Source organism: Streptomyces sp. NPDC050287, from assembly GCF_044459385.1.
Classification (GTDB): Bacteria; Actinomycetota; Actinomycetes; order Streptomycetales; family Streptomycetaceae; genus Streptomyces.
On the sequence record NZ_JBITIY010000002.1, the window covers coordinates 1 to 453,598 of the forward strand.

402 protein-coding genes, 4 tRNA genes, 1 rRNA gene, 7 pseudogenes and 3 riboswitches (1 of these 417 cut by a window edge) are annotated in these 453,598 nt (G+C 70.2%); of the genes and pseudogenes, 278 read left to right on the forward strand and 136 right to left on the reverse strand.

Annotation, left to right across the window (positions count from 1 at the left end; genetic code table 11):
* From rrf to ACIBK3_RS05345, 10 genes are all read left to right on the forward strand, one after another.
* Positions 1–95: ribosomal RNA gene (gene rrf / locus ACIBK3_RS05300) — 5S ribosomal RNA — on the forward strand; the annotation flags it as partial.
* A 72-nt stretch (positions 96–167) separates the two neighbouring features.
* On the forward strand, positions 168–812 hold the full coding sequence (locus tag ACIBK3_RS05305; protein ID WP_399362135.1) for an HAD family hydrolase: 645 nt from the start codon (positions 168–170) through the stop codon (positions 810–812).
* Positions 813–881: 69 nt separating this feature from the next.
* Positions 882–1,601, forward strand: a complete 720-nt coding sequence (locus tag ACIBK3_RS05310; protein ID WP_399362137.1) for a VC0807 family protein — start codon at positions 882–884, stop codon at positions 1,599–1,601.
* A gap of 74 nt (positions 1,602–1,675) precedes the next feature.
* A complete protein-coding gene (locus ACIBK3_RS05315) occupies positions 1,676–2,947 on the forward strand; it encodes an MFS transporter (RefSeq protein WP_399362140.1) in 1,272 nt (423 codons plus the stop codon).
* Positions 2,898–4,070, forward strand: a complete 1,173-nt coding sequence (locus ACIBK3_RS05320; RefSeq protein WP_399362142.1) for an acetoin utilization protein AcuC — start codon at positions 2,898–2,900, stop codon at positions 4,068–4,070. The genes ACIBK3_RS05315 and ACIBK3_RS05320 overlap by 50 nt, the downstream gene beginning before the upstream one ends.
* A gap of 289 nt (positions 4,071–4,359) precedes the next feature.
* On the forward strand, positions 4,360–5,175 hold the full coding sequence (locus ACIBK3_RS05325; protein WP_399363908.1) for a phosphatase: 816 nt from the start codon (positions 4,360–4,362) through the stop codon (positions 5,173–5,175).
* A gap of 129 nt (positions 5,176–5,304) precedes the next feature.
* Positions 5,305–5,514 carry a helix-turn-helix domain-containing protein gene (locus ACIBK3_RS05330; protein WP_016437488.1) on the forward strand — a complete coding sequence of 70 codons (210 nt, stop codon included), beginning with the start codon at positions 5,305–5,307 and terminating at the stop codon, positions 5,512–5,514.
* A 155-nt stretch (positions 5,515–5,669) separates the two neighbouring features.
* On the forward strand, positions 5,670–5,768 hold the full coding sequence (locus tag ACIBK3_RS05335) for a 30S ribosomal protein bS22 (protein WP_003948845.1): 99 nt from the start codon (positions 5,670–5,672) through the stop codon (positions 5,766–5,768).
* A 273-nt stretch (positions 5,769–6,041) separates the two neighbouring features.
* Complete coding sequence (locus tag ACIBK3_RS05340) at positions 6,042–7,103, forward strand: NAD-dependent epimerase/dehydratase family protein (RefSeq protein ID WP_399362144.1); 1,062 nt, start codon at positions 6,042–6,044, stop codon at positions 7,101–7,103.
* A gap of 14 nt (positions 7,104–7,117) precedes the next feature.
* The gene (locus ACIBK3_RS05345; protein ID WP_399362145.1) at positions 7,118–8,179 is read left to right on the forward strand and encodes a lysophospholipid acyltransferase family protein; all 1,062 of its coding nucleotides are present in this window, start codon (positions 7,118–7,120) and stop codon (positions 8,177–8,179) included.
* Positions 8,180–8,263: 84 nt separating this feature from the next.
* On the opposite strand, the gene ACIBK3_RS05350 is transcribed toward ACIBK3_RS05345, so the two are convergent.
* The 3 genes from ACIBK3_RS05350 to ACIBK3_RS05360 form a co-directional block, all read right to left on the reverse strand.
* Positions 8,264–9,514 (reverse strand): DUF5667 domain-containing protein, encoded by a 1,251-nt coding sequence (locus tag ACIBK3_RS05350; protein ID WP_399362147.1) that lies wholly within the window; start codon positions 9,512–9,514, stop codon positions 8,264–8,266.
* 234 nt (positions 9,515–9,748) lie between these two features.
* Positions 9,749–10,522 (reverse strand): ECF subfamily RNA polymerase sigma factor, BldN family, encoded by a 774-nt coding sequence (locus tag ACIBK3_RS05355; protein WP_399362149.1) that lies wholly within the window; start codon positions 10,520–10,522, stop codon positions 9,749–9,751.
* A gap of 399 nt (positions 10,523–10,921) precedes the next feature.
* Positions 10,922–11,833, reverse strand: coding sequence for an HAD family hydrolase (locus ACIBK3_RS05360; protein WP_399362151.1), 912 nt, complete (start codon positions 11,831–11,833; stop codon positions 10,922–10,924).
* Between the two features lie 258 nt (positions 11,834–12,091).
* On the opposite strand from ACIBK3_RS05360, the gene ACIBK3_RS05365 reads away from it, so the two are divergent.
* From ACIBK3_RS05365 to hemB, 6 genes are all read left to right on the forward strand, one after another.
* Entirely contained in the window at positions 12,092–12,373 is a 282-nt protein-coding gene (locus ACIBK3_RS05365) for a glutaredoxin family protein (RefSeq protein WP_399363910.1), read from the forward strand.
* A gap of 254 nt (positions 12,374–12,627) precedes the next feature.
* Positions 12,628–13,407: a redox-sensing transcriptional repressor Rex gene (locus ACIBK3_RS05370; protein WP_399362153.1), complete on the forward strand. Its 780-nt coding sequence runs from the start codon at positions 12,628–12,630 to the stop codon at positions 13,405–13,407.
* A complete protein-coding gene (locus ACIBK3_RS05375) occupies positions 13,404–15,272 on the forward strand; it encodes a glutamyl-tRNA reductase (RefSeq protein WP_399362155.1) in 1,869 nt (622 codons plus the stop codon). The genes ACIBK3_RS05370 and ACIBK3_RS05375 overlap by 4 nt, the downstream gene beginning before the upstream one ends.
* Complete coding sequence (gene hemC, locus ACIBK3_RS05380) at positions 15,269–16,264, forward strand: hydroxymethylbilane synthase (RefSeq protein WP_399362157.1); 996 nt, start codon at positions 15,269–15,271, stop codon at positions 16,262–16,264. Before ACIBK3_RS05375 ends, hemC begins: the two co-directional genes overlap by 4 nt.
* Positions 16,261–17,979: a uroporphyrinogen-III synthase gene (locus ACIBK3_RS05385; protein ID WP_399362159.1), complete on the forward strand. Its 1,719-nt coding sequence runs from the start codon at positions 16,261–16,263 to the stop codon at positions 17,977–17,979. The genes hemC and ACIBK3_RS05385 overlap by 4 nt, the downstream gene beginning before the upstream one ends.
* 309 nt (positions 17,980–18,288) lie before the next feature.
* Positions 18,289–19,287 (forward strand): porphobilinogen synthase, encoded by a 999-nt coding sequence (gene hemB / locus ACIBK3_RS05390; protein ID WP_399362161.1) that lies wholly within the window; start codon positions 18,289–18,291, stop codon positions 19,285–19,287.
* On the opposite strand, the gene ACIBK3_RS05395 is transcribed toward hemB, so the two are convergent.
* Entirely contained in the window at positions 19,281–20,015 is a 735-nt protein-coding gene (locus ACIBK3_RS05395) for a DUF4232 domain-containing protein (protein ID WP_399362162.1), read from the reverse strand. The genes hemB and ACIBK3_RS05395 overlap by 7 nt on opposite strands.
* Before the next feature lie 243 nt (positions 20,016–20,258).
* Between ACIBK3_RS05395 and ACIBK3_RS05400 the strand changes: the two genes are divergently transcribed.
* The gene (locus ACIBK3_RS05400) at positions 20,259–21,644 is read left to right on the forward strand and encodes a helix-turn-helix domain-containing protein (protein ID WP_399362164.1); all 1,386 of its coding nucleotides are present in this window, start codon (positions 20,259–20,261) and stop codon (positions 21,642–21,644) included.
* Positions 21,645–22,072: 428 nt separating this feature from the next.
* Positions 22,073–22,975 carry an SAM-dependent methyltransferase gene (locus tag ACIBK3_RS05405; protein WP_399362166.1) on the forward strand — a complete coding sequence of 301 codons (903 nt, stop codon included), beginning with the start codon at positions 22,073–22,075 and terminating at the stop codon, positions 22,973–22,975.
* 19 nt (positions 22,976–22,994) lie between these two features.
* Here ACIBK3_RS05405 and ACIBK3_RS05410 read toward each other — a convergent pair whose 3' ends face one another.
* Together ACIBK3_RS05410 and argS are read right to left on the reverse strand one after the other, a co-directional pair.
* Positions 22,995–23,798 carry a DUF4253 domain-containing protein gene (locus tag ACIBK3_RS05410; RefSeq protein ID WP_399362168.1) on the reverse strand — a complete coding sequence of 268 codons (804 nt, stop codon included), beginning with the start codon at positions 23,796–23,798 and terminating at the stop codon, positions 22,995–22,997.
* Between the two features lie 348 nt (positions 23,799–24,146).
* Positions 24,147–25,925, reverse strand: a complete 1,779-nt coding sequence (gene argS / locus ACIBK3_RS05415; protein WP_399363912.1) for an arginine--tRNA ligase — start codon at positions 25,923–25,925, stop codon at positions 24,147–24,149.
* 165 nt (positions 25,926–26,090) lie between these two features.
* Here argS and lysS point away from each other — a divergent pair, with 165 nt between their 5' ends.
* Positions 26,091–27,860, forward strand: a complete 1,770-nt coding sequence (lysS, locus tag ACIBK3_RS05420) for a lysine--tRNA ligase (protein WP_399362170.1) — start codon at positions 26,091–26,093, stop codon at positions 27,858–27,860.
* A gap of 102 nt (positions 27,861–27,962) precedes the next feature.
* On the opposite strand, the gene ACIBK3_RS05425 is transcribed toward lysS, so the two are convergent.
* From ACIBK3_RS05425 to ACIBK3_RS05435, 3 genes are all read right to left on the reverse strand, one after another.
* A complete protein-coding gene (locus ACIBK3_RS05425; RefSeq protein WP_399362172.1) occupies positions 27,963–29,261 on the reverse strand; it encodes a DUF2637 domain-containing protein in 1,299 nt (432 codons plus the stop codon).
* A 182-nt stretch (positions 29,262–29,443) separates the two neighbouring features.
* The gene (locus ACIBK3_RS05430; RefSeq protein ID WP_399362174.1) at positions 29,444–30,364 is read right to left on the reverse strand and encodes a DUF3558 family protein; all 921 of its coding nucleotides are present in this window, start codon (positions 30,362–30,364) and stop codon (positions 29,444–29,446) included.
* A gap of 118 nt (positions 30,365–30,482) precedes the next feature.
* Positions 30,483–31,394: a DUF3558 domain-containing protein gene (locus ACIBK3_RS05435; protein WP_399362176.1), complete on the reverse strand. Its 912-nt coding sequence runs from the start codon at positions 31,392–31,394 to the stop codon at positions 30,483–30,485.
* Positions 31,395–31,610: 216 nt separating this feature from the next.
* On the opposite strand from ACIBK3_RS05435, the gene ACIBK3_RS05440 reads away from it, so the two are divergent.
* Positions 31,611–32,804 carry an RtcB family protein gene (locus ACIBK3_RS05440; RefSeq protein WP_399362178.1) on the forward strand — a complete coding sequence of 398 codons (1,194 nt, stop codon included), beginning with the start codon at positions 31,611–31,613 and terminating at the stop codon, positions 32,802–32,804.
* 32 nt (positions 32,805–32,836) lie between these two features.
* On the opposite strand, the gene ACIBK3_RS05445 is transcribed toward ACIBK3_RS05440, so the two are convergent.
* The 3 genes from ACIBK3_RS05445 to ACIBK3_RS05455 form a co-directional block, all read right to left on the reverse strand.
* The gene (locus ACIBK3_RS05445; RefSeq protein WP_199812067.1) at positions 32,837–32,983 is read right to left on the reverse strand and encodes a hypothetical protein; all 147 of its coding nucleotides are present in this window, start codon (positions 32,981–32,983) and stop codon (positions 32,837–32,839) included.
* A complete protein-coding gene (locus ACIBK3_RS05450; protein WP_399362181.1) occupies positions 32,983–33,759 on the reverse strand; it encodes an SDR family NAD(P)-dependent oxidoreductase in 777 nt (258 codons plus the stop codon). The genes ACIBK3_RS05445 and ACIBK3_RS05450 overlap by 1 nt, the downstream gene beginning before the upstream one ends.
* Before the next feature lie 191 nt (positions 33,760–33,950).
* A complete protein-coding gene (locus ACIBK3_RS05455) occupies positions 33,951–34,286 on the reverse strand; it encodes a YnfA family protein (RefSeq protein WP_399362183.1) in 336 nt (111 codons plus the stop codon).
* 259 nt (positions 34,287–34,545) lie between these two features.
* On the opposite strand from ACIBK3_RS05455, the gene ACIBK3_RS05460 reads away from it, so the two are divergent.
* From ACIBK3_RS05460 to ACIBK3_RS05490, 7 genes are all read left to right on the forward strand, one after another.
* A complete protein-coding gene (locus ACIBK3_RS05460; protein ID WP_399362185.1) occupies positions 34,546–35,682 on the forward strand; it encodes an LLM class flavin-dependent oxidoreductase in 1,137 nt (378 codons plus the stop codon).
* On the forward strand, positions 35,679–36,284 hold the full coding sequence (locus tag ACIBK3_RS05465) for an FMN reductase (RefSeq protein WP_399362187.1): 606 nt from the start codon (positions 35,679–35,681) through the stop codon (positions 36,282–36,284). Before ACIBK3_RS05460 ends, ACIBK3_RS05465 begins: the two co-directional genes overlap by 4 nt.
* Positions 36,285–36,419: 135 nt before the next feature.
* Positions 36,420–37,124, forward strand: a complete 705-nt coding sequence (locus tag ACIBK3_RS05470; protein ID WP_399363916.1) for a response regulator transcription factor — start codon at positions 36,420–36,422, stop codon at positions 37,122–37,124.
* Complete coding sequence (locus tag ACIBK3_RS05475; RefSeq protein WP_399362189.1) at positions 37,125–38,537, forward strand: ATP-binding protein; 1,413 nt, start codon at positions 37,125–37,127, stop codon at positions 38,535–38,537.
* A gap of 134 nt (positions 38,538–38,671) precedes the next feature.
* Positions 38,672–40,045 carry an MFS transporter gene (locus tag ACIBK3_RS05480; RefSeq protein ID WP_399362192.1) on the forward strand — a complete coding sequence of 458 codons (1,374 nt, stop codon included), beginning with the start codon at positions 38,672–38,674 and terminating at the stop codon, positions 40,043–40,045.
* Positions 40,042–41,454, forward strand: coding sequence for an alpha/beta hydrolase family protein (locus ACIBK3_RS05485; protein WP_399362194.1), 1,413 nt, complete (start codon positions 40,042–40,044; stop codon positions 41,452–41,454). The genes ACIBK3_RS05480 and ACIBK3_RS05485 overlap by 4 nt, the downstream gene beginning before the upstream one ends.
* Before the next feature lie 163 nt (positions 41,455–41,617).
* Positions 41,618–42,466: a PaaX family transcriptional regulator C-terminal domain-containing protein gene (locus tag ACIBK3_RS05490; protein WP_399363918.1), complete on the forward strand. Its 849-nt coding sequence runs from the start codon at positions 41,618–41,620 to the stop codon at positions 42,464–42,466.
* Here the strand turns inward: ACIBK3_RS05490 and ACIBK3_RS05495 are convergent.
* Positions 42,463–42,870: an arsenate reductase ArsC gene (locus ACIBK3_RS05495; RefSeq protein ID WP_399362196.1), complete on the reverse strand. Its 408-nt coding sequence runs from the start codon at positions 42,868–42,870 to the stop codon at positions 42,463–42,465. The genes ACIBK3_RS05490 and ACIBK3_RS05495 overlap by 4 nt on opposite strands.
* A 96-nt stretch (positions 42,871–42,966) precedes the next feature.
* On the opposite strand from ACIBK3_RS05495, the gene ACIBK3_RS05500 reads away from it, so the two are divergent.
* Both ACIBK3_RS05500 and ACIBK3_RS05505 read left to right on the forward strand, forming a co-directional pair.
* On the forward strand, positions 42,967–43,281 hold the full coding sequence (locus ACIBK3_RS05500) for an ArsR/SmtB family transcription factor (RefSeq protein ID WP_399362198.1): 315 nt from the start codon (positions 42,967–42,969) through the stop codon (positions 43,279–43,281).
* A 76-nt stretch (positions 43,282–43,357) separates the two neighbouring features.
* Complete coding sequence (locus ACIBK3_RS05505) at positions 43,358–44,167, forward strand: aquaporin (RefSeq protein ID WP_399362200.1); 810 nt, start codon at positions 43,358–43,360, stop codon at positions 44,165–44,167.
* Here ACIBK3_RS05505 and ACIBK3_RS05510 read toward each other — a convergent pair.
* A complete protein-coding gene (locus ACIBK3_RS05510; RefSeq protein ID WP_399362202.1) occupies positions 44,136–44,483 on the reverse strand; it encodes an ArsR/SmtB family transcription factor in 348 nt (115 codons plus the stop codon). The genes ACIBK3_RS05505 and ACIBK3_RS05510 overlap by 32 nt on opposite strands.
* A gap of 156 nt (positions 44,484–44,639) precedes the next feature.
* Between ACIBK3_RS05510 and ACIBK3_RS05515 the strand changes: the two genes are divergently transcribed.
* Positions 44,640–46,019 (forward strand): NAD(P)-binding domain-containing protein, encoded by a 1,380-nt coding sequence (locus ACIBK3_RS05515; protein WP_399362204.1) that lies wholly within the window; start codon positions 44,640–44,642, stop codon positions 46,017–46,019.
* A gap of 147 nt (positions 46,020–46,166) precedes the next feature.
* Positions 46,167–46,781 carry a hypothetical protein gene (locus tag ACIBK3_RS05520; RefSeq protein WP_399362206.1) on the forward strand — a complete coding sequence of 205 codons (615 nt, stop codon included), beginning with the start codon at positions 46,167–46,169 and terminating at the stop codon, positions 46,779–46,781.
* A gap of 42 nt (positions 46,782–46,823) precedes the next feature.
* On the opposite strand, the gene ACIBK3_RS05525 is transcribed toward ACIBK3_RS05520, so the two are convergent.
* Together ACIBK3_RS05525 and ACIBK3_RS05530 are read right to left on the reverse strand one after the other, a co-directional pair.
* The gene (locus ACIBK3_RS05525) at positions 46,824–49,475 is read right to left on the reverse strand and encodes a glycosyl hydrolase (RefSeq protein WP_399362208.1); all 2,652 of its coding nucleotides are present in this window, start codon (positions 49,473–49,475) and stop codon (positions 46,824–46,826) included.
* Between the two features lie 402 nt (positions 49,476–49,877).
* Positions 49,878–50,360 (reverse strand): enoyl-CoA hydratase/isomerase family protein, encoded by a 483-nt coding sequence (locus ACIBK3_RS05530; protein WP_399362210.1) that lies wholly within the window; start codon positions 50,358–50,360, stop codon positions 49,878–49,880.
* Between the two features lie 295 nt (positions 50,361–50,655).
* On the opposite strand from ACIBK3_RS05530, the gene ACIBK3_RS05535 reads away from it, so the two are divergent.
* Both ACIBK3_RS05535 and ACIBK3_RS05540 read left to right on the forward strand, forming a co-directional pair.
* On the forward strand, positions 50,656–51,417 hold the full coding sequence (locus ACIBK3_RS05535) for a hypothetical protein (protein WP_399362212.1): 762 nt from the start codon (positions 50,656–50,658) through the stop codon (positions 51,415–51,417).
* A 161-nt stretch (positions 51,418–51,578) separates the two neighbouring features.
* The gene (locus tag ACIBK3_RS05540; RefSeq protein WP_399362213.1) at positions 51,579–54,503 is read left to right on the forward strand and encodes a phosphotransferase; all 2,925 of its coding nucleotides are present in this window, start codon (positions 51,579–51,581) and stop codon (positions 54,501–54,503) included.
* Between the two features lie 163 nt (positions 54,504–54,666).
* Here ACIBK3_RS05540 and ACIBK3_RS05545 read toward each other — a convergent pair whose 3' ends face one another.
* Entirely contained in the window at positions 54,667–55,242 is a 576-nt protein-coding gene (locus ACIBK3_RS05545) for a TetR/AcrR family transcriptional regulator (protein WP_399362215.1), read from the reverse strand.
* 101 nt (positions 55,243–55,343) lie between these two features.
* Here ACIBK3_RS05545 and ACIBK3_RS05550 point away from each other — a divergent pair, with 101 nt between their 5' ends.
* Positions 55,344–56,195: an SDR family oxidoreductase gene (locus tag ACIBK3_RS05550; protein WP_399362217.1), complete on the forward strand. Its 852-nt coding sequence runs from the start codon at positions 55,344–55,346 to the stop codon at positions 56,193–56,195.
* 129 nt (positions 56,196–56,324) lie between these two features.
* Here the strand turns inward: ACIBK3_RS05550 and ACIBK3_RS05555 are convergent, their stop codons facing one another.
* On the reverse strand, positions 56,325–56,990 hold the full coding sequence (locus tag ACIBK3_RS05555) for a hypothetical protein (RefSeq protein ID WP_399362219.1): 666 nt from the start codon (positions 56,988–56,990) through the stop codon (positions 56,325–56,327).
* 383 nt (positions 56,991–57,373) lie between these two features.
* On the opposite strand from ACIBK3_RS05555, the gene hemL reads away from it, so the two are divergent.
* The 7 genes from hemL (at position 57,374) to ccsB (ending at position 65,231) form a co-directional block, all read left to right on the forward strand.
* Positions 57,374–58,693 (forward strand): glutamate-1-semialdehyde 2,1-aminomutase, encoded by a 1,320-nt coding sequence (gene hemL, locus ACIBK3_RS05560; protein ID WP_399362221.1) that lies wholly within the window; start codon positions 57,374–57,376, stop codon positions 58,691–58,693.
* On the forward strand, positions 58,690–59,385 hold the full coding sequence (locus ACIBK3_RS05565; RefSeq protein ID WP_399362223.1) for a histidine phosphatase family protein: 696 nt from the start codon (positions 58,690–58,692) through the stop codon (positions 59,383–59,385). The genes hemL and ACIBK3_RS05565 overlap by 4 nt, the downstream gene beginning before the upstream one ends.
* A 168-nt stretch (positions 59,386–59,553) precedes the next feature.
* On the forward strand, positions 59,554–60,858 hold the full coding sequence (locus ACIBK3_RS05570; RefSeq protein ID WP_399362225.1) for a hypothetical protein: 1,305 nt from the start codon (positions 59,554–59,556) through the stop codon (positions 60,856–60,858).
* A 167-nt stretch (positions 60,859–61,025) separates the two neighbouring features.
* Entirely contained in the window at positions 61,026–61,637 is a 612-nt protein-coding gene (locus ACIBK3_RS05575) for a TlpA family protein disulfide reductase (RefSeq protein WP_399362227.1), read from the forward strand.
* Position 61,638: 1 nt separating this feature from the next.
* On the forward strand, positions 61,639–62,409 hold the full coding sequence (locus tag ACIBK3_RS05580; protein WP_399362228.1) for a cytochrome c biogenesis CcdA family protein: 771 nt from the start codon (positions 61,639–61,641) through the stop codon (positions 62,407–62,409).
* Positions 62,410–62,412: 3 nt separating this feature from the next.
* Positions 62,413–64,152 carry a cytochrome c biogenesis protein ResB gene (locus ACIBK3_RS05585; protein ID WP_399362230.1) on the forward strand — a complete coding sequence of 580 codons (1,740 nt, stop codon included), beginning with the start codon at positions 62,413–62,415 and terminating at the stop codon, positions 64,150–64,152.
* Positions 64,149–65,231: a c-type cytochrome biogenesis protein CcsB gene (gene ccsB / locus ACIBK3_RS05590; protein ID WP_399362232.1), complete on the forward strand. Its 1,083-nt coding sequence runs from the start codon at positions 64,149–64,151 to the stop codon at positions 65,229–65,231. The genes ACIBK3_RS05585 and ccsB overlap by 4 nt, the downstream gene beginning before the upstream one ends.
* An 86-nt stretch (positions 65,232–65,317) precedes the next feature.
* Here the strand turns inward: ccsB and ACIBK3_RS05595 are convergent, their stop codons facing one another.
* Together ACIBK3_RS05595 and ACIBK3_RS05600 are read right to left on the reverse strand one after the other, a co-directional pair.
* On the reverse strand, positions 65,318–66,283 hold the full coding sequence (locus ACIBK3_RS05595; RefSeq protein WP_399362234.1) for an isopenicillin N synthase family dioxygenase: 966 nt from the start codon (positions 66,281–66,283) through the stop codon (positions 65,318–65,320).
* Positions 66,276–66,734 carry a nucleoside deaminase gene (locus ACIBK3_RS05600; protein ID WP_399362237.1) on the reverse strand — a complete coding sequence of 153 codons (459 nt, stop codon included), beginning with the start codon at positions 66,732–66,734 and terminating at the stop codon, positions 66,276–66,278. The genes ACIBK3_RS05595 and ACIBK3_RS05600 overlap by 8 nt, the downstream gene beginning before the upstream one ends.
* A 100-nt stretch (positions 66,735–66,834) precedes the next feature.
* Between ACIBK3_RS05600 and ACIBK3_RS05605 the strand changes: the two genes are divergently transcribed.
* Entirely contained in the window at positions 66,835–68,097 is a 1,263-nt protein-coding gene (locus tag ACIBK3_RS05605) for a PucR family transcriptional regulator (protein ID WP_399362238.1), read from the forward strand.
* A 24-nt stretch (positions 68,098–68,121) separates the two neighbouring features.
* Here the strand turns inward: ACIBK3_RS05605 and ACIBK3_RS05610 are convergent, their stop codons facing one another.
* The 5 genes from ACIBK3_RS05610 to ACIBK3_RS05630 form a co-directional block, all read right to left on the reverse strand.
* Positions 68,122–69,018, reverse strand: coding sequence for a transglutaminase domain-containing protein (locus ACIBK3_RS05610; RefSeq protein WP_399362240.1), 897 nt, complete (start codon positions 69,016–69,018; stop codon positions 68,122–68,124).
* 54 nt (positions 69,019–69,072) lie between these two features.
* Positions 69,073–70,536, reverse strand: a complete 1,464-nt coding sequence (locus tag ACIBK3_RS05615; RefSeq protein WP_399362242.1) for a sensor histidine kinase — start codon at positions 70,534–70,536, stop codon at positions 69,073–69,075.
* On the reverse strand, positions 70,533–71,258 hold the full coding sequence (locus ACIBK3_RS05620) for a response regulator transcription factor (protein ID WP_399362244.1): 726 nt from the start codon (positions 71,256–71,258) through the stop codon (positions 70,533–70,535). Before ACIBK3_RS05620 ends, ACIBK3_RS05615 begins: the two co-directional genes overlap by 4 nt.
* 71 nt (positions 71,259–71,329) lie before the next feature.
* Positions 71,330–71,749 (reverse strand): PepSY domain-containing protein, encoded by a 420-nt coding sequence (locus tag ACIBK3_RS05625; protein WP_399362246.1) that lies wholly within the window; start codon positions 71,747–71,749, stop codon positions 71,330–71,332.
* Positions 71,750–71,936: 187 nt separating this feature from the next.
* On the reverse strand, positions 71,937–72,404 hold the full coding sequence (locus ACIBK3_RS05630) for a MerR family transcriptional regulator (RefSeq protein WP_399362248.1): 468 nt from the start codon (positions 72,402–72,404) through the stop codon (positions 71,937–71,939).
* Positions 72,405–72,527: 123 nt separating this feature from the next.
* On the opposite strand from ACIBK3_RS05630, the gene ACIBK3_RS05635 reads away from it, so the two are divergent.
* Positions 72,528–73,244 (forward strand): SDR family oxidoreductase, encoded by a 717-nt coding sequence (locus ACIBK3_RS05635; protein WP_399362250.1) that lies wholly within the window; start codon positions 72,528–72,530, stop codon positions 73,242–73,244.
* A 122-nt stretch (positions 73,245–73,366) separates the two neighbouring features.
* Here ACIBK3_RS05635 and ACIBK3_RS05640 read toward each other — a convergent pair whose 3' ends face one another.
* A complete protein-coding gene (locus ACIBK3_RS05640; RefSeq protein ID WP_399362252.1) occupies positions 73,367–74,596 on the reverse strand; it encodes a helix-turn-helix domain-containing protein in 1,230 nt (409 codons plus the stop codon).
* Positions 74,597–75,059: 463 nt separating this feature from the next.
* Between ACIBK3_RS05640 and ACIBK3_RS05645 the strand changes: the two genes are divergently transcribed.
* The 7 genes from ACIBK3_RS05645 to ACIBK3_RS05675 all read left to right on the forward strand — a co-directional run bounded on the left by ACIBK3_RS05645 (position 75,060) and on the right by ACIBK3_RS05675 (position 82,724).
* Positions 75,060–76,481 (forward strand): aspartate aminotransferase family protein, encoded by a 1,422-nt coding sequence (locus ACIBK3_RS05645; RefSeq protein WP_399362254.1) that lies wholly within the window; start codon positions 75,060–75,062, stop codon positions 76,479–76,481.
* Positions 76,475–77,512 (forward strand): NAD-dependent epimerase/dehydratase family protein, encoded by a 1,038-nt coding sequence (locus tag ACIBK3_RS05650; protein ID WP_399362256.1) that lies wholly within the window; start codon positions 76,475–76,477, stop codon positions 77,510–77,512. The genes ACIBK3_RS05645 and ACIBK3_RS05650 overlap by 7 nt, the downstream gene beginning before the upstream one ends.
* 62 nt (positions 77,513–77,574) lie before the next feature.
* On the forward strand, positions 77,575–78,528 hold the full coding sequence (locus ACIBK3_RS05655; protein WP_399362258.1) for a UbiA prenyltransferase family protein: 954 nt from the start codon (positions 77,575–77,577) through the stop codon (positions 78,526–78,528).
* A gap of 38 nt (positions 78,529–78,566) precedes the next feature.
* Positions 78,567–79,607, forward strand: a complete 1,041-nt coding sequence (locus ACIBK3_RS05660; RefSeq protein WP_399362260.1) for a glycosyltransferase family 2 protein — start codon at positions 78,567–78,569, stop codon at positions 79,605–79,607.
* Positions 79,608–79,622: 15 nt separating this feature from the next.
* On the forward strand, positions 79,623–80,789 hold the full coding sequence (locus ACIBK3_RS05665; RefSeq protein ID WP_399362261.1) for an endonuclease/exonuclease/phosphatase family protein: 1,167 nt from the start codon (positions 79,623–79,625) through the stop codon (positions 80,787–80,789).
* Entirely contained in the window at positions 80,786–81,715 is a 930-nt protein-coding gene (locus ACIBK3_RS05670) for a hypothetical protein (RefSeq protein WP_399362264.1), read from the forward strand. Before ACIBK3_RS05665 ends, ACIBK3_RS05670 begins: the two co-directional genes overlap by 4 nt.
* Positions 81,716–81,731: 16 nt before the next feature.
* Positions 81,732–82,724 (forward strand): aldo/keto reductase, encoded by a 993-nt coding sequence (locus ACIBK3_RS05675; protein ID WP_399362266.1) that lies wholly within the window; start codon positions 81,732–81,734, stop codon positions 82,722–82,724.
* 363 nt (positions 82,725–83,087) lie between these two features.
* On the opposite strand, the gene ACIBK3_RS05680 is transcribed toward ACIBK3_RS05675, so the two are convergent.
* Positions 83,088–83,282: a hypothetical protein gene (locus ACIBK3_RS05680; protein WP_399362268.1), complete on the reverse strand. Its 195-nt coding sequence runs from the start codon at positions 83,280–83,282 to the stop codon at positions 83,088–83,090.
* A gap of 99 nt (positions 83,283–83,381) precedes the next feature.
* On the opposite strand from ACIBK3_RS05680, the gene ACIBK3_RS05685 reads away from it, so the two are divergent.
* Positions 83,382–84,791 carry a PLP-dependent aminotransferase family protein gene (locus ACIBK3_RS05685; RefSeq protein WP_399362269.1) on the forward strand — a complete coding sequence of 470 codons (1,410 nt, stop codon included), beginning with the start codon at positions 83,382–83,384 and terminating at the stop codon, positions 84,789–84,791.
* A gap of 12 nt (positions 84,792–84,803) precedes the next feature.
* On the opposite strand, the gene ACIBK3_RS05690 is transcribed toward ACIBK3_RS05685, so the two are convergent.
* Positions 84,804–86,201 (reverse strand): purine-cytosine permease family protein, encoded by a 1,398-nt coding sequence (locus ACIBK3_RS05690; RefSeq protein WP_399362271.1) that lies wholly within the window; start codon positions 86,199–86,201, stop codon positions 84,804–84,806.
* 116 nt (positions 86,202–86,317) lie between these two features.
* A complete protein-coding gene (locus ACIBK3_RS05695; RefSeq protein ID WP_399362273.1) occupies positions 86,318–86,692 on the reverse strand; it encodes a PLD nuclease N-terminal domain-containing protein in 375 nt (124 codons plus the stop codon).
* Between the two features lie 87 nt (positions 86,693–86,779).
* Between ACIBK3_RS05695 and ACIBK3_RS05700 the strand changes: the two genes are divergently transcribed.
* From ACIBK3_RS05700 to ACIBK3_RS05740, 9 genes are all read left to right on the forward strand, one after another.
* The gene (locus ACIBK3_RS05700; protein WP_399362275.1) at positions 86,780–88,237 is read left to right on the forward strand and encodes a menaquinone biosynthesis decarboxylase; all 1,458 of its coding nucleotides are present in this window, start codon (positions 86,780–86,782) and stop codon (positions 88,235–88,237) included.
* A complete protein-coding gene (gene mqnP / locus ACIBK3_RS05705; protein ID WP_399362277.1) occupies positions 88,234–89,136 on the forward strand; it encodes a menaquinone biosynthesis prenyltransferase MqnP in 903 nt (300 codons plus the stop codon). Before ACIBK3_RS05700 ends, mqnP begins: the two co-directional genes overlap by 4 nt.
* Before the next feature lie 66 nt (positions 89,137–89,202).
* Positions 89,203–89,853, forward strand: coding sequence for a UbiX family flavin prenyltransferase (locus tag ACIBK3_RS05710; protein WP_399362279.1), 651 nt, complete (start codon positions 89,203–89,205; stop codon positions 89,851–89,853).
* Between the two features lie 98 nt (positions 89,854–89,951).
* Positions 89,952–90,407, forward strand: coding sequence for an Lrp/AsnC family transcriptional regulator (locus ACIBK3_RS05715; RefSeq protein WP_399362281.1), 456 nt, complete (start codon positions 89,952–89,954; stop codon positions 90,405–90,407).
* 85 nt (positions 90,408–90,492) lie between these two features.
* A complete protein-coding gene (mqnE, locus tag ACIBK3_RS05720) occupies positions 90,493–91,656 on the forward strand; it encodes an aminofutalosine synthase MqnE (protein WP_399363920.1) in 1,164 nt (387 codons plus the stop codon).
* Between the two features lie 110 nt (positions 91,657–91,766).
* On the forward strand, positions 91,767–92,417 hold the full coding sequence (locus ACIBK3_RS05725; protein WP_399362283.1) for a UdgX family uracil-DNA binding protein: 651 nt from the start codon (positions 91,767–91,769) through the stop codon (positions 92,415–92,417).
* Between the two features lie 79 nt (positions 92,418–92,496).
* The gene (locus ACIBK3_RS05730) at positions 92,497–93,021 is read left to right on the forward strand and encodes a GNAT family N-acetyltransferase (protein WP_399362285.1); all 525 of its coding nucleotides are present in this window, start codon (positions 92,497–92,499) and stop codon (positions 93,019–93,021) included.
* A 126-nt stretch (positions 93,022–93,147) separates the two neighbouring features.
* Positions 93,148–93,465 (forward strand): DUF4229 domain-containing protein, encoded by a 318-nt coding sequence (locus ACIBK3_RS05735; RefSeq protein ID WP_399362287.1) that lies wholly within the window; start codon positions 93,148–93,150, stop codon positions 93,463–93,465.
* Positions 93,466–93,557: 92 nt separating this feature from the next.
* A complete protein-coding gene (locus ACIBK3_RS05740) occupies positions 93,558–94,277 on the forward strand; it encodes a TetR/AcrR family transcriptional regulator (protein WP_399362289.1) in 720 nt (239 codons plus the stop codon).
* On the opposite strand, the gene ACIBK3_RS05745 is transcribed toward ACIBK3_RS05740, so the two are convergent.
* Complete coding sequence (locus tag ACIBK3_RS05745) at positions 94,259–95,182, reverse strand: MaoC family dehydratase (RefSeq protein ID WP_399362291.1); 924 nt, start codon at positions 95,180–95,182, stop codon at positions 94,259–94,261. The genes ACIBK3_RS05740 and ACIBK3_RS05745 overlap by 19 nt on opposite strands.
* A complete protein-coding gene (locus ACIBK3_RS05750) occupies positions 95,182–96,477 on the reverse strand; it encodes a 3-oxoacyl-ACP reductase (protein WP_399362293.1) in 1,296 nt (431 codons plus the stop codon). The genes ACIBK3_RS05745 and ACIBK3_RS05750 overlap by 1 nt, the downstream gene beginning before the upstream one ends.
* Before the next feature lie 110 nt (positions 96,478–96,587).
* Here ACIBK3_RS05750 and ACIBK3_RS05755 point away from each other — a divergent pair, with 110 nt between their 5' ends.
* The 3 genes from ACIBK3_RS05755 to kstD all read left to right on the forward strand — a co-directional run bounded on the left by ACIBK3_RS05755 (position 96,588) and on the right by kstD (position 100,938).
* A complete protein-coding gene (locus ACIBK3_RS05755) occupies positions 96,588–96,710 on the forward strand; it encodes a hypothetical protein (protein WP_399362295.1) in 123 nt (40 codons plus the stop codon).
* 300 nt (positions 96,711–97,010) lie between these two features.
* A complete protein-coding gene (locus ACIBK3_RS05760) occupies positions 97,011–98,921 on the forward strand; it encodes an AMP-dependent synthetase/ligase (protein ID WP_399362297.1) in 1,911 nt (636 codons plus the stop codon).
* A gap of 295 nt (positions 98,922–99,216) precedes the next feature.
* Positions 99,217–100,938, forward strand: a complete 1,722-nt coding sequence (kstD, locus tag ACIBK3_RS05765; protein WP_399363922.1) for a 3-oxosteroid 1-dehydrogenase — start codon at positions 99,217–99,219, stop codon at positions 100,936–100,938.
* A gap of 5 nt (positions 100,939–100,943) precedes the next feature.
* On the opposite strand, the gene ACIBK3_RS05770 is transcribed toward kstD, so the two are convergent.
* Both ACIBK3_RS05770 and ACIBK3_RS05775 read right to left on the reverse strand, forming a co-directional pair.
* Entirely contained in the window at positions 100,944–101,660 is a 717-nt protein-coding gene (locus tag ACIBK3_RS05770) for a methyltransferase domain-containing protein (RefSeq protein WP_399362299.1), read from the reverse strand.
* A gap of 218 nt (positions 101,661–101,878) precedes the next feature.
* The gene (locus tag ACIBK3_RS05775; RefSeq protein WP_003992177.1) at positions 101,879–102,082 is read right to left on the reverse strand and encodes a cold-shock protein; all 204 of its coding nucleotides are present in this window, start codon (positions 102,080–102,082) and stop codon (positions 101,879–101,881) included.
* Between the two features lie 288 nt (positions 102,083–102,370).
* Here ACIBK3_RS05775 and ACIBK3_RS05780 point away from each other — a divergent pair, with 288 nt between their 5' ends.
* From ACIBK3_RS05780 to ACIBK3_RS05810, 7 genes are all read left to right on the forward strand, one after another.
* Positions 102,371–103,219: a menaquinone biosynthetic enzyme MqnA/MqnD family protein gene (locus ACIBK3_RS05780; protein ID WP_399362301.1), complete on the forward strand. Its 849-nt coding sequence runs from the start codon at positions 102,371–102,373 to the stop codon at positions 103,217–103,219.
* Between the two features lie 112 nt (positions 103,220–103,331).
* The gene (locus tag ACIBK3_RS05785; RefSeq protein ID WP_399362303.1) at positions 103,332–105,164 is read left to right on the forward strand and encodes a serine/threonine-protein kinase; all 1,833 of its coding nucleotides are present in this window, start codon (positions 103,332–103,334) and stop codon (positions 105,162–105,164) included.
* A 7-nt stretch (positions 105,165–105,171) separates the two neighbouring features.
* The gene (locus tag ACIBK3_RS05790; protein ID WP_399362306.1) at positions 105,172–105,312 is read left to right on the forward strand and encodes a hypothetical protein; all 141 of its coding nucleotides are present in this window, start codon (positions 105,172–105,174) and stop codon (positions 105,310–105,312) included.
* Positions 105,312–106,244 carry a prepilin peptidase gene (locus ACIBK3_RS05795; RefSeq protein ID WP_399362308.1) on the forward strand — a complete coding sequence of 311 codons (933 nt, stop codon included), beginning with the start codon at positions 105,312–105,314 and terminating at the stop codon, positions 106,242–106,244. Before ACIBK3_RS05790 ends, ACIBK3_RS05795 begins: the two co-directional genes overlap by 1 nt.
* A 73-nt stretch (positions 106,245–106,317) precedes the next feature.
* Positions 106,318–107,517 (forward strand): cyclic dehypoxanthinyl futalosine synthase, encoded by a 1,200-nt coding sequence (gene mqnC, locus ACIBK3_RS05800; protein WP_399362310.1) that lies wholly within the window; start codon positions 106,318–106,320, stop codon positions 107,515–107,517.
* A 16-nt stretch (positions 107,518–107,533) separates the two neighbouring features.
* On the forward strand, positions 107,534–108,049 hold the full coding sequence (locus ACIBK3_RS05805; protein ID WP_399362312.1) for a hypothetical protein: 516 nt from the start codon (positions 107,534–107,536) through the stop codon (positions 108,047–108,049).
* Positions 108,050–108,112: 63 nt separating this feature from the next.
* Positions 108,113–108,814, forward strand: a complete 702-nt coding sequence (locus ACIBK3_RS05810; RefSeq protein ID WP_399362314.1) for a demethylmenaquinone methyltransferase — start codon at positions 108,113–108,115, stop codon at positions 108,812–108,814.
* A 90-nt stretch (positions 108,815–108,904) separates the two neighbouring features.
* On the opposite strand, the gene ACIBK3_RS05815 is transcribed toward ACIBK3_RS05810, so the two are convergent.
* Together ACIBK3_RS05815 and ACIBK3_RS05820 are read right to left on the reverse strand one after the other, a co-directional pair.
* Positions 108,905–109,231: a PASTA domain-containing protein gene (locus ACIBK3_RS05815; protein ID WP_399363924.1), complete on the reverse strand. Its 327-nt coding sequence runs from the start codon at positions 109,229–109,231 to the stop codon at positions 108,905–108,907.
* A gap of 110 nt (positions 109,232–109,341) precedes the next feature.
* Positions 109,342–109,890 carry a GNAT family N-acetyltransferase gene (locus ACIBK3_RS05820; protein WP_399362317.1) on the reverse strand — a complete coding sequence of 183 codons (549 nt, stop codon included), beginning with the start codon at positions 109,888–109,890 and terminating at the stop codon, positions 109,342–109,344.
* 97 nt (positions 109,891–109,987) lie between these two features.
* Here ACIBK3_RS05820 and ACIBK3_RS05825 point away from each other — a divergent pair, with 97 nt between their 5' ends.
* Positions 109,988–111,277 (forward strand): geranylgeranyl reductase family protein, encoded by a 1,290-nt coding sequence (locus ACIBK3_RS05825; protein ID WP_399362319.1) that lies wholly within the window; start codon positions 109,988–109,990, stop codon positions 111,275–111,277.
* Between the two features lie 39 nt (positions 111,278–111,316).
* Here ACIBK3_RS05825 and ACIBK3_RS05830 read toward each other — a convergent pair.
* Together ACIBK3_RS05830 and ACIBK3_RS05835 are read right to left on the reverse strand one after the other, a co-directional pair.
* A pseudogene (locus tag ACIBK3_RS05830) lies at positions 111,317–111,475 on the reverse strand (peptide deformylase); the annotation flags it as partial.
* Between the two features lie 175 nt (positions 111,476–111,650).
* A complete protein-coding gene (locus ACIBK3_RS05835) occupies positions 111,651–112,487 on the reverse strand; it encodes a C40 family peptidase (protein WP_399362321.1) in 837 nt (278 codons plus the stop codon).
* Between the two features lie 736 nt (positions 112,488–113,223).
* Between ACIBK3_RS05835 and ACIBK3_RS05840 the strand changes: the two genes are divergently transcribed.
* The 15 genes from ACIBK3_RS05840 to recQ all read left to right on the forward strand — a co-directional run bounded on the left by ACIBK3_RS05840 (position 113,224) and on the right by recQ (position 131,550).
* On the forward strand, positions 113,224–113,583 hold the full coding sequence (locus ACIBK3_RS05840; RefSeq protein WP_007383963.1) for an NADH-quinone oxidoreductase subunit A: 360 nt from the start codon (positions 113,224–113,226) through the stop codon (positions 113,581–113,583).
* Positions 113,584–113,596: 13 nt separating this feature from the next.
* On the forward strand, positions 113,597–114,151 hold the full coding sequence (locus tag ACIBK3_RS05845; RefSeq protein WP_010041554.1) for an NADH-quinone oxidoreductase subunit B family protein: 555 nt from the start codon (positions 113,597–113,599) through the stop codon (positions 114,149–114,151).
* A complete protein-coding gene (locus tag ACIBK3_RS05850) occupies positions 114,148–114,903 on the forward strand; it encodes an NADH-quinone oxidoreductase subunit C (protein WP_399362323.1) in 756 nt (251 codons plus the stop codon). The genes ACIBK3_RS05845 and ACIBK3_RS05850 overlap by 4 nt, the downstream gene beginning before the upstream one ends.
* Complete coding sequence (locus ACIBK3_RS05855; RefSeq protein WP_399362325.1) at positions 114,900–116,222, forward strand: NADH-quinone oxidoreductase subunit D; 1,323 nt, start codon at positions 114,900–114,902, stop codon at positions 116,220–116,222. Before ACIBK3_RS05850 ends, ACIBK3_RS05855 begins: the two co-directional genes overlap by 4 nt.
* Positions 116,219–117,091 carry an NADH-quinone oxidoreductase subunit NuoE gene (gene nuoE, locus ACIBK3_RS05860; protein WP_399362326.1) on the forward strand — a complete coding sequence of 291 codons (873 nt, stop codon included), beginning with the start codon at positions 116,219–116,221 and terminating at the stop codon, positions 117,089–117,091. Before ACIBK3_RS05855 ends, nuoE begins: the two co-directional genes overlap by 4 nt.
* Positions 117,091–118,437 carry an NADH-quinone oxidoreductase subunit NuoF gene (nuoF, locus tag ACIBK3_RS05865; protein ID WP_399362328.1) on the forward strand — a complete coding sequence of 449 codons (1,347 nt, stop codon included), beginning with the start codon at positions 117,091–117,093 and terminating at the stop codon, positions 118,435–118,437. Before nuoE ends, nuoF begins: the two co-directional genes overlap by 1 nt.
* The gene (locus ACIBK3_RS05870) at positions 118,434–120,938 is read left to right on the forward strand and encodes an NADH-quinone oxidoreductase subunit G (RefSeq protein WP_399362330.1); all 2,505 of its coding nucleotides are present in this window, start codon (positions 118,434–118,436) and stop codon (positions 120,936–120,938) included. Before nuoF ends, ACIBK3_RS05870 begins: the two co-directional genes overlap by 4 nt.
* Entirely contained in the window at positions 120,935–122,299 is a 1,365-nt protein-coding gene (nuoH, locus tag ACIBK3_RS05875) for an NADH-quinone oxidoreductase subunit NuoH (RefSeq protein WP_399362331.1), read from the forward strand. The genes ACIBK3_RS05870 and nuoH overlap by 4 nt, the downstream gene beginning before the upstream one ends.
* Positions 122,292–122,942, forward strand: coding sequence for an NADH-quinone oxidoreductase subunit NuoI (gene nuoI, locus ACIBK3_RS05880; RefSeq protein ID WP_399362333.1), 651 nt, complete (start codon positions 122,292–122,294; stop codon positions 122,940–122,942). Before nuoH ends, nuoI begins: the two co-directional genes overlap by 8 nt.
* A complete protein-coding gene (locus tag ACIBK3_RS05885) occupies positions 122,939–123,796 on the forward strand; it encodes an NADH-quinone oxidoreductase subunit J (protein ID WP_399362335.1) in 858 nt (285 codons plus the stop codon). The genes nuoI and ACIBK3_RS05885 overlap by 4 nt, the downstream gene beginning before the upstream one ends.
* On the forward strand, positions 123,793–124,092 hold the full coding sequence (gene nuoK, locus ACIBK3_RS05890) for an NADH-quinone oxidoreductase subunit NuoK (protein ID WP_004927567.1): 300 nt from the start codon (positions 123,793–123,795) through the stop codon (positions 124,090–124,092). The genes ACIBK3_RS05885 and nuoK (ACIBK3_RS05890) overlap by 4 nt, the downstream gene beginning before the upstream one ends.
* Positions 124,093–124,106: 14 nt before the next feature.
* Positions 124,107–126,080 carry an NADH-quinone oxidoreductase subunit L gene (gene nuoL, locus ACIBK3_RS05895; protein ID WP_399362337.1) on the forward strand — a complete coding sequence of 658 codons (1,974 nt, stop codon included), beginning with the start codon at positions 124,107–124,109 and terminating at the stop codon, positions 126,078–126,080.
* Positions 126,081–126,085: 5 nt separating this feature from the next.
* Positions 126,086–127,657, forward strand: coding sequence for an NADH-quinone oxidoreductase subunit M (locus tag ACIBK3_RS05900; protein ID WP_399362338.1), 1,572 nt, complete (start codon positions 126,086–126,088; stop codon positions 127,655–127,657).
* Complete coding sequence (gene nuoN / locus ACIBK3_RS05905) at positions 127,654–129,303, forward strand: NADH-quinone oxidoreductase subunit NuoN (RefSeq protein ID WP_399362340.1); 1,650 nt, start codon at positions 127,654–127,656, stop codon at positions 129,301–129,303. Before ACIBK3_RS05900 ends, nuoN begins: the two co-directional genes overlap by 4 nt.
* Before the next feature lie 174 nt (positions 129,304–129,477).
* Complete coding sequence (gene recQ / locus ACIBK3_RS05910; RefSeq protein ID WP_399362343.1) at positions 129,478–131,550, forward strand: DNA helicase RecQ; 2,073 nt, start codon at positions 129,478–129,480, stop codon at positions 131,548–131,550.
* 76 nt (positions 131,551–131,626) lie between these two features.
* On the opposite strand, the gene ACIBK3_RS05915 is transcribed toward recQ, so the two are convergent.
* The 8 genes from ACIBK3_RS05915 to fahA all read right to left on the reverse strand — a co-directional run bounded on the left by ACIBK3_RS05915 (position 131,627) and on the right by fahA (position 141,645).
* A complete protein-coding gene (locus tag ACIBK3_RS05915) occupies positions 131,627–134,566 on the reverse strand; it encodes a fumarate reductase/succinate dehydrogenase flavoprotein subunit (protein ID WP_399362345.1) in 2,940 nt (979 codons plus the stop codon).
* Positions 134,567–134,577: 11 nt separating this feature from the next.
* Positions 134,578–135,357, reverse strand: a complete 780-nt coding sequence (locus ACIBK3_RS05920) for an ABC transporter ATP-binding protein (protein ID WP_399362346.1) — start codon at positions 135,355–135,357, stop codon at positions 134,578–134,580.
* Positions 135,341–136,258, reverse strand: coding sequence for an ABC transporter permease (locus ACIBK3_RS05925; RefSeq protein ID WP_399362348.1), 918 nt, complete (start codon positions 136,256–136,258; stop codon positions 135,341–135,343). The genes ACIBK3_RS05920 and ACIBK3_RS05925 overlap by 17 nt, the downstream gene beginning before the upstream one ends.
* Positions 136,255–137,598, reverse strand: coding sequence for an ABC transporter substrate-binding protein (locus tag ACIBK3_RS05930; protein WP_399362350.1), 1,344 nt, complete (start codon positions 137,596–137,598; stop codon positions 136,255–136,257). The genes ACIBK3_RS05925 and ACIBK3_RS05930 overlap by 4 nt, the downstream gene beginning before the upstream one ends.
* A gap of 16 nt (positions 137,599–137,614) precedes the next feature.
* The gene (locus tag ACIBK3_RS05935; RefSeq protein WP_010986276.1) at positions 137,615–137,842 is read right to left on the reverse strand and encodes a ferredoxin family protein; all 228 of its coding nucleotides are present in this window, start codon (positions 137,840–137,842) and stop codon (positions 137,615–137,617) included.
* 66 nt (positions 137,843–137,908) lie between these two features.
* Positions 137,909–138,697, reverse strand: coding sequence for a GntR family transcriptional regulator (locus ACIBK3_RS05940; protein ID WP_399362352.1), 789 nt, complete (start codon positions 138,695–138,697; stop codon positions 137,909–137,911).
* A 437-nt stretch (positions 138,698–139,134) separates the two neighbouring features.
* Positions 139,135–140,073, reverse strand: a complete 939-nt coding sequence (locus ACIBK3_RS05945) for a M56 family metallopeptidase (protein ID WP_399362354.1) — start codon at positions 140,071–140,073, stop codon at positions 139,135–139,137.
* 348 nt (positions 140,074–140,421) lie between these two features.
* A complete protein-coding gene (gene fahA, locus ACIBK3_RS05950; protein ID WP_399362356.1) occupies positions 140,422–141,645 on the reverse strand; it encodes a fumarylacetoacetase in 1,224 nt (407 codons plus the stop codon).
* 234 nt (positions 141,646–141,879) lie between these two features.
* On the opposite strand from fahA, the gene ACIBK3_RS05955 reads away from it, so the two are divergent.
* The 3 genes from ACIBK3_RS05955 (at position 141,880) to ACIBK3_RS05965 (ending at position 145,256) form a co-directional block, all read left to right on the forward strand.
* Positions 141,880–143,166, forward strand: a complete 1,287-nt coding sequence (locus tag ACIBK3_RS05955; RefSeq protein WP_399362358.1) for an ATP-grasp domain-containing protein — start codon at positions 141,880–141,882, stop codon at positions 143,164–143,166.
* 128 nt (positions 143,167–143,294) lie between these two features.
* Complete coding sequence (locus ACIBK3_RS05960; RefSeq protein ID WP_399362360.1) at positions 143,295–144,497, forward strand: NAD(P)-binding domain-containing protein; 1,203 nt, start codon at positions 143,295–143,297, stop codon at positions 144,495–144,497.
* Between the two features lie 297 nt (positions 144,498–144,794).
* Positions 144,795–145,256, forward strand: a complete 462-nt coding sequence (locus ACIBK3_RS05965) for a carboxymuconolactone decarboxylase family protein (protein WP_399362362.1) — start codon at positions 144,795–144,797, stop codon at positions 145,254–145,256.
* 3 nt (positions 145,257–145,259) lie between these two features.
* On the opposite strand, the gene ACIBK3_RS05970 is transcribed toward ACIBK3_RS05965, so the two are convergent.
* Together ACIBK3_RS05970 and ACIBK3_RS05975 are read right to left on the reverse strand one after the other, a co-directional pair.
* A complete protein-coding gene (locus ACIBK3_RS05970; RefSeq protein WP_399362364.1) occupies positions 145,260–145,700 on the reverse strand; it encodes a hypothetical protein in 441 nt (146 codons plus the stop codon).
* A 206-nt stretch (positions 145,701–145,906) separates the two neighbouring features.
* Complete coding sequence (locus tag ACIBK3_RS05975) at positions 145,907–147,115, reverse strand: arabinogalactan endo-beta-1,4-galactanase (RefSeq protein ID WP_399362365.1); 1,209 nt, start codon at positions 147,113–147,115, stop codon at positions 145,907–145,909.
* Between the two features lie 377 nt (positions 147,116–147,492).
* Here ACIBK3_RS05975 and ACIBK3_RS05980 point away from each other — a divergent pair, with 377 nt between their 5' ends.
* From ACIBK3_RS05980 to ACIBK3_RS06000, 5 genes are all read left to right on the forward strand, one after another.
* Positions 147,493–148,827 carry an ABC transporter substrate-binding protein gene (locus ACIBK3_RS05980; RefSeq protein ID WP_399362367.1) on the forward strand — a complete coding sequence of 445 codons (1,335 nt, stop codon included), beginning with the start codon at positions 147,493–147,495 and terminating at the stop codon, positions 148,825–148,827.
* On the forward strand, positions 148,824–149,819 hold the full coding sequence (locus tag ACIBK3_RS05985; RefSeq protein ID WP_399362369.1) for a carbohydrate ABC transporter permease: 996 nt from the start codon (positions 148,824–148,826) through the stop codon (positions 149,817–149,819). The genes ACIBK3_RS05980 and ACIBK3_RS05985 overlap by 4 nt, the downstream gene beginning before the upstream one ends.
* Positions 149,816–150,694 (forward strand): carbohydrate ABC transporter permease, encoded by an 879-nt coding sequence (locus tag ACIBK3_RS05990; protein WP_399362371.1) that lies wholly within the window; start codon positions 149,816–149,818, stop codon positions 150,692–150,694. Before ACIBK3_RS05985 ends, ACIBK3_RS05990 begins: the two co-directional genes overlap by 4 nt.
* Before the next feature lie 24 nt (positions 150,695–150,718).
* Complete coding sequence (locus ACIBK3_RS05995; RefSeq protein WP_399362373.1) at positions 150,719–151,747, forward strand: LacI family DNA-binding transcriptional regulator; 1,029 nt, start codon at positions 150,719–150,721, stop codon at positions 151,745–151,747.
* 104 nt (positions 151,748–151,851) lie between these two features.
* Positions 151,852–152,664: an HAD family hydrolase gene (locus ACIBK3_RS06000; RefSeq protein ID WP_399362375.1), complete on the forward strand. Its 813-nt coding sequence runs from the start codon at positions 151,852–151,854 to the stop codon at positions 152,662–152,664.
* A 39-nt stretch (positions 152,665–152,703) separates the two neighbouring features.
* Here the strand turns inward: ACIBK3_RS06000 and ACIBK3_RS06005 are convergent, their stop codons facing one another.
* From ACIBK3_RS06005 to ACIBK3_RS06015, 3 genes are all read right to left on the reverse strand, one after another.
* On the reverse strand, positions 152,704–153,468 hold the full coding sequence (locus ACIBK3_RS06005) for a transglycosylase SLT domain-containing protein (protein WP_399362377.1): 765 nt from the start codon (positions 153,466–153,468) through the stop codon (positions 152,704–152,706).
* 4 nt (positions 153,469–153,472) lie between these two features.
* A riboswitch (cyclic di-AMP (ydaO/yuaA leader) is annotated at positions 153,473–153,653 on the reverse strand.
* 275 nt (positions 153,654–153,928) lie between these two features.
* Entirely contained in the window at positions 153,929–155,923 is a 1,995-nt protein-coding gene (locus ACIBK3_RS06010) for a CocE/NonD family hydrolase (RefSeq protein WP_399362379.1), read from the reverse strand.
* 18 nt (positions 155,924–155,941) lie between these two features.
* The gene (locus ACIBK3_RS06015; protein ID WP_399362381.1) at positions 155,942–157,444 is read right to left on the reverse strand and encodes a peptide MFS transporter; all 1,503 of its coding nucleotides are present in this window, start codon (positions 157,442–157,444) and stop codon (positions 155,942–155,944) included.
* A 208-nt stretch (positions 157,445–157,652) separates the two neighbouring features.
* Between ACIBK3_RS06015 and ACIBK3_RS06020 the strand changes: the two genes are divergently transcribed.
* From ACIBK3_RS06020 to ACIBK3_RS06035, 4 genes are all read left to right on the forward strand, one after another.
* The gene (locus ACIBK3_RS06020) at positions 157,653–158,663 is read left to right on the forward strand and encodes a polyprenyl synthetase family protein (RefSeq protein ID WP_399362383.1); all 1,011 of its coding nucleotides are present in this window, start codon (positions 157,653–157,655) and stop codon (positions 158,661–158,663) included.
* 416 nt (positions 158,664–159,079) lie between these two features.
* Positions 159,080–160,318: an outer membrane lipoprotein carrier protein LolA gene (locus ACIBK3_RS06025; RefSeq protein WP_399362385.1), complete on the forward strand. Its 1,239-nt coding sequence runs from the start codon at positions 159,080–159,082 to the stop codon at positions 160,316–160,318.
* Positions 160,319–160,392: 74 nt separating this feature from the next.
* Positions 160,393–161,406 carry an ABC transporter ATP-binding protein gene (locus ACIBK3_RS06030; protein WP_399362387.1) on the forward strand — a complete coding sequence of 338 codons (1,014 nt, stop codon included), beginning with the start codon at positions 160,393–160,395 and terminating at the stop codon, positions 161,404–161,406.
* Positions 161,393–162,280, forward strand: coding sequence for an ABC transporter permease (locus tag ACIBK3_RS06035; protein ID WP_399362389.1), 888 nt, complete (start codon positions 161,393–161,395; stop codon positions 162,278–162,280). The genes ACIBK3_RS06030 and ACIBK3_RS06035 overlap by 14 nt, the downstream gene beginning before the upstream one ends.
* Positions 162,281–162,313: 33 nt before the next feature.
* Here the strand turns inward: ACIBK3_RS06035 and ACIBK3_RS06040 are convergent, their stop codons facing one another.
* Positions 162,314–162,898, reverse strand: coding sequence for a flavodoxin family protein (locus ACIBK3_RS06040; protein WP_399362391.1), 585 nt, complete (start codon positions 162,896–162,898; stop codon positions 162,314–162,316).
* 165 nt (positions 162,899–163,063) lie between these two features.
* Complete coding sequence (locus ACIBK3_RS06045; protein ID WP_399363926.1) at positions 163,064–163,627, reverse strand: DUF6668 family protein; 564 nt, start codon at positions 163,625–163,627, stop codon at positions 163,064–163,066.
* A 315-nt stretch (positions 163,628–163,942) separates the two neighbouring features.
* On the opposite strand from ACIBK3_RS06045, the gene ACIBK3_RS06050 reads away from it, so the two are divergent.
* The gene (locus ACIBK3_RS06050; RefSeq protein WP_399362393.1) at positions 163,943–165,631 is read left to right on the forward strand and encodes a tetratricopeptide repeat protein; all 1,689 of its coding nucleotides are present in this window, start codon (positions 163,943–163,945) and stop codon (positions 165,629–165,631) included.
* Between the two features lie 18 nt (positions 165,632–165,649).
* Here ACIBK3_RS06050 and ACIBK3_RS06055 read toward each other — a convergent pair whose 3' ends face one another.
* Positions 165,650–166,600, reverse strand: coding sequence for a M28 family metallopeptidase (locus ACIBK3_RS06055; RefSeq protein ID WP_399362395.1), 951 nt, complete (start codon positions 166,598–166,600; stop codon positions 165,650–165,652).
* Between the two features lie 249 nt (positions 166,601–166,849).
* Positions 166,850–167,332 carry a winged helix-turn-helix transcriptional regulator gene (locus ACIBK3_RS06060; protein ID WP_399362397.1) on the reverse strand — a complete coding sequence of 161 codons (483 nt, stop codon included), beginning with the start codon at positions 167,330–167,332 and terminating at the stop codon, positions 166,850–166,852.
* 168 nt (positions 167,333–167,500) lie between these two features.
* Here ACIBK3_RS06060 and ACIBK3_RS06065 point away from each other — a divergent pair.
* Positions 167,501–168,580, forward strand: a pseudogene (locus ACIBK3_RS06065) (MFS transporter); the annotation flags it as partial.
* Positions 168,581–168,660: 80 nt separating this feature from the next.
* On the opposite strand, the gene rarD reads toward ACIBK3_RS06065, so the two are convergent.
* Entirely contained in the window at positions 168,661–169,713 is a 1,053-nt protein-coding gene (gene rarD / locus ACIBK3_RS06070; protein ID WP_399362399.1) for an EamA family transporter RarD, read from the reverse strand.
* A 155-nt stretch (positions 169,714–169,868) separates the two neighbouring features.
* Entirely contained in the window at positions 169,869–170,723 is an 855-nt protein-coding gene (locus ACIBK3_RS06075) for an SDR family oxidoreductase (RefSeq protein ID WP_399362401.1), read from the reverse strand.
* 565 nt (positions 170,724–171,288) lie between these two features.
* Here ACIBK3_RS06075 and ACIBK3_RS06080 point away from each other — a divergent pair.
* Together ACIBK3_RS06080 and ACIBK3_RS06085 are read left to right on the forward strand one after the other, a co-directional pair.
* Positions 171,289–171,858, forward strand: a complete 570-nt coding sequence (locus ACIBK3_RS06080) for a DUF6082 family protein (RefSeq protein WP_399362403.1) — start codon at positions 171,289–171,291, stop codon at positions 171,856–171,858.
* A 249-nt stretch (positions 171,859–172,107) separates the two neighbouring features.
* Complete coding sequence (locus ACIBK3_RS06085) at positions 172,108–172,296, forward strand: hypothetical protein (RefSeq protein ID WP_399362405.1); 189 nt, start codon at positions 172,108–172,110, stop codon at positions 172,294–172,296.
* Between the two features lie 144 nt (positions 172,297–172,440).
* On the opposite strand, the gene ACIBK3_RS06090 is transcribed toward ACIBK3_RS06085, so the two are convergent.
* The 5 genes from ACIBK3_RS06090 to ACIBK3_RS06110 all read right to left on the reverse strand — a co-directional run bounded on the left by ACIBK3_RS06090 (position 172,441) and on the right by ACIBK3_RS06110 (position 179,723).
* On the reverse strand, positions 172,441–173,520 hold the full coding sequence (locus ACIBK3_RS06090) for a 2-oxoacid:ferredoxin oxidoreductase subunit beta (RefSeq protein ID WP_399362407.1): 1,080 nt from the start codon (positions 173,518–173,520) through the stop codon (positions 172,441–172,443).
* Positions 173,513–175,441, reverse strand: coding sequence for a 2-oxoacid:acceptor oxidoreductase subunit alpha (locus ACIBK3_RS06095; protein ID WP_399362409.1), 1,929 nt, complete (start codon positions 175,439–175,441; stop codon positions 173,513–173,515). Before ACIBK3_RS06095 ends, ACIBK3_RS06090 begins: the two co-directional genes overlap by 8 nt.
* Before the next feature lie 226 nt (positions 175,442–175,667).
* On the reverse strand, positions 175,668–176,327 hold the full coding sequence (locus ACIBK3_RS06100) for a LuxR C-terminal-related transcriptional regulator (RefSeq protein WP_399363928.1): 660 nt from the start codon (positions 176,325–176,327) through the stop codon (positions 175,668–175,670).
* A gap of 502 nt (positions 176,328–176,829) precedes the next feature.
* Entirely contained in the window at positions 176,830–178,203 is a 1,374-nt protein-coding gene (locus ACIBK3_RS06105) for a sensor histidine kinase (protein ID WP_399362410.1), read from the reverse strand.
* 296 nt (positions 178,204–178,499) lie between these two features.
* Positions 178,500–179,723, reverse strand: a complete 1,224-nt coding sequence (locus ACIBK3_RS06110; RefSeq protein WP_399362412.1) for a sensor histidine kinase — start codon at positions 179,721–179,723, stop codon at positions 178,500–178,502.
* 209 nt (positions 179,724–179,932) lie between these two features.
* Between ACIBK3_RS06110 and ACIBK3_RS06115 the strand changes: the two genes are divergently transcribed.
* The 14 genes from ACIBK3_RS06115 to ACIBK3_RS06180 all read left to right on the forward strand — a co-directional run bounded on the left by ACIBK3_RS06115 (position 179,933) and on the right by ACIBK3_RS06180 (position 193,588).
* On the forward strand, positions 179,933–180,355 hold the full coding sequence (locus tag ACIBK3_RS06115) for an NADH-quinone oxidoreductase subunit A (RefSeq protein ID WP_399362414.1): 423 nt from the start codon (positions 179,933–179,935) through the stop codon (positions 180,353–180,355).
* Positions 180,346–181,050: an NADH-quinone oxidoreductase subunit B gene (locus tag ACIBK3_RS06120; protein ID WP_399362416.1), complete on the forward strand. Its 705-nt coding sequence runs from the start codon at positions 180,346–180,348 to the stop codon at positions 181,048–181,050. The genes ACIBK3_RS06115 and ACIBK3_RS06120 overlap by 10 nt, the downstream gene beginning before the upstream one ends.
* Entirely contained in the window at positions 181,047–182,645 is a 1,599-nt protein-coding gene (locus tag ACIBK3_RS06125) for an NADH-quinone oxidoreductase subunit C (RefSeq protein WP_399362418.1), read from the forward strand. The genes ACIBK3_RS06120 and ACIBK3_RS06125 overlap by 4 nt, the downstream gene beginning before the upstream one ends.
* A complete protein-coding gene (locus ACIBK3_RS06130) occupies positions 182,642–183,610 on the forward strand; it encodes an NADH-quinone oxidoreductase subunit H (protein WP_399362420.1) in 969 nt (322 codons plus the stop codon). The genes ACIBK3_RS06125 and ACIBK3_RS06130 overlap by 4 nt, the downstream gene beginning before the upstream one ends.
* Positions 183,611–183,723: 113 nt before the next feature.
* On the forward strand, positions 183,724–184,218 hold the full coding sequence (locus ACIBK3_RS06135) for a 4Fe-4S binding protein (protein WP_399363930.1): 495 nt from the start codon (positions 183,724–183,726) through the stop codon (positions 184,216–184,218).
* Positions 184,215–184,832, forward strand: coding sequence for an NADH-quinone oxidoreductase subunit J (locus tag ACIBK3_RS06140; RefSeq protein WP_399362422.1), 618 nt, complete (start codon positions 184,215–184,217; stop codon positions 184,830–184,832). The genes ACIBK3_RS06135 and ACIBK3_RS06140 overlap by 4 nt, the downstream gene beginning before the upstream one ends.
* Entirely contained in the window at positions 184,832–185,239 is a 408-nt protein-coding gene (gene nuoK, locus ACIBK3_RS06145; protein ID WP_399362424.1) for an NADH-quinone oxidoreductase subunit NuoK, read from the forward strand. Before ACIBK3_RS06140 ends, nuoK (ACIBK3_RS06145) begins: the two co-directional genes overlap by 1 nt.
* Positions 185,236–187,230 (forward strand): NADH-quinone oxidoreductase subunit L, encoded by a 1,995-nt coding sequence (locus tag ACIBK3_RS06150; protein WP_399362426.1) that lies wholly within the window; start codon positions 185,236–185,238, stop codon positions 187,228–187,230. The genes nuoK (ACIBK3_RS06145) and ACIBK3_RS06150 overlap by 4 nt, the downstream gene beginning before the upstream one ends.
* A gap of 6 nt (positions 187,231–187,236) precedes the next feature.
* Entirely contained in the window at positions 187,237–188,811 is a 1,575-nt protein-coding gene (locus ACIBK3_RS06155) for a NuoM family protein (protein ID WP_399362428.1), read from the forward strand.
* Positions 188,808–190,331: an NADH-quinone oxidoreductase subunit N gene (locus tag ACIBK3_RS06160; protein ID WP_399362430.1), complete on the forward strand. Its 1,524-nt coding sequence runs from the start codon at positions 188,808–188,810 to the stop codon at positions 190,329–190,331. The genes ACIBK3_RS06155 and ACIBK3_RS06160 overlap by 4 nt, the downstream gene beginning before the upstream one ends.
* Positions 190,332–190,515: 184 nt before the next feature.
* Positions 190,516–191,379, forward strand: a complete 864-nt coding sequence (gene htpX, locus ACIBK3_RS06165; RefSeq protein ID WP_399362432.1) for a zinc metalloprotease HtpX — start codon at positions 190,516–190,518, stop codon at positions 191,377–191,379.
* Complete coding sequence (locus ACIBK3_RS06170) at positions 191,376–191,768, forward strand: YccF domain-containing protein (protein ID WP_399362434.1); 393 nt, start codon at positions 191,376–191,378, stop codon at positions 191,766–191,768. The genes htpX and ACIBK3_RS06170 overlap by 4 nt, the downstream gene beginning before the upstream one ends.
* Before the next feature lie 15 nt (positions 191,769–191,783).
* The gene (locus ACIBK3_RS06175; protein WP_399362436.1) at positions 191,784–192,947 is read left to right on the forward strand and encodes a barstar family protein; all 1,164 of its coding nucleotides are present in this window, start codon (positions 191,784–191,786) and stop codon (positions 192,945–192,947) included.
* 74 nt (positions 192,948–193,021) lie between these two features.
* A complete protein-coding gene (locus ACIBK3_RS06180; protein ID WP_399362438.1) occupies positions 193,022–193,588 on the forward strand; it encodes an SMI1/KNR4 family protein in 567 nt (188 codons plus the stop codon).
* Positions 193,589–193,794: 206 nt separating this feature from the next.
* Here ACIBK3_RS06180 and ACIBK3_RS06185 read toward each other — a convergent pair whose 3' ends face one another.
* Complete coding sequence (locus ACIBK3_RS06185; RefSeq protein ID WP_399362440.1) at positions 193,795–195,039, reverse strand: APC family permease; 1,245 nt, start codon at positions 195,037–195,039, stop codon at positions 193,795–193,797.
* Positions 195,040–195,239: 200 nt separating this feature from the next.
* Here ACIBK3_RS06185 and ACIBK3_RS06190 point away from each other — a divergent pair, with 200 nt between their 5' ends.
* Positions 195,240–195,506 carry a GlsB/YeaQ/YmgE family stress response membrane protein gene (locus ACIBK3_RS06190; RefSeq protein WP_399362442.1) on the forward strand — a complete coding sequence of 89 codons (267 nt, stop codon included), beginning with the start codon at positions 195,240–195,242 and terminating at the stop codon, positions 195,504–195,506.
* 130 nt (positions 195,507–195,636) lie between these two features.
* Here ACIBK3_RS06190 and ACIBK3_RS06195 read toward each other — a convergent pair whose 3' ends face one another.
* Positions 195,637–196,125, reverse strand: coding sequence for a YajQ family cyclic di-GMP-binding protein (locus ACIBK3_RS06195; protein ID WP_399362444.1), 489 nt, complete (start codon positions 196,123–196,125; stop codon positions 195,637–195,639).
* Positions 196,126–196,356: 231 nt separating this feature from the next.
* Here ACIBK3_RS06195 and ACIBK3_RS06200 point away from each other — a divergent pair.
* A tRNA-Tyr gene (locus ACIBK3_RS06200) sits at positions 196,357–196,438 on the forward strand.
* A gap of 107 nt (positions 196,439–196,545) precedes the next feature.
* Here the strand turns inward: ACIBK3_RS06200 and ACIBK3_RS06205 are convergent.
* Positions 196,546–199,029 carry an MFS transporter gene (locus tag ACIBK3_RS06205; protein WP_399362446.1) on the reverse strand — a complete coding sequence of 828 codons (2,484 nt, stop codon included), beginning with the start codon at positions 199,027–199,029 and terminating at the stop codon, positions 196,546–196,548.
* A gap of 222 nt (positions 199,030–199,251) precedes the next feature.
* On the opposite strand from ACIBK3_RS06205, the gene ACIBK3_RS06210 reads away from it, so the two are divergent.
* Complete coding sequence (locus ACIBK3_RS06210) at positions 199,252–199,464, forward strand: hypothetical protein (RefSeq protein ID WP_399362448.1); 213 nt, start codon at positions 199,252–199,254, stop codon at positions 199,462–199,464.
* A 15-nt stretch (positions 199,465–199,479) separates the two neighbouring features.
* On the opposite strand, the gene ACIBK3_RS06215 is transcribed toward ACIBK3_RS06210, so the two are convergent.
* The 3 genes from ACIBK3_RS06215 to ACIBK3_RS06225 all read right to left on the reverse strand — a co-directional run bounded on the left by ACIBK3_RS06215 (position 199,480) and on the right by ACIBK3_RS06225 (position 202,351).
* Positions 199,480–199,899, reverse strand: a complete 420-nt coding sequence (locus ACIBK3_RS06215) for a nuclear transport factor 2 family protein (RefSeq protein WP_399362450.1) — start codon at positions 199,897–199,899, stop codon at positions 199,480–199,482.
* 28 nt (positions 199,900–199,927) lie between these two features.
* Positions 199,928–200,584 carry an SDR family oxidoreductase gene (locus ACIBK3_RS06220; protein WP_399362452.1) on the reverse strand — a complete coding sequence of 219 codons (657 nt, stop codon included), beginning with the start codon at positions 200,582–200,584 and terminating at the stop codon, positions 199,928–199,930.
* 309 nt (positions 200,585–200,893) lie between these two features.
* A complete protein-coding gene (locus ACIBK3_RS06225; protein WP_399362454.1) occupies positions 200,894–202,351 on the reverse strand; it encodes an amidohydrolase family protein in 1,458 nt (485 codons plus the stop codon).
* A 256-nt stretch (positions 202,352–202,607) separates the two neighbouring features.
* On the opposite strand from ACIBK3_RS06225, the gene ACIBK3_RS06230 reads away from it, so the two are divergent.
* The 6 genes from ACIBK3_RS06230 (at position 202,608) to ACIBK3_RS06255 (ending at position 205,370) form a co-directional block, all read left to right on the forward strand.
* A tRNA-Thr gene (locus tag ACIBK3_RS06230) sits at positions 202,608–202,680 on the forward strand.
* 45 nt (positions 202,681–202,725) lie between these two features.
* A tRNA-Met gene (locus ACIBK3_RS06235) sits at positions 202,726–202,798 on the forward strand.
* A gap of 88 nt (positions 202,799–202,886) precedes the next feature.
* Positions 202,887–203,051, forward strand: a complete 165-nt coding sequence (gene rpmG, locus ACIBK3_RS06240; protein WP_003948671.1) for a 50S ribosomal protein L33 — start codon at positions 202,887–202,889, stop codon at positions 203,049–203,051.
* 138 nt (positions 203,052–203,189) lie between these two features.
* Positions 203,190–203,642: a MaoC family dehydratase N-terminal domain-containing protein gene (locus ACIBK3_RS06245; protein WP_399362456.1), complete on the forward strand. Its 453-nt coding sequence runs from the start codon at positions 203,190–203,192 to the stop codon at positions 203,640–203,642.
* Positions 203,643–203,649: 7 nt separating this feature from the next.
* Positions 203,650–204,078, forward strand: a complete 429-nt coding sequence (locus ACIBK3_RS06250; RefSeq protein ID WP_399362458.1) for a MaoC family dehydratase — start codon at positions 203,650–203,652, stop codon at positions 204,076–204,078.
* Between the two features lie 236 nt (positions 204,079–204,314).
* Positions 204,315–205,370, forward strand: a complete 1,056-nt coding sequence (locus ACIBK3_RS06255; RefSeq protein WP_399362460.1) for a UDP-N-acetylmuramate dehydrogenase — start codon at positions 204,315–204,317, stop codon at positions 205,368–205,370.
* Between the two features lie 83 nt (positions 205,371–205,453).
* Here ACIBK3_RS06255 and ACIBK3_RS06260 read toward each other — a convergent pair whose 3' ends face one another.
* Positions 205,454–206,104 (reverse strand): NAD(P)-dependent oxidoreductase, encoded by a 651-nt coding sequence (locus ACIBK3_RS06260; protein ID WP_399362462.1) that lies wholly within the window; start codon positions 206,102–206,104, stop codon positions 205,454–205,456.
* A 131-nt stretch (positions 206,105–206,235) separates the two neighbouring features.
* Here ACIBK3_RS06260 and ACIBK3_RS06265 point away from each other — a divergent pair, with 131 nt between their 5' ends.
* Positions 206,236–206,907 carry a TetR/AcrR family transcriptional regulator gene (locus ACIBK3_RS06265; RefSeq protein WP_399362464.1) on the forward strand — a complete coding sequence of 224 codons (672 nt, stop codon included), beginning with the start codon at positions 206,236–206,238 and terminating at the stop codon, positions 206,905–206,907.
* Positions 206,908–206,940: 33 nt separating this feature from the next.
* On the opposite strand, the gene ACIBK3_RS06270 is transcribed toward ACIBK3_RS06265, so the two are convergent.
* Positions 206,941–207,981, reverse strand: coding sequence for an adenosine deaminase (locus tag ACIBK3_RS06270; protein WP_399362466.1), 1,041 nt, complete (start codon positions 207,979–207,981; stop codon positions 206,941–206,943).
* Between the two features lie 134 nt (positions 207,982–208,115).
* On the reverse strand, positions 208,116–209,342 hold the full coding sequence (locus tag ACIBK3_RS06275) for a pyridoxal phosphate-dependent aminotransferase (RefSeq protein WP_399362468.1): 1,227 nt from the start codon (positions 209,340–209,342) through the stop codon (positions 208,116–208,118).
* Between the two features lie 249 nt (positions 209,343–209,591).
* On the opposite strand from ACIBK3_RS06275, the gene ACIBK3_RS06280 reads away from it, so the two are divergent.
* From ACIBK3_RS06280 to ACIBK3_RS06325, 10 genes are all read left to right on the forward strand, one after another.
* Positions 209,592–209,664, forward strand: a tRNA-Trp gene (locus ACIBK3_RS06280).
* A gap of 110 nt (positions 209,665–209,774) precedes the next feature.
* Positions 209,775–210,062 carry a preprotein translocase subunit SecE gene (secE, locus tag ACIBK3_RS06285; protein WP_399362470.1) on the forward strand — a complete coding sequence of 96 codons (288 nt, stop codon included), beginning with the start codon at positions 209,775–209,777 and terminating at the stop codon, positions 210,060–210,062.
* Positions 210,063–210,143: 81 nt separating this feature from the next.
* Complete coding sequence (gene nusG, locus ACIBK3_RS06290) at positions 210,144–211,052, forward strand: transcription termination/antitermination protein NusG (RefSeq protein WP_399362472.1); 909 nt, start codon at positions 210,144–210,146, stop codon at positions 211,050–211,052.
* Between the two features lie 151 nt (positions 211,053–211,203).
* Positions 211,204–211,638, forward strand: coding sequence for a 50S ribosomal protein L11 (rplK, locus tag ACIBK3_RS06295; protein WP_020135826.1), 435 nt, complete (start codon positions 211,204–211,206; stop codon positions 211,636–211,638).
* Between the two features lie 97 nt (positions 211,639–211,735).
* Entirely contained in the window at positions 211,736–212,461 is a 726-nt protein-coding gene (gene rplA / locus ACIBK3_RS06300) for a 50S ribosomal protein L1 (RefSeq protein WP_030671913.1), read from the forward strand.
* 134 nt (positions 212,462–212,595) lie between these two features.
* Positions 212,596–213,453 carry a hypothetical protein gene (locus tag ACIBK3_RS06305; protein ID WP_399362474.1) on the forward strand — a complete coding sequence of 286 codons (858 nt, stop codon included), beginning with the start codon at positions 212,596–212,598 and terminating at the stop codon, positions 213,451–213,453.
* 301 nt (positions 213,454–213,754) lie between these two features.
* Positions 213,755–214,285: a 50S ribosomal protein L10 gene (rplJ, locus tag ACIBK3_RS06310; RefSeq protein ID WP_399362476.1), complete on the forward strand. Its 531-nt coding sequence runs from the start codon at positions 213,755–213,757 to the stop codon at positions 214,283–214,285.
* Positions 214,286–214,419: 134 nt separating this feature from the next.
* Positions 214,420–214,803 carry a 50S ribosomal protein L7/L12 gene (gene rplL / locus ACIBK3_RS06315; protein WP_399362478.1) on the forward strand — a complete coding sequence of 128 codons (384 nt, stop codon included), beginning with the start codon at positions 214,420–214,422 and terminating at the stop codon, positions 214,801–214,803.
* A gap of 580 nt (positions 214,804–215,383) precedes the next feature.
* Positions 215,384–218,869, forward strand: a complete 3,486-nt coding sequence (rpoB, locus tag ACIBK3_RS06320) for a DNA-directed RNA polymerase subunit beta (RefSeq protein ID WP_399362480.1) — start codon at positions 215,384–215,386, stop codon at positions 218,867–218,869.
* Positions 218,870–218,963: 94 nt separating this feature from the next.
* The gene (locus ACIBK3_RS06325; protein ID WP_398658379.1) at positions 218,964–222,863 is read left to right on the forward strand and encodes a DNA-directed RNA polymerase subunit beta'; all 3,900 of its coding nucleotides are present in this window, start codon (positions 218,964–218,966) and stop codon (positions 222,861–222,863) included.
* A 429-nt stretch (positions 222,864–223,292) separates the two neighbouring features.
* Here ACIBK3_RS06325 and ACIBK3_RS06330 read toward each other — a convergent pair whose 3' ends face one another.
* Positions 223,293–223,436 (reverse strand): hypothetical protein, encoded by a 144-nt coding sequence (locus tag ACIBK3_RS06330; RefSeq protein WP_399362482.1) that lies wholly within the window; start codon positions 223,434–223,436, stop codon positions 223,293–223,295.
* Between ACIBK3_RS06330 and ACIBK3_RS06335 the strand changes: the two genes are divergently transcribed.
* The 12 genes from ACIBK3_RS06335 (at position 223,435) to ACIBK3_RS06390 (ending at position 237,748) form a co-directional block, all read left to right on the forward strand.
* Positions 223,435–223,896 (forward strand): DUF1707 and DUF4190 domain-containing protein, encoded by a 462-nt coding sequence (locus ACIBK3_RS06335; RefSeq protein ID WP_399362484.1) that lies wholly within the window; start codon positions 223,435–223,437, stop codon positions 223,894–223,896. The two genes, ACIBK3_RS06330 and ACIBK3_RS06335, sit on opposite strands and share 2 nt — an antisense overlap.
* 434 nt (positions 223,897–224,330) lie before the next feature.
* A complete protein-coding gene (gene rpsL / locus ACIBK3_RS06340; protein ID WP_003948652.1) occupies positions 224,331–224,702 on the forward strand; it encodes a 30S ribosomal protein S12 in 372 nt (123 codons plus the stop codon).
* 2 nt (positions 224,703–224,704) lie between these two features.
* Positions 224,705–225,175: a 30S ribosomal protein S7 gene (gene rpsG, locus ACIBK3_RS06345; RefSeq protein ID WP_003998848.1), complete on the forward strand. Its 471-nt coding sequence runs from the start codon at positions 224,705–224,707 to the stop codon at positions 225,173–225,175.
* A gap of 39 nt (positions 225,176–225,214) precedes the next feature.
* Complete coding sequence (fusA, locus tag ACIBK3_RS06350; RefSeq protein ID WP_399362486.1) at positions 225,215–227,344, forward strand: elongation factor G; 2,130 nt, start codon at positions 225,215–225,217, stop codon at positions 227,342–227,344.
* A 157-nt stretch (positions 227,345–227,501) separates the two neighbouring features.
* Entirely contained in the window at positions 227,502–228,695 is a 1,194-nt protein-coding gene (gene tuf / locus ACIBK3_RS06355; RefSeq protein ID WP_030671874.1) for an elongation factor Tu, read from the forward strand.
* 355 nt (positions 228,696–229,050) lie between these two features.
* Entirely contained in the window at positions 229,051–230,271 is a 1,221-nt protein-coding gene (locus ACIBK3_RS06360) for an acyltransferase family protein (protein ID WP_399362489.1), read from the forward strand.
* Positions 230,272–230,641: 370 nt separating this feature from the next.
* Positions 230,642–231,178, forward strand: a complete 537-nt coding sequence (locus ACIBK3_RS06365) for a hypothetical protein (protein ID WP_399362491.1) — start codon at positions 230,642–230,644, stop codon at positions 231,176–231,178.
* A gap of 28 nt (positions 231,179–231,206) precedes the next feature.
* Positions 231,207–232,760 carry a translation initiation factor IF-2 gene (locus tag ACIBK3_RS06370; RefSeq protein ID WP_399362492.1) on the forward strand — a complete coding sequence of 518 codons (1,554 nt, stop codon included), beginning with the start codon at positions 231,207–231,209 and terminating at the stop codon, positions 232,758–232,760.
* Between the two features lie 25 nt (positions 232,761–232,785).
* Positions 232,786–234,129: a type VII secretion-associated serine protease mycosin gene (gene mycP, locus ACIBK3_RS06375; RefSeq protein ID WP_399362494.1), complete on the forward strand. Its 1,344-nt coding sequence runs from the start codon at positions 232,786–232,788 to the stop codon at positions 234,127–234,129.
* Positions 234,130–234,339: 210 nt separating this feature from the next.
* Positions 234,340–234,795, forward strand: coding sequence for a hypothetical protein (locus ACIBK3_RS06380; protein WP_399362496.1), 456 nt, complete (start codon positions 234,340–234,342; stop codon positions 234,793–234,795).
* 20 nt (positions 234,796–234,815) lie between these two features.
* Entirely contained in the window at positions 234,816–237,089 is a 2,274-nt protein-coding gene (locus ACIBK3_RS06385) for a DUF6571 family protein (protein ID WP_399362498.1), read from the forward strand.
* Positions 237,089–237,748 (forward strand): hypothetical protein, encoded by a 660-nt coding sequence (locus ACIBK3_RS06390; protein ID WP_399362500.1) that lies wholly within the window; start codon positions 237,089–237,091, stop codon positions 237,746–237,748. The genes ACIBK3_RS06385 and ACIBK3_RS06390 overlap by 1 nt, the downstream gene beginning before the upstream one ends.
* 258 nt (positions 237,749–238,006) lie before the next feature.
* Here the strand turns inward: ACIBK3_RS06390 and ACIBK3_RS06395 are convergent, their stop codons facing one another.
* A complete protein-coding gene (locus tag ACIBK3_RS06395; protein ID WP_399362502.1) occupies positions 238,007–239,179 on the reverse strand; it encodes a right-handed parallel beta-helix repeat-containing protein in 1,173 nt (390 codons plus the stop codon).
* A gap of 431 nt (positions 239,180–239,610) precedes the next feature.
* On the opposite strand from ACIBK3_RS06395, the gene ACIBK3_RS06400 reads away from it, so the two are divergent.
* Genes ACIBK3_RS06400 through ACIBK3_RS06415 form a run of 4 tightly spaced genes read left to right on the forward strand, consistent with a single transcriptional unit; the run spans position 239,611 to position 243,529 of the window.
* Complete coding sequence (locus ACIBK3_RS06400; RefSeq protein ID WP_399362504.1) at positions 239,611–240,081, forward strand: hypothetical protein; 471 nt, start codon at positions 239,611–239,613, stop codon at positions 240,079–240,081.
* An 11-nt stretch (positions 240,082–240,092) separates the two neighbouring features.
* Positions 240,093–242,351 carry a hypothetical protein gene (locus ACIBK3_RS06405; RefSeq protein ID WP_399362506.1) on the forward strand — a complete coding sequence of 753 codons (2,259 nt, stop codon included), beginning with the start codon at positions 240,093–240,095 and terminating at the stop codon, positions 242,349–242,351.
* Between the two features lie 6 nt (positions 242,352–242,357).
* Entirely contained in the window at positions 242,358–242,987 is a 630-nt protein-coding gene (locus ACIBK3_RS06410) for a hypothetical protein (RefSeq protein ID WP_399362508.1), read from the forward strand.
* 29 nt (positions 242,988–243,016) lie between these two features.
* Positions 243,017–243,529, forward strand: coding sequence for a hypothetical protein (locus ACIBK3_RS06415; RefSeq protein ID WP_399362510.1), 513 nt, complete (start codon positions 243,017–243,019; stop codon positions 243,527–243,529).
* 441 nt (positions 243,530–243,970) lie between these two features.
* Here the strand turns inward: ACIBK3_RS06415 and ACIBK3_RS06420 are convergent, their stop codons facing one another.
* The gene (locus ACIBK3_RS06420) at positions 243,971–244,240 is read right to left on the reverse strand and encodes an ATP-binding protein (RefSeq protein WP_399362512.1); all 270 of its coding nucleotides are present in this window, start codon (positions 244,238–244,240) and stop codon (positions 243,971–243,973) included.
* 634 nt (positions 244,241–244,874) lie between these two features.
* Between ACIBK3_RS06420 and rpsJ the strand changes: the two genes are divergently transcribed.
* The 37 genes from rpsJ to ACIBK3_RS06605 all read left to right on the forward strand — a co-directional run bounded on the left by rpsJ (position 244,875) and on the right by ACIBK3_RS06605 (position 269,869).
* Positions 244,875–245,183 (forward strand): 30S ribosomal protein S10, encoded by a 309-nt coding sequence (rpsJ, locus tag ACIBK3_RS06425; RefSeq protein ID WP_003948644.1) that lies wholly within the window; start codon positions 244,875–244,877, stop codon positions 245,181–245,183.
* A gap of 17 nt (positions 245,184–245,200) precedes the next feature.
* Positions 245,201–245,845, forward strand: coding sequence for a 50S ribosomal protein L3 (gene rplC / locus ACIBK3_RS06430; protein ID WP_007384065.1), 645 nt, complete (start codon positions 245,201–245,203; stop codon positions 245,843–245,845).
* Positions 245,846–245,853: 8 nt separating this feature from the next.
* Positions 245,854–246,510 carry a 50S ribosomal protein L4 gene (gene rplD / locus ACIBK3_RS06435; RefSeq protein WP_399362514.1) on the forward strand — a complete coding sequence of 219 codons (657 nt, stop codon included), beginning with the start codon at positions 245,854–245,856 and terminating at the stop codon, positions 246,508–246,510.
* Entirely contained in the window at positions 246,510–246,929 is a 420-nt protein-coding gene (rplW, locus tag ACIBK3_RS06440) for a 50S ribosomal protein L23 (protein WP_399362516.1), read from the forward strand. Before rplD ends, rplW begins: the two co-directional genes overlap by 1 nt.
* 49 nt (positions 246,930–246,978) lie before the next feature.
* On the forward strand, positions 246,979–247,815 hold the full coding sequence (rplB, locus tag ACIBK3_RS06445) for a 50S ribosomal protein L2 (RefSeq protein ID WP_030039757.1): 837 nt from the start codon (positions 246,979–246,981) through the stop codon (positions 247,813–247,815).
* 12 nt (positions 247,816–247,827) lie between these two features.
* Positions 247,828–248,109, forward strand: a complete 282-nt coding sequence (gene rpsS, locus ACIBK3_RS06450) for a 30S ribosomal protein S19 (protein WP_007384069.1) — start codon at positions 247,828–247,830, stop codon at positions 248,107–248,109.
* A gap of 42 nt (positions 248,110–248,151) precedes the next feature.
* Complete coding sequence (gene rplV / locus ACIBK3_RS06455; protein WP_026252021.1) at positions 248,152–248,499, forward strand: 50S ribosomal protein L22; 348 nt, start codon at positions 248,152–248,154, stop codon at positions 248,497–248,499.
* A complete protein-coding gene (gene rpsC, locus ACIBK3_RS06460; RefSeq protein WP_362451346.1) occupies positions 248,499–249,332 on the forward strand; it encodes a 30S ribosomal protein S3 in 834 nt (277 codons plus the stop codon). Before rplV ends, rpsC begins: the two co-directional genes overlap by 1 nt.
* 5 nt (positions 249,333–249,337) lie before the next feature.
* Positions 249,338–249,757, forward strand: coding sequence for a 50S ribosomal protein L16 (gene rplP / locus ACIBK3_RS06465; RefSeq protein WP_004927269.1), 420 nt, complete (start codon positions 249,338–249,340; stop codon positions 249,755–249,757).
* Positions 249,757–249,981 carry a 50S ribosomal protein L29 gene (rpmC, locus tag ACIBK3_RS06470; protein ID WP_003998824.1) on the forward strand — a complete coding sequence of 75 codons (225 nt, stop codon included), beginning with the start codon at positions 249,757–249,759 and terminating at the stop codon, positions 249,979–249,981. The genes rplP and rpmC overlap by 1 nt, the downstream gene beginning before the upstream one ends.
* On the forward strand, positions 249,981–250,268 hold the full coding sequence (rpsQ, locus tag ACIBK3_RS06475; protein WP_010036717.1) for a 30S ribosomal protein S17: 288 nt from the start codon (positions 249,981–249,983) through the stop codon (positions 250,266–250,268). The genes rpmC and rpsQ overlap by 1 nt, the downstream gene beginning before the upstream one ends.
* Before the next feature lie 127 nt (positions 250,269–250,395).
* Positions 250,396–250,764, forward strand: coding sequence for a 50S ribosomal protein L14 (gene rplN / locus ACIBK3_RS06480; protein WP_003998823.1), 369 nt, complete (start codon positions 250,396–250,398; stop codon positions 250,762–250,764).
* A 2-nt stretch (positions 250,765–250,766) separates the two neighbouring features.
* A complete protein-coding gene (gene rplX, locus ACIBK3_RS06485; RefSeq protein ID WP_003992365.1) occupies positions 250,767–251,090 on the forward strand; it encodes a 50S ribosomal protein L24 in 324 nt (107 codons plus the stop codon).
* Positions 251,090–251,647, forward strand: coding sequence for a 50S ribosomal protein L5 (rplE, locus tag ACIBK3_RS06490; RefSeq protein ID WP_020135807.1), 558 nt, complete (start codon positions 251,090–251,092; stop codon positions 251,645–251,647). Before rplX ends, rplE begins: the two co-directional genes overlap by 1 nt.
* A gap of 5 nt (positions 251,648–251,652) precedes the next feature.
* Entirely contained in the window at positions 251,653–251,838 is a 186-nt protein-coding gene (locus ACIBK3_RS06495; protein ID WP_003948630.1) for a type Z 30S ribosomal protein S14, read from the forward strand.
* 265 nt (positions 251,839–252,103) lie between these two features.
* Positions 252,104–252,502: a 30S ribosomal protein S8 gene (gene rpsH / locus ACIBK3_RS06500; protein ID WP_007384075.1), complete on the forward strand. Its 399-nt coding sequence runs from the start codon at positions 252,104–252,106 to the stop codon at positions 252,500–252,502.
* A 24-nt stretch (positions 252,503–252,526) separates the two neighbouring features.
* Positions 252,527–253,066 carry a 50S ribosomal protein L6 gene (gene rplF / locus ACIBK3_RS06505; RefSeq protein ID WP_030936406.1) on the forward strand — a complete coding sequence of 180 codons (540 nt, stop codon included), beginning with the start codon at positions 252,527–252,529 and terminating at the stop codon, positions 253,064–253,066.
* 3 nt (positions 253,067–253,069) lie between these two features.
* On the forward strand, positions 253,070–253,453 hold the full coding sequence (gene rplR / locus ACIBK3_RS06510; RefSeq protein ID WP_399362519.1) for a 50S ribosomal protein L18: 384 nt from the start codon (positions 253,070–253,072) through the stop codon (positions 253,451–253,453).
* Between the two features lie 64 nt (positions 253,454–253,517).
* Positions 253,518–254,126: a 30S ribosomal protein S5 gene (gene rpsE, locus ACIBK3_RS06515; RefSeq protein ID WP_010354225.1), complete on the forward strand. Its 609-nt coding sequence runs from the start codon at positions 253,518–253,520 to the stop codon at positions 254,124–254,126.
* Positions 254,126–254,308, forward strand: coding sequence for a 50S ribosomal protein L30 (rpmD, locus tag ACIBK3_RS06520; protein WP_005481207.1), 183 nt, complete (start codon positions 254,126–254,128; stop codon positions 254,306–254,308). Before rpsE ends, rpmD begins: the two co-directional genes overlap by 1 nt.
* A gap of 2 nt (positions 254,309–254,310) precedes the next feature.
* Positions 254,311–254,766 carry a 50S ribosomal protein L15 gene (rplO, locus tag ACIBK3_RS06525; protein ID WP_399362521.1) on the forward strand — a complete coding sequence of 152 codons (456 nt, stop codon included), beginning with the start codon at positions 254,311–254,313 and terminating at the stop codon, positions 254,764–254,766.
* A 244-nt stretch (positions 254,767–255,010) separates the two neighbouring features.
* Positions 255,011–256,324, forward strand: a complete 1,314-nt coding sequence (secY, locus tag ACIBK3_RS06530) for a preprotein translocase subunit SecY (RefSeq protein ID WP_399362523.1) — start codon at positions 255,011–255,013, stop codon at positions 256,322–256,324.
* Positions 256,324–256,986, forward strand: a complete 663-nt coding sequence (locus ACIBK3_RS06535) for an adenylate kinase (RefSeq protein ID WP_399362525.1) — start codon at positions 256,324–256,326, stop codon at positions 256,984–256,986. Before secY ends, ACIBK3_RS06535 begins: the two co-directional genes overlap by 1 nt.
* Positions 256,987–257,132: 146 nt before the next feature.
* Positions 257,133–257,969 carry a type I methionyl aminopeptidase gene (map, locus tag ACIBK3_RS06540; protein WP_399362527.1) on the forward strand — a complete coding sequence of 279 codons (837 nt, stop codon included), beginning with the start codon at positions 257,133–257,135 and terminating at the stop codon, positions 257,967–257,969.
* A 386-nt stretch (positions 257,970–258,355) separates the two neighbouring features.
* Positions 258,356–258,577, forward strand: coding sequence for a translation initiation factor IF-1 (gene infA, locus ACIBK3_RS06545; RefSeq protein WP_003948620.1), 222 nt, complete (start codon positions 258,356–258,358; stop codon positions 258,575–258,577).
* Between the two features lie 64 nt (positions 258,578–258,641).
* Positions 258,642–258,755: a 50S ribosomal protein L36 gene (gene rpmJ / locus ACIBK3_RS06550; RefSeq protein WP_003974245.1), complete on the forward strand. Its 114-nt coding sequence runs from the start codon at positions 258,642–258,644 to the stop codon at positions 258,753–258,755.
* 190 nt (positions 258,756–258,945) lie between these two features.
* Entirely contained in the window at positions 258,946–259,326 is a 381-nt protein-coding gene (rpsM, locus tag ACIBK3_RS06555) for a 30S ribosomal protein S13 (RefSeq protein ID WP_399362529.1), read from the forward strand.
* Positions 259,327–259,390: 64 nt separating this feature from the next.
* Positions 259,391–259,795, forward strand: coding sequence for a 30S ribosomal protein S11 (gene rpsK, locus ACIBK3_RS06560; RefSeq protein ID WP_003956432.1), 405 nt, complete (start codon positions 259,391–259,393; stop codon positions 259,793–259,795).
* A gap of 154 nt (positions 259,796–259,949) precedes the next feature.
* Positions 259,950–260,972, forward strand: a complete 1,023-nt coding sequence (locus ACIBK3_RS06565; RefSeq protein WP_003966937.1) for a DNA-directed RNA polymerase subunit alpha — start codon at positions 259,950–259,952, stop codon at positions 260,970–260,972.
* Positions 260,973–261,087: 115 nt separating this feature from the next.
* Positions 261,088–261,594, forward strand: coding sequence for a 50S ribosomal protein L17 (gene rplQ, locus ACIBK3_RS06570; protein WP_030936419.1), 507 nt, complete (start codon positions 261,088–261,090; stop codon positions 261,592–261,594).
* 91 nt (positions 261,595–261,685) lie between these two features.
* Positions 261,686–262,552: a tRNA pseudouridine(38-40) synthase TruA gene (gene truA, locus ACIBK3_RS06575; protein ID WP_399362531.1), complete on the forward strand. Its 867-nt coding sequence runs from the start codon at positions 261,686–261,688 to the stop codon at positions 262,550–262,552.
* 374 nt (positions 262,553–262,926) lie between these two features.
* A complete protein-coding gene (locus ACIBK3_RS06580) occupies positions 262,927–264,342 on the forward strand; it encodes a glycosyltransferase family 2 protein (protein ID WP_399363932.1) in 1,416 nt (471 codons plus the stop codon).
* Positions 264,342–265,358, forward strand: a complete 1,017-nt coding sequence (locus tag ACIBK3_RS06585; RefSeq protein WP_399362533.1) for a glycoside hydrolase family 26 protein — start codon at positions 264,342–264,344, stop codon at positions 265,356–265,358. The genes ACIBK3_RS06580 and ACIBK3_RS06585 overlap by 1 nt, the downstream gene beginning before the upstream one ends.
* Complete coding sequence (locus ACIBK3_RS06590) at positions 265,358–267,154, forward strand: ArnT family glycosyltransferase (RefSeq protein ID WP_399362535.1); 1,797 nt, start codon at positions 265,358–265,360, stop codon at positions 267,152–267,154. The genes ACIBK3_RS06585 and ACIBK3_RS06590 overlap by 1 nt, the downstream gene beginning before the upstream one ends.
* 55 nt (positions 267,155–267,209) lie before the next feature.
* Complete coding sequence (locus tag ACIBK3_RS06595; protein ID WP_399362537.1) at positions 267,210–268,547, forward strand: UDP-glucose dehydrogenase family protein; 1,338 nt, start codon at positions 267,210–267,212, stop codon at positions 268,545–268,547.
* Complete coding sequence (locus tag ACIBK3_RS06600) at positions 268,544–269,314, forward strand: polyprenol monophosphomannose synthase (RefSeq protein WP_399362539.1); 771 nt, start codon at positions 268,544–268,546, stop codon at positions 269,312–269,314. The genes ACIBK3_RS06595 and ACIBK3_RS06600 overlap by 4 nt, the downstream gene beginning before the upstream one ends.
* A gap of 3 nt (positions 269,315–269,317) precedes the next feature.
* On the forward strand, positions 269,318–269,869 hold the full coding sequence (locus ACIBK3_RS06605) for a GtrA family protein (protein ID WP_399362541.1): 552 nt from the start codon (positions 269,318–269,320) through the stop codon (positions 269,867–269,869).
* 32 nt (positions 269,870–269,901) lie between these two features.
* Here the strand turns inward: ACIBK3_RS06605 and ACIBK3_RS06610 are convergent, their stop codons facing one another.
* The gene (locus ACIBK3_RS06610; RefSeq protein WP_399362543.1) at positions 269,902–270,786 is read right to left on the reverse strand and encodes a hypothetical protein; all 885 of its coding nucleotides are present in this window, start codon (positions 270,784–270,786) and stop codon (positions 269,902–269,904) included.
* An 867-nt stretch (positions 270,787–271,653) separates the two neighbouring features.
* Here ACIBK3_RS06610 and rplM point away from each other — a divergent pair.
* From rplM to glmM, 3 genes are all read left to right on the forward strand, one after another.
* Entirely contained in the window at positions 271,654–272,097 is a 444-nt protein-coding gene (rplM, locus tag ACIBK3_RS06615) for a 50S ribosomal protein L13 (protein ID WP_398658410.1), read from the forward strand.
* Between the two features lie 42 nt (positions 272,098–272,139).
* Complete coding sequence (rpsI, locus tag ACIBK3_RS06620; RefSeq protein WP_030671748.1) at positions 272,140–272,652, forward strand: 30S ribosomal protein S9; 513 nt, start codon at positions 272,140–272,142, stop codon at positions 272,650–272,652.
* A gap of 175 nt (positions 272,653–272,827) precedes the next feature.
* Positions 272,828–274,186, forward strand: a complete 1,359-nt coding sequence (gene glmM, locus ACIBK3_RS06625; RefSeq protein ID WP_399362546.1) for a phosphoglucosamine mutase — start codon at positions 272,828–272,830, stop codon at positions 274,184–274,186.
* Positions 274,187–274,381: 195 nt separating this feature from the next.
* Here glmM and ACIBK3_RS06630 read toward each other — a convergent pair whose 3' ends face one another.
* The gene (locus tag ACIBK3_RS06630; protein ID WP_399362548.1) at positions 274,382–275,317 is read right to left on the reverse strand and encodes a DUF389 domain-containing protein; all 936 of its coding nucleotides are present in this window, start codon (positions 275,315–275,317) and stop codon (positions 274,382–274,384) included.
* 49 nt (positions 275,318–275,366) lie between these two features.
* Positions 275,367–276,335, reverse strand: coding sequence for a type I pantothenate kinase (gene coaA, locus ACIBK3_RS06635; protein WP_399362550.1), 969 nt, complete (start codon positions 276,333–276,335; stop codon positions 275,367–275,369).
* A 177-nt stretch (positions 276,336–276,512) separates the two neighbouring features.
* Here coaA and glmS point away from each other — a divergent pair, with 177 nt between their 5' ends.
* Positions 276,513–278,360 carry a glutamine--fructose-6-phosphate transaminase (isomerizing) gene (gene glmS / locus ACIBK3_RS06640; RefSeq protein WP_399362552.1) on the forward strand — a complete coding sequence of 616 codons (1,848 nt, stop codon included), beginning with the start codon at positions 276,513–276,515 and terminating at the stop codon, positions 278,358–278,360.
* Here glmS and ACIBK3_RS06645 read toward each other — a convergent pair.
* The 3 genes and pseudogenes from ACIBK3_RS06645 to ACIBK3_RS06655 form a co-directional block, all read right to left on the reverse strand.
* Positions 278,321–278,536, reverse strand: a pseudogene (locus ACIBK3_RS06645) (DUF397 domain-containing protein); the annotation flags it as partial. The gene glmS and the pseudogene ACIBK3_RS06645 overlap by 40 nt on opposite strands.
* Positions 278,537–278,716 (reverse strand): annotated as a pseudogene (locus ACIBK3_RS06650) (DUF397 domain-containing protein); the annotation flags it as partial.
* Between the two features lie 8 nt (positions 278,717–278,724).
* The gene (locus ACIBK3_RS06655) at positions 278,725–279,567 is read right to left on the reverse strand and encodes a helix-turn-helix domain-containing protein (RefSeq protein WP_399362554.1); all 843 of its coding nucleotides are present in this window, start codon (positions 279,565–279,567) and stop codon (positions 278,725–278,727) included.
* Between the two features lie 223 nt (positions 279,568–279,790).
* Here ACIBK3_RS06655 and ACIBK3_RS06660 point away from each other — a divergent pair.
* From ACIBK3_RS06660 to ACIBK3_RS06690, 7 genes and pseudogenes are all read left to right on the forward strand, one after another.
* Positions 279,791–280,072 (forward strand): annotated as a pseudogene (locus ACIBK3_RS06660) (ATP-binding protein); the annotation flags it as partial.
* Between the two features lie 767 nt (positions 280,073–280,839).
* Positions 280,840–281,211 (forward strand): holo-ACP synthase, encoded by a 372-nt coding sequence (locus ACIBK3_RS06665; protein ID WP_030671714.1) that lies wholly within the window; start codon positions 280,840–280,842, stop codon positions 281,209–281,211.
* A 199-nt stretch (positions 281,212–281,410) separates the two neighbouring features.
* The gene (locus ACIBK3_RS06670; protein ID WP_399362556.1) at positions 281,411–282,841 is read left to right on the forward strand and encodes an NAD(P)H-hydrate dehydratase; all 1,431 of its coding nucleotides are present in this window, start codon (positions 281,411–281,413) and stop codon (positions 282,839–282,841) included.
* A gap of 135 nt (positions 282,842–282,976) precedes the next feature.
* Positions 282,977–284,146: an alanine racemase gene (alr, locus tag ACIBK3_RS06675; protein ID WP_399362558.1), complete on the forward strand. Its 1,170-nt coding sequence runs from the start codon at positions 282,977–282,979 to the stop codon at positions 284,144–284,146.
* Positions 284,147–284,317: 171 nt separating this feature from the next.
* The gene (locus ACIBK3_RS06680) at positions 284,318–285,550 is read left to right on the forward strand and encodes an alpha/beta fold hydrolase (protein WP_399362560.1); all 1,233 of its coding nucleotides are present in this window, start codon (positions 284,318–284,320) and stop codon (positions 285,548–285,550) included.
* An 87-nt stretch (positions 285,551–285,637) separates the two neighbouring features.
* Entirely contained in the window at positions 285,638–286,183 is a 546-nt protein-coding gene (tsaE, locus tag ACIBK3_RS06685) for a tRNA (adenosine(37)-N6)-threonylcarbamoyltransferase complex ATPase subunit type 1 TsaE (protein WP_399363934.1), read from the forward strand.
* A 227-nt stretch (positions 286,184–286,410) separates the two neighbouring features.
* A complete protein-coding gene (locus ACIBK3_RS06690; protein ID WP_399362562.1) occupies positions 286,411–286,593 on the forward strand; it encodes a hypothetical protein in 183 nt (60 codons plus the stop codon).
* Between the two features lie 50 nt (positions 286,594–286,643).
* Here the strand turns inward: ACIBK3_RS06690 and ACIBK3_RS06695 are convergent, their stop codons facing one another.
* Positions 286,644–287,198 (reverse strand): hypothetical protein, encoded by a 555-nt coding sequence (locus ACIBK3_RS06695; protein WP_399362564.1) that lies wholly within the window; start codon positions 287,196–287,198, stop codon positions 286,644–286,646.
* A 109-nt stretch (positions 287,199–287,307) separates the two neighbouring features.
* Between ACIBK3_RS06695 and tsaB the strand changes: the two genes are divergently transcribed.
* The 4 genes from tsaB to ACIBK3_RS06715 are packed head-to-tail and all read left to right on the forward strand — an operon-like array spanning position 287,308 to position 289,826.
* Positions 287,308–287,964, forward strand: a complete 657-nt coding sequence (gene tsaB / locus ACIBK3_RS06700; RefSeq protein WP_399362566.1) for a tRNA (adenosine(37)-N6)-threonylcarbamoyltransferase complex dimerization subunit type 1 TsaB — start codon at positions 287,308–287,310, stop codon at positions 287,962–287,964.
* 44 nt (positions 287,965–288,008) lie between these two features.
* On the forward strand, positions 288,009–288,494 hold the full coding sequence (rimI, locus tag ACIBK3_RS06705; RefSeq protein WP_399363936.1) for a ribosomal protein S18-alanine N-acetyltransferase: 486 nt from the start codon (positions 288,009–288,011) through the stop codon (positions 288,492–288,494).
* Positions 288,487–289,572, forward strand: coding sequence for a tRNA (adenosine(37)-N6)-threonylcarbamoyltransferase complex transferase subunit TsaD (tsaD, locus tag ACIBK3_RS06710; RefSeq protein WP_399362568.1), 1,086 nt, complete (start codon positions 288,487–288,489; stop codon positions 289,570–289,572). Before rimI ends, tsaD begins: the two co-directional genes overlap by 8 nt.
* Positions 289,569–289,826 (forward strand): hypothetical protein, encoded by a 258-nt coding sequence (locus ACIBK3_RS06715; protein ID WP_399362570.1) that lies wholly within the window; start codon positions 289,569–289,571, stop codon positions 289,824–289,826. The genes tsaD and ACIBK3_RS06715 overlap by 4 nt, the downstream gene beginning before the upstream one ends.
* Here ACIBK3_RS06715 and ACIBK3_RS06720 read toward each other — a convergent pair.
* On the reverse strand, positions 289,777–290,316 hold the full coding sequence (locus ACIBK3_RS06720; protein ID WP_399362572.1) for a hypothetical protein: 540 nt from the start codon (positions 290,314–290,316) through the stop codon (positions 289,777–289,779). The genes ACIBK3_RS06715 and ACIBK3_RS06720 overlap by 50 nt on opposite strands.
* Before the next feature lie 27 nt (positions 290,317–290,343).
* Positions 290,344–292,650: a glycoside hydrolase family 3 N-terminal domain-containing protein gene (locus ACIBK3_RS06725; protein ID WP_399362574.1), complete on the reverse strand. Its 2,307-nt coding sequence runs from the start codon at positions 292,648–292,650 to the stop codon at positions 290,344–290,346.
* Between the two features lie 122 nt (positions 292,651–292,772).
* On the opposite strand from ACIBK3_RS06725, the gene ACIBK3_RS06730 reads away from it, so the two are divergent.
* The 4 genes from ACIBK3_RS06730 to ACIBK3_RS06745 all read left to right on the forward strand — a co-directional run bounded on the left by ACIBK3_RS06730 (position 292,773) and on the right by ACIBK3_RS06745 (position 297,279).
* A complete protein-coding gene (locus ACIBK3_RS06730; RefSeq protein ID WP_399362575.1) occupies positions 292,773–293,837 on the forward strand; it encodes a LacI family DNA-binding transcriptional regulator in 1,065 nt (354 codons plus the stop codon).
* A 213-nt stretch (positions 293,838–294,050) separates the two neighbouring features.
* Positions 294,051–295,106, forward strand: a complete 1,056-nt coding sequence (locus tag ACIBK3_RS06735; RefSeq protein WP_399362577.1) for an LCP family protein — start codon at positions 294,051–294,053, stop codon at positions 295,104–295,106.
* A gap of 428 nt (positions 295,107–295,534) precedes the next feature.
* Positions 295,535–295,891 carry a YciI family protein gene (locus ACIBK3_RS06740; protein ID WP_399362579.1) on the forward strand — a complete coding sequence of 119 codons (357 nt, stop codon included), beginning with the start codon at positions 295,535–295,537 and terminating at the stop codon, positions 295,889–295,891.
* A 164-nt stretch (positions 295,892–296,055) separates the two neighbouring features.
* Complete coding sequence (locus ACIBK3_RS06745; protein ID WP_399363938.1) at positions 296,056–297,279, forward strand: RNA polymerase sigma factor; 1,224 nt, start codon at positions 296,056–296,058, stop codon at positions 297,277–297,279.
* Positions 297,280–297,302: 23 nt separating this feature from the next.
* Here the strand turns inward: ACIBK3_RS06745 and ACIBK3_RS06750 are convergent, their stop codons facing one another.
* On the reverse strand, positions 297,303–298,472 hold the full coding sequence (locus ACIBK3_RS06750; RefSeq protein ID WP_399362581.1) for a methyltransferase domain-containing protein: 1,170 nt from the start codon (positions 298,470–298,472) through the stop codon (positions 297,303–297,305).
* Between the two features lie 91 nt (positions 298,473–298,563).
* On the opposite strand from ACIBK3_RS06750, the gene ACIBK3_RS06755 reads away from it, so the two are divergent.
* The 3 genes from ACIBK3_RS06755 (at position 298,564) to groL (ending at position 302,063) form a co-directional block, all read left to right on the forward strand.
* A complete protein-coding gene (locus ACIBK3_RS06755; RefSeq protein ID WP_399362583.1) occupies positions 298,564–299,466 on the forward strand; it encodes a polysaccharide deacetylase family protein in 903 nt (300 codons plus the stop codon).
* 541 nt (positions 299,467–300,007) lie between these two features.
* Positions 300,008–300,316: a co-chaperone GroES gene (groES, locus tag ACIBK3_RS06760; RefSeq protein ID WP_003998759.1), complete on the forward strand. Its 309-nt coding sequence runs from the start codon at positions 300,008–300,010 to the stop codon at positions 300,314–300,316.
* Between the two features lie 121 nt (positions 300,317–300,437).
* Entirely contained in the window at positions 300,438–302,063 is a 1,626-nt protein-coding gene (gene groL, locus ACIBK3_RS06765; RefSeq protein ID WP_399362585.1) for a chaperonin GroEL, read from the forward strand.
* A 143-nt stretch (positions 302,064–302,206) separates the two neighbouring features.
* On the opposite strand, the gene ACIBK3_RS06770 is transcribed toward groL, so the two are convergent.
* The 3 genes from ACIBK3_RS06770 to ACIBK3_RS06780 form a co-directional block, all read right to left on the reverse strand.
* Positions 302,207–302,896, reverse strand: coding sequence for an ester cyclase (locus tag ACIBK3_RS06770; RefSeq protein WP_399362587.1), 690 nt, complete (start codon positions 302,894–302,896; stop codon positions 302,207–302,209).
* Positions 302,897–302,972: 76 nt separating this feature from the next.
* Positions 302,973–303,746, reverse strand: a complete 774-nt coding sequence (locus ACIBK3_RS06775) for an SDR family NAD(P)-dependent oxidoreductase (protein ID WP_399362589.1) — start codon at positions 303,744–303,746, stop codon at positions 302,973–302,975.
* 134 nt (positions 303,747–303,880) lie between these two features.
* Positions 303,881–304,549, reverse strand: a complete 669-nt coding sequence (locus ACIBK3_RS06780; protein WP_399362591.1) for an MOSC domain-containing protein — start codon at positions 304,547–304,549, stop codon at positions 303,881–303,883.
* An 81-nt stretch (positions 304,550–304,630) separates the two neighbouring features.
* Here ACIBK3_RS06780 and ACIBK3_RS06785 point away from each other — a divergent pair, with 81 nt between their 5' ends.
* Positions 304,631–305,545, forward strand: coding sequence for a LysR family transcriptional regulator (locus ACIBK3_RS06785; protein WP_399362593.1), 915 nt, complete (start codon positions 304,631–304,633; stop codon positions 305,543–305,545).
* 248 nt (positions 305,546–305,793) lie between these two features.
* Here ACIBK3_RS06785 and ACIBK3_RS06790 read toward each other — a convergent pair whose 3' ends face one another.
* Positions 305,794–306,123, reverse strand: coding sequence for a WhiB family transcriptional regulator (locus ACIBK3_RS06790; RefSeq protein WP_399362595.1), 330 nt, complete (start codon positions 306,121–306,123; stop codon positions 305,794–305,796).
* Between the two features lie 391 nt (positions 306,124–306,514).
* Here ACIBK3_RS06790 and ACIBK3_RS06795 point away from each other — a divergent pair, with 391 nt between their 5' ends.
* The 4 genes from ACIBK3_RS06795 (at position 306,515) to ACIBK3_RS06810 (ending at position 310,892) form a co-directional block, all read left to right on the forward strand.
* A complete protein-coding gene (locus ACIBK3_RS06795; RefSeq protein ID WP_003948568.1) occupies positions 306,515–307,126 on the forward strand; it encodes a response regulator transcription factor in 612 nt (203 codons plus the stop codon).
* Positions 307,127–307,420: 294 nt separating this feature from the next.
* The gene (locus ACIBK3_RS06800; protein WP_286064117.1) at positions 307,421–308,008 is read left to right on the forward strand and encodes a sigma-70 family RNA polymerase sigma factor; all 588 of its coding nucleotides are present in this window, start codon (positions 307,421–307,423) and stop codon (positions 308,006–308,008) included.
* Between the two features lie 139 nt (positions 308,009–308,147).
* Entirely contained in the window at positions 308,148–309,653 is a 1,506-nt protein-coding gene (guaB, locus tag ACIBK3_RS06805) for an IMP dehydrogenase (RefSeq protein ID WP_399362597.1), read from the forward strand.
* Between the two features lie 114 nt (positions 309,654–309,767).
* Positions 309,768–310,892, forward strand: coding sequence for a GuaB3 family IMP dehydrogenase-related protein (locus ACIBK3_RS06810; protein ID WP_399362599.1), 1,125 nt, complete (start codon positions 309,768–309,770; stop codon positions 310,890–310,892).
* Between the two features lie 674 nt (positions 310,893–311,566).
* On the opposite strand, the gene ACIBK3_RS06815 is transcribed toward ACIBK3_RS06810, so the two are convergent.
* Complete coding sequence (locus tag ACIBK3_RS06815; protein ID WP_399362601.1) at positions 311,567–312,775, reverse strand: nucleotide sugar dehydrogenase; 1,209 nt, start codon at positions 312,773–312,775, stop codon at positions 311,567–311,569.
* Between the two features lie 307 nt (positions 312,776–313,082).
* On the opposite strand from ACIBK3_RS06815, the gene ACIBK3_RS06820 reads away from it, so the two are divergent.
* The 9 genes from ACIBK3_RS06820 (at position 313,083) to ACIBK3_RS06860 (ending at position 331,998) form a co-directional block, all read left to right on the forward strand.
* Complete coding sequence (locus ACIBK3_RS06820; RefSeq protein ID WP_399362603.1) at positions 313,083–314,789, forward strand: glycerol-3-phosphate dehydrogenase/oxidase; 1,707 nt, start codon at positions 313,083–313,085, stop codon at positions 314,787–314,789.
* A 494-nt stretch (positions 314,790–315,283) separates the two neighbouring features.
* On the forward strand, positions 315,284–317,572 hold the full coding sequence (locus ACIBK3_RS06825) for a serine/threonine-protein kinase (protein WP_399363940.1): 2,289 nt from the start codon (positions 315,284–315,286) through the stop codon (positions 317,570–317,572).
* Between the two features lie 186 nt (positions 317,573–317,758).
* On the forward strand, positions 317,759–320,860 hold the full coding sequence (locus tag ACIBK3_RS06830; RefSeq protein WP_399362605.1) for a protein kinase: 3,102 nt from the start codon (positions 317,759–317,761) through the stop codon (positions 320,858–320,860).
* A 268-nt stretch (positions 320,861–321,128) separates the two neighbouring features.
* Entirely contained in the window at positions 321,129–323,033 is a 1,905-nt protein-coding gene (locus tag ACIBK3_RS06835) for a protein kinase (protein ID WP_399362607.1), read from the forward strand.
* Between the two features lie 62 nt (positions 323,034–323,095).
* The gene (locus tag ACIBK3_RS06840; protein ID WP_399362609.1) at positions 323,096–324,859 is read left to right on the forward strand and encodes a serine/threonine-protein kinase; all 1,764 of its coding nucleotides are present in this window, start codon (positions 323,096–323,098) and stop codon (positions 324,857–324,859) included.
* A gap of 54 nt (positions 324,860–324,913) precedes the next feature.
* A complete protein-coding gene (locus ACIBK3_RS06845; RefSeq protein ID WP_399362611.1) occupies positions 324,914–326,710 on the forward strand; it encodes a serine/threonine-protein kinase in 1,797 nt (598 codons plus the stop codon).
* A gap of 99 nt (positions 326,711–326,809) precedes the next feature.
* On the forward strand, positions 326,810–328,465 hold the full coding sequence (locus tag ACIBK3_RS06850) for a protein kinase (RefSeq protein WP_399362613.1): 1,656 nt from the start codon (positions 326,810–326,812) through the stop codon (positions 328,463–328,465).
* A 66-nt stretch (positions 328,466–328,531) separates the two neighbouring features.
* Positions 328,532–330,151: a succinic semialdehyde dehydrogenase gene (locus ACIBK3_RS06855; RefSeq protein WP_399362615.1), complete on the forward strand. Its 1,620-nt coding sequence runs from the start codon at positions 328,532–328,534 to the stop codon at positions 330,149–330,151.
* A gap of 68 nt (positions 330,152–330,219) precedes the next feature.
* Positions 330,220–331,998: a GMC family oxidoreductase N-terminal domain-containing protein gene (locus tag ACIBK3_RS06860; protein WP_399362618.1), complete on the forward strand. Its 1,779-nt coding sequence runs from the start codon at positions 330,220–330,222 to the stop codon at positions 331,996–331,998.
* A 198-nt stretch (positions 331,999–332,196) separates the two neighbouring features.
* Here the strand turns inward: ACIBK3_RS06860 and ACIBK3_RS06865 are convergent, their stop codons facing one another.
* Complete coding sequence (locus ACIBK3_RS06865) at positions 332,197–333,264, reverse strand: LAETG motif-containing sortase-dependent surface protein (RefSeq protein ID WP_399362620.1); 1,068 nt, start codon at positions 333,262–333,264, stop codon at positions 332,197–332,199.
* Between the two features lie 241 nt (positions 333,265–333,505).
* Between ACIBK3_RS06865 and ACIBK3_RS06870 the strand changes: the two genes are divergently transcribed.
* Positions 333,506–334,642: a hypothetical protein gene (locus ACIBK3_RS06870; RefSeq protein WP_399362622.1), complete on the forward strand. Its 1,137-nt coding sequence runs from the start codon at positions 333,506–333,508 to the stop codon at positions 334,640–334,642.
* A gap of 579 nt (positions 334,643–335,221) precedes the next feature.
* Here ACIBK3_RS06870 and ACIBK3_RS06875 read toward each other — a convergent pair.
* A complete protein-coding gene (locus ACIBK3_RS06875) occupies positions 335,222–335,548 on the reverse strand; it encodes a chorismate mutase (protein ID WP_399362623.1) in 327 nt (108 codons plus the stop codon).
* Between the two features lie 331 nt (positions 335,549–335,879).
* Here ACIBK3_RS06875 and guaA point away from each other — a divergent pair, with 331 nt between their 5' ends.
* Positions 335,880–337,460: a glutamine-hydrolyzing GMP synthase gene (gene guaA, locus ACIBK3_RS06880; protein WP_399362624.1), complete on the forward strand. Its 1,581-nt coding sequence runs from the start codon at positions 335,880–335,882 to the stop codon at positions 337,458–337,460.
* Between the two features lie 18 nt (positions 337,461–337,478).
* Here guaA and ACIBK3_RS06885 read toward each other — a convergent pair whose 3' ends face one another.
* Complete coding sequence (locus tag ACIBK3_RS06885) at positions 337,479–337,958, reverse strand: pyridoxamine 5'-phosphate oxidase family protein (protein WP_399362626.1); 480 nt, start codon at positions 337,956–337,958, stop codon at positions 337,479–337,481.
* Between the two features lie 143 nt (positions 337,959–338,101).
* Here ACIBK3_RS06885 and ACIBK3_RS06890 point away from each other — a divergent pair, with 143 nt between their 5' ends.
* Entirely contained in the window at positions 338,102–338,911 is an 810-nt protein-coding gene (locus tag ACIBK3_RS06890; RefSeq protein ID WP_399362628.1) for a class II aldolase/adducin family protein, read from the forward strand.
* Positions 338,912–338,915: 4 nt separating this feature from the next.
* On the opposite strand, the gene ACIBK3_RS06895 is transcribed toward ACIBK3_RS06890, so the two are convergent.
* Positions 338,916–339,812, reverse strand: coding sequence for a DUF4429 domain-containing protein (locus ACIBK3_RS06895; protein ID WP_399362630.1), 897 nt, complete (start codon positions 339,810–339,812; stop codon positions 338,916–338,918).
* Between the two features lie 145 nt (positions 339,813–339,957).
* On the opposite strand from ACIBK3_RS06895, the gene ACIBK3_RS06900 reads away from it, so the two are divergent.
* Both ACIBK3_RS06900 and ACIBK3_RS06905 read left to right on the forward strand, forming a co-directional pair.
* The gene (locus tag ACIBK3_RS06900) at positions 339,958–341,277 is read left to right on the forward strand and encodes a hypothetical protein (RefSeq protein WP_399362632.1); all 1,320 of its coding nucleotides are present in this window, start codon (positions 339,958–339,960) and stop codon (positions 341,275–341,277) included.
* A 172-nt stretch (positions 341,278–341,449) separates the two neighbouring features.
* A complete protein-coding gene (locus tag ACIBK3_RS06905) occupies positions 341,450–341,980 on the forward strand; it encodes a DoxX family protein (RefSeq protein ID WP_399362634.1) in 531 nt (176 codons plus the stop codon).
* Between the two features lie 59 nt (positions 341,981–342,039).
* Here ACIBK3_RS06905 and ACIBK3_RS06910 read toward each other — a convergent pair whose 3' ends face one another.
* Positions 342,040–342,294: a hypothetical protein gene (locus ACIBK3_RS06910; RefSeq protein ID WP_399362636.1), complete on the reverse strand. Its 255-nt coding sequence runs from the start codon at positions 342,292–342,294 to the stop codon at positions 342,040–342,042.
* Complete coding sequence (locus tag ACIBK3_RS06915; protein ID WP_399362638.1) at positions 342,281–343,774, reverse strand: PspC domain-containing protein; 1,494 nt, start codon at positions 343,772–343,774, stop codon at positions 342,281–342,283. Before ACIBK3_RS06915 ends, ACIBK3_RS06910 begins: the two co-directional genes overlap by 14 nt.
* 179 nt (positions 343,775–343,953) lie before the next feature.
* On the opposite strand from ACIBK3_RS06915, the gene ACIBK3_RS06920 reads away from it, so the two are divergent.
* The 5 genes from ACIBK3_RS06920 (at position 343,954) to ACIBK3_RS06940 (ending at position 351,369) form a co-directional block, all read left to right on the forward strand.
* Entirely contained in the window at positions 343,954–345,246 is a 1,293-nt protein-coding gene (locus ACIBK3_RS06920; RefSeq protein WP_399362640.1) for a PspC domain-containing protein, read from the forward strand.
* Complete coding sequence (locus ACIBK3_RS06925; protein WP_399362642.1) at positions 345,243–345,968, forward strand: LuxR C-terminal-related transcriptional regulator; 726 nt, start codon at positions 345,243–345,245, stop codon at positions 345,966–345,968. The genes ACIBK3_RS06920 and ACIBK3_RS06925 overlap by 4 nt, the downstream gene beginning before the upstream one ends.
* Positions 345,969–346,030: 62 nt before the next feature.
* Positions 346,031–347,290 (forward strand): ATP/GTP-binding protein, encoded by a 1,260-nt coding sequence (locus tag ACIBK3_RS06930; protein WP_399362644.1) that lies wholly within the window; start codon positions 346,031–346,033, stop codon positions 347,288–347,290.
* Complete coding sequence (locus ACIBK3_RS06935; protein WP_399362646.1) at positions 347,290–348,003, forward strand: RloB family protein; 714 nt, start codon at positions 347,290–347,292, stop codon at positions 348,001–348,003. Before ACIBK3_RS06930 ends, ACIBK3_RS06935 begins: the two co-directional genes overlap by 1 nt.
* Before the next feature lie 78 nt (positions 348,004–348,081).
* Positions 348,082–351,369, forward strand: coding sequence for an N-6 DNA methylase (locus ACIBK3_RS06940; protein WP_399362648.1), 3,288 nt, complete (start codon positions 348,082–348,084; stop codon positions 351,367–351,369).
* Here the strand turns inward: ACIBK3_RS06940 and ACIBK3_RS06945 are convergent.
* On the reverse strand, positions 351,325–351,759 hold the full coding sequence (locus tag ACIBK3_RS06945) for an ATP-binding protein (protein ID WP_399362650.1): 435 nt from the start codon (positions 351,757–351,759) through the stop codon (positions 351,325–351,327). The genes ACIBK3_RS06940 and ACIBK3_RS06945 overlap by 45 nt on opposite strands.
* A 149-nt stretch (positions 351,760–351,908) precedes the next feature.
* On the opposite strand from ACIBK3_RS06945, the gene ACIBK3_RS06950 reads away from it, so the two are divergent.
* The 3 genes from ACIBK3_RS06950 to ACIBK3_RS06960 all read left to right on the forward strand — a co-directional run bounded on the left by ACIBK3_RS06950 (position 351,909) and on the right by ACIBK3_RS06960 (position 353,568).
* Complete coding sequence (locus tag ACIBK3_RS06950) at positions 351,909–352,715, forward strand: helix-turn-helix domain-containing protein (RefSeq protein WP_399362652.1); 807 nt, start codon at positions 351,909–351,911, stop codon at positions 352,713–352,715.
* Complete coding sequence (locus ACIBK3_RS06955) at positions 352,712–352,900, forward strand: DUF397 domain-containing protein (RefSeq protein WP_399362654.1); 189 nt, start codon at positions 352,712–352,714, stop codon at positions 352,898–352,900. The genes ACIBK3_RS06950 and ACIBK3_RS06955 overlap by 4 nt, the downstream gene beginning before the upstream one ends.
* Before the next feature lie 290 nt (positions 352,901–353,190).
* Positions 353,191–353,568 (forward strand): hypothetical protein, encoded by a 378-nt coding sequence (locus tag ACIBK3_RS06960; protein WP_399362656.1) that lies wholly within the window; start codon positions 353,191–353,193, stop codon positions 353,566–353,568.
* Positions 353,569–353,729: 161 nt separating this feature from the next.
* On the opposite strand, the gene ACIBK3_RS06965 is transcribed toward ACIBK3_RS06960, so the two are convergent.
* Both ACIBK3_RS06965 and ACIBK3_RS06970 read right to left on the reverse strand, forming a co-directional pair.
* A complete protein-coding gene (locus ACIBK3_RS06965; protein ID WP_399362658.1) occupies positions 353,730–354,116 on the reverse strand; it encodes a VOC family protein in 387 nt (128 codons plus the stop codon).
* 544 nt (positions 354,117–354,660) lie between these two features.
* On the reverse strand, positions 354,661–355,734 hold the full coding sequence (locus ACIBK3_RS06970; RefSeq protein WP_399362660.1) for an NlpC/P60 family protein: 1,074 nt from the start codon (positions 355,732–355,734) through the stop codon (positions 354,661–354,663).
* Between the two features lie 472 nt (positions 355,735–356,206).
* Between ACIBK3_RS06970 and ACIBK3_RS06975 the strand changes: the two genes are divergently transcribed.
* The gene (locus ACIBK3_RS06975; RefSeq protein ID WP_399362661.1) at positions 356,207–356,560 is read left to right on the forward strand and encodes a hypothetical protein; all 354 of its coding nucleotides are present in this window, start codon (positions 356,207–356,209) and stop codon (positions 356,558–356,560) included.
* A 68-nt stretch (positions 356,561–356,628) separates the two neighbouring features.
* On the opposite strand, the gene ACIBK3_RS06980 is transcribed toward ACIBK3_RS06975, so the two are convergent.
* The 3 genes from ACIBK3_RS06980 to ACIBK3_RS06990 all read right to left on the reverse strand — a co-directional run bounded on the left by ACIBK3_RS06980 (position 356,629) and on the right by ACIBK3_RS06990 (position 360,186).
* On the reverse strand, positions 356,629–357,480 hold the full coding sequence (locus tag ACIBK3_RS06980) for a class I SAM-dependent methyltransferase (protein ID WP_399362663.1): 852 nt from the start codon (positions 357,478–357,480) through the stop codon (positions 356,629–356,631).
* Between the two features lie 261 nt (positions 357,481–357,741).
* Complete coding sequence (locus ACIBK3_RS06985; protein WP_399362665.1) at positions 357,742–358,743, reverse strand: FAD-dependent monooxygenase; 1,002 nt, start codon at positions 358,741–358,743, stop codon at positions 357,742–357,744.
* Positions 358,744–359,016: 273 nt separating this feature from the next.
* Complete coding sequence (locus ACIBK3_RS06990) at positions 359,017–360,186, reverse strand: NlpC/P60 family protein (RefSeq protein ID WP_399362667.1); 1,170 nt, start codon at positions 360,184–360,186, stop codon at positions 359,017–359,019.
* 7 nt (positions 360,187–360,193) lie between these two features.
* Positions 360,194–360,363: riboswitch (cyclic di-AMP (ydaO/yuaA leader) on the reverse strand.
* 504 nt (positions 360,364–360,867) lie between these two features.
* Here ACIBK3_RS06990 and pcrA point away from each other — a divergent pair.
* Entirely contained in the window at positions 360,868–363,354 is a 2,487-nt protein-coding gene (gene pcrA, locus ACIBK3_RS06995) for a DNA helicase PcrA (protein ID WP_399362669.1), read from the forward strand.
* A 39-nt stretch (positions 363,355–363,393) separates the two neighbouring features.
* On the opposite strand, the gene ACIBK3_RS07000 is transcribed toward pcrA, so the two are convergent.
* Together ACIBK3_RS07000 and ACIBK3_RS07005 are read right to left on the reverse strand one after the other, a co-directional pair.
* Positions 363,394–364,977 (reverse strand): M23 family metallopeptidase, encoded by a 1,584-nt coding sequence (locus tag ACIBK3_RS07000; RefSeq protein WP_399362671.1) that lies wholly within the window; start codon positions 364,975–364,977, stop codon positions 363,394–363,396.
* Between the two features lie 372 nt (positions 364,978–365,349).
* On the reverse strand, positions 365,350–366,219 hold the full coding sequence (locus ACIBK3_RS07005; RefSeq protein WP_399362673.1) for an esterase/lipase family protein: 870 nt from the start codon (positions 366,217–366,219) through the stop codon (positions 365,350–365,352).
* A gap of 494 nt (positions 366,220–366,713) precedes the next feature.
* Here ACIBK3_RS07005 and ACIBK3_RS07010 point away from each other — a divergent pair, with 494 nt between their 5' ends.
* A complete protein-coding gene (locus ACIBK3_RS07010; protein ID WP_399362675.1) occupies positions 366,714–367,130 on the forward strand; it encodes a cobalamin B12-binding domain-containing protein in 417 nt (138 codons plus the stop codon).
* Positions 367,131–367,546: 416 nt separating this feature from the next.
* Here the strand turns inward: ACIBK3_RS07010 and ACIBK3_RS07015 are convergent, their stop codons facing one another.
* Together ACIBK3_RS07015 and ACIBK3_RS07020 are read right to left on the reverse strand one after the other, a co-directional pair.
* Positions 367,547–369,211 (reverse strand): DUF5691 domain-containing protein, encoded by a 1,665-nt coding sequence (locus ACIBK3_RS07015; RefSeq protein WP_399362676.1) that lies wholly within the window; start codon positions 369,209–369,211, stop codon positions 367,547–367,549.
* A 169-nt stretch (positions 369,212–369,380) separates the two neighbouring features.
* The gene (locus tag ACIBK3_RS07020) at positions 369,381–370,736 is read right to left on the reverse strand and encodes an SWIM zinc finger family protein (protein ID WP_399362678.1); all 1,356 of its coding nucleotides are present in this window, start codon (positions 370,734–370,736) and stop codon (positions 369,381–369,383) included.
* Between the two features lie 133 nt (positions 370,737–370,869).
* Here ACIBK3_RS07020 and ACIBK3_RS07025 point away from each other — a divergent pair, with 133 nt between their 5' ends.
* From ACIBK3_RS07025 to sucD, 7 genes are all read left to right on the forward strand, one after another.
* Positions 370,870–372,000, forward strand: a complete 1,131-nt coding sequence (locus tag ACIBK3_RS07025) for an AAA family ATPase (protein ID WP_399362680.1) — start codon at positions 370,870–370,872, stop codon at positions 371,998–372,000.
* 269 nt (positions 372,001–372,269) lie between these two features.
* Positions 372,270–374,666, forward strand: coding sequence for a DUF5682 family protein (locus ACIBK3_RS07030; protein ID WP_399362682.1), 2,397 nt, complete (start codon positions 372,270–372,272; stop codon positions 374,664–374,666).
* A 448-nt stretch (positions 374,667–375,114) separates the two neighbouring features.
* Complete coding sequence (locus ACIBK3_RS07035; RefSeq protein ID WP_399363942.1) at positions 375,115–376,302, forward strand: vWA domain-containing protein; 1,188 nt, start codon at positions 375,115–375,117, stop codon at positions 376,300–376,302.
* Positions 376,303–376,987: 685 nt separating this feature from the next.
* Complete coding sequence (locus tag ACIBK3_RS07040; protein WP_399362684.1) at positions 376,988–377,602, forward strand: hypothetical protein; 615 nt, start codon at positions 376,988–376,990, stop codon at positions 377,600–377,602.
* Between the two features lie 221 nt (positions 377,603–377,823).
* Positions 377,824–379,896, forward strand: a complete 2,073-nt coding sequence (locus ACIBK3_RS07045; protein ID WP_399362686.1) for a hypothetical protein — start codon at positions 377,824–377,826, stop codon at positions 379,894–379,896.
* 445 nt (positions 379,897–380,341) lie between these two features.
* Positions 380,342–381,520: an ADP-forming succinate--CoA ligase subunit beta gene (gene sucC / locus ACIBK3_RS07050; RefSeq protein WP_399362687.1), complete on the forward strand. Its 1,179-nt coding sequence runs from the start codon at positions 380,342–380,344 to the stop codon at positions 381,518–381,520.
* Positions 381,521–381,541: 21 nt separating this feature from the next.
* Positions 381,542–382,426 (forward strand): succinate--CoA ligase subunit alpha, encoded by an 885-nt coding sequence (gene sucD, locus ACIBK3_RS07055; RefSeq protein WP_399362689.1) that lies wholly within the window; start codon positions 381,542–381,544, stop codon positions 382,424–382,426.
* Between the two features lie 231 nt (positions 382,427–382,657).
* Here sucD and ACIBK3_RS07060 read toward each other — a convergent pair whose 3' ends face one another.
* The gene (locus ACIBK3_RS07060) at positions 382,658–383,692 is read right to left on the reverse strand and encodes a helix-turn-helix domain-containing protein (protein WP_399362691.1); all 1,035 of its coding nucleotides are present in this window, start codon (positions 383,690–383,692) and stop codon (positions 382,658–382,660) included.
* 96 nt (positions 383,693–383,788) lie between these two features.
* Here ACIBK3_RS07060 and ACIBK3_RS07065 point away from each other — a divergent pair, with 96 nt between their 5' ends.
* A complete protein-coding gene (locus tag ACIBK3_RS07065; protein WP_399362693.1) occupies positions 383,789–385,318 on the forward strand; it encodes a DUF6350 family protein in 1,530 nt (509 codons plus the stop codon).
* A 115-nt stretch (positions 385,319–385,433) separates the two neighbouring features.
* Here the strand turns inward: ACIBK3_RS07065 and ACIBK3_RS07070 are convergent, their stop codons facing one another.
* A complete protein-coding gene (locus tag ACIBK3_RS07070; protein WP_399362695.1) occupies positions 385,434–386,348 on the reverse strand; it encodes a hypothetical protein in 915 nt (304 codons plus the stop codon).
* A gap of 268 nt (positions 386,349–386,616) precedes the next feature.
* Here ACIBK3_RS07070 and purN point away from each other — a divergent pair, with 268 nt between their 5' ends.
* From purN to ACIBK3_RS07085, 3 genes are read left to right on the forward strand one after another with little or no spacing between them, the layout of a single operon-like run.
* Positions 386,617–387,246, forward strand: a complete 630-nt coding sequence (gene purN / locus ACIBK3_RS07075; RefSeq protein ID WP_399362696.1) for a phosphoribosylglycinamide formyltransferase — start codon at positions 386,617–386,619, stop codon at positions 387,244–387,246.
* Positions 387,243–388,811 carry a bifunctional phosphoribosylaminoimidazolecarboxamide formyltransferase/IMP cyclohydrolase gene (purH, locus tag ACIBK3_RS07080; protein WP_399362698.1) on the forward strand — a complete coding sequence of 523 codons (1,569 nt, stop codon included), beginning with the start codon at positions 387,243–387,245 and terminating at the stop codon, positions 388,809–388,811. Before purN ends, purH begins: the two co-directional genes overlap by 4 nt.
* A gap of 48 nt (positions 388,812–388,859) precedes the next feature.
* Positions 388,860–389,594 (forward strand): AAA family ATPase, encoded by a 735-nt coding sequence (locus tag ACIBK3_RS07085; protein WP_399362700.1) that lies wholly within the window; start codon positions 388,860–388,862, stop codon positions 389,592–389,594.
* A gap of 168 nt (positions 389,595–389,762) precedes the next feature.
* On the opposite strand, the gene ACIBK3_RS07090 is transcribed toward ACIBK3_RS07085, so the two are convergent.
* Together ACIBK3_RS07090 and ACIBK3_RS07095 are read right to left on the reverse strand one after the other, a co-directional pair.
* Entirely contained in the window at positions 389,763–391,424 is a 1,662-nt protein-coding gene (locus ACIBK3_RS07090; RefSeq protein WP_399362702.1) for a protein kinase, read from the reverse strand.
* Positions 391,421–392,167: an FHA domain-containing protein gene (locus ACIBK3_RS07095; RefSeq protein WP_399362704.1), complete on the reverse strand. Its 747-nt coding sequence runs from the start codon at positions 392,165–392,167 to the stop codon at positions 391,421–391,423. Before ACIBK3_RS07095 ends, ACIBK3_RS07090 begins: the two co-directional genes overlap by 4 nt.
* A gap of 354 nt (positions 392,168–392,521) precedes the next feature.
* On the opposite strand from ACIBK3_RS07095, the gene ACIBK3_RS07100 reads away from it, so the two are divergent.
* Positions 392,522–393,760 carry an RNA-guided endonuclease InsQ/TnpB family protein gene (locus ACIBK3_RS07100; RefSeq protein ID WP_399362706.1) on the forward strand — a complete coding sequence of 413 codons (1,239 nt, stop codon included), beginning with the start codon at positions 392,522–392,524 and terminating at the stop codon, positions 393,758–393,760.
* Between the two features lie 14 nt (positions 393,761–393,774).
* Here ACIBK3_RS07100 and ACIBK3_RS07105 read toward each other — a convergent pair whose 3' ends face one another.
* Positions 393,775–394,338, reverse strand: a complete 564-nt coding sequence (locus ACIBK3_RS07105) for a hypothetical protein (protein ID WP_399362708.1) — start codon at positions 394,336–394,338, stop codon at positions 393,775–393,777.
* Between the two features lie 286 nt (positions 394,339–394,624).
* Here ACIBK3_RS07105 and ACIBK3_RS07110 point away from each other — a divergent pair, with 286 nt between their 5' ends.
* From ACIBK3_RS07110 to ACIBK3_RS07130, 5 genes are all read left to right on the forward strand, one after another.
* The gene (locus ACIBK3_RS07110) at positions 394,625–395,479 is read left to right on the forward strand and encodes a bifunctional methylenetetrahydrofolate dehydrogenase/methenyltetrahydrofolate cyclohydrolase (protein WP_030671505.1); all 855 of its coding nucleotides are present in this window, start codon (positions 394,625–394,627) and stop codon (positions 395,477–395,479) included.
* A 313-nt stretch (positions 395,480–395,792) separates the two neighbouring features.
* Positions 395,793–396,263, forward strand: a complete 471-nt coding sequence (locus tag ACIBK3_RS07115; protein ID WP_399363945.1) for a DUF3017 domain-containing protein — start codon at positions 395,793–395,795, stop codon at positions 396,261–396,263.
* 243 nt (positions 396,264–396,506) lie between these two features.
* Entirely contained in the window at positions 396,507–397,061 is a 555-nt protein-coding gene (locus ACIBK3_RS07120; protein ID WP_399363947.1) for a helix-turn-helix domain-containing protein, read from the forward strand.
* 323 nt (positions 397,062–397,384) lie between these two features.
* Complete coding sequence (locus tag ACIBK3_RS07125; RefSeq protein ID WP_399362710.1) at positions 397,385–398,761, forward strand: DUF2690 domain-containing protein; 1,377 nt, start codon at positions 397,385–397,387, stop codon at positions 398,759–398,761.
* Between the two features lie 398 nt (positions 398,762–399,159).
* Positions 399,160–400,149, forward strand: a complete 990-nt coding sequence (locus ACIBK3_RS07130; protein WP_399362712.1) for a malate dehydrogenase — start codon at positions 399,160–399,162, stop codon at positions 400,147–400,149.
* A 160-nt stretch (positions 400,150–400,309) separates the two neighbouring features.
* Here ACIBK3_RS07130 and ACIBK3_RS07135 read toward each other — a convergent pair whose 3' ends face one another.
* Positions 400,310–401,530, reverse strand: coding sequence for an RNA-guided endonuclease InsQ/TnpB family protein (locus tag ACIBK3_RS07135; protein WP_399362714.1), 1,221 nt, complete (start codon positions 401,528–401,530; stop codon positions 400,310–400,312).
* 526 nt (positions 401,531–402,056) lie between these two features.
* Here ACIBK3_RS07135 and ACIBK3_RS07140 point away from each other — a divergent pair.
* The 5 genes from ACIBK3_RS07140 to ACIBK3_RS07160 all read left to right on the forward strand — a co-directional run bounded on the left by ACIBK3_RS07140 (position 402,057) and on the right by ACIBK3_RS07160 (position 409,286).
* Positions 402,057–403,577, forward strand: coding sequence for an aldehyde dehydrogenase family protein (locus ACIBK3_RS07140; RefSeq protein ID WP_399362716.1), 1,521 nt, complete (start codon positions 402,057–402,059; stop codon positions 403,575–403,577).
* Between the two features lie 196 nt (positions 403,578–403,773).
* Positions 403,774–405,303, forward strand: coding sequence for a GMC family oxidoreductase (locus ACIBK3_RS07145; protein ID WP_399362718.1), 1,530 nt, complete (start codon positions 403,774–403,776; stop codon positions 405,301–405,303).
* Positions 405,303–406,391, forward strand: coding sequence for a glycine betaine/L-proline ABC transporter ATP-binding protein (locus ACIBK3_RS07150; protein ID WP_399362719.1), 1,089 nt, complete (start codon positions 405,303–405,305; stop codon positions 406,389–406,391). Before ACIBK3_RS07145 ends, ACIBK3_RS07150 begins: the two co-directional genes overlap by 1 nt.
* Positions 406,391–408,337, forward strand: a complete 1,947-nt coding sequence (locus ACIBK3_RS07155) for an ABC transporter permease (RefSeq protein WP_399362721.1) — start codon at positions 406,391–406,393, stop codon at positions 408,335–408,337. The genes ACIBK3_RS07150 and ACIBK3_RS07155 overlap by 1 nt, the downstream gene beginning before the upstream one ends.
* Position 408,338: 1 nt before the next feature.
* Positions 408,339–409,286 carry an ABC transporter substrate-binding protein gene (locus ACIBK3_RS07160; protein ID WP_399362723.1) on the forward strand — a complete coding sequence of 316 codons (948 nt, stop codon included), beginning with the start codon at positions 408,339–408,341 and terminating at the stop codon, positions 409,284–409,286.
* A 3-nt stretch (positions 409,287–409,289) separates the two neighbouring features.
* On the opposite strand, the gene ACIBK3_RS07165 is transcribed toward ACIBK3_RS07160, so the two are convergent.
* Positions 409,290–410,021: an isocitrate lyase/phosphoenolpyruvate mutase family protein gene (locus ACIBK3_RS07165; protein WP_399362725.1), complete on the reverse strand. Its 732-nt coding sequence runs from the start codon at positions 410,019–410,021 to the stop codon at positions 409,290–409,292.
* Positions 410,022–410,032: 11 nt separating this feature from the next.
* Positions 410,033–410,554: a carboxymuconolactone decarboxylase family protein gene (locus ACIBK3_RS07170; RefSeq protein ID WP_399362727.1), complete on the reverse strand. Its 522-nt coding sequence runs from the start codon at positions 410,552–410,554 to the stop codon at positions 410,033–410,035.
* A 47-nt stretch (positions 410,555–410,601) separates the two neighbouring features.
* Between ACIBK3_RS07170 and ACIBK3_RS07175 the strand changes: the two genes are divergently transcribed.
* Both ACIBK3_RS07175 and ACIBK3_RS07180 read left to right on the forward strand, forming a co-directional pair.
* The gene (locus ACIBK3_RS07175; RefSeq protein WP_399362729.1) at positions 410,602–412,017 is read left to right on the forward strand and encodes a PLP-dependent aminotransferase family protein; all 1,416 of its coding nucleotides are present in this window, start codon (positions 410,602–410,604) and stop codon (positions 412,015–412,017) included.
* Positions 412,018–412,066: 49 nt separating this feature from the next.
* Entirely contained in the window at positions 412,067–412,558 is a 492-nt protein-coding gene (locus ACIBK3_RS07180; RefSeq protein ID WP_399362731.1) for a carboxymuconolactone decarboxylase family protein, read from the forward strand.
* A 172-nt stretch (positions 412,559–412,730) separates the two neighbouring features.
* Here the strand turns inward: ACIBK3_RS07180 and ACIBK3_RS07185 are convergent, their stop codons facing one another.
* Genes ACIBK3_RS07185 through ACIBK3_RS07210 form a run of 6 tightly spaced genes read right to left on the reverse strand, consistent with a single transcriptional unit; the run spans position 412,731 to position 421,086 of the window.
* Positions 412,731–413,576, reverse strand: a complete 846-nt coding sequence (locus ACIBK3_RS07185) for an aminotransferase class IV (RefSeq protein ID WP_399362733.1) — start codon at positions 413,574–413,576, stop codon at positions 412,731–412,733.
* Between the two features lie 13 nt (positions 413,577–413,589).
* Positions 413,590–414,804, reverse strand: a complete 1,215-nt coding sequence (locus ACIBK3_RS07190; protein ID WP_399362735.1) for an FAD-dependent monooxygenase — start codon at positions 414,802–414,804, stop codon at positions 413,590–413,592.
* Entirely contained in the window at positions 414,801–416,420 is a 1,620-nt protein-coding gene (locus ACIBK3_RS07195) for a class I adenylate-forming enzyme family protein (protein ID WP_399362737.1), read from the reverse strand. The genes ACIBK3_RS07190 and ACIBK3_RS07195 overlap by 4 nt, the downstream gene beginning before the upstream one ends.
* Before the next feature lie 23 nt (positions 416,421–416,443).
* On the reverse strand, positions 416,444–418,051 hold the full coding sequence (locus ACIBK3_RS07200; protein ID WP_399362739.1) for an AMP-binding protein: 1,608 nt from the start codon (positions 418,049–418,051) through the stop codon (positions 416,444–416,446).
* Positions 418,048–420,477, reverse strand: a complete 2,430-nt coding sequence (gene pabB, locus ACIBK3_RS07205; RefSeq protein ID WP_399362741.1) for an aminodeoxychorismate synthase component I — start codon at positions 420,475–420,477, stop codon at positions 418,048–418,050. Before pabB ends, ACIBK3_RS07200 begins: the two co-directional genes overlap by 4 nt.
* A 30-nt stretch (positions 420,478–420,507) precedes the next feature.
* On the reverse strand, positions 420,508–421,086 hold the full coding sequence (locus ACIBK3_RS07210) for an antibiotic biosynthesis monooxygenase (RefSeq protein WP_399362743.1): 579 nt from the start codon (positions 421,084–421,086) through the stop codon (positions 420,508–420,510).
* A 206-nt stretch (positions 421,087–421,292) separates the two neighbouring features.
* On the opposite strand from ACIBK3_RS07210, the gene ACIBK3_RS07215 reads away from it, so the two are divergent.
* Entirely contained in the window at positions 421,293–422,075 is a 783-nt protein-coding gene (locus ACIBK3_RS07215) for a DUF3050 domain-containing protein (RefSeq protein WP_399362745.1), read from the forward strand.
* Positions 422,076–422,105: 30 nt separating this feature from the next.
* Here ACIBK3_RS07215 and ACIBK3_RS07220 read toward each other — a convergent pair whose 3' ends face one another.
* Positions 422,106–422,945: a hypothetical protein gene (locus ACIBK3_RS07220; protein WP_399363949.1), complete on the reverse strand. Its 840-nt coding sequence runs from the start codon at positions 422,943–422,945 to the stop codon at positions 422,106–422,108.
* A gap of 145 nt (positions 422,946–423,090) precedes the next feature.
* On the opposite strand from ACIBK3_RS07220, the pseudogene ACIBK3_RS07225 reads away from it, so the two are divergent.
* Positions 423,091–423,275, forward strand: a pseudogene (locus ACIBK3_RS07225) (glutathionylspermidine synthase family protein); the annotation flags it as partial.
* Between the two features lie 12 nt (positions 423,276–423,287).
* Here the strand turns inward: ACIBK3_RS07225 and rocD are convergent.
* The gene (gene rocD / locus ACIBK3_RS07230; protein WP_399362747.1) at positions 423,288–424,496 is read right to left on the reverse strand and encodes an ornithine--oxo-acid transaminase; all 1,209 of its coding nucleotides are present in this window, start codon (positions 424,494–424,496) and stop codon (positions 423,288–423,290) included.
* A gap of 94 nt (positions 424,497–424,590) precedes the next feature.
* Positions 424,591–424,680, forward strand: a riboswitch (ZMP/ZTP riboswitch).
* Between the two features lie 41 nt (positions 424,681–424,721).
* Between rocD and ACIBK3_RS07235 the strand changes: the two genes are divergently transcribed.
* Positions 424,722–426,173: a glycine hydroxymethyltransferase gene (locus tag ACIBK3_RS07235; RefSeq protein ID WP_030682581.1), complete on the forward strand. Its 1,452-nt coding sequence runs from the start codon at positions 424,722–424,724 to the stop codon at positions 426,171–426,173.
* A gap of 37 nt (positions 426,174–426,210) precedes the next feature.
* On the opposite strand, the gene ACIBK3_RS07240 is transcribed toward ACIBK3_RS07235, so the two are convergent.
* The 4 genes from ACIBK3_RS07240 to ACIBK3_RS07255 form a co-directional block, all read right to left on the reverse strand.
* Positions 426,211–426,873, reverse strand: a complete 663-nt coding sequence (locus ACIBK3_RS07240; RefSeq protein WP_399363951.1) for a hypothetical protein — start codon at positions 426,871–426,873, stop codon at positions 426,211–426,213.
* Between the two features lie 129 nt (positions 426,874–427,002).
* Positions 427,003–427,791: a hypothetical protein gene (locus ACIBK3_RS07245; RefSeq protein WP_399362749.1), complete on the reverse strand. Its 789-nt coding sequence runs from the start codon at positions 427,789–427,791 to the stop codon at positions 427,003–427,005.
* Positions 427,792–427,922: 131 nt separating this feature from the next.
* Positions 427,923–428,834, reverse strand: a complete 912-nt coding sequence (locus ACIBK3_RS07250; RefSeq protein ID WP_399362751.1) for a hypothetical protein — start codon at positions 428,832–428,834, stop codon at positions 427,923–427,925.
* Entirely contained in the window at positions 428,821–429,381 is a 561-nt protein-coding gene (locus ACIBK3_RS07255; protein ID WP_399362753.1) for an RNA polymerase sigma factor, read from the reverse strand. The genes ACIBK3_RS07250 and ACIBK3_RS07255 overlap by 14 nt, the downstream gene beginning before the upstream one ends.
* A 199-nt stretch (positions 429,382–429,580) precedes the next feature.
* Between ACIBK3_RS07255 and trpS the strand changes: the two genes are divergently transcribed.
* Together trpS and ACIBK3_RS07265 are read left to right on the forward strand one after the other, a co-directional pair.
* Complete coding sequence (trpS, locus tag ACIBK3_RS07260; RefSeq protein ID WP_399362755.1) at positions 429,581–430,591, forward strand: tryptophan--tRNA ligase; 1,011 nt, start codon at positions 429,581–429,583, stop codon at positions 430,589–430,591.
* Between the two features lie 152 nt (positions 430,592–430,743).
* Positions 430,744–431,322 carry a 2'-5' RNA ligase family protein gene (locus ACIBK3_RS07265; RefSeq protein ID WP_399362757.1) on the forward strand — a complete coding sequence of 193 codons (579 nt, stop codon included), beginning with the start codon at positions 430,744–430,746 and terminating at the stop codon, positions 431,320–431,322.
* 287 nt (positions 431,323–431,609) lie between these two features.
* Here the strand turns inward: ACIBK3_RS07265 and ACIBK3_RS07270 are convergent, their stop codons facing one another.
* A complete protein-coding gene (locus tag ACIBK3_RS07270) occupies positions 431,610–432,284 on the reverse strand; it encodes a TetR/AcrR family transcriptional regulator (protein WP_399362759.1) in 675 nt (224 codons plus the stop codon).
* Between the two features lie 147 nt (positions 432,285–432,431).
* Between ACIBK3_RS07270 and ACIBK3_RS07275 the strand changes: the two genes are divergently transcribed.
* Together ACIBK3_RS07275 and ACIBK3_RS07280 are read left to right on the forward strand one after the other, a co-directional pair.
* Positions 432,432–433,556: an FAD-dependent oxidoreductase gene (locus tag ACIBK3_RS07275; protein WP_399362760.1), complete on the forward strand. Its 1,125-nt coding sequence runs from the start codon at positions 432,432–432,434 to the stop codon at positions 433,554–433,556.
* Positions 433,557–433,735: 179 nt separating this feature from the next.
* A pseudogene (locus ACIBK3_RS07280) lies at positions 433,736–434,582 on the forward strand (YihY/virulence factor BrkB family protein); the annotation flags it as partial.
* 231 nt (positions 434,583–434,813) lie between these two features.
* On the opposite strand, the gene ACIBK3_RS07285 reads toward ACIBK3_RS07280, so the two are convergent.
* Positions 434,814–436,184: a D-alanyl-D-alanine carboxypeptidase gene (locus ACIBK3_RS07285; protein WP_399362762.1), complete on the reverse strand. Its 1,371-nt coding sequence runs from the start codon at positions 436,182–436,184 to the stop codon at positions 434,814–434,816.
* A 91-nt stretch (positions 436,185–436,275) separates the two neighbouring features.
* On the opposite strand from ACIBK3_RS07285, the gene ACIBK3_RS07290 reads away from it, so the two are divergent.
* The 3 genes from ACIBK3_RS07290 to ACIBK3_RS07300 all read left to right on the forward strand — a co-directional run bounded on the left by ACIBK3_RS07290 (position 436,276) and on the right by ACIBK3_RS07300 (position 439,877).
* Entirely contained in the window at positions 436,276–436,515 is a 240-nt protein-coding gene (locus tag ACIBK3_RS07290; RefSeq protein WP_030682606.1) for an SCO4848 family membrane protein, read from the forward strand.
* 173 nt (positions 436,516–436,688) lie between these two features.
* Complete coding sequence (locus ACIBK3_RS07295) at positions 436,689–438,086, forward strand: metallophosphoesterase (RefSeq protein ID WP_399362764.1); 1,398 nt, start codon at positions 436,689–436,691, stop codon at positions 438,084–438,086.
* A gap of 234 nt (positions 438,087–438,320) precedes the next feature.
* Complete coding sequence (locus ACIBK3_RS07300; RefSeq protein WP_399362766.1) at positions 438,321–439,877, forward strand: ABC transporter substrate-binding protein; 1,557 nt, start codon at positions 438,321–438,323, stop codon at positions 439,875–439,877.
* A gap of 127 nt (positions 439,878–440,004) precedes the next feature.
* Here the strand turns inward: ACIBK3_RS07300 and ACIBK3_RS07305 are convergent, their stop codons facing one another.
* Together ACIBK3_RS07305 and ACIBK3_RS07310 are read right to left on the reverse strand one after the other, a co-directional pair.
* Positions 440,005–441,531 (reverse strand): sensor histidine kinase, encoded by a 1,527-nt coding sequence (locus ACIBK3_RS07305; RefSeq protein ID WP_399362768.1) that lies wholly within the window; start codon positions 441,529–441,531, stop codon positions 440,005–440,007.
* Positions 441,528–442,256 (reverse strand): response regulator transcription factor, encoded by a 729-nt coding sequence (locus tag ACIBK3_RS07310; RefSeq protein ID WP_399362770.1) that lies wholly within the window; start codon positions 442,254–442,256, stop codon positions 441,528–441,530. The genes ACIBK3_RS07305 and ACIBK3_RS07310 overlap by 4 nt, the downstream gene beginning before the upstream one ends.
* A 165-nt stretch (positions 442,257–442,421) precedes the next feature.
* On the opposite strand from ACIBK3_RS07310, the gene ACIBK3_RS07315 reads away from it, so the two are divergent.
* Positions 442,422–444,821 carry an MMPL family transporter gene (locus ACIBK3_RS07315; RefSeq protein ID WP_399363953.1) on the forward strand — a complete coding sequence of 800 codons (2,400 nt, stop codon included), beginning with the start codon at positions 442,422–442,424 and terminating at the stop codon, positions 444,819–444,821.
* Here ACIBK3_RS07315 and ACIBK3_RS07320 read toward each other — a convergent pair.
* From ACIBK3_RS07320 to ACIBK3_RS07340, 5 genes are all read right to left on the reverse strand, one after another.
* Positions 444,814–445,428, reverse strand: a complete 615-nt coding sequence (locus tag ACIBK3_RS07320) for a Uma2 family endonuclease (protein ID WP_399362772.1) — start codon at positions 445,426–445,428, stop codon at positions 444,814–444,816. The two genes, ACIBK3_RS07315 and ACIBK3_RS07320, sit on opposite strands and share 8 nt — an antisense overlap.
* A 90-nt stretch (positions 445,429–445,518) precedes the next feature.
* Positions 445,519–446,262, reverse strand: coding sequence for a TetR/AcrR family transcriptional regulator (locus ACIBK3_RS07325; protein WP_399362774.1), 744 nt, complete (start codon positions 446,260–446,262; stop codon positions 445,519–445,521).
* Between the two features lie 11 nt (positions 446,263–446,273).
* Positions 446,274–446,816, reverse strand: coding sequence for a thiol-disulfide oxidoreductase DCC family protein (locus tag ACIBK3_RS07330; RefSeq protein ID WP_399362776.1), 543 nt, complete (start codon positions 446,814–446,816; stop codon positions 446,274–446,276).
* The gene (locus tag ACIBK3_RS07335) at positions 446,813–447,217 is read right to left on the reverse strand and encodes a hypothetical protein (RefSeq protein WP_399362778.1); all 405 of its coding nucleotides are present in this window, start codon (positions 447,215–447,217) and stop codon (positions 446,813–446,815) included. The genes ACIBK3_RS07330 and ACIBK3_RS07335 overlap by 4 nt, the downstream gene beginning before the upstream one ends.
* 137 nt (positions 447,218–447,354) lie before the next feature.
* On the reverse strand, positions 447,355–447,786 hold the full coding sequence (locus ACIBK3_RS07340) for a VOC family protein (protein ID WP_399362780.1): 432 nt from the start codon (positions 447,784–447,786) through the stop codon (positions 447,355–447,357).
* 162 nt (positions 447,787–447,948) lie between these two features.
* Here ACIBK3_RS07340 and ACIBK3_RS07345 point away from each other — a divergent pair, with 162 nt between their 5' ends.
* Positions 447,949–448,341 (forward strand): hypothetical protein, encoded by a 393-nt coding sequence (locus ACIBK3_RS07345; protein ID WP_399362782.1) that lies wholly within the window; start codon positions 447,949–447,951, stop codon positions 448,339–448,341.
* The gene (locus ACIBK3_RS07350; RefSeq protein ID WP_399362784.1) at positions 448,338–450,806 is read left to right on the forward strand and encodes a DUF4132 domain-containing protein; all 2,469 of its coding nucleotides are present in this window, start codon (positions 448,338–448,340) and stop codon (positions 450,804–450,806) included. The genes ACIBK3_RS07345 and ACIBK3_RS07350 overlap by 4 nt, the downstream gene beginning before the upstream one ends.
* Before the next feature lie 153 nt (positions 450,807–450,959).
* Here the strand turns inward: ACIBK3_RS07350 and ACIBK3_RS07355 are convergent, their stop codons facing one another.
* The 3 genes from ACIBK3_RS07355 to sdhA all read right to left on the reverse strand — a co-directional run.
* Positions 450,960–451,781: an MHYT domain-containing protein gene (locus ACIBK3_RS07355; RefSeq protein WP_399362786.1), complete on the reverse strand. Its 822-nt coding sequence runs from the start codon at positions 451,779–451,781 to the stop codon at positions 450,960–450,962.
* Between the two features lie 507 nt (positions 451,782–452,288).
* Positions 452,289–453,068, reverse strand: a complete 780-nt coding sequence (locus ACIBK3_RS07360; RefSeq protein ID WP_030940095.1) for a succinate dehydrogenase iron-sulfur subunit — start codon at positions 453,066–453,068, stop codon at positions 452,289–452,291.
* A protein-coding gene (gene sdhA, locus ACIBK3_RS07365; RefSeq protein ID WP_399362788.1) for a succinate dehydrogenase flavoprotein subunit crosses the window boundary here: on the reverse strand, positions 453,068–453,598 show its 3' portion. The gene runs 1,224 nt beyond the window's last position; 531 of the gene's 1,755 nt are visible here — the last part of the coding sequence; its start codon lies beyond the right edge, outside the window; its stop codon occupies positions 453,068–453,070. Before sdhA ends, ACIBK3_RS07360 begins: the two co-directional genes overlap by 1 nt.

A 453,598-nucleotide genomic window follows, 5' to 3' on the forward strand; every position in this document is an offset into this window, starting at 1 on the left:
AAACGCCCGGTCACATTTCGAACCCGGAAGCTAAGCCTTACAGCGCCGATGGTACTGCAGGGGGGACCCTGTGGGAGAGTAGGACGCCGCCGAACAATCATTCAAGGAAACCCCGCACCGGTTGGTGCGGGGTTTTCTGCGTTTACTCGTCGTCTTAAGGTCTGTGCATGCGCTATGACCTCGTCATCTTCGACAACGACGGCGTCCTCGTCGACAGTGAGCCCATCTCCAACAGGCTCCTGGCCGGCTATCTGACCGAGCTCGGGCATCCGACCTCGTACGAGGACTCCCTGCACGACTACATGGGGGCCGCCATGCACCGCGTACACGATCTGGTGGAGGAGCGGACCGGGCGGCGGTTGCCGGAGGACTTCGACGATGTCTTCCATCGGCGGGTTTTCGCGGCTTTCGAAAGGGAGTTGGAGCCGGTGTCGGGAGCCGTGGGGGTGCTGGAGAAGCTGGCGGCGGACGGGGTGCCGTACTGTGTGGCGTCCTCCGGAAGTCATGAGCGGATCCGGGTGGGGCATCGGAAGACCGGGCTGGACCGCTGGTTCGACGACGAGCGGATCTTCAGTTCGCAGGACGTGGGGCGGGGGAAGCCGGCGCCGGATCTGTTCCTTTATGCCGCCGAGCGGATGGGGGTCGAGCCCGCGCGGTGTGTGGTGGTCGAGGACAGTCCCCTGGGGGTACGGGCGGCTGTGGCGGCCGGGATGGACGTGTACGGGTTCACTGCCATGACACCTGGCGACAGGCTTTCGGGTGCCACTCAACTCTTCTCGGACATGGGAGAGTTGGTCGACCTGCTGGTCTGACATTTGTCATGCCGAGGTCCGGACGATCGTTTCTACCGGCCTACTGGGGCTGCCCGCGAAGCTGAGGGCATGACGAAGACGAAGAAGGACGCCCTGGTTCCGCTGATCATGGACGTGGCCGTGCCGGTCGGGTCGTACTACCTGTTCCGGGACGGATTCGGGATGAGTACCGTGGCCGCGCTCGGGTGGAGCAGTGTGCTGCCGGCCGTGCGGACCGGGTGGAGCGTGGTGAAGGACCGGACGGTCAACGGGCTTGCGGCGCTCATCGTGTTCGTGAACGTGACGGGGGTACTGCTCGGGTTCGTCGCCGGTGATCCGCGGCTGATGCTCGCCAAGGACAGCGGGGTCAGCAGTGTGGTGGGAATCGGGATCCTGGTGTCCGTGGCGATGGGCAGGCCGGTGATGACCGCCGGTATGAAGCCGTGGCTGGTGAAGGGTGACGAACGGCGGGAGGCCGCGTGGGCGCGGCTGCTGGACGGGTCCGCTGCCTTTCGGCGGTTCGAGCGGGTCTTCTCCGTCGTGTGGGGCGTGGTGCTGCTCGGTGAGTGTGCGGTGCGGGTTGTGGGGGCGTACACGCTGCCGGTGGACACGATGGTCTGGCTCGGGACCGTCATCATGGTCGTCGCCATGGCTCTGGGATTCCTCGTCAGCGGGGCGCTTGGGGCCGGGCCGATGGCGGCCATGCTGGAGGCCGAGTTGAAGTGCGGCGACCAGGAGCGGGAGCGGGGGCAGGTGCACGGGCGTTGGGGTGCCGGTTCGGTGGCTGTCGGAGTCGCCGGCGCCGAGTGACGAGGTAAAGCTGAGAGAAACTCATCTTTGGCTGGATCTACCCACGAGTACGCCGGGGCCCTACGCTCGCCGCCATGACTGATGTGCTGCGGCGCGGCAGGGCCTCGCTGGCGTTCAGCTTCTTCGCCCAGGGTGTCGCCTTCGCTTTGCTGGTGACGCGGATCCCGGCCATCCAGGACCGGTACGGCGTCTCCGACGCGCTGTTGCCCGCGTTTCTCGCGGCCGTGCCGATCCTTGCCGGGGTCGGGAGCGTGAGCACCGAGCAGTTGGTGAAGCGGATACCGCCAAGCCGGGTGCTGCGGTGGTCCCAGCCCGTGGTGCTCCTGGCGCTGCTCGGGGTGGGGGCGGGGGAGTCCATGGTCGAGCTGGGCGTCTCGCTCGCCGCTTTCGGGCTGGCCGTGGGGGCGCTGGACGCCTCGATGAACATGCTCGGGGTGAGTCTGCAGCGGTCGTACGGGCGCAGCATCATGTTGAGTTTCCATGCCGTTTACAGCCTGGGCGGGATTCTGGGGGCCTCGCTCGCATGGGCGGGGGCGCACTGGCATCTGGCGCTGTGGGCGTCGTATTTGCCGGTGGTGGTCGTGCTGTTGCCGGTGGCGCTGGTGGGGAGCCGGTGGTACGTCGACGGGACGGCCGGAGAGGCCGGCGCGATCGGTTCGGGCGGCGTGGTGGGCCAGGCGGCGGCGGGGGACCCCGCCCGAGCCGCGGGCGGTCGTGGGGAAGGCACGGGCGTTGTCTTCAAGCTGTTGCTGCCGCTGTGTCTGGTGATGTCCTTCGCGTACATCGGGGACTCGACCGTCTCCAACTGGAGCGCGAAGTATCTGCAGGACGTGCTGGGGAGCTCGGAGCAGCTGGCGACCGTGCCGTACAACGTGTACATGGTGACCACGCTGCTGGGGCGGGCCATCGGGGACTTCGGGGTGCGGCGGTTCGGGGCCGTGGTGGTGGTGCGGGGTGGGGCGGTGCTGGCTGCCCTGGGGTTCGCGGTGGTGGCCTCGGCGCCGGGGCCGTGGGTGGGGATGCTCGGGTTCACCTTGTTGGGGCTTGGGTTGTGTGTGCTGGTGCCGCAGACCTTCGCGGCGGCTGGGCGGCTGTTTCCCGGGGCGTCGGATGCTGCGGTCGCGCGGCTCAATGTTTTCAACTATGTGGGCTTTTTGATCGGTTCGCCGTTGGTGGGGGCGTTGGGGGATGCCTGGACCTATCGGGGGGCGATGCTTGTGCCGATGGTGTTGGTGCTGGTGACGCTCGTGTACGCCCGGTCGTTCGCCACTCAACCGGACCGATACGGTGGCGGGCATGAGCGGCCGCACACAGCTGATGTGGGACGAGGCAGTAACGGGCTATGACTTCGGTCCGGACCATCCGATGGATCCGGTCCGGCTTGCCCTGACCTGGAGGCTGGTTCAGGCCTTCGGGCTTGATCGGGAGGTCGAGGTCGTCGCGGCCAAGTCGGCGGGGGAGTCGACGCTGCGGCTGGTTCACCGGGAGGACTACGTCGAGGCCGTGAAGGCGGCTTCCGTGGATCCCCGGGCCGCGGACTCGTCGTACGGGCTGGGGACTCTCGACGATCCGGCGTTTGCCGGGATGCATGAGGTGTCCGCGTTGATCGCGGGGCAGTCGGTGGGGGCGGCGGAGGCCGTGTGGCGGGGGGACGCGCTGCACGCGGTGAACTTCTCGGGCGGGTTGCACCATGCGATGCCCGGCGGTGCGTCGGGGTTCTGTATCTACAACGACGCTTCGTTGGCCATCGCCCGGTTGCTGGAGCTGGGGGCCACACGGGTCGCCTACGTGGACGTCGACGTCCATCACGGGGACGGGGTACAGGCGGCGTTCTGGGAGGATCCGAGGGTTCTGACGATCTCGCTGCACGAGCATCCTCGTACGTTGTTTCCGCAGACCGGGTGGCCGGAGGAGACCGGGGCGGAGTCTGCGGAGGGGTCCGCCGTGAACGTCGCGTTGCCGGCGGGGACGGGGGACGCGGGGTGGCTGCGGGCGTTCCACGCCGTGGTGCCCGAGGTGATCGCGGACTTTCGGCCTCAGGTGTTGGTGACTCAGCACGGGGCCGACACGCACTTCGAGGACCCGCTCGCGCATCTGGCGGTGTCGCTGGATGCGCAGCGGGCTGTGCAGGTCGCCTGTCACGACCTCGCGCATGAGTACGCCGAGGGGCGGTGGGTGGCGCTGGGCGGGGGTGGATACGCGGTGGTGGACGTGGTGCCGCGGTCCTGGACGCATCTGGTCGCGATCGCGGCGGGGCGGCCGGTGGAGCCGGAGGCGATGATTCCCGAGGGGTGGCGGCAGGAGGTTTTCGCCCGGACCCGGCAGCTTGGGCCGGCGCGGATGACTGATGGGCGGTGGCCGGTGTCCTGGGCGGGGTGGGAGACGGGGTACGACCCTGCGGACCGGTTGGATCAGGCGGTGCTGGCGGCTCGGCGGGCCGTGTTTCCGTTGCGGGGGCTTCTGGCTTAGGGGCGGGAGTGGTGGCGGGGCGGGTGGCTGAAGGGTTCGGGGGATTGAGCGCCCTTCGGGGGCTGAGGTGTTCCTCGGGTTGAGGTACGGAGTTTCTCGCCCCCGCCGCCCCTACCCGTCCCATCCCAGGGGCTGCGCCTCTCGGACCCATCCCAGGGGCTGCGCCCCTCTGACTCCGCCCAGGCCGCGCCCTCCCGGCCCTGGCCCCGCGTTACGCCAATTACGCCGACTGTGCGGTGTTTCGCTGTTCGGAGGGTGGGAGTGGGAGGTGTGCGGCAGCATCGCAAAGGTGTGGGGTGCTGGGGCGTTGCGGGCGCATCTTCTTGCGGCTCGGTTGGCGGGGGTGGTGGCTACCTCTCGGGAGGAGAGTCTTCGGAGTTATCGGCTGTTCGCCGCTCGTGATCCTCGGGTGCTGCTCGGGATCGATCCTGAACGGGCCTGGGGAGTGCGGGAATTGATCGGGCTGATGGCGGCAAGGTGTGGGGTTTCGGCTGATCCAGGGCATGTATCTGGTCACGATGTGATTGATCCGGGGCTGACTCTGGCCGCCCTTGACGCCTTCGCGGAGCGGCTCGCCGATGTGGCCGGACGTCGGGCACCCGTGCTGCTCGGTACCGGACACCCGCATCGGCTGCTGGGGTTCTACGCCGAGCTGGCAGACGCGTTGTCGGCGGCGGGATGTGCTGTTCTCACCCCGGCGCAGGGTCTCTGTGTCGACATAACGACCCGGTTCGGTCTACGCACGTACAACCTTGACTACGTACGAGGAGTCGCGCTGGTGCGGGAACACGGCCCTGTGAGCTCCGGTCGTGCGACCGGCGCGCACACGCACTCACCGCTCCCGGTTCGGGTCGCGCTGGCCGCTGCCGCGGAGGCGGGCGGGCCTGTGCCCGAACTCGTCATCGGGGATCACGGGTGGGTCTGCGGAGCAGGTCAGCTGGGGTTTGAGGCCATTGGGTTGGCCGACACGGATGACCCCGCGTTGTTCGTGGGGGAGGCGGAAGGGGTCGTGTCCGTCGTCGTTCCACTTGATGACGCCGTGCGGTCTGATTACTACCGGCCGCTTACCCGCTACGTACTCAATCGAGCGTGTCTGTCACAGTAGGCCGCCGATGGGTGCACCTCTTCCCCACTTGCATCACCCGCCCCTACATTGGGGAGTGAGCACGCAACGACGAAGAGTCACCGGAAGGGGAAGCCGGTGGCCGTCGAGTGCGGAAGGTTCAGGTGTGTCATGGCTGCTGAGCAGAGGCCTCTGAGCGAGGTTCAGTTCCTTACCGTGGCGGAAGTCGCCTCGGTGATGCGAGTGTCGAAGATGACCGTGTACCGCTTGGTGCACAGCGGTCATCTGCCCGCGATCCGGGTGGGACGGTCCTTCCGTGTCCCGGAGAATGCGGTTCACGAGTACCTCCGCGAGAGCTATGTGGGGGTGGAAACCGCCTGACGACGACGGTCCGGGGGGATCCTCAGGGCTAGGCAAAGGATCACCCCGGTCCCTCGATTACGACCTCAGCGCTCGGGCGGGTAGGCTAGCCCCTCGTAGGTCGTATGGGCCCATGGCGCCCAGCACCGAGTGATGAGAAGTGAGCGAGGGTAGTCGTGGGCTCTGTTATCAAGAAGCGGCGCAAGCGGATGGCCAAGAAGAAGCACCGCAAGCTGCTCAAGCGCACGCGCGTTCAGCGTCGCAACAAGAAGTAGCCGCAACAAGAAGTACGCGGCGCCGCGCGCCTGGCGTGCCTGTGGCCCCCCATCACTCCGGTGGGGGGCCACTTGCGTGTCCGGACACACGAGCGGGCGTTGTGCGTATGCATGTCGTCCACATGGCTTGGTCCGTTCGTACGCCTGTGGATGCCGTCACTTCGTGCAGTGGGCGGTCATCACAGCGCAACACCGACCCGCTAGGTTGGCCGTACACGGGGAACGCGGCACGGTGGTGCGGGGCGTACGAGGGCTGGAAGGAAGGCGCTGATCTTGGGCAAGGTCGTGCTCGTGACCGGAGTGGCCCGTCAACTGGGGGGCCGGTTCGTACGACGGATCCAGCGTGACCCGCAGGTGGAGCGGGTCATCGCCGTGGACGCGGTGCCGCCCGAACACCATCTGGGCGGTGCCGACTTCATCCAGGCCGATCTGCGGCAGCCCACCATCGCGCGGGTGCTCGCGGAGACGGCCGCCGACACGGTCGTCCACCTGGACGTGACCGCGACCGCGCTCGGCAGCGGCAGCCGGACCTCGGTCAAGGAGACCAACGTCATCGGCACCATGCAGCTGCTCGGCGCCTGTCAGAAGTCGCCGAACGTCAAACGGCTCGTGGTGAAGTCCAGTACGAACGTCTACGGTTCCGCACCCCGGGATCCCGCCGTGTTCACCGAGACCACGCCGCCCAAGTCGCTGCCCAGCGGCGGCTTCGCCAAGGACACCGTCGAGGTCGAGGGGTACGTGCGCGGGTTCGCCCGGCGGCGCCCCGATGTCGCCGTGTGTGTGCTGCGGTTCGCCAACATCCTCGGTCCGACCGCGGACACCCCGCTCGCCTCGTACTTCTCGCTGCCGGTGCTGCCGACCGTGTTCGGTTACGACCCGCGGCTGCAGTTCGTGCACGAGGACGACGTGATCGAGGTGCTGCGGATCGCCTCCCACGAACCGGAGCGGGGCACGCTCAACAGCGGCACCTTCAACATCGCGGGCGACGGCGTACTCCTGCTGTCCCAGTGTTCGCGGCGGCTCGGCCGGCCCACCGTGCCCCTGCTGCTGCCTGCCGTCACCTGGGCGGGCTCCCTGGTGCGTACGCTGGGCATGACGGACTTCTCGCCCGAGCAGATCCGGCTGCTCACCCACGGCCGGGTCGTGTCCACGACGCAGATGCGGGAGACGCTGGGCTTCCGGCCGAAGTACACGACGGCGGAGACCTTCGCGGACTTCGCGCGCAGCCGCGGACCCGGGCTCCTGCCGCCCGAGGCCGTGACCGGGGCCGTCGACCGGATCGCCGCGCTGCCCTTGGCGGGCGGCGGCCACCCCCCGACGCAGAGCGCCAACTGAGGAGCGCATCAACGATGGCGGACGCCAAGGTCATTCCGTTCGACGACGACCGGTCCCGCGGGAGCGCCGCGCAGCGGCCGCCGCGACGCCGGAGCGCGGGGAGCCGGCGCAAGGGCACGGAATCTCCGCTGGTCCGTGAGGTCCAGCCGCTGCCCGGCAGGCCGCCGGCGCAGGATGATGTTCTTGTGACGCATGAGGAAGAGCCGCCGGAGCAGCCGCGGGACGAGAGCGACCACGGCGGGCTGGAGCGGCGTATCGCGGGCGGTCTCGCCTTTCTGCGCCGCCGCCTCACCGGGGACTACGAGATCGACGACTTCGGCTACGACGAGGAGCTGACCGACCAGGTACTGATGTCGCTGCTGCGGCCGGTGTACGAGAAGTACTTCCGGGTCGAGGTGAAGGGCATCGAGAACATCCCGTCCGACGGCGGGGCGCTGATCGTCGCCAACCACTCGGGGACGCTTCCGATGGACGGCCTGATGATGCAGGTCGCCGTCCACGACCAGCACCCCGACGACCGCCATCTGCGCCTGCTGGCGGCGGACCTGGTCTTCATGCTGCCGGTGGTCAACGAACTGGCCCGCAAGCTCGGGCACACCCTGGCCTGTGCCGAGGACGCCGAACGGCTGCTGGCACAGGGCGAGCTGGTCGGCGTGATGCCGGAGGGTTTCAAGGGCATCGGCAAGCCCTTCAGCGAGCGCTACAAACTCCAGCGCTTCGGCCGGGGCGGCTTCGTCTCCACGGCGCTGCGGCAGGGCGCGCCGATCATCCCCTGCTCGATCGTCGGGGCCGAGGAGATCTACCCGATGATCGGCAACGCCAAGACCCTGGCCCGGGTCCTGGGTTTCCCGTACTTCCCGCTGACGCCTACGTTTCCGTGGCTGGGTCCGCTGGGGGCGATTCCGTTGCCGACGAAGTGGACGATCCAGTTCGGTGAGCCGATCCCGACGGACGGGTTCCCGCCGGAGGCTGCCGAGGATCCGATGCTCATGTTCAACCTGACGGACCAGGTCAGGGAGCAGATCCAGCACACGCTGTACAAGCTGCTGGTGCAGCGGCGGTCGGTGTTCTTCTAGCGGCGGCACGGCGATACGGCGGTACGACGACGGGGGCGCCCCTCCTGAGAGAGGGCGCCCCCGTCGTCGTACTACCGCGTGGGGCTAGTTCGTCTTCTCGTCGTCGATGCCCAGGCCGGGCAGGAGGCCCGGGAGCAGGGGTGGGAGGGTGACGTCCGGCTCGGTGGCGGGTGGGGTGCTGGTGGACGAGGGCGTGGTGCCGGTGTCCTTCGGCGGGTCGAGCAGGTCGCCGGTGCTGCCGCCGAGCAGGCCGTCGTCCGTGCTGCCGGATCCGGCGGACCTGCTGGGGCTGTGGCTGCCGGTGCCGGCGCTGTCGGAGGACTTGCCGCTGCCGGCGCTGGGCGTCGACGAGCGCCTGGAGCCGGAGGTGCTGTCGGAGGACGCGGGGCCGGAGCCCTGTCGGCGGTTCTCGCCGCCGCTGCCCCGGGCCGGGGGCTCCGGGAGGAGGGACTGCAGCGGGGCGACTTCTTCGTCTATGGCGTCGAAGACCGAGGTGACCTGCTGACTGACGTCGCCGAGCTGCACCGGCAGCTTGTCGCGCAGGCTGCCCCAGGCGTCGCGGTGCGAGCGCGAGAAGGCATCGAGGGCCTGGATGGGTCCCAGGGAGTCCGGGTCGCGCTCGTAGGCTGCGGTGAGCAGGCGGTGACCCTCGAAGGCGTCGTGCTGCATGCCGGCCAGGGTGCGGCGGATCTCACCGAGGGACTCGTGGTCGAGGTCGCCGTCGCGGCCGCGCTCCATGAGGCGGCGGGCCTCGCTCAGGCGGGTTGAGGCCTGGTCGAGGTAGGCGACACCGCGCTCGTCGTCGCCCTCGGACAGGTAGGTGAGCTTGAAGTCCTCGATGCCTCGCTTGAGGCCGTAGAGCGAGTCACCGGGCAGGGCGTCCGAGCTGGCGGCGGCGACTCCGCCGAAAGCTCCCGCGGCCACACCGACGCTCAGCCCGCCTGCGGCAAGGCACTTGGTCAGGCGGGATCGCGGTCGGAGCTTGCCCAAGGGGCTCGCCCGGTGAGCGCCCCGCGCCCGGGTGGAGCGCTGCTCGGGCACCGAGGGGTCCCTCGCCGCGCCTGACGGTGCGGTGCCCTCCAGCAGCATGGCCTCCATCGCGGCCACCAGCTGGGCCCGTTGGACGACCTTGACCTCGGGGTCCAGCTGTGGCTTGGGCAGCTCGCCGAGACCTGCCGCGAGGGCCGTCAGGCGGCCCTGTTCGGTCTGTTCCGCAGCAGCCGGGGACGGCGGGGGCCCTTCGGACTGCTCGGCCGCCGTGCCCTGGTCGGACTGCTCCTCCAGGGCCTGGGCGAAGGCGTTCGCCCGCCGGTGCGCCGAAACGTTCGCGATCACTGGCGGCACCTCCTCTCGTCAAGACGGTCGGCTCCCCAGGGGGTCCTGAGGGTCGCACGCCCTGACCACAAGCACTCGATCGGGTGATCGAAGTCGGCCAGGGGGGTGACCACAGGGAGCCTGCATCCCGCACAACGAGTGGCGCAGCACTTGGGTTACGGATGGCGGATGGCCCGATCGCGAAGTCAACCTACTTTCACCGACTGCGAGTTGGGAGTCACCGAACGTGTCCGGTCAGCGGGCGTCATCCGGGAGGAGCCGGGCGAGGGTGCGGACGGCCCGGTACTGGAGGGTCTTGATGGCGCCCTCGTTCTTGCCCATCACCCGGGCGGTCTCGGCGACGGACAGACCCTGGAGGAAACGGAGGGTCACGCACTCCTGCTGCTGGGGATTGAGCCGTCGTACGGCGTCCAGGAGCGCGGCGTTGGAGAGGGACTCCAGGACCGAGTCCTCGGGGGAGCGCTCGACCTCGTTGGCGTCGAGCATCTCGCCGGTGGTCACTTCGAGCCGGAAGCGGCTCGACTTGAAGTGGTCGGCGACCAGATTGCGGGCGATCGTCACCAGCCAGGCGCCGAAGTCGCGGCCCTGCCAGGTGAAGGTGCTGATGCGGCGCAAGGCGCGCAGGAAGGTCTCGCTGGTCAGGTCCTCGGCGGTGGCCTTGCCTCCCACTCGGTAGTAGATGTACCGGTACACGGTGTCGCTGTACTGGTCGTAGAGACGGCCGAAAGCGTCGGCCTCGCCGGCCTGGGCGCGTTCCACCAGGTCCATCATGCGGGCGCTGTCGCTGTCCGCGGCGGGACGGCGGGCGGGGGCGGCACCGGTGGAACGCCCTCGTCTGCCGACGGCGGCGCTGCCCTCGGCGAGCGCGTAGCAGGGGCCGACGGGGGCGGTGGCAACGGCGAGGGCAGGGACGGCGTACGCGGTAGGGACGAGGCCGCGCAGTAGGTCTTGGACCGTCGCGCGCAGCGTAGCCAGGCCCGAGGCGTCAACCCCGACGTGTGGGTACACGGGACTCCCAGAGGCAGAGCTTCCATCACGTGCAGTGCGGAACCGTTCACCCGTCGTAGCGACGGAAGGGGATCCGGATTGCGTCTGAGGAGAATAACGCTTAGTACAGGCGCTGCTACACGCAGTTGCTCAAATCATCGATTACGTCGCTTCTGTAACCGATTGATGGTCAATCAGGCACCGGACGGTGATCGATTGTTGATCGAAACAGTTCGCGTTTCGTCCCGGTCCGGGGCGTGTTGTGGCCGTGTGCAGCCAACGTGACTGGACAGGGCGATATGCGGGACCGGGCCGTGGATTGGCAGGGATGCGGCGGCCGTGACCTGTTCTGATGCCGGTTGTTCCGCGATGCCCTTTGTTCCGCCGGTCAACGGTGGCGTTGTTCGGCGGCGACGCCGGTCAGCGGCGACGTTTGTGCAGGGCGATCGCCGCCGCCGTGCCGCCCGCCACCGCGCCGACGCCGGCCGCCGCCGGGATGCCGACCTTCGCCGCCTTGCGGCCCGTGCGGTAGTCCCGCAGGCGCCATTCCAGTTGGCGGGCGTGCTTGCGCAGCTTGGAATCGGGGTTGATGGCGTAGGGGTGGCCGACCAGCGAGAGCATCGGGATGTCGTTGTGCGAGTCGCTGTAGGCCGCGCAGCGGGTCAGGTCCAGTCCCTCCGCCGCCGCCAGGGCGCGCACCGCCTCCGCCTTGGCCGGGCCGTGCAGCGGCTCGCCGACCAGCTTGCCGGTGTAGACGCCGTCGATCGACTCGGCGACCGTGCCCAGGGCGCCCGTCAGGCCGAGGCGGCGCGCGATCACCTGGGCGATCTCGACCGGGGCCGCCGTGACCAGCCAGACCTTCTGACCGGCGTCCAGATGGGCCTGGGCCAGGGCCCGGGTGCCCGGCCAGATGCGCTCGGCCATGTACTCGTCGTAGATCTCCTCGCCGATCGACTGCAGCTCGGCGACGCGGTGGCCCTTGACGATCGACAGCGCGGAGTCCCGGGCCTCCTGCATGTGCTCCGGGTCCTCGACGCCGGCCAGCCGGAACCACGCCTGCTGCCAGGCGAACTTCGCGAGGTCGCGGGTCTCGAAGAACTTCCGCTTGTACAGGCCTCGCCCGAAGTGGAACAGGGCGGCGCCCTGCATCACGGTGTTGTCGAGGTCGAAGAAGGCGGCGGCGTGCGCGTCGCCGTGCACCGGGAACTCCGGCTCGTCGCCGGTGACGTCCTGCGTGGACTTGCGTGCTGCCTCCGCCGAGGCCTCGCCGGCGAGCACGCTGCGCGCCGTGGCGGAGCGCCTACGGGGGGTGAGCCATCCGAGAGCGGCCATGGCGTGAGCATAGCCAGTCTGTCCGCCTGTTCCGGAGTGGAGAGGTTTGGAGGCTGTGAACTCTCCGCGACCCTGCCGTTAAACAAGCGGAGAAACGCGCCACCGAACGAGGGGTGGAACGCGCCACCGAACGAGCGGAAGGACGCCCCTCCGAACGAGCAGAAGGACCCCTCCGAACGAGCGGAAGGACGGCCGCCGAACAAGCGGAAGGACGGCGACCGAACAGGTGTGGGGACGGCGGGCGGGACAAGCGGGAGAATGGCCGGCATGACTCCCCTCTTCGGCCGGAAGGGCCCCGCCCCGCAGGACCGGCTCGTGACGCTTATCCGGAAGCCCGGCTGCCATTTGTGTGACGACGCACAGGTGATCGTGGAGAAGGTGTGCGCCGAACTCGGCGTTCCCTGGGAACAGAAGGACATCACGCGGGATCCGCAGCTCCATGACCAGTACTGGGAGCAGATCCCGGTCGTCCTCCTCGACGGCGAGCAGCACACCTTCTGGCGTGTGAACGAGGATCGCCTCCGCAAAGCCTTGGCTTAGGATCGACGACGAACTGGTCTCGGGGGCGCGATCGTAGAGGAGGGTGTGCGGTTTTGCCCCCAGGAGAGAAGGAACGGTGGCGCCTGCGCGCCGGTTCCACACCAGTGCGCCGGGGGCGCGTGACCCCGGTCACGTTCGCCGGGCAAATCGGACACCATCTTTGTGCACGCGTTCACAAAGACATAGCCTGCTGTCGACGGGGCGGTCCGGGGACGTGTGACCGCCTGCAGCCCCGCTCTACCCGCAGGAGCACCGTGGCAACTGGCCGAACTCACCGACCGGCGACCCGTAGCCGAGGGATTCCCGAGGCCACCGTCGCCCGGCTTCCGCTGTACCTCCGCGCGCTGACCGCACTGTCGGAGCGCTCGGTGCCCACGGTCTCCTCCGAGGAGCTCGCGGCCGCCGCGGGGGTCAACTCCGCGAAGCTGCGCAAGGACTTCTCGTACCTGGGCTCCTACGGCACCCGCGGTGTGGGCTACGACGTCGAGTATCTCGTCTACCAGATCTCCCGTGAACTGGGGCTCACCCAGGACTGGCCGGTAGTGATCGTCGGTATCGGCAACCTCGGCGCCGCCCTGGCCAACTACGGCGGGTTCGCCTCCCGCGGCTTCCGGGTCGCCGCGCTCATCGACGCCGATCCCGCGATGGCCGGAAAGCCCGTCGCCGGGATCCCCGTCCAGCACTCGGACGAGCTCGAGAAAATCATCGAGGACAACGGCGTGTCGATCGGTGTCATCGCCACCCCCGCCGGTGCCGCCCAGCCGGTCTGTGACCGGCTCGTGGCCGCCGGGGTCACCTCCATCCTGAACTTCGCGCCGACCGTGCTGTCCGTGCCGGACGGCGTCGACGTGCGCAAGGTCGACCTCTCCATCGAGCTGCAGATCCTCGCCTTCCACGAGCAGCGCAAGGCCGGCGAGGAGGCTGCCGCCGTCGCCGCCGGCGGCGACGTCGACGGGGTGCCGGCCTCCGCCGCCCGCAAGCAGTCCGCCGACCAGGGGCCCGACGGGGACGTCCCCGCCGTGATGCCGGCATGAGTCTCCTCGTCGTCGGGCTGAGCCACCGCAGCGCCCCGGTCAGCGTGCTGGAGCGGGCCACGCTGTCCGCGGACGCCCAGATCAAGCTGCTGCAGGACACGGTCGCCGCCGAACCGGCCGCCGAGGCCGCCGTCCTCGCCACCTGCAACCGCGTCGAGCTGTACGCCGACGTGGACAAGTTCCACGCCGGTGTCGCCGAACTGTCCACGCTGCTCGCCCAGCACAGCGGGGTCGGGCTCGACGAGCTCACTCCCTATCTCTACGTGCACTACGAGGACCGGGCCGTCCACCACCTCTTCTCGGTGGCCTGCGGGCTGGACTCCATGGTCGTCGGCGAGGGGCAGATCCTCGGCCAGATAAAGGACTCCCTCGCCAAGGCGCAGGAACTGCACACCGCCGGGCGGCTGCTCAACGACCTGTTCCAGCAGGCCCTGCGGGTCGGCAAGCGCGCCCACTCCGAGACCGGCATCGACCGCGCCGGACAGTCCCTGGTCACCTTCGGCCTGGAGCAGTTGTCCTCCGGTACGCCGGTCGAGGCCTGGGCCCGCGGCAAGAAGGCGCTGGTCATCGGCGCCGGCTCGATGTCCTCGCTGGCCGCGGCCACGCTCGCGCGGGCCGGTGTCGCCGAGATCGTCGTCGCCAACCGCACTCCCGACCGCGCCGAGCGCCTCGCCCAGATACTCAGCGAGGGCGACGACACGCACGTGCTGGCCCGCGCGGTCCCGATGGAATCGGTGCCGGTCGAGCTGACACGTGCCGATGTCGCCGTCTCCTGTACGGGGGCCACGGGGCTGGTGCTGACGGCCGAGGCGGTCGCCGCCGCTGTGGCGGTTCCGGCGGGACGCGGCTCCGGTGCTGACGGAATCGGTGGTCACGCGTCGGGCGGGGACGCCCCGGGCGGTCACGGTGCCGAGAGCGACGGTTTCGGCGGGGCGGGGGAGTCGGCCGGTGGATCCGGTCGTACGACTGCCTCGGCGGCGTCGGCCGGGGTACCGCCCGTCGGCCTCGGTACCGAGGAGGGCTGTCCGCTGGAGCCGTCGGCCGTGCAGGCGACCGCCGGGTTCTCCGTGCTCGGTGAGGCGGCCGTGGCCGGGATGGCCGCCGCCGACCTCGAACAGCACGCCGCCTGGGTGGACAACGGCACTCCGCGTCAGCAGGGCTCCGCCCCCGCCGGCCTCGTCACCACGCTCGACCCCGCCGAGGAGGCGGACACCATCGCGGCGCTCGCCGCCGCCGCGGCCGCCGTCGGCCGGGTGCCCGAGCGGCGCAGGCCCGAGCCGGTCGCCGAGATCCCGCGTCCCGAGCCGGCGCTCTTCCTGCTCGACCTCGCCATGCCGCGCGACATCGACGCGGCCGTGCACCGGCTCACCGGTGTACGGCTGGTCGACATCGAGTCGCTGGCGGAAGCGTCCGCCGACGCGCCGATGGCCGCCGACGTCGACCAGGTCCGCCGCATCGTCGCAGACGAGGTCGCGGCGTTCGGGGCGGCGCAGCGTGCCGCGCACATCACTCCCACCGTGGTCGCCCTGCGCACCATGGCCGCCGATGTCGTCGCCGGTGAGATCGCCCGGCTCGACGGGCGGCTGCCCGGGCTGGACGACAAGCAGCGCGGCGAGATCACGCAGACCGTGAAGCGCGTGGTCGACAAGCTGCTGCACGCGCCGACCGTACGGGTCAAGGAACTCGCGGCCGAGCCCGGCGGCACCGGGTACGCGGACGCGCTGCGCACCCTGTTCGACCTCGACCCCGAGACGGTGGCCTCCGTCTCCCGCGCCGACGACGGAGCCGAGGACCGGACCACGGAAAGCGCCGACAGCGCCGACGACAGCACTGAGAACAACCGCAAGAACCGAGGGCCGGCATGAGTAGCAAGGCATTGAGGCTCGGGACCAGGCGGAGCAAGCTCGCCATGGCCCAGTCGCGGCAGGTGGCGGACGCCGTGAGCCAGGTGACCGGCCGGTCCGTCGAGCTGGTCGAGATCACCACCTACGGTGACACCTCCCGCGAGCAGCTCGCACAGATCGGCGGCACCGGGGTCTTCGTGACCGCGCTGCGCGAGGCGCTGCTCAAGGGCGAGATCGACTTCGCGGTTCATTCGCTGAAGGACCTCCCGACCGGGCAGCCCGACGAGCTGGCGCTGGTCGCCGTCCCCGAGCGCGAGGACCCGAGGGACGTCATCGTCGCCCGGGACGCGCTGAAGTTCACCGACCTGCCGCGCGGCGCGCGCGTCGGTACGGGGGCGCCGCGGCGGATGGCCCAGCTCAACGCGTACGCACGCGGCCACGGGCTGGACATCGAGACGGTGCCGATCCGCGGGAACGTCGACACGCGCATCGGGTACGTCCGGGACGGTGAGCTGGACGCCGTCGTCCTGGCCGCCGCCGGGCTGACCCGGATCGGCCGGATCGACGAGGTGACCGACTTCCTGTCGGTCGACACGGTTCTGCCCGCTCCCGGCCAGGGAGCACTCGCGATCGAGTGTGCCGCGGACAACGCGGACCTGATCGCCGCGCTCGGTGAACTCGACGACCCGTTCACGCGGGTCGCCGTGACCGCCGAACGGTCACTGCTCGCCGCCCTGGAGGCCGGTTGCAGCGCACCTGTGGGCGCGCTGGCCGACCTTCCCCCACTCTCGGCTCCGCTCGAGCGTGGGGACCCCCAGGCCGACAGGCAGATTGTCAAGGAAATGCGCCTGCGCGGCGTCGTCGGCACGACCGACGGCACGCGGATGGTGCAGCTGTCCACCACCGGTCCCGTGCCCGAGACGTACGACCAGGCAATGGCGCTCGGTCGCGAACTCGCTGCCGAGATGCTTGCCCAGGGCGCGGCCGGTCTGATGGGGGAGCGAGCACAGTGAGCCCCACCACTCTTCCCGCCGGTCCTGAACACGGGCACGTCACCTTCCTGGGTGCCGGACCCGGAGATCCGGGACTACTGACTCTGCGCGCCGTCGAGGCCCTGGCAAACGCGGACGTTCTCGTCGCCGAGCACGAGGTGCTCGACGTCGTACGTACGCATGCCAGGTCCGGTGTCGCCGTCGTGAACACGGACGCGGATCCCTCTGCGGATCTCGCTTCCGGTCCGGCGCCGGCCACAGGCGTGCCCCAACTGACGGTTGTTGACGGCGTGTCAACGACCGCTGGCGTCCCCGCCGTGCGGGATGCGGCACATCTTGTCATGGAGGCCGCGCGGGGCGGCAGGCGGGTCGTGCGTGCGGTGTCCGGGGACCCCGGGCTCGACGCGTACGCCGCCGAGGAGATGCTGGCGTGTGCCGCCGCGGGGGTGCCTTTCGAGGTCGTTCCCGGGATCGCGGCCGCGGTCGGCGTGCCCGCGTACGCCGGTGTTCCGCTGCGCGACGCCGAGGGCGCGGACGTGCGGTTCGTGGACGCGCGGACCGCTTCCGACCGGTGCTGGACGGAGGTGGGGGCCTCTGACGGGACGGTTGTCGTGTCGACGACCCTGGATTCCGTCGGTGCCGCCGCCGGTGAGCTGGTGTCCGCCGGGCGCAAGCCCGACACACCGCTGACGGTGACGGTCGCGGGTACGACCACGCGGCAGCGGACCTGGACCGCGACGTTGGGCACCATCGCCCAGACGCTGAAGCAGGCCAAGGTGCTGCCCTCGCCGGAGGGCGGGCGGCCGGTGATAGCCGTGGTCGGTGAGCGGTCCGCCACGGCTCAGCGTGAGCAGCTCTCGTGGTTCGAGTCCAAGCCGCTGTTCGGGTGGCGGGTGCTCGTACCGCGTACGAAGGAGCAGGCGGCCTCGCTCTCCGACCAGTTGCGGTCCTACGGGGCGGTGCCGCACGAGGTGCCGACGATCGCCGTCGAGCCGCCGCGGACGCCGCAGCAGATGGAGCGGGCGGTCAAGGGGCTGGTGACGGGGCGTTACGAGTGGATCGCGTTCACCTCGGTCAACGCCGTCAAGGCCGTGCGGGAGAAGTTCGAGGAGTACGGGCTCGACGCGCGGGCCTTCGCCGGGATCAAGGTGGCCGCGGTGGGGGAGCAGACCGCCAAGGCGCTGGTCGCGTTCGGTGTGAAGCCGGATCTGGTGCCCAGCGGGGAGCAGTCCGCCGCTGGATTGCTGGAGGACTGGCCTCCGTACGACCCGGTGTTCGATCCGATCGACCGGGTGTTCCTGCCGCGTGCCGACATCGCCACCGAGACATTGGTCGCGGGGCTGATCGAACTCGGGTGGGAGGTCGACGACGTCACCGCCTATCGGACCGTACGGGCCTCGCCGCCGCCGGCCGAGACCCGGGAGGCGATCAAGGGCGGTGGGTTCGACGCCGTGCTGTTCACGTCGTCCTCGACCGTGCGGAACCTGGTGGGTATCGCCGGGAAGCCGCACAACGTGACCGTGATCGCGTGTATCGGGCCCGCCACGGCGAAGACCGCGGAAGAGCATGGACTTCGGGTGGACGTGATGGCTCCCGAGCCGTCCGTGCACAAGCTGGCCGAGGCTCTCGCCGACTTCGGACTGCGGCGGCGGGCCGCGGCGCTGGAGGCCGGGGATCCGGTGACCCGGCCCAGCGAGCGGCGGCCGGGGGCTCGGCGGAGGCGTACGACCACCTGAGCCCGTGGGTCGGGGCCGGGGCGGGGTGCCGGTCCCTCGGAACGTCGTGGAATCGGTCGCTCACCAGTGGCTGGTGCCGACGCGGCGATCGCGGCGGGCGGACAACCCCGCCCGGCGCGGCAACCGCTGCGTGCGGACGCCCCCGCCCCGACCCCTTCCTGTTCCCGCCGTACGCGGTCGGCGGGCGGCCCCCGCCCGTGGTCGCCTGCGCGCCGCGGGCGGAGAACCCCGCCCTGCTGCCATCGGGGTGCCGGGGCGCCGACGGGGCGTCGGCAAAGGGCGGGTTGGGGCGGGCGTAGCGTAGGTGGTATGTCGAAGTACGGATCTTTTCCCGGTGCGCGGCCGCGGCGACTGCGGACCACTCCTGTGATGCGGCGCATGGTCGCCGAGACCCGGCTGCATCCCGCTGACTTCATCCTCCCCGCGTTCGTGCGCGAGGGTGCCGCCGAGCCGGTGCCGATCGCGGCCATGCCCGGCGTGGTGCAGCACACCCGGGACAGTCTGAAGAAGGCCGCCGCCGAAGCGGTGGCCGCGGGGATCTCCGGGATCATGCTGTTCGGGGTGCCGGAGGAGTCCAAGAAGGACGCCGTGGGGACACCGGGAACCGATCCGGACGGGATTCTGCAGGTGGCCCTTCGCGATGTGCGGGCCGAGGTCGGGGACGACCTGTTGGTGATGTCCGATCTGTGTCTCGACGAGACGGTCGACCACGGGCATTGCGGGGTGCTGGACGCTCAGGGGCGTGTCGACAACGACGCGACTCTGGAGCGGTACGCCGAGATGGCCCGGGTGCAGGCCGACGCCGGTGCCCATGTGGTCGGGCCGAGCGGGATGATGGACGGCCAGATCGGGGTCATCCGCGACGCCCTCGACCAGATCGGGCGCCAGGACGTCGCGATCCTCGCCTACACCGCGAAGTACGCGTCCGCCTTCTACGGGCCGTTCCGGGAGGCCGTCGGCTCGTCCCTGAAGGGTGACCGCAAGACGTACCAGCAGGATCCGGCGAACGCGCGGGAATCCCTGCGGGAGCTGGCCCTGGATCTGGAGGAGGGGGCCGACATGGTGATGGTGAAGCCGGCCGGGCCCTATTTGGACATTCTCGCGCGCGTCGCCGACGCCGTGGACGTGCCGGTCGCCGCCTACCAGATCTCCGGCGAGTACTCGATGATCGAGGCCGCCGCCGAGAAGGGCTGGATCGACCGGGACCGGGCCATCCTGGAGACGCTGACCGGCATCAAGCGGGCCGGCGCGCAGAACATCCTCACCTACTGGGCCACCGAGGTGGCCCAGCAGTTGAGCGGTCAGTAGGCGAGCGCGTCGTCCATCTCGCGCTGCCAGTACGTCACCCGCAGCGAGCTGTCGTAGTACACGCCCTTGGCCGGCAGCGACGGAATCGCGGAGGCGCCGCCGCTGCTGTTCGGGGTCACGCCCTGGAAGGCGACCGTCAGCCGGCGGCCGGTGGTGCCGCCGTCGCCGCTGCCGTCGGCCGACGCCAGCAGGACGCCCGCGTAGCCCGACTCGCCGGGGGCGAGGGTCGTCACCGCCTGCGGCTTGGAGCCCTCGAAGGGCTGCGGCGCCCACTGCATCTCGTCGAAGCGGAGCACCGGGTAGTACGTGAGGTCGCAGACCTTCGAGCCGGTGTTCTTCACGGTGATCAGCATGTGGTTGAGGGGCCGGGAGACCGGCTGGGCGGTGACGGCGGTGTTCGAGCCGTTGCAGAGGACGCGGTTCTCGGGGGCGTTCGGGTCCGGGTTCGAGGTCTTTCGCGAGCCCGCGTCCGGGTTCGGCTTCCTGTCGGAGGCGGGGACCTTGCCGTTCGGCGTGGCCGGCTTGCCCGGTGTGGTGGTGGCCGGGGCGGTGCCGGGGGTGCCCGTGGTGGAGGTGGGCGTCGCCGTCGGCCGGCCCGTGGTGGTGGACGCCGTCGGCCGGGAGGCGCCCTCGTCCTTCGTTCCCGTCCCGTCCTGGCACGCCGTGAGGGCGAGGGCGGCGAGGGTGGCGCCGGTGGCGGCGATCAGGCGGATACGTCGTGCACGCATGACAGGTCCTCTTCCGAAAACAGTGGGTTGAAGCAGGCCGCTCGACCGGTCGTCGGGAGCGGCGTGCTTGGATGACCAGAGCTTGTGCGGTGATCCGTCCCGGCCGCCACCACCGGCGGGGGATCGGGGATGCTGGAACGCCGAAACGGCTGTGACCTGGGGGAACGATTCACCCCTGGAACGCGTGGATGGGACAGGAGGCGCGTTCACGGGACGCGTACGGGGATACGGGGAGGAAGAACGTTGTCCGACGATGCCGCCGCCGATGAGTTCGCCGCGCTGCTGCGCGAGCTCAAGGACCGCTCCGGGCTGAGCTACGGGCTGCTCGCCAAGCGGTTGCACATGAGTACGTCCACCCTGCACCGGTACTGCAACGGGGACGCCGTCCCCACCGACTACGCGCCCGTCGAGCGCCTGGCCCGCCTCTGCAAGGCGGCTCCCGAGGAACTCGTCGAGCTGCACCGGCGGTGGGTGCGGGCGGATGCGTTGCGGGGGCGCAAGGGGGGTGCTTCCGGTTCTTCCGGGTTTTCGGGAACTTCCGTTGTTTCCGGTTCTTCCGGGGTTTCCGGTGGGGAGGCGCCTGCCGAGGGGGGTGCTGAGGAGGGGGTCGCCGCGGCGGGGGAGGCCTTGGAGGGCCTGACTGTCGATGAGCCGTCGGGCGGGGGCCGTCGTCGTACGCGGGTCGCTGTCGTGGCCGGGGTCTCCCTCGCGGCCGTGCTCGGGGCCGTGACGCTGGCCATGAGTCTGCCCTTCGGCGGGGCGGGCGGGGACGATGGCGGGCGGTCGGCGGGGGCCGTGTCCGTCGACAGCGGGCGTACGGACAGCCCACGCGTCTCCGCTTCGCCGTCGCATGCCTCGCCGTCCTCGACGACCGGCAAGGGCAAGGAGACCGGCAAGGGCGCGGGCCAGGGCAAGGGCGGTGGCGGGCAGGCCGAGGTCTCCCGTTCCGCCTCCGCCGCACCGAGCCGTGGCGGGGATGCCGCCGCCGGCCTCGCCGCTCCGCTGGACGTCACCGTGGCGCCGTACACATGGGAGAGTCCCTGTTCGCAGCGGTATCTGATCGACCGGGAGCCGGGCGAGGTGCCTCCGCCGCCGCTGGAGCAGGACGCGGCGGCCTGGGTGGCGAGCACTGGGGCCGTGTCCTCGGGGGAGCAGTACCTGACGCTGACCGTGCAGGGGACCGGTGCGGAGACCGTGGTCGTGGACAGTCTGACGGTGCGGACGGTCGACCGGGGGGTGCCGCTCGCCCGGAACGACTACGCCATGGGCTATCCCGGAGTCGGCTGCGGCGGGAATGTGCCGACCCGTTCGTTCACCGTGGCCCTCGACGCCCAGCGGCCGGCGGTGGTGCCGGAAGCAGGGAGCCGGGACTTCCCGTACAAGGTGAGCGAGGCGGATCCGGAGGTCTACTACATCCGGGCCGACGCCTCCGCCTACGACGTGAGCTGGGTCCTGGAGGTGAGCTGGTCCAGCGGCTCGCGGCACGGCACGCTGCAGATCGACGACCGGGGCCGGCCGTTCCGTACGAGCGGCAACAACGGGCGTCCGGCCTACGAGTTCCCGCTCGGCGGCGAGGCGTGGGTCAAGGCCGGGACGACGGAGAAGTCGCAGGGCTCGCAGGGCTCGTAGGGGTCCTGGCGGGCTGGGTCGGGGTCAGGGTCGTGGATGAGGGACCCTCGTCGCGCAGGCCCTCTCCGTCCTCGCACGCGCTGAGCGTGAGCGCCGCGAGGGCCACCGTGGTGGCGGTGAGCAGCCGGAGACGGGTGAGGTGGGCGGGCATGGGCTCTCTCCGAGGGGAGGGACGGGCACGGGCTTCGGGAAAGTCATCGATGGTCCACAGCCTGTGGGTGAGGTGTCCCCGATGCCAGCGTCGGCGGGGGATTCGGGACATCGGGTTGGTGGGACGGGCGGTGACCTGCGGGGATGTCGTGTCCCGGCGGGGCGGCGCGGGACGCGGGACAGGGGTGTGCGGGCTCCGGGCACCATCAAGTGGCGCTGAGAGTTAGGTTGTTGGCACTGCTTGTCCTTGCTTGTCCTGTGAATGACTGGAGACGCCGATGTCCGGTGACGCCCTCAGCCAAGACCCCGCCGAGCTGAGAAGGAGGATCGACACCACCAAGGCGCACCCGGCCCGCGTCTACGACGTCTTCCTCGGCGGCAAGGACAACTACCCCGTCGACCGGGACGCGGCCGCCGCCGCGCTCGCCGCCAATCCGCGCGGCTATCTCGACGTACGCCACAACCGCGACTTCCTGCGCCGGGCCGTGACCCGGCTGACCCAGGACGACGGGATCCGGCAGTTCCTTGACATCGGCACCGGGCTGCCCACCGCGGACAACGTCCACCAGATCGCCCAGCGCATCGCCCCGGACGCGCGCGTGGTCTACGTCGACAACGATCCCGTCGTGCTCGCGCACGCGCGTGCCCTGCTCACCAGCGGCCCCGAGGGGCGTACGGACTACATCGACGCCGACTTCAAGGACCCGGCGCAGATCCTCGAACAGGCCGCGAAGACGCTGGACTTCGACCAGCCCGTGGCGCTGTGCCTGGTCGCGCTCCTGCACTTCGTCGAGGACCAGGAGGCGTACCCGATCGTGCGCGAACTCCTCGACGCGCTGCCCTCCGGCAGCCGGCTCGTGCTCAGCCATCTGACGGAGGACCTCAACCCGGAGAACATCCGCGCGGTCCAGCGGACGTACACCGAGCGGGGGTTCACCTTCGTGCTGCGGTCCCGGGCCGAGGTCGAGCGGTTCTTCACCGAGAACTCCCTGGAACTCGCCGAGCCGGGTGTCGTCCCCGCCCACCACTGGCGGGCGGACAACGCGGCTCCCGTGCCCGAGCAGCCGGAAGCCTCCTACCTGGCCACCCTCGACGCCATCGAGAAGGTCCGGTACGCCGACATCAACGACGTCACGGACGCCGACATCAACGTGTACGGGGCGGTGGGGAAGAAGGGCTGAGCGGGGCGGGTGTGTCCGGTCAGTCCCACCAGAAGTGCCACGTGGGCTGGTCGAGGAGCCGGCGCTCGGCGTAGGCGCGCAGCGTGCTGTCGCCGTCCTGCCACAGGTTGTCCGGGCAGAACGCGAAGTGCTCGGCGGCGACGGCCTCCGCCTCGGCGAGGGTCGTGGGCGGGGACGCGACGGACAGCAGCAGGTGGTCGAAGCCCAGCGCCACGACCCGTATGCCGAAACGGTCCTCCCAGGAGCGCAGCACCGCGCACAGGCGGGCCACGTCGGTCTCCTGGTCGGCCGGGCCCGTCCAGCCGATCGCGGCGGGGATGTCGGCGCTGCGGCGCGCGAAGACGAGGGCGGGGCGGGGGTCCTTGAGCGGGCCTTCGCCCGCGAGGACGGAGCTCGCGACGCCGGATGCCACGGAGTCCGGATCGGGGGCGGCACCGGAGGCGCGGGTTGCCTGGTCGGCCAGGCCGGGCCAGGGCTCCGCGTCCGCCGTCGCGTATGCGGTCCAGTAGTCGGCCAGCACCTCATCGGGATCGTGATCACCGGGGTACGAGGTCTCCGCCGGCGCCAACTGCCAGTCCCGCGGGCCGCCGTGGCCGCCGCCGACGTCGACGACGAGGGGGAGCAGGCCCGCCGTCCGCCGGGCCGGCTCCAGCGCGGCCCAGCCGCCGGGGACCCCCCGCTCGTCCGCGCACCACAGCAGCGGCTCGTGCCATGGTCCCTCGTCGGTCGCGTCGATCAGTGTGCCGGGCGGGAGTTCGAGCCCGAGGCAGCGGCCGCTCGGGTCGGCCGCCAGTTTCGGCAGCGGGTTCGGAAGTGTCGCCATGCCGGTGACTTTAGGGGCTCGCACTGACAACGGCGCCGGCCCGCCCCTCGCGGAAGCGGCCCTCGACGCACTCCGGCCCGCCCCCCGCGGAACCAGCCCCCGCAGCACTCCTGCCCGCCGCCCCTCACCGGGTGGAAGCAGGCCCGTGCGAGCGTGCCGGGCGGGCGGCGGTCCTCGGCATGCAGACGGACGCCGCCGCGGCCACGGCGTCGGCGGCCTCGGCGGAACGCGGACGGTCGCCCGCCGAAGTCACCGCGAAAAGCCGCAGGCCGACCGCACGACCGCGCCGCGGCCCGTTCTCCCTTCGGGGGAGGACGGGCCGCGCACGTGCCTCTGCTTCCGTGCGGCTCAGAGCCGTTCCGGCGTCCGGATCCCCAGCAGGCCCATGCCCCGGTGCAGGGTGCGGGCCGTGAGGTCGACCAGGAACAGACGGTTCTCGACGACCTCGGGCGGGTTGTCGGCGGACAGCACCTGGCACTGGTCGTAGAACGTCGTCAGCAGCGAGGCCAGCTGGTAGAGGTACGACGCCAGCTTGTGCGGCTCGTAGGCCGCCGCGACCTCCAGGACCGTCTCGCCGAACTGGTCCAGGTGCAGGCCCAACGCCCGCTCGGCGGGCGCCAGTTCCAGCTCCGGGTGGGCGGCCGGGCGGGACTCGCCGGCCTTGCGGAGGATCGACTGGATACGGGCGTACGCGTACTGGAGGTACACGGACGTGTCGCCGTTCAGCGAGACCATCTGGTCCAGGTCGAACTTGTAGTCCCGCACGGCGGACGTGGACAGGTCGGCGTACTTCACCGCGCCCACGCCGACGTACCGGCCGTTCTCCTCGATCTCCTGCTCCGTCAGGCCCACCTTCCCGGCCTTCTCCCGGACCACGGCCGTGGCCCGCTGGACGGCTTCGTCGAGGAGGTCCTCCAGCTTGACCGTCGCGCCCTCACGGGTCTTGAACGGCTTGCCGTCCTTGCCGAGCACGGTGCCGAAGGCCAGCTGGTGCGCCGTGACGTCGTCGCCCAGCCAGCCGGCCCGGCGCGCGGTCTCGAACACCATCCGGAAGTGCAGGGCCTGCCGGGCGTCGACCACGTACACCAGCGTGTTCGCCTTGAGGTTGAACACGCGGTCGCGGATCGCGGACAGGTCGGTGGCCGCGTAGCCGTAGCCGCCGTCGGACTTCTGGACGATCAGCGGGGTCGGGTTGCCGTCCGGGCCCTTCACGTCGTCGAAGAACACGCACAGGGCGCCCTCGGAGCGGACCGCCACGCCCGACTCCTCCAGGAGGCGGCAGGTCTCCGCGAGCATGTCGTTGTAGCCGGACTCGCCGACGATGTCCGGGTCCCGGACCTCCATGTCCAGCTTCTCGAAGACGGAGAAGAAGTAGATCTTCGACTCGTCGACGAACTTCTGCCAGGTGGCCAGCGTGTGCGGCTCACCCGCCTGGAGGTCCACCACCCGGCGCCGGGCCCGCGTCTTGAACTCCTCGTCGGAGTCGAAGAGCCTGCGCGCGGTCTTGTAGAGGCGGTCGAGGTTCGACATCGCCTCCTCGCCGGACACCGTGCCGCCCTCGGCGGACTTGTGGTCCAGCTCGTGCGGATGCTCGTCCAGGTACTGGATGAGCATGCCGAACTGGGTGCCCCAGTCGCCGATGTGGTGACGCCGTACGACGCTCTCGCCGGTGAACTCCAGCAGCTGGACCACCGCGTCGCCGATCACCGCGGACCGCAGATGGCCGACGTGCATCTCCTTCGCCACGTTCGGCTGGGCGTAGTCGACGACCGTCGTGCCCGGGTTCTCGGCGAAGGGCACGCCGAGGCGGTCGGCGTCCGCGTACCGCGCGGCGAGGTTCTCGACGATCGCCTTGTCGGTGAGCGTGATGTTCAGGAAGCCCGGCCCGGAGACCTCGATGTCCTTGATCACCTCGCCGGTGACGACCTGGGAGACGACCTGCGTCGCCAGCTCCCGCGGGTTCGCCTTGGCCTTCTTGGCCAGCGCCAGGATGCCGTTGGCCTGGTAGTCGGCCCGGTCGCTTCGGCGCAGCAGCGGGTCGGCGGAACCGGCCTCCGGCAGGGCAGCCGAGAGAGCCGTCGCGAGGTGCTGCTGGACGGAAGCGCTGAGGGACGTGACCGAGGCCATGGGGTGGGAGCCGTTCTCCTCGAGGGGATGGATGGGCACGGCCAGTATCCCACGGTGCGTAAAGCGGTTTTCCTGGGCGCTAGGTGGTCTGGGAGAATGGGGGAACACCAGCAAGCCTTCAGCAGCCTTGAGCCTTCAGCAAAAGGCCTTCAGCAAAAAGAGGACGTGCCGATCGTGGCTCAGAGCACCGAGACCACCGACTGGGTCTCCCGTTTCGCGGATGAGGTCATCGAGGAGTCGGAGCGTCGGGCCCCGGGCAAAGCGACATCACCCGCTGCCGCTCCGGTGGTCGTCGTCGCGTCCGGGCTGTCTCCGTCCGGGCCCATCCACCTGGGGAACCTGCGTGAGGTCATGACCCCGCATCTCGTCGCCGACGAGATCCGCCGGCGGGGCTACCGGGTGCGCCACCTGATCTCCTGGGACGACTACGACCGCTACCGCAAGGTGCCCAAGGGCATCGCCGGTGTCGACGAGGAGTCCTACCAGCAGCACATCGGCAAGCCGCTGACCTCCGTCCCCGCCCCCGCGGGCTCGCCCCACCCCAACTGGGCCGAGCACTTCAAGGCCGCGATGATCGAGTCGCTGGCCGAGCTGGGCGTGGAGTTCGACGGGATCAGCCAGACCGCGCAGTACACCTCCGGGGTCTACCGCGAGCAGATCCTGCACGCCATGAGGCACCGCGGCGAGATCGACGCGATCCTCGACCAGTACCGCACCAAGAAGGCCCCGGCCAAGAAGCAGCAGCAGAAGCCGCTCGACGAGGCCGAGCTGGAGGCCGCCGAGGGCTCCGGCGCGGCCGCCGAGGACGACGGCAGCTCCGGCGCGGCCGGGTACTTCCCGTACAAGCCGTACTGCGGCAACTGCGAGAAGGACCTGACGACGGTCACCGCGTACGACGACGACACCACCGAGCTGACGTACACCTGCACGGCCTGCGGCTTCGCCGAGACCGTCCGGCTGAACGAGTTCAACCGCGGCAAGCTGGTCTGGAAGGTCGACTGGCCGATGCGGTGGGCGTACGAGGGCGTCGTCTTCGAGCCGTCCGGGGTCGACCACTCCTCCCCGGGGTCCTCGTTCCAGGTCGGCGGACAGATCGTCGGGATCTTCGGCGGGAAGCAGCCGATCGGCCCGATGTACGCCTTCGTGGGCATCAGCGGCATGGCGAAGATGTCCTCGTCACGGGGCGGTGTGCCGACCCCGGCCGACGCGCTGAAGATCATGGAACCGCAGATCCTGCGCTGGCTGTACGCCCGCCGCCGCCCCAACCAGTCCTTCAAGATCGCCTTCGACCAGGAGATCCAGCGCCTCTACGACGAGTGGGACAAGCTCGACGCCAAGGTCGCCGACGGCTCGGCCCTCCCGGGGGACGTCGCCGCCCACGCGCGTGCCGTCGGAACCGCCGACGGTGAGCTGCCGCGCACCCCCCGCCCGATGCCGTACCGGACCCTCGCGTCCGTCGCCGACATCACCGCCGGTCACGAGGACCAGGCGCTGCGCATCCTCAGCGAGCTCGACCCGGCCCGCCCGCTCGCCTCCCTCGACGAGGTGCGGCCGCGCCTCGACAAGGCCGAGACGTGGATCAACACGCAGGTGCCCGCCGACCAGCGGACCATCGTGCGCGAGGAGCCCGACCACGACCTGCTGAAGTCCCTCGACGAGCCGTCCCAGCAGTCCCTGCGGCTGCTGCTCGACGGACTCGCCGAGAACTGGTCGCTCGACGGGCTGACCCACCTGGTCTACGGCGTGCCCAAGGTGCAGGCCGGCTTCCCGGCCGACGCCACGCCCAAGGAACTGCCGCCCGAGATCAAGACCGCCCAGCGGTCGTTCTTCGCCCTGCTGTACCACCTGCTGGTCGGCCGGGACACCGGACCGCGGCTGCCCACGCTGCTGCTGGCCGTGGGGCAGGAGCGGGTGCGGGCCCTGCTCGGCGAGTAAGGCCGGGTTTCACGCCGGTTGTACGCCGGTTTTCCACGAGGAGGGGGCGCCCGGTGCCAGCACCGGGCGCCCCCTCCTCGTACCGGAAACGGCCGACGGCCGCTAAGCGATGTGGTCCTCTTCCAGTTCCGCGTTGAAGCGGTTGGTGAAGCGGGTGACCAGGCGCTTGGCCTCCTGCTCGGGGATGTTGACGCCGAACTCGGCCTCCGCGTTGTAGCCGAACTCGCGGGCCGTGGGAAGGCTGCCGTTGATCGACTGGCGGAAGACCTGGTAGTAGTCCTCCTCGGTCGGCTCGACGAGCGGGGTGCCGCCGCCCTCGCCGAGCTCCCGGGTACGGCCCGGGCCCGCCGGGATCGGGAAGCTGCCGGTCTCCTCGCCGGAGGGCTCGGCGGCCGGGGACTCATCGGCGTACTGCTCTTGCCCGCCCCGGTACGGCTGTCGCTGCTCCGGAAAGGGCAGTCGCTGCTCCTGGTACTGCTCGGCCTGGAGCTGTTGCGCGTACCACTGCTCGTCCTGTTCCGGCGGCTCGTACGTGGGGTCGTAGCCGCCGTGGTACTCGACCTGCTGCGGATCCCGTGCGTGCAGCCACGGGTTCACTTCCGGCTCGGGTTCCGGCTCGGGGTACTGGTGCCGCGGGGCGGGAGCCGTCACGGCGGCACGACTGCCCGCGGCCACCGCCGGAATCTCGTGTTGCTGTTGCTGCTGCTGTTGCGGCGGTGCCGGGGGCAGCAGCGCCGGCTCTATGCCCGCCGCCGCCAGGCCCGACGGGGCCGTTTCCGCGAGCGGTACCCCGTACCGCGCCAGGCGAAGCGGCATCAGGCTCTCCACCGGCGCCTTCCTCCGCCAGGCCCGGCCGAAGCGGGAACGGAGGCGGGCCTGGTAGACGAGACGCTCCTGCTCCAGCTTGATGACCTGCTCGTAGGAGCGCAGCTCCCACAGCTTCATGCGGCGCCACAGCAGGAACGTGGGCAGCGGGGAGAGCAGCCAGCGGGTGAGGCGGACGCCCTCCATGTGCTTGTCGGCCGTGATGTCGGCGATCCGGCCGATCGCGTGCCGGGCCGCCTCGACGGAGACCACGAACAGCACCGGGATCACCGCGTGCATGCCCACGCCCAGCGGATCCGGCCAGGCCGCCGCGCCGTTGAAGGCGATCGTGGCCGCCGTCAGCAGCCAGGCCGTCTGGCGCAGCAGCGGGAAGGGGATGCGGATCCAGGTCAGCAGCAGATCCAGGGCCAGCAGGACACAGATGCCCGCGTCGATGCCGATCGGGAAGACGTAGGAGAAGTTCCCGAAGCCCTTCTGGAGCGCCAGTCTGCGGACGGCGGCGTACGAACCGGCGAAGCCGATGCCGGCGATGACCACGGCACCGGCCACGACCACGCCGATGAGAATCCGGTGCATCCGAGTCAGCTTCAGTGGCGCGGCCACCCGTACTCCCCTCCCCTTGCGTGTTGTTGCGCGCAACAGAGTGGCACATGTGTGCGTCGGACGCGTTGCCGGTCCGTCAGGAGCCCGGCCCCCGCGGGGTACCGGGCTCCCTCAAAAGGCCCTGCTGAGCTGCACATTGGCGCCAGGTGTGACAGTCAGCTCTTCTTGGCCGCTGAGGAGGACGGGGAGGCGCTCTTCGACGCCGACGCCGACGGCGAGCTGCTCGCCGTCCCCCCGCCCTTCGCCGTGCCCCCACTGTTCCCCGTGCCCTCACCGTTCGCCGCCGACACCGCGGCCACCGACTCCTTGGCGGCCTTCTCGGCGAGCTTCTTCAGGCTCTCCACGCTCGGAGTCTTCTCACCGGCGAGGCCGGCGCCGTTGTAGTCGACGGTCACGACGACGTTCTCGACCCGCGCGACGACCGTCTGCTGCTTGAAGGCGCCTTCCTTCTTCTTCAGGTCGTACGACACCGTCGTCGCCTCGTCACCCGCCCCGGCGAGCGGCGACGACTTGGCGTTCCTCGCGCCCTCCGCCGACTGGGCGTCCTGGATCTGCTTCGCGTAGTACGCCTGCGCCTGCTTGTCGCCCGAGCCACGCGAGGTGTCCGACTCGAAGCGCAGCAACGACACGTTCAGCCAGCGGAACTGGGAGCCCTTGACGCCGTTGTTGTCGAGGCTGCTCCAGGAGCAGCTGGCCCGCGCCGCCGTGTCGTCGGTCGTGCCCTCCTTGCCGGACTTCGTCCCTTCCGGCACGAGTTCGCCCAGGGACTTCTTCGACAGCACCGCACACGGCTGAGGGAGCGACTTGTACGCCGCCGCCTGCACCGTCGGCGACGGGCTCGCCGACGCCGACGCCGACGCGTCCGCACCGCCCGAACTGCTGCTGCTGCCACTGTTGCTGCCGCTGCCGGCGTCGTCGGAGCCGGAGTCCGAGGAGCAGCCGGCGACGATCAGCATCACGGGGACCGCTGCCGCGCAGACAAGGACGCGACTGAGGCTCTTCGCCCGCCGATCACGTCGCTCTCGCTCGTCCCGCCGGTCTCGCTGTGCTGGTCGCTGCATGGTTCCTTCACTCATGACGCTTGTGGTTCCTGCCGTCGGATCGGGTCCGAGGGGCCACGGTACGCGGTGAGGAAGCGGTGCGGCTTTGCTTCGGCTGCTTTGTGTGGAGGGGTGAGAGGTCTGTGAAGGGGCCCTAGCCGGCCAGGACATCGGCCAGTCGTGCGGCCAGTTTCCGGGCCTTGTCCTGCATTTCCTCGCTGTCCGGAACCACTCCGAGGGCGGCCGGCTGCTCCGCGTACTCGATCGTCACGATCACGTTCGACGTGCGGAACGCCACAGTCACCGTGCGCTGCTGGACCGTTGAACCCGAGTTGTTCGACGCGTCGTCCAGGAATGCCGCGTCACCGAGACCGTCGAGGAGCCGGGGCTGGATGTCGGTGGGTGACGACGAGGGCGAGGAGGACGCGGATGCGGACGTGGAAGAGGACGAGGCCGTGGACGAAGACGAAGACGAGGACGAAGACGAGGACGAGGCGGAGTCGCTGAAGGTGGGGGTGGGGGTGGCTGTGGGACTGTCACCGCTTCCGGCGCTGCCGGTGCTCTCGTCGCCGGTGCCGACGTCCGACGTGGCGCTGGCGCTCGCCGCCTCGGGGAGGTCGGCCGCCTCCTCCATCTTCGCGAACAGCTGCTGTGCCTGGCTGTCGTCGCTCACGGAGCTGTCGTACGACACCACCCGCTCGAAGTCGACGAGCAGATGGTCGGTGGCGTCCGTGGACTCCACCTTCCATCGGCAGCCGACCTTGCGGTCCGTGTCGTAGGTGAGGGTCGCCTCGCCCGCGTACGCCTTCTCCCGCTGGTCCTCGTCGGTGATCTGCCGGATGCCGGGCAGCAGCGAGTCGAGGGTGCTCTGGCCGACCGCGCCGCAGGGTTCGGGAAGGGTGCGGTACCGGCCGGGCTGGGCGGCCGCGGAGGCGGTGCCGGCGTTGCCGGGGTTGGCGCTGTCCGTCGTGCCGCTGTCGCCGGAACCGCCGGTGCAACCGGTGAGCGTGGCGAGCAGTGCCGCGAGGAGCGCGGCGACGCCGGGTACGTACGCCTTCCGCTGCACGGTCAGGCTCCTCTCGACGGTGTGGCTTCCCGGATTTCCTGGGGTGGGTGTCCCAGTGTCCCCGCTGGTTATTCGCTTGCCGCACAGGGGCGCACCCTGGAGACAATGTGTATCGCACGCATGGCCGTGGACGCCGGTCCGTTGTCCCTTTCGTCGACCTTGGCGCCGGTTTTGCGATTCAGGACTTCTGTTGGTCACCGGGGGAATGAGGACGATATGTCGTACGTGGAAATGCCGGGCGCGAAGGTCCCGATCCGCATGTGGACCGACCCGGCGACGGTCGAGGAGGGAGCCCTCCAGCAACTGCGCAACGTGGCGACCCTGCCGTGGATCAAGGGCCTGGCGGTCATGCCGGACGTCCACTACGGGAAGGGCGCCACGGTCGGGTCCGTCATCGCGATGCGCGGGGCGGTGTGTCCGGCGGCGGTGGGGGTGGACATCGGGTGCGGGATGTCGGCGGTGAAGACGTCGCTGACGGCCAACGACCTCCCCGGGGATCTGTCGCGGCTGCGGTCGAAGGTGGAGCAGGCGATTCCGGTGGGGCGGGGGATGCATGACGATCCCGTCGATCCGGGGCGGATGCACGGTTTCGCGACCGCGGGGTGGGACGACTTCTGGGGGCGGTTCGACGGTATTGCCGATGCCGTCAAATTCCGTCAGGAACGTGCTGGAAAGCAGATGGGAACGCTCGGATCCGGGAATCACTTCGTCGAAATTTGCACGGATACCGCAGATTCTGTCTGGCTGATGCTCCACTCCGGCTCCCGGAACATCGGCAAGGAACTGGCCGAGTTCCACATCGGCGTGGCCCGGGAGCTCCCGCACAACCAGGGTCTCGTCGACCGCGACCTCGCCGTCTTCATCGCGGACACCCCGCAGATGGCGGCGTACCGCAACGACCTGTTCTGGGCGCAGGAGTACGCGAAGTACAACCGCACGATCATGATGGCGCTCCTCAAGGACGTGATCCGCAAGGAGTTCAAGAAGGCCAAGCCGACCTTCGAGCCGGAGATCAGCGCGCACCACAACTACGTGGCCGAGGAGCGCTACGACGGCATGGACCTGCTCGTGACCCGCAAGGGCGCCATCCGGGCCGGCTCCGGCGAGTACGGGATCATCCCCGGCTCCATGGGCACGGGCTCGTACATCGTGAAGGGCCTCGGCAACGCGAAGTCCTTCAACTCGGCCTCGCACGGCGCGGGTCGGCGGATGAGCCGCACCGCGGCGAAGCGCCGGTTCTCGACCAAGGACCTGGAGGACCAGACGCGGGGTGTGGAGTGCCGTAAGGACTCCGGTGTCGTGGACGAGATTCCCGGCGCCTACAAGCCGATCGAGCAGGTCATCGACCAGCAGCGGGACCTGGTGGAGGTCGTGGCGAAGCTGAAGCAGGTGGTGTGCGTGAAGGGGTGACGGCCCGTTCCGCCAAGGGCTGACGTCGCGTTCTACTTCGGGGCGTGGGTCACCGCGTAGATCATCACGAACGCCACGATGTGGATGCCGAAGAGGAAGTAGCCCAGCCACCACCACATCTTGCGTTCGTTCCGCGTCTCCTCCTTGAGGCGCTGCTGCTCCCGCTCGGCGTCGGCCATCACAACTCCCGGTGGACCTTCGTGTTGGAGGCCTGGGCGCGGGGGCGGAGGACGAGGAGGTCGACGTTGACGTGGCTGGGGCGGGTGACCGCCCAGGTGATCGTGTCCGCAACGTCGTCCGCTGTGAGGGGCTCGGCGACGCCCTCGTAGACCTTCTCGGCCTTCTCCTGGTCGCCGCCGAAGCGGGTGAGGGCGAACTCGTCCGTCCTGACCATGCCCGGGGCGATCTCGATGACCCGGACCGGGCGGCCGACGATCTCCAGGCGCAGGGTCTCCGCCAGGACGTGGGCGCCGTGCTTGGCGGCGACATAGCCCGCGCCGCCCTCATAGGTGCCATGGCCGGCCGTCGAGGAGACGACCACGACCGTGCCGTCGCCGCTCGCGTCCAGCTTGGGCAGCAGGGCCTGGGTGAGGTTGAGGGTGCCGATGACGTTCGTCTCGTACATCGAGCGCCAGTCGGCCGGGTCGCCGGTGGCCACCGGGTCGGCGCCGAGGGCTCCGCCGGCGTTGTTGACCAGCACGCCGACCGTCTTGAAGGCGGAGGCGAACTCGTCGACCGCCGCCCGGTCGGTGACGTCCAGCTGGTAGGCCGTCGCCTGATGGCCCGCCGCGGTGATCTCCTCGGCCAGGGCCTCGATGCGGTCCTTGCGGCGCGCGGTGAGGACGACGCGGTAGCCGGCCGCGGCCAGCTGTCGGGCCGTGGCGGCGCCGATTCCGCTGCTCGCACCCGTGACGACGGCGATGCGGGAGGCGGCGGACGGGGCGGCGGTGGCCATGGGCTGCTCCTTGGCTGAGCGGACGGGCGGACAGGCGGGCCGACGGACGGGCGGAAGCGTGTTCGGCCAGGATAGGCGGGTGGGGGACGGGGGCGGCGGGCGGTTGGGGGAGGAGGAGGGGGCTGGGGTGCTTTTCGGTGAACCACGTGGCTCGTACGTCCGTCCCGGCCGCCGTGCCCGGTGACGTCCGCTCAGTCGCCCCGCGGCGCGTACATGATCACCGCCATGCCCGCGAGGCAGATCAGCGCGCCCGTGATGTCCCAGCGGTCGGGGCGGTAGCCGTCCGCGGCCATCCCCCACAGCAGTGAACCGGCGACAAAGACACCGCCGTACGCGGCGAGGATGCGGCCGAAGGCGGCGTCCGGCTGGAGTGTGGCGACGAAGCCGTACGCGCCGAGGGCGAGCACGCCCGCGCCGATCCAGATCCAGCCGCGGTGTTCGCGTACGCCCTGCCAGACCAGCCAGGCGCCGCCGATCTCGAAGAGGGCGGCGACGACGAACAGGACGGCGGAGCGCGGTACGAGCATGGGGTCAGGTTCGCATGCCGCTTCTGATCAGTTTCCGGTGCGCCCCCGCGGTCTCCCATCGCGGCAAGCTGGTCGCCCGCCCGCCCGCCCGCCCGCCCGCCCGCCCGCCCGAGCGGGCGAGGTGCAGTCCCCGGCGGGCCGGCCAAGGGGCACGTCGTGGTCCGGAGCGGAGTGAGGGCGGGGTCAACCGGAATAAGGGGACGGGGTCGGCCGTTCATCGGTATAGTTGAACAGTCAACAACATGGAGGTTGAGCGACCATGCAGTTCGGGATCTTCAGCGTCGGCGATGTCACGCCGGACCCGACCACGGGCCGTACGCCGACCGAGCGCGAGCGCATCAAGGCCATGGTCGCCATCGCGCTGAAGGCCGAGGAGGTCGGGCTCGACGTCTTCGCGACCGGCGAGCACCACAACCCGCCGTTCGTGCCGTCGTCCCCGACGACCATGCTCGGATACGTGGCCGCGAAGACGGAGAAGCTGATCCTCTCCACCTCCACCACGCTCATCACCACGAACGACCCGGTGAAGATCGCCGAGGACTTCGCGATGCTGCAGCACCTGGCCGACGGGCGCGTGGACCTCATGATGGGCCGCGGCAACACCGGGCCGGTCTACCCCTGGTTCGGCAAGGACATCCGCGAGGGCATCAACCTCGCCATCGAGAACTACGCCCTGCTGCGCCGGCTGTGGCGCGAGGACGTCGTGAACTGGGAAGGGAAGTTCCGCACACCGCTGCAGGGCTTCACCTCCACGCCCCGGCCGCTGGACGGCGTCGCGCCGTTCGTCTGGCACGGGTCCATCCGGTCCCCGGAGATCGCCGAGCAGGCCGCGTTCTACGGCGACGGCTTCTTCCACAACAACATCTTCTGGCCGGCCGACCACACCAAGCGGATGGTCGAGCTGTACCGGGCCCGGTACGCCCACTACGGGCACGGCACGCCCGAGCAGGCGATCGTCGGGCTCGGCGGGCAGGTGTTCATGCGGAAGAACTCGCAGGACGCGGTGCGCGAGTTCCGGCCCTACTTCGACAACGCGCCGGTCTACGGGCACGGGCCCTCGCTGGAGGACTTCACCGACCAGACCCCGCTGACCGTGGGCTCCCCGCAGGAGGTCATCGAGAAGACCCTGGCCTTCCGCGAGTACGCCGGCGACTACCAGCGCCAACTGTTCCTGGTCGACCACGCGGGGCTGCCGCTGAAGACCGTGCTGGAGCAGCTCGACATGCTCGGTGAGGAGGTCGTACCGGTGCTGCGCAAGGAGTTCGCCGTCGGTCGCCCGGCCGATGTGCCGGAGGCCCCCACCCACCAGTCCCTGCTCGCGGACGCCGCGAAGGGCTCGAACCCGGTGAAGGACTCGCAGGACTCGAACGACTCGAAGGGAGTGAGCGTCGCATGAAGCTCGTCGTCGTCTCGGCGGGGCTGAGCGTCCCGTCGTCCACCCGGCTGCTGGCCGACCGGCTGGCCGCCGCCGTGGGCCGGCAGACCCCGGTCGACGTGCAGGTCGTCGAGTTGCGCGACCTCGCCGTGGAGATCGCGCACAACTTCACCAACGGGTTCCCGGGGAAGAAGCTGTCCGCCGCGATCGACGCGGTGACCGGGGCGGACGGGCTGATCGCGGTCACGCCGGTGTTCTCGGCCTCGTACAGCGGACTGTTCAAGTCGTTCTTCGACGTGCTCAGCGTGAGCGACAAGGAAGCGCTGGCGGGGACGCCGGTGCTGATCGCGGCGACCGGTGGGACGGCCCGGCACTCGCTGGTGCTGGAGCACGCCCTGCGTCCGCTCTTCGCCTACCTGCGGGCAGTCGTCGTCCCGACCGGGGTGTACGCGGCCTCCGAGGACTGGGGTGCGGAGGGTCTGGACGGGCGGATCGAGCGGGCGGCGGGGGAGCTGGCGGGGCTGATGAACGGTCTGTCGGCGGCCAAGCCCGTCAGGAACGATCTGGAGGTCGTACCGTTCGCCCAGCAGCTCGCCGCGCTGTCCGGGGCGTCCGGCGTCTGAGGATGAAGCGGGCTGTCGGGGAACCCGCAGGAGAGGCCGTGTGACGGTGAGATCCCAGTAAGAAGGGGGACTGCTCGACCGCTCACACGGCCACACCGCCGCAGGCCGGGGCACACTGAAGGCGTGTCCCCAACTGTGCTGCTCGCCGAAGACGACCGCGCCATCCGTCATGCCCTGGAGCGGGCCCTGACGCTGGAGGGCTATCGGGTCACCGCGGTCGCCGACGGTGTCGAGGCGCTGGCGCAGGCCCACCGGACGCCGCCCGACGTGCTCGTCCTGGACGTGATGATGCCCGGGATCGACGGACTCCAGGTCTGCCGGGTGCTGCGCGCCGAGGGCGACCGGACGCCCATCCTGATGCTGACGGCGCTCGTGGAGACCCAGGACCGGATCGCCGGCCTGGACGCGGGCGCCGACGACTACGTGGTCAAGCCCTTCGACGTCGAGGAGGTCTTCGCCCGGCTGCGTGCCCTGCTGCGCCGCACCAGCCCGGTCGGCGCCCTGACCGGCGTACCGAAGCCGTCGCCGCCCGCCCCCGAGGGGCAGATCGACGCGGCCGGGCTGCGCATGGACGTACAGGCCCGCCGCGCCTGGCGCGGTACCCGCGAGCTGGAGCTGACCCGCACCGAGTTCGAACTCCTCGAGCTGCTGGTCCGCAACGCGGGGATCGTCCTCGACCACTCCACGATCTACGACCGCATCTGGGGCTACGACTTCGGCCCCGGCTCCAAGAACCTCGCCGTCTACGTCGGCTACCTGCGCCGCAAACTCGACGAGCCGGGCGCCCCCGCGCTGATCCACACGGTCCGCGGCGTGGGTTACGTGCTGCGGGAGGACTGAGTGGGCCGCCTCGGGCGGCTGCTGTCCTCCCGGCGGCCCAAGCTGCTGTCGCTCAGGACCACCTTCGCGGTGTCCTTCGCGACCGTCACCGCCGCCGTCACCGTGCTGGTCGGTGTGCTGTCGTACAGTGCGGCCGCGCGGCTGGTGCGGGTGGACCAGGAGTCCGTGTTCGACCAGGTCGTGCAGGATCTGCGGGACGAGGTGCGGCAGCACGAGATGACGCCGCAGGACTTCTCGTCCTCGGCGCCCGGGCACGATCTCGTACGGCCGGCCCGTACCGACGTCCAGGTGCTGGCGTGGGACGGGGCGGTCGTCGACCCCGGCCGGCCGGGACTGCCGGTGAGCGTCGCCGACCGCGAGGTCGCGGCCGTCGACGTGGCCGGGCGGATGATCGTGCACAAGGACGTCGGTGTCGGCAGCGACGTCTATCGCATCGCCACCGTCTCGCTCGGCGGCGGCCGGGGCGCGGTGCAGGTGGCGCAGGAGTTCAGCGACACCGAGGACCTGCTGCGCGCGCTCCAGCAGCGGACGCTGATCCTGATGGCCGCCGTCGTGGTCGCGGCCGGCCTGTTCGGCTGGTGGCTGGCCCGGCGCATCACCCGCCGCCTGGTGATCCTCACCTCGGCCGCCGAGGATGTCGCCCGCACCCGCCGTCTCGGTATCCAGGTGCCCGTCACCGGCTACGACGAGGTCGGCCGCCTCGGCCGCGCCTTCGACCGCATGCTCGGCCGCCTCGCCCAGTCCGAGGAGGACCAGCGGCGGCTGGTCCAGGACGCAGGGCATGAGCTGCGCACCCCGCTGACCTCCCTGCGCACGAACATCTCGCTGCTCCGCCGGATCGACGAACTGCCCCCCGGCACCCGGGAGGAACTGGTGGCGGACCTCGGCCAGGAGGCGCGCGAACTCACCGACCTGGTCAACGAGTTGGTCGATCTCGCGGCCGGACAGTCGGACAGCGAGCCGGCCCAGCGCGTCGACCTCGCCGACTTGGCCGAGGAGGTCGCCGGGCTCGCCCGCCGCCGTTCCGGACGGGAGATCGTGGTCCGCGCGAGCGGCGACACGACGACCGACGGCCGCCCCGGCATGCTGACCCGCGCCATCTCCAACCTCGTCGAGAACGCGGCCAAGTTCGACCGCGACGGCACCGCGCCCATCGAGATCGACATCGCCGGTCCCGCCCGGCCGGGCGCGGTCCGCGTCGAGGTCCTGGACCGCGGCCCGGGCGTGGCCGACGCCGACCTGATCCGCGTCTTCGACCGCTTCTACCGCGCCGCCGACGCCCGCTCCCTGCCCGGCTCCGGCCTCGGCCTGTCCATCGTGCGGGAGGTGGCCCTCGCCCACGGGGGAGCGCCGTTCGCGATCCGGCGGGAGGGGGGCGGGTCGGTGATCGGGTTCACGGTGGGGGGGATCTGAGGGCGGGGGTGCTCTCCGGGAGGTATCTGCCGTCATCTGCCGTATCCGTCGAGCTAATGTTGTGCACTTTCTTGACGGAGGTAACTTGAGAGCCTAACTTCACGGTGTCCTTCCCCCGGTCAAGGGAGACCGCGATGCCCCCGTCCCCCACCCCTTCCTTCAACCCGGAAAGCACCCCTGAGCGCACCCCCGAACGCACCCGCCAACTGCGCCGGGTCGCCCTGTCCGGGCTGCTCGGGACCGCCGTGGAGTTCTACGACTTCCTCGTCTACGGAACGGTCGCCGCGCTCGTCTTCGGCGAACTGTTCTTCCCCGGGGCCGATCCCGCCGTCGGCACGATCGCCGCGTTCGGGACCTTCGCCGCCGGTTACGTCGCCCGGCCGCTCGGCGGCATCCTCTTCGGGCACTTCGGCGACCGGCTCGGCCGCAAGTCGATGCTGCTGCTCACCATGGGCCTGATGGGCGGCGCCAGTTTCCTCGTCGGGCTGCTGCCGACGTACGACACCATCGGGGTCTGGGCGCCGGTCCTGCTGATCACCCTGCGCGTGGTGCAGGGCGTCGCCATCGGCGGTGAGTGGGGCGGCGCCACCCTGATGGTCGTCGAGCACGCGGGAGGGCGGCGGCGCGGACTGTGGTCCAGCGCCACACAGATGGGAGCCCCGCTCGGCTCCCTGCTGTCCACCGCCGTCGTCGCGCTCGTCGTCGCCCTCCCCAGGGACGAGTTCGCGGCCTGGGGCTGGCGCGTGCCGTTCCTGCTGAGCGTGGTGCTGCTCGGCGTCGGGCTCTTCGTCCGCCTCAAGGTCGTCGAGAGTCCGCTGTTCGCCGAGGTGAAGAAGGACCGCGTCGAGTCGAGGCTGCCGATCCTCGACGTGCTGCGCCGCCCGCGCCCCCTGGTGCTGGCCTGCTGTGTCGGCATCGGCGCCTTCACCGCCCAGTCCCTGCTGACCAGTTACCTGATCGCGTACGCCACCGGCATCGGATACGCCCGCCCGCAGGTGCTCACCGCGCTCACGGTGTCCGCCTCGGTCGCCCTCGTCGTCCTGCCCTGCGCCTCCGCGCTCTCCGACCGGATCGGCCGCCGCCCGGTCGTCCTCGCCGGAGCCCTCGCCTCGGCCGCGCTCGCCTTCCCCGTCATGGCGCTGGTCGACTCGAAGTCGCCGGGACTGCTGATCCTCGCCGTCGTCCTCGGCCACGGCATCGCCCAGTCCGCGATGTACGGCCCGCTGGGCGCCCTGCTCACCGAGATGTTCGGCACCCGGGTCCGCTACACCGGCGCCTCCCTCGGCTACCAGGGCGCCACTCTCATCGGCGCCGGCTTCTCCCCGATGATCGCCGGCAGCCTGGTGGCCGGGAACGGCGGCAGCGGTACGCCCGTCGCGCTGCTGCTGTGCGGCGGCGCCCTCGTCACCGCGCTGACCGTCACCTTCCTGCGCGAGACCAGCCGGACCTCCCTCACCGGGGCCGCCGAAAGCCCCGCCACCCCCCACACCCAGGAGATCTCTGCATGAGCATGGCGACCCGCAACCCCACTGCTCGCCGTACCGCTCGCCGTACCGCCTGCGCGGCGGCCCTCCTGCTCGCCGTCACCGCCCTGCCCACCACGGCGGCGGCGGCCCCCGCCGCCACGAGCCACATCGAGGGTCAACTCCCGTCGGGTGCGACGTACATGATGGACGTCCCCACCGGCTGGAACGGCACCGTCCTGCTCTTCAGCCACGGGTACACCGAGGCCGGCCGCCCCAACCCCGCGCAGGACGCCCCCGACGACGCCACGAAGGCCCTGCTGCTCAAGGAGGGCTACGCACTCGCCGGCTCGTCGTACGCCTCCACGGGCTGGGCGGTGACCGACGCGGTCCCCGACCAGCTCGCCACCCTCTCCGCCTTCACCTACCGCTTCGGCACCGCCCGCCGCACCCTCGCCTGGGGCAGGTCGTACGGCGGCCTCGTCACCACCGCGCTCGCCGAGCGTCACCCCGACCGGATCGACGGCTCCCTCTCCCTGTGCGGACTGGTTCAGGGCGGGGTGGCCAACTGGAACAACACCCTCGACCCCGCCTTCGCCCTCAAGACGCTCCTCGCGCCGGACTCCGGCGTCCGTCTGGCCGGCCTGCCCGACCAGACAGCCGCCACCGACGCGGCGAACTCCCTCACCAGCGCCGTCGACTCGGCACAGTCGACAGCCGCCGGACGGGCCCGCATCGCCCTGGCCGCCGCCCTGCACAACATCCCGGTCTGGAACCAGCCGACGCAGACCCGCCCCGCCCCGACCGACTGGGACGGACAGCAGGCCAACCAGTACCAGGCCGTCAAGGGCCTGCTGCAGATCGCCGCCTTCAACCGGCGGCAGGAGGCCGAGGTGCGCGCCGGCGGCAACATGTCCTGGAACACCGGCGTCGACTACGCCAGGCTGCTCGGCCGGTCCTCCGTCCGCAAGGAGGTCACCGAGCTGTACAAGAAGGCCGGACTGTCCCTGCGCGCCGACCTCGCCACCCTCGACCGCGCCCCGCGCGTCAGCGCCGACCCGTCCGCCGTCGCGTGGATGAGCCGCACCAGCTCCTTCACCGGCAGGCTGACCAAGCCGCAGCTCTCCGTCCACACCACCGGCGACGCCCTCGTCCCCGTCCAGACCGAGAGCGCCCTGCGCCGCGCCGTCACCGCCGCCGGGGCGGCCCCTCTCCTGCGGCAGGCGTATGTCGACAACGCCGGCCACTGCACCTTCAGCCCTGCCGAGCAGCTCGCCGCCCTGCACACCCTGGGGGACCGCGTCACGACCGGCACCTGGCACGCCACCGACCCGAAGTCCCTCAACACCAAGGCCGCCGCGGCCGATCCCACGACCCCCGCTCGTTACATCGCCTACCGTCCGACGCCGTACCTGCGGCCGTACGACCTTGCGCACCCCGCCGACCGGCGGTGATTCCGTACGACCGCCCGCCGAGCCGTCGGTGGGCGGTCGTACGCTTGCCACCGTGGCGGACGACGACATCCTGGACACCTCGGACAGCGGCAGCTCGCACAGTGACACCGGCGGCGCACCGGACAGCGGCGAGGCGGGCAGCGACCCTTCGGACGGCCCGCCGCTGCGCCCCCAGTCCCTGATGCTCGCCTTCTTCGGCAACCACGTCCTGGACGAGGGCGACCTGTGTGTCTACTCCGGCAGCATCATCGACGTACTCGGCCGCGTCGGCGTCGGCGAGCAGGCCGTACGCTCCACGCTCACCCGCATGGTCAACCGGGGCCTGCTGCGGCGGCAGCGGGAGGGCCGCCGGATGTACTTCGGGCTCACCCCGCAGGCGACCCGTGTCCTGGAGGACGGCCGGATCCGGATCTGGCGGAAGGGCGCCGTCAACGACGACTGGGACGGCGCCTGGACCCTGCTCGGCTTCTCGCTCCCCGAGTCCTGGCAGCGCCAGCGCCACGACCTGCGTTCCCGGCTCACCTGGTCCGGGTTCGGCGCGCTGTACAGCGGGCTGTGGGTCGCCCCGGGGAAGGTCGACGTCGCGGGCCTGGTCGCCGAGCTCGGCCTCGCCGACCACGTCAAGATCTTCCACGCCCGGGCCGACGAGGCCACCGACATCGGGCTCATGATCCGCGACACCTGGGACCTGGAGAGCGTCGCCGCCCGGTACGTCTCCTTCGACAAGCGCTGGACAGCCCACCTGAACGCCGGTTCCGGGGACGACCCGATCGGCACCCGGCTGCGGCTGGTCAGCGAGTGGCTCTGGACCATCCGAACGGACCCCAGACTCCCCGCCCGTCACCTGCCCCCGGAGTGGCCGGCCCGCCCCGCGCAGGAAACCTTCCGCCGCGTCGCCGCACAGACCGAGCGACCCGCGGACCGAATGGCCCACCGCCTCCTGGAGACGACTCCGCCGCGCCAGGAAACGGGAGCGGGGCCGGGACCGGGGCCGGGACCCGGGCTGTCCTAACCGTCGATCTCTGCGATCAGTGCCTCGACGCGGGTCCTGATCTCGTCCCGGATGGGCCGGACTGCCTCGACGCCCTTGCCGGCCGGGTCGTCCAGGGCCCAGTCGAGGTACTTCTTGCCGGGGAAGACGGGGCAGGCGTCGCCGCAGCCCATGGTGATGACGTAGTCCGACGCCTGGACGGCCTCCGTGGTGAGGACCTTCGGCTGGGCGCCGGCGATGTCGACGCCGGCCTCCCGCATCGCCTCGACCGCGGCCGGGTTGACCTGCTCTCCCGGCAGCGAACCGGCGGACCGGACCTCGACCCGGTCGCCCGCGAGGTGCCGCAGGAATCCGGCGGCCATCTGCGAACGCCCGGCGTTGTGGACACACACGAACAGCACGGAGGCGAGCGGGGTGGAGGGCATCGGCTCTTCCTTGGCGCGGGGTGGGTGCGGATCCCGTAGCAGCCAGGGATCAGGCTGAGCTGGTATCAGCTCAAGCTGATGTGACAGTATCAGTCCATGCTGACGTCAGTCGACACTGATCTGTTGCGGGTTCTGGCCGACCCGCTGCGCCTGCGGATCGTCACCCTGCTGGCCCGGGAGACGCTCTGCACCACTCACCTGATCGAGGAGACGGGGGCCAGACAGACCAACCTCTCCAACCATCTGAAGGTGCTGCGGGAGGCCGGGGTCGTGGAGACCGAACCATGCGGCCGGTTCACCTACTACCGGCTCAAGCCCGATGCCATCGCCACCCTCGCCGGTCAGTTCGCCGACCTCGCGGAGACCGCGCGCGACACCGCCGAGAACAACGTCAAGCGGTCCTGTCCCTGATCTCCGGTGTCCTCGCCGCCCCCTACCCCCGCCACCCCCGTGTCCCGCCGCCACGGCGGCTGCCCAAGGAGTCCTGTTGACCGCCACCGAGGCCACCGAGCATGACCCACCCGGGGAGTCCGCCACGCCCGGGGAGCCCACCGAGGTCGTCGCGCCCCGCATCGAGCCGCGGCCCGCTCCGGGCGCCACCCCGCCGCAAACCCCTCCGCTGATCGCCAGGGCTGCGGCCGAGTTGGTCGGCACGGCGGGCCTGGTCGCGGTCGTCGTCGGGTCCGGGATCCAGGCCACCGAGCTGACCCGGGACGTCGGACTGCAACTGCTGGCCAACTCCCTTGCCACCGTCTTCGGTCTCGGCGTCCTGATCACCTTGCTCGGACCGGTCTCCGGAGCCCACTTCAACCCGGTCGTCACCCTGGCCGAGTGGTGGACCGCCCGCCGCGGCGGCCCCGGTGTCACGCTCCGCGAGACGGCCGCCTACGTCCCCGCCCAGGTCGTGGGCGCGATCGCCGGCGCGATCCTGGCGGACGCGATGTTCGGCGAGCCGCTGGTGAAGTGGTCGACGCACGACCGTTCCGCCGGGCACCTGCTCCTCGGGGAGGTCGTCGCGACGGCCGGGCTGATCCTGCTGATCTTCGGCCTGGCCCGTACGGACCGGCTGCGGTTCGCGCCGGTGGCGGTGGCCTCGTACATCGGCGCGGCCTACTGGTTCACCTCGTCCACGTCCTTCGCCAACCCCGCCGTGACCGTCGGCCGCGCCTTCAGCGACACCTTCGCGGGCATCGCGCCCGGCTCGGTCGCGGGGTTCGTCGGCATGCAACTCGTGGGCGCGGTGGTCGGGCTGGCGCTGGTGGCGGTCATCTTCCGAGCATCTGCCCCATCGCGGTGACCACGGACGGTTCCACCCGGTAGTACACCCAGGTCCCGCGCCGCTCGGAGGTGAGCAGCCCGGCCTCCCTGAGCTTCTTCAAGTGGTGGGAGACGGTCGGCTGGGAGACGCCGACGTCGGAGATGTCGCACACGCACGCCTCGCCGCCCTCGTGCGAGGCGACCAGTGAGAACAGCCGTAGCCGCACCGGGTCGCCGAGCGCCTTGAACATCCGGGCCGTCCGCTCCGCCTCGGCGGCGGTCAGCGGGCGCTCGGTCAGCGGCGGGCAGCAGGGCGCCACGACGGCCGGCTCGGGGGCCTCGACAGCATTCGGCATACGTCTATGTTGACACACGTCGAATCAAAGGCTCCGACTTCCATCGGCTTCCGCCGCTCGGCTGATTAGACACCTATCTATGTTGACGCTCGTCGAATCAAGTGCGACCCTGGCCCCGTAAGAGATCGACGCATGTCGAAACAAAGGGGAGCCGCCGTGAGCGTGTCCACCACCGACCACGTGCCCGTCGTGGTCGTCGGAGCCGGCCCGATCGGGCTGGCCGCAGCCGCCCACCTCGTCGACCGGGGCCTGGAACCGCTGGTCCTGGAGGCCGGCCCGGTCGCGGGCAGTGCCGTGCGGGAGTGGTCCCATGTGCGGCTGTTCTCGACGTGGGACGAGCTCGTCGACCCGGCCGCCGAGAAGCTCCTGGCGCCGGCCGGCTGGAGCCGCCCCGACGGCACGACGTACCCGACCGGCGGCGACTGGGCCGAGCGCTACCTCCAGCCGCTCGCCGACGCCCTCGGCCACAGGGTCCGCTACGGCGCCCGGGTGACCGGCGTCGCCCGCGCCGGCCGCGACCGTGTCGTCGACTCCGGCCGCGAGGAGCAGCCCTTCACGGTGCATCTGCGTACCGCGGACGGCCGTGAGGAGCGCATCGCCGCCCGCGCGGTCGTAGACGCCTCCGGTACCTGGTCGAGCCCCGGTCCGCTGGGCGCCGACGGCCTGCCCGCGCTGGGGGAGGCGGCGGCCGACCGTATCTCCTACCGCGTCCCGGACCTGACGGACCCGGCCGTCCGCGCCCGTCACGCGGGCCGGCGCACCGCGGTCGTCGGCTCCGGCGCCTCCGCGTTCACCGCCCTCGCGTACCTCGCCGACCTGGCCGAGCAGGCGGACGGCACCCACGCGGTGTGGATCCTGCGCCGCGGGATCGGCACCGGCACCTACGGCGGCGGCGAGGCCGACCAGCTCCCCGCCCGGGGCGCTCTCGGCCTGCGCGCCAGGTCGGCCGTGGAGAGCGGACGCGCCTCTGCTGTCACCGGCTTCCGTACGGAGGCCGTCGAGCGGGACGGCGACCGGCTCGTCCTGGTCGCGCGGGACGGCCGCCGCCTCGACCCGGTGGACGAGGTGATCGTCCTCACCGGCTTCCGCCCCGACGTGTCCTTCGTCTCCGAGGTCCGCCTGCGCCTCGACGAGCGCCTCCAGGCCCCGACGGCACTCGCTCCGCTCATCGATCCCAACGTCCACTCCTGCGGCACGGTGTATCCGCACGGCGTGAACGAGCTCTCGCACCCGGAGCAGGACTTCTACCTGGTCGGCATGAAGTCCTACGGCCGCGCGCCCACCTTCCTCGCGATGACCGGCTACGAGCAGGTCCGCTCCGTCGCCGCCGCCCTCGCCGGAGACCGGGAAGCGGCCGAACACGTCGAACTCAACCTCCCGGAGACCGGGGTGTGCGGCGGAGCCGGTCTCCTCGACGAGCCCGACGAGCCCGACGAGCCGGGGAACACCGAACAGTCCGGAGGCGGCTGCTGCGCGGCGCCGACGACCACGACCCTGCGGATCGGCCTCGGGACTCCGGCATCCTCCGGCTGCTGAGGCGGTTGCCGGCTCCTCGCCGCTGACTTCTCACCCGGTCCTTTCCGGCATACGGGTCCCGTCGCCGTCCGCGCGGGGGGAGCATGCTGGTAGGCGATACGCGCGCGGGCCGGGAGGTGCGGGATGCGACGGTGGCCCGGAGGCGGGATGGCGAGAATCGTGGGAATCGGGGGACTGGTGACCGGGATGGCCGTCCTGGCGGCCTGCGGCGGGTCGTCGGACGGCGGATCGGCGGGAGCGACGTCCGGCAGCCCGAGCCCGAGCACGAGCCCGAGTACGAGCGCCGGCACCGGCACCGGGCCGACCGCCGTGCCGACGCACACCTCGGCGCCCCCGTCCGCGAGCGAGCCCGCGTCTCCGTTCCCGTCCCCGAGCGGCCCGGCCACGTCGGCCACGGTGCCGCCCTCCGCCCCCGCGCCAGGCCGCTGCGCCGCCGGCCGCACCAAGGTCACCGTCGCCCCGGGTGACGCACCCCGCCAGCGGCTGTGCGTACGGCCCGGAACGGTGGTGGAGCTGGTCCTGCGGCCACGCCTGGACGACAAGCGGTGGACGGCCGTACGCAGTTCCGCCCCGGTGTTCGTCCTGGTGTCCGGATGGCAGGTGGGCGCGGACGGTACGGCCCGCGCCTCGTTGCGGTGCGCGGGCACGCGGGCGGGCACCGCCGGGATCACCGCGCTCGCGAAGGCACCGGACGTGGCGGGTGCGGCCCGCGTCGCCTTCACGCTGGACGTGAGCGTGGTGCCGTACCGGAAGGAGGGGTGACCCCGGAACCGGGGCACCCCTCCATGCTTCTCCCTGTTTCGGTCAGCCGCAGTCCCGCACCTTGATGCTGTAGATGCCGCGGCCGTGGGTGGCCGCGTACAGCGTGCGACCGTCAGGGCTCAGCTTCAGCTGGAGCACGGCGACGGCCGGGAGGTCGCCGACGCGCTGCCAGGTCGTACGGCCCGGGGCCCGGTAGACGACACCCAGGTCGGTGCCGACGGCGAGGCCGCCGTCCGGTGTGACGACCGCGGAGTCGGCCGGCACGTCGGGGAGGTTCTTCGAGATGTCCTTCCAGGTGGTGCCGCCGTCCTTGGACTCGAAGACGTGGCCGACACCGGCACCCGGGCCCTCGGTCCACTGCCGCGAGAAGCCGTTGACGGTGAGGTAGACGTGGTCGGCGTTCTTCGGGTCGACGGCGAAGCCGCTGAGGTACCGGTTGGGTACGGTCCCGTCCACGGGCAGGGCGATGTCGTGCCAGCCGGTGCCGTCCATGTTCCCGACGGAGATCCCGCGGGTGAAGCCCTGGTTGTTGCAGGGCCCGCACCAGGCCGCGTACACCTTGCCGCCGGAGGTGGCGACGGCGGTCGCGGTGTGGCCTGCGCCGAGGTCGTACAGGCTGGTCCACTCGCTGCCGCTGCGGATGGCGTAGCCGTGGGTCTGCACCCAGACATGACGGCCGCCGGCGATCCAGGTCGAGGGGTTCTTGGCGTCGGCCGCGAGCGGGGCGATGAAGCGGGCCTCGCCGGTGGCGTTGTCGGCGGGGGCGACGTTGTACGACGTGGCCTTGCTCGGGTCGGTCATCCAACTGCCGTCGTTCACCGCGCAGTTCTGCGTCACCTGGATGGAGAGGTAGACGTACTCCTCCGCGATGTCGCACCCGTTGGCCGGGTTGGTGAGGGTGTCGCCGCCGTCGCCGCCGAAGTTGGAGCCCATCACCCGGTCGTTGCTCCGCAGCACGGACTGGCCGTTGTCCTGCAGGCCGCCGGTCACCAAGACCCCGCCGTACGTCAGGTCCTTGCCGATGCCCACCGAGTAGTACTGGAGGGTGTCGATGGTGCCGTCGTTGAGGGAGGTCCAGTCGGTGGCGTGGCCGGAGGTGTCCTGGGAGCCGTGGAGGGGGCGCTTGTAGACACCGCCGTCGTTGCCGACGTACACGAAGCTCTTGCCGTGGTAGCGGCCGATGGCGACGCCGTGCTGGTCGGAGTGGGTGGTCGCGTTGCAGTCGCCGGTCTGCTTGGCGGGGTCGATGCTCCAGCAGGGGAAGTTGAAGTTCCAGTACGGGCCGACGGTCGACCAGGTGCCGCCGCCGTCCTTGGTCTCGTAGACCTCCTCCAGCCCGGCGTAGACGTGCTCGGGGTCGGCGGGGTCGACGGTGAGGAACTGGTTGTACCAGGCCTGGACGCCGGGCATGTAGCCGCTGGAGGTCAGCGCGGAGCCGGACGCGGCCAGCCCCTGGTAGTCGGCGATCTTCGTCCACGGCCCGGTCGGCGAACCGGACTTGGAGACGTAGAAGCCCTCCAGGCCGCTGTCCGGGTTGGTGTTCAGCTGTTCCGGGGACTGGTCGATGGCGTAGTAGCGCGAGCCGTCGGCGGAGCGGGCGAAGGTGACGTTGCCGATGCCGTCCGGGTCGGCGGGCAGATCGCCCAGGCCGCTGGTGATCCGGGTCCAGGCCCCGCCCGCGCCCTTGGTGTAGAAGCCGTTGTAGTCGTCACCGCTGCGCCAGCCGACCGCGAGGACGACCTTGCTCGGGTCCTTGGGATCGATGGCGATGTCGTTCGCGATGTTCTTGTACGGCGCGCTCGGGTCCTTCGCCTGCGAACCGCCCGGCAGATAGTCCGGGTTGGGCGCGAACTCCAGCTTCCAGGCGCCCTTCAGCGTCTTCGTGGAGTGGCTCCACACACCCCTGCCGGTCGCCGCCCACACCTTGCCGCCGCCGAAGCGCAGCTGGTGGACGGTGGTGCTCTCCAGCTCGTCGCCGCCGACGCGGCTGCGGGAGGAGAACGTACCGTGGTGCGGATCGGTCAGGACGTAGACACCGCTGCCGAGGTAGGCGTCCGCGTTGGTCGTCGCCTCACCGGTGCCCAGCCACAGCCGCCCGCCCCCGTCGAGAGCGAGCGCGCCCGTGGACTGCGAGGACAGCCCGTCACTGATGGCCTGCCAGTGCCCCCCGCCGGTCCGCGACCGCCACACGCCGCCACCCGCGCTGCCGGCGTACACGTACCCGTCGTCGTCGGCGGCCACCGCCGCCATACGGCCCGTCACATTGCCCGAGCCGCCACTGGAGTTGGAGTCGATGTCCCGGTAGCGCGAATCGTCCGAGTCGTACGGCAGGTCGGTGACGTTCCGCCACCTCCCGCCGGTGCCCGGCAACTTGGTCAGACTGCTCCAGGCGGCCCCGTACGCTCCCGGCGCGACGATCCCGGGCGAGGTGCGGGCCTCGGCGTACTGGTCCGCCCCTTCGGCGATCTCGTCCGCCTCGTTGCCGTCGTCGCCGTCCTCGCCCTTCAGCTTGGGCGTGAACGCGCCCACCGAGTCCGCGCGCCCGGCGGCGAGTTGAGCGAGCGTACGGGCGCCGAACGGACTCCCGCCCCCGCCGGACGCGCCGCTCGCGGGCACCGCCACGAGGGCGGCGGAAGCGGTCAGGGTGCAGATCGTGAGCCATCGTCTTCTACGGGTACGGGGGGGTGCTGACATCGGGTCCTCCGAAAGGGCGTTGATTCAGCCGTCGCAGGGACCCGACCACGAGCGGGAGGCGGACTGTCCGGCGCTTGTACAGTCTTTGACCAGAACATGCCGCATTGTGGACGGGGCGTCGACGGAACCGACTTCCGGGGCTCGACGCCGAGTACGGCCCGGCGGACGCCTTCGGAGCGTGGCCTTCCGGCAATGGGCCGTGGTGGAGACCCTCCGCCCGGCCGGGCTGCGTGGTCGCCCGGCTGTCAGCGCGCGACGCCGCGCATCAGTCCCTAGAGGTCGCGTTCGCCGGCCGGTGTCTGTGCCCCGTCCCGCAGGCCCCCGCTGATCAGCCGTTGGGCGGCCGGCAGGCCGAACGCAGCAGCCCAGGCGCCGTTCTCCCGCAGGAGTCCTTCCTTGATGTCATCGGCGGGCAGCGAGCGCTTGGCTGCTTCGATGACGCCGTCGGGCAGCGCGGCGATATTGCGAGCGACACGGTCGACGTACTCGTCGAGCTCGTCGAGAGGCAGGGCCCGGTTGATCCAGCCGTAGGACGCCGCGGGCCTTCCCGGCCAGCTTGACGATGGTCACCTGGGGCTGGTGGCGGATGAGCTCGCCGAGTGACTGGAACACGTTGACGTCCGCCGGCGCCGACGCGGCGAGTTCCTCAAGGGCGTCCATCTTCTCCCCGATCCGCATGTCCACGTGAGCGAGGAAGAATTCCGGGTCGGCGCTCGAGAAGACGATCACCCGGACCGATGAATCGTCCGCGAGCGTGGTCAGCACGGTGCGCAGCTCGCCCATCATCGTCGCGCCGAGCACGTTCACCGGGGGATTGTCGAGGACGATCCGTGCGACGCCGTGTTCGCTGCTCACCCGCAGGGTGGAGTGGGCATCGTTCGTCATGAAGGGCTCCGTAGGTTGAGCACAGCAAAGAGATCCAGAACTGCCAGCGGGCGTACGACGGCAGGGCTGACGCCTGACCGCGGTGGGCCGGCTACTCCGAACCCACCCACCGACCCCACACTCCGCGTCACGCCGCCCTTGCGGCTGGCGAATTGCCCAGGTCGCACCGATCAACTTCCAAGGGCTCATCGGAAGAGTCGCTCGGCAGTGTGATGGGCAAGCCAAGTTGCATGCGGCGCAGGTAGATTGAAGGAGCCGGGGCGAAGGTTGTCGTGAGCGACAGGGGGGCGGCCCAGTGGTCGAGAAGATCGTCGGCGGTATCGCGGTGGCGCTGCTCACGGCCATCGGGCGGATGCTGTGGCAGAACAGACGGCATCTGACGCTGCTGCGGGTGCTGCTCATGCCGCGCACCCGGGTGAGGGTCTCTGTCGCCGTCCTGCTTCGCCTGCACGAGGAGGACCACTACGTCCTGTTCGGCTCCGTCACCCGGCCCGGGGCGTTCGGGCCGCCCGGCGGCGTGGTGAAGTACCAGGACTCCGCGAAGCCGCTGCTGGAACGGCTTGACTTCGCCCCCGAGAGCCGCGCCCGCGACGTGATGCGGCACGACCTGCGCGGTTTCCTGCCCGCCTACCATGCCCTCGGCTTCGCCCGCTGGCTCCAGCGCGGCACCGACCGGGAACCGGCGACCGAGTGCCTGCGCCGCGAACTGGTGGAGGAGCTTGGTGAGATCGGCCACGAGGCACTCGGGCCGGAGGCCCGGGAGGTCGGCTTCCACTTCGTGCGCCGGGTCATCGACGGCCCGCTGAAGGTGCCGGGCGAGAGCTACCGGCAGATCCGCTTCTTCGAGGTGTACGACCTCGTCCTCGACAGGCCGTACGCTGCCAAGCTGCGTACGGCCCTGCTCGGGCTGGCCGCCGATCCGGCCGAGGGGCTGGTCATCGGCGCGAGCCGGCGGGAGATCGTCCGAGGCCGGGCGGAGACATGTGTCGTACTGCCGCAGTCCGCCTTCCTGATCGGCGACCGGCGTCGGCGCGAGGACATCGAACCCGTGTCCTGAACTCGGCCAGTCACGCGAACTTCCCGCATCTGCCGGGCAGTTGGTGCAGGAGTGCTGGTGCCGACCGCCTCCGCTCTGCTGGAATGGCGCCTTGCAATATGAACGAAGCGCCGCAAGGCGCCCAAAAGGCATGCCTGCCCGACGGGCGAAGGGAACAGCCGATGACTGCCGCGATCACTCCCGACGGATTCCAGCGGGCGCTGGCCATTACGAGAGCCGCGTACCAGGACGTCGTCCGGGCCGACCCCGGTTTCGACAAACGGTTTCCCAAAGCCGGTTCCGGCCTGGACCGCGCCCAGGAGGAGCTCGCAGCCAACAAGCTCGGCGGACCCGCGTACATGATCGCCAACGCGGCGAAGGACATCGCCGGCGACTTCTACCTGCGAGAGGACCCCGACCGGGCGCGCGAGCTGCTCGAACTGGCCGTGCGCTTATACGAGTTCCGCAACGACGACGGACGCTACACCCAGTCGATCGACCGCTGCCGGGAGAACCTCTTGGCGCTCGGCTCCGTCTCCGTCCAGCCCGCCGTCACCCCGGACGCGGCGGCCGAGGCGCGGGCCCAGCCGGCGCCGCGGTCCCCGTCTGTGCCGCAGTCCCAGGTGCCGCAGCAGGCGGCTGTCGCGACCGCTCACGCGCCGACGCTTCCCGCCATTCCGTCGCCTGCCGCTCCGCCTCCGTCCACGCCGTCCACCCGGCGCCACTCCGGTGACGCCGACGGCGCCGACGTACGGGAGCCGAATGCGGACGCCCCGCCCAACTGGGAGCAACTGCTCAGGGACTGGCGGTCCGGCCTGGACGGCGAGACACTCGTGGAGCACCTGTTCGATGGCCTCGGTGAGCTGATCTCCGACCTGGTCACCCGCAATGCGCCCGCCTCCGCCGACCGTCTCGCCGCCGTCATCGCCGACGACCTGCGGGTGCTTGCCGAGGAACTGGCCGGCGTCACCGTCGACGTCGAGGGTCACCTGGCCCTGCACCAGCGGGCGATCATCGCCCGCTCGGTCTCCCAGATGGCCTCGTCCAAGCACTCCAGGGGCGGAACCCCCGCCGAACTCCGGCAGGTGCGCGCCCAGTGGCTGACGTCCGCCCTGTGGAATCACGCCCTGTGCCGCCACTGGCCCTCCAACGGCTACCAGACCGTCGCCGACATCCTCGGCTACCTCCAGATGATCCAGATCGAGAACCGATACCGCCCCGACCAGCGGGAACTGCTGCTTGCTGTCAGTGAGTCGGCGGCGCAGATCGCCATCGGCGAGCTGAAGGACAGCAGGCGGGAAAAGGTGCGGCACGTGTTCACCTGGCTACGGCACGCCGTCGGTGTCCAGCTGCACGTGGGCGGACCGGATCCGGTGGCGCCGGAGGACAGCACCTCCCATGCGCGCGTGCAGAACCCCAACGAGCCCGGCCGCCACCTCCATCCCGAGACGTGGGCGGTGCACCTGCTCAGCCAGTGGGTCCATGAGGAGGAGCACTGGTACAGCGTCGCCTTCATCCTGCTCAATCTCGCAGGCTGGAAGGCCGACCGGCTGGAGGGCCTGCTCGACGGGCTGTACCGCACCCCGCCGGGCGTGCCCGTGAGCGACGAGGCGCGGCGGGTCCGCGACTTCTGGCACGAGCTGGCGATGAAGGCGCTGGCCACCACGCGTACCGTGCGCGTGGTCAAGAACGCCTGGGAGCCCGGCGTTGTGGGCGCCTCCAGTTCGCTGTCGACGCGTGACCAGGACGACTTCGTGCAGCTGTCCAATCGTCTGCTCCAGGGCATGGCTGCGGAGCTGGCACCCCGCGCGCACGGCACCATGGTGCAGGGCGCCCTCTTCTCCGGGCGGCCGGTACCGACGTATCTGACCTTCAACAACTTCGGGCCCGTCGGTGTGCTGAAGATCGACGAAGCGGCCAAGGTGCAGCGAGAGAAGGAGAACTTCGACGAGTTCGGTGAACTCCTGCACCCCTTCTACCGCTCCAGCAAGTGTGTGGTCGGCAGCACGACCATCGCCAACAGCACCAACGGCCGTCGCTACCAGGCGATTCTGACTTCGTACGTCTTCCGCGACCGCGATGAGCCGACGACGCTGCGCGACTGGCTGCGCACGGCCGGCGCGAAGCGGGACGACACGGGGAACAAGGTGCTGGACGAGCAGGGCCGGGAGGTGGTGGATCCGAACGTGCTGCGGGACGTCGTCGAGGAGCTGTTCCTCGACGCCCTCGGGCCCTGGCTGAGCAACGCCAGCCGCAGCATGGGCGACCTGCGCGGTGAGTACCCGGCGCTGCGCCCGGCCACCTTCGAGCGGACCAGCTACGCCCCTGGCAAGGACGCCGAGTCCGAGCTGGCCCACTTCACCAGTGACGAGGTCGCCCGGACCTTCGGCAGCGACGGCGGCCTGTCCTGGCGGTCCCCCACCCTTGAGCCGCTGCTCCACGGCAGCGCGCTCGGCCGCAGCCCGCTGGTCGACGACGCCGCGGTGACCAACCCGCTGTGGCTGGTGGCGCACATCGCGGACGTCGCCAAGCCGGGCGGCAGCGAGGAGGCGGCACTCTTCGACTGGCTGCTCTACGACCGGCAGTACGGCCTGACCACGCGCTCCTACCTCACCTGCGTATCCCACGGCGACCTGCATGGCGAGAACGTCCTGGTCAGCGGCCCCGACGGACGGCCGCCCGCCCTTTACATCATCGACTTCGAGACGACGCACCGCGGCCACATCTGCAAGGACTTCGCCCGCCTCGAATCCGCCTTGTGGTCACGGACGTTCGTCTGGAAGCCCGATCAACTCAGCCAGATCCGCGCCTGGTTCAGCAATGCCCTGAATGGTGAGGCACTGTGGACAGCGCAAATTCCGGGTGACGTCGATCCGGAGGTCCAGCGAGTGCTTAACTGCGTCACGAAGCTACGTACCATCCTCAAGGGCTGCGAACAAAGGAACTGGCCCATTAACGATCTGGAATACCAGTGGGCCTTGCTTGCATCCCTGCTTCCCTTCGCCCGCTATCGCGACCATGAGGACCCAGTCAATCGCCACCTCCCCTTCCTCCTGGCCGCTGACGTTGCTGACTCTCTCGTCACCAGGGCGAGGACGGCGATGTGAGCAGTGGGCTCCGCCCGTCCGGCTTACGGACGGGCGGAGCCCGCAAGTGCAACGCGCAGTTCCACGAGGACACGTCGTCCGGAAACGCCGGCGGATGAGTCACAACCCGCGCCCCTGCTCGGCTGTGATTGGCCGGCCTGCGCAGCCACGATCTCGCTCGGGTTCAGCTCGCGGTCGAGTCCTTGGTCAGCGCGTCCATGAAGAGGTCGACGAGCGGACGGGCTTGCTCCTTGGTGCCGTGCTGCACGGAATAGGCGATGCCACCCATGAGGAGCAGGACATTGTCCGGGGCGACGTCCGTTCGCAGGCTTCCGTCTCGGGCGCCGGCCGTGAGGAGGGCGGCGACGGCGTCGGTAAGGAGTGCGCGGCTGTCGGAGTATGGATCGATGCCGGAGGCGATGACCGCGTTGAGGGCTTCGGACATTCCGCTCTTTGCCGTGGCGTAGTGGATGAAGTGTTCCATCCACATCCGGGTGGCCTCGGCGGCCGGGTGCTGGGTGAGAAGGTCGTTCACCTTCTCGCACACCTGGGTGAGTTGGCGCCGGTAGGCGGCGTCGATGAGGACTTCCCGAGTCGGGAAGTGCCGGTAGAGCGTGCCGACACCGACGCCCGCCTGCTTGGCGATGGCGGCAGGCGCGGTGTCCAGCCCCTGCTCGGCGAAGGCCTGCGCGGCGACCTCCAGCAGGCGCTCGCGGTTCTGCAGCGCGTCACTCCTGGTGCGGCGGGGCGTGGCGGGCATGCGGGTTCCTTCGGTGTCGGTCTCCAGTTGCTTTCCGGAATCTGTTCCGCTTAACTCTAAACGGAACATGTTCCGGTATCACTCTACTTCAGGAGACCCCCATGCCCGCTCCCTCCGGCAAGGCCTCACGTCACTGGTTCGTCACCGGAGCCTCTGGTGGGCTGGGCCGCCATCTCACCGAGCACGCCCTCCGGAACGGCGACCGCGTTACGGCGACGGCCCGCCGCCAGGCAGCTCTGGAAGACCTGCGCGAGACGTACGGCGACCGGCTGACTGTCGAGATCCTCGACCTCACGCGGCCCGCCGATGTGGACAAGGTGGTCGGCAGGACTCTCCGGTCCGGGCCGGTGGACATCGTGGTCAACAATGCCGGATACGCGGTTGTGGGCGCCGCCGAGGAAATGACCGTCGAGCAGATTCGTGACCAGATCGAGGTCCTCCTGCTCGCGCCGATGGTGATCACCCGCGCCTTCCTGCAGCCGATGCGTGAGCAGGGCGGTGGCCGGATCATCCAGATCTCCAGCGTGGGCGGCCAGGTCGGTATCCCCACGCACAGCTCCTATCACGCGGGCAAATGGGGGCTGGAGGGCTTCACCGAGAGCGTCAGCCGCGAGGTCTGCGACTTCAACATTCACCTCACTCTGGTCGAGCCCGGCGCCACCCGCACAGGCTTCGCTTCGGCCCTGCAATACACCACCGAAACGACCGTCTACCGCGACAATGCCGTCGGCCAGACCCGGCACTACCTGGAAACAGCAGACGAGAGCGTCTTCACCGGCGACCCGGCCAAGCTCGCCGCCGCCATTTACGACACCACCCGCCACCCGAGCCCGCCACTGCGCCTGACTCTCGGCTCCGACACCTACAGCGCGATCCACGCGGCACTCACCGAACGTCTCACCGCGCTCGAGACTCAGAAGGATCTCGCTGAATCTGTCGCCTTCACCCACTGACCCGCCCAACGGCACGACCCGTCAGGAAATCTCGCCGCCATTACGGCCCCCGGCCGCCATTACGGCCTTTCTCCGCCACTGAAAAGGGCGAGGCCCGAAGACCCCGCCCGCTACCAGCGAAGCCCCAGCTCAGGGCCAGACAAGGCAATAGGGCTGATGCCCCGCCTCGTGCAGCCGGTGGCTGAAGTCCTGCCACTCGTGCAGCAGTTGGTACACGTTGAACGCGTCCCGGGGGCCGCCCCGGTCCGGGACCGTCGACCAGATGAAGGCCGCGGCGCCGACCGCTTCCTCGCCGATACCGCGGAGGGGGTCGACGACCGTCATGGGGAGCTTGACGACCGCGTAGTCGGGGTGCAGGACCACCAGTTCCAGGGGCGGGACCTTGTGCAGGGGGACGCCCTCGATGCCGGTGAGGACCATCGCCGCCATCGTCTCCGGCTTGATCTTGGTGAACATGCCGTTCATCCCGAGCTCGTCGCCGCCGAGTTCCTCGGGGCGCATCGAGATCGGGACGCGGGCCGCGGTCGCGCCGTCCGGCGCGCCGAAGTACTTGTACGTCACCCCCACCCGACCACCATTCCTGCTCCCCGCCCTCAGCCGGTCGACCCGTCGATCGGCCCGCTCCTGCTGCTCACTCGATCCAACCGGCCCGCCCGGTCCACCCAGGCCACCCGGTACGACGCGTCCCTGACGTGGTTCGTTCGATTCCTCCGCCTCGCGTCGGTGCCTTCCCCGCCGGGCACGTCGAGGACCCAGGTCGTCAGTCCCCTCGCCCAGTCCGCCACCGCGATGCATATCTCCACCCGACTGCTTTTCTAGGACGCGTGGCCCCCGCCGCGCAACCCGATCATCGTGTCAGTGACCTCCCCCACGGCCGCTCGCCGAAACGTGCGTTGAAACACCTGTCCGCAGGATCTTCGCAGCCCCTGGACAAGCCTCCGTAGACCTGTCCGTACACGTATCCGTCACGTATCCGTACACCTATACGTACGCCAGGGGCCTATGAGCTGTGTGTACCAGGGGACAGTTTCGCAGATCACATCGGGGCCGGGGGTGATCGAGGCTGTCCGCGGCTCCGGCAGCGGCCTCGGTGTCGTCGTCGGCCACTGGCCTACCCTGAGGTAGTCACAGACAACCGGAGTCCGAGAAGTCGGGGAAGGTCGGAGAAGCCGCAGGTCATGAGCGAATATCCCTATGCATACGATGCGCCGGTCTCGCAGGCGCTGTTCGACCGTGCGGCCGCCGTCACGCCGGGCGGTGTGAACTCCCCGGTGCGTGCCTTCCGCGCGGTGGGCGGAACACCCCGTTTCATGGTGTCCGGCACCGGTCCGTACCTGACGGACGCGGACGGGCGGGAGTACGTCGACCTGGTCTGCTCCTGGGGACCGATGATCCTCGGGCACGCGCACCCGGACGTGATCGCCGCCGTGCAGGACGCCGTCGTGCGCGGCACCTCCTTCGGTACGCCCGGTGAGGGCGAGGTCGCGCTCGCCGAGGAGATGGTCGCCCGGATCGGGCCCCTGGAGCAGGTGCGGCTGGTGTCCAGCGGCACCGAGGCCACCATGTCGGCCATCCGGCTCGCCCGCGGGTTCACCCGGCGCAGCAAGGTGATCAAGTTCGCCGGGTGTTATCACGGTCACGTCGACTCGCTGCTCGCGGCGGCGGGGAGCGGTGTGGCGACGTTCGCGCTGCCGGACACCCCCGGCGTCACCGGTGCCCAGGCCGGCGACACGATCGTCCTGCCGTACAACGACCTCGACGCCGTGCACGCCGCCTTCCGGGCCCACCCCGGTGAGATCGCCTGCGTGATCACCGAGGCCTCCCCGGGCAACATGGGCGTCGTACCGCCGCTGCCCGGCTTCAACCAGGGGCTGAAGGACGTCTGCGCCGAGAACGGCGCCCTGTACATCTCCGACGAGGTCATGACCGGCTTCCGTACCAGCCGCGCCGGCTGGTACGGCATCGACGGGGTCGAACCCGACCTGATGACCTTCGGCAAGGTCATGGGCGGTGGCTTCCCCGCCGCCGCCTTCGGTGGACGTGCCGACGTGATGGAGCACCTCGCTCCCGCCGGGCCCGTCTACCAGGCCGGCACCCTCTCCGGGAACCCGGTCGCCACCGCCGCCGGTCTCGCCCAGCTGCGGCTCCTCGACGACGCGGCGTACGACACGGTCGACACCGTGTCCGCGCGGATCCAGGCGCTGGTCTCGGACGCGCTCGCCAAGGAGGGGGTCGCGCACACCGTGCAGAACGCCTCCAACATGTTCAGCGTCTTCTTCACGGACCGGCCGGTGCGCGACTACGAGGACGCCAAGGCGCAGGAGTCGTACCGCTTCACCGCCTTCTTCCACTCGATGCTGGCGAACGGCGTCTATCTGCCGCCCTCGTCCTTCGAGTCCTGGTTCGTGTCCACGGCCCACGACGAGCGGGCCATCCAGCGGATCGCCGACGCCCTTCCGGCGGCGGCCCGAGCGGCAGCGGAGGCCACCGCAGCATGAGCGACAGCAGCAGCGGCACCAGCGACATCACCGTCGTCCACGTCATGCGGCACGGCGAGGTCGCCAATCCGGACGGCGTGCTCTACGGCCGTCTGGCGGGCTACCACCTCTCCGAGCTGGGCCGGCAGATGGCCGACCGGGTCGCCGAGCATCTCGCCCCCCGCGACATCACCTACGTCTGCGCCTCCCCGCTGGAGCGGGCGCAGGAGACGGCCACTCCGATCGCCAAGGCGCACGGGCTGGACGTCGCCACCGACGAGCGGCTCATCGAGGCCGAGAACGTCTTCCAGGGCAAGGCCTTCGGCGTCGGCGACGGGGCACTGCGGCGGCCGGAGAACTGGAAGCACCTGGTCAACCCGTTCAAGCCGTCCTGGGGCGAGCCGTACGTCGACCAGGTGGTGCGGATGATGGGCGCGCTGAACGCGGCGAAGGACCAGGCGCGCGGGCACGAGGCCGTACTGGTCAGTCACCAGCTGCCGATCTGGATCGTGCGGTCCTACGTCGAGAAGCGGCGGCTGTGGCACGACCCGCGCAAGCGGCAGTGCACCCTCGCCTCCCTCACCAGCTTCACGTACCAGGGGGACAAGATCGTCTCCGTCGGCTACAGCGAGCCGGCCCGGGATCTCGTCCCCGCACATCTCCTCGCCGGAGCCAGGCCGGCGAAGGGGCAGGACAAGGCTTTCGGAGCGTAACGTCAGGGGGTAAGTTCCGGAGCCTAGGAGGACCTCCTCCTAGGGGCGGGCGCAAGCCCTTTCTGGATGCCTCTGTTACGAGATCCGTAAGAATCACAGGAACCTCCCCGTTCGTCACCTCCTCTCACTGGGTGACCACCACCGGAGAACATGACGAACGGGGATGCCATGCGCACTCTCTCCCGCAGGGGAATGCTCGGCCTCGGCGCGGGCGCCGCGGCCGCCGTAGGAGTGGGCGGTTGCGGGAGCCTCACATCCTCCGGCGGAACGAGCCATGACGGAGGTTCCGGTTCCGGTAAGGGGAGCGACCGTCCCAGTGGCAAGCCCAAGCCCACCGCCCGCCCCATAGGTGACGGCTCCACCTCCCTCACCGGCAAGCAGCCCCGGCAGCCGGGAAAGCCCGAGCCGTTGGAGCCGGGGCAGACCCCGCCGCAGTTCGTGATCTTCTCCTGGGACGGGGCCGGCGAGGTCGGCAACGGTCTCTTCCCGCGCTTCCTGGACCTCGCCAAGGAGCACGAGGCGGGCATGACCTTCTTCCTGTCCGGGCTGTATCTGTTGCCCGAGTCGAAGAAGCGGCTCTACAACCCGCCGAACAACCCGCGCGGCGCATCCGACATCGGCTACCTCACCGACGAGCACGTCAAGGCGACCCTGACCAACATCCGGCGCGCCTGGCTCGAAGGGCACGAGATAGGCACCCACTTCAACGGGCACTTCTGTTCCGGCCACGGCACGGTCGGCAACTGGACGCCCCAGCAGTGGCGCAGCGAGATAGACCAGGCGAAGTCCTTCGTGAAGGAGTGGCGGACCAACACCGGCTGGACCGACCTGCCGTCGTTGCCCTTCGACTACGACAAGGAACTCGTCGGCGCCCGTACGCCCTGTCTGCTCGGCCAGGACAACCTGCTGCCCATGGCCCGCGCGCTCGGCTGGCGCTACGACGCCTCCTCGCCGGGCGGCCGTCAGGTATGGCCGGACAAGAAGCAGGGGATCTGGGATCTGCCCCTGCAGCAGATACCTTTCCCCGGCCGCAGCTTCGAGGTTCTCTCGATGGACTACAACATGCTCGCCAACCAGTCGGTCAACTCCACCCAGGCGCCCGCCTACAACTACCCGGCCTGGCGGCAGCAGTCCTCGCAGGCGTACATACAGGGATTCAAGCGGGCATACGAGACAAACCGCGCACCCTTCTTCGTCGGCAACCACTTCGAGCACTGGAACGGCGGCATATACATGGACGCCGTCGAGGAGGCCTTCAAGTACATCGCGCGGGAGAAGGAGAAGGGCCAGGACGTACGCCTGGTCTCCTTCCGGCAGTTCGTGGACTGGATGGACGTACAGAAGCCCGAGGTGCTCGCCAAGCTCCGTACGCTCGACGTGGGCCAGCAGCCCGCCGGGGGCTGGAAGGAGTTCCTGAGGGCCACGCCGCCGAGCGGCTCGACGGCTTCCGGGAAGGCCGACGGAAAGGCCTGACCAGAAGGCCTGACGGGAGTGCCGCCGGAGCGACCGCTGGACAGACCGCTGGAGCGACCGCTGGACAGACCGTCGGAGATACCGCCGCAAACGCCGCCTGAAATGCGGGTTTCCGTCCGTGAGGGGGGTGCGCAAGATCCCCGGAACGGACATGCGAAACTTTTCACATGAGTGCCGCCAGCCCTAGTCGCACCCGTGTCCGCGCCACCCTGCTCACCGCCGGTGCCGTGGCCGCCGCCGCGCTGACCCTGTCCTCCTGCAGCTCGGGCGGCACCTCGGGCGGGGGCGGCAACACCAACTTCGTCACCGGTACCGACGGCGTCGCGACCGTGGCGAAGGGCGAGCGGGCAGACGTTCCCGAGCTGTCCGGCACGACCGTCGACGGCGGTCAGGTGAACGTCGCCGACTACAAGGGCAAGGTCGTCGTCCTCAACGTGTGGGGCTCCTGGTGTCCGCCCTGCCGTGCCGAGGCGAAGAACCTGGAGACGGTCTACCGGGACGTCAAGGACCAGGGCGTCGAGTTCGTCGGCATCAACACCCGCGATCCCAAGCCCAGTCTGGCCAAGGCCTTCGAGAAGGAGTTCGGCGTCAGCTACCCGAGCCTGTACGACCCGACGGGCAAGCTGATGCTCCGCTTCAAGAAGGGCACGCTCAATCCGCAGGCCATCCCGTCGACGCTGATCATCGACCGGGAAGGCAAGATCGCCGCGCGCACCCTGCAGGCACTCAGCGAGGAGAAGCTGCGGGCCATGCTCAAGCCGGTCCTCGCGGAGAAGTGACGTGACCACGGCGTCCACGCTCGCCGCCACGGGCTACAACGGCACGGTCCTCAACGGAGCCCTGCTGGTGGCTCTGCCGATCGCGCTGCTCGGCGGTCTCGTGTCCTTCTTCTCCCCGTGCGTCCTGCCGCTCGTCCCAGGCTATCTGTCGTACGTCACCGGTGTCGCCGGCACCGACCTGGCCGAGGCCCGGCGCGGGCGGATGGTCGCGGGCGCCTCGCTCTTCGTGCTCGGGTTCACCGCCGTCTTCGTCTCCAGCGGGGCCCTGTTCGGGTACTTCGGCGACACGCTCCAGGGCCAGAAGGACGTCATGTCCAAGGTGCTGGGCGTGCTCATGATCCTCATGGGTGTCTTCTTCATGGGGCTGATGCCCTGGATGAGCCAGCGGGAGTTCCGTCTCCACAAGCGGCCCACGACCGGACTGGTCGGCGCCCCGTTCCTCGGCGCGATGTTCGGCATCGGCTGGACGCCGTGCATCGGTCCGACCCTGTCCTCCGTGCTGATCCTGTCCCAGGATCAGGGGAGCGCGGGCCGGGGGGCCATACTGACCGTCGCGTACTGCCTCGGTCTGGGCATACCGTTCGTGCTGGCCGCGGTCGCCTTCCGCAGGGCCCTCGGAGCCTTCGGCTGGGTCAAGCGCCACTACGTCTGGGTCATGCGGATCGGCGGCGGCATGATGATCGCGACCGGCCTGCTGCTGCTGACCGGGGCGTGGGACAGCATGGTGCAGGAGATGCAGACCTGGTCCAACGGCTTCACTGTGGGGATCTGATCGATGAGCAAGACCACACCGCCCGACACCGCCTCCCAGCGGGCCGAGGACAAGGACCTCGGCGCGGCCGGCTCCCAGCTCTCCACCGCCCCCCAGGAGGACGCTCCCAACCTGCCGGCCCTCGGCGTCATCGGCTGGTTCCGCTGGTTCTGGCGTCAGCTCACCTCGATGCGGGTCGCGCTGCTGCTGCTTCTGCTGCTGTCGCTCGGCGCCATCCCCGGCTCGCTGATCCCGCAGTCCGGGACCGACGCGACGAAGGTCGCCGACTTCCAGAAGAACCACAGCGTCCTCGGGCCGGTCTACGACAAGCTCGGGCTCTTCCACGTCTACAGCTCGGTGTGGTTCTCGGCCATCTACATCCTGCTGTTCGTCTCCCTCATCGGCTGCATCGTGCCCCGCAGCTGGCAGTTCGTGGGTCAGCTGCGCGGCCGCCCGCCGGGTGCGCCCCGGCGCCTGACCCGGCTGCCCGCCTACACCACCTGGCGCACGGAGGCAGAGCCGGAGCAGGTCCGTGAGGCCGCGCTGGCCCTGCTGAAGAAGCGCCGCTTCCGGGCCCATGTCGCCCAGGACGCCGTCGCCGCCGAGAAGGGCTACCTCCGGGAGTTCGGCAACCTCGCCTTCCACATCGCACTGGTCGTGATGCTGGTCGCCTTCGCCTGGGGCCAGTTGTTCAGGTCCGAGGGCAACAAGCTGATCGTCGAGGGCGACGGGTTCTCCAACACCCTCACGCAGTACGACGACTTCAAGTCCGGCAACCTCTTCACGCAGGACGACCTGGACCCGTTCAGCTTCACCCTGAACAAGTTCACGGGCACCTACGAGACGTCCGGCCCGAACCGGGGCACCCCGCGCACCTACCAGGCGGCCGTCGACTACAGCGTCGGCGCCTACGGCAAGGACAAGAAGACCACCATCAAGGTCAACGAGCCGCTCGTGATCGGCGACTCGAAGGTCTACCTCACCGCCCATGGCTACGCCCCCGTCATCACCGTCCGCGACGGCAAGGGCAACGTCGTCTTCAGTGACGCCGTGCCGCTGCTGCCGCTCGACTCCAATGTCACCTCCACCGGTGCGATCAAGGTCATGGACGGCTACCGCGACGCCAAGGGACAGAAGGAACAGCTCGGCTTCCAGGCCGCGTTCCTGCCGACCTACGGCGGCGGCACCTCGGTGGTCTCGCAGTTCCCCGCGCTGACAAATCCGGTGCTCAACCTGGAGGCCTACCACGGAGACCTCGGGGTCGACGCGGGCATCCCGCAGAGTGTGTACCAGCTGGACAAGACCAACCTGAAGGGGTTCAAGGACTCCAAGGGCCGGCAGTTGCGGAAGAACCTGCGGCCCGGGCAGACCATGCAGCTCCCGAACGGCGCCGGCTCGGTCACCTTCGAGAAGGGGATCAAGGAGTGGGCGAACTTCCAGGTCACCCGCCAGCCCGGCGCAGGCTGGGCCCTCGGCGGTTCCCTTGTCGCCATCTTCGGCCTCGCCGGCTCCCTGTTCATCCAGCGCCGCCGCGTGTGGGTGCGGGCGGCGAAGGGCGCCGACGGCGTCACCGTCGTCGAGATGGCGGGCCTCGGCCGCAGCGAGTCCGCCAAGGTGCCCGAGGAACTCGGCACCCTCGCCGGGATCCTGTACGACCAGGCACCGGGCGCCCCCGACGCGGAAGACACCTCCGCCGACACCTCCCACGACACCTCCACCCCCGACTCCGACGCCGTACCTGCTGAAGGGGCTGAGACGAAATGACTCTCGCCGCCGCAACCAACGAAAACCTCGCGCACCTCAGCAACACGCTGATCTACTCCGCGATGGCCGTCTACACGCTCGCCTTCTTCGCCTACATCGCCGAATGGATCTTCGGCAGCCGCAGCAAGATCGGCCGCACCGCGGCGGCGCTCACCGGCGACGCGGCCTCGAAGGGGCAGGCGCCGGCCGTGACGGTGAAGAAGGCCGGCGGCACCGCAGTACTGGAACGTCCCAAGGTCGTCGTACGGGCCGCGGCGGGTGCGCGGGACGTGCCCGACGGGCCCGGGGCGCACGGCGGGGACGAGCAGGGCGACCTCTACGGGCGTATCGCCATCTCGCTCACCGTGCTCGCGTTCCTCGTCCAGGTCGGCGGGGTGCTCGCGCGGGCTCTGTCGGTGCAGCGGGCGCCGTGGGGCAACATGTACGAGTTCAACATCACCTTCTCCACCGTGGCCGTCGGGGTGTACCTGACGCTGCTCGCGCTGCGGAAGAACGTGCGCTGGCTCGGGCTGTTCCTGATCACGACGGTCCTCCTCGATCTCGGCATCGCCGTCACTGTCCTGTACACCGCCAGCGACCAGTTGGTTCCCGCCCTTCACTCGTACTGGCTGTACATCCACGTCTCGACCGCGATCCTGTGCGGCGCGGTCTTCTATGTGGGCGCGGTCGCAACGATCCTCTACCTGTTCAAGGACTCGTACGAGAACAAGCTCGCGAACGGCGGCATCCCAGGCAGCTTCGCCACGTCGTTCCTGGAGCGGCTGCCGTCCTCGGCGTCCCTGGACAAGTTCTCCTACCGCGTCAACGCGGCCGTCTTCCCGCTGTGGACGTTCACGATCATCGCGGGCGCGATCTGGGCGGGCGACGCCTGGGGCCGCTACTGGGGCTGGGACCCCAAGGAGACCTGGGCGTTCATCACCTGGGTCGCCTACGCCTGCTACCTGCACGCCCGCGCCACGGCCGGCTGGAAGGGCCGCAAGGCCGCCTACCTGGCCCTGACCGCGTTCGCCTGCTGGCTGTTCAACTACTACGGCGTCAACATCTTCGTCGGCGGCATGCACTCGTACGCCGGAGTCTGAGTTCCCGCCCGCGCGGCGAAGGCCGGTTCCCGTGACCCACCCGGGTCACGGGAACCGGCCTTCGCCGTGTGAGCCCTTACGGCCCGTCAGCCCACCGTGATGGAGTCCAGCTTCGCCCGCAGATAGGTGTGCGAGTCGACGGGTTCGTACGCCACCCGTCCCACCGGCGCCGGGATGGACTCCACGCGGGTTCCCGGGGTGCACTCGCCGAAGTAGACGAGGGACATCAGCTCCTCGGCGGGCGCGTCGGCCGGCGGCGGCAGCACCCGGTGCCGTCCCGACCGCCACCGGTCGCCGGTCCAGCGGGCCAACAGGTCACCGACGTTGATCGTGAAGGCGTCCGGGTCGTGGGGGGCGTCCTCCCAGCCGCCCTCGTCCGTGTACACCTGCAGGCCCCCCTTGCCGGCCTGCCGGTCGAGGATCGTCACCGTGCCGAAGTCGGTGTGCGGGCCGATGCGGAACTGGCCGGGCTCCGGCTCCCCGACGACCTCCGTCCCCGGATACCAGTTGATGTTGAAGCCGTACGTCGGATGGTCCATGTGCCGGGCGAAGAAGTCGGCTCCGAGCCCGAGGGCCTCGCCGAGCAGGGACAGCAGTTCCTTCTCCAGGTCCGCCATCCGTGCCAGGTACTCCTCGCACAGCACCCGCAGCTCAGGCACCTGGGCGGGCCACACGTTCGGCGCGTACCACTCGGCGTTCACCTCCGGATCGTCGAACGGCTCGTGCGTCGCGAAGGTCAGCGACTCCTTCATGTCGGGCGGTGTCCGCGTGCCCTCCGAGTAGCCGTTCGCCTCCGCCCCCGGCCCGAGCCAGCCGCGCCCGCCGACCTTCGCCGTGTACGGCTGTTTCGCCTCGACGGGCAGCCGGAAGAACGTCCGCGCGGCCTCCCGGATCCCGGAGCGCAGAGCCGGGTCCACCCCGTGCCCGGTGACCAGCAGGAACCCGGCCGTCTGGAGGGCTTCGTCGACGGTCCGGGCGATGTCGGCGCGGACGCCGGGGTCGCCACTGAGCCACGGCTTCAGATCGATGGTGGGAATGCGGGGATTACTCACCGATGTCCTCGTTCCACAGTGCCGGATGGTTCTTGATGAAGTCGCGCATCATCGCGACGCACTCGGGATCGTCGAGCAGGACGATCTCCACGCCCGCCTCCGCCAGCCAGTCGTGCCCGCCGTGAAAGGTGGCCGCCTCGCCGACCACCACCCGCGAGATCCCGAACTGCCGGACCAGACCGGAGCAGTACCAGCACGGCGAGAGGGTCGTGACCATCGTCGTACCGCGATACGACGTCTGCCGTCCCGCCGCCCGGAAGGCGGCCGTCTCCGCGTGCATGGACGGGTCGTCGTCCTGGACGCGCCGGTTGTGGCCGCGGCCGAGGAGCGAGCCGTCGGGGGAGTAGAGGGCGGCGCCGATCGGGATGCCGCCCTCGGCGAGACCGGCGCGGGCCTCCGCTACGGCGGTGGCGAGCCAGATGCGTGCCGTCGCCTGATCCATGGGGTCCATACGTTCACTCTCCTGTGGCCGAAACACGAGGGCAACGTGCGGAAAGTACTCTCCCGGCATCCCGCAGCCGGACGAACTGTCAGCGCCCCTGGAGGTGCCCGTGCCCGCACTCACCCTCCGTGAAGTCCTGGCCCTCGACCCGGTACGGGCCGCCGAGCCCGAACTCCTCGCCGGAGAGGGCGCCCTGGACCGCCCCGTGCGCTGGGTCCACTCCAGCGAGGTGTACGAGGGCGCCAACTTCCTCGACGGCGGCGAACTGCTCCTCACCAACGGCTTCGGCCTGACCGACGCCGACGAGGAGGTCCGCCGCCGCTATGTCCGCGAGCTGGCGGCCCGGGGCGCGGCCGGGCTCGCGGTGGAGGTGGGCCGTGCCCTGCCGAGCATGCCGGCCGAGGTGACCGACGAGGCCCGCCGGCTCGGCCTGCCGCTGCTCGCCCTGCTCCGGGTCGTGCCCTTCGTACGCATCACCGAGGCCGCGAACCGGGCGATCGTGGCCCGGGGCCTGTCGGGCCGCTCCGTGGTCCGCCCCTGGGGCGACGACCATACGGCCGCCCTGCTGGCGGACCTGGCGGACCGGGCCGCGCTCAACCAGCCGGAGGTGGAGGCGAGGTCGGCGCTGGCCGGGTTCCACCCCGGCCCCGGCGCCCGCCTGGTCGGGGTGTCCCTGCACGGCACCCGGGACGTGAGCACGGTCGACCGGGCGGTACGGCTGCTCGGCGGGGCGGGCGTCCTCCGTGCGGCCTTCCCAGGCGACGTCCTGGCCTTGCTCGCGCTCAACGGCAGCCACCGTCCCGGCGACCCCATCCGCACCGTCCAGGAGGCATTCCGCACCGCCGCCGACCCCGGACTCACCGTCGCCGTCGGCCACGCCGTCACCGCCGACGGCGGCTGGCTGCGCTGGAGCGACACGCTGCGGGCGGCCCGTACGACGCTGGAGTTGGCCCTGACCGTCCCCGCCGCCGAACCGGGCATTCCGGACGGCCCCTTGGTGACCTCGTCCCGAGCCCTCGCCCTGGAGCGGGAGCTGACCCGGGGCGGGGTGGACGCCAACCGGGAGCGCCTGGCGGGGCTGGTCCAGCACGCCCTGGGCCCGCTGCTGGCCTGGGAGGCGGCCCACCCCAGCGACCTTGTCCGCACCCTGGAGGTCCACCTCCGCAACGGCTGCTCTCCCACCCGCACGGCCGCCCTCCTCCACATCGGCCGCCAGTCCCTCTACCAGCGCCTGGAACGCATCGAGTCCCTCCTCGGCCTGGAGATCGACGACCCCGACCTGCTGGGGGAGCTGCTGGCGGCGGCGTGTGCGCATCGGGTGGTGCGGGGGACGGGCGCGACGGTCCGGGGCGGACTGCGGACCGTCGCCTGACTGGCTCGGCGCGGGGTTGCGGGCTCAGCGCAGGGTGACGCGGCTCGTCCCGTTGTACGGCGCCATGCACAGCACCGTCTTCGGGGTGCGCAGGGCATCCTCCTCGGCGAACAGCGTGCGCGCCGCGTCGAAGGGCACGTCGTCGGCCACGGTCAGGGAGACGCGGTCGTAGAGCTCGCGGGACGCCTCGGACAGGGGCTCGCCGAACTCGCCGTCCTCTCCCCACACGTCCCACAGCAGCGTCTCCACCTTGTTCAGGGCGGCGAGGTCGAGCCGGATGTTGCCCGCGACGAACCGCTCCCCCCACAGCGGCCCCTCCTGCGGCGGATGGAGGCCGAAGGTCCTCGGGTCGGCCCCGCCCTCGCGGATGGCCCGCCAGGCGCTGCCCGCGACGAGGAAGCGGTCGCGGGGTACGTCCATGGGGTCGAAGTCGGCGTTCCAGTGCCGGGTGACGTCCGGGTCGGCGAGCTGGGCGTCGGCGAGCAGCCAGCCGCGTTCCGCGTCCCAGTACTCGGTGACCACGTGATCGCCGTGGAAGCCGTCCGTACCGAAGTAGTCCGCGAAGCCGGACCGCAACCGGGCCGGGACGCCCGCATGGCGCAGGAACGAACAGTGCAGCAACGTGAAGTCCCGGCACACCCCGACGAACCGGTCGCCCACCTCGCGCCGCCGGGTCAGCGGGGCGTCGTCGCGGGCGACGATGATCCTGAGGATGTCGTCGGTGTAGCGGGTCTCGGCGTCGTTGTGGAGCCGGTCGGCGGGGATGGCGTATCCGAAGAGCTCGCCCTCCAGGCGGTGGATGAGCAGATCGCGGACCAGGCGGGCCAGGTGGGCGGGGTCGCCGGGCAGGTCGCGGTAGCGGTGGGCGAGATCACCCGGGTCGGAGAAGGGGCTCTGGGTGGCGTAGAAGTCGAGGGGCACGGTCGGCCTCCGAAGGTGTCATCGACCACATGTTCGAATATGGGCCGGTGCGCCTCACCGTGCCAAAATCTCCCCGGAAATGTCCAGAAGCTTTGACGAGCCGCTCGCCGCACGCCTCCTCCCGCCTCCGCCCCCGCCCCCGAGGAACCCGGCGTCCGGCGGCGCGGGCCGGAGGCGTACGCAGGCGTCGAGGCCGCCGCCCGGAGCGGAGTGCAGGGTGATCTCGCCGCCGGAGGCGCGGACCAGGTGGCGCACGATGGGCAGGCCGAGGCCGGTGCCGTCGTGGTGGGAGTCGGAGGCCCGCCAGAACCGGTCGAAGGCCCGTTCCCGGTCGGCCGGCGGCAGGCCCGGGCCCTGGTCGACGACGTGCAGCTCGGCGCCGGGAGCGCGGGTGAGGGTGAGGGTCGTGCCAGGCGGGGAGACCCGCAGCGCGTTGGCGACCAGGTTGTCCACCACCTGCTCCAACGCCCCTGGAATGGCCCAGACCCGGCCCGCCCTCGTCCCGGTGACGGTGAGTCTGACGTGCTGTTCCGCGGCGAGCGGCTCCCACATCGCCGCGCGGTCGGCGAGTACGGCGTCCAGGTCGGTGGGCTCCGCGGTGGTGGCCGTGTTCTCCAGGCGGGCCAGGGCGAGCAGTCCGTGCACCATACGGCCCAGCCGCTCGACCTCGCCGACGGCCTCGTCCAGGCTGTCCAGGGCGCGCGGGTCGAGATAGGGCTCGAAGTTCTCCAGCCGCAGCCGCAGCGCGGTCAGCGGGGTCTTGAGCTGGTGGGAGGCCTCTCCTGCGAACGCCTGCTGGGCGTCGAGCAGGTGCCGCAGCCGGGTGGCCGTGTGGGTGAACGACGCGGCCAGCTCGCGCAGTTCGGGCGGGCCGCGGGTGGCGTCGGGCGGGTTGGTCAGGCGGCCGTCGGCCAGTTGGGCGGTGGCGCGGTGCAGGGTGCGCAGCGGGCGCGTGATCCAACGGGCCAGCGTGAAGGCGACCAGCGCGACCGCCGCCAGGATGCACGCCCCGACCAGGGCGAGGGCGAGCCAGATCCGGTGTACCCGCCCGGTGACCGTCGTCATCGGGTACGTCAGCCGCAGCGCCCCGCGGATCGTGGTGCCGGAGGCGCCGGGCTGGGTGGAGTACAGGACATCGCCGCCGCCGTCCCTGTCGGCCCCGGTGCCGGTGGTGGGCCGGTTGTCCAGCGCGGCGGCGATGTCCGGCTCGGCGGACAGGTTCGTACCGGTGCGGACAGCGGAGCCGGAGGCGGCCAGCACCACGCCCGTCCGGTCGACCACGACGACCCGGCCGCCGGTACGGGCGGTGTAGTCGCCGATCGCGTCGGGCAGTTCACCGGTGTTTCCCTCCTCTATGTTCTCCTCGGTGACCTCGGCGAGCATCGTGGCGTCCCGCTCGACGGTCTGGGCGAAGCGGGACGTCTCGCCGCGGGCGTAGAGGTAGCCGAGCGGGATCTCCAGCCCGGCCAGTACGAGCAGGGCCAGGCCGAGATAGCTGTACAGCAGGCGCCGGGTCATCGGACAGCCTCCGCCGATGGCTCCCCGGGCACGGTCAGCCGGAAGCCGACGCCGCGCGCGGTCGTGATCCAGCCCGGCTCGCCCAGCTTGCGGCGCAGGGCGGCGACATGGGCGTCGAGGGTCTTGGTGGGACCGAAGAAGTGCGGGTCCCACACCGCGTCCATGATCTGCTGCCGGGAGTGCACGGCTCCTGGGTCCTGGGCGAGGAAGGCGAGCAGATCGAACTCCCTCGGAGAAAGGGCGACTTCGAGGCCGACGACATGGACCTGCCGGGTACGCCGGTCGATCCGCAGCGGCCCGAGCTGCTGCGGGGCGGGAGCCGAAGGAACCATGGCGGGCGCGTCCGGCCCCTGCGGCCCGGCCGGGAGGGCGCCGGTGCGGCGCGTGACCGCGCGGATACGGGCTACCAACTCCCGTACGCCGAAGGGCTTGGCCATGTAGTCGTCCGCGCCGAGCTCCAGGCCCGCCACCCGGTCGGCCTCCTCGCCCCGGGCGGTGATCATGATGATCGGGATCGGCGAGCGGGCCCGCAGACTGCGGCACACGTCCAGGCCGTCCATGTCCGGCAGGCCGAGGTCGAGCAGCACCAGGTCGGGCGAGCTGTCGGCCGTGAGCCCGGCGGCACCGGTGCGGACCCGGTCCACGGTGAACCCGTACCGGCCCAGCCCCTCGGCGAGCGGTTGGGCGATCCGGTCGTCGTCTTCGATCAACAGCAGCCGCATGGCGACAGGCTCGCACAGCGGTGTCACGGCAGTCGGGGTGTTCACCAGAAGCCGCCCGGTCCGACCAGGTATCAGCTGCCGGCCTCTGCGGCCTCTCCCGCTTCCTCCGTCCCCTCCTCCTTGGTCTTGACGACCTTGAAGGTCGCGGGGTCGAGATAGACCTCAACCTCGCTGCCGTCCGCCTTCTTGACCTCGACCGCGTACATCCCGGGATTCTCCGCGTCCTCCTCGGACTTGATCACCGTTCCGGGATGGGCCGCCAGCGCAGCCGCCTCGGCCTTCTGCTTGGCCTCGCCGGTGAGCGGCTTCTCCACGGCGTCCCCGCCCTCCGCCGCCTCGTTCGCGGCGCCGCCCTCGGCGGGAGCGGCCGCCTGAGTGTCGCTCGCGGCGGAGTCACCGGAGTCGGATCCGCCGCCGCAGGCGGTCAGGGCGAACAGCAGCACGGCGGCGGGAACGGCGGCGGTCAGGGCACGACGGGGCATTGCACGCATGAGGCTTCTCCAGGGAGGTCGGGCAGAACGGACCCGGAGCCCGGGGGCCGGACTTCCGGAGGAACGTCAACGACCCTAGAAACCCGTCGTCGAGAGCAAGCCCAGAGAACGGACAGCGGCAGACCAGCAAACGGCCAATCTTTGGCGGCGGTCAGGTGACCGACTCTCGTCAGCCCTTTCGTGGCGGTCACGGTCCACTCGGTCCACTCCCAGGACGCACACGGCTCGAGTGGTTGCAGGCACCTCCCACAGGTGTCCTGTCCCGCCGCGCGCCGTTCGGCTCGGGGTCGAGTGAGGCCCGGCATGATCCGGTGTCAGGATGCGTGGCGAGTTCGATCAGAACGTCGAGCCTTCGGCCCGCGGCCTGGAGCTCGGCGGTCCTCGCTTCGATGCGGGCGCGCTCGTGGTGCAAGCGGTCCAGTAGCTCGGGGTCCATCGAACGGCGGTCGATGGCGGGCAGGAGTGCGGCTATCAACGGGCTGCCGAGACCGGCGGAATAGAGCTCCTGGATGAGCTTCACCCGGTCGACGGCCGCCTCGGGGTAGCAGCGCTGGCCGCCGGAGGTGCGCTGGGGGCTGAGCAGGAGTTGCTCCTCGTAGTAGCGCAGGGCCCGCGTGCTGACTCCAGCCCGATCGGCCAGTTCGCCGATACGCATCGCGACTCCTTCTGCTCGTCCTGTCGCCGCCCGTCGACTTGCACTTCACGCCGACGTCAAGTTTTAGCGTAGGCAACCCGGAGCGGGACCGCACCGTCCGCCCGCCCGAGAAAGGGAACGACCATGGACATCGCCGGTTCCACCGCACTCGTGACCGGAGCCAACCGAGGGATCGGTCGGCGCTTCGTCGAGCAGTTGCTGGAGCGCGGAGCCGAGAGGGTCTACGCGACCGCTCGCCGACCGGAGTCCATCGGCATTCCGGACCCACGGATCACGCCGCTGCACCTGGACCTGCTGGACGAGGAGTCGATCGCCGCGGCGGCCGTAGCGGCGAAGGACGTCACGCTGCTGGTCAACAACGCCGGTATCAGCACCGGCGCGCACCTCCTGACCGACGACCTGGACATGGTCCGGCAGGACCTGGAGACACACCTTTTCGGCACCCTGAGGGTCATCCGCGCCTTCGCCCCGGCCCTGGCGTCCAACGGCGGGGGCGCGATCGTCAACATCCTCTCCGTGCTGTCATGGGTGGCCACCGCTGAAGGGTCCGGGTCGTACTCGGTGGCCAAGGCCGCGGAGTGGAACATGACCAACGGCGTACGCGTCGAACTCGCCGGCCAGAAGACCCTCGTCCAGGGCGTACACCTGGGGGCTGCGGACACCGACATGATGGCCGGCCGCGACGCACCGAAGATCGACCCGGTGGAGGTCGCACGCGCCGCGCTCGACGGCGTACAGGCAGGTGCCATGGAGGTGCTGGTCGACGGCCCCAGCCGCTTCGTGAAGTCCGCCCTCGCCGGCGACCCGGCGCAGCTCTACGGCCGGCCGTCCGGCAACTGACCGCGCTCCGCGGGCTGTCGGCCCAGGGTCGTTCGCCGGCAGGCGCCGCGCGCATCCGACGGGGCCGTCCTGCTGGTCTCCCGTTCCGCCTGGGCCGCCTTCGCCTCAGCTCTGCGCTGAGGTCAGGACTCGTCGGAACGGGCGGGCACCGCTGCCGGGTGCGTTTCCGCGAGTGCTCGCCAGATGTCGGCGGCCAGGTCGATGTTCGACGTCTGCTGTGCCCGTTCAGCCAGCTCCCGCAGTTGCTGGATGCCCTGTTGCGCGTGGCCCTCGTGGATCAGCAGCCGGTTGTGGAGCATGTCGAGCCTGATGCGGTCGCGGTAGGTGAGCCGCAGCTCGTCGAGCACGAGTTCGTCGTGGGCGGCTCGCGCGTCTTCGTACCTGCCCTCCTCGAAGGCGAGATGCACCCGCAGGGTCAGCATCTCCTGACGCAGCACCGGGGTGCCGACGAGGTCGAGGGCGGGCTCGGCCTCGTCCAGGCGGCGGCGGCATTCGCCGAGCTGCCGGGGCGAGATCTGGAGGTACAGCGAGGCCGCGGCCAGGCGCAGTCTCATCCACAGCACCAGGTCGAGGCGGCTGTCGAACTCCGTTATGGCCTGCTCCAGCAGTTGCCGGGCGGCGGCCGGATCGCCCTGGCGGAAGCTCACCGTGGCGGCGGCCCACAGGGCTTCGGTCCGAAGCGTGTCGGTACGCTCCGCCACCAGAGCCAGGAGGTCGTCGGCGTGGGCCTTGGCGTCGAAGAGCCGGCCGGCCTCCGCCTCCACCGAGACCAGCGTCAGCAGGGCGGCGCCCGTGTCCTGGACGGACAGCTTGTGGTCGTAGGCCAGTCGACACGCCTCCTGCGCGGCCGTGAGCGCACGGGGGATCTCACCGAGCGAACGCAGACATCGAGCGAGTTGGGAACGTGCCCGGCATTTCAGCTCGGGAAGCATCAGCTCCTCCGAGGTCCGCACCAGCTCCTCGCGCAGTGCGGCCTCCTCCGAGCGGGCGCCGCGTCCGGCCGCCGCACCGGCGAGCAGCCACAGTGCCTGCCAGCGGAGCGTCGCGTCGGCCCCGGGGGCCTGCCTCAGGGCTGCGGCCAGCTTCTGCAGTGCCTCGTCGTCCTGGGCCGAGGTGGCCAGCGCCAGGGCCTCGGCGACCGAGCCGACGCTCGGTTCGTCGAACTCGGAGGGGTCCACCTGGAGCCGCTCGGCCAGGTAGGCGACGGCTCGCGCCGTCGGCTGCCGTGCTCCCGATTCCAGCCGTGACAGGTAGCCGGTCGACATGTTGCCACCGACGACGTCGGCCTGTGACAGCCCTCTTTCCTTGCGCAGTTCCCTGAGGCGTCGTCCGAAGGCAGGCTGCTCCAGCATGTGCGTCCACCAGTTGATTCTGAGGGTGGCCGCATCCGACAGGACATACGCCACCTCGCTCGGATGGGCAGTGTGACCCCCGAACCCGTCCCTACGCTAGTTGTTTGCACAAGATTTGGCAAGTGATTGCCAAGGGTCGCGGGCCCCGCTCGGGTGTCACTTCTTGGAAGCATATGCCAGGAGCTGTGGGACGGTCCGCCCGGGGCGGGTGATCGCTGTCTGTCGGTGCGGTCTGTGGCGCGCCGTTTCCGTGCAAGCCAGGCCAGGTCAAAGGGCTCAGGCTGGATACAGCGAGGTACGGCGGAGTTACCGGCAGCTTTGGCAAGTCCTTGCCAACGTCTGGCAAGCACTGTTACGTTCGTTTGGCAACGGCGAACGCATGCCCCTCCCGGCACACCCAGCACACCCACCGGGACCGGCTCCTGCCCCGAAACCACTCAGCAGTGAGAAAGGGAAGCAACTCATGCCCGAGCTCATCGGAATCGAGCAGTGCGAACAGCTCAGTGCCAAGCAGGTACAAGCCCTCTACCGGGACTACGTGAGCCGCAGCCACGTCTCCCTCACCACCACGTTCGGCTTCGGCAAGCAGACGATCGAGAAGGCCGAGGGGGTCTGGCTGCACACCCGGGACGGCCAGAAGATCCTCGACTTCACCGGAGCCGTCGGCGTCCTGAACCACGGGCACAACCACCCGCGCATCCTCGAGGCCCGCAAGCGCTTCGCCGAACGCCACCGGATGGAAGTCCACAAGGCGTTCCTCTCGCCCTACGTCGCCGCACTCAGCCACAACGTCGGCCGGCTACTGCCCGGAGACCTCAGCATCTCGTACTTCCCCAACTCGGGCGCCGAGGCGAACGAGGGCGCCATCAAGCTGGCGTACAAGTACCACGAGGGCAAGCGGCAGACGATCCTGCGCTCCGACATCAGCTTCCACGGAAAGCTTCTGGCCACGGGCAGCCTCACCGGCTCCCTGGAGAACAGTTTCCGCTTCCCCGGCATCCCCAACGTCACCCATCCGTACGGCGACGTGGCCGCCGTCCGCGACCTGGTGGCCAAGCACCGCACCGCCGACGGCTCCTGCGACGTCTACGCCATCCTGGTGGAGCCGTTCAGCGCGTCCACGATGAACAGCTGGAGCGAGGCCGCACTGCGGGAGCTGCGGGAGCTGTGCACCCAGGAGGACATCGTCCTGATCTTCGACGAGATCTACACCGGGTGGGGGAAGTCGGGCAGCCTGTTCTACTTCATGCGCTACGACGGCCTGATACCGGACATCGTCACGTACTCCAAGTCGTTCGGCGGCGGCAAGGCGTCCATCTCCGGCTACACCACCCGCGAGCCGGTCTTCCGCAAGGCGTACGACCGGCTCAGCGAGGTGATCCTGCACTCCACCACGTACTACGGCTTCGGGGAGGAGACCGCCACCGCGATCGAGGCCGTCAACATCATCGTGGAGGAGGACTACCCGGCCCGGGCCCGCAAGATCGAGGAGATGCTCGGTCACGGGCTGCGGGAGATCCAGCGCAAGCATCCCGACACCGTGCGGGCCACCGCCGGTGTCGGCGCCATCCACGGTGTCTTCCTCGGGGGCGGTGCCAAACTGCTCGACCTGGCAGGCAAGCTGGCCCCCTCCGGCCTGGCGTCCGATCCGAAGTTCCGCACCAAACTCATCACCAGCGCGGTGATCGCCGAGCTCTACCGGGAGCACGGCATTCTCACCTACCTCAGCCCCAACGGGGACAACCCGCTGGTGGTGGCGCCCTCCCTGGTCATGGAACCGGGCGAGGTGGACTACTTCCTGCAGAGTCTGGAAGCGACCCTCTCCAAGGGGCTGCCGGGCCTGCTCACCAAGTTCGTCCGTGACCGGATGCTGGCCCGATGGTGAGCCGCGTGGTGATCACGGGCAGCAGCGGCATGCTGGGCCGTAACCTCGTCGCGCGCTTCGCCGCCGACGGCTGGTCCGTGACCGGACTCGACATCGCGCCCGGCCCGCAGCCTGCCGGCGTACGGGAGATCACCGCCGACATCCGCGACGCGGAGGCGGTGGGCCGCGCGATCCAGGGCGCCGATCTGGTGGTGCACTGCGCGGCGGCCCTGCCCAGCTACCCGGCCGAGGAGATCCGGTCCATCGTCGTCGGGGGGACCCGCACCCTGCTCTCCGCGGCCCGCCGGCTTCAGGTGCCCCGCACCGTCTACATCTCCTCCACCGCCGTCTACGGCCTCCCGGACATCGTCCCCACCCCCGAATCCCACCCGTACGCCCCCGTGGACGCCTACAGCGGCGCCAAGGCCGAGGCCGAGGCCCTCGCGCTGCGCTTCCGCCAGGAGGGCATGGTGCTGCCGGTGCTGCGGCCCAAGACCTTCGTGGGGCCGGGCCGCATGGGACTGTTCTCGATGCTGTTCGAATGGGCCGAGGAAGGACGCAACTTCCCCGTGCTCGGTCGCGGTGACGTACGCATCCAGATGCTCGCCATCGACGACCTGGTCGACGCCGTCGTGCTGGCCGCCACCGGGCCCGCCGCGGTGGCGAACGACACGTTCAACGTCGCCGCCGCCGAATTCGGCACCCTCCGCCAGGACTTCCAGGCCGTCCTGGACGAGGCCGGACACGGCAAGCGCATCGTCTCCGTCCCGGCCGGCCCCGCGCTCGCCGCCCTGAAGCTCCTGGAGCGGGCCAAACTGTCCCCGGTCTACGGCCGGTTGCTGCACAAGCTGCGCGCGGACTCGTACGTCAGCACCGACCACATCCGCGAGACGCTGGGCTTCGTCCCCCGCAGCTCCAACCGGGACGCCATCCTCGCCACGTACCGCTGGTGGCGCGAACAGCCCCGCGGGAACAAGGCCGCCCGGGCCGGCCGTACCAGCCGGGATCCGTGGCGCCAGGGCGCCCTCGGTCTGGCCAAGGTCCTCTTCTGATCCGCACCCCCCACGCACTCCCTTCCCGTTCTCCCTCGACTTCTGGCACGAGGAGACCCACCATGGCCGCCGTCGAAACCCCCACCGCGCACCTGCCCCGCAGCGTGCCCGAAACCGCTGCCACCGCGCACTCCACTGCCCGCCGCAATCCCCTGCCCGACCTGCTGGCCCTCTCCCGCCCCTACCAATGGCTCAAGAACCCCGTGGCCGTGGCACTCGCCCTGCTCACGATGCCGGTCTGGGACCTCGCCACCCTGTCGGGCATCGCCTGGTCCACCGGGTTGTTCGTCCTCGCCTCCGTGGCCGTCTACGTCCTCAACGACGTCCTCGACCGGCACCGCGACGGCCTGCATCCCGTCAAACGCAGGCGCCCGCTGGCCTCCGGCCGGTTGCGGGTCGGTACAGCCCTGGTCTTCCTGGCGGCCGTCTGCGCGCTCTTCGCCGCCGGCGTCGTACTCGCTTCCCCGGCCCGCTGCTGGCCCGTGCTCGTCTATCTCGGACTGAACCTCGCCTACAGCCTGCGGCTCAAGCACATCCCGCTCGTCGACGCCTTCTGCGTGGCCCTCGGTTTCGTCCTGCGCACCCTCCAGGGCTACACCGCCACCGGCCAACCCGCGTCCGGCTGGCTGCTGTTGAGCGTCTTCGCGGTCTGCCTGCTCCTCGTCTTCGGCAAGCGGCGGCACGAACTGGCCCGCGGGAGTTCCGCCCACCGGCCCGCGCTGCGCGGCTACACCATCCCCTACCTGGACCATCTGACCGTGATCAGCGCCACCCTGGCCACCGTCGGCTATCTGCTCTGCATCCGCAGCGACGTGACCCTCCGGCACGGCACCGCGACGCTGGTCCTGCTCACCGCTCCCTGCGCGTTCTTCGCCGTCTTCCGCTACCTGCAACTGCTGGTCGTCGGACACGGCGGGGCCGACCCGGTCCGCACCCTCTCCGGTGACCGCCTGCTCCTCGGCAGCGGTGTGCTGTGGGGCGCCCTGACCGCCGTGTGCCTCGCGGCCCTGCACTGAACCGCCGCCCCCCACTCCGCCTGAAGGAACGTCACACCATGTATGAACACGACGAATTCCCCCTCGTCTCGGTCATCATCCCCAACTACAACTACGCCCGCACGATCGGCATGTGCCTGGACTCGGTGAGCCGGCAGACGTATCCGCGCGTCGAGGTCATCGTCGTGGACGACTGCAGCACCGACGACTCCGCGCGCATCGCCCGCGAGGCCGGTGTCACCGTGCTCAGCACCGGCACCAACAGCGGTGTCGCGGCCACCCGCAACGTCGGCGTCCGCCACTCCCGCGGCGAGGTGCTGCTCTTCCTCGACTCCGACGTGGCACTCGCCCCGGACGCCGTGCACAAGGCCGTCAACCGACTGCTCGCCGAGCCGAAAGCCGGTGCGGTGTGCGGTATCTACGAACCCGTGCCGCTGATCAGGGACAGCCTGGTCGAGGAGTGCCGCTCGCTGCAGGCCTACTACTGGCGGCAGACGGCGGAGGGCACCGTCACCTTCCTGTTTCCCTCCATCTGCGCCATGTGGCGGCGCGTCTACGACGACGTCGGACCGTTCGACGCCCGCCTGCGGCAGACGGAGGAGGTGGACTACGGTCTGCGGCTCTCGCAGCGCTACGACCTCATCCTCACCTCCACCGTCCGCGGCACGCACGACGACGACCACGAACTGTGGCCCCTGGCCCGCAAGATCTTCACGCGGGGCCGGCTGCGCGTGCCGCTGTACGCCCGCCGGCGCAGGTTCGCCAAGGGGTTCGAGACCGCCTCCCGGGCCTGGGGAAGCCTCGCCGCGCTGCTCGCCGTACCGGCGCTGCTGTTGCCCCTGTTCCTGGGACCGGCCGGCTGGCTGGTGCCCGCGGCGCTGCTGGCCCTCTCCCTCGGCTGCGACCTCGGCATGTACGGCTATGTGCGCAGGACCCGCGGCTTCGGCTTCCTGCTGGTCTTCGCCGCCGTCCAGTTCGTCTTCAACCTGGCGGTCGCCTCCGGGGTGGTGACGGGGGCTCTGCACTGGCTCCTGTCCGGCAGGTTCAGGACCCTCTACGACCGCGACGCCGCGCCCGCAGCCGTGCTGCCCGCCCGCTGAGGAACGGTGACCTCCATGGAAACGACCCGGCAGGCGGCCGTGCCGCCCACGCCCGTAGGCGTGCCCGAGGAACCCGCGCTCGCCAGGCCCCGCTGGTGCCTCTACACCCGCCTGCTGCTGGCGGCCGGCACCGGATGGCTGGTCCTGGTCCTCCTGCAGTACCTGCTCAGCGGCCGCTGGTGGGCCATGATGGTGCTCAACCTGGAACCGCCGGTGACCTTCGTCGCCGTGCCCCTGCTGCTCCTGGCCGGCATCCCCGCCGCACGGCTCGCCCGCCGCCGGGTGCCCCGCAAGCCCGCCCTGGCCGCCGGCATCCTCGCCCTGACCGGACTGCTGCTGGGCTACCCGTGGTCCGGGCTGAACCCCGCGGCCCTGTGGGAGGGCGGCGGCACGGCACCGCCCGGCGCGCTGAAGGTGGTCTCCTTCAACACCCTCGCCTGGGGCAAGAGCACCACCCCGGACCGCTTCTACCAGGCACTGAAGAAGCGGAACGCCGATGTCTATCTGCTGCAGGAGTACGTCTGGAGCGACCAGGACGACGCCAACGAGCGGCAGATCGACGACATGGCCCGGATACGCAAGGAGTTCCCCGGCTACCACGTGGCCGTCCAGGGCGAACTCGTCACCCTCTCGCGGTACCCGATCGTCTCCCGCCCCGCGATAGGACCGTACCGGGCCACCGCCCGTGAGGCCTCACCCGACTGGTACCAGGTCTACCGCACGGGCAAGGTGCTGCGGAGCGACATCCGCGTCCGCGGGCACCTGGTCTCGCTGTACAACGTGCACATCCCGGTCCAGGTGGACATGCGCGAGAGCCTGCTGTCCCCGGCCTTCTACCGGACGATCCACGACCGTGAGGCGGCCCGCCGCGCGCAGTACCGGGGACTGCTCGACGACGTCCGCGCCAACCGCAACCCACTGCTGGTCGCCGGCGACTTCAACACGACCGCCGCGATGGGCGATCTGCGGCCGCTGCGCTCGAAGCTCGACGACGCGGCCGACCACGGTGGCTCACTGTGGCCCCTGTCCTGGAACGAGCAGGGACGGCTGAAGCTGTGGCGGCTGGACTGGACGTTCACCTCGGCGGGCCTGGACGTGCGCAGGTACGCGCTCACCGCGCTGCCGGAGGTCTCCGACCACCGCCTCCAGGAGAGCGTCGTCTCCGTACGGGCGCCCCGGTGACCGGGCGCTTCGTCCGGGCAGCCGCGGCGGCGGTGTTCCTCGCCGCCGCGGCGGCCGGCATGGGCGGTGTGCTGTGGGGTCACGGCGACGACCTCCTGGCGATGTTCTCGGGGCCCCGGGCCACGGCGCTGCTCGTCGGAGCGCTGCTGGTGAAGACGGCCGGCCAACTGGCGGGCTGGGCCTCCTGGAGGGCCGGGCTGACAGGGCTCGGCTCGCCGCTGCCCGCCCGGCCGAGCGCCCGCATCTACTTCCTGGCGCTGCTCGGCAAGTACATCCCGGGCCCGGTCTGGGGGGTGCTGGCGTACGTACGCCTCGGCGGCGCGGTGGGCATCGCGGCCGGACGGATGGTGACGGCCTATCTGCTCAACACGGTCGTGGTGCTGCTCACCGCCGCCGTCGTGGGTCTGCTGTGCGTCCAAGGACTGGGCGCCGGGGGCCTGTGGCTGCTGGCTGCGACGCCGCTCGCCCTCGCCCTGCTGTGGCGGCCGCGGCTGCTCCTGCACCTGGTGGCGGGAGCGGCCCGGCTGCTGAGGCGCGAGCCGCCCGGGGGGGAGTTCACCGACCGCGGCGTGCGCGGCGCGCTCGGCCTGGAGACGCTGTGCTGGGCGGTCTCGGGACTGCACCTGTGGCTCATCGCCGTCCTGCTCGGCGCGCCCGCCGGCCGCGCACTGCCGATCTGTGTGGGGGCCTTTGCCCTGGCCACCGTCGCCGGGGCGCTGACCCTCGTGGTGCCCGACGGCGCCGGCACCCGCGAACTGGTGCTGCTGGGCGCGCTGTCCGCCGTACTGCCGTGGGCCCAGGCGGGAGCGGCCGCGCTGGCCAGCCGGGTGTGCTGCACCCTCGCCGAACTCCTCGGCGCGGGCGGGGTGTTGCTGCTGACCGGTGATCAGAAAACCCATCGGACGCTGTTGAAAGCGGCGCCGTGAGCACGAAGGAGCGGACATGACCAACCAGCAACGGACCCTTGTCGCGGGCGGACCGGAGGTATCGGCTCTCGGGCTCGGCACCTGGGCGCTCGGCGGGCCCTCGGCCGCCGGAGCGCAGCCCCTCGGCTGGGGCGCCCGGTTCGACCGGGCCGAAGCCGCGGACGTGTTCCGGGCCGCGTTCGACAGCGGCATCACGCTCTACGACACGGCCGACGCCTACGGCACGGGCACCGCCGAGCGACTGATCGGCGAGACCCTCTCGGGCAAGCGCGACCAGATCACGCTCGTCTCCAAGTGGGGCAACACCATCGACGAGGACTCCCGCGAGCTCACCGGCCAGAACGCCACCCCCGGGTACATCCGGCAGGCGTTGGAGGCCTCGCTGCGCAGGCTGCGCACCGACCACCTCGATCTGTACCTGCTCCATCTGTCCGGGCTGCCCGCGGCCGAGGCCGATCAGTTGCTGGGTACCCTCCAGGACCTCGTGGCGGAAGGCGGCATCCGCGCGTACGGCTGGTCCACGGACGACCCGGAACTCGCCGCGGCCTGGCTGGGCCAGCCGGGTTTCGCGGGCCTGGAGTTCGAGATCAACGTGGTTCACGACGCGCCCTTGCTCGTCGAGCTCTGCGAGACGCACCACCTCCCAGGCCTCGCCCGGGGCCCGCTGGGTACCGGCCTGTTGACCGGCGCTCATCCGCTGGGCTCCCGTATCACGGACGAGCAGGACTTCCGCCGCCGTTCCCCGGACTGGCTCAACTACTTCCAGGACGGCAGTCCCGTGAAGGAACTCGCCGAGGCGCTGGAGTCCGTCCGGCACATCCTGACCTCCGAGGGCCGCACCCTCGCCCAGGGCGCACTCGCCTGGTTGTGGGCGCGGTCGCCCTCTCTGATCCCCATCCCGGGTGCCCGGACGGTCGCTCAGGTACGGGAGAACGCCGCCGCCATGGAACACGGGCCGCTCACAGCGGGCCAGATGCGTGAGATCGATGCGCTGCTCGGGGCCGGCTGACAGCCTGGGTGCCTTCGGGGGCGGTCCCACCACATGGCCGCGTTGACCAGGCCGCATGGTCGCATCGGCAAGGCCGCACGGTCGCGTTGACCAGGCCGCGACCGGATCGCGCGGAACGCTCGGCTGAAGACCTTCAGCCGAGCGTTCCGCGCTGGGCGCCCGTTGAGGTCCCTTGCCCCCGACACCGGTCCGCTGGTCCGCTGGTCCGTAAAAGAGGCCGCCTCCCGCGCGACCGTGCGGCGACCGGACAGAGAAACCCGCCCCAGGAAGAACTGGGGCGGGTTCGGGGAGGCCATGCCCGACGGCAGTTGTCTTCGCTCTTCCGAAGAGCGGACGGCGACCGCGGGCGTCAAAGTGTGGTGGCTACGGCCAGTCGATGCACCGGCCGAGGCGGGACTGCAGCCAGCGCCACGCGGGCCCGGGCTGACGGGCATCGTCCAGCACCACTGGAGCGTCCGGCAGCGCCGACAGGGCGCCGGCCTCGGTCTGCCAGTGGGCGAACACGCCCTGAAACAGCTGGTGGGGCCGGGCAGGCAGCGAGTTCCGTACGAGAACCACGACATCCTCCTCCATGCGTTCGGCGGGGCCGGCCAGCGGTCCGCTGTGCCGGCAGATTCGAAGCTACCGAGAAATGGCTCGCTGCTACTGTCCAATGGCATGCGGGTATCACAGACCAATCTGGCAGGGGATCTCCTGCTCCATCTGGGACAGCCCAGCGACGGACCGCTGCACGAGCGCGTCAAGCGAGCGCTGCGCACGGCGATCAGAAACGGGCGTATCGAGGTCGGCACCGCCCTGCCGCCCAGCCGGCAGCTCGCCGCCGACCTCAGCTGCTCCCGCTGGGCGGTGACCGAGGCCTACAGCCAGCTCATCGCCGAGGGATACCTGGAGGCCCAGACCGGCTCCGCGACCCGGGTGCGCTGGTCGGACAACCCCGACGCCGACTCCCTGCGCCCCGCCGCACGCCACACTCCTGCGGCCCTCTTCGACCTCGCACCGGGTCTGCCGGACCTGCGGGCGTTTCCGCGCCGCCGGTGGGCCGAGGCCGTCCGCACGCAGGTGACCACCGCGGCGTTCACGGAGTTCGGCTACCCGCCGCCCGGCGGCCACATCCGGCTCAGACAACTGCTCGCCGACTATCTGGGCCGTTCCCGCGGCGTCGCGGCAACGCCCCAGGACGTGACGGTGTGCACCAGCGTGACCGACGGCGTACGGCGGGTCTGCCACGCCCTGCGCGCCGACGGCATCACCGCGGTCGGCTGTGAGGAGCCGGGCTGGACACGGCTGCGCGAGGTGGTCCGCGCCGCGGGCCTGGACCCGGTCCCCATCCGCACCGACAGCGGCGGCCTGCGCACCGACGACCTCGCCGGGCACACCGGCCTTCGGGCCGTACTGACCGCCCCGGCACACCAGTTCCCCCTGGGCACCGTGCTCGTCCCCGAGCGACGCGCGGCCCTGCTGCGCTGGGCTCGCCGGGTGGACGGAGTCGTACTCGAGGACGACTACGACGCGGAGTTCCGCTACGACCGTCGCCCGGTCGCGGCCATCCAGGGCATGGACCCCACCCGCGTCATCCTGTTCAAGTCACTCAGCAAGATCCTCTCCCCCGCGCTCGGTATCGGGTGGATCGTGGCACCACCACGCTGGACCCATCACCTGCACCAGACCGACCAAGTGGCGACCCAGCCCTCGACTCTCGACCAACTGGCCTTTGCCACGCTGCTGGAATCGGGGGCCTACGACCGTCATCTCCGGGCCTCCCGCAAGCGATACCGCAACCGTCGCGACACACTCGTCCAGGCCCTCGCCCAGCAGCTCCCCGGCGCCCCGGTCTCCGGCATCGCAGCCGGTCTCCATCTCATCCTCCGCCTGCCCGCCACCGTGGACACCCAGGCCGTGATCACGGCGGCAGCCACCCGGTCGCTGCGCGTCGCCGGCCTCGCCGCCTATCACGCCACCGACGACCACAACGATCACGGCCTGGTCCTGGGGTACGGCAACCTCGCGGACAACGCGGTGAGCGAAGCCGTCCGCCACCTCCGGGAGGCGATCGAGGAGAGCCGGTGACACCAGGGTCGTTCAGGTCCTGGAACCGAGCCGCCCCCGCAGTGCCGCGTACAACCCCGCGCTCACCGCGAACCCGACCAGCGGGGTGCTGTCCCCGAAGGACGGCCAGTGCTCGGGTACCCAGCCGACGTACTTCTCCTGGTTGGAGAAGAGCGGGACGGACACCGCCACGCCGATCAACAGGGCAGCGAGACCAGGCCAGTTGGTGAAGGTGCGGTCGCCGAGTCGGGCCGCCAGCATCTCGTCCGTGGTCGTACGGCCCTGGAGCCACCGCTCGACCAGGACGACCCCGAGCCACGGCCCCACCCAGTACGCGATGACGAGCAGGAACGCCTCGTACGCCGACCCCGCGTCCGACAGGGACGCCCACGCGGCCGCCGTACCGACGACGCCGGACAGCACGACCAGCGTGCCGCGGCCCAGCCAGGACGGGAGCTTCAGGCCGAGGGACGTGATCGAGATGGCGGAGGAGTACACGTTCAGAGCGTTCGCGGAGACCGCGCCGAGAATGATGGCGAGCAGCACCAGGTCGCCCAGCCAGCCGGGGAGATGACCGGTGAAGGCGGCGGTCGGGGTGGCGTTCTTCGGGGCCACGATCGTCGCGGAGGCCGCGCCGATGACGGCCACCACGGCGACCGACACGAAAAGGCCGACCGCCGGGTACAGGACCGTCTTGAACTTGCTCGCCGTACGCGGCAGATAGCGCGAGTAGTCCGTGGCGTACGGGTTCCAGCCGGCCGCGTACCCCCAGGCCGCGCTGAACGCCAGCAGGAAGCCGCCGATGCCGCCGCCCGCGCCGCCCCCGCCCAGATGGGCGTCCTTGAAGGTCCACACCCCGGCCGTCAGGAAGATCACCGCGAGTGCCGGGAACGCGTACTTCTCGAAGACGTGCACGAAATTGTGGCCGATGAAGCCGATCAGGATCTCCGCCGCCACCACGAGCAGCAGCGAGGGCAGCGGACGCAGTCCCGTCAGTGTGTTCAGCGCGAAGGCCGCGCTGACGCTGTTGACCGCGAACCAGCCCACGCCCGCGACCACCGCGTTGACGCCGGACGGCAGCACGTTGCCCTTGTGGCCGAAGGAGAAACGGCCGATCACCATCTGCGGTACCCCGAACCGGGGCCCGTCCAGGGACAGCACGCCCTGGGCGATCGCCCCGACCGCGGTGCCGAGGAGAATGGCGGCCGTCGCCTGCCAGAAGCTCAGACCGAAGAAGAGGACCGAGATCACGCCGATGTAGACGGTCGCGAACTCGATGTTGGGAGACGCCCAGGTCCACAGGAGCTGGAGCGGGGAGCCGTGGCGTTCGGCGTCGGGGATCGGGTCCGAGCCCGCCGTCTCGACGGCGATGACCTTGTCACCGTATGCGGGAGCGAGGGTGCCGGAGGAGTCGGCGGGAGCAGTCGTCATGCGAGGTAAGTGTCCGGTCCGGACGGGTTGTGGCCCAGGGGCGCATTGTCCGCTTCGGCGGGCTCGTCGGCGTACAACCTGTAGGTACGGGACCGTAGGGAACGAACCCGGGGACCTCAGTCGCCCCGGGGGTCGTCGCCCGGTCGTTTCCTGTCCCCGTCGCCGTTGTCGCCGATGTCGCCGTTCTCGTCCTCCAAGGACTTGAGGAACTCGGGGTTGTCGTCGGGCGCCACCCACCGCTGTCCGCCGCCGCGGCTCCAGGGTGAACCGGCGGAACCATCGATGCCTGTGCGGCCGCCCGCGCCGGCCGGTTGCCGCCTCTTGCCCGCGATGAACCAGGAGATGGAGCCGGCGAGCGGGAACACCAGGACGACGATGGCCCACAGCGGCTTGGGCATGTGACGGACGTCGTCGTCCTTCGTGCTGATGCAGTCGATGAACGCGTACACGCTCAACGCCAGTGGCACGAGGAACATCAGTACCCGGAGCATGGGGCCTCTCAGTGGAAGGGTCGTCGGGGCCACGAGCGCGGACCCCAGGTACCGGGCCAGAGTAGCGGCTCGGGGATACTTGGCCGCATGGCTTACGACGATCTTCGTTCCCTGCTCCGGGCACTGGAGCGCGAGGGCGACCTCAAGCGGATCAAGGCCGAGGTCGACCCGTATCTGGAGGTCGGGGAGATCGTCGACCGGGTGCAGAAGTCCGGCGGCCCCGCGCTGCTCTTCGAGAACGTGAAGGGCTCCGACATGCCCCTCGCGATGAACGTCTTCGGGACCGACCGGCGCCTGCTGAAGGCGCTGGGCCTGAAGTCGTACGGCGAGATCTCGGAGAAGATCGGCGGCCTGCTGCGGCCCGAACTGCCGCAGGGGTTCGTCGGCGTGCGCGAGGCCTTCGGCAAGCTCGGCGCGATGACGCACGTACCGCCGAAGAAGGTGAAGCCCGGGGACGCACCCGTGCAGGAGGTCGTCCTGCGCGGCGACGACGTCGACCTCGACCGGCTCCCCGCCCTCTTCACCTGGCCCAAGGACGGCGGCTCCTTCTTCAACCTGGGGCTCACCCACACCAAGGACCCGGAGAGCGGGATCCGCAACCTCGGGCTCTACCGCCTCCAGCGGCACGACAAGCGCACGATCGGCATGCACTGGCAGATCCACAAGGACAGCCGCAACCACTACCAGGTGGCGGCACGCCGGGGTGAGCGCCTCCCGGTCGCCATCGCCTTCGGCTGTCCCCCCGCCGTCACCTACGCCTCCACCGCCCCGCTCCCCGGCGACATCGACGAGTACCTCTTCGCCGGGTTCATCGCCGGCAAGCGGATCGAGATGGTCGACTGCAAGACCGTTCCGCTGCAGGTCCCGGCGCAGGCGGAAGTCGTGATCGAGGGCTGGCTGGAGCCCGGCGAGATGCTGCCGGAGGGTCCCTTCGGCGACCACACCGGGTTCTACACCCCGCAGGAGCCCTTCCCGGCGCTGACGATCGACTGCGTGACGATGCGCAGGCGGCCGCTGCTCCAGTCGATCGTCGTAGGACGCCCCCCGACGGAGGACGGACCGCTGGGCCGTGCGACGGAGCGGTTCTTCCTCCCGCTCCTCAAGATCATCATCCCGGACATCGTGGACTACCACCTGCCCGAGGCCGGGGGCTTCCACAACTGTGCGATCGTCTCGATCGACAAGAAGTACCCCAAGCACGCGCAGAAGGTGATGCACGCGGTCTGGGGGGCCCACATGATGTCCCTCACCAAGCTGATCGTGGTCGTCGACGCGGACTGCGACGTCCACGACCTGCACGAGGTCGCGTGGCGGGCCCTCGGCAACACCGACTACGCCCGTGACCTCTCCCTCGTCGAGGGCCCCGTCGACCACCTCGACCACGCCTCCTACCAGCAGTTCTGGGGCGGCAAGGCCGGCATCGACGCGACGAGGAAGTGGCCCGAGGAGGGCTACACCCGTGACGGCGGCTGGCCGGACATGGTGGAGTCGGACCCGGATACGGCGGCGAAGGTCGACCGCCGCTGGAAGGAGTACGGACTGTGAGCAGCGCGTCAGCCGCTCTCCCGCAACCGGGACGCACCAAGGCCTTCCTGCGCCTGGTGATGATCGAGCACTCCGTCTTCGCCCTGCCCTTCGCCTACATCGCGGCACTGACGGCGATGTTCGAGTGGGACAGGAACATCCACTGGGGCCGGCTGCTGCTGGTCACCATCTGCATGGTGGGCCTGCGGACCTTCGCGATGGCGGTCAACCGGATCATCGACCGCGAGATCGACGCCCGTAACCCGCGCACCGCGCACCGGGAACTGGTCACCGGCGCGATGTCGGTGAAGCACGCCTGGACGGGCGCGCTGATCGCCGTGGTGATCTTCCTCGGCGCGGCGGCCCTCCTGAACCCCCTCTGCCTGGCGTTGGCTCCCATAGCCGTGATCCCGATGGTGGTCTACCCGTACGGCAAGCGGTTCACGAACTTCCCGCAGGTCATCCTCGGTCTCGCCCAGGCCATGGGCCCGATCGGCGGCTGGCTCGCGATCTCCGGCGAGTGGTCCTGGGACGCGGTGATCCTGGGTCTCGCCGTCGGCGTCTGGATCGGCGGCTTCGACCTGATCTACGCCTGCCAGGACGTCGAGACCGATCGCGAGACAGGGGTCCTGTCCGTCCCGGCCCGCTTCGGGATCCCGGCGGCGATCTGGGGCGCGCGGGTGTGCCACGCCCTGACCACCGGGCTGTTCGTCTGGTACGCGGCGGTGACGGGGGCGGGCGCGTTCTTCTGGCTGGGCCTGCTGATCGTCGCGGCCGCCTTCGTCTACGAGCACTCGATCGTCCGCCCCCACGACCTGTCCCGTCTGAACAGGGCGTTCTTCAGTGTCAACGGGTTCATCGGGATTGCCCTGTTCGTGTGCGCGCTGCTCGATCTCCTGGTCCGGGGTCTGACGGTGTAGTCCGGTCCTGAGCACCTCGTCGTTCGCCGGTACGCTCAAGATGTGAACGCAGGAGAAACGCAGCGCGTGCCTTGGATCGTGGGGGTGTCCGGGGCGTCCGGTACGCCGTATGCCGCCGCGGTGCTGCGGGCGCTGCTGGACGCGGGGGAGACGGTCGATCTCGTCGTGTCCCGGGCCTCGCGGCTCACCCTGCTCGACGAGGCCCAGATCGCGTTCCGGGACGCCCACTGGCAGGACGACCTGCGGGAATGGCTGGCCAGGGGGGCCGACGGCAAGCCGGGGACCTTCCAGGCCGACATCTCGGGCGTACGGCACTGGAGCGCGGGGGACCTCGCGGCCGGGCCGTCCTCCGGGTCGTACCGGACCAAGGGGATGCTGATCGTCCCCGCCTCGACCGCCTGCGTCGCCGGGGTCGCGCTGGGGCTGTCGAAGGACCTGCTGCAACGGGCCGCGAGTGTCACGCTCAAGGAACGCCGTCCGCTGGTCGTGGCCGTACGCGAGGCCCCGCTGAACGGGCAGACGCTGCGGCACCTGGTCGCCCTGGACGACGCGGGCGCGAGCGTCGTACCCGCCTCGCCCGGCTTCTACGCGGGGGCCACGCACATCCAGGACCTGGTGGACTTCGTCGCCGGACGGGTCCTCGACGCGGCGGGCGTCGAGCACGGCCTGTACCGGCGGTGGAAGGGCGAACTGGGCGGCGGCACACCGGGCGCCTAGAGCAGGACGGGTCGCCCGGAGCAAGAGCGGCAGTACGTGGCAGTACCCGCAGTACCTCTCATCACTTCTGGAACTCTTCATCGGAAGGCTTCGATCGCATGGACGCGGTGGACAGGCAGCTCATCCAGGCCCTGAGGGAGAACGGCCGGGCCTCCTACGCGGAGCTGGGACGCCTCGTCGGTCTGTCGGGACCCAGCGTCACCGACCGCATCAACCGGCTGGAGGCGGCCGGTGTCATCACCGGTTACCGCGCCACCGTCGACGCGGCCTCGCTCGGCCTCGGCGTGATCGCGCTGATCGGCATCTCGCTCTCCGACGCGGCCGACCACGAGGACGTGGCCCGCCGGCTGAAGGACCTCACCGAGATCGAGGACTGCTGGTTCATCGCGGGCGACGACTCGTTCATGCTCAAGGTGCGGGCGACGAACGTGGACGGCCTGGAGAAGATCATCCGGCGGCTCAGCGGGACCAAGGGCGTGTCCCGGACCCGTACCACCATCGTGCTCTCCACGAAGTGGGAGAACCGGGTCGGGGAGCTGCCCGAGGAGGCGTAGGCGCTTTTCAGCGCGGTATGGGGGCACCTCCCGCCCGAAGGGTGGGGCGTACGGTTGTCGGAGTCTGTCTAGGAGAGGGATGAGCATGGACGTCGGGCTCAAGCGCGAGCTGGAGGAGAAGGTGCGGGCGGGCGTCCGCCTGACCCGCGAGGACGGCATCGCGCTGTACGAGTCGGACGACCTGGCCTGGCTGGGCGGACTCGCGCACGAGGTGCGGACCCGGAAGAACGGTGACGTCGTCCACTTCAACGTCAACCGGCACCTCAACATGACCAACGTGTGCACGGCCTCCTGCGCCTACTGCTCCTTCCAGCGCAAGCCGGGGGAGAAGGACGCGTACACGATGCGCATCGAGGAGGCCGTGAAGCTCGCCAAGGCGATGGAGGGCGACAACCTCACCGAGCTGCACATCGTCAACGGGCTGCACCCGAACCTGCCGTGGCGCTACTACCCGCGCTCGCTGCGGGAGTTGAAGGCCGCGCTGCCGAACGTGTCCCTGAAGGCGTTCACGGCGACGGAGATCCACCACTTCGAGACGATCAGCGGTCTGTCCGCCTCCGAGATCCTCGACGAGCTGATCGACGCCGGCCTGGAGTCCCTCACCGGCGGCGGCGCGGAGATCTTCGACTGGGAGGTCCGCCAGCACATCGTGGACCACCGCACCCACTGGGAGGACTGGTCGCGGATCCACCGGCTGGCGCACGAGAAGGGTCTGAAGACCCCGGCCACCATGCTCTACGGCCACATCGAGGAGCCCCGGCACCGCGTGGACCACGTGCTGCGGCTGCGTGAGCTCCAGGACGAGACCGGCGGCTTCCAGGTCTTCATCCCGCTGCGCTACCAGCACGACTTCGTGGACATGAAGGACGGCAAGGTGCGCAACCGCCTTCAGGCGCGTACGCAGATGGCGACCGGCGCCGAGGCCCTGAAGACCTTCGCGGTCTCCCGGCTGCTCTTCGACAACGTCCCGCACGTCAAGGTCTTCTGGGTCATGCACGGCGTCCAGACGGCCCAGCTGGCCCTCCAGCACGGCGCCGACGACATGGACGGCTCGGTCGTCGAGTACAAGATCACGCACGACGCCGACAACTACGGCACCCCGAACAAGCTCACCCGCGAGGACCTCCTCGACCTCATCCGCGACGCCGGCTTCCGCCCGGTCGAGCGGAACACGCGGTACGAGATCATCCGCGAGTACGACGGCCCGGACCCGGCGCGCCGGGAGACCCCGCAGCCGATGCGCGTGTGACTTGCGGCATGGGGCATGAGACACGGGACCTGAGGCACGGACCTGAGGCAGGTGAAGTGCGACGTCCGCGTGTGACGTGAGGCCGAGCGCCGGGCGGGTACCCGTCCGGCATGGCCGTCACCAAGGCGCCCGAGGACGCCTACACCGCGCAGCCCTTCGTCCCGGACCGCGGTGGCCTGACCGCCCTGCGGAAGGCCGCCGCCGACTGCCGGGGCTGCCCCCTGCACCGGGACGCCACCCAGACCGTGTTCGGGGCGGGAGCGGCGGACGCCCGGGTGATGCTCGTCGGGGAGCAGCCCGGTGACCAGGAGGACCGGCAGGGCAAGCCGTTCGTCGGCCCGGCCGGCAAGCTCCTGGACCGAGCCCTGGAGGAGGCCGGCCTCGACCCGGCGGACGCGTACGTCACCAACGCGGTCAAGCACTTCAAGTTCACCCAGGCCGAGCCCCGCAAGCGCCGGATCCACAAGGCGCCGAGCCTGCGCGAGATGACCGCGTGCGGGCCGTGGCTCGCCGCCGAGCTGGCCGCCGTCGAACCCGAGCTGATCGTGGTGCTGGGCGCCACCGCCGGGAAGGCGCTCCTCGGATCGTCGTTCCGGGTCAGCCAGGTACGCGGGACGGTGCTGGAGGAGGAGATCCACGGGCGCCCGGAACGGCTGGTGCCGACCGTGCATCCGTCGGCCGTCCTGCGCGCCGACGACCGTGAGGGCGCCTATCAGGGCCTGGTCGCCGACCTGAAGGTGGCGGCACGGGCACTGGGGTGACGGGCACAGGCGCTGGGGTGACGTACATGACGCCGATTCCCACTTGAGGGGAAAACGACGTAATAACTACTCTCCCCTCATGCCCCTTACCTTCAGTCTCGACCCGGCCGTGACCCCCGAACTGCGTGACGGTCTCCTCGACCTGTGGACCGACGTCACCAACGCGGGCGGCGCGGTCGGTTTCGTGGCGCCGGTGACGCGGGACGCGATCCGGCCGGAACTGGTGAAACACTTCGCGGCGATGAGCGAGGGACGAGCCCGGCTCCTCGTCGGTTTCGACGAGGAGGGGCGGGTGGCCGCGACCGCCTTCCTCACCTTCAACACACACCGGCTGATGACCCACTGGCTGTGGCTCTACACGGTGATGGTGCACCCGCGCCACCAGGGCAAGGGGTACGGCCGCGACCTGCTGGCCGCCGCCGCGGACGCGGCCCGCACCCTCGACGGCATCGAGGCGATCCGGCTCACCTGCCGCGGGGGCCTGGGCCTGGAGCACTTCTACGGCTCCTGCGGCTACAAGGAGGTCGGCCGGATACCGGGCGCCATACGTGTCGCCGAGGGCGACGACCGTGACGACATCGTCATGCTGCTGCCCCTGACCTGAGCCGGGGCGCGCAACCTCCCCAGCACGGCGGCACACCCCCGTGCAAGATCGACTGTCCGGCGTGCTTCACTGGACGGTGCCCCTTTGGGGATGTTAGGACCGTTCCAACCGGAAGAGTGGATTGAGATGCTCCGCTACACGCTGATGCGCCTCGGAGTCTTCGCGGCTTGTCTCTTGGTCGTCTGGGGCCTCGTCTACTCCGGTCTCGTCCCGCGCGGCCTCGGCGACTCCAACGGCATGTGGGTCGTCCTGCTGGCCATGGTGATCTCCGCCCCGATCAGCTTCGTCGTCCTGCGCAAGGAGCGCGACCGCGCCTCCGTGAAGGTCGTGCAGAGGGTCGACCGGATGAAGGCCAACCTGGAGGAGAACCGCAGCCAGGAGGACGTCGCCGACGACACGGCCCGCGCCCAGGGCGCCCAGGGCCAGGCCCCGCAGACCTCGTAGGCACAGCCCTCGTAGGCACAGCCTTCGAAGGCACAGACCTCGTGGGCGGCGCACCGGCGCGCTCCGGCACCCTCCCCAACTAGGCTTCGGGCATGGGTGCCGTGAAGAGCAAGCGGATGCCGCGGGCGGTCCGGGAACAGCAGATGATGGACGCTGCCGTACGGACCTTCGGACAGCGCGGGTACATGGCCGCGTCGATGGACGAGATCGCCGAACTGGCGGGCGTGTCCAAACCGTTGGTCTACCTGTACCTGAACTCCAAGGAAGACCTCTTCACCGCCTGCATCCGCCGCGAGGCGCGGGCGCTCACCGACGCGATCCGGGCCGGGGTGGTCACCGACGTGCCGGCCGACCGTCAACTCTGGGACGGCCTGCGGGCCTTCTTCGAGCACACCGCGGACCACCCGGACGCCTGGTCGGTCCTGCACCTCCAGGCTCGCACCCACGGCGAGCCGTTCGCCGCCGAGGTCACCGGGATGCGCGAGGAGATCGTCACGTTCGTGACCGAGCTGATCGTCGTCGCCGCCCGGGAGGCGCACCGGGACCCCGACCTGCCCGAACGTGAGGTCGCCGGCCTCGCCGAAGCCCTGGTCGGCGCCGCCGAGTCGCTGGCCGCCTGGGCCAACGCGACACCCGGCATCACCGCGAGACAGGCGGCGGCGACCCTGATGAACTTCGCCTGGGCGGGCCTGGGCAACCTGATGGCGGGCACCCCCTGGTCACCGCCCGAGCCCGCGGCTCACGGATCGGCGCCCGACGCCGCGACTCAAGGATCTCCGTCCGACTCCGCGGTTCAGGAGACAAGCGGGTAGACGCCCCCGGTCAGATGCGTACGGCCGTCTGCGCCGCGCAGTTCGAACAGCCCGTCCCGTGCCGCGTACGTCACCGCCCCCGGCAGCAGCACCGGCGCCCGGAAGTCGGCTCGTACCAGGACGGCCGCCGGGGTGCCGTGCGCGGCCAGGCAGCGGGCCACCGTCCACATGCCGTGTGCGATGGCCCGGCGGAAGCCGAACAGGCGGGCGGTGAGCGGGGACAGGTGGATCGGGTTGCGGTCACCGGAGGCCGCGCCGTACCGCCGCCCCACGTCCCCGGCCAGCCGCCACTCGGCGACGGCGGGCAACGGCTCGCGCTCCGGCACGGGTGCCGCGGTCGAGCGGCCCGCGGCCGTACTGCCCGCAGTCGTGCTGTCCGCGGCCGTGCTGGCCGTACCGCCTTTGGCTGTACGGCCGTCCGTGCGGTGCCGGGCCAGATACGTGCTCCTCGACTCCCACACCACCTCGTCCCCGGACCGCAACTCGGTCACCACCGCGGCCTCGGTGCCCTTCCGATGCGGCGCCAACTCATCGACGTAGACCACGAGTTCGTACTCCCCGGTCGCGGTCAGCGCCCGCCGCCGGGTGATCTCGACCGACGTGTGCACCAGTCCGAGCAGCGGCAGCGGGAAGTCCCGTCCGCTCATCAGCCGCATGGCCAGGGGGAAGCCGAGGACGTGCGGATAGGTCGGCGGCAGCGCGTCGTCACCGGTCGCGAACCCGCACACCCGCTCGTACGCGGCCAGTCGGGCCAGGTCGACACGCAGGCCGGGCAGTACGAGCCGGGTGCGTGGGAAGCCGGCGTCCGGGCGGGGCCGTTTGAAGGGGGAGAGCAGGGCGCCCCGGGCGAGCAGGGGCGCGAGTGCGGGTGAGGCGGTCAGGGTGGTGGTCGGCGTGGTCGTCACTACGCCCCCAGCAGGCTCTGGCCGCACACCCGCACGACCTGCCCGTTGACCGCGCCGGAGGCCGGGTGGGCGAGCCAGGCGATGGTCTCGGCGACGTCGACGGGCAGGCCGCCCTGGGCGAGGGAGTTCATCCGGCGGCCCGCCTCCCGGATGAAAAAGGGGACGGCGGCCGTCATCTTCGTCTCGATGAAGCCGGGCGCGACCGCGTTCACCGTCACCTCGTGCTCGGCGAGGGCACGCGGTGCGAGGGAGCGGACCAGGCCGGCCACGCCCGCCTTGCTCGCCCCGTAGTTCGTCTGACCCGCGTTGCCCGCGAGTCCGGCGATGGAGGCGGTGGCCACGATCCGTCCGCCGGTCCTGATCGTCCCGCTCGCCAGCAGCGCGTCCGTCGTCCGCAGCACGCTCGCCAGGTTCACCTCCAGCACGGAACTCCAGCGCTCGGCGGGCATGTTGACCAGCCGGCGGTCGCCTGTGATGCCCGCGTTGTGGACCAGCACGTCCAGGCCGTCGGGGAGGGCCGCGGCGATCCGTCCGCCGGCGTCCGGCGTCGTGATGTCGAGGGCGAGCGCGGTCCCGTCGAGCCGCTCGGCGACCTGCCGGGCCTGCTCCTCTGCCTGTGGTACGTCCAGTACGACGACCCGCGCCCCGTCCCTCGCCAGCGTCTCGGCGACCGCCTCGCCGATCCCGCGCGCGGCCCCGGTGACCAGCGCGGTACGCCCGGCCAGGGGGCGGTCCCAGTCGTCCGGCGCGGTGACCTGCCGGGCGCCCACCTCGATCACCTGGCCGCTGACGTACGCCGACTTGGGGGAGAGCAGGAAGCGCAGGGTCGACTCGGCGGAGAGCGCGTCGGCCGGCCTGACGAGGTTCACGGTCCTGCCCCGGCCGATCTCCTTGCCCAGCGAGCGGGTGAAGCCCTCCAGTGCCTGCTGGGCGGCGGACTGGTGATGGTCGGCGGGATCCAGCGGGGCGCCCAGTACGACCACCCGGCCGCCCGCGGCGACCGACCGTACGACGGGGTGCAGGGCCGCGTGCACGTCGGCGAGGCCCTCGACGTCCCGGACGCCGGTGGCGTCGAGGAGCACGGCGGCGGGGCGCTCGGCGGAACGGGTCAGCGCGAGGCCGGTGGCGGCCAGGTCCAGGTCGGACTTGCCCGCGGTGAGGTGCAGCAGGTCCCCGCCGAGGGTGGGATGCCCGGGCGACCAACGGCGCAGGGGAGCGGGTTGCGGCAGCCCGAGACGCCGGGCGAGGAAACGGCCGGGCGCGGTGCCGGTGAAGCTCAGACAGCGGTCGGCCATGTCATCTCCCAGCCCGGTGAGTCGTCCTTACCCCGGCCCTTACTCACGAGTAAGGTTACCGTAGGTAATGCTACGTCAGAGGTTACGTCAGAGGTGAGGAGCAGGTCGAGATGAGCCCCCTGAAGCCGCCGGTGGCCCGGCGCGTGGCGATCGTCGCCGGCGCCCGCGTCCCAGACGCGCCGCTGGGCGTCAACGACGACTTGCGCGTCACGGCGATCCTGGAACGGGACTGAGCCGATGCGGACGCGCTTCCGACGCGCTTGCGATGCGATGCCCATGCGCTTGTGAGTCGCTCCGGATCCGCCCCTGACCAGGGCCGACGTGAGCATCCCTCACGTAACCCCCGAGGTTGCACACGCCTGACTCCGTACCACCCCCGAACCCGCACGAACCTTCCACGAGGGCCCCGTACGATCACCGTCCTAACCCCCGGTAACCCGGTAAGTCGCGACCGCCGGTGAACGTCCCGGTACGTACCGCACGTACCACTTGCAGCAGAGCGGAACCGAGCTGCACGCCTCAGGAGCTGCCCCATGTCCCTCTCCTATCCGTCCGGCCACGACTACGACGGCGCGCCCGTGTTGGTGGAACCGGAGATTCGGCGGCTGGACGGAGAGGTCCGGGAGGTGTCCGTGCCTCCGTTCGCCCCGCCGGCGACTCACGGCTCGCTGGCCGACCTGCCCTTCGACAACGCGGACGCGGCCCCCGAGGACCGGGTGCTCAGCCGCCGCAGGGACGACGGCACGTGGGAGCACGTGACGGCGGCCCAGTTCGCCGCGCAGGTACTGGCGTTGGCGAAAGGCATGATCGCGGAGGGCCTCGTGCCCGGCGACCGTATCGCCGTCATGGCCCGGACGATCTACGAGTGGACCCTCCTCGACTTCGCCGCGTGGGCCGCCGGCCTGGTCACCGTGCCGATCTACCCGACCTCCTCCGTCTTCCAGACCCGCTGGATCCTCCAGGACTCCGGCGCGGTGGCCCTGGTGACGGAGCACGTCGGCCAGGCGTCGGCGCTGGGCCCGGAACTCAGCCGGATGCCCGACCTCCGCCACATGTGGATCATCGAGAAGGACCACCTGGACCGTCTGGCGGAACTCGGTGACCAGGTGCCCGACCAGGAGGTCGCCGTACGGCGCGGGATGCTGGTCCCGGACACCCTCGCCACCGTCGTCTACACCTCCGGCACCACCGGCCGCCCCAAGGGCTGCGTGCTCACCCACGGCAACTTCCTCGCCGAGGTGGACAACGCGATCGAGCTCCTTCACCCCGTCTTCAAGTCGAAGTCGTCGGAGGAACTCGCCACCCTGCTCTTCCTCCCCATGTCCCACGTCTTCGGCCGCATGGTGGCGGTCGCCTGCGTCCGCGCCCGCGTCCGGCTGGGCCATGCGCCCAGCCTCAAGGCAGAAGACCTGGTGTCCGAACTCAGCACCTTCCGCCCGACCTTCCTCCTCTGCATCCCCTACATGCTGGAGAAGGTCTTCAACAGCGCGCGCGCCAAGGCGGAGAGCGGCGGCCGGGCGACCGCCTTCGACCGCGCGACGAACGTCGCCGTCCGCTACGGCGAGGCGCTGGAGGCCCGCAAGGCCGGCACCGGCCCCGGCCCCAGCACCGCCCTCAAGACGTCCCGTGCCTTCTACGACTCCCTCGTCTACCGCCGCATCCGCAACGCCATGGGCGGCAGAGTCCGCCACATCATCTGCGGCGGCTCACCCCTCGGCAGCCGCCTCGCCGCGTTCTACGCCGGCGCGGGCATGGAGATCTACGAGGGCTACGGCCTCACCGAGTCGACCGGCGCGGCCACGGTCACACCACCGCTCAAGCCCCGCCTGGGCACGGTCGGCTGGCCCCTGCCCGGCACCAAGGTCCGCATCGCGGCGGACGGCGAGATCCTGCTCATGGGGGACCAGGTGTTCCGCGGCTACTGGGACCCGTACGGCGGCGGAGTGATCCCCGCCTCCCCCGACGGCTGGTTCCCCACCGGCGACATCGGCCACCTCGACAACGAGGGCTACCTCACGATCACCGGCCGCAAGAAGGAAATCCTCATCACGGCGGGCGGCAAGAACGTGGCCCCGGCACCGCTGGAGAACTACCTCCGCTCCCACCCACTGATCTCCCAGTGCCTCGTCCTGGGCGACCGCCGCCCCTACATCTCCGCCCTGATCACCCTTGACATGGCGGGCGTCTCCCACTGGCGCCGCATGAACGGCAAACACCCGGTCCCGGCGGAACTCCTGGTCGACGACGAGGAGCTGAGGGCCGTGCTCCAGCGGGCGGTCGACGAGGCGAACAAACTCGTCTCCCGCCCGGAGTCCATCCGCCGCTTCACGATCCTCCCGGTCGACTTCACAGAAGAAGCGGGCCACCTGACCCCGTCGATGAAGCTGCGCCGCGACATCGTCATGCGGGACTTCAGCGAGGAGGTGGAAGGGCTGTACTCGTAGGGAAGCTTCAACTCCCCTTGTTTCCAAGCCTGTTGTGCCCAGAGCACGCCTCTTGACTTCCCAAGACCCTCGCGCGACATTCCCGTCCCTCACCTGTTTCATTCGTTCCCGGCGGGCTGGAGTGGCCATGACCACGAGCGCGAACCCTGCGAGACGCACCGGAGGCACCGGAGGCACCGGAGGCACCGGAGGAACGCGAGTTACGGGAGGCGCGGGGAGCACTCGGTCCACCGCAGGCACCGACAGACAAGCAGAAGACCCTCAAAGACGTGCCGGAGGCCCTTCCCGAAGGCACCTGCTCGCCGGTGCCGCCGGGGCCGGGCTCGCCGTCACGGCCGGGGTCCAGCAGAGGGCCCGGGCCGCCGACCTGCCCCTTCTCGGCACGTACGACGTCGTGGTCATCGGGTCCGGCGCGGCCGGGATGACCGCCGCGCTCACGGCTGCCAGACGGGGGCTGAGCTGTGTGGTGGTCGAGAAGGCGGCCACCTTCGGGGGGTCGGCCGCCCGCTCCGGTGCCGGGATCTGGATCCCGAACAATCCGGTGATCCTGGCGGCCGGCGTCCCGGACACGCCCGCCAAGGCCGCCGCCTACCTCGCCGCCGTCGTCGGCCCGGACGTCCCCGTCGACCGCCAGCGCGCCTTCCTCGCCCACGGGCCCGCCATGATCTCCTTCGTCATGGCCAACAGCCCGCTGCGTTTCCGCTGGATGGAGGGATACAGCGACTACTACCCGGAGTTTCCCGGCGGTCTCCCGAACGGCCGCTCCATCGAGCCCGACCAACTCGACGGCAACCTCCTCGGCGCCGACCTCGCCCACCTCAACCCGTCGTACCTCGAAGTCCCCGCCGGAATGGTCGTCTTCAGCGCCGACTACAAGTGGCTGGCGCTGACCGCCGTGAGCGCGCGGGGCGCCGCCGTGGCCGCCGAGTGTCTGGCCCGGGGCACCAAGGCCGCCGTGCTGGGACAGCGGCCGCTCACCATGGGGCAGTCGCTGGCGGCGGGACTGCGCCTGGGGCTGCGGGCGGCCGGGGTGCCGGTGTGGCTCGGGACACCGTTGACCGAGCTGTACGTCGAGGGCGGGGTGACGGCCGGTGCGGTGGTCACCCGGGGCGGCGCTCCAGGACTCGTCCGCGCCCGCCGCGGAGTCGTCGTCGGCTCCGGCGGCTTCGAGCACAACGCGGCGATGCGTGCGCAGTACCAGCGGCAGCCCATCGGTACCGACTGGACCGTCGGCGCCAAGGAGAACACCGGCGACGGCATCCGTGCGGGGCAGCGGCTCGGCGCCGATCTCGCCCTCATGGACGACGCCTGGTGGGGGCCGGCCATCCCGCTCCCCGGCCAGCCGTACTTCTGCCTCGCCGAACGCACCCTCCCCGGCGGCCTCCTGGTCAACGCCGCCGGCCGCAGGTTCGTCAACGAGGCCGGGCCCTACAGCGACGTCGTCCACACCATGTACGAGCGGCACCCGACCGACCCCGACATCCCGGCCTGGCTGATCACCGACCAGAACTACCGCAACCGGTACCTCTTCCGGGACGTGGCGCCGACCTTCCCGTTCCCGGACGACTGGTACACCTCCGGCGCCGCCCACAAGGCCTGGACCCTGGACGCCCTGGCCGCCGCCATCGGCGTCCCCGGGCCCGCCCTGCGGGCCACCGTCGGCCGCTTCAACACTCTCGCGGCGAACGGTGACGACACCGACTTCGGCCGCGGCGACAGCGCGTACGACCACTACTACACGGACCCCGCCGTTCTCCCGAACTCCTGCCTCGCACCGCTGTGGCTGCCCCCGTATCACGCCTTCCGCATCGTCCCCGGAGACCTCGGCACCAAGGGTGGCCTGCGCACCGACGCCCGGGCCCGCGTCCTGCGCCCCGACGGCTCGGTCATTCCCGGCCTGTACGCGGCCGGGAACGCCAGCGCCGCCGTGATGGGCCACAGCTACGCGGGCGCGGGCTCGACGATCGGCCCGGCGATGACCTTCGGGTACATCGCGGCGCTGGACCTCGCCGGGTAAGCGGTCTAGACGGGTTCTGGTCGGTTCCGGTGGATCTGGGTGGGCTTCTTCGCGATCAGGAACGCCTGCGGGGCCGTCTCCCCCAGGTCGGCCTCCGCCTCGCGCACCGTCCGTGAGACGAGGGCGAAGCCGGCCGCCGACAGCAGGTCCGCCATGGCCTCCGGCCGCCTGCGCCGGAAGTCGAGCGACACAGGGTGGCCGTAGGGGCGGTCCAGGTGCCGGGGCCGGTCGCCGACCTGGAAGGCGAGGAGGAGATGGCCGCCGGGGGCGAGGACGCGGAGGAACTCGGCGAAGAGGCCGGGCAGCCGGTCCGTCGGGGTGTGGATGGACGAGTAGAAGGAGACGACGCCCGAGAGCACCCCGTCGGGAAGATCCAGCTCCAGCATGGAACCCTGCTCGAAGCGTAATTCCGGGTACTCACGGCGGGCGATCGCCACCATCGACTCCGACAGGTCGAGGCCGAACACGGGCAGGCCCAGGGCGGCGAAGTGCGCGGTCGTCCAGCCCGGCCCGCAGCCCAGGTCCGCCACCTCGCCGTCGGCCCCGTTCGCCGCCACGAGTCCGGCGAACCCGGTGAGCACGGCCAGGTCCAGCGGCCTGTCGGCGAGCCCGTCCCGGAACTGGGCGGCGTAGTCCTCGGCCACGGTGTCGTAGAAGGTGCGGGTGGCGGTCAGGAAGTCGGTGTCGGTGTCGGTGTTTGTGCCGGTGTCCGTGTCGGTCATGGGCGGGGAGCCTAGTGGCCGCCACTGACACCGAGCCGTCCCGCCGGGGCGAGGGCCGGGGCGGGCGCGCGGGGGCAGGCGCGGGCACCTTCCCGGGCCCGAGCTCGGGCCCGGGAAGGTGCCCGGGAAAGGCAGGAGCCCCGTTGCCTTGCGGCACGGGGCTCCTTGGGTACTGCTATCGGTTCCGGATCAGAGCTTTGGGCTCGTGAACTCTGAACTCAGACAGGGGTGACATTCTCCGCCTGCGGACCCTTCGGGCCCTGCGTGACGTCGAAGGAAACCTGCTGGTTCTCCTCCAGCGAGCGGAAGCCGCTCGCGTTGATCGCGGAGTAGTGGACGAAGACGTCGGGGCCGCCGCCTTCCTGGGCGATGAATCCAAAGCCCTTTTCGGCGTTGAACCACTTCACGGTTCCGGTAGCCATAAGCCCTCCTTGGGCCCAAAGGGTTGCCCTGCTCCAGAACCCTGCAAAGTGTGAAAGCAAAATGCCGCACAACTGCATACGTCTGAAAACGACGAGAGCCCGCGGTCACATGCTCCGCAGGCTCTGTACTGCAAGGGAAACCAAACTGCAACTTGCGGCGAGCCTAGCACGCGGGCAGCCGAAAGCAATAGAGGCCAAGATCACGTCACCCGGATGTTTGAAGATCGCTCGGTGGTTGACCTCGGGGGTGAAGGGGGAAGCCTACCGCAGGGGGGCTAGTCTCGCGATGTGGACATTTCTCGCACCCGGCCGCGCGTCGGCCACATCCAGTTCCTGAACTGCCTGCCCCTGTACTGGGGGCTCGCGAGAACCGGCACCCTCCTCGACTTCGAGCTCACCAAGGACACCCCGGAGAAGCTCAGCGAGCAGCTGGTGCGGGGGGACCTCGACATCGGGCCCATCACCCTCGTCGAGTTCCTCAAGAACGCGGACGACCTGGTCGCCTTCCCGGACATCGCCGTGGGATGCGACGGCCCGGTGATGTCCTGCGTGATCGTCTCGCAGGTCCCGCTGGAGCAACTCGACGGCGCCCGGGTCGCCCTCGGCTCCACCTCGCGCACGTCCGTACGCCTGGCCCAGCTGCTCCTGTCCGACCGCTACGGCGTCCGGCCCGACTACTACACCTGCCCGCCCGACCTGAGCCTGATGATGCAGGAGGCCGAGGCCGCCGTACTCATCGGCGACGCGGCGCTGCGGGCCAACCTGCTGGACGGACCCCGGTTCGGCCTGGAGGTCCACGACCTCGGCTCGCTCTGGAAGGAGTGGACCGGCCTGCCGTTCGTCTTCGCGGTCTGGGCCGCCCGCCGCGACTACCTGGAGCGCGAGCCCTTCATCACCCGCAAGGTCCACGAGGCCTTCCTCGCCTCCCGCAACCTCTCCCTCGACGAGGTCGGCAAGGTCGCCGAGCAGGCGGCCCGCTGGGAGGCCTTCGACCAGGAGGTCCTGGAGCGGTACTTCACCACCCTCGACTTCCGCTTCGGCGGGCCCCAGCTGGAGGCAGTCACGGAGTTCGCCCGCCGCGTCGGCCCCACCACCGGCTTCCCGGCCGACGTGAAGGTCGATCTGCTGGAGCCGTGATCCGGGGCACGATCGCGCACTACGCTGCCGGACAGGCAGTGGAGCAGGTGGAGCAGGTGGACAGTCCCCGTCATGGGGCTGGTCATACGGGGGAGTGCGGGGGAGGGACGCCATGCAGCCGCTCGGGGTCGACGAACCGACCGCCGTGGGGCCCTACCGGCTGCTCGGCCGGCTGGGCTCCGGCGCTATGGGCAGGGTCTACCTCGGCCGCAGCGCCGGCGGCCGCACCGTCGCCGTCAAGATCGTGCACCCGCACTTCGCGCTGGACGAGGAGTTCCGCGCCCGCTTCCGCCGCGAGGTCGCAGCCGCCCGCCGGGTCGGCGGTGCCTGGACCGCCCCCGTCCTGGACGCGGACCCGGAGGCGGCGGTGCCGTGGGTGGCCACGGCGTACGCGGCCGGACCGTCCCTGTCGGCCGCCGTCACGGACGGCGGCCCGCTGCCGACCCCTACCGTACGAGCGCTGGGCGCGGGTCTCGCGGAGGCGCTGGCGGCGGTGCACGAACTGGCTCTGGTGCACCGGGACGTGAAGCCCTCGAACATCCTCCTGACCCTCGACGGCCCCCTGCTCATCGACTTCGGCATCGCCCGCGCCACGGACGGCACCGCCTCCCTCACCTCCACGGGCGTCTCCATCGGCTCACCCGGCTACATGGCCCCCGAGCAGATACTGGGCAAGGGCGCGACGGGGGCGGCGGACGTCTTCTCCTTCGGCGCGGTGCTCGCGTACGCCGCGACCGGCGCCTCCCCCTTCCCCGGCGACTCCTCCGCCGCCCTCCTCTACAAGGTCGTCCACGAGGAACCCGAACTCGGCCCGCTCTCCGGGGACCTGCGCGAGCTGGTCGAGGCATGCCTGGCCAAGGACCCGGCCGCGCGGCCCACCCCAGGGGAGGTGGCCCGGCGACTGGCTCCCGAGGGCGCGGCCCGGCTGGTGGCGGGCGGCTGGCTGCCGGGGACGCTGGTGGCGCAGGTGAGCCGGAGTGCCGTATCGCTGCTGAACCTGGAGGCCGGGGAGGGGGAAGCGTCTTCGGGACCGGCGGGCTTCAGCAGTCCGGCGGTGCGGGACGCAGGGGCTGTCGCGGGGGCTGGAGCGGCTTCCGAAGCGGGGGTGTTTCCCGGAGCGGGGGTGTTCGGGCCGCCGCCGGCGATGGGGGCGCCGGGTTCGCCGACTCCGGAGGGACTTTCGGACGCCGCCGTCCCTGGGCCACGCGAGCCGCAGCCGCAATCGCAGCCGCAGCCGCAGCCGCAGCCGTCGCCTCCGCACGACACGGCACCCTCCTCCGATCCCTCCTCTGCCTCCGTCTCCTCCGGTGCCTCGGACTCCTCCGCTTCCTCCGACCGGCGCGGAAGCAGGCTCTCCGTCTCCGTCTCGACGGCCTCGGAGGGCCGGCCCGGTGCGCGGGGGCGCCGACTGAGCTGCACGGTCGCGCTGGCGATCGCGGGGGCGATGGCCGCGGTGCTGCTCGGGTCGGCGTTCCTGTTCGACCTGCTGCCGGGCAACGGCCAGGACGACTCGGGCGGTTCCGGCTCCGCGTACTCGCCGGCGCCGAGCGCGTCGACGAGTACGGGCGGCGACTCGGACACCGGTGCCCCGACCGCCGTCCCCACCGCCTACCTCGGCACCTGGGAGGGCCAGGCCGTCGCCCTCGACGGCACGCTTCCGATGGGCACCTTCCGGCTGACCGTCCACCGCGCCGGCGTGGGCGAGGAGTTGGGCACCCTCAGGCACACGGATGTGCTCGGCGGTGTCTGCGACGACGTGCTGACCGTGAAGAAGGTGACGGGGAAACAGGTCGTCGCGTCCGCCGTCGGAGCCGAAGGGAACCGAGGCGTGTGCAACCAGGAGGCGCACACGGTCCGGATCACGCCGGTCGGCGACGACCTCGAGTACCAGTCCGACAGCGAGGGGTCGGGACGGCCCGAGGCGCGGCTGTCCAAGGTCGGCTGAGGACGCTGTGCACGCCAAGGGCGCCAAGGGCGCCAAGGGCGCCAAGGGCGCCAAGGGCGCCAAGGGCGCCAAGGGCGCCAAGGGCGCCAAGGGCGCCAAGGGCGCTGAGCACGTCAAGGACGCTGAGGACGCTGAAGGATCCATGTGATGATGACCGGCTTGCTGATCGCCGTCGCCGCGCTGTGGGGTGCCGCCACGGGCATGCTGGTGCCGCGCGCCGCCTACCGCTTCTCCGTCCCGGAGGAGGAGAACTGGCGGGAGCGGTGCCCGGTCGGGCATCCCCTCCGGGGGCCGGCTCGCGGGTGGATCGGGCGGGCGCGGTGCGGACAGTGCCGGACGGGGGACGCGTATGGTCCCGGCACGCCGAACGGCGGTTCCGGTCCCCGCCGGTCGAAAGGAAGCTCCGGTCCCCGCACGCCGAACGGCGGTTCCGGTCCCCGCCGGTCGAAAGGAAGCTCCGGTCCCCGCACGTCGAACGGCAGTTTCGTTCGCCGCCCGGCGGTTGGCAGTTCCGGTTCCGGCACGCCGACGGGTACGTACGGTCCCAGCACCCCCCTCCTCTCCCTCGTCACCGCCCTCCTGTGTGCCGGCCTCGCCGCCGCCTCCGGTACCCGGCCCGAGGTCGCCGTCTGGCTGCTGCTCGCGCCCGTCGGGGTGTTGCTGGCCGTTGTCGACTTCCGGGTGCGGCGGCTGCCCGACGTGCTGACGCTGCCGCTCGCCACCGCGGCGCTCCTGCTGCTCGGGCTGGTGACGCTCGTACCCGAGCACACCGGCCACTGGCCGTCCGCCGCGCTGGGCGCCCTCGCACTCGGCGCCGGCTACTACGTGCTGTGGTTCGTCAACCCCGGTGGCATGGGCTTCGGCGATGTGAAGCTGGCGCTCGGGACCGGCGCCGTCCTGGGCTGGTACGGCTGGGGGACCGTGCTCCTCGGCACCTTCGCCGGGTTCCTGTTCGGCGCGTTGTACGGCGGTGCCCTGGTCGTCGCGGGTCGCGCGGGGCGCAAGACGGCCGTACCGTTCGGGCCGTTCCTGATCGCGGGGGCGTATCTCGGGCTGCTGATCGGGGCGTACACGGCCTGACGTCGGTGTGGACGAGACGCTGGCGTAGGCTGGTTCGGTCCGTCCACAACCCTTGACGAAAGGGACGCCCCCGGTGACCGAGAAGGCCGACCTCCAGTCTGTGCTCGACCGCGCCGCGGCAGGCGGACGCATCACCCCTGAGGAGGCGCTCGACCTCTACCGCGACGCCCCGCTGCACGCGCTCGGCGCCGCCGCCGACGCCGTACGCCGCCGTCGGTACGCGGGCACGGAGCACATCGCCACGTACATCATCGAGCGCAACATCAACTACACGAACGTGTGCGTCACGGCGTGCAAGTTCTGCGCCTTCTACGCGGCCCCCAAGGACACCGCCAAGGGCTGGACGCGGGATCTCGACGACATCCTGCGGCGGTGCGCCGAGACCGTCGAGCTCGGCGGGACGCAGATCATGTTCCAGGGCGGCCACCACCCGGACTACGGCGTCGAGTACTACGAGCAGCACTTCTCCGCCATCAAGAAGGCCTTCCCGCAGCTGGTCATCCACAGCCTGGGGGCGAGCGAGGTCGAGCACATGGCCCGGATCTCCGGCGTGACGGTGGAAGAGGCCATCTCGCGCATCCACACCGCGGGCCTCGACTCCTTCGCCGGCGCCGGCGCCGAGCTGCTGCCCGAGCGGCCCCGCAAGGCCATCGCCCCGCTGAAGGAGTCCGGCGAGCGCTGGCTGGAGATCATGGAGACCGCACACGGGCTGGGTGTGGAGTCGACGTCCACCATGCTGATGGGGACCGGCGAGACCAACGCCGAGCGCATCGAGCACCTGCGGATGATCCGGGACGTACAGGACCGCACGGGTGGCTTCCGCGCCTTCATCCCGTACACCTACCAGCCCGAGAACAACCACCTGAAGGGCCGCACCCAGGCGACGCTCTTCGAGTACCTGCGGATGATCGCCATCGCGCGGCTGTTCATGGACAACATCGCCCACATCCAGGGCTCGTGGCTGACCACCGGCAAGGAGGTCGGCCAGCTCTCGCTGCACTACGGCGCGGACGACCTCGGCTCGATCATGCTGGAGGAGAACGTGGTCTCCTCCGCCGGCGCCAAGCACCGTTCCAACCGGATGGAGATCATCGACCTCATCCGCAAGGCGGGCCGGGTCCCGGCCCAGCGGACCACGACGTACGAGCACATCGTCGTCCACGACGACCCGGCGGACGACCCCGTCGACGAGCGCGTGATGTCCCACATCTCGTCCACGGCGATCGAGGGCGGCACGGCTCACCCGGAGCTGAAGCTGCTCGCCTCCAACTGACGTATCCGACGTATCCGTGCGGACGATTCACGCCGCCGACCAGCTGCGGTACGGCTGGGACGACGACTCGGAGCCGGTGCGGGACGGCGCCGTCGCCGTGGAGGCCGACCGGGTCGTGGGGACCGGGACGCTGGCCGAGGTCCAGGGGCTCTTCCCGGACGCCCGGGTGCGGCGCTGGCCTGGCGTCCTCGGTCCCGCCCTCCTCCACCAGGGACCGCTCCCGGACGCGCCGACCGCACGCGAGCGCATCCACGCGGTGCTGAAACTCGGCGCGACGGCGGTGCTGGAGGTGCACGCCGACACCCCCGAACTCCGGTCCGCGGCCGCACGGAACGACGTCATCGTCGTGCCCCGCGGCGCGCCGGACCATCGATGGCCGGACATCACCGGCACCGGCGGCGGAGGCGGCGTCGGTGGGAGCAGCGGAGGCGGCGTCGGCGGCACCGGCCGTGCGGACCTCGCCGTCTTCGACGTGACCGGCGCCTGTATCGCGACCGTGTGCGCGGGGCGTCTCGTGCACAGGCGCCGCTAGCCGCCCGGCCGCGAAGCAGAAGCCGCGGCTCCAGCCGTGCGCCCGGACTGTAAGAATGGGCCCGTGACCCGCGCCTCCCTGAACAAGCAGCCGCACGAAGTCGCCTCGATGTTCGACGACGTGGCGGAACGGTACGACCTGACGAACGACGTGCTCTCGCTCGGCCAGGACCGGGTGTGGCGCAGGGAGGTCGCCAAGGCCGTCGACGCCCGCCCCGCACAGAAGGTCCTGGACCTGGCCGCCGGTACGGCCACGTCCTCGCTGCCCTTCGCCCGCACCGGCGCGTACGTCGTCCCCTGCGACTTCTCGCTGGGCATGCTCCAGGTCGGCAAGCGCAAGCACACCTGGCTGCCGTTCACCGCGGGCGACGCGACGAGGCTGCCGTTCAGGGACGACACCTTCGACGCCGTCACCATCTCCTTCGGCCTGCGCAATGTGCAGGACACCGACGCCGCCCTGCGGGAGATGTACCGGGTGACCAAGCCCGGCGGCCGGGTCGTGATCTGCGAGTTCTCGCACCCGACCTGGGCGCCCTTCCGGACCGTCTACACCGAGTACCTGATGCGGGCCCTGCCGCCGGTCGCGCGCACGGTGTCCTCCAACCCCGACGCGTACGTCTACCTCGCCGAGTCCATCCGCGCCTGGCCCGACCAGAGCGCACTCGCCCAGCGACTGCAGAAGGCCGGCTGGTCGAAGGTGGCCTGGCGCAACCTGACCGGCGGCATCGTGGCACTGCACCGGGGCTTCAAGGCCGACGGCCGGTAACCGACGGTGGGATCCGCTGAGTGGCAGCCACTGAGTGGTAGCCACTGAGTTGTTGCCACCGGGTGGCTGCCACCGGCCAGTGGCCAGCAGTCAGTACAGCGAGCCGAACGCGGCCACGGCGTAGGGATCTCCCGGCTCGTCGAGCTCGCGCTGCATGCCGCCTCCGCCCGGACGCGGCAGCCGCGGCTCGTGCACGCCCGCGCCTCCGCCGCCCTCCCCCTCGCCGAAGTCGAACCACACGGTGACCACAGCGCCGCGCGGCACCTCGGCTCCGGGGGGCGGGTACTGCCGTACGACGTAGTCGACGATGGTGCGAGGGAAATCGGGGCGGTCGGGCGCGGCGAGGAGAACGCCGCCCGACGTGGCTGCCTCACGGGCGTCCATGGCCATCAGTCCGACGAGCTTCGGCACTCGCACCTCGGGCGATTTGGGTGTTATATGCACAGATGTCACCCCCAGCGGTACTGGCAGGGTAACCCCGCCCCGGTGCCGCCCGGAAGCGTCGAGTGTCTTTCTGTGACAGTCGATTACTTAAAGTGACCGTCTGTTCCGGCGGCCGCCGACTGCTTCAGGTCGAGCCGGTAGCAGTGCCCCTCCCGCTGGGGCGCCGCCGAAGTCCGGAACACCTCGGCCAGGCGCATGCCCAGCCGCTTGGTCACCGCGACGGACCGGGTGTTGCGCGCGTCGACCATGGCGACCACGCTCGGTACGCCCGCCGCCGTGACCCGTTCCAGCGTGGTCTGCGCCGCAGCGGTCGCGTACCCCCGGCCCCAGTACTCCCGCCCGAGCCGCCAGCCGATCTCGATCTCGCCCTTGGGACCCCAGGTCCGCTCCCACGGCTGGGCCCCGGTGAAGCCGATGACCTGCCCGGATTCGTCGAGCATGGTCCACAGGCAGAAGCCCCGCTCGGCGTCGTGCCGGCGCTGGCGGGCGGTGAGTTCCTCGTAGACCGAGAGTTCCGCGATCCTGCCGCCGTGGAACTCCATGACATCAGGGTGGGCGAAGGCCCGGTGCCAGGCCACGGCGTCCTCGTCGGTCGGGACGCGCAACCGTACTACGGGGAGAGCTCGGTTCACTGGGCAGCCCTTCAGCCGGGTGATCGATTCTGCTGAATAGACTGCCCATGTCCAGTGCCGGTCGGCACGCAGATTCCGAACTTGGGGAGATCCCGCCGTGACCGAGCCCCTCTCCGAAAACACCGCCGATGTGATCGTCGTCGGCGCCGGGCCAGCCGGCTCCACCACCGCGTACCACCTCGCCAAGGCCGGACTCGACGTCCTCCTGCTGGAGAAGACCGAGTTCCCGCGCGAGAAGGTGTGCGGCGACGGCCTCACCCCGCGCGCGGTCAAGCAACTGGTGGCGATGGGCATCGACATCTCCGAGGAGGCCGGCTGGCTGCGCAACAAGGGCCTGAGGATCATCGGCGGAGGTGTGCGGCTGCAGCTGGACTGGCCGGATCTCGCCTCCTTCCCGGACTACGGCCTCGTCCGCAAGCGCGACGACTTCGACGAGCAACTCGCCCGCCAGGCGCAGAAGGCGGGCGCCCGGCTGTACGAGCGCTGCAACGTCGGCGCCCCGATCGTCGACGACCGCACGGGCCGGATCACCGGCGTCAACGCCAAGCTCGGCGACGTGGGTGAGAAGCGCGAGGTCACCTTCCACGCACCCCTGGTCGTGGCCGCCGACGGCAACTCCACCCGCCTGTCCCTGGCGATGGGCCTGCACCGCCGCGAGGACCGCCCGATGGGCGTCGCGGTCCGTACGTACTTCACCTCCCCGCGCCACGAGGACGACTACCTGGAGTCCTGGCTGGAACTCTGGGACCGCCGCGGGGCCGAGGACCGCCTCCTCCCCGGCTACGGCTGGATCTTCGGCATGGGCGACGGCACGTCGAACGTCGGCCTGGGTGTCCTGAACACCTCCGACTCCTTCAAGGAGCTGGACTGGCGCGAGGTGTTGAAGGCCTGGTGCGCGTCGATGCCCGAGGACTGGGGCTACACCCCGGACAACATGACGGGTCCGATCCGCGGCGCGGCCCTCCCGATGGCCTTCAACCGCCAACCGCACTACACCCGCGGTCTGCTGCTGGTCGGTGACGCCGGCGGCCTGGTGAACCCCTTCAACGGCGAGGGCATCGCCTACGCCATGGAGTCCGGCCAGATCGCCGCCGACGTCATCGTCCAGGCGCACGCCCGCTCCACACCCGCGGGGCGCGAGCTGGCCCTCCAGCGCTACCCGCGCGTGCTCAAGGACACCTATGGCGGCTACTACACGCTGGGCCGCGCCTTCGTGAAGCTCATCGGCAACCCGAAGGTCATGAAGATCGCGGCCCAGCGCGGCCTGACCCACCCCGTCCTGATGAAGTTCACCCTGAAAATGCTCGCCAACCTGACCGACCCGACGGGCGGCGACGCGATGGACCGCATCATCAACGGGCTCAGCAAGGTGGCACCGAAGGCCTGACCGGCGTGACTGGTGCCTGCCGCGGCACCGGGTGGTGAGCGCCGCCGCGTCGGCGGCCCGGCGGGTGAGCGCGTCCTCCCGCCGGTCCGCCACCTGCCGCAGCGCTTGTTTCCGCTCCCGCTTCGACAGCCGGTCCAGGCGCAGGTGACCGTCGGTGTGGTCCGTCTCATGGGCGAGGCAGCGCGCGAAGTAACCCGTGCTGGCGGTGGCGCGGGTGCGCCGAGGGAGACCGAGAGCGGACAGAAGGCGTGTAGAGGTGCCGGGGCACCCCGAGGGACCCGGAGTGCGCCGAGAGGGCGTTGAGGTGTGCTGAAGGGCCGCTGCCTTCGCGGCTGCGGCCCCTCGGTGCGGAGTCTTCCGGTGGTGCCTGGTGTCAGAGCACCCGCACCGCGCCCGACGCCGGGTAGCCGGACAGATCCTGGATGACGACACCCTTGGACGGGTTGGCCGCGTCCAGGTACTGCCCGTCGCCGATGTAGACGCCCACATGATACGCGGACCCCTTGCCACCCCAGTACAGGATGTCGCCCACCTGGAGGTTGGACAGCGAGACGTCGGTGCCGGCCATCGACTGGTCCTGCGAGACGCGCGGCAGGTCCACACCCACCTGCTTGAACGCGGCCTGGACGAGGCCGGAGCAGTCCCACGCGTTGGGGCCGGTGCCGCCCATCACGTAGGCGTCACCCACCTGTGCCTTGAGGAAGGCGACGACCGTCGCGACGCTGCCACTGGCGGGAGCGGAGGTCGACGTGGACGTGGACGCCGAGGCGGACAGCGTGGTCCGCTCGCTGCTGCGGTTCGCGCGCTCGGCAGCCTCCTGCCGAGCGGCCTCCTGGGCGGCCTTCTTCTTGGCCTCGGCCTTCTGCTTCGCCTCCGCGAGGTCCGCCTTGGCCTGCTTCGCGGCCTTTGCGGCGGCCGCGTCGCGCTCGGCCTGCAGCTGGTAGTTCGCCGCCGCCTGCTGGGTGGCGTCTGCGGACTCGGCGATCTGGGTACCCAGGTCGGCCGTCAGGGTGGGCAGTTCAAGGGTCTGCGTCACCGGCTCGGCGGCGTTCGCCGCGCCGGACGCCCCGGCAACGGCCAGGGTGCCGAGGACGCCACCGGCAACTCCGGCCCGCATCGCGATTTTCGACGCGCTGCGGCGGGGTTTCCGGTGGCTGCGTATGTGAGCGGTGTGGGACATGAGAACAACCGGTATCAGGGACTCCTCCATACCTTCAAGAAACGTGTGCTGCGCCACAGTTGTTCAATCGAGCCCCTGAAAGCCGTGCCTGCCGCCCTTTATTGACGCCGTAACGGACATTGCGGACGCAGGTGATCAAGCCTGTGATCATGGCCTTTCGCTGTTACGCCCGAATTGCCCTGCGCGTACCACCTGTTGCGGTCGATGGCCAAGCCTCCCTCTCGGGCGCCTCCCGTGGATGTGGCGGAGGTCACGCAACGGTCACAAGGGCGGCCGCGTCTCGCGCGTGGGTCACGGACCGGTTGCGGGCGGGTCACGACCCGGGAGCCGCTCGTGAACGCGTGCACACATCCACACCCCCGCAACCCCTCGCTCTGAGGTGTGAACGGAGCCCCTATCAACCGCTCCCGTCCAGCGCCAATTTGCATGCAAGGGAAGCCTCTTGATATGGAGAGGCCCCTCTCGAACTGCACCGACGAGCGGAAATGTCACCTCTTGTGATCACTCGGATGCATCTCGTGTGAAGATCACCGCCCATCCGCGCTCATGATCCTTCGCCGGGTGGTGGAGATCACAAAGCTTGGGTAATACCCCGTGTCGCAGATCACAGACCGGCGGGCATAAGATGCGCATCAGTTGGGCTTGTGACCTGCTTCACATGTTCTCGATCTTCGCCAGGACAGGCGGGGTTCGTGGGGCCTGTGAGGTGGATGTGAGTCCGACGCCATCGCCAGCAGTCAGTGCCGACTGAGAGGAGCGAGGAGCGGTGAACGCGTATGCGCCCATCCTCGTACTGGGAGCCCTCGGGGCAGGCTTTGCGATCTTCTCCGTGGTCATGGCCACGCTGATCGGTCCGAAGCGATACAACCGCGCCAAGCTCGAGGCCTACGAGTGCGGTATCGAGCCGACCCCCACGCCGGCCGGCGGCGGGCGCTTCCCCATCAAGTACTACCTGACGGCGATGCTCTTCATCGTCTTCGACATCGAGATCGTCTTCCTCTACCCCTGGGCCGTCACCTTCGACGCCCTGGGTGTCTTCGGGCTCGTGGAGATGCTGCTCTTCGTGCTCACCGTCTTCGTCGCGTACGCGTACGTATGGCGGCGCGGCGGCCTGGAATGGGACTGAGGGGCCTTTAACCATGGGACTCGAAGAAAAGCTGCCGAGCGGCTTCCTGCTGACCACCGTCGAGCAGGCCGCTGGCTGGGTGCGCAAGTCGTCCGTCTTCCCGGCCACCTTCGGCCTCGCCTGTTGTGCCATCGAGATGATGACCACCGGCGCCGGCCGATACGACCTGGCGCGCTTCGGCATGGAGGTCTTCCGCGGTTCACCCCGCCAGGCGGACCTCATGATCGTCGCGGGCCGGGTCAGCCAGAAGATGGCGCCGGTGCTGCGGCAGGTCTACGACCAGATGCCGAACCCCAAGTGGGTGATCTCCATGGGGGTCTGCGCCTCCTCGGGCGGCATGTTCAACAACTACGCCATCGTCCAGGGCGTCGACCACATCGTCCCGGTCGACATCTATCTCCCCGGCTGCCCGCCACGGCCGGAGATGCTGATGGACGCCATCCTCAAACTCCACCAGAAGATCCAGACCTCCAAGCTCGGCGTGAACGCCGAGGAAGCGGCCCGCGAGGCCGAGGAGGCGGCGCTCAAGGCCCTGCCGACGATCGAGATGAAGGGGCTGCTGCGGTGAGTGACGCGAAAGGCACCAACGGAGCGTCGAACGGGGTGAACCCCGAAAAGGACCTCGGCGCCTCCAACCTCCCCGGCCAGCGCGGTGAGGGAGGTGAGGAGATCCGCGTCCAGCGCGGCATGTTCGGCGCCAACAACGGCGGCGACACCTCCGGCTACGGCGGCCTGGTCCGCTCGGTCCGCCTCCCGGGACCGGCGAGCCGTCCCTACGGCGGCTGGTTCGACGAGGTCGCCGACGAACTGGAAGGCGCGCTGGAAGAGCAGGGTCTGCTGCCCGAGAACGCGATCGAGAAGACGGTCGTCGACCGCGACGAGATCACCTTCCACATCGAACGCGAGCACCTGCTGCGGGTAGCCCGCACCCTGCGCGACGACCCCGCCCTGCGTTTCGAGCTGTGCACGGGCGTCAGCGGTGTCCACTACCCGCACGACAAGGGCCGCGAGCTGCACGCCGTGTACCACTTGCGCTCGATCACCCACAACCGGCTGATCCGCCTCGAAGTCAGCGCCCCGGACACCGACCGGCACATCCCGTCCCTGGTCTCCGTCTATCCGACCAACGACTGGCACGAGCGCGAGACCTACGACTTCTTCGGGATCGTCTTCGACGGCCACCCGGCCCTGACGCGGATCATGATGCCGGACGACTGGCAGGGCCACCCGCAGCGCAAGGACTACCCCCTCGGCGGCATCCCCGTCGAGTACAAGGGCGCCCAGATCCCGGCTCCGGACCAGCGGAGGTCGTACTCATGAGCACTTCGCACGCCTCCCCTCGGGAGACCACCGAGGGCACCGTCTACACGGTCACCGGTGGCGACTGGGACGAGGTCGTCCAGTCCGCGGCCCGTGCCGACGACGAACGCATCGTCGTCAACATGGGCCCCCAGCACCCCTCCACCCACGGCGTGCTCCGCCTGATCCTGGAGATCGACGGCGAGACGGTCACCGAGGCCCGCTGCGGCATCGGCTACCTGCACACCGGCATCGAGAAGAACACCGAGTTCCGCACGTGGACGCAGGGCACCACGTTCGTGACGCGCATGGACTACCTGACGTCCTTCTTCAACGAGACCGCCTACTGCCTCGCCGTCGAGAAACTCCTCGGCATCGAGGAACAGATCACCGACCGGGCCACGATCATCCGGGTGCTCCTCATGGAGCTGAACCGGCTGTCCTCGCACCTGGTGTGCATCGCCACCGGCGGCATGGAACTCGGCGCCACCACGATCATGATCTACGGATTCCGTGATCGTGAAATGATTCTCGACATCTACGAGCTCATCACGGGCCTGAGGATGAACCACGCGTACATCCGCCCCGGCGGACTCGCGCAGGACCTGCCGCCCGGCGCGGTGGACCACATCCGCGAGTTCGTGAAGAAGATGAAGAAGAACCTCCCGGAGTACGACAAGCTCGCCACCGGGAACCCCATCTTCAAGGCCCGCATGCAGGACATCGGCTACCTCGACCTGGCCGGCTGCATGGCCCTCGGCGCCACCGGCCCGATCCTGCGCTCCACCGGTCTGCCGCACGACCTGCGCAAGACCCAGCCGTACTGCGGCTACGAGACCTACGACTTCGAGATCCCGACCGCCGACACCTGCGACGCCTACGGCCGCTTCCTGATCCGCCTGGACGAGATGCGGCAGTCCCTGCGGATCGTCGAGCAGTGCCTGGACCGGCTGCAGCCCGGCCCGGTCATGGTCGAGGACAAGAAGATCGCCTGGCCCGCCCAGCTCGCCCTGGGCCCGGACGGCCTCGGCAACTCGCTCGACCACATCAAGAAGATCATGGGCACCTCCATGGAGGCCCTGATCCACCACTTCAAGCTGGTCACGGAGGGCTTCCGCGTGCCGCCGGGACAGGTGTACGCGGCGGTCGAGTCGCCCAAGGGCGAGCTCGGGGTGCACGCCGTCTCCGACGGAGGCACCCGCCCCTACCGGGTCCACTTCCGCGACCCGTCCTTCACCAACCTGCAGGCCATGGCGGCGATGTGCGAGGGCGGCCAGGTCGCCGACGTCATCGTCGCCGTCGCGTCCATCGACCCCGTGATGGGAGGCGTCGACCGGTGACCACTTCTTCTTCGGAGCGGGGCGTCAGCCTGGGCATGCCCGAGCTGCCCGCGCCCGCCTACCCGGACGACGTCCGAGCCCGGCTGGAGACGGACGCGCGCGAGATCATCGCCCGCTACCCCGACTCCCGCTCGGCCCTGCTGCCGTTGCTGCATCTCGTGCAGTCGGAGGAGGGCCATGTCACGCGCACCGGGATGCAGTTCTGCGCGGACATGCTGAACCTGACCACGGCCGAGGTCACCGCGGTCGCCACCTTCTACACCATGTACCGGCGCAAGCCCTCGGGTGACTACCAGGTGGGCGTGTGCACCAACACCCTCTGCGCGGTGATGGGCGGTGACGCGATCTTCGAGGAGCTCCAGGAGCACCTGGGCGTCGGCAACGGCGAGACCACCGACGACGGAAAGGTCACCCTGGAGCACATCGAGTGCAACGCGGCCTGCGACTTCGCGCCGGTGGTGATGGTCAACTGGGAGTTCTTCGACAACCAGACCCCGGCCACCGTCAAGCGCCTCGTCGACGACCTGCGTGCGGGCCGGCCGGTAGAGCCCACGCGCGGGGCGCCGCTGTGCACCTTCAAGGAGACGGCGCGGATGCTGGCAGGCTTCCCCGACGAGCGGCCCGGGGCCGTCGAGGCAAGCGGCAGCGCGGGACCCGCTTCGCTGGTGGGCCTTCGCCTGGCAAGGGGAGAGGCCGCACCCGCGCGCGTGGTCCATCCGCGCGACGGCGGTCCGCACGACGAGCGGCAGGACAGGCCCGTCCACCGACCGTCACCGAGCGAGCACCTGAGCTCACACGATGCGCCACAGGACACATCGGCCTCCGACCCAGCCCACCCGGCAGGGCCAACCGCCGAGGAGGGGGAGTGATGACCTTGGCACCCGAACTCAAAGACACCAGCCCCGAGAAGCTGCTCGCACCCGTGCTGTCGGCCTTCTGGGACGAGGACAAGTCCTGGTCGCTGGACGTCTACCGAAGGCACGAGGGATACGAGGGCCTGCGCAAGGCGCTGGCCATGTCGCCGGACGACCTGATCGCGTACGTCAAGGACTCCGGTCTGCGCGGCCGTGGCGGCGCGGGATTCCCCACGGGAATGAAATGGCAGTTCATTCCCCAGGGGGATGGAAAACCGCACTATCTAGTTGTCAACGCCGACGAGTCGGAGCCCGGAACCTGTAAGGACATCCCGCTCCTCTTCGCGAACCCGCACAGCCTCATCGAGGGCATTGTCATCGCGTGTTATGCCATCAGGTCGTCTCATGCCTTCATCTATCTGCGTGGTGAAGTCGTCCCTGTGCTGCGGCGGTTGCACTCAGCCGTCGCTGAGGCCTACGCGGCGGGCTACCTCGGCGAGAACATCCTGGGCAGCGGGCTCAACCTTGAACTCACCGTGCACGCGGGCGCGGGCGCGTACATCTGCGGTGAGGAGACCGCGCTCCTGGACTCGCTCGAAGGCCGCCGGGGTCAACCGCGGCTCCGTCCCCCCTTTCCTGCCGTCGCGGGCCTCTATGCGTGCCCGACTGTGGTGAATAACGTCGAGTCGATCGCGTCGGTTCCCGCGATCCTGCAAAAAGGAAAAGAGTGGTTCAGGTCGATGGGCAGCGAGAAGTCTCCCGGCTTCACGCTCTACTCGCTCAGCGGCCATGTCGCCAGCCCCGGCCAGTACGAGGCCCCGCTCGGCATCACGCTCCGCCAGCTCCTGGAGATGAGCGGCGGAATGAGGCCCGGGCACCGGCTGAAGTTCTGGACACCCGGCGGCTCCTCGACGCCGATGTTCACCGACGAGCACCTCGACGTCCCTCTTGATTACGAAGGAGTGGGCGCCGCGGGTTCCATGCTGGGCACGAAAGCTCTCCAGTGCTTCGACGAGACGACCTGCGTGGTGCGTGCCGTCACCCGCTGGACCGAGTTCTACGCCCACGAGTCCTGCGGCAAGTGCACGCCCTGCCGCGAAGGGACCTACTGGCTGGTGCAGTTGCTCCGCGACATCGAGGACGGCAAGGGCGCCATGTCCGACCTCGACAAGCTGGGCGACATCGCCGACAACATCAACGGCAAGTCCTTCTGCGCCCTCGGCGACGGTGCCGCCTCGCCGATCTTCTCCTCGCTCAAGTACTTCCGCGAGGAGTACGAGCAGCACATCACGGGCCGCGGCTGCCCCCTCGACCCGGCCAAGTCGACGGCCTGGGCCGACCGCACGGAGGTGAACGCATGACCGTGACCACCAACGCTCCCGCCGGTGGGGGAGAGGCGGCGGTCCCGCCGGAAGATCTCGTGACCCTGACGATCGACGGCGTGGAGATCAGCGTGCCCAAGGGCACCCTGGTCATCCGGGCCGCCGAGCAACTCGGCATCGAGATCCCCCGGTTCTGCGACCACCCCCTCCTCGACCCGGCCGGCGCCTGCCGCCAGTGCATCGTCGAGGTCGAGGGCCAGCGCAAGCCGATGGCCTCCTGCACCATCACCTGCACCGACGGGATGGTGGTGAAGACCCACCTCACCTCGCCGGTCGCCGAGAAGGCCCAGCACGGTGTGATGGAGCTGCTCCTCATCAACCACCCGCTGGACTGCCCGGTCTGCGACAAAGGTGGCGAGTGCCCGCTGCAGAACCAGGCGATGTCGCACGGCAACGCCGAGTCCCGCTTCGAGGGCAAGAAGCGGACGTACGAGAAGCCCGTCCCGATCTCCACGCAGGTGCTGCTCGACCGTGAGCGGTGCGTGCTGTGCGCCCGCTGCACCCGCTTCTCCAACCAGATCGCGGGCGACCCGATGATCGAGCTGATCGAGCGGGGCGCGCTCCAGCAGGTCGGCACCGGTGAGGGCGACCCCTTCGAGTCGTACTTCTCCGGCAACACCATCCAGATCTGCCCGGTCGGCGCGCTGACCTCGGCTGCGTACCGATTCCGCTCCCGCCCCTTCGACCTGATCTCCTCGCCCTCGGTGTGCGAGCACTGCTCCGGCGGCTGCGCCACGCGCACCGACCACCGGCGCGGCAAGGTCATGCGGCGGCTCGCGGCCAACGACCCCGAGGTCAACGAGGAGTGGATCTGCGACAAGGGCCGCTTCGCGTTCCGGTACGCGCAACAGCGGGACCGGCTCGAGACGCCCCTGGTGCGCAATCCCGAGGGTGAGCTCGTCCCGGCGTCCTGGCCCGAGGCGCTGCAGATCGCGGCTCAGGGACTGCTCGCCTCGCGGGGCCGCACCGGAGTCCTGACCGGTGGCCGGCTCACCATTGAGGACGCCTACGCGTACAGCAAGTTCGCGCGCGTGGCGCTCGACACCAACGACATCGACTTCCGCGCGCGGGTGCACAGCTCAGAGGAGGCCGACTTCCTCGCCGCCCGGGTCGCCGGACGGGGCCGTGACCTCGACGGTACGGGTGTCACGTACACCGCTCTGGAGAAGGCGCCCGCCGTCCTGCTGGTCGGGTTCGAGTCCGAGGAGGAGGCGCCCGGCGTCTTCCTCCGGTTGCGCAAGGCCTGGCGGGGCCACGGGCAGAAGGTGTTCTCCCTGGCCACGCACGCCACGCGTGGTCTGGACAAGGCGGGCGGCACGCTGCTGCCTGCCGCCCCCGGCACCGAGACCGAGTGGCTGGACGCCCTCGCCAGCGGGGTCGGTCTGGAGGATGACGGGGCGAGGGCCTCGGAGGCCCTGCGCACCGAGGGCGCGGTGATCGTCGTAGGTGAGCGACTGGCCGCCGTGGCGGGTGGACTGACCGCCGCCGTACGGGCAGCGACCGCGACCGGCGCGCAGTTGGTGTGGATCCCGCGCCGGGCCGGGGAGCGCGGTGCCGTGGAGGCGGGCGCGCTGCCCACGCTGCTGCCGGGCGGACGCCCGGCGACCGACCCGCGCGCGCGGGACGAGGTCGCCGCCGTCTGGGGCCTGGCCGGACTCCCGCACCGCTACGGGCGCGACACCGGGCAGATCGTGGAGGCCGCCGCCGGCGGCGAACTCCAGGCACTGGTGGTCGCGGGCGTCGAGGTCGACGACCTGCCGGACCCGGCACGCGCGCGTGAAGCCCTCCACGAGGTCGGCTTCCTGGTGTCGCTGGAGCTGCGGCCCAGCGAGGTCGCCGCTCTCGCGGATGTCGTCCTGCCGGTGGCCGCGGTCGCCGAGAAGGCGGGCACGTTCCTCAACTGGGAAGGCCGGGTGCGCTTCTTCGAGGCCGCTCTCAAGCCCGACCAGATGACCCGCCGCCTCGCACCCACCGACGCGCGCGTGCTGCAGATGCTGGCCGACGCCATGGACGTACACCTGGGTCTGCCGGATCTGCGCACCACGCGCGCGGAGCTGGACCGGCTGGGGGCCTGGGACGGGCCGCGGGCTACGGAACCGCTGGAGACGGCCGCCGCGTTGCCGCGGCCGGCCGCCGGAGAGGCTGTCCTGGCCGGGCACCGGCTGCTGCTGGACCAGGGCGTCCTCCAGCAGGGGGACGAGGCGCTCGCCGGGACGCGGCACGCGGCCCACGCGCGCGTGTCGCCCGCCACCGCCGCCGAAGCCGGTGTGAAGGACGGCGACCTGCTCGCCGTCACCGGCCCCGCCGGAGACTGCGCGTTCCCGCTGCGCATCACCGAGATGCCGGACCGGGTGGTCTGGCTCCCGCTGAACTCCGCGGGCGGGGGTGTCGCCTCCGACACCGGGGCGCGGCCCGGCTCCCTCGTCCGCATCGGACCGGCGACGCTCGCCGCCGAAGCACCCAAGGAGGTGGAGGCATGAGCCCGTACCTCGCCGCGGAAGACCTCTCGATGTTCGGCCGTGACCCCTGGTGGCTGGTCGTCATCAAGGCCGTCTTCTGCTTCGCCTTCCTGATGGTGACCGTGCTGTTCTCCATCGTGTGGGAGCGCAAGGTCGTCGCGTGGATGCAGCTGCGCATCGGCCCCAACCGGCACGGCCCCTGGGGCATGCTCCAGTCGCTCGCCGACGGCATCAAGCTGATGCTCAAGGAAGACGTCATCGTCAAACGCGCGGACAAGGTGGTCTACGTCCTCGCACCGATCGTGGCGGCCATCCCGGCCTTCATGGCCATCGCGGTGATCCCCTTCGGCCCGGCCGGCAACGAGATCTCGATCTTCGGCCACCGCACCACGATGCAGCTCACCGACCTGCCGATCGCCATGCTCTACGTCCTCGCGGTCGCCTCGGTCGGCATCTACGGCATCGTGCTGGCGGGCTGGAGCTCCGGATCCACCTATCCGCTGCTCGGCGGTCTGCGCTCCTGCGCGCAGATGATCTCGTACGAGATCGCCATGGGCGCCGCGTTCGCCTCGGTGTTCCTCTACTCGGGGTCCATGTCGACCTCGACGATCGTCGAACAGCAGCACGACCGCTGGTACATCGTCCTGCTACCGGTCTCCTTCCTCATCTACATCGTGACGATGGTCGGCGAGACCAACCGCGCTCCCTTCGACATGCCGGAGTCCGAGGGCGACCTCGTCGGCGGCTTCAACACCGAGTACTCGTCGATCAAGTTCGCGATGTTCATGCTCGCCGAGTACGTGAACATGGTGACGGTCTCGGCCGTGTCGACCACGCTCTTCCTGGGCGGCTGGCGGGCTCCCTGGCCGGTCAGCACCTTCTGGGAGGGCGCGAACCACGGCTGGTGGCCGATGCTCTGGTTCGTGATCAAGGTGCAGCTGCTGCTGTTCTTCTTCATCTGGCTGCGCGGAACCCTCCCGCGCGTCCGCTACGACCAGTTGATGAAGCTCGGCTGGAAGGTCCTCATCCCGATCTCCCTCGTCTGGCTGATGCTCGTGGCCACCGTGCGGACCCTCAAGAACGAGAACTACGACTTCGCCGACATCGCCCTCTACATCGCCGGCGGCGTCCTCGTCCTGCTGCTGCTCTCCTTCGTCGCCGACATGCTCCGCGACAAAGCGAAGGCGGCCGAGCAGCCCGCCGAGGAACCGGCCGGGTTCGACCCGATGGCGGGCGGCTTCCCCGTACCGCCGCTGCCGGGACAGGAGCTTCCACCGGTGCCCCGGCGCCGCTCGCGCCAGGAGCGGGAGCTGATTGTCAGTGGTGGGCCCGATACTCACAGTGACGGAACTCTGGATGGAAAGGAGGCGTCCGATGGCTGAGGAGCCCAAGGAGGCCGGGCAGGCGAAGCCTGGCTTCCAGAACCCGGTAGCCGGCTTCGGCGTGACCTTCAAGGCCATGTTCAAGAAGCGGCTGACCGAGCAGTACCCGGAGCAGCAGAAGACCACCGCTCCCCGTTTCCACGGGCGGCACCAGCTCAACCGCCATCCGGACGGCCTGGAGAAGTGCGTCGGCTGCGAACTGTGCGCCTGGGCCTGCCCCGCCGACGCCATCTATGTGGAGGGCGCCGACAACACCGACGAGGAGCGCTACTCGCCGGGCGAGCGGTACGGCCGCGTCTACCAGATCAACTACGCCCGCTGCATCCTGTGCGGCCTGTGCATCGAGGCGTGCCCCACACGCGCGCTCACGATGACCAACGAGTTCGAACTCGCCGACAGCAGCCGCGCCAACCTCATCTACACCAAGGAACAACTGCTCGCCGGCCTCGAAGAGGACATGGTCGACACGCCCCACGCGATCTACCCGGGGATGGACGAGCAGGACTACTACCGGGGCCTGGTGACGGAGGCCGCGCCCGGCACCGAGCGCCAAGTGGCCCACTCCAAGGGCGAATCGGTCCAGGAGGCCGCGTCGACCTTCGGCGAGGACGAACCGGCGTCGGAGAAGGTGATCGGGCGATGACCGCGCACCTCGCCGCCACCTCCCTGGCGGCCTACTCGACCTCCACAGGTGAGGCCTTCCAGTTCTGGGTCCTCGGCACCGTCGCCGTGATCGGCGCCCTGTGCACCGTCTTCATGAAGAGGGCCGTGCACAGTGCCCTCTGTCTCGCCGGCACCATGATCATTCTGGCGGTCTTCTACCTCGCCAACGGCGCCTACTTCCTGGGCGTCGTCCAGATCGTCGTCTACACCGGCGCGATCATGATGCTGTTCCTGTTCGTGGTGATGCTCGTCGGCGTCACCGCGGCGGACTCCCTGAAGGAGACCATCAAGGGCCAGCGCTGGCTGGCCCTGGTGTGCGGGCTCGGCTTCGGCATCCTGCTGTTCGCGGGCATCGGCAACGCCTCCCTCAAGGAGTTCAACGGCCTCACCCGGGCCAACGCGAACGGCAACGTCGAGGGCATCGCCGCCCTCCTGTTCACCAAGTACGTCTTCGCCTTCGAAATCACCGGCGCCCTGCTCATCACCGCCGCCGTGGGCGCCATGGTGCTCACCCACCGCGAGCGCACCGAGCGTCCCAAGACGCAGCGCGAGATGGCCGAGGAGCGGGTGCGCGAGGGCAAGAACCTGCCGCCGCTGCCGGCACCCGGTGTGTACGCCCGGCACAACGCCGTGGACATCGCCGGCCTGCTGCCCGACGGCACGCCGTCCGACCTCACCGTCAGCAAGACGCTGCGGGAGCGCGGCCAGATCCGTGACGTGTCGCAGGAAGCGATCAACGACCTGCGGGCGCTGGAGCAGCGAGCCGAGGACCGCCTGGAGCGGACCGAGATCGAGCCGTCGGCCTTCAAGCGGACGGAGGAGGCGTCGAAGTGAACCCCGTCAACTACCTCTACCTGGCCGCCCTGTTGTTCACGATCGGCGCGACCGGTGTGCTGATCAGGCGCAACGCGATCGTCGTGTTCATGTGCGTCGAGCTCATGCTCAACGCCTGCAACCTCGCGTTCGTCGCCTTCTCCCGGATGCACGGCAACCTCGACGGCCAGATCATCGCCTTCTTCACGATGGTCGTCGCCGCCGCGGAGGTCGTGGTCGGGCTCGCGATCATCGTGTCGCTGTTCCGTTCCCGCCACTCGGCCTCGGTCGACGACGCCAGCCTGATGAAGCTGTAAGGGGTCGCTGAACCGTGACTAACGCAGATAACCTGATCGCGCTGCTCATCGCGGCGCCATTGCTCGGAGCGGCGGTCCTGCTGTGCGGCGGCCGGCGACTGGACGCCGTCGGCCACTGGATCGGCACGGCCCTGGCCGCCGCGTCCTTCGTCTTCGGCGTGATCCTCTTCGCCGACCTGCTCGGCAAGAACGCCGAACACCGCACGCTCACCCAGCACCTGTTCAGCTGGGTGCCGGTCGAGGGCTTCCAGGCGGACGTCGCCTTCCGCCTGGACCAGCTGTCGATGACGTTCGTGCTGCTGATCACCGGCGTCGGCTCGCTGATCCACCTGTACTCGGTCGGGTACATGGAGCACGACGAGCGGCGCCGCCGCTTCTTCGGCTATCTCAACCTGTTCCTCGCGGCGATGCTGCTGCTCGTCCTCGCCGACAACTACCTGCTGCTGTACGTCGGCTGGGAGGGCGTCGGTCTCGCCTCCTACCTGCTGATCGGCTTCTGGCAGCACAAGCCCAGCGCGGCCACGGCGGCGAAGAAGGCCTTCCTGGTCAACCGCGTCGGCGACATGGGCCTGTCGATCGCGATCATGCTGATGTTCACGACCTTCGGCACCTTCGCCTTCGGTCCGGTGCTCGGCACCCATGAGGAGCCCGGGCTCGTCGGCGGCGCCTCCGGGGCGACACTCACCGGTATCGCGCTGATGCTGCTGCTCGCCGCCTGCGGCAAGTCCGCCCAAGTGCCGCTGCAGTCCTGGCTCGGCGACGCGATGGAGGGCCCGACGCCGGTCTCGGCCCTGATCCACGCCGCCACGATGGTGACCGCGGGCGTCTACCTCATCGTCCGCTCCGGCGCCATCTTCAACGCGGCGCCCGACGCGCAACTCGTGGTCACGATCGTCGGTGCCGTCACGCTCCTGTTCGGTGCGATCGTCGGTTGCGCGAAGGACGACATCAAGAAGGCGCTGGCCGGCTCCACCATGTCGCAGATCGGCTACATGGTCCTCGCCGCGGGCCTCGGCCCCATCGGCTACGTCTTCGCGATCATGCACCTGGTGACGCACGGCTTCTTCAAGGCCGGGCTGTTCCTCGGCGCCGGTTCGGTCATGCACGGCATGAACGACGAGGTCGACATGCGCAAGTACGGCGGCCTCAGGAAGTACATGCCGATCACCTTCATCACGTTCGGCCTCGGCTACCTGGCCATCATCGGCTTCCCGGGCCTGTCCGGCTTCTTCTCCAAGGACAAGATCATCGAGGCGGCGTTCGCCAAGGGCGGCACCGAGGGCTGGATCCTCGGCGGCGCGGCGCTGCTGGGCGCGGCCATCACGGCGTACTACATGACGCGTGTGATGCTGATGACCTTCTTCGGAGAAGAGCGCTGGCGCAATCAGCCGACCCGGTCCCCTGAGGCGCCGAGCGCGGAGCCCGCCGCCGAGCACCAGGGCGAGCACGCCGAGCCGCACCCGCACGAGTCGCCCAAGTCCATGACGGTCCCGATGATCGTGCTGGCCTTCGGGTCGGTGTTCGCGGGCGGGTTCTTCAGCATCGGTGACCGTTTCCTGCACTGGCTGGAACCCGTCACCGGGCATTCGGAGGGCAACTCGCCGGTCAGTGCCCTCACGGTCACCCTGGCCACCATGGCCGTCCTGGTCGTCGGCGTCGCCATCGCCTGGGCCCAGTACGGCCGCAGTCCGGTCCCGGTCGTCGCCCCGCGCGGGTCGCTGCTCACCCGGGCCGCCCGGCGCGACCTGCTCCAGGACGACTTCAACCACGTCGTCCTGGTCCGCGGCGGAGAGCACCTCACCCGCTCCCTGGTGTACGCCGACCACACCCTGGTCGACGGTGTCGTCAACGGCACGGCTGCCTCGATGGGCGGCCTCTCCGGGCGGATGCGCAGGCTGCAGAACGGCTTCGCGCGGTCGTACGCGGTCTCGATGTTCGGCGGTGCGGCGGTCCTCGTCGCCGCGACCCTGCTGATGAGGGCGGTCTGATACCGATGTCCTTTCCCCTGCTGACAGCGACGGCGGCGCTCCCGGCCCTCGGGGCGGTCGCCACGGCAGCCGTACCGGCCGCCCGGCGCACCGCCGCCAAATGGCTGGCGCTGCTCGTCTCGCTCGCCACCCTGGTGCTCGCCGCCATCGTCGTGGTGCGCTTCGACCCGGACGGCGACCGCTACCAGCTCACCGAATCCCACGCCTGGATCAAGGACTTCGGCGTCCGCTACGAACTGGGTGTGGACGGCATCGCGGTCGCGCTTCTCGCGTTGACGGCGCTGCTGATCCCGTTCATCATCCTCGCGGGCTGGCACGACGCCGACCCGCTGGAGACCGGGAACAAGCGCTGGCGGCCGACGCAGGGCTTCTTCGCCCTGATCCTGGCCGTCGAGGCGATGGTGATCATCTCCTTCGAGGCCACCGACGTCTTCGTCTTCTACATCTTCTTCGAAGCCATGCTGATCCCGATGTACTTCCTCATCGGCGGCTTCGGGGACCGGGCCCACGCGCACGGCGAGGAGACGGCGTCCACACAACGGTCGTACGCGGCGGTGAAGTTCCTCCTCTACAACCTCGTCGGCGGTCTGATCATGCTGGCCGCGGTGATCGGCCTCTACGTGGTCGCCGGGAGCTTCAGCCTCCAGGACATCGCCGAGGCACGGGCCAACGGCTCGCTCGACATGGCGACCAACACCGAACGCTGGCTGTTCCTCGGCTTCTTCTTCGCCTTCGCGGTGAAGGCGCCGCTGTGGCCGCTGCACACCTGGCTGCCCAACGCCATGCAGGAGGCCACCGCCCCGGTCGCCGTGCTCATCACGGCGGTCGTCGACAAGGTGGGCACGTTCGCGATGCTCCGCTTCTGCCTCCAGCTGTTCCCGGAGGCGAGCAAGTGGGCGACGCCCGTCATCCTCGTCCTGGCACTGATCAGCATCATCTACGGGGCGCTGCTCGCCGTCGGCCAGCGGGACATCAAGCGCCTGGTGGCGTACGCGTCTATCTCGCACTTCGGGTTCATCATCCTGGGCATCTTCGCGATGACCAGCCAGGGCCAGTCCGGGGCGACGCTCTACATGGTCAACCACGGGATCTCGACGGCGGCCCTGATGCTGGTGGCCGGCTTCCTGATCTCCCGGCGCGGCTCGCGGCTCATCGCCGACTACGGCGGGGTGCAGAAGGTCGCCCCGGTGCTCGCCGGCACTTTCCTGATCGGCGGCCTGGCGACCCTCTCGCTTCCCGGGCTCGCGCCCTTCGTGAGTGAGTTCCTCGTGCTCGTCGGCACGTTCGCGCGCTACCCGGTGGTCGGGATCATCGCGACCTTCGGCATCGTTCTCGCCGCGCTCTACACCCTGGTCCTCTATCAGAGGACGATGACCGGGCCGGTGAAACCGGAGGTCTCCGCGATGCCGGACCTGCGGGTGCGCGAGCTGGTGGTCGTGGCTCCGCTGATCGTGCTGTTGATCTTCCTGGGCGTCTATCCGAAGCCCGTCACGGACATCGTGAACCCGGCGGTCAAACAGACCATGTCCGACGTGCACAAGAAGGACCCCCAGCCCAAGGTGGAGGCGGCAAAGTGAGCGCAACAGCCGTCCACAGCCTGTGGACAACCGCGGCCGATCCGATCTCGAAGATCGACGCGCCGAAGTTCGAGTACGGACAACTGTCCCCCATCCTGATCATCGCCGGCGCGGCGATCCTCGGGGTGCTGGTCGAGGCGTTCGTCCCGCGCAAGTCCCGTTACTACGCTCAGCTGTTCGTGTCCGTGGTCGCGCTGGCCGCCGCGTTCGCCGCGGTCGTCGCACTCGCCGCGGACGGATACGCCACGACCAAGGCCGGCATCGCCGCCATGGGGGCGATCGCCGTCGACGGACCGGCCCTCTTCCTGCAGGGAACGATCCTGCTGGCGGCCGTGCTAGGCCTGTTCACCTTCGCCGAACGCCGGCTCGATCCGGAGGCGCACGGCAACCGTGTCGACTCCTTCGCCGCACAGGCCGCCTCCGTGCCGGGCAGCGAGAGCGAGAAAGCCGCGGTGAAGGCCGGGTTCACCACCACCGAAGTGTTCCCGCTGCTGCTGTTCGCCGTCGCGGGCATGCTGATCTTCCCGGCGGCCAACGACCTGCTGACGCTCTTCGTGGCGCTGGAGGTCCTCTCGCTCCCGCTGTACCTGCTGTGCGCGCTGGCCCGCCGCAAGCGGCTGATGTCGCAGGAAGCCGCGGTCAAGTACTTCCTGCTCGGAGCGTTCGCCTCCGCGTTCACCCTGTTCGGCATCGCCCTGCTGTACGGCTACGCGGGCTCGATGTCGTACGCCACGATCGCGCAGGTCGTCGACGGCACGGTCACCACCGTCGACCCGGCGCTCGCGGACACCATGGGTAACGACGTCCTGCTGCTCATCGGCGCCGCGATGCTGGTGATGGGCCTGCTGTTCAAGGTCGGCGCGGTGCCGTTCCACATGTGGACGCCCGACGTCTACCAGGGCGCGCCGACGCCGGTGACCGGTTTCATGGCTGCGGCCACCAAGGTGGCGGCCTTCGGCGCGCTGCTGAGGGTCCTGTACGTCATCCTGCCCGGGCTGCGCTGGGACTGGCGGCCGGTCATGTGGGGCGTCGCGATCGTCACCATGCTCGGCGGTGCGATCGTCGCGATCACCCAGACCGACATCAAGCGGCTGCTGGCGTACTCGTCGATCGCGCACGCGGGCTTCATCCTCGCGGGTGTCATCGCGACCACGCCCGACGGTGTGTCCTCGGTTCTCTTCTACCTGGCCGCGTACTCGTTCGTGACGATCGGCGCGTTCGCGGTGGTCACGCTGGTCCGCGACGCGGGCGGCGAGGCGACCCACCTGTCCAAGTGGGCCGGTCTTGGCCGCCGTTCACCGCTGGTGGCGGCGGTGTTCGCGGTGTTCCTGCTCGCCTTCGCCGGCATCCCGCTGACCTCCGGCTTCGCCGGGAAGTTCGCCGTGTTCAAGGCGGCGGCGGAGGGCGGCGCGGCTCCGTTGGTCGTGGTCGGTGTGATCTCGTCCGCGATCGCGGCGTTCTTCTACATCCGCGTCATCGTGCTGATGTTCTTCAGCGAGCCGAAGCCCGAGGGCCCGACGGTGGCCGTGGCCTCGCCTCTGACGACCACGGTGATCGGAGTGGGCGTCGTGATGACGCTGGTGCTCGGTGTGGCGCCGCAGTACTTCCTGGACCTGGCGAACCAGGCGGGAGTGTTCGTGCGCTGACCCTGCGGTGCAGGTGAGGAGGGCCTCGGCTCCCGTTGCGGGAGGCGGGGCCCTTCGCGTGCAGGCAGGGGGGAGCGGTGGTATGTCATCAGCCTGTGGATAACTCCGGCGCTGTCAGTTCCTGCCCCTATCGTGGAGGCAGTGGTCGAGGGACGACATACGGGGGACACGGCTATGGGCGGGACGGGCGGGATCATCGAGATGCCAGGGATCACCGAGACGCCGGCGACGGACAGCGAGGCGCTGGCCACGCTGCACCGGGTCTTCGGGTACGAGACCTTCCGTGGTGAGCAGGAAGAGGTCATCGAGCATGTGGTGGCCGGCGGGGACGCCGTCGTCCTCATGCCGACCGGTGGCGGCAAGTCGCTGTGCTACCAGATTCCGTCCCTCGTCAGACCCGGTACGGGCATTGTGGTCTCGCCGCTCATCGCCCTGATGCAGGACCAGGTGGACGCGCTGCGGGCGCTCGGGGTGCGTGCGGGGTTCATGAACTCCACGCAGGACTTCGACGAGCGGCGGGTGGTGGAGGCCGAGTACCTGGCCGGCGAGCTGGACCTGCTCTACCTCGCGCCGGAGCGGCTGCGGCTGGAGTCCACGCTGGACCTGCTGTCGCGCGGCAAGATCGCCGTCTTCGCGATCGACGAGGCACACTGCGTGTCCCAGTGGGGCCACGACTTCCGTCCCGACTACCTCTCCCTGTCGCTGCTGGGGCAGCGCTGGCCGGACGTGCCGCGGATCGCGCTGACGGCGACGGCCACGCACGCGACGCACCAGGAGATCACCCAGCGGCTGGGGATGCCGACGGCCCGCCACTTCGTGGCGAGCTTCGACCGGCCCAACATCCAGTACCGGATCGTGCCGAAGGCCGACCCCAAGAAGCAGTTGCTGGGTTTCCTGCTCGAGGAGCACCCCGGCGACGCGGGCATCGTGTACTGCCTCTCACGCAAGTCCGTCGAGGCGACCGCCGAGTTCCTTTCCCGCAACGGCATCGAGGCGGTGCCCTACCACGCGGGCCTGGACGCGGGCACCCGCGCGGCCCACCAGTCCCGCTTCCTGCGGGAGGACGGCCTGATCGTGGTCGCGACCATCGCGTTCGGCATGGGCATCGACAAGCCGGACGTCCGCTTCGTCGCCCATCTCGATCTGCCCAAGTCGGTCGAGGGCTACTACCAGGAGACGGGGCGGGCGGGCCGCGACGGGCTGCCGTCCACGGCCTGGATGGCCTACGGCCTCAACGACGTCATACAGCAGCGCAAGATGATCCAGTCGAGTGAGGGCGACGAGGCGTTCCGGCGCCGCGCCGCGGCCCACCTCGACTCGATGCTGGCGCTGTGCGAGACGGCCCAGTGCCGGCGCGGCCAGCTCCTCGCCTACTTCGGCCAGGACCCGGACCCCACGGGCTGCGGCAACTGCGACACCTGCCTCGTCCCGCCGGAGACGTGGGACGGTACGGTCGCGGCCCAGAAGGTGCTGTCGACGGTGGTGCGGCTGCAGCGGGAGCGGGGGCAGAAGTTCGGCGCGGTGCAGATCGTCGACATCCTGCTGGGCAAGCGCACCGCGAAGGTCATCCAGTTCGACCACGACCAGCTGTCCGTGTTCGGCATCGGCGAAGAGCACTCCGAGGGCGAATGGCGAAGCGTCGTACGGCAGTTGCTGGCCCAGGGGCTGCTCGCGGTCGAGGGGGACTACGGCACGCTGGTGCTGACCGAGGCCAGCGGGTCGGTGCTCCGGCAGGAGCGGGAGGTGCCGCTGCGCAAGGAGCCGAAGAAGGCGGTGACCTCGCGGTCGGCGTCCGGGTCGTCGGGTTCGGGCTCCGGGCGGGGCGACCGCAAGGCCAAGGCGGCGGCGGCCGAGCTGCCGGAGGAACTGCTGCCCGCCTTCGAGGCACTGCGGGCGTGGAGGGCCGAACAAGCGCGGGATCAGGGCGTTCCGGCGTACGTCATCTTCCACGACGCGACCCTGCGAGAGATCGCGACGGTGTGGCCCTCCTCCGTGGAGCAGCTCGGCGGGATCAGCGGGGTCGGCGAGAAGAAGCTGGTGACGTACGGGGAGGGCGTGGTCGGGGTGTTGGCCGAGCTGGGCGGCCCTCCCGGAGCGGGAGCCACTACGGGTGCGGCGGGTGACCCCGGCGCCGGGGCGGAGGGGCCCGCTGGTGGTGCCGCGCCGGGCTCGGGTTCGGGCGCGGGACCGGGCTCGCAGTTCGACGACTGGCCGGAGGCGGAGCCCGAGCCGGAGGACTGGATATAGGGGCTCGGAGGACTGGACGGGCAGGTGGGGTGCGGCATCGGCACCGGCTTCTGCTTCTGCTTCTGCTTCGGCGGTCTCAGAGAGACCGGGTCGCGTACGCCCTGACGTCCGCGTCGGAATCGGTGGTGGCCGTGGCAAGGGCCGCGAGGGCGTCCTCGGTGCCCGTGTGCCGGGTCAGGGCCAGGACGGCGGCCTTGCGGACATCGGCGTTCGGGTCGGCCAGGGCCTTGGCCAGGGCGGGGACGGCCGCTTCGGGGTTCGCCGCGGCCAGGGCGGTGGCGGCGCCGGCCCGAACCTGCCAGGCGGGGTCGGACAGGGCGGACGTGGCGCGGGCGGCCAGCGGTGGTGGGCAGCCGGTGGTGCCCAGCGCACTGTAGGCGGCGGCGCGCACCAGGGCGTCGGGGTCACTCGTCAGCTCCGTGAGGGCCACCTGGACGGCCGGGACGACCTCGGCTGCGTCCAGGACTGCGGCTCCGGGAGCGGAATCGGGGACGGTCGGGGTGCCGGCCGAGGTGTCCGGGCGGTCGGTGGCCGGGGTGTCGGTTGGGTGTCCCGTGGTCACCGTGGCCAGGGCCTTGGCGATCTGGACGCGGACCTCGCGGGACGGGTCGGTGGTGGCCGCGTGGGCCAACGGGGCCACGGCGTCCACGGACACGAGGGCGCGTACGGCCTCGATGCGGACGGAGATGTCGGAGTCCGACAGGGAGCCCGCGAACAGGTCGGCGTGGCCCAGGCGCAGCGCCCGCAGCACGTCCAGGGCGGTCGCCCGGACGACGGCGTCGGCGCCGGACACCGCGGTGGCGAGGCGGTCGCGGAGGGCCGGCTCGGGCGGCAAAGTCTCGACGAGTTCGCGCAGTGAGGCGGCCGCGGCGGAGCGGACGCCGGGGTGAGCGTCGGACAGGAGCGCGGCGAGGGCCGGTCCGGTTCCGGGCGGGGCGGTCTCCGTGAGGACGGTGACGGCGGTCCGGCGGACGGTCGGATCCGGGTCGGTCAAGTAGGGCTGGAGGGAGGCGAGTTCGGGCTCCTCCTCGGCAAGGGCGAGGAGGGTGAGCAGGCGGGGCGAGGTCGGGGCGTCGGCCTCGGTGACAGCGATGGTCCCGGCGTGGACGTCGGCTCCGGGCTGAGCGGCCGCATCGGTCCCGACGGCGAGTCCGCCGGTCTCCGGAACGGTGACAGCGTGGTCGGTCCCGGTGTCCGCGGTGGGCGTCCGTTCCCGGGCCACCGGTGCCACCTCCCGGGCCCCCGCCGTCGCCACCTGCTCGGCGTGCACCTCGCCGAGGTGCCGGGAAGGACCACCGGCCGGGGTGAACTCCTCGACCGGGACGAGATAGGGAGCCACGGGACGGGCCGTGAACTCCATCGCACCAGAGGGGGACTTGTGCAGATCGAGGTGGTGGAACCAGGACGCGTCGTCGCGATGAGGGTGGTCGAGGCGGTCGTGGTAGAGGCCCCAGCGGGACTCCGTGCGGGCCAGGGAGGCGCGGGCCGCCATCTCCGCGCAGTCGCGGATGAAGGTGACCTCCGCGCAGCGCATCAGCTCGTGCGGGGTGCGGGCACCCATCGCGGCGATGTCGGCGCGCATCCGCTCGAACGCCTCCAGCGCCAGGGAGAGCCGGGCGCCCGACTTCGGCGGGGCCACGTAGTCGTTCACGAAGCGGCGCAGCTTGTACTCGACCTGGGGCTGCGGCGGGCCGTCCGGGTGGTGCAGCGGACGGTAGATCAGCTCGTGCGCCTCCCGGAGCTGGTCAGAAGGAAGCTCGCCCTCGTAGGGCGCGTACTGGGAGGCGTCCGCGCCCGCCAGGTCGCCGAAGACGAACGCGCCGATCATGTAGTTGTGCGGGACGCACGCCAGGTCGCCGGCGGCGTACAGGCGGGGGACGGTCGTGCGGGCGTGGTCGTCGACGCGGACTCCCGAGGCCGAGTGGCCGCCGCACAGGCCGATCTCGGAGATGTGCATCTCGACGTCGTGGGTGCGGTAGTCGTGCCCGCGGCCGGAGTGGAAGGTGCCGCGGGTGGGGCGCTCGGTGGAGTGCAGGATCGACTCCAGCGCCGAGACCGACTCCTCCGGGAGGTGGCTCAGCTTCAGGTAGACCGGGCCCCGGTCGGAGGCCACCTCCGCGGCGAACTCGGCCATCATCTGGCCGGACCAGTAGTCGGAGTCGACGAAGCGTTCGCCGTGCCGGTTGACCTGGTAGCCGCCGAAGGGGTTCGCGACGTAGGCGCAGGCCGGGCCGTTGTAGTCCTTGATCAGCGGGTTGATCTGGAAGCACTCGATGCCGGTGAGCTCGGCGCCCGCGTGGTAGGCCATGGCGTAGCCGTCGCCCGCGTTGGTCGGGTTCTCGTACGTGCCGTACAGGTAGCCGGAGGCGGGCAGGCCGAGGCGTCCGCAGGCACCGGTGGCGAGGACGACCGCGCCGGCGCGGACGGTGACGAACCGTCCCGTACGGGTGTTGAAGCCCGCCGCACCCACGGCGCGCCCGTCCTTGGGAGACGTCAGCACGCGCACCGGCATCACCCGGTTCTCGATCCGGATCCGCTCCCGCATCTCGCGCCGCCGCAACTGCCGGTACAGGACCTTCTTGACGTCCTTGCCCTCCGGCATCGGCAGCACGTAGGAGCCGGAGCGGTGGACCTGGCGGACCGCGTAGTCGCCGTGCTCGTCCTTCTCGAACTTCACGCCGTACGACTCCAGGCGCTGCACCATGGCGAAGCCGCGGGTGGCGGTCTGCCGGACGGTGGACTGGTCGACGATGCCGTCGTTGGCGCGGGTTATCTCGGCGACGTAGTCGTCGGGCTCGGCACGGCCCGGGATCACCGCGTTGTTGACGCCGTCCATGCCCATGGCGAGGGCGCCGGAGTGGCGGACGTGCGCCTTCTCCAGGAGGAGCACGTCGGCGCCGTGCTCGGCGGCGGTCAGGGCGGCCATGGTGCCTGCGGTGCCGCCGCCGATGACGAGGACGTCGCAGGTCAGCTCCTCGGCGTCGGTGAGGGCCGGAATCTCCGTGAGGGTGTCCACCGGGGTGCCTTTCAGATGCTCAGGGAGGTCAGGACATCGCGCCGCAGCGCCACGCGTGCCGGGTCGTCGTGCGCCGTACGGTCGCGCGGGCGCGGGATGTCGCGTACGGCGGTGAGCCGGCCGGAGCCGAGCAGGGCCACGCGGTCGCCCAGGAAGAGGGCCTCGTCCACGTCGTGGGTGACGAAGACGACGGTCGCGCCGGTGCCCCGCAGCACCTCCACCAGCAGGTCCTGCATGCCGGCGCGGGTCTGGGCGTCGAGGGCGCCGAACGGTTCGTCCATCAGGACGGCGCGCGGGTGGGCGGCGAGGGCGCGGGCCAGTTGCGCGCGCTGGCGCTGGCCGCCGGAGACGCGGTGCGGCAACTGCCGGGCGAGGTCGGTGAGTCCGACCCGGTCGAGCCAGGACTCGGCCTGGGCGCGGCGTTCGTCGCGTGGCACTCCGTTGACGGCGAGCGGGAGTTCGACGTTGGCGCGCAGGGTGCGCCAGGGCAGGAGGGCGTCCTCCTGGAAGACCAGCGCGCGGTCGGTGGCAGGGCCCGTCAGCGGACGGCCGTCCTGGGTGGCCGCGCCGGCGAGTGGAGGCAGCAGCCCCGCCAGGGTGCGCAGCAGCGTCGACTTCCCGCAACCCGAGGGGCCGACGACGGAGAGGATCTCGCCGGACACCACTTCGAGGTCCACCCCCTCCAGCACGGGCGCGTCCGGGCGGCCGAGCGTGGCCCCACGCAGGGCGAGCCCGGTACCGGACCGCTCCCGCCCTCGCTGCGCCGGGCGGACCTCAGACGAGCTGGTCATGGGCCACCTCCTGGTTGGCCTTGGGGCGCGCGGTCGCGGAGGCGGGGCCGGCGCCACGGGTCCGGGGAGCGCGCACCCCGGGGACGTACGACGTGCGGGGCAGCCAGCGGGTCAGGCGGCGGCCCAGCAGCTCCACGGCGGTGGAGGTGAGCCAGCCGAGGACTCCGATGGTGACCATGCCGACGAACACGCCGGGGTAGTCGACGACCGTGTAGTCCTGCCAGGTGCGGTAGCCGACGCCGTACTGGCCGGAGATCATCTCGGCGGAGATCACACAGATCCACGAGACGCCGATACCGACCGACAGACCGCCGAAGATGCCGGGCAGCGCGCCCGGCAGGACGACCGAGCCGAGGATCCGCCACCGGCCGCCGCCCATGGTGAGCACCGCCTCCTCCCACACGGGGGTCAGCGCGCGGACCGCGTGCCGGGTGGAGACCAGGACCGGGAAGAAGGCGGCGGTGCAGGTGATGAAGACGATGCCCTGTTCGTTGGAGGGGAAGAGGAGGATCGCGACGGGGACCAGGGCGATCGCCGGGATCGGACGGACCACTTCCAGCAGCGGGCCGAGCAGGTCCTCGGCGAGGCGGGAGCGGGCGACGAGCACGCCGGTCGCCACGCCCAGGACGGCGGCGAGGAGGAAGCCGGTGAGGATGCGGGTGAGGCTGTCGGTGAGGTCCGTCCAGTAGTCGGGGCCGGAGAGCCGGTCGGCGAAGGCGCGGGCCACGTCGGCGACGGTGGGGAACTGCGAGAAGCGCAGCCACAGGTCGACATTCAGGCTGGTCAGCAGCTGCCAGAGGCCGAGGGTGGCGGTGACGGAAGCGAGTCGCAGGGCGTATCGGCCGGTCCGGCGCGGATATCGGGGCGCGTTTCGGGCCGTCTGCCGCGCGGTTCCGGTCATGATGCCCGCTCCAGTGCGTCGGCGTACGTGATGACGCGGGCGCCGCCGTGCTCGGCGACGTATGCCTGGGCGGTGGACGGGGCGACGAAGGGCAGGAGTTGGTCGCCGTCGGTCACCCAGATCGCCTGGTCGGCGAACCAGAGGGTGCCCGTGGTGGCGTCGGGGACGTAGGCGGCGCGGATGCCGGACCGGTGCTTGCCGACGTAACTCAGCAGTTCGGCGGGGGACTTGAAGGTGCGGGTCGTGGTCGCGCCCTTGGGCCAGATTTCGCTCGCGGCGGGTGCGGGTGTCGCGGCCAGGCGTTTGGCGTAGGTCGGGCCGAGGGCCTTCTTGACGTACTGGTCGTCGACGAAGGCGTCCACGTCCACGTCGCCGGTGAGCTTGGCCGACTTCAGGACCGACACGTCCTCCTTCAGGGCGGAGACGAGTGGGGGCTTGATCGCCGGGTCGAAGGTGGCGATGCCGTGGGCGCCGTTGTAGAGGTAGACGACCTCGGCGGGCAGGCTGGTGGCCCGGGCGACCTTCTCGGCGGCGGCCACCGGGTGTTCGGCGAGGTAGTCGGTGGCCTCCGCCTGGGCCTTGAGGAACGCCTCCAGGACGGCGGGACGCTTCTGCGCGAAGTCCTCGCGGGCGGTGACGCCGTGGAACGTGGGGAGGTTCAGCTGGGCGCCGTCGTACAGGACCTTCGCCTTGCCCTGGAAGGCGAGCAGGCCGGGCCAGGCGACGAACTGCGAAAGCGCGTCCGCGCTGCCGGCGGCCAGGGCCGAAGCGCCCACGGCCGGCTGCTGGTTGAGTTTCTCGATGTCCTGGTCGGGGTCGAGGCCGGCGCGTTGCAGGGCGCGGACGAGGGTGCCGTCGGCGGCCGAACCGACGCTCGTCGACACCTTCTTGCCGCGCAGGTCATCCAGCGAGCCGAGCTTGGAGCCGGGGGAGGTGACGATCGTGTTGAGGCCGCCGCGCAGGTTGTAGCCGGTGACCGAGACCAGACGGGTGGGCTTGCCGAGCTGCTTGCCGCGGGCCGCGTTGATGAGGAGCGGGAAGTCGCCCATCGAGCCGATGTCGATCTTCCCGGCGGTCATCTGGGCTGTGATGGGGGCGCCGGTGGCGTAGTCCTGCCAGTCGACCTTGTAGGTGTGGCCGTCGTGGAGGGCGTTGAGCTGCTTCTCGAAGTAGCCGAGGGAGCGGAGGAGGGTTCCCGCGGTGACCGTGTTGATCGTCTTGGACTGGTAGCCGACGGTGACGGTGATCGTGGAGCCGTCGCCGGCCTCGGCGGTGCCGCCGCAGGCCGTGAGCGGGAGGAGGAGAAGGGCGGCGGACGTGGCAACAGCTTTGTGTTTCATGGGAGTGGGAGGCCTCTCACCGGAGGAGGTAGGGCATGTTGACCGTGACGGCTCCGGTGGGACAGCGGGCCGCGCACGGGCCGCAGTACCAGCATTCGTCGACGTGCATGTAGGCCTTGCCGTTGCTCTCGTCGATGGCGAGGGAGTCCAGCGGGCACATGTCCACGCAGAGCGTGCAGCCGTCGATGCACTTCGACTCGTCGATGGTCACGGGCACGTCGGCCCGCTGGGGCGCCAAGGGCATGGCTGTCTCCAGGAAGGTGCGCGGGAAGGTGCGCGAGCAGGGGTGTTCAGCGGGGAGGGTGGTGTTCTACAGGGACCGGTGCAGCAGGCCGCTCATCGTGATGCGGTCGCCGCGGAAGCGGATGAACTCCAGGTCGACGGGGCGGCCGTCGGCGAGGTGCGTGAGGCGTTCCAGCATGAGGACGGCCGCGCCGCGCGGGGCTTCGAGCACGGCGGCGGAGTGAGTGTCCGCGTTCACCGCCTCCAGAGTGATCTCGGCGTGCCCGAGACGCTGCCCGGTGATGGCTTCCAGGAGGCGGAAGACGTCGGTGTTCTCCAGGTCGGCGGCGAGCAGGGCGGTGCCGAGGTCGAGGGGGATGTAGGTGAGGTCGAGGGAGAGGGGAAGACCGTTCAGGCGGCGCAGGCGTTCGATGTAGAGGACGTCGGTGCCGGGAGGGATGGCGAGGCGTTCGGCGACGGGGGTGGGGGCCGGGGCCGGGCCCATCGTGCGGACCTCGTTGGTGACGCGGCCGTGTTCGCGGAGGGTTTCCGCGAGGCCCATCAGGCAGTCGAGGCCATGCGGGTACTTCTGGGCGACGACCACGGTGCCGACGCCGGGGAGGCGTTCGACCAGGCCTTCCGCGCGGAGCAGGTCCAGGGCTTGGCGGACTGTGTTGCGGGAGGCGCGGTAGTCGGTGGCGAGGGTGGACTCGTGGGGGAGGGTGCCGTCCGGGAAGCCGACCGTGAGGAGCTGGTGGCGGAGGAGGTCGGCGAGTTGCCGGGCCTGGTCCGCGCGCAGCCGACGCCGGGTGCGGTGGGCGGCGACGGTGGTCGCGCCCTGGCCGGCGTGGTCTCGGATGCGGTCGGTGGGCGGCATGGATCGAACCATAGCGAGGTGGTAGGGAAAGCTGTGTTGCGGGAGTGTTGCGCCACCGGGTGCTCCGCCGGTTCAGCGGTTGACCTGGGTTTTCTTTGGGGGTGGGGGGAGATGTGCCACCCGGGGTCTTTGGCTTGGGCGGTGTTGCGCTTGCTGGGGGCGGGTGGCGCGGCCCGGCGCCGGCGGGGGGCGGCCTGCGTCCACCCTGGAGCATGGGCGTTCCAGGACGCCTGGTGGGTGGGGGCTGCGCTTGTTCGGCGGCTGCGGGTTGTCCGTGGTCGCTCGCGCAGTTCCCCGCGCCCCTGAGGTCGGTCAGCTCGCGCCAGGAGAGAAGTCGGCCGCTGCCGAGTCGGCCGGGCCCGGGTGGGGTGACAGCCCGGACTTGACGGGGTGGCTGCCTGGAGCTGGGTGGATCAGGTGGTCGTCGGAGGCTGGGGTCAGGTCAGGGCTGTCAGGCCGGGGGCGAAGGCGATGAGCAGGGGGAGGAGGGGGACCAGGGCTGCCGCAGTGGTGGTGAGGAGGCGGTGTCGGGGGCCCAGGCGGGGCTGGGGTTCCAGGAGGCGGTCCACGCGTTCGCCGAGGAGGCGGTGGGTGGAGGCGCAGGAGAGGACGCCCCGGTGCTGGTTGAGTTCGATCAGGGCCAGGGCCGTTGTCAGGTGGCCGCAGCGGCGGGAGGCTGTGTCGTCGGCGGCGAGTTCGACCAGGCGATGGGTCTCGTCGCAGAAGTGGGAGAAGAGCGGGACCTGCGGGAAGCCGGTGGCCAGCGCGGTGGAGAGGTGCAACAGCCAGTCGTGGCGGGCCCGGGCGTGACCGCGTTCGTGGGTGAGGACGGCGTCGAGCTGGTGGTCGGTCAGCCGGTGCAGCGCCCCGGTCGTGACGATCAGCTGGGGCGGGTTGCCCGGCAACCACCAGGCGTCCGGGTACTCGTCCTCCAGCACCAGCAGCGGGCCCCGCGCCGCGGGCAGCCCCGCCGGCAGGTCGGGGGCGCGTTCACGCAGGTGCGCACGGGCCTGGCCGCGGCGGCGACGGGCCTCGACGAGTTCCCGGGCCAGCATCGCGGTCGTCCACGCGGCCCCGCAGGCCAGCAGCAGCGTCAGGGCGACCGCCCAGGCCGGTGCCGCCGAGAGGTCGTAGGCCGCGGTCACGGCCGGCGGTGCCGGGGCGAAGACGTGGTCGCGGACGGTGTGGAAGACGGCCGCGGCGCCCAGTACCAACGCGGTCAGACAGCACAGCAGGACCGTGGCGACCAGGCACTGCCACACCCACAGTGCGACTACCGGGTCCCGTTCGGGCCACTCGGCCCGGGTCAGTGCGCGCGGGACCGGCACGGCGGCCGTCAGGGCGACGGCACTCAGCAGGAGCAGGCTGAAAATCATGCCACGGGCTCCGGATCCTGGTCTGAAAAGGGGCGGCTGCAAGTGCGGCTACGGGTCGGGCTGTGGGGCTGTGTGCGGCTGGGTGGGCGGCGCTTGCGGGTGCGCTTGCGGTGCGCGCTCGCGGCGTCTCGTGCATGTATCCGCCCAACGCCAGTATGACGGGGTGGGGCAGCGGAGTCAGGGGGTAACGAGCAAGCAAAACCTCCCTGGCACGGACCAGGCACCCGGTCACCCGGCCTAACCGAGAGGCACCCGGTCAGGCGCCCGGTCGAACCGTCAGGCACGAGACCAGGCACCCGGCCCGACCTGCCAGGCCCCCCAAACCCGCCGTCAGCCATCCCCGAACCGTCAGGCGCCCCGTCCGACCACCCGCCCCACCACTTCCCCCAGCCCCACCCGCACCCCATGCGGCCCGGGCGCCCAGGCCGACAGTGTCACCACGTCGCCGTCCTCCAGGAACGTCCGTTTGCCGTCGGGGAGTTCGAGGGGCTGGGTGCCGTTCCAGGTCAGTTCCAGCAGGGAGCCCCGTTCGTGCTCGGAGGGCCCGCTCACCGTTCCGGAGCCGTACAGGTCCCCGGTCCTGAGGGAGGCGCCGTTGACCGTCAGGTGGGCGAGCTGCTGCGCGGCCGTCCAGTACATGGTGGAGAACGGCGGCTCGGACACCACATGGCCGTTGACCGCGACCGAGATGCGCAGGTCGTAACCGCCGGGCTCGTCTGCGAAGAGCGAGTCGTCCAGGTACTCCAGCAGCGCGTGCGTGCGCCGGGGCGGGGTCACCCGGGCGGCTTCCAGGGCGTCCAGCGGGGTGATCCACGCCGACACCGAGGTGGCGAAGGACTTGCCGAGGAACGGGCCGAGAGGGACGTACTCCCAGGCCTGGATGTCGCGCGCCGACCAGTCGTTGAGCAGGCAGAGCCCGAAGACGTGCTCACGGAAGTCGGCGAGGCCCACCGGCCGTCCCATCGGCGTCGGCACGCCGACCACGAAACCGACCTCCGCCTCGATGTCCAGGCGGACCGAGGGGCCGAAGACGGGCACCGGGTCGGCCGGGGCCTTGCGCTGCCCGGACGGCCGTACGACGTCCGTGCCCGAGACCACCACCGTGCCGGAGCGCCCGTGGTAACCGATGGGCAGATGCTTCCAGTTGGGGGTCAGGGAGTCGGCGGCGTCCGGGCGGAAGATGCGGCCGACGTTCCGGGCGTGGTGCTCGGAGGCGTAGAAGTCGACGTAGTCCGCGACCTCGAAGGGGAGGTGCAGGGTGACGTCGGACAAGGGGTGGACGAATCCGGCGATCGTTTCCTGGTGGGACGGGACCGTCACCCACGCCGTCAGCGCGCGCCGTACGTCCGACCACGCGGTGCGGCCCGCGGCGAGGAGCGGGTTCAGGGACGGCCGGGCGAGGAGGGAGACGTACGGGGAGCCCAGGGCCGCGGCCGCGGCACCCGCGTCGAGCACGTGGTCGCCCAACCGGACGCCTACAGTCCGGTCCGTCGAGCCGGGGAGCGAGAAGACGCCGTACGGAAGATTGTGCGGGCCGAAGGGGTCGCCCTCGGGGACATCGAAGGGGGGCATGGGGGGCTGCCTCGCTTTCGTGCGAACCGTGCGGTCGATGAGGGGGCGCTGTGTGTCGATCTGGTCCGTGTGGTCGAGCCACACGTTACGGCTGAGTTGCCCACTGCGGGCAGTGCCTAAAGAGTTTGCAATGTCCGAATTTTCCTTGTCGGAGGTGGCAATTCCGGCTTAGCGTCCTTTGGGGGACACGGACGGGGTGGATCCGGTCCGTAGGGGGGACACGTGGGGGGACCCGTGGCCAGGAGTGCCGGCAGTGCGCCGTTTTCAGCCGCCCGGGAAGTGCCCGGTCTGATCGTGAAGTTCGGCGACTACCCGCTGCACCACGGCGGCGTCGGCGCCATCCGCAGTCTGGGCCGCCTCGGCGTCCCGATGTACGCGATCACGGAGGACCGCTACACACCCGCGGCCGCATCCCGCTACCTGGAACGCGCGTTCGTGTGGCCGACGACGGGGACGGAGGAACCGGAGCGGCTGGTGGAGGGCCTGTTACGGGTGGGGCGGCGGATCGGCCGGCCCGCCGTGCTGATCCCCACCGACGAGGAGGCCGCAGTCCTGATCGCCGAACACCAGGGCGAACTCGCGGGCCGTTTCCTCTTCCCGCCCGTCGACCCCGGCCTGCCGCGTCGCCTCGCCAGCAAGCAGGGGCTGCACGAACTGTGCGTGGAGCACGGGATACCGAGCCCGTCCGCGGCCTTCCCGCAGTCGTACGACGATGTCGTCGGCTTCGCCGAGAAGGCCCGTTTCCCCGTGGTGGCCAAGAACCGCGAGGCGTTCGAGCGGCGCAAGCAGCCGGCCGTGAACGGTACCACCCGCATCATCAGCCGCGAGGGCTTGCTGACCCTGGCCCGCGACTGGGGCGAGCATCCCGGAGTGATCCTCCAGGAGTACCTGCCCAGGGAACAGGCGGAGGACTGGATCGTGCACGCGTACTTCGACCGGAACTCGACCCCGCTGGCCCTGTTCACGGGGGTAAAGGTCCGCTCCTGGCCGCCGCACGCGGGCATGACGGCGAATGCGTACGTCGTCGACAATCCGGAACTCTCGGACCTCGCCGCGCGTTTCATCAAACAGATCGGCTTCACCGGAATCATCGACCTCGACCTGCGCTTCGACCGGCGCGACGGACAGTACAAACTCCTCGACTTCAACCCGCGCATGGGCGCCCAGTTCCGGCTCTTCGAGAGCGAGTCGGGGGTGGACGTGGTGCGTGCCATGCATCTGGATCTGACCGGGCGCACCGTTCCGGAGGGGGAACAGCGGGCCGGCCACCGGTACATCGTGGAGAACATCGACCTGCCCGCCCTGCTCGCCTACCGCCGCAGCGGCTATACGACGCCGCACGCACCGGCACGGGCGAGCGGGACGGAGCTGGCCTGGCTCGCGGGTGACGATCCGCTGCCGTTTCTCACGATGCTCGCGCGCTTCGTGCGGCCCGGCGCGAAGCACCTTTACCAGCTGTGGCGCACCAACCGCCGCGGCGGCAGTACCGGTTCGGGCAGCCGTCCGAGAGCCGGCCGATAGCCGGCAGAGAGCCGGCCGACGTCCGCCTGCCAGCCAGCCGGCAGCAGGAACAGTTGCCCGGACGGGCCATGAAGTGACGAAGTGACGAAGTGGCGTAGTGAAGCAGTGACGTCCTGGGGAGGGACTTCGTGATCCAACCCGTAGCAGTCATCGGTGCCGGACCGTTCGGCCTGTCGACCGCCGCGCATCTGCGGGCACGTGGCATACCCGTGCGCGTCTTCGGCGAGCCCATGGTCAGCTGGCGTGACCACATGCCCGCGGGCATGCTTCTCAAATCGACCCCGGCGGCATCGAGCATCGACGCCCCGCAGCGCGGCCACACCCTTGCCGACTACTGCGAGGCGGCGGGCATACCGCGGCTCGTGGCGGACGAGGACATCATTCCCGTCGAGACCTTCATCGCGTACGGCGAGTGGTTCCAGCAGAAGCTGGTGCCCGAGCTGGAGCGGGTGCGGGTGGTGTCCGTGGACCGTAGTCCGTCAGGGGGCTTCGAACTGAAGCTGGACTCGGGCGAGTTGTTCGCCGCGCGGGCGGTCGTCGTCGCGACCGGGTTGTCCGGCCTCGCCCATCTGCCCCCGGAGCTGGCCGCTGCGGCGGCGGACGGCCCCACCCCCACGGGCCCGGTCTCCCACAGCTCCCAGCACCACGACCTCACGCGTTACGCCGGCAAGGAGCTGATCGTCGTCGGCGCGGGACAGTCCGCGCTGGAGACGGCGGTGCTGGCGGCGGAGGCAGGCGCCCAGGTGCGGGTGGTGGCGCGCGGGCGCGGCAGTGTCGCGTTCGGCGCGCCGCCGTGGCGCCAGCCGAAGCTGCGCCCGGAGTCGCCGTTCGGCCGCGCCTGGTCGCTGTGGGCGTTCAGCTACTACCCCCACCCCTACCGCTACCTCCCGGCCCAGGCCCGCCACTACCTGGTCCGCCGGGTCCTCGGCCCGCTCGGCGCGTGGTGGCTGCGCGAGCGCTTCGAGGGCACGGTGCGGGTCAGCGAGGTCGAGCGCGTGCTGCGCGCGGACACGGCCGACGGCCACCCGGCGCTCACGGTCCTCAGCCACACCGGCCGTACGGAACAGCTGTCGGCGGACCATGTCATCGCGGCCACCGGTTACCGCGTCGACCTCGCCGCCATGGACTTCCTCGGCCCCGAACTGCGCACCCGGCTCGCGGTGAGCCGGGGCACGCCGAAGCTGGGCGCGGGATACGTGTCGTCCGTGCCCGGCCTGTACTTCACGGGCCTGCCGTCGGCGGCGTCGTACGGGCCGGTGATGCGGTTCGTGTGCGGGACGGAGTTCGCGTCACCGAGGCTCGCTGGGCACCTGGCGAGGGCGCACGGCTGACGGCCGGCCGGGGAGTTTCCACGCGGGAGCCGACCGGCCGCGGCAGCGCGTGTGCCGGTGGTGCACGTGCGCGTCCCTGATCGCCACCGGCTTCTGTTCGAGGTGCTGACGCAGCTGGTCGAGCGCGATCTCCTACGACCGCGTTCGGACGGCCGCCGGCCCAGCGCGTACAGCACGCGAAACTTTTCCGGCAGGGCTGTCACAACACCTGCCTCCGCTCCGTCAGTGAAGTGAAAGCGAGACCAGAACGGCCGGAACGGCCAGGTCGACCTGGACACTGACACAGGAGGCATCACCATGCAGGCTCGGATGACCAACCCGGCATACGTCCTTCCCGGTGCGATGAAGGGCATCGGCGCCCTCGGTCAGGCGATCGGTGAGGGCGGGCTGTCCCAGGAGGTCGCGGAGATCGTGGGGCTGCGCGCCAGCCAGATCAACGGGTGCAGCGCGTGCGTGCACGGGCATGTGCACAACCTGCGCAAGGCGGGCGTGAGTGAGGAGCGCATCGCGTCCGTCGCCGCCTGGCGCGAAGCCCCCTACTTCTCCGACGCCGAGCGGGCCGCGCTGCAGCTGACCGAGTCGGTCACGCGCCTCGCGGACCGTTCCCACGAGTCCGTACCGGACGCACTGTGGGACGAGGTCGCCGACCACTTCGACGAGAAGCAGTTGTCGGCGCTCATCCTCACCATCGCCCTGACCAACATGTTCAACCGCATCAACACGACCATCCACGAGCCCGCGGGCACGACCTGGGGATGAGACTCACGACGTACAGAGATCGGTCAGTCTCTCGGCGGCGGCATCGATCCGGCTGGAGTCCGGGTGGGTGTCGCCGTTCAGGACGGCCTTGTCGTAGTCCTTGATCGCCTGGTTGAGGTCGTCGACCGCCTTGTCGACCTTGCTGTCGTTCGCGTCCTTGCTGTCGTCCGTGTCCTTGTTGATCGCGTCGAGGTTCTTCTCGATCGTGTCGATCGACTCATCGGTCCGCGTCGGATCCTTCACCGCGTCCCAGCCCGCCTCGTGGACGGCCTTCAGGCTGTCGGCGATCGTGCCGGCGTTGGAGACGCAGCCCAATGAGGTGCCGACGGAGTCGGCAGAGTCGATGTCGTCGGGGTCGCAGGCGGTGGCGAGGGCGGCGGTGAGGGTGACGGCGGCCACGGCGGTGGTGATCGTGGTGATACGGCGTCGGCGGTTCCTGGGCACGGAGTGGTCCCTTCGGCGAGGTCGGTTGGCTCAGTGGGGTCGGTGGCTCTCTGTGACCTCCACGATCCCGGCTCCCGCCCGGTACCACGAGGGAGCCGACTGCCGTATCCGCGGTGTAGCCCACTACACCGCGGGGCACCGGCTCCCACCCGTGCGACCAGCCCGTGCGACCAGCCCCTACGACCTACCCGCTGGGCCGGTACCCACTACCCCCGGTACCGGCCCAGCGTCCGCAGCCCCGGCAGTGCCCTGTCCTCGAAGTCGAAGAGAGCCAGGTTCTCCCAGGCGTTGCCCGACGTCGGGTCCGCGGGGTCCCAGCCGTTGCCGGTGCGGTAGGTCCAGGTGCCTTCCCAGTAGCAGTAGCCGAGGCCCTGGCCGTTCGGGACGCCGGCGGCGAGGTCGGCCGCCGCGCGCAGCCAGGCCGCCTGGCCCTCGGGAGTGGCGGGGAAGCCGTCGGTCAGCTGTGACGGGCTGTTCATGATGTCGTTGGTGGCGTCCTCGCTGTTCAGCGTGAACGGATACGCCGTCTCCGCGATCACGCACGGCTTGCCGTAACGGGCCGTGACGTCGGCCATGTTGGCGGCGGCCTGCTCCAACGGCCCGTGCCAGAACGGGTAGTACGAGAGCCCGATGATGTCGAAGTCGACGCCGTGGGAGACCGCGTTGTCGAACCACCAGCGGTACAGCCCGTTGTCGCCGCCGTTGGCCAGGTGCAGGATCGTCCGGACGTGCGGCGTGGTGTCCCGGGCGGCGCTGAGGCCGGCCTTGAGGAACGCGGCGAGGTTGTCCCAGTGCTCCCAGTCGCCCTCGGGCCAGAGCATGCCGCCGTTGAGTTCGTTGCCGATCTGCACCAGGCCGGCCGGGGTGCCCTGCCGCCGCAGCGCGCCGAGGACGTCGGCGGTGTGGTCGTACACCGCCCTGGTCAGGCCCGGGACGTCCAGGTCGGCCCAGGCGGCGGGCTTGGTCTGGTGGGCCGGGTCGGCCCAGGTGTCGGAGTAGTGGAAGTCGACCCAGATGCCGATGCCGGCCCGCTTCAGGCGCCGGGCCAGCGGCAGGACGCGCGCCTTGGTGTTGTAGCCGTCGGCCGGGTCGACCCACACCTTCAGGCGGGCGTGGGTGACGCCGGAGGCGGCGAGGATGCGGACCGGGTCGTCGCGGTGGCCGTCGGTACGCCGGTAGACCGCGCCCTTGACCTCGTTCTTCGGCAGCGAGGAGATGTCGACGCCCCGGATCTCAAGACAAGCGCGCCGCTGGCCGGCCCTTCCCGAAGCGCTCCCCGCCACGGCACTCCCCGCCGTGCCCGCCACCGCGCTCCCCCCGGTGCTCGCCACGGCGGGCGCCGCGCCCAGCACGGGAACGGTGAGCGCGGCGACTCCGGCCGCTCCGGCGGCGCTCAGAACACTGCGTCTGCGCATATCAGGGTCCCTTCACAGTGACGGTCAGGCTGGAATCGGCTCCCGGACGACACCGGACATGCCGGCCGATCCGGCTGCTTCGGCTACGACGGCCGGCACCGGGAGGAGAGGACACCGCAGCCCATCAACCCGCCGACAAGAGCCGGGTTTCTGTGATCGTGCACAGTACCGCCGCTCCCCGACATCCGCGAGCAACAAGTAGGTAACCCCAGACCCCCGCCATTGACAAGGTGCCGAAACAATTCTCTACTGTGCACGATCACAGAGCCGCGCGGCCCTCGCGCACAGCCTTTCGGTCACGTCCGCAGAACCTCCCCCCACGGCGGTTTGCCGCGTACGCGGGACGTCCCGAGCCCGGCTGGTTCAAGTCAGGGGAGATGAAGATGTCGATCCACCGCCACCAGATCAGCAGGCGCAGCATCCTCGCCGGGGCCGCAGCCCTCGGCCTCACCAGCACCCTCGCCGCCTGCGGCGGTTCCGACGACGACTCCGGCGAGAGCAGCGGGCCGGTCAAGCTGACCTACTGGTCGTGGGCGCCGAACATGGAAAAGGTCGCCGCGATCTGGAACAAGAAGAACCCGGACATCACGGTCACCGTGTCGAAGCAGGCCAGCGGCGGTGAGATCGTCTCCAAGCTGATCACCGCGAAGAAGGCGGGCAACGCCCCGGACCTGATCCAGGTCGAGTACCAGTCCCTGCCGACGCTGGTCTCCAACGACGTGCTCGCCGACATCTCGAAGTACGTCGGGGACGTCAAGTCGGAGTTCTCCGAGGGCCTGTGGCACATGGTCACACTCGGCACCGACGCCGTCTACAGCGTGCCGCAGGACTCCGCGCCGCTGATGTTCTTCTACCGCGAGGACCTGTTCAAGCAGCACGGACTCAGCGTCCCCAAGACGTGGACGGAGTTCGCCGAGGTCGCCCGCGCCGCCAGGAAGGCCGTGCCGGACGCCTACCTCACCACCTTCTCCTCCAACGACCCGGGCCTGTTCGCGGGCCTCGCGCAGCAGGCCGGCGGCAAGTGGTGGACCGTCGACAGCGGGGGCAAGTGGTCCGTCGGCATCGACGACGCCGGCACCAAGAAGGCCGCCGAGTTCTGGGGCGGCCTGGTGCAGGAGGGCGTCATCGACAACCAGCCGATGTACACCCCGGCCTGGAACCAAGCCTTGAACAAGGGCACCCACCTGGCCTGGGTCTCCGCCGTCTGGGCGCCGGGCGTGCTGATCTCCTCCGCGCCCGACACCAAGGGCAAGTGGCGCATGGCCCCGCTGCCGCAGTGGAAGGCGGGCGACAACGTCACCGGCAGCTGGGGCGGTTCCTCCACCGGTGTCTCCAGCGACTCCAAGCACGCCGAGGCCGCCGCCAAGTTCGCCCGCTGGATCAACACCGACCCGGAGGCGCTGGCCGCCCTGGTGAAGTACCCGGCCGTCTACCCGGCCGCCACGAAGGGCCAGTCCGGCGACATCCTGACGACGCCCGAGTTCTTCTCGAACCAGAAGGACTTCTACACCACGGCCGCCACGATCGCCGCGACCACGGCGCCCTCCGCCTGGGGCCCGAACGTCCAGACCGCCTACACCGCCTTCCAGGACGGCTTCGGCGGCGCCACCAAGGCGAAGAAGGAGGCCCAGTTCCTCTCCGCCCTCGCCACCATGCAGTCGAAGACCTTCGACGACATGAAGAAGCAGGGCTTCGAGGTGACCGAGGCATGACCAGCGCTCCGCTCAAGGGCTCCTACCGCGTCGAGGTCGGGCCCTTGGCGGACGGCACCGGCACCGCCCCGTCCGTCCGCCCCAGCCGACCCCGCCGCCGTGGCCGCAGCGCACCGTACTGGTTCCTGGTGCCCACGCTGGTGCTCTTCGCCGCCTTCACCCTGGTGCCCATCGGGTACGCGATCTGGCTCAGCCTGCACAAGGTCAAGGTCAAGGGGATCGGCCTCGGCAAGGGGGCCCGCTCGGAGGTCTGGAACGGCCTCGGCAACTACGCCGACGTGCTCCACAACTCCGAGTTCGGCCACAGCGTGCTGCGCGCCTTCGGCTACGGCCTGATCGTCATCCCGACCATGCTGGGCCTCGCGCTGGTCTTCGCGCTGATGCTGGACACTCCCAAGGCACGCAGCGCGCCCTTCGCCCGGCTGATGATCTTCCTGCCGTACGCCGTGCCCGGCATCATCGCCGCCCTCATGTGGGGCTTCCTCTACCTGCCGACGGTCAGCCCGTTCTACTACCTGCTGGACAAGTTCGGCCTCCCGCAGCCGGACCTGTTCAACGGCGGCAACCTCTACCTCTCCTTCGCGAACATCGCGGTCTGGGGCGGCACCGGCTTCAACATGATCGTCATCTACACCGCGCTCAGGGCGATCCCGCCGGACATCTACGAGGCGGCCCGGATCGACGGGGCGTCCAACCTCAAGATCGCCCTCCGGATCAAGATCCCGATCGTCCTGCCCTCGCTGGTGCTCACCTTCTTCTTCTCGGTGATCGCCACCCTGCAGGTCTTCACCGAGCCGATGGCCCTGAAGCCGCTCACGAACAACCTGCAGAGCACGTGGAGCCCGCTGATGGCCATCTACGACAGCGCCTTCCTGAAGTCCGACGTCTACGGCGCCTCCGCCACCGCGGTCGTCCTGGCCCTGGCCACGTTCGTCCTCTCCTTCACCCTGCTGCGCATCTCCGACCGCTACACCCGGGAGGACCGGGCATGACCCCCCTCACCCTCACCGCCGACGCCACCGGCAGGCCCGCCCGAGCGCGGCGCACGGCCTGGGTCCCCACCCTCGTGCTGCTCCTCGGCACGCTGTACTGCCTGATCCCCATCGCCTGGGTGGTCATCGCGGCGACCAAGGACCGGTCGGAGCTCTTCTCCACCTTCAGCTTCGCCCCCGGCACCGGCTTCCTCGACAACCTCGGCGACCTGACCGACTACCGCGACGGCATCTACTGGCAGTGGATGGCCAACTCCGTCTTCTACGCGGGTGTCGGCGCCCTGCTGTCGGCCGCGGTCTCCGCCGCCGGCGGCTACGCGCTCGGCCGGTACGCCTTCCGTGGGCGGGAGTTCATCTTCAAGGTGATCCTGGCCGGCGTCCTGGTGCCGAGCATCGTGCTGGCCGTCCCGCAGTACCTGCTGCTGTCGAAGACGGGCATGGCCGACTCGTACTGGTCGATGCTGCTGCCGTCGATCCTCTCCCCGTACGGCGTCTACCTGGTCCGCATCTACGCGGCCGCCTCCGTGCCCGCCGAACTCATGGAGGCCGCCCGCATGGACGGCGCGAGCGAGTGGCGGATCTTCGCGCGGATCGCCGTACCGATGATGATGCCCGGCCTGATCACGGTGTTCCTCTTCCAGTTCGTCGCCATCTGGAACAACTTCCTGCTGCCGTACGTGATGCTGGCCGACGACACCAAGTTCCCGATCACCCTCGGGCTCTACACGCTGCTCGCCCAGGGCGCCTCGCAGCCCGCCCTGTACACCCTGGTCATCACCGGATGCCTGCTCGCGATCGTCCCGCTGATCGCGCTGTTCCTGGTGATCCAGCGGTTCTGGTCCCTCGACCTGCTGAGCGGCTCGATCAAGTCCTGAACACCCCTTTCCTGAACGAGGAACATGACCACCAGCGCGAACGGACGCCGCAGGCCGCCCACCATTCACGACGTGGCGCGGGAGGCGGGCGTGTCGCGGGGCACCGTCTCCCGCTTCCTGAACGGCGGCCACTACGTCTCGCCGGCCGCCCGGCGGTCGGTGGAGGCCGCCATCAGGAAGACGGGGTACGTGGTCAACCGGCATGCCCGCAGCCTGAGTACGGGACGGTCGGACTCGGTGGCCTTCCTGCTCACGGAGCCGCAGGAGAAGTTCTTCGAGGACCCCAACTTCAACGTGCTGCTGCGCGGCTGCACCGAGCATCTCGCCCGCCACGACATCCCATTGCTGCTGATGCTCGCCGCGACCGACGACGACCGGCGCCGGCTGACCCGCTACATCACCTCGGGCCACGTCGACGGCGTGCTGCTGGTCTCCAGCCACAGCGGGGACCCGGTCGCCGCCGAACTCCGGGCCGCCGGGATGCCGTTGGTGGCCTGCGGCAAGCCGATGGGACTCGGTTCCAGGGTGAGCTACGTGGCGGCCGACGACCGTGACGGTGCCCAGGGGATGGTCCGCCATCTCCTCGCGGGCGGCCGCCGCCGCATCGGCATGATCACCGGGCCGCTCGACACTCCGGGCGGCACCGAACGCCTGGCCGGCTACCGCGATGTACTCGCCGAGGCCGGCCTGCCCTACGACCCGGCGCTGGTGGCGGAGGGCGACTACCGCCGTACCGGTGGCGAGGAGGCGGCCCGCCGGCTCCTGTCCCAGGCGCCCGACCTGGACGCGGTGTTCGTCGCCTCCGACCTCATGGCCCAGGGAGTCGTCAACGCCCTGCACCAGTTGGGACGTTCGGTCCCCGATGACATCGCTGTCGGAGGCTTCGACGACTCGGCCGCGGCCACCGCCGTCACCCCGGCGCTCACCACCATGCGCCAGCCCTACGACCGCATCAGCGCCGAGATGGTCCGCATGCTGCTCGCCCAGATCGCCGGGGAGGACACGGCGGGAGTGATCCTGCCGACGGAACTGGTCGTACGGGACTCCGCTTGAACCCCGACGAATGTCGCAAGCGGAGCACGCGTCAACGCATGTGAAGGCTGCAGCCGTCCGGTTCACGTCGAGTCGCTGGGTCGTTCCATCCGTATTCTCTGATCATGGCCGCACCCACCGCATATTCACTCATCGCCACCGACCTGGACGGAACGCTGCTGCGAGGCGACGACACGTTCTCGGACCGGTCACTCACCGCGCTCGCGCGGGTGGCGGCGGCCGGTGCCCGGCACCTCGTCGTCACCGGCCGGCCGGCGCCCAGAGTGCGGCCCCTCCTCGACGACCTGGGCAGCGAGGGGCTCGCGGTGTGCGGGCAGGGCGCGCAGGTGTACGACGCCGGCGCGGACCGGCTGCTCTGGTCGGTCACCCTGGACCGGGAGTTGGCGGAGACCGCGCTCGGCAAGATCGAGGCCGAGGCGGGCCAGGTGTACGCCGCCGTCGACCAGGACGGCGTCGACGGCCTCACCCTCATCGAACCGGGCTACCTCATGCCCCACCCGACGCTGCCCGCCGTCCGCGTGAGCCGGCGCGACGACCTGTGGAGCGCGCCGATCAGCAAGGTGCTGCTGCGCCATCCCTACCTGTCCGACGACGAGTTGGCGTCCACGGCGCGTTCCGTGGTGGGTTCCCTCGCCACGGTCACCATGTCGGGCCCCGGGACCGTCGAACTCCAGCCATGCGGCATCACCAAGGCGACCGGCCTCGCGCTCGCCGCCGACCACCTGGGCCTCGGCCCGGACCGGACCATCGCCTTCGGTGACATGCCCAACGACATCCCCATGTTCGACTGGGCCGCCCACGGCGTCGCGATGGCCAACGCCCACCCCGAACTCAAGTCCGTGGCGGACGAGGTGACACTGTCGAACGAGGACGACGGCATCGCCGTCGTCCTCGAAAGACTGTTTCCGCGGCGCTGAGACCCAGGTACGTGCTGAGACCCAGGTACGTGCCGAGGCTCAGTACGGGCCGTTCACGTTGTCGATCGAGCCGTACCGCGCGGCCGCGTAGTTGCAGGCGGCGGTGATGTTCGCGACCGGGTCGTACGGGTCCCACGACGTGCCGGCGACGTGGTACGCCTGGAAGGTCGGGTCGATGGTCTGGAGCAGGCCCTTGGACGGGGTGCCCGCCGCGGCGTTGGAATCCCAGTTGTTGATCGCCAGCGGGTTGCCGGACGACTCGCGCATGACGTTGCGGTAGATGCCGTCGTACGAGCCGGGAATGCCGTGCTGCGCCATGATGTCGAGCGACTCGCGGATCCAGCCGTCGAGGTTGTTCGCGTACGTCTTGAGGGCGGCCGGGACGGCCTTGGCGACGGCCGGGGCGGCCTTCGTGGCGGCCTTCTTGGCCGGCGCGCTCGCCTTCTTCGTCGCCTTGACGGTCAGCTTGAGACCCGCGTGGATCAGCCCGGGGTTGCCGCCGACGGCCTTGCGGTTGTCCTTGTAGAGCCGGTGCCAGCCGCCGGGGGTGCCGTACTTGTTCGCGATGTCATAGAGCGTGTCGCCATGGGCCGTGGTGTACGTGACGGACCTGACCCGCGCCACGGTCAGCGCGGCGGGAACCTGGGCCGGCTGTGCGGCCGGAGCCTGCGCCGGCTGTGCGGCGCTCGCTGTGGTCGCGCCCAGCAGCGGGATGGCGAGAGCGACGACGCCCGTTGCGGCTGCGACGGCGCCTCGGGTGAACGGGCTGGTTCTGGGACGGTTGTGCTTACCTCGTGCGGCCATGGCCTTGCTTCCTCTCCGGCGCCTGCGAGGTGAGCTGTCGGGTGCGGGCTGGGAGGTGCCCGGTCACGCCGCCGTGAGGCGACGCGACTCAACCCCAAGCCGTTCCGGAATGTCCTGAGATATCCGGACCGGCGACTTACCTGGGTCCCCCGCTCCTGCCGTGCGGTGTTCGTCGATGGGTGTCTCCATGGGCGGCGGCAGGATTCGGCGTCCGCCCGACAGGCCGGGAACGTATGCGAGAGCACATGTCCGAAACAAGGGCCGGATTCACCCATCACACCTTTTGACCTTGGGATGGGGCGTATGGGGTGCTTGATCCTTTGCTGTTGCCAAGACTCAACTGACGCAAAGGGGAAGGGGAAACGTGAGCGCCCGGGAGTGCGGTCGCGAGCGGACGTACGTGACCCAACTCACGGTCGATCACAAGCAAGGCAAATCGGGCAATGAGCCCAACTCATAGTCAACCGGCGGTCCGTGGGATCCGCTTCTCCCAGCTGCGGTGGAAGACCACCTCGCCGCCCTCCGTGCAGACCACCTCGTTGGAGGCGAGGAAGTCCGTTCCGTCACAGGAGAGCTCCGAGCGGGTACGGACCGTGGCCTCCCAGCCGGGCTCCGGCCGGTGCAGCCGGACCGACCAGTCCGAGCGGGCCCGCGCCGACAGGGGGTCCGTCTCGGTGATCGTGTACGTCTCCAGCGCGTCCTCGGAGAACTCCAGCCCGTCGGGATACACGCGGGTGCCGCCGTAGCGCGGATCGACCTCCAGCCGCCATTCGCCCTTGGCCACATCACGTACGACCAGCCGTTCCGGGCGCGGCTCGTCCAGCGTCGCCGGGAAGCTCACTCCCAGCGGCTGCGACTGCTCGGGCTCCTCGAACGAGATGCGGGACTCCGACTCCCTTGCTCGTACCGGGAGTTCCAGCACACTGCCCGCCGGGTCCAGCGTGAAGCCCGCCGCCGACTCGGGCCGCGGCCAGATCCACGGCCAGTACGCGGAGGACACCGCGAGCCGGATGCGGTGCCCGGCCGGGAAGGCGTGACCGATGCCGTTCAGCTCGAACTCGACGTCCTCGGTGGCCCCCGGCTCCCACGGCACGACCTTGTCCCGCCCCTGCCGCGCCGACAGGTTCAGCACGCCCCGGGTGACCAGGGTGGAGGAGCCGTCCGGGGCGACATCGCAGACCCGTGCGATCACCTGGCCGCGCGGCAGCTCGGAGGTCAGCCTCAGGCGTACCCGCGGCCGCCCCAGCACCCAGGTCTCCTCGCCCGCTTCGAACTCGAAGCACACCGACCGCGCGTCCTCCTCCCGCTGGTCCGGCGGCAGGTCGGCGTCGTTCCCGAACGGGAAGAAACGGCCGGCGTCCACGCCCGTGTGCTGCGGGGAGCGGACCAGAAGAGGGGCGCCCTGAAGGCCGTACGAGAGGGTCGAGACGTGGGGGGAGGGCCAGGACGGCTCGCCGACCCAGCGGCCGGGGAGGGTGTCGTGGACCGTGGCCGGGGGGTGGGAGTCGCTGACGTAGGCACGGAGCAGCGGCTCACGCATCGCGCCGGAGTCGGCCCCCTTCAGCCAGTGGTCCCACCAGCGCAGGGTCTCCTGGAGGAAGCCGATCGCCGGACCGGGCGGCAGGCCGCGGTCGGGGTACTGGTGGGACCAGGGGCCGATCAGTCCGCGGACCCGGTCGGCCGGGAGGTGCTCGACCAGGCGCAGGACCGTGTCGCGGTACGGGTCGTGCCAGCCGCCTACCGCGAGGACGGCGGCGTCGATCGCGCCGTAGTCCTCGCAGACGCTGCCGTGCCGCCAGTAGCGATCGCGAATCTGGTGGTCGAGCCAGGTGTGGAGGAAGGGCTCGACCTCTTCGAGCCGCGTGAGCCACATGTCCCGCCAGCCCTCGCCGACGTACCGCGGGTCCGGCGGGCGCGAGACGAAGGCGAGCATGGTGGCCGCCCAGGCGTGCATGTCCACCGCGAGGACGGAACCTCCCATGTAGTGCACGTCGTTGTCATAGCGGTCGTCGGTGGAGCAGACCGTGACGACCGCCTTGAGCGGCTCGGGGGCGAGGGCCGCGATCTGGAGGGAGTTGAAGCCGCCCCAGGAGATGCCGAACATGCCGACCTTGCCGTCGCACCAGGGCTGCGCCGCGAGCCACTCGACCACCTCGACCCCGTCGGCCAGCTCGGTCGCCGAGTACTCGTCGCCCGGCAGGCCCTCGCTGTTGCCGTGTCCGCGCACGTCCACTCGTACGGAGGCGTAACCGTGGCCCGCGTACCAGGGATGGCGTTGCCAGTCGCGGGGCGCGGTCCAGTCGGTGAGTCGGTACGGCAGGTATTCGAGGAGAGCGGGTACCGGTTCCTGCGTGAGGGGCCGCCATACGCGCGCGTAGAGGAGGGTTCCGTCCGACAGCGGGATGCGGAGGTCCTCGTGGGTCGTCTCATAGGGGAAGGACGTACGGATGTGCATGAGCGTGATCCCGTGAGTTCAGTGGACCGGGTGCATGGTGCGCCGCAGCCAGGGCGCGACCGCGATCACGGCCAGTCCCGCGACCACCGCGATCGCGCCGTTGACGCCGAAGTAGGCCGGCTGGGAAACGTCGTCGTAGAGCTTCACCGTCTGGGCCTGGATGCCGTTCGCCAGGGCGAGGGACAGGAACCAGAGGGACATGGTCTGGCTGGAGAAGGCGGCCGGGGCGAGCTTGGTGGTGGCCGACATGCCGGAGGTCTCCAGCAGGATGTCGCCGAGGCCGAGCAGCAGGTAGGAGCCGACGATCCACCAGGCGGACATCAGGTAGTCGCCGCCGCCGTGCCCGCTGGTCGGCAGGGCCATCAGCAGGAACGACAGACCGCCGAGGACGACCCCGATCGCGATCTTGTTGGAGGCGTGCGGCTGGCGGCGGCCCATCCGCACCCACAACGCGGCGACCACGGGCGCGAGAGCGACCTCGAAGGCGCCCAGCGCGGAGGCGTACCAACTGGCCGGGAAGTCGAAGCCGAGGATCGTCGTCCGGGCGTTCGACGCGGCCAGCAGCATCATCGTCGAGTACGCCTGGAAGAGGATGAAGTTGAAGACCGTGGAGGCGAGGAAGAGGACGACGTACGGGCGCAGCCTGCCGCGTTCCTCGGCACTCACCCGGCCACTGGCGAACATCACCGCGAAGTAGACGGCCGGGGCGATCACCGAGACCAGGGTGAGCAGGTCCACGAAGCGGCCCATGGTGAGCCATCCGGCCGTGGCGAGGGCGGTCGCGACGGCGGCCGTGCCGAGGATCCCGGCGACGATCAGGCGGATCGCGCGGCGCGTCGCCTCCGGGGCGAGGGCGGACTCGGCCGCGTGTTCGCGTCCGGCCAGCCGGCGGCGGCCGGCCACGTACTGGACGAGGCCGAAGGTCATGCCGATCGCCGCCGCGGAGAAGCCCCAGTGCCAGCCCTGGTGGTCGCCGAGCCAGCCGGTGACCAGGGGGCCCGCGAAGGCGCCGATGTTGATCGCCATGTAGTAGAGCGCGAAACCGGCGTCCCGGCGGTCGTCGTCGGTGGCGTACAGCTTGCCGACCATGGTGGCCACGTTGGGCTTGAGCAGCCCGGTGCCGGCGCTGATGAGCCCCAGCCCCACCCAGGTCATGGCGGCGGTGGGCACCGCCATGGAGTAGTGGCCGCAGGCGATCAGGACGCCGCCCCACAGCACCGCGCGGTACGAGCCGAGGATGCGGTCGGCGAGCCAGCCGCCGCCGACGGACACGAGGTAGACGAGCGTGCCGTAGGCCGCGGAGACGGAGGCGGCGGTTCCGGCCGACATGCCCAAGCCGCCGTGGGCCAGCGTGTCGGCGAAGTACAGGACGAGGATGGCCTGCATGCCGAGGAACGAGAAGCGTTCCCAGACCTCGAGACCGGAGAGGGTGAGCAGGCCCCCGGGCTGGCCGAGGAAGGTGTGATCGTCCTCGGGCGGCGGGGGACTGCCGGGCGTGACGTCGAGGGCGGTTCGGGACACGCTCAACTTCTTCCGTGCAAGTCGGTGGATATCAGGTGATATCAAGTGATCAAAAACATACCGGGAGTGATCCTGATACCGCCCGGGCTGGACGGGCAGGCGCTATCGGGGATCGAAACGTGACCGGATACGCTGACTTGAGTGATGGCAGCGACCTATCGACAAACCGTGTAATCGCCAGAAGACACCAGCAGACAGGAGATCCCTCGTGACCGTCGTCGGGCCGTTCGGGCTGAGCGTGCGGGACCAGGCTCTGGAAGCCGATGTCCAGGCCGGATTGGCGGCTGTCGAGGAGGGACTGCTCGAAGCCACCAAGAGTGAGGTTCCCTTCATCACGGAGGCCGCCCAGCATCTGGTGCGGGCGGGGGGGAAGCGTTTTCGGCCACTGCTCGTGATGCTTGCTGCCCAGTTCGGGGATCCCTATGCACCCGGAATCGTGCCCTCGGCGGTGGTCGTCGAGCTGACCCACCTGGCGACGCTGTACCACGACGACGTCATGGACGAGGCCGAGGTGCGGCGCGGCGTGGACAGCGCCAACGCCCGCTGGGGCAACTCGGTCGCCGTCCTCACGGGTGACTTCCTCTTCGCCCGCGCCTCGCACATCCTGGCCGACCTCGGGCCCGAGGCGGTCCGGGTCCAGGCGGAGGCGTTCGAACGGCTGGTCACCGGCCAGATCCTGGAGACGGCGGGACCGCAGGACGGACGCGACCCGGTCGAGCACTACCTCGACGTCCTCGGCGGCAAGACGGGCTCGCTGGTGGCGGTGTCGTGCCGCTTCGGCGCGATGATGTCGGGCGCCGACGAGACGGTGGTCGACGTGCTGACGCAGTACGGCGAGCGGCTGGGCGTCGCCTTCCAGCTCGCGGACGACGTCCTGGACATCGCGTCCGACTCCCGCGAGTCCGGCAAGACCCCGGGCACCGACCTGCGCGAGGGCATCCCGACCCTGCCGGTGCTGCGGCTGCGCGAGCGGGCGGCCCGGCTGGGCCTGGCCGAGGACATCGCGCTGTGCGAGCTCCTCGACTCCGACCTCACCGACGACACCCGGCACGCCGAGGCCCTGGCGGGCCTGCGGGCCCACCCGGCGCTGGAGCACGCCCGCCGCGACACGGTCCGCTACGCCGAGGACGCCCGCTCCGCGCTGGCCCCCCTGCGGGAGTGCGACGCGAAGGTGGCCCTCATGGAGATGTGCGACGCGGTGGTCCACCGGGCGGGCTGACCTGCCGGATGTGCGGGGTGACCCACGTCACGCATGGCCTGCTCGCCGGCATCGCGGTGAGATCCGCCGGCTGAACAGCGTCGGCGGCGTGCCGTACGACCGGACCACGTGTTCCCGCGGGGCTGATCCAGCCGCACGCAACGCCATGTCTCCACCCGCACGCAACGCCATGTCTCCACCCGTACATGAGGCGGCGTCTCCACCGAACCCCTACGGGTCGGGGCAGGCGCCGCCTCCGTGTGTCATACCGCAGGTGTACACGGAGTTGAGTCCGAGGGCTGACGAATCATCCCGGTGAATTTGGTCAGATAGTCACCACGGAAACACCACTCCTCACCGATTCGGGTGAGAATGGCGGCTACGGGTGGACGTACGAGAGTGGGACAGCCGCCGCCGACGACGGAGGTAAGGCACACATGGCACCGTTCGCATCAGACGACAGCACGACCGTCACCGAGGCCGACGACCTGCGCGCGGCCCGCCGGCGCAAGGCCGCGCGGTACGTCGTGCCGGTCGCGGTGGTGGGGGTGGCGGCGGCGACCATCGGGCTCGTCCCCGCGCTCGCCGACTCCGGTGACCCCGATCTGCCCAAGATCAGCGCACAGGAACTCATCGAGAAGATCGCCGCGTCGGACGTACAGCAGCTGTCCGGAACGGTGAAGATCAGCACGGACCTCGGACTGCCCGATCTGGGCGGTCTGGAGAACAGCCTCGCCTCGGGCATGGAGTCGGGCGACGGGGGTTCCTCCGCGGACCCCTCGTCCAAGCTCACCGAACTCGTCACCGGCACCCACACCCTGCGCGTCGCGGCCGACGGCCCCGACAAGCAGAAACTGTCGCTGCTGGAGAACGCCGCCGAATACAGCGTCATCCACAACGGCAAGGACGTCTGGGGCTACGACAGCAAGTCGAACGAGGTCTTCCACTCGACCGCTTCCGACAGTGCGGCGGCCGGCAAGGAGCAGGACGTCCCGGCCACGCCCAAGGACCTCGCCGAACAGGCCCTGAAGTCGGTCGACGACACCACCTCCGTGACGGTCGACGGCACCGCGCAGGTCGCGGGCCGCGACGCCTACCGCCTCGTCGTCAAGCCCAAGGACTCCGGCTCCACCGTCGGCCGGATCACCGTGGCCGTGGACTCGAAGACCGGGCTGCCGCTGAAGTTCACGCTGACCCCGGCGAGCGGCGGCGCCGCCGTCGTGGACGCCGGCTTCACCCAGGTCGCCTTCGGCAAGCCGGCCGCCTCCACCTTCGACTTCACCCCGCCCAAGGGTGCGAAGGTCACCGAGGGCAAGCCTGATGAGGGCGCGGGCGCGGGCGCGGGCATCCGGAAGGGCCCGCAGCACGACCCGGCGCGCGCCAAGCCCGAGGAGGACTTCGGCAAGGGGCTCGACGGTCTCAAGATCATCGGCAAGGGCTGGAACTCCATCGCCACCTTCGACACCGGCGGCCAGGGCATGCCCTCCGGCTCCCAGGCCGGCGGTGACCTCGGCGGCTTCCTCGGCTCGCTCGGCGACAAGGTCAAGGGCGACTTCGGTTCGGGCACGGTGTTCTCGACCCGCCTGGTCAACGCCCTGATGACGGACGACGGCAAGGTCTACGTCGGCGCGGTCACCAAGGACGCCCTGGTGAAGGCGGCCGACGCGGGGAAGTAAGCAGCCACCGGGATGCGACGGACGGGTGCGACGGGTGTGACCGGGATGACGGGTACGACGAATTGAGGGAGCCGATGGGCGAACCGTCCGCCACGGAACCGGAGTCCGAACCGTATCCGCAGGGCGCGGGCGACGTGGCGGGCGCGGAGGACGCGGAGGGCAGTGTCATCCACACCCGCGCGCTCACCAAGCGCTACCGCGGCGGACAACTCGCCGTCGACGGTCTCGACCTGACCGTCCCGGCGGGCAGCGTCTTCGGCTTCCTCGGTCCTAACGGCTCCGGCAAGACCACCACCATCCGCATGCTGATGGGTCTCATCGAGCCCACCTCGGGGGCGGCCCGGGTCCTGGGCCGCCCCATGCCGCGCTCCTCGCGAGCCGTCCTCCCGCAGGTGGGCGCGCTCATCGAGGGCCCGGCCCTCTACGGCTTCCTCTCCGGCCGCCAGAACCTCATGCGGTACGACGCCGCCGATCCGACCGCCGACCCCCGCACCCGGAGCACCCGCGTCGCGGCCGCGCTGGACCGGGTGGGCCTCGCGGCCGCCGCGGGCAAGAAGGCGAAGGCGTACTCGCTGGGCATGAAACAGCGCCTGGGCCTCGCGTCGGCGCTGCTCCAGCCGCGCAAGCTGCTGGTCCTCGACGAGCCGACCAACGGCCTCGACCCGCAGGGCATGCGCGAGATCCGCTCCCTCATCCGGGAGCTGGCCTCCGACGGCACGACCGTCTTCCTCTCCTCCCACCTCCTCGACGAGATCGAGCAGGTCTGCACGCACGCGGCCGTCATGGCCCAGGGCCGCCTGATCACGCAGGGCCCGGTGGCCGACCTCGCGGCGGGCACCCGCGGACGGCTGGTCGTGACGACGCCGGACGCGGCGGAGGCGGCCCGGGTGCTGAAGGAACAGGGAGCCTCGGACGTGGTCATCGCGGACGACCGGGTGAGTGCCGAACCGCCCGAGCGTGACCTGGCCGACCTGAACGCGGCGCTGGTGACGGCGGGCGTCCGCGTCCGCGGCTTCGGCGTCGAACGGGCCTCGCTGGAGGACGCGTTCGTGGCACTGACCGGGGAGGGCTTCGATGTCGCAGGCTGAGGCGGTACGGCAGACACCGGCCGCCCGCACCCCGAGCCTGATGTGGACCTTCGGCCTGTTCCGCAACGAACTCCTGACCACCTTCCGGCGCTGGCGCACGCTCGCCCTGCTGGGTGTGCTGGCGGCCGTACCGATCCTGGTCGGGATCGCCGTGAAGATAGAGACCGGTGACGGCTCGTCGGCCGGTCCCGGCGGCGGAGGCGGCCCGGCGTTCATCTCGCAGATCACCAACAACGGCCTGTTCCTGGTCTTCACCGCGCTCGCCGCGACGCTCCCGTTCTTCCTGCCGATGGCGATCGGCGTCATCGCGGGCGACGCCATCGCCGGCGAGGCCGGTGCGGGCACCCTGCGCTACCTCCTGGTCGCCCCCGCCGGCCGCAGCCGCCTGCTGCTCACCAAGTACGCGACGGTGATGACGTTCTGCCTGGTGGCCACGCTCGTCGTCGCGGTCTCCGCCCTCACCGTCGGCGCGCTGCTCTTCCCGCTCGGCGACCTGACCACGATCTCCGGCACCCGTATCAGCTTCGCCGACGGCCTCGGCCGGGCCCTGCTGATCGCCCTGGCCGTCGCCGCGTCACTGATCGGCGTGGCGGCCCTCGGCCTGTTCATCTCCACCCTGACCAACAGCGGCATCGCGGCGATGGCGACCACCGTGGGTCTGCTGATCACCGTCCAGATTCTCGACCAGATCCCCCAACTTCACGCCCTCCAGCCGTACTTCTTCTCCCACTACTGGCTGTCCTTCGCCGACCTCATGCGCGACCCGGTGTACTGGGACGAACTGATGAAGAACCTCGGCCTCCAAGCCCTGTACGCGGCGGTCTTCGGCGCGGCGGCCTGGGCTCGGTTCACGACGAAGGACATCACGACCTAGCTCTGCCTGCCCCGGGTTTCCCCGACCGGAGGCTCACTCGGTCTCGTACGGGAAGCGTGCGAGGGGTGCCTCGGTCGCGAAGAACGTCTTCGCGCGGGTGAGGGCCTCGGTGTCCTTCAGTACGTCCCCGGGCTTGCTGCCGTTGCCGAGCAGCACTCCGCCGAACCTCATCCCCATGTACGCGGCCGAGTTGCTGAGCGTGCCGACCAGCGGGTCGGCGACCTCGCCCTCCCGGTGCGCGAGCGCGGTGACGCCCCAGAGGGTGCGTCCGGCCAGGGTGTCCTTGAAGTCGAGGCCGGGGGTGCGCAGCCAGCCCGACCAGTGGTCCAGGTAGCGCTTGACGGGGGCGGAGACCGCGTACCAGTACAGCGGGGACGCGATCACGATGTCCGTCGCCGCGAGCGTGGCGTCGAGCAGCAGCGCCAGGTTGCCCTCGGTGGGGCGGCTGTGGTCGCTGTCGTGCCGAAGGTCCACGAAGTCGGGGACGGGGTGCTCGGCGAGGCTGATCCACTGCTGTTCGACGTCCGCCGGAAGCTGCTCGGCGGCCCGGCGGGCCAGCATCTCGGTGTTGCTCTCACTGCGGCTGCTGCCCAGGACGAACAGGAAGCGGCGGGCCATGACTCCTCCAGATCATCAGCGGCGTACGCCTATAGAGCGCGCATGCAGCATATGCATACGCATTCAATGGACGCAATCAACCGTCGTGTCGTCGAGCGTCCGCGGCAACAACTCCTCCCGGCGATGGGTCGTGGAGCGGGGTGCCGGTCGGTCATGGGTGGGGGGTCATGGCGTGGTGGCGGTCAGACGGGCCAGGGCCTCGGCTTCACGGGGCCGGGACCCGCCCAGGTCGCCCAGGCGCCAGGCGTTGACCCAGGGCACGCGGTACACGTCGATCGCCGACTCGATCATCTTGATCCGCTGGGCGAGCGGGCGGGGCAGCCGACCGGGCGCGTCGGCGACCAGGGCGACCCCGTCGAGGTCGAGTCCGGGCGGGGCGCCGCCGTGCCGGAAGAGGTCCAGGGCGTGCAGGACGGCGTCCAGTCCGGACGCGTGTGTACGGGCGACGAGCAGGATCGACCTCGGCTCGGCGGGGCCGGGCCAACTGCGTCCGCAGTCATGGCCGCCGTAGACGGTGGCGAGGGTGGTGGTGCCGGCGCCGCCGTGGACACCGACGAAGGAGTGGCGCCGGGGGGTCGCGGACAGTGCGGAGGGCGCGGAGGGTACGGAGGGCTGGGCGAGTTCCGGCGGCACAGGTCCCGGTCCCTGTCCCGGTACTGGCACTGGTGGGGGCGTCGGCACCGGGCCGCGGAGCCAGATCTCCGGTCCGAGCGGTCCGTCCGTCCGCATCCCCGTCCCCGTGCGCGTGCCCGTCGCCATGCCCGTCCCCATCCGCGCGTTCCTCCTTGGTCGACCGCCTTCTACCCGCCGAAGGTCACGGCATCCGGGACACTCTCCTGAACAGGCGTGAGTTCCTGGAACGGGCCTGTGACGTCCTGGTGACGTGAGAACCGCGGGCGAGCGGAGAGACTCGACAGTACGTGTACGACGGATCTTGTACGACCGGATCCTGACGCAGACGACGAAGCCCGACGGCGGGAAGGGGCACCATGGGACCCGCACGCCTCGTCCGGCGACGCTCCGACGCATCCGAGTGAGGGAACGATGTCTCGACTCAGCCGTGACAAGAAGCGTGACCACCGACGCGCCGAGCGCCCGGCCGAGCCCGCCGCGCCGATCGAGGTCCACATCCCCGGCGACGGCGGCCCGGGCAGTGCCTTCGTCGACGGTGGCCGGGTCGTGGCGGCTCCCGGCGAGGAGATCCAGCAGACCGTCCTGAACCACCTCCACCGCATCGCCCTCACCACCGCCCAGGAAGTCCACGCCACCATCCACGACACCCGCATCGGCTACGTCGTCCCTCTCCGCGTCACCCCGAACGGCTCCAGCGCCTTCAGGGGTGAGCCGGTACGGATGGCTCCGCCGGGGGAGACGGGCGAGAAGGGACAGACGGGGGGCACGGGAGACACAGGGGACACGGGGTCGTCAGCGGGGAGGGCCGTGCGGGCGGACCAGGGGCCGTCGGCACCGGCCTCGCCCTCGGGGCAGCCGCCCGCCTGGCCCGCGCCGCCCACGGCCGTGCCGTCCACACCGGGGCAGCCCGACTGGCCGGCGCCGACGCCCAGCGAGCCCGGCCCGCACGAAGCGCCCGCGCCGGCCGGCATGTCCGGGGGCGTCGCGTGGCCCGCGCCGGCCGAGGAGCAGTTGCCGTCGGAGGGTTCCGTACCGGCCGACGGCCCCCAGACATCCGTACCGGCCGAGGGCCGCGAGACATCCGTACGATCCGTCGCACCCGAGCAGCCCGGAACTCCCGCCGTCTCCGATGCCGTACGGCCTCGGTGGGCGCAGATGGAGGAGTCGACGCATCTGCTGCGGGCGGTGGCGGAGCCGGTGCGGGACGCGGTGCCCACGTTTCCGACGCGGGCCGTGCCCGGGGACGGGGAGTCGGCCGGTGAGGAGGCCGTGCCGACGTTCACGCTGCGGACGCTGTCGGAGCCGTCCCGGACCTCAGCCCCATCTCCGGCCCCGGCCCCGGCCCCGGCTCCCGGTACGGTCGCCGCCCCCACCGGAGTGTTCGGTCCGCCCCCGGTGATGGACACACACCCCGCGCCCGCACCCACCCAGGAGCCCGGGCCGATGGCCACACCCCCACCGCCCCCCGCTCCGCTGCCCCGGCCGACAACGCCACCCCCCACACCCACACCCAAGCCCGCCCCCCTCCCCGCCCTCGACGACCTCGACCCCGCCCCCAAACCCACCCCGCCCCGGGGCTTCGACGCCGTGGCCGAAGCCGTGCTCGGGGACGAGGCGCTCACCGCCCCCGGTGACGCCACCGCGCCGGCGGTGCTCGCCGAGCCGATGGGGCGGATCAACGAGGCCGTGAAGGCGGGGCGGACGGACGACGCCGCTCAGTTGGCGGAGCAGACGCTGGCGCAGGCGTCGAGCGCGTTGGGCCCGGAGCACCTCGAAGTGCTGCGGCTGCGGGAACTGACCGCGTACATCGCCTACTTGGCCGGCGACCCGGTCCGCGCCCTCCACCTCTCCCTCGACCTGGCCCGCGTCCACCACGACGGCCGCGACGCGGAGGCCGCGTACGGCAACGTCCAGAGCGCGTTCACCGCCTGGCGTGCCGTACGCGATCCGCAGCTCGGTCTGGACCTGGGCCACGGCCTGATCGCCCTGTGGACCGAGCTCACCGCCGAGGAGGGGCCGGCCGCCGACGACATCGAGCAGTTGGAGAAGGCCCGCGCCCGAATGGACCGCCTCACCGAACGCGCCCGCGACAACGGCTGACGCCCGCCGGCGCGGCTGCTACGCCGACAGCTCCCACACCGCGTACGCGATCGCGTCGCTGTTCCGGTCCAGCGCCGTGTCGTTGATGTTGGCCGTCGTGTCGCACGACGAGTGGTAGCAGCGGTCGAAGGCCAGCCCCGAGGTCCCGCCCCACTTGGCCGCCTGCGCCGCCGTCTTGACGTAGTCGGCGCCGCTGAACAGCCCGCCCACCGGCACACCCGCGTTCTTGAAGGGCGCGTGGTCGGAGCGGCCGTCGCCCTCGGTCTCGATCTCGGTCGGCACGCCGAGCCCGGTGAAGTACTCCTTGAACGTCTTCTCGATGGCCGGGTCGTCGTCGTAGACGAAATACCCGGGGTTCGGCGAGCCGATCATGTCGAAGTTCAGGTATCCGCTGATCCGCGAACGGTCCCCGGTGGAGAGGCTGTTGACGTAGTACCGCGAGCCGACCAGCCCCAGCTCCTCCGCGCCCCACCAGGCGAACCGCAGATGCCTGGCAGGCCGGAAGTCCGCTCTCGACACAGCCAGCGCGGTCTCCAGAACCGCCGCAGACCCGGACCCGTTGTCGTTGATGCCCGCCCCGGAGGTCACGCTGTCGAGGTGCGAGCCCGCCATCACCACCTGGCCCGTGTCCCCGCCGGGCCAGTCGGCGATCAGGTTGTAGCCGACCCGGCCGGACGAGGTGAACTGCTGGACCGTCGTGGTGAATCCGGCGGCGTCCAGCTTGGCCTTCACATAGTCGAGCGACGCCTTGTAACCGGCGCGCCCGTGCGCACGGTTGCCGCCGTTGGCGGTGGCGATGGACTGCAACTGCGTGAGGTGCGCCTTGACGTTGGCCACGGATATGTCGGGCGCGGCGGCCGGCGTGGGTCCGACCGCGGGGGCCGCGCCGGCTATGGATCCACCGGCGAGGAGCGAGACGGCGGCGACAACGGCGACGGCCGCGGTACGCCCGGGAACCGAGAGCTTCATGTGGGGGGCTCCGAATTCCGTGGGAATCCCTGAATCCACAGGGATTCCACAGTGAATGGGGTGCCTGGATGGTGAAGCTGGGGTTGACGCTCCGTCAAGGGCGCAATCCGGTCAGCGGTGTTCGTATACCGGATCGGTGGCTACGGTCATGGATCGGCTGCTGGTGCGCGTTCCCGGTCGGCTACGCGTTCCCGGTCGGCTACGCGTTCCCGGTCACCTGCGCGTCCCCGGTCACCTATGCGTCCCCGGTCACCCGCGCGTCCCCGGCGGCCCGAGCCCCCCTAGGTCCCGCGCCTCCCGTACGTCCCCCGCCTCCCGCGAGTCGTACGCCGACCGTGCCGCCGCGATCTCCTCCTGGTGCGCCTCCGTCCACGTCACCAGCGAGCGGATGGTGGCATGCAAGGTCCCGCCCAGCGGAGTGAGTTCGTACTCCACCCGCGGCGGCACCACCGGGTGCACCGTCCGCTTCACCAGCCCGTCCCGCTCCAGCGAGCGCAGGGTCACGGTCAGCATCCGCTGGCTGATCCCGTCGATCTCGCGGCGCAACTCGGTGAACCTCAGTCGCCGGTTCTCCAGCAGCGCGATGACGAGCAGCGACCACTTGTCGGCCACCCGGTCGAGGATCTGCCGTACCTGGCAGTCCTCCCGGGTGTCCCACTGGAAGGGGTCGGCGTCACCGTAGTCCACGGTGCTCGCGCAGTAACTCGGTTGTTTTGAAGTGCCTTCTTCCATAGCGTCCAACGCTGCCGCAGGCTGAAGGCGGTTACAAGAGGGAACCGACCCTCATCCCCGTAACCGACCCCGACCTCACTACGGAGCACTGCCATGGGCAAGCGCGCATGGGCGCTGTTACTCGTCCTCTGCGGAACGATCTTCCTGGAGGGCATCGACGTCGCGATGATGGCGGTCGCGATCCCGTCGATCAGGGCCGATCTCGGGCTGGCCACGGACACCGCGGCCTGGGTGGTGAGCGGCTACGTCCTCGGATACGCCGGTTTCACCCTGCTCGGCGGCCGGGCCGCGGACCTGCTCGGCCGCCGCCGGATGTTCCTTCTGTGGCTGACCGTCTTCCTCGCATTCTCCGGGCTCGGCGGCTTCGCGACCGACGGCTGGATGCTGGTCGTCGCCCGTTTCGTCACCGGTGTGTCCGCCGCGTTCATGACCCCGGCCGCGCTGTCCCTGATCACCACGTCCTATCCGGAGGGCCCGCAACGCGACAAGGCCCTGCTGGTGTTCGCCGGTACGGGCGCCGGCGGCTTCTCGCTCGGCCTCGTCGTCGGCGGCCTGCTCACCGAACTGGGCTGGCGCTGGGTCTTCTTCGCACCGGTGCTGCTGTCGGCCGCGCTGCTCGTGGCCGCCGTACGGCTGATCCCGGGGCAGGAGGCCCCGTCCGCCGCCCGCCGGGGCTTCGACCTGCCCGGCGCGCTGACCGCAGCCGGCGCCATGCTGCTGGCCGCCTACGCCGTCGTACGCCTCGAACACGGTCTGGACGGCTGGCAGTTGACGACGGCCGCGGCGCTCGCGGCGGCGCTGCTGGCCGTGGTCTTCGTCGCCGTCGAGAGGCGGTCCGCCGCCCCGTTGGTCCGCCTGGGCATCCTGCGCACGGGGTCGGTCGTCCGCGCCGACCTGGGCGCGCTGCTGTTCGTCGGCGCCTTCTTCGGCTTCCAGTTCGTCGTCACCCTGTATCTGCAGGAACTGCGTGGCTGGTCCTCGCTCCAGACCGCGATCGCCCTGGTGATCATGGGCTGTGACGCGGTGCTGGCCCCGACGCTCACGCCGAAGCTGGTCGCCCGGTTCGGCAACACCCGGGTGATCGTCGGCGGGTTCGCGCTGGCGGTCGTCGCGTACGGCATGTTCCTGCGAGTGGGCCTGGACTGGCCGTATCCGGCGATGCTGCCGACGCTCTTCCTCGCGGGCACCGCCTTCGCACTGGCGTACGGGCCGCTCACGATCGCGGCGACCGACGGGGTCGCCGACGCCGAACAGGGCCTGGCGGGCGGTCTGCTGCACACCGCCACACAGTTCGGCTCGGCGATCGGGATCGCGGCGGTGACCGCGGTCTACGGCTTGGCGGCCGACGAGTCCAGCGGCTCCGCCGCCGACGGGGCGGGCTTGAGCGGCTCCGCACCGGAGGAGACCCTGTCAGCCTTCCGTACGGCGCTCACGGTGCCCGTCGGCATGGTCGTGCTGGGACTCGTCCTCTCGGTCCTGAGCGTGCGCGCGGCGCGGCGGGCGGTGCGCAGGGCGTCCCAGGTCAGCAGCGTCAGCGCCAGCCAGACCAGCGCGAATCCGGCCCAGCGCTCGGGCGGCATGGCCTCGTCGAAGTAGAGGACGCCGAGCAGGAACTGGAAGACCGGCGCCAGGTACTGCAGCAGTCCCAGCGTGGACAGGGGCACGCGGATCGCGGCGGCGCCGAAGCAGACGAGCGGAAGCGCGGTGACCACGCCGGTCGCCGCGAGCAGGGACGCGTGCCCCACGCCCTCGGAGCCGAAGGTGGCCTCGCCCCGCCCGCCGAGCCACAGCAGATAAGCGAGGGCCGGCAGGAACTGGATCGCTGTCTCGGCGGCCAGCGACTCGATGCCACCGAGGTTGACCTTCTTCTTGACCAGGCCGTACGTGGCGAAGGAGAAGGCGAGGGTCAGCGAGATCCACGGCGGCTGCCCGTACCCGATGGTCAGCACGAGGACGGCGGCGAAACCGATCCCCACCGCCGCCCACTGCACGGGCCGCAGGCGTTCCTTCAGGAGCAGCACGCCCATCGCGATGGTGACGAGGGGGTTGATGAAGTACCCGAGCGAGGCCTCGACCACGTGACCCGAGTTCACCGCCCAGATGTACACGCCCCAGTTCACGGTGATGAAAGCCGCGGCCACGGCGATCAGCGCCAGCCTGCGCGGCTGCCGCAGCAGTTCACCGGCCCACGCCCAGCGCCGTACGGCGATCAGCGCGACACCGACGAACGCCAGCGACCACACCATCCGGTGGGCGAGGATCTCCGCCGCCCCGGCGGGCTTCAGCAGGGGCCAGAACAGGGGTACGAGTCCCCACATCCCGTACGCCGCGAAGCCGTTCAGCAGACCTGTCCGGCTCTCACTCCTCGACGTCCCGGCCACGGGCCCTCCCTCTCATGCTCTGCTCGCCTGCACGAAAGTAACGCCGAGAACCCCCGCCTGTCATGCTCGTATCGCAATACGGTCATGACAGGCGGGGGTGGGGGCGCCCAGGGTCCGACGGGGGAGTGCGACCCCGGGGCGCTGGTCCGCTCGGGTCAGCCCTTGAGCGCGACCGCGATGGCCTCGGACAGCGGTGTGGTGGGACGGCCGGTCAGGCGGGACAGGTCACCGCTGCTGACGACCAGCTCCCCCTTCTCGATGGAGGTGTCCACGCCGGCGATGTTCGCGGCGACCGGCTCGGGCAGCCCGGCGCCGACCAGGATTCCGGTGAGCGCCTCGACGGAGACGGGGCTGTAACCGATCTCCTTGCCGGTCTGCCGGCTCAGCTCGGCCGCGTACTCCGCGAAGCTCCACGCCACGTCACCGCCCAGCTCGTACGTCTGGTTCTCGTGCCCCTCGCCGGTCAGTACGGCGACCGCGGCGGCCGCGTAGTCGGCGCGCGCGGCGGAGGAGACCCGGCCCTCCCCGGCGGCGGCGAGGACCGCGTTGTGCTCCAGCACCGGGGCGAGGTTCTCGGTGTAGTTCTCGTGGTACCAGCCGTTGCGCAGCAGCGCGTAGGGCACGCCGGAGGCGAGGAGCGCCTCCTCGGTACCCCGGTGGTCGTCGGCGAGGGCCGCGGTCAGGCCGCCCGGGGCGCTGGTGTACGCGAGCAGCGCCACACCGGCCGCCTTGGCGGCGTCGATGACGATCTTGTGCTGCTGGACCCGGCCCTTGTCGAACTCGTTGCCGGAGATGAGCAGCACCTTGTCGCCGGCGGCGAACAGGCCGTCGAAGGAGGCGGGAGCGTTGTAGTCGGCGAGCGCGATCTTCACGCCGCGGGCGGCGAGGTCGGCGGCCTTCTCCGCGTTGCGGACGACCGCGGTGATCTGCTCGGCCGGAACCTTCTCCAGCAACTGCTCCACAACGTGGCGGCCCAGGTGGCCGGTGGCTCCGGTGACGACGATGCTCATGATCAGAACTCCTTGTGGGGTGCGTTGTCACTAACCCTAAGGGATGCGCTAACTCTGCGAAAGTACCCACTTTGAAGTAAGGTACTTACGGATCAGTAAGCGCGGTGACGTGCGGCGACGTGCGGTGGGACGCGAGGAGACGCGACGGGATGCGGTGAGGTGCCGCGACGGACGTGGGCGTGGAGGGTTCTCGTCGGGGTGCGTGGGGGGAGCTTGCGCGGAGGCCGGGAGCCGGTGGGAGGTGCAGAAGTGCGCCGGAGGGGTGCGACGCGCGGGAGCACACTTCCGAGCTGGGATGACGTGAGCAGGAGGACGTTGCCCGACGCTGCCCGCCACGCGCGCTCCGGTGGCGCCGAACGAATGCGGACGGCGCTCGCTGGGCACACACAAGTCAGGGCGTTGGTTGACATGAGCGGTTCGTCCATCCATGCGCCCCCTCTCCGCCTCCCGCGCCGCCTTGATCAGCCCGGCATGCTGAAGGCGGGGCGCTGTGCCCACCCGCGCGCCGGTCCTCGTGCCGCCCACGAGACCACCGACCGGCAGCCGGACGCCATTGGGGGTCGCATTGGCCACACAGAATCCGGGTGCGCGAAGGATCGGTTCTGCAGCACGGGCAAGGGTCGGCAAGGTCCGCACTCCTTTCCCGCGTTCCGCCCGGCGTCAGCGCCAGGAGGAACTGCTTCTGGACGTCCTGCGCCAACTCACGTTCCTCACCGAGGAGATCCGCAACGCCAACCTGATCCAGTTGCACCGCATCACGGCGGAGCAGGTGGACCGGGCGATGTCGGATCCCGCGCTCACGGAGGCCATGAGCACCCTGCAGGAACTCTCGGACCGCAAGCGCCGGCAGGCGCTGTTCGTCAACCGGGAGTACAGCGCGATCCTGCTGGGGCACCGCATCGGCGCCTACGGCTGGGGTGAACTCATCGGCCACCTCCGGGTGCTGGCACGCAACCCGGTGTTCGCCGAGTACTGGGCGACGACCCGCGAGCACCGGCGCTCCCTGCCGCGCAACTCGTTGGAATCGCGCGTGGGCGAGGCCGTCGACATGATCATCGATGAGCTGGCGGACGATCCGGACGAATGGTGGGTCGTCGGGCCCGGCGGGCCCCCCTCCGAGGGATCGTCCGCCTGAGGCGTCAAGGAAAGGACCCGAACTTCCCCAAAATGCTGAATCACATCGCTCCGGAAGGTTTAATCTGAGGCCTTTCCGGGAGTTGCGTTGCGAGAGGCATCTCATGGGGTGTGAGAAGCTCCGGGCGTCGTCAGTGACCGGATCTTCTGGTATCCGGCCGTATGAAGAGAGCTCTCACGCGTGCACAGCGAACTTTCTGCCCTCAGCATCGTCCGACGTATCGGCGACTCGCCCCGGCAACGAGGATCAATGACCGGCGAGACGTGTCCTGACGTCTTCGAACTGAGTGACGGAAGTTTCGCGGTCATCGGAACCGACCGGACCGAGGACCTGGACGCCCTGCTCCCGGCGGACGCCGCTCGCGCCGACTACGAGCGCATCGTCGTGATCACCCGCGACACCCTCCTGCGCGCCAAGCGGGACATCCCCGACGCCTGACCCCCCGTACCACCGAGGGCCTGGGTGCCGTACGACACCCAGGCCCTCGTGCGTAGGAAACCGGCCGGTGAGCCCGCCACCGTGCGGCGGCCTGCCGGCCGGCCATCGTGCAGCCCGTATCGTGCTGCCGGCTGCCGGCTGCCGTCAGCCGACCACCGTCCAGGTGTCCCCGCCCGCCAGCAGCGCGGCCAGATCCCCCTTGCCTTTCTGTTCGATCGCCGTGTCCAGCTGGTCGGCCATCTGCGTGTCGTACACCGGGCGCTCCACGGACCGCAGCACACCGATCGGGGTGTGGTGCAGGGTGTCCGGGTCCGCCAGGCGGGAGAGGGCGAAGGCGGTGGTGGGGGAGGCGGCATGGGCGTCGTGGACGAGGACGTCCGCCTCGTTGTCCGCGCTCACCGTGACCACCTTGAGGTCGCCGGTCGCCCGGTCCCGTACGACGCCCCGCGAGTTGTCCGCGCCGAAGCGGATCGGCCGGCCGTGCTCCAGCCGGATCACCGCCTCCGGTGCCGACTGCTTGTCCTTGAGCGCCTCGAAGGCGCCGTCGTTGAAGATGTTGCAGTTCTGGTAGATCTCGATCAGCGCGGTGCCGGGGTGGGCGGCCGCCTGCCGCAGCACCTCGGTCAGGTGCTTGCGGTCCGAGTCGATGGTCCGCGCGACGAACGACGCCTCCGCGCCGAGGGCGAGGGACACCGGGTTGAAGGGCGCGTCCAGCGAACCCATCGGCGTCGACTTGGTGATCTTGCCGACTTCGGAGGTGGGGCTGTACTGGCCCTTGGTCAGCCCGTAGATCCGGTTGTTGAACAGCAGGATCTTGAGGTTGACGTTGCGGCGCAGGGCATGGATCAGGTGGTTGCCGCCGATGGACAGCGCGTCGCCGTCACCGGTCACCACCCACACCGACAGGTCGCGCCTGCTGGCCGCCAGGCCGGTCGCGATCGCGGGCGCGCGACCGTGGATGGAGTGCATGCCGTACGTGTTCATGTAGTACGGGAAGCGCGACGAGCAGCCGATGCCCGAGACGAAGACGATGTTCTCCTTGGCCAGTCCCAGCTCCGGCATGAAGCCCTGGACGGCCGCCAGGATCGCGTAGTCACCGCAGCCGGGGCACCAGCGCACTTCCTGATCGGACTTGAAGTCCTTCATGGACTGGCGGGCCTCGGCCTTGGGGACGAGCGAGAGCGTCTCGATCGTGCCCGTGCCTTCCGTGGTGGTCTCAGCCATCGATGGCCTCCTTGAGTGCCGTGGCGAGCTGCTCCGCCTTGAACGGCATACCGTTGACCTGGTTGTACGAGTGGGCGTCGACCAGGTACTTCGCCCGCACCAGCGTGGCGAGCTGCCCGAGGTTCATCTCGGGGATCACCACCTTGTCGTACGCCTTCAGCACCGCGCCCAGGTTCTTCGGGAACGGGTTGAGGTGGCGCAGATGCGCCTGCGCGATGGACTCGCCGGCCGTGCGCAGCCGCCGTACCGCCGCCGTGATCGGCCCGTAGGTGGAGCCCCAGCCCAGCACCAGGGTCCGCGCGCCGTGCGGATCGTCGACCTCGATGTCCGGTACGTCGATGCCGTCGATCTTGGCCTGCCGGATGCGGACCATGAAGTCGTGGTTGGCGGGGTCGTAGGAGATGTTGCCCGTGCCGTCCTGCTTCTCGATGCCGCCGATGCGGTGTTCCAGGCCCGGCGTTCCGGGGATCGCCCACGGGCGGGCGAGGGTCTGCGGGTCACGCGTGTACGGCCAGAAGACCTCGCTGCCGTCGGCCAGGGTGTGGTTCGGCCCCTGCGCGAACTGCACCCGCAGATCCGGCAGTTCGTCCACCTCCGGGATGCGCCAGGGTTCGGAGCCGTTGGCCAGGTAGCCGTCGGACAGCAGCATCACGGGGGTGCGGTAGGTCAGCGCGATGCGGGCCGCCTCCAGGGCCGCCTCGAAGCAGTCCGCCGGGGTCTTCGGGGCGATCACCGGGACCGGGGCCTCACCGTTGCGGCCGTACATCGCCTGCAGCAGGTCCGCCTGCTCGGTCTTGGTCGGCAGACCCGTCGACGGGCCGCCACGCTGGATGTCGATCACCAGCAGGGGCAGCTCCAGCGACACGGCGAGGCCGATGGTCTCGCTCTTGAGCGCCACGCCCGGGCCGGAGGTGGTGGTGACGGCGAGCGAGCCGCCGAAGGCCGCGCCCAGGGCGGCGCCGATGCCGGCGATCTCGTCCTCGGCCTGGAAGGTCCGCACACCGAAGTTCTTGTGCTTGCTGAGCTCGTGCAGGATGTCCGAGGCCGGAGTGATCGGGTACGAGCCCAGGAACAGCGGCAGATCCGACTGCCGGGACGCGGCGACCAGCCCGTACGCCAGGGCCAGATTCCCGGAGATGTTCCGGTAGGTGCCGACCGGGAACGCCTTCGTCGCCGGCGCGATCTCGTAGGAGACCGCGAAGTCCTCCGTCGTCTCGCCGAAGTTCCAGCCCGCGCGGAAGGCGGCGATGTTCGCGGCGGCGATGTCCGGCTTCTTGGCGAACTTCGAGGTCAGGAACCTCTCCGTGCCCTCGGTGGGCCGGTGGTACATCCACGACAGCAGACCCAGCGCGAACATGTTCTTGCTGCGCTCGGCCTCCTTGCGGGTGAGGTCGAATTCCTTAAGTGCCTCGACGGTCAGGGTGGTCAGGGGGACCGGGTGGAGGTGGTACCCGTCGAGGGAGCCGTCCTCCAGCGGGGAGCTGGCGTACCCGACCTTCTGCATCGCGCGCTTGGTGAACTCGTCCGTGTTGACAATGATCTCCGCGCCCCGCGGCAGATCGCCGACGTTGGCCTTGAGGGCGGCCGGGTTCATCGCCACCAGCACGTTGGGCGCGTCGCCCGGTGTGAGGATGTCGTGATCGGCGAAGTGCAGCTGGAAGGACGAGACACCGGGCAGCGTGCCGGCGGGCGCACGGATCTCGGCGGGGAAGTTCGGCAGCGTCGACAGATCGTTGCCGAAGGAGGCCGTCTCCGAGGTGAAGCGGTCACCGGTGAGCTGCATCCCGTCACCAGAGTCGCCCGCGAAACGAATGATCACCCGGTCCAGACGGCGGACGTCCTTCGCCCCTGCCGCTTTGCGCTGCTCTCCTGCGACGGTTCCGTCGGCCTGTTCCGCTGGGCTACTGACCTGGCTGGTCACTGAACTGGACCTCCCTAGAGGCGGCTGTCTGGGAGCGACCGTCCCGCAGGCCCTCCCAGGATCAACCCTACGACGGTAAGGGTCGCCTTCCCTGGGTCATTCGCATGACGGACACGCTTTTGAGACGGTTCGACACCTGTTCGACGCCTGATTTGTCGCGTTGCCCCGTCCCCCGGCGCTTCCCTGAGGACGCTCGCTGTCGCGCGTGGGTTTTCCCTCGGTCTGCTCACGAGTTCAGGTAGGTGAGGACCGCCAGAACGCGTCGGTGGTCCCCGTCGCTCTGGGACAGTCCGAGCTTCAGGAAGATGTTGCTGACGTGCTTCTCCACGGCTCCGTCGCTCACCACCAGCTGCCGCGCGATCGCCGAGTTCGTCCGGCCCTCGGCCATCAGGCCCAGGACCTCACGCTCTCTCGGGGTGAGTCCCGCGAGCACGTCCTGCTTGCGGGAACGGCCCAGCAGCTGCGCGACGACCTCCGGGTCGAGGGCCGTGCCGCCCTCGGCCACCCGCACCACCGCGTCCACGAACTCACGCACCTCGGCTACCCGGTCCTTCAGCAGATAGCCGACGCCACGACTGGAACCGGCCAGCAGTTCGGTTGCGTAGCGCTCCTCCACGTACTGCGACAGCACGAGCACCCCGAGTCCCGGATGCGCCTTGCGCAGCTGGACCGCCGCCCGGACCCCTTCGTCGGTGTGCGTCGGCGGCATCCGTACGTCGGCGACGACGACATCCGGCAGTTCGCCCTGCGCTTCCAGCTCGGTGATGGTCTTGATCAACGCCTCACCGTCACCCACCCCCGCCACGACATCGTGCCCCCGGTCGGTCAGCAACCGGGTCAGGCCCTCCCTGAGCAGCACTGAATCCTCGGCGATGACCACCTGCACCCTGTCCTCCACGATTCTTGGCCCCCGTGCCCCTGTAACGGACCGATCCCCGCCCCGGCCCCGTCCCCATCCGTTGGCCCTCAGTATCCCGCGATCGGCCGCATCGCACCGGGCCTGTGGACAACTGCCTGACGTGCGGGCGGATTTGCGGCGGGTTCTTGGCGGGTTCGCGGCGGGTTCGCGGCGGGTTCGCGGCGGAGGGTGCTCGGTCGGGCGGGGGTGGGGGAGGGTGCTCGGTCGGGTGGGGGCGGGGGTGCCGGTGGAGGTAGGGGTGCCGGTGTGAGTGGGGGTGGCGGTAGCGGTGGCGGTTGGGGGTGCGCCTGCGGCATTGCGGTGCGCCTGCGGCCTGCAGCGTGCGGCAGCGCGCTCTCTTCGGGGGCTCGGATGTCCCCTTCGGGCCCCTAGCGTGGCCTCGGGGTTTGACTCCCCGGCCCGGCGTCGGTCCCTGATCCGCGGCAAACCGCGGATCAGGGACCGACGCCGCCATTGCCGGCAGCCGGACCTACACCGCCCGCCAAGGAAGTTCCGCGGTGATCCGCGTCGGACCCCCGGGAGGGGAGTCGACCACCAGGATTCCGTCCACCGCGTCCAGCCGGTCGGCCAGGCCGCCCAGGCCTGAGCCGGATGAGGGGTCCGCGCCACCGACGCCGTCGTCGACGACCTGCAGCATCAGGCGGTTCTCCACTCGCCAGACGTCGACCGAGGCCCAGGTGGCCTGCGCGTGCTTGCTGATGTTCTGCAGCAGCTCCGACACCGTGAAGTACGCGATGCCCTCGATCGCCGGCGCCGGTCGCGACGGCAGATCCACCTCCACCTGCACGGGAACCGTGCACCGCGACGCGACCGCGGACAGGGCGGCATCCAGACCGCGGTCCGTCAGCACGGCCGGATGGATGCCCCGCGCCAGATCCCGCAACTCCTGCAGCGCCGTCTTCACCTCGCCGTGGGCGTCGTCCACCATCCGCGCCGCCGCCTGCCTGTCCTCCGCCAGCTTCTCCTTCGCCAGCCCCAGATCCATCGCCAGCGCCACCAGCCGCGCCTGCGCCCCGTCGTGCAGATCCCGCTCGATGCGCCGCAGGTCCGCCGCCGCCGTATCGACCACGATCCCCCGGTCCGACTCCAGCTCCACCACGCGCGCCGACAGCCGTGTCGGCCCGAGCAGCCCGTGCACGAGCAGCCGGTCCACCATCGTCAACGCTCGCACGACCCACGGCGTGGCCAGTGTGAACAACACCCCCACCAGCGCGGTCACGGTGATCTCGAACGGATTGTCGAGGTAGATGCGGTGCGTCTCGTCACCGTACAACTGGATCCCGTCCTGACCGGCGAAGAGTGGGAAGACCCAGAACCACAGCGGGTACGTCATCAGCGTCCAGCCGAGCGCGAAGAAGTTCACGACGACCGCGAAGGAGAACACCGACCACGGCAGAGAGAACAGCGAGTACAGCGCGCTCCGCCATGAGGTGCCGCTCTTCAGGACCGCCCCCATCCAGGCCAGCGCGCCCTGCTTCTTCATCCGCAGCGGCTCGGGTTCGCCCACATCGAGGCCCAGCAGCCCCCGCGCGCGGGCCCGCTCCAGCGATCCGAGGCCCCGGCAGCCGGCCAGCCCTGCCGCCAGCACGGGTATCCCGAGGAATGTCACGAGCAGGCCCACGCCGAGCGTGACCATCGTGATGGTGTACACGAAGAGCAGGATGCTGATCGGCAGGCTCAGCAGCACATACGTCAGCTCGCGCCAGCTGCGTGCCTCGAACGGTGTCCGCAGCCCGGTCGGCAGGCGGTGTCGCCGTACCTCCTCGGAGAACGCGAGCCCGTTGTCGTGCCCATGGCCGTGCCCGTAGTCCTGCCCGTAGCCCTGCCCATAGTCCGTGGCCATCGGCGTTGTCCTTCTCCCTTGTCCCTGCGGTTGTGTCGTCGTACCTCCACCCTGCTCGGCCCGGAGCCCGTGGACCATGGAGTCCGTCGGCGTCTCGGGAGGGGGGTTTTCCCTACCTCTTCTCCTCTGCAGAGCCGGCCGATTCTTCTCTGCAAAGCAGGCCGAACGGTCCCGCTTGTCCTCAGCCCCACCGATCGGGCCCGCTTCTCGTCAGAGCACGTCGAGCGATCAGGCCCACTTCTCCGCCGGCCCCGCCGAGCGATCAGGCCCGCTTCCCCTCAGGCCCCGCCGAGCGATCAGGCCCGCTTCCCCTCAGGCCCCGCCGAGCGGTCCCGCCACGGCAGTTCCGCCGTGACGACCGTGGGGCCGCCCGGGGGCGAGTCGATGACGAACAGGCCGTCCACGGCGTCCAGGCGGTCGGCGAGGCCGCGCATGCCCGTACCGCCGTCGAGGCGGGCGCCCCCGCGGCCGTCGTCCCAGACCTGGATCAGCAGTCGGTCGTCCGACCGCCACACCTCCACCGACGCCGACTTCGCGCCGCTGTGCTTGCTGACGTTCTGCAGCAGTTCCGAGACGGTGAAGTAGGCGATGCCCTCGATGGCCGCGACCGGTCTGGAATCCAGGTCCGCCGTCACCTTCACCGGCACGGTGCAGCGGGAGGCGACCGACGACAGGGCGGCATCCAGACCCCGGTCCGTGAGGACGGCCGGATGAATGCCCCGGGCGAGGTCCCGCAGCTCCTGCAGCGCGAGTTTCACCTCGCCGTGCGCCTCCTCGACCATCGCCGCCACGAGCTTGTCGTCCGTGTGGCCGTCCAGCAGCTTCTCCTTGGCCATGCCCAGCCCCATCGCCAGATTGACCAGCCGGGCCTGCGCTCCGTCGTGCAGGTCGCGCTCGATGCGCCGCAGGTCGGCGGCGGCCGTGTCCACCACGACCCCCCGGTCGGACTCCAGCTCGGCAATCCGCCGCTCCAGTTCGTCAGAGGGCGACAACAGCCCGCGCACCATCGCCCGGTCCACGTTGGTCAGCCCCCGCGCTATGAACGGCAGCACCGGCCACAGCACGAACAGCGAGGTCAGCGTGAAAGCGAAGGTGAAGATGCCCCAGGGCAGCCGGACCAGGTCGTACAGCATCGTCCGCCAGCCGACCGGGTCCTTCAGCCTCATCCACAGCCGCTGGAGGAACCCGAAGCCCTTTCTGCCGCCCAGCCGCAGCGGGCTCGGCTCGTCCACCCGGACCCCGAGCAGCGCCCTGGCCCGTGCCCGCTCCAGCCGGCCCAGCCACCGGGCGCCCATCAGCCCGGCCGCGAGCAGCGGGAACCCGATCACCGTGACGGTGAGCCCGGCTCCGACGGACAGCACCGTCACGACGTAGACGAAGCCGATCAGTGCCATCGGAAGGTTCGCCAGCAGGTGCGCGATCTCCTTCCAGGTGTGCCGTGGGAAGGCGAAACGGGCCGGTGGCAGGCGGTCGCTGTCCGCTTCCACGGAGGGGCTCGAGGCCGGGAGTCGTTCGGTCATACGGGTCAGCGTGCCGCGCCGCGGCCCGCCGCGCCATGAGGTGGACCGCCACGATCCACTGGGGAAAACCCCACCCCCACCACCTGCCTCTTCCCTCAGGCAGTGACGGGCTGCTTACGCTTTCTTTAGCAGGGCCTAGACTCCCGTGCGTACAGATCGTCGAACAGAGTCCAGGTCACAGAGTCCAGGTCAGGGAGCGAGGGACGGGCGTGCCGGAACCGACCGTTGTCGAGTCGACCGCTGTCAACGCGACCGTCGTCGCGGCTGACTACTTCCAGTCGTACTCGGTCGTCGGACTGCTCGCCGTGGTCGGCGTGCTGTTCGTCGCTGTCGCCTTCGGTGCCGGACGCCTGCTGCGACCCGTGGTCCCCACGCCCGAGAAGCTGCTGACGTACGAGTGCGGGGTCGACCCCGTCGGCGAGGGCTGGGCGCACACCCAGGTCCGCTACTACGTCTACGCGTTCCTGTACGTCATCTTCGCCGTCGACTCGATCTTCCTGTTCCCCTGGGCCACGGTCTTCGCCGCCCCCGGCTACGGCGCGACGACCCTCGTGGAAATGTTCATCTTCCTCGGCTTCCTGGCCGCGGGCCTGCTGTACGCATACAAGAAGGGCGTCCTGACATGGACGTGACCCCCACTCCTTCCGAGCCTGTTCTGCTTCCGGAGCCGAAGCGGCTGGGCGCCCTCGCGCGCCTGGCCCCCGAGCCGATGAAGGTGGTCCTGAACTGGGGCCGCCGCTACTCCCTCTGGGTCTTCAACTTCGGCCTCGCCTGCTGCGCGATCGAGTTCATCGCCGCGTCCATGGCCCGCCACGACTTCATCCGCCTCGGCGTGATCCCCTTCGCGCCCGGCCCGCGCCAGGCCGACCTGATGGTCGTCTCCGGAACGGTCACGGACAAGATGGCGCCGGCCGTGAAGCGCCTCTACGAACAGATGCCCGAGCCGAAGTATGTGATCTCCTTCGGCGCGTGCTCCAACTGCGGCGGCCCGTACTGGGACTCGTACTCCGTAACCAAGGGCGTCGACCAGATCATCCCGGTGGACGTGTACGTCCCCGGCTGCCCGCCCCGCCCCGAGGCGCTGCTCCAGGGGATCCTCAAGCTCCAGGAGAAGATCGCGCGGGAGTCGCTGGGGGAGCGGTACGGGTACGGCTCCGGTGCGGTACCCGACGCGGGGCGCCCGTCGGCGGCTGCGCTGGAGAGCGGGCTGGTGCGGGGGCCGGGCACGGACTCCGGGGCGGGTGCGGCCTCGGATGCGGCTCCGGGGCCGCGTGCGGCTGAGGGACCGGGCTCAGGTTCGGCTTCGGGGCCGGGGGAGGGCCGATGACCGTGGTCGGCTGGCTGCCCGCTCCCGTCGAGGACCTGTTCGGTACGGAGGCCACAGCCGAGGAATCGTACGAGGTCCTGACGGTCGACGTACCGCCCGTGTCCTGGCTCCCGGCGCTGGAGACGGCCCGCGACCGACTGGCCTGCACCTACTTCGACTGGCTGAGCGCGGTCGACGAACCCGGCGTGGGCTTCCGCGTCGCGGCGCACGTCGTGGCGCTGTCGCCCGTACGACGGCTTCTGCTCCGTACGACAGTCCCGCACGCGGCCCCCGTTCTGCCCAGTGCTGTGAACGTGTTCGCGGGCGCGGCCTGGCACGAACGCGAGACGCACGAGATGTTCGGCGTCGACTTCGAGGGCCACCCCGCCCTGGACCACCTCCTGCTCCCAGAGGGCTTCGAGGGCCACCCCCTTCGCAAGGACTTCGTCCTCGCCGCCCGCGTGGCCAAGGCCTGGCCCGGCGCGAAGGAACCGGGCGAGTCCGAACACGGCGGTCCCAAGCGTCGCCAGATGCTTCCCCCGGGTGTCCCCGACCCGAACGAATGGGGCCCACTGAAAGGCCAGCTCCCGCCCGCTCCGGCCCGCCCGGCACGGGGAGCGGGACGCGCGGCGGGCGAGCGTCCGTCCCGTACGGCCGGTGACCGACCCGCACGTGCGGCAGGGGAACGTCCGACTGCTGGGACCGGGGAGCGCCCGGTACGTCGGGCGCGGTCGGCGTCGGAGGGATCGACGAGCCAGGTGACAGCGGCGGGAGACCAGGGCGCCCAGGGATTCCAGGGACCGGAGGGGGAGACGGAGGCGGCTCCGGCCACGCCGACGGCCCCTGCTCCGGAGTCTGCGGCTGCTCCAGGTTCTCCGGCCGGTGCGCCGCGTCGTACACGGTCGGCGTCGGAAGGATCGGCGAGCCAAGCTGCCCAGACAAAGGAGTCGAGGGAGTCCGGGGCAGGAAGCCAGGGCGAGGAAGGGGCAGCGCCGGCCGCGGACGCTCCGCATGTACCGGGGACCCCGGCCGGCCCGCGCCGCGCACGCTCGGTAGCAGGGGGCTCGGCGTCGCAGCGCGCGCAGACTCCGTCGACCGAGGCCACGCCCAGCCGCCCCACCACCGCACCCCGCAGCTCGGACGCCCCCTGGCATCAAGCCCGCCCAGCTTTCGAGAAGCCGGCCCCGACCCCGTCGGAGGACCGGCCGACCACGGAACGACAGCCCGCGGCGGAGCCGATCCGCCCGGCCACAGAGCCGGGCCCGGCGGTGAAGGACTCGGCCGTCGAAGCGGCTCTTGCCGAGGAGCCCGAGCCTGCCGACACAGCCGCCACACCTGAGCCGGCCAACACAGCCAACACAGCCCAGCCCGCCGACGCCCCCTCGAACGAAGCCGGTCCGCAACCGTCAGCCGAAGCCGAAGCCGAAGCCGAAGCCGAAGCCGAAGCCGAAGCCGAAGCCGAAGCCGAAGCCGAAGCCAGCACTGGCACAGGCATCGGCACCGGCGCCGACGAACCCCCCAACCCCACGCCTGGACCTACCGCCTCCGAAGACCCCACCCCCGCCCCTCCGACCAAGACCCCCGAAGACCCGGACACCCAAGGAGGCCCGCAGTGAACGACGCTCTCGACGTCGCCCTGCGACTCCTGATCGTCTTCGTCGTCTTCCTGACCTTCCCGCTGATCGTCGGTCAGACGGAGCACAAGGTCATGGCCCACATGCAGGGCCGCCTCGGCCCCATGTACGCCGGCGGCTTCCACGGCTGGGCCCAACTCGTCGCCGACGGCGTGAAGTTCGCACAGAAGGAAGATGTCGTCCCGGCGGGTGCGGACCGCCGTATCTTCCAACTCGCCCCCGCCGTCGCCCTCCTCCCGTATCTACTGGTCCTCCTCGCCATCCCCATCGGCCCGAGCGAGGGCGCCGTAGGGGAAGTCATCGACGCGGGCGTCTTCTTCGTCCTCGCGGTGATGGGGGTGGGCGTCCTCGGCTCGCTCATGGCCGGCTGGGCCTCCGCCAACAAGTTCTCCCTCCTCGGCGGCCTGCGCACCGCCGCCCAGCTCCTCGCCTACGAACTCCCGATGCTGCTCACCGCCGCCTCGGTGGCGATGGCAGCCGGGACCGTGTCGATCCCTGGCATCCTCGACGCCTTCAGGTGGTGGTGGCTGCCCTGGCAGATCGTCGGCGCGATCGTCTTCTTCGTGGCCGGGCTGGCCGAACTACAACGGCCCCCGTTCGACATGCCCGTCGCCGACTCGGAGATCATCTTCGGCGCGTACACCGAGTACACCGGCCTCCGCTTCGCCCTGTTCCTCCTCGCCGAGTACGCCGGAATCGTCGTCCTGTGCGGCCTGACCACCGTCCTTTTCCTGGGCGGCTGGCACGGCCCCTGGGGTGCCGACGGCCTCGGCTGGGTCTGGACCCTCCTGAAGACAGCCGTGCTCGCCTTCGTCGTCATCTGGCTGCGCGTCACCTACCCCCGCCTCCGCGAGGACCAGCTCCAGAAGCTCTCCTGGACCCTCCTCGTCCCCCTCTCCCTCGCCCAGATCGCCCTCACCGGCATCGTCAAGGTGGTGATCCAGTAGCCATGTCCCGCCCGTCACCCGGCCACCACCCCTCAACGACGCCCTCCGGGCGGCCCCGCCTGTCGATCCCCGGCAGCGGGCTCGCCAAGGGCCTTGCCGTCACCCTCCGCACGATGACGAAGAAGACCGTCACCGAGCAGTACCCGGACGCCCAGCCCGACCTCCCGCCCCGCACCCGGGGCGTCATCGGGCTGTTCGAGGAGAACTGCACGGTCTGCATGCTGTGCGCCCGAGAGTGCCCGGACTGGTGTATCTACATCGACTCCCACAAGGAGACGGTCCCGGCCGCCGCCCCCGGCGGCCGCGAGCGCAGCCGCAATGTCCTCGACCGCTTCGCCATCGACTTCTCCCTGTGCATGTACTGCGGTATCTGCATCGAGGTCTGTCCTTTCGACGCCCTGTTCTGGTCCCCGGAGTTCGAGTACGCCGAGACCGACATCCGCGACCTCACCCACGAGCGCGACAAGCTCCGCGAATGGATGTGGACCGTCCCGGCCCCGCCCGCCCTCGACCCCGGCGCGGAGGAACCGAAGGAGATCGCCGCCGCCCGTAAGACCGCGGAGAAGCTGGCGGCCGCGCAGCCCGAGCCGCAGGAGGGGGAATCGTGAGCCTTGCCGCCGAGACCCACGGCTTCCTCTCCCCGACCGGCGTCGAGATCGCCTTCCTCCTCGTCGGCCTGGTCACCTTCGGCGCCGCGCTGGTCACCGTCACCACCAAGCAGCTGGTGCACGCCGCCCTGTGGCTGGTGGTCGCTCTCGGTGGCCTCGCCGTGGAGTACCTCCTGCTCACCGCCGAGTTCATCGCCTGGGTGCAGGTCCTGATCTATGTCGGTTCCGTGGTCGTCCTCCTTCTGTTCGGTCTGATGCTCACCAAAGCGCCCATCGGCCACTCCCCGGACGCCGACTCCGGCAACCGCTGGGCCGCCCTCACCGTCGCCGTCGCCGCCGCGGCCGCCCTGATCTGGGTCGTCGTCGACGCCTTCCGCACAACCTGGATCGACCTTGACGGCCCCGCCGCCGGCTCCACCGGCGCCACCGGCGCCAGCCTCTTCCAGAACTGGGTCCTCCCCTTCGAGGCCCTCTCCGTCCTCCTCCTCGCCGCCCTCGTCGGCGCGATCGTCCTCTCCCGTAAATCGAAGGCCGAAGCGGGCCGAGCCACCGCGGGCAGGGCAGACACGGGCCAAGCCACCGCGGGCAAGGCCGACCGGGAAGGAACGCCCTGATGCATCTCGCGTATCCCGCGGTCCTCTCCGCCCTCCTCTTCTGCACCGGCCTGTACGGCGTCCTCGCCCGCCGCAACGCGATCCTGGTCCTGATGTCCGTCGAGCTGATGCTCAACGCCGTCAACCTCAACCTCGTCGCCTTCGACGTCTGGCTCAGCAAGGCCGCCGAGGAGACCCTGCACTCCGGCCAGGCCCTGACCCTCTTCACCATCGCCATCGCCGCCGCTGAGATCGGCATCGGCCTGGCGATCGTCCTCGCCGTCCACCGCAACCGCGGCACCGCCGACATCGACAAGCTCCGCGACACCGCCGAGGGCCACGGGAGTCACCCGGCCGACGGCTCCGGCAGCGACGCCGCCACGGCCGAGCAGGCCGACCGGACCGGGAAGGCTGAGGCCACCGCGTGACCACGACCACCCTCGCCGTCCTCGTCCCCCTCCTTCCGTTCCTGGGCGCCGCCGCCGGTCTGCTCCTGGGCCGCACGGCCCCCGGCTTCGTACGCCCGCTGGCCCTCCTGCCCGTACTCGCCTCCTTCGCCCTCGCCGTGGTGGTCGCTGTTCGCCAGGGCGGCGACCAGGCCGTCGACGCCGCCACCGAGCTCACGCCCACCGGCTCGGTCCCCATCGAACTCGCCCTGCACATCGACGGCTTCGCCGCCCTTGTCGCCGTCCTGGTCGGCTTCGTCGCCACCTGCGTGCAGGTCTACTCGACGGGCTATCTGCGCGACGACCCGCGCTACCCCTCGTACGCCGCCCTCGTCTCCCTCTTCACCTCCGCGATGCTGCTCGTCGTCTACTCCGGCGACCTGATCGTGCTGCTGGTCGGCTGGGAGGTCATGGGCATCTGCTCCTACTTCCTGGTCGGCCACTACTGGGAGACCCCGGAGGCCCGCGCCGCCTCCCTCAAGGCCTTCCTGGTGACCAAGCTCGGCGACGTCCCCTTCCTCATCGGTCTGTTCGCCCTGGCCACCGACGCAGGGTCCTTCCGGATCACGAGGGTCCTCGGCGCCGTCGCGCACGGCGGACTCGACCACCCGACGCTCATCGCCCTGCTGCTCCTGGCCGGTGTGGCGGGCAAGTCGGCGCAGTTCCCGCTGCACACCTGGCTCCCCGACGCGATGGCGGGCCCGACGCCCGTATCCGCGCTGATCCACGCCGCGACGATGGTCGCCGCCGGTGTCTACTTCATCGCCAGGCTCCTTCCCGTCTTCGAGGCCTCCCGGGCCGCGATGCTCGTCCTCGCCGTCATGGCCGCCGTCACGATGACCGGCTCGGCGCTCGCCGCGCTGGCCCAGGACGACATCAAGCGCGTCCTCGCCTACTCGACCATCGGCCAGCTCGGCTACATGACCGGCGCCCTCGCCGTCGGCGACCGCGGAGCCGCCGTCTTCCACCTCCTCTCACACGGCGCCTTCAAGGCGCTGCTGTTCCTCGCGGCCGGCGTGATCATCCACTCCGCCGGCACCAACTCACTGGCCGCCATGTCCCGCATGAGCCATCTGCGCGACCGCGTCCCCGACGCCTTCTGGACGATGACCGTGGCGCTCCTCGCGCTCGCCGCCATCCCGCCCTTCAGCGGCTTCTTCTCCAAGGAGTCCGTCCTCGGCGCCGCAGAGCACGTCGCCACCGGCCACACCGAGCACGCTCCCGGCGCCGCCGGCTGGACCGTCCTCCTCTCCGGACTCCTCACGGCCCTGCTCACCGCCGCGTACGCGACCCGGCTGTGGCTGCTGGCCTTCCGCGGCCGGGGCGCCGACGCTCCCGACCACGGAAGGCAGCCCCTCCCCATGACTGTGGTGCTGTGGGTCCTGGCCGTTCCGTCTCTCGCCCTCGGCGCGTTCGCCTACCGCACACTGCCCGACTGGTTCGACGGCCGAGACCTGACCCCGACCCTCACCACTTCCGTCCTCGGCACGGGTGTGGCCCTGGTCGGCGGGCTCGTCACCTACGCGGCCTGGCGGCACACCACCGCTCTCGCGCTCCGCGTCCCACTGGGCGCGGTCGCGGCCCACCCCGAGGGCGACGCCGGGCAGGTGGAGGCCGAGGCCATCGCCAGCCACACGCCCGCGTACGGTGACGTGGCCTACGCGCCCGACCCGGCGGACCCGGGCCGTCTCCTGCTCGGCCCGCTGCACCGCCACGCGGCCGTCGGCTTCCACCTCGACGCGGTGTACACGGCCCTCTTCGTCCGCCCGGTTCAGGCCGGCGCCACCCTCGTCCGGTTCCTCGACCGCGAGGTCGTCGAGACATACGTACGCGGCGCGGGTGCCCTGCCCCGACTGCTCGGGGCCGCCGTACGACGTGCCCAGACCGGCAATCTGCAGACCTATGTGAGCGCGCTGCTCGCCGGCACCGTTGTCCTGGTGGTCGCCGCCGTCCTCGTCGCCACGGGAGCGTGAGCAGGCGTGATCGATATCAGCGAGTCCGTGATGCAGTTCCTTCTGGCATTGATCGTCGTCGGCCCGCTCCTCGGGGCCGCCGCCGCTCTCCTGCCCGCCCCGCCGGGACTGAAGGGGAGGTCACCCGAGCAGGCCGTACTGCGGCACGGCGTGACGGTCACCGGTGTGATTCTCGTCGCCGCGATCGTCCTCGCGCTCGGGTTCGACCACGACCATCCGTCGAAGATGCAGGCCAGCACGGACATCAGCTGGATTCCCGCACTCGACGTGCGCATCCACCTCGGCATCGACGGCATCTCCCTCCCCCTTCTGGTCCTGACCGCGCTGCTGACTTTCCTCTGTGCGCTGTACTCCTACTTCAAGATGCCTGCGGGCCCGTCCCCGAAGGCCTTCGTCGCCCTGCTGCTCGTCCTCGAGTCCGGCACCCTCGCGACCTTCGCCGTCCTCGACCTGATTCTGTTCTTCCTCGCCTTCGAGATGGTTCTCATCCCGATGTACTTCCTCATCGCCCGCTGGGGCGGTGAGCAACGGACCCAGGCGGCTTGGAGGTTCATCCTCTACACACTGCTCGGCTCCGTCGTCATGCTGCTCGGCCTGCTTCTGATCGGAATCAGGGCGGGCACATTCGACATGGTGGCACTCGCCACTGACAACGGCCGGTCGCTGACCGCATCCGTGCAGGTCATCGCGGTTTTGGCGATCGGGATCGGGCTTGCGGTCAAGACGCCGATGTGGCCGCTGCACAGTTGGCTGCCCGACGCCCATACCGCCGCCCCGACCGTCGGCTCGGTCCTGCTGGCCGGCGTCCTGCTGAAGATGGGTACGTACGGGTTCGTCCGGATTCTGCTGCCCATCGCACCGGACGGTTTCCGTACCTTCGCGCCCTACCTCGCCGCCTTCGCCGTCGTCGGCATCATCTACGGATCCCTGGCCTGCCTCGCGCTCGCCAAGCGGGGCGCGAAGGGCGATCTCAAACGCCTCATCGCCTACTCCTCCGTCGGCCACATGGGCTTCGTGCTGCTCGGTATCTCGACCATGACCCCGACCGGCGTGAACGGCGCCCTGTTCGCCAACATCGCCCACGGCCTCATCACCGGCCTGCTCTTCTTCCTGGTCGGCGCGCTGAAGGACCGCACCGGCACCACCGACCTCGACACCCTCGCAGAGGAGACCGGCGCCGCGCTCTACGGCAAGGCCCCACGTCTCGGCGGTCTGCTCGCCTTCGGTGCGGTCGCCTCGCTCGGCCTGCCCGGCCTCGCCGGATTCTGGGGTGAGATGCTGGCGCTGTTCGGCGCTTTCAACCCCGCCGACGACCTCAGCCGCCCGGCCTTCCTCACCTTCATGGCGATCGGCGCGTTCGGCACGCTGCTGACGGCCGCGTACATGCTCATCGTGGTGCGCCGGGTCTGCATGGGCGCGGTACCGCAGGAAGGGCCGGCACTCGCCGATGTCCGCACGTACGAATTCGCGGCCTGGACTCCGCTCGTCGCCCTCACCGTCGTCGCCGGTCTCTGGCCGAAGGCCCTCCTCGGCCTCACCGACCCGGCCGTGCAGCAGCTCCTCGCAGGAGGCACCCGATGAGCTCTATGGCCCAGCCGCTGGCCGCGAGCCTCGTCCAGTCCGTCGACTGGCTCGCCATCGCGCCGCCCACCATCACGGCGGTCGTCGGACTCGTCGTCCTGGTGGCCGACCTTTTCGTCGGCGCGCACAAGAAGGTGCTCCTCGGCTGGCTGTCGGTCGCGGGCCTCGCCGCCTCGGCCCTCATGCTGCTGCCCCTCCTGGACGGCGACCGCTCCGCCTTCTGCCTGACCGGCGCCCCGGACATCTGTAGCTACACCGCCGACCGCTTCACCCTTGTCCTCCAGCTCCTGGTCTTCGGCGGCGCCCTCCTCACCGCCCTGCTGTCGGTCACCGCCCTCAAGGACGCCGACAAGGGACTCCCCGAAGGGGAGTACTGGTTCCTGCTGCTGTCCTCCGCCGCCGGAGCCGCCCTCCTGCCCGCCTCCCGCGACTTCGCCACCCTGATCGTCGCCCTGGAGGTCGCCTCCCTCCCCGCCTTCGCCCTCGTCGGCCTCAGGCACGGCGACAGGAAATCCTCCGAAGCGGCCCTGAAGTTCTTCCTGTCCTCGGTCACCGCGACCGCGGTCAGCCTCATGGGCATCAGCTTCGTGTACGCCTCCACCGGCACCCTCTACCTCACCCAGGTCGCCGACCGCATCCAGAACGTCGACGGGCAGCTGCACACCCTCGCCCAGACCGGCGTCGTCCTCACCCTCGTCGGCTTCGCCTTCAAGACGGCCGCCGTGCCCTTCCACTTCTGGGTGCCCGACACCTACGTGGGGGCACCTCTCCCGATCGCCGCCTACCTGTCGGTCGTCGGCAAGGCGGTCGGCTTCTCCGGCCTCATCCTCATCACCGTCGTAGCCCTCCCGTCGTACGCCGACGTCTGGGGCCCCGCCCTCGCTGCACTGGCCGCCCTCACCATGACCGTCGGCAACGTCGCCGCCCTGCGCCAGCAGGGCACGCGCGCGTACAGCGCGGTACGACTGCTCGCCTGGTCCTCCGTCGGCCAGGCCGGCTACCTCCTCGTACCGATCGCGGCCGCCGCGTACTCCGACGACGCCGAGCACTCGATCGGCTCCACGGTCGCGTACGCCCTCATGTACGCCGCCGTGAACCTGGGCGCCTTCGCGGTGGCCGCGCTGGTCGGGCGTACGAAGCCCCTCAACCGGGTCTCCGACTACCGTGGCCTGTACGCGGCGAACCCGCTCGCCGCGCTCCTCCTGGCGTTCTTCCTGCTCTGCCTGGCCGGACTGCCGCCAGGCATCATCGGCCTCTTCGCGAAGGTCACCGTCTTCTCCGCGGCCGTCGACGCGGGCCTCGGCTGGCTCGCCGTGGTCATGGCCGTCAATGTCGTGATCGCGCTGTTCTACTACCTCCAGTGGACGACCCTGCTGTTCCGCGCCCCAGAGGGCGAACTCGTACGGCACCACGTCCCCGCTCCGCTCACCGCCGCGCTCGCCCTGACCGGCGCCGCCGGCATCGCCCTCTCCGGGGCGCCTGAACTGGTCCTGCGCTTCGCCGGCACCGGCCTCTTCTGAGCCGTCATCCGAACGGCCGACCCGGGCCGCCGCCCGCACAAGGGAACTAGTGGCCCTCGCCTCGCGTTGACCAAAACGGGAGGGTCCACTGGACGTGACACCACGGCACCAGTGGCACGGCAGATCATTCAGGAAGATCACCGCTGTAAAGGGTTCCCCTGCTGTACGACTTGGAGGGCGTACCGTGCACCGCCGGCACAACGGGCTCAGGACCGCAGTACTCCTCGGGGGGCTGTCCGCACTCATCATCCTCATCGGCAGCTTCTTCGGCCGCATGGGGCTCATTGTCGCGGTCGTGATCGCCCTGGGGACCAACGCGTACGCGTACTGGAACAGCGACAAGCTGGCTCTACGCGCGATGCGTGCCCGCCCGGTCAGCGAGTTCGAGGCCCCCGCCCTCTACCGCATGGTCCGTGAGCTCTCAACCCAGGCCCGCCAGCCCATGCCGCGCCTCTACATCTCGCCGACGGAGGCGCCCAATGCCTTCGCGACGGGCCGCAATCCGCGCAACGCCGCCGTCTGCTGCACCGACGGCATCCTGCGTCTCCTGGACGAGCGGGAACTGCGCGGTGTCATCGGCCACGAACTCAGTCACGTCTACAACCGCGACATCCTGATCTCCTCGGTCGCCGGCGCCCTGGCCTCCGTGATCATGTTCCTGGTCAACTTCGCGTGGCTGATCCCCATCGGCCGCTCGGACGACGACGACGGCCCCGGCCTCCTCGGCATGCTCCTGATCATGATCCTCGGCCCCCTCGCCGCCAGCCTCATCCAACTGGCCATCAGTCGCTCCAGGGAGTACGAGGCCGACGCCTCCGGCGCCCAGCTCACCGGCGACCCGCTCGCCCTCGCCGGCGCCCTGCGCAAGCTCGAATCGGCCACCAAGCAACTTCCGTTGCCGCCGGAGCCCCGCATCGAGACGGCGAGCCACATGATGATCGCGAATCCCTTCCGCCCTGGCCAGGGACTCTCGAAGATGTTCTCGACACATCCCCCGATGGCGGAGCGCATCGCCCGGCTCGAGAAGATGGCAGGTCCCCCACAATGAAGACCATCCTGAACGTCATATGGCTCGTTCTGAGCGGCTTCTGGCTGTTCCTCGGCTACCTCGCAGCGGGCGTGCTGCTGTGCATCACCATCATCGGCATCCCGTTCGGCATAGCGGCGTTCCGTATCGGCGTCTACGCCCTGTGGCCCTTCGGGTACACAACGGTCGAGCGCCGTGACTCCGGGGCACCCTCCTGCGTCGGCAACGTGCTGTGGCTTGTTCTCGCAGGCTGGTGGCTGGCCCTCGCCCACATCGTCACCGGCATCGCCCTGTGCGTCACGATCATCGGCATCCCGTTCGGCATCGCCAACTTCAAACTGATACCGGTGTCGTTGCTTCCGCTGGGACGCGAGATCGTGCCCACAGACCAGCCCTTCACGGCCCGCTGACAAGTGGTCCCGGGGGTGGGGGAGCCGAAGTACCTCCTGCTGTCGTACGACCGACAGGCCGAGTTCGAGGGCGAGCAGCGCTACGAGGAGACATGGGCGCTGTGCGAGGACGCCACCGACCTCTTCGCCGACCCACCCCCACCCGTGCGGGACTTGTACGAACTGCTGGGCTGCGCACCCGAAGGCAAGCTGTTGCCCGCAGCGCTCATCCGCGCGCGGGCCGAGGGCTCGGTGCCGCTCGGCGCCCTCACCCTGGAGATCCTCGACAAGTCCGGCACGACGGTCGGCGAGTGGGACCTCGAAGACGTACACGTCCTCGGCGACCGCCCCTGCGCCCGTGACCTGACGCTGCGGGACGTCACCGTCGAGGCGAGCGAGCCCGCCCACAACGCCTGGGATTATCCGCAGCGCCCGCCGCTGTCCCCGGGCTACCGGTTGCTGGGCGCGACGGGCGAACGGCTGGGCACCTGCCGGGATCTGGGCCGGGTGAGGGATGTGCGGGACGAACCTCTGGAACCCCCGCTGCGCCTGCTGGGCTGCGCCCCGCGAGGAGCTCTGCGCGCCGCGCTGGACGCAGGGGAGGAGGACCTCGGACACGCGAAGGTCCTGCGGATCGACTCCTCCGGCCGGCCCGTGCAGCCCGCCGCGGAGGGAGAGCTGCGGGCCTGGATCCCGTCCGCCCGCGGCCCTGGCCTGGTCGACCTCACTCTCGACCTGTGGTCGGAGCGGCCCCCGCTCGCGGCTCGGGAGGTATGGGAACTGTGGGGCGGCGGACGCCCCGCCGAACCCAACCGCTGGGCGCGGTGCGAAGCCGACGGCCGACGGTTCTGGCTCCGTACGGCCCTGCACAACCATGCCCAGTACCGTGAGGACCGCCCACCCGGCACGACCTACCACCTCGACGGCCGCCACATCACCGACGAGCCCGGCTTCTTCTGCGCGCTGGGCGAGGCGGTGAACGGGCCCGGCGGCTACTTCGGCTGGGGCTTCGACACCCTGGCCGACTGCCTCTGCGGGCAATGGGGCGCGGCAACGCCGTTCACCCTCGTCTGGCACCACGCGGATGTCGCCCGCACATGCCTCGGCGCCACCGAGCACGTCGACCACCACCCGCCGACAACCATCGAGGAAATCCTCGACTTCCTCAGCGAGAAACGCATCGGCGTCCGGCTCGCCTGACCCGCGGTTGTCCACAACCCGGCGGTTTTCCACAGGCCCCATCGATTGTCAGTGCCGCCCTGCATCATGAATCCATGACCGAGAGCGAGCAGTTGCTGACACAGGTGGAAACCAAGGCGCGCAACACCCGTCCCTGGGGCTGGCCTTCCCTCCCCGAGCCGGTGGACGCCCCCACCCTGACCCGGGCCGAGGCCACGCTGGGCTTCCGTCTCCCCGCTCTGCTCGCCGAGCTCTACCAGCGGATAGGAGACGGCGGATTCGGCCCCGAATACGGTCTGCTTCCCCTGCTCGACAGCCCACCCTCCGGCGAGCCCGCCGCCGTCACCCAATACCTCGCCAACCGCGCGAGTGGACGCAAGGACCCTGACTGGCCCTGGCCCCAGGGCGTGCTGCCGATATCCCACTGGGGATGCGCGATGTACGCGTGCGTGGACTGCCACAGCCCGCAGGCCCCCGTCCTGCTCTTCGAACCCAACGCCGACGACGCCGACCACGCCTGGTTCGTGGACGCCTCCAGCCTCACGGCTTGGCTGCACGCCTGGATCGACGGCACCGGCTGGTACGAGGAGACGAACGAGGACCTGGAGATGGCCCCGTGGACCGATTTCCGCATACGCGCGGCCACAGCGGTTGCCTCCTGACCACACTGCGCCTCCGCGTCAGAGCCAGGAGGCGGGGCTCCTGCCCCACGGCCCCGTGCCTACGCCCCTTGCTGCTCGCCGGCCCCACCACTACGGCACCCTTGCCTGACGCCTGACGCCTGACGCCTGACGCCTGACGCCTGACGCCTGACGCCTGACGCCTGACGCCTGACGCCTGACGCCTGACGCCTGACGCCTGACGCCGGCTACCGCCCCGCCACCCACCGCCGCACCCCATACGCCACCGCCCCGACGGCCAGTACACCCGCCCCCACGACCACCGAGACCGCCGGCAGTGAGAACGCCAGCACCACGCAGCCAAGCAGTCCCACAGCCGGCACCAACCGGGCCGCGGGTGCCGGACCGAGTGTCCAGGCCGACGCGTTGGCCACCGCGTAGTAAGCCAGCACACCGAAGGAGGAGAAGCCGATCGCGCCCCGCACGTCCACCGTGGCGGCCAGGGCGGCGACCACCGCGCCCACGGCCAGTTCGGCCCGATGCGGAACTTGGAATGTGGGATGCACGGCGGCCAGCGCCCCAGGCAGATGACGATCCCGGGCCATGGCGAGCGTTGTCCGGGAGACACCCAGGATCAGGGCGAGCAGCGAGCCCAGGGCGGCGACGGCGGCACCCACGCGTACCACCGGCACCAACCCCGGCACCCCGGCCGCCCGCACCGCGTCCGCCAGCGGAGCATCCGCGCGCCCGAGACCACCCGCCCCCAACACAGAGAGGACGGCCACCGCCACACACACGTACACGACCAGCGCGATGCCCAGGGCCAGTGGGATCGCGCGGGGGATGGTGCGCGCAGGATCCCGGACCTCCTCGCCGAGGGTGGCGATGCGCGCGTACCCCGCGAACGCGAAGAACAGCAGACCGGCAGCCTGAAGCACCCCGCCCACACCGTCCGACGCCCCGATGTCGAGCCGCCCGGCATCGGACGCCCCCGACCCCAGACACACGACCACCACGGAAGCGAGGACAGCCAGGACCACGCCGACGATCACCCGGGTCAACCAGGCGGACTTCTGGACACCGCCGTAGTTCACCGCGGTCAGCGCCACCACAGCCGCGACCGCGACGGCGTGCGCCTGCCCCGGCCAGACGTACGCGCCCACGGTGAGGGCCATCGCCGCACAGGAAGCAGTCTTCCCGACCACGAACGACCAGCCCGCGAGATAACCCCAAAACGCCCCGAGCCTCTCTCGTCCGTACACATAGGTGCCGCCGGACGACGGGTACAGGGCGGCCAGTCGCGCCGAGGACGTGGCGTTGCAGTACGCGACCACGGCGGCGACCGCGAGCCCGGGCAGCAGCCCGGAGCCGGCCGCGCCCGCCGCCGGCGCCAGGGCGGCGAAGATCCCGGCACCGATCATCGAGCCCAGCCCGATGACGACCGCGTCTCCCACTCCCAGGGTGCGTCGCAGCTCCGCACCGGACCGTGTCATGTGCCGCACCCTACTGATCGTTGCAACCGCCGGGTGCAGCGGAGTCGTCCTGTTCACCAATACGGTACGAACAGGCAAGAAGGCCCGTGCGCCAAGCAGGACACACGAGAACGCACGAGCATGCACGGACACACCCCGCGGCGATCCACATCACAGCGCCGGGACAGCGCGGGTACCGCACGAAAGGGCAGGTTCAGGGCATGAGCATCATCAGCTGGATCATTCTCGGTCTGTTGGCCGGAGCCATCGCCAAGTTCCTGCTACCGGGCCGTGACCCGGGCGGCTTCATCGGTACGACGATCATCGGCATCGTCGGCGCCTTCCTCGGGGGCTGGATATCGGCGCGCTGGCTGGACCACCCGATCAGCAAGGACTTCTACGACGGCGCCACCTGGGCGGCAGCGATCGGCGGCTCGCTGGTCCTCCTGATCGTCTACCGACTTCTCTTCGGCAATTCCCGCGACTGAGTGCGAGACAACCCCCGGACAGCAGCCAGCAGGCGAGAAGGGTGGGCACCCGCCGGGAAACCGCCGGAAGCCCACCCTTCCTCGTACAAGGCAGTGCGCTCGGACTGCCGACAGCCCGCCTGCAGCTGGACTACCGGTAGTTCACGAACTGCAGAGCGAAGTCGAAGTCCTTGCCCTTCAGGAGGGTGATGACGGCCTGCAGGTCGTCACGGCTCTTCGAGCTGACCCGCAGCTCGTCGCCCTGCACCTGGGCCTTCACACCCTTCGGCCCCTCGTCCCGGATGATCTTCGCCACCTTCTTCGCGTTCTCCTGGGAGATGCCCTCCTCGATCGACGCGAAGATCTTGTACTCCTTGCCGGACAGCTGAGGCTCCCCCGCGTCCAGCGCCTTCAGCGAGATCCCGCGCTTGATCAGCTTGGACTGGAAGACGTCGAGGATGGCCTTGACCCGGTCCTCGGAGTTCGCCTCCATCAGGATCTTGTCACCGGACCACGAGATCGAGGCTCCCACGCCCTTGAAGTCGTAGCGCTGCGAGATCTCCTTGGCGGCCTGGTTGAGGGCGTTGTCGACCTCCTGCCGCTCGACCTTCGAGACGATGTCGAAACTGGAGTCGGCCATGTCCTGTGGCTCCTTGTATCGGTGCGTGTAGGGGTGCGTACGAGTGCGTATCGGCGTACGTGGGGGCGGGCGCCGAGCCCGGCAGTGCCGGGCCGCATCCGCACAAGCCTAGCCACCCACCGGCCTCCGAGCGCAGATCAATCGGGTGGCGAAGCACCCCACGGCATCGGGTATTGTTTACGTCGTTGCCACGGAGCACCGCCGAAAAGCGGTTCGAAAGGCAGCAACCCCGGCGGTGTGCCCGAGCGGCCAAAGGGAGCAGACTGTAAATCTGCCGGCTCAGCCTTCCCAGGTTCGAATCCTGGCGCCGCCACATTGAAGAGACCCCCTTCCTCCGCGGAAACGCGGAGGAAGGGGGTCTCTTCGTGCGCGGTGATCCGCAGTGATCTGCGCGGACCTGCGTTCAGCTGGGGCTCAGAACTACCCCGGGGAGTGGGTCAGTTCGATGTCGTGGTCGTCGGTGCCGGAGTCTGTCAGGGTCACCGTGGACGCTCGGGGCGGGTAGCCCGTCGCGATGATCGTGTACGTACCGGTGTCCAGGTCGGAGAAGGTGTACGCGCCGTCCGGGGCGGTCCTGGTCGTGGCGATCACGTTGCCGGCGACGTCCACCAGGGTCACCAGGGCGTCACCCAGCGGGTCGCCCGCTCCGCGTACCGTCCCGCGCACCTGCGCTCCGGGCCGCAGTTCGATCTGGACCCGTGTCGTGCCGGTGCCGCCGATCTCCACGGGCAGGGCCGTCGGGCGGTGCTTGGGGGAGTTGACTGCCAGGGTCACCGTCCCCGGCACCAGGTCGGTGATCGTGAACTCGCCTAGGGCGTCGGTGCGTCCGCCCGCCAGGAGCTCTCCGCGGACGTCCGTCACGATCACCACGGCCGCCGCGACCGGCGCTCCGCTGTCGGCGGCCACCACCACACCGGTGAGCCCGCTGGTGCCGCTCAGCAGGATGTCGTAGTCGACCGGTTCGTCATCGGCCACCGCGATCGTCGAGGCCTGCGGCTGGTAGCCGTCGGCGGCGGCGAGCAGCACGTACGAACCGGCACCGGGCGCGTCCACGCCGTACGCACCGTCGCCGCGCGACACCGACCGGCCCAGTTGCTTCCCGCCGAGCGATATCAGCGTGACCGCGGCACCGGCGACGGGGACCCGTTCCGCGCCCAGGACGTGCCCGGTCACAGAGGTGCCACCGACGCCGGACGCACTCACCCCGTCGCCTTCGCCGGTCGCGGCGGAGGACGCCAGGGCGACCGCCTGCCCCGAGGCCGCGGGCTCCACCGCGCGCCCGGTCACACCCGCGGTGCCGTCCAGCGCCGCATCCGCGGCCGTGCCGAGGACCCGCGCGCCCGTTGTCGCACCAGCCACTTGCACCCCCGCCCCCGTACGACCGGTCAGCCCCGCCTCACTCAGAGTCCCCGAAGACTCCGCCGTCGGCGTCACCACCTCGTCCCCCGGCTGCTCATCCCCCAACTCCTCGGCTCCCGGGTGCTCGGCCCGTCGCGCCCGTGGGATGAACGCCGCCAGGGCGAAGGCCAGCAGGGCCGCGCCGCCGCCGATGGCCAGGACCGTCTTGAAGCCGTTCTCCGAGGGTAGGGCGACCGGGCCGAGGTCGGCGGTCATCTGGGCCAGGATGACGCCGGCGACGGCGCTGGCGACCGACGTACCGATGGACCGCATCAGGGTGTTGAGGCTGTTCGCCGCGCCCGTCTGGGACGGCGGCACGGCGCCCATGATGAGGGCGGGCATCGCTCCGTAGGTGAAGCCGATCCCGGTACCGATGACACAGGAGACCAGGACGAACTGCCAGACCTCGTCCATCAGCAGGATGTTCAGAGCGTAGCCCGCAGCCACGATCAACGCGCCGACCATCAGGCTCACCTTCGGACCCTTGGCCTTCGACAGTGCGGCCGAGACGGGGGCGGTGACCATCATCACCAGGCCGGACGGCGCCATGACCAGGCCGGCGGTGAGCAGCGACTTGCCGAGTCCGTAGCCGGTCGCCTCGGGCAACTGCAGGAGCTGCGGAAGCACCAGGGACATCGCGAACATGCCGAAGCCGAGCGCGACCGAGGCGAGGTTGGTGAAGAGCACCTGACGGCGGGCGGTGGTGCGCAGGTCGACCAGTGGCTGCTCGCTGCGCAGTTCCCACCGGCCCCAGACCAGCAGGACCAGGACGGCGGTCGCGAACAGACCGAGGATCGTGCCGCTGCCCCAGCCCCAGTCGCCGCCCTTGGAGACGGCCAGCAGCAGGCAGACCAGGCCGACCGCCATACCGAGGCCGCCGGCCAGGTCGAAGCGGCCGCCGGTACGCACCTTCGACTCGGGCACGAGGACCAGGACCAACAGGAGGGCTACGGCGCCGAGCGCGCCTGAGCTCCAGAACAGCACGTGCCAGTCGAAGTTGTCGGCGATCAGCGCGGCGGCGGGCAGCCCGAGGGCACCGCCGACACCGAGCGAGGCACTCATCATGGCGGTGGCGGAACCGAGCCGTTCGGCGGGCAGTTCGTCGCGCATGATGCTGATGCCGAGCGGGATCACACCGCCCGCCGTGCCCTGCAGCACCCGGCCCACGATCATCGGGGTCAGGGAGTCGCTGAGGGCGGCGGTGATCGAGCCGGCCACCAACAGCACCAGGCTGAGCAACAGCATGCGGCGCTTGCCGTACATGTCGCCGAGCCGCCCCATCATCGGGACGGCGACCGCGGCGGCGAGCAGCGTTGCCGTGACGGCCCAGGCCGTGTCCGACGCCGGGGCGTTCAGGAGCCGGGGGAGCTCCGGGACGATCGGGATCACCAGGGTCTGCATCAGCGAGACGACGATCCCGCCGAAGGCCAGCACCGCCACGATGGCGTTTGCCCGCGGTGCGGCAGGCCCCGACTCCTCGACGGGTCGGGGAAGGGCATGGGACATGGGTCGAGCCTCCGTGTGGGCGTCAGGTACAGCACGACACCTCGAAGGTAAGTCAGTTGATTGACTTAAGCAAGCATGGTCGGATTCTGTGAGAGTCGGGTGAAGAGACGGAAATGACGGGAAACGCCCCCCACCCGCCGCCGGCCGTCCGCCGCCAACCCGCCGCCCCCCGGCTGAAGGCGCACAAGAGGGATTCACGCGCCATCGGGGCACACTGACCCCATGTCCACGCGTCGCAGACACTGTCCCGAATGCCGTCGCGAGATCGCCGTCGTCGCCGGACGCTTCGCCCGGCATGACCCGCCCGGCGCACGCGCAAGCCGCGAACTCGTCTCCTGCCCGGGCTCCCGGCGGCAGGCCGACCTCGGAGCGGCGCAGCCCGCGCTGGACGGGTACACGCTCCCTGAGTTCCCCGGCCAACTCCCGCTGTTCTAGGCCGCTTTCACGCGTTCATTTTCGGCGGGACCCATGGCCTCCGAACCCCGGTCCGCACAGCCATCTCGGCCGCTTCACCTTCGCCCCGCCCGTCGCGTCACCAGCAGATCCCCGCCGAACCGGTACACATGCTCGACCGTCCCGCCCCAGCGCTCCCCGTCCCCGTCCCGCATCCCCTGCCGTACGGTTTCCCTGCCGTACGGTCGCCACCACCGCCTCGCCGTCCCCGTCGAGCCCCAGCCCCTCCAGCCGTACGAGGGGATGGCCGGCCGCGAACTGCCGCGCCCAGTAGGCCCGCACCTCGTCACGCCCGTGCAGCCGGACCCCGTCGAGCGCATGCGGCCAGTCCACGTCCGGGGCCAGACAGTGCGGGACGAACGCGTCCCGCACGTCGGTCGAGAACACCTCTGCATCCGGCGCAGCGGTGCCTCCCACGCCGTCGGAACCGCCGCGGCGGCCAACGTCAGTTCCCGGCCACCGACTTGACCGCCACCGACACCGGCGTCGACCCTCCGATCAGCTCCAGGACCAGACCGGCCGTCGCCGGCGTGTCCAGCAACTCCGCCAGTACGGCGGCCACATCGTCGCGCGGGATCGCGCCACGGCCCGTGTGCGCCTCCAGCCGTACGAGGCCGGTGCCGGCGTCGTCGGTCAGTGCACCCGGACGCAGGATCGTCCAGTCGAGGCCGTCCAGACCGCTCACGTACGCGTCGGCCTCGCCCTTGGCTCGCTGATACACGTCGAAGACCTCGTCACCCTTGTGCGCCGGATCCGCGCCCATGGACGACACGACCACATAGCGCCGTACGCCCGCCCGGATCGCCGCGTCCGCGAACAGGACCGCCGCACCCCGGTCCACGGTGTCCTTGCGGGCCGCTCCGCTGCCCGGACCGGCGCCCGCCGCGAAGACCGCGGCGTCCGCGCCCCGCAGCCGCTCCGCGACCTCCTCGACCGAGGCCGACTCCAGGTCCAGCAGCACCGGTTCGGCCCCGGCCTGCCGCAGGTCGTCGCCCTGCTCGGCACGGCGGATGACCCCCGCCACCTCGTCCCCGCGCGCGGCGAGCAACCGCTCCAGCCGCAGCGCGATCTGACCATGACCACCAGCGATGACAATGCGCATGTTTCCGACCGTACGCCCGCACGGCCGCATCCGCCGCGCAACTCCGGTCACCCCCAGGGGTGCGCACCCGAGGCGCACACACGGGTCGCACATGGGATACACGCGGCGAACGCACCCCCTCCCATGCCCAGCCAGGCCGAGCGCTCGACTCCCCTGGGGGCGCGAAAGGCGCAGAGAGCGCGCCTCAGCGCGAAGAAAGCGCGCAGGGAGCACAGGGAGCACATGGAGCGCAGGGAGCACATGGGCACTCGGAGTACAGGGCGTATGGGGCACGCGGGCGCCCGCATCAGAGCAGACCCACCACGAGCCCTACGACACCTCTCCTCGCCCCTGCCTGGGCAGCCCCACCTCCACATCCGCTTCCAACTCCACATCCACATCCATATCCGCTTCCACCCCCGCAGCCGAGTTGCAGTACTCCCGCACCGCAGTCGTCCGCGCCACCACGCGCCCCTGATGGATCACGATCCGGCTGTACGCCAGGGACAGCGCCCCGGCCAGCCGATCGCCCCGCACCGCCAGCAACTCGGCCGGGAAGCCTGCCTCCACCCGTACCTCCGGCAGGCCCAGCACCGCCCGCGCGGACGCGCTCACCGCGTCGTACGCGTCCTCGGGGCGAAGGCCGTGTCGGGACGCCAGCAGGTAGGCGGCCTCCAGAGGATCGCCTCGGCCCACGGGATTCGATACGTCCCTCAGGGCGCCGCTTCCGGCGGCCACCCGTACGCCGGCCGCGCGCAACAGTCGTACCGGAGCCGTGCCACGCCGCTCCACGCCCCCGCAGCCACCCTGCGGCAGGCACACCACCGCCACACCGGCTGCCGCGAGTTGGTCGGCGGTCCGGGCGGCCACCTCGGCGGGCAACCGGGCCAGACCGCCGCACGGCGTGAGCGTCACGCCGGGACGCAGCCCGCCGGCCATCGCCGCGAGCCGGGCCAGTCGCGCGGGGTCGGTGGCGTCGGTGTGCAGGTCGACCGGGCAGCCGTGCTCGGAGGCCACTTCCAGGACCGCTCCCACGTAGCCCGTCGGATCGGGGTCCAGATCCGGACAGCCGCCCACCACGGAGGCACCCATCTTGAGCGCGTCCCGCAGCATCGCGAGGCCGTCGGCACCGGCCACACCGGTCAGCATCCTCGGCATCGCCACCGTCGTCAGCTCGGTCAGTCCGCGCAGCGAGCGGCAGGCCCGCAGGACGGCCGTCAGCGCGCCGAGCCCCTGCACATCGCCCACGCGCACATGGGCCCGCACCGCCGTGGCCCCGTGCCCGAGTTGCAGCAGAGCGGCCTCCGTGGCCCGGCGCTGGACGTCGTGGGCGTCGTACGAGACCGGTCCTCCGCCTCCCCCGCCGTCGGCCGAGAGCGCGGTGTCGCCGTGGGCGTGCGGGTCGGCCGGGGCCGGCAGAAGCAGATAGCCGCCGAGGTCCAGAGGCGGGCCGCACGCGCGCGTGCCGCCCGCCGAGAGGCTCCCGGCCGTACCGACTGCCTCGATACGTCCGCCGACCAGCCGTACGTCGACGGTCCTGCCGTCGACGAGCCGCGCCCCGCAGAGCAGCAGAGCGGGTTCGTCAACGGGGGAGATAACGGGCTTAGTGCCATAGAGGGGCGCTGAACCGGGCAAACTTGACGGAACCCCCCACAGATCCGACGGTCCCGATCGCCCTGACGGCCCTGACGGCCCCGTCGGCCCTGATGGCTCCGATGACCCCCACTGCCCCGATGACCCCGATGAACCTGGCGACGAGGGGTGCGGCTGCGGCTGGCTGTCTGGCATCGCGCTCCAGGTGCTCGGGGCTCGGGACTGCGCGAGCTCGGGGACCGTACAAGGGGGCGCAAGATCACGCAGAGTGAGTCGAGCCTAGGGTGACGACGCGGTCACAACGGGGAGGAGCGCAATAGTCGTACCGGTGTGGTCGGCCACCTCGGAGGGGCCTTCGGGGCTCCAGGGATGAGCGCAGAACAGGCCGGGGCGGGCGCCGCGAAACGGATTTGGGTGAACGGCGGCCGAGCGTGTAATGTCTTCATCGCTCGCCCCAATAGCTCAGTCGGCAGAGCGTCTCCATGGTAAGGAGAAGGTCTACGGTTCGATTCCGTATTGGGGCTCTGGTGTGAAAGGTTCCCGCCGGCAGGCGGGGCCGATCGCATCACAGCGGTGTAGCTCAGTCGGTAGAGCAAGCGGCTCATAATCGCTGTGTCACCGGTTCAAGTCCGGTCACCGCTACTGACAGTAGCCGATTGTGGGGTCGGTCCTTCGATCGGCTACTCTTCTATGCGTTAATCGTCCCATCCGTTCGTCAAGGAGCACTCCTGTGGCTGCCACCGACGTCCGCCCGAAGATCACGCTGGCCTGCGTGGAGTGCAAGGAGCGGAACTACATCACCAAGAAGAACCGGCGTAACAACCCGGACCGTCTTGAGATGAAGAAGCACTGCCCGCGTTGCAATGCGCACACCGCGCATCGCGAAACGCGATAGAACAGGCTCGTACACGAGGCCGCCCCCGCAGTCGGGGGGCGGCCTCGTGTCGTTCCAGTCTGATTATCCGCCGGTCAACCGCAGCATCCACCGGCATCCAGCAGCAGACATGCAGCAGACATCAGGAGGTGCCGGGCCATGGCGCTCGACCAGTCCTTCGTGGGGCGGACCTACCCCCCCACCGCGCCCTACGAGGTGGGCCGGGAGAAGATCCGCGAGTTCGCCGAGGCCGTCGGCGACGCCAACCCGGTGTACACGGACCCCGAGGCCGCCAAGGCACTCGGCCACTCCGACGTGATCGCCCCGCCCACCTTCGTGTTCTCCATCACCTTCAGGGCCGCCGGACAGGTCGTCGAGGACCCGCAGCTCGGCCTGGACTACAGCCGCGTGGTGCACGGCGACCAGAAGTTCTCCTACGTCCGTCCCGTGCGCGCCGGTGACCGGCTCACCGTCACCTCGACCATCGAGGCCATCAAGTCCATGGCGGGCAACGACATCCTGGACATCCGTGGCGAGGTCCACGACGAGGCCGGCGAGCACGTCGTGACCGCCTGGACCAAGCTGGTCGCCCGCGCGGCCGAGGAGGCGTGAGCATTCGATGACGGCGAAGATCGCTTACGACGAGGTCGAGGTCGGCACCGAACTGCCCGCCCAGTCCTTCCCCGTGACCCGCGACACCCTCGTCCGGTACGCGGGCGCCTCCGGGGACTTCAACCCGATCCACTGGAACGAGAAGTTCGCCAAGGAGGTCGGGCTGCCGGACGTCATCGCGCACGGCATGTTCACCATGGCCGAGGCGATCCGCGTGGTCACCGACTGGACCGGCGACCCCGGCGCGGTCGTCGAGTACGGCGTCCGCTTCACCAAGCCCGTCGTCGTCCCGAACGACGGACAGGGCGCCCTGATCGAGGTCAGCGCCAAGGTCGCGGCCAAGCTCGACGATCAGACGGTCCGCGTGGACCTCACAGCGACCAGCGCCGGGCAGAAGGTGCTCGGGATGTCACGTGCGGTCGTACGACTGGCCTGAGGGCTCGCGGGTCTTCGGGCGTGTGTAAGGGGTGTTCGACAATCCGAGCGCCCCTTACTGACTACGGACCACGCGCAACCCCACCCTGCCGCAGGCAATCCCCACACGCACCCCCCGCACAGGTGCCGCAGGCCGCCCCCCATGCGCACCCCCACACGACCCGCACAGGTGCCGCAGGCCGGCCCCCATGCGCACCCCCACCCACCGGTCTCGGCGTCTCTCGTAGTCTTGTCCGCGTGCAGGTACTCCACGACGCCCCCCTCGCCCCGCTGACCACCTTCCGCCTCGGCGGCCCCGCGGCCCGGCTGGTCACCGCGACCACCGACGCCGAGGTGATCGCAGCCGTCCGCGAGGCCGACGACGCCGGAACGCCCCTCCTCCTCATCGGCGGCGGCTCCAACCTCGTCATCGGCGACCGGGGCTTCGAAGGAACCGCACTGGTCATCGCCACCAAGGGCTTCACCCTCCACGGCACCCACCTGGAGCTCGCCGCGGGCGAGGTGTGGACCGACGCCGTCGCCCGCACCGTCGAAGAAGGACTCGCCGGTGTCGAGTGCCTCGCCGGCATCCCCGGCTCGGCCGGCGCGACCCCCATCCAGAACGTCGGCGCGTACGGCCAGGAGGTCTCGTCGACGATCACCGAAGTCGTCGCCTACGACCGCACCACCCACGAGACGGTCACCCTCCCCAACACCGAGTGCGCCTTCTCCTACCGCCACAGCCGCTTCAAGGCCGACCCCCAGCGCTACGTGGTGCTGCGCGTCCGCTTCGCCCTGGAAGACGCCGACGGCCTCTCCGCCCCGATCAAGTACGCCGAGACCGCCCGCGCCCTCGGCGTCGAGCCCGGCGACCGCGTCCCCCTGGCCGACGCCCGCGAGACCGTCCTCAAGCTGCGCTCCGGCAAGGGCATGGTCCTGGACCCCGAGGACCACGACACCTGGTCCGCCGGTTCGTTCTTCACCAATCCGATCCTCACCGACGAGGAGTTCGAGGCCTTCCACGATCGCGTGCGGCAGCGACTCGGCACAGACGTCCAGCCCCCCGCCTACCCCGCGGGGGAGGGCCACACCAAGACCTCCGCCGCCTGGCTCATCGACAAGGCTGGCTTCACCAAGGGCTACGGCACCGGCCCCGCCCGCATCTCCACCAAACACACCCTCGCGCTCACCAACCGCGGCACGGCCACCACGGAGGACCTCCTCGCCCTCGCCCGCGAGGTCGTCACCGGCGTCCGCGACGCCTTCGGCATCACCCTGGTCAACGAGCCGGTCACAGTCGGCGTAAGCCTGTAGATCCACAACCGGCAACCCGGCAACCCGGTGACCCGCGACCAGCAACCCGGCAACCGGGAACCGGCGACGGGCAACCAGTCGCCCTAGTACGCCAGCCCCACCCCCTCCTTCACGGCCCTTACATCCCCCACCATGGCCAGCATCGCGTGCGCCACATCGGCCCGCCCGATGAACCGCCCCTTCGTGGGGAAGCCCCCGATCACCGACCGATACCGGCCGCTGACCGGCTTGTTCTGCAGCCGCGGCGGCCGTACGAGCGTCCAGTCCGTGTCGCTGCGGGACACCTCGGCCTCCATCTCCCGCAGGTCGGTGTAGACGTCCCGCAGCAGGGCCGAGACGAGCCCGCGCATCGCTCGGTCGAGGCCCCCGTCCTCCTCCGGAGCCGGCCCGACAGGCGCGGCGCTCACCACGAGCAGCCGCCGAACCCGCTCGGCCTCCATGGCGCGCAGCACCGTACGGGTCAGCCGCGCCGCCACTCCCGCGTCCTTACGACGGCGTGCGCCGAGCCCGGACAACACCGCCTCCCGTCCGGCCACCGCACCACGTACGGCCTCCGGATCTCCCAGATCGGCACGGAAGACCTCAAGCCGGCTCCCGTCCCCGCCTCCGCCCTCGCCCAGAACCAACCGAGCCGGGTCCCGCACGACGGCGGTCACCTCATGCCCAGAGGCGAGCGCCTGGCGGACGATCTCGCCGCCTATACCGCCCGTAGCGCCGAAAACGGTGAGTTTCATGGCGAATCCTCCACACTTCTCGTGGTGGTGGGTGAGTATTCACTCACCTCGTCCGTCCACTAGAGTGGGTAAGCACTCACCCACCCGTCAAGCCCCTCATCCCCATCAACCCGATCGGACGAAAGGCCCCCATGGAACGGAAGCCCGCCCGCACCCGCATCCTCGACGCCGCACACGAGCTGATGCTCACCGTCGGGCTGGCCCGGACCACCACGAAGGAGATCGCCAAGGCGGCCGACTGCTCCGAGGCGGCGCTGTACAAGTACTTCGCGAGCAAGGAAGAACTGTTCATCCGCGTGCTGGCGGAACGCCTGCCGCAACTGGCCCCGCTGCTGCACAGCCTGGCCGCAGAGCCGGGCCGGCACACGGTCGAGGAGAACCTCACCGAGATCGCCCGCCAGGCCGCGCTCTTCTACGAGCAGAGCTTCCCGATCGCCGCGTCCCTGTACGCCGAGACCCAGCTCAAGCGCCGGCACGACGAGGCGATGCGCAGCATGGGCTTCGGCCCGCACAGGCCCATCGAGGGTCTCGACGCCTACCTGCGGGCCGAACAGACGGCCGGCCGCGTGCACCCCGACGCCGACACCTTCGCCGCCGCCTCCCTGCTCCTCGGCGCCTGCTCGCAACGCGCGTTCGCCTACGACGCCACCGCCACCGGCCGCCCCCCGCTGGACGACTTCGCCCGCGGTCTGGCCCGAACGCTGCTGGGCGGAATCTCCCGCACGGACCTCTCCGGCACCGGCACTCCCGGCACCGACACCCCCGTCACCGCCCCCGCAGGCGACACCTCACGCCCCCGCTGAGCGGCCGCCGACTGTCCGCCGTGCGGCCGCCCCTCAAGCGCCCGGCCCGCTGAGCCAGTCGTCGATCCCCGACAACAACTTGGCCCGCATGTCCTCCGGCGCCGCCGACGCCCGTACCGACTGCCGTGCCAGTTCCGCCAGTTCCTGGTCCGTGAAGCCGTGGTACTCCCGGGCGATCTCGTACTGGGCCGCCAGCCGGGAGCCGAACAGCAGGGGGTCGTCGGCGCCCAGGGCCATGGGGACGCCCGCTTCGAAGAGGGTGCGCAGAGGGATGTCCTCCGGCTTCTCGTACACACCGAGGGCGACGTTCGACGCAGGGCACACCTCGCACGTCACGCCCCGGTCCGCGAGGCGCTTCAGCAGCCGCGGGTCCTCCGCCGCCCGTACGCCGTGGCCGATCCGGTGTGCGTGCAGGTCGTCGAGACAGTCCCGTACCGACGCCGGACCGGTCAGCTCACCGCCGTGCGGGGCCGACAGGAGCCCTCCGTCCCGGGCGATCGCGAACGCCCGGTCGAAGTCCCGCGCCATACCCCGGCGCTCGTCGTTCGACAGTCCGAAGCCGACCACACCCCGGTCGGCGTAGCGCACCGCCAGCCGGGCCAGCGTCCGTGCGTCCAGCGGATGTTTCATCCGGTTCGCCGCGACCAGGACCCGCATCCCGAGCCCGGTGTCCCGCATCGCCGAGTCCACCGCGTCCAGGATGATCTCCAGCGCCGCGATCAGACCGCCCAGGCGCGGGGCGTACGACGTCGGGTCCACCTGGATCTCCAGCCACCCCGAGCCGTCCCGCCGATCCTCCTCGGCCGCCTCGCGCACCAGACGCTGGATGTCCTCCGGCTCTCTGAGGCACGAGCGCGCCGCGTCGTACAACCGCTGGAAGCGGAACCAGCCCCGCTCGTCCGTGGCCCGCAGCTTCGGCGACTCCCCCCGGTTCAGCGCGTCCGTGAGCGCCTCGGGCAGGCGCACGCCGTACTTGTCGGCCAGTTCCAGCAGGGTGGTGGGCCGCATCGACCCGGTGAAGTGCAGGTGCAGATGGGCTTTCGGCAGCTCAGAGACATCACGTACACGCTCCATCCGAGGATCCTGCCGTACGTCCAGGCCCCACCGGTAGCGCTTTCCCCTTTAGTGGTCTTGCTCGCACAAACAAACAGGGCCCCTCTCACGAAAATTCGTGGGCGGGGCCCTGGCGCGGAACCTTGGGACGGAACTCAGTCCTGTGCCTCGGCCAGCAGCTTCTGGATCCGGCTCACGCCCTCGACGAGGTCCTCGTCACCCAGCGCGTACGACAGCCGCAGGTAGCCGGGCGTGCCGAAGGCCTCGCCCGGAACGACCGCGACCTCGGCCTCCTCCAGGATCAGCGCGGCCAGCTCGACCGTGTCCTGCGGGCGCTTGCCGCGGATCTCCTTGCCGAGCAGGGCCTTCACCGAGGGGTAGGCGTAGAACGCGCCCTCGGGCTCCGGGCAGAGCACGCCGTCGATCTCGTTGAGCATCCGCACGACGGTCTTGCGACGGCGGTCGAAGGCCTCGCGCATCGTCGCCACGGCGTCCAGGTCGCCGGACACGGCGGCCAGCGCGGCGACCTGGGCCACGTTCGAGACGTTCGAGGTGGCGTGCGACTGGAGGTTCGTGGCGGCCTTGACCACGTCCTTCGGGCCGATGATCCAGCCGACCCGCCAGCCCGTCATCGCGTACGTCTTGGCGACACCGTTGACGACGATGCACTTGTCGCGCAGCTCCGGCAGGATCGCGGGCAGCGAGGTGAACGTCGCGTCGCCGTAGACCAGGTGCTCGTAGATCTCGTCGGTCAGCACCCACAGGCCGTGCTCGACGGCCCAGCGGCCGATCGCCTCGGCCTCGGCCTCGCTGTAGACCGCGCCGGTCGGGTTCGACGGCGACACGAAGAGGACGACCTTCGTCTTCTCGGTGCGGGCCGCCTCCAGCTGCTCGACGGAGACCCGGTAGCCGGTCGTCTCGTCCGCGACGACCTCCACCGGGACACCGCCGGCCAGCCGGATCGACTCCGGGTACGTCGTCCAGTACGGCGCCGGGACGATGACCTCGTCGCCCGGGTCGAGGATCGCGGCGAAGGCCTCGTAGATGGCCTGCTTGCCGCCGTTGGTCACCAGGATCTGGGACGCGTCGACCTCGTAGTTCGAGTCGCGAAGCGTCTTCGCGGCGATCGCGGCCTTCAGCTCGGGCAGACCGCCCGCCGGGGTGTAGCGGTGGTACTTCGGGTTCTTGCAGGCCTCGACGGCCGCCTCGACGATGTAGTCCGGGGTCGGGAAGTCGGGCTCACCGGCGCCGAAGCCGATCACCGGCCGGCCGGCGGCCTTCAGTGCCTTGGCCTTGGCGTCCACGGCGAGAGTGGCGGACTCGGAGATCGCGCCGACTCGGGCGGAGACCCGGCGCTCGGTGGGAGGGGTTGCAGGGCTCATGGGCCCATCGTTTCAGACCGGAAACCTGCCCGGCACGTGGGTTTCACGGACTGAACAAGCGCTGAACAACCATCCGGATTCGGGCCGCACGCTGGGCGATCTTCCGCGGACAACGCCCCTACGGGCGCTTTCTGTTCGACGACCGGCTGTGGAGCACGTACACTCTCACCTCGTTGGCCTTCAGCGGGCTGCGCCCAACCGGTGCTCACCGAGCACCCGGTCGGATGCGGTACGTTGGGGGACGGACAAAGGGTCGTAGCTCAATTGGTAGAGCACTGGTCTCCAAAACCAGCGGTTGGGGGTTCAAGTCCCTCCGGCCCTGCTACACACACCTTCGCCAGGATGTGTGCACGCATGTACGTACAGTAATGCACCGCCGTGCGGCTCAGACCGGGCGCGGCACGGCCACGACCCGGGAACAGGTGAGGACGAATGGCGGACGCCGTGGGCTCCATCGACACGCCTGACGCCCAGGACGAGGCGCCGGAGTCGAAGAAGAAGACTCGTAAGGGCGGCAAGCGGGCCAAGAAGGGTCCGCTCAAGCGCCTCGCGCTCTTCTACCGCCAGATCATCGCGGAACTCCGCAAGGTTGTCTGGCCGACGCGCAACCAGCTGACGACGTACACGACCGTGGTGATCGTCTTCGTCGTCATCATGATCGGCCTGGTGACCGTGATTGACTATGGACTCAGCCACGCCGCCAAGTACGTCTTCGGCTGAGCCGAGAGCGAAGGGCGCCGCGGTTACCGGCGCCCCTTTTCGCATGTTCCACCCCTATGTATCCAGGAAGAAGCAGCCACCGTGTCTGACCAGAACCTGAACGACGCCGTCGAGCCACACGGACAGGACATCGAGTCCGTGGAAGACGAGCTCGACATCGTCGAGGGCGCGGACGAGGACCTGGACGAGGTCGAGGCTGCCGACGCCGAGGCGGGCGAGCCCGCGGAGGAAACCGCGCTCCACGCCGAGACCGCCGATGACGAGGGCAGCGACCCCGCAGAGGACGCTGTGGACGCCGAGGAGGCCGACGGCGAGCTCGCGGACGAGGCCGGGGAAGCGGAAGAGGCCGGGGAAGAAGAGCCGGCCGAGCCCGTCGACCCCGTCACCGCCCTGCGCGAGGAGCTGCGCACCCTCCCCGGCGAGTGGTACGTCATCCACACGTACGCCGGCTACGAGAATCGCGTGAAGACCAACCTGGAGCAGCGCGCGGTCTCGCTGAACGTCGAGGACTACATCTTCCAGGCCGAGGTGCCGCAGGAAGAGGTCGTCCAGATCAAGAACGGCGACCGCAAGACCATCCGTCAGAACAAGCTCCCCGGCTATGTGCTGGTGCGCATGGACCTGACGAACGAGTCCTGGGGCGTCGTCCGCAACACCCCCGGCGTCACCGGCTTCGTGGGCAACGCCTACGACCCGTACCCGCTGACTCTGGACGAGATCGTCAAGATGCTCGCCCCGGAGGCCGAGGAGAAGGCCGCCCGCGAGGCCGCCGAGGCCGAGGGCAAGCCCGCTCCGCAGCGCAAGGTCGAGGTCCAGGTGCTGGACTTCGAGGTCGGCGACTCGGTCACCGTCACCGACGGCCCCTTCGCCACGCTGCAGGCGACCATCAACGAGATCAACGCCGACTCGAAGAAGGTCAAGGGTCTGGTGGAGATCTTCGGTCGTGAGACGCCGGTCGAGCTGTCCTTCGACCAGATCCAGAAGAACTAACGCCTTCGGCGACAGAGCCACCGGCCAGGTCAGGCGATCGCTCGCGCGAGCGCCTGACCTGCTCGGTTTTTAGCCGCGCGGGCCTACCCGTTAGGGTTGTGCGGTTGCCTTCGGGCATCAGGACACTGACAGAAAAGACAGAGGACCCGGAATGCCTCCCAAGAAGAAGAAGGTCACGGGGCTCATCAAGCTCCAGATCCAGGCCGGCGCCGCCAACCCGGCTCCGCCGGTCGGCCCCGCGCTGGGTCAGCACGGCGTCAACATCATGGAGTTCTGCAAGGCCTACAACGCCGCGACCGAGTCGCAGCGTGGCTGGGTGATCCCGGTGGAGATCACGGTCTACGAGGACCGCTCCTTCACCTTCATCACCAAGACGCCGCCGGCCGCGAAGATGATCCTGAAGGCCGCGGGCATCGAGAAGGGCTCCGGCGAGCCGCACAAGACCAAGGTCGCCAAGATCACCCAGGCGCAGGTCCGCGAGATCGCCACGACCAAGCTGCCCGACCTCAACGCCAACGACCTGGACGCCGCCGCGAAGATCATCGCCGGTACCGCGCGTTCCATGGGCGTCACGGTCGAGGGCTGAACCCCACCTTCGTAGAGACAGACGCGGCTGAGAAGCCGCACGTGGCAGGGCCTGCTCGGCCCGTACCACGACTCCTTCAGAACACACAGGAGCAGTTGTGAGCAAGCGCAGCAAGGCTCTCCGCGCTGCGGACGCCAAGATCGACCGGGAGAAGCTGTACGCCCCGCTCGAGGCCGTCCGTCTCGCCAAGGAGACCTCCACGACCAAGTTCGACGGCACCGTCGAGGTCGCCTTCCGCCTGGGTGTCGACCCGCGCAAGGCCGATCAGATGGTCCGTGGCACCGTGAACCTCCCGCACGGCACCGGCAAGACCGCCCGGGTCCTGGTCTTCGCGACCGGTGACCGTGCCGAGGCCGCGACCGCCGCGGGCGCCGACATCGTCGGCTCCGACGAACTGATCGACGAGGTGTCGAAGGGCCGTCTGGACTTCGACGCCGTCGTCGCCACCCCGGACCTCATGGGCAAGGTCGGCCGCCTCGGCCGCGTCCTCGGCCCGCGTGGTCTGATGCCCAACCCGAAGACCGGCACCGTGACCCCGGACGTGGCCAAGGCCGTGACCGAGATCAAGGGCGGCAAAATCGAGTTCCGCGTCGACAAGCACTCGAACCTGCACTTCATCATCGGCAAGTCGTCCTTCGACGACACCAAGCTGGTGGAGAACTACGGCGCGGCCCTGGAGGAGATCCTCCGCCTGAAGCCGTCCGCCGCCAAGGGTCGCTACATCAAGAAGGCCGCGATCAGCACCACGATCGGCCCCGGCATCCCGGTCGACCCGAACCGCACCCGCAACCTCCTCGTCGAGGAGGACCCGGCCGCTGTCTGACCGGGTCGAGCCTGCCGGCTCGCCACAGCATGCGACGGGCCCCGTACCTCCCTCCGAGGTACGGGGCCCGTTCGCATGTGCGGATGCCGTGCCCTGGGTTAGCGTGCGAACACGGCAACGGCACAGGGGGACGTATGAAGTGCACGGACGGACGCCGCATCGCCCTCGCGGTCGCGACGGCGGCCGCGCTCACGGGAGCGGCCGCCTGCACCTCCTCCGGGCCCTCCGGCAAGCCCGCGAACAGCCGAGGGCCGAGCGCCGCGTCCCTGGCGGCCCTGCGCTCCGCCGAGCGGTCCACCGACCGCGCCGATTCGGCCCGGGTGCGGTCCACGACCGTCATGGGCACCCAGCTGTCCGTGAAGGCAGACGGAGCCCTTCGCTGGGGCGACGGCCTCACCGGCGCCGTCACCATCACGTACACCGGCGGCACGACGGCCGAGACGATGCGCGCGCTCGGCATCACCTCCATGGAGGCCCGCTACCTGTCCGACGCCTACTACGCGCGGGCAGGCGACGCGTTCGCCGGGAAGACCGGCGGCAGGCACTGGATCAAGTACGGGTACGGCGATCTCGCGGCACTCGGCGGCGGCGCGGTCGCGAACTTCGCCGACCAGATGCGCAACACCACCCCCAACCAGTCGGTGAAGCTGCTGCTGGACTCCGAGGACGTGTACAGGGTCGGGGAGGAGAAGGTCGGCGGGCGGACCGCCACGCACTACTCCGGGACCGTCGCCATCGGTGAGGTCACCGACGCCCGGCTCAGGAAGCAGCTCCAGGAGGCCGGCGTCACCACCGAGACCGTCGACATCTGGGTGGACGACCGGAACCTGCTGGTCAAGAAGGTCGAGAAGAGCCGGACGGCGGCCGGCGAACTGACCCAGACCGCCTACTACAGCGACTACGGCGTACGGGTCCAGGTGCGCGAGCCGCCCGCCGACGACACCGCGGACTTCAGGAAACTGCTGGCTCAGCAGAGCGCCTCGCCCTCCTGAGTCCCAGGGCCCAGAGCGTCGTACGACCGGATTTGCCTGCCGGCGATCCGGTCGCGTACTCTCCTACAGAAGCCAAAGACCGCTGGTCGTTGCCGTGTGCTCGTGAGAGGGCTCGGTGGCCGAAGGATCCGCTGAAAAGTGCGGACGACCCGCGCAGGTGACTGTGGAAGTACTCCCGGGAACTCGCCGCTTACGCTGCGAATGTCCGGTAGAGCTACGCCCCGTGCGCCTGCGCCGGGGCGTTTCGTTTTGCCCAGCCCCTTCCGAGCGGTCGTCATCACCCGGAAGGAGGCCGACGCTCATGGCAAGGCCCGACAAGGCTGCCGCGGTGGCCGAGCTCGCGGAGCAGTTCCGCAGCTCGAACGCCGCCGTGCTGACCGAGTACCGGGGTCTCACCGTGGCGCAGCTCAAGACGCTGCGCCGTTCGCTCGGTGAGAACGCCCAGTACGCCGTGGTGAAGAACACGCTGACCAAGATTGCGGCCAACGAGGCCGGGATCTCGACGCTCGACGACCTGTTCAACGGTCCGACGGCAGTTGCCTTCGTCACCGGTGACCCGGTGGTGTCGGCGAAGGGTCTTCGTGACTTCGCCAAGGACAACCCGAACCTCGTCATCAAGGGCGGTGTCCTTGACGGCAAGGTGCTGTCCGCCGACGAGATCAAGAAGCTTGCGGACCTCGAGTCCCGCGAGGTTCTGCTCTCCAAGCTGGCGGGTGCCTTCAAGGGCAAGCAGTCCCAGGCTGCTTCGCTCTTCCAGGCGCTTCCGTCGAAGCTCGTCCGCACCGTGGACGCCCTTCGCGCCAAGCAAGAAGAGCAGGGCGGTGCCGAGTAACTCGGCTCGCGCAGTGACCGCCGCCTGAGGCAGCCGGAAGGCACGCCTGAAGCAGTGGTCGTAGCGGGCCGAACGTACGCCCGCCATACATGTACATCCCGGCACCAGCCGAATTAGTGGAAGGATCGCCCCCCATGGCGAAGCTCAGCCAGGAAGACCTGCTCGCGCAGTTCGAGGAGATGACCCTCATCGAGCTCTCCGAGTTCGTGAAGGCCTTCGAGACGAAGTTCGACGTCACCGCCGCCGCCGCGGTCGCCGCGGTCGCCCCGGGCGCCCCGGGTGCCCCGGTCGAGCAGGAGGAGGAGAAGGACGAGTTCGACGTCATCCTCACCGGCGCCGGCGAGAAGAAGATCCAGGTCATCAAGGTCGTGCGTGAGCTGACCTCCCTGGGTCTGAAGGAGGCCAAGGACCTCGTGGACGGCGCTCCGAAGCCGGTCCTCGAGAAGGTCGCCAAGGACGCCGCCGAGAAGGCCGCCGAGTCCCTCAAGGGCGCCGGCGCCTCCGTCGAGGTCAAGTGACCCCACGGAGTCCGCAGGACTCTCCAGCCCGCTGACACGGTCCCTCTGAGAGGGCTGTAACGCTGAGGCAGCGAAGAGCGATCATCCATCCGGGTGGTCGCTCTTCGGCGTTTCTGGAGGGGTGGCCACGGTTACCTTGCACTCGCGTATGCGGGGGGTATGGTGATCTTCGTCGTGTCTCCGGGTGCCCAGGGTTCGGGCAAGGGAGGCCTTGACGAACCGCACGCAGCGCGCAATTCTCAGGACGCGTCGTCACAACGGATCCGAATCCGAGGCATGGATCGACGGCGAAGAGGGCAGTATCAACGTGCGTTGAGGGCAGGCATGCCAAGGGCGTTGAGGACAACGAGGGTCACAGAAAATCGGGGCTGGACATCAGTGCGCCAAGTGGCTACACTGACCCTTTGCGCTGCCTGTTAGCTGCCTCCTGCCCGTCACCAGGGGCATGCCCTCACTCGAGCATCGGGAAACAGACCGTCTTGGATCAGGTCCTTTGGCCTGTCAGGCACTGTCTGTCCTCGGGCACGGGAGAGGGACCGGTACGCGCGTAGTGAGTCCGAGCCCTCGGAAGGACCCCCTCTTGGCCGCCTCGCGCACTGCCTCGACCGCGAATACGAACAACGGCGCCAGCACCGCCCCGCTGCGCATCTCCTTTGCAAAGATCAAGGAGCCCCTCGAGGTTCCGAACCTTCTCGCGCTGCAAACCGAGAGCTTTGACTGGCTGCTCGGCAACGACGCGTGGAAGGCTCGCGTCGAGGCGGCTCTGGATTCCGGTCAGGACGTCCCCACCAAGTCCGGTCTGGAGGAGATCTTCGAGGAGATCTCCCCGATCGAGGACTTCTCCGGGTCGATGTCGCTGACGTTCCGCGACCACCGTTTCGAGCCGCCGAAGAACAGCATCGACGAGTGCAAGGAGCGCGACTTCACGTACGCGGCTCCGCTCTTCGTGACGGCCGAGTTCACCAACAACGAAACCGGCGAGATCAAGTCCCAGACCGTCTTCATGGGCGACTTCCCGCTCATGACCGGCAAGGGCACCTTCGTCATCAACGGCACCGAGCGTGTCGTGGTGTCACAGCTGGTCCGCTCGCCCGGTGTCTACTTCGACTCCTCCATCGACAAGACGTCCGACAAGGACATCTTCTCTGCCAAGATCATCCCGTCCCGGGGTGCCTGGCTGGAGATGGAGATCGACAAGCGCGACATGGTCGGTGTGCGCATCGACCGCAAGCGCAAGCAGTCCGTGACCGTTCTGCTCAAGGCTCTCGGCTGGACGACCGAGCAGATCCTCGAGGAGTTCGGCGAGTACGAGTCCATGCGCGCCACCCTGGAGAAGGACCACACCCAGGGCCAGGACGACGCGCTGCTCGACATCTACCGCAAGCTCCGTCCGGGCGAGCCGCCGACGCGCGAGGCCGCGCAGACGCTGCTCGAGAACCTCTACTTCAACCCGAAGCGCTACGACCTCGCCAAGGTCGGCCGCTACAAGGTGAACAAGAAGCTCGGCGCGGACGAGCCGCTGGACGCCGGTGTGCTCACCACCGACGACATCATCGCCACCATCAAGTACCTGGTGAAGCTGCACGCCGGTGAGACCGAGACGGTCGGCGAGTCCGGTCGCTCGATCATGGTCGAGACCGACGACATCGACCACTTCGGCAACCGTCGCATCCGCAGCGTCGGCGAGCTGATCCAGAACCAGGTCCGTACGGGTCTCGCCCGTATGGAGCGTGTCGTGCGTGAGCGCATGACCACCCAGGACGTCGAGGCGATCACGCCGCAGACCCTGATCAACATCCGGCCGGTCGTCGCCTCCATCAAGGAGTTCTTCGGCACCAGCCAGCTGTCCCAGTTCATGGACCAGAACAACCCGCTGTCGGGTCTGACGCACAAGCGTCGTCTCAACGCGCTCGGCCCGGGTGGTCTGTCCCGTGAGCGGGCCGGCTTCGAGGTCCGTGACGTGCACCCCTCGCACTACGGCCGCATGTGCCCGATCGAGACGCCGGAAGGCCCGAACATCGGCCTGATCGGCTCGCTGGCCTCCTATGGGCGGGTCAACGCGTTCGGCTTCATCGAGACGCCGTACCGCAAGGTCGTCGAGGGCCGGGTCACCGACGAGGTCGACTACCTGACCGCCGACGAGGAGGACCGCTTCGTCATCGCGCAGGCCAACGCGCCGCTGACCGACGAGTTCCACTTCGCCGAGTCCCGTGTGCTGGTCCGCCGTCGTGGCGGAGAGGTCGACTACGTCCCCGGTGACGACGTCGACTACATGGACGTCTCGCCGCGCCAGATGGTGTCGGTCGCGACCGCCATGATCCCGTTCCTGGAGCACGACGACGCCAACCGTGCCCTCATGGGCGCGAACATGATGCGTCAGGCCGTGCCGCTCATCAAGTCCGAGTCCCCGCTCGTCGGCACCGGCATGGAGTACCGCTCCGCAGCCGACGCCGGCGACGTGGTCAAGGCCGAGAAGGACGGTGTGGTCCAGGAGGTCTCCGCGGACTACATCACCACCGCCAACGACGACGGCACGTACATCACGTACCGCCTGGCCAAGTTCTCGCGCTCCAACCAGGGCACCTCGGTCAACCAGAAGGTCATCGTCAACGAGGGCGACCGGATCATCGAAGGCCAGGTCCTGGCCGACGGCCCGGCCACCGAGAACGGCGAGATGGCGCTGGGCAAGAACCTGCTCGTGGCGTTCATGCCGTGGGAGGGTCACAACTACGAGGACGCGATCATCCTGTCGCAGCGCCTCGTGCAGGACGACGTCCTCTCCTCGATCCACATCGAGGAGCACGAGGTCGACGCCCGTGACACCAAGCTCGGCCCCGAGGAGATCACCCGGGACATCCCGAACGTCTCCGAGGAGGTCCTCGCCGACCTCGACGAGCGCGGCATCATCCGGATCGGTGCCGAGGTCGTCGCCGGAGACATCCTGGTCGGCAAGGTCACGCCCAAGGGTGAGACCGAGCTGACCCCGGAGGAGCGCCTGCTGCGCGCGATCTTCGGTGAGAAGGCCCGTGAGGTCCGTGACACCTCTCTGAAGGTGCCGCACGGCGAGATCGGCAAGGTCATCGGCGTCCGCGTCTTCGACCGTGAAGAGGGCGACGAGCTGCCGCCGGGCGTGAACCAGCTGGTTCGTGTCTACGTGGCGCAGAAGCGCAAGATCACCGACGGTGACAAGCTCGCCGGCCGGCACGGCAACAAGGGTGTCATCTCCAAGATCCTGCCCATCGAGGACATGCCGTTCCTCGAGGACGGGACCCCGGTCGACATCATCCTCAACCCGCTCGGCGTGCCGTCCCGGATGAACCCGGGACAGGTGCTGGAGATCCACCTCGGCTGGCTCGCCAGCCGCGGCTGGGACGTCTCCGGTCTCGCCGACGAGTGGGCGCAGCGACTGCAGGTCATCGGCGCCGACCAGGTCGAGCCCGGCACCAACGTCGCCACCCCCGTCTTCGACGGTGCGCGTGAGGACGAGCTCGCCGGTCTGCTGCAGCACACCATCCCGAACCGCGACGGGGACCGCCTGGTCCTCCCGACCGGCAAGGCGAGGCTGTACGACGGCCGCTCCGGCGAGCCGTTCCCGGAGCCGATCTCGGTCGGCTACATGTACATCCTCAAGCTCCACCACCTGGTCGACGACAAGCTCCACGCCCGTTCGACCGGTCCGTACTCGATGATCACCCAGCAGCCGCTGGGTGGTAAGGCCCAGTTCGGTGGCCAGCGCTTCGGTGAGATGGAGGTGTGGGCGCTGGAGGCATACGGCGCCGCATACGCCCTCCAGGAGCTGCTGACCATCAAGTCCGACGACGTGACCGGCCGCGTGAAGGTCTACGAGGCCATCGTCAAGGGCGAGAACATCCCCGAGCCCGGCATCCCCGAGTCCTTCAAGGTGCTCATCAAGGAGATGCAGTCCCTGTGCCTCAACGTGGAGGTGCTGTCCTCGGACGGCATGTCCATCGAGATGCGCGACACCGACGAGGACGTCTTCCGCGCTGCGGAGGAGCTTGGCATCGACCTGTCCCGGCGTGAGCCGAGCAGCGTCGAAGAGGTCTGACGGGAGTTCGGAGGCCTTCGTCATGAAGGCCTCCGGCCCCAGGACCCCCGTATCAGACCCCATGACTTACAACCCTGAGAGGGATTGACGCATAGTGCTCGACGTCAACTTCTTCGATGAGCTCCGGATCGGTCTGGCCACGGCTGACGACATCCGTCAGTGGAGCCACGGCGAGGTCAAGAAGCCTGAGACCATCAACTACCGCACCCTCAAGCCCGAGAAGGACGGACTCTTCTGCGAGAAGATCTTCGGTCCGACCCGGGACTGGGAGTGCTACTGCGGCAAGTACAAGCGTGTCCGGTTCAAGGGCATCATCTGTGAGCGCTGCGGCGTCGAGGTGACTCGCGCCAAGGTGCGCCGTGAGCGGATGGGCCACATCGAACTGGCCGCCCCCGTCACGCACATCTGGTACTTCAAGGGCGTTCCGTCGCGCCTTGGCTACCTGCTCGACCTCGCCCCGAAGGACCTGGAGAAGGTCATCTACTTCGCGGCGTACATGATCACGTTCGTCGACGAGGAGCGCCGCACCCGCGACCTGCCCTCCCTGGAGGCGCACGTCTCCGTCGAGCGGCAGCAGATCGAGAACCGCCGGGACGCCGACCTGGAGGCCCGCGCCAAGAAGCTCGAGACCGACCTGGCCGAGCTGGAGGCCGAGGGCGCCAAGGCCGACGTGCGCCGCAAGGTGCGCGAAGGTGCCGAGCGGGAGATGAAGCAGCTGCGTGACCGTGCGCAGCGCGAGATCGACCGTCTCGACGAGGTGTGGACCCGGTTCAAGAACCTCAAGGTCCAGGACCTCGAGGGCGACGAGCTCCTCTACCGCGAGCTGCGTGACCGCTTCGGCACGTACTTCGACGGCTCGATGGGTGCGGCTGCCCTGCAGAAGCGCCTGGAGTCCTTCGACCTGGACGAGGAGGCCGAGCGCCTCCGCGAGATCATCCGTACCGGCAAGGGCCAGAAGAAGACCCGTGCGCTCAAGCGCCTCAAGGTCGTCTCCGCGTTCCTGCAGACCAGCAACAGCCCCAAGGGCATGGTGCTCGACTGCGTGCCGGTCATCCCGCCGGACCTTCGCCCGATGGTGCAGCTGGACGGTGGCCGCTTCGCGACCTCCGACCTGAACGACCTGTACCGCCGTGTGATCAACCGCAACAACCGCCTGAAGCGGCTTCTCGACCTCGGCGCGCCCGAGATCATCGTGAACAACGAGAAGCGCATGCTCCAGGAGGCCGTCGACGCGCTCTTCGACAACGGCCGTCGTGGTCGCCCGGTCACGGGTCCCGGCAACCGTCCGCTGAAGTCGCTGTCCGACATGCTCAAGGGCAAGCAGGGCCGCTTCCGTCAGAACCTGCTCGGCAAGCGAGTCGACTACTCGGCGCGTTCCGTGATCGTCGTCGGCCCGCAGCTGAAGCTGCACCAGTGCGGTCTGCCGAAGGCGATGGCGCTGGAGCTCTTCAAGCCGTTCGTGATGAAGCGCCTGGTCGACCTGAACCACGCGCAGAACATCAAGAGCGCCAAGCGGATGGTCGAGCGCGGCCGCACGGTCGTGTACGACGTCCTCGAAGAGGTCATCGCGGAGCACCCGGTTCTGCTGAACCGTGCGCCCACCCTGCACCGCCTCGGCATCCAGGCCTTCGAGCCGCAGCTGGTCGAGGGCAAGGCCATCCAGATCCACCCGCTCGTGTGCACCGCGTTCAACGCGGACTTCGACGGCGACCAGATGGCCGTGCACCTTCCGCTGTCCGCGGAGGCGCAGGCCGAGGCCCGCATCCTGATGCTGTCCTCGAACAACATCCTCAAGCCGGCCGACGGCCGTCCGGTGACGATGCCGACCCAGGACATGGTCCTCGGTCTGTTCTTCCTCACCACCGACGGCGAGATGCGGAACGTGAAGGGCGAGGACCGCTCCTTCTCCTCCGTGGCCGAGGCGATCATGGCGTTCGACGCCGGCGAGCTCTCGCTGCAGTCGCGCGTGGACATCCGCTTCCCGGTGGGCACCATCCCGCCGCGCGGCTGGACCCCGCCGGCGCAGGAGGAGGGCGAGCCCGAGTGGCAGCAGGGTGACTCGTTCCGGCTGCGGACGACCCTGGGCCGCGCGCTCTTCAACGAGCTGCTGCCCGAGGACTACCCGTTCGTCGACTACGAGGTCGGCAAGAAGCAGCTCTCCGAGATCGTCAACGACCTCGCCGAGCGCTACCCGAAGGTCATCGTGGCGGCGACGCTCGACAACCTGAAGGCGTCCGGCTTCTACTGGGCGACCCGTTCCGGTGTCACCGTGGCCATCTCCGACGTCGTCGTTCCCGAGGCGAAGAAGGAGATCGTCAAGGGCTACGAGGCGCAGGACGAGAAGGTCCAGAAGCAGTACGAGCGCGGCCTGATCACCAAGGACGAGCGCACGCAGGAGCTCATCGCGATCTGGACCAAGGCGACCAACGAGGTCGCCGAGGCGATGAACGACAACTTCCCGAAGACCAACCCGATCTTCATGATGGTGAACTCGGGTGCACGAGGCAACATGATGCAGATGCGTCAGATCGCCGGTATGCGTGGTCTGGTGTCGAACGCGAAGAACGAGACGATCCCGCGTCCGATCAAGGCGTCGTTCCGTGAGGGCCTGTCCGTGCTGGAGTACTTCATCTCCACGCACGGTGCCCGTAAGGGTCTGGCGGACACCGCCCTGCGTACCGCCGACTCGGGTTACCTCACCCGTCGTCTGGTGGACGTCTCGCAGGACGTCATCATCCGCGAGGAGGACTGCGGCACCGAGCGCGGCCTCAAGCTGGCCATCGCCGAGCGCGGCGCCGACGGCGTCCTGCGCAAGGCGGACAACGCCGAGACCAGCGTGTACGCGCGCTGCCTCGCCGAGGACATCGTCGTCGACGGGAAGGTGCTCGCCCCGGCGGGCGTCGACCTCGGTGACGTCCTCATCGACCAGCTGGTCGCCGCGGGCATCGAGACGGTCAAGACCCGCTCGGTCCTGACCTGCGAGTCCGCCGTCGGCACCTGCGCGATGTGCTACGGCCGCTCGCTGGCCACCGGCAAGCTGGTCGACATCGGCGAGGCGGTCGGCATCATCGCCGCCCAGTCCATCGGTGAGCCCGGTACCCAGCTGACGATGCGTACCTTCCACACCGGTGGTGTGGCCGGTGACGACATCACCCAGGGTCTGCCGCGTGTCGTCGAGCTCTTCGAGGCCCGTACCCCGAAGGGTGTCGCCCCGATCTCCGAGGCCTCCGGCCGCGTGCGGATCGAGGAGACCGAGAAGACCAAGAAGATCGTCATCACCCCGGACGACGGCAGCGACGAGACGGCGTTCCCGATCTCGAAGCGTGCCCGACTCCTGGTCAGCGAGGGCGAGCACGTCGAGGTGGGCCAGAAGCTCACCGTGGGTGCCACCAACCCGCACGACGTGCTGCGCATCCTGGGCCAGCGTGCCGTCCAGGTCCACCTGGTCGGCGAGGTCCAGAAGGTCTACAACTCGCAGGGTGTGTCGATCCACGACAAGCACATCGAGATCATCATCCGGCAGATGCTGCGCCGCGTGACGATCATCGAGTCCGGCGACGCCGAGCTGCTGCCCGGCGAGCTGGTCGAGCGCTCCCGCTTCGAGCAGGAGAACCGTCGTGTGGTCCAGGAGTCCGGTCACCCGGCCTCCGGTCGTCCGCAGCTCATGGGCATCACCAAGGCCTCGCTGGCCACGGAGTCCTGGCTGTCGGCGGCGTCCTTCCAGGAGACGACCAGGGTCCTCACGGACGCGGCGATCAACGCCAAGTCCGACTCCCTGATCGGCCTCAAGGAGAACGTCATCATCGGTAAGCTCATCCCGGCCGGTACGGGTCTGTCCCGCTACCGCAACATCCGGGTCGAGCCGACCGAGGAGGCCAAGGCCGCGATGTACTCGGCCGTCGGCTACGACGACATCGACTACTCGCCGTTCGGCACGGGCTCCGGTCAGGCCGTTCCGCTGGAGGACTACGACTACGGTCCGTACAACCAGTAGGCGAGCGATCGCTTGACCTGAAGGGCGGTCACCCTGTGGGGTGGCCGCCCTTCGGCGTGTCAGCGACCGGCCTCAGGGCGGCCGGGAGGAACGGCCGGCAGGGGCGACAATCGGCCGCACCGGCGGAGGTATTCCGTCGCCGCACGCCGGCGTTGGCGCATCATGGAGACATCTCGTCGTCCGGGAGGTGCTCCCCGTGTCGTACCCGTCGTGGCAGCCGTGGCAGGACAAGGACGAGTCGCAGTCGAGGCAGGAGCAGGAGCAGGGGCCGGGGGAGCGGAGGCAGAGAGGGCCCGGGCACGGAGGGCAGGGGCCGGGAGAGCGGGCGCTGGGGCCTGCTGGAGGCGTCCGTGGGGGCGCTCCGGGGGGCTGGCCGGTCATGGGGCAGGTGCGGCCCTGGCAGGGCCGTACGCAGGCTTACGGCCATGTCTACGGCAATGTCCCGTCGTCCTCGCCGGCCGCGGCCTCTTCGTCCTCGCCGGCCACGCCGGCCACGCCGGCCACGCCGGCCACGCCGGCCACGCCGGCCACGCCGGCCACGCCGGCCACGCCGGCCACGTCGGCCTCCTTCATGCTTGCCTCCCACGCCGACCGTGAGCGGGCCGTCGACGTGCTCCGAGCCGGGTACGGCGAGGGCAGGCTGGAGAAGGGGGAGTTCGACACCCGGGTGGGACGGGCCTATGCGGCTCGGACGGTGGGGGAGCTGGCGCTGCTCGTCGCCGATCTGCCTGCCGGACCCGTACCGCAGCCGGGGGTCGTGGGGATGCCGCGGACGTTCCTGCCGGCGCCGCGGCCGCGGACGAACGGGAAGGCCGTGGCGGCCGCCGTGTGCGGGCTGCTGTGTCTGCCGACCATCGGGCTCACCGGGCTGCCGGCGGTCGTCCTCGGGCATGCGGCACGTTCGGAGATCCGGCACAGCGGGGAGGGCGGTGACGGGCTGGCGATCACCGGGCTGGTCCTCGGGTGGCTGTCCACCGCGGGTTGGGCGCTCGTCCTGACGCTGTTGATCTTCGTCGGTCTCGCGACCAGCTGACGCCGTCCGACCGCGTGGAGCGAGCAGACCGGGCAGGGCGGAGCGGGGGGAGTACGGTGGCGGGCGTTGCGCGTGCGGTCGTAGATGGTGAAGGCGGTCGTAGATCGTGAAGGGATGCCGGGGACGGGCCGGCGCCGCATATTCGAAGATCATCTGCGGTGCGGGGGCTTGACATGAACTGCCCGGTGATCCGAGCGCGGTCCACTTGTTTTGACCGCAGCGAATGAGCTAGGTACCCTCAGACCTTGTGCCTGGGGTGTGCCCTGGCTCTCGTGCGTGCCTTCAACCGCACATAGGGAGCCGTCACTGGCCACCGTAATCTGCGCTCTTTCTGCCTCGCGGCGGGGGTCTGCAGCATTCGACACACCCGACCGCGTGGATCGGCGACGTTCCAGGTTAGCTTCACCATTCGGCACACAGAAACCGGAGAAGTAGTGCCTACGATCCAGCAGCTGGTCCGCAAGGGCCGGCAGGACAAGGTCGAGAAGAACAAGACGCCCGCACTCGAGGGTTCCCCTCAGCGTCGTGGCGTCTGCACGCGTGTGTTCACGACCACCCCGAAGAAGCCGAACTCGGCCCTGCGTAAGGTCGCGCGTGTGCGTCTGACCAGCGGGATCGAGGTCACCGCTTACATTCCGGGTGAGGGACACAACCTGCAGGAGCACTCCATCGTGCTCGTGCGTGGTGGCCGTGTGAAGGACCTGCCGGGTGTTCGCTACAAGATCATCCGCGGTTCCCTTGACACCCAGGGTGTGAAGAACCGCAAGCAGGCCCGCAGCCGCTACGGCGCCAAGAAGGAGAAGTAAGAATGCCTCGTAAGGGCCCCGCCCCGAAGCGCCCGGTCATCATCGACCCGGTCTACGGTTCTCCTCTTGTCACGTCGCTCATCAACAAGGTGCTGCTGAACGGCAAGCGCTCCACCGCCGAGCGCATCGTCTACGGCGCCATGGAGGGCCTGCGCGAGAAGACCGGCAACGACCCGGTCATCACGCTCAAGCGTGCTCTCGAGAACATCAAGCCGACCCTCGAGGTCAAGTCCCGCCGTGTCGGTGGCGCCACCTACCAGGTGCCGGTCGAGGTCAAGCCCGGCCGCGCCAACACGCTGGCGCTGCGCTGGCTCGTCGGTTACTCCCGCGCCCGTCGCGAGAAGACCATGACCGAGCGTCTCCTCAACGAGCTTCTCGATGCCTCCAACGGCCTCGGTGCGGCCGTGAAGAAGCGCGAGGACACCCACAAGATGGCCGAGTCCAACAAGGCCTTCGCGCACTACCGCTGGTAGTCGCTACCCACATCGAGACCGAGAGAAGACGAAAGCCTTATGGCTACCACTTCACTTGACCTGGCCAGGGTCCGCAACATCGGGATCATGGCCCACATCGACGCGGGCAAGACGACCACCACCGAGCGGATCCTGTTCTACACCGGTGTTTCGTACAAGATCGGTGAGGTCCACGACGGCGCTGCCACCATGGACTGGATGGAGCAGGAGCAGGAGCGTGGCATCACGATCACGTCTGCTGCGACCACCTGTCACTGGCCGCTCGAGGACAACGACTACACCATCAACATCATCGACACCCCCGGGCACGTCGACTTCACCGTAGAGGTGGAGCGCTCCCTGCGTGTGCTCGACGGTGCCGTGACGGTGTTCGACGGTGTCGCCGGTGTCGAGCCGCAGTCCGAGACGGTGTGGCGTCAGGCCGACCGTTACGGCGTGCCGCGTATCTGCTTCGTCAACAAGCTGGACCGTACCGGCGCCGAGTTCCACCGCTGCGTGGACATGATCTCGGACCGCCTGGGCGCTCAGCCGCTGGTCATGCAGCTCCCGATCGGTGCCGAGGCCGACTTCAAGGGCGTCGTGGACCTGGTCCGCATGAAGGCGCTCGTGTGGTCCGCCGAGGCCGCCAAGGGCGAGATGTACGACGTCGTCGACATCCCGGCCACGCACACCGAGGCTGCCGAGGAGTACCGCGGCAAGCTGATCGAGGGCGTCGCCGAGAACGACGAAGAGATCATGGAGCTGTACCTGGAGGGCCAGGAGCCCACCGAGGAGCAGCTGTACGCCGCGATCCGTCGCATCACCATCGCGTCCGGCAAGTCCAACGACACCACGGTCACCCCGGTGTTCTGCGGTACCGCGTTCAAGAACAAGGGCGTCCAGCCCCTGCTCGACGCGGTCGTGCGCTACCTCCCCACGCCGCTCGACGTCGAGGCCATCGAGGGCCACGCCGTCAACGACCCGGAGGAGGTCGTCCGGCGCAAGCCGTCCGACGACGAGCCGCTGTCCGCCCTCGCGTTCAAGATCATGAGCGACCCGCACCTCGGCAAGCTCACCTTCGTCCGGGTCTACTCGGGCCGCCTCCAGTCCGGCACCGCGGTGCTGAACTCGGTCAAGGGCAAGAAGGAGCGCATCGGCAAGATCTACCGCATGCACGCGAACAAGCGTGAGGAGATCGAGTCGGTGGGCGCCGGCGACATCGTCGCCGTCATGGGCCTGAAGCAGACCACCACCGGTGAGACGCTGTCCGACGACAAGAACCCGGTGATCCTGGAGTCCATGGACTTCCCGGCGCCGGTCATCCAGGTCGCGATCGAGCCCAAGTCCAAGGGTGACCAGGAGAAGCTGGGTGTCGCCATCCAGCGTCTCGCGGAGGAGGACCCCTCCTTCCAGGTTCACTCGGACGAGGAGACCGGCCAGACCATCATCGGTGGTATGGGCGAGCTGCACCTCGAGGTGCTGGTCGACCGTATGCGCCGTGAGTTCAAGGTCGAGGCCAACGTCGGCAAGCCGCAGGTCGCCTACCGCGAGACGATCCGCAAGGCCGTCGAGCGCGTGGACTACACCCACAAGAAGCAGACCGGTGGTACCGGTCAGTTCGCCAAGGTGCAGATCGCGATCGAGCCGATCACCGAGGCCGACGGTCCGGCGTACGAGTTCGTGAACAAGGTCACCGGTGGTCGTATCCCGAGGGAGTACATCCCTTCGGTCGACGCCGGTGCGCAGGAGGCCATGCAGTTCGGCATCCTCGCCGGCTACGAGATGACGGGCGTCCGCGTCACGCTGCTCGACGGTGCCTACCACGAGGTCGACTCCTCCGAGCTCGCCTTCAAGATCGCCGGTTCGCAGGCCTTCAAGGAGGCCGCGCGCAAGGCCAGCCCCGTGCTGCTCGAGCCGATGATGGCCGTCGAGGTCACCACGCCCGAGGACTACATGGGTGAGGTCATCGGCGACATCAACTCCCGCCGTGGCCAGATCCAGGCCATGGAGGAGCGGGCCGGTGCCCGCGTCGTGAAGGGCCTCGTGCCCCTTTCGGAGATGTTCGGCTACGTCGGAGACCTCCGCAGCAAGACCTCGGGTCGCGCAAGCTACTCGATGCAGTTCGACTCCTACGCCGAGGTTCCGCGGAACGTCGCCGAGGAGATCATCGCGAAGGCCAAGGGCGAGTAACGCACAGCGTTCACACGCCGTAGGCTTGACTCCGGAGCCTCGTGGGGCATTTCACCGCATGCGCGGAAGGAATGCCCCCGGGACCCGGGCCATCCAGCAAAGATCACCTGGCGCCGATGAAGTAAGGCGTACCAGAACCACTCCCAGGAGGACCCCAGTGGCGAAGGCGAAGTTCGAGCGGACTAAGCCGCACGTCAACATCGGCACCATCGGTCACATCGACCACGGTAAGACGACCCTCACGGCCGCCATTACCAAGGTGCTGCACGACGCGTTCCCGGACCTGAACGAGGCATCGGCGTTCGACCAGATCGACAAGGCTCCCGAAGAGCGCCAGCGCGGTATCACCATCTCCATCGCGCACGTCGAGTACCAGACGGAGACCCGTCACTACGCCCACGTCGACTGCCCCGGTCACGCGGACTACATCAAGAACATGATCACGGGTGCGGCGCAGATGGACGGCGCCATCCTCGTGGTCGCCGCCACCGACGGCCCGATGCCGCAGACCAAGGAGCACGTGCTCCTGGCCCGCCAGGTCGGCGTTCCGTACATCGTGGTCGCCCTGAACAAGGCCGACATGGTGGACGACGAGGAGATCCTGGAGCTCGTCGAGCTCGAGGTCCGTGAGCTCCTCTCCGAGTACGAGTTCCCGGGCGACGACCTGCCGGTCGTCAAGGTCTCCGCTCTGAAGGCCCTTGAGGGCGACAAGGAGTGGGGCCAGTCCGTCCTCGACCTGATGAAGGCCGTCGACGAGTCGATCCCGGAGCCCGAGCGCGACGTCGACAAGCCGTTCCTCATGCCCATCGAGGACGTCTTCACGATCACCGGTCGCGGTACGGTCGTCACCGGCCGTATCGAGCGTGGTGTCCTGAAGGTCAACGAGACCGTCGACATCATCGGCATCAAGACCGAGAAGACCACCACCACGGTCACCGGTATCGAGATGTTCCGCAAGCTGCTCGACGAGGGCCAGGCCGGTGAGAACGTCGGTCTGCTCCTCCGTGGCATCAAGCGCGAGGACGTCGAGCGCGGCCAGGTCATCATCAAGCCGGGCTCGGTCACCCCGCACACCGAGTTCGAGGCGCAGGCCTACATCCTGTCCAAGGACGAGGGTGGCCGCCACACGCCGTTCTTCAACAACTACCGTCCGCAGTTCTACTTCCGTACGACGGACGTGACCGGCGTCGTGACCCTCCCCGAGGGCACCGAGATGGTCATGCCGGGTGACAACACCGAGATGAAGGTGGAGCTCATCCAGCCCGTCGCCATGGAAGAGGGCCTGAAGTTCGCCATCCGTGAGGGTGGCCGGACGGTCGGCGCCGGCCAGGTCACCAAGATCAACAAGTAAGCTTGTTGACTTGACCTGGTAGCTCCAGCTTGATCTGAGCACCTGAAGGGGCCCGTACGACTTCGGTCGTGCGGGTCTCTTTGTCATGCGGGCCTTTTCGTCCGTGCTGCCTTTTTGCCCGTGCTGCCTTTTTGCCCGTGCGGGCGCGGGGCGTTCGGCATCGGGTCGGCCGCGGAGTATCAAGCGAAGAGTGGGGGAACGTTGCGCGACGCCGCGGCGATGGTTGGGGCAACTCCCTGTTTGTAGGGGCGGAATGTTCTTGTCTGTTCGCTGTGAGGTGGTTGGGGCGGCCGTAGCCTGAGGCGCCCGGCGACCGCCCCGGCCCGGGATCCCCTCAACCAGGACGGACGGACAGGTGTCGATGCACGGCGCGGACAGCAGAACGTCGATACCGCGGCGGGTTGTCGGCGGCTTGCAGCAGCCGCTCCCGCCGCTCGCCGTGCCAGGACAGCAACGGCCCCCGCAAGCCGCCCGGCCGGGCCGCCACGCCGTCGTACGCGAGCGTGTGGGCCGTCGGCTGTACGCCATCGACGGCATCCGGCTGCTGGCCGCCCTGATGGTCGCCGTGCACCACTACGCCGGCACCAACCGCGTCGACCAGCCGGGCAACGCCATCTGGGACCGGCCGGTGTCCGACGTCATGCCCACGGTGTTCCGGTTCGCCTCCTACGGCTGGATCGGCGTCGAGATCTTCTTCGTGATCAGCGGCTTCGTGATCTGCATGTCCTGCTGGGGGCGCACCCCAAGGCAGTTCTTCGTCTCCCGGGTGATCCGCCTCTACCCGGCGTACTGGTTCGCGGTCCTGTTCACGACGGGCGTGCTGGTGGCCGTACCCGGGGTGTGGGAGCGGCTGCGCCTGCGCGAGGTCCTGCTCAACCTCACGATGCTGCAGTCCGGTTCGGGTGTCGCGAACGTCGACGGCGTCTACTGGACGCTCTGGTCCGAGCTGCGCTTCTACCTGCTGTTCCTGGTTGTCGTCGCGACCGGGCTGACGTACCGCAAGGTCGTGGTCTTCTGCTGCGTGTGGGGCGCCGCCGCGATGCTCGCGCCGGTGGCGAAGTTCCCGCTCCTCGAGTTGGCCGCCAACCCGGACGGGGCCTGGTACTTCATCGCGGGCCTGGCGTTGTACCTCATGCACCGCTTCGGCCAGGACCTGCTGCTGTGGGGCATCCTCGCCATGGCCTGGCTGATGGGCCAGCGCGAACTCGGGCAGCGGATCGACGAGGTCGAGCATGTGTCCGGGTGGCGGGGGAGCGTCCTGATCTTCACCGTCTTCCTGCTGGCCATGGTCGCCATCGCCCTCGGCGCGACGGACCGGATCCGCTGGAAGTGGCTGGTGACGGCCGGCGCGCTGACGTATCCGCTGTACCTGATCCACTACGCGGCCGGTACGGCCCTGATCAACCGCCTCCGCGACACGATGGACGCGCGCCTGTTGATCGCCGTGATACTGGCCGGCTTCATGGTGCTGAGCTGGCTGGTGCACCGGTTCGTCGAGCGGCCGGTGGCGGGGCTGGTGAAGCGGGGGCTGGAGACGTCGTTCGCTCGGGTGCGGAATGCGGGGGAGGCGGGGTGAAGAAGGCGGCAGTAGGCGGAGTGAAGAGGTCGGCAGTTGAGGGAGTTGCCTCTTGAGTCGTCAAGTCAGTGCGTGGCTCTGTCGATCGTCGTTCCGTGTGGTGGTGCCACCCTCCACCTCGGACCGACTTCGTCTTGTACGTGTCGTAGCGGCGTACGCGTCCGGGCCTCATGGAACTGAGTACGAGTGCTCATGTGCGGCTCGTGGGGCTGCCGTTGACTGGAGTTGGTTTCCGGTCCCAGTCACTGGCCTGGCCCCTGGTGGTGGCTGAGAACGACTGCTCACCGAGACAGACCGGGTGAGCGTTGTCACTGCTGGTAGCTAGAGTTACTCGTGAGTGGTCGGCTGCTGATGACGTACGGGGGAGGACATGGGGTTTCCGAGTGACGGCGGCGCTGCGTCGGAGGCGTCGTTGTTCTCCGGAGTGTTCGACGCGGCGCGGGATTTTGCCGCGGACGTCGCTACGGAGCTGTCCTCCTTCACCGCGTTCCAGAAGCGCGTCGACAACCTGATCCGCGACCTGAAGGGCTCTGAGGCGGGCCCGGGCAAGGTCGGTGAAGAGCGGCTCGCACGCCATCAGTTCGGTGGCGGAGACGGGCAGTGGGCCGAAGCGAACGGGCTGTTCGGCGCGTACGAGACGGTGATCAGCGAGCTGGAGACGCTGTCGAAGCTGCTGTCCGACTCGATGGAGGGCATGAGCATCGCGGTGCTGGCCTCACACAAGGGCTACCAGAACATCGACCTGGACGTCCGGGACCGTATGGCGGCGATCAGCGCGGAGACGACGAAGCACTACGGCGGGAGCTACGACCCCGGCCTGCCGAAGAAGAATCAGGCGGACGGCAGCGGGAGCGAGGCGACGCCGGACCGGTCGGCGCCGGCCGACGACGCGGGCGGCACGATCTGATGACGCCGACGAGCATGGGGGAGTCCTGATGCCCGGCAAGGGGACCGGCGGCGGCACGCCGTTCGAGGACATGAGCCACGAGCAGATGCTCCACTGGCTGGACCAGGCGAAGCCCGGAGCGCTGCAAGCTGCCGCCCAGCGACTCACCGCGGCCGCCGAAGAGATCCGCAAGATCGGCGAAGAGCTCAAGGTCCGCCCGCAGTACGTGGAGTGGAAGGGCGAGGGCGCGGACGCGTTCCGCACCTGGAGCGGGGATCTGGCCAACGCGACGCTGCGTCTGGGCGAGTTCAGCGAGGGCGCGGGGAAGTGGCTGGACCAGGCCTCCGGTGCGGTCGCTTCCGCGCAGGTGTCGATTCCGCGCGATACGAAGGGCGCCCAGGCGAACTTGGATGCGGCGACGGCCGCGCGCAATGATCCGGACGCGGCGGCGGTGAGTGCGAAGTCCAGGAGTGAGCTGGCGGCGCTGGCGGCGGACCGGGAGGAGGTCCGGCTGCAGGCGGCTGCGGAGATGCGGAAGCTGGGGCAGACGTACAGCTGGTCGGCTACGCAGATGGAGGGGTTGGAGCGGCCTCGGTTTCCGCCGCCGCCGGCTGCGATCAAGCCTCCTGAGGATGCTAGCTCTGAGGACCTGGCCCGGCCGGGAACTGAGAGTTCAGGCGGAGCGAGCGGAGGCGGTACTGGCAGTGTTGGAACCGTCGGAGTGACGCATCAGCGCCTTGAGACAGGGCCGCACGCCAGCCGGATGCCGGCCGACGACGTGCGGCCGTCGGTAACCGAGCCTGCAGCGCGGGTCAACATCGACTCGGTTTCTGTACTCCCCGAATTGCACCAGCCGTCCCCAGTGCAGTCGGGCGGCGCCCAGGTTGGCGGTCGTACGGACACCGGTGCGCCGCCGTTCACCAATGGCACGACCCCACCGCTCTCCAGCAGTGTTTCGCGTATGCCCTCAGTCACGAGCGGGCCGGGAAGGACGGTTTTCGGCAGACGTATGCCAGCCCAGCCCGGGGCGGCTGTTCCCGGCTCGACACCCGGCCGGGGAGTCACGGGAGCCGGTGCGATTCAGGGTAGGAACATGCCAGGTGCCGCTGCCGTTTCCGGCAGCACCGCTCCGGGCCAAGGCGTGGCATCAGGCCGCGGTGTTCCAGCCAATTCAGGAATCTCCGGTGGGCGCCCCACCACGACGCCTCCCACGGGCAGGCCGACAGGCCGACTGCCTGGCGGGGCGGTTGTCGGCGGCGAGACCGCAAGCAGCCGCGGTCAGGCCGGCTCCCTGCCGACCGGACCGGGAGGACAGACGGGTGCCCAGCCTGCCAGGCCTACCTCCGGGCGTTTCGCGCCTGCGCCGCAACGCGGCGGCATCGTCGGCGGAACCCCGCAGCAGACGGGCCGCGTCCCGGCACGCCCCGGTGCGCCGGTGCCGTCCGCACCGTCGCGGGGAGGCATCTCCGGCGGTACCCCCAGCGACGGCGGCGGCACTCGGGGAAGCGGTCGCGGCGATACGGCCAGGCCGACCAGTGGTGTTCGGCGGGGAAACCAGGAGCGGAAGTCCAGCCGCCGCAATGAACCGCCGCCCTCCGACTGAGGCCCAGGGAATGAGAAGGACGTACATGCCCAACCACAGCACTTGGCACAGGGGATTTCGGGCTGTGGCCTCAGGGGCCATCGGGCTACTGCTGGTGGGCAGTACGGCCCTTCAGGCGCACGCCAGCTCCACCCGTTCCCAGCAGTGGCACCTCGATGCCATGCGCGCCCAGGAGATGTGGCGGACGAGCACAGGCAAGGGGATCACCGTTGCCGTGATCGACACCGGAGTCGACCCTGACAACCCCGACTTGAAAGGGCGGGTGCTCGATGGGAAAGACTTCGCGCCATCGAGCCGCGCCGGCGACGAGCACACGGACTATGAAGGCCACGGCACGGGCACGGCTGGACTCATTGCTGGTACAGGAGCATATGGAGGCGGCAAGGGCGCGTTCGGCCTTGCGCCGGGCGCCAAGATTCTCCCGATCCGCGTCCCTGCGGAGACAGAGGACGCCATGGGCTTCGCGAGGCCCGCGTATTTCAGCAAGGCGATCCGATATGCGGCAGATGCCAATGCCAAGGTCATCAACATCTCCATGGCTTCAGTGGTCAGCAGCCCGGAACTCACTGCTGCGGTGAAGTACGCCGTGGACCGGGGGTCATTGGTCTTCGCAGCGGTGGGCAACGAGGTCGACAAGGGCAACCCCGTCTTGTACCCGGCCGCCACGCCCGGTGCCGTCGGGGTTGCGGCGGTGGGAAAGAATCTCCGCCGCGCTTACTTCTCCGAGTACGGCCCACAGGTGGACATGGCGGCTCCGGGCGAAAGCATGGTCCACGCCTGCGGTGGCAAAACGGGCCTCTGCAAGACCGAGGGCACCAGTGACGCAACTGCTCTCGCCTCCGCGAGCGCCGCCCTGATCTGGTCCAAGCACCCGACCTGGACCAACAACCAAGTGCTACGCGTCATGCTCAACACCATCGGTGCTCCTACGGATGGCGCGAAGCGCAACGACTCCATCGGCTACGGTATCGTCCGCCCTCGGGTCGCCCTCCAGGATCCGGGAGACCCGGGACCCCCCGACGAATACCCCCTCCCGGACCTCGCAGCCGCGGCTGAGGCCTCGACATCCCCGTCCGCAAATGGTCCGGCCACGGCGGACGCAGCGGCTCAGGGGAAGGACGACAATCCTGCGGCCACAGCCTCATCGTCCACGAATGGCAACAGCGCCCTCTGGACCGGGCTGGGCATCGGTGTCGCCGTGCTGAGCGGTGGCGCAGTGGCAGCCGTCCTGGTTGCCCGCAGACGTCGGCGGCCCGCAGCGTTGAGCCCGCTGCTCCCGACTGCCATGACGCAATCGCCGCAGGAGTTCACACCGCCTGGCGGAGGATCGTTCAGAGGCGGACCGCCCAACCCAGGAGATCACGCCTGACCCGAAGCGCTGGCGAACCCGCGCCAAGTGCGCTGCGACGCCGTGTTTGTGGACGTGGGGTCCACAACCGTGAAGGCGTGGTGTGTGCGTGGGCTGCATGACTCCCGCCTTACGTCGTCATGTTAGGAATGTTTAGGGGGGTGTCTGGCAGGCGTGGCAGGCGCACGACATTTGAGTGATCGCAGATGCATACGGGGAGGGGCGCGCCAAATGGCGTGGGAAGAGTGGGAACAGCTCAAGGCCGATGTCGCCGAGAGACAACCAACGCAGATGCAGTTGAACCAGCTGCCTGCCGATGGGGGCGGAAGCAGCGGCGGGGGCCCGGATCTCGTTGTACACGACGACGAGCTGGGCAAGCTCGGCAACATGGCGTACGACCTGAAGGAGAGGTTTCGGGTGGACGCCGACCTAGCGCGACCGACCACGTTCACGGCCTCGAACGACCTCTTCAATGACGGTCTCGACATGGGCTCCGCACTCCTTGAGTTGCACGACGCCTGGAACACCCAGCAGCAGACGCTGAAGGAGGCCTGCGCCCATATCTCCAACCATCTGGACTTCACCCGTGCCCAGCACGCGAAGGACGACGTGAACGTTGTGACCGGTATGCGGAACCTGGCGGGTGACCTGATGACGGTCTCCCGCATCAACGAGTACTTCAAGTAGCGGCAACGGGGCTGACGTAGATGGCGACGGAAACGCTGACCGCGCAAGAACTCACGGACTTGCGTCTGGCCACGCTGAACACCGCGGTTTCCGATTGGAAGACCATGGTCGGCAGACTGGAGCGGCTTGCCACCGGCGGCAACGGCGAGGTCAGCGCGGCAGATCTGGAAGAGAAGGCCAACGCAGCGAACTGGAAGGGCGTCAACGCCACGGTCTCGCGGGAGTTCGTCACGAAGACCGCGGCGCAGTTCGCGGACGCGGCCGCCGAGGCCAAGAGTGTCCTGGCGGTGCTGCGCGACGCTCATTCCTCCTTCACGAAGCACAAGGAGGACCTGCGCACCGCCATCGACGAGCTGGCGAAGAGCAACATCTACGTCAACGGGAACGGGAAGGTCGCCGCCTCCGTACCCTCTGGCCAGGCCGCAGGGAATGCCGACATCCACAAGCCCACGGACGGTGAAATGGACGCCGCCCAGAGCAGGATCACCAGGATCCTCTGGGAGGCGACCGAGACCGACCGCATCGCGGCCCGAGCGTTGCGCCAACTAGCAAGGAATAAGTACGACTTCACCGACCAGGGCCCCGACAGCCTGAAGGACGCCGACCGCGACCAAGGGAAGGCGGACGCCGATTACTGGCGCAAGGAGATCGCAAAGGGGGACGTCTCCGAGTGGAGCGAGGAGAAGCTGGCCCGTTTCAACGAGACCCTTGAGAACCAGCGAGACAACCCCGGCTTCACGGAGGCCTTCGCCACCGGCCTGGGAGCGGACGGCACTTTGCAGTTCTGGCGCGACCTCGCCGCACCACCCGGCGGCGCGGTCGAGGGCGACCGGGCCAAACTGATGGCTCATGTTCAGGACAACCTGAGCATGTCCCTCGCCAATGCTTCCCACAGCGACAGTCCCGCGATGGAGGCATGGAAGAAGGACGTGATCGCGTCCGGCACCAAGATCTTCCCCGTCGATCCCGCCATGCCGATGGGCCCGAACGGCTTCCAGGTAATGAGCAGCCTGATGGGCAAGGGCAAGTTCGACGACGACTTCCTGCACGACTATGGCGACGCGGTCGTGAAATACGAGCGCGAGTACCCGGGCAAGCCCGGTGTCGCCTGGCGCGACACCACTGACCTCACCTACCCGCCCACCGGCAACGCCAACGACCCGGTCGCCGGCTTCATGGAGGCCCTCGGCCACAACCCCGAGGTGTCCCTGGAGTTCTTCAACGACTCGACGACCGCGGACGGGAAGGCGCTCGACAACTGGGACTACCTCGTCGGCCATGACAAGGAAGCACGCGAGTGGCCGGTTGACGACGACGGCAAGCCGTTGGGCTTCGACCATCTCGGCCACGCGCTGGAGTCCGCCACGCTGGGATATCCGTACGACGACAAGGATCCCAGCATTCCGCCGATGAAGACCGAGACTCAGATCGAGGCTCGAGAGGCACGAACCGATCTGATGTCGAGGGTCGTGGACAACTACAGTTCAGCGGATGTGATTGAGAAGCAGCCCGGCATCAGTGAAAGCCTGGCGCGTATGGCGTCGGGTCACATTGACAGCCTGAATTACTCCGCTGCCGACTTCGGTGGCAGCGGAGACGGGGGCGTGAACGGGCGTGATTCCCGCTTCGGTGCCGAAAAGAATCATCTCGCCGACTTCGGCTCGACGAGTACCACGAACTTCCTTCGCGCCGTGGCTGCCGATGAGGACGCATACAACACGGTATCGGCGGCCCAGCAGGCTTACGGTGCCAGCGTCATGGCAGCGCAGGGGGGCGACGATGGGGACGTGAAGCGGGTCGCGATGCACAGCATGATGATGCACGGCATGCTCGATCAGTCCCGATTCGAAAGCATCGGCCATGAGTTCGCCGACGAGAAGGAAGCAGCCAACCGAGAGCTGGAGAAGCAGGGCGCCTGGCGTGACTTCGCTGCCGGCGCTGTGATCGGCACCACCGTGGGGGTGGCTTCAGAGGTGATCATCCCGGCGCGTGCGGCTGCGGCCGTCGCCGTCCCCCTTGCGTTTGAAGTGGTCGGTGGTGCAGCGGAAACTCATATGTCGAATCAGACGCTCGACTGGCTCCAGGATAATGAGTTCGACAACACCGACGAGGCCCTCCAGGGAATCGACAAGGCGCGAGACGTAGGACAGCGCAATGCCATGATCCCGCTCCTGAACTACGGGCAGGCCAGCGGCATGTCCGATGACGACATCTGGGATTTGTCGGACGAGGCGGAAGAGGCTTACAACAAAGGTCGCACGCGTAGCGACACCAAGGATGTGCGAGGGTTCTGATGAAGAGAATTTCCGGCATCTCCTTTGTCCTGGTGGCCCTGGCCCTGACGGCTACATCCTGTACCGCAGACGACGACGCGTCGATTTCGCCCGCAGACGGCTGCGAGGAAACCCTCGGAGATTCGGGAATCAAGTGGGTGGAGAGTCATGCGGACCTGCCCGGCGGCAGTGACCTGGACAGAGGCGGCGTCGATCTGAAGGAAGCACGGGCGCAGCACTACCAGCAGATGGAGTCCGGAGGTTCGGATGAACCCCACTGGTCGTCCGAACTGTGCACGCTGACCACCTTCGACGCCGGCAAGAAGAAGGAACTGAAGGTGGAGTTCGGCCCCTCGTCCCTTCCGTTCGACTTTCATACGGAGAGCACTCAGAAAGGGATCGTCACACCGGTCAATTCGGACGTGAAACTGCACCAGGTGGAAGACGCCAAGGGAGTCGCCCAGTACGGCGTCTACGTCAAGTGCAAGATCCCTGGTACGTCGCCGCGGCAGGAGACGGAGACCCCATTGGCGGGCGTCATGACCGACACTCTCACCAGCGGTACGTCGGTCCGCGACCACATGAAGTACGTTCTGCGCTCCGCACGGGCCATGGCCGATGCCCTGGACTGCCAGAACGAACCGACGATCCCTGCGGACCCGCCCGATTCCCTGCGATGAGCAGGGCGCGCGCCGGTGACGGCGACCCGAATAGATGTTCTGCGCATCGTCTACGAATCGAGCCGCACCCGTTCGACCTCCTGGGCTGCAAGTCCAATGCCGGCCTTCCCAGCATCTCCAGCGTGCCGCCTGAGGTGTGATGGGCGGCCGCCCTGCCGACAGGTTCGCTGGGGCCAGGCGCCGCGGGGCCCGTACGACCAGCAGGTCGTACGGGCCCTTTGCCGTCGTCGATCAAAACTCGGCGTCGGTGGCGTCAGGCTACGGCGTCACCACCTTGCCGCCGAACGTCACGGCGAGGCGGCCGTCCGAGGCGAAGGACCAGCCCAGGGCGCCGGAGTACGAGGAGCAACGGGAGCCGTTCGTGCCGGTCCAGAACTGGTTGGAGCTGTCGGCGTCGCCGATGGTCTTGTCGTTCGAGCCGCTGACGCTGTACCGGCACGAGGTGTTGTTCCGGTACACGTGAGTGCCGGCGTCGAAGGAGAAGTTGCGCTGCGTGTTGTCGACGCTGACGTTGTTGGAGATGGTCATCTTGCCCGGGTTGCTGTTGTAGGTGAACCCGTGCTTGCCGTTGCGGTAGGCGATGCTGTGCTGGACGACGTGGTTGACCGCGATGTCGTCGCCGCCGAGCTTGTAGCCGTTGCGGTCGCCGTTGGCGTTCACGGTGCCGTTGCTCAGCGTGCCGTTGTTGTAGGACAGGGAGTACTCGATGGTCACCGGGCCGATGGCGCCGGTGTCCGTCTTGGTGTACAGGTCCCAGCCGTCGTCGATGTTGTTGTGGGAGACGGCGTAGCGGAAGACGTTGCCGGTGCCGGTCGTGAGCTTCGCGGCGAAGCCGTCGGCGTCCTCGCCGTCGGAGTCGGCGTTGTCATGCGACTCCGCGCTGACGATCAGGTTGTTGGACGGCCACTGGGAGCTCGGGGTGCTGGAGGAGATGCGGCCCAGCTGCAGTCCGGTGTCGCGGTTGTACCTCGTCACCGTGCGCTCGATGACGTTGTTGCTGCCGCCGACGTAGATCCCGTTGTCCCCGGCGCGCTCTACGGTGAGGCCGTAGACGTGCCAGTAGTTGGCGTTCAGCTGGAGCCCGCGGTTCGACGAACTCTCGCTTTGCGCCGAGAAGTTCAGCACCGGCTTCTCGCCGGGATAGGCGGACAGGTTGGTGCGGGCGCTGGAGGTGCCGTTGCTGCCCGCCGGGATCGTGATCGTCGACGAGTAGTTGTACGTCCCACCGCGCAGGTAGATGGTGCCGCCGGGGGCGATGCGGCTGATCGCCGTGGCGAGCGTCGTCGGCGCGGACTGCGTGCCGGCGGCGCTGTCGGTGCCGCTCGGTGACACGTACTGCGTGGTGCTCGCGGCCTGAGCAGAGGTGCCGGACAGCGCGACGAGCGCGCCGGCCAGCAGGCTGACACATGCGATGACGGGTCTCACTTGCATGGGGGGTGCCTCCGGGTTCGTCCGTACCTGAGGTGCCGTGCAAGAGAAAGCGCTTTCTCGTGTTCTCGTAGGGGAACGTAAGCGCTTGCCGTGGACGCGTCAATAGATGGGTACGTGATTCCTGTTCATACTTGCGAACGCGGAAGGCCCAGGGAGACCAACTGAAGATCCCCCAGGCGGGCCGCGCCGTGTCCGAGCGGATGGCTGTCGACGTGCCACTCCGGCGCTCGTCCGCACAGCGCTCGCACGGCGTCCCCGCAGGTCGCCCGGTAGCACGCCGGGCGGACGAGGTAAGTGTGAAGCAATGATGCGCGTTGACGCTCAAGTACTCAGTCCGTCGGCCCCGTTGGTACGTTGAGACTCAGGTAAGAAACTCCGCGGTCCGTCACTGGCGGGACTGCCGCGGAACGGGGTCGGGGGAGGGCACCGGGATGGCCTGGGACGAGTGGGAGCAGCTCAAGGCGGAGGCGGCGCAGCGCGGTCCGACGCAGATGCGGCTCAACCAGCTTCCCGCGGAGGGCGGTGGGGGTGGGGCCGGCGATCTGGTGGTGAACCAGGAGGACCTCGGGGCCGTCGGCCATGATGCCTTCGTCCTCTACGAGGATCTCCGCAAAGAAGCGGATATCGCCGGGGCGAGCCCGAACAAGGAGGGCGCCGGTTCCACGGCGCAGGCCGCCGCCTCGCTGAAGTCCCACAATTTCGCGATGGGCGGCGCCCTGGAGAAGACGGTCGAGATCTGGACCTCCCAGGTCAAGTCCGTGCTTCAGGCATGCGCGCACATCTCAAATCACCTCGACTACACCAAGAAGCTGCACGCCTCGGACGATGCCGAGATCGCCGCAGTGGTCAGCCGCGACGGTGAGGCCGTATCCGTGTCCGAGCTCAACAGGTACTTCACGTAGGGGACGCAGCCGTGGCTTTCACTTATATGGACCTGTCCGAGGTCGACCTCGGCAGGCTCGGCACAGCGGTCACCGACTGGAAGGACACGGTCGACGGCCTCAAGGCCCTGGCGGAGAGCGCCCGCACGGGCATGCAGGCCAAGTCGGACCGCGCCCGGTGGGCCGGGGTGAACGCAACGGTCACGCGGGAGTTCGTCACCAAGACCGGTAAAGAAATCTCGGACCTCCACACCGAGGCGAGCAGCATCCACCAGGTCCTCTCCGACGCCCACACCGAACTTGTCTCGGTGCAGAAGCAGGTCAGGACCGCGGTCGAGACGGACGCCCCGAAACTCGGGGTCCGCGTCGAGGACATCGGCGACGGAAAGGTCCGCTGCTTCTTCCCGCACATCAGGGGCGACAGCGACGACCGTACACAGGAACAGCTCGACTCCAAGCAGGAGTTGGAGAGCCGGATCAACGGGCTCCTCGCCCACGCCGCCGAGATCGACGCGTCGGTGGCCCGCGCCCTGAGCAAGAGTCACGGAAACGACCGGAACAACGCGGGACACAGCTCGTACGAGTCCCTGAACGACGCCCAAGCCGAACGCGCCGTGGAACTGGCCGGCAAGGGCGACAAGATGACCGACACGGAACTGCAGGAATTCAACCGGCTGATGCGCTTCAACGGCCAGGAGAAGGACGGCGAGTTCGCCACGCAGTTCTACAAGGGCCTCGGCGGACCCGAGAAGACGCTCGAGTTCTACGCCGAGATGTCGATCAACGGGACCGATCCGGACGCGAGCAAGGTTCGCCTCGACGCCATGAAGGACCTCCAACAGACCATGGGGCTCGCGTTGGCCAACGCCACCGACCCGGACACCAAGCACCACCTGCCCGGCAGTTGGGGCGACCAGTTCCGCCGCTTGGGCACCCAGCAGATCGGCTGGGAGCAGGGCCAGTGGAACAAGCCGTACGGCTACCAGGTCCTCGGCGGCCTGCTGCGCTACGGCAACTACGACGCCCGGTTCATCAACCCGATCGCCGAACACATCACCCAGCTGCACAAGAAAGACCCACACTTCTTCCTCAGCAACAAACCCGCGGGCCAAGCGGACATCTACGGCTTCAACCCGTCGGGCCGGCTGGGGTCGGGAAACGAACCGCTCAACAGCGTCCTGGAGGCCCTCGGCCACAGCCCCGATGCATCGGAGAAGTTCTTCACCGAGCCGCCGACCGCGTACAACCAGGACGGCACGGTGAACAAGGACGGCAAGCCGGGCTTCGACTCCTACCTCGACTTGCTCACTGACAAGAAATTCGAGTGGACGGTCGACACCAACGACACCAACATCCTCGCGGATGAGGACAAGACGAAGACCGCGCTCGGCTTCGGTCAACAGGCGCTCGGGCACGCGCTGGAGGCTGCGACGACCGGCCTGCCGTACGGCAGTGAAGCCGTGCCGCCACCGCATTCCGAGGAAGGTGCCGCCATCTTCCACAAGCTTGTCGAGCGTTACGGCACCGACCCCGGGGACCTGGACGACTCGCCCATGCGGGCGAGCCTCGGGAACATCACCGCCGACTACATGCGGGACGTACAGGGCGCCTTCATGGGCGACGGAAGCGTGGTCGGCACCCACGGTGCCAGCGCGCACCTCGGGAACTTCGACTTGACCAGCAATCCCGACGGCCTTTCCCCCGGTGTCCTCAAGAACTTCCTGGGAGCGGTAGGCAAGGATCCCGACGCCTACGGAGCCATCATCACGTCCCAGGAAGCCGTGACCACGGACCTCGTCAACGAAGCGTTCCACGACGCCGACAAGTACAAGGAGCTCGCTCCTGAGATCGCCAACCGGGTTGATCCGGGTGGTGAGATCGCCGGGATCATGGCGGAGTCCCGCACGCAGGCGGTCGTCGACGAGAAACTCGCCTCGGACGCGGAATTCAACGAAGGGGTCGCTACGGCCGACAAGTGGGCCGGGCGCGTCATCGGTATGGGTGTCGGGAAGATTCCGGTGGGTGGCGATGTGGTGGGGTGGGTGGTGGAGGATATTCAGGAGTCGGTCGTGAATCACTTCACCAAGGATTCCAGCGAGGAAGCACTGAAAGACCGAGACGGTTTCCTGGAAGATCAGAGGTCAAACTCGGCGGACGCGATTTACGACGCCACATATACGGCCGCGAAGGAAGCGGGCTACGACCACGCGAATGCGGCAAGTCAGGCCGAAGCCGCTCAACGGGAAGTCAAGGCCTCCTATACTCAGGGCCGCCAGAGAGCAGGGAAGTAGTAGCTCGTGAATAGGACAGAAAAGCGGAGCCGTCGATTCAAGGCGTCGATCGCTCTGGCAGTCGTGGGGGTCCTGGCCGTGGCCGGAGTGGTTGCATGGCAAGTGTGGCCGTCCGAAGAGCCCGCCGTCGCGGTCCCGGCGCGGGTGTGCGACGGAGCCCTCTCGGGAGCGGCTGTGAGGGCGCTGCTTCCGGAAAAAGGGAAATCATTCGCGGAATGGCATTCCGGCGCCTTTAATCCTCGGAGTATTGACGTCAAACAAAGGCCAGGCACGTGTAAAGTCTACGGCGGGGATAAGTCGGTGGAGATCAGCCACTCCTTCTATCTTCAGTCGGATTACAGTATGAAGGACGCGGACCGCGGCGCAAGTATGGCTGGAAATACTCGAATCACTCTCGGTAAAGCCCTTGGATACTACAAGGGAGACACCGTCTTCCTCTTTGCCGACTGCACCGGCCAGTACGACAAAGAAAAGACGCTGGTAGAAGTCGACGTCACCTACGAAAAGACAACGAACCGGACCGCCATCCAGAACATGGCGTCCCTCGCCGCAGACACCCTCCGGCTCGAAGCCCGTGAGCTCTGGCGCTGTGAGACCGCGGACGCCCTGCCGAACGGCAGCCCGAAAGTCGGCTGAGCCCAGAACATCGCCAGGAGTTCGACCCCATGGGTCTATTCGACAAGCTGACCGGCACCAAGCGGCCGGACAGCGGTATCGCACCGCGTTCCGCCGAGGAGGTCCGGGCCGCGATGGTCGCGCTCAACGGACCCGACGTGGCGTGGGTTGTGCGGGACGGTACTCCGGAAGGTGCCGACCTGGTGGCGGAGTGGCGGTTGGCGGAGCCCGCTTGGCGGACCTTCTTCGTCGAGTCGCAACTGAAGCGTGCCGTCCGGATCCGGATGCGCCTGATCGAGGAGGACCGTGAGGTGCGCGCTCTCGAGGAGGGGTGGGAGGTCAACCGGGTCGGGAATCCGCCGAGGCTCCAGATTTCGTCGCAGTACACGCGCGGGCCGGACAGGACCGTCACCCGCGACTGGAAGATCGAGCGCGGGGAGAGCGGCCGGCTCGAAGCCACGGAGACTTTCCGCTTCGACAGCGGGGAGTTGCGTTACCCCTTGCGGGATGCCGTCCTCGCGTCGGGCTGGACCTGGCGCGGAGTGGTCTTCGGCAAGCTGTGAGGTCGGCCTGTCCGTGGGCAGGCGATGAGGTCGCTCGGTGAGGCCTCCGAAGCAACCTCAGTGACCTCTTTCAACCGAGGCGAGGACACTGACGACCTCGCGCACGTACCGCCACGCCTTCGCTTCGAGGACTCCGACGCCGGCGCCGCCCTGCGCCAATGTCTCCTTCTTCCGCAGGTGTGCGAGAACCAGCAGGTCAGACGTTTCACGCCGCTGCGGCCGTATCGAAGCCCGCGTCACGGCAGTCGCGGCAGTAGGTCCCTGGATGCGGAGTCCGGATCGCGCGTTCGCAGCCCTCGCAGTTGTGGAACGGTGGCGGGGCGGCGGACTGCCTGTCGCCGGGCGGAGGTGCGGCCGGGGCAGGCGGCGGCAGCAACTCGGCCAGGCGGTGGGCGAGGAGGGCTGCCGGGTTGCGGAGGGGCTGGCGGGGGAGGTTCGCGGTCAAGGTGTGGCGTACGGCGTCGGGGTGGGCACCGTGTCCGCTCTTCCCGTGCAGAGTGCGCTTCTTGACCGGGCTTCGCTGCGTACGTTTCTTCCAGGAGGCGCCGATGGCCGGAAGTACTCCTCGCCATGCTCGGCCGACATCCCGCTGCCGTCGTCCTGGACACGGACTCTGTCCACGCCGCCCAGGTCGTTGCGCTCCAAGGTGACGACGACGTGTTCGGCATCGGCGTCCACGGCATTCCGGACCAGCTCTTCGACAGCGCCCACCGGATCCCGCCGTCGGGTCGACTCGGCGTCGTGCTCGCGGCTGGTCTCCCCGCTGTACCTTGACCATGACGCGGGATCTCCCTGACCGTGTGCCCTTGATCAAGACCGAAAGCTGGTCTGTCCTCGGGCGGTCACGCACGAAATCGCCGGGAATCGCCCGGTCGAGCGGCCGAGGTGCCCGAGCAGGTGAACAGCCACAGGGGTGGGCACGGGCGACGCCGGTGTTTGACCTACGTCACCCCCCGGGTATTGTCTCCGCCCCGATTGGCCAGCCCCCCGCCCCCTGTGGCAGACTGTCCGAGTTGCTCGGTCGAGTGTTGATGCTGCGCGCCTCCCGCCGGGAGGACCGGAAGCGAGTCCCACAGTACTCGTCGCCCTAACTGCCAGATGGCAGCGCTGGGGCGGACGTACGGGAATCTTTCGGGAAGTGTCAGTGCGGCGCCGGCCAGGCACCCGGTGGGCTTTCGCCTCCGGCTTGCGGTTCCGGAAGGGCCGTGTTCATTCCTCGCAGGGATGTTCGAACGTGGGACATCTGTGTCAGTGGAAGCGCGACACGCCCGACCGCGTGGGTCGGAAGAAACCAAGAGAACACCGGGTTCCAGAGCGTTACGAGAGACAGGACTGCTGAGTAGCCATGGCGGGACAGAAGATCCGCATCCGGCTCAAGGCCTACGACCACGAGGTCATCGACTCCTCGGCGAAGAAGATCGTCGAGACGGTGACGCGTACTGGTGCGTCGGTCGCGGGCCCGGTGCCGCTGCCCACTGAGAAGAACGTGTACTGCGTCATCAAGTCGCCGCACAAGTACAAGGACTCGCGCGAGCACTTCGAGATGCGCACGCACAAGCGCCTGATCGACATCCTCGACCCGACCCCCAAGACCGTTGACTCTCTGATGCGACTCGACCTCCCGGCCGGTGTCGACATCGAGATCAAGCTCTGAGGGCCGGTGATCTGAGAATGGCTAAGCAGATCAAGGGCATCCTGGGCGAGAAGCTCGGCATGACGCAGGTGTGGGACGAGAACAACCGTGTTGTTCCGGTCACCGTCGTCAAGGCCGGCCCCAACGTCGTCACCCAGGTCCGCACGAACGACGCCGACGGCTACGAGTCCGTCCAGATCGCGTTCGGCGAGATCGACCCGCGCAAGGTGAACAAGCCCCTCAAGGGCCACTTCGCCAAGGCCGACGTCACTCCCCGCCGCCACCTCGTCGAGATCCGTACCGCTGACGCCAGCGAGTACACCCTCGGCCAGGAGATCACCGCTGAGGTGTTCGAGGCCGGCATCAAGGTCGACGTGACCGGCAAGAGCAAGGGCAAGGGCTTCGCCGGTGTCATGAAGCGTCACAACTTCAAGGGCCTCGGCGCCGGACACGGCACCCAGCGCAAGCACCGCTCGCCCGGTTCCATCGGTGGCTGCGCCACTCCGGGCCGCGTGTTCAAGGGCCTCCGCATGGCGGGTCGCATGGGCAACGAGCGGGTCACCACCCAGAACCTGACCGTCCACGCCGTTGACGCGGAGAAGGGTCTGCTGCTCATCAAGGGCGCGGTTCCCGGTCCGAACGGCGGCCTCGTCCTGGTCCGCACCGCGGCCAAGGGGGCCTGAGGTAACCGATGAGCACTGTTGACATCCTTTCGCCTGCAGGCGAGAAGACCGGTAGCGTCGAGCTCCCCGCGGAGATCTTCGGCGTGGAGAAGATCAGCATTCCGCTGATCCACCAGGTCGTCGTCGCGCAGAACGCCGCTGCCCGTCAGGGCACGCACAAGACCAAGCGTCGCGGTGAGGTCCGTGGTGGCGGCAAGAAGCCGTACCGCCAGAAGGGCACCGGTCGCGCCCGTCAGGGTTCGACCCGCGCGCCGCAGTTCGCCGGTGGTGGCGTCGTGCACGGTCCCGTGCCGCGTGACTACTCGCAGCGGACCCCGAAGAAGATGAAGGCTGCCGCTCTGCGTCACGCCCTCACCGACCGGGCCCGCCACAACCGCATCCACGTCGTCTCCGGCGTCATCGAGGGCGAGAGCCCGTCGACGAAGGCCGCCAAGACGCTGTTCGGCAAGATCTCGGAGCGCAAGAACCTGCTCCTGGTCGTCGACCGCGCCGATGAGGCCGCGTGGCTGTCCGCCCGCAATCTGCCCCAGGTCCACATCCTGGAGCCGGGCCAGCTGAACACGTACGACGTTCTCGTCTCGGACGACGTGGTCTTCACCCAGGCCGCTTTCGAGTCCTTCGTGTCTGGCCCCAAGGCCTCTGACACCGAAGGGAGCGAGGCCTGATGGCTACGCGTCACCCGAGCATTGCCTCCAAGGCTGCCAAGGCCGCCAAGGCCGCGCGCGTCGCCAAGGCGCGCCGCCACGCCACCGAGGGCAAGAACACCGTCGTCACCCCGGCCAGCAAGGCGTTCACGGACCCCCGTGACATCCTGCTGAAGCCGGTCGTGTCCGAGAAGAGCTACGCGCTCCTCGACGAGAACAAGTACACGTTCATCGTCGCGCCGGGCTCCAACAAGACCCAGATCAAGGAGGCCGTCCAGGCGGTCTTCTCGGTCAAGGTCACCGGGGTCAACACGATCAACCGCCAGGGCAAGCGCAAGCGGACCCGCACGGGCTTCGGCAAGCGTGCCGACAGCAAGCGCGCGATCGTGACCCTTGCCGAGGGCGACCGTATCGACATCTTCGGCGGTCCGACCGCGTAAGCGGTTGGAGCGTCCAGATAATCGGGAAACTTCCGAGGACTGAGAGACAATGGGAATCCGCAAGTACAAGCCGACTACGCCGGGCCGTCGTGGCTCCAGCGTCGCCGACTTCGTCGAGGTCACGCGGTCCACGCCGGAGAAGTCGCTGGTCCGCCCGCTGCACAGCAAGGGCGGCCGTAACAACGCCGGTCGTGTGACCGTTCGCCACCAGGGTGGCGGACACAAGCGCGCCTACCGCGTGATCGACTTCCGTCGTCACGACAAGGACGGCGTGCCGGCGAAGGTCGCGCACATCGAGTACGACCCCAACCGCACCGCGCGCATCGCGCTGCTGCACTACGCCGACGGCGAGAAGCGCTACATCCTCGCCCCGCGCAACCTGCAGCAGGGTGACCGCGTCGAGAACGGTCCCGGGGCCGACATCAAGCCGGGCAACAACCTGGCCCTCCGCAACATCCCGGTCGGTACCACGATCCACGCGATCGAGATCCGTCCCGGTGGCGGTGCCAAGTTCGCCCGCTCCGCCGGTGCCTCGGTGCAGCTGCTCGCGAAGGAGGGCACCATGGCCCACCTCCGCATGCCGTCCGGTGAGATCCGCCTGGTCGACCAGCGCTGCCGCGCCACGGTCGGCGAGGTCGGCAACGCCGAGCAGAGCAACATCAACTGGGGCAAGGCCGGCCGCAAGCGCTGGCTGGGCGTCCGCCCGACCGTTCGCGGTGTGGCGATGAACCCGGTTGACCACCCGCACGGTGGTGGTGAGGGCAAGACCTCCGGTGGTCGCCACCCGGTCTCCCCGTGGGGTCAGAAGGAGGGTCGTACTCGTTCGCCGAAGAAGGCTTCGAACAAGTACATCGTCCGCCGCCGCAAGACGAACAAGAAGCGCTAGGAGCGGGTTTAGATGCCGCGCAGTCTCAAGAAGGGGCCCTTCGTCGACGACCACCTGATCAAGAAGGTGGACGCCCAGAACGAAGCGGGTTCCAAGAACGTCATCAAGACCTGGTCCCGTCGCTCGATGATCGTCCCGGCCATGCTGGGCCACACGATCGCGGTGCACAACGGCAAGACCCACATTCCGGTGTTTGTCACCGAGTCGATGGTCGGCCACAAGCTCGGCGAGTTCTCGCCGACGCGCACCTTCCGGGGTCACGTCAAGGACGACCGGAAGTCGAAGCGCCGCTAAGCGCGGGGTGGAATGACCATGACAGACACTGGAAGGACAACCATGGAAGCCAGGGCCCAGGCGCGGTACATCCGCGTCACGCCCATGAAGGCCCGCCGCGTGGTGGACCTTATCCGTGGCATGGACGCCACGGAGGCTCAGGCGGTCCTGCGTTTCGCCCCGCAGGCCGCGAGCGTGCCGGTCGGCAAGGTGCTGGACAGCGCCATCGCCAACGCCGCGCACAACTACGACCACACCGATGTCGACAGCCTTGTCATCTCCGAGGCGTACGTCGACGAGGGCCCGACCCTGAAGCGGTTCCGTCCGCGCGCCCAGGGCCGTGCCTACCGGATCCGCAAGCGGACCAGCCACATCACCGTGGTCGTCAGCAGCAAGGAAGGAACCCGGTAATGGGCCAGAAGGTTAACCCGCATGGGTTCCGGCTCGGCATCACCACGGACTTCAAGTCCCGTTGGTACGCCGACAAGCTGTACAAGGACTACGTCAAGGAAGACGTCGCCATCCGTCGGATGATGACGTCCGGCATGGAGCGCGCCGGCATCTCGAAGGTGGAGATCGAGCGCACCCGTGACCGTGTGCGTGTGGACATCCACACCGCGCGTCCGGGCATCGTCATCGGCCGCCGTGGCGCCGAGGCCGACCGCATCCGCGGTGACCTCGAGAAGCTCACGGGCAAGCAGGTCCAGCTGAACATCCTCGAGGTCAAGAGCCCCGAGACGGACGCTCAGCTGGTTGCTCAGGCCGTCGCCGAGCAGCTCTCCTCCCGCGTCTCCTTCCGTCGCGCCATGCGTAAGAGCATGCAGGGCACGATGAAGGCCGGCGCCAAGGGCATCAAGATCCAGTGCGGTGGCCGCCTCGGTGGCGCCGAGATGTCCCGCTCGGAGTTCTACCGCGAGGGCCGCGTGCCCCTGCACACCCTCCGCGCGAACGTGGACTACGGCTTCTTCGAGGCCAAGACGACCTTCGGCCGCATCGGCGTGAAGGTCTGGATCTACAAGGGCGATGTCAAGAACATCGCCGAGGTCCGCGCCGAGAACGCCGCTGCCCGTGCGGGCAACCGCCCGGCTCGTGGTGGCGGCGGCGCCGACCGCCCGGCCCGTGGTGGCCGTGGTGGCGAGCGCGGCGGTCGCGGTCGTAAGCCGCAGCAGGCTCCCGCTGCCGAGGCCCCCAAGGCCGAGGCTCCGGCTGCCGCTCCGGCTGAGAGCACCGGAACGGAGGCCTGACCGACATGCTGATCCCCCGTAGGGTCAAGCACCGCAAGCAGCACCACCCGAAGCGCCGTGGTCAGGCCAAGGGTGGTACGACGGTCGCGTTCGGCGAGTACGGCATCCAGGCCCTCACGCCGGCGTACGTGACCAACCGCCAGATCGAGGCGGCTCGTATCGCGATGACCCGCCACATCAAGCGTGGCGGCAAGGTCTGGATCAACATCTACCCGGACCGCCCCCTGACCAAGAAGCCTGCCGAGACCCGCATGGGTTCCGGTAAGGGTTCGCCGGAATGGTGGATCGCGAACGTGCACCCGGGACGGGTCATGTTCGAGCTGTCCTACCCCAACGAGAAGATCGCCCGTGAGGCCCTGACTCGCGCAGCCCACAAGCTGCCGATGAAGTGCCGGATCGTCAAGCGCGAGGCAGGTGAAGCGTGATGTCGGCCGGTACCAAGGCGTCCGAGCTGCGCGAACTGGGTGACGAGGAGCTTCTGGCGAAGCTTCGCGAAGCCAAGGAAGAGCTGTTCAACCTCCGCTTCCAGGCGGCGACCGGTCAGCTCGAGAACCACGGCCGGCTCAAGGCCGTCCGTAAGGACATCGCGCGGATCTACACCCTGATGCGTGAGCGCGAGCTGGGCATCGAGACGGTGGAGAGCGCCTGATGAGCGAGAGCAACGTGACTGAAGAGACCAAGACGGACCGCGGATTCCGCAAGACCCGTGAGGGTCTGGTCGTCAGCGACAAGATGGACAAGACCGTCGTCGTCGCCGTCGAGGACCGTGTGAAGCACGCGCTGTACGGCAAGGTCATCCGCCGTACGAACAAGCTCAAGGCCCACGACGAGCAGAACGCCGCGGGTGTCGGCGACCGTGTCCTCCTCATGGAGACCCGGCCGCTGTCCGCGACGAAGCGCTGGCGCGTCGTCGAGATCCTCGAGAAGGCCAAGTAGGTAATTCCCGCAAGGGAATTCCCAACAGTACGTTCCTGCGGGCAAACCCGCAGGACAGTTCCGCCAGGCTCCGGGAGCCGCTCGCTGAGCGGCTCCCGGGGAACCGGCAGACAAACAGGAGATAGACGTGATCCAGCAGGAGTCGCGACTGCGTGTCGCCGACAACACTGGTGCGAAGGAGATCCTTTGCATCCGTGTGCTCGGTGGCTCCGGTCGCCGCTACGCGGGCATCGGTGACGTCATCGTCGCCACCGTCAAGGACGCGATCCCCGGTGGCAACGTGAAGAAGGGTGACGTCGTCAAGGCGGTCATCGTTCGCACCGTCAAGGAGCGCCGCCGTCCGGACGGCTCGTACATCCGCTTCGACGAGAACGCCGCCGTCATTCTGAAGAACGACGGCGACCCTCGCGGCACCCGTATCTTCGGCCCCGTCGGCCGTGAGCTGCGCGAGAAGAAGTTCATGAAGATCATCTCGCTCGCGCCGGAGGTGCTGTAAGCATGAAGATCAAGAAGGGCGACCTGGTCCAGGTCATCACCGGTAAGGACAAGGGCAAGCAGGGCAAGGTCATCGCGGCCTTCCCCCGCGAGGACCGTGTTCTGGTCGAGGGTGTCAACCGGGTCAAGAAGCACACCAAGGCCGGTCCGACGGCTCGTGGTTCGCAGGCCGGCGGCATCGTCACCACCGAGGCCCCCATTCACGTGAGCAACGTTCAGCTCGTCGTGGAGAAGGACGGCAACAAGGTCGTGACCCGCGTCGGTTACCGCTTCGACGACGAAGGCAACAAGATCCGCGTTGCCAAGCGGACGGGTGAGGACATCTGATGGCTACCACCACCACTCCGCGTCTGAAGACGAAGTACCGCGAGGAGATCGCGGGCAAGCTGCGTGACGAGTTCAAGTACGAGAACGTCATGCAGATCCCCGGCCTCGTCAAGATCGTGGTCAACATGGGTGTGGGCGACGCCGCCCGCGACTCCAAGCTGATCGAGGGCGCCATCCGCGACCTCACCACGATCACCGGCCAGAAGCCGGCCGTCACCAAGGCCCGTAAGTCCATCGCGCAGTTCAAGCTGCGTGAGGGCCAGCCGATCGGTGCCCACGTCACGCTCCGTGGCGACCGCATGTGGGAGTTCCTGGACCGCACCCTGTCGCTGGCGCTCCCGCGCATCCGCGACTTCCGCGGCCTGTCCCCCAAGCAGTTCGACGGCCGTGGCAACTACACCTTCGGTCTCACGGAGCAGGTCATGTTCCACGAGATCGACCAGGACAAGATCGACCGCACCCGGGGTATGGACATCACCGTGGTGACCACGGCGACCAACGACGCTGAGGGCCGCGCGCTCCTTCGTCACCTCGGCTTCCCCTTCAAGGAGGCGTGAGCGAGATGGCGAAGAAGGCTCTGATTGCCAAGGCCGCTCGTAAGCCCAAGTTCGGCGTACGTGGCTACACGCGCTGCCAGCGCTGCGGCCGTCCGCACTCCGTGTACCGCAAGTTCGGCCTGTGCCGCGTGTGCCTTCGTGAGATGGCTCACCGTGGCGAGCTGCCGGGCGTGACCAAGAGCTCCTGGTAATCCCGCCCACCCGTCGCCCGACCACCGCCCCTCAAGGGCGGCCCTTCGGGCCGACAGACTGGACTGGGATCTCAGGAACTCTCGGTAAGTAAAGGGCGGTGTCAGGTGCCCACCCCTTCATGGCTTAGGCTGGGAGGGTTGGGCGCCTGGACGCCCATACGACTTACTACGCCGTAGGTCCACCGCGCCGCACCCGTCCCGTCTCGGATCGGGGAGAGGGATGGCGCACCAGGAAACCCCGGCGAGAGAGGCCGAAGGCCAATTCATGACCATGACTGATCCGATCGCAGACATGCTTACGCGTCTGCGGAACGCGAACTCGGCATACCACGACTCCGTGACGATGCCGGCATCGAAGATCAAGTCCCACATCGCGGAGATCCTCCAGCAGGAGGGCTTCATCACGGGCTGGAAGGTCGAGGACGCCGAGGTCGGCAAGAACCTCGTCCTGGAGCTGAAGTTCGGCCCCAACCGTGAGCGCTCCATCGCGGGCATCAAGCGGATCTCCAAGCCCGGTCTCCGGGTGTACGCGAAGTCCACCAACCTGCCGAAGGTGCTCGGCGGCCTCGGCGTGGCGATCATCTCCACGTCCCACGGGCTCCTCACCGACAAGCAGGCCGGCAAGAAGGGCGTGGGTGGGGAAGTCCTCGCCTACGTCTGGTAGCGGAAGGGAACGGAGGAAACAGCTATGTCGCGCATTGGCAAGCTCCCCATCACGGTTCCCGCCGGCGTGGACGTCACCATCGACGGCCGTACGGTTTCGGTGAAGGGCCCCAAGGGCTCGCTCTCCCAGACCATCGCGTCGCCGATCGAGATCGCCAAGGGCGAGGACGGCATTCTCAATGTCACCCGCCCCAACGACGAGCGTCAGAACAAGGCCCTCCACGGCCTGTCCCGCACGCTGGTGGCGAACATGATCACCGGCGTGACCGAGGGTTACGTGAAGAAGCTCGAGATCAGCGGTGTCGGTTACCGCGTACAGGCCAAGGGATCGAACCTCGAGTTCGCGCTCGGCTACAGCCACCCGATCACCGTCGAGGCGCCCGAGGGCATCACCTTCAAGGTCGAGAACCCGACGCGGTTCTCGGTCGAGGGCATCGACAAGCAGAAGGTCGGCGAGGTTGCGGCCAACATCCGCAAGCTGCGCAAGCCCGACCCGTACAAGGCCAAGGGCGTCAAGTACGAGGGCGAAGTCATCCGCCGCAAGGTCGGAAAGGCGGGTAAGTAAGCCATGGCATACGGACAGAAGATCCTCAAGGGCGACGCTTACAAGCGTGCTGCGATCAAGCGCCGTCACATCCGGATCCGCAAGAAGGTCGCTGGTACGGCCGAGCGTCCGCGCCTGGTCGTGACCCGCTCGAACCGCCACATCGTGGCCCAGGTGATCGACGACCTCAAGGGTCACACCCTTGCGTCGGCGTCCACCCTGGACACGTCGATCCGCGGGGCCGAGGGCGACAAGTCCACGCAGGCCAAGCAGGTCGGTGCCCTGGTCGCGGAGCGCGCCAAGGCCGCCGGTGTCGAGGCCGTCGTATTCGACCGTGGTGGTAACCAGTACGCCGGGCGCATTGCCGCTCTGGCGGACGCCGCCCGCGAAGCCGGGCTCAAGTTCTAGAGCCGCCCGTCGCGGTAGCGACTAATCGTTGCTGCGTAGCTAGCGGAAAGAGAGAGGTAATCCAATGGCTGGACCCCAGCGCCGTGGAAGCGGTGCCGGTGGCGGCGAGCGGCGGGACCGGAAGGGCCGTGACGGCGGCGCAGCTGCCGCCGAGAAGACCGCATACGTTGAGCGCGTCGTCGCGATCAACCGCGTCGCCAAGGTTGTGAAGGGTGGTCGTCGCTTCAGCTTCACCGCGCTGGTCGTGGTGGGCGACGGTGACGGCACCGTGGGTGTCGGTTACGGCAAGGCCAAGGAGGTGCCGGCCGCCATCGCCAAGGGTGTTGAGGAGGCCAAGAAGCACTTCTTCAAGGTCCCCCGTATCCAGGGCACCATCCCGCACCCGATCACGGGTGAGAAGGCTGCCGGCGTCGTGCTGCTCAAGCCCGCGTCCCCGGGTACCGGCGTTATCGCCGGTGGTCCGGTGCGTGCCGTGCTCGAGTGCGCCGGCGTTCACGACATCCTGTCGAAGTCGCTCGGCTCGTCGAACGCGATCAACATCGTGCACGCGACCGTGGAGGCCCTGAAGGGCCTGCAGCGTCCCGAGGAGATCGCGGCCCGCCGTGGTCTGCCGCTCGAGGACGTCGCTCCCGCGGCTCTGCTGCGTGCGCGTGCCGGGGCTGGTGCTGCGTAATGGCTCAGCTCAAGATCACGCAGACGAAGTCGTACATCGGCAGCAAGCAGAACCACCGTGACACCCTGCGCTCCCTTGGTCTCAAGGGCATCAACACGCAGGTCGTCAAGGAGGACCGCCCCGAGTTCCGCGGCATGGTGCACACCGTCCGCCACCTCGTGACGGTCGAGGAGGTCGACTGATCATGGCGGAGAACAACCCGCTCAAGATCCACAACCTCCGTCCCGCCCCGGGCGCCAAGACCGCCAAGACCCGTGTGGGTCGTGGTGAGGCGTCGAAGGGCAAGACGGCCGGTCGTGGTACCAAGGGCACCAAGGCCCGCTACCAGGTTCCGGAGCGCTTCGAGGGCGGGCAGATGCCCCTCCACATGCGTCTTCCGAAGCTGAAGGGCTTCAAGAACCCGTTCAAGACCGAGTACCAGGTCGTGAACCTCGACAAGCTGGCCGCGCTGTACCCCGAGGGTGGCGAGGTCACCGTCGAGGGCCTCGTGACCAAGGGTGCCGTTCGCAAGAACAGCCTCGTCAAGGTCCTCGGCCAGGGCGAGATCTCCGTGGCGCTCCAGGTGACGGTCGACGCCGTCTCCGGCTCCGCCAAGGAGAAGATCACCGCCGCCGGCGGTACCGTCACCGAGCTCGTCTGAACACCACAGGCGTCTCGATGACCTGAGCGATCCCGACCGGGGATATCCCACATATGGGGTATCCCCGGTTGGTCGTTCCAAGGGGGCAGTCTCGCCGGTAAGGTGGCCTGCACTGCCCACTTTCACAAGATGCTTCCCATGAGGCACCTTGGGCGGCAGTCGACCGTTACACATGTCGTCGTTCCTATTGGACCTTCAAGACCGTCACCCTTGACGCAGTAGCGCGGGGGTCGCAGGAGGCACCGTGCTCACCGCGTTCGCCCGGGCGTTCAGGACGCCCGACCTGCGCAAGAAGCTGCTCTTCACGCTCGGCATCATCGTGGTCTACCGGGTGGGTACCCACGTGCCGATCCCGGGCGTCGACTACACGGCCGTCCAGCAGTGTATGGACGAGGCGTCCGCCAACCAGGGCCTGTTCGGTCTGGTGAACATGTTCAGCGGTGGAGCGCTGCTCCAGATCACGATCTTCGCGCTGGGCATCATGCCGTACATCACCGCGAGCATCATTCTGCAGCTGCTGACCGTCGTGATCCCGCGCCTGGAGGCCCTCAAGAAGGAGGGACAGGCCGGCACCTCGAAGATCACGCAGTACACCCGGTACCTGACGGTGGCGCTCGCGATCCTGCAGGGCACCGGCCTGGTCGCCACCGCCCGCAGCGGGGCGCTGTTCAGCGGTTGCCAGGTCGCCGGCAGCATCGTCCCGGACCGCGCGATCTTCACCACCATCGTCATGGTCATCTGCATGACCGCCGGCACCGCCGTCGTGATGTGGCTCGGTGAGCTCATCACCGACCGCGGCATCGGCAACGGCATGTCGATCCTGATGTTCATCTCGATCGCCGCGACCTTCCCGTCCGCGCTGTGGGCCATCAAGAAGCAGGGCACCCTGGCCGGCGGCTGGATCGAGTTCGGCACGGTCATCGCGGTCGGGCTGGTCATGGTCGGCCTGGTGGTCTTCGTCGAGCAGGCCCAGCGCCGGATCCCGGTCCAGTACGCGAAGCGGATGATCGGCCGCCGTTCCTACGGCGGAACCTCGACGTACATCCCGTTGAAGGTGAACCAGGCGGGTGTGATCCCCGTCATCTTCGCGTCGTCGCTGCTCTACATCCCGGCCCTGGTCGCGCAGTTCTCCAGCGGTACGTCGGGCTGGAAGACCTGGATCGAGGGGCACCTCGTCAAGGGCGACCACCCGATTTACATCACCTTGTACTTCTTGCTCATCGTGTTCTTCGCGTTCTTCTACGTGGCGATCTCCTTCAACCCCGAGGAAGTCGCCGACAACATGAAGAAGTATGGTGGCTTCATCCCGGGCATCCGGGCTGGCCGACCGACCGCTGAGTACCTGTCGTACGTGCTCAACCGGATCACCTGGCCGGGTTCGCTGTATCTGGGTCTGATCGCTCTCGTACCAATGATGGCGTTGGTTGGCTTCGGGGCAAGCCAGAACTTCCCGTTCGGCGGGACCAGCATCCTGATCATCGTGGGTGTCGGTCTCGAGACCGTGAAGCAAATTGAGAGCCAGCTCCAGCAGCGCAATTACGAAGGGTTCCTCCGCTGATGCGTATCGTCCTCGTCGGGCCGCCGGGCGCCGGTAAGGGAACGCAGGCCGCGTTCCTGGCCAAGAACCTGTCGATCCCGCACATCTCCACGGGCGACCTGTTCCGGGCCAACATCAGCAAGCAGACCGAACTCGGCAAACTGGCGAAGTCCTACATGGACGCGGGCAACCTGGTCCCGGACGAGGTCACCATCGGTATGGCCAAGGACCGCATGGAGCAGCCCGACGCGGAGAACGGCTTCCTGCTGGACGGCTTCCCGCGCAACGTGTCGCAGGCCGAGGCGCTGGACGAGATGCTGAAGTCCGAGGGCATGAAGCTGGACGCGGTGCTGGACCTCGAGGTCCCCGAGGACGAAGTCGTCAAGCGGATCGCCGGTCGGCGCATCTGCCGCAACGACTCGGCGCACGTCTTCCATGTGTCGTACCAGACGCCGAAGCAGGAAGGCGTCTGCGACGTCTGCGGCGGTGAGCTGTACCAGCGCGACGACGACTCCGAGGAGACCGTCCGCAAGCGGCTGGAGGTCTACCACACGCAGACCGAGCCGATCATCGACTACTACAAGGCGCAGGGCCTTGTGGTCACGATCTCCGCGCTCGGCAAGGTGGAGGACGTGACGGCACGCGCCATGGAGGCGCTCAAGGGCGAGGACCACGCCGCATAGCGGTCTTCGCGGTCGCTGTTCCCGGTCGTTCCCCGTACGTCGTCGCAGCCGCGGTTCCCTTCCGAGGGGGCCGCGGCTGCTGCGTGGGTGCACGTATCGTTGATGGCGCCCGTCCCACTTCCGGTCCGAGAAAGGCCATCGCCGCCATGGTGCAGATCAAGACCCCCGAGCAGATCGCCAAGATGCGTGAGGCGGGGCTGGTCGTCGCCGCCATCCACGCGGCGACGCGTGAGGCCGCGGTGCCCGGGGCGACGACCAGGGACCTGGACCAGGTCGCCCGCAAGGTGCTGGCGGAGTACGACGCGAAGCCGAACTTCCTGGGCTACGGCGGATTCCCGGCGACCATCTGCACCTCCGTGAACGAGGTCGTCGTGCACGGCATCCCCTCCGAGGAGGTCGTCCTCAAGGACGGGGACATCATCTCCATCGACTGCGGCGCCATCATCGACGGCTGGCACGGTGACGCGGCCTACACGGCCTTCGTGGGCTCGGGTCACGCCCCCGAGCTGATCGAACTCTCCCGGGTGACCGAGGAGTCGATGTGGGCCGGCATCGCGGCGATGAAGCCGGGCAACCGGCTCGTGGACGTCTCCCGGGCCATCGAGACGTACATCCGCCGCCAGCCCAAGCCCGGCGGCGGCCGCTACGGCATCATCGAGGACTACGGCGGCCACGGCATCGGCACCGAGATGCACATGGACCCGCACCTTCTCAACTACGTCGACCGCCGCCGCGGCAAGGGCCCCAAGCTTGTCCCCGGATTCTGCCTCGCCATCGAGCCGATGGTCTCCCTGGGCACCCCCAGGACCGAGGTCCTCTCCGACGACTGGACGGTCATCACGACCGACGGCACGTGGTCGTCGCACTGGGAGCACTCGGTGGCGCTGACGGAGGAGGGACCGCTGGTCCTGACGGCTCCGGACGGCGGCAGGGCGAAGCTGGCGGAGCACGGGATCGTCGCGGCGCCGGATCCGCTGGCCTGAGCGCGCTCCGGAGCGACGGGCCCTGTCGGGTGGCGGCCGCGGATTCGCAGGGGTCGGCCGCGGGTTCGCAGGAGTCCTGTGCGAGCCCGCGGCTGAGCCGCACATGTCACAGCTCCGCACCCCTTCAGGGCGCTTCCCGCCGGGCCGCGTCCTGACCGCCGAGCCTGCAGTCGTTGTGGCGCCGGCCCCGTCGACCCTGGTCTGCCACAGGCTGTACGGGCTCGGGCCGCTTAACGATCTCCCTCGCGGGGCACTCTTCCTCGATTCGTCTTTCCGGGTGGGCTGACGTAGACTGACTCGTCGGCTCTCGTGCACCCGCATGTCCGCATGCGCCCGTAAGGGACGCAAAGGGAGTCGATCAAGGTAGTCGATTCGAAGGGCGAAGCGTGGCCAAGAAGCAAGGTGCCATCGAGATCGAGGGCACTGTCGTCGAGTCTCTTCCGAACGCCATGTTCAAGGTCGAGCTCCAGAACGGCCACCAGGTCCTGGCACACATCAGCGGCAAGATGCGTATGCACTACATCCGCATCCTCCCTGACGACCGGGTCGTGGTGGAGCTGTCTCCGTACGACCTGACGCGTGGCCGGATCGTCTACCGGTACAAGTAGATCTTGCCCACGTCCCGTGCCACGGCGCGGGGCCGCCGGCAACTGACCCGGAGAACCTCACCCCATGAAGGTCAAGCCGAGCGTCAAGAAGATCTGCGACAAGTGCAGGGTGATCCGCCGTCACGGTCGGGTCATGGTCATCTGCGACAACCCGCGCCACAAGCAGCGCCAGGGCTGATCGCACACAGATCCACCCTCTGCATCCGCAGAAATTCGCGCGACGCGAGCTGAACATGTTCATACGCAGGACCCGGGCGAACGATCGCCCGACACCCCCGGTTCGGAGGCCGGGGACCCGGTTCGTACCTGGTACGGCGGCCGGGAGCCGGTCCTGTGGAAGACCTCCGAAGATCAACTGGAGCCATTGAATGGCACGCGTTTCCGGTGTTGACATCCCGCGCGAGAAGCGTGTGGAGGTCGCCCTGACCTACGTGTTCGGCATCGGCCGGACCCTCTCGAAGGAGACGCTGGCTGCGACCGGCGTCGACCCCAACACGCGCGTCCGCGACCTCTCCGAGGAGCAGCTGGTCGCGATCCGCGAGTACGTCGACAGCAACATCAAGACCGAGGGTGACCTCCGTCGCGAGGTCCAGGCCGACATCCGCCGCAAGGTGGAGATCGGCTGCTACCAGGGTCTGCGGCACCGCCGCGGCCTGCCCGTCCGCGGTCAGCGCACCAGCACCAACGCTCGCACCCGCAAGGGCCCGCGTCGCGCCATCGCCGGCAAGAAGAAGCCGGGCAAGAAGTAGTCCGCAGCGGACCTCTGTCCACGGTCTTCGCTGTAGGACCGACCACCTCCCGTAGGAGTTATAGATGCCCCCCAAGGGTCGTCAGGGCGCTGCCAAGAAGGTGCGCCGCAAGGAAAAGAAGAACGTCGCTCACGGCCACGCGCACATCAAGAGCACGTTCAACAACACCATCGTCTCGATCACGGACCCCTCGGGCAACGTGATCTCCTGGGCCTCCGCCGGCCACGTCGGCTTCAAGGGCTCGCGCAAGTCGACCCCCTTCGCCGCGCAGATGGCCGCCGAGTCGGCCGCCCGCCGCGCGCAGGAGCACGGCATGCGCAAGGTCGACGTCTTCGTCAAGGGCCCGGGTTCGGGTCGTGAGACGGCCATCCGTTCGCTGCAGGCGACCGGTCTCGAGGTCGGCTCCATCCAGGACGTCACCCCCACCCCGCACAACGGCTGCCGTCCGCCCAAGCGTCGTCGCGTCTGACGTACGGCCGGCACGTCGGTCTTCGGGTTCGGGCGGTACGGCGGCGTGAAAGCGCCGTATCGCCCGTACCCTTGCAGTACCCGGCCTCTTCTGAGGTGCGGTTTTGTCGGGCGTCAAATAGCGGGCGTCCACGAAAGAAGGATCTGATCCACACATGCTGATCGCTCAGCGTCCCTCGTTGACCGAAGAGGTCGTCGACGAATTCCGCTCCCGGTTCGTGATCGAGCCGCTGGAGCCGGGCTTCGGTTACACCCTCGGCAACTCCCTGCGTCGTACGCTCCTTTCCTCGATCCCGGGTGCGGCGGTCACGTCCATCCGTATCGACGGCGTTCTGCACGAGTTCACCACCGTGCCGGGCGTCAAGGAGGACGTCACCGACCTGATCCTCAACATCAAGCAGCTGGTCGTCTCCTCGGAGCACGACGAGCCGGTCGTGATGTACCTGCGCAAGCAGGGCCCGGGTCTGGTCACCGCCGCCGACATCGCGCCCCCGGCCGGTGTCGAGGTGCACAACCCCGACCTCGTCCTCGCCACGCTCAACGGCAAGGGCAAGCTGGAGATGGAGCTCACGGTCGAGCGTGGCCGTGGTTACGTCTCCGCCGTGCAGAACAAGCAGGTGGGCCAGGAGATCGGCCGTATCCCGGTCGACTCCATCTACTCGCCGGTGCTGAAGGTCACGTACAAGGTCGAGGCCACGCGTGTCGAGCAGCGCACCGACTTCGACAAGCTGATCGTCGACGTCGAGACCAAGCAGGCGATGCGTCCCCGTGACGCCATGGCCTCCGCCGGTAAGACCCTGGTCGAGCTGTTCGGTCTGGCGCGCGAGCTGAACATCGACGCCGAGGGCATCGACATGGGCCCGTCCCCGACGGACGCCGCCCTCGCCGCCGATCTCGCCCTGCCGATCGAGGAGCTGGAGCTCACCGTTCGGTCGTACAACTGCCTCAAGCGCGAGGGCATCCACTCCGTGGGTGAGCTCGTGGCTCGTTCCGAGGCGGACCTCCTGGACATCCGTAACTTCGGTGCGAAGTCCATCGACGAGGTCAAGGCGAAGCTGGCCGGCATGGGCCTGGCCCTGAAGGACAGCCCGCCCGGATTCGACCCCACGGCCGCTGCCGACGCCTTCGGCGCCGACGACGACGCGGACGCGGGCTTCGTGGAGACCGAGCAGTACTGATCGGCCTCCACTTCCGGGGTCTCGCAGAGGCCCCGGATCTTCGACGGGCGACCGCCCGCTCGGATACTGACCCCGGTACCTGATACGGCCGGGGCAGACACCTAGGAGAAAGACCATGCCGAAGCCCACCAAGGGTGCCCGTCTGGGCGGCAGTGCCGCGCACGAGAAGCTGCTCCTCGCGAACCTCGCGAAGTCGCTCTTCGAGCACGGTCGCATCACCACCACCGAGGCGAAGGCGCGCAGGCTGCGTCCGTACGCCGAGCGTCTGGTCACCAAGGCGAAGAAGGGCGACCTTCACAACCGCCGTCAGGTGCTCCAGGTGATCACGGACAAGAGCATCGTCCACACGCTCTTCACCGAGATCGGCCCGCGCTACGAGAACCGTCCCGGTGGTTACACCCGTATCACCAAGATCGGTAACCGTCGTGGCGACAACGCGCCCATGGCTGTCATCGAGCTGGTCGAGGCGCTGACGGTCGCGCAGCAGGCGACGGGTGAGGCCGAGGCCGCCACCAAGCGTGCCGCGAAGGACGCCGAGGCTCCGGCCGCCGAGGAGACCAAGGTCGACACGACCAAGGCCGACGAGGCCGAGGACGCCGCCGAGGAGTCGAAGGACGCCTGAGGCTGACACCTCGCGTTGAGCGGGTCCGCCCCTGCGGGGCGGGCCCGCTTTCACGTTTTCGAAAGGGATGCGGCGCTGAAAGGATCCAGGGGTGAGTGACGAAGTACAGCCCGGGTTCGTACGGGTGCGGATGGACCTCTCGTACGACGGGACCGCGTTCTCCGGGTGGGCCAAGCAGGCCGGGGGACGGCGGACCGTGCAGGGGGAGATCGAGGACGCCCTGCGGACCGTGACGCGGTCGGGGCAGACCACGTACGAGCTGACCGTGGCCGGGCGGACCGATGCCGGGGTGCACGCGCGCGGGCAGGTGGCGCACGTCGATCTGCCCGAGGGGCTCTGGGCCGAGCACCGGGAGAAGCTGCTGAAGCGGCTCGCCGGGCGGCTGCCGAAGGACGTGCGGGTGTGGTCCCTGACCGAGGCGCCGGCCGGCTTCAACGCACGGTTCTCGGCGATCTGGCGGCGGTACGCGTACCGGGTCACCGACAATCCCGGCGGCGTCGACCCGTTGCTGCGGGGCCACGTCCTGTGGCACGACTGGCCACTCGACGTCGACGCCATGAACGAGGCCGCCGGACGGCTGCTCGGGGAGCACGACTTCGCCGCCTACTGCAAGCGGCGGGAGGGCGCGACCACGATCCGTACGCTCCAGGTACTGAGCCTGGAGCGGGGGGCCGACGGGATCGTCACGGCCACCGTCCGTGCCGACGCCTTCTGCCACAACATGGTGCGCTCCCTCATCGGGGCGCTGCTGTTCGTGGGGGACGGGCATCGCGGGCCGGAGTGGCCGGGGAAAGTGCTGGCCGCGGGCGTACGGGACTCCGCCGTGCATGTCGTACGGCCGCACGGGCTGACGCTGGAAGAGGTCGGTTACCCGGCCGACGAGTTGCTGGCCGCGCGCAACAAGGAGGCGCGCAATCGCCGCTTCTTGACCGGTTCGTTCGGGTGCGAAAACTGTTAGTTACATAACTTTAAAGGAAGACATTACGGGCATAGTTCGATTTACCGGATGTACAGCCCCATGTGTCTCTAACGTCTCCCACACCCCTCGGATACCCTCTCGTCACTAGTCCCTTCGTTCGAAGGGTCTTGACGTGGGGGTTTGTCGGGCCAGTGGCCCGGAGGGTGGGAATGTCGTCCATTGACTCTGCCCGCATGTCCGGACCGGCCGGAGCCGGGGGGCGCCGCTCCGCCCGGCACGGAGGAAAGCGTGGTGCCGGACAGGCACCGCTCGGGCTGCTGCCCGCGCCTCCCTCGCATGCGGAGAAGTACTCGTACGTCAAGCGGCGCCTGTGGGTGCTGACGCTGGCCTCATTCGTCAGCTTCTGCTGCCTGGTGATGAGCCAGGTCAAGCTTGCCCAGTCCACACCGGTGTTGTGGATATACATGCCGCTGCTGGTCTTCACGATCATCTACTACCTGGTGTCACTCCGGGTGAACGGTTTCACCAGGGACTTCGACATCGCGTACCACAAGCGGCTGGTCCACAACTGGCGGCCCGAGACCTACCCCACGGTCGACGTGTTCCTGCCGGTGTGCGGTGAGCCCATCGAGGTGCTGCACAACACCTGGCGGCATGTGCGCGAGATGGCCGACCACTACCCGGGGGTCTGCGTCCCGTTCGTCCTCGACGACGGCGCGAGCCCCGAACTTGAGGTCATGGCCCGCGACTTCGGTTTCCGCTACGGCACCCGGGAGAACCGTGGCTGGTTCAAGAAGGCGGGCAATCTGCACTTCGGGTTCGGGCAGTCCGACGGTCAGTACATCCTGATCCTGGACGCCGACTTCACCCCGCGCGCCGACCTGCTCCAAGAGCTGCTGCCGTACATGGATTACGACCCGAGTACCGGCATCGTCCAGTCCCCCCAGTACTTCCGCGTGCTGGACTCACAGAACTGGATCGAGCGTGGCGCCGGCGCCGTGCAAGAGCTGTTCTACCGGTCCGTGCAGGTCTCCCGGCAGGGCAGCGACGGCGCGATCTGCGTCGGCAGTTGCGCCGTGTACCGGCGGGCCGCCCTGGAGACCAACGGCGGTACGACGCTGATCGAGCACTCCGAGGACGTGCACACCGGCTTCGACTTGCGGGGCCTCGGCTGGGACCTGCGCTATGTGCCGGTCGCCGTCTCCACGGGGGTGTGCCCGGACACCGCCGGCGCCTTCTTCAACCAGCAGTACCGCTGGTGCTCCGGGTCGATGAGCCTGCTCGTCAGTAAGAAGTTCTGGCAGCGCAAGATCAAGCTGTCCAGCCGTTTGTGCTACATGTCCGGGTTCTTCTACTACATCCACACGGCGCTGTTCACCTTCGCCGCACCGGTCATCCCGATCGTGCTGTTGGTGATGATGCCGGACAAGCTGAAGGTCGAGAATCTGCTCCTGGTGCTGCCGAGCATCATCTACACGACGATCGTCTTCCCCGTGTGGCACAAGGCGCCCTACCGCCTGGAGGCCTGGGCGGCCCGCATGATGTACGGCTGGGCGCACGTCTTCGCCATCTGGGACATCCTGCGCAAGAACCGTATGGGCTGGCAGCCCACCGGCTCCTCCGGCGCCAAGAAGAACAAGACCCGCCGCTTCTGGATCGGCATGTGGGCATGGAGCGGCGGCACCGCCCTGATCTGGGTGGTCGGCGCCGTCTATCGGACGTTCACCATGGACGCCCCGAATTTTGCTCTCATCCTGTCCTCCGGACTTTTCTACGCCCTTGTCGTGGGCCGCGTGCTGGTCCAGCCGCGTGAGAAAGCGGCCGCCTGATGCAGTTCCTCACCCGCACCCGTACCGCCCTGACTGCCGTCCTGCTCACCGGACTGGCCCTCAGCGGCTGCTCGGTGCTCGGCAGCGACGCGAACAGCCCCTCGGCCGCCGGGCAGGCAAAGGCCGGCGCCGATCCGTCGTCGAGCACAGACAGCGACGTCCCCTACGACGTCGTACCGCTGCTGAAACCGGCGAAGAGGTACTACGGAGCCGCCGTGGAGGGCGCGCCGACGTCCATGAAGGGCGTGGACGCGTACACCCGGATGACCGGCAAGCAGCCGAACCTCATCGAGTACTACGCCGGCTGGGGTGACGGCTTCGACGCCAGTGGCGTGCGCAAGGCCTGGAAAGAAGGCGCCATGACACTGATGTCCTGGGAGCCCTCCGACACCACCCTCGCCGACATCGCCGCCGGCCGGTCGGACGCGTACCTCAAGAAGTACGCCACGGCGGTCCGCAAGCTGAACCTGCCCGTCGTGATCGACTTCGCGGACGAGTTCAACGGTCACTGGGAGAAGTGGGGCACGAAGTACGCGACCGCCGAGGAGTACGTGGCCGCCTGGCGGCACATCCACGACACGTTCATCGATGCGGGCGCCTCGAACGTGATCTGGGCCTGGTCGCCCAACATCATCAACCCGGTCAAGAGCGTGAAGCTGAAGCCGTACTACCCGGGCGACGCCTACGTCGACTGGGTCGGGCTGGTCGGCTACTGGACGATCGATCAGGACGGCGCCTTCGACAGCGTCTTCGGACCGACGCGCGACGAGATCCGCACCTTCACCAAGAAGCCCATGATCCTCGTGGAGACCGCCGCCATGGCGGGTGCGCGGCGCCGGGCCGACATCCGCAACCTGTTCGAGGGAGTGGAGGCCGACGGCAACATGATCGGCTTCATCTGGTTCAACCACAGGAAGCGTGCCGACTGGCGGCTGGAGGCGAGCCCGCTGGCGCTGCAGGAGTTCAAGCGCCTGGCCGCCGACGACCGTTTCGGCTTCGACGTACGGAAGCCGTGATGACCTCCCGACACGATCACTACACTCCTCAGCCCTACGATCCGTATGCCGAGGACGACGGCAGCTGGTCCAACTCGAACGGCCGTGCGTCGCAGCAGCCGGGGCCCGCGTACGAGGGTCAGGCGTACGTCCACCAGGAGCCACAGCAGCAGCCGTACGCGAGCGGCATCCCTGAGCAGCGCCAGAACGGCCACGACGACCAGCCGACGCATGCCCTGCGAACGGTTGAGTATCAGCTGGTGCCGGACGAGCCCGGCTACCACATCCCCGAGACACCGGACGCCGGCTGGGACGACGCCCCCAGCAGGCGCCGCGCCTGGGTCAGCCGTGGTGTCCTGGCGATTGTCCTGGTGATCCAGGCGGCGTTGTCGCTGCGGCTGTCCAACACGGCGTTCCAGGACGAGGCCCTGTACCTGGCGGCGGGGCACAACATCATCGACCACTGGATGAACGGCACCCCGCTGCACAGCGGGTACGCGTCGTACTTCTCCGGGTCGCCGATGCTGTACCCGGTCGCTGCGGCCGTCGTCGACGGGTACTTCGGGTTGCCCGGGGCCCGGCTGCTGAGCCTTCTGTGCATGTTGGGCGCCACCGGGTTGCTGTACTCCTTCAGCCGCCGCATGTTCAACGAGCGGGTCGCGCTGGTAGCCGCCGCGCTCTTCGCGGTGACCCAGCCCACCATCGTGTTGGGCTGGTTCGCCACTTACGACGCCCCGGCGATCTTCCTGCTGGCACTGTCCGCGTGGATCGTCGTCCGAACCAACCGGGCGCCCGCGATCGCCGTGCTGCTCGCGGCACCGGTGATGGTGCTGGCGGTCGCGGTGAAGTACGCGTCTGCCCTGTACGTGCCCACCCTCGTCGTGCTTGCCGCGCTGACGGCTTGGCACCACAAAGGCTGGCGCTGCCTGCCGCGGGCGCTCCTGCTGGGTCTCGGCACCGCGGCGCTGGTCGGTTTCGGCCTGATGTACACCGACGTGCTCGCCGGTGTGAAGGCGACGACCACCAACCGCGCCCACGGCACCGACACCGCGGTGTCGCTGGTGCAGAAATCCCTTGAGTGGGGCGGGCTGATGTTTGCCGCCGCCGTCGCCGGCGTCTTCGCCTACGCGCTGCGAGGCCGGATGAACGAGTCTCCGCGCTCCCACGGCCTGGCCGGCCCGGGCTGGCGCTGGCGGGCGATGTTCGGCGTGGTACTGGCCGGCACCGCGCTGCTGGCTCCCGCGTACCAGATCCATCTCGGCACGTCGGTTTCGCTCTACAAACACCTCGACTTCGGCCTGCTCTTCGCCGCCCCGATGGCTGGCGTGGGTGTGATTCGGCTGGTCGGCAAGCACTTCCGCTATCCGCAGTTGGGCATCATGATCTGGGTCGCGGCGCTCTGTCTGGGTGTCTCGCAGTCCGAGTGGCGATTCGGACAGTGGCCCGACTCCACGTCCCTGGTCAAGGCGATCGAGCCGTACATGAAGCCCAAGGGCAAGTATCTGGGCGCCACGTACGAAGTGCCCGTCTACTACCTGAGGGGCAAGACCAACCAGGATCAGTGGACGTCGACGTACGGCATCGGCTACTCGGACAAGAAGGGCGACATCCACCACGGCCGGGAGGGGTACCGGCTCGCCATCGAGGCCGGGTCCTTCGATCTCATCGTCCTGGACAGCGTCGCGACGCCTGACCTCGACAAGTACCTCGCACAGCAGGTGACCAAGAGCGGCCACTACCGACTGGTCGGCAAGATCCAGTTCAACCTCAGCTCGGGCGGCACCGGCTGGTACCAGATCTGGACGAAGACGTCCTGAGCCGATCGCTCACCTGCGTACTTCTTCGCCCTTGTATTCACGAAAGGCCGTACACATGCGGCTCACAGTCATCGGCACCGGTTACCTCGGTGCCACTCACGCCGCCTGCATGGCGGAGCTCGGGCACGAGGTGCTGGGGGTCGACGTGGACCCCGACAAGGTCGCCGCGCTGCGGGCCGGGCGGGTGCCGTTCCATGAGCCCGGGCTGCCCGAGCTGATCGCGAAGCATGTCGCGAGCGGGCGGCTCAGGTTCACGACCGACTACCCGGAGGCCGGGGCCTTCGGCGAGGTGCACTTCGTGTGCGTGGGCACCCCGCAGCGCAAAGGCTCCGGGGGCGCCGACCTGACCCACGTCGACGCGGCCTTCGCGGCGATCGCCTCGCACGCGGCCGAGGGCTCGCTGCTGGTCGGCAAGTCGACCGTGCCGGTCGGAACCGCGGGACGGCTGGCGGACACGCTCGGCGTCGAGGTCGCCTGGAACCCCGAGTTCCTGCGCGAGGGCCTCGCCATCGAGGACACGCTGAGGCCGGACCGGCTGGTGTTCGGCGTGCGTTCCGAGCGTGCCGAAGCGGTCCTGCGCGCCGTGTACGCGCCCGTGCTCGACGCGGGCACCCCGCTGGTCACCGCGGACTTCCCGACCGCCGAGCTGGTCAAGACGGCCGCCAACGCCTTCCTCGCCACCAAGATCTCCTTCATCAACGCGATGGCCGAGCTCTGTGAGGCCGCGGGCGGGGACGTCGGCGTCCTCGCCGAGGCGATCGGGTACGACGACCGGATCGGCCCGAAGTTCCTGCGGGCCGGCATCGGCTTCGGCGGCGGCTGTCTGCCCAAGGACATCCGGGCCTTCGCGCACCGCGCCGACGAGCTGGGCGTCTCGCTGGCGTTCCTGCGAGAGGTCGACGCGATCAACATGCGCCGCCGCGACAAGGTCGTCGCTCTGGCACGCGAGCTGTGCGGGGGCACGATGCTGGGGGCCCGTGTCGCCGTGCTCGGCGCGGCCTTCAAGCCGGACTCGGACGACATCCGGGACTCGCCCGCGCTCAACGTGGCCGCCCGTCTGCGCCTCGACGGCGCCGATGTCACGGTCTACGACCCCGAGGCGCTGGACAACGCCCGCAAGGCGTTCCCGCTCCTCGGATACGCGATGTCGGCCGAGGAGGCGCTCAGGGGAGCCGACCTCGTGCTGCATCTGACCGAGTGGCCGCAGTTCCGGGAGATCGACCCGGAGTGGGCGGCGTCGCTGGTGTCCCGTCCGTGGATCGTGGACGGCCGGGGGGCGCTCGACGGGGACCGCTGGTCCGCGGCGGGCTGGCATTTCCGCGCGCTGGGCAGACCCGCGCCGGTTGGGGAGAGTCCCGTCAGGGACTTCAGGGGAGGAAAGACAAAGACATGACGGCCTACGACAGACACCCGGGCGTACCGGTCACCATCGTGATGCCGACCTACAACGAGGCGGCGAACCTGCCGCGGATGGCCGAGCTGGTCCTCGCTCTGCCCATCGACGACCTGCACCTGAAGATCGTCGACGACTCCAGTCCGGACGGCACCGGGAGGATCGCCGACGAGCTCGCCGAGAAGTACAACGCCGACCAGGCTGACGGGCGGTGCCGGATGAGCGTGCTGCACCGAACCGGGAAGGACGGGCTCGGGCGCGCCTACGCCGCCGGGATGAGCGCCGCACTCGACGAGGGCGCCGAGTACGTCGTCCAGATGGACGCCGACGGCAGTCACCCCGCCGAGGCGATCCCACGGATGCTCGGCACGGCTCTGGCCAACCGGGTGGGGCTCGTCGTCGGCAGCCGGTACGTCGAGGGCGGTTCGCTCGACGAGGACTGGGGCGCGCACCGGGTGCTGCTGTCGCGGTTCGCGAACCGGTACGCCCGTACCGTGCTCGGGACCAGGATCCGGGACATCACCGCGGGGTTCAATCTGTGGTCGGCCCAGGCTCTGCGCGACATCGACCTGGCCACGCTGGACAGCGCCGGCTACAGCTTCCAGGTCGAGCTGAAGTTCAAGGCGGTCCGGGCCGGGCACAGCGCCGTCGAGATCCCCATCCGTTTCGAGGAGCGCACGGAAGGCGTGTCCAAGATGAACCTCGCGACGCAGGTCGAGTCGGCGTTGGTGCCGCTGCGCCTGCGGATGCGCAACCGGCGGAGCTGAGGCATGAGCGGACGGCACGTGCTCCCTTCGCGGCTCGGGGGCCTGTACCGCGAGATCGCGAAGTTCGGCCTGGTGGGGCTCTCGGGGTTCGTGATCAATCTCGCGGTCTTCAACGTCATCAGGAGCTTCGCCCAGTGGCCCACCGTCAGGGCGAGTGTTCTGGCGACGGCCGTCGCCATCATGGGCAACTACCTCGGCCTGCGGTACTTCACGTACCGGGGCCGCGGCCAGGACGACCGGACCGGTCAGCGGGGGGAGCTGGGCCTCTTCCTGTTCTTCAGCGCGATCGGCCTGGTCATCGAGAACGCAGTCCTCTACACGACCACCTACGGATTCGGCTGGGACGGCACACTCGCCGACAACATGGGCAAGTTCCTCGGCATCGGCATCGCGACCCTGTTCCGATTCTGGTCCTACCGGACGTGGGTCTTCAGGCCGGTCGGCCCTCTGCCCGAGCACACCGCAGCCGTCGCGCGGGGTGGCCCGCACGCCGTGCGCACTCCGTCGGCCGCGACTGCCGAACCCGTGCTGAACGGGTCCTGGCAGTCCTCATGACGGTGTCGAGCCGTGTGCTGGACGGGTGCGCGTCACCCGTTCGCCGCGGCCGACGCCTGGGCCTCGCCGCGGCGGCGGATCTGGCGGAACGTGAACTCGGCCAGGTCGTCGCCGGTGGAGAAGACGGCCGTGTCCTTGTCCGTCACGTCCTTGCCGTTGGTGAAACCGGTGATCGTGAAGTAGGCGTAGCGGCCGTAGGAGTTGATCGTCGAGCGGCAGATCGCGGAGTTGCAGAACGCCTTGACGCCCTTGCCGGCCAGGGACGCGACGATGCTCTTCTTGTCCGTCCGGCTCTTGGCCTTGGTCGCCGTCGCCTCGGTGTCGAAGACGGCCACACCGACCGTCACCGCGATGCCGCCCTGGGTGTAGGTGACGCGCATCAGCCGGGTGCAGGCGTTGTCGGTGAGGACCTTCGGGAGGGTGCCCTTGGCGGCCGACGCGCAGTTCTTGGTGTCGGCCGTCGGGCCCTTCTTGTAGACGGTCGAGCCCATGGTCAGCTGGGTGCCCGGGAACAGGATGTCCGGGCCGAGCGGCGCGGTGTCCTTGCTCTTGCTGGCCAGGAATTCCTTCGGGTCCAGCGGGGGCGGGACGCTGGTCGGCGCGAACGACGGGGTCGAGGTGCCGGACCCGCTCGGGAGGCCGCCTGCGGGCAGTGAGGAGGCCGGCTTGTTCGAGGCCTCGTCGCTGCCGCTCGCCGACACCACCGCCATGGCGACGGCCGTGCCGATCGCGACCGTGGCGAGCGCGCCACCGCCGATGAACAGCAGCCGGCGCCGCTTGTTGCGCGTCTCGGACGCCTCGGCGAGCGCGGCCCAGTCCGGGGACCCGGCGGCGCCGCCGTCCCACGGCTGCTGCTGGGATTGCGGTTTCCAGGGATCCCACTGCGACTGGGGTCCCCCCTGCTGCCCAAAGCTCATGGGGCGCATCTTAGACGGGCCGAGCGGTGTGCCGGTCCGCCTCAAGAAGCTCTGGAACCACTGGCGTTCGGCCGCCCAACACCCGCAAAAGCGACATCTCCGGGTGGTTGGTGCGAAGGGTGAGTGGGTGCGGGTGGTGGCGCCGGCGGCCGTGGCGGGGGGCCGCGGTGGTGCGCACGGGGCGGCTGACCTCGGGCGGAAGGAGAGGGACGCCGTCGCCGTCGGGGGCGCGTGGAGCTGGGCGGCCGGTGGATCCTCGTATGACGATCCACACGTCTCCTCTGTGCTGAGCGCGGTGCCGGTGGCGGGGTCGGTGGCCGTCCCGCGGGGCCCGCTGCCGACGGTCGTGCCGCGCGTACCGTGCGTGCTGGTGCCTGGTGCCTGGTGCCTGGTGCCTGGTGCTGGTGCCGGTCGCCGTGTCCGCGTGCCCGGCCCTCGGCTGGGCACGTCCCAGCCGGCGTACGACCACTGCCTCGTCGTCCTCCCACGGCTCGCCTGTCCGACCTGGCCCTGCCCGGAGCCGGGGCGCCGCCGGGCCTGCCGGGAGTCGGTCGTCCTCCGCGCCCCGGCCGTAACCGGCGCCCTGCGCTGTGTCCGGGGGCCGATCGGGTGGACGTACACTGAGGGCGGGCCCGTCCGGTTGCGAAACTGCTCGTTTTGACCCGGCCCGGGCGCCGCAGGTATCCTGCATGTTCGTTGTGTATTGGCTTGCTCATTCTCACGGGACGGGCCCTTACACCGGTCCACCGGGCCGATGACCAGCGACCCCACGTACGCGGTATGCGTCGCCGCAGTGCGGTCCAGGCTGTCGTGATCGTTTCGGTGACCTTGTCTAGGACCATTCACTCGAAGCGAAGGCTACGAACCGTGCGTACGTACAGCCCCAAGCCCGGCGATGTGACGCGCCAGTGGCACGTCATCGACGCTCAGGACGTTGTCCTGGGTCGTCTCGCCACTACCGCCGCGTCCCTTCTGCGGGGCAAGCACAAGCCGATCTACGCGCCTCATGTCGACACCGGTGACTTCGTCATCATCATCAACGCCGACAAGGTGCACCTCTCCGGCAACAAGCGCACTCAGAAGCTCGCGTACCGCCACTCCGGCTACCCGGGTGGTCTGCGCTCCGTCCGTTACGACGAGCTGCTCGACAAGAACCCCGAGAAGGCCATCGAGAAGGCCGTCAAGGGCATGCTCCCCAAGAACACTCTGGGCCGTCAGATGCTGTCGAAGCTGAAGGTCTACAAGGGTGACCAGCACCCGCACGCCGCCCAGCAGCCGGTGCCGTTCGAGATCACCCAGGTCGCGCAGTAAGTCCGGCCACCCCCTAAGACTGAACAGAATCTGAGGAGAATCGTGGCCGAGACCACTGCCGAGCAGCCGCTCGAAGAGCTTGACATCGACAGCTACACCACGGAGTCGGACGTCCCCGTCGAGGGCGAGTACACCTCCGAGTCCCTCGCGTCCCGTTTCGGTGAGCCGCAGCCGGCCGCCGGCCTGGGCCGTCGCAAGAACGCCATCGCCCGCGTCCGGATCGTTCCGGGCACCGGAAAGTGGAAGATCAACGGTCGCACCCTCGAGGACTACTTCCCGAACAAGGTGCACCAGCAGGAAGTCAACGAGCCCTTCAAGGTGCTCGAGCTCGAGGGCCGTTACGACGTCATCGCCCGCATCGCCGGTGGCGGTGTCTCCGGTCAGGCCGGTGCGCTCCGTCTCGGTGTCGCCCGCGCGCTGAACGAGGCCGACGTCGACAACAACCGCGGCGCCCTCAAGAAGGCCGGCTTCCTCCGTCGCGACGACCGTGCGGTCGAGCGCAAGAAGGCCGGTCTGAAGAAGGCCCGTAAGGCCCCGCAGTACAGCAAGCGCTAAGCGCCGCTGCCTGCTCTCTCGTACGCCCCGGCGGCACGCCACAGTGCTGTCGGGGCGTTCGTTTATCACTGCCGGGGGCGTATAACGGCACAAGGCGTTCAGAGGCTTGTGCGATCGGATGCCGCTATCCGTTGTGAGCGCGCCTTGCGAAACTGACGCTTCCTCAGGAGGACAAGTGGGACGACTCTTCGGCACGGACGGCGTGCGCGGTGTAGCCAACGCGGATCTGACGGCCGAGATGGCGCTCGGCCTCTCCGTCGCCGCGGCGCACGTACTGGCCGAGGCGGGCACGTTCGAGGGCCACCGGCCGACCGCCGTGGTCGGACGGGACCCGCGTGCGTCCGGGGAGTTCCTGGAGGCCGCGGTCGTCGCGGGCCTCGCCAGCGCGGGCGTGGACGTCCTGCGCGTGGGTGTACTGCCGACACCGGCAGTGGCGTATCTGACGGCCGCGCTGGGCGCCGACCTCGGGGTCGTGCTCTCCGCCAGCCACAACGCCATGCCCGACAACGGCATCAAGTTCCTCTCCCGCGGCGGGCACAAGCTCGACGACGAGCTGGAGGAACGGATCGAGGCGATCTACGAGGAGCACCGCACCGGCGCGCCGTGGGACCGCCCGACGGGTGCGGGCGTGGGGCGTGTGCGGTCGTACGAGGAGGGATTCGACCAGTACGTCGCCCATCTCCTCGGCGTACTCCCGAACCGTCTGGACGGTTTGAAGATCGTTCTCGACGAGGCGCACGGCGCCGCCGCCCGGGTCTCGCCGGAGGCGTTCACGCGGGCCGGTGCCGAGGTCGTCCTGATCGGTGCCGAGCCGAACGGGCTCAACATCAACGACGGCTGCGGATCCACCCACCTCGACCCGCTGAAGGCCGCGGTCGTAGAGCACGGCGCGGACTTCGGCATCGCGCACGACGGGGACGCCGACCGGTGCCTGGCCGTCGACCACACCGGTGCGGAGGTGGACGGCGACCAGATCATGGCCGTCCTCGCGCTGGCGATGCGGGAGCGGGGGGTGCTGAGGGCCGACACGGTGGTGGCCACCGTCATGTCCAACCTCGGCTTCAAGCTCGCGCTGGAGCGGGAGGGGCTGAAGCTCGTCCAGACCGCGGTGGGGGACCGGTATGTGCTGGAGGAGATGAAGGAGCACGGGTACGCGCTCGGGGGCGAGCAGTCCGGCCACGTGATCATTCTCGATCACGCGACGACCGGGGACGGCACGCTGACCGGCTTGCTGCTTGCCGCTCGGGTCGCGGAGAGCGGTCGGTCGCTGCGGGAACTGGCGGCCGTGATGGAGCGGCTGCCGCAGGTTCTGATCAACGTGCCGGATGTGGATCGGTCGCGGGTGGGGACGTCCGCCGCGCTGGTGACGGCCGTCGCCGACGCGGAGCGGGAACTCGGTGAGACGGGGCGGGTGTTGTTGCGGCCGTCCGGGACCGAGCCGTTGGTGCGGGTGATGGTCGAGGCCGCGGACATCGATCAGGCGCGGTCTGTCGGTGGGCGGTTGGCTGATGCGGTGAAGTCGGCGCTGGGGTAGTCGCCCGCTTCGGTCGGTTCCGGGTTCCGGGTTCCGGGTTCGGGGTTCGGGGCGCTGTGAGGTGCGGGGTGCGGGTTTGATGTGGCTGGTCGCGCCCAGGATGGGGGCCCCGCTCGAGCGAACCCGAGAGTGGGGGAGGAGCCGCACATCGACAGAGCCCCGCGCCCCTTCAGGGGCGTTGCGGTTCCCGGCGATTCAAGCCGCTGACCGTTTGCGCTGCGCTGACCAGAGCCACTTCTGGAGCATCAGGGTAAGAGTGCCCGCCAGGATGATGCCCAGGAGGTTGAGCAGGAGTTGTTCCGTGGAGTGCCAGGCCTGGTTGGTGTCGCTGTAGATCAGGGCTACGGCCGCGTTGGCGGCGGCCGGGACGGTCGTGACCGAGATGGCCACGCCCACCAGGGCACCGGACTTGGCGGAGGTCAGGGAGAGGGTGCCGGCGGCTCCGGCGAGCACGGCCACGACGAACGAGAACCAGTCGGGGGCGTAGATGAAGCCGGTGTTGGGCCGCTTGGCCTCCAGCCCGGTCTCGGTGAACAGTCCGACGGAGTCCATGAAGAGGCTGAAGCCCACGGTCACCGCCATCGCCACCGCGAAGCCCACCAGCAGGGCGATCAGGGAGCGGAGCGCGAGGCGGGGCGCCCGCTGTACGGCGGCCGTGCAGATGCCGGCCAGGGGGCCGAACTCCGGGCCGACGGCCATCGCGCCCACGATCAGGATGGCGTTGTCCAGCACCACACCGCAGGCCGCGATCATCGTGGCGAGCGTGATGAACGCCAGGTAGGTGAAGGAGAGGGTCGACTCCTCGTGGGTCGCGTCGGTGAGGTGCTCCCACAGGACCGCGTCCGCGCCCTCGCCGGGCGCCTCCGCCTCGGCCTTGTCGGCGCGCTTGGACAGCGACAGGTCGATGTTCTCGACGGCGATCGAGCCGGTGTCGTCGAGGCCCAACGCCTGGAGCCCGGTGAGGAGTTCGTCGCCGGCCTCGCGGGCGACGTCGCACATCACCACGTCCCCGGCCGGGTTGCGGGCGGCGCCCGGCAGGACGACGAGGTGGGTGGTGCCGACCGTCTTCTCGATCAGGCGGACCACTTCGTCGGTCTTGCCGGCCGGAGTGATGAGGCGCAGATGCAGCATGGTGCCTTTTTAACAGGCCCGGGTTTTCCCGAGTCCTCTGCTACGGCCCTTACAGCTTGCGCAGGCTCAGCCGCTGCACCTTGTGGTCGGGGCCCTTGCGGATGATGAGGGTGGCGCGGCCGCGGGTGGGGGCCACGTTCTCGACCAGGTTGGGCCGGTTGATCGTGCGCCAGGTGGTGCGGGCGTAGTCCAGGGCCTCCTCCTCGGAGACCTGGGTGTACTTGCGGAAGTACGAGGACGGGTTCTGGAAGGCCGTCGCGCGCAGCTTCTTGAAGCGGTTGAGGTACCAGCGCTCGATGTCCTCGGTGCGGGCGTCGACGTACACACTGAAGTCGAAGTAGTCGGCGAGACCGACGCGGGTGCGGCCGTCCTTGCCGGGCAGCGCGGGCTGGAGGACGTTGAGGCCCTCGACGATCAGGATGTCGGGGCGGCGGACCGCGAGGCGCTGCTCCGGGACGATGTCGTAGATGAGGTGGGAGTAGACGGGCGCGGTGACCTCGTCCTTGCCCGCCTTGATGTCGGCGACGAAACGGGTCAGCGCACGGCGGTCGTACGACTCGGGGAAACCTTTCCGCGACATCAGGCCGCGGGACTCCAACTCCTTGGTGGGGAGCAGGAAACCGTCGGTCGTGACGAGTTCGACGCGGGGGTGTTCCGGCCAGCGGGAGAGGAGGGCCTGGAGGAGGCGGGCGACCGTGGACTTTCCTACGGCGACCGAGCCGGCGACTCCTATCACGAACGGGGTGCCGGACTGGGAGCCCTGTTCGCCGAGGAAGGTGTTCAGCGCCCCTCTCAGGCCGTCGGTGGCGCCGACGTAGAGGTTGAGGAGGCGGGAGAGCGGGAGGTAGATGTCCCGCACCTCGTCGAGGTCGATGACGTCGCCGAGGCCACGCAGCTTCTCGACCTCCTCGGCCGTGAGCGGCAACGGCGTCTTCTCGCGCAGCACACTCCACTCGGCTCGGGTGAGATCGACGTAGGGAGTCGCCTCCGGCCTTTGCCGGTGGGCGCTCCGGGGCATCGGGGAGACCGGAGAGATCACAGTCCATTGTTAACGGAGTTTGAACGGGGCGGGGGGGTGGGGTCCGTCACGCCGCCACCGGGTGAGCACGGAGGGCTTCGTACGGCGGTGGGAATTTCCGATTTCGGGCACGCGGGAGCCTTTTCGGGCGGTGGATCGTGCGTAGGCTGCCGTTCCATGTGCGGAATCGTGGGATACGTGGGGTCGCAGTCGGCGCTCGATGTCGTGATGGCCGGACTGAAGCGGCTGGAGTACCGGGGGTACGACTCGGCGGGCGTCGCCGTGCTCGCGGACGGCGGGCTGGCGGCGGCGAAGAAGGCCGGGAAGCTGGCCAACCTGGAGAAGGAACTGGCCGACCGGCCGTTGCCGACGGGGACGACGGGCATCGGGCACACGCGGTGGGCCACCCACGGGGGACCGACGGACGCCAACGCCCATCCGCACCTGGACAACGCGGGGCGGGTGTCCGTCGTCCACAACGGGATCATCGAGAACTTCGCCGCCCTGCGGGCCGAGTTGCAGGAGCGGGGACATGAGCTGACCTCCGAGACGGACACCGAGGTCGTCGCCCATCTGCTCGCCGAGGAGTTCTCCTCCTGTGCCGACCTGGCCGAGGCGATGCGGCTGGTGTGCCGGCGGCTGGAGGGGGCGTTCACGCTGGTCGCGGTGCATGCCGACGAGCCCGACGTGGTCGTGGGGGCACGGCGGAACTCGCCGCTCGTGGTGGGCGTCGGAGAGGGCGAGGCCTTTCTCGCCTCGGACGTCGCCGCGTTCATCGCCCACACGCGGTCGGCGATCGAGCTGGGTCAGGACCAGGTGGTGGAGCTGCGCAGGGACGGGGCGCAGGTCACCGGCTTCGACGGCCGCCCGGCCGACGTGCGTTCGTACCACGTCGACTGGGACGCGTCGGCCGCGGAAAAGGGGGGCTATGACTACTTCATGCTCAAGGAGATCGCCGAGCAGCCCAAGGCGGTCGCCGATACGTTGCTGGGTCGCATCGACGCGGCCGGCTCGCTGACCCTGGACGAGGTGCGGATCAGCGACTCGGAGCTGCGGGAGATCGACAAGGTCGTCATCGTCGCCTGCGGTACGGCCTTCCACGCCGGGCTGATCGCCAAGTACGCCATCGAACACTGGACGCGGATTCCCTGCGAGGTGGAGCTGGCGAGCGAGTTCCGGTACCGGGACCCGATTCTGGACGCGCAGACCATGGTGATCGCCATCTCGCAGTCCGGGGAGACCATGGACACGCTGATGGCGCTACGGCATGCGCGGGAGCAGGGCTCCAAGGTGCTGGCCATCTGCAACACCAACGGGTCGACGATCCCGCGCGAGTCGGACGCGGTGCTGTACACGCACGCCGGGCCGGAGGTGGCGGTCGCCTCGACGAAGGCGTTCCTGACCCAGCTGGTCGCCTGCTATCTGGTCGCGCTGTATCTCGGTCAGGTGCGGGGCACCAAGTGGGGCGACGAGATCGGCGCGGTGATCCGGGATCTGTCGCACATCTCCGGGGAGGTCGAGCGGGTCCTGGAGACCATGGAGCCGGTGCGGGCACTGGCCCGGTCGCTGGCACGGAAGCGGACCGTGCTGTTCCTGGGCCGGCATGTCGGATATCCGGTGGCTCTCGAGGGCGCGCTCAAGCTGAAGGAGCTCGCCTACATGCACGCCGAGGGCTTCGCGGCGGGCGAACTGAAGCACGGCCCGATCGCGTTGATCGAGGACGACATGCCGGTGGTGGTGGTCGTGCCCTCGCCTCGGGGGCGGTCTCTGCTGCACGACAAGATCGTGTCCAACATCCAGGAGATCCGGGCGCGGGGTGCGCGGACGATCGTGATCGCGGAGGAGGGGGACGAGGCGGTGGTGCCGTACGCGGACCACTTGATTCGCGTTCCGGCTACGCCGACGTTGCTGCAGCCGTTGGTGGCGACGGTCCCGTTGCAGGTGTTCGCGTGTGAGTTGGCCACGGCCAGGGGTAACGAGGTGGATCAGCCGCGGAACTTGGCGAAGTCGGTCACGGTGGAGTGAGTCGTCTTCAGGGCGGCTATGAAGGGGGTGAAGGCCGTGGTGGGGAAGGTGACGGTGGCTCTGGCGGGGGCCTTGGTGTCGCGGACGGCTACGTGGGTGGGGGTGTTGGCGATCTCGACGCACTCGTTGCCGTCGCCGCCGCCGGAGTAGGACGATGTCCGCCAGTTGTCGGGGGTGTCTCTGAGGGCGTCGACGAACGTGGTGAAGGCTCCCGTGGGGAAGGTGAGGGTGGCCCTGGCCGGAGTCTTTGAGTCGCGTATCGCTACTCGGGTGAGGCTGGTTGCGATTTCCACGCAGGAGTTGCCATCGCCCGGACCCGAATAGGACGACTTCCGCCAGTTGCCGGGGGTCTCCATGGGGTGCCTCACAGCTCTTTGATCAGCCGGTGGATGAAGTCGCGCGATCCTGCGGGCTCGAGCGACGAGGCTTCCACTTTACGGAAGAGCGTTCGAAACGCTCCCAGCTGGGCTTCGGAATCGATGAGGGCTGTGCTGTGGGGTGCATCGCGCACGACGGTGTCCAGCCTGGGTACGGTGCCTCCCGCGTACACCATGGCGCTAGCGGCACCAGCGAATCCATCCAACGCGAAGGGGATGACTCGCACAGTGATGTGGTCCGCTTCGGAGATTTCGACGAGGCGGGAGAGCTGGGCTCGTGACGCGGTGCGGTCGCTGACGTTGATGCGCAGTGCCGCCTCGTGGATAACCGCTTCGTACGGAATGCCTTCGAGGATCACCTTGCGCTGCATCCGGTGGTGGACACGCAACTCACGCTCCTCCTCGGGGAGTTCCGGGATTCGATAAGAGAAGACCGCGCGGGCGTAGTCCTCCGTCTGGAGCGGACCGGGGATGAACAGGAACTGGACCTCTCGCAGGAACGTGGCGTGGTGCTCCAGCTCGGCGAGGTCGAGGAAGGACGTCGGCAGCAGGCCCCGGTACTCCTCCCACCAGCCGCGTGTCCGGTCGGTGGCCATGGCGACCAGGGCGTCGATGAACTCCTGGTCCGTGCAGACGTAGTGGGACGCGAGGCGGCGCACGGTGTCCTCGCTTACACCCGCGATGCCGGACTCGATCTGACTCAACCGCGCCGCGTCGGTCCCGAGCAGGGCGGCAGCCTCGCGTCCCTTGAGGCCGGCGGCCTCCCGCAGGCGTAGCAGTTCTGTGCCGAGGCGCGCCTGGCGGGCTGTGGGCTGCCGTCTCCGTGGCATCAGTGTCTCCTCGAACTGCTATAGGACTGTGCCCCGTTCGGGGTCAGATTACCGGCATCAGGTTGCGGCGGACCAATGTTGGACCGTACCGTCGGTGACGCGACGCACACGCTGCGGATTGCCGGGGTAACCGGAAGCGCACCGCCCCGCCCTGCCATGACGGCCGCGACACTGCCACCGCCCGCCGACCCGCAACCCCCCACCACGTGAACGGAGTTGACGCATGCCCGAAAACGAGTCCGAACCCTGGGAGTACTCCCTCTACATCCCGAACGACCTCCGAGCCGTCACCGTGAGCCGCCGTACCCTCCGTCTGATCCTCACCATGCACGGCCTGATCAGCCTGGTCGACGTCGCGGAGCTCCTCGCCGGGGAGCTGGTCTCCAACGCCGTACGGCATACGAAGGGGCCGGCTGCCCTGCGGGTTCGCTGGTCGGCGGGTGTTCTGCGGATCGGGGCGTGGGACGCGGACCCGGAACCGCCGGAACCGCCGAGGGCGTTGTCGCAGTCGCACAAGGTCCCGGGCAAGGAGGCGAGTTGGGCGTACTACGTCGCCTACCTCCAGGCGAAGTACCGGCTGCCCGCGCTGCTTCTCGTGGTCTGTCAGGACAGGGCCACGGCCAAGTGGGCGGCCGGCCCCTTCGACTGCGGCACGCGAGGCTGGACGGCTCAGCGGACGTATCCGCTCGTCGCCGGGCCGGACAACCTGCCGGTGATCACCGATGCCAGGACTGCGGCGAAGAACCTCGCACTGGGCGTGCTCTCGGCCCTGGCACACGCCCGCAGTCCCGACTGTGAGGCCATACTGAGGGCAATCACAACCGCCCTTCAGGAACTCCAGGAATCGGATCCCGAGACCGCCGGGTACTTCTTCGAGTTCCTGGAAATCAACCTGGGTAGCACCCCAGCCGGAGAGAAACTGAGGGAAATCATGTCGTTCGTCAGCTACTTCCCCGGCCGGGGAACGGTCCGTGAGACGGCGTACCTGGAGGGCAAGGCAGAAGGCGAGGCCAAAGGCGAGGCCAAGGGAATCCTGTTCGTGCTGGAGGTGCGCGGCATCCCCGTCTCGGACAGTGTGCGCGAGCGCATCACCGCCTGCACCGACCTCGACCGCATGGACGCCTGGCTGGAGCGCTCCCGCACGGTCGAGCGGGCCGAGGACCTGTTCGTCGAGGACCCGGAGATTCCGGGGACCAGCCAGGAACAGGACTGAGCGTTGGCCGACCCAGCAGGACGAGCCCGCCGTCGCCGGACGGATCGTAGAGTGCGCGGATGAGCATCATCGGGGTCGGTATCGACGTTGCCGAGATCGATCGGTTCCGGGCGTCGCTGGAACGTACGCCCACCATGGCGGCGCGGCTGTTCCTGGAGAGCGAGTTGCTGCTGCCCAGCGGGGAGCGGCGCGGTGTCGCCTCGCTCGCCGCGCGGTTCGCCGCCAAGGAGGCCCTCGCCAAAGCCCTGGGCGCACCGGCCGGACTCCACTGGACCGACGCCGAGGTCTACGTCGAGGACAGCGGGCAGCCACGGTTGCGGGTCACCGGGACGGTCGCGGCACGGGCGGCGGAACTCGGGGTGCGGTCCTGGCATGTGTCGCTCAGTCATGACGCGGGGGTGGCGTCGGCGGTGGTGATCGCGGAGGGGTGACGGCGGTTGCGACGGGCCGGTGTCGACGGCCCGCCGCTGACGTGGCCGGATCCACCAGTGGGTGACGGCGGCTCGACCGCGGCCACACCCCGGGCCCGGCTCCGAACAACACCACAGCCGCACCCCTCCCGGATCGCGTTCGGGTGTGCCGTGTTCGGCCCCTCGGGTTCCACGGCCGTTCTGGGGCAGACTCGATCACATGCGTACTGCGTACAGCGTGGAGACGGTAAGGGCGGCCGAGCGGGAGCTGATGGCGCGGCTTCCGGACGGGGCGTTGATGCAGCGGGCGGCGGCCGGGCTCGCCGCCGCCTGCGCGGACCTGCTGGGGCGGGTGTACGGCAGCCGGGTGGTGCTGCTGGTCGGCAGCGGCGACAACGGGGGCGACGCGCTGTACGCCGGTGCCCGGCTGGCCCGGCGCGGGGCCGGTGTCACGGCGGTGCTGCTCACGCCCGAACGGGCGCACGCGGAGGGCCTCCTGGCGCTGCGGCGGGCCGGGGGCCGGACGGTGGCTCCGGGTGCCGCCGGGGAACTGATCGAGCGGGCCGACCTCGTCGTCGACGGCATCGTCGGGATCGGCGGCAAGGGCGGGCTGCGGCCGGACGCCGTGCCGCTCGCCGACGCGGCCGAGCGGTCCCGGGCCGCCGTCGTCGCCGTCGACCTGCCGAGCGGGGTCGATGTCGGCACGGGGCAGGTGAACGGAGCCGCCGTACGGGCCGACCTGACCGTCACCTTCGGGACGCACAAGCCGGGGCTGCTGGTCGATCCGGCGCGGGAGTACGCCGGGTCGGTGCGGCTCGTCGACATCGGGCTGGAACTGCCCGACGAGCCCGAGTTGGAGGCGTTGCAGCACGCGGACGTGGCGCGGCTGCTGCCGGTGCCTGGAGCCGAGAGCGACAAGTACCGGCGGGGCGTCGTCGGGATCGCAGCCGGGTCCGCGCGCTATCCGGGGGCCGCGGTGCTCGCGGTGTCGGGGGCGTTGCGGGGCGGGGCCGGGGCCGTGCGGTACGTGGGGCCCGCCGGGGACGCGGTCATCGCCCGCTTTCCCGAGACGCTCGTGTCGGACCAGGGGCCGAAGAAGGCGGGGCGCGTGCAGGCGTGGGTCGTCGGACCGGGCGCCGGGGACGACGCGGCGACGGTGGCGGAGGTGCTGGCGGCGGACGTACCCGTGCTGATCGACGCGGACGGGTTGCGGTTGGCGGACGCGGCCGCGGTGCGTGCCCGTACCGCGCCGACGCTGATGACTCCGCACGTCGGGGAGGCCGCCGCGCTGCTCGGGGTGGCCCGGGAGGAGGTCGAGTCGGCCCGGCTGAGTTCGGTGCGGGAGCTGGCGGGGCGGTACGGGGCGACCGTACTGCTGAAGGGTTCGACGACGTTGGTGGCCGGCCCGGCGGGCGGGGCCGTGCGCGTGAACGCCACGGGTACGTCCTGGCTCGCCACCGCCGGAAGCGGTGACGTGCTGTCGGGGCTGACGGGGTCGCTGCTGGCAGCGGGGCTGTCCGCGCGGGACGCGGGGAGCGTGGGGGCGTATCTGCACGGCCTGGCCGGGCGGCTCGCGGCGGACGGGGCGCCGGTGGGAGCCCACGACGTGGCGGACGCGGTGGTACGGGCCTGGCGGGACGTACGACGGTGAGCGGACGGTCCGCGAGGCGGCCGAGCCGCGCCGGTGACCCCGCCGCGCCGCACCGCCCCCGCCTCAGTCCTGCCGGAGGCCTGGGACGCGGGCGTCCGGAGGCCGTGTCCGGGCCCTCTGAGAGACTGGGGCACGATGAGTGAGACAGCAGTCCCGCCGAGCGCGCCCCTGCGCGCTCGCGCCGAGATCGATCTGGCCGCCCTGCGGGCCAACGTGCGGACCCTGCGCGCCCATGCGCCGGGCGCGGCCGTGATGGCCGTGGTGAAGTCCGACGCGTACGGCCACGGGGCCGTTCCGTGTGCCCGCGCGGCGGTCGAGGCGGGGGCGCGCTGGCTGGGTACGGCCACTCCCGAGGAGGCGCTCGCGCTGCGCGCCGCCGGGCTGACCGGGCGGATCATGTGCTGGCTGTGGACGCCCGGCGGGCCCTGGCGGGAGGCGATCGAGGCGGACCTCGATGTCTCGGTCAGTGCCCTGTGGGCTCTCGCGGAGGTCACCGAGGCCGCCCGCGCCGCCCGCGTCCCGGCGCGTGTGCAGCTCAAGGCCGACACCGGGCTGGGCCGGAACGGGTGCCAGCCCGGCGAGGACTGGGCCGAGTTGGTCGGCGCCGCGCTGCGCGCCGAGGCCGAGGGGCTGATCCGGGTCACCGGGCTCTGGTCGCACTTCGCCTGCGCCGACGAGCCCGGGCATCCCTCCATCGCCGCCCAGCTCGCCCGCTTCCGGGAGATGGTGGCGTACGCCGAGGGGCAGGGCGCGCGGCCCGAGGTACGGCACATCGCCAACTCGCCGGCCACGCTCACGCTGCCCGAGTCCCACTTCGACCTCGTCCGGACCGGGATCGCCGTCTACGGCATCTCGCCGAGCCCCGAGGTCGGCAGCCCGGCCGACTTCGGACTGCGTCCGGTGATGACGCTGCGTGCCTCCATCGCGCTGGTGAAACGCGTTCCGGGGGGTCACGGCGTCAGTTACGGGCATCATTACGTCACCCCGGGCGAGACCACCCTCGGCCTGGTGCCCGTCGGCTACGCGGACGGCATCCCCCGGCATGCGTCCGGGACCGGCCCGGTGCTGGTCGACGGCAAGTGGCGTACGGTGGCCGGCCGGGTGGCGATGGACCAGTTCGTCGTCGATCTGGGCGGTGACGAACCCGAGACCGGCGCGCAGGCCGTGCTCTTCGGGCCCGGCGACCGCGGTGAGCCCACCGCCGAGGACTGGGCGCAGGCCGCGGGCACGATCGCGTATGAGATCGTCACCCGGATCGGAACGCGTGTTCCTCGCGTCTATGTGAACGAGGAACAAACGGGGTAACCGCACAGGGCACGCAAGAACAGCAAGCCCGGCACCACAGAGAACAACACCGGCACCACCGGCAACACAAGCACCACCCAACAGCGGTACCGCAGGACAACTGCGGTACCTCTCATAACAGCGGTATCACCCGACCCAGCGATCAAGCAGTCCGGCGAAGAGGAGCGGTACGTGAGCGAGAGCAGTGCGGAGGCGGTCGTGGACGCAGCCGCGGCCGTCGCCACCGCCACGGGGGCGGCCGCCGGCTGGCGCAGGGCGACCGGCCTCGCGGGCGCGGCCATAGGATTCGTCGCCGCGGGCGCGGCCGCGGGCGTCGCCATCGAGCGGCTCACCGTCGGCCGCGGGATGCGCCGCAAGGCCCGGCTCGCGCTCGACTCGGCGGGACCGTACGGCTCGCTGCGCGGCACGCCCGGCAAGGCGTCCGCGGACGACGGCACCGAGCTGTACTACGAGGTCGACGACGTGGAGCCGGAGGGCGGCTCGGCGCCCCGGCGGCGCCGGCTCTTCGGACGCAAGGTGCCGGCTCCGGTCACCGTCGTCTTCAGCCACGGCTACTGCCTCAGCCAGGACTCCTGGCACTTCCAGCGGGCGGCGCTCAGGGGCGTCGTACGGACCGTGCACTGGGACCAGCGCAGTCATGGGCGGTCCGGGCGGGGCGTCGCCCAGACGACGGAAGGGGTGCCGGTCACCATCGAGCAGCTCGGACGGGACCTCAAGGCCGTCATCGACGCGGCCGTGCCGGAGGGGCCGATCGTGCTGGTCGGACACTCCATGGGCGGGATGACCGTCATGGCTCTGGCCGACGAGTTCCCCGAGCTGATCCGTGACCGGGTGGTCGCGGTCGCCCTGGTCGGTACGTCGTCCGGGCGGCTCGGCGAGGTCAACTTCGGGCTCCCCGTGGCCGGCGTCAACGTCGTACGGCGGGTGCTGCCCGGCGTGCTGAAGGCGATGGGGCAGCAGGCGGCCCTGGTGGAGAAGGGGCGGCGGGCCACGGCCGACCTGTTCGCCGGGATCATCAAGCGGTACTCGTTCGCGTCCCGGGACGTCGACCCGGCCATCGTGCGGTTCGCCGAGCGGATGATCGAGGGCACGCCCATCGACGTGGTCGCCGAGTACTACCCGGCGTTCAACGACCACGACAAGACCGAGGCCCTCGCCCTCTTCAGGGACATGCCGGTGCTGGTGCTGGCCGGTGTCCAGGACCTCGTCACGCCCAGTGAGCACAGCGAGGCCATCGCCGACCTGCTGCCGGACGCCGAACTGGTCCTGGTACCGGACGCCGGGCACCTGGTGATCCTGGAACACCCGGAAGTGGTCACCGACCGTCTCGCCGATCTGCTGGCCCGCGCGGGGGCGGGGCGAGTTACGGCTACCGTAAGTGGCTGGGACTCCGCCTCCTCCTGAGAGGTGGCTTCCAGCCTTGCGACTGCGGTCCGGCCCGGACCGATCCCTCACGGAACGTCACCAGCGTACTACTGCAAGTGAGTGATGATGGAAGCGATCACCGCACCGCACGACCCCGCCGGGACCCGGCTGACCGTCACCTCTCCCGAACAGATGCGGGAGCTGGGCCGAAGGCTCGCGAAACTGCTGCGCGCGGGCGACCTCGTGATGCTCACCGGGGAGCTCGGTGCCGGCAAGACGACGCTGACCCGGGGGCTGGGTGAGGGGCTCGGGGTCCGGGGGGCGGTCACCTCCCCGACCTTCGTGATCGCCCGTGTGCACCCGTCCCTGGGCGACGGTCCGCCCCTCGTGCACGTCGACGCGTACCGGCTGGGCGGCGGCCTCGGCGAGATGGAGGACCTCGACCTCGACGTCTCGCTGCCCGAGTCGGTGATCGTCGTGGAGTGGGGCGAGGGAAAGGTCGAGGAGCTGACCGACGACCGGCTGCAGGTCGTCATCCACCGGACCGTCGGCGCTGAGTCGTCCCTGGGGGCGGCCCCCGGATCCCCGGAGACGGACGAGGTGCGGCACGTGACCCTGACGGGGCTGGGGGAGCGCTGGGCGACGGCGGACCTCAGCGTGCTGTCGGCATAGCCGTGGACGCGTGAGCGCGAACGCCGAGCCCCGGTGCGCCGGTGCCGGTACCGGTGCCTGGGCCGTGGACGCCTGAAAACGGATGCGGGGCGTCCGCCGACTTCATGAATGTTCCGACACGACGTCGGCAAATTGTTGCGTTCCGCGTCTTGTGCGTGGTCACATGGTATCCAGCTCGTAGTTAGGTCTGCCTAACCGCGCCCGCCCCCGAACTTCAGGAGGCGTCCATGTCGGCCACCGAGAGCAAGCCGGAGCCGCGGCAGCAGCCGCAGTCGTGCGCGGCCGTCGTCGGCGTGTCCATGCGCGAGCTGCTGGCGTCCTGCGCCGCCGCGCACGAGATCTCGACCCCGCCGCGCGTGCCCGACCCGCAGCCCTCGCGGCGGCCCGCCGAGCACCGCAAAGCCGCCTGACTCGGCACTGCCGGGCACCGCCTGAGCACTCCGGCGCTGCCGGGCAGGCGCTAGCGGATCACGACGACCTTCGCCCCGATCGTCGCGAACCGCCACATCGCGGCGCCGTCCGCACGTGACTCGCGGATGCCGCCCGTGCGTGCGCCCGGATCGACGGGCGGGGCCACGTGGTTCACCGCCGCGCTGAAGCCGATGGGCAGGCCGTTCACGTTGGCGAAGCGGACTACGTGCTCGACGGGGGTGCCGTCGGTGCCGGTGACCGAGCTGGAGCGGGACGTGACCGCGTAGCTGCCCGGCTCCGGGTCGACACTGCCCGGGGCGACCGCGAAGGTGCGCCGGACCTTGTCGCCCCGGCCCACCAGCCAGACCCGGTCGCCGCTCAGCGTGTACACGACCCGCTCACCCGTGCCGGAGGCGGCGGGCAGGGCCGTCGGGTTCCGCCCGGCGCGCGGCGACTTCGAGGCGGCCGCGGCGGGCGAGCCGTTCGCCGGCGGCGCGGCGAGGTCGGCGGGGACGTTCGCGGCGGCCTGGTGGCCGAGGAAGCCGACGCCCGCGAGGGCCGCCGCGGTGAGCCCGGTCACGAATCCGGCGCTGCTGCTTGTCACGGTGGTCCCACCTCTGTGTCGTACGCCTTGCAACGGGGCGAAGGTAGCAGTCGGTGACCGTCCGACCTCGCCGTCCGACACGGGCCCGCGGGAGCCGTAGGCTGTTTGCGTGCTCTTGCTCGCTCTGGATACCGCCACCCCCGCCGTCACCGTCGCGCTGCACGACGGCGGGGACGTCATCGCCTCGTCGAGTCAGGTGGACGCGCGCCGGCACGGGGAACTGCTGCTGCCGGCCGTGGACCGGGTGCTCGCCGAGGCCGGTCTGCGGCTCGACGCCGTCACCGGCATCGTCGTCGGCATCGGCCCCGGCCCGTACACCGGGCTGCGCGTCGGTCTGATGACCGCCGACACCTTCGGGCTCGCGCTCGGCGTCCCCGTGCACGGCGTGTGCACGCTGGACGGTCTCGCCTACGCGTCCGACATCGAGAAGGGCCCCTTCGTCGTGGCGACGGACGCCCGGCGCAAGGAGGTCTACTGGGCCACGTACGCCGACTCCCGCACGCGCCTGACCGACCCCGCCGTCGACCGGCCCGCCGACATCGCCGAGCGGGTGGCCGGACTGCCGGCCGTGGGCGCGGGCGCGCTGCTGTACCCGGACACCTTCCCGAGCGCCCACGAGCCCGAGAACGTGTCCGCGGCGGCCCTCGCGGCGCTGGCCGCCGAGCGGTTGGCCGCCGGCCTGGAACTCCCCGCCCCCCGGCCGCTGTACCTGCGCCGGCCCGACGCGCAGGTGCCCAAGAACTACAAGGTGGTCACCCCCAAGTGACCGCTCAAGTGACCGGATCGACCGTGAACCCTCGACTGCGCGAGATGCGCTGGTGGGACATCGACCCCGTGCTGGCCCTGGAGCGGGACCTCTTCCCCGAGGACGCCTGGTCCCGCGGGATGTTCTGGTCCGAGCTGGCCCACTCCCGCGGCCCGGAGGCGACCCGGCGGTACGTGGTCGCCGAGACCGCCGACGGGCGGATCGTCGGATACGCGGGACTGAGTTCCTCCGGCGAGCTCGCCGACGTACAGACGATCGCCGTCGCCCGCGACCACCAGGGCACCGGACTCGGCAGCCGGCTGCTCACCGAACTGCTGCGGGCCGCCGGCGACTTCGAGTGCGCCGAGGTGATGCTGGAGTGCCGGGTCGACAACGTCCGCGCGCAGAAGCTGTACGAGCGCTTCGGCTTCGAGGCCATCGGGTTCCGGCGCGGCTACTACCAGCCGGGGAACGTGGACGCCCTGGTGATGCGACTGACCGACCCCTCCACCTCCGTGAACGGCGTACAAGGAACCGAGATCCATGGCTGACGAACCACTCGTCCTCGGCATCGAGACCTCCTGCGACGAGACCGGTGTGGGCATCGTCCGCGGCACCACCCTGCTCGCCGATGCCATCGCGTCCAGCGTCGACGAGCACGCCCGCTTCGGCGGGGTCGTCCCGGAGGTCGCCTCCCGGGCGCACCTGGAGGCGATGGTGCCGACCATCGACCGCGCGCTGAAGGAAGCGGGGGTGAGCGCGAGGGACCTCGACGGCATCGCGGTCACCGCCGGACCGGGGCTCGCCGGGGCGCTGCTCGTCGGTGTCTCCGCGGCGAAGGCGTACGCCTACGCGCTGGGCAAGCCCCTCTACGGCGTCAACCACCTCGCCTCCCACATCTGCGTGGACCAGTTGGAGCACGGCGCGCTGCCGGAGCCGACGATGGCCCTGCTGGTGTCCGGCGGGCACTCCTCGCTGCTGCTGTCGAGCGACATCACCTCCGACGTCCGCCCGATGGGCGCGACCATCGACGACGCGGCCGGAGAGGCCTTCGACAAGATCGCCCGCGTGCTGAACCTGGGCTTCCCCGGCGGTCCGGTCATCGACCGGTACGCGAAGGAGGGAGACCCCTCGGCCATCGCGTTCCCGCGCGGACTGACGGGCCCGCGCGACGCGGCGTACGACTTCTCCTTCTCCGGGCTGAAGACGGCCGTGGCCCGCTGGATCGAGGCGAAGCGGGCGGCGGGCGAGGAGGTGCCGGTGCGGGATGTGGCGGCCTCCTTCCAGGAGGCGGTCGTGGACGTGCTGACCCGCAAGGCGGTCAGGGCGTGCCGTGACGAGGGCGTGGACCACCTGATGATCGGCGGGGGCGTCGCGGCCAACTCGCGGTTGCGGGTGCTCGCCCAGGAACGCTGCGAGGCCGCCGGGATCCGGCTGCGGGTGCCCCGCCCCAAGCTGTGCACGGACAACGGGGCGATGGTGGCGGCGCTGGGCGCGGAGATGGTCGCCCGAGGGCGGTCCACGTCGAGCTGGGACCTGTCGGCGGATTCGTCCCTGCCGGTGACCGACCCGCACGTCCCCGGCCACGACCACGTTCACGAGGTCAGCAAGGAGAACCTCTACTCGTGACGGTCGCGCTGATGTGGGAGGCCCGGGCGGCGGAGGGGCGGGGCGAGGAGTTGCTGGCGTGGGCGCGGCAGCAGGAGCTGCCCGAGCGCCCGGTACGCCGGGAGACCTTCCGGGCACCGCAGGACCGGGTGCTGGTCATCACCTGGTGGGACGCGGCCTACGATGCCGAGCTGCCCGAACTTCCCGAGCCGGACGGGGAGTTGGTCATGCGGGCGGTGCATCGGTGGCGGTTCGAGTCGGTGCCGGGGGACTGACGGGGGAGTACGACAGCTCCCCCGGCCTGCCCTGGACCCGGCCCCGCCACAGTTGCCGGCCGTTCCTGCGCTCCCAGCAGGCGATCAGTGCGGCCTGCCCCGCCCACTCCACGGCCGACCAGAGGGGCGTGACGATCATCCACGGCTGCCAGACGAGGGCTACGAAAAGCGCCGGTACCAGGAGTATCAGCAGCAAGACCGGGTCGACGGGCTTGGCGTGCCGGAAGTCCTGGGTGGGCAGAGCCGTCTCGGGGTCCACGGGAGTCGCGGCGTCCCATTCGGGCACCCCGCTGAACCACGTGATCCGGGTGGCCTTGAGGAGCGTGAACAGCACCAGGAGCCCGAAAACGGCCGCGATGAACAGTGCCGTTCCGTCCGTGATCCGTGTCGACGGGAGCCCCCGTACGAGACCCACGACCACCGCGCCGACGACGACGGCGAGCAGCGCGGTCAGAGAACTCCGCAGCTCGTGGTGGACCAGCCTGTCCATCGCGTCCCCCGTGTTCCCCCGCCGGGCTCACCCCACGCCCGACACCTCGGTCTCGCAGCGCAGCCTGCGGTCCGGCCCCGGGTCCCGTACCGGACCCGTGAGGGTCAGCCGGGCCGTATGCCGTACGTCCGCGCTGGACGTCGCCAACCGTAGTTCCAGCGCGCCCGGTTCGACCACCTTGTGGCCGGAACGGTCGGTGAAGGCCGCATGGTCGGCATGGAAGCGGAAGGTGACGCGGCGGGCTTCGCCCGGCTCCAGCTCCAGCCGCCGGTAGCCGATCAGGCGGACGTCCGGGCGGGTCACGGTGGCCACCGGGTCGTGGAGGTACAGCTGGACGACCTCGGCGCCCGCGCGGTCGCCCGTGTTGCGGACCGTGAGGGAGATGTCGTAGGAGCCGTCCGTGGTGATCTCCGGGGCGGTGCCCTGGACGTCGGCCCACTCGAACTCCGTGTAGGAGCGGCCGTGTCCGAAGGCGTACAGCGGGGTCGGGTCCAGGTTGCTGACCTCGTCCTTGAGGCCCAGCGGGGGCTGGAGGTAGGTCCAGGGCTGGCCGCCGGGGACGTGCGGGACGCTCACCGGGAGGCGGCCGGAGGGGTTGACGCGGCCCGAGAGCACGCCCGCGACGGCTGGGCCGCCCTCCTCGCCGGGGAAGAAGGCCTGGACGACCGCGGCGAGCCGGCCCTGCCAGCGGCCGAGGGCGTAGGGGCGGCCGGTGAGGAGGACGAGCACCACCGGAACGCCGGTCGCCACCAGGGTGTCCAGCAACTCGGGCTGCACGCCCGGGAGTTGAAGGTCGGTGGCGTCGCAGCCCTCGCCCGAGGTGCCCCGGCCGAACAGGCCCGCACGGTCGCCGAGGACGGCCACGCAGACGTCCGCCTCGGCGGTCCGGGCCACCGCCTCCTCGAAGCCTGTCGTGTCCGGGTCGGACACTCCGCAGCTCTCCGCGAACGTGACCTTCGCGTCCGGGAGTTCGGCGCGCAGCGACTCCAGCAGCGTGGGGATCTCGATGCCCGTCGGCGCTTCGGGGTGCTGCGTGAGGACGTGGGACGGGAAGGAGTAGCAGCCGAGCATCGCGAGCGCGTCCGCGGCGCGCGGGCCGACCACCGCGATCCGTGTGTCCGGGGCGAGGGGGAGCAGTCCGTCGGGGTTGTCCAGCAGGACCACCGACTCCTCGGCCAGGCGGCGGGCCAGCGCGCGGTTGGCCGCCGAGTCCAGGTTGATGCGGCCGGTGGGCTCCGGGGCCCAGTCCTCGTCCAGGAGGCCCAGTTCGCACTTCTGGAGGAGTACGCGGCGGGCCGCGCGGTCGATGAGCGCCTGAGGGATCTCGCCCGCCCGGACCGCGTCCAGGAGCGGGCGGCCGAAGCACTTCAGGCTCGGGAGTTCGACATCGATGCCGGCCGCGAGCGCCGCGTGGGCCGCCTCCGCCTCGGTGCCCGCCACCCGGTGCAGGGTCTGCAGGAAACCGATGCCGAAGTAGTCGGAGACCACCGTGCCCGTGAACCCCCAGCGCTCACGCAGGAGTTCGTCCAGCAGGCCGGGGTCCGCCGACGCCGGGACGCCGTCCGTCTCCGTGTAGGCGGCCATCACCGAGCGGGCGCCGCCCTCGCGCAGGGCCATCTCGAACGGCGGGAGCGTGATGTCCGCGACCTCCCGGACACCGGCCCGTACGGGGGCCTGGTTGCGGGCGCCCGCCGAGGAGGCGTACCCGGCGAAGTGTTTGAGCGTGGCGACGATCCCGGCCGACTCCAGGCCCCGCACATAGGCGGAGCCGACGGTGCCGACCAGGTACGGGTCCTCGCCGATGGTCTCCTCGACCCGGCCCCAGCGCAGGTCCCGTACGACGTCCAGGACCGGCGCGAGGCCCTGGTGGACGCCGACCGAGCGCAGGTCGTGGCCGATGCGGCGGCCCATTTCCTCGACCAGCTCGGGGTCGAAGGAGGCGCCCCAGGCCAGCGGGACCGGGTAGGCGGTGGCCTGCCAGGCGGTGAAGCCGGCCAGGCACTCCTCGTGGGCGAGGGCGGGGATGCCGAAGCGGCCGGCCTCGGTGATACGGCGCTGGGCGCGGGCCAGTGCCTGCGCGCCCAGCGCCGGGTCCACCGGGGCCGTGCCGAACGGGCGGGTGAGCTGGCCCAACCCGTGGGTGATCAGCTCGTCCCAGTCATATGAGGAGGTCATCTCGCGCTGGAGCGGGGCGACCCCGTCGCCGTCCGTGCTGGCGCCCACCCAGACGCCGTACAACTGGGCGGTCTTCTCCTGGAGGGTCATCCGGGAGAGGAGGTCGTCGACGCGGGCGGCGGCGGGCACGGCGGGGTCACGCCAGGGGGCGGTGGTCATGAAACTCCTGTCGGGGTGGAGGGCCCTCTCGCGAATGTTTCGGAAAACAACTCGAATGTTTTGGGAACCTAGGGCGGTGAGAGGGGTTCGTCAAGAGGTCGCGCAGGGATACGATCGCCGCCATGACACCCCCGGAGCCCGCTGAAACCCGGACGACAACCCCGTCGGCAGGACGGTCCGCGCAGACCGCGACCCTGGCCGAGATCGCCCGCGAGGCCGGCGTTTCCGCGCCGACAGTTTCGAAGGTCCTCAACGGCCGCGCCGACGTCGCCCCGGCGACCCGCAGCCGCGTGGAAGGGCTGCTGCGTGCGCACGGCTACCGGCGCCGGCGTGCGGAGGCGAGTCGTTCCCCGCTGATCGACCTGGTCTTCCACGAGCTGGAGAGCGCCTGGGCGATGGAGGTCATCCGGGGCGTGGAGAACGTGGCCCGGGACGCCGGGCTGAGCGTGGTGCTGAGCGAGAGCGCCGGGCGGCTCACGCCCGGGCGGACCTGGGCCGACCAGGTCGCCGCCCGCCGCCCGCACGGCGTGATCCTCGTACTGTCCGGCCTCGACGAGTCCCAGCGGGCGCTGCTCAACAGCCGCTCGATCCCGTTCGTCGTGATGGACCCGGCCGGCGACCCGGGCGCCGACGTGCCCTCGATCGGCGCCACCAACTGGCAGGGCGGCCTCGCCGCCACCCGGCATCTGGTCGACCTCGGGCACACCCGCATCGGGGCGATCAGCGGGCCGAGCCGGATGATGTGCAGCCGCGCCCGCGTCGACGGCTACCGGGCCGCCCTGGAGACCGCCGGGCTGCCGGTCGACCCCGAGCTGATCGCGACCGGTGACTTCCACCATGAGGCCGGCTACCGGCAGGGCCTTCAACTCCTGCGCCGCCCGGACCGGCCGACCGCCGTCTTCGCCGGCAACGACCTCCAGGCGCTCGGGCTGTACGAGGCCGCGCGCGAACTGGGGCTGCGGATCCCGGAGGACCTGAGCGTGGTCGGGTTCGACGACCTGCCGGTGGCGCCCTGGGTGGGGCCGCCGCTGACGACCGTACGGCAGCCGCTGACGGAGATGGCCGAGGCGGCCGCGAAGCTGGTCCTCGACCTCGGCCGCGAGGAGGGCACCCCGGCGGCGACCCGGGTCGAGCTGGCGACCAGCCTGGTGGTGCGGGCCAGCACGGGGGCGCCTCCGGCGGGGTAGGGGCCGGGGTGCGTCCGGGGTGGCTGGGCGCTGAAGTGCTTCCGGTGCGCGGGGGCTGCTCCGAAGTCAGTCGGCTGCCTGGCCGAAACTTTCGGAGGTGTGTCCGTGCCCGGTGATCCGGGGAGGTTTCCGGGAGGATGAGAATTTCCGAAGAAAACCACCTCGCGGCCCGGTCCTAACATTCTCCTAACAATTCGGACTTATGTTCCTCGGGTGACCGGACACAACGAGAACGGCGACGAGGGCAGACGGCGGGGCCGGCGGTCGAAGGCGCTCAAGGCCGCCGGTCTCACTCTCGCGGGGGCACTGGTGCTCGGCGTCGCGGCGGCGGGCTGGGCGTACTGGCATCTCAACAACAACATCAAGAGCGTCGACATCAACAGCGCGCTCGGCGACGACCGCCCGCCCGAAGCGGTCACCACCCCGTCCCCGTCCGGTACCGCCTCCGCCACGCCCTTGCCCACCGGCTCGCTGAACATCCTGGTCCTCGGCTCGGACTCGCGCAGCGGCAAGGAGAACCAGGAACTCGGCGGCGGGAGCAGCGAGGGCGCCCGGTCCGACACGGCGATGGTCGTCCACCTCGACGCCGGCCGGACGAGGGCGACCGTGGTCAGCATCCCGCGCGACACGCTCGTCACCCGGCCCTCGTGTCCGCTGACCTCGGGCGGCTCCACCGGCGTCCGGTACGGCGAGATGTTCAACAGCGCGTACTCGGTGGGCGGGGCCGTGTGCGCGGTCAAGACGGTCGAGGCGATCACCGACGTCCGCATGGACCACTACATCGAGATCGACTTCGCGGGCTTCGCGAAGCTCGTCGACGCGCTCGGTGGGGTCACCGTCACCACCGACGAGGACATCGACGACGACGACAGCCACCTGAAGCTGAAGGCCGGCACCCACGACCTCGACGGCACCCAGGCCCTCGCGCTGGCCCGCACCCGGCACGGCATCGGCGACGGCAGCGACCTCGGCCGCATAGGTCTCCAGCAGAAGCTGGTGAAGGCCCTGCTGGAGCAGATCTCGTCGACCAACCTGCTCACCGAGCCGACCAGGCTGTACAGCGTGGCCGACGCGATCACCGGCAGCCTCACCACCGACACCGGCCTCGACTCGCTGACCGAGCTGATGCGGCTCGGCGAGAGCCTGCGGGGCCTGTCGGCGGACCGGGTGACGACGGTGACCATGCCGGTGGTGCCGGCCGTGTCGGACCCCAACCGGGTGGTGGCAGAGGAACCGGAGGCGAGCGACCTGTGGAAGTCGCTGCGCTGAGGGCAACCGGAGCGGGGGCCCGGGAGTCTCGTCAGGGTGAGGATGTCGCCGTCATGAGGGGGTCCCGGTGTCGTCCCTAGGTTTTCCCCTCGGCTCGTCCGTTTTTTCCCACGGCCCCTGGGCCGTTCCACTCGTGGCGGGCCTGCTCGCACTGGGAGTCGCCCCGCCGGACCTGTCCGACGCACGGACGACGGTCGCCGCGCCCGTCCATCCCTGATCTTGCGTGGGTATCCCCGGCTTCAGCCGGGGAGGGAAACGCATTATGCGGTTGATGCGGCCGGAGTCGCCCGATGACCTGACCTGGGGAAACGCGACCCGAGAAAAATTCTTCGGGAAATTCCGGCGAGCGTGTCGATCCGGCCGTCTCCTGATCGACGCAGGGGTGACAGACCGGGAACGACCCGGCCCGTACGACACGAGGAGTCACCATGCCCCGCTACCTGTCACTCGTGAAGGTCGACGAGAGCGCCGCGCCCGCCGAGGGACCGAGCCCCGAACTGATGCAGCGCATGGGCGAGCTGATCGAGGAGATGACCAAGGCGGGCGTCATGCTCGACACCGCCGGGCTGACCCCGTACGCGCAAGGGGCCAGGGTCGACTGGGACGGCGAGAAGGCGTCCGTGACCGACGGGCCCTTCACCGAGTCCAAGGAGGTCATCGGCGGCTACGCGCTCATGCAGTGCAAGGACCGGGCCGAGGCGATCGAGTGGACCAAGAGGTTCCTCCAGATCCACGGGGAGCCCTGGCGGATCACCTGCGAGGTGCGGGAGATCGCGGAGGGCTGAGTCCTCCTTGGCCCAGGGCCCGCCGGGGTGTTGCATGGAGGGCTGTGACCTCACAGCCCTCCGGCGCCCCGGAACCGCCCGCAGTGCCCCAGCCCTCACCCTCCGGGGAACCCGCCCAGCCCCCGGCCACCGACCCCCGCCGCACCGTCGAGACGGTCTTCCGGATGGAGTCCCCCCGCATCATCGCCGGGGTCGCCCGGATCGTCCGGGACGTCGGTATCGCCGAGGAGTTGGCGCAGGACGCACTGGTCGCGGCGTTGGAGCAGTGGCCCAGGGAGGGGGTGCCGGGCAACCCGGGCGCCTGGCTCATGGCCACCGCCCGGCACCGCGCCGTGGACCTGATCCGGCGCCGGGAGACCTACGCGCGCAAGCTGGCCGAGATCGGCCGCGACCTGTCGCAGGCGGCCCCGCCCGAGGAGCCCACCGGCCTCGCCGATCCCGCCGACCCCAACGGCATCGACGACGACCTGCTCCGCCTGGTCTTCACCGCCTGCCACCCGGTGCTGTCCGCCGAGGCCCGCATCGCCCTCACCCTGCGGCTGCTGGGCGGTCTGACCACGGCCGAGATCGCCCGCGCGTTCCTCGTCCCGGAGCCCACGGTCGCCCAGCGGATCGTGCGGGCCAAGCGGACCCTGGCCACCAGGAACGTCGCCTTCGAGGTGCCGTACGGTCCCGACCGCGAGGCCCGCCTGGGCTCCGTCCTCGATGTCATCTACCTGATCTACAACGAGGGTTACGCCGCCACGGCCGGCGACGACCTGCTGCGCCCGGGCCTGTGCGAGGACGCCCTGCGGCTGGCCCGCGTCCTGTCCGGCCTGATGCCGAAGGAACCGGAGGTCCACGGCCTGACCGCACTGCTGGAGTTCCAGACGTCCCGCGTCGCCGCCCGCACCGGCCCGTCCGGCGAGCCCGTCCTGCTCAAGGACCAGAACCGCAGCCGCTGGAACCGCATGCTCATCGCCCGCGGCATCACCGCCCTCGGCCGTGCCGACACCGCTTCCACGGGCGCCCTGGGCCCGTACGCCCTCCAGGCCGCCATCGCCGCCTGTCACGCGATCGCCCACTCCTACGAGGAGACCGACTGGCCCCGGATCGCCCAGCTGTACGGCCTGCTGGCCGCCCGCGCTCCCTCCCCGGTCGTCGACCTCAACCGCGCGGTCGCCGTCTCGATGGCGGACGGCCCGGCCCCGGCCCTGGAGATCGTCGACCGCCTGGCCGCCGAACCCGCCCTGCGCGACTACCACTTGCTGCCCAGCGTGCGCGGCGACCTGCTGCTGCGGCTGGGCCGAACCCGGGAGGCGCGGGCGGAGTTCCTACGAGCGGCGGACCTGACGCGGAACGAGCCGGAGCGGGCGTTTCTGCTCCGGCGGGCCGAGGAGTGCGGGTGAGCACGGCGTGCGCAAGGGTTGGGTCATTTCAGGGGGTGACCCAGCAGCATCGTCGGCGCCCCCGCGACCCGGGTCAGGAACACCGTCACCGCGTTCAACCCGTGCGCCTTGGGGAGCGCCTTCCGGCGCAGCTCCTCCGGCTCCACCGCCGACCCGCGCTTCTTCACGGTCAGGACGCCGACCTCCCGTTCCCGCAGCAGGGCCCTCAACTTCTTGACGTTGAAGGGGAGTCGGTCGGTGATCTCGTAGCCGGAGGCGTACGGGGTCGGCTGCGGTGCGTCGGAGGTCACGTAGGCGATCGTGGCGTCCACCAGCCCGCCGTCGAGCTGTTCGGCGACCTCGGCGACCAGGTGGGCGCGGATGACGGCGCCGTCGGGCTCGTACAGGTAGCGGCCGACCGGGCGGACCTGGGGGTCCGGCAGACCTCGGCCCAGGAGGGTGCGCGGGCCGGGCAGCAGGGTCGCGCGGACGGATCCCGGTGCGGTGCCGAACCACAGCACGGCCTCCTTCACGTCACCGCCGTCCGAGATCCACTCGGCCTCGGCCTCGGCGGGCACGGCCTCGTGCGGGATGCCGGGGGCGACCTTCAGCGCCGCGTGCGGGGCCCTGAGGGCGGCCCGGACCGCCCAGGACAGGGGCGGTGAGTACGCCTCCGGGTCGAAGATCCGGCCACGGCCGCCGCGCCGCGCGGGGTCGACGAACACGGCGTCGTACGAGGCCGTGTCCACCTCCGTGACATCCGCCTCCCGCACCTCGACGAGGTCGGCGAGGCCCAGGGCCTCAGCGTTCGCCCGGGCCACCCGGGCCGTCGCCGGGTCGCGGTCCACGGCCAGCACCCGGATCCCCGCCCGGGCGAGCGCGATCGCGTCGCCGCCGATCCCGCAGCACAGGTCGGCCACCGAGGTCACGCCGAGGGCCCGGAGCCGCTCGGCGCGGTACGTCGCCACGCTCGCCCGGGTCGACTGCTCGACCCCGTCGGGCGTGAAGAACATCCGCCCGGCGTCCTCGGCCCCGAACTTCGCCGCCGCGCGCTGCCGCAGCCGGGCCTGCCCGAGCGCCGCCGACACCAGCTCGGCAGGGTGCTCCCGGCGCAGCCGGGTGGCGACGGCGAGTTCGTCGGCGGGGGCGGTGCCGCGCACTTCGTCGAGGAGGGCGCGGCCCTCGGGGGTGAGGAGGGAGGCGAGGTCGTTCACCGGGTCATTGTGGGCCAGTAGGTGGACGGTCCGCCTCCGGCGGCGGTGTCGCCCGGGGTTCCCCGCGGGTGGCCTGCGAGGATCCGGGCCCATGGGGACCGTAGGACAAACATACAAAAAACGGGCCGCACTGACGGCCGCGGTCCTGGCGCTGGCCCTGCTCACCGGCTGTGCCCAGTCCGTCGACCCCATCGAACGGCTGGGCAGGAAGGCAGCCCAGCGAGTGGGCTCCCACGGGCCGTCCGGCACGGGGCGGTCGGCCTCGCACGGAGGGCAGCCTGCCTCGCACGGAGGGCGGCCCGCCTCGCACAGAGGGCGGCCCGCGTACCGCCGCTGGGGCCTCGCAGGCCCCCTGCGGCCCGCCCCGCAGCCTCCCGCCCGGCCCCCCGCCGCCCGTACGGCGGGCCCGGCCCTGCCGCCCGTCGTGCGCCGCGTCCGCACCGCCGACAAGGTCGTCTTCCTCACCTACGACGACGGCGCCGAGCGGGACCCGCGGTTCGTCGACCTGGTCCGTGAACTCCGGCTCCCCGTCAGCATGTTCCTCACCGACAGCGTCGTCGGACCGGGCTACGGCCACTTCGCGCGCCTCCAGGCGGTCGGCGCGAGCATCCAGAACCACACCCTCGACCACCCCGCCCTGCGCGGCCTGCCCTACGCCGGCCAGCGCGCCGAGATCTGCGGCCAGCAGGAGAAACTCCGCTCCCGCTTCGGCCAGCGCCCCCGCCTCTTCCGCCCGCCCTACGGCACCTACGACCCGACGACCCTGCGCGCCGCCGCCGACTGCGGCATCTCGACGGTCGTCCTGTGGCGCGCCTCGATGGAGAGCGGCGAACTGACGTACGCGCCGGGCGAGAACCGGCTGCGCCCCGGCGACATCGTGTCGGTGGCATCGGGCGAGTGGACGGACCCGACCCTGCGGGAGCGCACGGTGCGACTGCTGCGGAAGATCCAGGGGCGGGGGCTGACGGTGGGGAGGCTGGAGGACTACCTGTGACGGGAGTCCGGGTGGGCCGAGCGGTGTCCTCCGGGGGGAAGCCCTTGAGCGGGGCGAGCGTGAGACTCCGGGCGGCCAGACCCTCGGGCGGGGCGAGAGCGTGAGACTCCGGGCGGCGAGGCCCTGGGGCGGGACGAGCGTGAGACTCCGGGCGGCGAGGCCCTGGGGCGGGACGAGCGTGAGACTCCGGGCGGCGACTTTTCTGCGCCGGTCACGGCAATCCCGGCACGTCCCACGATTGAGGACGAGGCCCGTTCAGGGCCGAGAGCGGGGGTCCGGGGGCGGCAGCCCCCAGGCGACGTCCACTCCGGCAAAGAGCACCGCGACAGGGAACGCCGACTGAAAAACCTCGCGCCACGCCGGAGGCATTGGCACTCCGCTTGACCGAGTGCTAATCACAGTCATAGTCTCAGGTCTGGCACTCCCCCCTGGAGAGTGCCAACAACGCGACGGGCAGGTCCGGCACCCGCGACGACGGATCCACCTGGTCGCCACCTCAGACAGTTAACCCCGTGAGATCTCCGAAGGGGGAGGTCGGATCGTGACGACCACCAGCTCCAAGGTTGCCATCAAGCCGCTCGAGGACCGCATTGTGGTCCAGCCGCTCGACGCTGAGCAGACCACCGCCTCTGGCCTGGTCATCCCGGACACTGCCAAGGAGAAGCCCCAGGAGGGCGTCGTCCTGGCCGTGGGCCCGGGCCGCTTCGAGAACGGCGAGCGTCTTCCGCTTGACGTGAAGACCGGCGACATCGTGCTGTACAGCAAGTACGGCGGCACCGAGGTGAAGTACAACGGCGAGGAGTACCTCGTCCTCTCGGCGCGCGACGTTCTCGCGATCATCGAGAAGTAATTCACCGGCTTCATCGAGAAGCACTTGCTTTGAACTGCGCCCCTGGCCTCCCCGACCATTAACCAGCCGGGCGCCCGGGGCGCAGTTCGTTCACCTAGATTTCCGAGAGGGCTACGCTCCCATGGCGAAGATCCTGAAGTTCGACGAGGACGCCCGTCGCGCCCTCGAGCGCGGCGTCAACAAGCTTGCCGACACGGTCAAGGTGACGATCGGCCCCAAGGGCCGCAACGTCGTCATCGACAAGAAGTTCGGCGCCCCCACCATCACCAACGACGGCGTCACCATCGCCCGCGAGGTCGAGGTCGAGGACCCGTACGAGAACCTCGGCGCGCAGCTGGTGAAGGAGGTGGCGACCAAGACCAACGACATCGCGGGTGACGGCACCACCACCGCCACCGTGCTCGCCCAGGCGCTGGTGCGCGAGGGTCTGAAGAACGTCGCCGCGGGCGCCTCCCCGGCCGCCCTCAAGAAGGGCATCGACGCCGCGGTCAAGGCCGTGTCCGAGGAGCTCCTCGCGACCGCCCGCCCGATCGACGAGAAGTCCGACATCGCCGCCGTCGCCGGTCTGTCCGCCCAGGACACCCAGGTCGGCGAGCTCATCGCCGAGGCGATGGACAAGGTCGGCAAGGACGGTGTCATCACCGTCGAGGAGTCCAACACCTTCGGTCTGGAGCTGGACTTCACCGAGGGCATGGCCTTCGACAAGGGCTACCTGTCGCCGTACTTCGTGACGGACCAGGAGCGCATGGAGGCCGTCCTGGAGGACCCCTACATCCTCATCAACCAGGGCAAGATCTCCTCCATCGCCGACCTGCTGCCGCTGCTGGAGAAGGTCATCCAGGCCAACTCCTCCAAGCCGCTGCTGATCATCGCCGAGGACGTCGAGGGCGAGGCCCTGTCGACCCTGGTCGTGAACAAGATCCGCGGCACCTTCAACGCGGTCGCGGTCAAGGCCCCCGGCTTCGGTGACCGCCGCAAGGCGATGCTGCAGGACCTGGCGATCCTCACCGGTGCCACGGTCGTCTCCGAGGAGGTCGGCCTCAAGCTCGACCAGGTCGGCCTGGACGTGCTGGGCTCCGCCCGCCGCGTCACGGTCACCAAGGACGACACGACCGTCGTCGACGGCGCCGGCAACTCGGCGGACGTCACGGGCCGCGTCGCCCAGATCAAGGCCGAGATCGAGAACACCGACTCCGACTGGGACCGCGAGAAGCTCCAGGAGCGCCTCGCGAAGCTGGCCGGCGGCGTGTGCGTGATCAAGGTCGGCGCCGCCACCGAGGTGGAGCTGAAGGAGAAGAAGCACCGTCTGGAGGACGCCATCTCCGCGACCCGCGCCGCGGTCGAGGAGGGCATCGTCTCCGGTGGTGGCTCCGCGCTGGTCCACGCCGCCAAGGTCCTCGAGGGCAACCTCGGCAAGACCGGCGACGAGGCCACCGGTGTCGCGGTCGTGCGCCGCGCGGTCGTCGAGCCGCTGCGCTGGATCGCCGAGAACGCCGGCCTGGAGGGCTACGTCATCACCTCCAAGGTCGCCGAGCTCGACAAGGGCCAGGGCTTCAACGCCGCCACCGGTGAGTACGGCGACCTGGTCAAGGCCGGCGTCATCGACCCGGTGAAGGTCACCCGCTCCGCCCTGGAGAACGCCGCCTCCATCGCCTCCCTCCTGCTCACGACCGAGACCCTGGTCGTCGAGAAGAAGGAAGAGGAGGAGCCGGCCGCCGGTGGTCACTCCCACGGCCACTCCCACTGAGTGACGCGCTCTGAGCGCCACGCTCGGCAAAAGGCCCCGCTCCGCACCTCACCGGTGCCGGAGCGGGGCCCTTCCCCTTCGCGGGTCACATGCCCTTCACAGGGCCGCGGGGCTCAGAGACCGAGGGACCTCGCCTTCGCGGGTCACTCCCCGAACGCGCCCAGCTGCTCCATCAGCCCGGCCCGGTCGTACTCCCACCAGCCCTCGCAGATCTTCCCGTCCCGGAACCGGTGCCAGGTCGTCCCGGTCATGACGACGCTCTGTCCGGTGGCCGGAATCCCCAGGAAATCGCCGGTGTGGCGGCCGGCCCAGGTCCAGCGGGTGCACACCCGGTCGTCCTGGGCGATCTGGTCGTCGACCCGGAAGGTGAACTCGAAGGCCCGCCGCCACCCCTCGTACTGCTCGCGCGCCGCCTCGACGCGCAGGTCACCGGGGTTGGCGGAGTCATGGTCCACGTAGTCGTCCGTGAACCGTTCGAACAGCGACCGCGGATCGCTGCGCCCGGCCTGCTCGAAGAACTCCCGCGCGACCACCGGGTTGAGCTGCTCGTCCCACACCACGTCCAGGTCGGTGAACGTGGGCGTCTCCTCGCACAGGGCGATCATGTCCCGGAAGATCCGGTCGGTCTCCGGCAGCCCGGAGTTCCGCATCGCCTCTTCGTACGAGGGGAACTCCACGATCTCGATGTAGTGCGACGCGTCGGAGCGGTCCTTGCCGACCACCGCGTGGGTCGCGGTCCGCTTCCCCTTGGTCTGCTCGACCCAGGTGTCCATCAGCCGGTTCATCTCGTCGAACCGGTCGGTTCTGCAGTCGATGAGCTGTACGAACGTCATGGCACCGCCTCCGGCCCCCCTGGGCACGGTTCCTTTCCGCCCATTGTCCCACCGGAGACGCGGCGCCACCTGCCCGCTACTGAGGCCCGTACTTGCGCCCCGTCTTCGAGGAGATCCCGCCGAGCAGCGACCGGGGAGTGATCTTCACCAGACCCATCAGTGCCTTGTACCGCGGATCCGGAATCGACAACGACTTCCCGCGCGCCAGATCCGTCAGCGCCGCCGCCACCAGCTTGTCCGCGTCCAGCCACATCCACCCCGGAATGTTGTCCGTCCCCATCCCGGCCCGCTGGTGGAACTCGGTCCGCACGAACCCCGGGCACAGCGCCATCAGCCGTACGCCGCTGCCCGCGAGGTCCTTCGCCGCCCCTTGCGTGAACTGCACGACCCACGCCTTGGAGGCCCCGTACGTCCCGCGCGGCATGAAGGCCGCCACCGAGGCCACGTTGACGACACCCCCGCGCCCCCGCTCCCGCATCGCCTCGGCCGCCGCCGACGTCAGCCGCAGCACCGCCTCGCAGTGCACCTTGAGCATGGTCAGCTCGTCGGCCGTCGACACGTCGAGATAGCGGCCCTTGTTGGCGAAGCCCGCGTTGTTGATCAGCAGGTCGACGGCGTTCCTGCGGTCGCCGAGCCGGGCGGCCACCGCCTCGATCCCGTCGTCCGTCGACAGGTCGGCGGTGAGGACCTCCGCCTCGATGCCGTGCCGGTCGTGCAGTTCGGTCGCCTGTTCACGCAGCCGCTCGGTGTCGCGGGCGACCAGGACGAGGTTGTGCCCATCCGAGGCCAGCCGCCGTGCGAACGCGGCACCGATGCCCGCGGTCGATCCGGTGATGAGAGCCGTTGTCATGGCGCAAGGTTAATGACCCGGACTGCGCGCGTCCGCTCCCTGCACAGGGCCGCCCGCTCTGTGAAGACCGGACGAACGGCACCCCGCCGGGCGACCGTCACACCGGCCCCACGCAGGAGCAACCTGAGTCCCCGTCAGGCACCTTGCTCCGCCACGTACTTCCGTGCCGCCGCCAGCGACTCCGGGTGCAGCGCCTCGCCCGCCGGGAGCAGCCGGGGCAGCAGGCCCCGCTCGGTGGTGACGGCGCGGAACTGCAGAGCCACCGTCACGTCGTGGTCGGGCCGGTGCACGATCTCGATCGGATCGCCCGCCCGTATCTCACCGGGCTCGATCACCCGCAGATAGGCCCCGGGCGCGCCCCTGAGCGTGAACCGCTTCACCCACCTCTTCTCACCCAGGTGGCCCTGGAAGGTGGCGCACGGAATCCGCCCGCAGGTCACCTCCAGCACCACCGTGGACCCGATGCGCCAGCGCTCGCCGATCAGCGCGCCGGACACGTCGAGGCCCTCGGTGGTGAGGTTCTCGCCGAACGAGCCGTGCGGCAGCGCCCGCCCCAGCTCCCGCTCCCAGTCGTCGAGGTCCTCGCGCGCCATCGCGTACACCGCCTGGTCGTCACCGCCGTGGTGCTGTCGCTTGCACACCGCGTCACCGGCCAGCCCGCTCCCGCCGATGCCCTTGGGTCCGGGCGCCGCCACCCGCACGAGTCCCTCCGTCGGCCGCTTGTCGATACCGGTGACCCCTTCCGGGTTGTCCGTGTACGGCACGGCCTTCGGACGGCCCAGATTCAAGGACAGAAGTCTCATGGCGGCACGGTACGAGGCGGACGGACAAAGCGTCGACGCAATATTCGGCACCCTCTCCAAGGCCCGCTTATGCTCGACTCCGTGATCGAGGCCCGTCACCTCCGCGTGCTGCGCGCCGTCGCCGCCACCGGCTCCTTCTCGGCGGCGGGGCGCGAACTGGGCTGCACCCAGCCCGCCGTCAGCCAGCAGATGAAGGCCCTGGAGACCTCCGTCGGCACCCCCCTGCTGATCCGCAGCGGTCGCGAGATGCGGCTGACCCAGGCCGGTGAGGCACTCGTCCGGCACGCCGCCGGGATCCTCGCCGGACTCACCGCGGCCGAGGAGGAGGTCGCCGCCATCGCGGGCCTGCGCGCGGGCCGGGTCCGCCTCGTCTCCTTCCCCAGCGGCAGCTCCACGCTCGTCCCCGCGGCCCTGGCCGCCCTGCGCGCCGAACACCCAGGTACCCGGGTCTCGCTGGAGGAGGCCGAACCGCCCCGGTCCGTCGAACTGCTGCGCGAGGGCGACTGCGACGTGGCGCTCGCCTTCCGCTACGAGGGGGCAGCCGGCGCCGAGGAGTGGGACGACCTGGTCGTACGGCCCCTGCTGACCGACCGGCTCGTCGCCCTCGTACCCGAACGGCACCGCCTCGCCCGGACCGCGTCCGCGGAGTCCGTAGCCATCGGCGAACTGGCGGCGGAACCGTGGATCGCCGGCTGCCCGCGGTGCCGCGGCCAGTTGGTCGAGGTGTGCGAGGCCGCCGGCTTCACGCCCCGCATCGACTTCGCGACCGACGACTACCCCGCGGTGGTCGGCCTGGTGGGCGCGGGCCTCGGCGTCGCCGTCCTGCCCCAACTCGCCGTCGAGTCCGTACGGCCCCGGGGGGCACGCACGCTGACACTGGAACCGCCGGTCCGGCGGGAGATCGTCGCGCTCACACTGCCGGACCTGGCACAGGTACCGGCGGTGGCGGCGACGCTCGACCAACTGGCGCGGGCGGCGGACCGGTCACGGGGCTGAGGGCGGCGGGCCAGAAACCCGGCCAGGCCGGTGGCGTGGCCGAAGGGGCCGGCGGCGGGGCCAAAGGGCATCGTGGTGAGGCCAAAGGCATCTGTGGCGAGGCCAAAAGGGGCAGTGGCGCGGCCAAAGGGGCCGGAGACGCGACCGACCAGGCCCGTACGGTGGCCATCGGCGCCAAAAGGAAGGGCACGCGCGTGCGTGCCCGGTGTGCAGAAACGTTCCTTCAGTTGCTCGGTCGATTGATCCGTTCAGTCGCTCGACGGGCCGTCCCCGGCCGTGGTCGCCGCCGACACCAGCCGGTGACGTGCTCGCCCCATGAGCTCCTCGCGCTCGTCCTCGGTCAGTCCGCCCCAGACGCCGTACGGCTCTCGCACCGCCAGCGCGTGCGCCGCGCACTGCGCACGCACCGGGCACCTCATGCAGACCTCCTTGGCCGAGTTCTCACGAGCACTCCGGGCCGCCCCGCGCTCGCCCTCCGGATGGAAGAAGAGCGAGCTGTCCACACCGCGGCAGGCGGCCAGGAGCTGCCAGTCCCACAGGTCCGCGTTCGGTCCGGGAAGGCGGGAGAAATCTGCCATTGCGTGACCCCTTGTAACCGATCTGGGAGGTTGGCTAGCCATACGGTGTCCATGACCGCACATCTACGATCTAAGGAGATGAAAATATGACTCATTGCGAATCTAGCCTCAGACACCAGTGAATGGGAAGAAAAGGGTCTGAATGGGGCACGCGTTGTGATGAAACGTTGTGGGTGGCCTCGCATGTCTGCCACCGTGTCCGCCCCCTCACGTAGAGTGCCGAAGATGGCACACGGCCCCGTAACTCTTTCGAGTGACCGTCGTTGAGAGTGCGGAGGCGGTTGAGAACACAAGCGCTCGGGCAGGCGTCCGAGTCGGTCAACCGCACAGGTGACGATTTCGTACCAGCCTGGAGGCTCAAGGTGACGTGCATCAGCTGCGGAGGGCGGCCATGACATCCGTCCTCGTCTGCGACGACTCCCCGCTTGCCCGAGAGGCGCTCCGCCGCGCGGTCGCGACCGTGCCCGGCGTCGAGCGCGTGACGACCGCGGCCAACGGCGAGGAAGTCCTCCGCCGCTGGGGCGCCGACCGTTCGGACCTGATTCTGATGGACGTACGCATGCCCGGTCTGGGCGGCGTCGAGACCGTCCGGCGGCTGCTGTCCGCCGACCCCGGTGCGCGCATCATCATGCTCACCGTCGCCGAGGACCTGGACGGCGTGGCCCTCGCGGTCGCCGCCGGTGCCCGCGGCTATCTGCACAAGGACGCCTCCCGAGCCGAATTGCGCGCGACCGTCACCCAGGCCCTCGCCGACCCGACCTGGCGCCTGGCGCCGCGGCGGCTGCGCTCCGCCGAGATGGGCGCCGCGCCCACGCTCACCGCGCGCGAGATCCAGGTCCTGGAGGGCATGAGCCACGGCCGCTCCAACGCCGAGATCGGCCGCGAGCTGTTCCTCTCCGAGGACACCGTCAAGACACACGCGCGGCGGCTCTTCAAGAAACTCGGCGCCTCGGACCGGGCGCACGCGGTGGCGCTCGGGTTCCGCTGGGGCCTGGTGCGTTAGCGCCCACCCGCTGGTCAGGCGGGCGAAAGCTGCGGGCCGTCGGTGGCTGGTCGCGCAGTTCTCCGCACCTGAAGGGGCGCGGTGGCGAGGCCAGTCAAGCGGCTCATTCGGTGCCCGCTGCTCGTTTCGGCGCGGATGCCGCATCCTTGAGGTGTGGAGTTCCTCGGGGACGAGTCGGTCGAGCGGAAGGGGAGGGCGCAGGATATGAGTGCCGGCGCACCTGCTCATAACGCTTCGGTGCACAACGACAAGGGCGATGCCACGCCTCGGACGCCATCAAGGCACCATGGACCGATGCGCGACGACGAGGCGGGCACGGCCCCAGGGGCGATCGGCGGGCTCGTCCACCGTGCCGTCGACGGGGACGAGCAGGCCACGCACGACCTGCTCGCCCATGTCCACCCCCTGGCGCTGCGCTACTGCCGCACCCGTCTGTCCCGTCTCCCGGGCGACGCCCGGCACTTCGTCGAGGACCTCGCCCAGGAGGTCTGTGTCGCGGTCCTCCTGGCGCTGCCGCGCTACAAGGACACCGGTCGCCCGTTCGAGGCGTTCGTCTTCGCCATCGCCGCGCACAAGGTCGCCGACCTCCAGCGGGCGGCGATGCGCCACCCCGGCTCTACGGCCGTCCCCTCGGACGAGATGCCCGAGCGGCCCGACGACTCCCTCGGCCCCGAGGAGCGCGCCCTGCTGAGCAGCGACGCCGAATGGGCCAAGAAACTGCTGGCCAACCTTCCCGAGAACCAGCGCGAGCTGTTGTTGCTGCGGATCGCGGTGGGGTTGACGGCGGAGGAGACGGGTCAGATGTTGGGAATGTCACCCGGTGCGGTCCGTGTGGCCCAGCACCGGGCGCTGAGCAGGCTGCGTGCGCTCGCCGAGCAGTAGGGCCTTCGTTGAACAGGGGCTGCGCCGGTTCCGTACGAACACACGAAGCCCCCGGTCAGGCGGAACACTGGAATTCGGGCCCCCCACTTCCCGTTAGCATGGACATCCGCACCGATCAAGGCCATTTGGGGAAGGTGTCATGACTGCAAACGTCGACGGAGTGCCCGCCAAATTCGCGACCCTCGGGCTCACCTACGACGACGTGCTGCTGCTGCCGGGTGCATCCGAGGTGCTCCCCAACGCGGTCGACACCTCGTCCCGCATCTCCCGCAACGTCCGCGTGAACATCCCGCTGCTCTCCGCGGCGATGGACAAGGTCACCGAGTCCCGGATGGCGATCGCCATGGCCCGTCAGGGCGGCGTGGGCGTACTGCACCGCAACCTCTCCATCGAGGACCAGGTCAACCAGGTCGACCTCGTGAAGCGCTCCGAGTCCGGCATGGTCACCGACCCCATCACGGTGAACCCCGACGCCACCCTGGGCGAGGCCGACGCCCTGTGCGCCAAGTTCCGCATCAGCGGCGTACCGGTCACCGACCCGGACGGCAAGCTGCTCGGCATCGTCACCAACCGCGACATGGCCTTCGAGACCGACCGCTCCCGTCAGGTGCGCGAGGTCATGACCCCGATGCCGCTGGTCACCGGCAAGGTCGGCATCTCCGGCGCCGACGCCATGGAGCTGCTGCGCCGCCACAAGATCGAGAAGCTTCCGCTGGTCGACGAGGCGGGCATCCTCAAGGGCCTCATCACGGTCAAGGACTTCGTCAAGGCCGAGCAGTACCCCAACGCCGCGAAGGACGGCGAGGGCCGCCTGATCGTCGGTGCCGCCGTGGGCGCCAGCCCCGAGGCGCTCGAGCGGGCCCAGGCGCTCGCCGAGGCCGGGGTGGACTTCCTGGTCGTCGACACCTCGCACGGCCACAACAGCAACGCCCTGAGCTGGATGTCGAAGATCAAGTCGAGCGTCCACATCGACGTGATCGGCGGCAACGTCGCCACCCGCGACGGCGCCCAGGCCCTGATCGACGCCGGCGTCGACGGCATCAAGGTGGGCGTGGGCCCCGGCTCGATCTGTACCACCCGGGTGGTCGCCGGCATCGGCGTCCCGCAGGTCACCGCCATCTACGAGGCGTCGCTGGCGGCCCGCGCGGCCGGTGTTCCGCTGATCGGCGACGGCGGTCTGCAGTACTCCGGCGACATCGGCAAGGCGCTCGCCGCCGGCGCCGACACCGTGATGCTGGGCAGCCTTCTCGCCGGCTGCGAGGAGTCGCCCGGCGAGCTGCAGTTCATCAACGGCAAGCAGTTCAAGTCGTACCGCGGCATGGGCTCGCTCGGCGCCATGCAGTCCCGCGGCCAGGCCAAGTCGTACTCGAAGGACCGCTACTTCCAGGCCGAGGTCGGCTCCGACGACAAGCTCGTGCCCGAGGGCATCGAGGGCCAGGTGCCCTACCGCGGCCCGCTGGCCAACGTGCTGCACCAGCTCGTCGGCGGTCTGCGCCAGACCATGGGCTATGTGGGCGCCGCCACCATCGAGGAGATGGAGAGCAAGGGCCGCTTCGTCCGGATCACCTCGGCGGGCCTCAAGGAGAGCCACCCGCACGACATCCAGATGACGGTCGAGGCGCCGAACTACAGCCGCAGCAAGTGACAGCCACGCGCGCGTGAGGCACGACAGGGCGGCCCCGGGGCATCCGGGGCCGCCCTTGTCGTACCCGTCGGCGATACTGGAAGACGCTGCAACGAAGAGGGAAAGGCCACAGACGTGACTGAGATCGAGATCGGGCGCGGCAAGCGCGGCCGCCGGGCGTACGCCTTCGACGACATCGCCGTCGTCCCCAGCCGCCGTACGCGGGACCCGAAGGAGGTCTCGATCGCCTGGCAGATCGACGCCTACCGCTTCGAGCTGCCGTTCCTGGCCGCCCCCATGGACTCGGTCGTCTCCCCGGCCACCGCGATCCGCATCGGCGAGCTCGGCGGCCTGGGCGTGCTCAACCTCGAGGGCCTGTGGACGCGGTACGAGGACCCGCAGCCGCTGCTCGACGAGATCGCCGGGCTGGACGTGGACAACGCCACCCGACGCCTCCAGGAGATCTACGCCGCTCCCATCAAGGAGGAGCTGATCGGACAGCGCATCAAGGAGGTGCGCGACTCGGGCGTGGTCACCGCGGCCGCGCTCTCCCCGCAGCGCACGGCCCAGTTCTCCAAGGCGGTCGTGGACGCGGGCGTGGACATCTTCGTCATCCGCGGTACGACGGTTTCGGCGGAGCATGTCTCCGGCTCGCACGAGCCGCTGAACCTGAAGCAGTTCATCTACGAGCTCGACGTCCCGGTGATCGTCGGCGGCTGCGCCACGTACACCGCGGCCCTGCACCTGATGCGCACCGGCGCGGCGGGCGTGCTGGTCGGCTTCGGCGGCGGCGCCGCGCACACCACGCGCAACGTGCTGGGCATCCAGGTCCCGATGGCGACGGCGGTCGCCGACGTGGCCGCCGCCCGCCGGGACTACATGGACGAGTCCGGCGGCCGGTACGTGCACGTGATCGCGGACGGCGGTGTCGGCTGGTCCGGCGACCTGCCCAAGGCGATCGCCTGCGGCGCCGACGCGGTGATGATGGGCTCCCCGCTGGCCCGCGCGACCGACGCGCCGGGCAGGGGCCACCACTGGGGCATGGAGGCCGTCAACGAGGAGCTGCCGCGCGGCCAGAAGGTCGACCTCGGCACGGTCGGCACCATCGAGGAGGTCCTCGCCGGTCCGTCCCACACGCCGGACGGCTCGATGAACCTCTTCGGCGCGCTGCGGCGGGCGATGGCCACCACCGGTTACAGCGAGCTGAAGGAGTTCCAGCGGGTCGAGGTGACGGTGGCGGACTCGGTGCATCGGCGGTAGCTCGCGTAGTCCCGCAGTTCCGTAGTCCCCGTAGGACGTGCAGGGGCCGGTCTTCTCACTTGGGTGAGGTGACCGGCCCCTTTCCCATGCCCGGGGGGCCTGCGGGGGCGCGTGACGCGGGGTGGGGGCGCACGGTTGCCTTCGGGGCGGATTCGGGCTGGTCAGGGGGGTCGTAGGCGGTAGCGTCCGGTTCGGCGCCCCAGGTTTCTGGAGCGCCCCCTTCCAAGGACATGGTTCCGGACCCCGGCCCTCGGGGCCCGGCCCGAGTTCCAACGGACCGCCTAACCGGGCCACTGGGCGGCGTCGTGGAAGGGGGCGCCCATGGGACGCCACCGCAAGCCCACTCGCTGGGACCGGATCCGTCTTCGGATGGTGAAGTGCCGGAGGAGGTGGATCTTGCGGCTTTTCGGATGGTGAGCGGCCACCCCTACAAGACCTAGGGGTGGACACTCCGTTCACCGTTCAGGAGCCTGCCGCAGTGCCCTCTGCGGTGGGCTCCACCTGTTTCGGATGGTGAGCGGCCGCCCCTATACACAGTAAGGGCGGACACCCGTAATCCGTCAGGAGTCTGCCGCAGTGGCCTCTGCGGTGGGCTCCACCTGCTTCGTACGTTACCGGTGGGCCCTGTCGCTCGCCACCAGCCCTGGGGGCCCGGCCGCCCCGCGCGCCCCGTTTCACAACCGATGCGCCGCCCCCGTAGGAGTAGCCCCCCGCGTGTCCAGCAGCAGCTGGGCCTTCACGGACAGGCCCTGGAGGTCGTACGTGCGGTGCTGCTGGAGCAGGATCGTCAGGTCGGCGTCGGCGGCGGCCTCGTAGAGGGAGTCGGCGCGGGGGACCGGGCGGCCCAGGACGTTCCAGGACGGGATGTGCGGGTCGTGGTAGCTCACGGAGGCACCGAGCTCCATCAGCCGGGTCGCGATCTCCTGGGCGGGGGTGGCCTGCTGGTCGGCCAGGTCGGCCTTGTAGGTGACGCCGAGGAGGAGGACGCGGGCGCCGCGCGCGGACTTGCCGTGCTCGTTGAGGAGGGTGGCGGCGCGCTGGATGACGTAGCGCGGCATCTGGCTGTTGACCTGCTGGGCGAGTTCCACCATGCGCAGGGTGCGGCCGGCCTGGCCGGTCAGGTCCTGGGGGACGGCGTGGCCGCCGACGCCGGGGCCGGGGCGGAAGGCCTGGAAGCCGAACGGCTTGGTCTCCGCGCAGCGGATGACGTCCCAGAGGTCGACGCCGAGGTCGTGGCAGAGGACGGCCATCTCGTTGACGAGGGCGATGTTGACGTGCCGGAAATTGGTCTCCAGGACCTGCACGGTCTCCGCTTCGCGGGGTCCACGCGCGCGGACCACCTTGTCGGTGAGACGGCCGTAGAAGGCGGCGGCGGACTCGGTGCAGGCGGGGGTGAGGCCGCCGATCACCTTGGGAGTGTTGGCCGGGGTGAAGTCGCGGTTGCCGGGGTCGGCCCGGCTGGGGGAGTAGGCGAGGTGGAAGTCGCGGCCCGCGCGCAGGCCGGAGCCCTCTTCGAGGAGGGGGCGCAGGAAGTCCTCCGTGGTGCCCGGCGGGACGGGCGACTCCAGGATGACCGTGGTGTGCGGGCGCAGGCGGGCCGCCAGGGTGCGGGCGGCCGCCTCCACCTGGCTCAGGTCGAGCCCGCCGTCCGCGCCGCGTGGGGTGGGGGCGCAGATGGCCGCGGTGCGTACCCGGCCGAGTTCCGCCGCACTGGTGGCGTACCGGAAGCCCCCCGAGAGCATCCGGCGCAGTTCGGCGGGGCTGAGGGAGCCGGGCTCGGGTCCGGTCCGGTATCCGAGGGTGGAGATGCCGGCGGCGACGGCGGCCTGGGCCAGCGGCAGTCCGTAGGGGCCGAGTCCGATGACGGCGAGATCTGCGGGCATGGCGTGGGCCGTCCTTCCCAGTAACCGAAGCGGGACAGGTGCGCAAGCCCGGTGGACAGGATGGGCGAGAGCAATGTCAGACTAGGAGTAAATATGACCGTTATGCGGGATTGATGGCGTGTGTCTTCCTGTGGGTCCGTGAGTGCTGTTCCGTGAGTGTTGTTCCGTGAGTCCGTGAAAGTTGTCCACAGGCTGGGGGTGAGTGGTGGCTGAACTCGGGCAAGCCGGTCAGAATTTGGGCATGGGGGATACGAACCGGGCCACTCCGTAGGGGTGCGACCGGCACGACCGACAGCGGGAGGCAGCGGTGAGGACAGCGATTCTGGGACCGGCGCAACGCGCCGAGTCACTCGCATCAATGGCCGAGCGCGAACTGGACGTGCTGGTGGTGGGCGCGGGTGTGGTCGGTGCGGGCACCGCGCTGGACGCCGTGACCCGGGGGCTGTCCGTGGGCCTGGTCGAGGCGCGTGACTGGGCGTCCGGCACCTCCAGCAGGTCCAGCAAGCTGATACACGGCGGCCTGCGGTATCTGGAGATGCTCGACTTCGCCCTGGTCCGTGAGGCGCTGAAGGAACGCGGTCTGCTGCTGGAACGCCTCGCACCGCATCTGGTGAAGCCGGTGGCGTTCCTGTACCCGCTCCAGCACAAGGGCTGGGAGCGGCTGTACGCCGGCTCGGGCGTCGCGCTCTACGACGCGATGTCGATGGCCCGCGGGCACGGCCGGGGCCTGCCCGTGCACCGCCATCTGAGCCGCCGTCACGCCCTGCGCGTCGCACCCGCTTTGAAGAAGGACGCACTGGTGGGCGCGTTGCAGTACTACGACGCTCAGATGGACGACGCCCGCTTCGTGGCCAACCTCGTGCGCACGGCGACGGCGTACGGCGCGAAGACCGCCAACCGCGCGCGGGTGACCGGGTTCCTGCGCGAGGGCGAGCGGGTCGTCGGCGCCCGGGTGCAGGACGTGGACGGGGGCGGGGAGTACGAGATCCGCGCCAAGCAGGTCGTCAACGCCACCGGCGTGTGGACCGACGACACCCAGGCGCTGGTGGGGGAGCGCGGTCAGTTCCACGTCCGGGCGTCCAAGGGCATCCATCTGGTCGTCCCCAAGGACCGCATCAACTCCTCGACCGGGCTGATCCTGCGCACCGAGAAGTCCGTCCTGTTCGTCATACCGTGGGGCCGGCACTGGATCATCGGCACGACGGACACCGACTGGGATCTCGACAAGGCCCACCCGGCCGCCTCCAGCGCCGACATCGACTACCTGCTGGAACATGTGAACTCGGTCCTCGCCGTCCCGCTGACCAGGGACGACGTCCAGGGCGTCTACGCGGGCCTGCGTCCGCTGCTGGCCGGCGAGTCGGACGCGACCAGCAAGCTGTCGCGCGAGCACACCGTGGCGCACCCGGTGCCCGGGCTCGTGGTCGTGGCGGGCGGCAAGTACACGACCTACCGGGTGATGGCCAAGGACGCCGTGGACGAGGCGGTGCACGCGCTCGACATGCGGGTCGCCGAGTGCGTGACGGAGGACGTGCCGCTGCTGGGGGCGGAGGGCTACCGCGCCCTGTGGAACGCCCGGGCGCGGATCGCCGCCCGCACGGGCCTGCACGTGGTGCGCGTGGAGCACCTGCTGAACCGGTACGGCGCGATGGCGGAGGAGGTCCTCGACCTGGTCGCCGCCGACACCTCGCTCGGCGTTCCGCTGCAGGGCGCCGACGACTATCTGCGCGCCGAGGTCGTGTACGCCGCCTCGCACGAGGGCGCGCGGCACCTGGACGACGTGCTGACCCGGCGCACCCGCATCTCCATCGAGGCCTTCGACCGGGGCGTGCGCTGCGCCCGCGAGGCCGCCGGACTGATGGCGCCGGTGCTCGGCTGGGACAAGGACCAGATCGAGCGGGAGACCGAGCACTACGAGAAGCGGGTGGAGGCGGAGCGGGAGTCGCAGCGGCAGCCGGACGATCTGACGGCGGACGCGGCACGGCTCGGAGCGCCGGACATCGTGCCGTTGTAGGGCTCTCTGCGAGCGGTCCGCCGGATGGTCGGGCTGAGGGGCCGCGGGTGGTCCAGGGTCCGCTGGTGGTCCTCTGGGGGGCGAGTGGGGGGCTTTCCGAGCGGGGTGTGGCTCGCGGGGTGGCTCAACGTCACTCGAACGAGTGGCGGGGTGCGGGATCTCCGTTCGGGACCCGGCCGTTACACGTGGTGGGAGGGCAGAACTCGGCGGTGAGCAGGGCGGCGTGGAAGCGGGGCCCGGATCGGCGAGCGTGGTCAGCGGCTCGCCCGCGGCCCCGGTCGGCCGCGGGTCGTGTTCGGTGACATGTCCCGTCGGCGGCCCAGGCGCGGTCGTGACCGGTGGGTGAGGGCGTGGGCGGACTGCGGCGGGAGCGGTGGCGGGGTGTCCCGGGTCGTGCGGCGGGCTCGGTGTCACCAGGGGCACCCTGGGCGTTGGGCACTTGTCGGGTGAGGGACAATGGAGGCTCTGTCAGGGCGGGTTGCATGAGGGGACGCATGTCGGAGGCGGAGCGGGCGGGGACATCCCGTCAGGACACTCGTCAGGACAACAGCGGGCGTCTTCTCGCCGGGCGGTACCGGTTGGGAGACGTGCTCGGTCGCGGCGGCATGGGGACGGTGTGGCGTGCCGAGGACGAGACCCTGGGCCGCACGGTCGCCGTCAAGGAACTGCGGTTCCCGTCCAACATCGACGAGGACGAGAAACGGCGCCTGATCACACGTACGCTGCGCGAGGCCAAGGCGATCGCGCGGATCCGCAACAACAGCGCCGTGACGGTCTTCGACGTGGTCGACGAGGACGACCGGCCGTGGATCGTGATGGAACTCGTCGAGGGCAAGTCGCTCGCCGAGGTCATCCGCGAGGACGGCCTCCTCGAACCCAGGCGGGCGGCCGAGGTGGGCCTGGCGATCCTCGACGTGCTCCGGTCGGCGCACCGTGAGGGCATCCTGCACCGCGATGTGAAGCCGTCCAATGTGCTGATCTCCGAGGACGGCCGGGTCGTCCTCACCGACTTCGGCATCGCCCAGGTCGAGGGCGACCCGTCCATCACCTCGACCGGCATGCTCGTCGGTGCCCCGTCCTACATCTCCCCGGAGCGGGCCCGCGGTCACAAGCCGGGTCCGGCGGCGGACCTGTGGTCGCTGGGCGGGCTCCTCTACGCGTCGGTCGAGGGTGTGCCGCCGTACGACAAGGGGTCGGCCATAGCGACCCTGACGGCGGTGATGACCGAGCCGCTGGAGGAACCGAAGAACGCCGGTCCGCTGAAGGACGTCATCTACGGCCTGCTCAACAAGGACCCCGCCAAGCGGCTCGACGACGCGGGCGCGCGGGCGATGCTCAACGCGGTGATCCACACGCCTGAACCGAAGGCCGAGCCCGAGCCGGTGCCGGACGCGACGAAGGTCGTGCCGTTGCCGCCGCAGCCCGACGAGCGTGCGGACAAGAGACGTTCCCCGAGCGGCACCGGGAGCAAACGGGGCGAGGAGGCCGGCGAGCGGTTCCGTGGAGCGCTGCGTTCCATGCGGAAGGCCGCCGGGGCGGGGGGAGCGGCGGCGACATCCGCGGGATCGGCCGCGGCTCACACCAAGCCCGGGAGCGGGACGGAGGGTTCCGCGGCCGGAACTGGGACTGGTCGTGGGTCCGGGGCCGGCGCTGGGTCCGGCGTTGGATCTGGAACCGGGCCTGGGGCTGGGTCCCGCGGTGGGCTTGCCGGTTCGGGGGCTGCCGGTGGCGCGGGGGGCCCGCGTTCCGGGGGTGCGGCCGGGCTTGGTGGTGCGGCCGCTTCGAAGACGGCGGGCTCCTCCTCTTCGGAGAAGGGAGCGTCGACCGGGTCCGTCTCCCCGTCCGCTTCGTCTGCTTCATCCGCTTCGGGAGCCGCTTCCGCTGCGCTGTCCGGATCGGCGCCCGGGGCTCGGGACGGGAGTACGCAGGGGGCGAACGGCGATACGGGTGGCCGGAGTTCCGGGTGGCCCGTGATGACTCCGCCGGACCTGCCGCCGCGGCCCGTGCCGAGGGCGCCGCTCACCGACGTCGTGCCGCGCAGGACGCTGGTGATCATCGCGGTGGTCGTGGTGCTCGTCGTGATCGGCACCGTGCTGGCGTTGACGCTCGGGGACGGCGGCGGTTCGGACGGGGCCTCGGGCGGCGGGGCCAAGGCGACGGCCAGTGCGAGCGGGAGCGCCGACACCAAGGAGGACAAGGGCGGGGGCACCCGTACGGACGGTTCGCAGAGCCCGTCCGCGACGGCAGGGTCGGGACAGCAGGGCGCGTCGAATGCGTCGAGCGAGGAGGCGAGCGCGTCCGACGGCGGCGGTGCGGGGACGGGCGGTTCCTCCGGCTCCACCGGCGACGACGCGGCTTCCACCACGCACCAGGGAAGTCAGGGGTACTCGATCGGGCTGCCCGAGGGCTGGAAGTACCGCTCGACGGACGCGGCGGGGGACCGGTTCACCGGGCCCGCCGGGCAGAAGCTGCTCGTGGCCTGGACGTCCACGCCCAAGGGCGACCCGGTGGCGGACTGGCAGAACCAGGAACGCTCCATGACGCGCTCCCAGTACAAGAGGATCCGCATAGAGAAGGTGGGCTACCGCGGTTGGAACACGGCCGACTGGGAGTTCACCTACACGGACGGGGGGACGCGCTACCGGACGATCGACCGGGGGTTCGTCGTCAGTGGCGACCAGGGGTACGCGCTCATGTACACGGCGAAATCCGCCAATTGGGACAGCGCCCTGCGTAAGGGCACCTGGCAGATCCTGACGAGGACCTTCCAGCCGAAGGCATGAGAAGCCGTGCGGTGATCGACTCCTTGTTCGATCCAGGGTTTGGGACGTGAGATCTGGCATCCCCTCTTTGCGGGTTGCCTCCGGCACGTATCGTGAGTGGTTGCGGACCGTACGCATCCAGGTATGCGTACGGAACGGCTCACGAGGCGAACGGAATTGACCGACCGGCCGGCCGGGGGAGGCAACGTGGACGACTATGCGGGACGGGTACTCGCCGACCGCTACCGCCTGCCGCTGCCGCCCGCCGACGAGTACGAACTGACCGACACCCGGGCCTTCGACACCTACAGCGGACAGGAAGTCCTGGTCAGACAGGTGCCATTGCCGGAGGTCGTCGAGGCGGAGGTGCTCGACGCCGAGGGTCTGCCGGACGGTTTCACGGCACGGGACCCGCGAGGAGCGCGGGATCGGGGGGTGCGGCGCGTTCCCGGCGGCGGGGGCGTACGGCGGCCGACGGATCCGGCCGTACTGCGGGCCGTCGAGGCCGCGCAGGCCGCGGCGCGGATCCCCGACCATCCCCGGCTCGACCAGGTCTTCGACGTGTTCGCCGAGGGCGGGTCCCTGTGGATAGTCAGTGAGTTGGTGGCCGCGCGGCCACTGGCGGCGCTGCTCGCGGAGAAGCCGCTGACGCCGTACCGGGCGGCCGAGGTCGCCGACGACGTCCTCATGGCCCTGCGGGTCCTGCACGCTCACGGCTGGGTGCACCGGAACGTCACCACGCGCACGGTCATGGTCTGCGACGACGGCCGTGTCATGCTGACCGGCCTGGCGGTCGGGGCGGCGGAAGAGGCGCTGTGCGGGTACGACCCGGTGCCCGCCGAGGACCAGGAATGGGGCTCGGGGGGCGGCGAGTCCGGTGACGGGCGCGGGCCCGCCGGAGGAGCCGCGGGCTCCGGCGGAGCTGGCGCGGGGAACGGTGGCGTCGGGGTGCCGATGGGTGCCGGTGGTGCTCGTGGTGGTGGTGTTCATGGCTCCGCCGGTGGTGTTCATGGCTCCGGCGGTGGGGCGTATGGCTTCGGCGGTGGGACGTACGGTTCCGGCGGTGGGGCGTACGGTTCGCGTGGTCCTGTCGGACCCGGTGGTCCGGGTGGTCCCGGCGGCCCTCAGCGATCGGGTGATCCCGGTGGTCCCGGCGGTCCCCAGGGAATGGGCGGCTCGGGCGGTCCCCAGGGAATGGGCGGCTCGGGCGGTCCCCAGGGAATGGGTGGCTCCGGTGGTCCGCATGGTCCTGTGAGTGCCGTTGGGCTCGACGGGGCCGATGCCGAGGCTGCTCGGCGGGCTGCCATCGAGGCACGGGCCGCGGGGGCACTGCCCGTTACCGGGGCGGAGACGGCGAACGGGTCGACGACAGCGCCGGTTCGCCGGGCTGTCGACACCGGCGCGGACGTCAGGGCGGCGCGGGCGGGGGCCATCGCCGCGTATCGCGCGGGGGCGCGCGCCGCGGCCCGGGTCCAGGAGGCGCAGGACGGTCGGGCGGCCCTGCCGGGAGCACGTCCCGCCCCCGAGGGCAGTCCGGCGGCTCTGCCCAGTGCCCGTCCCGCCCCCGAGGGCGACCCCGCCGCACAGGCCAACGGCTCGGCGCAGCAGCCGCCGTACGCCACGTCCAACGGTGCGGGGCAGCCGTACTCCGGCGTGAACGACAGTCAGCACCCGCCCTACCCGGTGGCGGACGGCGTGGAGCAGCAGCCGTACTCCTCCGGGGCGAACAGGGTGCAGCAGGCATCCGGGAGCGTGCCGCCGGGGCAGACAGTGGATCCCTATGGTGTGCGGCCTGCCTCCTGGCACGGCGCCGCGCCCCGCGGCGGAGCTGGTGCTGCGGGTGGCGCGGGCGGGGGGCAGGAGTTCCGCGGGAACAGCGGTGCCGGGTACCCCGGTGACGCGTCCTCCGGGCAGCGCCCCACCTCCGCCGCGGGCGGCCCCGGATCCGCCCAGGCCCCTGCCGGTGGCGCATCGTCGGCGCTGCCTCCCGGTGCCTCCGCGTCCACCGGGCGTTGGGACGAGCCGGCCGTCGGTGCGCCCGTGCGGCGTGGACCCGCGACCGCCCTGGCGGCGGAGCGGGCCCGGCAGGCGCGGATGGCTGTCGTCGGCCCCGTGACCGAGCGGTGGGCACCGGAGCAGGCCGGACCGGTGCACGAGAACTGGCAGTTGGCGGCGCCGATCGGTCCCGCGACCGACCTGTGGGCGCTGGGCGCCCTGCTCTTCAGGGCCGTACAGGGACACGCGCCCTACCCGGAGGAGTCGACGGCCGAGCTGGTGCAGTTGGTGTGCGCGGAGCCGCCGGCCTTCGCCGAGGAGTGCGGTCCGCTGCGGCCGGTCGTCGAGTCGCTGCTGCGGCAGGACCCGACCGAGCGGCTCGACTTCGAGGAACTACGCGGCTGGCTGCGCTCGTTGGTGCGTTCGGCGCCCGAGCCGGAGGCCGGTGCGCATGTCGTCGCCGCGCCGCCCACCGACACCAGCCGGCTTCCTGTCATACGGCGGCGGGGCGAGCTGGTGCGCAGGCGGCGCGCCGGACTGCCGGCCCACCACGGGCGGCACAAGCGGGCGCGAGAGGAGGCGAGTTCGCCGCGCAGGCTCGGCCGGACCCTGCTTCTGCTGATCCTGCTCCTGCTGGCGGGCGCGATCGCGTACGCCATGCTCTTCATGCCGAAGTCCGGCTCCGGTGCTCAGGGCGCCGCGGACCGTGGTACCGGGGCTTCCGGTGAAGTCGGCCCGGCGCCCGAACAGTCCCCGGAGGCGAGCAGCGAGCCCCGGCCGGAGCAGACCTCGCCGGGTTCCCAGGGCAGCCCCTCCGCGTCGGCCGGGGCCGGCGAGACGCAGACCGCCGGGCCCCAGGTCGCCGACGGCTTCACCCTGCGCAAGGACACCGAGGGTTTCCAGGTCGCCGTCGCCGACGGCTGGGACCGCGCACCGCTCAACGGGCGCGGTCAGGTCGTGTACACGCACGGGAACTTCGAGCTCGTCGTCGTACCGGGACGGGACACCGCGAGCGCGGACGGCAGCGACCCGATGGTGTACCAGCGGGAGAAGGAGCCGGAGCTGCAGCCGTACCGCGACTCCAGCTGGGCCACCGCGACCGGACTGAAGACGATTCAGGTGGGCGGCCGGACCATGGCCGAGGGGCAGTTCACCTGGACCGGCGATGACGGACAAGAGCTGTATGTGCGCAACATCGCGATGCTGATCGGCGGGAAGTACCACGTGGTGCAGGTGCGTGGCCCGGAGGCGGAGCGGGACGAGGTGACCCGGCTGTACGAGCAGGCCTCGGGTACCTACCAGTTCACCGGTTGACACATGACAGGCGACGGGCTGACACGCCACCGGTCGCGGCCTGATCGCAGGACCGGCCATGGGCTGGTCGCTGAAAGGCCATCTGCTCATCCGTCGGGCCACCGGCTACCGGCTGACGGGACGCGGTTCGCGGGCTCTTGGTTGACTCGCGTCCCAGGAAGCGACAACCGTCACAGTGCGGTCTCCATGACGCCCCCCTGGTTCCGTTCGGCGACGACGGGTACTTACTCTGACCCTGTCAAGACCATTGCGGGGCAACGTGAATCAGATGCAGGGCCAGCTCCTCGCGGGGCGCTACCGGCTCGCCGACCCGATAGGCAAGGGCGGCATGGGCCGGGTGTGGCGTGCCCATGACGAGGTACTGCACCGGGCCGTCGCGATCAAGGAGCTGACCGCCGCGCTCTACGTGTCCGAGAGCGACCAGGCCGTCCTGCTCGCCCGTACCCGGGCCGAGGCGCGTGCGGCGGCCCGGATCAACCACTCCGCCGTCGTCACCGTCCACGACGTGCTGGACCACGACGGCCGGCCGTGGATCGTGATGGAGCTGGTCGAGGGCCACTCGCTGGCCGACGCGGTCAAGGAGCAGGGCCGTGTCGAGCCCCGGGAGGCGGCCCGGATCGGGCTGTGGGTGCTGCGGGCGCTGCGCGCCGCGCACTCCGCCGGGGTACTGCACCGCGATGTGAAGCCCGGCAACGTGCTCCTCGGCCGGGACGGCCGCGTCCTCCTCACCGACTTCGGTATCGCCCAGATCGAGGGCGACACGACCATCACGCGGACCGGAGAGGTCGTCGGCTCGGTCGACTACCTCGCCCCGGAGCGGATCCGCGGCCACGACCCGGGGGCGTCCTCCGACCTGTGGGCGCTCGGCGCCACGCTGTACACGGCGGTCGAGGGCAGGTCGCCGTTCCGCCGGACGACGCCGCTGACCACCATGCAGGCGGTCGTGGACGAGGAACCCGCCGAGCCGCACCACGCCGGCCCGCTCGCGCCCGTCATCGCCGCACTGCTGTGCAAGGACCCGGCCGTGCGGCCCGACATGGACGCGGCCGAGCAGATGCTCGCCGAGGCGGCGGAGGGGCGGCGGCCGAGCGACGCTCAGGCGTATGTGCCCACCCACCATGTAGGCGCCCGCACGCTGGATACCGGTTCCACGGCGGGCGGTTCCATGGCGGGCGGGCCCATGGCGGGCGGGCCCATGAGCGCGGGGCGTCCCATGGGCGCGGGCACCATGGGTTCCGGCCCCATGGGTTCCCACCACACGGGCCCTTCCTACACGGGCTCCTCCTACACAGGCCCCTCCCACACGGGCTCCCCCCGCACCGGTTCCCCTTACACCGGTCCCCACCAGGAGGTGGAAGGCCGCTCGGGAGCGACCGGGCCGGCGACCACATCCGCCACGTCGGCGACCGCTGCGCCGTACGCCCCGGCGACCGGCCCCACCGTGCTCGGCCCGGCGCATCGCACGGCCACCGCCGCCACGCAGCCGCCCAAACGCCGCCGTCTGCGCACGCTGGCTCTGGTCGTCGCCCTCGCCGCGATCATCGGCGGCGGTACGGCCGTGGGGCTGCGGGCGTGGAACGAGGCGCGGCAGCAGGACGGCGCCGGTGCCGCCACCGGCTCGCCGAGCCCTTCGGAGTCGAGTGGGAGCGCACGGGCACCCCAGGGAGGCGTTCCGGCCTCGTGGGTACCGTATGACGACCCAGTGGGCTTCAGCCTCTATCTGCCCAAGGGCTGGGAGCGGAAGGTCTTCGGCAGCAGCGACGACCGCACCCTCACCCAGGTCGACTACACACCGGACGGCGGCAAGCACTTCGTCCGTATCGCCGTCGACACGTCGCCGGACTTCAGCGACCCGTACGCCCACCAGCTCGACCTGGAGCAGCAGTTGCAGCGGCTGCGCGACTACCGGCGCGTGACCCTGCACGACAACCTCTACCGGGACCGCGACGGCGCCCGCTGGGAGTACACCTGGACCGCGCTGCCCAAGGACACGCCGCATCCGGGACCGCGCAGGGCCGTGGAGGAGACGTACATGTCCCGGGACGGTGTCGAGTACGCCATCTACATGTCCTCGCCCGCCGAGGACTGGGCGACGACCAGCAAGCAGTTCACTGCCGTGCTGCAGGGCTGGCAGGAGAAGACCTCTCAGAGGACCCCTCAGAAGACCTCTTAAGTGATGGTTTTGGCCGGTCGACGCCCCGGAAGGGGGCCGTCCGGTGGGGCATGATGAGCCGCATGGGGACCGAGGGGGACAACGCCCGGGTGATCGCGGGCCGCTACCGGCTCGAGGCGCGGCTGGGGCGCGGGGGCATGGGGGTCGTCTGGCGGGCGAGCGACCAGTTGCTCGGCCGCGGCGTGGCGGTCAAGGAACTCCTCCTCGACGAGGCGCTCTCCGCCGAGGGCGCCCAGCGGCAGCGGGAGCGCACCCTGCGCGAGGCGCGTGCGGTGGCCCAGTTGAGCCATCCGCACATCGTCGTGGTCCACGACGTCGTCGAGCACGACGAACGCCCGTACATCGTCATGGAGCTGATCGAGGGCGGCTCGCTCGCCGACCGGATCGCCGCGCACGGTCCGGTCGACGCCGACGAGGCCGCCCGGATCGGCATCGCCCTGCTGGGCGCGTTGCGCACGGCGCACGAGGCCGGGGTCCTGCACCGCGACATCAAGCCCGCGAACGTCCTGGTGGAGGACGGCACCGACCGCGTCGTCCTCACCGACTTCGGTATCGCCCAGGTCGCGGGCGCCACCACACTCACCGAGACCGGTTCCTTCGTCGGCTCGCCCGAGTACACCGCGCCCGAGCGGATGTCCGGGGGGAGGACCGGTCCCGCCTCCGACCTGTGGTCGCTGGGCGCGCTGTTGTGCACCATCCTGAGCGGCGAATCTCCGTTCCGGCGGGACTCGTTGGGTGGCATCCTGCACGCGGTCGTCTCCGCTGAGATACATCCGCCCGCGCAGGCCGAGCCCATCCTTCCCGTCGTACGGGGCCTCCTGGAGCGCGATCCGGAACGGCGGCTGGACGCGGAGCGGGCCGAGCGGATGCTGCGGACCTTCCGGGACACCGGCCGCACACCCCCGCCTCCGCCGCCCCGGCGTACCCGCACCCTGTCGCTCGGCCGCGGCCGGACGAGGCCCGCCGCCGGCACCCCCGCCGGCCCGGCCGACCGCCCGCCGGAGCCGCCGCCCGACCACACCCCGGAGCCGCCGTGGGACCGCCCGCCGGAGCCGGCGTCCGGGTACGTCCCGCCCAGGCCGGACGAGCCCGCCCGGCACCAGGCGGCCCGTTCCGGGCGCTCCCCGCGAGGCGTGCTGATCACCGCGCTGCTGGTCTCCGCGATGGCCGGCGCGGGCGTGTCCGCGGCGGCACTGCTGATGAACGGGAGCGGCAACGGGGCGGACACCGCGGGTACACCGACGAGTTCGGCGTCGTACACGACGGTGAGCCGGCACCCGAGCACAAGTCCCGGCACGCGCCCGATTTCCAGCCCGCCCCCTTCCGCCCCGTCCACTTCCGCCCCGTCCCCCTCCGCACCCTCCGCCTCTTCCGGTCCTTCCGCCCCGTCCGGCTACCACCTCGCCCGTGACCCCGCCGGGTTCGTGCTCGCCGTGCCGGACGGCTTCAGCCGCGAACCGCAGGGCGAGCGGGTCTTCTACATGTCACGGGGGAAGGCCTTCCGCCTCGGCATCAGGGTCGCCGACCCCGACGCGGGCGGCCCGCTGGCCGTGCTGCGGCGGGCGGCGGCCGAGGGCCCCGGCACCAACCCCGGTTACCGCGACGGCCGGGTCACCCGGACCACGCACCGCGGACGTCCGGCCGCGCTCTGGGAGTTCACCTGGGACGGGTTCAGCGCGGCGGAGGGCCCCCGGCACACGTACGACCTGTGCTGGGAGGAGGGCGGACGGCTGTACGACGTGTGGGTGTCGGCGCCGGTCGGAAAGGTGCGGGAGGCGAAGGAGTACTTCGACGTCGCGGTCGACACGTTGGTCACGGGTGTGTGACCGGACAGCGTTCGAGGTGGATACCGGCCCGGTTGGCGCGATATGGATGGACCCATGAGCAGCAACGGGGGAGCCCCTTACGGGTCTGACGAGCCGACGAGTTTCGCTCTGCAACCACCGAAACCACCGGAGATGCCGCCACCGCCGAATCCGCGGACCCCGCCCACCACACCGGACCAGCCGGACCAGCGGATTCAGCTGAATCCGTCGAGCCCGCCGGTGGCGGTGCCGCACCCCGACAACCCCTACGCCGTGCCCACCCAGGCCGTCCCACCGCAGCCCCAGCCACAGAACCAGCCGCAGAACCAGCCCACCCAGCCACACCCCGCCCAGGCATCCCTCACACCTGACCCCCGCGCCGAACGGCTCATCGCCGGCCGCTACCGTCTGCTCGGCAAGCTCGGGCACGGCGGTATGGGCACGGTGTGGCGGGCCAAGGACGAGACCGTGGACCGCGAGGTCGCCGTCAAGGAGCCCCGCGTCCCGGATCACCTTCCCGAGCGCGAACAGGCCACCGCGTTCGAGCGGATGCGCCGCGAGGCCCGCGCCGCCGCCCGGCTCGACCACCCGGCCGTGGTGAACGTCCATGACGTGGCGGTCGTGGACGGCCGGCCGTGGATCGTGATGGAGCTGGTGCGGGGCCGTTCGCTGGGCGACGCGTTGCAGGAGGGCACCCTCGGGGCCCGGGAAGCGGCGAAAATCGGCCTCGAGGTGCTGGGCGCGCTGGAGGCCGCGCACGCGGCGGGCATCCTGCACCGGGACGTCAAGCCGGACAACGTCCTCCTCGGCCGGCACGACCGGGTCGTCCTCACCGACTTCGGGATCGCGCAGATCGAGGGCGAGACCAATCTGACCGACACCGGCGGCTTCGTCGGCTCGCCCGAGTACATCGCGCCGGAACGTGTGCTCGGTCAGCGCCCCGGTCCGGCCAGCGACCTCTGGTCCCTGGGCGTGGTCCTGTACGCGACCACGGAGGGCGTGTCCCCGTTCCGCCGCACCAACACCCCCGCCACCCTCCAGTCCGTTCTCAACGCGACGCCCGCACCGCCCGCCTCCGCGCCGGGCCCCCTCGCCGACGCCATCAACGGTCTGCTCCAGAAGGACCCCGCGCGCCGCCCGAACGCCGCCCAGGTCCGTGCGTTGCTGGAGAAGGCCGCGAACCCGCCTGCGCCGCCCCCGACCACCGAGTTCGTGCCGCACCCCGAGGCCACGCAGCGGGGCTTGCGGCCCGCGCCCGGCCGCAAGGTCTGGTTCGGACTCGGTGCCGTGGTCGTCGCGGCGACGGTGACGGCGTACCTGATGATCGCGCACCCGTTCGCGGGGCCGTTGCCCGACGACTGGAAGACCGAGCACGAGAAGGACGTCGCCGCGACCCTGGCGGTGCCCGCCGACTACCAGCGCTCCGTGCCCGACCGAAAGACCGACAAGGGGCACTGGGTCACGTACACGGACTGGAGCGGCAGCATCTGGATCGGGCTGACCCTGGACCGGAAGGCCGAGGACACCACCAACGACATCGCGGGGTCGGCCGCCGCCGAAATGTACGACGACGACACCGAGTTCAAACAGAGCGGCAGCTACAGCCTGAGCATGCCGAGCAGTACGAAGACGAAGACCAAGCCCGACAACGCGACCTTCCGGGGTAAAAAGGCCGCCCAGAACACCGTCGTCTACGACACCGACGACAGCCGGAACCCCCGCCCGCGCGAGCTGCGGATCCTCTACTACAAGACCCGCGGCGGCGACATGTACAAGCTCACGGTCAGCTACCCGGGCAAGGGCGACTTCACCGAGCGCGGCCGCGAGGTGGCGAAGACGGCGATCGCGAATCTGAACGTCGACACGTTGTGACCCCAGCCTCTCACCACCGCCTCTGACCCTGCCCCCTGCCCTTGCCTCTGACCCTGCCCAGCGTCGACAAGGAGGCGTCGCGCACGGTACTCATGGGGCATGAGCTACGACGGGGACGACACCGACCCCAGGAACGCGCTGCTCGGCGGTCGTTACCGTCTGATCGAGCGCATAGGCAGCGGCGGGATGGGCACCGTCTGGCGGGCGCGTGACGAGCTCGTGGAGCGTGAAGTCGCAGTGAAGCAGCCGCGGTTGCCGGGCGACCCGGAGGACGAGGAACACCGCCGCGCCGCCCACCGGCTCTACCGTGAGGCCCGTGCCGCCGCCCGCGTCGACCATCCCGCCGCCGTCTCCATCCACGACGTCGTCGTCGAGGAGGCGGACGGACTCCCGTGGATCGTCATGGAGTTGGTCCAGGGTGAGTCCCTGTACGAGAGGCTCCGCCGCGGTCCCCTCCCGCCCGCCGAGGCCGCCCGCGTCGCCCTCGCCGTCCTCGGCGCGCTGCGCGCCGCGCACGCCGTCGGCATCGTGCACCGGGACGTGAAGCCGGCCAACGTCCTCCTCGGACCCCACCACCGCGTCGTCCTCACCGACTTCGGCATCGCCCACGTCCAGGGCGAGGAATCCCTCACCGCCACCGGCGAGTTCATAGGCTCCCTGGAGTTCGTCGCCCCCGAGCGCATGTCCGGCACCGGTGCCGGACCCGCCTCAGACCTCTGGTCCCTGGGCGTGCTCCTGTACACCGCCGTCGAGGGTGCCTCCCCCTTCCGCCGTACGACCCCGGAGGCCACCCTCGCCGCGATCGTCACCGCCGACCCGCCGGAGCCGGAGCAGCCGGGGCCCCTCCAGTCCCTGATCACCCGGATGCTGGCGAAGGATCCCGAGCGGCGACCGGACGCGGAGGAGATCGCACGGGTACTGGAGTCGGTGGCGGAGGCGGCGGAGCGGCGGCCGGGTTCGGAGGCGGGGGACGCCGTGAAGGAGGCCGAGGAGACCTCGCCGCACGAGCCCGTCGTAGAAGAGCCAACCGTACGAGAGCCCGTCGTAGAAGAGCCAACCGTACGAGAGCCCGTCGTGGAAGAGCCGACCGTACGAGGGCTCGACGTACGAGAGCCCGCCGTAGAAGACGGCACGGTACGAGAGCCCGCCGTGCAAGAAGACCCCCGGCCGCACCCGCACCCGCACCCCGCGTCCCCCCGCCGCAGCCTCCTGCGCACCGGTGTCGCCGTCATCGGTGTGCTCCTCCCCGGAGGCATCTGGCTGGGCACCTCGTTCGCCGACGGGACCGCCGGGCAGGGCGGCTGGGTCGTGCACCGGGAGGACGGGATGGGCGCCGTCCTGCATCTGCCCCGGGGGTACCGGCCCCTGTCCTCGGTGGGCGAGGCGGGTGACTCCACCCGGCTGGCCGTCTACAGCGACGAGGTGATCAGCGTGTACCTCAGTGAGTGGGAGAAGGCTCCCCGTTCCCCGATGACCGAGGCCAGACAGACGCCGATCGGGTGGGAGGGGCACGAGAGCCTGCCGGGCCAGTACACGCGTACCAGCTTCCACGGGGACGAGGCCGCTCTCGCCGACGTCACCTACGACCCGGACGGCAGGCCGCCGACCCGGGTGATGCAGCTGATCATCCGCACGGACGACGACCGCCTGTACCGACTGCGGGTGGACATGCCGAAGAGAACGCCGGACGAGAAACGCGGCACCGCCCTCTTCAAGGGCGCCCGTTCCCGGCTGAAGATCGGAACGGACGGGTGACTGCTCGGTGAATCCGTATTACTGACGGGTACCCAAAGGCCTCCGCGCCGGAATACCCTGCGGCACATGACGGACGCGCAGGCCCCGGCCAAGACCAAGACCGGCACGAACCCCATCGCCCCCGCCCCGGCGGGCGCCCGTACCGCCGCCGACGTGGTCACCCCCGAGCTGATCGCCCAGCTCACCAAGGGCGTGGCCGGCTCCGGCCGGACCGCGAACCACACCCCGTTCACCGGCGAGAAGCTGGCGGACCTGCCCGAGTCGACCCCCGAGGACGTGGAGAAGGCGTTCCAGGCGGCCCGCAGGGCGCAGACCGTCTGGGAGAGGACCCCGGTACGGCAGCGGGCGGCCGTCCTGCTCCGCTTCCACGATCTGGTCCTGGAGCGCCAGGCCGAGGTTCTGGACCTGATCCAGCTGGAGACCGGCAAGGCCCGTCTGCACGCCCACGAGGAGGTCCAGGCCGTCGCCGTCGCGGCCCGCCACTACGGCCGCAAGGCCCCCGCGTACCTCAGGCCCAAGCGGCACACCGGCGCCGTCCCGACCCTCACGAAGGTCACCGAGCTGCGCCACCCGCGCGGTGTCGTCGGCCAGATCGCCCCCTGGAACTACCCGCTGGAGCTGTCGGTCGGCGACGCGCTCCCGGCGTTCGTCGCGGGCAACGCGGTCGTGATGAAGCCCGACACGGAAACCTGCCTCACCGCCCTGTGGGCGCGTGACCTGCTCATCGAGGCGGGACTGCCCGCCGACGTCTTCCAGGTCGTGCTCGGCGAGGGTCCGGTCGTCGGCCCAGAAGTGGTCAGGCACGCGGACTACGTCTCCTTCACCGGCTCCACCCGCACCGGCCGCGAGGTCGCCCAGGGCGCCGCCGCCCGGCTGATCGGGGTCTCCCTCGAACTCGGCGGCAAGAACGCCATGCTGGTCCTCGAGGACGCCGACATCGAGAAGGCCGCCGCGGGCGCCGTCCGCGCGTGCTTCAACTCCGCCGGCCAACTGTGCATCTCCATCGAGCGGTTGTACGTCCACGAGTCGATCGCCGACGCCTTCGTCGAGCGCTTCGCCGCCCGCACGAAGGCGATGCGCCTCGGTACGTCCCTCGCGTACGGCGCCGACATGGGCTCGCTGGTCGGCGAACGCCAGCTGGAGACCGTCACCCGGCACGTGGAGGAGGCCGTCGCCAAGGGCGCGAAGCTGGTCGCCGGCGGGGTGGCCCGCCCGGACATCGGCCCGTACTTCTTCGAGCCGACGATCCTCGACGGCGTGACCGAGCCGATGGCGGTCTGCACGGAGGAGACCTTCGGCCCGGTCGTCTCCCTCTACCGCTTCAGGACCGACGACGAGGCCGTCGACCAGGCCAACTCCACGCCGTACGGCCTCAACTCCTCGGTCTGGACGAAGGACGGCCGCCGCGGCCGCGAGGTCGCCGCCCGCCTGCGCACCGGCACGGTCAACATCAACGAGGGGTACGCGTCCGCCTACGGCAGCGTCCAGTCCCCGATGGGCGGCATGAAGGACTCCGGCCTCGGCCGCCGCCACGGCTCCGAGGGCATCCTCAAGTACACCGAGGCCCAGACGGTGGCCGAGCAGCGGCTGCTGCCGATGGCGCCCGCACTGGGGATGGACGACGAGAAGTACGCGCAGTTCATGAGCCGCAGCCTGAGGCTGATGAAGGCCTTCCGGTTCCGCTAGACACCGCCCGTTCTCAGCACTCGTCCTCACCGCCCGTTCTCAACACCCGTTCTCAACGAGGAGAGCATGTGCCCCAGGACACCTACGACTACGACGTCATCGTCGTCGGCTCCGGCTTCGGCGGTTCCGTGACCGCCCTGCGCCTCACGGAGAAGGGCTACCGCGTAGGCGTCCTGGAGGCCGGCCGTCGTTTCACCCGGGAATCGCTCCCGAAGAACTCCTGGGACCTGAAGAACTACCTGTGGGCTCCCCAGCTCGGCTGCTACGGAATCCAGCGCATCCACCTGCTCGGCAACGTCATGGTCCTGGCCGGCGCGGGCGTCGGCGGCGGCTCCCTCAACTACGCCAACACCCTCTACGTCCCGCCGAAGCCCTTCTTCGACGACCCCCAGTGGCGCGACATCACGGACTGGAAGGACGAGTTGGCGCCGTACTACGACCAGGCGCGCCGCATGCTCGGCGTCCGACTCAACCCGACGATGACCCCGTCCGACGTGCACCTGAAGGCCGCCGCCGAGCGGATGGGCGTGGGCGACACCTTCCACATGGCGCCGGTCGGCGTGTTCTTCGGGGACGGTGAGGACGCCGACGGCTCGGTGCGGGCCAAGCCCGGCGAGCAGGTGCCGGACCCCTACTTCGGCGGCGCGGGGCCCGCCCGCAAGGCCTGCAACGAGTGCGGCGAGTGCATGACCGGCTGCCGGCACGGCGCGAAGAACACCCTCAACGAGAACTACCTGTGCCTCGCCGAGAAGGCGGGCGCGGTGGTGCACCCGCTCACGACGGTCGTGTCGGTCACCGACGACTCACAGGGCGGCTACGCGGTCGCCACCCTCCCCACCGACGACCGCCGCAAGGCGAAGGGCCGCACCTTCAAGGCGCGCCGGGTCGTACTGGCCGCGGGCACGTACGGCACCCAGACCCTCCTGCACCGGATGAAGGCGGGCGGCCAACTGCCGTACGTCTCCGGCAAGCTGGGCGAACTCACCCGCACCAACTCCGAGGCGCTGGTCGGCGCGCAGACCGACGACCGCCGCTACCGCAAGGTGACCGGCGAGCACAAGGTCGACTTCACGCGCGGGGTCGCCATCACGTCCTCCGTCCACCCCGACGCCGACACCCACATCGAGCCGGTCCGTTACGGCAAGGGCTCCAACTCGATGGGCAGCCTGTCGATCCTCCAAGTGCCGTACGCGGAGGGGGCGTCCAGGACGGCGGCCTGGCTGAGGAACGCGGCCCGCCACCCGCTCCTGGTCCTGCGGTCCCTGTCCAACCGCCGCTGGTCGGAGAAGACCATCATCGGCCTGGTCATGCAGTCGCTGGACAACTCCCTGACGACGTACCTGAAACCGGACGGCGTGGGCAAGGGCCTCCTCACCGCCCGCCAGGGCCACGGCTCCCCGAACCCCAAGCAGATCAAGGCGGCCTCGGAAAGCGCGTCCGCCATCGCGGCCGAGATCAACGGCTTCGCCGGCTCCAACGTCGGCGAACTGATGGGCACCCCGCTCACCGCCCACTTCCTCGGCGGCTGCCCGATCGGTTCCTCCCGCGAGAGAGGCGTCATCGACCCCTACCACCGCCTCTACGGCCACCCCGGCATCTCGGTCGTCGACGGCGCCGCGGTCTCCGCCAACCTGGGCGTGAACCCGTCCCTGACCATCACGGCCCAGGCCGAGCGCGCGATGTCGTACTGGCCCAACAAGGGCGAGGCGGACCCGCGTCCGGCGCAGGGACAGCCGTACGAGCGTCTCAAGCCGGTCGAGCCGAAGTCACCGGCGGTCCCGGCGGACGCGTTCGGCGCGCTGAAGCTGCCGTTCCTGGGGATACCGGCGGTGCCGCCGAAGAAGTGACGACGGCCGGTCCACCGTGAGCGACCGCGGCCGGACCCCGTAAGCACTGGCGGCCGGACCCCGCAAGCACTGGCGGCCGGACCCGTAGGCAAAGAGAAGGACCTGCACCCCCCTCCGAGCGCAGGTCCTTCTCTGTCTTGCGTCTGCTCTGCCTCTGTCCTGCGACGAGGCTCGTCGAGCCTTTGCCGAGGCCGAGGCTTACGCCTCCGCGCCCGCCCTGCGGCGCCGCACCACGAAGATCGCACCCGCTCCGGCGACGACGGCGACCCCGCCGACGAGGCCGATCACCGGCAGCGCCGAGCTGGAACCCGTCTCGGCGAGCGTGCCGGTGGCGGAGACCTCCTTGACGTCCGTGAGGTCCTTCATGCCGCCCTGCGGCTTGGCGTCGTTCGGGTCACCGGCGTCGGAGCCGGCGGCGAGGATGTCGAAGAGGTAGAGCCAGCCGTTCGGGTCGTCGGAGACCCAGCAGCCCTCATCGTCCGCGTACTCGGCGACACCGCCGGTGACGCCGATGGAGTCGGGCACCTTGCCGCTGACGTTCAGCCGCAGCTTGTAGGAGACCGACTGGCCCGCACCGAGCGAGAACGCGTCGAACGTGCCGCCCTCGCCCGCCGTGCCCGCGATCGTCTCCCAGGAGCCGGACGCCTTGTTGAAGACCTGGACCTTGATCTGGCCCGAGTAGTCCTTCTCGTTCTCCCAGCCGAACGCGGCGACACCGATCACCGGCTTGATGTCCTTGACCTCGTCGTCGCCGCGGTTGGACACGTTGAACGAGAACGCGGTCCAGCCGCTGCCGGCCACGATCGTCTCGGGCAGCCCGGACAGACCGCTGGTCACGTGGGCGCTGACTTCGCCGGTGCTGTCGCCGTTCTCGTCGACGCAGAGCTCGGGGTCGCCGCCGGGCTTGCTGGCGCTGGGCGACGGGGACACGGACGGGGAGCTCGTGTCGTCGGCCGGGGTGCTCGTGTCGTCCGAGGGGCTGCTCGTGTCGTCGGCCGGGGTGCTCTGGTCGTCGGCCGGGGTGCTCGTGTCGTCGGCGGGAGTGCTGGCGTCGTCGGCGGGAGTGCTCGTGTCGTCGGCGGGAGTGCTCGCGTCGTCGGTAGGGCTGCTCGCGTCGGCGGTGGGCGTCGTCTCGTCGGCCGCGGGGCTGCTCGTCGAGGTGTTCGGCGTCTCGTCCGTCGCGAAGGCGACCGGCGCGGACAGAAGAGTGAGCGGGGCTATGACGGCAGTTGCGGCCGCGGCCACCATGGCACGACGAAGCTTCATGAAGACCTCAGGAGTCAGATGTGAATCCGGTGTGCCGCGTATGGGCGGCACACTTGGGGGAGGCCTCCGCGTGTGGGGCACGGGTGTGGCCGTTGGTTCTGGGTGTTTGATCCGTGAGCCATGTGAATGGTTGCCCTGGCACTCACAAGTTTCTTTTGTGGGCTGAGTCACACCCCAAATCCCCCTGGATCTCCCCGGATCTGCTTGTGAAGCGCTTTCCCAACCCTTAGAAATGTGCGTCGTGTCTGAAAAGCCGTCCGAGGAACCGTCCTCGACCCCGGAGATCCCCGACGACGTCTGGGAACAGTTCGCCCGCGACACCGAACGGGACATCCGCGACTCGGCCCCCAAGGAGCCCTCCGCGCGCGCCCGCTTGGTGACCGAGCGGCTGCGGCAGCAGGAGGCGCGGGGCGAACAGCCGGAGGGCTGGCGCACCGGCCCTCAGCGGCGTGGGATGGACGGGCGCGCGGCAAGGCGTCGGCGCCTGTGGGCGGTTGCCGGCGTGGTCGCCGCCCTGGCGGTGGCCGTCGTGGCCATCAAGCCGTCGCTGCTGCCGGGCGACCCGTTCGGCAAGGGAACACCGCGGGCCGGCGCCTCACCGCTGCCGTTGGAGACCGCGGCCCCGACCGCACCCCCGGCCGCAGCGGACCCCGAAACCCCCACGCTGGACGAGCCGTTCGCGGGCTCCCCGGCCCTGGGGTGGGCCGACGGCGCGGCCGGCATCGTCCCGCCGAAGGCCACGGCCCTCGGCGGCCTGTCGAAGGACCGGGTCGAACTCGCGCTCCAGCAGACCAAGAAGCTGCTCGTCCACGCCAACCTCGACAAGAAGACCCTGCGCGGCGAACACCCCGGGGCCGCCCTCGCCGTCCTCGACCCGAAGCAGCCGCAACTGCTCGACGACCTCGACCGTTCCCTGCGCGCCCCCGGCAAGAAGGACGACCCGCTGCGCATGTTCAGCCGCTTCGACCCCGCCGACGTGGAACTGGTCGGCGATGTGGTCAAGACGCGTGGCCGGATGACGTTCGAGAAGGGCGACCAAGGGGGCGTGGCCGTGCACGCCGACTACACCTTCGTCTACCCGCTCGTACGGACCGACGGCTCGGTCGAGGTGACCCGCACCATCGTCCGCCGCGTCCTCGACGTGGAACTCCTCGACCCCGCCCGCTACCGGACCACACCGGGCAGGCTCAACGTCCTGCGCTACGACATCAACTCGGGCAACTCGGCCTGCGGTGTGTACGACGGCTATCTGCACCCGCGGTTCGACACGTCCGACCGGACGGGCGAGCCCGCGACGGGCCCGACGACGGACCCGTACGACCGCAGCAAGGACCTGGACGCGAACCCGGACACCTGCGGAACGGTGTCCCGCATCTGAGACCCCGATGCCTGAATCCCGGGCGTCTGGATCTCCGACCGGGACAGACGAGGGGCCCCGCGGGCTCGCGCCCGCGGGGCCCCTCTTCAGTCAGCACCGACGTCAGGGCAGCGCCGGTGCCTGGGAGCGGCGCCGGGGGTAGCGCCGCCGGCCTGTGTGCCCGGGGTCGGCGCCCCGGCGCATGCGGGGCGCGCGGATGGTCTCGACCTTTGGCGGTGGGGGACGAGACGTATGCGGTTGTCCACGGCGGGACTTGGGGGGCTTTCTGTGCATCGTGCTCGAAGGCGGCGGCCCCCGCAACCGTTCGGCCCACCCTGGTGCTTCTTCTCGTAATTCCGCGGCCGACCCCGGGCGTCCCCGGAGCCGGCCGTTCTCTTGGGTGACCGGGCTGCTGTCCCCTGCCGTCCGGTCACTTGCCTGGAGCGAGGTCCCACGACGCACGGCACGATCCGTACGTCTCATCGCTCCAGCGAGCCACGCGTGGTTCTTTCGCGCCCGCCCCTGGCTGGCACGGACACCACGCCCAACGAAACGTCGCGCGCCGCGGTCACGCGCCGTACGGGTGAGAGCGTCCCGAACTCAGATGCGACCCCGGCACAGTTCGAGGAGCGTCATCGCGAGGGACGTCCCCGGCTTGCCGAGCGCCTCGCTGTAGTGGTTGAGGATCTCCATCTCGCGGGACAGGTTCACGCGCCGCCCGCCGGAGGTGATCCGCGCCTCCTGGATCACGGCGGACACGGCCATCCGCTCCTGGATCAGCCCGATGATCCGGTCATCCAGAGCGTCGATGCGCTCACGGGCACCGGTGATCACGTCGGCGGCCTCGGGGGTACGGGCACCGGTCACGTCGGTGGCGGTCGTGGCGGTCACGCCGGTCGTGGCGGTCTCCGCGGTCGTGGCGGTCATGTCGGGGCTCCTCATCGAAAGGCGGAAGGCGGAAGGGATGCGGTGCGGTGCCCCGGGCGGCAAGATCCGGAAAACACCAGGCGCCCCGGACCTTGTCGGCCCGGGGCGCCTGGGAAGTCGCTTGTCAGTAACTCAAGCAGCACGACCATGGCAGCCGGCGGGCCGGTTGCCATAGGTAAAGAGGAAGGTCGGTTGCGTGAGCATGGGCGCCAGTATGCCACGGAAAATTTCCGGCGCCGGTGCTCACCTCTCAGGTGCCGGGGTCCCGCCCGCGCCCACCTCGGTAGAATCGGAGAGCACAGAGACCCCGCCCCACCGCCGGAAGGCCCCCGTGTCATCAGCGACCCCCGCTGCCGCCGCCCCCGACACCGTCCTGGTCGTCGACTTCGGCGCGCAGTACGCCCAGCTCATCGCCCGTCGCGTCCGCGAGGCACGGGTCTACAGCGAGATCGTGCCGAGCACCATGCCGGTGGCGGAGATGCTCGCCAAGAACCCGGCGGCGATCATCCTCTCCGGCGGCCCTTCCTCGGTGTACGCCGACGAGGCCCCCCGTCTCGACCGCGAGCTCTTCGAGGCCGGTGTTCCCCTCTTCGGCATGTGCTACGGCTTCCAGCTGATGGCGCAGACCCTCGGCGGCACCGTCGACAACACGGGCGCCCGCGAGTACGGCCGTACGCCGCTGCACGTCTCGAAGCCCGCCTCCACCCTCTTCGAGGGCACCCCCGACGAGCAGCCGGTGTGGATGTCGCACGGCGACGCCTGCTCCGCCGCGCCCGAGGGCTTCACCGTCACCGCGTCCACGGACGTCGTCCCGGTCGCCGCCTTCGAGAACGACGAGAAGAAGCTCTACGGCGTCCAGTACCACCCCGAGGTCATGCACACCACGCACGGCCAGCAGGTGCTGGAGCACTTCCTGTACCGGGGCGCGGGCCTCACCCCGAGCTGGACCACGGGCAACGTGATCGAGGAGCAGGTCGCCGCGATCCGCGAGCAGGTCGGCGACAAGCGGGCCATCTGCGGGCTCTCCGGCGGTGTGGACTCCGCCGTCGCCGCGGCCCTCGTCCAGCGGGCCATCGGCTCCCAGCTGACCTGCGTGTACGTCGACCACGGTCTGATGCGCAAGGGCGAGACCGAGCAGGTCGAGAAGGACTTCGTGGCAGCGACCGGCGTCCAGCTGAAGGTCGTGGACGCCGAGGAGCGGTTCCTGACCGCCCTGAAGGGTGTCTCCGACCCGGAGCAGAAGCGGAAGATCATCGGCCGGGAGTTCATCCGGGTCTTCGAGCAGGCGCAGGCCGAGATCATCGCGGACGCGGGTCCCGAGGTCGCCTTCCTGGTCCAGGGCACGCTGTACCCGGACGTCGTCGAGTCCGGCGGCGGCACCGGCACCGCCAACATCAAGTCCCACCACAACGTGGGCGGCCTCCCCGAGGACCTCGAGTTCCAGCTCATCGAGCCGCTGCGCAAGCTGTTCAAGGACGAGGTCCGCATGGTCGGCCAGGAACTCGGCCTGCCGGACGAGATCGTCCAGCGCCAGCCGTTCCCCGGACCCGGCCTGGGCATCCGTATCGTCGGCGAGGTCACCAAGGAGCGTCTGGACCTGCTCCGGGAAGCCGACGCCATCGCCCGTGAGGAGCTGACCGCGGCCGGCCTCGACCGGGACATCTGGCAGTGCCCGGTGGTCCTGCTCGCGGACGTCCGCAGCGTCGGAGTCCAGGGAGACGGCCGCACCTACGGCCACCCGATCGTGCTGCGCCCCGTCTCCTCCGAGGACGCCATGACCGCCGACTGGTCGCGGCTGCCGTACGACGTCCTCGCGAAGATCTCGACCCGGATCACCAACGAGGTCAAGGACGTCAACCGGGTCGTCCTCGACGTGACGTCGAAGCCGCCGGGGACCATCGAGTGGGAATGATCCCGCTGTCCGTGAAGGTCATGTCCGCCTGAGTGTGCGCGCCGGCTCTGAGGGCTTCCAGACCTGGACGACCAGGTACGTGTCGTCCTCGACGTAGGTCCGTACGACCTCCGTCAGCTCGGTGCGGAAGAGGTGGAACGGCTCCGGCGGTTCCACCTCTTCGACGTACCGGGTCCTGGTCTCCGGGTCCTCCACCTCGATCGCCCGGCCGCTGATCCGTACGTCGCCGCCGCCCATGCTCTGGCCCTCCCCGGGGTTCGCCTGGAGTGCGAAACGCGGGTCGCGGCGCAGGTCGAGGGCCTTGAGCGAGTCGGGCATCATGCCCAGCCACAGCTCGCCGTTCAGGAACCGCACTTCCAGGCCGGTGGTGCGCGGCGAGCCGTCCTTGCGCAGGGTCGCGAGGACGTGGTGCGTGAAGGCGCCGAAGCGTGCCTCGACCGTCTTGGCGAGGTCGGGTTCCGCGGCGGAGAAAGCCGCCCAGTTCGCTGTCCGGTTCATAGCGGCCAGTCTCGCGCCGATACCCGACATCTTCTGTCGTGTATTGCTTGCGTGCGTCATCTTTACAACGCTGCGCTGTTCTCCTGCGCTGACCGACGGTAACTTCCGCCCCGTAAAGCACCCGCAGTGCTGGAGGACGACACATGTACGGGACGCCCGGAGCCGGGCCCACACCGCCGATGCCGCTGCCCACCGACCGGCTGCGGTTCGCGATGCCGCCGATGCACGAATCGGTCGACGACGAGCGACGGCACCGCAAGGAGCGGCTCGCGGGCGCCCTGCGTATCTTCGGCCGGCTCGGCTTCGAGGACGGGGTGTCGGGGCACATCACCGCCCGCGACCCCGAGTACAGCGACTGCTTCTGGGTCAATCCGTTCGGGATACCGTTCAAGCACGTCACCGTGAGCGACCTGGTGCTGGCCAACTCCGACGGGCAGGTGATCGAGGGCGGCTACCACGTCAACCAGGCCGCGTTCACCGTGCACGCCCAGGTGCACGCCGCCCGCCCCGACGTCGTCGCCGTCGCCCACTGCCACTCCGTGTACGGCCGCGCCCTGTCCACGCTGGGCGACCTCCTGGACCCGATCACCCAGGAGAGCTGCGCCTTCTACGAGGACCACGCCCTGTACGACGCCTACTCCGGCGTCGCCGTCGACGCCGACGAGGGCCGCCGTATCGCCACCGCCCTCGGTACCCGCAAGGCACTCGTGCTGCGCAACCACGGCCTGCTGACCGTCGGCGACTCCGTGGACGCGGCGGCCTGGTGGTTCCTGTCGTTGGAACGGTCCTGCCAGGTGCAGCTGACAGCGAAGGCCGCCGGTCGGCCCGTCCTGATCGACCACAGGATGGCGGTGGCGACCCGGGAGCAGCTGGGCGGGGACCTGGTGGCGTGGATCAACTACCAGCCGATGTGGCAGGACATCACTCGCAGCGAACCGGACCTGTTGAGCTGACGGTTCAGAAACCCCGCAGGACGGCCGCCTTGGTCATCGTGAACTCCTCGTCCGTGAGCACGCCGTCGCGATGCAGCTCGCCCAACTCGCGCAGCCTTCGCAGGAGTACGTCGTGATGGTCGGCCGAGGGTCCGACGGCCGCCGCGAGGCGGGGCCGGGCGGCGCGCCGTTGGCCGTCCTCGGCACCGGTGCGGGCGGAGGGGTGCGGCAGCCGGGCCGTGACGGCGGCGGCGACGATCGCCGTGAGCAGGTCGCGGCGGGGGCTGCCCCACAGGTCAAGGGCGTACGGGTCCTTCTCGGGCGGCAGCTTGGAGAACGCCGTCTCACGGGTGGCGAAGCGCAGGAAACCGTCCTCATGACCGGAGTTGGGCAGCCACTCGACCTGGACGACGTCCCCGATGTCGATGATCCGCGGACCGGTGGCCCGTTTGACCCGGTCGGAGGTGTCGGACCAGTCGATCCGCACCTGGGTGCCGTCGAAGGAGACCGTGCCGTCGGAGGAACGCACCGAGACCGGGACCGGCGGCCCGGGCAGGAGGTACGCCTCGGCCGATTCCTGGGGGATCTGGTCCAGGAGCAGCGCGTGGCGGATCTCCTCGGCCACGTACTCGGCGACTCCCGCCCGGTCGATGTCCACCACCAGCCGGTAGGGATCGGCCGGATCGGGCAGCCGTCCACCGGTCGCCTGAAGCAGCGGATCCGCGCCTTCGCGCAGTCGTATGCGAAGCCGCCCGCGCTTGCGTTCGGGTTCGAAGACCACACCCGAGACGGCCTCCAGGGGCACGGCGATCTCCCCGTACGTCTGCCGGAACAGCGGCACGGAGCGGTGCAGGCCCGGCGTGATCCGGACCGTGCTGCCGTCGAAGGCCCAGGTCCCGTCGCGCTGGATGATCTCGGCCATGGCCACATTCTCGCAGCCGGGTCAACACGCCGGTCCCTGCTTCACCCCGCGCTGACCGGACCTGGCCGACGCGGACCGTGTCCGATAGGGCACAATTCGCTGTCACGGTAGGGGAGTTGCGGGGCCGGGAAGGCGGACGTCGGACGTGGCGGTGCAGGAGGCGAGACAGGGCGTGAGCGGGGGCGCGCAGGGCGGTCCCGGGGGTGCGCGGGGCGGACCTCGGGGAGCGCACGAAGGGGGCTGCACCTGCGGGGACTGTCCGCACGGGGCGCGGGCCGGCCACCGGCAGGCGGTCGCCGCGTTCCTGCTGAAACGGGACGGGTTCGCGGCTGGGGAGGGGCTGCCCGCGGGCGTGGCCCACTCGGCCTCGGCCTCCCGCCAGTGGGTCTCGGAGGAGCTGACCCAGTCCGCCGAACTGGTCGCCGCACGCGGCCGGGCCGAGGGCGAGGCCTGGCTGGCCCTGCTGTGGCGCCGTACCGCGATCATGGTGTGGGCGCTCGTCGTCCTGCTGCTCCTGGTGCAGGCCCTCACCGCGATCGGCGCCGGCTGGACGACCGCGCGCACGGCCGGACTGCTGGCCGCCCTGCTCCTGGCGGGGGTGCTGACCGCGGCCTCCTGGTTCCACCGGGCGCGCGGGGGTGCGCTGGCGCCGGTGATCGGCGAGGACAACCGCCTGTCCACCTCCCGCGCGGTGGCGGTCGGCTGGGTGCTCTTCGTCGCGTACGCCGTGCTCGTCCTGGTCGGCCGCCTGGCCGCCGCCTCCGACCACGCCGAACGCGACGCGCTGATCTCCGGTCTCCAACTCGCCCGCGGCGCCGGCGTGGTGACCGTCCTCGCCGTGGTCTGCGGGATCGCCGTGCTGGTACGGCGCGTGGTCGGACTGCGCGTCCTCGGGCAACGCCTGCAGAAGGTCCGGGCGGACCGGCCTCGCGCCGCCGATCTCCTGACGGACGACGCGGGCCGGGGCACCTTCGCCGACATCCAGTACGTCGTCATCAGCACGGTGTCCCTCCTGTTCGCGGCGGTACGGCTCGCCCGGCGCCCCGACCAGTTGCCGGACCTGCCCTGGGGACTGGCGGTGGTGGTGCTGGTGTCGGCGGGGACCTATCTCGCCGGGAAGTACGCGGAGGGCGGCCGCCCGGTCATCCTCTCCGTCGTACGGGCCCGTGAGGCCGGCGACCTGGACGGGCCCATCCGCACCGGCGACGACGTCGAGATCCGCGGCGCCGGATTCGTGCCCCCGGGCGCGCAGACAGCGGACCGGCTGTCGCGGATGGTCGTGCGTATCGGCGCGGTGAATGTGCGGGTGCCGCTGGTGCCGGTGACCGGCGGTTTCAGCAACCCGACGGACTCGGTGCTCACCGTGCCGGTGCCGGTGGACGTGGAACCGGGCCGCGTGGAGGTCCAGGTGGTGACGGCGGCCGGGGTGGAGACGAACCGGTACCAGATCGACGTCACCGAGTGATCGACGTGACCGGGCAGCGGTCGCAGGGCCAGGATCGTCGAGTTCGCCGATATCGGAGAATCTGGTCAGGACAAGGGAGAAACTGGTCGGGACAGGATTGAGCGCGGCTCTTCTGTCGTACGTATCGTCCTTGAAGGGGTCATGCACGGCAGGCGAGAGGCGGCTTGGAGCGATGACTCACAGCATTCGTACGGACACGCACTCCCCCTATCTCGACGGCGGCCGCGACTGGCGGGACTCCGCCGTCCGCTACGCACTCCTCCCACTCCGCGTCTTCCTCGGCGTCACCTTCATCTACGCCGGACTGGACAAACTCACCGACAGCGCCTTCATGAAGGCCTCCGGCTCCGGTTCCGTCGGTGACCTGATGCGCACCGTCCGCGACTCCTCCGCCATCCCGGCCCTGGTCGACCTGGCCCTGAAGAACCCCTCCGGCTTCGGCTACGCCATCGCCTTCGGTGAACTCGCCGTCGGCATCGGCACCCTGATCGGCCTCCTCACCCGCCTGGCCGCCCTCGGCGGCGCCCTGATCTCGCTCAGCCTGTGGCTGACCGTGAGCTGGGCCTCCGACCCGTACTACTACGGCAACGACCTCGCCTACCTCATGGCCTGGATCCCCCTCGTCCTGGCCGGTGCCCCCGTCCTCTCCCTGGACGCGGCCATTCGATCTCGCCGCCGACAGCGGTCGGGGGCGTATCGCTAGGGGCGCCCCTGCCCACCTCCATGGCGTCCACGGGGGCCACGGAGCCCTCGGCCCGGGTGTCAGTGCCGTATCTCAGTCGGGGCTTTCGTCGGTGCTCCTGTGGGCTCCGGATGGCGCGCTTTCCGGCGTCTGCGCAGGGACCCGGTCACGAGGGCCACCATGCCCGCCAGGAACAGACCGATCACGACCACGGGGATCACCGCGAACCACGGGGTCTCCCAGAGGCCGCCCGCGTCACCGGCGTAGATGATGCCCGCGAGGGTGAGGAACAGGCCGGCGACCAGCTTTCCGGGCTGGAACTCATGACGCAGCACGGCTCACCTCCGCCTGGCCCACGCCCACCTGGAGGTCGAGGTCGACCGTGCCGGCGCTCCTCACGCCTCGGTTCGGCTCCAGGGTCACCTGCTTGTACCTGCCCGGCTCCACGTCCACGTCCTTCTGCTCGTCACCCGGCAACTGGATGTCGCCCACCCCCACGTCGATGTTCAGCTTCACCGTCAGGTCCGGCGGCACGACCACCCGGACCCGGCCCACGCCCACCTCGACCTCCGACTCCACCGTCTGCCCCTCGGCCAACCGCAGCCCCGTCAGGTCCAGGGTGCCGACGCCGGTGCCGAGGTCGTACTTCCGCTGGAGGTCGGCCACCGCGGCGGGCCGCCAGGTCGTGCGCACCCAGTCCGTGCCGATGTTCTTCGGCAGCGCCGCCGAACCCGCCAGCAGGCCCGCCGTGATGATCGCCAGGAAGATCGACCCCGCGCCCGTACGCCCCAGGTACGCGCTGAGGGCGATACCGCCGCCCAGCACGATGAGCGCGCTGGCCAGACCGGTCTGCAGGCTGGTGCCGAGTGCCTGCTCCTCCCATGTCGCCCCCGTGCCGATGCCGCCCGCGAGAAGGGCCAGGAGGAACACCCAGCCGCCGATCCAGCGGGGACCGCGCGGCTTGGGCTCCCGCGCGGGCGGCGTGCGTATGTCCTGGCGGCCGGCCCAGCCGGTGCCGAGGCTGATGTTGACGGCCGCGGCGATGTCCCGGTCACGGGAATCGCGTGGTCCCCACAGATAGCCGGTGCCGCCGACATGGGTGCCGTCCTTGACGATGGGGTCCCGCCACCAGGACGGGTACGCGGCGGGGACCGGCGGTGCCTGGGCCTCCGGCGGCGCGTCGGCGACGGCCTGCGCCGCCAGCGGGTCCGTGTCGGGCGCGCCACGGTGCCGCGACCAGTACCCGGCGCCGGCGAGGAGCAGGGAGAGGACAACCGCGAAGGTCAGCACCGAGCCGTTGTTCAGCAGCGTCAGGAACACCCCGCAGCCGACCAGCGCGAACAGCACGGCCGCCAGCGCCTGGCCGTCCACACGGCCGGCGAAGAGCTTGCGGACCTCGTTCTCGTCCTCGTCGTCGTACGGGACGAAGAGCCACGCGAAGCCGTAGAAGATGAGGCCGATGCCGCCGGTCGCGGAGAGCACGGCGAGGGTGATCCGGAAGATCACCGGATCCATGTCGCACTGCCGCCCGAGTCCGGCACACACCCCGGCGAGCATCTTGAGCCGCCGGTCACGCCGGAACGTGCGGGGCGGTTCGGCCGGGTCGGTGGCCGCGGACACGTCGGCGTCGGCGTCCCCCCGCTCGCCCGCACCCCGCTCCTGTGGCGTACCCCCCTCCCCGTGCGCGCCCCGCTGCGTCCGCGTGTGCGCCTCCTCGTGCGCGCGCGGTTCCTTTTCCGCGGCGCGGGCGGGGCGCGTGCCGGACGAGGTGCCCTCGTCCGGCACGGAGTCCGCGGCGTGCTGGTGCTCTGTCATGTGTCCATGGTGACGGGCGAGCCCGCGCGACGGCAGTCGGTATGACCCTGGCCCGACCCTGATATCGCCCCTGACCCGGCGCCGGGGAAGCGTTCGACCGCTGGGCCCGTCGAAGATCAGGGGTGTCTCGGGGGACAACCCTGATGCCCCGGACAGCCCGCCGTGTGACCATCGTTGGCATGCCGGAAGCCGCAGCAGCGCCCCTCGTACCACCGCGGCCGCCGCGCAAGCTCTACCGCAGCAGTGACGGACGCTGGCTCGGTGGCGTGGCGCGGGGGCTCGCCGGTCATCTCGGGCTGCCCGTGATCTGGGTGCGGCTGGTCTTCGTCGGCCTGTTCATGGCGGACGGCCTCGGGGCCCTGCTGTATGCCGCGTTCTGGTTCTTCGTACCTCTCGGTGTCGGCGGCGTCGGCGGTCAGCGGCCCCCTTCCCTGGTCAGCACCGAGACCTCGCCGGACGGCCGCCGCAAGCTCGTCGCCCGCAGACCGGACAAGGGCCAGATCGTGGCCCTGCTGCTCATGGTCGTCGTGGCCATGGTCTTCGTCGGCAATGTGAACCTCGGCAACGGCGCGAAGGCGTATCTGTGGCCGATCGTCCTGGTCGGCGCGGGCGTCGCCCTGGTCTGGCGGCAGGCGGACAACGCCCGGCGGGCCCGCTGGGTCGAGGCGGGCCGCCGTCGGCGGACGCTCACGCTGCTGCGCGCGGGCGCCGGTGTCCTGCTCGTCACCGCCGGCGTCTCCGGGATCTTCGTCCTGCAGGGCTCCGCCGCCCACCTCGGCTCGGTCCTCCAGGCCGCGCTCGCGGTTCTCGTCGGTATAACGCTCCTCGCCGGCCCCTACCTCGTGCGCATGACCCAGGACCTCTCCGAGGAGCGTCTGATGCGCATCCGCGCGCAGGAGCGTGCGGAGGTGGCCGCTCATGTCCACGACTCGGTGCTGCACACCCTGACCCTGATCCAGCGCAACGCGGAGAACGCGAACGAGGTGCGCCGCCTCGCCCGCGCCCAGGAGCGTGACCTGCGCACCTGGCTCTACAAACCCGAGGGCACCGGAAAGGACGAGGCCGACGAACCGACCACCCTCGCCGACGCGGTCCGGCGCAACGCCGCGGAGGTCGAGGACAAGCACGGCGTCCCCATCGAGGTCGTGGTCGTCGGCGACTGCCCCCTCGACGAGAGAATCGGGGCACAGATGCAGGCCGCGCGTGAGGCGATGGTGAACGCGGCCAAGTACGGTGGCGAGGGCGGGGCCGTACAGGTCTTCGCCGAAGTCGAGGGAAAGACGGTCTTCGTGTCCGTCCGGGACCGCGGGCCCGGCTTCGACCTCGACTCGATACCCGCCGACCGTATGGGCGTCAGAGAATCGATCATCGGCCGTATGGAGCGCTACGGCGGCACGGCGCGACTGCGCGCGGTGCCGGACGGCGGCACGGAGGTCGAGTTGGAGATGGAGAGGGCGGAGAAGACGTCATGAGCGACCCGACCGAGACGAACGCGGAGCCCACGGAGCCGATGCCTGGTGGCGGCCCGGCCGAGCGGCACGCGCGCGTGGTCCTCGTCGACGACCACCGCATGTTCCGTACCGGCGTCCAGGCCGAGATCGGCCGGACCGAGCAGACCGGCGTCGAGGTGGTCGGCGAGGCCGCCGACGTCGACCAGGCGGTCACGGTCATCACCGCGACCCGGCCCGAGGTGGTCCTGCTCGACGTCCACCTCCCGGGCGGCGGCGGCGTCGAAGTACTGCGCCGCTGCGCCCCGTTGATGGCCGACGCCGAGCAGCCCGTGCGCTTCCTCGCGCTGTCCGTCTCGGACGCGGCGGAGGACGTGATCGGCGTGATCCGCGGCGGAGCGAGGGGCTACGTCACGAAGACGATCACCGGCACGGATCTGATCAACTCCATCTTCCGGGTCCAGGAAGGCGACGCGGTCTTCTCGCCTCGGCTCGCCGGCTTCGTCCTGGACGCCTTCGCGTCCACGGACGCACCACCCGTCGACGAGGATCTCGACCGCCTCACCCAGCGCGAGCGGGAAGTGCTGCGGCTCATCGCCCGCGGCTACGCCTACAAGGAGATCGCCAAACAGCTGTTCATCTCGGTGAAGACGGTCGAGTCACACGTCTCGGCGGTCCTGCGCAAGCTCCAGCTGTCCAACCGGCACGAGCTGACGCGGTGGGCGACGGCTCGGCGGTTGGTCTGACTGTCCGGTAGCCGCGCCGACGATCACACCGTTACGCTGTGCCCGACGGGAGGAGGGCTCGTATGCTGCTGCGTTTCCGTACGGCGAACGTACGGTCACTGCGTGACGAGCAGGAGCTGTCCTTCGTCGTTCCACCTGGTGAGGAATCCGACGCGGCGCGACCAGTCCAGCTCTCGGACGGCAGGCAGCTGGGCATTTATCCGGTGATCGGGGTCTTCGGTGCCAACGCCTCGGGGAAGTCCAACATCATCACCGCGTTGAAGAAGATGAAAAGCGCGGTTCTGGACTCCTACGGCTTGTGGACCTCCTACACCGGCGTCCCCGAGCGCGAGCCCTTCGCTCTTGACGCCGAGTCGGCAGGTGAAAGCACTTTCTACGAGGCGGATTTCGTCCTGGACGACGGGGTGCGTTGGACCTACGGGTTCGAGCTCGGGGATCGACGCGTGGAGTCTGAATGGCTTCACGCCTATCCCAAAGGCCGTCGGCAGGTCTGGCTGGACCGGGACGCCGCGCGGGACAACGTCTTCGACTTCCCGGGCGACCGCATCCAGGACCGTGCGCGCCTGGCACGTTCCACACGCCCCAACGCTCTGCTTCTGAGCCGTGCCGCGAGCGACAACCATCCCCAGCTGTCCCGCATCTACGGCTGGTTCCGATCGAACCTCTGGGACATCACCCCTGAGACCGAGCTGAAGGACCGGGAAGGCTACACGGCCCAGCAACTCCTCGACGACAGGAACAGAGAACGGGTCCGGGAACTGCTGAGAGTGGCTGACCTGGGCATCCAGGGTGCCGAAGTGGAGCGTCAGCCGGGAGTAAGAGCCCCCGCGGTAAGGTTGCTGCACGGAAGCGACCGCGACACCGCTGTGGCCCTCGACTGGGCGAAGGAGTCGTTCGGTACCCGTTCTTGGTTCGCTCTGATCGGGCCGCTCCTCCTGGCCCTCGACAGCGGAGCCGTACTGCTCATCGACGAACTGGACGCGAGCCTGCACCCGAAGTTCGCAGCCGAGGTGGTCAGGCTGTTCCAGGCCCCCTGGGCCAATGAGAAGAACGCCCAACTGCTGTTCACCTCGCATGATGCCTCGCTCTTGAAGAGGCCCCGAGGGGGACGGCTCCTCGAACCGGGGCAGATCTGGCTGACGGAGAAGGACAAGCGCGGAGCCACCGAGCTGTTCCCGCTGAGCGACTTCGACCCTAAGCCCGAGGAAGACCTCGAGGACTCGTACCTGGCCGGCGCGTACGGCGCCGTACCGAATGTCGACCAGGGGCAGATCGGACGCAAGGTACTCACGGCACTGGCAGGGGAGGCAGAGCGTTCCTGATGGCGAGGGACAGGGGGCGGGACAATCCCGTACGCGCCAAGCGGCAGCGGAAGCTGCGGCGCGAGGTGTACGTCTTCACCGAGGGCGCGGTCACGGAACCAGGCTTCATCACTTTTGTGACGGAGAACGGCTCCCGCAAGGAACCCGATCACGAGATCGTCTGCAAGGTCGAGAACCGCAGTGCGCCGACCAAGCGACGCAAGCCGCTTCCCCTGGTGGAAGAAGCGGTCACCAAGTGGCGTGAGGTCCAGCGCGCCGCCGAGAAAGCCGGGATCGAGCCCGACGACTGGAACTGGCCACAGGTGTGGTGCCTGTTCGACCGGGACCGGCACGAAGACATCCCCACGGCGTTCTCCAGGGCCAGGAAAGAAAAGGTGCATGTCGCCTACTCCCACCCGTGCTTCGAACTGTGGCGACTGCTGCACTACCAGAATTACACGAGCACCTTCGGGGGAGTGTGCGACAGCGCGGCGGACATGCTGAAACAGCAGCCGGGATTCGCGCAGACCTACGGCCCCTCGATCCGTTCCGTCTCCGAGGAACAGGCCAAGCACGTCATGCCGCGTCAGCTGAGGGGCCGGTACAAGACGGCGCAGCGTTACGCGGAGCGCCTCGCGCGCCGCCACTCCGGCCGCCAGGACCAGAACGGATGGGACCCGTACACGGACGTCTGGAAGTTCGTCGAGGACGGGCTGGACGTTTCCGACTACTGACCGGGCAGTCGATGGACCACTCGCGTTTCACCGTCAGGTTGCTACCGGAAGTCGATCAGTCACCAGGGAGAGCCGTACGTGGCCAAGCTCACGCTCGCGCAGTTGGAACGCCATTTCTTCGCGGCGGTCGACATCCTGCGCGGCACGATGGACGCCGCCGAGTACCGCGACTTCATCTTCGTGCTGCTGTTCCTCAAGCGGGTCAACGACGAGTTCGAGGCGGCACGCGAGGCGATCATCAAGGAGCGCCTCGCGGAGGGCGATACCCAGGAGGAGGCCGAGGACGAGGCCGAGTCGTACGAGTGGTACGACGCACACGGTGTGATCTTCGTGCCCGAGGCCGCCCGCTGGGACCGACTGGTGGGCGCGGTCGACAACGTAGCGAGAGAGTACCTCCAGCCCGCGTTGGACGCATTGGAACGCCAACCCGGCAACAGCGAGCTGCGGGGCCTCTTCTCGCACGTCAACTTCGACCGCATCGGGGGCGGCGGCAGCGCCCGTAAGTCGGCAGCCGAACTGGCCGACAAGCGCCTGGCCGCCCTGATCGACCACTTCGGCGGCATCCGGCTGCGCGGCGAGGACTTCGAGTTCCCTGACATGATCGGTGCCGCGTACGAGTACCTGATCAAGGACTTCGCGGACTCGGCGGGCGGCAAGGGCGGGGAGTTCTTCACCCCCCGTGCCGTCGTCCGCATGATGGTGGAACTGGCCCGCCCGCACGGCGACATGAGGGTGTACGACCCTTGCGTGGGCTCGGGCGGCATGCTCATCCACGCCATGGAGTACGTGGACGAGCACGGCGGCGACTCCCGCAACCTGGTCCTTGCCGGGCAGGACGCCAACAGCGGCTCCTGGGTGATGGCCACGATGAATATGCTGTTCCACAGGGCGAAGAAGTTCTCCCTGCGCACGGGTGACATCCTCACCAACCCCCACCACCCCGAGGGCGGTTTCGACCTCGCCCTCAGCAACCCGCCCTTCTCCATGGACTACAAGAAGGACGAGGTCCCGCGCCTGAAGGCGCGGATGCCGCACGGCGAGACGTCCGAGCGCGGCAAGGCGGACCTGATGTTCCTCCAGCACATGCTGGACATGGTGAAGCAGCGGTCGGGCGCGGTCTTCACGGTCATGCCGCACGGCGTACTCTTCCGGGGCGGCGAGGAACAGAAGATCCGCGCGAAGCTGCTGATGGAGCACGACCTGATCGAGGCCGTCATCGGCCTCGCGCCCAACCTGTTCTACGGCACCGGCATCCCCGCCTGCGTACTGGTCCTGCGCCCGCCGAGCCGGCGCCGCCCCGACCGCCGTGGCAGGGTCCTGTTCATCAACGCGGACCGTGAGTTCCACGCCGAGCGAGCGCAGAACATCCTGCTCTCCGAGCACATCGAGAAGATTGTCTCGACGTTCCACTCGTGGCAGGACGACGAGGTTTTCGAGGACGTGCCCGGCTTCGCGCGCGCGGTCACGCGAGACGAACTGGCAGACAGCAAGTTCAACTTCAACATCCGCCGTTACGTCGACAACACCCCGCCGCCGGAACCGCAGGATGTACGGGCGCACCTGGTGGGCGGCGTGCCGGTGGCGGAGATCGAGGCGAAGAAGACGCTGCTGGACGCCTACGACATCAAGGTGGCGGACCTGTTCGACGTACGGGTCGACGACCTGACCTACGTCGACTTCCCCGAGCCGGAGCGCCGTCCGGACGCGGCGCGTCTCGCGGAGTTGGCGAGTGGCCGGGAGGAGAATCTGTGGGATGCCTTCGATGCGTGGTGGGCGGCGGAGGCGGAACAGATCGCGGCGCTTGAACCTGCGGACGGCGACGACCGCACCGAACAGGAGCGCAAGGCCCAGCTGGCCCGGCTGCGGGGGGACCTGATCGGCAGCTTCCGCGAGCGCCTGCTGTCGGTGGGACTTCTCGACCGGTATGCACTTGCGGGTGCCGTGGCCGGCTGGTGGCACGACGCGAAGAACGAGCTGAAGGCGTTGTCGGTCACCGGGTTCCCGGGTGTCGTCGACGGGTGGGTAGAAACGGTCAAGGAGCTGGTCGCACCCGAAGCGGACCCGTGGATGGGCAGGCCACGTGCTCACACGGCGGCGGAGCGGCGGCAGGCGTACGGCCACAAGGTGGTCGCGGCCCTCGTACCGGACTTCTTGGAGGAACTGGCTCGGGTGGACGGAACGCTTGCCGGACTGACCGCGGAGCTGAAAGAGGCCGAAGCCGCGCTGCAGGTTCAGGCCGTGGCGGAGGACGGCGAGTCCGGCGCGTCCGTGCCGGAACCGGCCGAGGCGACCCTCGCCCGGAACGACTTGCATGCGCTCAAGCGGCAGCGGATCGCCGCGAGGAAGGCGCTCACCGCCCTGGAAGCCGACTTCCTTCCGAGACTGGCACACGCGCGTGGCACGCTGGCCGAAAGGGCGGGAGAGCGTGATCTCGTCCTCGGAATCCTGCGCGACAGCCTGGCGGGCAGGATTCAGAAGCTTGCGGGCAGCAGGCGCCGCGAACTCGTCGACACATACGGTCGCTGGCAGGAGAAGTACCGGCTGTCCTTCCGCGAGATCGAGCAGCAGCTGTACGACACCTCTCAGGGCGCGGCACAGAACAACCCCTGGTCCCAGAGGCGGGTCTGGAACGTCACGGCAGAGAGCGCACGGACGGCGGCCGGACGGCAGGAGATCGCGGCCGTCGTCCGCGAACTGATCGACGCGGAGAAGACAGTCGAAGCTGCCCTCGCAAAGCTGGAGTTCGACGAGCTGATGGAACCGCTTACGCTGCTGGCACCCGACGCCGTGGAGGAGGGCGGCGTACGACGCCTGCCGTTGAGCGAAGTCCTCGTGTCGGCGCGGACCGGGACCTGGACGCGCCATGAGTCGTCGACCGGTGTTCCTGTGATCGGCCCCGGCAACCTGACGACGACAGGTCTCGACGTCGATCCGTCCCGGCTCCGCCATGCCGACATCGGCGCCCTGCTGGAAACCGGGGACGTACTGCTGTCCGCCGTACAGACGGACGAAGGCTTCAGGATTGCGCTGTGGCAGGGGCAACTGGCACGGGCAGTCGTCGGCACGCAAGTCATCTGTCTCAGACCGCGCCCGAATGTGTTGTCCCCTCACTATCTGGCGGCATGGCTGCGACTGCCCCAGGTCCAGGACCGGCTTGTCACCGTGGCGCGGACGTCGACAGCCGGTATGACGGTTCTCAACGTGGGTCGCCTGCTCGATGTGGAGATGGAGTTGCCCGGCAGAACGGAGCAGCGGGCACTTGAGGAGCGGGCAGAGCTGCTTCATGCGCAGCAACTGGTACGGCACCGACAACTCGCCAAGCTACGGCTGATCAGAGGGGTGTTGACCGGAGTCCTCACCCAGTGAGCGGACCAGCTCGAACCAGACGGTCTTGCCGATGCCGCCGGACCGAGGTCTCGCACCCCAGCGGTCCGACAGCGCCGCCACGAGCGCCAAGCCTCGGCCGGACTCGTCGTTCGGCAGCGCCGGCCGGGGCGTCGGCGGTGTGCCGTTCGCGTCCGCGACCGAGACGCGGAGGCGTTCGGCCTCCAGGGTGCAGCGGGTCCAGATCTCGTGTCCGGGAGAGACCCGCGCATGGCGGTACGCGTTCGTCATCAGTTCGCTGAGCAGGAGTACGGCCGTCTCCGTCACCTCGTCGGGGAGCTTCCAGGAGGTGGCCTGCTCCCGGAGGAGGGCCCGGGCCCGGCTCACACTGCGGGCGTGACGGGGCAGCCGCCACTCGACTTCCTCGGGCATGCGCACTTCGTTCCTTGCGTGTGGTTCTCCGTCATTTGCCGTGATCAGGCTGGTGGTTGACGGCTAGCCTCGGGAGTAGCGGTACGGGTACACAGCGTGGCTGTACACGGTGTGACGGCGGGAGGCGGGTTCGCGCGGTGACGTCCGGGGTGTCTCAGCAGGCTCAGCAGAACTGGCGGTACTGCGGCGGGCAGATCAAGTTGTGGCGGGAGGAAGCGGGGGTCGCGCGGCAGGCACTGGCCGATGAGGCCGGGTACGACTACGAGTACGTCAAGTCGATGGAGTGCGGGCGGCGACGGCCGACGTTGCGGCTGTTGCAGGTCGCGGATCAAATGTGCGGGGCGCGGGGGAAGTTGGCGGCCGGGCATGAGTTCCTGAAACCGGAGCCGTTTCCCGCGCGGTCGCAGGAGTACATGGGGATCGAGGCCGAGGCGATCGTTGTGCATCACTATGCGCTTGGGTTGATTCCCGGCCTCCTGCAGACGAGGGAGTACGCGCGAGCGCTGATCAGCGAAAGCTGCCCGCCAATGGACGACGAGACGGTGGAGGAACGGGTTCGAGCACGGCTGGCGAGGCAGGAGGCGCTGACGCGCCGTACGAAGACGGTGTACGGCTTCGTGATCCACGAGGCAGCGTTGCGCACCGAGGTGGGCGGGCGGGAGGTTATGCGGCGGCAGTTGTTGTGTCTACCCGAGGTCGGCGCGCTGCGTAACGTGTCCATCCAGGTGCTGCCGTTCGGGAAGTGCAACGGCATCGCGCTCAATGGCCCGTTCGTATTGCTGGAGACTGCTGAACACGAGCGCTTCGCATACGTCGAGGGGCCCGAGACCAGTGTGCTGCACGCCGACGGTGACAAGGTCTCCTCCCTAGCGCAGGCGCATGGCATGATCCGCATGCAGGCGCTCGGAGTTGAGGAGTCGGCAGCGTTCATGAGGAAGGTGGCAGAGGAGCTATGAGCGGACCGCTGGCATGGTTCAAATCTAGCTACAGCGACTCCCAAGGCGGCGAGTGCCTCGAAGTCGCCGCCTGCCCCCACGCCATCCACGTCCGTGACTCGAAGCTCGGAGCTCGGAGCCCCCGCTTCGATGTCCCCCCGGATGCCTGGGCCGCCTTCGTCGCGTACGCCTCCCGCGAGGCCTGAGCTTCGGGCTTCGAGGGCCGAGACCCGAGCCCCTTTTGCAAGGAACGGGCGGAAAGACTCCACCCACCCTCCCGCCCTCCCTGTGCCTCAACTGCCGTGCGTACCAGCGCGCGTGACTTTTCGTGATCGGCTTGCGACACACCGTCGCGACCCTCTAGCGTTCGCGACAACAAACGACCCCGGTCGGGTGCTACCAACACCCGCCGGGGTCTCACCCCAAGATCGAAGAGAGCGATCTAGTGGCTTACAAAAACTCTAGCGCTGCCCTGCCCGCACCCGCAGCGCATCCCATGGCCAAGCCCGGTTACGGCAAGCGCTCCGCCCCGGACCAGAAGCCCCCGCGCCGAGGCGACTTCGACCATCTCCCGGCCCGAGAGGCGTACCTCGCGAGCCTCCTCGACCAGCTCTGCGAGAACGCGGCCATGGACGCCAAGACCATCGCCAAGGCCCAGCCGCTCTACGGTCAGCAGGCCGTCCGCACCGGGCTGATGGAGTGCACCGACTGCGGCGTACCCGGCCGGCCGGAGGCGCTGCCCGGCGGCCTCTGCCGTGCATGTGACGGCCGGGAGTCGAGCCCCCACCGAGAGCCGACCGGGATGCCGACCGGGGCGGTCCGGGCCAGGGCCGCACAGGTGCGTGCCGCCATGCGTACACCCCAACGCGCCTGAAGACGACCTTGGGCTGGAGCTTGATTGAGAAGGTCTTGTTGCCGGGTATTCAAGGGAGCGTGGGCCTTGGCGGGCGGCAGGTCGCCTACCGCCCGGCAGGACGCCAGGACCGCCTTACTCGGGGCGTCTCTGATCGCGCGGGTGCTGGGCCGCCATCGGCCTCACGGCCCGGCGCCGCCCGGGGTGAGGATTTCCATGAGATGTCCGTCGGGGTCGCGGAAGTAGGTGCCCTTGCGGCCTATGGTGCGCTTACTGTGATAGATCTGCCCGATTTCTTGGCATGTGGGATCGCCGTAGTGGGTGATTCCGCCGTGCTGGATGCGGGCGAGGGCCGCGTCGAACTCCTGCTCGCTGACCATGAACGCGTAGTGGTGTGGCTCGAAGTCGTCCAGCTGGTCGTAGTCCAGGCTGACCTTGTTGGCCAGAGTGACCGGCGTGAAGTGCGCCACCGGCGGATCTACTCTCAGGCCGAGGATTTCGGCCAGGAACTGCGCCGAGACTTGTGGGTTACGGGCGGGGACGATGGTGTGATTCAGTTCCACGGTCATAGTGACTCCTCTTCGGGGACGGGCTACGCGTGGTGGGGTGCTCGGCGGCCTTGGCGACCCGGCAGCTGCCGTGTCATACGTCGATGTCGTACCCCAGGCTCTGCAGCTTGGCCATCTTCGGTACTTCCTCTCGCTGTCGGTTGACCCGCGGCACCGAGGCCGGACACCGCCGTACTGGATCCGGCGACACTTACGACGCTCGCTTGTCCGCAGGGGTACTGCCTTCTGGGACCGTTTCATCGTCCCGGCGTAAGCAGGCCGTGAAGTCAGCCGCAGTTCCCGTTCGATGGGCGACTTCGGTCGGACCGCGCGAAGCCGTGTCAGACCTGTGGACGACACCGGACCCTGAGGGACGCGGACTCGCGGAGGGTTGATTACCGGCACCAAGTACGCCGCGAACAGCACCCGATGGAGGCAGCCCTGCTGGAGAGTCGCGCGGCCGGGGATGACCTTGAGGTCGTAGTCACGACGGAACCCAAGGAGTACCGCGGGCTCGGAGTCCCCATGTTGCCCGTAACAACCGTGGCGGGTGAGTGAGACCGCCTCACGCCACCCGGGTAGCCCCCGCGAACGGCATCTCGCCGACCGGCGCCAGCCGCACCGGTGCCGACGGGTTCGGGGCGTGGATCATCTGGCCGTTGCCGATGTAGAGGCCGACGTGACTGATGCCGGAGTAGAAGAACACCAGGTCGCCCGGGAGCAGTTCGGAGCGGGAGACGCGTCGGCCGGCGCCGATCTGGGCGTAGGTCGTGCGGGGCAGGGAGATGCCGGCGGAGCGGTACGCGGCCTGGATGAGGCCCGAGCAGTCGAAGGCGTCCGGGCCGGTGGCGCCCCAGACGTAGGGGCTGCCGAGTTTGGCGTAGGCGTAGGCGACGGCGGCCGCGGCACGGGAGTCGGGCGCCTGGGCGGTGGCGGATCCGGGTGCCGCCATGACCTCCCGCGCACCGGCGCCCGCTCGTGAGGCGCGGGCGCCGGTGCCGGCGGCGGTCTCTGTGAAGCGGGCGCGTTCCTCGGCGGACAGCTGGGACAGCAGCCGTCGGGCTGCGTCCAGTTTGCCGGTGATCGTCGTCCTGGCCCGCTTCAGCTCCGTCTGGCGGGACGTGAGCGAGGTCAGCTCGACGCGCGCGGCCCCGCGCAACCGCTCGATCTCCCGCAGCTGTCCGCGGACGCTCGCGACGGATGATGCCTGGCGGCTCCCGGCGCGCTCGACGAACTCGGCGCCGTCCAGGTACTGGTCGGGATCGTCGGACATCGCGAGTCGCAGGGCTGGATCCAGGCCGCCGTCGCGGTACTGCGCCCTGGCCATCGAACCCAGCGCATTCCGCGCCGAGTTGAGCTTCTCCGTCCGGCGCGCGGCCTCGTCCCGCAGCGTCGACAGGCGTTGTTCGGCGGCCTTCGCCTTCTCCTTGGCGCCGTTGTACTTCTCGGTCGCGACCTCCGCCTCCTGGTACAGCTTGTCCGCCTTCGCCTTGACCTGGGCCGGCGTCAGTTGCGGCTCGGCGTGTCCGGTCCCGTCGAAGCCCGTCGCCGTCGCCGCGCCCGCGAGGGCGATCGTCGCCGCTGTACGGACCGAGGTGCTGCCGACCGAACGGTGCCGGGGCTTGCGGTGCGCTGCCAACTGGGGTGCACGTCCTTTCGTACGACCGCACGGCCGAGATGTCCGTTCGAACGCCAAGCGAAGCGGACGTACGGCCGCCGTGGGGGCGGATGACGCGTCCGGCGACGGCCCGCACAGGGGAAGCGGGGCGCCGCCGGACCTTCTCGGCGGTGGTGGCCGACGGCCGCCCCTGGCCCGGGCGGCGATGGGGAGCCGGTCACCTGAGGGAGGACGCTAAACCTGACGGTGACGGCGCGGTAACGGGTTGTGCGGAAGTGCCGGGAGTGGATCGCCGGGTGACCGTAAGTGACCGTGATCCGGTGTCGGCGCCGTCGACTTCACGCAGGGCGATGACCGAAGTGGGGATTCGGGGGAGCGTGCGAGCGACGGGGTGCTAAGGGCCGCATATATGCAAGACGGGCAAGTCCGGGTCCGGGTAAGGAGCGCCGCCCGGTGTCAGGTGCCCGTTCGCCCCTGGTTAGGCTCCGGCCTCATGGACGTACTCATCCATCTCTTCGTCGGCCTGCACATCATCGGCATCGCCTCGCTGCTCGGCGGTTTCCTCACCCAGATGAAGGCGATGGGCCAGGGCGCCGCCCGCTTCGTTCCCGCGATGCTGCACGGGGCCCTGACGATGTTGGTCACCGGGGCGGTCCTGGTGGGCCTCAACCAGGCCGACGACCAGCACGTCAACAACATCAAGATCGGCGTGAAGCTGGCGCTGCTGATCGTGATCCTCGGGCTCGTCTATGTGAAACGGGACGACGAGACGGTGGACAAGGGCATGTTCGGTCTGGTGGGCGCGCTGACCACGGCGAACATCTTCATCGCGGTGCTGTGGACCTGACCTCGTGCGGGTTCGGGGGGTGAGGCCCAGACAGCCGTCAGGGAACCAGGAGGGAACCAGGAGGGGCTCTACCGGCGGACCGCCGAGATCAGTCCGCCGGGCCGCTCCTCGCGCTGCGGTGGGGTGCTGATCGGGCGGCCGTAGGCGGCAGCGCGCTCGCGCAGGGTGTGGCTGTCGGCCTTCCAGCCGTGCCCGGCCAGCCAGCCCACCGGGTCGTCGGGCATCTCCGAGACCCACATGGACGCCGCCGATCCCGGCACGGCGTCCGCGCCGAAGCGCTCGATCACGCCGCGCGAGCCCAATGTCAGCCCCATCCGACTGCCTGCCGCCGACTGCGTGCTGATCCGGGCCAGCAGCAACTCCACCGCGTCTTCGGGCAGATAGATCAGTAGTCCTTCGGCGATCCACGCGGTCGGCACGGTCGGGTCGTGCCCTGCGGCGGCCAGCGCGGCCGGCCAGTCCTCACGCAGATCCACCGCGACGGTGATCCGCTCGCAGCGTGCGGCGACCCGCTCCTGGCGCAGCACCGAAGCCTTGAAGTCCAGTGGCGCGGCGGTGTCGACCTCGAACAGCCGGGTGCCCTCGGGCCAGTCCATCCGGAAGGCCCGGCTGTCCATGCCGGCGCCGAGCAGCACGACCTGCCGGACCCCGGACGCGGAGGCCTGCTGCAACAGGTCGTCGAGGAACTTCGTCCTGATGACGATGGAGAACGACACGGCCAGCCGGCGGCGTCGCGCGGCCTCGTCATCGGGCAGCGACGGCGAGGAGGGCCACAGGCCGCCGGCGGTGGCGAAGGCCCGTGCCAGTGGGTCGCGGAACAGCGCATCCTCCCGCTCGGTCTCCAGCGCCCGCACCCTGGCCACCCCCACCGCCGTGGCCCACACTCCCGACGGCTGCACCCACTCCTGCTCATCAGTCACCGCGCCAGCCTAGAAGATCGATTCCAAGGGGCCTGATGAGGGGAGTCCGGCATGGGCGTGATCTGGTCGGGGCCAAGTGCGGAGTGCATCAGCGCCTGGACGTGAGCGGGGGCGAGGGAATGCAGGAGGGCACTGCCATGCCTCATCGGAATGTGGCGTGGCCGCCGAACGGGGGCTCCAACGCGCACCATGCGACATGAGCAGAGGTCGTCCGGCGGTGTCCTACCGAAGCGTGGTCCCTCTCGACACGTTATGTGACACCTACGGCTTGGCCGACGAGGTGATCGGCGATCCGACCGGGGCTCCGGAGTCCGGAACCCCCGCGTAGTCAGGCAGCTCGACGCCGTTGATCGCGCGCCCAACCAGCTCGGTGAACCATTCGCTGGCGAAATCGGGGCTCGGCTCGGCGTCTGGCCCGGGGACGTCGCGGCTGCGGGCGTTCAACCGGCCGATCTCCTGGTTGGCCTCGACGAACGAGCGCATCCGCGCCTCGTAGCGGGCGAACCCGGCGTCGGGGTCCCACTCGGCGGCGGCCAGTTCTCCGGCCGGCAGGTAGGCGCCGACCAGGGCCAGCCCGGTGCCCTGCCCGGACATCGGCGACGAGCTGAACGCCGCGTCCCCGAGCAACCCCACCCGTCCACTCGACCAGCGGTCCATCACCACCTGGGCGACCTGGTCGAGGTAGAAGTCCGGAGTGTCGTCCAAGTGCGCGAGGATGTCCGGGGCCAGCCAGCCCAGGCCCGCCATCCGCTCCCGCAGCAGGACCTTCTGGGCCGCGACGTCACGGTAGTCGACGTCGAAGTCAGCCGAGGTGAAGTAGAACATGGCCATCGCCCGGGTGGCGTCCTGGAAGGGCCGCAGGAGGGCGGAGCGCCCGGACTCCTGATCCTGGTACTCCAGCAGCCACCGGTCCAGCCCGAACTCGTTGGGCACACTGTAGAAGGCCAGCACGTGCCCGAGGGGGCGGAGGAACCGCTCATGCGGCCCGAAGACCATCGCTCGCAGCTCCGAGTGCAGCCCGTCTGCCCCGACCACCAAGTCGAAGCGCCGCCGGTTGCCGCCCGCGAAGACCACGTCGACCCCGTCCGCGTCCTGGGCGAGCTCGGCGATTCGGTCGCCGAAGACGTACTCGACGCCGTCGCGGGTGTCGTCGTAGAGCACCTGGGACAGGTCCCCGCGCAGGATCTCGATGTCCGCGATGAACCCGTCGCCACCGTCGTCGTCCGCGCGGAAGGTCTCCAGCACCTGGCCGTCCGCGTCCACGGTGAGCGCGCCGGCGGTGTCGGTGCACGCCGCGAAACGCCAACTCCGATGACGCTCATATCGGACGAAAATGGTGCAGACCAGGTGAACCAGGCTGTCGGCTGGGCAGCCGCCTGAGACTTCGCCAGATCTGCGCGCGACACGGTGAGACTCTGAAAGGACCAGTGAGAACGGACAGCACTCCGCGGAGTAATTCTCAGTGATCTGTCGCAGACGACAGGTTGACGACAGATCGCTGAGAATTCGACAGATTCAGAGCGGCCCTGCACCTCGTCAGGCAGGTCGTACCACGCTGTGGATCGCTGACTCGCCGTCGTAGTAGATGGACTCCTCGCGGACGTACGCGCCCGGCTTCGGGGCGTGGATCATCATGCCGTTGCCGATGTACATGCCGACGTGGCTGATGTCGTCGTAGAAGAAGACCAGGTCACCGGGCTGGGCGGCGGAGAGGGAGACCGTGGTGCCGGCGTTGACCTGGTCGTAGGTGACGCGCGGGATGTCGACACCGGCGGCCTTCCAGGCGGCCTGGGTGAGACCGGAGCAGTCGTAGGAGTCGGGGCCGGTGGCGCCCCAGACGTACGGCTTGCCGATCTGCGCACGGGCGAAGGCGAGCGCCTTCTCGGCCTTGGTGGCGTAGGAAGGGTCGGGCGTGGCCGTGCCGGTGCCGGTGCCTGTGCCGGTCCCCGAGCCTGAGGAGCTGTTCTGCTGCTGCTCAGCCGCCGCCTCCTGCGCCTTCTGCTCCGCCGCCTGCTGCCGCGCCAGCTCCGCCGCCTTGCGCGCGGCCTCCTGCTGTTTCTTCTCCTCGATCGCCGCGAGCCGCGCCTTCTCCTGGGCGGTCAGCTGCGAGAGGAGATTCCGCGCGTCGGCGAGCTTCTTCTGGACGGTCGCCTTCGCCGTCTTCAGGTCGTCCTGCGACCGGGTGAGCGTCCGAAGGCTCTCCGTGGCCTCCTGGCGCTTCTTCATCGTCGCCGACTGCTCGGTGACGTAGTCGTCGACCGCGCCCTTCTGGCGGCTGGTCAGCCGGCTCATCAGCTGGGTCTGGTCGAAGTAGTCCTGCGGAGAGTCCGCGAGCAGGAACGTCGCCGTGTCGGGGGCGGAGGCGCCGGTGCGGTACTGGGCGGCGGCGAAGGAACCCAGTTCCTCCCTCGCCTCGTTGAGCTTCTGGGTGCGCTGGGCTACGTCGTTCAGGAGGGCGTCGACGCGGCCCCGCTGCGTCGTGGTCTTCTCCTTGGCCGCGTTGTAGTTGTCGGTCGCCGACTCCGCCTGGCGGTACAGGTCGTCGACCTTCTTCTCGACCTCTTCGAGGCTCGGCCGGTCGTCGGCCGGGGCTGCGGTGGCCGTCTGGGACAGCAGGGCGACGGAGGTGAGGGCCGCCGTGGCCAGGGCGGGGGTCCGGATGCCTGCGCGCGTACCTGCGGGAGGCGGCTTGCGGTGCGACGCCAAGGGAGGCGACTCCTTCCGATGCTCCGCCTACCGGGTTAGCTGTCGGGTTCGGGCGGGTGGTTCGGAAGGAATGCCCTACGGCCTCTCCCCGTACGGGAGTCGGCCGATTCACCCCAAGGTCGGTGGGTCCCCGGTTCCGGTCGCAGGGCGACGCTGTGGATTCGGCGGAGGCCGCGCGACCCGGCGACGTTCGCCGGTGGGGGTCGTACGGCCTGTGCGGCACGGTAGCCAACGCGTGTGGCGCCTGTGAAGGTTGATGTTCGATATGCCCGATACATTTTCGTGACCTCGGGGCAGGACGTCGCCCGGCGTGGCCAATCCGGACTGATCCGGACCGAGTTGTGCGTATTTTTGACGGAGTGATGCCATCTGCCCGCTTCGAGGGGCTGGGTTCCAGCCGACCGCGGCCCCGACACGGCGGCGGCCGGAGAGGTCGGTAGCTGCTCGCGGGAGAGGGCGCAGGCATTCGAATTTGACTCGATCGTGTAATGGCTCGGTTGCGGACCGTGACGGCGTACTCCTGGAGGCGAGGAAGACACCGGGCGGGCAGGTCTGGCAGATCCTCGGGTTCTGAAGACCCCGCTCTGGGAGCCCCGTATTTTCGCGGGAGAACTCGTATTTCCGGCGGAGTTCTCGGGGCGGCGGTGGGGTGTCAGTGGGGCGTTCTAGACTCGGAGAGCGATGAGCAGCCTCTTTGATGACAGCTTCCTGGCGAACCTCCAGGCCCCTCGTGGGCACGAGGAGGAACCCCCGCCGCCGCCCGAGGACGATCACGTACCGGAGCCCGTGCCGGACGATCTGTTCGGCGGGAAGTTCGACGTGCCGCCGGACCGGGACACCTACTACCGCGACGGCGCGCCGCGCCCGGCGGTGGACCCGGCAGCGCTGCTGGAGGGGCTGAACGAGAACCAGCGTGCCGCCGTCGTGCACCACGGCACCCCGCTGCTCATCGTGGCCGGCGCCGGCTCCGGCAAGACCCGCGTGCTCACGCACCGCATCGCCCACCTGCTGGGCGAGCGGAACGTGCACCCGGGCCAGATCCTGGCGATCACCTTCACCAACAAGGCCGCCGGCGAGATGAAGGAGCGCGTCGAGCAGCTCGTCGGCCCGCGCGCCCACGCGATGTGGGTCATGACGTTCCACAGCGCGTGCGTACGGATCCTGCGGCGGGAAAGCAAGAAGCTCGGCTTCACGTCCTCCTTCTCGATCTACGACGCCGCCGACTCCAAGCGTCTGATGGCCCTGGTCTGCCGCGACCTGGACCTCGACCCCAAGCGCTACCCCCCGAAGTCCTTCAGCGCCAAGATCAGCAACCTCAAGAACGAGCTGATCGACGAGGAGGACTTCGCCGCCCAGGCCACCGACGGCTTCGAGAAGACCCTCGCCCAGGCCTACGCGATGTACCAGTCGCGGCTGCGGGAGGCGAACGCCCTCGACTTCGACGACCTGATCATGACGACGGTCAACCTGCTCCGCGCCTTCCCCGACGTCGCCGAGCACTACCGCCGCCGCTTCAGGCACGTCCTGGTCGACGAGTACCAGGACACCAACCACGCCCAGTACGCCCTGGTCCGCGAGCTCGTCGGCACCGCCGAGCACCCCGTCGACGTACCGCCCGGCGAGCATGACCTGCAGCCCGCAGAACTGTGCGTGGTGGGCGACGCCGACCAGTCGATCTACGCCTTCCGTGGCGCCACCATCCGCAACATCCTCCAGTTCGAGGAGGACTACCCGGACGCGACGACCATCCTGCTGGAGCAGAACTACCGCTCCACACAGACGATCCTGTCCGCCGCCAACGCCGTCATCGAGCGCAACGAGTCCCGCCGCCCCAAGAACCTGTGGACCAACGCGGGCGCGGGCGCGCGCATCACCGGCTATGTCGCCGACACCGAGCACGACGAGGCGCAGTTCGTCGCCGACGAGATAGACCGCCTCACGGACGCGGGCGACGCGAAGGCGGGAGACGTGGCTGTCTTCTACCGCACCAACGCGCAGTCCCGTGTCTTCGAAGAGGTCTTCATCCGCGTCGGCCTGCCCTACAAGGTCGTCGGCGGCGTCCGCTTCTACGAGCGCAAGGAGGTCCGGGACGTCCTGGCCTACCTGCGGGTCCTCGCCAACCCGGAGGACTCGGTGCCGCTGCGCCGCATCCTCAACGTCCCCAAGCGGGGCATCGGCGACCGCGCCGAGGCGATGATCGACGCCCTGTCCCAGCGCGAGAAGATCAGCTTCCCGCAGGCGCTGAAGCGCGTCGACGAGGCGTACGGCATGGCCGCGCGCTCCACCAACGCCGTGAAGCGGTTCAACACGCTGATGGAGGACCTCCGTACGATCGTCGAGTCCGGCGCGGGCCCGGCGACCGTCCTGGAAGCAGTGCTCGAACGCACCGGCTACCTCGCCGAGTTGCAGGCCTCCACCGACCCGCAGGACGAGACCCGCATCGAGAACCTCCAGGAACTCGCCGCGGTCGCCCTGGAGTTCGAGCAGGAGTCCGGCGAGGGCGAGGAGCCCGGCTCGCTCTCCGACTTCCTGGAGCGGGTGGCCCTGGTCGCCGACTCCGACCAGATCCCCGACGAGGACGAGGACGGCTCCGGAGTCATCACCCTGATGACCCTGCACACCGCCAAGGGCCTCGAGTTCCCGGTCGTGTTCCTCACCGGCATGGAGGACGGCGTCTTCCCGCACATGCGCGCCCTCGGCCAGACCAAGGAACTGGAGGAGGAACGGCGCCTGGCGTACGTCGGCATCACGCGCGCGCGGGAACGGCTGTATCTGACACGGTCGTCGATGCGCAGCGCGTGGGGACAGCCCTCGTACAACCCGCCGTCCCGCTTCCTGGAGGAGATCCCGCCGCAGCACGTCGACTGGAAGCGCACGGGCGCCATGGCACCGGTGTCCTCCGGCCCGGTGTCCGGCGTGGCGGCCTCGCTGTCGTCGTCCCGCTCGCGCTCGGCGGCCTCGGGCGCATCCGGGTTCGCCACCCGCCGGACCTCGGAGAAGCCGGTGGTCGCGCTGGCCGTCGGGGACCGGGTCACGCACGACCAGTTCGGGCTCGGCACGGTCGTCGGTGTGAAGGGGACGGGCGGAAACGCCGAGGCGACGATCGACTTCGGCGACGAGAAGCCGAAGCGGCTGCTGCTGCGGTACGCGCCGGTGGAGAAGCTGTAGCTGAGGGAGCGTGGGTCCGGGGGCGGCGAGCCCCCGCTCCTACGTCGGGTCGAGCCCGTGGCTGCGCAGCCACGGCAGCGGGTCGATCGCCGAGCCGCCGGCCGGCCGTACCTCGAGGTGCAGGTGCGGGCCGGTCGAGTTGCCCGAGTTCCCGGAATACGCGATCGGGTCGCCGGCCTTCACGGTCGTACCGGAGGAGACCCGGTAGGTGGAGAGGTGGCAGTACCACGTCTCCGTGCCGTCCTTCGCCGTCAGGATCAACATGTTGCCGTACGCGCTGTTCCACTGCGTCCGTACGGTGCCGTCGGTCACAGCCATCACGGTCGTGCCGTAGGAGACCGGGAAGTCGATGCCGGTGTGCACGGACATCCAGTTGATGCCGGCCTGGCCGAAGTAGGCGCTGAGCCCGCGCTGGGCGACCGGCAGCGCGTACTTGGGGCGCAGCCGCTCCTTGCGGGCCGCCTCCGCCGCCGCCCGCTTCTTCTCGGCTTCCTGCTGCGCCTTGAGGTCGATACGTTCCTGCGTCCGGCTGACCCGGTCGCTGAAGGCGTCCGCCTCGGCGGACAGGGTCCGCAACTGGCTGTCCAGCTTGCTGTTCGCCATCGACGGCTTCACGGCGGTCGCGTCCGAGGCGTCCGCCGCGGTCGTCGACGTCTCCTGGTCGTCGGCGCTGAACGTGCCGACCGAGGCGGCGGCGATTCCCGCCACTCCCATCACACACGCCGAGGGCACGGCCACCGTCAGCAGCGCGGACCGCTTGGCGGGCATACGACGACGGGAACGCGACCCGCCACGCGAGGCGGCGCGGGACGACGGGGACGGGTCCGGGGTCGGGACGACATCTTCCTCGTCGTCCAGGAGGGGCGAGCCGGACACGGTCGTTCCGGTCGGCACGGCGGGCATCTCGCCGGTGGCGGCGAAATCACCGTCGCCCGGCGTGTGTTCGGAGTACTCGACGTGCTCGATGTGGTCGAAGGTCGTCGTCGCCTGGTGGTCGAAGGATTCCGCGGGCGGCTCGTAAGACTCGGCCGCCGAAGTGCCGGTGCCGCCGTCGGAGTTCCACTGTGTGGCGTCGTACGCCCCCGTGTCGAAGGCCTGCGTGCCCCATTCCCACTGCTGGGTCTGGTCGGCCGGGCCACCGGAGTGGTCGGGCTGGAGCCAGGCGTTGGCGTCCCACTGGCCGCTGGTGTCGTGGCCCGTGGTCTGCGCCGGGATCGCGGAGAGGGGCTGGTGTTGGTGCTCGGCGTTCCAGGCGGTGGTGTCGTACGCGCCGGTGTCGTAGGCGGCGTGGTGCTGGGCCGCGTACATGTCGTAGTGCGGGGTCTGGTGACCGCCGGTCGACCAGGTCTGCGTGTCGTACGAGCCGGTGGCGTCGCCGGGAAGGCTGCCGAAGAGGGGGTCGGACTCGAAGGTCGTCGTCGCCGTTGTCGCCGCGTGGGCGCCGGAGTCGAAACCGGCAGCGTCGAACCCGGTGGCGTCAAAACCTGTGGCGTCATAGCCGCCGTACGTGGTGAAGTCGCCGTACTGGGCTTCCTGGGTGCCGTACGACGCGTAGTGCGCGGAGACGGCGTCGGAAGCCGGAGCCGGGGTGGTCGTGCTCCCCGACGGGTGACGGTCGTTCACCAACTTCTCTTTCGCCTCGACAACAGGGGCTGCCAGAGCAGTGCGGCGACTGTACCCGGCGGTACGCGGGCACGACAATCTTCGTCAGGTTTCGCTCGCGCAGGAAACGGGCATTCGGCCGTGTTTCGGGGGACTGTGGGCGAGGGTTTGGCCCTGTGTTCGAGAGTTGTTCGACGTCGGAACGGTGTCGGACCGATGCCGGTCCGCCGGCGGAGCGATGCAGGACCGCCGTCGGGCCGACTGACGGACCGCCGTCGGGCCGGCTGACGGACCGCCGTCGGGCCGGCTGACGGAACGCCGTCGGGCCCCGGCTGACGGAACGCTGTCGGGTGGCTCTTTTTCTCCTGCAGTCCGAGGTGGGAGTGCGCCGGATTACGCCACCGTGAGTCCGCCGGAGCGCGCGGCGGTTTCTTCCCCTGGGCGCGCCGTGTCGAGAACCCGCCGTATCCCGGCCGCGACGGCGGGGTGCACGGGCAGAGCGAGATGGCCGATGCCGCTCACCCGGACGTTCTCCGCGGTCAGGTCGGGATGCTCGACGCAGGCGGCCTCCAGCGGGTCCATCAGGTGGTCCAGGTCGCTCCAGAAGCTCACGAAGTGCGTACGGCAGCCGGGCGCCGGGAGGGTCAGCTCCTCGAGCAGCTCCGAGCCCGGACGCATCTGGCGCACGATCGGGTGCGCGTTCGCCAGCGGCATCACCCGGGTGCCGGAGTGCGGGGTGCCGAGGGTGACGAGCGTGCGGACACGGAGATCGCCACCGAGGCGCTGCACGTAGTACCGCGCTATCAGCCCGCCGAGGCTGTGCCCGACCACATCGACCTGCCGACTGCCCGTGCGCTCGCAGATCTCCTCTATGTGCCGCCCGAGCAGCGCCGCCGCGGTGCGGATGTCGCAGGTCAGCGGCGAGTAGTTGAGCGACTCGATCTGCTGCCTGCCGTGCTGGGCGAGACTGCGGCGCAGCAGGACGAACACCGAGCGGTTGTCGATGAACCCGTGCAGCAGCACGACCGGGGGCTTGGCCTCCCGGGGCAGCTGGGTCGCGCTGTCCTCCGGGGCCGGGATCGGGGGTACCGGGGAGCGGCGCTCCTGGGTGATGCCGGCGGGGTAGAAGAGGAGGTGGCCCGCGAGGATCGCGATCTCCAGGGCGGTCGCCTTCAGGAGGGTCACGGAGAGCCCCGCCAGCTTGCCCGGAAGCAGACGCTGGCAGAGCGGAAGAAGGGGGAATGCTGCCCCGGTGACCTTCATGGCCGGCCTCCTGTCGGCACGCGGGAGGACAGCTCTGTCCCTCGTATGCCCTCCTGGGGAGGCGTGGCGAAGGTTTTCCACAGAGGGTGGGCGGGGCGGGTGGGGGCGATGAAGCGAGGCTCCCTGCCGGTGTGGCGCCGGGTTTCCCCGCTGTCGTGCCTTACCCGCCCTGCGTGCCCTTGTCGATGCGCCTCACCGCCGCGGCGCGCGGCCTGCGGCGCGGCGGTGAGGCGACCTCCTTGCGGCTCCCGAACGTGTCCCACTATGTGATTTCCCCCTCGGTATTCACCGCGAAACTGCCGGTTGCGGGATGCTGGAGATAACGTTCGTTCACTCTCCCGGCCGGTATGGGTACGTCGGTACTTGTCGGGACAGAAGGATTCGAACCAGATGGACTCCGTACAGATGGGTCCGGTGCAGATGGATCCTGTACAGATGGGTCCTGTACAGATGGGTCCGACACAGATGGATGCAGTCGCTTCATGGAGGCAGTGATGGGTGTGGCAGCCGGTCCGATCCGCGTGGTGGTGGCCAAGCCGGGGCTCGACGGCCACGATCGCGGGGCCAAGGTGATCGCGCGGGCGCTGCGCGACGCCGGTATGGAGGTCATCTACACCGGGCTCCACCAGACGCCCGAGCAGATCGTCGACACCGCGATCCAGGAGGACGCCGACGCGATCGGGCTGTCCATCCTGTCCGGGGCGCACAACACGCTCTTCGCGGCCGTGATCAACCTGCTCAAGGAGCGGGACGCGCAGGACATCCTCGTCTTCGGCGGCGGCATCATCCCCGAGGCGGACATCGCGCCGCTGAAGGAGAAGGGCGTCGCGGAGATCTTCACCCCGGGAGCGACGACGCAGTCGATCGTGGACTGGGTACGCGCGAACGTGAGGCAGCCGGCGGGGGCGTAGGTCGTCCTCCCGCGCGGCTCGGGCCGGACGGCCGGGGGCCGGCGCCGCCGGCCGGCGACCGTTGCCCGGGGATGTTGCTCGGCGACCGTTGTCCAGGGGCGCTGCCCCGCGAGCGCGGTCCGGGGTCGTTGCCCTGGGCGCGCGGTCGCGAGGCGCTGCCCGGCGGCTGTCGAGTGGGGTCGTCGGCACTGGGTCGCAGTCGGGAGGCGCTGCTCCGTGGCTGTGGTCTGGGATCGTCGGCCCGGGGCCGCAGTCGAGGGGCGCTGGCCTGCGGTCGTCGCCTGGGGGCGTTGCCCGGCGACCGTCGTCCGGGGCGCTGCCCCCTGATCCCGAACCCCCGTTCGACTTGAATGGCCTCGCCCTCAGCCGGCGGACTTGGCGGACTGGGCTGGCCTGGCGGACTCGGCGTACTCGGCCTACGGGGTTGGCCTGGCGGATTCGGTGGACGGGCTGAGGAGTCCTGCCGCGCCCAGTTCCTCCTGCATCGCCGCCCGCAACCGCAGGGTGGTCACCAGACGCTGGAACGCCTCCGCCCAATACCCCCCGGCCCCGGGACGCGCGTCCTCCGGCTCGTCGGGCACCGCCATCAGCCCGTCGAGACGGCTCGCCTCCGACGGGTCGAGGCAGCGTTCCGCCAGGCCCATCACTCCGCTGAAACTCCATGGGTAACTCCCCGCGTCCCGTGCGATGTTGAGCGCGTCGACGACAGCCCGCCCGAGCGGCGCGGCCCACGGCACCGCACACACTCCGAGCAGCTGGAACGCCTCGGACAGGCCGTGGGCCGAGATGAACCCGGCCACCCAGTCGGCCCGTTCGGCGGCGTCCAGCGTGCCGAGCAGTTTGGCCCGCTCGGCCAGGGAAACCGCCCCGGGGCCCCCGGCCTCGGGTGCCGCGGGTGCGCCGAGGAGCGCCCGCGCCCATGCCGCGTCCCGTTGCCGCACCGCCGCCCGGCACCACGCGGCGTGCAGTTCGGCCTGCCAGTCGTCCGCGACCGGCAGAGCCACGATCTCCTGGGGCGTACGCCCGCCGAGCCGCCCCGGCCAGGTGCCGAGCGGCGCCGCCTCCACCAGCTGGCCGAACCACCACGACCGTTCTCCCCGCCCCCCGGGCGGATTGGGTACGACACCGTCGCTCTCCATGCCCGGGTCGCACTCGTGCGGCGCCTCTATCACGAGGGCGGGGGTGTCGCCGGTGTGGTCGACGGCCACGCACGCCCCGGCCCGTACCGCCATCCGTCCGGCGAGCGCCGAGCCGGGCAGGGCCGACAGCAGCTCTGCCGCCGTCGCCCGTACGTTGCGGCTGCGGTCGGTCAGTGCCCGCTCCAGGAAGGGCTCGTCGTCCGCGGCCAGGCCCGTGCGCAGGGAGTCGAGGAACATCAGGCGGTCCTCGGCCCGTTCCGTCGCCCAGGTCGTGGCGAGCAGGTCGCGCGCGGCGGCCGGTTCACGGGAGCGGAGCGCGCTCAGCAGGGCGACCCGCTCCGCGAACAGCCCCTCCTGCCACAGCCGGCGGGTCTTCTCGGCGTCCTCCAGCTGGGGCAGCGTCGTGCCCCCGCCCGGTGTCGCGCGCAGGGCGAACCGCCAGTCGGGGTTCAGCCGGGCGAGCCACACCGCGCGCGGTCCGGCGAACGTCAGCGCCGTCGGCCGCAGGTCCGTACGCCCCCTTGCCGCGTCCAGGAGCGCGGGCAGCAGTTCGGGGGGAGGCGCGTAGCCCCGGGCGTTCGCCGTGGTGAGCCATTGCGGCAGGAGCTCCATGAGGTCGGGCGCCGTACCCCGGCGGCCGCCGCCGCCCGCGCCGGGCCGGTCGGCCAGCAGCATCGCCAGTCTGCGGGCCGCCGCAGGGGGCAAGGACGGCCGCGGGTCCGCCGCCAAGGGGTCCGGCAGCCGCGCCGCCCGCCCGGGTCGCAGGCCGGCCCGCCGTCGTACGGTCTCCACGGCCGCCGCGTCCAGCAGGGCCAGCGGTGCTTCCGGGCCGGGCGGGCAGCCGGGTGGCGTGCGACGCTCGGTCCCGAGCAGGGCCGCTGTGACGAGTTCCTCCCAGGCGCCCGGGGTGGGCGCGTCCACAGGAGCGGAAGTCCTGGTCATGGGTTCCGTACCGTTCCTCTCCGTGTGGTGACCGGGAGTGGTTGAAGGGTCACCGGGGTCGGGTGTCCCATGAAGCCGGACACATGCGTGGATCGAGTGAGAGCGGTTGGGTCGGCGGGCCGGTGGGGTGGCTCGTCGGTCCGGTGCGCGGGTCCCCGCACGGGTCGGTTCAGCACAGGGACACCGCCTCGCCCGCGCCCTCCGGCCAGGCCGTCAGCGGGGTGAAGCCGCGGTGGCCGCACTCGCCGAACACCGTGACCGGGGCGCCGCCCGACAGGGACACGAGCCGCCACAGGCCTGGCCGGGACCGCGCGTAGGACGTCAGCGGCAGCGCCGTCTCCCCGTCGGCGTCCGCCAGTTGCCAGGAGTCGCCGTCCGGGGTGGGCACGACCCGCTCCAGCGTCACCGGAACGGAATCCAGCCACGGGTCGTCCCGCAGCGCCTCGCCATAGCGGGCGGCGGCCTCGGCCGGGGTCAGCCCCGGCGGTCGTAGCGCGGCCGGCGCGGGCGGGGTGAACTGCTCACCCAGGGCCACCCGCGGCTGCCCGGCACCCGGATACGCCGACACCTCCGCGTCCAGCACCAGCCCCACCGGCAGGGCCAACTCCGGTGCGCGGCCTGCGGCGCCATAAGAGAGGAGCAGCGCCGTACGACCGGACTCGGCGCCGTACAGCCATATCCGGCGGGTCGTCAGCCGGGCGTCCGCGGTGTCGTACTGGGCGAGGACCAGCCAGCGGTCCCGCAGCGGCGGGCCGTCCGCCGAACCGGCCAGGCCGATCCGGGACCGGACCGTCGCCGCCAGGCCCTCGGGCAGTCCCTCCCGCCGCAGCCAGCCTTGGTCGAGAAGGTGGAGGAGAGCGCACTCCTCCAGCAGCCGCACCGGCCAGCCCGGCCCGGACGACGGAATCGACCCCAACTCCCTTACGCGCGCGGCCAGTCCGGAGGCCTGGGCATCGACCATGCGAGCCGCCGTCTCCTCCCACAGCCCGTACCCCGCCTGCTCCGCGCCCGCGAGACCGCCGCGCAGCAGGTCCGCCAGCCGCTGCTCCAGCTCCGTCGCCCCCGCGGTGATCCGCTCGGCCCGGCGCTCCGCCCGCCGCCTCGCCGCCTCCGGATCACCCGAACCGGACGAGGCACCGCTCGCGCCGGCCGACTGTTTCTCCTGCGCGCGCTTCCTTCTCCCCTCTATCCACTGCCCGGCCCACTCCGGCGGCTGCCCCGGCGGCACCGCGCCGTCCCCGGCCGCCCAGAGCAGCAACAGCCCGAGCGCGTGCTTGCACGGGAACTTGCGGCTCGGACAACTGCACTTGTACGCCGGCCCCGACGCGTCCGCGATGTCCACGACCGTCTGATACGGCTTGCCGCCACTGCCCTGGCACAGCCCCCACACCGTCCCCTCCCCGCAACTGCCCATCTCGGACCACGGACCGGCCGCGCCGAGTTTGCTGCCCGCTTTGCGTGACGCGGCGTCAGGCGCCAGCGACAGCACCTGGTCCGCGCTCCAGCGCACCCCCTGCTGAGTCATGCCATCGAAGGTAGATCCCCCCACTGACAATCGGCCCCGCGAGCACGTTCGTGCAGGTCAGATCGCATTGTCAGTGGTGTGGTGCACGGTGGATACCAGATCCGAACCGGCCGAGCTGGAGGGGGACTCAGCCATGTCTGTGTCTGCAGAAACCATGTCCGCACCCGTGCGGGAGCGGGAACCGGGCGAGGCGTTGCGGCCGCATGCCGAGGACGCCTTCGCGGAGGAACTCGCCGTGCTCGCCGCGCGGGACGACCGCCCCCGCCCGGCCCGCTGGAAGCTGTCGCCGTGGGCCGTCGCCACCTATCTCCTCGGCGGCACCCTGCCCGACGGCACGGTGATCACGCCGAAGTACGTCGGCCCGCGCCGCATCGTCGAGGTCGCCGTCACCACCCTCGCCACCGATCGCGCCCTGCTCCTGCTCGGCGTGCCCGGCACCGCGAAGACATGGGTCTCCGAGCACCTGGCCGCCGCGGTCAGCGGCGACTCCACCCTGCTCGTCCAGGGCACGGCCGGCACCCCGGAGGAAGCCATCCGGTACGGCTGGAACTACGCCCAACTGCTCGCGCACGGCCCGAGCCGGGACGCCCTGGTTCCCAGCCCGGTCATGCGGGCGATGGCCGAGGGGATGACGGCCCGCGTCGAGGAGCTGACCCGTATCCCGGCCGACGTGCAGGACACGCTCATCACGATCCTGTCGGAGAAGACGCTGCCGATACCGGAGCTGGGCCAGGAGGTGCAGGCGGTCCGCGGCTTCAACCTGATCGCGACGGCCAACGACCGCGACCGCGGGGTCAACGACCTGTCCAGTGCCCTGCGCCGTCGCTTCAACACAGTGGTGCTGCCGCTGCCGGAGAGCGTCGAGGCCGAGGTCGACATCGTCTCGCGGCGAGTCGACCAGCTCGGCCGCTCCCTCGACCTGCCGTCCGCGCCCGACGGCATCGACGAGATCCGCCGTGTCGTGACCGTCTTCCGCGAACTGCGCGACGGCGTCACGTCCGACGGCCGGACCAAGCTCAAGTCGCCCAGTGGCACGCTCTCGACCGCCGAGGCCATCTCCGTCGTCACCAGCGGCCTCGCGCTGGCGGCCCACTTCGGCGACGGCGTCCTGCGGGCCGGTGACGTGGCCGCGGGCATCCTGGGCGCCGTCGTCCGGGACCCGGCGTCCGACAAGGTCGTCTGGCAGGAGTACCTGGAGGCGGTCGTCCGCGAACGCGACGGCTGGATGGACTTCTACCGCGCCTGCCGGGAGGTGAGCGCGTGAGCGGCGGCGGGAGGGCTGCGGGAGTGCAGTGGGTTGGGTTCGGCGGCGGGAGGGCTGCGGGCGTGCGGCGAGGCGGATCTGGTGACGTGCGGGTTGTGGGGGGTCCTGGCGGGCGTATCCGGTGCCGGGCGGGTTGCCGGTGTGCGGTGGGGTGGCTTCCGTGGCGGCAGGGCTGACGGCGTGCGGGCTGTGGGCGTGCCGGCGGGCGTACCGGGAGTCCGTGGGGCTGGTTGGTGACGATGTGGGGCGGTCGCGGAGGCGAGGGGGGCATGGTGGCAGGAGTTGAGGAGGGCGGGCGTGGCCGGCCGGGGGAGGGGCCGCTGCTGCTCGGGGTGCGACATCACGGGCCCGGGTCCGCGCGGGCCGTGCGGGCGGCGTTGGGCGCGGCCCGGCCGCGGGTGGTGCTGATCGAGGGCCCGCCCGAGGCCGACGTGCTGATCCCGCTCGCCGCGGACGAGGACATGCGACCGCCGGTCGCGCTCCTCGCCCACGCGGTGGACGAGCCCGGCCGCTCGGCGTTCTGGCCGCTCGCCGAGTTCTCCCCCGAGTGGGTCGCGATCCGCTGGGCCATTGAGCACGACGTCCCGGCCCACTTCATCGACCTGCCGGCCACGCACACGCTGGCGTGGGGGAGGGACGGGGAGGAGGAGTCGCCTCAAGAGGACAAACCCGGGGAGGAGGGCGCCGCGCCGGACGGCGGGGGCGCCGTCCCGGTCGACGTACGAGTCGATCCGCTCGCCGTGCTCGCGGAGACCGCCGGTTACGACGATCCCGAGCGCTGGTGGGAGGACGTCGTCGAGCACCGGGGGCCGGGCGACGGGGACCCCTTCGCACCGTTCACCGCGCTCGAGGAGGCGATGGGTGCGCTGCGGGAGACGTACGGCAGCGGCGGCCATGACCGGGATCTCGTGCGGGAGGCGTACATGCGGCTCCAGATGCGGGACGCCCAGCGCCGGTTCGGGGACGGTGTCGCCGTGGTGTGCGGGGCCTGGCACGTGCCCGCGCTGCGGCACCGGACCACCGTCGCCGCCGACAAGGCACTGCTGAAGGGGCTGCCCAAGGTCAAGACGGACATGACGTGGGTGCCGTGGACGTACCGCAGGCTGTCACGGCGCAGTGGATACGGCGCGGGAATCGACTCCCCGGGCTGGTACGGGCATCTGTTCCGGGTGCCGGACCGGCCCGTCGAGCGCTGGCTGACCAAGGTGGCGGGGCTGCTGCGGGAGGAGGACCGGCTCGTGTCCTCCGCGCACGTCATCGAGGCGGTGCGGCTGGCCGGGACGCTCGCCGCGATGCGAGGCCGCCCGCTGGCCGGCCTGAGCGAGACCACGGATGCCGTGCGGGCGGTCATGTGTGACGGCTCGGACGTGCCGCTGGCGCTGGTGCACGACCGGCTGGTCGTCGGGGACGTGCTCGGCGAGGTGCCGGCGGCGGCGCCCGCGGTGCCGCTGCAGCGGGACCTCGACCGGATCCAGCGCAGGCTGCGGCTCAAACCGGAGGCGGCGGAGCGGGAGCTGGAGCTCGACCTGCGCAAGGACACCGACGCCGAGCGCAGCAGGCTGCTGCACCGGCTGGGACTGCTCGGGGTGGCGTGGGGGGAGCCGGCCGCCTCGCGCGGCAGCACGGGCACGTTCCGGGAGACCTGGAAGCTCAGGTGGGAGCCGGAACTGGCGGTGCGGGTCGCGGAGGCGGGGGTGTGGGGGACGACCGTGCTGGGTGCCGCGACCGCCAAGGCGGAGTCCGACGCGGTCGCCGCGCAGGGCCTCGCCGACGTCACCGCACTCGCCGAGCGCTGCCTGCTGGCCGACCTGCCGGACGCGCTTCCCACGGTGATGCGGATCCTCGCCGACCGGGCCGCCCTCGACGCCGACGTCGGCCATCTGGCCCAGGCCCTGCCCGCCCTGGTCCGCTCCCTGCGTTACGGCGACGTCCGCGGCACGGACACGGCGGCCCTGACGGAGGTCGCCGCGGGACTCGCCGAGCGGATCTTCGTCGGTCTCCCCCCGGCCTGCGTCGCGCTCGACACGGACGCGGCCGACGAGATGCGCCGCCATGTCGACGCGGTGCACGGATCGGTGGGGCTGCTCGACGACGTCGCCGCACCGGCCCACGGCGACCTGCGCGCGCGGTGGCACGCGGTGCTCGGAGTGCTGTCGCGGCGGGACACCGTGCCCGGGGTGATCCGGGGCCGTGCCGTACGACTGCTGCTGGACGGCGGGGAGTTGGCGCACGAGGAGGCGGCCCGGCTGATGGGGCTCGTGCTGTCGCCGGGGACCCCGCCGGCCGACGCGGCCGCGTGGATCGAGGGCTTCGTCGGCGGCGGCTCGGGCGGCGGGATGCTGCTCGTGCACGACGAACGGCTGCTCGGCCTGGTCGACGCCTGGCTGACCGGTGTGCCGGCGGAGGCGTTCACCGACGTGCTGCCCTTGCTGCGGCGCACGTTCTCGGCGTACGAGGCGGGTGTGCGCCGGACACTCGGCGAACTGGTCCGACGCGGCCCGGGGCAGCCGGGGGGCGCGACGGCGGCCGGATCCGGCCTGCCCGGGTTCGCCGCCGACCTCGACAGCGAGCGCGCGGACGCGGTGCTGCCGGTCGTGCGGCTGCTGCTGGGGCTGGGCGCAGTGGAACAGGACGCGGACAACGACCTTGTGGGGGTGGCGCGATGACGACCGACTGCCTGAGCGGGCGGCGGAGGAAGAGGGGCGAGGTGACGGACGCGGCGATGGACGGACGCGGGCCGCACCCGGACGACCGCCCGGCGACGACCGTGCGGGTGATCCCACTCTGGGAGCGACTTCGTACGGGGGTGCGCGGATGACAACGGGACCGCGACCGCCCATGGGACCGCAGACGCCGGCCGGGCCGACCGGGCCGGTTGGACCGCGAACGGCGACCGGGCCGCAGGTGGCTGCCGGGCCGGCCGGGATGCGACCGTCCGTGGGACCGCAGACGCCGGCCGGGCCGACCGGGCCGGTTGGACCGCGAACGGCGACCGGGCCGCAGGTGGCTGCCGGGCCGGCCGGGATGCGGACGGTCATGGGACCGCAGGCGGCGGCCGGACCGGCTGGACCGCGAACGGTCACCGGGTCGCACACGGCGACCGGACCGGCCGGAATGTCGACGGCGGCCGAGTCGCAGGCGGCGGGCGGGGTGGTTGACCCGGCGCGGGAGCGGCTGCGGCGGTGGCGGCTTGTGCTCGGGGGCGACGCGGCCGACGGGACCGGGTGTGCGCTCTCCGGGCAGGACGCCGCGATGGACGGGGCGCTGGCCGCGCTCTACGGGAAGGCGGAGAACGGGCGGGCGGGGCGGGACCGTTCGGCGGGGCTCGGGGCCTCGGCGCCGTCCGTGGCGCGCTGGCTGGGGGACATCCGGACGTACTTCCCGTCCTCCGTCGTCCAGGTCATGCAGCGCGACGCCATCGACCGGCTCGGGCTGTCCACGCTGCTCCTGGAGCCGGAGATGCTGGAGGCGGTGGAGGCCGACGTGCACCTCGTCGGCACGCTGCTCTCACTCAACAAGGCGATGCCGGAGACCACCAAGGAGACGGCACGGGCCGTCGTCCGCAAGGTCGTCGAGGATCTGGAGAAGCGGCTCGCCACCCGCACCCGGGCCACGCTGACGGGCGCGCTCGACCGCAGCGCCCGTATCAACCGGCCGCGCCACCACGACATCGACTGGAACCGCACCGTCGCGGCCAACCTCAAGCACTACCTGCCGGAGTACGGAACGATCGTGCCGGAGCGGCTCATCGGGTACGGGCGGGCCTCGCAGTCGGTGAAGAAGGAGGTCATCCTCTGCATCGACCAGTCGGGGTCGATGGCGGCATCGGTCGTGTACGCGTCGGTGTTCGGGGCGGTACTGGCGTCGATGCGGTCGATCAGCACCCGGCTGGTCGTCTTCGACACCGCGGTCGTCGACCTCACCGACCAGCTCGACGACCCCGTCGACGTCCTGTTCGGCACACAGCTCGGCGGCGGTACGGACATCAACCGTGCGCTCGCGTACTGCCAGTCGCAGATCACCCGGCCCGCGGACACGGTGGTCGTGCTGATCAGCGACCTCTATGAGGGAGGCATACGGCAGGAGATGCTCAAGCGGGTCGCGGCGATGAAGGCGTCCGGGGTGCAGTTCGTGACACTGCTCGCGCTGTCCGACGAGGGGGCGCCCGCCTACGACCGGGAGCACGCCTCCGCGCTCGCCGCGCTGGGAGCACCGGCCTTCGCCTGTACGCCCGACCTGTTCCCGGAGGTGATGGCGGCGGCGATCGAGAAGCGGCCGCTGCCGATACCGGAGACCGTGTGACAGCGCCGGAAGCGGGGTGATTTGTCGACCCATTGACGTGGACTTGGATCAGCAAAACGGACATGACCGCCCATCGGTAACGGAGGGCTTGCGCAACCTCGGGCGTTCCGTGCAAGGATCAACGACCATCAGCGGTGCGAGGCGTTCCGCTTGGTTGTCGTCGCACGGAGGGACCGTCCCCGACTTGATCCTGCCCGCCGCCCTTTCAGGTGCTGCTCTGCGCGTGACGCGTACGGCGGCTGGGCGGCGTGCGCTGCAAGTAGCGCTGCTGGTGGGCGGATTGTTCGCGCTCGGGCTGCTCTGCGGAGGGCAGGCGCAGGCGGCGAACGGGATGGACTCGGCTCCGACTGACGCGGTGTCGTCGTCGGCGTCGGCCCGTGAGGTGTCGTCAGCTTCGGCCGACAGCGCCCGGTCCGTGACGAGCGGTGCGGTTGCCGCGGTGGCGGCGCACGTCCCACCGGTCACTCCCGAGCCCACGGCTCCTGAGGCCACTGCAGCACCGAGGTCGACGGCTCCCACGCCGTCTGCTCCTGAGGCCACTGCCCCGAAGCCCACGGCTCTCAAGCCGTCTGCTCCTGAGGCCACTGCTCCGAAGCCCACTGCTCCGAAGCTCACGGCTCCCAAGTCCACGGTTGCCGAACCGTCGGCCGGCGTCACCGCGAAGCTGCCCCGGCTGTCCGTCAGCGTGCCCGACTCGCCCTCGGCGGGGCTGTCGGCGCTGCCAGATCTGCCGGGCACATCGAGCCTCCTGGAACTCCCGAACCTGCCGGGGTTCCCGACCGTGCCGTCCGAGCCGACGGTGCCGTCCGGGCCCTCCGTACCGACCCTGCCGGGTCTTCCGGAGCTCCCCGGTCTGCCGAGGCTCCCCGTGCACACGTTGCCGATCCAGGTCACGCCCGTTCCCCGGCCGACCCCTCCGTCGGCATCGACGACACCGCCGCCGATGGCGGACGACCGGGGCGGGAAGATCGGCCACGGACGTTCCGACACGGGTACGCCCCTCACCTACGGACCCCGGTACGTCGCCGGCGCCACCTCGACCCATGTCGTGGGGCGCACGCCCGCGCACCGGGCCGGGCGCTCCGGATACGCCCCCGAGCACCCGCCCACCCAGTACCCGGGCGGTGCGCTCGGCGGTAAGCCGGGTCTGGACACCGGCTCGTCACGGCACGGCGGCGACGCGCACGCCGTCACCGTCGACCACCGGGCGCCGCTGAGGCTCGTGCCCGGCGCCGCCGCAGGTGCCGACGCATACGGCACTCGGGACAGGCACCGCGACATTCCGGTCTCCCCCGCCTAGGCACGGCCCTCTCCCCTCGCAGACCTGCCGCGCGGGGGCGGAAACAGGTCTGCCCGCCCGTCCGGATCCCCCTTCGGAACCCGTACTGCGTACTCCGTACCCGTACCGCGTACTGCGAACTCCGGACGGAAGCCCTCGGAATGTCCCCATGCCTTCCCAAGTCCCGCAGCTCCCGTAGAGGAGCGCCGGACTCCTGAGGATCTAAGGATCTGAAGCACGCCATGAACAAGAACATCCGTCGTTCCATCGTGATAGCCGCCGGTGTCAGTGGCGCGTGGGCGCTCGGCTCCGCCGTCGCCAGCGCGGACGAACTGCCCGCGACCCCCCTGTCGACACCGGACGCGACCGCGGACGCAACCACCGACGCGACCTCCGACACGGTCACCGAAACCCTCACCGGTGTCACCGGCACCGTGTCCGGCACGGTCCACGGCGTCGTCTCCGACGTACAGGACACCGTCACCGGAGTCACCGGCGCCGGAACCAGGGTCGCCGCGACCGCGGCCACCGCCACTCACACCGAGGTCGGCTCAGCCGCCAAGAAGGCGACCCCGGCAGCCGCCGACCAGGCCCGCCGCTACGTCGACGCGAAGGTCACGGTCTCGAAGACCGCCAGGGTGAAGGGTGGGGCCGCCATCCAGGGCGCCCAGGCCGCCCGCGCCGCGCAGGTCAGGGCCGCTGCCACCGCCACCGCCGCGGAAGACACCGTCACCGCCGTCAAGACCGCTGCCGTCGCCGGCGCCGACACCACGACCCAGCACGGCATCGACTACCTCTTCGGCCCCCTCGCCGCCTTCGCGCCCGAGGTGGAGCAGGCGCTGGCCGCCGCCCAGACGAAGCTGCAGGGCGCGCAGTCGGCGGCCCGTGCCCAGGCGCAGGGCGTCGACGGCGTCGTACGGACGAAGGCGCGGCACGCGGTCGCGGGTGCCGGCCGTATCGCGGCGGGTGCGTCCGGGGCCGCGCGGACCACGGTCACCGGCGCCGACGGCCGGGCCGTCGACACCCTCGCCACCGCCCACGGCACCCTCGCCACCGCCCACGGCACCCTCGCCACCGCCCACGGCACCACGGGCACCGTCGCGGGCGCCGCCGAGGCCACGGTCTCCGCCGTGCCGAGCCATGTCACGGGCCGGGTCGGCGCCGTGCAGCAGCGGGTCGTCGGCACGGTGTCGAGTGTGCCCGGCACGGTCACCCCGGTCGTCGACCAGACATCGGCCGCGGTGGTGCCGCCGGTGGTGACCTCCGCCGTGGACGGGGCCCTGCCGGTCGCCGGCCGGGCGGTGGCGGGCGTGGTGCCGGCCGCCGGGCAGGCCGTCGCCGGTGTCGGGCCGGTCGCCGGCCACACCGTGAACGGGGTGACCCCGGTCGTCACCGGCACGGTGAACGGCGTGACGCCGGTCGCGGGCGGTGCCGTCGCCGGATTCGAGCAGACCGCGGGCCACACGGTCGACGCGGCCACCGCGCTGGCGTACGGGGTCGTCGCCGACGTCCGGTCCGTCGCGGGCGGCGTCGTCGAGGGCGTGCAGCCGGTCGCCGGCGGTGCCCTCGCCCAGGGGTGGCAGGCCACGCACGGCGTCGCCGCGGACGTACCCGCGTACGCCGCCGCCACCGTGGCGGGCGTCCAGCCGGTCGTGGACGGCGTCCGCACGGACGTCTCGCCGTACGCCACCGGTCTGGCCGGCCAGGTCGCCGGCGACACCGCGGACGGCGTCCTGCCGCCCGCCGCGAACACCGTCGTGCACGGCGTGGTCCCGGTCGCCGGGCAGGCCGCCGCGGACGCGGGCGGGCTCGCGTACGGCGTCACGCAGGAGGCCGGGCCGTTCGCCGGGAGCGTCGTCGGCGAGGTGTCGCCGTTCGCCTACGGCGTGGCCGGGCACGCGACCGATCTGGCGTACGGCGTGACGGGCCAGGTGCCGCCGTTCGCGCACGGGGTCAGCGGCGCGGTCCAGCCCGTGGTCGACACGGTCGTCCAGACGGTCGGGGAGACGGCCCGGCCCGTCGTCGACAGCACCACGACGCTGGCGTACGGCGTCACCGGCGACGTCACGCCCTTCGCGTACGGCGTCAGCGGCGAGGTCGGCCCGTTCGCGCACGGTGTCGCCGGCCAGGCGGTGCCCTTCGCCGGTGACCTGACCGGGACCGTCCGGGACACCGCCGGCCCGCTCGCCGGCCACGTCGCCACCGGCGCCGAGGGCGTCGCGGACTCGATCACCCCGGCGTACGCGGACTCGCTCACCCCGGGCTACGCGCAGCACCTGGACGGCTCGCAGTACGGCAGCCCCTACCGCGTCTGAGTCCGCCGAGTCCGCCCATCGCGGACGACTCCAACCGACTCCGTGAGGGGCAGGTCCCGGACGGCCGAAAGCCGTCGGCCGGTCCGGCCGAAACCTCGCGGACGGGGCGGAAGGGTCCCCATTGGGGTGGGGACCCGCCGCCCCGCAGCCTCACTCAGGGGCTGTTCAGGGGACCTCACCGGGTCAACCCCAGCCCGGTGAGGTCCCTCCTTCGCGGCACGCGGTGCCAGTGATCCCGGCATCATGTGACAGGTATCACCGCTCAGGTGTGACCCGCGATTTAGAGGCCTCCCGCAAGCAGAGATAACCTGCGAGACGGACATGCCGCGCGCTCGGACACCGTGTGCGCCTCCCTTGTGACTGACAGACGGAAGACGTCACGTTGCCCTCGCGGCACGCCCACGCAGACAACGAACCGCGAGATCACTGATAGGGACGGAAGCGCGTGGACCTGTTCGAGTACCAGGCGAGGGACCTCTTCGCCAAGCACGATGTACCGGTGCTGGCCGGTGAAGTCATCGACACGCCTGAGGCGGCCCGCGCAGCCACCGAGCGCCTCGGTGGCAAGTCCGTCGTCAAGGCCCAGGTGAAGGTCGGCGGCCGTGGCAAGGCCGGTGGCGTGAAGCTCGCCGCCACCCCGGACGAGGCCGTCGCCCGCGCGACGGACATCCTCGGCATGGACATCAAGGGCCACACGGTCCACAAGGTGATGATCGCCGAGACGGCCCCGGAGATCCTGGAGGAGTACTACGTCTCCTTCCTCCTCGACCGTGCCAACCGCACCTTCCTCTCCATCGCGTCCGTCGAGGGCGGCATGGAGATCGAGGAGGTGGCGGCCACCCGTCCGGAGGCCGTCGCCAAGACGCCGATCGACGCCAACGAGGGTGTGACGCCCGAGAAGGCCCGCGAGATCGTCGCGGCCGCGAACTTCCCGGCCGAGGTCGCCGACAAGGTCGCGAACGTCCTGGTCACCCTGTGGAAGACCTTCATCGCCGAGGACGCGCTCCTCGTCGAGGTCAACCCGCTGGCCAAGGTCGCCTCCGGTGACGTCATCGCCCTCGACGGCAAGGTGTCGCTGGACGAGAACGCGGAGTTCCGTCAGCCGGAGCACGAGGCTCTCCAGGACAAGGACGCGGCCAACCCGCTCGAGGCCGCTGCCAAGGAGAAGAACCTCAACTACGTCAAGCTCGACGGCGAGGTCGGCATCATCGGCAACGGCGCGGGTCTCGTCATGAGCACCCTGGACGTCGTCGCGTACGCCGGTGAGGCGCACGGTGGCGTCAAGCCCGCCAACTTCCTCGACATCGGTGGCGGCGCCTCCGCGCAGGTGATGGCGAACGGCCTGGAGATCATCCTGGGCGACCCGGACGTCAAGTCCGTGTTCGTCAACGTCTTCGGCGGCATCACCGCCTGCGACGAGGTCGCCAACGGCATCGTCCAGGCCCTGGAGCTCCTCAAGTCCAAGGGCGAGGAAGTCACCAAGCCGCTGGTCGTCCGTCTCGACGGCAACAACGCCGAACTGGGTCGCAAGATCCTCTCCGACGCCAACCACCCGCTGGTGCAGCGCGTGGACACCATGGACGGCGCGGCCGACAAGGCCGCCGAGCTCGCGGCTGCGAAGTAAGGAAGAGGGACAGACACAGCCATGGCTATCTTCCTCAACAAGGACTCCAAGGTCATCGTCCAGGGCATGACCGGCTCCACGGGCATGAAGCACACCAAGCTCATGCTCGCCGACGGCACGAACATCGTCGGTGGCGTGAACCCGCGCAAGGCGGGCACGTCCGTCGACATCGACGGCAACGAGATCCCGGTCTTCGGCACCGTCGCCGAGGCGATCGAGAAGACGGGCGCGAACGTGTCCGTCCTCTTCGTACCGCCGGCCTTCGCCAAGGCCGCCGTCGTCGAGGCGATCGACGCCGAGATCCCGCTCGCGGTCGTCATCACCGAGGGCATCGCGGTCCACGACTCGGCGGCGTTCTACGCGTACGCCGTGTCCCAGGGCAACAAGACCCGGATCATCGGCCCGAACTGCCCCGGTCTCATCACCCCGGGCCAGTCGAACGCCGGCATCATCCCCGGCGACATCACCAAGCCGGGCCGTATCGGTCTGGTCTCGAAGTCCGGCACGCTGACGTACCAGATGATGTACGAGCTGCGGGACATCGGCTTCTCCTCCGCCGTCGGCATCGGCGGTGACCCGATCATCGGGACGACGCACATCGACGCGCTCGCCGCGTTCGAGGCCGACCCCGACACCGACCTGATCGTGATGATCGGTGAGATCGGCGGCGACGCCGAGGAGCGGGCCGCGGCCTTCATCAAGGAGAACGTGAAGAAGCCGGTCGTCGGCTACGTCGCGGGCTTCACCGCGCCCGAGGGCAAGACCATGGGCCACGCCGGCGCCATCGTCTCCGGCTCCTCCGGCACGGCCGCCGCGAAGAAGGAGGCCCTCGAGGCCGCCGGCGTCAAGGTCGGCAAGACGCCGACGGAGACGGCGAAGCTGGCGCGCGCCATTCTCGGCAGCTGAGCGTTTTCGGTGACTGAGCGCAGCCTCGCACGCTGACGCAGCGTCCAGCGGAAGGGCCCGCACCCTCGTCGGGGTGCGGGCCCTTCGGCGTGCTCGGCGTGGTCCCGTGTGCTCGGCGTGGTCCCGTGTGCTCGGCGTGATCTCGCGGTGCTCGGCGTGATTCCGCGGTGCTGGGCGTGGCACCGCGGTGCTCGGCCTCGCCCCGCCGTGCTCAACGCGGCACCGCCGTGCTCAGCGCGGCACCGGCGTCAGTTTCGCGGGTCCGCTCACCGTCGCCTCCCGCAGTCGCTCGCGGAGTTCCAGCTCCCCCTCCGACAACGGCCCCAGCGCCACCCTCGGCGGCACGCCCCGCACCGCCTCACCCGGGGCCACCGGTGGCTCGTAGTGCGTGGGAGCCGTCCGCAGGGTCAGGGCCGTCGCGCCCATCAGCGCGACCGTGGAGGCGATGGCGGCCCGGGTCAGGATGCGGGCCCGCCGTTCGCCGCCCGTGCGCACCGTCGTCGCGCTCGCGGCGCGCAGCCGTTCCGTGGACGCCAGTTCAGCCAGCCGCCAGTGCAGCTCCTCCGGGTCCGCCAGCTCCGGCAGCCGCGCCGCGATCGCCTCGCGCGCGTGCAGCAGCCGGTTCGCCGTCGCCGGAGTGCTCGCCTCCGTCTCCGCCGCCGTCTCCGGCAGATCGAGGCCGACACCGTCGTAGAGGACGAGGGTGCGGCGGTACGGCGACGGGAGCGTGAGGAGTGCGTCGAGCAGCGCGCGGGCGGAGGCGTCGGCGGGAGGCGGCTCGGGCTGCCGATGGCGGGGGCGGAAACGGTGCCAGGGGGAGAGCGCGTACTCGTACGTCGTCGCCCGCACCCAGCCCGCCGGATCCCGGTCGCGAGCCACCTCCGGCCAGCGCTGCCAGGCCAGTTGGAAGGACCGCTCCACCGACTCGCGCGCGAGCTCACGCCGCCCGGTGAGCAGATAGGCCTGCCGGACGAGGGCGGGCGCGCAAAACGCGTAGAGCGCGTCGAAGGCCTGAGCGGGCGTCAGGGCGGCGAGGGGCGCGGCGGCGGGTTCACGCCGAGGTGCGGGGGAGAGCCGGGCCAGCAGGTGTGCGTACGCCTCCCGTTCGCGGCCGTGGGGAGTCCTGCGGCCGGTCTCCCATGCGTGTACCGTCTCGCCGGCGACGCCCAACCGGACCGCGATCTGAGCCTGTGTCAACGACCCCGCCTCGCGCAGGCGCCGGCGCTCCTCGGGCGGGGGAAGCGGAGTGGCAGGGCGCTGCGTCACCGGGCGTCCCTTCGCGCGAAAAAGTACATAAACGTATATTGGGCGACACATCGGTGGTTCGCCTGTTACGGCAAGAAAGCGCGTGTCGTTGGGAGCATGACGGTCGTGACCCAGATGACCGCTCGCCGACCGCTGTTGTCGTCCCTGCTCACCCGGATGCGGGACCGATCACCCGGACTGGGCGCCGGCCTGCTGGGCGGCGCCGTCGCCGCGGGGCTGGGGCTGGGCTCGTTCGCCGTACTCGTGATGGTGCTGTGGATCAGCTCGCCGTATCCCGACAGCGGGCCCGGCGGGGCGCTGCATGTCGCCGCGGCGCTGTGGCTGCTGGCGCACGGCGCGGAACTGGTCCGCACCGACACGCTCTCCGGCGTCCCCGCGCCCGTGGGTGTCACCCCGCTGCTGCTGCTCGTGCCGCCGGTCTGGCTGGTGCACCGGGCGGCGCGGGACGCGGTGGACGGGGACAGCGCGCATGAGGTCGGGCGACTGGACGGGCCGCCGCCGGTTTCGGCGCGGACGGCCTGGACGGGGGTCGTCCTCGGCTACCTCGCCGTCGGGGCGGCCGTCGCACTGTACGCCTCGGGTGGCGAACTGCGGCCCGCGTGGGGGTGGACGGGGGTCTGCCTGCCGGTGACGGTGGCGGGGGCCGCCGGGGCGGGGGTGTGGACGGCGTACGGCCGTCCCGGCGCGACGGTGGACAGGGTGCGGATCCTGTTGCCGGCGCGGCTACGACGGCTCGTCCTCGGGGCGGGCGCGCGGGATCCTCTCGGTGTCGCCGCGCGGGCGGCCGGGGCCGGGGCGGCGGTCCTGGTCGGGGGCGGGGCGCTGCTGCTGGCGGTCTCGCTGGTGTGGCACGGCGGGGCGACGCGGGCGTCGTTCCTGCAGCTGACGGAGGCGGCGTCGGGGCGGTTCGCGGTGCTGCTGCTGTGCCTCGCGCTGGTGCCGAACGCGGTGGTGTGGGCGGCGGCGTACGGGCTGGGACCGGGGTTCACACTCGGCGTCGGGCATGCGGTGACCCCGCTGGCTTCGACGCCGACACCGCTGTTGCCGCCCTTTCCGCTGCTGGCGGCGGTGCCGGACGCGGGGGCGGGTGAGGGGCTCGACTGGGCGGCGGGGTTGGTGCCGGTGGCGGCGGGGCTGGTGGTGGGGTGGTTCACGGGGCGGGCCGCTTCGGTGTCCGTGGCGAGGGCGTGGTCGTGCCGGCGGACTGCTGCGACCGCCGGGGTGGCCGCCGTGCTGTGCGCGGGGCTGGTCGCGGTGCTGGCCGGGTTGGCGGGAGGGCCGCTCGGGGTCTCCGCGTTGGGTCGCTTCGGGCCTGTGTGGTGGCAGGCGGGGGGTGCGGCGCTGGCGTGGACGGCGGGGCTGGGGGTCCCGGCGGCGTTGGGGTCGCGGGCGTGGCGATGCCGGGAGCGGTCGGTGAGGGCGGAAGGTCGGGCGACGGCGACGGCCGGCAAGCCGCGGGTGCGGGTGGGGGCGGCAGCGGCGGGCGATACGGAGAGGGCCGCACCCTCTGCGGCTGAACTGCCCTACGTGCCTTACGCGTCCTACGGGGACGACGTCGACGACGACGAACCGTATGACTTCATGAGGGTGGAGCCGCCGGAACCTCCGCCCCTTCCCGAACATTGAGCACCTGGCGCCCCAGCAGCCATCCGGCCGGCACTCCCCCAGCCTTCGGCCGGGGGGACCCCAGAGCACGCACCGGACGCCGCTCCTTCACGGGCAAACATTGCCTGCCACGGCACTAGCTTGTGCCCAGCAGACCCCGCAGTTCCTTCGGCAGCAGGTCCGTGCAGGACTGTCGTGACTGGGTGGTCAGGGCGTCGTTCGTGCAGGTGTAGTAGTCGTTGTAGACCAGCTTGGCGGTGAAGCCCACGGCGACCAGGGCGATGGCCAGGGACGCGGCGACCAGGCCGCTCACCGCGGCGGTGGTCTGGGGGCGGGCGTTCTGGGCGGGGGCCGGGGTGTCCGGGTCGGGGGTGCGGGGCTTGGCACGGAGGGCGCTGATGCTCCAGTACATGGCCAGCGCGCCGAGCAGCAGGGCCACGGAAGGCCAGCCGAAGAGGGCGAAGAAGAAGGCCCACATGCCGCTCAGCAGGGCGTACCGTGCGCGTCGCTGGGCCGGGTCGGTCGGGTCCCACCGCATGCCCGTGCCGGGGCCGGAGTTCCCCGGTTGCTCGGGTCCGTCGCTCGGGGCGCCCGGGCGGTCGCCGAAACCGCCGGGAGAGCGGCCGGGCTGCCGGTCGCTCCACTGGTTGCCCCAGGGGGAATGGCCGTCGGCGTCGTGCGGAGACCGGCCGCCGTCGGCCCCCTCGCCGCCCGCCGGACGGCGCGGTTGCCAGGGACGGTCCGGCGTGCCCTCGGGCGGCGGGGCGAAGGGGTTGTCGCCCTGCTCGCCGCGCTCGTCGGTCCCATCGGCCCCGGCGCGCTTGTCGCCCCTGTCGTCCTGAGGTGCGCGCTCGCCGCCGCTGCCGCCCTCACCCTGCGACGACCCGCCGCCCCGGCCTTCGCCACCCGCGCCCCCGCCCGACGTCGTACCGGTCGCATGCGTCGTGTCCGGGGGAGAGGCCGGGCGCTCTCGCAGCAGCACGCCGATGCGCTCCCCTCCCTGCGGTGACTGCGGGGGGAGCGTGAGGAGTCGCAGACTGCGGTCCGGCATCAAGTGAGCGTCTTCCCGTAGGTGGTACGGCTGTCTGGCGGGAGCTGTCACCGGTAGAACGCACCACACCACGCCCGCGTTCCCGAGCCCGCTCCTCCCAGACGCTACCTTCCGGCCACGCCCCCGTCCCAAGGGGGCCGCCCCGTGTGCCGGTATCGTTGCTGACGGTCGGCCGCTTCGTAGACTTCCCCGTATCCCGGGGCGCGAAGCATTCGTAGGAATGCACAGGCCGCCCGCACCGACGCACCCCCGAGAAAGGGCCCCCACCGTGGCCGCCAAGCCCGTGGCCAAGCGCCTTGTCGTGCTGGTCTCCGGATCCGGTACGAACCTCCAGGCGCTGCTCGACACCATCGAGACCGTCGGCGTCGAGGCGTACGGCGCCGAGATCGTGGCCGTGGGCGCCGACCGTGAGGGCATCGAGGGGCTCGCGCGGGCCGAGCGCGCCGGGATTCCCACCTTCGTGCGGAAGGTCAAGGACTACGGGACGCGCGAGGAGTGGGACGCCGCCCTCGCCGAGGCGACCGCCGCCCATGAACCCGACCTCGTGGTCTCCGCCGGGTTCATGAAGATCGTGGGCAGGGAGTTCCTGGCCCGCTTCGGCGGCCGGTTCGTCAACACCCACCCCGCGCTGCTGCCCAGTTTTCCCGGCGCCCACGGCGTCCGTGACGCGCTCGCGTACGGCGCCAAGGTCACCGGCTGCACCGTCCACTTCGTCGACGACGGCGTCGACACCGGCCCGATCATCGCCCAGGGCGTGGTCGAGATCCGGGACGAGGACGACGAGAGCGCTCTGCACGAGCGCATCAAGGAAGTCGAGCGAAGGCTGCTCGTCGAGGTCGTGGGGCGCCTCGCCCGCAACGGCTACCGCATTGAGGGACGAAAGGTAGTTATCCAGTGACCGCCACCGCCGAGAGCAACAAGCGGGCCATCCGTCGCGCGCTCGTCAGCGTCTACGACAAGACCGGACTGGAAGACCTCGCGCGCGGGCTGCACGAGGCGGGCGTGGAGCTCGTCTCCACCGGGTCCACGGCCGCGAAGATCGCCTCCGCCGGCGTCCCCGTCACCAAGGTCGAGGACCTCACCGGGTTCCCCGAGTGCCTGGACGGCCGCGTCAAGACCCTGCACCCCAAGGTGCACGCCGGCATCCTCGCCGACCTGCGGCTCGAGGACCACCGGCGGCAGCTGCAGGAGCTGGGCGTCGAGCCCTTCGACCTCGTGGTCGTCAACCTCTACCCGTTCCGAGAGACCGTCGCGTCCGGCGCCACGCCCGACGAGTGCGTGGAGCAGATCGACATCGGCGGGCCCTCCATGGTGCGCGCCGCCGCCAAGAACCACCCGTCGGTCGCCGTCGTCACCAGCCCCGCCCGCTACGGCGACGTCCTCGCCGCGGTCAAGGACGGCGGCTTCGACCTCGGCACCCGCAAGCGGCTGGCCGCCGAGGCGTTCCGGCACACGGCCGAGTACGACATCGCGGTCTCCTCCTGGTTCGCCTCCGTCTACGCGCCCGCCGACGACTCGCAGTTCCCCTCCTTCCTCGCCACCAGCCTGGAGCGCGCGCACACCCTGCGCTACGGCGAGAACCCGCACCAGCCCGCCGCCCTCTACACAGCGGGCACGGGCGGCCTGGCCGAGGCCGAGCAGCTGCACGGCAAGGAGATGTCGTACAACAACTACGCGGACACGGACGCCGCCCGCCGTGCCGCCTACGACCACGCCGAGCCGTGTGTCGCGATCATCAAGCACGCCAACCCGTGCGGCATCGCGATCGGCGCCGACGTCGCCGAGGCGCACCGCAAGGCGCACGCCTGCGACCCGCTGTCCGCGTTCGGCGGCGTGATCGCGGTCAACCGCCCGGTCAGCAAGGAGATGGCCGAGCAGGTCGCCGAGATCTTCACCGAGGTCATCGTCGCGCCCGACTACGAGGACGGCGCGCTGGAGGCCCTCGCCAGGAAGAAGAACATCCGCGTGCTGCGCTGCGCGGACGGCCCCGCGCACCCCGTCGACGTCAAGCCGATCGACGGCGGCGCCCTGCTCCAGGTCGCCGACCGCCTCCAGGCCGAGGGCGACGACCCGGCCCACTGGACCCTCGCCACCGGCGAGGCGCTGAGCCCCGACGAGCTGACGGACCTCGCCTTCGCCTGGAAGGCCTGCCGTGCCGTGAAGTCCAACGCCATCCTCCTCGCCAAGGACGGCGCCTCGGTCGGCGTCGGCATGGGGCAGGTCAACCGCGTCGACTCCGCGAAGCTCGCGGTGGAGCGCGCGGGCGCCGAGCGGGCGCAGGGGTCGTACGCCGCCTCGGACGCGTTCTTCCCCTTCCCCGACGGCCTGGAGATCCTCGTCGAGGCCGGCGTGAAGGCCGTGGTCCAGCCCGGCGGTTCGGTCCGCGACGAACTGGTCGTCGAGGCCGCGAAGAAGGCCGGCGTCACGATGTACTTCACGGGGACGCGGCACTTCTTCCACTAGCCCTTGAGCACCGGGGCGGTTGTCAGTGCCGGATGAGAGCCTGGCGGCATGATCGTGGAACGGGCATACGCTCATGTCGCCGAGGCCGACCGGGACGGCCGCGCGTGGCCGTGGACGGTGCCGTGCGTACGGCAACTGCTCGACGACGGCCTGAGATTCACCGCCCCGGTCACCTTCCTGGTCGGGGAGAACGGCTCGGGCAAGTCGACCCTCGTCGAGGCGCTGGCGGAGGCGTTCGGCCTGGACTCCTGGGGCGGCTCGGCGGGGTACCGGTACGCGGGTGCCCGGGGGCGGTCACCGCTCGGCGAGCGGGTGCGGTTCGAGGCGACCCGGGCCGGCCGCCGGATGCTGAGCGGCCCCCGCACCCGGCGCCGCGGGTTCTTCCTGCGGGCCGAGACCGCGCTCGACGCGCTGGGCCGGGAGCGGACCACCGGGCGGCTGTCCGGCGCCCCGGAGGAGATGAGCCACGGGGAGGGCTTCCTGATGGCCTTCCGCGAGCGCTTCCACGAGCCGGGACTGTACGTCCTCGACGAGCCCGAGTCCGCCCTGTCCTTCGCCTCCTGCCTCGAACTCGTCGGCCTCCTGGACGAGTTGGGCCGCTCCGGGGCGCAGATCGTCTGCGCCACCCACTCACCCCTGCTGACGGCGCTCCCCGGCGCGGAGATCGTCGAGGTGGGCGAGCACGGCATGCGCGCGGCCGCCTGGCGGGACCTGGAACTCGTCGACCACTGGCGGCGCTACCTCGACGACCCGTCGGCGTATCTCCGGCACATAGTCGGCTGAGAATCCCGGTCGGGAATCCCGGCAGGGAATCCCGGCTGAGGTTCCCGGGCGAACCGGGGACGGTCTGGACGGGAGGGGCCTCCGGCTCTCCCCCGAGTGAGTCGGAGGCCCCCGCGGGAACCACGCTGCCATCGGCGGGGGCCTCGGGGTACCTCGGAAGTCTCAGGGTCACTTCTTGCCGGGGGGCGTGTACTCCTTGAGGTAGTGGGCGACGCGGGCGGCGTAGGCGCGAGCATTCGGGGGAGCGCCGTTCGCGGCGTTCACCTTCTTGTAGGAGGTCCGGTACGAGGCGGCGAGCAGTACCCGTCGGTCGCCCGGCAGGTCGGACTTCAGCAGCGGTTCGATGCCGCAGAGGTAGCGGCCGACGGCGGGAACGGACTGTTCGGGGGTGAGGGGAGGACGGGGGGTCTCCGGCGCGGGGACGCCATCGCCGCGGACCCACCAGCGCAGGATGTTCGGGGTCCAGCGGGCGATGCCGTACTCGCCTTTGGCGGGGTCGGAGAGGTTCGGGTCGAAGTTGCTCTCCGCCTTGAGCATCGCGGCGATGAGGGCGGGGGTGACCTCCGGCTGAGTGCAGTTGTGGGCGGAGTCGACGATCAGTTTGCGGTACTTCACGGGGATGCCCTTGTCCGTGCGGAGTTCGGAGGCTCCGTACCCGGCGGACGTGACGTTCTGGGCGCCGGGTGCGGCGGAGACCTTCCCTCCGTCCGCGCCGGGGGCACCGGGGTCGGACTTGCCGCCGGTGTCCGACCAGAGGGAGATGCCGTAGCCGAGCCCGGCCACCGCGACCGTGGCGGTCACGGCGGCCACTACGGCCGTACGGCGGGCGAGCCGCAGCCGGAACGGCCGGGGCGAGCGGCCCGTGCCCGCGGCGGCCTCGACCCGGCTCAGCAGGGTCTCGGTGGTGACGCGGCCGGCGTGCGTACGGGTGAGGCAGTCCTGCACGATCTGCCGCCACGCGTCCGGCAGCTCGGGCGACAGCCGCAGCTCGTCGGTGCCGCGGGCGTACGCGGCGGCCGCGTCGCGGCGGGCCGTCGGGGTGCCGCCGGGCAGCGGGAAGGAGTCGGTGAGGACGAGATGGGCGAGGACACCGAAGGCCCAGACGTCGGCGGACGGGCGGATCCGGCGGCCGCGTTCGCCGATCTCCGACCACAGGAGTTCCGGCGGGGTGTAGTCGGGCGTGGAGAACGCCGGGGTGTACGCGTGTGTGCCCTCCAGCTCCGCGGCCATGTTGAAGTCGGCCAGCCGCGCCGAACCGTCCTTCATCAGCAGCACGTTGGCCGGTTTCAGGTCCCCGTGCACCCAGCCCGCGCGATGCAGCTGGGCCAGCCCCTCACAGATCTGAGCGAGCAGCGCGGGCCCGTCGGCGGGCCGGGGCGAGGCGGCGAGCAGCGCGGACAGCGAGCGCTCCGCCTTCTCCAGTACGAGGACCGTGGCACCGTCGAGGGCGGGCCGCTCGGGGTCGTCGACGGTGAGGGTGTCGTACATCCGGATCAGGCGCGGGCGGCTGAGCCGGCGCAGCAACTCGACCTCCCGCTCGACGAGTTCGCGCAGGTGGGTCAGCTGCCGGGGGGTTCCGGTGCCGGTGGGCAGGAACTTCAGGGCGGCGGTGCGCGGCAACTCCCGCACGCCCGGGGCACCTTCCGTGCCCGCCGAACCCTCTGTGCCCGCCGTACCCTCCGTGCTCTTCGTACCCTCCGTGTCTCCCGTGTCCTCCGTGCGCCGTGCTTCGTACACGCTTCCGAACGCGCCGGTCGCGATCGGCTCGCGCACCTCCCAGGCGCCGACCCGGTACCCCCGGGGCACCGGCACGGCGTACGGCTCGGTCACCGTGACCTCCGGGCGTCCGCCGCCGTCAGGACGGTGAGATCGTCCTCCCGGACCAGGTCGAAGCGGAGCGCCAGGGACACCAGGGACTCCTTCTTGCCGTTGAGCCGGGCGCCCGTCTCCGCGTTCCCCGGGCCGGGCTTGAGGCGCAGCTTGACGGCCAGATAGTCGATGTTCCACTGGACGGAGGTCCGGGACGCCGCCGGCCAGGTCGGGCGCAGCCGGTCCACGACCTGGTCGACCGTGGGCAGCGGGGCGTGCGGTGCACCGCGCAGCCGTGGCTCGCACAGCGCGGCGAGGACGGCGAAGTAGCGTTTGCTGCGGTCGACGGAGAAGGCGGGCGCGGTGGTGTCGCCGTCGAGGACGCCCTCGGTGCGCAGATAGTCGTGACGCGGCGCCCACACGTCGATCGCCAGCAGGTCGCCCGCGGCGGGCAGCACGATCCGCGAGAACTCGAACGGCACCGGCGCTTCCAGCCGTCCCGGCCCGACCTTGATGTGCTCGCCGGCGCCCTCCGGGTTCTCCACGACGTAGGTCTGGTGGCCGCAGAGATTGCTCAGGGTCCAGAAGGCGCCCTGCGCGCTGATCGCGCCCGCTCTGCGGGAGACCCCGTCATGGGGAACGATCAGGTCGTTGTGGTGTTCGGAACGGCCGAAGGTCAGCCGCTCGCCGGGCGCGAGCTGCCGCCTGGTGCGAGTGGGTTCGTCCTCCGTGGTCGGCGGAGGTACCACGATGATGCTGTACAAGGTGCGTCTCCCCGTGCCTGACGGCTACAGGGGTCAGAGTAGGGCGACGCACCAGGGCCGTGTCCCCCTCGTGCGGGTGAGACACGGCCCTTGGACAGGAATGGCGCGAACTGTTCAGTCGCCCGGTGCGTTCAGCTTGTTTCTTGCGAGGAGCTCCGGGCGCTCGCGTCCCGGAAGGAAGCATCCTGGGTCAGGCGGCGTGGAGCCCCGCAGCGCCATGATGTCTGCTCGGCCGGGGAGCGGTCGGGTCTGTTCCGGTCACGGCGCTGGCACCCGACCATGTGTGTCACTCGTTCAGGTGATCCACTTCGAACGTGCGGTGGCCTGTCGTGCGGGTGTGTACGTTCGGTGTTTGTGAAGCTGGTGGTGCAGGTCAGACTGCTGCCGACGCCCCAGCAGGCGGCGGCACTCGAGGCAACCCTGCATGTCTGCAACGAGGCCGCGACCTGGGTGAGCGAGGTGGCCTTCGAGCGCGGTGAGTTCAAGAACTTCGCCCTGCGGCGGCACACCTACGACACCGTCAAGTCCCGCTGGGGCCTGGGCGCGCAGGCCGCCCAGCACGTCATCAAGAAGACATGCGACGCGTACACCACACTGAAAGCGAACCTGAAGGCCGGAAACCTGGGACGTCCCGGCTCCAAACGCCGCCGTCGGGCGACCGAGAAGCCGATCTCCTTCCGCCCCCAGGGCGCGCAGCCCTACGACGACCGCATGCTGTCCTGGCAGATCCCCGGCCGCACGGTGTCGATCTGGACCACCGGCGGGCGGGTCAAAAGCGTGGCGTTCACCGCCTCCCCGGAGCAGCTGGCCACCCTGGCCCTGTACCGCAAGGGCGAGTCCGACCTGCTGGAGCGGGACGGCATGTGGTTCCTGAACGCAACCTGCGACATCCCCGAAGCACCGCTGAACAGGGAGCCGGTGGACTTCCTCGGGATCGACCTGGGCATCGTGAACATCGCCACCACCTCGGACGGCGAGATCCTGGCCGGACGCGAACTCAACCGGATCCGCAGCCGCGAGCGCGGCCTGCGCGCCAAGCTGCAGAAGAAGAACACCCCGTCCGCCAAGCGCCGGTTGAAGAAGCGGCGGCGCAAGGAGGCCCGTAGGGCCAAGGACATCAACCACAAGATCGCGAAACATGTGGTGGCCGAGGCAGAACGCACCGGTCGCGGGATCGCCCTGGAAGACCTGACGGGCATCCGCGAGCGGGTACGGCTTCGCAAGCCCCGACGGGCCACCCACTCCAGCTGGTCCTTCCACCAGCTGGGGCAGTTCATCGCGTACAAGGCCCGCAAAGCGGGGGTGCCGGTGGTGCACGTCGATCCGGCGTACACCTCCCGCACCTGCGCCGAATGCGGCCACATCGACAAGGCGAACCGGATGTCCCAGGCCTGGTTCGCCTGCCGGAGCTGCGGATTCGTTGATCACGCAGACCGCAACAGCTCCCGCAACATCCGCGCGAGAGCGTGGGAGTCGTGGCGACGCGGGGCCCAGTCAACGGCCCCTGCCCCACCCCGAACCTCTCGGGGCGGGACTGGACGCAAACGCAGCATCACCGCCAGTGATGCCCGTTGTGCAAGCCCGGCGCTTTAGCGCTGGGTAGTTGACTAGCGCGGGCGGTTGAACCAGGCCTTGCCCTTGGAGTTGCCGGCGAAGACGGCGATCAGGATGCCGAGCACCAGGTGAACGATGCCCACAAGGGTGAACGGGTACAGGCCGAGGACCGCGGTGATGACACCGAAGACCAGGACGGTGACGCGCACGCCGTTGCCGCCGGAGGTGAACTTCGTCGCCAGGTAGGCCGCCCACACCAGCCAGGCCAGCGCGAACACCGCGAAGCCCCACAGCGCGCCGGTCGGGTAGTCCGCGAACTGCTTGAAGGCGGCGTCGTCCTTGGCCTTGTCGATGGCCACCGCGGCGAAGGCGAAGAGTGCCACGCCGAGGACCTGCAGACCGACGATGACCCACAGCATCACGCGGGCCGCGCTGACCGAGCCGGGCATCGAGGCCATCGGGGCGGTGGCGCCGTACGCGGCCTGTCCGACCGGCGGGGCCTGGGGATAGCCGTAGCCGGGTGCCTGGCCCTGCTGCTGCGGGTATCCGTAACCCTGCTGGGGCTGCTGCTGGCCCTGCGGCGCGCCGTAGGGGTTGTTGGGGTCGCCGTAACTCATGGCGGTTCTTCCTCCGTTGATTCCAAGTGCGGGGACGACGCGCGGCGGCATCGTACGGAGGAACGTTCTTCAGATGCGGCCGTCCCCCCGATGAGCTGCCCGCGGCACTGTGTATGTCATCGTTCTGCACGCTCGTCACGCTTGTCCAGCCGCATTCCGGAGGCGTTGTGCAAGTGCAACCTCGCTGATCTTGAGGGGCTCATGGGGGGTACGGCGGGACGGGTGCCGCACCTGTCCAGGGGCCCCGGATTGGAACCGGGACCGGGTCATCCGCGAGGATGGGACCATGACCGCCCAGATTCTCGATGGCAAGGCCACCGCAGCCGCGATCAAGTCCGATCTGACCGCCCGCGTGGCGGCGCTGAAGGAGAAGGGCGTCACGCCCGGCCTCGGCACGATCCTCGTCGGGGAAGACCCCGGCAGCCAGAAGTACGTCGCCGGCAAGCACCGTGACTGTGCGCAGGTCGGCATCGCCTCCATCCAGCGGGAACTGCCGGCCACGGCGACGCAGGACGAGATCGAGGCGGTCGTCCGCGAACTGAACGAGGACCCGGCCTGCACGGGGTACATCGTCCAGCTGCCCCTTCCCAAGGGCATCGACGAGAACCGGATCCTGGAGCTCATGGACCCGGACAAGGACGCCGACGGCCTCCACCCCATGAACCTCGGCCGCCTCGTCCTCAACGAACCCGCGCCGCTGCCCTGCACCCCGAACGGCGTGCTGACCCTGCTCCGCCAGTACGGCGTGGAGATCAAGGGCGCGGAGGTCGTGGTCGTCGGCCGGGGTGTGACCATCGGCCGGCCGATGCCGCTGCTGCTGACCCGGCGCAGCGAGAACGCCACGGTCACCCAGTGCCACACCGGCACCCGGGACCTGTCGGCGCACCTCAAGCGCGCCGACATCATCGTCGCGGCGGCCGGTTCCGCGCACCTGATCCGCGCCGAGGACGTGAAGCCGGGCGCCGCCGTCCTGGACGTCGGCGTCTCCCGCAGCGCCGAGGGCAAGATCGTCGGCGACGTCCACCCCGACGTGGCCGAGGTGGCCGGCTTCATCTCCCCCAACCCCGGCGGCGTCGGCCCGATGACGCGGGCCCAGCTCCTCGTCAACGTGGTCGAGGCGGCGGAGCGCAGTGTCGGCTGAGGACAGGCGGGCCGAAGGGACACCGCGCGCCGAGGGCGTCGAGGACACCGGTGGCAGCCGGGCCGTGGACGGTATACGGGCCCTCGACGCCGCTGGAGCCGCCGACGGCGCCACGGCCTCGGGAGCCACCGGCGTCGGAGACGGCACCGCGGCTTCGGGTGCCGGCGCGACCGGTGCTGATTCTCGGCCCCTCGGCGGCACCGCCGCTTCGGGCACCGCCGCGGCACCGGACGACGTCAGGGCGGTGGACACCGCTGCGGCACCGGACGACGTCAGGGCGGTGGACACCGCCGCGGCACCGGACGACGTCAGGGTGGTCGGCCCCGCCGAACCGCCGGACGACATCGAGGTGCGGGACGCCGTCAGCGCGCCCGATGCCGCGGGGAGGCCGCGTCGGGCTACGCGGCGGTTCCCGTTGTTCACCAAGGACACCGCGCGGCCCGAGGGCGGCGGCCGGGCCGCGCCGCGGGATGCGCCGGCGCCCGCTCGGCAGTGGCCGATCCTCGCTGTTCTGGGGGCGGTCGGAGTCGGGCTGCTGCTGACCGCCCTCGATCTGTTCCGTTACGGCACCCTGCTGATCGGCATGGCGCTGCTGGCCGGCGGAGTCCTGCGCTGGCTGCTGCCGGACGTCGGCATGCTCGCCGTGCGCTCCCGTTTCACCGACATCGTCACGTACGGCGTGCTGGGCTCCGCGATAGCGCTGTTGGCCCTGATGGTGCAGCCGAACCCCTGGCTGGTGATCCCGTTCCTCAAGGACACCCTGCACTTCACGGTCAGCGGCTGACCGGAGTACGGAAACGGCGGCCCGTCCTCTCCCCCGAGCAAGGACGGGCCGCCGCCGGCATCCACACTCCGGCACGGGAACTTCCTGTTCAACGGCTGTCCGTCGGCTGTGGCACGGAAGTGACCGTTCCGCCACGGTGTCCGCGCCCCGCCACAGAGCGGCCCGAACGGGAACCGATCACTCCGCTGACGTCGTCACTTGCACAGGAACCGGGGGAGGCGGGCGACGCCGTGGAGGTGGATGATGGGCGGCTGGCAGGCGTTGCCGGAGGATCTGCCGCCGGAGGTGCGGCACTTCGTGGAACAGCTGAGGCTCCTCAAGGACCGCACGGGGCTCAGCCTCGTCGCGCTGGGCGCCCGCACCGCGTACAGCAAGTCGTCCTGGCACCGTTACCTCAACGCGGGCCAGCCACCGCCACGGCAGGCCGTCGTCGCCCTGTGCCGGATCGCGGGCCTCGCCGACCCCGACGCCGAACGCTTCGGGGTGCGCTGGGAACTGGCCGTCCAGGCCTGGCCCCGCCCGGCGACGGTCCCCGCACCGGCAGCACCGACCGCCGGGAGCGACGCGGGCGGTCCACCCGGCAACGCTGAGGACACGCGCGACGGGGGTGACGCGGGCGACGGGTACGAGGACGATCCCACGCTGCCCTGGTGGGACACGCCTCCCGAAACAGCCGGGACGCCTGAGAATCCGGCCAAGAGCGGGGGCGGTCGGGGCGGGCGGCTGCTGTGGTCGGCCGTGCTGCTGCTCCTTCTCACGGTGCTGGTCGGCATGGTCGGCATGGTGGTGTTCGGGTGAGCCGGACACTCCTGTGGCAGGCGGTATTTCCGGTGTGTGCCCTCTGTGTCGATGTATTGACAAGTTCGCGCATTTGACGCGATGTCGTTCGACATGGGGGCTAGCGTGGCCCCTCTGCCGACGGAGCGCTGGACCTCTTCCCGGTGGGCGTGCAACGGTGCACGCCCGCGGCCACCGTGCACCTGTGCGCCCCCACCCCCGGGAACTGAGATCCTGATGGCGCGCATCCCTGTGGGTAGCCACAACGGGGACTCGGCAGGAGGCACCACGCACCGGGGAACGCGCGGAAGCACCAGCACTACCGGGGGGAAGAGGGGGAAGCAATGCCTCGTTGGAAGGATCTGCCGGAGGAACTCGATCCGCAGGTCAGGGAGTTCGCGAGCCAGTTGCGTCGGCTCGTGGACCGCAGCGGCCTGAGTATCGCGTCGGTGGCGGACCGCACCGGCTACAGCAAGACGTCCTGGGAGCGTTATCTGAACGGCCGGCTCCTCGCGCCGAAGGGCGCGATCGTCGCCCTGGCCGAGGTCACCGGCACCAATCCCATTCATCTCACAACGATGTGGGAACTCGCCGAGCGGGCCTGGAGCCGCTCGGAGATGCGCCACGACATGACCATGGAGGCCATCCGGATCTCCCAGGCTCGGGCCGCGCTCGGCGAGTTCGGCGGCGAGGTCGGCGCGCCCGCGGCGAACGCCAAGGGGAGCCGGCAGGCCCGCAGGAGCGGCAGCGCCACGGCCACTCCCGGCATCGCCGGACCGGCCGGAGTGTTCCCGAGCGTGCCGCCGCAGCCGACGGCACCGGACGCCCGCGACTCGGTGGGCGGCGTACGGGAGGTACTGCCCGGCGGGTCATCCGGCGGGTCATCCGGCGGTTCCGCGAGCGGCACGAAGCCGGGCTCGGCGGCCGGTTCGTCGGCCGGGGCCTCGGGGGGCTCATCAGGGGCCCCGGGCAGGAACTCCTGGGGGATAGCGGGCTATCAGGGACCGGCGCCCACCGGTGGCGGGCGTACGGCTGGGGCCGCGTCTGCGGGATCTCCCGCGCAGGCGCCCTCGCCATCACCGAACCCGTCACCGAACCCGTCCCCGCAGCCTTCGCCGAGTCCGTCGGCCCCGGCCGACGGGCCGGCGTGGAATCCGGCGACGGCGGGCCCGTACGGCGAACCCCCGCAGGGGCCCAGGCCCGGCGGGAACGCGTCCGGCGGGGCGTCCGGCAAGCGGCGGCTGACGATGTTCCTCGCCGGCGTCGTCGGTGTGGCGGTCGTGGTGGCCGCCGCGTTCTTCCTGACGAACCGCGGAGACGACGGCAAGAAGCAGAACGCCGCGCCGTCCCCCTCGCCGTCCCTCAGCACCGACGCCGACCTGCCGGCCGGGGTGAAGTGCAGCGGTGCCTCCTGCACCGGCAAGGACGCGGAGAGCATGGGCTGCAGCGGTGACCTGGTGACCACCGCGAAGACCGCGACCGTCGGCCCGGCCGTCGTCGAGGTCCGTTACAGCAAGACCTGCGCGGCGGCGTGGGGCCGTATCACGCAGGCCGCGCAGGGCGACGAGGTCCGGGTGACCGCGGGGAGGACCGCGCAGCGCGGAAGCATCACGGTGGCCGGCGACACGATCGCCTACACGCCGATGGTGGCCGTGAAGGACGCCGGCGAGGCGAAGGCGTGCGTGACGCTGGCGGCCGGGCAGCAGGGGTGCACCGAGTAGGACGGACATCCCGTCCGGAGGCCGAGGGCGAGGCCGGTGCGATCGGGCGGTGCCGAAAGAATTCCGGGAACGGTACGCATGGCTCCCCGAATCGCGGGCACGCGAACCTTACCCCCACGGGAGTCCGGCAACGGAACCCCCATACGGCGGCCGCCTTCGTCCCCCCTCTCCCGGACGGGCGGCCGCCTCTTCATGTCGGCGTCATGGCGGCTTCATATCGGCCCGGTGGAGCCGCCGCCCCATCCGCCGAAGCGACTTGTGGGGTGGGCCACACAACCCCGGACGTCCGACATCCCGGATGCGCGATAGCCTGACCGCTGATCTCTCTTGACGCCAAGAGATCGATCAAACGTCCGGGGCAGGGACGCCCCACCGCCAGCTGTCTTACGGAGAACGCCATGACCCGCACTCCCGTGAACGTCACCGTCACCGGCGCGGCCGGCCAGATCGGTTACGCACTGCTCTTCCGCATCGCCTCCGGCCAGCTGCTCGGCGCGGACGTGCCGGTCAAGCTGCGCCTCCTGGAGATCACCCCCGCGCTGAAGGCCGCCGAGGGCACCGCCATGGAGCTGGACGACTGCGCCTTCCCGCTCCTGCAGGGCATCGACATCACGGACGACCCGAACGTGGCCTTCGACGGCACCAACGTCGCTCTCCTGGTCGGCGCCCGCCCCCGCACCAAGGGCATGGAGCGCGGTGACCTCCTGGAGGCCAACGGCGGCATCTTCAAGCCGCAGGGCAAGGCCATCAACGACCACGCCGCGGACGACATCAAGGTCCTGGTCGTCGGCAACCCGGCCAACACCAACGCCCTGATCGCCCAGGCCGCGGCCCCGGACGTACCGGCCGAGCGCTTCACCGCGATGACCCGCCTGGACCACAACCGCGCGCTGACCCAGCTCGCGAAGAAGACGGGCTCCACGGTCGCCGACATCAAGCGCCTGACGATCTGGGGCAACCACTCCGCCACCCAGTACCCGGACATCTTCCACGCCACGGTCGCCGGCAAGAACGCCGCCGAGGTCGTCAACGACGAGAAGTGGCTGGCCGAGGACTTCATCCCGACGGTCGCCAAGCGCGGCGCCGCCATCATCGAGGCCCGTGGCGCCTCCTCGGCGGCCTCCGCCGCCAACGCCGCCATCGACCACGTGTACACCTGGGTCAACGGCACGGCCGAGGGCGACTGGGCCTCCATGGGCATCCCGTCGGACGGCTCCTACGGCGTTCCGGAGGGCCTGATCTCCTCCTTCCCGGTCACCACCAAGGACGGCAAGTACGAGATCGTCCAAGGCCTGGACATCAACGAGTTCTCCCGCGCCCGCATCGACGCCTCCGTCAAGGAGCTCGAGGAGGAGCGCGAGGCGGTCCGCGGCCTCGGCCTCATCTGAGCCGTCTGACCCACCCGCGTCCCACCTGAGAGCTCCCCTCGGCGCACCGGCCGGGGGGAGCTCTTCATGTGTCGGAGGTGCCGGAGGTCAGCCGCTTCTCGAACCAGTGGTGGGCGTAGACCTGAATCCTCCCCTCCCTGAAGGGAAGGGGATTCCTGGCTCAGGCCGCCTCCTGGAGCAGCGCTCCAGGAGGTCTTCCGCCATCAGCACCAGCCGGGTTGAGACCAGCCCGGACGAGCATGACGCGTGCGGAGTTCTTGTCCCTGGGGGACACTGCTCCGCACGCGGTGCAGGTGTAGGTGCGCTCACCCAGCGGCGGGCGATGCTTGGCTCTCGCATCGCAGTGCGCGCAGTCCATCGTGGTGTGCGCGGGGTGGACCAGGCGGATGTCCCGCCCGTGCTTGCGGCCCATCTCGATCAGAGCGGCCTTGGTGGCACCGATGGCGGCATCAGCGGCCTTACGGGCCATAGAGCTCTTGGCCAGGAACTTCGGGCGGAAGTCCTCGACCGCGATGGCGTCGTGGTCGCGGACCACCTTCTTGGCCCACTTACGGCCAGTGTCTTCCCGCTGCCTGGCGACCTTCTTGTGCGCCTTCGCCCGCAGGTGTTTCGCCTCGCGGTAGCCCTTCGATACCGGTTGTCCCTTCTTCGGCCTGCGGCGGGCCATCATCCGGTCGTACCGGGTCAGCTTCGCCCGGGCCTTCTGGCCGTGCCCGGCGTGCGGCAGGTCGTGCGCGTCGGACGTGGTGGTCGCGGTCTCCTTCACGCCCCAGTCGACACCGAGTACGCGGCCGGTCTGCGGCAGGGGCTGGAGTTGGGCGGGGACGACGAACGAGGCGTACCAGTGCCCGAGGCTGTCCTGGTACAGGCGCACCGAGGACGGCTCGGACGGCAGTTCCCGCGACCACACCACCGCCATGACGATGCCGCCGGCCAGGTGCAGCCGGCCGTCCTTCAGCCGGAACCCGTTCTTGGTGTAGTTGAGGGTCGGCCGCGCCTCGCGTTTGGATTTCCACTTCGGCATCCCCGCACTGCGCGCCATGGGCAGGCGTTCGCGGATGTCCTTGTGTGCCTTGGCGCGGGAGCGGCCGAAGTCGCGGATGACCTGCTGCTGGGGAACCGAGGAGCCCTCACGCAGCCACGGCGTACGGGCCCGGGCTTCGGTCAGCATCCTGTCGAGCTGAGCCGGACCGCACGTGGCCTTCCGACCGGTCGCCTTGTTGTGCAGGTGTACGGCCCTGGACTTGGCGACGCATTCGTTCCACACCCAGCGGCACCGGTCCCACTCCGCCGCCAGGGCGGTGCGGGCGGTGGACGAGGCGCGCAGCCGGTAGGTGTACCGGGCATGCCCGGCCTCCGCAACCGCCGTCACCTGCGCCATCTCGCCCCCTCAACACCGCGGCCAGGGCCGTCGACGGCTCCACCGCCACCCGCTGGTGCGCGAACAACGCGGTTCCCGGCCAGGGCGACATGTCGCCCCGCACCCTCCCAAGGACCGTACGTACGACCGCAGCACACACGTCTCCCGATCCCACAGCCACCACTCCGACCAGCGACCACAAGCACACGCGTTCGCAACGGCGCCATCTACGCCATTGCCGCCTACGGCCCCGAAGCGGACGGCCGCGACGACGAACTCGACCTGCTCACCACGGCGTTGGAGAACTTCTGCCCGCAGTCCGCCTGCTGGTCGGCACCGATCGACCGAGCGTGTAGCGGCTTGGCGGCGCCGTACCGCCCGCTCGGTAAGCGATTTGCCCTATCTGCCCGCATCTTCAGTGACGCAGCGCACTTTCGGCCACGGATCGCGCATGCAATCGAGGGACGTGGGCATGCGCTCACGGTCCCGGTGAGTGACGTGCATGTGACGCAGGGGCACTGAACAGGAACGGAAGGCAATACCGATCATGGCGGACACACTGGAACCGCGGGCGCGGAAGACCATCCACGCGGACGGGGAGTGGCGTGAAGCCGTCTCCGGCGCGACGCGCGAGATCCTCGACCCCGCGGACGCCCAGCCGTTCGCCGTGGTCGCGGAGGGCGACGAGAAGGACACCGATCTGGCGGTCGCGGCCGCCCGGAACGCGTTCGACCACGGCGACTGGCCCCGCACCCCGGTCACGGAGCGCGCCGCACTGCTGCGCCGCGTCGCCGATCTCCTCGTACGCGACCGTGAAGAGCTCGGAATGCTGGAGAGCCGGGACGCGGGCAAGACCGTGGAGGAGGGCCGGGTCGACATCGACTGCGTCGCGGACGCCTTCCGCTACTTCGCCGACCTCGTCGCCGGAGAGGCGCCGGGCCGGGTCGTCGACGCGGGCTCGCCCGACATCCACAGCGTCGTCGTCCACGAACCCGTCGGGGTCTGCGCGCTGATCACGCCCTGGAACTACCCGCTCCTCCAGGCCAGTTGGAAGATCGCCCCGGCTCTCGCGGCCGGCAACACCTTCGTGGTCAAGCCGAGCGAGATCACCCCCCTGACGACGGTCGCCCTGATCGACCTGCTGGCGGAAGCCGGGCTCCCCGCCGGTGTCGCGGGCATCGTCACCGGACCCGGCCACTCGGTCGGCGCCCGGCTCGCCGAGCATCCCGACGTCGACCTCGTCTCCTTCACCGGCGGCCTGGCCAGCGGCACCAAGGTCGCCCAGGCCGCCGCGCCGAGCGTCAAGAAGGTCGCCCTCGAACTCGGCGGCAAGAACCCCAACGTCGTCTTCGCCGACGCCTGCGCCACCGACGAGGGCTTCGACACCGCCGTCGACCAGGCCCTCAACGCGGCCTTCATCCACAGCGGCCAGGTCTGCTCGGCCGGCGGCCGGCTCATCGTCGAGGAGTCGGTCCGGGACCGCTTCGTCTCCGAACTCGCCCGCAGGGCCGACCGGATCCGCCTCGGCCGCGGCACCGCCGACGGCGTCGAGTGCGGTCCGCTGGTCTCCGAGCAGCAGCGCGCCAAGGTGGAGGCGTACGTCGAGTCCGCGCTCAAGGAGGGCGCGGTGTTGCGCTCCGGCGGCAAGCGCCCCGAGCCGTCCCCGGAGCGGCCCGAGAGCGGCTACTTCTACGAGCCGACCGTCCTCGACCACTGCCACCGCGAGATGCGGGTCGTACGGGAGGAGGTCTTCGGGCCGGTCCTCACCGTCGAGACCTTCCGCACCGAGGACGAGGCCGTCGCCCTCGCGAACGACACCGAGTACGGTCTCGCGGGCGCCGTGTGGACCGCCGACGCCGGCCGGGCCCGCCGGGTCGCGGGCCGGCTGCGGCACGGCACCGTCTGGATCAACGACTTCCACCCCTACCTGCCGCAGGCGGAGTGGGGCGGCTTCGGCAAGAGCGGAGTGGGCCGCGAACTCGGCCCCGCCGGACTCGCCGAGTACCGCGAGACCAAGCACGTCTACCAGAACCTCGCCCCGAAGCCCGTCCGCTGGTTCGCCGGCTGAACCCCTGCCTCCGCAAAGCCCCCGCTGAACCCTCTCCCCACGTCAGCCTGAGGCGCCGCCCCCACGCCCCGTCCCGCTAGCTCTCCGACCCCACGCCCCGTCCCCCCACCGGCCCCTGGCCCCTCGGCCCCGCCCCTGGCCCCCAGATCACCGGCCACCCCGAGCCCCGGCCTCGCAAGCCCCTGGAGTACCCCCCATGCCAGAGAAACCACATGTCTACGACTACGTCGTGATAGGCGGCGGCACCGCAGGCTCCGTCATCGCCTCCCGCCTCACCGAGAACCCCGACGTCACGGTCGCCGTCATCGAGGGCGGCCCCAGTGACGTGGACCGTGACGACGTCCTGACCCTGCGCCGCTGGATGGGTCTGCTCGGCGGCGAACTCGACTACGACTACCCGACCACCGAGCAGCCGCGCGGCAACTCCCACATCCGGCACAGCCGCGCCCGCGTCCTCGGCGGCTGTTCCTCGCACAACACCCTGATCGCCTTCAAGCCGCTGCCGTCCGACTGGGACGAGTGGGAGGCGGCCGGCGCCAAGGGCTGGGGCGCGGTGCCGATGGAGGCGTACTTCGCGCGGCTGAAGAACAACATCGTCCCGGTCGACGAGAAGGACCGGAACCCCATCGCCCGCGACTTCGTCGACGCCGCCCAGAAGGCGCTGGACGTCCCCCGCGTCGAGGGCTTCAACAAGAAGCCGTTCGACGACGGCGCCGGCTTCTTCGACCTCGCGTACCACCCCGAGAACAACAAGCGGTCCAGCGCCTCGGTGGCGTACCTGCATCCGGTGATGGACGAGCGCGCCAACCTGACGATCCTGCTGGAGACCTGGGCGTACCGGCTGGAGCTGGACGGCACCCGCGCCGAGGGCGTGCACGTCCGTACCAAGGACGGCGAGGAGATCCTCGTACGCGCCCGCAACGAGGTGCTGCTGTGCGCCGGCGCCGTCGACTCGCCCCGCCTGCTGCTGCACTCCGGTATCGGACCGAGGGCCGACCTGGAGGCGCTCGGCATCCCGGTCGTCCACGACCTGCCCGGCGTCGGCGAGAACCTGCTGGACCACCCCGAGTCGGTGATCGTCTGGGAGACCGAGGGACCCATCCCGGAGAACTCCGCGATGGACTCCGACGCGGGCCTGTTCGTGCGCCGGGACCCCGAACACGCGGGCCCCGACCTGATGTTCCACTTCTACCAGATCCCCTTCACGGACAACCCGGAGCGCCTGGGCTACCGACGCCCGCCGTACGGCGTCTCGATGACCCCGAACATCCCCAAGCCGAAGAGCCGCGGCCGGCTGTACCTGACCAGCGCCGACCCGGAGGTGAAGCCCGCCCTGGACTTCCGCTACTTCACGGACGAGGACGACTACGACGGCCGCACCCTCGTCGACGGCATCCGGATCGCCCGGGAGATCGCGAAGACCGAGCCGCTGGCCGGCTGGCTCAAGCGCGAGGTGGCCCCCGGGCCGCAGATCACCGGCGACGAGGAGCTGAGCGAGTACGCCCGCAAGGTCGCCCACACCGTGTACCACCCGGCGGGGACCTGCCGTATGGGATCCGCCGACGACCCACTGGCCGTCGTCGACCCCGAGTTGAAGATTCGCGGTCTGGACGGCATCCGGATCGCCGACGCATCCGTCTTCCCCGCCATGACCGCGGTGAACCCCATGATCGGGGTGCTCATGGTCGGCGAGAAGGCGGTCGACCTGATCGGAGGTGACGCCTGATGGCGCTCACTGTTCCCACCCGTAAGCCCCCCACGGACGACTCCGCCGCCCCCGTCTTCTCGGTCGACGGCCTGTGGAAGGTGTTCGGCCCGAAGGCCGCCTCCGTCCCCGCCGACCCCGAGCTCACCCGCCTCGACCCCGCCGAGCTGCGGTCCCGTACCGGCTGCACGGCCGCCGTCCGGGATGTCTCCTTCGACGTGCGCAAGGGTGAGGTCTTCGTCGTCATGGGCCTGTCCGGCTCCGGCAAGTCCACGCTGGTGCGCTGTCTGACCCGGCTGATCGAGCCGACGGCGGGCACCATCCGCATCGACGGCGAGGACGTCCGCGCCATGGACAAGTCCCGGCTGCGCGCACTGCGCCGGCACCGGGCCGCGATGGTCTTCCAGCACTTCGGCCTGCTGCCGCACCGCACGGTCCTCGACAACGTGGCGTACGGCCTGGAGATCCAGGGCGTCAGCAGGGCCGAACGCCGCAGCCGCGCCCAGGACGTCGTCGACAAGGTCGGCCTGGAGGGCATGGAGCAGCGCCGCCCGGGCCAGCTCTCCGGCGGCCAGCGGCAGCGCGTCGGACTGGCCCGCGCGCTCGCCGTGGATCCCGAGGTCCTGCTGTTCGACGAGCCGTTCAGCGCGCTCGACCCGCTGATCCGGCGTGACATGCAGGAGGAGGTCGTGCGGCTGCACCAGGAGGAGGGCCGCACGATGGTGTTCATCACCCACGACCTCAGCGAGGCGCTCAAGCTGGGCGACCGTATCGCGCTGATGCGGGACGGCGCCGTGGTGCAGCTGGGCACTCCGGAGGAGATCGTCGGTTCCCCGGCCGACGACTACGTCCGCGAGTTCGTCCGGGACGTCCCGCGCGAGCAGGTCATGACGGTCCGTACGGCCATGCGCCCCGGGGGCTGCGACGGCAAGGACGGCCATCCGGGCGCGCTCGCCGCCGACGCGGTGGTCGCCGACGCCATCAAGGTCGTCGCCCGCAGCCGCAAGCCGGCCTGTGTCGTGGAGGACGGCCGGTGTCTGGGGGTCGTCGACCACGAACGGCTCCTGGACGTCGTGGCCGGAACGGAGCTCCGCAAGGAGGCGGTCTGATGGCAACGGTCACCGCTCCCGCCCCCCGGATCTCCCTCCCCGGTGTCCTCAAGCACCGGGCCGTCCACAAACTGCTGCTGCTGGCCCTCGCCGCCGCGATCCTCGTACCACTGGCGAACGCCCGCTGGGCCAGCGGCAGTTGGCCGGCCGCGCTCACCGTCGACCTCACCGAGCCGCTGACCAAGGCCAGCGACTGGATCGTCGACAACCGCGACAGCCACCCCCTGTTCCTCTACTTCTTCGGCTACATCAGCAACGCCGTCGTCCTGTCCGTACGGGCCGTGTACCTGGTGCTGCTCGGCGCCGGCTGGGCCGGGGTCACCGCCGTCGCCGGGCTGGTCGCCTGGCGGGTGGCCGGGGTGAAGCTGGCCCTCGGGACCGCCGCCGCGTTCCTGGCCTGCGGTCTGCTCGGCATGTGGATCCCGACCATGCAGACGCTCGCCCTGATGGTGGCGGCCGTGCTCGCCTCGGTCGTCGTGGGTGCCCTGCTGGGCCTCGCCGCCGGGCTGTCCGACCGGATGGACCGCATCCTGCGGCCGGTCCTCGACACCATGCAGGTGCTGCCCGCCTTCGCCTACCTGCTCCCGGTGGTCCTCGTCTTCGGCATCGGCGTCCCCGCGGCCGTCCTCGCCACCGTCGTCTACGCCGCCCCGCCCATGGCCCGGCTCACCTCGCTCGGCCTGCGCGGCGCCGACAAGGAGGTGCTGGAAGCGGTCGAGTCCCTCGGCTCCACCGCCCGCCAGCGCCTGCTCACCGCCCGGCTCCCGCTGGCCCGCAAGGAACTCCTGCTCGGTCTCAACCAGACGATCATGATGGCGCTGTCCATGGCCGTCATCGCCTCGGTGATCGGCGCCGGCGGCCTCGGTGACCGCGTCTACCAGGCGCTGGCCTCCGTCGACGTGGGCGCGGCCCTCGCGGCCGGCATCCCGATCGTGCTCCTCGCCGTCGTCCTGGACCGCATCACCGGCGCCGCCGGAGACGGCACCGCTCCGGACGGGGGATCACGGCGCGCGGGCTGGGTGTACGCCCTCGTCGCCGCCGTCGCCGTAGCGGTGGCCGGACGCCTCCTGGGCCGCCTCGACTGGCCCGACGCCTGGACCCTGAACATCGCCGAGCCCGTCAACCGGGCCGTCGACTGGATGACCGCGCACCTCTACTCCGGTGTCCCCGTCGTCGGCGGCACCGCTGACTGGGCGGGCCACTTCACCACCTGGGTCCTCGACCCGGTCAGGAACGGTCTGCAGGGGCTGCCGTGGTGGTCGGTGCTGCTCATCGTCGCCGCGCTGGCCTGGGTGATCGGCACCTGGCAGACCGCGCTCACCGCGGTCCTCGCGATGGCCGCGATCGGTGTCCTCGGGGTGTGGAAACCGTCCCTGGACACGCTGTCCCAGGTGCTTGCCGCGGTCGCCGTCACCCTCGTCCTGGGCTTCGCCGTCGGTATCGCCGCGGCCCGCAGCGAGCGCTTGGAGCGGATGCTGCGGCCCCTCCTGGACGTCTTCCAGACCATGCCGCAGTTCGTGTACCTGATCCCGGTCGTCGCCCTGTTCGGCGTCGGCCGCGCCCCGGCCGTCGCCGCGGCCGTCGTGTACGCGCTGCCGGCCGTCGTCCGGATCACCACCCAGGGCCTGCGCCAGGTCGACCCGGCCGCCATGGAGTCGGCCCGCTCGCTCGGCGCGACCAGCGGCCAGCAACTGCGGCAGGTCCAACTCCCGCTCGCCCGCCGGGCCTTGCTGCTCGCCGTCAACCAGGGCGTGGTCCTGGTCCTCGCCGTCGTCATCATCGGCGGCCTGGTCGGCGGTGGCGCGCTCGGCTACGACGTCGTCTTCGGCCTCGCCCAGGGCGACCTGGCGACCGGCCTGGTCGCCGGCGCCGCGATCGTCTGCCTCGGCCTGATGCTCGACCGGGTAACCCAGCCGACCGAACGCCGCGCGAAGAAGGGAGCGTGACATGCGACTTCGTACGACGGCCGTCGTGGGCTCCCTGGTGCTGCTGACCGGCTGCGGCGCCGCCGACATGACCAAGCAGGCCTCGCCCTTCGCCAACGCGCAGGGCGCGAAGACGGTGACCCTGTCCGTCCAGTCCTGGGTGGGCGCGCAGGCCAACGTGGCCGTCGCCCAGTACCTCCTGGAACACAAGCTCGGCTACCGCGTCGACACCGTCCAGGTCGACGAGGTGCCCGCCTGGGACGCGCTCAGCCAGGGCCGCGTCGACGCGATCCTGGAGGACTGGGGCCACCCCGAGCAGGAGCAGCGGTACGTCAAGGACAAGAAGACGATCACCGCGGGCGGCGACCTCGGCGTGACCGGGCACATCGGCTGGTTCGTGCCGACGTACTTCGCCAAGCAGAACCCGGACGTCACGAACTGGAAGAACCTCAACAAGTACGCCGACCGGTTCCGCACCCCGGAGAGCGGCGGCAAGGGCCAGCTGATGGACGGCTCGCCGTCCTACGTCACCAACGACAAGGCGCTGGTGCAGAACCTGAAGCTCGACTACCAGGTCGTGTTCGCCGGGTCCGAGGCCGCCCAGATCACCCAGATGCAGCAGTCCGCGAAGGAGAAGAAGCCCTTCCTGACCTACTGGTACGCCCCGCAGTGGCTCTTCAAGAAGATCCCCATGACCGAGGTGAAGCTGCCCGCCTACAAGGAGGGCTGCGACGCGGACCCGGCGAAGGTGGCCTGCGCCTACCCGCACACTCCCCTGCAGAAGTACCTCAACACGGACTTCTCCAAGAGGGGCGGCAAGGCGGCGGCCTTCCTGAAGAAGCTCAAGTGGACGACCGAGGACCAGAACCAGGTCTCCCTGATGATCGCCGACCAGAAGCTGTCGCCGGACGAGGCGGCGAAGAAGTGGGTGGACAGCCACGAGTCCGCGTGGAAGGCGTGGCTGTCCTGAGCCTCATGCGACGATGCCGCCGGCGATCTCCCGCAGCGCCTGGGCGGCCCGCCGCTGGAGCCCCGGCCCGAACGTGACCCGGGTGGCCCCTCGCGCGCCCAGCTCGGCGGGCAAGGGGCCCTTTCCGACCTGCGCGCCCACGTTGACCGGACCCTGGATCCCCGCCCGCAGCAGCGGCAGGACGTCGGGCGGGGCGCCGATCGGATACACACAGTCGGCGCCGGCGGCGACGTACAGCGCGGCCCGCTCGGTGGTCCGATCGACGACCCGTTCCGGATCGGCGATTCCGCGGACGAACGTATCGATGCGCGCGTTCACGAAGAGCCGGTCGGCCGCCGCGGACCGCACCTCGGAGAGCCACTCGGCATGCTCTCGCGGGTCCTTGAGGACGCCGTCGACCGAGTCCTCCAGGTTGCACCCGACGGCTCCCGCGTCCAGGAGCCGCTCCACCAACTCCTTCGGCGGCAACCCGTACCCGCCCTCCACGTCCGCCGACACCGGCACGTCCACGGACCGTACGATCCGGGCGACCGCCGCGAACATCTCGTCGGCCGGGGTCCGTCCGTCCTCGTACCCGAGGGAGGCGGCGATCCCGGCGCTGGGCGTCGCCAGCGCCGGGAACCCGGCCTCGGCGAACACCCGGGCACTGGCCGCGTCCCAGGGGCCGGGCAGGACCAGGGGATCGCCGGGGAGGCGGCTGCGGTGCAGTGTCCGGAACGTATCGGCCTTGCTCATGGCAATCTGATTCAACTGTGCTGCCCCGGCTGGTAGTGGCCCGGAGTCATGCGGGCTGTCACACCGAACCGGTTCCAGGCGTTGATCACCGCGATGGCGGAGATCAGCCGGGCCAGTTCGGCCTCCTCGAAATGCTCGGCGGCCTTCTCGTACACCTCGTCCGGTACGAAGCCGTCCGTCAGGACCGTCACCGCCTCCGTCAGTTCCAGTGCCGCGAGTTCCTTCTCGGTGTAGAAGTGCCGTGACTCGTCCCAGGCGCTGAGCTGGACGATCCGCTCGACACTCTCGCCCGCCGCGAGCGCGTCCTTGGTGTGCATGTCGATGCAGAAGGCGCAGTGATTGATCTGGGAGGCGCGGATCTTGACCAGCTCGTACAGTGCCGGGTCGAGTCCCTGCCGGGCAGCCGTGTCGAGCCGGACCATCGCGTTGTAGACGTCGGGGGCGAGCTTGGCCCACTGCAGGCGCGGGGCGGGTTCTGGCGCGTATTCCACGGTCGTCGTGTCGTGGTTCGTCGTGTCCTGTGTCGTCGTCATGCTCTTGAGCCTAGGAGCCAAGCAGCCCAGGAGTATGGTCCATTCCCATGGCGAAACCATGGGCCACTTTGGGCGTGGACCTGCACCTGGAGCCGACCGGCCCGCGTCTGCGGCGCGGCCTGACCGACGCGTTGCGCGAGGCGGTCCGCTCCGGCCGGCTGGCCCCCGGCACCCGGCTGCCCTCCTCCCGCGCCCTCGCCGCCGACCTGGGCATCGCCCGCAACACGGTCGCCGACGCCTACGCCGACCTGGTCGCCGAGGGCTGGCTGACCGCCCGGCAGGGCTCCGGCACGCGGGTGGCCGAGCGCACGGTCGTACGCCCGTCCGCCAGGTCACCCCGCCCCCGCGAGCGCGCCGCGCCCACGTACGACCTGCGTCCCGGCTTCCCCGACCTCGCCTCCTTCCCGCGTACCGAGTGGCTCAAGGCCGCCCGCCGCGCCCTGAGCGTGGCCCCGTACGACGCTTTCGGCTACGGGGATCCCCGCGGCCGAGTGGAGTTGCGCACCGCGCTGGCCGGCTATCTGGCCCGGGCGCGGGGAGTGCGCGCGGATCCCGAACGGATCGTGGTGTGCGCCGGGTTCTCCCACGGCCTGAAACTGCTCGGCGCGGTTCTGCGGGCACGCGGAATCCATACGGTCGCCGTCGAGTCGTACGGCCTCGACGTGCACTGGAGGCTCCTGGGCGCGGCCGGTCTGCGCACCGTCCCGCTGCCCTTGGACCGACTGGGCACGGACCCCGGGGAGCTGGCGGACAGGGGTTCCGGGGAGTCGGCGGACGCCGGCGCCGTACTGCTCACCCCGGCCCACCAGTTCCCCCTGGGCGTGCCCCTGCACCGCGACCGGCGCGCGGCCGTCGTCGACTGGGCGCGGCGTACCGGCGGCCTGGTCCTGGAGGACGACTACGACGGCGAGTTCCGCTACGACCGCCAGCCCGTGGGCGCCCTCCAGGGCCTGGACCCCGACCGGGTGGTCCACCTGGGCACCGCGAGCAAGTCCCTCGCCCCCGGCCTGCGACTGGCGTGGATGGTGCTGCCGCCCCAGCTCGCCGAGGAGGCCGCGGCGGCGAAGGGCGGTGTCGACACGTGCGGGATGACGGACCAGCTGACGCTGGCCGAGTTCATCACGTCCGGGGCCTACGACCGTCACGTCCGCTCGGCGCGTCTTCGTTACCGCCGGCGCCGGGACGCCCTCGTGGCCGCCCTCGCCGCCCGCGCCCCCGAGGTGCACGCCACCGGCATCGCGGCCGGACTGCACGCCGTGCTGCGGCTGCCGCCCGGCAGCGAACAGTCGGTCGTCCAGGCCGCAGCCTGGCAGGGCCTGGCCGTCCACGGCCTCACCCCCTACCGCCACCCCGACGCGGTCACGGAGCGGCCCATGGACGCCCTGGTCGTCGGTTACGGCACACCGCCGGACCACGCGTGGTCCGGGGCCCTGGACGCATTGTGCGCGGCACTTCCCGGATAATCGGAGGTTTCCCATTCCGGAATGCGGTCCGGCGGATAGAGTCGCCCCCATGAGTAATATCGACGCGATGTCCCGCGTGGCCCTGAAGAAGATTACCCCCGACGTCTCCGCCGCGATGGGCGCCCTGCACGGCGCCGCCGTTTCCGCGGCCCAGGACGCCAAGGTCGAGCCCGAACTCCTGGAACTCGTCAGGATCCGCGCCTCACAGCTCAACGGCTGCGCGTTCTGCCTCGACATGCACACCAAGGACGCCCGCGCCCAGGGCGAGACCGAGCAGCGGATCTACGCCCTCAACGCCTGGCGGGAGACCCCCTTCTTCACCGAACGGGAGCGCGCCGCGCTGGCGTTGACCGAGGCGGTGACGCTGGTGCACGACGGTCACGTCCCGGACGCGGTCTACGCCGAGGCGCGGGAGGTCTTCGACGAGGAGCAGCTCGCCGCGCTGATCTGGGCGGCCACCGTCATCAACGCCTACAACCGGATCGCGGTCGCGACCCGGATGGTGCCGGGGGGTTATCAGCCGGCGCAGAAGAAGAGCTGAACCGAAGAAGAACTGAATCGAAGAAGAAGAACTTAATTCGGGCAGCTTTTATTGCGCCGGGGCGAATGGGACTCAGGGGTAAGAAATACAGGGTCTCATTCGGCCCGGCGTATGGCATCGGGGTCGGGTTCGGAATCGGTGTCGGTGTCGTGTCGGGGTCGGGGTCGGTAATTCAGCGCTCCGGAAGCGGCTCCATGATGTCGTCCAGCCATTTCCGCCACTCCTGGGCCCGCACCGCCGGTGCCGCCTTCATCGGCCGTGCCGCCCAGCCCGTCACGGGCCGGATGCCGTGCAGTGCGTTCACCAGCCACACCTCGCGTCCGTCCAGTTCGGCCACGGTCCGTTCGCGGTGGGCGACGCGGGTCCCGGTGCGCCAGGCCTGCTCCTGGATGAGCCCGACCGTGACCCCGGGCAGGACGGGCAGTCGTGGCGGGGGCAGGCACAGGGTGTCGTTCTCCCACCACAGCACGCTGGCGGTGGCCGCCTCCAGCACCACTCCGGACGCCGCGATCAGCACCGCCTCCTCCGCGCCCTCGCTGGACGCCCGCCGCTTGACCCGGGCCAGGGCGTCCAGGTCCGGGCCCTTGCGGCGGGGGACGGTCCGCGGATCGGACTGTCCGGCCGCCCAGACCCGTACTCCGGAGCCGAGCGGCGGCGCGTGTCGCAGCAGCAGCCGCAACTCAAGGGAACCGGCGGCGAGTTCGACGCGGGGAAACCACTCACCGGTGCGCGGCAGGGCCGCCGTCATGTCCTGCCAGAACTCCACGAGCCGGCGCAACGGCGGCCCGCCGCACTCGCCGCACGCCCGCAGGAACCGCTCCCGGTGCCGCTCGAAGCCCCGCACCCGCCCGTCCCGCACCAGCCAGGAGTCCGCGACGAGCACCCGCCCCCCGACCACCGCCGACTGCGTGGCCGCCCCGGCACCCCTCTTCTCCGCCGCCGGCCCACCGTCCGCAGGCACCAGCCCACCACCGGGCGTCCACCTCGACAGGCCTTCCGCAACCGTCGGTCGAGTCACCAGAATCTCCTCCTCAGTACGTGCCGCCGGCCGCCACCGGTGCCCCGCCCCGCGGCCCGTAGGGCGCGTGTTCCAGCCATGATCCGCACTGCGGCAGTACCGGTGCGAGGGCCGCCGCCGCCCGCTGCTTGATGCGGACGATCCGCCGTCGTGGCCGCAGATGGTCCAGCGCCTCCCCGGCGGCCGCGCTGTTGAACAGGGCAGCCGCCCGCCGCGCTTCGGCGAACGCGGCGACCGCAGCCGCCGTCCCCGCCGCGACGGCATCCGAGTCCGCTGTCGCTGTCGCTGTCGCGACGGCATCCGCTGCCGCTGCCGCGTCGGCGATGCCGCTGTTCATGCCGCGCGCCCCGAACGGCGGGAAGAGATGCGCCGCCTCCCCGACGAGCAGCACCCTGCCGTGCGGGTCGGTGAAGGAGGCCGCGACCTTGCGCAGGAAGCGGTACGTCGACACCCACAGGATGCGCTCGGCGTACCCGTCACCCACGACCGAGGGCAGCCACCGGCGTACGGCCTCCTCACTGCCGTACTCCTCCTGCCGGTCGTCGTCCCGGCACTGCAGGTCGATCTGGAAGCCCCCGGTGAACGGCACCCGCATCACACTGCGTCCGCCCACCCCAGGGTGCTCGTAGTGGAAGACCCGTTCCAAGGGCAGTTCGGCGCCGGGGATGTCGGCGACGTCGACGACGACGTGGAAGCCCTCCCCGTGGCTGCCCTCCATGGCGATGCCCAGCCCGCGCCGGAGCGTGGAGCGGGCGCCGTCCGCGGCGATCGCGAAGCCGCCGCTCCACACCCGCCCGTCCTCCCCGGTGAGCCGGACCCCGGTCGCGGTGCTGTGGACGTCCGTCACGCGGGCGTCCCACAGGAACTCCACACCGGCCCGCTCACAGGCGGCCCGCAGGAAACGTTCGGTGTCGACCTGGCGCAGGCTGGTGAAGGGCGGGGTTCCGGTGGGCGGCGGGTAGGTCCGGGAGTAGACCTCGCGGCCCCGGTAGAGGGTGCGCCGGGTCTGCCAGGTCCGCCCGTACGACGTGATCTCGTCGGCGAGGCCCGGCCGCATTCCGTCGAGGAGACGCAGGGTCTCCCGGTGCACGAACAGGGCCCGGCTGCCGGGGCGTTCACGGCCCCGCGGGTCGGCCTCAAGGAGGAGGACCGGCAGCCCGTGCGCCCGCAGGGCGAGGGCCGCCGACAGGCCGACGGGGCCGGCGCCGACGACCAGAACCTGGTTCACGTGCGCGCGCCCGCGGCCAGCATGCGGGTGATCTCCACCCGCTTCACCTTCCAGGTCGCGGTCATCGGCAGCTCCTCGAACCGCCACTGCCGCGGCTCGGCCAGCGCCGGCAGATCCGCCGTGGCCTCCCGCCAGCGCTCCGTGTCCAGCGGCCGATCGCCCCGCACGCACACCACCGGTACCGGCTCCCGGTCCGCGCCGGGCACGATGACGACCTCGCGCAGCTCCTCCAGCCGGGACATCAGCACGTCCTCGACCTCCAGATTGCTGTGCACCGCGTCGATGCGGTCGATCTCACGGTCGATCAGATGCAGTACGCCCAGCCGGCTGCGGTACCCCATGTCGCCCATCTGCCACCAGCCCCGGTCGAGTTGCCGTTCGTACTGCTCCCGCGCCCCGAGGTAGGTGAGGATCCGTCCGCGGGTGCGGGCCTCGATCCGGCCGGCGGTCCCGGGCGCCGCCCGCCTCCCGTCGGCGTCGGTGACCCGGATCCGGGTGAACCCCGGTATCCCGATGCCGACCCGGCGGCCGTCCGCGCGGTCGGCACTGCGCCGGGTGAACCACTGGAAGGCGACCGGCCCCGTCTCGCTCTGCCCGTACAGCTGGACCAGGTACGGCGTACGACGCCGGGAGGCGCCCAGCAGCCGTCGTACGGTCCGCGGGTGGATGGCGTCGAACGTGGAGCCGTACGCCTTGACCCGCGACAGCGGCGCCCCCGGCGCGTCGGCCAACTCCTCCCACAGCACGAAGGTGTTGGGATGCGTCTCCACGATCCCGGGCCGGTGCCGCACCAGCAACGGCCCCACCCTCGCCGGGTCCGGGTCGGTGATCAGCACCAGCGGGCTGCCGAAGTGCAGCAGCACGCCGAGCAGATGGTAGAAGCGCGAGTGCACGAACGACATGTGCAGCGCCGCGGTCTCGCCCCGCGTGGGCCAGCCCATCGCCTGCTGCGGTACCAGCCGGTTCCACATGGTCCGCGCACAGTGCACGGCGAGCTTGGGAACGCCGGTCGTGCCAGAACTGTGGGTGATCAGCGCGGGCTCCCGGGGGTGCAGCCGTACCGGTGCGGGCGGCTCGGTGCCGGCGTACTTCTCCAGCGGCTCGGCGCCGGGAGCGCCGTCCACGGAGAGAGTCCTGCGCACGAGCCCGGTCAAGTCGACGTCCTGGAGCGGGCCTTGGAGCTTCGCCCGGTCGGTGATCAGCCATGGTCGTCGCAGCCGCGCCAGCAACTGCCCCACGACGGGGCCGGCGAGGCCGGGGGAGAGCAGTACCGGCACCGCGCCGATCCGGGAGACCGCGCAGGTCAGCAGCACGATGTCGACGTTGTCCGTCTTGTGTACGGCCACCTGCTCGGAGGGGCGTACCCCTGCCTCCCACAGCCGCCCCGACAGCTCCTCGACCACCTCGGCCAGCACCGGATAGCTCAGGTCGACCCCGAGGGACGGATCGACGTCCAGCGGCTGGTCCAGCGTGACGAAGACGCCCCCGTGGCGGTCGGCCGCCCGCCGGAACACCGGGCCGAGACAGAACCCGCGGTCGGCGAGCAGGGAGTGGTCCGTGCGCGGGGAAGGGCCGGTGCGCAGGGGCAGATCGGTGCGCAGGGATGGATCGGGCATGGTGCCCTTCCTTTCTGCCATGGTCACCACGCGCCCCTGCGGACCAGGTGACGGCGGAGCTTTCCGGTCGGGGTGCGGGGCAGGGACGGGACGAGGCTGACGCTGCGGGGGACCTTGAAGGCGGCCAGGTGCTCCCGGGCCAGCCGGATCAGTTCGTCCCCCAGACCGGGTGGCGGTGTCGCGGCGGGGACGACGAAGGCGCGCAGAACGTTGCGGCCCTGCCCGTCCCGGACGGCCGTGACCGCGACCTCCCGCACCGCCGGATGCGTCCGCAGCACGTCCTCCACCTCCAGCGGGGAGACAGTGATGCCGCCGACCATCTCCATGTCGTCGGCGCGGCCCAGATGCCGGTAGGTGCCGTCCGGTTCGCGGCACGCCCGGTCCCGGGTGGCCAGCCAGCCGCCGGCCAGGGCACGGTCCGTCTCCTCGGGGCGGTTCAGATAGCCGGGCGTCACCGTCGGCCCGCGCACCCACAGTTCGCCCTCCGCCCCGTCCGGCACCGGATGACCGTCCCGGTCACGCAGCTCCACCTCGAAGCCGGGGACGGGACGGCCGACGGTGCCGGGACGGTTGTACTCGAAGCTGTTGGCGCAGAACGCGTGCCCCGCCTCGGTGGAGCCGATCTGCTCCAGCACCGGCGCGCCCAGCAGTTCGGCGACCTGCATCCCGAGCACCGTCGGCAGGCCCTCGCCGGCCGACACCGCCGCGCGTACGGAGGCGAAGCGGGCCTCGTGCCCGCTGCCCCGGTCGGCCACCAGCGCGGCGTACGCCGACGGCACGGAGTACAGCAGTGTCACCCGGTGCCGGGCGACCAGCTCGTCCAGGGTGGCCGGGGCCGGACGCCCGTCCACCAGCACGGCCGACGAACCCGAGAAGAGCGGGAAGACGAAGGCGTTGCCGAAGCCGTAGGCGAAGTACAGCTTCGACACCGACAGCGTGACGTCGTCCTGGGTGATCCGCAGCAGCCGCCGCCCGATCAGGTCGTGGTACGTCCGCGGGTCCCCGTGCGTGTGCACGACGCCCTTCGGGCGGCCCGTCGTGCCGGAGGTGTACTGGATGTACAGCGGGGTGTGCGCGTCGACCGGATGCGCCGGTGCCGGACCGGTGGCGTGAACGAGGGCGAGGAACTGGTCGGCGCCGAGGCGTGCCCGGTCGCTGAAACGGTCTTCGAGGCCCGGTCCGGTCACGCACAGCACGGCCTGGGTGTCCTCGGCCATGAACGCGTGCTCGGCCGCGGGGAGTTCGGGATTGACCAGCACGGCCACGGCCCCGAGCCGGGCGGTGGCCAGGAAGGCCGTCACCCAGGCGATCCCGTCGGGCAGGGCGAGCAGCACCCGGTCGCCGGGACGCACACCCTGCTCCGCGAGCACACCGGCCGCGCGGCCCGCGAGAGCGTGCACCTCGCCGTGCGTCCAGACCCGGTGGCCCTGGCGGAAGGCGGCCCGTCCGGTCCACCCGCGCCGCTCGGCGAGGGCCGCGAGATGCGCGGCGAGGTTGCCAGGGGCGTCGGCGTCGGCGCCGGGCAGGTGCAGGGCGGGCTGCGGCGTCGTCGTCGGGCGGGTGTCTCCGTGACGGTCGGTGGTGACTGCCGTCGGGCGGGTGTCTCCGTGACGGTCGGTGGTGGTCGTCATCGGGCGGGCTCCTCGGTGACGGTCTTCGAGATCCGGGTGCCGGTCCCGTCCCGCATCGGTATGCGGGTGTCGGTCCGGTCCCGTTCCAGGACGCGGGTGTCGATCCGCTCGCGCTGCTGCCGGATGCGGTCGACGGTGTGCTCGCGGTGCGCCCGCATCTGCGCGGCCGTCTTCAGCAGCATCTCGTCGTACTCCGCGACCGGGTCCGAGCCGAGGACGATGGCACCGCCCGCGCCCAGCCGCATCAGCCCGTCGGCGAGTACGGCCGTACGGATCACGATGCTGAGGTCGGCGCCGCCGCCGCACCCCAGGTAGCCGAGGGCACCGGAGTAGACGCCCCGGGCCTCGGTCTCCAGCGAGTCGATGATCTCCATCGTGCGCAGCTTCGGCGCGCCGGTCATGGAGCCGCCGGGGAAGCAGGCGCGTACGCAGTCCACCGCGTCCGTGCCCTCACGCAAGCGGCCCTCGACGGTGGACACCAGCTGGTGCACGGTGGCGTACGTCTCGGTGGCCATCAGCCGGGGGACGCGTACCGTCCCGGTCCGGCAGACCCGGCCCAGGTCGTTGCGGAGCAGGTCCACGATCATCAGGTTCTCGGCGCGGGTCTTGGCGTCCGCCGCCAGCGCGTCCCTGAGCCGGGCGTCCTCCTCCGGCCCGTCGCCGCGCGGCGCGGTGCCTTTGATGGGTCTGGCCTCGGCGACTCCGTCCCGGCTGATCCGCAGGAAACGCTCGGGGGAGGAGCCGGCCACGTCGAGGTCCTTGAACCTCAGGAAGGCCGCGTACGGTGCCGGGTTGACGCGGCGCAGGACCCGGTAGAAGTCGTAGGCGTCCGGCGGGGCGGGTAAGCGGGCGGCGTCGGTCAGACAGACCTCGTAGCTGGTGCCGGCGTGAAGTTCCCGTTGGCAGGCCTCGATGTCGGCGAGGTACGTCGCCCGGTCGCGCACCAGCCAGGGCTCGGCGGCGAGCAGGTCGGCCTCGGGGGCCGGCACGGACGGCGACGGCACCTCCGCGGCCGGGGTCGTGCCGACACCCACGCAGGTGAGCTGGGCGAGGGTGCCCTCCAGCCAGTCCGCGGCCTCCGACGCGGCCTGCGGGGTGTCCTCCGCCACGCAGACCAGGTAGGTGAAGCCCTCCTGGTGGTCGACCGCGATCAGCCGGTCGGCGAACAGCCAGCAGGCGTCCGGCAGTTCGGACGAGTGGCGGTTCGGTGAACCGCAGTCGGCCTTCGTCTCGTAGCCGAAGTAGCCGACGTAACCGCCGGTGAAGTCGAAGGGCAGCCCGGTGGCGTCCACGCGCCGGTTCGCCAACTGCCGCTTGAGGTAGTCGAACACGCTCGCCGTGACCTTGCGCGGCGGCCGCCCGGCCCGCTCGATCTCGCAGCGCCCGGTCTCGACGTCGTACCGCACGAACTCGGCGAGCGGCCCGCTGTCGTCCCCGAAGAACGAGAACCGCGACCGGCCCGGTTCGACCAGCGAACTGTCCAGCCAGAACGCCCGCTCGGAACGGGCGTACATCCGCGTGAAGGCAGCCTCCGCGTCGACCGCGCCGGCGAGGCGGCGGGCGTGCAGCCGGTAGGCCGGTCCGCCGGAGCGTCGGGGGCGGGGAATGGTGACAGGGGAGCGCGATGGTGTAGCCGTGACCGATGGTGTCATTGTGACCGATGGTGTCGCTGTGACCGAGGGTGCTGCGCCGGCCGGTGCTTCCATGGCCGATGGTGCCGCAGTGGCCGATGGTGCCGAGGTAGCCCATGGTGCTGCGGTGGCCGATGGTCCCGCGGTGGCCGTCGGACGAGGGATCGCCGCCTTGGTCGGGGGCACGGCGGTGTTCTTCGCACGCAGCTTGCGGGCCCGGTCCGCCGTGAGATTGCGGAAGTTCACGAGCATGCGGTGCCCGTAGTCGGTCAGGACCGACTCCGGGTGGAACTGCAGGCCCCACAGCGGCCGGGTGCGGTGCCGCAGCCCCATCAGCACACCGTCCTCGGCCCACGCGGTGGCCTGAAGGGTGTCGGGCAGGGGCTCGCGCACGGCCAGCGAGTGGTAGCGGACCCCGGTGAAGCCCTGCGGTACCCCCTGGAACAGGTCCTGCCCGTCATGCCGTACGGAGGTCAGATGCCCGTGCCGGGGCTCCGGGGCCGGTGCCACCCGGCCGCCCTCCGCGAGGGCGATGCCCTGGTGGCCCAGGCAGACGCCGAGGACGGGCACCGGGGACTCGGCCAGCACGCGCGCGCTGATGCCGAAGTCGCGGGTGTGCGCCGGGTGCCCCGGGCCCGGCGACACCACCACGTTGTCGAATTCCGCAAGATCCGGAATCGAGTCGGCGGGAGCGTCATTGAGGATCACCACCGGCTCCTCGCCGTTGACCTCGGCGATCAGCTGGAACAGGTTGTACGTGTACGAGTCGTAATTGTCGATGAGCAGGGTCTTCACCCGCCCACCTCCCTTGCGTCGTTCTCTGGCCTACGCGGTCCGTTTGTGCCGTCCGCGAAGCGCCTGGAGCGGTGGATACAGCCATTTCTTGAAGAAACGCTGAAGGCGCGGCATCAGAATCCAGGTGACGATGGCCGTCACGCACAGGCACAACAGCAGCGTACGAATGAACGGATTGAGGCCACCGAGATAGGGCAATGCGATCACATTGAACACCAGCACCGGCGGGAACACGGCGCTCATATTCACGAACCACAGTTTCCATTTCGACGGCGGGGCCGGCGGTGCGGCGGGCCGGTCGGTCTGGGCGTCGAACCACGCTTTCGCGCCCCGGACGCTCCGGCGGCCCGTCTGCCGGGCGACCTCCTCGGCGCGGATGTCCCACTGTCTGCGAGCGGTGGAGTTCTCCCAGGCCAGGGCGGTTCCTTCGCTGGCGAAGCGATAGACGACATGCCACTCCGCCTCTCCGTCGACAAGAACACCACCTCCCAGGAAGCCCGGTTGCTGCGCGCTGGCGGCCAGCATGGCCCACCCCCAGGAGTGGAAGTCACCCTCGTGGCCCGGCACCACGTGATAGGCCACGGTGACGGTGACGGGATTACTGGTCACGCTGTCGAATACGCACCAAGAAGGGAGGCCGTTCAAATATTCAACGATGTTTTTGGGCTGTCCGGAACGTTACATTTCTAGCCCTTTGTGGGCTCTTCGGATCTTGTGTCGAGAGGTACCGCGGGTAACTTTCACCGAATTCCCGGAAGCGCTTGCCGGGAAGTCGCCAAAGCTGCACGATCGCTCTTCTCGACCTAAGGAGTCCCATGTCCAGGTACGACTGGAACATGCGTCACGAGGGAATCGACCGGGCTCGCGCCGAGATCGAACCCGCGCGAAAAGAAGTCACCGCTCATCCCCTTTACCAGCGAATAAGCAGCCGGGAACGCATGGCGACGTTCATGACCCACCACGTGTTCGCCGTGTGGGACTTCATGTCCCTGCTCAAGTCCCTGCAACGCGAACTGACCTGTGTCGACGTCCCCTGGGTGCCGCGCGGCTCGGAGGTGAGCCGGCGGCTGATCAACGACATCGTGCTGGTCGAGGAGAGCGACGAGCTGAACGGCGGCTTCACCAGCCACTTCGAGCTGTACCGCGCCGCCATGGCCGAGGCGTCGGCCGACACCGCCCCCATCGACACGTTCCTCGAGCTGATCGCCGAGGGTCACGACGTCTCCGCGGCGCTCCGGGTCGCCCAAGTCCCCGCTCCGGCCGCCGAGTTCGTCCGCACGACCTTCACGATCATCGCCGGCCGGCCCCTGCACTGCCGTGCCGCCGCCTTCGCCTTCTCCCGCGAGGACCTCATCCCCGACATGTTCGACCAGGTCATCAAGGAGGAGGGCACCGACCGGTTCCCCCTCTTCCGCGACTACCTGGCCCGCCACATCGAGGTCGACGGCGAGGAGCACACCCCCATGGCCATGCAGATGGTCGCCGACCTCTGCGGCACGGACCACACCCGCTGGCAGGAGGCCGTCGAGACGGCGAACCTCGCGCTGGAGGCGAGGGTGCGGCTGTGGGACGAGATCACGGCGGCCATGGACGGGTGAAAGGCTCGGCGGGGCGTCCCGTAGGCCTGCTCACCCCGCGTCGGCAGCCACCGGCGCCGGCGCCTCCCCGAACCTGGCCAGCGCCAACGCCCCCACCACCGCGACGAGGAAGCCCAGTACCGCCACCCACCCCAGGCCCTCCCGGGTGCGGTCACCGAGCCAGATCACTCCCACCGCCGCCGGTCCGACCGTCTCGCCGATCACCAGGCCTGCGGTGGCGGCCGTGACCGAGCCCGTGCGCAGCCCCGAGGTCAGGGAGAGGAACGCCGCCGCGCCGCCCAGCAGCAAGGCGTACGCCGCCGGATCCCGTAGCAGGTCGAGGAGCGCGACCGAGTCGATCAGCCGTACCGCCACCTCGACCACCCCGAACCCGAAACCGGCCGCCAGGCCGAGCGCTCCGGCCCGCCCCCGCTCCGGCAGCCGTCCGCCGGCGAGTCCGAACACCAGCACCGCGAGCGCGACCCCGAGCAACACGTACGGCAGCGCGGCCGGTCCGCCGAGGTCCCCCTCCGTGCCGGACGCGATGCCGAGCAGGGCGAGCCCCGCGCACACCACCGTCACGGCACCCCACTCCCGCCCGCTCAGACGTACCCGCAGCAGCCGCGCCGCGACCACCGCGGTCACCGCGAGGCTGGACGCGAGGGCCGCCCCGACGGCGTAGATCGGGACCGACCGCAACGCGGCGACCTGGAACAGGAAACCGAGCCCGTCCAACGCCAGCCCCACCACGTACCGCCACTGCCGGACCGCCCGCAGCAGCAGCGCTGCCTCCCCGCCCCCGCCTCCCGCGGTGTCCGCCTCCCGCGCCGCCATCGCCTGCAACACCGTCGCCGTCCCGAAACAGACCGCGGCGGCCAGGGCGCACACCATTCCAAAGAGCACGAAGTGACTGTAGGGCCAGCCGTGTGCCGGGGAGCCATGGGGGAGGCCGGTGAGCGGTGGCTCGCCCGAGCGCGCCCTCTCGCCGTTGCCCTGAACTGTCCGCCGGACACCGCACCGTCCGCCGCCGCCAGGGATCGAACCGGCCTGGAAGAGGCTCCTCAGCGACAAGGCCCTGCTCGCCGTCCTCTGGGAGCTGTATCCCGGCCATCCGAACCTCCTCCCCGCCCACCTCGACGGTCCACGGGAGCCGGCACGGACGACCGATTACGTCGCCGAGCCCTCCTGGGCCGCGAGGGCGCGGGGGTGACGGTCCGCCAGCCGAACACCTGCTCAAGCGGGTTCCAGTACTGCCCGAAGCTGTGCCAGCCCCCAGTCCAGGTCCTCCTTGGAGACGACCAGCGGCGGCGCGATCCGCAGCGTCGCCTCCTGCGTGTCCTTCACCAGCACACCCCGCTCCATCAGCCTTTCCGACACCTCCCTCCCCGTGCCGTACGCCGGTGCGATGTCGATGCCCGCCCACAGTCCGCGCCCCCGCACCGCCGTCAGCCGGCCCGTCCCGGCCAGGATCCTCAGCTCCCGCAGCAGATGCTCGCCGAGCTCCGCCGCCCGCGCCTGGTACTCGCCGGACCGCAGCATCGCGATCACCTCCAGCGCCACCGCACAGGCCAGCGGATTCCCGCCGAAGGTCGACCCGTGCTGCCCGGGCCGGAACACCCCGAGCACCTCGGCGCCCGCGACCACCGCCGACACCGGCACGATCCCGCCGCCCAGCGCCTTGCCCAGCACATACACGTCCGGCACCACCCCCTCGTGCTCGCAGGCGAACGTCCGCCCCGTCCGTCCCAGACCCGACTGGACCTCGTCCGCCACGAACAGCACGTTCCGCTCCCGCGTGAGCTCGCGCACCCCCGCCAGATAACCGGCCGGCGGCACCAGCACCCCCGCCTCCCCCTGGATCGGTTCCAGCAGCACGGCGACCGTGTTCTCGGTCACCGCCGCCCGCATCGCCGTCAGATCCCCGAACGGCACGATCTCGAAGCCCGGCGTGTACGGCCCGTAGTCCGCCCGCGCCTCCGGATCCGTGGAGAAACTGATGACGGTCGTCGTCCGCCCGTGGAAGTTGCCCCCGGCGACCACGATCTTCGCCATCTCCGCCGGCACGCCCTTGACCCGGTACCCCCACTTCCGGGCCGTCTTCACGGCCGTTTCCACCGCCTCCGCACCGGTGTTCATCGGCAGCACCATCTCCATGCCGCACAGCTCGGCCAGCTCGGAGCAGAACGCCGCGAACAGGTCGTGATGGAACGCCCGCGACGTCAGCGTCACCCGCTCCAACTGCGCCTTCGCCGCCTCGATCAGCCGCCGGTTTCCATGGCCGAAATTCAGCGCCGAGTATCCGGCCAGCAGGTCCAGATACCGCCGCCCCTCCACATCCGTCATCCACGCACCGTCGGCCGTGGCGACCACCACCGGCAGCGGATGGTAGGTGTGCGCGCTGTGCGCCTCCGCCGCGGCGATGAGTGCTTCCGTCGTGGTCACGGGACCTCCCGGAGTCAAGGGCTGCCCTCCTTTCCTATAGTCGCTCGCATGGTGGACGCGGGACCTTCGCCTTCCGACGCGCCCGGTAGGCTGGCCGACAGGCCGTGACTGGCGCGCTGGGATGGGACGGACCATCGGGGAGCGGCCTGCGAGTGACCAAGTGCCGTGCGCCTGGGCCGAACCGTGAACCGTGACCGCTTCAAGCCACGCAGCCCGGAGGCCGCCATGTCAGAGCAGCAGCCCCTCTCCAACGAGTCCACCGCCTTCCGTGCGGCCCTCGACGTGATCCGCGCCGTCGAGCCGCGCGTGGCCGACGCCATCGGCCAGGAGGTCGCCGACCAGCGCGAGATGCTCAAGCTGATCGCCTCCGAGAACTACGCCTCCCCGGCCACTCTCCTCGCGATGGGCAACTGGTTCAGCGACAAGTACGCCGAGGGCACCGTCGGCCGCCGCTTCTACGCCGGCTGCCGCAACGTCGACACCGTCGAGTCCCTCGCCGCCGAACACGCCCGCGAACTCTTCGGCGCCCGGCACGCCTACGTCCAGCCGCACTCCGGCATCGACGCCAACCTCGTCGCCTTCTGGTCCGTTCTCGCGGCCCGCGTCGAGGTGCCCGCCCTGGAGAAGGCCGGCGCCCGCCAGGTCAACGACCTCTCCGACGCCGACTGGGCCGAGCTCCGCCAGGCCTTCGGCAACCAGCGCATGCTCGGCATGTCCCTGGACGCCGGCGGTCACCTCACCCACGGCTTCCGCCCGAACATCTCCGGCAAGATGTTCGACCAGCGTTCCTACGGCACCGACCCCGCCACCGGCCTCATCGACTACGAGGCGCTGCGCGTGTCGGCCCGCGAGTTCAAGCCGCTGATCATCGTCGCCGGCTACTCCGCCTACCCCCGTCTCGTGAACTTCCGGATCATGCGCGAGATCGCCGACGAGGTCGGAGCGACCCTGATGGTCGACATGGCCCACTTCGCGGGCCTGGTCGCCGGCAAGGTTTTGACCGGCGACTTCGACCCGGTCCCGCACGCCCAGATCGTCACCACCACCACCCACAAGTCCCTGCGCGGCCCCCGCGGCGGCATGGTCCTGTGCGACGACTCCCTCAAGGACCAGGTCGACCGGGGCTGCCCGATGGTCCTGGGCGGCCCGCTCCCGCACGTCATGGCCGCCAAGGCCGTCGCCCTGGCCGAGGCCCGTCAGCCCTCCTTCCAGGACTACGCCCAGCGCATCGTCGACAACTCCCGCGCCCTCGCCGAGGGCCTGATGCGCCGCGGCGCCACCCTCGTCACCGGCGGCACGGACAACCACCTCAACCTGATCGACGTCGCCTCCTCCTACGGCCTCACCGGCCGGCAGGCCGAGGCCGCCCTGCTCGACTCGGGCATCGTCACCAACCGCAACGCCATCCCCGCCGACCCCAACGGCGCCTGGTACACCTCCGGCATCCGCATCGGCACCCCCGCCCTGACCACCCGTGGCCTGGGCACCGCCGAGATGGACGAGGTCGCCGGTCTCATCGACCGCGTCCTCACCACCACGGAGCCCGGCACCACCAGCAAGGGCGCCCCGTCCAAGGCCCAGCACGTCCTCGACCCGAAGATCGCCGACGAGATCTCCCACCGCGCCACCGACCTGGTCGCCGGGTTCCCCCTGTACCCGGAGATCGACCTCGGCTGACCCCCCGCAGTCAGGGACCGGCGCAGTCAGGGATCGGTCAGAGATCGATCAGCTCCTGGCGAGGCTCCTCCCGCGGCGGTCCGGCTCCCGGCCGGGCCGCCGCGCGGCGTATCAGCAGCGTGCCGCCGACCCCGGCCGCGAACCCCAGCGCGAGTCCCCACGCGTCCGACCAGAACCCACCGGCCGCCCACCCTCCATCCCCGCCGTCGGCTGTGTCTCCAACCGCCCCGTTCCCCTCCCCGCCCGGCAGCCCCGCCCGGCTCATCTCCTCGAAGACCGAGCGGGACGCCCGGTGCCAGCGGATGTCGTCGTCCGACACGTCCGGCGCCGGATCCGTACGCACCCAGGGTGTGCCGTCCCCGGCGACGAACAGCTGATCCTCCCGCACCATCGCCACATCCCCACCAGGCGCCGCATCGGTCTGCGGCCAGCCCCCGACACCGGTCAGCCCCCACATCACGGTCATCCGCACCGGCGGGTAACGTCCCTCGGCCCAGTCCTCCGGCACCCGCTGAGTCCCGGTGTATCTCGGCCGCAGCAGCGTCCAGATACGGTCGAACTCCGCCTCACCGGAGCGCACCGCCGTCGTCCGGCCCGTACCGCCCACGACCACCACCGCCACATCCGGGACCTCCCGGTCCGGCCCCCGCGCTGCCGCACCGGCCACCGGCACCCCGAACAGACCGACCACCAGCGCCATCGGCACAAGGACCGCGAGCCGCACCCCCACCCTTCTGCTCCGAGTCTTCGAAGTGTTCGGAGTGTTCGGAGTGTTCATCCGTCCCCCTTCACATGTCCCAAGTCCTCGCAGATCCGATGTCCCAAGTCCTCAGAGATCCCGCAGTTCCTGCCGAGGCCTCCGCTCCCGTCGTAGGCGGTCCCAGGGCAGCCGCAGGGCAAGCGGCCGCAGCGCCAGCGCCAGCACCGCTCCCGCCGCCGCGCCCGGCAGGGCCCACCACCAGTCGGTGTTGTCGGCCCCCTCCGCCACGCCGACCTGCAAGGTGGTGGTCGTCGTCTCCTCCGGCGGGGTGGTCTCGGCCGGCGTCTCCGACTGCCAGGGCGCGGGGAAGATGCCCTGGTAGCCCTCGCCCGATATCTCGCCCATCACGCCGAGATCGGTGAGCAGGGCGCGCAACTGGGAGGCGTGCTCGGCGCGGTGCCAGTAGCCGTTCGTGGAGTCGGGCATGCCGGCCGCCGTATGGATCCAGACGGTCGGGGGCCCGGAACCGTCGACAGGATCGACAGGATCGACAGGGAAGATCCGGTCCAGCCGCCACGGCGATATGTCGTGCGCCAGCCACGTGACGTTGATCTGACGGGCCCGGGTCAGACCGGCCTCGGGTGGCTTGTCCGGAGTACCACTGTTCGCCGGGCCGAGCAGCCGCTCCAGCTCTCCGTACTCCTTGTCGGAGTAGTACCGCGCGGTGGCCTCTCCGCTCGCCGGCGAAGTCACCAGCACGCTCGTCGGCCCACCGGCCGCAGCGCCGGACGCACCCCACATCATCAGCGCGAGCGTGAACGCCAACGCCGCTATCACCGCAGCCAGTTCACGGCTCAGACCCCCGCCGCTGCTGCCGCTCCTGTCCCTGGCCCTGCTCCCGCCCTTCCCAGCGCGCATACCGTCCCCCAGTCCGTGAGTCCGTGAGTCCATCGCTCCCGTGCGACCCGTCCTCGAGCCGCTTGTCACTTCTGGTACACCGCTCGACCCGCCGGGGTTCCCACCCGCACGCCCCTTTTCCGACCGAAGGCTCACGGACCCACGGACCCAGGACCCACGGACCTCGCGATCTTCACCGCCCGCCCCTTCGACGCCACCCCCTCCAGCCGGAGCGTCACGCTCTCGTCGCCGGCTGTGCGATGGCTCCACAGCAACGTCGGCCCCGCCGTCCGCTCCTCACGCGTATAGCGGTGCCCGTCCGCCCCCACCAGCCAGAAGCTCAGCACGTGCGGACGGGGGAACCACAGGGCCGGATCCGCTATGCCGGCCTCCGAGGGCCGGGCAGCCAGTTCCACCCACTCCGGCTGCTCCCGCACGGTCTTCGTGAACAGGAGGTCCAGACGCGCCGCGAACTCGTCCAGCCGGATCACCCGCCCCCGCTCGCGCCAGCACAGGCTCACCACGAACCGCCCGTGCGGCCCGTCGGCCACCGTCACCGTGTCCGGCGTACCCAGCGCAGGCGGCACCACCGGCTCGAACCCGGCCTTGCGCTCAGCCTGCGCAAGCGACAGCGAGCGCCCGCAGCCGGGCACCTCGGCCCCGGACGAGGGCATCGCCGACGGGTCGTACCGCACCTCTACGCCGCCGAAGTCGAACCAGTCGAGGACCGCGGCCCGCACCGGAGGAGTGAGCGCGAGCACCGCCAGCAGCCCGCACAGCGTCGCCGTCAGCGAACGCCACCGCGTCCGTGTCCACCGCCGGGCCACCCGCAACCGCTCACGGGCCCCCGCCCTCGGCTCTGCCACCGGCAGCGGCCCCGGAGCCCGCTCGGCGAGTATCTGCTCCAGCACCCGCTCCACCATCGACTCGGACCCGCCGCCCCCGGGCGGATCCAACGAACGCCCCAGCGCCCGCAACTCCTCCGGCAGCGAGGTGCCGTACGCATCACGCTCCCGCGCCGGATCCCGCTCCCGCCCGCGCTCCCCGTCCTCACTCACCCTCATCACCCCCACCCCGAGGCTGAAAATCCGGCAACAGCCGGCCCAGCTTGCGCAGTGCTCGGTTGAGCCGGGACTTCACCGTGCCTCGGGGCCAGCCCAGGGCCTGGGCGGTCTCGGGTTCGTCCATCTCCAGGAGATAGCGGTAGGTGACGACCAGGCGGTGTTCCTCGCTCAGCTGGTCCAGGGCGGCCAGCAGGGCCGCGCGGCGTTCCGTCTCCAGCGTGGCCGCCGCGGGATCCGCTGATTCCGGTATCAGCGGTTCCGCCTGCGCGAACGCCGCCTCGCGGCCGGCGAGAGTGCGCTGGCGCGCCGCCGTCCGCACTGTGTTCCTCGTCTCATTGGCCACGATCGACAGCAGCCACGGCTTGAACGACGCGCCGTCCCGGAACCGGCCCAGCGCGCAGTACGCCTTGACGAAGGCCTGCTGCACCACGTCCTCTGCCTCCGCACCCGCCCCCAGCGCGGCGGCCGCCCTGATGGCGATGCCCGTATGGGCCCGCACCAGCTCCGCGAACGCCTCCGGCTCTCCGGCGCGTACGCGTGCGATCACCGCGGCCTCATCGACGATGCGGCCCCCCTCCCGCGTCCTCACCTTCTTGGTACACCGCCCGAGCCGGATCGGTTCCCACCCGTGTCCGGTCTGTTTCCGGCCAGTTCCGAACCGCCTTCCGAGACCTGAGAGAATGGTGAGCATGGCCTCTGATCGCCCACCCGTCGCCCACCACCGCCCTCAGGGGGATGGCTCCGCCATGCAGCGTCGTCCGCGTGTGCTCTCCGGAATCCAGCCCACCGCAGGCTCGTTCCACCTCGGTAACTACCTCGGTGCCGTCCGCCAGTGGGTGGCCCTGCAGGAGTCCCACGACGCCTTCTACATGGTCGTCGACCTGCACGCGATCACGCTTCCGCAGGACCCCGCCGACCTGCGCGCCAACACCCGCCTGGCCGCCGCCCAGCTTCTCGCGGCCGGTCTCGAGCCGGAGCGCTGCACGCTCTTCGTCCAGAGCCACGTCCCCGAGCACGCCCAGCTGGCCTGGGTCATGAACTGCCTCACCGGCTTCGGCGAGGCGTCCCGCATGACCCAGTTCAAGGACAAGGCCGCCAGGCAGGGCGCCGACCGCGCCTCCGTCGGCCTGTTCACGTACCCGATCCTCCAGGTCGCGGACATCCTGCTGTACCAGGCCCATGAGGTCCCGGTCGGTGAGGACCAGCGCCAGCACGTCGAGCTGACCCGCGATCTCGCCGAGCGCTTCAACGGCCGCTTCGGCGAGACCTTCACGGTCCCGAAGCCGTACATCCTCAGGGAGACGGCGAAGATCTACGACCTCCAGGACCCGTCGATCAAGATGAGCAAGTCGGCGTCCACGCCGAAGGGCCTCATCAACCTCCTCGACGAGCCGAAGACGACCGCGAAGAAGGTCAGGAGCGCGGTGACCGACACGGACACCGTGGTCCGCTACGACGCGGAGAACAAGCCGGGCGTGAGCAATCTGCTCACGATCTACTCGACGCTCACCGGTGCGGGTATCACCGAACTGGAGGAGAAGTACGCGGGCAAGGGCTACGGTGCGCTCAAGACGGACCTCGCCGAGGTCATGGTCGAGTTCGTGACTCCGTTCCGGGAGCGTACCCAGCAGTACCTGGACGACCCGGAGACGCTCGACTCCATCCTGGCCAAGGGCGCGGAGAAGGCGCGTGCCGTCGCCGCGGAGACGTTGTCGCAGGCCTACGACCGGGTCGGGTTCCTGCCCGCCAAGCACTGACGGCCCGGCGCACACGCGCACCACTGGGCGGAGCGCTGCACATCACTACGACTGCGCCTGCCCAGAGCACAGCCGTGGACGTACAGTCGATAGCCGGACGGCTGACAACAAAACCGACACCGGACCAAGCGACACGACGACAGGGAGATGACGTGGGGACCGTAACGATCGGTGTGTCGATCGCGGTCCCGGAGCCTTACGGCAGCCTGCTCCAGGAGCGGCGCGCGGGCTTCGGCGACGCCGCGGCTCACGGCATCCCCACCCATGTCACCCTGCTGCCGCCGACCGAGGTGGAGGCGGCGCTGCTGCCGGCGATCGAGGCCCACCTCGGCGAGGTCGCGGCGGCCGGGCGCCCCTTCCCGATGCGGCTGTCCGGTACGGGCACGTTCCGGCCCCTGTCGCCCGTCGTGTACGTCCAGGTCGTCGAGGGCGCCGAGGCCTGCACCTGGCTGCAGAAGCAGGTCCGGGACGCCTCCGGCCCGGTGGCACGCGAACTGCAGTTCCCGTACCACCCCCACGTCACGGTCGCCCACGGCATCGACGACGAGGCCATGGACCGCGCCTTCGAGGAACTCTCCGACTACGAGGCCCAGTGGCCCTGCACCGGCTTCGCACTCTACGAACAGGGCCCCGACGGCGTGTGGCGCAAGCTGCGTGAGTTCACCTTCGGGGGACCGGTGGTGCCCCCGCAGGCGGGACGCGTCGAGCGCGGCACCATCCGAAGCCGTTGACCGATGGCCGCTCCCGCCCTAGTCCTTTGAGAGACCCCTGGCAGAAGCCGTAGTTCCCAGATGGGCAGCTGCCGGCTACCCAGGATGGGCAGCTGCCGGCTACCCAGATGGGCAGCCGTCGGAACAGCCCCCGCGGCGCATGCCGCAAAGCCGCAATCACGGCCCTTCAACGGCGCGGCCCGCAGCGCCCCCGGCACCCACACCGTCTCCGAGCGCCGTCGCAGCCCCGGTTCGATGAGACATCCGCAAGGTCAATTCCCTCCCGGGGATGGGTGATTGATGGGATGTCACCCAATATGGGCGGTGATTCCGCTGAGGATGAGGTCGATGCCGGCGACGAACTCCGCTCGGTCGTCGTGATCGCGCAGTTGCCCGGCGACGCTTCGGGTGAACGCGTACTCGTCGGGATCGAGGTTCGCCCAGGAGGCCGAGACGGTGTCGAGGAACTCGGTCCGGTTCATGTCCGGCCGGGATCCGCGGGCGTTGGCCGCGTTCTGTCCGCCCACTCCGAGGATGTAGTTCAGCAGCGCGGACGCGGCGGTGAACTGGGCGGCGTGGGGCACTCCGAGCGCCTGGACCTGGCGTCCGATGCCTTCGAAGACCCGCAGCAGCGGTGACTGCGCGGGGGCACGGGCGAGTTGCGTGCCGATCCACGGGTGGGCGTCGATCGCGTCGAACACGCCGAGGGCGAGGGCGCGGATAGTCTCCCGCGGTTTCGTGCCGACGGTGTCCGGGGTCAGGGCGCGGGCGACGACGGCGTCGGTGGCGGCGGTGAGGAGTTCATCCTTGCCCGTGACGTGCCAGTAGATCGCGCCGGGCCCGGTGGTGAGGCGATCGGCCAGCGCGCGGAACGTGAGTCCGCCCTCGCCCGCCGTGTCGAGAAGTTCGATCGCGGCCTCGACGATGCGCTCCCGGGAGAGCGGTTCCTCTCGTCGCTCTGGACGACGCGTCCTGGTGGCCATGCGTCACATCCTGACACATGCCTGGAACGCCGTTCCATCTTGACAACTCTGGAACAGCGTTCCAGTGTGGGGTACCGCTGGAACAGCGTTCCAGAGCTGCCCTGCCGGATCTCCGTCCGGCAGGCCCGCGACACCCAAGGGAACCCCATGACCACTGACGTCACGATCATCGGCGCCGGCCTCGGCGGACTCACGCTCGCCCGCGTCCTGCACGTCCACGGCATTCAAGCGACCGTCTACGAGGCGGAGCCCTCGTCGACGGCGCGCGCGCAGGGCGGGATGCTCGACATCCACGACCACAACGGCCAGCCGGCTCTTCAGGAGGCAGGACTGATCGACGAGTTCCGTGGCCTCATCCTGGAGGGCCGTGAAGCGACACGGGTCCTCGACCGGGACGGGACCGTTCTGTTCGACGAACCCGACGACGGCACGGGTGGACGCCCCGAGGTCCAGCGCGGCGAGCTGCGGCAACTCCTGCTCGACTCACTCCCCGTCGGTACCGTCCGGTGGGGCCGCAAGGTCAGCGGTGTCCGGACCCTCGGCGACAGCCGCCACGAGGTGACCTTCGCCGACGGCACCACCGTCGCCACGAGCCTGCTGGTCGGCGCGGACGGCGCATGGTCACGGGTCCGGCCGCTGCTCTCCGATGCCACACCCGAGTACGTCGGCAGGTCGCTCATCGAGACCTATCTCTTCGACGCCGACACCCGGCACCCGGCGAGCGCCAAAACGGTCGGCGGCGGGGCGATGTCCGCGCTCGCCCCGGGGAAGGGGATCATGGCCCACCGGGAGAGCGGCGGGACCCTCCACATCTACGTGGCGCTCTCCAGGCCGCAGGACTGGTTCGCCGGTATCGACTTCACCGACTCGGCCACGGCCACCGCGCGGATCGTGCGGGAGTTCGACGGCTGGGCACCGGAACTCACCGCACTGGTCACCGACGGTGAGACCGCACCGGTGCTGCGCACCCTCAACGCTCTGCCGCCCGGACACCGGTGGGAGCGGGTGCCGGGGGTGACCCTGCTCGGTGACGCCGCCCACCTCACGCCCCCGTCCGGCGAAGGCGCCAACCTCGCCATGTACGACGGCGCCGAACTCGGCAAGGCCATCGCCGCGCACCCGGATGACGCCGAGGCCGCGCTCACCGCATACGAGCAGGCACTGTTCCCCCGCAGCGCCGAGGCCGCCACCGAAGCCGCCCGCGTCCAGGAGCTCTGCTTCGGCGACGACGCGCCCCACAGCCTGGTCGACATGTTCACCGGACACGCGTAGCCGCCACACCGCCGGGAACCTCTCCCTTGCGCCTGTCCTGGGTTCCGGGGCACCAGAGCGTCGGCCGACCAGGACACGGCCGACCAGGACACGGCCGACCAGGACACGCCGACGAGGAAATCGGCCGCCTCATGGCTGACCAAGACATCGGTGGTCCGCAACGAGGGCAGAGTCGGATCATGGACTGGCTGAAGAGACTCCCCGTCGCAGGGCCGCTGCTGGCGCGCCTGATGGCCACGCACGCGTGGCGGTCGTACGACCGACTGGACCGGGTGAAGTGGACTCGGCTGGCCGCCGCGATGACGTTCACCAGCTTCGTGGCACTGTTCCCGCTGCTCACCGTGGCCGCCACGATCGCCGCCGCCACGCTCAGCCGCAAGCAGCAGAGCACGCTGGAGGACAAGATCGCCGAGCAGGTACCCGGCATCTCCGACCAGCTCGACATCGGCGGCCTGATCCAGAACGCCGGCACCATCGGACTCATCGCGGGCGCAGCCCTGCTGTTCACCGGGATCGGCTGGGCCGGTTCGATGCGCGAGTGTCTGCGGGCCGTGTGGGAACTGCCCGACGAGGAGGAGAACCCGGTCCTGCGCAAGGCCAAGGACCTGGGCATCCTCGTCGGGCTCGGCGGCGCCGTGCTCATCACGCTCGCCACGTCCACCGTGTCCTCCGCCATGATCGGCTGGATCATCGACCGACTCGGCATCGACGAGGCCGGCTGGGGCAGCGTGCTGCTGCGGATCGTCGCGTTCGGGGTCGCCGTACTCGCGGACTTCCTGCTGCTCCTGTACGTCCTCACACTGCTGCCCGGAGTCGAGCCGGGGCGCCGCCGGCTGGTCGTGGCCGCCCTGACCGGCGCGGTCGGCTTCGAGCTGCTGAAGCTGCTGCTGAGCGGCTATCTGCAGAGCGTGGCCGGAAAGAGCATGTACGGCGCGTTCGGCGTGCCCGTGGCCCTGCTGCTGTGGATCAACTTCACCTCGAAGCTGGTCCTGTTCTGCGCCGCGTGGACGGCGACGCAAAGCCGGAGCGAGGCCGTCGAGACGGAAGAGGTCGCAGAGGTCCCCGAGGTCGCCGAGGTCGCCGAGACCGATGAGACCGGCGACACCGCCGAGGTCGCCGAGGTCGCCGAGACCGACGACACCGCCGAGGTCGCCGAGACCGATGAGGTCCAAGAAACCCACGCGGGTGCCGAGGCCGACGAAACCCACGAGGGGTCCGCGGAAGAGCAGAGGGAGAAGGGGGCCAGGGGCACCGGTCTCAGGTACGGGTCCGGCGACGCACCAGGTCCGGCACCGGCCAGCGGCGGTTGACCAGGAACCCGGCCCCCGCGAGCAGCACCAGCAGCCCGCCGGTGATCGCCAGCGCGATCCCCATACCGCCGGAGCCGCCCCCGGCCGTGGCACTGGCCACCGGCTTCGACGAGTGGTCGGCCTCCATACCCCCGGTGTCCGCGCCCCCGGCCTGCCCGGAGGTGCTCGACCCCGGCTGGGCGCTCGACTGCACGGCACTCTTCGGCGGCACCAGCTCACCGACCGGCTGCACCTTGCCGGCCGCCTTGAAGCCCCAGTCGAAGAGCTTCGCGGTCTCCTTGTAGACCTCGTTGCTCTCGTCCTTCTCCGGCCTCATGACCGTGACCAGCAGCACCTTGCCGCCCCGCTCGGCGACGCCCGTGAAGGTGGCGCCCGCGTTGGTGGTGTTGCCGTTCTTGACGCCCGCGATGCCCTGGTAGACGGGGACGTCCGAGTCGCCGGTCAGCAGCCGGTTGGTGTTCTGGATCTCGAAGGACTCGCGGGTCGTTTTCCCCTTCTTGCCCTTGGTCGTCTTGCCGGGGAACTTCGCCCTGACCGTCGAGCAGTACTCGCGGAAGTCCTTCTTCTGCAGCCCGGAGCGGGCGAACAGCGTCAGGTCGTATGCGGAGGAGACCTGGCCGGGAGCGTCGTAGCCGTCGGGGCTGACCACGTACGTGTCGAGGGCCTGGAGTTCCTCGGCGTGCTCGTCCATGTCCTTGACGGTCTTCTTGATGCCACCGTTCATCTGCGACAGCACGTGCACGGCATCGTTGCCGGAGCGCAGGAAGACGCCGAGCCACAGGTCGTGGACCGAATAGGTCTCGTCCTCCTTTATCCCGACCATGCTGGAGCCCGCGCCCATGCCGGCCAGATCGGAGGGGACGACCTTGTGCTTCTCGGACTTGGGGAACTTCGGCAGGACGGTGTCCGCGAACAGCATCTTCAGGGTGCTCGCCGGGGGCAGCCGCCAGTGCGCGTTGTGCGCGGCCAGCACCTCACCGGACTCCGCGTCCGAGACGATCCAGGAACGCGCCGTCACGTCCTTCGGCAGGACCGGAACCCCGCTCGCCAGATTCACCTGGGTACCGGCCTGCCCGAGTCGTTCGCCGCCGACGGACGACATGGTCGCCGGGGGAGTGACCGACGGGCTCGCCGAGGGCTTTCCGGACGCGCTCGCCGGCGGCTTTCCCGACCGGGTCGCCGACGGGGTTCCGGACGCCTTGTCCGTGGGTGACGGGCCGGGCGCGGCTCCGGAGACAGGCGCGGTCAGCGCGAGGGACGACAGGACAGCGGTGGTGACCAGCAGGGATCGCCTGACGGTCTTCTTCGGTGCGGACACGCTGAGGAACGTACATGCCACCTGGCGTGAAGTCCCACTCTCCTTCCCACCCCGGGCAAGGAACCGGACACCGGGCGGAGATACTGGGCGTATGAAGCTCAGCCGCCCCGTCTCCTGGTTCCTGCTCGCCTTCGGGGTGTGGAGCTGGGTCATCTGGGTCACTTTCGTCAAAAACCTGATCAAGGACAGCAGTGGGCTCGCGTTCGACGACGGTCACCCGACGGCGTACTTCTGGGTGCACCTGACGCTCGCCGTCGTCTCCTTCGTATTGGGGACGGTCGTCGGGGGCATCGGGTTGCGCGGAGTGCGCGCATTGCGCCGTACGTCATAGCCGGGCGCCACAACAGGGCGTCCAGGCCGGACGTCGTTACCGGGCGTCTTGGCCAGACGTCATAACCGGCCGACAAGACCTGCCGATCGCACCGCCGACCGGCGCTACCGTCCACAGGCCTCACCGATCACTACGACACAGGCCTCACCGCTCACTACGGGGGACACGGCACCGTGGTCATACTCTTCGTCCTGCTCGCCCTGGCCGTTCTGGCCGTCCTGGTGGCGGCCAACTGGTACGTCTGGCGGCGCCTGTTCCGCGACACGACCCGCGGCCCCGGCCTCGCACGGCGCGCTGGAGCGGTGCTGATCGCCGGGGGATGGGCGCTCGCGATCGGGGCGGTCGTGTCCGAACGCGCCGGCGCCCCCTTCTGGCTCCAGCAGGTGCTCGCCTGGCCGGGCTTCCTGTGGATGGCCCTGTCGATCTACCTGCTGCTGGCCGTGGTCGCGGGTGAGGTCGTACGGCCGCTGCTGCGACGCCTCCTCGAACGGCGGGCGCGCGCGGGGACGGCCGTACGAGAGCCGGAGCCGGCGCCGGCGGGGCGGGAGTCGGCAGGGGTGCCGCCGAAGGCCGCCCAGGCGCCGGAGCGCGTCCTTTCGGCGGGCGGCCAGCCGGCGGCGGAGGTCGCCGGGACGGCCGCGCCCGGCACGGAACCGCAAGCGGACCCGGCCGTCCCGGTGGACCCGCCGGGCCCTGCCGCCCCGCACCCGCCCTCCGCTCTCACCCCTGCACCCACCGCCTCCACCCCCTCCCGCCGCCTCTTCGTGTCCCGTGTGCTCGGTGGTGCCGCAGCCGTGGCCGCTGTCGGCACGGTCGGCTACGGCACGTACGGCGTCCTGAACGGCCCCACCGTCAAGCGGGTCACCGTGCCGCTGGCCAAGCTCCCGCGGGCGGGGCACGGTTACCGGATCGCGGTGGTCAGCGACATTCACCTGGGCCCGGTCCTGGGCCGGGGTTTCGCGCAGAAGGTCGTCGACACGATCAACTCCACGCAGCCCGACCTGATCGCGGTCGTCGGTGACCTGGTCGACGGCAGTGTGAAGGACCTGGGTCCGGCGGCCGCACCCCTGGCCCAGCTCAGGGCCCGGCACGGCGCGTACTTCGTCACCGGCAACCACGAGTACTTCTCCGGCGCCGAGCAGTGGGTCGAAGAGGTACGACGGCTGGGCATCCGCCCGCTGGAGAACGCCCGAACCGAACTGGCCCACTTCGATCTCGCGGGCGTCAACGACGTGGCGGGGGAGAGCGAGGGCCAGGGACCGGACTTCGCCAAGGCGCTCGGCGACCGCGACACGACCCGCACGTGCGTGCTGCTGGCCCATCAGCCGGTGCAGATCCACGACGCCGTCGACCACGGCGTCGACCTCCAGCTCTCCGGCCACACCCACGGCGGCCAGCTCTGGCCCGGCAGCTTCGTCGCGGCCGCCGCGAACCCCACCGTCGCGGGCCTGGAACGGTACGGCGACACCCAGCTGTATGTCAGCCGGGGCGCCGGAGCCTGGGGCCCGCCGACCCGGGTGGGCGCCGAGTCGGACATCACGGTGATCGAACTGGCGTCACGGCAGGCCTGAGGGCGTCCCGCGAGGCCGAAGGGCCCGGGATGTGAGAGAGGGCGGCGGAAGAGCTGTGAGCTCCCTGTGAAACTCGGGCGAAACCCGCTTGCGTAAGTTCTTGCTCAACTCGAACAAAATCCTCTTCCCCCAGCTGAAACAGCTGTGATTAGGTGACCCGCGCCCACCAGGGCGTGGCATGTGCGCGGTGGACCCGGGGCGGGCCCGCGAAGGGGCTTGGGAGGGCAAACGCCGATGCGGTCGGTTCGCGTGCGGGTTCTTGCGACGCTGCTGGTACTGGCGGGTGTCGCCGTGGGCGGCTGGCAGTTGCTGCCGGACCAGGGCGGCGACGGCCGGACCATCACGGTCGGCACGACGGACGCCGTCACGTCACTGGACCCGGCCGGCGCCTACGACGCCGGCTCGTGGGCTCTGTTCAGCAACGTCTTCCAGTCGCTGCTGACCTTCGAGCCGGGCGGGGTCTCGCCCGTGCCGGACGCCGCCGACCACTGCTCCTTCACCGGCAGCGACCTGCGCACCTACCGCTGCGAACTGCGTGAGGGACTCACCTTCGCCGGTGGCCGTGAGGTCACCGCCGAGGACGTGAAGTACTCGTTCGACCGGGTCAAGAAGATCAACTCGCCGGTCGGCCCGGCCTCGCTGCTGGACACCCTCAAAACCGTGAGCGCGAGCGACCGGACCGTCACCTTCCATCTGTCCTCGCCGGACGCCACCTTCCCGTTCAAGGTGGCCACCGGCGCCGGCTCGATCGTCGACCGCAGCAAATACCCGGCGGACGGCCTGCGCACCGGCCCGAGTGTCGACGGCACCGGACCGTACGAGCTGGTGTCGTATACGAAGGGCAAGGCGGCGGTCCTCGCGCCCAACGGCCGCTACCGGGGCGTCCTCAAGGACACCGGACGGCCGGTCGAACTGCGCTACTACGCCGACGGCGAGAAGCTCGACGCCGCCTGGAAGGCGAGGCGGGTCGACGTCGCCACCAGGACACTGCCGCCGAAGGTCCTTGCCGGGCTGAACGCCAGCGACCCCGGCCAGCGGGTGTCCGAGGTCAACAGCTCCGAGACCCGCAACCTCTATCTCGACACCCGCGCGAGCTCCCCGCTGCACAACCCCCGGGTCCGGCAGGCCATGGCCTGGCTGATCGACCGCGAACGGCTGGCCGCCACGGTGTACGACGGCACCGTGGACCCCCTCTTCTCGCTGATCCCGGCCGGTATCACCGGGCACACCACGTCGTTCTTCGACCGCTACCCCAGGCAGGACGCCAAGAAGGCCCGGCAACTGCTCACCCAGGCCGGCGTGAGCCTGCCCGTCCGCTTCACCTACGGCTACGGCGCCGGCCGCGGCGCCGCCGCCGACGAGGCCGCGGAGATCAAGCGGGAGCTGGAGGCGAGCGGCCTGTTCAAGGTGACCGTCAAGGCTTACGAGTGGACCGACTTCCAGAAGCGCTGGGCGACCGGCAAGCTCGACGCCTACGCGGTCGGCTGGGTCGCCGACTATCCCGACCCGGACACCTTCGGCTCCCCGCTCGTCGGCACCGGCGCCTCGATGAACACCGGCTACAGCAGCAAGACCGTCGACCGGCTGATCCAGGCCAGCCAGAAGTACGCCGACCGCAGTGAGGCGGCCGACGACTTCCGCCAGGTGCAGCAGGCTGTCGCGGCGGACGTGCCGGTCATCCCGCTGTGGCAGGCCAAGGAGTACGTCGTCACCAGCGAGGACGTCGGCGGCGGCCAGTACCTGTCCGACGGCACCGGAGTCTTCCGCCTCTGGCGCCTCGACTGGATCTGACGCGATCTCACGGCAGGGAAGTCCGCCCGGGTGACACGGGGCGCGCCCTCACACGCCACCAGGTGGCGAAGACGTGTGCGGGTGAGGCAGGCGTGTTGGGACGCGCGCCGTTACCCCACTCGCGGCGTCACCTGCTGCCTTCGCCCGCAGCCTCACTCCCCGCCACCCCCACCGCCGTCCCCTCACCTCCCGCCGGCAGCGTCACCGTCACCGCCAGCCCCTCGCCCGGTGCCGTGCGCACCGTCACCTTTCCCTTGTGGGCCCGCACCACCCCCTGCACGATCGCCAGGCCGAGCCCGCTGCCCGCGCCACCGCCGGCGCGGAAGAAGCGGTCGAAGACCCGGGCGGCGTCCTCCGGGTCCAGCCCCGGCCCCTTGTCGGCCACGCGCAGCCGTACGACGCCGTAGGAGCGCTCCACGCCGAGCCGTACCGGGACGTCCTCGGGGGTGTGGGTGCGGACGTTGGCCACCAGGTTGCCGAGCACCTGTCGCAGCCCGGACTCGTCGGCGCGTACCAGCAGCGCACCGTCGGCGTCGACGGTGATGGGACGCCCCGGCTGCTGCACCCGCAGGTCCTCGGCAGCTTCCCGGACCAGGCGGCTCACGTCCACGTTCCGGAAGCGGAGTTCGGGCTGCTGGTCGAGCCGGGCGAGGGTGAGCAGTTCGTCGACGAGCCGCCCCATGCGGTCCGCCTCCGCCATCACCCGCCCCCACGCCCGCTGCCGGTCCTCGGGGTCGGACAGCATCCCGCGGTCGTACAGCTGGAGGTAGCCGCGTATCGCCGCCAGTGGGGTGCGCAGCTCGTGCGAGGCGTCGGCGACGAAGCGGCGCAGCTGGGCCGTGCTGCGTTCGCGGGTGCGGTACGCCGACTCCACCTGGTGGAGCATGGAGTTGAGGGCGAGCCGCAGCTGTTCGACCTCAAGGGTGGCCTCCCGACTGGAGGGGACGCGCCGGGTCAGATCACCCTCGGCGATCGCCGACGAAGTCTCCACCATGTCCTCCAGCGGCCGCATCCGACGGCTGACGCTCATCATCGTCAGCGCGGCGAGCAGCGCCAGCAGCAGTGTGCCGATGGCGAGGTCGAACTTGAGGGCTTTGGAGACGCCCTGGTGCAGGGCGGCGGTCGAGCTGGCGAGCAGGATCCGGGTGCCGTCACCGAGCCGGGCCGCGGTCACGCGGTAGGGGGAGCCGTGCACGGTGACGTCGTGCGGTTCGGGGTCCTTGATCAGGCCGCCCGGGTCGCGGACGGCGTGCGCGAGGTCGCGCTGGGCGTCGGTCGGCTTGAAACCGAGGATGTCCACGGGTTCGCCCCGGCTGTCGAGGGCGGTGAAGATCGAGTCGGGTGTCGGCTGCTCGTCCGAGCTCTTCGGGGCGAGTCGGCCGCGGACGAAGCTCAGCGCGCTCAGCGAGTCGAACTGCCGCAGGGTGAGCTGCGAACCGCCCAGTGAGTCACGGGTCTTGGTGAGCTCGGTGTCGACCTGGTCCAGCAGGTAGTACCGCATCCCCATCAGGCTCACGGCCGTCGCCGCGGCGATCCCCAGGGCGAGCAGCGCCACGTTGGCCAGCGTCAGCTTGCCGCGCAGCGAGTGGATGCCCCGCTCGCAGCGCAGCCGTCCCCGCAGGCGCGCCGGCCACCGCTGTCCCCGGAGCTTCATGTCAGCCCGTATCCCACGCCCCGCCGGGTGGTGATCACCGGCGGTCCGAGCGCGTCCAGCTTGCGACGCAGATAGCTGATGTACGTCTCGACGACGGTCGACTCGGGCGGCGTGTGCTCGTACTGCCAGACATGGCGCAGGAGCTGCTCCTTGGGCACGATCCGGCCGCCGTTGCGCACAAGGAACCGCAGCAGCGCGTACTCGGTGGGGGTCAGTTCGACCGAGCGGCCCGCGCGGTGCACCGAGTACGTCGTCTCGTCCAGCTCCAGTTCGCCGTAGCGCAGGGGCGGGCGCTGCGGGAGGACGTCGGCCGGGCGGGTGCGGCGCAGCACCGCCGTGATCCTGGCGATGACCTCGTCGATGTTGAACGGCTTGGTGATGTAGTCGTCGCCGAAGCCGAGCGCGCCGACGATCTCGGCGGGCGAGTCGCGCGCGGTGAGGAAGACGACCGCCAGGCCGGGCTGGAGCTCGCGCAGTTGACGGCCCAGTGCGCGGCCGTCGCCGTCCGGGAGCATGACGTCGAGCAGCGCGCAGTCGATGGGGGTCGTGCCCCCGTGTGAGCCTGTCCGAGCGTGGGGGAGGGTGCGCTCGGCGAGCGTGAGCGCCTCGCGGACCGTGCCCGCCGTCATCACCTCGAACCGGTGGTAGCGCAGCGCGATGGCGAGGACGTCCGCGATACTCTCCTCGTCCTCCACGACCAGCACGGTGCCTGAACCCGTCGTCATGCCCCCAGTATCGGCGGGCCCACTGACAACCGGGCGGCTTCGCTGCTTTGGAGTTCCTTGAGAGTCGTGGCGTACCGCCCCCACGCACGCGTGCCACCGCCGATTCTGTTGCGCAGGACCTGGGGGACCAACCGACCGAACAAGGAGTTGTTGAGCGTGGCGGCATTGGCACGGTGGTGTTACCGGCACCGGCTGGTGGTCCTGTTGCTGTGGGTGGGGACGTTGTTCGGCCTGGGCTTTTCGGCCTCGACGGCGGGCACGGACTACGCGAACGTCTTCTCCCTCCCGGACACGGACTCCAAGCGCGCGTACGACCTGATGGAGAAGGCCTTCCCGCAGAGCGCGGGCGACACCGACACGGTGGTGTGGAAGGTCGACGAGGGCACGGTACGGGACCAGGCCGTACGGTCCCGGATCCAGCCCGCACTCGACAAGATCGCCGGCATGAAGGGCGTCGGCGGCGTCACCAGCCCCTACACGGGAGGCACGGCACAGATCAGCGGCGACGGGCGGATCGCATACGCCCAGATCACCTTCACCGACCAGGCGAACGCCGTGCCCAAGGAACTGGTGCAGGACGTCGTCGACACCGCGCAGGGCGCCGAACGCGCCGGGCTGCAGGTCGAGTTGGGCGGCCAGGCGATCCAGCGGGTACAGGAACCGCCCACCGGCCTCGCCGAGATCGTCGGCATCGTCGCGGCGGCCGTCGTGCTGTTCCTGGCCTTCGGCTCGCTCTTCGCGATGCTGCTCCCGCTCGCCGTCGCCATCTTCGGTGTCGGCACCGGCCTGTTCTCCACCCAACTGCTCAGCCATGCCACCGACATCCCCGACCTGGCCCCGCTGCTGGCCACCCTGATCGGCCTCGGCGTCGGCATCGACTACGCCCTGTTCATCGTCACCCGGCACCGCAAGGGCATCCTGCGCGGCATGGACCCGGAGGAGTCGGCGGTCACCGCCCTGAACACCTCAGGACGTGCGGTGCTGTTCGCGGGCGGCACGGTGTGCATCGCGCTCGCCGGGATGCTGGTGACGAACCTGCGCTTCCTGGACGGGGTCGTCATCGGAACCTCGGTGACCGTGGTCCTGAGCGTCCTCGCGGCCACGACGCTGCTGCCGGCGCTCCTCGGTTTCCTGGGAGCGCGGGTGCTCAGCCGCCGGCAGCGGCGCAAGCTCGCCGCGACCGGGCCCGAGCCGGAGCGGACGAGCGGACTCGCCGCCCGCTGGTCGGCGGGCGTGCAGAAACGCCCGCGCCGGATCGCCGTACTCGCTCTCGCCGTCATGGCCGTCCTCGCGCTGCCGGTGCTGTCGCTGCGCCTGGGCGCGACGGACCAGGGCAACGACGACACCACGACGACCACCAGGAAGGCGTACGACCTGCTCGGCGAGGGCTTCGGCCCCGGCTTCAACGGACCGCTCCAGGTGGTCACCGACGGCGGCGACACCACCGCCCTGGTCAAGGGCATCCAGGGCACGGACGGGGTCGCCCGGGTCGCCGCGCTGCCGCCCGCGCGGGGTGTGACGGTGGTCCAGGTCGTCCCGACCACGTCGCCGCAGTCCGAGGAGACCGACCAGCTCATCGACACCCTGCGGGACAAGGTGATCCCGCAGGCCGGGGTCCAGGCCCACGTCGGCGGCGTGACGGCGGTCTCCAAGGACTTCGCGACGGTCACCGGCGACCGCCTCCCGCTCTTCATCGCGACCATCATCGGCCTCGGCTTCCTGCTCCTCCTGGTCGCCTTCCGCTCCCTGGTGGTGCCGCTGACGGCCGCGGTGATGAACCTGATCGCGGCGGCCGCCTCCTTCGGCGTCCTCGTCGCGATCTTCCAGTGGGGCTGGGGACTCGACCTGCTGAGCCTCGGCAAGGAGGGCCCGATCAACGCCTTCCTGCCGGTCATCATGCTGTCCCTGCTGTTCGGCCTCTCGATGGACTACCAGGTGTTCCTGGTCAGCCGGATGCACGAGGAATGGGTCCACACGAAGGACAACGCCCGCGCGGTCCGCGTCGGCCTGGCCGAGACCAGCCGGGTCATCAACAGCGCGGCCCTGATCATGGTCTGCGTGTTCATGGCCTTCGTCCTCAGCGGCGACTCGGGGGCGGCGATGGCGGGCGTGGGCCTGGCCGCGGCCGTGGCCCTGGACGCGTTCATCCTGCGTACCGCCCTGGTGCCGGCCGCGATGCACCTGCTCGGCACCTCCAACTGGTGGCTGCCGGGGTGGCTGGACAAGCGGCTGCCGCATCTGGCGGTGGAGCCGAAGGAGGAGGCACTCGAATCGCCGGCGTCACAGGGTTCCGCCTCGGCGGTCCACGGCTTCGTCCGTACGGCCGACGGTGAGCCGGTGGAGGGTGCCTCGGTGACGCTGCTCTCGAAGGGCGGGCGTCAACTGGACCGGGTGACCTCGCTGGCGGACGGCTCGTACATCGTGTCGGTGCCGTCGCCGGGGACGTATCTGCTGGCGGCGACCGCGACGTCGTACGGGTCGCGGGCGGCGCACGTGGTGGTGGCGGACGGGCCGTTGGTGTTCGACGTGGAGTTGGCCGAGGGGGAGGTGGACGCGGTCAGTTAGCCTTCTTCTGCCCGGCTTTGAGGATCTGGTCGACGTCGAGAGTGACCTTGGCGCCGATGGAGTCGGGAAGGGTGACGAGCTCGCCGGGGGCATGCGGGCGGTGGTACTCGTACCTGCCCCCGGCCGGTTCCGCCAGGACGTGAACACGCTGATGTTTGCGGTCGACGACGACGTAGACGGGGATCTCGGCCTCGGCGTAGGCGGCGACCTTCGTCTTCAGGTCGTCCTTCCAGTTGCTGGAGGTGACTTCCAGGACGAGGCGGAAGCAGACGGGGTCGTAGGCGTTGTTCTCGACGAAGTGCTCGTCGATATCGGCGTCCACCACCACGAGGTCGGGGATGGCGTAGTCCTCGCCCGCGGGCAGCCATACTCCTACGTTCTGGAGGACCTCGGTTTCGCCGTCGTCCAGTCCCGCGGCGATGAAGGGGCGCATCAGCTTGGTCAGCGCGCGGGCGTGGGGGGCATCCGGGGATGGGGTCACGAGGAGGTGGCCTCCGATGATCTCGACGCGGTAGCCCGGATGGCGCTCCATGATCTCGTCGGCGATGGCCGTGAGGGAGAACGGCCGGTCGTCGTCGAAGGGCTGCTCGACGGATGCAGCGGACATCGCGTGCCTCCTAGGGGCTGGTGCCGAGACAATCATCGTAGGCAGGCGGGGCAGCCGGTGTCCCGTTCGAACCGCTTCACCCGGAAGTGATCATTTGCCGTCCTTGTTGACTCGCGGATCCGGCATCACCTTCGTCATCCCCGGCAGGAAGTCCGTGAACAGCTCGTGCACCTCCCGTACGAGCGGCCGCAGCACCCGGAACCGGGCGAGCGACACCCCGCGCGCGGTGAGCCGGGCTCCCCGCTCGGCGAGCCGGTAAGTGCGCTCCCGCCCCTCGGTCCGGTCGAAGATCCAGTACAGGACGAGCCCCATCTGGGAGAGCCACATCAACTCGGGGAGGATGTCCCGCAGTTCCTCAGGCACCTTGGTTTTCGTGGCCCCCGCCAGCACCTGCCGGTGGACGCTGATGGCCTCCACGCGCGCGTGCTCCGACTCGGGTGAGAACGGGCTGAGCGGACTGTCCGGATCGGCGGCGTTCTTGAAGAACTGCACCGCGAACTCGTGGTACGGCGCGGCGATGTCCAGCCACACCTTCAGCACCCCCGCGAGCCGTGCCTCCAGATCGGTCTCCCGGGCCAGCACCTCCCGGACCGCCACCTGGTGCTCGGCGGCGATCCGGTCGTAGAAGCCCTGGATCAGGTGCTCCTTGCCCGCGAAGTAGTAGTACGCGTTGCCGACGGAGACCCCGGCCTCCTGGGCGATGGCCCGCATGGTCGTCTTGTCGTAGCCCCGCTCCTGGAACAGCCGCATCGCCGTCTCCAGGATCAGCGCACGGGTCTGCTCGGACTTGCTCGGGGTACCGCCCTGGTCGGGGCCGTCATGGTTCGCAGGCACGGGAAGAGAGCCTAACGAGTGGGGCAGGTCCCGCTGCCACAGCCGGGTGGGTTGTAGCTCCAGCCCAGGGCCGGGTCGTACGTCCACCCGTCCGCCCGGCGGTACACGGCCCCGCCCCACCGGCCGCCCCCGCTCCACTGGCCGCCCCCCTTGTTCCCCGTGTTCCGCTGGGCCCCGCGCCACTTGGCGGCGGCGAGCACCGCGCCCCTGGCGAGGCGGGCCCCGGCCGGGGTGCTCAGCCGGTGGGCGAGCGGCCGGTGTTCCCTCAGTGCCCACAGGGTGACGATCCAGGCGGCGGAGTCGCGGTAGACCTGCCCCGCGTCGCCCACGACGGTGACCTCGTCGAGGGTGGCGCTGTGATCGAGGGCGGGAAACCGCCGCCGGGCTTCCTCGGACCCCGCGGGCACCAGCTCCAGCGGCACCAGCTGCGGCTGCCGTACGAGCCAGTCGCGCAGGAAGGCGCACAGGGAGCACTCGGCGTCGTACAGAACGGTGAGCCGGCGGACCGGGACGCGCGCGGCGTCCCGGTCCTCGGTGGTCGGCACGGTGCTCACGCCCCCTGCGTCCCGACCCAGCCCTGCGGTGCGACCGGCGGCACCTGCTCGCGCTCCATCGCGCCCCGCCGCCGTATCCGGTTGAGCACGTACACGTTGCCCAGGTGCATGACGCCGAGCACCAGCAGCACCACGCCCAGCTTGGTCGACACGGCCTCGAACACCCCGCGGGCGTCCTCGATGGTGTCGTCCCCGCTCAGGTAGAGGGCGATGAACCCGAGGTTGACGAGGTAGAAGCCGACGACCAGGAGATGGTTGACGGCGTCGGCGAGCTTCTCGTTGCCCTGCAGTACGTCGGCGAGAAAGACCCGCCCGTTCCGGCTGAGCGTCCGGGCCACCCAGACGGTCAGCGCGATGCTGACGACCAGGTAGATGACGTAGGCGACGACGGTGCGGTCCATGGCCCCACCCCTTCTTGAACGCGTTCAAAACGCTGACGGGAGAGACTCTAGACCCATTTTTGAACACGTTCAACACGCTTGCGTGGGGCGTACGTCACGGAGGCGTACGCCACGACGGCGGGGTCGATGCGGGCTGCTCATGCCCCGCGCATGAGCGATCGCACCCTGCGCGCGAGTTCCGGCCGCTTGCTGTAATCGGTGAACCCGATGACATTCCCCCAGGGGTCGGCGACCTCGACCGTCCACCCGGTGGCCACCGAGAACGGCGCGTCGAGCAGCGCGACCCCGGCGCCGGTCAACTCCCGCGCGGTCACCCGGGCGTCCGGCACCTCCAGCCACACCCGGGAAGTGGGCCAGGCCGGCGGCCGCTGCCCGAGCCCCTCCTCGTGCCGCAGCAGGATCCCGGGCGTCTCACCCCCGACCTTCAGCATCGCGATCCCGCCCTCGTCGAACCGGAACCCCACCACGAACCCGGCCCGCTCATAGAAGCGGACGGCCTCGGCGAGGTCCCCGACGGGGAGCAGGATGTGGTCGAAACCGAGCAGTTCGTACGACTCGTCATCTGACATGACGTCAGATTAGGGTGAGGATGGCGCACCCCCGGGCGGGCTGACCGCGGGGTCACTCATTGGGCCGAGGAACGGACCGGGCGTGCGGCTGCCGCCAGGAGAGGGTGCCCGGCGATCCCTGCCCGGCGGGCGTTGTCAGTGGTGCGTCGTACTGTCGGCGGCATGGGAATCGTGACGTTCGTCGACGAGACGACAAGCGGGAGCCGCAGCGACGGCTGGGGGCTGGAGATCGCCGAGGAGCGGCTCACGGTGCGCGAGTTGATCCGGCGCCGGGTGTTCCAGGAGGTCGCCGAGTACAACGCGCGTACGCCAGGCGTGTTCCAGGGACTCGTCCAGCCCGAGGACACCGAGCGGGTGCTGAACGGGTACGCGCTGCGCACGCCCCGCCGGATAGACCCCGAGACGCAGTCCGAGCTGGCGCTGAAGGCCTTCGCCGGCAACGGCTTCCTGGTGCTGGTGGGGGACCGTCAGGTCACCGACCCCGCCGAGGAGATCGAGCTCGGGCTCGGCACCGAGGTCACGTTCCTGAAGCTCGTACCGCTGGTGGGGGGATGACAGTGGCGTACATCCAGACGTACAAGGAGCTGATCGGGCAGCGGGTCGCCGAGGACGACCCGGGCACGCTGGCCGTCGACATGCTCAAGGCCGCAGCCGACCACAAGGGCAACTTCACCGGCCGCTGGAGCGAGCTGCTGGACCGGCTGTGCGAGCTGCCCTCGGACACCCGGAAGACGCTCTGCGACGCCCTCGTGGACCAGTACCACGCGGACCAGGCCGGGCCGGTCGCCCGGGGCAACGCCCTGACCCTGCTGGGGATCGTGTCCCGAGGCATCCCCGACGACTACCTCGCCGCCGAACGGCTGAAGAAACTCGACGAGCTCTCACGCCGGCAGTCCGTCTGGTACGGCTCCCGCTACGAGGCCCTCGCCGAGGCCGAACTGGCCGCGGGCCGCCCGCTCGCGCCCGCCGTGGTGGCCGTCTTCCGCCGCGCGGGCATGGAGACGTACGGCTCGAAGCCCCTGGCGGAACTGGCGGCCAAGCTCACCGACCCGGTCCTCAACGTCGGTGAGGAATGGGCCGAGCGGGCCATGCGGGACGCCACCGATCCCGACTGGCAGGACCTGCTCGCCCACGCCACGACCGCCACCGCCGCCAAACCCTCCGCGAAGTGGGACCGGCGGGCCGTGACCCTCGTCGACGTCCTGGGCGCCGATCGCGTCCGCGAGACGGTGCTGCCCTGGCTCGCCCTCGTCGGCCGCCCCCGCACCTTCCCGCTGGAACGCCAAACGTACGAGCCGGACGTCAACAGCGCCTACGACCCCTACAACGCCAACGCCCTGCGCGGCCTCACCTGGCTGCTCTCCCTCCTGCCACCGCACCCCGACACCACGCGCGCGCTCGGCGCCCTCATCGAGACCTCGCTCAAGAAGGTCGCGGGCCTCGGTCCGCGCAGCCCGAAAGTCGCCAACGCCGGCGTCGTCGCCCTGGCCCGCGTCGACAGCGAGGCCGCGCTCGCCGAACTCGCCCGGCTCGCGACCCGGGTGACGTACAAGAACACCGTCAAGCTCCTCGACACGGCCCTGGAGGCGCGTGCCACCGCACTCGGACTCAGCCGCGAGGAGATCGAGGAGATCGCCGTACCCGCCTACGGGCTCACGGAGATCGGACGCGTGGAGTACCGGTTCGGCGAGGTCACCGCCACCCTCGAAGTGCACGGCACCAAGACCCTGTTGAGCTGGCGCAGCGCGGCCGGCAAGGCGGTCAGGAGTGTGCCCGCCGTAGTCCGGCGCGACCACGCCGACGAGCTCAAGGAGCTGAAGGCGGCGGCCAAGGACATCGACAAGATGCTCTCGGCCCAGAGCGAGCGCCTGGACCGCCAGTTCCTGGCCCGCCGCACCTGGTCGTACGCCACCTGGCGCGAGCGCTACCTCGACCACCCCCTGGTCGGCACCCTGGCCCGCCGCCTCCTGTGGACGGTCGACGGGACGACGGCCGGATACGCGGACGGCGCCCTGCGCACGCTGTCCGACACACCCGTGACCGGCGCAGACGAGGTGCGTCTGTGGCATCCCGTGGGCCACGACCCCGCCGAGATCGTCGCCTGGCGCGACTGGCTGGAACGGCACCGGATCACCCAGCCGTTCAAACAGGCCCACCGCGAGGTGTACCTGCTCACGGACGCCGAACGCGCCACAGACACCTACTCCAACCGCTTCGCCGCCCACGTCCTGCGCCAGCACCAGTTCCACTCGCTGGCCGCCGTCCGAGGCTGGCGCAACAAACTCCGCCTGTCCGTCGACGACTCGGCGCCGCCGGCCACCCGCCAACTCCCGCAGTGGGGCCTGCGCGCCGAGTACTGGATCGAGGGCGACGGCGAGGAGTACGGCGTCGACACCACCGAATCCGGCAGCTACCTGCGCCTGCGCACCGACCAGGTCCGCTTCTACCCGATCGACGCCCCCGAGAACTCGGCGCACTGCTACGGCGGCGAGTACAGCATGTGGCTGCGCGACGGGCAGGACCCCGTAGACCCCCTCCCCCTGGAATCCATCCCGCCCCTGGTCCTGTCCGAAGTCCTGCGTGACGTCGACCTGTTCGTCGGCGTGGCGAGCGTCGGCAACGACCCCACCTGGCAGGACGGCGGCCCGGGCGGCCGCTTCCAGGAGTACTGGACCTCGTACGGCTTCGGCGAGCTCAACCAGAGCGCCGAGACCCGCCGCGCCCTGCTGGAACGCCTCATACCGAGGCTGGCCATCGCCGACCGCTGCACCCTGCGGGGCCGCTTCCTGCACGTGCGGGGCGAGCGCCACACGTACAAGATCCACCTGGGCTCGGGCAACATCCTCATGACCCCGAACGACCAGTACCTGTGCATCGTCCCGAAGTCCAACCCGTCCACTCCGCAGGCCGGATACCTGCCGTACGAGGGGGACCGGACGCTGGCGGTGATCCTCAGCAAGGCGATGATGCTGGCCGAGGACACGCAGATCACGGATCCTTCGATCCTGAGCCAGCTGTGAGGCGCTGAGGACCGTGCCTGCGCAGCGCCCGACCCAGCGGGTGTGGGCCTGCGAGTGCATCGCGGACCTGGCCGATGACCGCACAGGCAGCCCGGCGGGCGGCCGGGCCGCTGGTCTTCGTTCCGGCCGTCCGTCGGCTCCCCGGTGGACCGGTCACCAGGTGGTGTACGGCTGCGTCGGCTGCTGCGGGGGAAAGTCGGTGTCGCCGCCGTACGGTGCGAGCGTGACCGGGTCCGAGTCGTCGTGGCCGAGCATGATGTCCGGGTCGAACATGACGATCACGGCGGCGATCAGCAGGATGGCGAACGGTGCGGCGAGCATGGCCAGGAGGAACGACAGGAGGGTGATGGACGACTGTGCGGACGCCGCTTCGCCGGTGAGGTGGACGGAGACCGCGGCCATGCCGGTGTAGTGCATACCGGTCACGGCCACACCCATGACCAGGCTCGCGCCGAAGCTGGACCACAGCCCGTGGATGGAGACCGCCGCCCACAGCGCCGCCGTGGCGGCGGCGACGGCGATGACGACCGACAGCACCACCTTCGGCGTGTCGTAGTGGAGGCCGCCGTTGGTGTTGATGGCGGCCATGCCGATGTAGTGCATGGCCGCGACCCCGAGCCCGGTGACCAGGCCGGCGATGCTCAGGTTCACCGCTGAGCCGCCGCGGTAGCCGACGAGGAAGACGCCCGTGGCCACGACGGCGACCGCGACGACGAGGCTGAGGAGTGTCTTCGTCACGTCGTAGCTCACCAGTGCACCCTGGACGCTGAAGCCGATCATGGCGATGAAGTGCATGGTCCAGATGCCGCTGCCGATCGATATGGCGCCCAGCGCCAGCCAACTGGCTCTGCGCTGCGGGCGCCGCAGCGAGCGGGTCGTGCACCGCAGCCCCAGTCCCGCACCGAGGCAGGCCATGAGATAGGCGGCTACGGGTGTCACGGCACCGTAGTAGAAGTTGGAGACGGTGGCGGTCATCAAGGTTCCCTTCACATGCGTCACGGCAGAGCAGAGCAGCCGGCACCGCGGACGCGGTGTGCCGACACGGTGATGCGGCGGGCACGAACCTGCCGGACCAGGGAAGGACTCAGGCGGGCGAGTGGTGCGAGCGTCCTCCGGCCGCAAAGGCCCGGAGGACGTATCGGAGTGCCGAAGGCAGAGGCGAGTGAGCGACAACAATCCCCACCGCGCATGCGGCCGGGCTCGGCCCGGGGAACATGACCGGAGCGCACGGCCACCCTGCCGGCAGAAACAGGACATGGGGGAGTCGAGCGATCAGGTCAAGCCAACTGGCCGAATTGCCCATGATTCAAGCACACGATGCGTACACTTCCCACACATTGCGGGTAATCATTGGCCTGATCGATACATCACTCCTCTTCGTCGCATAACCAGTCCGGCGCACGGCGGAAACCCGCCACAAACGCCTGAGGGCCGTGTTTCCGTCACACTGGAAACACGGCCCTCAGGCTTGCGCGAAGAAGATCAGAAGCGGCGCGTGATCAGCGCCCTCTTCACTTCCTGGATCGCCTTCGTGACCTCGATGCCTCGCGGGCACGCGTCGGTGCAGTTGAAGGTGGTGCGGCAGCGCCAGACGCCGTCGCGGTCGTTGAGGATCTCCAGGCGCTGCTCGGCCGCCTCGTCGCGCGAGTCGAAGATGAAGCGGTGGGCGTTGACGATGGCCGCCGGGCCGAAGTACTGGCCGTCGTTCCAGAAGACCGGGCACGAGGAGGTGCAGGCCGCGCAGAGGATGCACTTCGTCGTGTCGTCGAAGCGCTCGCGGTCCTCGGCGGACTGGAGGCGCTCACGCGTCGGCTCGTTCGTGTCCTTCGTGATGAGGAAGGGCATGACGTCGCGGTACGCCTGGAAGAACGGGTCCATGTCGACCACGAGGTCCTTGAGGACCGTCAGGCCCTTTATGGCCTCGACCGTGATCGGCTTCTCGGGGTTGATGTCCTTGATCAGGGTCTTGCAGGCCAGGCGGTTCTTGCCGTTGATGCGCATGGCGTCGGAGCCGCAGATGCCGTGGGCGCACGAGCGGCGGAAGGTCAGCGTGCCGTCCTGCTCCCACTTGATCTTGTGGAGGGCGTCGAGGACACGCTCCTTCGGGTCGATCTCCAGCTGGAAGTCTTCCCAGACCGCTTCCGCCGAGACCTCGGAGTTGAAGCGGCGGATGCGGAAGGTGGCCGTGATGTACGGGGAGTCGGCGAAGCCGGGCTCGGGCGTGCCGGCCGCGTCCGCCTTGTCCAGGGTCGGGGTTGCCATCAGTACTTACGCTCCATCGGCTGGTAGCGGGTCTGGACGACCGGCTTGTAGTCGAGACGGATGGACTCGGTGCCGTCGTCGCCCACCTCGCGGTACGCCATGGTGTGGCGCATGAAGTTGACGTCGTCGCGGTTCGGGTAGTCCTCGCGGTAGTGACCGCCGCGGGACTCCTTGCGGGCCAGCGCCGACACCGCCATGACCTCGGCCAGGTCGAGCAGGTTGCCCAGCTCGATGGCCTCCAGCAGGTCGGTGTTGAACCGCTTGCCCTTGTCCTGGATCGAGACGTTCAGGTAGCGCTCGCGCAGCTCGGCGATCTTCTCGACCGCCGTCTTGATCGTCTGCTCGGTGCGGAACACCATGACGTTGGCGTCCATGGTCTCCTGCAGCTCGCGGCGCAGCACGGACACGCGCTCGGTGCCGGTGGCGTCGCGCAGGCGCTCGACCTGGTCGAGCACCAGCCGCGCCGGATCCTCGGGCAGCTCGACGTAGTCGGCCTTCTGGGAGTACTCGGCGGCGGCGATACCGGCCCG

What these genes read in the sequence shown, in the direction of transcription:
- ACIBK3_RS05760 (WP_399362297.1), top strand. Translation starts at nt 97,011, where the DNA reads ATGTCCCTCTCCTATCCGTCCGGCCACGACTACGACGGCGCGCCCGTG.
- ACIBK3_RS05740 (WP_399362289.1), top strand. Translation starts at nt 93,558, where the DNA reads ATGGGTGCCGTGAAGAGCAAGCGGATGCCGCGGGCGGTCCGGGAACAG.
- mycP (WP_399362494.1), top strand. Translation starts at nt 232,786, where the DNA reads ATGCCCAACCACAGCACTTGGCACAGGGGATTTCGGGCTGTGGCCTCA.
- ACIBK3_RS07035 (WP_399363942.1), top strand. Translation starts at nt 375,115, where the DNA reads ATGTCGACGGCGGCCGAGTCGCAGGCGGCGGGCGGGGTGGTTGACCCG.
- ACIBK3_RS05885 (WP_399362335.1), top strand. Translation starts at nt 122,939, where the DNA reads ATGACCGCGCACCTCGCCGCCACCTCCCTGGCGGCCTACTCGACCTCC.
- ACIBK3_RS07220 (WP_399363949.1), bottom strand. Translation starts at nt 422,945, where the DNA reads ATGGTGTGCGCCCTGGCCGCCGCGGTCTGTTTCGGGACGGCGACGGTG.
- nuoK (WP_399362424.1), top strand. Translation starts at nt 184,832, where the DNA reads ATGCATCTCGCGTATCCCGCGGTCCTCTCCGCCCTCCTCTTCTGCACC.
- ACIBK3_RS05965 (WP_399362362.1), top strand. Translation starts at nt 144,795, where the DNA reads ATGCAGGCTCGGATGACCAACCCGGCATACGTCCTTCCCGGTGCGATG.
- ACIBK3_RS06865 (WP_399362620.1), bottom strand. Translation starts at nt 333,264, where the DNA reads ATGAAGCTTCGTCGTGCCATGGTGGCCGCGGCCGCAACTGCCGTCATA.
- ACIBK3_RS05540 (WP_399362213.1), top strand. Translation starts at nt 51,579, where the DNA reads ATGACTGCCGCGATCACTCCCGACGGATTCCAGCGGGCGCTGGCCATT.
- ACIBK3_RS06030 (WP_399362387.1), top strand. Translation starts at nt 160,393, where the DNA reads ATGGGCGAACCGTCCGCCACGGAACCGGAGTCCGAACCGTATCCGCAG.
- recQ (WP_399362343.1), top strand. Translation starts at nt 129,478, where the DNA reads ATGGGCGGGACGGGCGGGATCATCGAGATGCCAGGGATCACCGAGACG.
- ACIBK3_RS06390 (WP_399362500.1), top strand. Translation starts at nt 237,089, where the DNA reads ATGAAGAGAATTTCCGGCATCTCCTTTGTCCTGGTGGCCCTGGCCCTG.
- ACIBK3_RS05440 (WP_399362178.1), top strand. Translation starts at nt 31,611, where the DNA reads ATGTCGTACGTGGAAATGCCGGGCGCGAAGGTCCCGATCCGCATGTGG.
- ACIBK3_RS06365 (WP_399362491.1), top strand. Translation starts at nt 230,642, where the DNA reads ATGGGGTTTCCGAGTGACGGCGGCGCTGCGTCGGAGGCGTCGTTGTTC.
- ACIBK3_RS05405 (WP_399362166.1), top strand. Translation starts at nt 22,073, where the DNA reads ATGTCCGGTGACGCCCTCAGCCAAGACCCCGCCGAGCTGAGAAGGAGG.
- ACIBK3_RS06630 (WP_399362548.1), bottom strand. Translation starts at nt 275,317, where the DNA reads ATGCTGCATCTGCGCCTCATCACTCCGGCCGGCAAGACCGACGAAGTG.
- rpsC (WP_362451346.1), top strand. Translation starts at nt 248,499, where the DNA reads ATGGGCCAGAAGGTTAACCCGCATGGGTTCCGGCTCGGCATCACCACG.
- ACIBK3_RS05305 (WP_399362135.1), top strand. Translation starts at nt 168, where the DNA reads ATGCGCTATGACCTCGTCATCTTCGACAACGACGGCGTCCTCGTCGAC.
- rplD (WP_399362514.1), top strand. Translation starts at nt 245,854, where the DNA reads ATGAGCACTGTTGACATCCTTTCGCCTGCAGGCGAGAAGACCGGTAGC.
- ACIBK3_RS06125 (WP_399362418.1), top strand. Translation starts at nt 181,047, where the DNA reads ATGACCGTGGTCGGCTGGCTGCCCGCTCCCGTCGAGGACCTGTTCGGT.
- ACIBK3_RS06055 (WP_399362395.1), bottom strand. Translation starts at nt 166,600, where the DNA reads ATGAAGCTCTCGGTTCCCGGGCGTACCGCGGCCGTCGCCGTTGTCGCC.
- ACIBK3_RS05455 (WP_399362183.1), bottom strand. Translation starts at nt 34,286, where the DNA reads ATGCTCGTACCGCGCTCCGCCGTCCTGTTCGTCGTCGCCGCCCTCTTC.
- ACIBK3_RS06600 (WP_399362539.1), top strand. Translation starts at nt 268,544, where the DNA reads ATGACGGCCTACGACAGACACCCGGGCGTACCGGTCACCATCGTGATG.
- ACIBK3_RS05330 (WP_016437488.1), top strand. Translation starts at nt 5,305, where the DNA reads ATGGCTGCTGAGCAGAGGCCTCTGAGCGAGGTTCAGTTCCTTACCGTG.
- ACIBK3_RS06040 (WP_399362391.1), bottom strand. Translation starts at nt 162,898, where the DNA reads ATGGCCCGCCGCTTCCTGTTCGTCCTGGGCAGCAGCCGCAGTGAGAGC.
- rplQ (WP_030936419.1), top strand. Translation starts at nt 261,088, where the DNA reads ATGCCGAAGCCCACCAAGGGTGCCCGTCTGGGCGGCAGTGCCGCGCAC.
- ACIBK3_RS05480 (WP_399362192.1), top strand. Translation starts at nt 38,672, where the DNA reads ATGCCCCCGTCCCCCACCCCTTCCTTCAACCCGGAAAGCACCCCTGAG.
- ACIBK3_RS06795 (WP_003948568.1), top strand. Translation starts at nt 306,515, where the DNA reads ATGACATCCGTCCTCGTCTGCGACGACTCCCCGCTTGCCCGAGAGGCG.
- ACIBK3_RS07175 (WP_399362729.1), top strand. Translation starts at nt 410,602, where the DNA reads ATGGCGAAACCATGGGCCACTTTGGGCGTGGACCTGCACCTGGAGCCG.
- ACIBK3_RS06010 (WP_399362379.1), bottom strand. Translation starts at nt 155,923, where the DNA reads ATGCACATCCGTACGTCCTTCCCCTATGAGACGACCCACGAGGACCTC.
- ACIBK3_RS06975 (WP_399362661.1), top strand. Translation starts at nt 356,207, where the DNA reads ATGGACGTACTCATCCATCTCTTCGTCGGCCTGCACATCATCGGCATC.
- rpsK (WP_003956432.1), top strand. Translation starts at nt 259,391, where the DNA reads ATGCCCCCCAAGGGTCGTCAGGGCGCTGCCAAGAAGGTGCGCCGCAAG.
- ACIBK3_RS06740 (WP_399362579.1), top strand. Translation starts at nt 295,535, where the DNA reads ATGCCCCGCTACCTGTCACTCGTGAAGGTCGACGAGAGCGCCGCGCCC.
- ACIBK3_RS06005 (WP_399362377.1), bottom strand. Translation starts at nt 153,468, where the DNA reads ATGGCCGCACGAGGTAAGCACAACCGTCCCAGAACCAGCCCGTTCACC.
- ACIBK3_RS05730 (WP_399362285.1), top strand. Translation starts at nt 92,497, where the DNA reads ATGCCCCTTACCTTCAGTCTCGACCCGGCCGTGACCCCCGAACTGCGT.
- ACIBK3_RS07025 (WP_399362680.1), top strand. Translation starts at nt 370,870, where the DNA reads ATGTCTGTGTCTGCAGAAACCATGTCCGCACCCGTGCGGGAGCGGGAA.
- ACIBK3_RS05510 (WP_399362202.1), bottom strand. Translation starts at nt 44,483, where the DNA reads ATGCCGAATGCTGTCGAGGCCCCCGAGCCGGCCGTCGTGGCGCCCTGC.
- ACIBK3_RS07140 (WP_399362716.1), top strand. Translation starts at nt 402,057, where the DNA reads ATGGCGGACACACTGGAACCGCGGGCGCGGAAGACCATCCACGCGGAC.
- rplK (WP_020135826.1), top strand. Translation starts at nt 211,204, where the DNA reads ATGCCTCCCAAGAAGAAGAAGGTCACGGGGCTCATCAAGCTCCAGATC.
- ACIBK3_RS06330 (WP_399362482.1), bottom strand. Translation starts at nt 223,436, where the DNA reads ATGAAGGAGGCCGACGTGGCCGGCGTGGCCGGCGTGGCCGGCGTGGCC.
- guaB (WP_399362597.1), top strand. Translation starts at nt 308,148, where the DNA reads ATGACTGCAAACGTCGACGGAGTGCCCGCCAAATTCGCGACCCTCGGG.
- ACIBK3_RS05640 (WP_399362252.1), bottom strand. Translation starts at nt 74,596, where the DNA reads ATGCTGGAGCAGCCTGCCTTCGGACGACGCCTCAGGGAACTGCGCAAG.
- ACIBK3_RS05575 (WP_399362227.1), top strand. Translation starts at nt 61,026, where the DNA reads ATGAGTGCCGCCAGCCCTAGTCGCACCCGTGTCCGCGCCACCCTGCTC.
- rplL (WP_399362478.1), top strand. Translation starts at nt 214,420, where the DNA reads ATGGCGAAGCTCAGCCAGGAAGACCTGCTCGCGCAGTTCGAGGAGATG.
- rpsE (WP_010354225.1), top strand. Translation starts at nt 253,518, where the DNA reads ATGGCTGGACCCCAGCGCCGTGGAAGCGGTGCCGGTGGCGGCGAGCGG.
- ACIBK3_RS05630 (WP_399362248.1), bottom strand. Translation starts at nt 72,404, where the DNA reads ATGCGTATCGGCGAACTGGCCGATCGGGCTGGAGTCAGCACGCGGGCC.
- rplO (WP_399362521.1), top strand. Translation starts at nt 254,311, where the DNA reads ATGGCGGAGAACAACCCGCTCAAGATCCACAACCTCCGTCCCGCCCCG.
- ACIBK3_RS07130 (WP_399362712.1), top strand. Translation starts at nt 399,160, where the DNA reads ATGACCCGCACTCCCGTGAACGTCACCGTCACCGGCGCGGCCGGCCAG.
- ACIBK3_RS06110 (WP_399362412.1), bottom strand. Translation starts at nt 179,723, where the DNA reads ATGACCGAACGACTCCCGGCCTCGAGCCCCTCCGTGGAAGCGGACAGC.
- ACIBK3_RS07030 (WP_399362682.1), top strand. Translation starts at nt 372,270, where the DNA reads ATGGTGGCAGGAGTTGAGGAGGGCGGGCGTGGCCGGCCGGGGGAGGGG.
- ACIBK3_RS06195 (WP_399362444.1), bottom strand. Translation starts at nt 196,125, where the DNA reads ATGGCCGACTCCAGTTTCGACATCGTCTCGAAGGTCGAGCGGCAGGAG.
- ACIBK3_RS06305 (WP_399362474.1), top strand. Translation starts at nt 212,596, where the DNA reads ATGAAGTGCACGGACGGACGCCGCATCGCCCTCGCGGTCGCGACGGCG.
- hemL (WP_399362221.1), top strand. Translation starts at nt 57,374, where the DNA reads ATGAGCGAATATCCCTATGCATACGATGCGCCGGTCTCGCAGGCGCTG.
- ACIBK3_RS05770 (WP_399362299.1), bottom strand. Translation starts at nt 101,660, where the DNA reads ATGACCGACACGGACACCGGCACAAACACCGACACCGACACCGACTTC.
- ACIBK3_RS05735 (WP_399362287.1), top strand. Translation starts at nt 93,148, where the DNA reads ATGCTCCGCTACACGCTGATGCGCCTCGGAGTCTTCGCGGCTTGTCTC.
- ACIBK3_RS06840 (WP_399362609.1), top strand. Translation starts at nt 323,096, where the DNA reads ATGGGGACCGAGGGGGACAACGCCCGGGTGATCGCGGGCCGCTACCGG.
- ACIBK3_RS06610 (WP_399362543.1), bottom strand. Translation starts at nt 270,786, where the DNA reads ATGAGCTTTGGGCAGCAGGGGGGACCCCAGTCGCAGTGGGATCCCTGG.
- ACIBK3_RS06220 (WP_399362452.1), bottom strand. Translation starts at nt 200,584, where the DNA reads ATGCGCATTGTCATCGCTGGTGGTCATGGTCAGATCGCGCTGCGGCTG.
- ACIBK3_RS05620 (WP_399362244.1), bottom strand. Translation starts at nt 71,258, where the DNA reads ATGCGGCTGCTGTTGATCGAAGACGACGACCGGATCGCCCAACCGCTC.
- ACIBK3_RS07320 (WP_399362772.1), bottom strand. Translation starts at nt 445,428, where the DNA reads ATGTCCGCTGCATCCGTCGAGCAGCCCTTCGACGACGACCGGCCGTTC.
- ACIBK3_RS06385 (WP_399362498.1), top strand. Translation starts at nt 234,816, where the DNA reads ATGGCGACGGAAACGCTGACCGCGCAAGAACTCACGGACTTGCGTCTG.
- rpsQ (WP_010036717.1), top strand. Translation starts at nt 249,981, where the DNA reads ATGAGCGAGAGCAACGTGACTGAAGAGACCAAGACGGACCGCGGATTC.
- ACIBK3_RS06380 (WP_399362496.1), top strand. Translation starts at nt 234,340, where the DNA reads ATGGCGTGGGAAGAGTGGGAACAGCTCAAGGCCGATGTCGCCGAGAGA.
- ACIBK3_RS06335 (WP_399362484.1), top strand. Translation starts at nt 223,435, where the DNA reads ATGCTTGCCTCCCACGCCGACCGTGAGCGGGCCGTCGACGTGCTCCGA.
- nuoF (WP_399362328.1), top strand. Translation starts at nt 117,091, where the DNA reads ATGACCTTGGCACCCGAACTCAAAGACACCAGCCCCGAGAAGCTGCTC.
- ACIBK3_RS05520 (WP_399362206.1), top strand. Translation starts at nt 46,167, where the DNA reads ATGGCGAGAATCGTGGGAATCGGGGGACTGGTGACCGGGATGGCCGTC.
- ACIBK3_RS05635 (WP_399362250.1), top strand. Translation starts at nt 72,528, where the DNA reads ATGGACATCGCCGGTTCCACCGCACTCGTGACCGGAGCCAACCGAGGG.
- ACIBK3_RS06495 (WP_003948630.1), top strand. Translation starts at nt 251,653, where the DNA reads ATGGCGAAGAAGGCTCTGATTGCCAAGGCCGCTCGTAAGCCCAAGTTC.
- ACIBK3_RS05775 (WP_003992177.1), bottom strand. Translation starts at nt 102,082, where the DNA reads ATGGCTACCGGAACCGTGAAGTGGTTCAACGCCGAAAAGGGCTTTGGA.
- ACIBK3_RS07070 (WP_399362695.1), bottom strand. Translation starts at nt 386,348, where the DNA reads ATGCCGGACCGCAGTCTGCGACTCCTCACGCTCCCCCCGCAGTCACCG.
- ACIBK3_RS05870 (WP_399362330.1), top strand. Translation starts at nt 118,434, where the DNA reads ATGACCGTGACCACCAACGCTCCCGCCGGTGGGGGAGAGGCGGCGGTC.
- ACIBK3_RS06595 (WP_399362537.1), top strand. Translation starts at nt 267,210, where the DNA reads ATGCGGCTCACAGTCATCGGCACCGGTTACCTCGGTGCCACTCACGCC.
- ACIBK3_RS06585 (WP_399362533.1), top strand. Translation starts at nt 264,342, where the DNA reads ATGCAGTTCCTCACCCGCACCCGTACCGCCCTGACTGCCGTCCTGCTC.
- ACIBK3_RS05940 (WP_399362352.1), bottom strand. Translation starts at nt 138,697, where the DNA reads ATGCCGCCCACCGACCGCATCCGAGACCACGCCGGCCAGGGCGCGACC.
- ACIBK3_RS07085 (WP_399362700.1), top strand. Translation starts at nt 388,860, where the DNA reads ATGATCGTGGAACGGGCATACGCTCATGTCGCCGAGGCCGACCGGGAC.
- rpsG (WP_003998848.1), top strand. Translation starts at nt 224,705, where the DNA reads ATGCCTCGTAAGGGCCCCGCCCCGAAGCGCCCGGTCATCATCGACCCG.
- ACIBK3_RS06920 (WP_399362640.1), top strand. Translation starts at nt 343,954, where the DNA reads ATGCCGGAAGCCGCAGCAGCGCCCCTCGTACCACCGCGGCCGCCGCGC.
- ACIBK3_RS07355 (WP_399362786.1), bottom strand. Translation starts at nt 451,781, where the DNA reads ATGACCGCCACCGTCTCCAACTTCTACTACGGTGCCGTGACACCCGTA.
- ACIBK3_RS07235 (WP_030682581.1), top strand. Translation starts at nt 424,722, where the DNA reads ATGTCAGAGCAGCAGCCCCTCTCCAACGAGTCCACCGCCTTCCGTGCG.
- ACIBK3_RS05975 (WP_399362365.1), bottom strand. Translation starts at nt 147,115, where the DNA reads ATGCGCAGACGCAGTGTTCTGAGCGCCGCCGGAGCGGCCGGAGTCGCC.
- ACIBK3_RS05700 (WP_399362275.1), top strand. Translation starts at nt 86,780, where the DNA reads ATGGCTTACGACGATCTTCGTTCCCTGCTCCGGGCACTGGAGCGCGAG.
- ACIBK3_RS06135 (WP_399363930.1), top strand. Translation starts at nt 183,724, where the DNA reads ATGACGAAGAAGACCGTCACCGAGCAGTACCCGGACGCCCAGCCCGAC.
- ACIBK3_RS05320 (WP_399362142.1), top strand. Translation starts at nt 2,898, where the DNA reads ATGAGCGGCCGCACACAGCTGATGTGGGACGAGGCAGTAACGGGCTAT.
- ACIBK3_RS05525 (WP_399362208.1), bottom strand. Translation starts at nt 49,475, where the DNA reads ATGTCAGCACCCCCCCGTACCCGTAGAAGACGATGGCTCACGATCTGC.
- ACIBK3_RS06670 (WP_399362556.1), top strand. Translation starts at nt 281,411, where the DNA reads ATGCGTACTGCGTACAGCGTGGAGACGGTAAGGGCGGCCGAGCGGGAG.
- rplJ (WP_399362476.1), top strand. Translation starts at nt 213,755, where the DNA reads ATGGCAAGGCCCGACAAGGCTGCCGCGGTGGCCGAGCTCGCGGAGCAG.
- ACIBK3_RS06160 (WP_399362430.1), top strand. Translation starts at nt 188,808, where the DNA reads ATGAGCTCTATGGCCCAGCCGCTGGCCGCGAGCCTCGTCCAGTCCGTC.
- ACIBK3_RS06415 (WP_399362510.1), top strand. Translation starts at nt 243,017, where the DNA reads ATGGGTCTATTCGACAAGCTGACCGGCACCAAGCGGCCGGACAGCGGT.
- ACIBK3_RS06050 (WP_399362393.1), top strand. Translation starts at nt 163,943, where the DNA reads ATGTCTCGACTCAGCCGTGACAAGAAGCGTGACCACCGACGCGCCGAG.
- ACIBK3_RS07015 (WP_399362676.1), bottom strand. Translation starts at nt 369,211, where the DNA reads ATGACCAGGACTTCCGCTCCTGTGGACGCGCCCACCCCGGGCGCCTGG.
- ACIBK3_RS06965 (WP_399362658.1), bottom strand. Translation starts at nt 354,116, where the DNA reads ATGACCGTGGAACTGAATCACACCATCGTCCCCGCCCGTAACCCACAA.
- ACIBK3_RS07110 (WP_030671505.1), top strand. Translation starts at nt 394,625, where the DNA reads ATGACCGCCCAGATTCTCGATGGCAAGGCCACCGCAGCCGCGATCAAG.
- ACIBK3_RS05585 (WP_399362230.1), top strand. Translation starts at nt 62,413, where the DNA reads ATGAGCAAGACCACACCGCCCGACACCGCCTCCCAGCGGGCCGAGGAC.
- ACIBK3_RS05365 (WP_399363910.1), top strand. Translation starts at nt 12,092, where the DNA reads ATGGCCGGCATGACTCCCCTCTTCGGCCGGAAGGGCCCCGCCCCGCAG.
- ACIBK3_RS05685 (WP_399362269.1), top strand. Translation starts at nt 83,382, where the DNA reads ATGCGGGTATCACAGACCAATCTGGCAGGGGATCTCCTGCTCCATCTG.
- map (WP_399362527.1), top strand. Translation starts at nt 257,133, where the DNA reads ATGGTGCAGATCAAGACCCCCGAGCAGATCGCCAAGATGCGTGAGGCG.
- ACIBK3_RS05750 (WP_399362293.1), bottom strand. Translation starts at nt 96,477, where the DNA reads ATGGCCGACCGCTGTCTGAGCTTCACCGGCACCGCGCCCGGCCGTTTC.
- secE (WP_399362470.1), top strand. Translation starts at nt 209,775, where the DNA reads ATGGCGGACGCCGTGGGCTCCATCGACACGCCTGACGCCCAGGACGAG.
- ACIBK3_RS05990 (WP_399362371.1), top strand. Translation starts at nt 149,816, where the DNA reads ATGACCCCCCTCACCCTCACCGCCGACGCCACCGGCAGGCCCGCCCGA.
- ACIBK3_RS07270 (WP_399362759.1), bottom strand. Translation starts at nt 432,284, where the DNA reads ATGGCCACCAGGACGCGTCGTCCAGAGCGACGAGAGGAACCGCTCTCC.
- ACIBK3_RS06035 (WP_399362389.1), top strand. Translation starts at nt 161,393, where the DNA reads ATGTCGCAGGCTGAGGCGGTACGGCAGACACCGGCCGCCCGCACCCCG.
- ACIBK3_RS05430 (WP_399362174.1), bottom strand. Translation starts at nt 30,364, where the DNA reads ATGAGTGAAGGAACCATGCAGCGACCAGCACAGCGAGACCGGCGGGAC.
- ACIBK3_RS05690 (WP_399362271.1), bottom strand. Translation starts at nt 86,201, where the DNA reads ATGACGACTGCTCCCGCCGACTCCTCCGGCACCCTCGCTCCCGCATAC.
- ACIBK3_RS06590 (WP_399362535.1), top strand. Translation starts at nt 265,358, where the DNA reads ATGACCTCCCGACACGATCACTACACTCCTCAGCCCTACGATCCGTAT.
- ACIBK3_RS05855 (WP_399362325.1), top strand. Translation starts at nt 114,900, where the DNA reads ATGAGCACTTCGCACGCCTCCCCTCGGGAGACCACCGAGGGCACCGTC.
- ACIBK3_RS05425 (WP_399362172.1), bottom strand. Translation starts at nt 29,261, where the DNA reads ATGCACCGGATTCTCATCGGCGTGGTCGTGGCCGGTGCCGTGGTCATC.
- ACIBK3_RS06945 (WP_399362650.1), bottom strand. Translation starts at nt 351,759, where the DNA reads ATGCCCGAGGAAGTCGAGTGGCGGCTGCCCCGTCACGCCCGCAGTGTG.
- ACIBK3_RS07135 (WP_399362714.1), bottom strand. Translation starts at nt 401,530, where the DNA reads ATGGCGCAGGTGACGGCGGTTGCGGAGGCCGGGCATGCCCGGTACACC.
- ACIBK3_RS05545 (WP_399362215.1), bottom strand. Translation starts at nt 55,242, where the DNA reads ATGCCCGCCACGCCCCGCCGCACCAGGAGTGACGCGCTGCAGAACCGC.
- rplF (WP_030936406.1), top strand. Translation starts at nt 252,527, where the DNA reads ATGTCGCGCATTGGCAAGCTCCCCATCACGGTTCCCGCCGGCGTGGAC.
- hemC (WP_399362157.1), top strand. Translation starts at nt 15,269, where the DNA reads ATGAGTAGCAAGGCATTGAGGCTCGGGACCAGGCGGAGCAAGCTCGCC.
- ACIBK3_RS05645 (WP_399362254.1), top strand. Translation starts at nt 75,060, where the DNA reads ATGCCCGAGCTCATCGGAATCGAGCAGTGCGAACAGCTCAGTGCCAAG.
- ACIBK3_RS05555 (WP_399362219.1), bottom strand. Translation starts at nt 56,990, where the DNA reads ATGCATCGCGGTGGCGGACTGGGCGAGGGGACTGACGACCTGGGTCCT.
- ACIBK3_RS06915 (WP_399362638.1), bottom strand. Translation starts at nt 343,774, where the DNA reads ATGACAGAGCACCAGCACGCCGCGGACTCCGTGCCGGACGAGGGCACC.
- ACIBK3_RS05695 (WP_399362273.1), bottom strand. Translation starts at nt 86,692, where the DNA reads ATGCTCCGGGTACTGATGTTCCTCGTGCCACTGGCGTTGAGCGTGTAC.
- sucD (WP_399362689.1), top strand. Translation starts at nt 381,542, where the DNA reads ATGGCTATCTTCCTCAACAAGGACTCCAAGGTCATCGTCCAGGGCATG.
- ACIBK3_RS06000 (WP_399362375.1), top strand. Translation starts at nt 151,852, where the DNA reads ATGGCCGCACCCACCGCATATTCACTCATCGCCACCGACCTGGACGGA.
- rplE (WP_020135807.1), top strand. Translation starts at nt 251,090, where the DNA reads ATGGCTACCACCACCACTCCGCGTCTGAAGACGAAGTACCGCGAGGAG.
- ACIBK3_RS07125 (WP_399362710.1), top strand. Translation starts at nt 397,385, where the DNA reads ATGCCTCGTTGGAAGGATCTGCCGGAGGAACTCGATCCGCAGGTCAGG.
- ACIBK3_RS07105 (WP_399362708.1), bottom strand. Translation starts at nt 394,338, where the DNA reads ATGAGTTACGGCGACCCCAACAACCCCTACGGCGCGCCGCAGGGCCAG.
- argS (WP_399363912.1), bottom strand. Translation starts at nt 25,925, where the DNA reads ATGGCCTCGGTCACGTCCCTCAGCGCTTCCGTCCAGCAGCACCTCGCG.
- ACIBK3_RS05315 (WP_399362140.1), top strand. Translation starts at nt 1,676, where the DNA reads ATGACTGATGTGCTGCGGCGCGGCAGGGCCTCGCTGGCGTTCAGCTTC.
- ACIBK3_RS05945 (WP_399362354.1), bottom strand. Translation starts at nt 140,073, where the DNA reads ATGATTTTCAGCCTGCTCCTGCTGAGTGCCGTCGCCCTGACGGCCGCC.
- ACIBK3_RS05530 (WP_399362210.1), bottom strand. Translation starts at nt 50,360, where the DNA reads ATGACGAACGATGCCCACTCCACCCTGCGGGTGAGCAGCGAACACGGC.
- ACIBK3_RS07145 (WP_399362718.1), top strand. Translation starts at nt 403,774, where the DNA reads ATGCCAGAGAAACCACATGTCTACGACTACGTCGTGATAGGCGGCGGC.
- ACIBK3_RS05625 (WP_399362246.1), bottom strand. Translation starts at nt 71,749, where the DNA reads ATGCGTGCAATGCCCCGTCGTGCCCTGACCGCCGCCGTTCCCGCCGCC.
- ACIBK3_RS06210 (WP_399362448.1), top strand. Translation starts at nt 199,252, where the DNA reads ATGTCCACGCGTCGCAGACACTGTCCCGAATGCCGTCGCGAGATCGCC.
- ACIBK3_RS07290 (WP_030682606.1), top strand. Translation starts at nt 436,276, where the DNA reads ATGAAGCTCAGCCGCCCCGTCTCCTGGTTCCTGCTCGCCTTCGGGGTG.
- ACIBK3_RS05495 (WP_399362196.1), bottom strand. Translation starts at nt 42,870, where the DNA reads ATGCCCTCCACCCCGCTCGCCTCCGTGCTGTTCGTGTGTGTCCACAAC.
- ACIBK3_RS07345 (WP_399362782.1), top strand. Translation starts at nt 447,949, where the DNA reads ATGGGAATCGTGACGTTCGTCGACGAGACGACAAGCGGGAGCCGCAGC.
- ACIBK3_RS06815 (WP_399362601.1), bottom strand. Translation starts at nt 312,775, where the DNA reads ATGCCCGCAGATCTCGCCGTCATCGGACTCGGCCCCTACGGACTGCCG.
- ACIBK3_RS07160 (WP_399362723.1), top strand. Translation starts at nt 408,339, where the DNA reads ATGCGACTTCGTACGACGGCCGTCGTGGGCTCCCTGGTGCTGCTGACC.
- ACIBK3_RS06045 (WP_399363926.1), bottom strand. Translation starts at nt 163,627, where the DNA reads ATGCGGACGGACGGACCGCTCGGACCGGAGATCTGGCTCCGCGGCCCG.
- ACIBK3_RS07250 (WP_399362751.1), bottom strand. Translation starts at nt 428,834, where the DNA reads ATGAGGGTGAGTGAGGACGGGGAGCGCGGGCGGGAGCGGGATCCGGCG.
- ACIBK3_RS05615 (WP_399362242.1), bottom strand. Translation starts at nt 70,536, where the DNA reads ATGACCCGGCGCCTGCTGTACAGCTATCTCGGCCTGGCCCTGCTCGTA.
- rpmC (WP_003998824.1), top strand. Translation starts at nt 249,757, where the DNA reads ATGTCGGCCGGTACCAAGGCGTCCGAGCTGCGCGAACTGGGTGACGAG.
- ACIBK3_RS05930 (WP_399362350.1), bottom strand. Translation starts at nt 137,598, where the DNA reads ATGAAACACAAAGCTGTTGCCACGTCCGCCGCCCTTCTCCTCCTCCCG.
- ACIBK3_RS06775 (WP_399362589.1), bottom strand. Translation starts at nt 303,746, where the DNA reads ATGACAACGGCTCTCATCACCGGATCGACCGCGGGCATCGGTGCCGCG.
- ACIBK3_RS06745 (WP_399363938.1), top strand. Translation starts at nt 296,056, where the DNA reads ATGGAGTCCCCCCGCATCATCGCCGGGGTCGCCCGGATCGTCCGGGAC.
- ACIBK3_RS06205 (WP_399362446.1), bottom strand. Translation starts at nt 199,029, where the DNA reads ATGTCCCATGCCCTTCCCCGACCCGTCGAGGAGTCGGGGCCTGCCGCA.
- rpsH (WP_007384075.1), top strand. Translation starts at nt 252,104, where the DNA reads ATGACCATGACTGATCCGATCGCAGACATGCTTACGCGTCTGCGGAAC.
- ACIBK3_RS06770 (WP_399362587.1), bottom strand. Translation starts at nt 302,896, where the DNA reads ATGACGTTCGTACAGCTCATCGACTGCAGAACCGACCGGTTCGACGAG.
- ACIBK3_RS07360 (WP_030940095.1), bottom strand. Translation starts at nt 453,068, where the DNA reads ATGGCAACCCCGACCCTGGACAAGGCGGACGCGGCCGGCACGCCCGAG.
- ACIBK3_RS05310 (WP_399362137.1), top strand. Translation starts at nt 882, where the DNA reads ATGACGAAGACGAAGAAGGACGCCCTGGTTCCGCTGATCATGGACGTG.
- ACIBK3_RS05845 (WP_010041554.1), top strand. Translation starts at nt 113,597, where the DNA reads ATGGGACTCGAAGAAAAGCTGCCGAGCGGCTTCCTGCTGACCACCGTC.
- rimI (WP_399363936.1), top strand. Translation starts at nt 288,009, where the DNA reads ATGCGCTGGTGGGACATCGACCCCGTGCTGGCCCTGGAGCGGGACCTC.
- nuoI (WP_399362333.1), top strand. Translation starts at nt 122,292, where the DNA reads ATGGCTGAGGAGCCCAAGGAGGCCGGGCAGGCGAAGCCTGGCTTCCAG.
- ACIBK3_RS06935 (WP_399362646.1), top strand. Translation starts at nt 347,290, where the DNA reads ATGGCGAGGGACAGGGGGCGGGACAATCCCGTACGCGCCAAGCGGCAG.
- rpmD (WP_005481207.1), top strand. Translation starts at nt 254,126, where the DNA reads ATGGCTCAGCTCAAGATCACGCAGACGAAGTCGTACATCGGCAGCAAG.
- ACIBK3_RS06185 (WP_399362440.1), bottom strand. Translation starts at nt 195,039, where the DNA reads ATGACACGGTCCGGTGCGGAGCTGCGACGCACCCTGGGAGTGGGAGAC.
- ACIBK3_RS06250 (WP_399362458.1), top strand. Translation starts at nt 203,650, where the DNA reads ATGACGGCGAAGATCGCTTACGACGAGGTCGAGGTCGGCACCGAACTG.
- glmS (WP_399362552.1), top strand. Translation starts at nt 276,513, where the DNA reads ATGTGCGGAATCGTGGGATACGTGGGGTCGCAGTCGGCGCTCGATGTC.
- ACIBK3_RS05565 (WP_399362223.1), top strand. Translation starts at nt 58,690, where the DNA reads ATGAGCGACAGCAGCAGCGGCACCAGCGACATCACCGTCGTCCACGTC.
- ACIBK3_RS05725 (WP_399362283.1), top strand. Translation starts at nt 91,767, where the DNA reads ATGGCCGTCACCAAGGCGCCCGAGGACGCCTACACCGCGCAGCCCTTC.
- rpsS (WP_007384069.1), top strand. Translation starts at nt 247,828, where the DNA reads ATGCCGCGCAGTCTCAAGAAGGGGCCCTTCGTCGACGACCACCTGATC.
- ACIBK3_RS07150 (WP_399362719.1), top strand. Translation starts at nt 405,303, where the DNA reads ATGGCGCTCACTGTTCCCACCCGTAAGCCCCCCACGGACGACTCCGCC.
- ACIBK3_RS06605 (WP_399362541.1), top strand. Translation starts at nt 269,318, where the DNA reads ATGAGCGGACGGCACGTGCTCCCTTCGCGGCTCGGGGGCCTGTACCGC.
- ACIBK3_RS07300 (WP_399362766.1), top strand. Translation starts at nt 438,321, where the DNA reads ATGCGGTCGGTTCGCGTGCGGGTTCTTGCGACGCTGCTGGTACTGGCG.
- ACIBK3_RS05360 (WP_399362151.1), bottom strand. Translation starts at nt 11,833, where the DNA reads ATGGCCGCTCTCGGATGGCTCACCCCCCGTAGGCGCTCCGCCACGGCG.
- ACIBK3_RS06565 (WP_003966937.1), top strand. Translation starts at nt 259,950, where the DNA reads ATGCTGATCGCTCAGCGTCCCTCGTTGACCGAAGAGGTCGTCGACGAA.
- ACIBK3_RS05925 (WP_399362348.1), bottom strand. Translation starts at nt 136,258, where the DNA reads ATGACCGGAACCGCGCGGCAGACGGCCCGAAACGCGCCCCGATATCCG.
- ACIBK3_RS06085 (WP_399362405.1), top strand. Translation starts at nt 172,108, where the DNA reads ATGACCGGCGAGACGTGTCCTGACGTCTTCGAACTGAGTGACGGAAGT.
- ACIBK3_RS06190 (WP_399362442.1), top strand. Translation starts at nt 195,240, where the DNA reads ATGAGCATCATCAGCTGGATCATTCTCGGTCTGTTGGCCGGAGCCATC.
- hemB (WP_399362161.1), top strand. Translation starts at nt 18,289, where the DNA reads ATGTCGAAGTACGGATCTTTTCCCGGTGCGCGGCCGCGGCGACTGCGG.
- ACIBK3_RS06930 (WP_399362644.1), top strand. Translation starts at nt 346,031, where the DNA reads ATGCTGCTGCGTTTCCGTACGGCGAACGTACGGTCACTGCGTGACGAG.
- rplW (WP_399362516.1), top strand. Translation starts at nt 246,510, where the DNA reads ATGGCTACGCGTCACCCGAGCATTGCCTCCAAGGCTGCCAAGGCCGCC.
- ACIBK3_RS07005 (WP_399362673.1), bottom strand. Translation starts at nt 366,219, where the DNA reads ATGAAGGTCACCGGGGCAGCATTCCCCCTTCTTCCGCTCTGCCAGCGT.
- rpsM (WP_399362529.1), top strand. Translation starts at nt 258,946, where the DNA reads ATGGCACGCGTTTCCGGTGTTGACATCCCGCGCGAGAAGCGTGTGGAG.
- nuoH (WP_399362331.1), top strand. Translation starts at nt 120,935, where the DNA reads ATGAGCCCGTACCTCGCCGCGGAAGACCTCTCGATGTTCGGCCGTGAC.
- ccsB (WP_399362232.1), top strand. Translation starts at nt 64,149, where the DNA reads ATGACTCTCGCCGCCGCAACCAACGAAAACCTCGCGCACCTCAGCAAC.
- rplV (WP_026252021.1), top strand. Translation starts at nt 248,152, where the DNA reads ATGGAAGCCAGGGCCCAGGCGCGGTACATCCGCGTCACGCCCATGAAG.
- ACIBK3_RS06780 (WP_399362591.1), bottom strand. Translation starts at nt 304,549, where the DNA reads ATGAGACTTCTGTCCTTGAATCTGGGCCGTCCGAAGGCCGTGCCGTAC.
- ACIBK3_RS06955 (WP_399362654.1), top strand. Translation starts at nt 352,712, where the DNA reads ATGAGCGGACCGCTGGCATGGTTCAAATCTAGCTACAGCGACTCCCAA.
- fusA (WP_399362486.1), top strand. Translation starts at nt 225,215, where the DNA reads ATGGCTACCACTTCACTTGACCTGGCCAGGGTCCGCAACATCGGGATC.
- ACIBK3_RS06845 (WP_399362611.1), top strand. Translation starts at nt 324,914, where the DNA reads ATGAGCAGCAACGGGGGAGCCCCTTACGGGTCTGACGAGCCGACGAGT.
- ACIBK3_RS06875 (WP_399362623.1), bottom strand. Translation starts at nt 335,548, where the DNA reads ATGACCGCCACGACCGCGGAGACCGCCACGACCGGCGTGACCGCCACG.
- ACIBK3_RS07305 (WP_399362768.1), bottom strand. Translation starts at nt 441,531, where the DNA reads ATGAAGCTCCGGGGACAGCGGTGGCCGGCGCGCCTGCGGGGACGGCTG.
- ACIBK3_RS07010 (WP_399362675.1), top strand. Translation starts at nt 366,714, where the DNA reads ATGGGTGTGGCAGCCGGTCCGATCCGCGTGGTGGTGGCCAAGCCGGGG.
- ACIBK3_RS06905 (WP_399362634.1), top strand. Translation starts at nt 341,450, where the DNA reads ATGACTCACAGCATTCGTACGGACACGCACTCCCCCTATCTCGACGGC.
- ACIBK3_RS05920 (WP_399362346.1), bottom strand. Translation starts at nt 135,357, where the DNA reads ATGACCAGCTCGTCTGAGGTCCGCCCGGCGCAGCGAGGGCGGGAGCGG.
- ACIBK3_RS06260 (WP_399362462.1), bottom strand. Translation starts at nt 206,104, where the DNA reads ATGAAACTCACCGTTTTCGGCGCTACGGGCGGTATAGGCGGCGAGATC.
- rplP (WP_004927269.1), top strand. Translation starts at nt 249,338, where the DNA reads ATGCTGATCCCCCGTAGGGTCAAGCACCGCAAGCAGCACCACCCGAAG.
- pcrA (WP_399362669.1), top strand. Translation starts at nt 360,868, where the DNA reads ATGAGCAGCCTCTTTGATGACAGCTTCCTGGCGAACCTCCAGGCCCCT.
- ACIBK3_RS05995 (WP_399362373.1), top strand. Translation starts at nt 150,719, where the DNA reads ATGACCACCAGCGCGAACGGACGCCGCAGGCCGCCCACCATTCACGAC.
- ACIBK3_RS06025 (WP_399362385.1), top strand. Translation starts at nt 159,080, where the DNA reads ATGGCACCGTTCGCATCAGACGACAGCACGACCGTCACCGAGGCCGAC.
- ACIBK3_RS06395 (WP_399362502.1), bottom strand. Translation starts at nt 239,179, where the DNA reads ATGCAAGTGAGACCCGTCATCGCATGTGTCAGCCTGCTGGCCGGCGCG.
- ACIBK3_RS06720 (WP_399362572.1), bottom strand. Translation starts at nt 290,316, where the DNA reads ATGGACAGGCTGGTCCACCACGAGCTGCGGAGTTCTCTGACCGCGCTG.
- ACIBK3_RS06120 (WP_399362416.1), top strand. Translation starts at nt 180,346, where the DNA reads ATGGACGTGACCCCCACTCCTTCCGAGCCTGTTCTGCTTCCGGAGCCG.
- ACIBK3_RS05665 (WP_399362261.1), top strand. Translation starts at nt 79,623, where the DNA reads ATGGAAACGACCCGGCAGGCGGCCGTGCCGCCCACGCCCGTAGGCGTG.
- ACIBK3_RS05715 (WP_399362281.1), top strand. Translation starts at nt 89,952, where the DNA reads ATGGACGCGGTGGACAGGCAGCTCATCCAGGCCCTGAGGGAGAACGGC.
- ACIBK3_RS07340 (WP_399362780.1), bottom strand. Translation starts at nt 447,786, where the DNA reads ATGTCAGATGACGAGTCGTACGAACTGCTCGGTTTCGACCACATCCTG.
- ACIBK3_RS05795 (WP_399362308.1), top strand. Translation starts at nt 105,312, where the DNA reads ATGATGACCGGCTTGCTGATCGCCGTCGCCGCGCTGTGGGGTGCCGCC.
- ACIBK3_RS05655 (WP_399362258.1), top strand. Translation starts at nt 77,575, where the DNA reads ATGGCCGCCGTCGAAACCCCCACCGCGCACCTGCCCCGCAGCGTGCCC.
- ACIBK3_RS06755 (WP_399362583.1), top strand. Translation starts at nt 298,564, where the DNA reads ATGGGGACCGTAGGACAAACATACAAAAAACGGGCCGCACTGACGGCC.
- ACIBK3_RS07065 (WP_399362693.1), top strand. Translation starts at nt 383,789, where the DNA reads ATGACGGTCGTGACCCAGATGACCGCTCGCCGACCGCTGTTGTCGTCC.
- ACIBK3_RS05450 (WP_399362181.1), bottom strand. Translation starts at nt 33,759, where the DNA reads ATGGCCACCGCCGCCCCGTCCGCCGCCTCCCGCATCGCCGTCGTCACG.
- ACIBK3_RS06730 (WP_399362575.1), top strand. Translation starts at nt 292,773, where the DNA reads ATGACACCCCCGGAGCCCGCTGAAACCCGGACGACAACCCCGTCGGCA.
- ACIBK3_RS05835 (WP_399362321.1), bottom strand. Translation starts at nt 112,487, where the DNA reads ATGGAGGAGTCCCTGATACCGGTTGTTCTCATGTCCCACACCGCTCAC.
- ACIBK3_RS06850 (WP_399362613.1), top strand. Translation starts at nt 326,810, where the DNA reads ATGAGCTACGACGGGGACGACACCGACCCCAGGAACGCGCTGCTCGGC.
- rpsJ (WP_003948644.1), top strand. Translation starts at nt 244,875, where the DNA reads ATGGCGGGACAGAAGATCCGCATCCGGCTCAAGGCCTACGACCACGAG.
- ACIBK3_RS06925 (WP_399362642.1), top strand. Translation starts at nt 345,243, where the DNA reads ATGAGCGACCCGACCGAGACGAACGCGGAGCCCACGGAGCCGATGCCT.
- ACIBK3_RS07165 (WP_399362725.1), bottom strand. Translation starts at nt 410,021, where the DNA reads ATGAGCAAGGCCGATACGTTCCGGACACTGCACCGCAGCCGCCTCCCC.
- rplX (WP_003992365.1), top strand. Translation starts at nt 250,767, where the DNA reads ATGAAGATCAAGAAGGGCGACCTGGTCCAGGTCATCACCGGTAAGGAC.
- ACIBK3_RS07155 (WP_399362721.1), top strand. Translation starts at nt 406,391, where the DNA reads ATGGCAACGGTCACCGCTCCCGCCCCCCGGATCTCCCTCCCCGGTGTC.
- ACIBK3_RS06245 (WP_399362456.1), top strand. Translation starts at nt 203,190, where the DNA reads ATGGCGCTCGACCAGTCCTTCGTGGGGCGGACCTACCCCCCCACCGCG.
- fahA (WP_399362356.1), bottom strand. Translation starts at nt 141,645, where the DNA reads ATGCCCCCCTTCGATGTCCCCGAGGGCGACCCCTTCGGCCCGCACAAT.
- ACIBK3_RS06370 (WP_399362492.1), top strand. Translation starts at nt 231,207, where the DNA reads ATGCCCGGCAAGGGGACCGGCGGCGGCACGCCGTTCGAGGACATGAGC.
- rplC (WP_007384065.1), top strand. Translation starts at nt 245,201, where the DNA reads ATGGCTAAGCAGATCAAGGGCATCCTGGGCGAGAAGCTCGGCATGACG.
- ACIBK3_RS05755 (WP_399362295.1), top strand. Translation starts at nt 96,588, where the DNA reads ATGAGCCCCCTGAAGCCGCCGGTGGCCCGGCGCGTGGCGATCGTCGCC.
- ACIBK3_RS05465 (WP_399362187.1), top strand. Translation starts at nt 35,679, where the DNA reads ATGAAGCTCGTCGTCGTCTCGGCGGGGCTGAGCGTCCCGTCGTCCACC.
- rplR (WP_399362519.1), top strand. Translation starts at nt 253,070, where the DNA reads ATGGCATACGGACAGAAGATCCTCAAGGGCGACGCTTACAAGCGTGCT.
- ACIBK3_RS06090 (WP_399362407.1), bottom strand. Translation starts at nt 173,520, where the DNA reads ATGGCTGAGACCACCACGGAAGGCACGGGCACGATCGAGACGCTCTCG.
- ACIBK3_RS07120 (WP_399363947.1), top strand. Translation starts at nt 396,507, where the DNA reads ATGGGCGGCTGGCAGGCGTTGCCGGAGGATCTGCCGCCGGAGGTGCGG.
- ACIBK3_RS07180 (WP_399362731.1), top strand. Translation starts at nt 412,067, where the DNA reads ATGAGTAATATCGACGCGATGTCCCGCGTGGCCCTGAAGAAGATTACC.
- ACIBK3_RS06665 (WP_030671714.1), top strand. Translation starts at nt 280,840, where the DNA reads ATGAGCATCATCGGGGTCGGTATCGACGTTGCCGAGATCGATCGGTTC.
- ACIBK3_RS06655 (WP_399362554.1), bottom strand. Translation starts at nt 279,567, where the DNA reads ATGCCACGGAGACGGCAGCCCACAGCCCGCCAGGCGCGCCTCGGCACA.
- ACIBK3_RS07195 (WP_399362737.1), bottom strand. Translation starts at nt 416,420, where the DNA reads ATGCCCGATCCATCCCTGCGCACCGATCTGCCCCTGCGCACCGGCCCT.
- ACIBK3_RS06225 (WP_399362454.1), bottom strand. Translation starts at nt 202,351, where the DNA reads ATGCCAGACAGCCAGCCGCAGCCGCACCCCTCGTCGCCAGGTTCATCG.
- rplB (WP_030039757.1), top strand. Translation starts at nt 246,979, where the DNA reads ATGGGAATCCGCAAGTACAAGCCGACTACGCCGGGCCGTCGTGGCTCC.
- ACIBK3_RS05650 (WP_399362256.1), top strand. Translation starts at nt 76,475, where the DNA reads ATGGTGAGCCGCGTGGTGATCACGGGCAGCAGCGGCATGCTGGGCCGT.
- ACIBK3_RS06270 (WP_399362466.1), bottom strand. Translation starts at nt 207,981, where the DNA reads ATGGAGCGTGTACGTGATGTCTCTGAGCTGCCGAAAGCCCATCTGCAC.
- ACIBK3_RS05460 (WP_399362185.1), top strand. Translation starts at nt 34,546, where the DNA reads ATGCAGTTCGGGATCTTCAGCGTCGGCGATGTCACGCCGGACCCGACC.
- ACIBK3_RS07240 (WP_399363951.1), bottom strand. Translation starts at nt 426,873, where the DNA reads ATGGCGCTGGTGGTCGGTCTGTTCGGGGTGCCGGTGGCCGGTGCGGCA.
- ACIBK3_RS05985 (WP_399362369.1), top strand. Translation starts at nt 148,824, where the DNA reads ATGACCAGCGCTCCGCTCAAGGGCTCCTACCGCGTCGAGGTCGGGCCC.
- ACIBK3_RS07215 (WP_399362745.1), top strand. Translation starts at nt 421,293, where the DNA reads ATGTCCAGGTACGACTGGAACATGCGTCACGAGGGAATCGACCGGGCT.
- ACIBK3_RS06890 (WP_399362628.1), top strand. Translation starts at nt 338,102, where the DNA reads ATGTACGGGACGCCCGGAGCCGGGCCCACACCGCCGATGCCGCTGCCC.
- ACIBK3_RS06170 (WP_399362434.1), top strand. Translation starts at nt 191,376, where the DNA reads ATGAAGACCATCCTGAACGTCATATGGCTCGTTCTGAGCGGCTTCTGG.
- ACIBK3_RS05900 (WP_399362338.1), top strand. Translation starts at nt 126,086, where the DNA reads ATGTCCTTTCCCCTGCTGACAGCGACGGCGGCGCTCCCGGCCCTCGGG.
- alr (WP_399362558.1), top strand. Translation starts at nt 282,977, where the DNA reads ATGAGTGAGACAGCAGTCCCGCCGAGCGCGCCCCTGCGCGCTCGCGCC.
- ACIBK3_RS07020 (WP_399362678.1), bottom strand. Translation starts at nt 370,736, where the DNA reads ATGACTCAGCAGGGGGTGCGCTGGAGCGCGGACCAGGTGCTGTCGCTG.
- ACIBK3_RS05445 (WP_199812067.1), bottom strand. Translation starts at nt 32,983, where the DNA reads ATGGCCGACGCCGAGCGGGAGCAGCAGCGCCTCAAGGAGGAGACGCGG.
- ACIBK3_RS05485 (WP_399362194.1), top strand. Translation starts at nt 40,042, where the DNA reads ATGAGCATGGCGACCCGCAACCCCACTGCTCGCCGTACCGCTCGCCGT.
- ACIBK3_RS06400 (WP_399362504.1), top strand. Translation starts at nt 239,611, where the DNA reads ATGGCCTGGGACGAGTGGGAGCAGCTCAAGGCGGAGGCGGCGCAGCGC.
- ACIBK3_RS07275 (WP_399362760.1), top strand. Translation starts at nt 432,432, where the DNA reads ATGACCACTGACGTCACGATCATCGGCGCCGGCCTCGGCGGACTCACG.
- rpmJ (WP_003974245.1), top strand. Translation starts at nt 258,642, where the DNA reads ATGAAGGTCAAGCCGAGCGTCAAGAAGATCTGCGACAAGTGCAGGGTG.
- trpS (WP_399362755.1), top strand. Translation starts at nt 429,581, where the DNA reads ATGCAGCGTCGTCCGCGTGTGCTCTCCGGAATCCAGCCCACCGCAGGC.
- ACIBK3_RS05550 (WP_399362217.1), top strand. Translation starts at nt 55,344, where the DNA reads ATGCCCGCTCCCTCCGGCAAGGCCTCACGTCACTGGTTCGTCACCGGA.
- tsaD (WP_399362568.1), top strand. Translation starts at nt 288,487, where the DNA reads ATGGCTGACGAACCACTCGTCCTCGGCATCGAGACCTCCTGCGACGAG.
- ACIBK3_RS07170 (WP_399362727.1), bottom strand. Translation starts at nt 410,554, where the DNA reads ATGACGACGACACAGGACACGACGAACCACGACACGACGACCGTGGAA.
- ACIBK3_RS05675 (WP_399362266.1), top strand. Translation starts at nt 81,732, where the DNA reads ATGACCAACCAGCAACGGACCCTTGTCGCGGGCGGACCGGAGGTATCG.
- tsaE (WP_399363934.1), top strand. Translation starts at nt 285,638, where the DNA reads ATGGAAGCGATCACCGCACCGCACGACCCCGCCGGGACCCGGCTGACC.
- ACIBK3_RS05660 (WP_399362260.1), top strand. Translation starts at nt 78,567, where the DNA reads ATGTATGAACACGACGAATTCCCCCTCGTCTCGGTCATCATCCCCAAC.
- ACIBK3_RS06790 (WP_399362595.1), bottom strand. Translation starts at nt 306,123, where the DNA reads ATGGCAGATTTCTCCCGCCTTCCCGGACCGAACGCGGACCTGTGGGAC.
- ACIBK3_RS05570 (WP_399362225.1), top strand. Translation starts at nt 59,554, where the DNA reads ATGCGCACTCTCTCCCGCAGGGGAATGCTCGGCCTCGGCGCGGGCGCC.
- ACIBK3_RS06265 (WP_399362464.1), top strand. Translation starts at nt 206,236, where the DNA reads ATGGAACGGAAGCCCGCCCGCACCCGCATCCTCGACGCCGCACACGAG.
- mqnE (WP_399363920.1), top strand. Translation starts at nt 90,493, where the DNA reads ATGGACGTCGGGCTCAAGCGCGAGCTGGAGGAGAAGGTGCGGGCGGGC.
- ACIBK3_RS06690 (WP_399362562.1), top strand. Translation starts at nt 286,411, where the DNA reads ATGTCGGCCACCGAGAGCAAGCCGGAGCCGCGGCAGCAGCCGCAGTCG.
- ACIBK3_RS06075 (WP_399362401.1), bottom strand. Translation starts at nt 170,723, where the DNA reads ATGAGCATCGTCGTCACCGGAGCCACCGGCCACCTGGGCCGCCACGTT.
- ACIBK3_RS05500 (WP_399362198.1), top strand. Translation starts at nt 42,967, where the DNA reads ATGCTGACGTCAGTCGACACTGATCTGTTGCGGGTTCTGGCCGACCCG.
- ACIBK3_RS07200 (WP_399362739.1), bottom strand. Translation starts at nt 418,051, where the DNA reads ATGACGACCACCACCGACCGTCACGGAGACACCCGCCCGACGGCAGTC.
- ACIBK3_RS05395 (WP_399362162.1), bottom strand. Translation starts at nt 20,015, where the DNA reads ATGCGTGCACGACGTATCCGCCTGATCGCCGCCACCGGCGCCACCCTC.
- ACIBK3_RS05935 (WP_010986276.1), bottom strand. Translation starts at nt 137,842, where the DNA reads ATGCCCTTGGCGCCCCAGCGGGCCGACGTGCCCGTGACCATCGACGAG.
- ACIBK3_RS06960 (WP_399362656.1), top strand. Translation starts at nt 353,191, where the DNA reads ATGGCCAAGCCCGGTTACGGCAAGCGCTCCGCCCCGGACCAGAAGCCC.
- ACIBK3_RS06060 (WP_399362397.1), bottom strand. Translation starts at nt 167,332, where the DNA reads ATGGAAGAAGGCACTTCAAAACAACCGAGTTACTGCGCGAGCACCGTG.
- ACIBK3_RS07350 (WP_399362784.1), top strand. Translation starts at nt 448,338, where the DNA reads ATGACAGTGGCGTACATCCAGACGTACAAGGAGCTGATCGGGCAGCGG.
- ACIBK3_RS07045 (WP_399362686.1), top strand. Translation starts at nt 377,824, where the DNA reads ATGAACAAGAACATCCGTCGTTCCATCGTGATAGCCGCCGGTGTCAGT.
- ACIBK3_RS05785 (WP_399362303.1), top strand. Translation starts at nt 103,332, where the DNA reads ATGCAGCCGCTCGGGGTCGACGAACCGACCGCCGTGGGGCCCTACCGG.
- ACIBK3_RS07245 (WP_399362749.1), bottom strand. Translation starts at nt 427,791, where the DNA reads ATGCGCGCTGGGAAGGGCGGGAGCAGGGCCAGGGACAGGAGCGGCAGC.
- ACIBK3_RS06105 (WP_399362410.1), bottom strand. Translation starts at nt 178,203, where the DNA reads ATGGCCACGGACTATGGGCAGGGCTACGGGCAGGACTACGGGCACGGC.
- ACIBK3_RS06825 (WP_399363940.1), top strand. Translation starts at nt 315,284, where the DNA reads ATGTCGGAGGCGGAGCGGGCGGGGACATCCCGTCAGGACACTCGTCAG.
- ACIBK3_RS05345 (WP_399362145.1), top strand. Translation starts at nt 7,118, where the DNA reads ATGGCGGACGCCAAGGTCATTCCGTTCGACGACGACCGGTCCCGCGGG.
- ACIBK3_RS07335 (WP_399362778.1), bottom strand. Translation starts at nt 447,217, where the DNA reads ATGGACCGCACCGTCGTCGCCTACGTCATCTACCTGGTCGTCAGCATC.
- ACIBK3_RS06885 (WP_399362626.1), bottom strand. Translation starts at nt 337,958, where the DNA reads ATGAACCGGACAGCGAACTGGGCGGCTTTCTCCGCCGCGGAACCCGAC.
- ACIBK3_RS07310 (WP_399362770.1), bottom strand. Translation starts at nt 442,256, where the DNA reads ATGACGACGGGTTCAGGCACCGTGCTGGTCGTGGAGGACGAGGAGAGT.
- coaA (WP_399362550.1), bottom strand. Translation starts at nt 276,335, where the DNA reads ATGCCCCGGAGCGCCCACCGGCAAAGGCCGGAGGCGACTCCCTACGTC.
- ACIBK3_RS06275 (WP_399362468.1), bottom strand. Translation starts at nt 209,342, where the DNA reads ATGAGCCCTGCAACCCCTCCCACCGAGCGCCGGGTCTCCGCCCGAGTC.
- ACIBK3_RS06725 (WP_399362574.1), bottom strand. Translation starts at nt 292,650, where the DNA reads ATGACCACCGCCCCCTGGCGTGACCCCGCCGTGCCCGCCGCCGCCCGC.
- ACIBK3_RS06535 (WP_399362525.1), top strand. Translation starts at nt 256,324, where the DNA reads ATGCGTATCGTCCTCGTCGGGCCGCCGGGCGCCGGTAAGGGAACGCAG.
- ACIBK3_RS06800 (WP_286064117.1), top strand. Translation starts at nt 307,421, where the DNA reads ATGCGCGACGACGAGGCGGGCACGGCCCCAGGGGCGATCGGCGGGCTC.
- ACIBK3_RS06180 (WP_399362438.1), top strand. Translation starts at nt 193,022, where the DNA reads ATGACCGAGAGCGAGCAGTTGCTGACACAGGTGGAAACCAAGGCGCGC.
- ACIBK3_RS06855 (WP_399362615.1), top strand. Translation starts at nt 328,532, where the DNA reads ATGACGGACGCGCAGGCCCCGGCCAAGACCAAGACCGGCACGAACCCC.
- ACIBK3_RS06895 (WP_399362630.1), bottom strand. Translation starts at nt 339,812, where the DNA reads ATGGCCGAGATCATCCAGCGCGACGGGACCTGGGCCTTCGACGGCAGC.
- ACIBK3_RS05375 (WP_399362155.1), top strand. Translation starts at nt 13,404, where the DNA reads ATGAGTCTCCTCGTCGTCGGGCTGAGCCACCGCAGCGCCCCGGTCAGC.
- groL (WP_399362585.1), top strand. Translation starts at nt 300,438, where the DNA reads ATGGCGAAGATCCTGAAGTTCGACGAGGACGCCCGTCGCGCCCTCGAG.
- ACIBK3_RS05980 (WP_399362367.1), top strand. Translation starts at nt 147,493, where the DNA reads ATGAAGATGTCGATCCACCGCCACCAGATCAGCAGGCGCAGCATCCTC.
- ACIBK3_RS06835 (WP_399362607.1), top strand. Translation starts at nt 321,129, where the DNA reads ATGCAGGGCCAGCTCCTCGCGGGGCGCTACCGGCTCGCCGACCCGATA.
- ACIBK3_RS05600 (WP_399362237.1), bottom strand. Translation starts at nt 66,734, where the DNA reads ATGGACCCCATGGATCAGGCGACGGCACGCATCTGGCTCGCCACCGCC.
- ACIBK3_RS05410 (WP_399362168.1), bottom strand. Translation starts at nt 23,798, where the DNA reads ATGGCGACACTTCCGAACCCGCTGCCGAAACTGGCGGCCGACCCGAGC.